The 460,179-nt window shown below is 59.3% G+C and carries 424 protein-coding genes, 1 tRNA gene, 1 other RNA gene, 5 pseudogenes and 1 riboswitch (2 of these 432 running past the window's edge); of the genes and pseudogenes, 204 read left to right on the plus strand and 227 right to left on the minus strand.

The features are described from left to right. The 15 genes from ICA15_RS10690 to ICA15_RS10760 all read left to right on the plus strand — a co-directional run. On the plus strand, positions 1-2,695 hold the 3' portion of the coding sequence (locus tag ICA15_RS10690; RefSeq protein ID WP_150617742.1) for a bifunctional diguanylate cyclase/phosphodiesterase. 1,052 nt of this gene lie to the left of the window's left edge; 2,695 of the gene's 3,747 nt are visible here — the last part of the coding sequence; its start codon lies off the left edge, out of view; its stop codon occupies positions 2,693-2,695. Between the two features lie 15 nt (positions 2,696-2,710). Continuing rightward, positions 2,711-2,787 (plus strand) — tRNA-Ile (locus tag ICA15_RS10695). Positions 2,788-3,184: 397 nt separating this feature from the next. Next, positions 3,185-3,451: a DUF3077 domain-containing protein gene (locus ICA15_RS10700; protein ID WP_210553577.1), complete on the plus strand. Its 267-nt coding sequence runs from the start codon at positions 3,185-3,187 to the stop codon at positions 3,449-3,451. 156 nt (positions 3,452-3,607) lie between these two features. After that, on the plus strand, positions 3,608-4,351 hold the full coding sequence (locus ICA15_RS10705) for a HipA family kinase (RefSeq protein ID WP_210553539.1): 744 nt from the start codon (positions 3,608-3,610) through the stop codon (positions 4,349-4,351). Then, entirely contained in the window at positions 4,348-5,154 is an 807-nt protein-coding gene (locus ICA15_RS10710) for a DUF3037 domain-containing protein (protein ID WP_210553538.1), read from the plus strand. Before ICA15_RS10705 ends, ICA15_RS10710 begins: the two co-directional genes overlap by 4 nt. A 127-nt stretch (positions 5,155-5,281) precedes the next feature. Then, positions 5,282-5,743, plus strand: a complete 462-nt coding sequence (locus ICA15_RS10715) for an Lrp/AsnC family transcriptional regulator (protein ID WP_007910086.1) — start codon at positions 5,282-5,284, stop codon at positions 5,741-5,743. 221 nt (positions 5,744-5,964) lie between these two features. After that, positions 5,965-7,647, plus strand: coding sequence for a flavin monoamine oxidase family protein (locus ICA15_RS10720; RefSeq protein WP_150617744.1), 1,683 nt, complete (start codon positions 5,965-5,967; stop codon positions 7,645-7,647). Positions 7,648-7,659: 12 nt separating this feature from the next. Continuing rightward, positions 7,660-8,454, plus strand: coding sequence for a carbon-nitrogen hydrolase family protein (locus ICA15_RS10725; RefSeq protein WP_210553537.1), 795 nt, complete (start codon positions 7,660-7,662; stop codon positions 8,452-8,454). Positions 8,455-8,492: 38 nt separating this feature from the next. Then, on the plus strand, positions 8,493-10,898 hold the full coding sequence (gene pqqF, locus ICA15_RS10730; RefSeq protein ID WP_210553536.1) for a pyrroloquinoline quinone biosynthesis protein PqqF: 2,406 nt from the start codon (positions 8,493-8,495) through the stop codon (positions 10,896-10,898). 158 nt (positions 10,899-11,056) lie between these two features. Further along, positions 11,057-11,131 (plus strand): pyrroloquinoline quinone precursor peptide PqqA, encoded by a 75-nt coding sequence (pqqA, locus tag ICA15_RS10735; RefSeq protein WP_003422658.1) that lies wholly within the window; start codon positions 11,057-11,059, stop codon positions 11,129-11,131. A gap of 81 nt (positions 11,132-11,212) precedes the next feature. Continuing rightward, entirely contained in the window at positions 11,213-12,124 is a 912-nt protein-coding gene (gene pqqB / locus ICA15_RS10740; RefSeq protein WP_150601849.1) for a pyrroloquinoline quinone biosynthesis protein PqqB, read from the plus strand. A 134-nt stretch (positions 12,125-12,258) separates the two neighbouring features. Beyond that, a complete protein-coding gene (gene pqqC / locus ICA15_RS10745) occupies positions 12,259-13,011 on the plus strand; it encodes a pyrroloquinoline-quinone synthase PqqC (RefSeq protein ID WP_210553535.1) in 753 nt (250 codons plus the stop codon). After that, positions 13,008-13,283, plus strand: a complete 276-nt coding sequence (pqqD, locus tag ICA15_RS10750) for a pyrroloquinoline quinone biosynthesis peptide chaperone PqqD (protein WP_150593702.1) — start codon at positions 13,008-13,010, stop codon at positions 13,281-13,283. Before pqqC ends, pqqD begins: the two co-directional genes overlap by 4 nt. Further along, on the plus strand, positions 13,255-14,415 hold the full coding sequence (pqqE, locus tag ICA15_RS10755) for a pyrroloquinoline quinone biosynthesis protein PqqE (RefSeq protein ID WP_224450873.1): 1,161 nt from the start codon (positions 13,255-13,257) through the stop codon (positions 14,413-14,415). Before pqqD ends, pqqE begins: the two co-directional genes overlap by 29 nt. After that, entirely contained in the window at positions 14,381-16,189 is a 1,809-nt protein-coding gene (locus ICA15_RS10760) for a S9 family peptidase (RefSeq protein WP_210553533.1), read from the plus strand. The genes pqqE and ICA15_RS10760 overlap by 35 nt, the downstream gene beginning before the upstream one ends. Positions 16,190-16,325: 136 nt before the next feature. Here the strand turns inward: ICA15_RS10760 and ICA15_RS10765 are convergent, their stop codons facing one another. From ICA15_RS10765 to ICA15_RS10780, 4 genes are all read right to left on the minus strand, one after another. After that, positions 16,326-16,484 carry a YqaE/Pmp3 family membrane protein gene (locus ICA15_RS10765; protein WP_003228885.1) on the minus strand — a complete coding sequence of 53 codons (159 nt, stop codon included), beginning with the start codon at positions 16,482-16,484 and terminating at the stop codon, positions 16,326-16,328. A gap of 108 nt (positions 16,485-16,592) precedes the next feature. Next, positions 16,593-16,913, minus strand: coding sequence for a helix-turn-helix domain-containing protein (locus tag ICA15_RS10770; RefSeq protein WP_150617752.1), 321 nt, complete (start codon positions 16,911-16,913; stop codon positions 16,593-16,595). Next, positions 16,906-17,262, minus strand: coding sequence for a type II toxin-antitoxin system RelE/ParE family toxin (locus tag ICA15_RS10775; RefSeq protein WP_210553532.1), 357 nt, complete (start codon positions 17,260-17,262; stop codon positions 16,906-16,908). The genes ICA15_RS10770 and ICA15_RS10775 overlap by 8 nt, the downstream gene beginning before the upstream one ends. A 250-nt stretch (positions 17,263-17,512) precedes the next feature. Beyond that, positions 17,513-18,796 (minus strand): aspartate aminotransferase family protein, encoded by a 1,284-nt coding sequence (locus ICA15_RS10780; protein ID WP_210553531.1) that lies wholly within the window; start codon positions 18,794-18,796, stop codon positions 17,513-17,515. Between the two features lie 169 nt (positions 18,797-18,965). Between ICA15_RS10780 and ICA15_RS10785 the strand changes: the two genes are divergently transcribed. Next, on the plus strand, positions 18,966-19,895 hold the full coding sequence (locus ICA15_RS10785; protein ID WP_210553530.1) for a LysR family transcriptional regulator: 930 nt from the start codon (positions 18,966-18,968) through the stop codon (positions 19,893-19,895). A 227-nt stretch (positions 19,896-20,122) separates the two neighbouring features. Here ICA15_RS10785 and ICA15_RS10790 read toward each other — a convergent pair whose 3' ends face one another. From ICA15_RS10790 to bioB, 10 genes are all read right to left on the minus strand, one after another. After that, positions 20,123-21,901, minus strand: coding sequence for an acyl-CoA dehydrogenase C-terminal domain-containing protein (locus tag ICA15_RS10790; protein ID WP_210553529.1), 1,779 nt, complete (start codon positions 21,899-21,901; stop codon positions 20,123-20,125). Between the two features lie 213 nt (positions 21,902-22,114). After that, positions 22,115-23,911, minus strand: coding sequence for an acyl-CoA dehydrogenase C-terminal domain-containing protein (locus ICA15_RS10795; protein WP_210553528.1), 1,797 nt, complete (start codon positions 23,909-23,911; stop codon positions 22,115-22,117). A gap of 91 nt (positions 23,912-24,002) precedes the next feature. Then, positions 24,003-25,292: a GGDEF domain-containing protein gene (locus ICA15_RS10800; RefSeq protein WP_150601857.1), complete on the minus strand. Its 1,290-nt coding sequence runs from the start codon at positions 25,290-25,292 to the stop codon at positions 24,003-24,005. A gap of 298 nt (positions 25,293-25,590) precedes the next feature. Next, positions 25,591-27,396, minus strand: a complete 1,806-nt coding sequence (locus ICA15_RS10805; RefSeq protein WP_210553527.1) for an acyl-CoA dehydrogenase C-terminal domain-containing protein — start codon at positions 27,394-27,396, stop codon at positions 25,591-25,593. Between the two features lie 277 nt (positions 27,397-27,673). Next, positions 27,674-27,970 carry a pyrroloquinoline quinone biosynthesis protein PqqE gene (locus ICA15_RS10810; protein WP_150601859.1) on the minus strand — a complete coding sequence of 99 codons (297 nt, stop codon included), beginning with the start codon at positions 27,968-27,970 and terminating at the stop codon, positions 27,674-27,676. Between the two features lie 108 nt (positions 27,971-28,078). Beyond that, positions 28,079-28,759: a dethiobiotin synthase gene (gene bioD, locus ICA15_RS10815; RefSeq protein WP_150617758.1), complete on the minus strand. Its 681-nt coding sequence runs from the start codon at positions 28,757-28,759 to the stop codon at positions 28,079-28,081. Continuing rightward, a complete protein-coding gene (bioC, locus tag ICA15_RS10820; protein ID WP_210553526.1) occupies positions 28,756-29,568 on the minus strand; it encodes a malonyl-ACP O-methyltransferase BioC in 813 nt (270 codons plus the stop codon). Before bioC ends, bioD begins: the two co-directional genes overlap by 4 nt. Then, on the minus strand, positions 29,561-30,292 hold the full coding sequence (locus ICA15_RS10825; protein ID WP_210553525.1) for an alpha/beta fold hydrolase: 732 nt from the start codon (positions 30,290-30,292) through the stop codon (positions 29,561-29,563). The genes bioC and ICA15_RS10825 overlap by 8 nt, the downstream gene beginning before the upstream one ends. Then, positions 30,285-31,463 (minus strand): 8-amino-7-oxononanoate synthase, encoded by a 1,179-nt coding sequence (bioF, locus tag ICA15_RS10830; protein ID WP_210553524.1) that lies wholly within the window; start codon positions 31,461-31,463, stop codon positions 30,285-30,287. Before bioF ends, ICA15_RS10825 begins: the two co-directional genes overlap by 8 nt. A 139-nt stretch (positions 31,464-31,602) precedes the next feature. Next, positions 31,603-32,658, minus strand: coding sequence for a biotin synthase BioB (gene bioB, locus ICA15_RS10835; RefSeq protein ID WP_150601864.1), 1,056 nt, complete (start codon positions 32,656-32,658; stop codon positions 31,603-31,605). A gap of 91 nt (positions 32,659-32,749) precedes the next feature. Between bioB and ICA15_RS10840 the strand changes: the two genes are divergently transcribed. From ICA15_RS10840 to rarD, 5 genes are all read left to right on the plus strand, one after another. Beyond that, complete coding sequence (locus ICA15_RS10840; protein WP_210553523.1) at positions 32,750-33,484, plus strand: ComF family protein; 735 nt, start codon at positions 32,750-32,752, stop codon at positions 33,482-33,484. A 219-nt stretch (positions 33,485-33,703) separates the two neighbouring features. Continuing rightward, a complete protein-coding gene (locus ICA15_RS10845; RefSeq protein ID WP_210553522.1) occupies positions 33,704-34,468 on the plus strand; it encodes a TOBE domain-containing protein in 765 nt (254 codons plus the stop codon). 70 nt (positions 34,469-34,538) lie between these two features. Then, positions 34,539-36,440: a PhoX family protein gene (locus ICA15_RS10850; protein WP_210553521.1), complete on the plus strand. Its 1,902-nt coding sequence runs from the start codon at positions 34,539-34,541 to the stop codon at positions 36,438-36,440. 166 nt (positions 36,441-36,606) lie between these two features. After that, positions 36,607-37,581 carry a serine/threonine protein kinase gene (locus tag ICA15_RS10855; RefSeq protein ID WP_042561424.1) on the plus strand — a complete coding sequence of 325 codons (975 nt, stop codon included), beginning with the start codon at positions 36,607-36,609 and terminating at the stop codon, positions 37,579-37,581. A 168-nt stretch (positions 37,582-37,749) separates the two neighbouring features. Then, a complete protein-coding gene (gene rarD, locus ICA15_RS10860) occupies positions 37,750-38,637 on the plus strand; it encodes an EamA family transporter RarD (protein ID WP_210553520.1) in 888 nt (295 codons plus the stop codon). A 222-nt stretch (positions 38,638-38,859) separates the two neighbouring features. On the opposite strand, the gene ICA15_RS10865 is transcribed toward rarD, so the two are convergent. Then, entirely contained in the window at positions 38,860-39,378 is a 519-nt protein-coding gene (locus tag ICA15_RS10865; RefSeq protein ID WP_042561426.1) for a glycine cleavage system protein R, read from the minus strand. Positions 39,379-39,999: 621 nt separating this feature from the next. Between ICA15_RS10865 and ICA15_RS10870 the strand changes: the two genes are divergently transcribed. After that, positions 40,000-42,177 carry a malate synthase G gene (locus tag ICA15_RS10870; protein WP_210553519.1) on the plus strand — a complete coding sequence of 726 codons (2,178 nt, stop codon included), beginning with the start codon at positions 40,000-40,002 and terminating at the stop codon, positions 42,175-42,177. A gap of 198 nt (positions 42,178-42,375) precedes the next feature. Here the strand turns inward: ICA15_RS10870 and ICA15_RS10875 are convergent, their stop codons facing one another. Beyond that, positions 42,376-42,822 carry a response regulator gene (locus ICA15_RS10875; RefSeq protein ID WP_150593683.1) on the minus strand — a complete coding sequence of 149 codons (447 nt, stop codon included), beginning with the start codon at positions 42,820-42,822 and terminating at the stop codon, positions 42,376-42,378. Between the two features lie 253 nt (positions 42,823-43,075). Between ICA15_RS10875 and ICA15_RS10880 the strand changes: the two genes are divergently transcribed. The 8 genes from ICA15_RS10880 to ICA15_RS10915 all read left to right on the plus strand — a co-directional run bounded on the left by ICA15_RS10880 (position 43,076) and on the right by ICA15_RS10915 (position 52,220). Further along, a complete protein-coding gene (locus ICA15_RS10880) occupies positions 43,076-45,016 on the plus strand; it encodes a putative nucleotidyltransferase substrate binding domain-containing protein (protein WP_210553518.1) in 1,941 nt (646 codons plus the stop codon). After that, positions 45,013-45,720 (plus strand): PolC-type DNA polymerase III, encoded by a 708-nt coding sequence (locus tag ICA15_RS10885; protein WP_150617768.1) that lies wholly within the window; start codon positions 45,013-45,015, stop codon positions 45,718-45,720. Before ICA15_RS10880 ends, ICA15_RS10885 begins: the two co-directional genes overlap by 4 nt. 243 nt (positions 45,721-45,963) lie before the next feature. Then, positions 45,964-46,440 (plus strand): RNA polymerase sigma factor, encoded by a 477-nt coding sequence (locus ICA15_RS10890; protein ID WP_215729662.1) that lies wholly within the window; start codon positions 45,964-45,966, stop codon positions 46,438-46,440. Further along, positions 46,437-47,411, plus strand: coding sequence for a FecR domain-containing protein (locus ICA15_RS10895; RefSeq protein ID WP_210553517.1), 975 nt, complete (start codon positions 46,437-46,439; stop codon positions 47,409-47,411). The genes ICA15_RS10890 and ICA15_RS10895 overlap by 4 nt, the downstream gene beginning before the upstream one ends. A 230-nt stretch (positions 47,412-47,641) precedes the next feature. Beyond that, complete coding sequence (locus tag ICA15_RS10900; RefSeq protein ID WP_210553516.1) at positions 47,642-50,077, plus strand: TonB-dependent siderophore receptor; 2,436 nt, start codon at positions 47,642-47,644, stop codon at positions 50,075-50,077. Between the two features lie 74 nt (positions 50,078-50,151). Then, a complete protein-coding gene (locus tag ICA15_RS10905) occupies positions 50,152-51,282 on the plus strand; it encodes a PepSY-associated TM helix domain-containing protein (protein WP_150601875.1) in 1,131 nt (376 codons plus the stop codon). Then, the gene (locus tag ICA15_RS10910) at positions 51,279-51,458 is read left to right on the plus strand and encodes a hypothetical protein (protein WP_150617771.1); all 180 of its coding nucleotides are present in this window, start codon (positions 51,279-51,281) and stop codon (positions 51,456-51,458) included. Before ICA15_RS10905 ends, ICA15_RS10910 begins: the two co-directional genes overlap by 4 nt. Before the next feature lie 132 nt (positions 51,459-51,590). Further along, on the plus strand, positions 51,591-52,220 hold the full coding sequence (locus ICA15_RS10915; protein WP_210553515.1) for a glutathione S-transferase: 630 nt from the start codon (positions 51,591-51,593) through the stop codon (positions 52,218-52,220). 244 nt (positions 52,221-52,464) lie between these two features. Here ICA15_RS10915 and creD read toward each other — a convergent pair whose 3' ends face one another. Next, positions 52,465-53,835 (minus strand): cell envelope integrity protein CreD, encoded by a 1,371-nt coding sequence (creD, locus tag ICA15_RS10920; RefSeq protein ID WP_210553514.1) that lies wholly within the window; start codon positions 53,833-53,835, stop codon positions 52,465-52,467. A gap of 169 nt (positions 53,836-54,004) precedes the next feature. Here creD and ICA15_RS10925 point away from each other — a divergent pair, with 169 nt between their 5' ends. After that, complete coding sequence (locus ICA15_RS10925; protein ID WP_210553513.1) at positions 54,005-55,009, plus strand: acyltransferase family protein; 1,005 nt, start codon at positions 54,005-54,007, stop codon at positions 55,007-55,009. 21 nt (positions 55,010-55,030) lie between these two features. Here the strand turns inward: ICA15_RS10925 and creC are convergent, their stop codons facing one another. From creC to ICA15_RS10940, 3 genes are all read right to left on the minus strand, one after another. Then, positions 55,031-56,449 carry a two-component system sensor histidine kinase CreC gene (gene creC / locus ICA15_RS10930; protein WP_210553512.1) on the minus strand — a complete coding sequence of 473 codons (1,419 nt, stop codon included), beginning with the start codon at positions 56,447-56,449 and terminating at the stop codon, positions 55,031-55,033. Further along, positions 56,449-57,129 (minus strand): two-component system response regulator CreB, encoded by a 681-nt coding sequence (creB, locus tag ICA15_RS10935; RefSeq protein WP_210553511.1) that lies wholly within the window; start codon positions 57,127-57,129, stop codon positions 56,449-56,451. Before creB ends, creC begins: the two co-directional genes overlap by 1 nt. Positions 57,130-57,197: 68 nt before the next feature. Then, positions 57,198-57,704 (minus strand): ATP-dependent zinc protease, encoded by a 507-nt coding sequence (locus ICA15_RS10940; protein ID WP_150593669.1) that lies wholly within the window; start codon positions 57,702-57,704, stop codon positions 57,198-57,200. Between the two features lie 247 nt (positions 57,705-57,951). Here ICA15_RS10940 and ICA15_RS10945 point away from each other — a divergent pair, with 247 nt between their 5' ends. Next, positions 57,952-58,839 carry an acyltransferase gene (locus tag ICA15_RS10945; RefSeq protein WP_210553510.1) on the plus strand — a complete coding sequence of 296 codons (888 nt, stop codon included), beginning with the start codon at positions 57,952-57,954 and terminating at the stop codon, positions 58,837-58,839. Between the two features lies 1 nt (position 58,840). Here ICA15_RS10945 and ICA15_RS10950 read toward each other — a convergent pair whose 3' ends face one another. The 9 genes from ICA15_RS10950 to ICA15_RS10990 all read right to left on the minus strand — a co-directional run bounded on the left by ICA15_RS10950 (position 58,841) and on the right by ICA15_RS10990 (position 69,751). Then, positions 58,841-59,398 (minus strand): DUF2780 domain-containing protein, encoded by a 558-nt coding sequence (locus ICA15_RS10950; protein ID WP_150601882.1) that lies wholly within the window; start codon positions 59,396-59,398, stop codon positions 58,841-58,843. 208 nt (positions 59,399-59,606) lie between these two features. Next, entirely contained in the window at positions 59,607-60,806 is a 1,200-nt protein-coding gene (gene fdhA, locus ICA15_RS10955) for a formaldehyde dehydrogenase, glutathione-independent (protein ID WP_042561444.1), read from the minus strand. Positions 60,807-61,013: 207 nt separating this feature from the next. After that, complete coding sequence (gene purU, locus ICA15_RS10960; RefSeq protein WP_042561445.1) at positions 61,014-61,871, minus strand: formyltetrahydrofolate deformylase; 858 nt, start codon at positions 61,869-61,871, stop codon at positions 61,014-61,016. A gap of 234 nt (positions 61,872-62,105) precedes the next feature. After that, positions 62,106-62,738, minus strand: coding sequence for a sarcosine oxidase subunit gamma (locus tag ICA15_RS10965; RefSeq protein WP_210553509.1), 633 nt, complete (start codon positions 62,736-62,738; stop codon positions 62,106-62,108). A 160-nt stretch (positions 62,739-62,898) separates the two neighbouring features. Then, complete coding sequence (locus ICA15_RS10970) at positions 62,899-65,916, minus strand: sarcosine oxidase subunit alpha (protein WP_210553508.1); 3,018 nt, start codon at positions 65,914-65,916, stop codon at positions 62,899-62,901. Next, on the minus strand, positions 65,913-66,242 hold the full coding sequence (locus tag ICA15_RS10975) for a sarcosine oxidase subunit delta (protein WP_150601885.1): 330 nt from the start codon (positions 66,240-66,242) through the stop codon (positions 65,913-65,915). The genes ICA15_RS10970 and ICA15_RS10975 overlap by 4 nt, the downstream gene beginning before the upstream one ends. A 14-nt stretch (positions 66,243-66,256) precedes the next feature. Next, positions 66,257-67,507, minus strand: coding sequence for a sarcosine oxidase subunit beta (locus ICA15_RS10980; protein ID WP_047303829.1), 1,251 nt, complete (start codon positions 67,505-67,507; stop codon positions 66,257-66,259). A 20-nt stretch (positions 67,508-67,527) separates the two neighbouring features. After that, entirely contained in the window at positions 67,528-68,781 is a 1,254-nt protein-coding gene (glyA, locus tag ICA15_RS10985; protein WP_150601887.1) for a serine hydroxymethyltransferase, read from the minus strand. Positions 68,782-69,040: 259 nt separating this feature from the next. Further along, on the minus strand, positions 69,041-69,751 hold the full coding sequence (locus ICA15_RS10990; RefSeq protein WP_210553507.1) for a TraX family protein: 711 nt from the start codon (positions 69,749-69,751) through the stop codon (positions 69,041-69,043). Between the two features lie 127 nt (positions 69,752-69,878). On the opposite strand from ICA15_RS10990, the gene ICA15_RS10995 reads away from it, so the two are divergent. Together ICA15_RS10995 and ICA15_RS11000 are read left to right on the plus strand one after the other, a co-directional pair. Beyond that, positions 69,879-70,919, plus strand: coding sequence for a low specificity L-threonine aldolase (locus ICA15_RS10995; protein ID WP_042561452.1), 1,041 nt, complete (start codon positions 69,879-69,881; stop codon positions 70,917-70,919). A gap of 193 nt (positions 70,920-71,112) precedes the next feature. Continuing rightward, a complete protein-coding gene (locus ICA15_RS11000) occupies positions 71,113-71,937 on the plus strand; it encodes an SDR family oxidoreductase (protein ID WP_210553506.1) in 825 nt (274 codons plus the stop codon). 105 nt (positions 71,938-72,042) lie between these two features. Here the strand turns inward: ICA15_RS11000 and gbcB are convergent, their stop codons facing one another. Further along, positions 72,043-73,143: a glycine-betaine demethylase subunit GbcB gene (gbcB, locus tag ICA15_RS11005; RefSeq protein ID WP_150601891.1), complete on the minus strand. Its 1,101-nt coding sequence runs from the start codon at positions 73,141-73,143 to the stop codon at positions 72,043-72,045. A 297-nt stretch (positions 73,144-73,440) separates the two neighbouring features. On the opposite strand from gbcB, the gene gbcA reads away from it, so the two are divergent. Beyond that, the gene (gene gbcA / locus ICA15_RS11010; protein ID WP_150617784.1) at positions 73,441-74,736 is read left to right on the plus strand and encodes a glycine-betaine demethylase subunit GbcA; all 1,296 of its coding nucleotides are present in this window, start codon (positions 73,441-73,443) and stop codon (positions 74,734-74,736) included. On the opposite strand, the gene ICA15_RS11015 is transcribed toward gbcA, so the two are convergent. The 7 genes from ICA15_RS11015 to ICA15_RS11045 form a co-directional block, all read right to left on the minus strand. Then, complete coding sequence (locus tag ICA15_RS11015) at positions 74,733-74,945, minus strand: hypothetical protein (RefSeq protein ID WP_150617785.1); 213 nt, start codon at positions 74,943-74,945, stop codon at positions 74,733-74,735. The two genes, gbcA and ICA15_RS11015, sit on opposite strands and share 4 nt — an antisense overlap. Before the next feature lie 659 nt (positions 74,946-75,604). Next, entirely contained in the window at positions 75,605-76,375 is a 771-nt protein-coding gene (locus ICA15_RS11020) for an electron transfer flavoprotein subunit beta (RefSeq protein ID WP_150601893.1), read from the minus strand. A gap of 9 nt (positions 76,376-76,384) precedes the next feature. After that, positions 76,385-77,605, minus strand: a complete 1,221-nt coding sequence (locus ICA15_RS11025) for an electron transfer flavoprotein subunit alpha/FixB family protein (protein ID WP_210553505.1) — start codon at positions 77,603-77,605, stop codon at positions 76,385-76,387. Beyond that, a complete protein-coding gene (gene dgcB, locus ICA15_RS11030; RefSeq protein ID WP_150617787.1) occupies positions 77,605-79,554 on the minus strand; it encodes a dimethylglycine demethylation protein DgcB in 1,950 nt (649 codons plus the stop codon). Before dgcB ends, ICA15_RS11025 begins: the two co-directional genes overlap by 1 nt. Positions 79,555-79,686: 132 nt before the next feature. Next, positions 79,687-81,747 carry an NADH:flavin oxidoreductase gene (dgcA, locus tag ICA15_RS11035; RefSeq protein ID WP_210553504.1) on the minus strand — a complete coding sequence of 687 codons (2,061 nt, stop codon included), beginning with the start codon at positions 81,745-81,747 and terminating at the stop codon, positions 79,687-79,689. Between the two features lie 15 nt (positions 81,748-81,762). Next, positions 81,763-82,293, minus strand: coding sequence for a DUF5943 domain-containing protein (locus tag ICA15_RS11040; RefSeq protein WP_005792152.1), 531 nt, complete (start codon positions 82,291-82,293; stop codon positions 81,763-81,765). Between the two features lie 97 nt (positions 82,294-82,390). After that, positions 82,391-83,368: a dipeptidase gene (locus ICA15_RS11045; protein WP_034153590.1), complete on the minus strand. Its 978-nt coding sequence runs from the start codon at positions 83,366-83,368 to the stop codon at positions 82,391-82,393. A 233-nt stretch (positions 83,369-83,601) separates the two neighbouring features. Between ICA15_RS11045 and ICA15_RS11050 the strand changes: the two genes are divergently transcribed. The 3 genes from ICA15_RS11050 to ICA15_RS11060 all read left to right on the plus strand — a co-directional run bounded on the left by ICA15_RS11050 (position 83,602) and on the right by ICA15_RS11060 (position 84,874). Next, a complete protein-coding gene (locus ICA15_RS11050) occupies positions 83,602-84,003 on the plus strand; it encodes a lysozyme inhibitor LprI family protein (RefSeq protein WP_210553503.1) in 402 nt (133 codons plus the stop codon). Positions 84,004-84,105: 102 nt separating this feature from the next. Continuing rightward, complete coding sequence (locus tag ICA15_RS11055) at positions 84,106-84,429, plus strand: helix-turn-helix domain-containing protein (protein WP_210553502.1); 324 nt, start codon at positions 84,106-84,108, stop codon at positions 84,427-84,429. Between the two features lie 28 nt (positions 84,430-84,457). Continuing rightward, positions 84,458-84,874: a DUF3010 family protein gene (locus ICA15_RS11060; protein ID WP_150593657.1), complete on the plus strand. Its 417-nt coding sequence runs from the start codon at positions 84,458-84,460 to the stop codon at positions 84,872-84,874. Positions 84,875-84,964: 90 nt separating this feature from the next. Here the strand turns inward: ICA15_RS11060 and ICA15_RS11065 are convergent, their stop codons facing one another. Continuing rightward, positions 84,965-85,909: a GlxA family transcriptional regulator gene (locus ICA15_RS11065; protein ID WP_042561464.1), complete on the minus strand. Its 945-nt coding sequence runs from the start codon at positions 85,907-85,909 to the stop codon at positions 84,965-84,967. A 192-nt stretch (positions 85,910-86,101) separates the two neighbouring features. Here ICA15_RS11065 and ICA15_RS11070 point away from each other — a divergent pair, with 192 nt between their 5' ends. The 5 genes from ICA15_RS11070 to ICA15_RS11090 all read left to right on the plus strand — a co-directional run bounded on the left by ICA15_RS11070 (position 86,102) and on the right by ICA15_RS11090 (position 90,399). Then, entirely contained in the window at positions 86,102-87,046 is a 945-nt protein-coding gene (locus ICA15_RS11070; RefSeq protein ID WP_210553501.1) for a choline ABC transporter substrate-binding protein, read from the plus strand. A 75-nt stretch (positions 87,047-87,121) separates the two neighbouring features. Beyond that, positions 87,122-88,009 (plus strand): 3-keto-5-aminohexanoate cleavage protein, encoded by an 888-nt coding sequence (locus tag ICA15_RS11075; RefSeq protein WP_210553500.1) that lies wholly within the window; start codon positions 87,122-87,124, stop codon positions 88,007-88,009. 132 nt (positions 88,010-88,141) lie between these two features. Beyond that, positions 88,142-89,107: an L-carnitine dehydrogenase gene (locus tag ICA15_RS11080; protein ID WP_115147146.1), complete on the plus strand. Its 966-nt coding sequence runs from the start codon at positions 88,142-88,144 to the stop codon at positions 89,105-89,107. A 227-nt stretch (positions 89,108-89,334) separates the two neighbouring features. Continuing rightward, complete coding sequence (locus tag ICA15_RS11085) at positions 89,335-89,811, plus strand: thioesterase family protein (RefSeq protein ID WP_210553499.1); 477 nt, start codon at positions 89,335-89,337, stop codon at positions 89,809-89,811. A gap of 324 nt (positions 89,812-90,135) precedes the next feature. Continuing rightward, positions 90,136-90,399 (plus strand): hypothetical protein, encoded by a 264-nt coding sequence (locus tag ICA15_RS11090; RefSeq protein WP_042561469.1) that lies wholly within the window; start codon positions 90,136-90,138, stop codon positions 90,397-90,399. 112 nt (positions 90,400-90,511) lie between these two features. Here ICA15_RS11090 and ICA15_RS11095 read toward each other — a convergent pair whose 3' ends face one another. Next, positions 90,512-91,615: a GlxA family transcriptional regulator gene (locus ICA15_RS11095; RefSeq protein ID WP_007949927.1), complete on the minus strand. Its 1,104-nt coding sequence runs from the start codon at positions 91,613-91,615 to the stop codon at positions 90,512-90,514. Positions 91,616-92,224: 609 nt separating this feature from the next. Beyond that, entirely contained in the window at positions 92,225-93,601 is a 1,377-nt protein-coding gene (locus ICA15_RS11100) for an L-serine ammonia-lyase (protein WP_150601907.1), read from the minus strand. A gap of 434 nt (positions 93,602-94,035) precedes the next feature. On the opposite strand from ICA15_RS11100, the gene ICA15_RS11105 reads away from it, so the two are divergent. From ICA15_RS11105 to choV, 3 genes are all read left to right on the plus strand, one after another. Continuing rightward, positions 94,036-94,983, plus strand: coding sequence for a choline ABC transporter substrate-binding protein (locus ICA15_RS11105; protein ID WP_210553498.1), 948 nt, complete (start codon positions 94,036-94,038; stop codon positions 94,981-94,983). Positions 94,984-95,049: 66 nt separating this feature from the next. Then, on the plus strand, positions 95,050-95,895 hold the full coding sequence (choW, locus tag ICA15_RS11110; protein ID WP_042561472.1) for a choline ABC transporter permease subunit: 846 nt from the start codon (positions 95,050-95,052) through the stop codon (positions 95,893-95,895). Further along, positions 95,892-97,070, plus strand: coding sequence for a choline ABC transporter ATP-binding protein (choV, locus tag ICA15_RS11115; RefSeq protein ID WP_042561473.1), 1,179 nt, complete (start codon positions 95,892-95,894; stop codon positions 97,068-97,070). Before choW ends, choV begins: the two co-directional genes overlap by 4 nt. A 183-nt stretch (positions 97,071-97,253) precedes the next feature. Here choV and betT read toward each other — a convergent pair whose 3' ends face one another. After that, positions 97,254-99,251 carry a choline BCCT transporter BetT gene (gene betT, locus ICA15_RS11120; protein WP_150617796.1) on the minus strand — a complete coding sequence of 666 codons (1,998 nt, stop codon included), beginning with the start codon at positions 99,249-99,251 and terminating at the stop codon, positions 97,254-97,256. A 429-nt stretch (positions 99,252-99,680) separates the two neighbouring features. Between betT and betI the strand changes: the two genes are divergently transcribed. The 8 genes from betI (at position 99,681) to ICA15_RS11160 (ending at position 111,508) form a co-directional block, all read left to right on the plus strand. Then, positions 99,681-100,274 (plus strand): transcriptional regulator BetI, encoded by a 594-nt coding sequence (gene betI / locus ICA15_RS11125; RefSeq protein WP_042561476.1) that lies wholly within the window; start codon positions 99,681-99,683, stop codon positions 100,272-100,274. A gap of 108 nt (positions 100,275-100,382) precedes the next feature. After that, entirely contained in the window at positions 100,383-101,855 is a 1,473-nt protein-coding gene (gene betB / locus ICA15_RS11130) for a betaine-aldehyde dehydrogenase (protein WP_150617797.1), read from the plus strand. Positions 101,856-102,090: 235 nt separating this feature from the next. Next, positions 102,091-103,794, plus strand: coding sequence for a choline dehydrogenase (gene betA / locus ICA15_RS11135; protein WP_150617798.1), 1,704 nt, complete (start codon positions 102,091-102,093; stop codon positions 103,792-103,794). A 283-nt stretch (positions 103,795-104,077) separates the two neighbouring features. Beyond that, positions 104,078-105,520: a TldD/PmbA family protein gene (locus tag ICA15_RS11140; protein ID WP_150617799.1), complete on the plus strand. Its 1,443-nt coding sequence runs from the start codon at positions 104,078-104,080 to the stop codon at positions 105,518-105,520. Next, positions 105,520-106,857 (plus strand): TldD/PmbA family protein, encoded by a 1,338-nt coding sequence (locus ICA15_RS11145; RefSeq protein ID WP_210553497.1) that lies wholly within the window; start codon positions 105,520-105,522, stop codon positions 106,855-106,857. The genes ICA15_RS11140 and ICA15_RS11145 overlap by 1 nt, the downstream gene beginning before the upstream one ends. Before the next feature lie 199 nt (positions 106,858-107,056). Further along, complete coding sequence (mdtD, locus tag ICA15_RS11150; protein ID WP_150617801.1) at positions 107,057-108,484, plus strand: multidrug transporter subunit MdtD; 1,428 nt, start codon at positions 107,057-107,059, stop codon at positions 108,482-108,484. A gap of 361 nt (positions 108,485-108,845) precedes the next feature. Next, on the plus strand, positions 108,846-110,183 hold the full coding sequence (gene dbpA / locus ICA15_RS11155) for an ATP-dependent RNA helicase DbpA (RefSeq protein ID WP_241865726.1): 1,338 nt from the start codon (positions 108,846-108,848) through the stop codon (positions 110,181-110,183). Positions 110,184-110,329: 146 nt separating this feature from the next. Next, positions 110,330-111,508, plus strand: a complete 1,179-nt coding sequence (locus tag ICA15_RS11160; protein ID WP_210553496.1) for an NAD(P)/FAD-dependent oxidoreductase — start codon at positions 110,330-110,332, stop codon at positions 111,506-111,508. A gap of 10 nt (positions 111,509-111,518) precedes the next feature. Here the strand turns inward: ICA15_RS11160 and ICA15_RS11165 are convergent, their stop codons facing one another. Beyond that, positions 111,519-111,725, minus strand: coding sequence for a hypothetical protein (locus ICA15_RS11165; protein WP_200617171.1), 207 nt, complete (start codon positions 111,723-111,725; stop codon positions 111,519-111,521). Between the two features lie 46 nt (positions 111,726-111,771). On the opposite strand from ICA15_RS11165, the gene yccS reads away from it, so the two are divergent. Then, on the plus strand, positions 111,772-113,964 hold the full coding sequence (gene yccS, locus ICA15_RS11170) for a YccS family putative transporter (protein WP_210553495.1): 2,193 nt from the start codon (positions 111,772-111,774) through the stop codon (positions 113,962-113,964). A gap of 112 nt (positions 113,965-114,076) precedes the next feature. On the opposite strand, the gene ICA15_RS11175 is transcribed toward yccS, so the two are convergent. Next, positions 114,077-114,814 carry a substrate-binding periplasmic protein gene (locus tag ICA15_RS11175; protein WP_210553494.1) on the minus strand — a complete coding sequence of 246 codons (738 nt, stop codon included), beginning with the start codon at positions 114,812-114,814 and terminating at the stop codon, positions 114,077-114,079. 254 nt (positions 114,815-115,068) lie between these two features. On the opposite strand from ICA15_RS11175, the gene ICA15_RS11180 reads away from it, so the two are divergent. Next, complete coding sequence (locus ICA15_RS11180; protein ID WP_150601919.1) at positions 115,069-115,521, plus strand: GNAT family N-acetyltransferase; 453 nt, start codon at positions 115,069-115,071, stop codon at positions 115,519-115,521. 123 nt (positions 115,522-115,644) lie between these two features. Here ICA15_RS11180 and ICA15_RS11185 read toward each other — a convergent pair whose 3' ends face one another. The 3 genes from ICA15_RS11185 to ICA15_RS11195 form a co-directional block, all read right to left on the minus strand. Beyond that, entirely contained in the window at positions 115,645-115,941 is a 297-nt protein-coding gene (locus ICA15_RS11185) for a helix-turn-helix domain-containing protein (protein WP_027610630.1), read from the minus strand. Positions 115,942-116,058: 117 nt separating this feature from the next. After that, entirely contained in the window at positions 116,059-116,550 is a 492-nt protein-coding gene (locus ICA15_RS11190; RefSeq protein WP_150601920.1) for a M48 family metallopeptidase, read from the minus strand. Between the two features lie 44 nt (positions 116,551-116,594). Continuing rightward, the gene (locus tag ICA15_RS11195; RefSeq protein ID WP_210553493.1) at positions 116,595-118,718 is read right to left on the minus strand and encodes a putative bifunctional diguanylate cyclase/phosphodiesterase; all 2,124 of its coding nucleotides are present in this window, start codon (positions 118,716-118,718) and stop codon (positions 116,595-116,597) included. A 319-nt stretch (positions 118,719-119,037) separates the two neighbouring features. Here ICA15_RS11195 and ICA15_RS11200 point away from each other — a divergent pair, with 319 nt between their 5' ends. Together ICA15_RS11200 and ICA15_RS11205 are read left to right on the plus strand one after the other, a co-directional pair. Next, positions 119,038-119,706 carry a polysaccharide lyase family 7 protein gene (locus tag ICA15_RS11200; protein WP_042561488.1) on the plus strand — a complete coding sequence of 223 codons (669 nt, stop codon included), beginning with the start codon at positions 119,038-119,040 and terminating at the stop codon, positions 119,704-119,706. 460 nt (positions 119,707-120,166) lie between these two features. Continuing rightward, positions 120,167-120,529: a DUF6124 family protein gene (locus tag ICA15_RS11205; RefSeq protein ID WP_210553492.1), complete on the plus strand. Its 363-nt coding sequence runs from the start codon at positions 120,167-120,169 to the stop codon at positions 120,527-120,529. A gap of 60 nt (positions 120,530-120,589) precedes the next feature. On the opposite strand, the gene fba is transcribed toward ICA15_RS11205, so the two are convergent. The 6 genes from fba to tkt form a co-directional block, all read right to left on the minus strand. Beyond that, complete coding sequence (gene fba / locus ICA15_RS11210) at positions 120,590-121,654, minus strand: class II fructose-bisphosphate aldolase (RefSeq protein WP_007913760.1); 1,065 nt, start codon at positions 121,652-121,654, stop codon at positions 120,590-120,592. A gap of 251 nt (positions 121,655-121,905) precedes the next feature. After that, complete coding sequence (locus ICA15_RS11215) at positions 121,906-122,238, minus strand: MliC family protein (protein WP_203419808.1); 333 nt, start codon at positions 122,236-122,238, stop codon at positions 121,906-121,908. 57 nt (positions 122,239-122,295) lie between these two features. Beyond that, positions 122,296-122,517 carry a hypothetical protein gene (locus ICA15_RS11220; RefSeq protein WP_150601927.1) on the minus strand — a complete coding sequence of 74 codons (222 nt, stop codon included), beginning with the start codon at positions 122,515-122,517 and terminating at the stop codon, positions 122,296-122,298. Positions 122,518-122,551: 34 nt separating this feature from the next. Next, positions 122,552-123,715 (minus strand): phosphoglycerate kinase, encoded by a 1,164-nt coding sequence (locus ICA15_RS11225; protein WP_210553491.1) that lies wholly within the window; start codon positions 123,713-123,715, stop codon positions 122,552-122,554. Between the two features lie 12 nt (positions 123,716-123,727). Beyond that, positions 123,728-124,780, minus strand: a complete 1,053-nt coding sequence (gene epd, locus ICA15_RS11230; protein WP_150617808.1) for an erythrose-4-phosphate dehydrogenase — start codon at positions 124,778-124,780, stop codon at positions 123,728-123,730. Between the two features lie 158 nt (positions 124,781-124,938). After that, entirely contained in the window at positions 124,939-126,936 is a 1,998-nt protein-coding gene (tkt, locus tag ICA15_RS11235) for a transketolase (protein WP_042561494.1), read from the minus strand. A 258-nt stretch (positions 126,937-127,194) separates the two neighbouring features. Between tkt and ICA15_RS11240 the strand changes: the two genes are divergently transcribed. From ICA15_RS11240 to ICA15_RS11255, 4 genes are all read left to right on the plus strand, one after another. Further along, the gene (locus ICA15_RS11240) at positions 127,195-128,190 is read left to right on the plus strand and encodes an ArsR/SmtB family transcription factor (RefSeq protein WP_042561495.1); all 996 of its coding nucleotides are present in this window, start codon (positions 127,195-127,197) and stop codon (positions 128,188-128,190) included. Positions 128,191-128,208: 18 nt separating this feature from the next. Beyond that, positions 128,209-129,399 (plus strand): methionine adenosyltransferase, encoded by a 1,191-nt coding sequence (gene metK, locus ICA15_RS11245; RefSeq protein WP_150601932.1) that lies wholly within the window; start codon positions 128,209-128,211, stop codon positions 129,397-129,399. Between the two features lie 243 nt (positions 129,400-129,642). Next, complete coding sequence (gene ligB, locus ICA15_RS11250; RefSeq protein ID WP_210553490.1) at positions 129,643-131,310, plus strand: NAD-dependent DNA ligase LigB; 1,668 nt, start codon at positions 129,643-129,645, stop codon at positions 131,308-131,310. A gap of 95 nt (positions 131,311-131,405) precedes the next feature. After that, positions 131,406-131,801, plus strand: a complete 396-nt coding sequence (locus ICA15_RS11255; RefSeq protein WP_150601934.1) for a DUF1090 domain-containing protein — start codon at positions 131,406-131,408, stop codon at positions 131,799-131,801. 137 nt (positions 131,802-131,938) lie between these two features. Here ICA15_RS11255 and ICA15_RS11260 read toward each other — a convergent pair whose 3' ends face one another. Continuing rightward, the gene (locus ICA15_RS11260) at positions 131,939-132,388 is read right to left on the minus strand and encodes a c-type cytochrome (protein ID WP_210553489.1); all 450 of its coding nucleotides are present in this window, start codon (positions 132,386-132,388) and stop codon (positions 131,939-131,941) included. 128 nt (positions 132,389-132,516) lie between these two features. On the opposite strand from ICA15_RS11260, the gene ICA15_RS11265 reads away from it, so the two are divergent. Beyond that, positions 132,517-133,689, plus strand: a complete 1,173-nt coding sequence (locus ICA15_RS11265; RefSeq protein WP_210553488.1) for a murein transglycosylase A — start codon at positions 132,517-132,519, stop codon at positions 133,687-133,689. Between the two features lie 95 nt (positions 133,690-133,784). Here ICA15_RS11265 and ICA15_RS11270 read toward each other — a convergent pair whose 3' ends face one another. Both ICA15_RS11270 and ICA15_RS11275 read right to left on the minus strand, forming a co-directional pair. Continuing rightward, positions 133,785-134,168 carry an MAPEG family protein gene (locus tag ICA15_RS11270; RefSeq protein WP_150601937.1) on the minus strand — a complete coding sequence of 128 codons (384 nt, stop codon included), beginning with the start codon at positions 134,166-134,168 and terminating at the stop codon, positions 133,785-133,787. A gap of 39 nt (positions 134,169-134,207) precedes the next feature. Beyond that, positions 134,208-135,041, minus strand: a complete 834-nt coding sequence (locus ICA15_RS11275; protein ID WP_210553487.1) for an EamA family transporter — start codon at positions 135,039-135,041, stop codon at positions 134,208-134,210. A 319-nt stretch (positions 135,042-135,360) separates the two neighbouring features. On the opposite strand from ICA15_RS11275, the gene ICA15_RS11280 reads away from it, so the two are divergent. Together ICA15_RS11280 and ICA15_RS11285 are read left to right on the plus strand one after the other, a co-directional pair. After that, on the plus strand, positions 135,361-136,530 hold the full coding sequence (locus ICA15_RS11280; protein ID WP_150601939.1) for an MFS transporter: 1,170 nt from the start codon (positions 135,361-135,363) through the stop codon (positions 136,528-136,530). 311 nt (positions 136,531-136,841) lie between these two features. Further along, positions 136,842-138,104 (plus strand): cation:proton antiporter, encoded by a 1,263-nt coding sequence (locus ICA15_RS11285; protein WP_210553486.1) that lies wholly within the window; start codon positions 136,842-136,844, stop codon positions 138,102-138,104. Positions 138,105-138,151: 47 nt separating this feature from the next. Here the strand turns inward: ICA15_RS11285 and ICA15_RS11290 are convergent, their stop codons facing one another. Next, a complete protein-coding gene (locus ICA15_RS11290) occupies positions 138,152-139,432 on the minus strand; it encodes an amidase (protein WP_210553485.1) in 1,281 nt (426 codons plus the stop codon). A 58-nt stretch (positions 139,433-139,490) separates the two neighbouring features. Further along, a complete protein-coding gene (locus ICA15_RS11295) occupies positions 139,491-139,904 on the minus strand; it encodes a VOC family protein (protein WP_150601942.1) in 414 nt (137 codons plus the stop codon). Positions 139,905-140,016: 112 nt separating this feature from the next. On the opposite strand from ICA15_RS11295, the gene ICA15_RS11300 reads away from it, so the two are divergent. Beyond that, a complete protein-coding gene (locus ICA15_RS11300) occupies positions 140,017-140,883 on the plus strand; it encodes a LysR family transcriptional regulator (RefSeq protein ID WP_210553484.1) in 867 nt (288 codons plus the stop codon). A gap of 5 nt (positions 140,884-140,888) precedes the next feature. On the opposite strand, the gene ICA15_RS11305 is transcribed toward ICA15_RS11300, so the two are convergent. Then, the gene (locus ICA15_RS11305) at positions 140,889-141,770 is read right to left on the minus strand and encodes a formate/nitrite transporter family protein (protein WP_150601944.1); all 882 of its coding nucleotides are present in this window, start codon (positions 141,768-141,770) and stop codon (positions 140,889-140,891) included. A 221-nt stretch (positions 141,771-141,991) separates the two neighbouring features. Next, positions 141,992-142,399: an acyl-CoA thioesterase gene (locus ICA15_RS11310; protein WP_150601945.1), complete on the minus strand. Its 408-nt coding sequence runs from the start codon at positions 142,397-142,399 to the stop codon at positions 141,992-141,994. 197 nt (positions 142,400-142,596) lie between these two features. Next, positions 142,597-142,695, plus strand: a riboswitch (S-adenosyl-L-homocysteine riboswitch). Positions 142,696-142,718: 23 nt separating this feature from the next. On the opposite strand from ICA15_RS11310, the gene ahcY reads away from it, so the two are divergent. The 4 genes from ahcY to ICA15_RS11330 all read left to right on the plus strand — a co-directional run bounded on the left by ahcY (position 142,719) and on the right by ICA15_RS11330 (position 148,252). Beyond that, entirely contained in the window at positions 142,719-144,128 is a 1,410-nt protein-coding gene (gene ahcY, locus ICA15_RS11315; RefSeq protein WP_210553483.1) for an adenosylhomocysteinase, read from the plus strand. A 174-nt stretch (positions 144,129-144,302) separates the two neighbouring features. After that, positions 144,303-145,148, plus strand: coding sequence for a methylenetetrahydrofolate reductase [NAD(P)H] (metF, locus tag ICA15_RS11320; RefSeq protein ID WP_150593620.1), 846 nt, complete (start codon positions 144,303-144,305; stop codon positions 145,146-145,148). A gap of 186 nt (positions 145,149-145,334) precedes the next feature. Continuing rightward, complete coding sequence (locus ICA15_RS11325; protein ID WP_210553482.1) at positions 145,335-146,147, plus strand: substrate-binding periplasmic protein; 813 nt, start codon at positions 145,335-145,337, stop codon at positions 146,145-146,147. Between the two features lie 221 nt (positions 146,148-146,368). Further along, positions 146,369-148,252: a DEAD/DEAH box helicase gene (locus ICA15_RS11330; RefSeq protein WP_150617818.1), complete on the plus strand. Its 1,884-nt coding sequence runs from the start codon at positions 146,369-146,371 to the stop codon at positions 148,250-148,252. Positions 148,253-148,485: 233 nt separating this feature from the next. On the opposite strand, the gene ICA15_RS11335 is transcribed toward ICA15_RS11330, so the two are convergent. From ICA15_RS11335 to ICA15_RS11345, 3 genes are all read right to left on the minus strand, one after another. Further along, positions 148,486-149,064 carry a YceI family protein gene (locus ICA15_RS11335; protein WP_042561513.1) on the minus strand — a complete coding sequence of 193 codons (579 nt, stop codon included), beginning with the start codon at positions 149,062-149,064 and terminating at the stop codon, positions 148,486-148,488. Positions 149,065-149,096: 32 nt separating this feature from the next. Then, positions 149,097-149,648, minus strand: coding sequence for a cytochrome b (locus ICA15_RS11340; RefSeq protein ID WP_150617819.1), 552 nt, complete (start codon positions 149,646-149,648; stop codon positions 149,097-149,099). A gap of 348 nt (positions 149,649-149,996) precedes the next feature. After that, positions 149,997-151,760, minus strand: a complete 1,764-nt coding sequence (locus ICA15_RS11345; RefSeq protein ID WP_210553481.1) for a flavin monoamine oxidase family protein — start codon at positions 151,758-151,760, stop codon at positions 149,997-149,999. A gap of 221 nt (positions 151,761-151,981) precedes the next feature. Between ICA15_RS11345 and ICA15_RS11350 the strand changes: the two genes are divergently transcribed. Together ICA15_RS11350 and ICA15_RS11355 are read left to right on the plus strand one after the other, a co-directional pair. Continuing rightward, the gene (locus ICA15_RS11350; protein WP_150617821.1) at positions 151,982-153,388 is read left to right on the plus strand and encodes an adenosylmethionine--8-amino-7-oxononanoate transaminase; all 1,407 of its coding nucleotides are present in this window, start codon (positions 151,982-151,984) and stop codon (positions 153,386-153,388) included. A gap of 144 nt (positions 153,389-153,532) precedes the next feature. After that, positions 153,533-154,252 (plus strand): 16S rRNA (uracil(1498)-N(3))-methyltransferase, encoded by a 720-nt coding sequence (locus ICA15_RS11355; protein ID WP_150601951.1) that lies wholly within the window; start codon positions 153,533-153,535, stop codon positions 154,250-154,252. Positions 154,253-154,345: 93 nt separating this feature from the next. On the opposite strand, the gene trhA is transcribed toward ICA15_RS11355, so the two are convergent. After that, entirely contained in the window at positions 154,346-154,963 is a 618-nt protein-coding gene (gene trhA, locus ICA15_RS11360; protein ID WP_150601952.1) for a PAQR family membrane homeostasis protein TrhA, read from the minus strand. Between the two features lie 214 nt (positions 154,964-155,177). On the opposite strand from trhA, the gene ICA15_RS11365 reads away from it, so the two are divergent. Then, complete coding sequence (locus tag ICA15_RS11365) at positions 155,178-156,092, plus strand: LysR substrate-binding domain-containing protein (protein WP_150617823.1); 915 nt, start codon at positions 155,178-155,180, stop codon at positions 156,090-156,092. A 138-nt stretch (positions 156,093-156,230) separates the two neighbouring features. Here the strand turns inward: ICA15_RS11365 and madM are convergent, their stop codons facing one another. The 15 genes from madM to pilG all read right to left on the minus strand — a co-directional run bounded on the left by madM (position 156,231) and on the right by pilG (position 174,864). Continuing rightward, entirely contained in the window at positions 156,231-156,995 is a 765-nt protein-coding gene (gene madM / locus ICA15_RS11370; RefSeq protein WP_150617824.1) for a malonate transporter subunit MadM, read from the minus strand. A gap of 5 nt (positions 156,996-157,000) precedes the next feature. Beyond that, on the minus strand, positions 157,001-157,393 hold the full coding sequence (gene madL / locus ICA15_RS11375; RefSeq protein ID WP_150601955.1) for a malonate transporter subunit MadL: 393 nt from the start codon (positions 157,391-157,393) through the stop codon (positions 157,001-157,003). Between the two features lie 67 nt (positions 157,394-157,460). After that, entirely contained in the window at positions 157,461-158,381 is a 921-nt protein-coding gene (gene mdcH, locus ICA15_RS11380; protein WP_210553480.1) for a malonate decarboxylase subunit epsilon, read from the minus strand. Further along, on the minus strand, positions 158,378-158,998 hold the full coding sequence (locus ICA15_RS11385; RefSeq protein ID WP_210553479.1) for a malonate decarboxylase holo-ACP synthase: 621 nt from the start codon (positions 158,996-158,998) through the stop codon (positions 158,378-158,380). Before ICA15_RS11385 ends, mdcH begins: the two co-directional genes overlap by 4 nt. Next, the gene (gene mdcE, locus ICA15_RS11390; protein WP_210553478.1) at positions 158,992-159,777 is read right to left on the minus strand and encodes a biotin-independent malonate decarboxylase subunit gamma; all 786 of its coding nucleotides are present in this window, start codon (positions 159,775-159,777) and stop codon (positions 158,992-158,994) included. The genes ICA15_RS11385 and mdcE overlap by 7 nt, the downstream gene beginning before the upstream one ends. Further along, a complete protein-coding gene (locus tag ICA15_RS11395) occupies positions 159,774-160,625 on the minus strand; it encodes a biotin-independent malonate decarboxylase subunit beta (RefSeq protein ID WP_210553477.1) in 852 nt (283 codons plus the stop codon). The genes mdcE and ICA15_RS11395 overlap by 4 nt, the downstream gene beginning before the upstream one ends. Then, positions 160,618-160,917, minus strand: coding sequence for a malonate decarboxylase subunit delta (locus tag ICA15_RS11400; RefSeq protein WP_150601960.1), 300 nt, complete (start codon positions 160,915-160,917; stop codon positions 160,618-160,620). Before ICA15_RS11400 ends, ICA15_RS11395 begins: the two co-directional genes overlap by 8 nt. Next, the gene (locus ICA15_RS11405; protein ID WP_150617830.1) at positions 160,917-161,789 is read right to left on the minus strand and encodes a triphosphoribosyl-dephospho-CoA synthase; all 873 of its coding nucleotides are present in this window, start codon (positions 161,787-161,789) and stop codon (positions 160,917-160,919) included. The genes ICA15_RS11400 and ICA15_RS11405 overlap by 1 nt, the downstream gene beginning before the upstream one ends. Continuing rightward, complete coding sequence (gene mdcA / locus ICA15_RS11410; protein WP_150601962.1) at positions 161,789-163,459, minus strand: malonate decarboxylase subunit alpha; 1,671 nt, start codon at positions 163,457-163,459, stop codon at positions 161,789-161,791. Before mdcA ends, ICA15_RS11405 begins: the two co-directional genes overlap by 1 nt. A gap of 1,433 nt (positions 163,460-164,892) precedes the next feature. After that, a complete protein-coding gene (locus ICA15_RS11415) occupies positions 164,893-165,363 on the minus strand; it encodes a chemotaxis protein CheW (RefSeq protein ID WP_210553476.1) in 471 nt (156 codons plus the stop codon). Beyond that, positions 165,356-171,268, minus strand: coding sequence for an Hpt domain-containing protein (locus tag ICA15_RS11420; RefSeq protein WP_210553475.1), 5,913 nt, complete (start codon positions 171,266-171,268; stop codon positions 165,356-165,358). Before ICA15_RS11420 ends, ICA15_RS11415 begins: the two co-directional genes overlap by 8 nt. 11 nt (positions 171,269-171,279) lie before the next feature. Continuing rightward, complete coding sequence (locus ICA15_RS11425; RefSeq protein WP_150601966.1) at positions 171,280-173,340, minus strand: methyl-accepting chemotaxis protein; 2,061 nt, start codon at positions 173,338-173,340, stop codon at positions 171,280-171,282. 143 nt (positions 173,341-173,483) lie between these two features. Then, the gene (locus tag ICA15_RS11430) at positions 173,484-174,023 is read right to left on the minus strand and encodes a chemotaxis protein CheW (protein WP_210553474.1); all 540 of its coding nucleotides are present in this window, start codon (positions 174,021-174,023) and stop codon (positions 173,484-173,486) included. Positions 174,024-174,033: 10 nt separating this feature from the next. Continuing rightward, complete coding sequence (gene pilH, locus ICA15_RS11435; protein WP_150601968.1) at positions 174,034-174,399, minus strand: twitching motility response regulator PilH; 366 nt, start codon at positions 174,397-174,399, stop codon at positions 174,034-174,036. 60 nt (positions 174,400-174,459) lie between these two features. Next, positions 174,460-174,864: a twitching motility response regulator PilG gene (pilG, locus tag ICA15_RS11440; protein ID WP_116028398.1), complete on the minus strand. Its 405-nt coding sequence runs from the start codon at positions 174,862-174,864 to the stop codon at positions 174,460-174,462. A 225-nt stretch (positions 174,865-175,089) separates the two neighbouring features. Here pilG and gshB point away from each other — a divergent pair, with 225 nt between their 5' ends. From gshB to ICA15_RS11475, 7 genes are all read left to right on the plus strand, one after another. Then, on the plus strand, positions 175,090-176,061 hold the full coding sequence (gshB, locus tag ICA15_RS11445) for a glutathione synthase (protein ID WP_210553473.1): 972 nt from the start codon (positions 175,090-175,092) through the stop codon (positions 176,059-176,061). A gap of 107 nt (positions 176,062-176,168) precedes the next feature. Then, on the plus strand, positions 176,169-177,068 hold the full coding sequence (locus ICA15_RS11450; RefSeq protein WP_210553472.1) for an energy transducer TonB: 900 nt from the start codon (positions 176,169-176,171) through the stop codon (positions 177,066-177,068). 135 nt (positions 177,069-177,203) lie between these two features. Next, on the plus strand, positions 177,204-177,776 hold the full coding sequence (locus ICA15_RS11455) for a YqgE/AlgH family protein (RefSeq protein WP_150617864.1): 573 nt from the start codon (positions 177,204-177,206) through the stop codon (positions 177,774-177,776). Then, positions 177,776-178,213, plus strand: a complete 438-nt coding sequence (ruvX, locus tag ICA15_RS11460) for a Holliday junction resolvase RuvX (RefSeq protein ID WP_042561537.1) — start codon at positions 177,776-177,778, stop codon at positions 178,211-178,213. The genes ICA15_RS11455 and ruvX overlap by 1 nt, the downstream gene beginning before the upstream one ends. Before the next feature lie 82 nt (positions 178,214-178,295). After that, complete coding sequence (gene pyrR / locus ICA15_RS11465; protein WP_210553471.1) at positions 178,296-178,802, plus strand: bifunctional pyr operon transcriptional regulator/uracil phosphoribosyltransferase PyrR; 507 nt, start codon at positions 178,296-178,298, stop codon at positions 178,800-178,802. A 27-nt stretch (positions 178,803-178,829) separates the two neighbouring features. Beyond that, positions 178,830-179,834, plus strand: a complete 1,005-nt coding sequence (locus tag ICA15_RS11470) for an aspartate carbamoyltransferase catalytic subunit (protein WP_007913665.1) — start codon at positions 178,830-178,832, stop codon at positions 179,832-179,834. Continuing rightward, on the plus strand, positions 179,831-181,102 hold the full coding sequence (locus ICA15_RS11475) for a dihydroorotase (RefSeq protein WP_210553470.1): 1,272 nt from the start codon (positions 179,831-179,833) through the stop codon (positions 181,100-181,102). Before ICA15_RS11470 ends, ICA15_RS11475 begins: the two co-directional genes overlap by 4 nt. Before the next feature lie 184 nt (positions 181,103-181,286). Here ICA15_RS11475 and ICA15_RS11480 read toward each other — a convergent pair whose 3' ends face one another. Further along, positions 181,287-181,721: an NINE protein gene (locus ICA15_RS11480; RefSeq protein WP_150601974.1), complete on the minus strand. Its 435-nt coding sequence runs from the start codon at positions 181,719-181,721 to the stop codon at positions 181,287-181,289. Positions 181,722-181,969: 248 nt separating this feature from the next. On the opposite strand from ICA15_RS11480, the gene ICA15_RS11485 reads away from it, so the two are divergent. Then, positions 181,970-182,587 (plus strand): C40 family peptidase, encoded by a 618-nt coding sequence (locus tag ICA15_RS11485; protein WP_150617838.1) that lies wholly within the window; start codon positions 181,970-181,972, stop codon positions 182,585-182,587. Between the two features lie 111 nt (positions 182,588-182,698). Here ICA15_RS11485 and ICA15_RS11490 read toward each other — a convergent pair whose 3' ends face one another. After that, positions 182,699-183,733 carry a type IV pilus twitching motility protein PilT gene (locus tag ICA15_RS11490; protein WP_007953348.1) on the minus strand — a complete coding sequence of 345 codons (1,035 nt, stop codon included), beginning with the start codon at positions 183,731-183,733 and terminating at the stop codon, positions 182,699-182,701. A gap of 56 nt (positions 183,734-183,789) precedes the next feature. On the opposite strand from ICA15_RS11490, the gene ICA15_RS11495 reads away from it, so the two are divergent. The 10 genes from ICA15_RS11495 to ICA15_RS11540 all read left to right on the plus strand — a co-directional run bounded on the left by ICA15_RS11495 (position 183,790) and on the right by ICA15_RS11540 (position 190,828). After that, on the plus strand, positions 183,790-184,476 hold the full coding sequence (locus tag ICA15_RS11495; protein WP_150597569.1) for a YggS family pyridoxal phosphate-dependent enzyme: 687 nt from the start codon (positions 183,790-183,792) through the stop codon (positions 184,474-184,476). Positions 184,477-184,499: 23 nt separating this feature from the next. Beyond that, the gene (proC, locus tag ICA15_RS11500; RefSeq protein ID WP_210553469.1) at positions 184,500-185,318 is read left to right on the plus strand and encodes a pyrroline-5-carboxylate reductase; all 819 of its coding nucleotides are present in this window, start codon (positions 184,500-184,502) and stop codon (positions 185,316-185,318) included. Positions 185,319-185,328: 10 nt separating this feature from the next. Beyond that, positions 185,329-185,919 carry a YggT family protein gene (locus tag ICA15_RS11505; protein WP_042561545.1) on the plus strand — a complete coding sequence of 197 codons (591 nt, stop codon included), beginning with the start codon at positions 185,329-185,331 and terminating at the stop codon, positions 185,917-185,919. Continuing rightward, positions 185,916-186,206 carry a DUF167 domain-containing protein gene (locus tag ICA15_RS11510; protein WP_103304308.1) on the plus strand — a complete coding sequence of 97 codons (291 nt, stop codon included), beginning with the start codon at positions 185,916-185,918 and terminating at the stop codon, positions 186,204-186,206. The genes ICA15_RS11505 and ICA15_RS11510 overlap by 4 nt, the downstream gene beginning before the upstream one ends. A 247-nt stretch (positions 186,207-186,453) precedes the next feature. Beyond that, the gene (metX, locus tag ICA15_RS11515; RefSeq protein ID WP_150601979.1) at positions 186,454-187,593 is read left to right on the plus strand and encodes a homoserine O-succinyltransferase MetX; all 1,140 of its coding nucleotides are present in this window, start codon (positions 186,454-186,456) and stop codon (positions 187,591-187,593) included. A 7-nt stretch (positions 187,594-187,600) separates the two neighbouring features. Next, entirely contained in the window at positions 187,601-188,221 is a 621-nt protein-coding gene (gene metW, locus ICA15_RS11520; RefSeq protein ID WP_042561548.1) for a methionine biosynthesis protein MetW, read from the plus strand. A gap of 18 nt (positions 188,222-188,239) precedes the next feature. Continuing rightward, a complete protein-coding gene (locus ICA15_RS11525; protein WP_210553468.1) occupies positions 188,240-188,674 on the plus strand; it encodes a DUF4426 domain-containing protein in 435 nt (144 codons plus the stop codon). Further along, positions 188,671-189,267, plus strand: a complete 597-nt coding sequence (gene rdgB / locus ICA15_RS11530) for an RdgB/HAM1 family non-canonical purine NTP pyrophosphatase (protein WP_042561550.1) — start codon at positions 188,671-188,673, stop codon at positions 189,265-189,267. The genes ICA15_RS11525 and rdgB overlap by 4 nt, the downstream gene beginning before the upstream one ends. Next, positions 189,264-190,469, plus strand: a complete 1,206-nt coding sequence (gene hemW / locus ICA15_RS11535; RefSeq protein ID WP_224450874.1) for a radical SAM family heme chaperone HemW — start codon at positions 189,264-189,266, stop codon at positions 190,467-190,469. Before rdgB ends, hemW begins: the two co-directional genes overlap by 4 nt. Positions 190,470-190,504: 35 nt before the next feature. Next, complete coding sequence (locus ICA15_RS11540; RefSeq protein WP_150593591.1) at positions 190,505-190,828, plus strand: DUF3392 domain-containing protein; 324 nt, start codon at positions 190,505-190,507, stop codon at positions 190,826-190,828. A 114-nt stretch (positions 190,829-190,942) separates the two neighbouring features. On the opposite strand, the gene ICA15_RS11545 is transcribed toward ICA15_RS11540, so the two are convergent. The 5 genes from ICA15_RS11545 to ICA15_RS11565 all read right to left on the minus strand — a co-directional run bounded on the left by ICA15_RS11545 (position 190,943) and on the right by ICA15_RS11565 (position 194,338). After that, positions 190,943-191,731, minus strand: a complete 789-nt coding sequence (locus ICA15_RS11545) for a hypothetical protein (protein WP_210553467.1) — start codon at positions 191,729-191,731, stop codon at positions 190,943-190,945. Between the two features lie 197 nt (positions 191,732-191,928). Then, complete coding sequence (gene trmB, locus ICA15_RS11550) at positions 191,929-192,654, minus strand: tRNA (guanosine(46)-N7)-methyltransferase TrmB (RefSeq protein ID WP_008083818.1); 726 nt, start codon at positions 192,652-192,654, stop codon at positions 191,929-191,931. Positions 192,655-192,662: 8 nt separating this feature from the next. Continuing rightward, positions 192,663-193,457, minus strand: a complete 795-nt coding sequence (locus ICA15_RS11555; RefSeq protein WP_150601984.1) for a thiazole synthase — start codon at positions 193,455-193,457, stop codon at positions 192,663-192,665. A gap of 60 nt (positions 193,458-193,517) precedes the next feature. Beyond that, positions 193,518-193,718: a sulfur carrier protein ThiS gene (gene thiS, locus ICA15_RS11560; RefSeq protein WP_210553466.1), complete on the minus strand. Its 201-nt coding sequence runs from the start codon at positions 193,716-193,718 to the stop codon at positions 193,518-193,520. A gap of 248 nt (positions 193,719-193,966) precedes the next feature. After that, positions 193,967-194,338 (minus strand): DUF423 domain-containing protein, encoded by a 372-nt coding sequence (locus ICA15_RS11565; protein WP_210553465.1) that lies wholly within the window; start codon positions 194,336-194,338, stop codon positions 193,967-193,969. Positions 194,339-194,412: 74 nt separating this feature from the next. Here ICA15_RS11565 and mtgA point away from each other — a divergent pair, with 74 nt between their 5' ends. Then, entirely contained in the window at positions 194,413-195,135 is a 723-nt protein-coding gene (gene mtgA / locus ICA15_RS11570) for a monofunctional biosynthetic peptidoglycan transglycosylase (RefSeq protein ID WP_150601986.1), read from the plus strand. 135 nt (positions 195,136-195,270) lie between these two features. Here the strand turns inward: mtgA and rpoH are convergent, their stop codons facing one another. From rpoH to ftsY, 4 genes are all read right to left on the minus strand, one after another. Next, positions 195,271-196,125, minus strand: coding sequence for an RNA polymerase sigma factor RpoH (gene rpoH, locus ICA15_RS11575; RefSeq protein ID WP_042561557.1), 855 nt, complete (start codon positions 196,123-196,125; stop codon positions 195,271-195,273). Positions 196,126-196,239: 114 nt separating this feature from the next. Beyond that, positions 196,240-197,265, minus strand: coding sequence for a permease-like cell division protein FtsX (ftsX, locus tag ICA15_RS11580; protein WP_042561558.1), 1,026 nt, complete (start codon positions 197,263-197,265; stop codon positions 196,240-196,242). Beyond that, positions 197,262-197,933 (minus strand): cell division ATP-binding protein FtsE, encoded by a 672-nt coding sequence (ftsE, locus tag ICA15_RS11585; protein ID WP_150601987.1) that lies wholly within the window; start codon positions 197,931-197,933, stop codon positions 197,262-197,264. Before ftsE ends, ftsX begins: the two co-directional genes overlap by 4 nt. Beyond that, positions 197,930-199,480: a signal recognition particle-docking protein FtsY gene (ftsY, locus tag ICA15_RS11590; RefSeq protein WP_210553464.1), complete on the minus strand. Its 1,551-nt coding sequence runs from the start codon at positions 199,478-199,480 to the stop codon at positions 197,930-197,932. The genes ftsE and ftsY overlap by 4 nt, the downstream gene beginning before the upstream one ends. On the opposite strand from ftsY, the gene ICA15_RS11595 reads away from it, so the two are divergent. The 9 genes and pseudogenes from ICA15_RS11595 to ICA15_RS11635 all read left to right on the plus strand — a co-directional run bounded on the left by ICA15_RS11595 (position 199,479) and on the right by ICA15_RS11635 (position 210,957). Then, entirely contained in the window at positions 199,479-199,673 is a 195-nt protein-coding gene (locus ICA15_RS11595) for a hypothetical protein (RefSeq protein WP_150601989.1), read from the plus strand. The genes ftsY and ICA15_RS11595 overlap by 2 nt on opposite strands. A 152-nt stretch (positions 199,674-199,825) precedes the next feature. Next, positions 199,826-201,181: a M16 family metallopeptidase gene (locus ICA15_RS11600; protein WP_210553463.1), complete on the plus strand. Its 1,356-nt coding sequence runs from the start codon at positions 199,826-199,828 to the stop codon at positions 201,179-201,181. Further along, positions 201,174-202,664 (plus strand): M16 family metallopeptidase, encoded by a 1,491-nt coding sequence (locus tag ICA15_RS11605; RefSeq protein ID WP_210553462.1) that lies wholly within the window; start codon positions 201,174-201,176, stop codon positions 202,662-202,664. Before ICA15_RS11600 ends, ICA15_RS11605 begins: the two co-directional genes overlap by 8 nt. Then, on the plus strand, positions 202,664-203,263 hold the full coding sequence (gene rsmD, locus ICA15_RS11610) for a 16S rRNA (guanine(966)-N(2))-methyltransferase RsmD (RefSeq protein WP_210553461.1): 600 nt from the start codon (positions 202,664-202,666) through the stop codon (positions 203,261-203,263). Before ICA15_RS11605 ends, rsmD begins: the two co-directional genes overlap by 1 nt. A 111-nt stretch (positions 203,264-203,374) precedes the next feature. Continuing rightward, complete coding sequence (locus ICA15_RS11615) at positions 203,375-204,715, plus strand: M16 family metallopeptidase (protein WP_210553460.1); 1,341 nt, start codon at positions 203,375-203,377, stop codon at positions 204,713-204,715. Further along, complete coding sequence (locus ICA15_RS11620; RefSeq protein ID WP_210553459.1) at positions 204,712-206,211, plus strand: M16 family metallopeptidase; 1,500 nt, start codon at positions 204,712-204,714, stop codon at positions 206,209-206,211. Before ICA15_RS11615 ends, ICA15_RS11620 begins: the two co-directional genes overlap by 4 nt. An 850-nt stretch (positions 206,212-207,061) precedes the next feature. Next, positions 207,062-208,360 (plus strand): annotated as a pseudogene (locus tag ICA15_RS11625) (M16 family metallopeptidase); the annotation flags it as partial. After that, positions 208,343-209,758 carry a M16 family metallopeptidase gene (locus ICA15_RS11630; RefSeq protein ID WP_210553575.1) on the plus strand — a complete coding sequence of 472 codons (1,416 nt, stop codon included), beginning with the start codon at positions 208,343-208,345 and terminating at the stop codon, positions 209,756-209,758. The pseudogene ICA15_RS11625 and the gene ICA15_RS11630, both read left to right, overlap by 18 nt. A gap of 185 nt (positions 209,759-209,943) precedes the next feature. Next, complete coding sequence (locus ICA15_RS11635) at positions 209,944-210,957, plus strand: hydrolase (RefSeq protein WP_224450875.1); 1,014 nt, start codon at positions 209,944-209,946, stop codon at positions 210,955-210,957. Between the two features lie 61 nt (positions 210,958-211,018). On the opposite strand, the gene ICA15_RS11640 is transcribed toward ICA15_RS11635, so the two are convergent. Beyond that, on the minus strand, positions 211,019-211,873 hold the full coding sequence (locus tag ICA15_RS11640) for a sulfurtransferase (RefSeq protein WP_210553458.1): 855 nt from the start codon (positions 211,871-211,873) through the stop codon (positions 211,019-211,021). A gap of 30 nt (positions 211,874-211,903) precedes the next feature. After that, a complete protein-coding gene (locus ICA15_RS11645; RefSeq protein ID WP_042561566.1) occupies positions 211,904-212,575 on the minus strand; it encodes a TetR/AcrR family transcriptional regulator in 672 nt (223 codons plus the stop codon). 147 nt (positions 212,576-212,722) lie between these two features. On the opposite strand from ICA15_RS11645, the gene ICA15_RS11650 reads away from it, so the two are divergent. The 5 genes from ICA15_RS11650 to ICA15_RS11670 all read left to right on the plus strand — a co-directional run bounded on the left by ICA15_RS11650 (position 212,723) and on the right by ICA15_RS11670 (position 217,411). Then, positions 212,723-214,153 (plus strand): coniferyl aldehyde dehydrogenase, encoded by a 1,431-nt coding sequence (locus ICA15_RS11650; RefSeq protein ID WP_210553457.1) that lies wholly within the window; start codon positions 212,723-212,725, stop codon positions 214,151-214,153. Between the two features lie 32 nt (positions 214,154-214,185). Beyond that, positions 214,186-214,731, plus strand: a complete 546-nt coding sequence (locus ICA15_RS11655; RefSeq protein WP_210553456.1) for a twin-arginine translocation pathway signal protein — start codon at positions 214,186-214,188, stop codon at positions 214,729-214,731. A gap of 91 nt (positions 214,732-214,822) precedes the next feature. Continuing rightward, positions 214,823-216,418: a GMC family oxidoreductase gene (locus ICA15_RS11660; protein WP_210553455.1), complete on the plus strand. Its 1,596-nt coding sequence runs from the start codon at positions 214,823-214,825 to the stop codon at positions 216,416-216,418. 115 nt (positions 216,419-216,533) lie between these two features. Continuing rightward, positions 216,534-217,013 (plus strand): pantetheine-phosphate adenylyltransferase, encoded by a 480-nt coding sequence (gene coaD, locus ICA15_RS11665; RefSeq protein ID WP_150593581.1) that lies wholly within the window; start codon positions 216,534-216,536, stop codon positions 217,011-217,013. 146 nt (positions 217,014-217,159) lie between these two features. Continuing rightward, positions 217,160-217,411, plus strand: a complete 252-nt coding sequence (locus tag ICA15_RS11670) for a YfhL family 4Fe-4S dicluster ferredoxin (RefSeq protein ID WP_003213796.1) — start codon at positions 217,160-217,162, stop codon at positions 217,409-217,411. 149 nt (positions 217,412-217,560) lie between these two features. Here ICA15_RS11670 and ICA15_RS11675 read toward each other — a convergent pair whose 3' ends face one another. From ICA15_RS11675 to ICA15_RS11685, 3 genes are all read right to left on the minus strand, one after another. Further along, complete coding sequence (locus tag ICA15_RS11675) at positions 217,561-217,884, minus strand: multidrug transporter (RefSeq protein WP_150617855.1); 324 nt, start codon at positions 217,882-217,884, stop codon at positions 217,561-217,563. A gap of 70 nt (positions 217,885-217,954) precedes the next feature. Further along, entirely contained in the window at positions 217,955-218,767 is an 813-nt protein-coding gene (gene mutM / locus ICA15_RS11680) for a bifunctional DNA-formamidopyrimidine glycosylase/DNA-(apurinic or apyrimidinic site) lyase (RefSeq protein ID WP_210553454.1), read from the minus strand. Between the two features lie 12 nt (positions 218,768-218,779). Then, positions 218,780-219,592 (minus strand): HDOD domain-containing protein, encoded by an 813-nt coding sequence (locus ICA15_RS11685; protein ID WP_191626406.1) that lies wholly within the window; start codon positions 219,590-219,592, stop codon positions 218,780-218,782. Between the two features lie 228 nt (positions 219,593-219,820). Between ICA15_RS11685 and ICA15_RS11690 the strand changes: the two genes are divergently transcribed. From ICA15_RS11690 to ilvD, 6 genes are all read left to right on the plus strand, one after another. Continuing rightward, entirely contained in the window at positions 219,821-220,360 is a 540-nt protein-coding gene (locus tag ICA15_RS11690; RefSeq protein ID WP_150602003.1) for a type 1 glutamine amidotransferase domain-containing protein, read from the plus strand. A gap of 267 nt (positions 220,361-220,627) precedes the next feature. After that, entirely contained in the window at positions 220,628-221,824 is a 1,197-nt protein-coding gene (locus ICA15_RS11695; RefSeq protein ID WP_150593576.1) for a class I SAM-dependent rRNA methyltransferase, read from the plus strand. A gap of 452 nt (positions 221,825-222,276) precedes the next feature. Then, entirely contained in the window at positions 222,277-223,350 is a 1,074-nt protein-coding gene (locus tag ICA15_RS11700; protein ID WP_210553453.1) for a SagB family peptide dehydrogenase, read from the plus strand. Continuing rightward, a complete protein-coding gene (locus ICA15_RS11705) occupies positions 223,347-224,324 on the plus strand; it encodes a diiron oxygenase (RefSeq protein ID WP_210553452.1) in 978 nt (325 codons plus the stop codon). The genes ICA15_RS11700 and ICA15_RS11705 overlap by 4 nt, the downstream gene beginning before the upstream one ends. Then, positions 224,317-225,549 carry an MFS transporter gene (locus tag ICA15_RS11710; RefSeq protein WP_210553451.1) on the plus strand — a complete coding sequence of 411 codons (1,233 nt, stop codon included), beginning with the start codon at positions 224,317-224,319 and terminating at the stop codon, positions 225,547-225,549. Before ICA15_RS11705 ends, ICA15_RS11710 begins: the two co-directional genes overlap by 8 nt. Before the next feature lie 267 nt (positions 225,550-225,816). Beyond that, the gene (gene ilvD / locus ICA15_RS11715; RefSeq protein WP_210553450.1) at positions 225,817-227,658 is read left to right on the plus strand and encodes a dihydroxy-acid dehydratase; all 1,842 of its coding nucleotides are present in this window, start codon (positions 225,817-225,819) and stop codon (positions 227,656-227,658) included. A 190-nt stretch (positions 227,659-227,848) separates the two neighbouring features. Here the strand turns inward: ilvD and ICA15_RS11720 are convergent, their stop codons facing one another. Beyond that, the gene (locus ICA15_RS11720; protein ID WP_210553449.1) at positions 227,849-228,910 is read right to left on the minus strand and encodes a haloacid dehalogenase-like hydrolase; all 1,062 of its coding nucleotides are present in this window, start codon (positions 228,908-228,910) and stop codon (positions 227,849-227,851) included. A gap of 242 nt (positions 228,911-229,152) precedes the next feature. Here ICA15_RS11720 and ICA15_RS11725 point away from each other — a divergent pair, with 242 nt between their 5' ends. Further along, positions 229,153-230,544, plus strand: coding sequence for an L-cystine transporter (locus ICA15_RS11725; RefSeq protein ID WP_210553448.1), 1,392 nt, complete (start codon positions 229,153-229,155; stop codon positions 230,542-230,544). A 90-nt stretch (positions 230,545-230,634) separates the two neighbouring features. On the opposite strand, the gene ICA15_RS11730 is transcribed toward ICA15_RS11725, so the two are convergent. Then, a complete protein-coding gene (locus ICA15_RS11730) occupies positions 230,635-231,147 on the minus strand; it encodes a dihydrofolate reductase (protein ID WP_210553447.1) in 513 nt (170 codons plus the stop codon). 85 nt (positions 231,148-231,232) lie between these two features. Here ICA15_RS11730 and ICA15_RS11735 point away from each other — a divergent pair, with 85 nt between their 5' ends. Together ICA15_RS11735 and ICA15_RS11740 are read left to right on the plus strand one after the other, a co-directional pair. Then, positions 231,233-232,606, plus strand: coding sequence for a DUF2868 domain-containing protein (locus ICA15_RS11735; RefSeq protein WP_210553446.1), 1,374 nt, complete (start codon positions 231,233-231,235; stop codon positions 232,604-232,606). Continuing rightward, positions 232,599-233,975, plus strand: coding sequence for a GTPase/DUF3482 domain-containing protein (locus ICA15_RS11740; RefSeq protein WP_150616773.1), 1,377 nt, complete (start codon positions 232,599-232,601; stop codon positions 233,973-233,975). The genes ICA15_RS11735 and ICA15_RS11740 overlap by 8 nt, the downstream gene beginning before the upstream one ends. A 103-nt stretch (positions 233,976-234,078) precedes the next feature. Here ICA15_RS11740 and ICA15_RS11745 read toward each other — a convergent pair whose 3' ends face one another. From ICA15_RS11745 to ICA15_RS11775, 7 genes are all read right to left on the minus strand, one after another. Continuing rightward, entirely contained in the window at positions 234,079-234,636 is a 558-nt protein-coding gene (locus ICA15_RS11745; RefSeq protein ID WP_210553445.1) for a phosphonate degradation HD-domain oxygenase, read from the minus strand. After that, positions 234,636-235,769, minus strand: coding sequence for a TIGR03364 family FAD-dependent oxidoreductase (locus tag ICA15_RS11750; RefSeq protein ID WP_210553444.1), 1,134 nt, complete (start codon positions 235,767-235,769; stop codon positions 234,636-234,638). The genes ICA15_RS11745 and ICA15_RS11750 overlap by 1 nt, the downstream gene beginning before the upstream one ends. Before the next feature lie 118 nt (positions 235,770-235,887). Beyond that, positions 235,888-236,913, minus strand: a complete 1,026-nt coding sequence (locus ICA15_RS11755; protein WP_210553443.1) for a putative 2-aminoethylphosphonate ABC transporter substrate-binding protein — start codon at positions 236,911-236,913, stop codon at positions 235,888-235,890. A 34-nt stretch (positions 236,914-236,947) separates the two neighbouring features. Then, complete coding sequence (locus tag ICA15_RS11760; RefSeq protein WP_210553442.1) at positions 236,948-238,672, minus strand: putative 2-aminoethylphosphonate ABC transporter permease subunit; 1,725 nt, start codon at positions 238,670-238,672, stop codon at positions 236,948-236,950. Beyond that, the gene (locus tag ICA15_RS11765; protein WP_210553441.1) at positions 238,672-239,748 is read right to left on the minus strand and encodes a putative 2-aminoethylphosphonate ABC transporter ATP-binding protein; all 1,077 of its coding nucleotides are present in this window, start codon (positions 239,746-239,748) and stop codon (positions 238,672-238,674) included. Before ICA15_RS11765 ends, ICA15_RS11760 begins: the two co-directional genes overlap by 1 nt. A gap of 193 nt (positions 239,749-239,941) precedes the next feature. Continuing rightward, complete coding sequence (locus ICA15_RS11770) at positions 239,942-240,805, minus strand: LysR family transcriptional regulator (RefSeq protein WP_150617037.1); 864 nt, start codon at positions 240,803-240,805, stop codon at positions 239,942-239,944. 16 nt (positions 240,806-240,821) lie between these two features. Then, positions 240,822-243,131, minus strand: coding sequence for a heavy metal translocating P-type ATPase (locus tag ICA15_RS11775; protein WP_210553440.1), 2,310 nt, complete (start codon positions 243,129-243,131; stop codon positions 240,822-240,824). 85 nt (positions 243,132-243,216) lie between these two features. On the opposite strand from ICA15_RS11775, the gene cadR reads away from it, so the two are divergent. Next, entirely contained in the window at positions 243,217-243,666 is a 450-nt protein-coding gene (gene cadR / locus ICA15_RS11780) for a Cd(II)/Pb(II)-responsive transcriptional regulator (RefSeq protein ID WP_210553439.1), read from the plus strand. A 122-nt stretch (positions 243,667-243,788) separates the two neighbouring features. Here cadR and ICA15_RS11785 read toward each other — a convergent pair whose 3' ends face one another. The 3 genes from ICA15_RS11785 to ICA15_RS11795 form a co-directional block, all read right to left on the minus strand. Beyond that, positions 243,789-244,760: a thymidylate synthase gene (locus ICA15_RS11785; protein ID WP_034153704.1), complete on the minus strand. Its 972-nt coding sequence runs from the start codon at positions 244,758-244,760 to the stop codon at positions 243,789-243,791. Positions 244,761-244,810: 50 nt separating this feature from the next. Next, positions 244,811-245,626: a prolipoprotein diacylglyceryl transferase gene (gene lgt, locus ICA15_RS11790; RefSeq protein ID WP_210553438.1), complete on the minus strand. Its 816-nt coding sequence runs from the start codon at positions 245,624-245,626 to the stop codon at positions 244,811-244,813. A gap of 79 nt (positions 245,627-245,705) precedes the next feature. Next, positions 245,706-246,488, minus strand: a complete 783-nt coding sequence (locus ICA15_RS11795) for a sulfite exporter TauE/SafE family protein (protein ID WP_150616779.1) — start codon at positions 246,486-246,488, stop codon at positions 245,706-245,708. 130 nt (positions 246,489-246,618) lie between these two features. On the opposite strand from ICA15_RS11795, the gene ICA15_RS11800 reads away from it, so the two are divergent. Then, positions 246,619-247,365 carry an NRDE family protein gene (locus ICA15_RS11800; RefSeq protein WP_210553437.1) on the plus strand — a complete coding sequence of 249 codons (747 nt, stop codon included), beginning with the start codon at positions 246,619-246,621 and terminating at the stop codon, positions 247,363-247,365. Positions 247,366-247,491: 126 nt separating this feature from the next. On the opposite strand, the gene ptsP is transcribed toward ICA15_RS11800, so the two are convergent. After that, positions 247,492-249,771, minus strand: coding sequence for a phosphoenolpyruvate--protein phosphotransferase (ptsP, locus tag ICA15_RS11805; RefSeq protein ID WP_150602022.1), 2,280 nt, complete (start codon positions 249,769-249,771; stop codon positions 247,492-247,494). A 22-nt stretch (positions 249,772-249,793) separates the two neighbouring features. Then, positions 249,794-250,273 carry an RNA pyrophosphohydrolase gene (locus tag ICA15_RS11810; protein WP_003229203.1) on the minus strand — a complete coding sequence of 160 codons (480 nt, stop codon included), beginning with the start codon at positions 250,271-250,273 and terminating at the stop codon, positions 249,794-249,796. A gap of 143 nt (positions 250,274-250,416) precedes the next feature. Here ICA15_RS11810 and ICA15_RS11815 point away from each other — a divergent pair, with 143 nt between their 5' ends. Continuing rightward, the gene (locus tag ICA15_RS11815; protein ID WP_210553436.1) at positions 250,417-251,073 is read left to right on the plus strand and encodes an HAD family hydrolase; all 657 of its coding nucleotides are present in this window, start codon (positions 250,417-250,419) and stop codon (positions 251,071-251,073) included. 120 nt (positions 251,074-251,193) lie between these two features. Here the strand turns inward: ICA15_RS11815 and ICA15_RS11820 are convergent, their stop codons facing one another. Together ICA15_RS11820 and ilvA are read right to left on the minus strand one after the other, a co-directional pair. Then, positions 251,194-251,607 (minus strand): DUF2269 family protein, encoded by a 414-nt coding sequence (locus ICA15_RS11820; protein WP_150616782.1) that lies wholly within the window; start codon positions 251,605-251,607, stop codon positions 251,194-251,196. 40 nt (positions 251,608-251,647) lie between these two features. After that, positions 251,648-253,162: a threonine ammonia-lyase, biosynthetic gene (gene ilvA, locus ICA15_RS11825; protein ID WP_150616783.1), complete on the minus strand. Its 1,515-nt coding sequence runs from the start codon at positions 253,160-253,162 to the stop codon at positions 251,648-251,650. 313 nt (positions 253,163-253,475) lie between these two features. Here ilvA and rpiA point away from each other — a divergent pair, with 313 nt between their 5' ends. Beyond that, on the plus strand, positions 253,476-254,150 hold the full coding sequence (gene rpiA, locus ICA15_RS11830; protein WP_210553435.1) for a ribose-5-phosphate isomerase RpiA: 675 nt from the start codon (positions 253,476-253,478) through the stop codon (positions 254,148-254,150). 146 nt (positions 254,151-254,296) lie between these two features. Here rpiA and ICA15_RS11835 read toward each other — a convergent pair whose 3' ends face one another. The 4 genes from ICA15_RS11835 to ICA15_RS11850 all read right to left on the minus strand — a co-directional run bounded on the left by ICA15_RS11835 (position 254,297) and on the right by ICA15_RS11850 (position 258,735). Beyond that, entirely contained in the window at positions 254,297-255,214 is a 918-nt protein-coding gene (locus ICA15_RS11835) for an SdiA-regulated domain-containing protein (protein ID WP_210553434.1), read from the minus strand. Between the two features lie 183 nt (positions 255,215-255,397). After that, entirely contained in the window at positions 255,398-256,321 is a 924-nt protein-coding gene (locus ICA15_RS11840) for an SdiA-regulated domain-containing protein (protein WP_210553433.1), read from the minus strand. Between the two features lie 312 nt (positions 256,322-256,633). Further along, positions 256,634-257,299 (minus strand): fumarylacetoacetate hydrolase family protein, encoded by a 666-nt coding sequence (locus tag ICA15_RS11845; RefSeq protein ID WP_150602028.1) that lies wholly within the window; start codon positions 257,297-257,299, stop codon positions 256,634-256,636. Positions 257,300-257,340: 41 nt separating this feature from the next. Then, the gene (locus ICA15_RS11850; RefSeq protein WP_150616787.1) at positions 257,341-258,735 is read right to left on the minus strand and encodes an FAD-binding oxidoreductase; all 1,395 of its coding nucleotides are present in this window, start codon (positions 258,733-258,735) and stop codon (positions 257,341-257,343) included. A 206-nt stretch (positions 258,736-258,941) separates the two neighbouring features. Here ICA15_RS11850 and serA point away from each other — a divergent pair, with 206 nt between their 5' ends. Beyond that, positions 258,942-260,171 (plus strand): phosphoglycerate dehydrogenase, encoded by a 1,230-nt coding sequence (gene serA, locus ICA15_RS11855; protein WP_150602030.1) that lies wholly within the window; start codon positions 258,942-258,944, stop codon positions 260,169-260,171. Positions 260,172-260,232: 61 nt separating this feature from the next. Here serA and ICA15_RS11860 read toward each other — a convergent pair whose 3' ends face one another. After that, on the minus strand, positions 260,233-260,658 hold the full coding sequence (locus ICA15_RS11860) for a DUF4399 domain-containing protein (protein WP_210553432.1): 426 nt from the start codon (positions 260,656-260,658) through the stop codon (positions 260,233-260,235). A 135-nt stretch (positions 260,659-260,793) separates the two neighbouring features. Between ICA15_RS11860 and ICA15_RS11865 the strand changes: the two genes are divergently transcribed. Beyond that, a complete protein-coding gene (locus tag ICA15_RS11865; protein WP_210553431.1) occupies positions 260,794-261,363 on the plus strand; it encodes a transporter substrate-binding domain-containing protein in 570 nt (189 codons plus the stop codon). Positions 261,364-261,478: 115 nt separating this feature from the next. Here the strand turns inward: ICA15_RS11865 and ICA15_RS11870 are convergent, their stop codons facing one another. Then, positions 261,479-261,964: a DUF523 domain-containing protein gene (locus ICA15_RS11870; RefSeq protein WP_210553430.1), complete on the minus strand. Its 486-nt coding sequence runs from the start codon at positions 261,962-261,964 to the stop codon at positions 261,479-261,481. 1 nt (position 261,965) lies between these two features. Next, positions 261,966-262,598, minus strand: coding sequence for a 2OG-Fe(II) oxygenase (locus ICA15_RS11875; RefSeq protein ID WP_150602034.1), 633 nt, complete (start codon positions 262,596-262,598; stop codon positions 261,966-261,968). A 108-nt stretch (positions 262,599-262,706) separates the two neighbouring features. On the opposite strand from ICA15_RS11875, the gene ICA15_RS11880 reads away from it, so the two are divergent. After that, entirely contained in the window at positions 262,707-263,441 is a 735-nt protein-coding gene (locus ICA15_RS11880) for a DUF2059 domain-containing protein (RefSeq protein WP_150616791.1), read from the plus strand. A gap of 91 nt (positions 263,442-263,532) precedes the next feature. Here the strand turns inward: ICA15_RS11880 and ICA15_RS11885 are convergent, their stop codons facing one another. Then, the gene (locus ICA15_RS11885; protein WP_150616792.1) at positions 263,533-264,480 is read right to left on the minus strand and encodes an alpha/beta hydrolase; all 948 of its coding nucleotides are present in this window, start codon (positions 264,478-264,480) and stop codon (positions 263,533-263,535) included. Positions 264,481-264,579: 99 nt separating this feature from the next. Here ICA15_RS11885 and ICA15_RS11890 point away from each other — a divergent pair, with 99 nt between their 5' ends. Both ICA15_RS11890 and ICA15_RS11895 read left to right on the plus strand, forming a co-directional pair. Further along, on the plus strand, positions 264,580-265,158 hold the full coding sequence (locus ICA15_RS11890; RefSeq protein WP_210553429.1) for a DUF6436 domain-containing protein: 579 nt from the start codon (positions 264,580-264,582) through the stop codon (positions 265,156-265,158). A gap of 102 nt (positions 265,159-265,260) precedes the next feature. After that, positions 265,261-267,672, plus strand: coding sequence for a penicillin acylase family protein (locus ICA15_RS11895; RefSeq protein WP_210553428.1), 2,412 nt, complete (start codon positions 265,261-265,263; stop codon positions 267,670-267,672). 139 nt (positions 267,673-267,811) lie between these two features. Here ICA15_RS11895 and ICA15_RS11900 read toward each other — a convergent pair whose 3' ends face one another. Beyond that, a complete protein-coding gene (locus ICA15_RS11900; RefSeq protein ID WP_210553427.1) occupies positions 267,812-268,777 on the minus strand; it encodes a GlxA family transcriptional regulator in 966 nt (321 codons plus the stop codon). Positions 268,778-268,946: 169 nt separating this feature from the next. On the opposite strand from ICA15_RS11900, the gene ICA15_RS11905 reads away from it, so the two are divergent. Then, positions 268,947-269,588, plus strand: a complete 642-nt coding sequence (locus ICA15_RS11905) for an HD domain-containing protein (protein WP_210553426.1) — start codon at positions 268,947-268,949, stop codon at positions 269,586-269,588. A gap of 186 nt (positions 269,589-269,774) precedes the next feature. On the opposite strand, the gene ICA15_RS11910 is transcribed toward ICA15_RS11905, so the two are convergent. The 8 genes from ICA15_RS11910 to ICA15_RS11945 all read right to left on the minus strand — a co-directional run bounded on the left by ICA15_RS11910 (position 269,775) and on the right by ICA15_RS11945 (position 278,592). Further along, positions 269,775-270,665: an ABC transporter permease subunit gene (locus ICA15_RS11910; RefSeq protein WP_210553425.1), complete on the minus strand. Its 891-nt coding sequence runs from the start codon at positions 270,663-270,665 to the stop codon at positions 269,775-269,777. Beyond that, positions 270,662-271,543: an ABC transporter permease subunit gene (locus tag ICA15_RS11915; RefSeq protein WP_338049930.1), complete on the minus strand. Its 882-nt coding sequence runs from the start codon at positions 271,541-271,543 to the stop codon at positions 270,662-270,664. The genes ICA15_RS11910 and ICA15_RS11915 overlap by 4 nt, the downstream gene beginning before the upstream one ends. 35 nt (positions 271,544-271,578) lie before the next feature. After that, complete coding sequence (locus tag ICA15_RS11920) at positions 271,579-272,721, minus strand: ABC transporter ATP-binding protein (RefSeq protein ID WP_150602042.1); 1,143 nt, start codon at positions 272,719-272,721, stop codon at positions 271,579-271,581. A 66-nt stretch (positions 272,722-272,787) separates the two neighbouring features. Then, positions 272,788-273,885, minus strand: coding sequence for a polyamine ABC transporter substrate-binding protein (locus tag ICA15_RS11925; protein WP_150602043.1), 1,098 nt, complete (start codon positions 273,883-273,885; stop codon positions 272,788-272,790). 188 nt (positions 273,886-274,073) lie between these two features. After that, positions 274,074-275,186 carry a polyamine ABC transporter substrate-binding protein gene (locus ICA15_RS11930; RefSeq protein WP_210553424.1) on the minus strand — a complete coding sequence of 371 codons (1,113 nt, stop codon included), beginning with the start codon at positions 275,184-275,186 and terminating at the stop codon, positions 274,074-274,076. Between the two features lie 171 nt (positions 275,187-275,357). Beyond that, positions 275,358-276,722: an aspartate aminotransferase family protein gene (locus ICA15_RS11935; RefSeq protein ID WP_210553423.1), complete on the minus strand. Its 1,365-nt coding sequence runs from the start codon at positions 276,720-276,722 to the stop codon at positions 275,358-275,360. 56 nt (positions 276,723-276,778) lie between these two features. Further along, positions 276,779-278,137 (minus strand): glutamine synthetase family protein, encoded by a 1,359-nt coding sequence (locus tag ICA15_RS11940; RefSeq protein WP_129395970.1) that lies wholly within the window; start codon positions 278,135-278,137, stop codon positions 276,779-276,781. Between the two features lie 95 nt (positions 278,138-278,232). Continuing rightward, a complete protein-coding gene (locus ICA15_RS11945; protein ID WP_210553422.1) occupies positions 278,233-278,592 on the minus strand; it encodes a glutamine amidotransferase in 360 nt (119 codons plus the stop codon). 278 nt (positions 278,593-278,870) lie between these two features. On the opposite strand from ICA15_RS11945, the gene ICA15_RS11950 reads away from it, so the two are divergent. Continuing rightward, complete coding sequence (locus tag ICA15_RS11950) at positions 278,871-280,247, plus strand: glutamine synthetase family protein (RefSeq protein WP_150604743.1); 1,377 nt, start codon at positions 278,871-278,873, stop codon at positions 280,245-280,247. Between the two features lie 257 nt (positions 280,248-280,504). Beyond that, positions 280,505-281,131, plus strand: coding sequence for a TetR/AcrR family transcriptional regulator (locus ICA15_RS11955; protein ID WP_210553421.1), 627 nt, complete (start codon positions 280,505-280,507; stop codon positions 281,129-281,131). A 139-nt stretch (positions 281,132-281,270) separates the two neighbouring features. Here the strand turns inward: ICA15_RS11955 and ICA15_RS11960 are convergent, their stop codons facing one another. The 8 genes from ICA15_RS11960 to ICA15_RS11995 all read right to left on the minus strand — a co-directional run bounded on the left by ICA15_RS11960 (position 281,271) and on the right by ICA15_RS11995 (position 288,506). After that, the gene (locus tag ICA15_RS11960) at positions 281,271-281,486 is read right to left on the minus strand and encodes a molybdopterin-binding protein (protein WP_003229256.1); all 216 of its coding nucleotides are present in this window, start codon (positions 281,484-281,486) and stop codon (positions 281,271-281,273) included. Between the two features lie 27 nt (positions 281,487-281,513). Then, positions 281,514-282,320 carry an aliphatic sulfonates ABC transporter ATP-binding protein gene (gene ssuB / locus ICA15_RS11965; protein WP_150604745.1) on the minus strand — a complete coding sequence of 269 codons (807 nt, stop codon included), beginning with the start codon at positions 282,318-282,320 and terminating at the stop codon, positions 281,514-281,516. Beyond that, the gene (ssuC, locus tag ICA15_RS11970) at positions 282,317-283,099 is read right to left on the minus strand and encodes an aliphatic sulfonate ABC transporter permease SsuC (RefSeq protein WP_210553420.1); all 783 of its coding nucleotides are present in this window, start codon (positions 283,097-283,099) and stop codon (positions 282,317-282,319) included. Before ssuC ends, ssuB begins: the two co-directional genes overlap by 4 nt. Positions 283,100-283,107: 8 nt before the next feature. Then, the gene (ssuD, locus tag ICA15_RS11975; RefSeq protein WP_042561643.1) at positions 283,108-284,256 is read right to left on the minus strand and encodes an FMNH2-dependent alkanesulfonate monooxygenase; all 1,149 of its coding nucleotides are present in this window, start codon (positions 284,254-284,256) and stop codon (positions 283,108-283,110) included. A 25-nt stretch (positions 284,257-284,281) separates the two neighbouring features. Then, positions 284,282-285,247: a sulfonate ABC transporter substrate-binding protein gene (locus ICA15_RS11980; RefSeq protein ID WP_210553419.1), complete on the minus strand. Its 966-nt coding sequence runs from the start codon at positions 285,245-285,247 to the stop codon at positions 284,282-284,284. A gap of 90 nt (positions 285,248-285,337) precedes the next feature. Beyond that, on the minus strand, positions 285,338-285,931 hold the full coding sequence (gene ssuE / locus ICA15_RS11985) for an NADPH-dependent FMN reductase (protein WP_042561645.1): 594 nt from the start codon (positions 285,929-285,931) through the stop codon (positions 285,338-285,340). Between the two features lie 284 nt (positions 285,932-286,215). Then, positions 286,216-286,854, minus strand: coding sequence for a peroxiredoxin (locus tag ICA15_RS11990; RefSeq protein WP_150604748.1), 639 nt, complete (start codon positions 286,852-286,854; stop codon positions 286,216-286,218). Between the two features lie 296 nt (positions 286,855-287,150). Then, the gene (locus ICA15_RS11995) at positions 287,151-288,506 is read right to left on the minus strand and encodes an OprD family porin (RefSeq protein ID WP_210553418.1); all 1,356 of its coding nucleotides are present in this window, start codon (positions 288,504-288,506) and stop codon (positions 287,151-287,153) included. A 417-nt stretch (positions 288,507-288,923) separates the two neighbouring features. Here ICA15_RS11995 and tauA point away from each other — a divergent pair, with 417 nt between their 5' ends. Then, positions 288,924-289,856 carry a taurine ABC transporter substrate-binding protein gene (tauA, locus tag ICA15_RS12000; RefSeq protein ID WP_224450883.1) on the plus strand — a complete coding sequence of 311 codons (933 nt, stop codon included), beginning with the start codon at positions 288,924-288,926 and terminating at the stop codon, positions 289,854-289,856. Between the two features lie 146 nt (positions 289,857-290,002). Here tauA and argA read toward each other — a convergent pair whose 3' ends face one another. Together argA and argE are read right to left on the minus strand one after the other, a co-directional pair. Continuing rightward, a complete protein-coding gene (gene argA, locus ICA15_RS12005) occupies positions 290,003-291,304 on the minus strand; it encodes an amino-acid N-acetyltransferase (RefSeq protein ID WP_150604750.1) in 1,302 nt (433 codons plus the stop codon). Between the two features lie 239 nt (positions 291,305-291,543). Then, the gene (argE, locus tag ICA15_RS12010) at positions 291,544-292,689 is read right to left on the minus strand and encodes an acetylornithine deacetylase (protein WP_210553417.1); all 1,146 of its coding nucleotides are present in this window, start codon (positions 292,687-292,689) and stop codon (positions 291,544-291,546) included. Positions 292,690-292,844: 155 nt separating this feature from the next. Here argE and ICA15_RS12015 point away from each other — a divergent pair, with 155 nt between their 5' ends. Further along, complete coding sequence (locus ICA15_RS12015; RefSeq protein WP_210553416.1) at positions 292,845-294,215, plus strand: inorganic triphosphatase; 1,371 nt, start codon at positions 292,845-292,847, stop codon at positions 294,213-294,215. 94 nt (positions 294,216-294,309) lie between these two features. Here the strand turns inward: ICA15_RS12015 and ICA15_RS12020 are convergent, their stop codons facing one another. Next, positions 294,310-294,774 (minus strand): Lrp/AsnC family transcriptional regulator, encoded by a 465-nt coding sequence (locus tag ICA15_RS12020; protein ID WP_016983809.1) that lies wholly within the window; start codon positions 294,772-294,774, stop codon positions 294,310-294,312. Positions 294,775-294,900: 126 nt separating this feature from the next. Between ICA15_RS12020 and ICA15_RS12025 the strand changes: the two genes are divergently transcribed. The 3 genes from ICA15_RS12025 (at position 294,901) to ICA15_RS12035 (ending at position 297,504) form a co-directional block, all read left to right on the plus strand. After that, positions 294,901-295,239 (plus strand): hypothetical protein, encoded by a 339-nt coding sequence (locus ICA15_RS12025; protein ID WP_150616804.1) that lies wholly within the window; start codon positions 294,901-294,903, stop codon positions 295,237-295,239. A gap of 92 nt (positions 295,240-295,331) precedes the next feature. Continuing rightward, entirely contained in the window at positions 295,332-297,116 is a 1,785-nt protein-coding gene (locus tag ICA15_RS12030; RefSeq protein ID WP_150616805.1) for a GspE/PulE family protein, read from the plus strand. Positions 297,117-297,186: 70 nt separating this feature from the next. After that, entirely contained in the window at positions 297,187-297,504 is a 318-nt protein-coding gene (locus ICA15_RS12035; protein WP_042561654.1) for a DUF2388 domain-containing protein, read from the plus strand. A 145-nt stretch (positions 297,505-297,649) separates the two neighbouring features. On the opposite strand, the gene gcvP is transcribed toward ICA15_RS12035, so the two are convergent. From gcvP to ICA15_RS12085, 10 genes are all read right to left on the minus strand, one after another. Then, on the minus strand, positions 297,650-300,523 hold the full coding sequence (gene gcvP, locus ICA15_RS12040; protein WP_210553415.1) for an aminomethyl-transferring glycine dehydrogenase: 2,874 nt from the start codon (positions 300,521-300,523) through the stop codon (positions 297,650-297,652). Positions 300,524-300,741: 218 nt separating this feature from the next. Then, positions 300,742-301,125 (minus strand): glycine cleavage system protein GcvH, encoded by a 384-nt coding sequence (gcvH, locus tag ICA15_RS12045; RefSeq protein WP_047304068.1) that lies wholly within the window; start codon positions 301,123-301,125, stop codon positions 300,742-300,744. 48 nt (positions 301,126-301,173) lie between these two features. Next, the gene (gcvT, locus tag ICA15_RS12050) at positions 301,174-302,256 is read right to left on the minus strand and encodes a glycine cleavage system aminomethyltransferase GcvT (protein ID WP_150616807.1); all 1,083 of its coding nucleotides are present in this window, start codon (positions 302,254-302,256) and stop codon (positions 301,174-301,176) included. A gap of 155 nt (positions 302,257-302,411) precedes the next feature. Continuing rightward, on the minus strand, positions 302,412-304,028 hold the full coding sequence (locus tag ICA15_RS12055; protein WP_210553414.1) for an ABC transporter permease: 1,617 nt from the start codon (positions 304,026-304,028) through the stop codon (positions 302,412-302,414). Positions 304,029-304,172: 144 nt separating this feature from the next. Continuing rightward, complete coding sequence (locus ICA15_RS12060; RefSeq protein ID WP_210553413.1) at positions 304,173-305,177, minus strand: extracellular solute-binding protein; 1,005 nt, start codon at positions 305,175-305,177, stop codon at positions 304,173-304,175. A 269-nt stretch (positions 305,178-305,446) separates the two neighbouring features. Next, complete coding sequence (locus ICA15_RS12065; protein WP_210553572.1) at positions 305,447-306,664, minus strand: 2-octaprenyl-3-methyl-6-methoxy-1,4-benzoquinol hydroxylase; 1,218 nt, start codon at positions 306,662-306,664, stop codon at positions 305,447-305,449. Between the two features lie 9 nt (positions 306,665-306,673). Beyond that, positions 306,674-307,159: a DUF4442 domain-containing protein gene (locus ICA15_RS12070; RefSeq protein ID WP_210553412.1), complete on the minus strand. Its 486-nt coding sequence runs from the start codon at positions 307,157-307,159 to the stop codon at positions 306,674-306,676. Beyond that, positions 307,152-308,339 carry a 2-octaprenyl-6-methoxyphenyl hydroxylase gene (gene ubiH, locus ICA15_RS12075; RefSeq protein WP_210553411.1) on the minus strand — a complete coding sequence of 396 codons (1,188 nt, stop codon included), beginning with the start codon at positions 308,337-308,339 and terminating at the stop codon, positions 307,152-307,154. The genes ICA15_RS12070 and ubiH overlap by 8 nt, the downstream gene beginning before the upstream one ends. Beyond that, positions 308,336-309,670, minus strand: a complete 1,335-nt coding sequence (pepP, locus tag ICA15_RS12080) for a Xaa-Pro aminopeptidase (protein WP_210553410.1) — start codon at positions 309,668-309,670, stop codon at positions 308,336-308,338. The genes ubiH and pepP overlap by 4 nt, the downstream gene beginning before the upstream one ends. Before the next feature lie 27 nt (positions 309,671-309,697). Further along, entirely contained in the window at positions 309,698-310,258 is a 561-nt protein-coding gene (locus ICA15_RS12085; RefSeq protein ID WP_042561664.1) for a YecA family protein, read from the minus strand. A 118-nt stretch (positions 310,259-310,376) separates the two neighbouring features. Here ICA15_RS12085 and ICA15_RS12090 point away from each other — a divergent pair, with 118 nt between their 5' ends. The 4 genes from ICA15_RS12090 (at position 310,377) to ICA15_RS12105 (ending at position 311,794) form a co-directional block, all read left to right on the plus strand. After that, positions 310,377-310,586, plus strand: coding sequence for a TIGR02449 family protein (locus ICA15_RS12090; protein ID WP_016985919.1), 210 nt, complete (start codon positions 310,377-310,379; stop codon positions 310,584-310,586). Further along, entirely contained in the window at positions 310,583-310,900 is a 318-nt protein-coding gene (locus tag ICA15_RS12095) for a cell division protein ZapA (protein ID WP_007967943.1), read from the plus strand. The genes ICA15_RS12090 and ICA15_RS12095 overlap by 4 nt, the downstream gene beginning before the upstream one ends. A 30-nt stretch (positions 310,901-310,930) precedes the next feature. Beyond that, positions 310,931-311,109: non-coding RNA, 6S RNA (gene ssrS, locus ICA15_RS12100), on the plus strand. 79 nt (positions 311,110-311,188) lie between these two features. Further along, complete coding sequence (locus ICA15_RS12105; protein ID WP_150616812.1) at positions 311,189-311,794, plus strand: 5-formyltetrahydrofolate cyclo-ligase; 606 nt, start codon at positions 311,189-311,191, stop codon at positions 311,792-311,794. Between the two features lie 35 nt (positions 311,795-311,829). On the opposite strand, the gene ICA15_RS12110 is transcribed toward ICA15_RS12105, so the two are convergent. Beyond that, positions 311,830-311,985 (minus strand): hypothetical protein, encoded by a 156-nt coding sequence (locus ICA15_RS12110; RefSeq protein ID WP_164488117.1) that lies wholly within the window; start codon positions 311,983-311,985, stop codon positions 311,830-311,832. A 197-nt stretch (positions 311,986-312,182) separates the two neighbouring features. Here ICA15_RS12110 and ICA15_RS12115 point away from each other — a divergent pair, with 197 nt between their 5' ends. After that, positions 312,183-312,632 carry an EVE domain-containing protein gene (locus ICA15_RS12115; RefSeq protein ID WP_150616813.1) on the plus strand — a complete coding sequence of 150 codons (450 nt, stop codon included), beginning with the start codon at positions 312,183-312,185 and terminating at the stop codon, positions 312,630-312,632. Between the two features lie 102 nt (positions 312,633-312,734). On the opposite strand, the gene ICA15_RS12120 is transcribed toward ICA15_RS12115, so the two are convergent. After that, on the minus strand, positions 312,735-313,142 hold the full coding sequence (locus ICA15_RS12120) for a flagellar basal body-associated protein FliL (RefSeq protein WP_191626493.1): 408 nt from the start codon (positions 313,140-313,142) through the stop codon (positions 312,735-312,737). Positions 313,143-313,292: 150 nt separating this feature from the next. On the opposite strand from ICA15_RS12120, the gene ICA15_RS12125 reads away from it, so the two are divergent. Both ICA15_RS12125 and glpT read left to right on the plus strand, forming a co-directional pair. Continuing rightward, complete coding sequence (locus ICA15_RS12125; RefSeq protein ID WP_150616814.1) at positions 313,293-314,270, plus strand: NADPH:quinone oxidoreductase family protein; 978 nt, start codon at positions 313,293-313,295, stop codon at positions 314,268-314,270. Between the two features lie 200 nt (positions 314,271-314,470). Beyond that, positions 314,471-315,820 (plus strand): glycerol-3-phosphate transporter, encoded by a 1,350-nt coding sequence (glpT, locus tag ICA15_RS12130; protein ID WP_210553409.1) that lies wholly within the window; start codon positions 314,471-314,473, stop codon positions 315,818-315,820. Here the strand turns inward: glpT and ICA15_RS12135 are convergent. From ICA15_RS12135 to ICA15_RS12165, 7 genes are all read right to left on the minus strand, one after another. Next, complete coding sequence (locus ICA15_RS12135; RefSeq protein ID WP_042561674.1) at positions 315,796-316,464, minus strand: gamma-glutamylcyclotransferase; 669 nt, start codon at positions 316,462-316,464, stop codon at positions 315,796-315,798. The genes glpT and ICA15_RS12135 overlap by 25 nt on opposite strands. Positions 316,465-316,659: 195 nt before the next feature. After that, positions 316,660-317,628, minus strand: coding sequence for a CDP-6-deoxy-delta-3,4-glucoseen reductase (locus tag ICA15_RS12140; RefSeq protein ID WP_150604767.1), 969 nt, complete (start codon positions 317,626-317,628; stop codon positions 316,660-316,662). Next, on the minus strand, positions 317,628-319,094 hold the full coding sequence (gene ubiD, locus ICA15_RS12145; RefSeq protein ID WP_150604768.1) for a 4-hydroxy-3-polyprenylbenzoate decarboxylase: 1,467 nt from the start codon (positions 319,092-319,094) through the stop codon (positions 317,628-317,630). Before ubiD ends, ICA15_RS12140 begins: the two co-directional genes overlap by 1 nt. A gap of 80 nt (positions 319,095-319,174) precedes the next feature. Next, on the minus strand, positions 319,175-321,136 hold the full coding sequence (locus tag ICA15_RS12150; RefSeq protein WP_210553408.1) for an acyltransferase family protein: 1,962 nt from the start codon (positions 321,134-321,136) through the stop codon (positions 319,175-319,177). A 139-nt stretch (positions 321,137-321,275) separates the two neighbouring features. Then, entirely contained in the window at positions 321,276-322,535 is a 1,260-nt protein-coding gene (rho, locus tag ICA15_RS12155) for a transcription termination factor Rho (protein ID WP_150604770.1), read from the minus strand. Positions 322,536-322,784: 249 nt separating this feature from the next. Beyond that, the gene (gene trxA / locus ICA15_RS12160; protein WP_003206727.1) at positions 322,785-323,114 is read right to left on the minus strand and encodes a thioredoxin TrxA; all 330 of its coding nucleotides are present in this window, start codon (positions 323,112-323,114) and stop codon (positions 322,785-322,787) included. 120 nt (positions 323,115-323,234) lie between these two features. Then, the gene (locus tag ICA15_RS12165) at positions 323,235-323,942 is read right to left on the minus strand and encodes a FadR/GntR family transcriptional regulator (RefSeq protein WP_210553407.1); all 708 of its coding nucleotides are present in this window, start codon (positions 323,940-323,942) and stop codon (positions 323,235-323,237) included. A gap of 255 nt (positions 323,943-324,197) precedes the next feature. Between ICA15_RS12165 and ICA15_RS12170 the strand changes: the two genes are divergently transcribed. The 5 genes from ICA15_RS12170 (at position 324,198) to ppx (ending at position 328,784) form a co-directional block, all read left to right on the plus strand. After that, entirely contained in the window at positions 324,198-324,983 is a 786-nt protein-coding gene (locus ICA15_RS12170; protein ID WP_210553406.1) for a transporter substrate-binding domain-containing protein, read from the plus strand. 21 nt (positions 324,984-325,004) lie between these two features. After that, positions 325,005-325,673, plus strand: a complete 669-nt coding sequence (locus tag ICA15_RS12175; protein WP_047304094.1) for an amino acid ABC transporter permease — start codon at positions 325,005-325,007, stop codon at positions 325,671-325,673. Beyond that, positions 325,670-326,320 (plus strand): amino acid ABC transporter permease, encoded by a 651-nt coding sequence (locus tag ICA15_RS12180; RefSeq protein WP_210553405.1) that lies wholly within the window; start codon positions 325,670-325,672, stop codon positions 326,318-326,320. The genes ICA15_RS12175 and ICA15_RS12180 overlap by 4 nt, the downstream gene beginning before the upstream one ends. Then, positions 326,307-327,044 (plus strand): amino acid ABC transporter ATP-binding protein, encoded by a 738-nt coding sequence (locus ICA15_RS12185; protein ID WP_150604774.1) that lies wholly within the window; start codon positions 326,307-326,309, stop codon positions 327,042-327,044. The genes ICA15_RS12180 and ICA15_RS12185 overlap by 14 nt, the downstream gene beginning before the upstream one ends. A 237-nt stretch (positions 327,045-327,281) precedes the next feature. After that, a complete protein-coding gene (gene ppx, locus ICA15_RS12190; protein WP_150616820.1) occupies positions 327,282-328,784 on the plus strand; it encodes an exopolyphosphatase in 1,503 nt (500 codons plus the stop codon). Between the two features lie 163 nt (positions 328,785-328,947). Here ppx and ppk1 read toward each other — a convergent pair whose 3' ends face one another. Both ppk1 and hemB read right to left on the minus strand, forming a co-directional pair. Continuing rightward, entirely contained in the window at positions 328,948-331,173 is a 2,226-nt protein-coding gene (gene ppk1 / locus ICA15_RS12195) for a polyphosphate kinase 1 (RefSeq protein WP_150604776.1), read from the minus strand. A gap of 18 nt (positions 331,174-331,191) precedes the next feature. Next, positions 331,192-332,205: a porphobilinogen synthase gene (gene hemB, locus ICA15_RS12200; protein ID WP_150604777.1), complete on the minus strand. Its 1,014-nt coding sequence runs from the start codon at positions 332,203-332,205 to the stop codon at positions 331,192-331,194. A 207-nt stretch (positions 332,206-332,412) separates the two neighbouring features. On the opposite strand from hemB, the gene ICA15_RS12205 reads away from it, so the two are divergent. Continuing rightward, positions 332,413-333,063, plus strand: a complete 651-nt coding sequence (locus ICA15_RS12205) for a DedA family protein (protein WP_150616821.1) — start codon at positions 332,413-332,415, stop codon at positions 333,061-333,063. A 30-nt stretch (positions 333,064-333,093) separates the two neighbouring features. On the opposite strand, the pseudogene ICA15_RS28605 reads toward ICA15_RS12205, so the two are convergent. Further along, positions 333,094-333,254, minus strand: a pseudogene (locus ICA15_RS28605) (sterol desaturase family protein); the annotation flags it as partial. Positions 333,255-333,350: 96 nt separating this feature from the next. Here ICA15_RS28605 and elbB point away from each other — a divergent pair. Continuing rightward, positions 333,351-334,019: an isoprenoid biosynthesis glyoxalase ElbB gene (elbB, locus tag ICA15_RS12210; RefSeq protein WP_042561688.1), complete on the plus strand. Its 669-nt coding sequence runs from the start codon at positions 333,351-333,353 to the stop codon at positions 334,017-334,019. A 142-nt stretch (positions 334,020-334,161) separates the two neighbouring features. Here the strand turns inward: elbB and ICA15_RS12215 are convergent, their stop codons facing one another. After that, positions 334,162-334,617, minus strand: a complete 456-nt coding sequence (locus ICA15_RS12215) for a YaiI/YqxD family protein (protein ID WP_150604779.1) — start codon at positions 334,615-334,617, stop codon at positions 334,162-334,164. A 135-nt stretch (positions 334,618-334,752) separates the two neighbouring features. After that, positions 334,753-336,651, minus strand: a complete 1,899-nt coding sequence (locus ICA15_RS12220) for an FTR1 family protein (RefSeq protein WP_210553404.1) — start codon at positions 336,649-336,651, stop codon at positions 334,753-334,755. Between the two features lie 167 nt (positions 336,652-336,818). Here ICA15_RS12220 and ICA15_RS12225 point away from each other — a divergent pair, with 167 nt between their 5' ends. The 5 genes from ICA15_RS12225 (at position 336,819) to ICA15_RS12245 (ending at position 341,551) form a co-directional block, all read left to right on the plus strand. Beyond that, the gene (locus ICA15_RS12225) at positions 336,819-338,192 is read left to right on the plus strand and encodes a COG3014 family protein (protein ID WP_150604781.1); all 1,374 of its coding nucleotides are present in this window, start codon (positions 336,819-336,821) and stop codon (positions 338,190-338,192) included. 203 nt (positions 338,193-338,395) lie between these two features. Continuing rightward, a complete protein-coding gene (locus tag ICA15_RS12230) occupies positions 338,396-339,790 on the plus strand; it encodes a COG3014 family protein (RefSeq protein WP_150616824.1) in 1,395 nt (464 codons plus the stop codon). A gap of 15 nt (positions 339,791-339,805) precedes the next feature. Continuing rightward, positions 339,806-340,180, plus strand: a complete 375-nt coding sequence (locus ICA15_RS12235) for a YcfL family protein (RefSeq protein WP_042561692.1) — start codon at positions 339,806-339,808, stop codon at positions 340,178-340,180. A 36-nt stretch (positions 340,181-340,216) separates the two neighbouring features. Next, on the plus strand, positions 340,217-340,804 hold the full coding sequence (gene lpoB / locus ICA15_RS12240) for a penicillin-binding protein activator LpoB (protein ID WP_007911129.1): 588 nt from the start codon (positions 340,217-340,219) through the stop codon (positions 340,802-340,804). Positions 340,805-340,807: 3 nt separating this feature from the next. Next, the gene (locus ICA15_RS12245; RefSeq protein ID WP_210553403.1) at positions 340,808-341,551 is read left to right on the plus strand and encodes a penicillin-binding protein activator LpoB; all 744 of its coding nucleotides are present in this window, start codon (positions 340,808-340,810) and stop codon (positions 341,549-341,551) included. Positions 341,552-341,739: 188 nt separating this feature from the next. On the opposite strand, the gene rhtB is transcribed toward ICA15_RS12245, so the two are convergent. From rhtB to ICA15_RS12260, 3 genes are all read right to left on the minus strand, one after another. Next, positions 341,740-342,372, minus strand: coding sequence for a homoserine/homoserine lactone efflux protein (rhtB, locus tag ICA15_RS12250; protein WP_210553402.1), 633 nt, complete (start codon positions 342,370-342,372; stop codon positions 341,740-341,742). Between the two features lie 125 nt (positions 342,373-342,497). Beyond that, positions 342,498-343,079 (minus strand): mechanosensitive ion channel family protein, encoded by a 582-nt coding sequence (locus tag ICA15_RS12255; RefSeq protein WP_150593492.1) that lies wholly within the window; start codon positions 343,077-343,079, stop codon positions 342,498-342,500. Next, on the minus strand, positions 343,079-344,989 hold the full coding sequence (locus tag ICA15_RS12260; RefSeq protein WP_150616827.1) for an ATP-binding cassette domain-containing protein: 1,911 nt from the start codon (positions 344,987-344,989) through the stop codon (positions 343,079-343,081). The genes ICA15_RS12255 and ICA15_RS12260 overlap by 1 nt, the downstream gene beginning before the upstream one ends. Positions 344,990-345,039: 50 nt before the next feature. On the opposite strand from ICA15_RS12260, the gene ICA15_RS12265 reads away from it, so the two are divergent. Further along, positions 345,040-345,501, plus strand: a complete 462-nt coding sequence (locus tag ICA15_RS12265; RefSeq protein ID WP_210553401.1) for a TIGR02444 family protein — start codon at positions 345,040-345,042, stop codon at positions 345,499-345,501. On the opposite strand, the gene ICA15_RS12270 is transcribed toward ICA15_RS12265, so the two are convergent. Beyond that, positions 345,498-346,670 carry an AlgP family protein gene (locus tag ICA15_RS12270; protein WP_210553400.1) on the minus strand — a complete coding sequence of 391 codons (1,173 nt, stop codon included), beginning with the start codon at positions 346,668-346,670 and terminating at the stop codon, positions 345,498-345,500. The genes ICA15_RS12265 and ICA15_RS12270 overlap by 4 nt on opposite strands. 192 nt (positions 346,671-346,862) lie before the next feature. On the opposite strand from ICA15_RS12270, the gene ICA15_RS12275 reads away from it, so the two are divergent. Beyond that, a complete protein-coding gene (locus tag ICA15_RS12275) occupies positions 346,863-347,528 on the plus strand; it encodes an FKBP-type peptidyl-prolyl cis-trans isomerase (RefSeq protein WP_150604789.1) in 666 nt (221 codons plus the stop codon). A gap of 57 nt (positions 347,529-347,585) precedes the next feature. Here the strand turns inward: ICA15_RS12275 and ICA15_RS12280 are convergent, their stop codons facing one another. From ICA15_RS12280 to ICA15_RS28610, 8 genes and pseudogenes are all read right to left on the minus strand, one after another. Further along, the gene (locus tag ICA15_RS12280; protein ID WP_042561701.1) at positions 347,586-348,044 is read right to left on the minus strand and encodes an Rsd/AlgQ family anti-sigma factor; all 459 of its coding nucleotides are present in this window, start codon (positions 348,042-348,044) and stop codon (positions 347,586-347,588) included. A gap of 183 nt (positions 348,045-348,227) precedes the next feature. Continuing rightward, positions 348,228-348,779 (minus strand): disulfide bond formation protein B, encoded by a 552-nt coding sequence (locus ICA15_RS12285; protein ID WP_210553399.1) that lies wholly within the window; start codon positions 348,777-348,779, stop codon positions 348,228-348,230. A gap of 218 nt (positions 348,780-348,997) precedes the next feature. Further along, complete coding sequence (locus ICA15_RS12290) at positions 348,998-350,236, minus strand: heme biosynthesis protein HemY (RefSeq protein ID WP_150604791.1); 1,239 nt, start codon at positions 350,234-350,236, stop codon at positions 348,998-349,000. Next, positions 350,233-351,375, minus strand: a complete 1,143-nt coding sequence (locus tag ICA15_RS12295) for a uroporphyrinogen-III C-methyltransferase (RefSeq protein ID WP_210553398.1) — start codon at positions 351,373-351,375, stop codon at positions 350,233-350,235. The genes ICA15_RS12290 and ICA15_RS12295 overlap by 4 nt, the downstream gene beginning before the upstream one ends. 16 nt (positions 351,376-351,391) lie before the next feature. After that, positions 351,392-352,159, minus strand: coding sequence for a uroporphyrinogen-III synthase (locus tag ICA15_RS12300; RefSeq protein ID WP_210553397.1), 768 nt, complete (start codon positions 352,157-352,159; stop codon positions 351,392-351,394). Then, positions 352,156-353,097, minus strand: a complete 942-nt coding sequence (gene hemC, locus ICA15_RS12305) for a hydroxymethylbilane synthase (protein WP_210553396.1) — start codon at positions 353,095-353,097, stop codon at positions 352,156-352,158. Before hemC ends, ICA15_RS12300 begins: the two co-directional genes overlap by 4 nt. Positions 353,098-353,235: 138 nt before the next feature. Further along, entirely contained in the window at positions 353,236-353,982 is a 747-nt protein-coding gene (locus tag ICA15_RS12310) for a LytR/AlgR family response regulator transcription factor (RefSeq protein ID WP_042561707.1), read from the minus strand. Further along, a pseudogene (locus ICA15_RS28610) lies at positions 353,979-354,119 on the minus strand (sensor histidine kinase); the annotation flags it as partial. The gene ICA15_RS12310 and the pseudogene ICA15_RS28610, both read right to left, overlap by 4 nt. 334 nt (positions 354,120-354,453) lie before the next feature. On the opposite strand from ICA15_RS28610, the gene argH reads away from it, so the two are divergent. After that, positions 354,454-355,848 carry an argininosuccinate lyase gene (argH, locus tag ICA15_RS12320; RefSeq protein ID WP_150604795.1) on the plus strand — a complete coding sequence of 465 codons (1,395 nt, stop codon included), beginning with the start codon at positions 354,454-354,456 and terminating at the stop codon, positions 355,846-355,848. A 119-nt stretch (positions 355,849-355,967) separates the two neighbouring features. Here the strand turns inward: argH and ICA15_RS12325 are convergent, their stop codons facing one another. Then, complete coding sequence (locus tag ICA15_RS12325) at positions 355,968-356,627, minus strand: glutathione S-transferase family protein (RefSeq protein ID WP_150616835.1); 660 nt, start codon at positions 356,625-356,627, stop codon at positions 355,968-355,970. 123 nt (positions 356,628-356,750) lie between these two features. Between ICA15_RS12325 and ICA15_RS12330 the strand changes: the two genes are divergently transcribed. The 3 genes from ICA15_RS12330 to ICA15_RS12340 all read left to right on the plus strand — a co-directional run bounded on the left by ICA15_RS12330 (position 356,751) and on the right by ICA15_RS12340 (position 360,516). Beyond that, a complete protein-coding gene (locus ICA15_RS12330) occupies positions 356,751-357,035 on the plus strand; it encodes a hypothetical protein (RefSeq protein ID WP_150604797.1) in 285 nt (94 codons plus the stop codon). Positions 357,036-357,242: 207 nt separating this feature from the next. Then, the gene (locus ICA15_RS12335; protein ID WP_150604798.1) at positions 357,243-357,488 is read left to right on the plus strand and encodes a TIGR02647 family protein; all 246 of its coding nucleotides are present in this window, start codon (positions 357,243-357,245) and stop codon (positions 357,486-357,488) included. Positions 357,489-357,672: 184 nt separating this feature from the next. Further along, positions 357,673-360,516 carry a class I adenylate cyclase gene (locus tag ICA15_RS12340; protein WP_210553395.1) on the plus strand — a complete coding sequence of 948 codons (2,844 nt, stop codon included), beginning with the start codon at positions 357,673-357,675 and terminating at the stop codon, positions 360,514-360,516. Between the two features lie 6 nt (positions 360,517-360,522). On the opposite strand, the gene rnk is transcribed toward ICA15_RS12340, so the two are convergent. The 3 genes from rnk to cyaY all read right to left on the minus strand — a co-directional run bounded on the left by rnk (position 360,523) and on the right by cyaY (position 361,745). Further along, positions 360,523-360,933, minus strand: coding sequence for a nucleoside diphosphate kinase regulator (gene rnk / locus ICA15_RS12345; RefSeq protein ID WP_042561713.1), 411 nt, complete (start codon positions 360,931-360,933; stop codon positions 360,523-360,525). 257 nt (positions 360,934-361,190) lie between these two features. Further along, the gene (locus tag ICA15_RS12350; protein ID WP_150604800.1) at positions 361,191-361,409 is read right to left on the minus strand and encodes a DUF1289 domain-containing protein; all 219 of its coding nucleotides are present in this window, start codon (positions 361,407-361,409) and stop codon (positions 361,191-361,193) included. Positions 361,410-361,412: 3 nt separating this feature from the next. After that, complete coding sequence (gene cyaY, locus ICA15_RS12355) at positions 361,413-361,745, minus strand: iron donor protein CyaY (RefSeq protein WP_042561714.1); 333 nt, start codon at positions 361,743-361,745, stop codon at positions 361,413-361,415. A 303-nt stretch (positions 361,746-362,048) separates the two neighbouring features. On the opposite strand from cyaY, the gene lptM reads away from it, so the two are divergent. The 13 genes from lptM to ICA15_RS12420 all read left to right on the plus strand — a co-directional run bounded on the left by lptM (position 362,049) and on the right by ICA15_RS12420 (position 374,087). Beyond that, a complete protein-coding gene (gene lptM, locus ICA15_RS12360) occupies positions 362,049-362,222 on the plus strand; it encodes an LPS translocon maturation chaperone LptM (RefSeq protein ID WP_150616837.1) in 174 nt (57 codons plus the stop codon). Positions 362,223-362,231: 9 nt separating this feature from the next. Next, on the plus strand, positions 362,232-363,479 hold the full coding sequence (gene lysA / locus ICA15_RS12365; protein WP_150616838.1) for a diaminopimelate decarboxylase: 1,248 nt from the start codon (positions 362,232-362,234) through the stop codon (positions 363,477-363,479). Between the two features lie 3 nt (positions 363,480-363,482). After that, positions 363,483-364,313, plus strand: a complete 831-nt coding sequence (dapF, locus tag ICA15_RS12370) for a diaminopimelate epimerase (RefSeq protein ID WP_210553394.1) — start codon at positions 363,483-363,485, stop codon at positions 364,311-364,313. A 13-nt stretch (positions 364,314-364,326) separates the two neighbouring features. Continuing rightward, the gene (locus tag ICA15_RS12375) at positions 364,327-365,052 is read left to right on the plus strand and encodes a DUF484 family protein (RefSeq protein ID WP_150604803.1); all 726 of its coding nucleotides are present in this window, start codon (positions 364,327-364,329) and stop codon (positions 365,050-365,052) included. A 2-nt stretch (positions 365,053-365,054) separates the two neighbouring features. Further along, entirely contained in the window at positions 365,055-365,954 is a 900-nt protein-coding gene (gene xerC, locus ICA15_RS12380; RefSeq protein WP_042561719.1) for a tyrosine recombinase XerC, read from the plus strand. After that, positions 365,951-366,658 carry an HAD family hydrolase gene (locus ICA15_RS12385; protein ID WP_210553393.1) on the plus strand — a complete coding sequence of 236 codons (708 nt, stop codon included), beginning with the start codon at positions 365,951-365,953 and terminating at the stop codon, positions 366,656-366,658. The genes xerC and ICA15_RS12385 overlap by 4 nt, the downstream gene beginning before the upstream one ends. Before the next feature lie 367 nt (positions 366,659-367,025). Beyond that, on the plus strand, positions 367,026-368,267 hold the full coding sequence (locus tag ICA15_RS12390) for a tyrosine-type recombinase/integrase (RefSeq protein WP_210553392.1): 1,242 nt from the start codon (positions 367,026-367,028) through the stop codon (positions 368,265-368,267). After that, on the plus strand, positions 368,264-368,830 hold the full coding sequence (locus ICA15_RS12395; protein ID WP_210553391.1) for a hypothetical protein: 567 nt from the start codon (positions 368,264-368,266) through the stop codon (positions 368,828-368,830). The genes ICA15_RS12390 and ICA15_RS12395 overlap by 4 nt, the downstream gene beginning before the upstream one ends. A 56-nt stretch (positions 368,831-368,886) precedes the next feature. Continuing rightward, the gene (locus ICA15_RS12400; RefSeq protein ID WP_210553390.1) at positions 368,887-369,162 is read left to right on the plus strand and encodes a helix-turn-helix transcriptional regulator; all 276 of its coding nucleotides are present in this window, start codon (positions 368,887-368,889) and stop codon (positions 369,160-369,162) included. Then, complete coding sequence (locus ICA15_RS12405) at positions 369,155-369,367, plus strand: helix-turn-helix transcriptional regulator (RefSeq protein ID WP_224450876.1); 213 nt, start codon at positions 369,155-369,157, stop codon at positions 369,365-369,367. The genes ICA15_RS12400 and ICA15_RS12405 overlap by 8 nt, the downstream gene beginning before the upstream one ends. Before the next feature lie 326 nt (positions 369,368-369,693). Beyond that, the gene (locus tag ICA15_RS12410; RefSeq protein WP_210553389.1) at positions 369,694-370,047 is read left to right on the plus strand and encodes a hypothetical protein; all 354 of its coding nucleotides are present in this window, start codon (positions 369,694-369,696) and stop codon (positions 370,045-370,047) included. Between the two features lie 452 nt (positions 370,048-370,499). Next, positions 370,500-371,660 carry a tyrosine-type recombinase/integrase gene (locus ICA15_RS12415; protein WP_210553388.1) on the plus strand — a complete coding sequence of 387 codons (1,161 nt, stop codon included), beginning with the start codon at positions 370,500-370,502 and terminating at the stop codon, positions 371,658-371,660. 915 nt (positions 371,661-372,575) lie between these two features. Beyond that, positions 372,576-374,087 carry a hypothetical protein gene (locus ICA15_RS12420; protein WP_210553387.1) on the plus strand — a complete coding sequence of 504 codons (1,512 nt, stop codon included), beginning with the start codon at positions 372,576-372,578 and terminating at the stop codon, positions 374,085-374,087. A gap of 151 nt (positions 374,088-374,238) precedes the next feature. Here the strand turns inward: ICA15_RS12420 and sutA are convergent, their stop codons facing one another. The 4 genes from sutA to glnK all read right to left on the minus strand — a co-directional run bounded on the left by sutA (position 374,239) and on the right by glnK (position 377,020). Next, a complete protein-coding gene (sutA, locus tag ICA15_RS12425) occupies positions 374,239-374,565 on the minus strand; it encodes a transcriptional regulator SutA (RefSeq protein WP_042561721.1) in 327 nt (108 codons plus the stop codon). Positions 374,566-374,665: 100 nt separating this feature from the next. Beyond that, positions 374,666-375,091 carry a secondary thiamine-phosphate synthase enzyme YjbQ gene (locus tag ICA15_RS12430; RefSeq protein WP_210553386.1) on the minus strand — a complete coding sequence of 142 codons (426 nt, stop codon included), beginning with the start codon at positions 375,089-375,091 and terminating at the stop codon, positions 374,666-374,668. A gap of 215 nt (positions 375,092-375,306) precedes the next feature. Continuing rightward, the gene (locus ICA15_RS12435) at positions 375,307-376,644 is read right to left on the minus strand and encodes an ammonium transporter (RefSeq protein WP_210553385.1); all 1,338 of its coding nucleotides are present in this window, start codon (positions 376,642-376,644) and stop codon (positions 375,307-375,309) included. Between the two features lie 37 nt (positions 376,645-376,681). Beyond that, positions 376,682-377,020: a P-II family nitrogen regulator gene (gene glnK / locus ICA15_RS12440; RefSeq protein ID WP_002555808.1), complete on the minus strand. Its 339-nt coding sequence runs from the start codon at positions 377,018-377,020 to the stop codon at positions 376,682-376,684. Positions 377,021-377,434: 414 nt separating this feature from the next. On the opposite strand from glnK, the gene ICA15_RS12445 reads away from it, so the two are divergent. Then, entirely contained in the window at positions 377,435-377,695 is a 261-nt protein-coding gene (locus tag ICA15_RS12445; protein ID WP_008086041.1) for an accessory factor UbiK family protein, read from the plus strand. A 60-nt stretch (positions 377,696-377,755) separates the two neighbouring features. On the opposite strand, the gene ICA15_RS12450 is transcribed toward ICA15_RS12445, so the two are convergent. The 3 genes from ICA15_RS12450 to ICA15_RS12460 are packed head-to-tail and all read right to left on the minus strand — an operon-like array spanning position 377,756 to position 378,952. Next, complete coding sequence (locus tag ICA15_RS12450; protein ID WP_210553384.1) at positions 377,756-378,316, minus strand: nucleotidyltransferase family protein; 561 nt, start codon at positions 378,314-378,316, stop codon at positions 377,756-377,758. Positions 378,317-378,360: 44 nt separating this feature from the next. Further along, positions 378,361-378,666, minus strand: a complete 306-nt coding sequence (locus ICA15_RS12455; protein ID WP_210553383.1) for a HigA family addiction module antitoxin — start codon at positions 378,664-378,666, stop codon at positions 378,361-378,363. Positions 378,667-378,673: 7 nt separating this feature from the next. Continuing rightward, positions 378,674-378,952 (minus strand): type II toxin-antitoxin system RelE/ParE family toxin, encoded by a 279-nt coding sequence (locus ICA15_RS12460; RefSeq protein ID WP_123532696.1) that lies wholly within the window; start codon positions 378,950-378,952, stop codon positions 378,674-378,676. 324 nt (positions 378,953-379,276) lie between these two features. Between ICA15_RS12460 and ICA15_RS12465 the strand changes: the two genes are divergently transcribed. After that, a complete protein-coding gene (locus ICA15_RS12465) occupies positions 379,277-380,770 on the plus strand; it encodes a YifB family Mg chelatase-like AAA ATPase (RefSeq protein ID WP_150604808.1) in 1,494 nt (497 codons plus the stop codon). Here ICA15_RS12465 and ICA15_RS12470 read toward each other — a convergent pair. The 3 genes from ICA15_RS12470 to ICA15_RS12480 all read right to left on the minus strand — a co-directional run bounded on the left by ICA15_RS12470 (position 380,767) and on the right by ICA15_RS12480 (position 385,285). Next, positions 380,767-381,981, minus strand: coding sequence for an aldose 1-epimerase family protein (locus tag ICA15_RS12470; protein ID WP_210553382.1), 1,215 nt, complete (start codon positions 381,979-381,981; stop codon positions 380,767-380,769). The genes ICA15_RS12465 and ICA15_RS12470 overlap by 4 nt on opposite strands. Positions 381,982-382,200: 219 nt before the next feature. Then, on the minus strand, positions 382,201-384,177 hold the full coding sequence (locus ICA15_RS12475) for a methyl-accepting chemotaxis protein (protein WP_150616844.1): 1,977 nt from the start codon (positions 384,175-384,177) through the stop codon (positions 382,201-382,203). A 187-nt stretch (positions 384,178-384,364) separates the two neighbouring features. Continuing rightward, positions 384,365-385,285 carry a LysR substrate-binding domain-containing protein gene (locus ICA15_RS12480; RefSeq protein WP_210553381.1) on the minus strand — a complete coding sequence of 307 codons (921 nt, stop codon included), beginning with the start codon at positions 385,283-385,285 and terminating at the stop codon, positions 384,365-384,367. A 158-nt stretch (positions 385,286-385,443) separates the two neighbouring features. On the opposite strand from ICA15_RS12480, the gene ICA15_RS12485 reads away from it, so the two are divergent. Further along, the gene (locus ICA15_RS12485) at positions 385,444-386,838 is read left to right on the plus strand and encodes a NorM family multidrug efflux MATE transporter (protein WP_210553380.1); all 1,395 of its coding nucleotides are present in this window, start codon (positions 385,444-385,446) and stop codon (positions 386,836-386,838) included. Between the two features lie 70 nt (positions 386,839-386,908). Here ICA15_RS12485 and ICA15_RS12490 read toward each other — a convergent pair whose 3' ends face one another. Continuing rightward, complete coding sequence (locus ICA15_RS12490; RefSeq protein WP_210553379.1) at positions 386,909-388,579, minus strand: putative bifunctional diguanylate cyclase/phosphodiesterase; 1,671 nt, start codon at positions 388,577-388,579, stop codon at positions 386,909-386,911. A gap of 265 nt (positions 388,580-388,844) precedes the next feature. Here ICA15_RS12490 and rep point away from each other — a divergent pair, with 265 nt between their 5' ends. Together rep and ICA15_RS12500 are read left to right on the plus strand one after the other, a co-directional pair. Further along, positions 388,845-390,854 (plus strand): DNA helicase Rep, encoded by a 2,010-nt coding sequence (gene rep, locus ICA15_RS12495; protein ID WP_150604814.1) that lies wholly within the window; start codon positions 388,845-388,847, stop codon positions 390,852-390,854. Between the two features lie 53 nt (positions 390,855-390,907). Continuing rightward, positions 390,908-391,480 carry a xanthine phosphoribosyltransferase gene (locus ICA15_RS12500; RefSeq protein ID WP_042561733.1) on the plus strand — a complete coding sequence of 191 codons (573 nt, stop codon included), beginning with the start codon at positions 390,908-390,910 and terminating at the stop codon, positions 391,478-391,480. A 129-nt stretch (positions 391,481-391,609) separates the two neighbouring features. Here the strand turns inward: ICA15_RS12500 and ICA15_RS12505 are convergent, their stop codons facing one another. Next, positions 391,610-393,532 (minus strand): acetyl-CoA hydrolase/transferase C-terminal domain-containing protein, encoded by a 1,923-nt coding sequence (locus ICA15_RS12505; protein WP_210553378.1) that lies wholly within the window; start codon positions 393,530-393,532, stop codon positions 391,610-391,612. An 812-nt stretch (positions 393,533-394,344) separates the two neighbouring features. Between ICA15_RS12505 and ICA15_RS12510 the strand changes: the two genes are divergently transcribed. The 3 genes from ICA15_RS12510 to ICA15_RS12520 are packed head-to-tail and all read left to right on the plus strand — an operon-like array spanning position 394,345 to position 396,823. After that, positions 394,345-395,223 (plus strand): hypothetical protein, encoded by an 879-nt coding sequence (locus tag ICA15_RS12510; RefSeq protein ID WP_210553377.1) that lies wholly within the window; start codon positions 394,345-394,347, stop codon positions 395,221-395,223. A gap of 27 nt (positions 395,224-395,250) precedes the next feature. After that, positions 395,251-396,111: an ABC transporter ATP-binding protein gene (locus ICA15_RS12515; RefSeq protein WP_210553376.1), complete on the plus strand. Its 861-nt coding sequence runs from the start codon at positions 395,251-395,253 to the stop codon at positions 396,109-396,111. Then, positions 396,104-396,823, plus strand: coding sequence for an AAA family ATPase (locus tag ICA15_RS12520; RefSeq protein WP_210553375.1), 720 nt, complete (start codon positions 396,104-396,106; stop codon positions 396,821-396,823). The genes ICA15_RS12515 and ICA15_RS12520 overlap by 8 nt, the downstream gene beginning before the upstream one ends. Positions 396,824-396,878: 55 nt before the next feature. Here ICA15_RS12520 and ICA15_RS12525 read toward each other — a convergent pair whose 3' ends face one another. The 5 genes from ICA15_RS12525 to dadA form a co-directional block, all read right to left on the minus strand. After that, positions 396,879-397,292, minus strand: a complete 414-nt coding sequence (locus ICA15_RS12525) for a c-type cytochrome (protein ID WP_150593750.1) — start codon at positions 397,290-397,292, stop codon at positions 396,879-396,881. A 182-nt stretch (positions 397,293-397,474) separates the two neighbouring features. After that, a complete protein-coding gene (locus ICA15_RS12530) occupies positions 397,475-398,023 on the minus strand; it encodes a cupin domain-containing protein (protein ID WP_025112726.1) in 549 nt (182 codons plus the stop codon). 88 nt (positions 398,024-398,111) lie between these two features. Next, complete coding sequence (gene alr / locus ICA15_RS12535; protein WP_210553570.1) at positions 398,112-399,185, minus strand: alanine racemase; 1,074 nt, start codon at positions 399,183-399,185, stop codon at positions 398,112-398,114. A 95-nt stretch (positions 399,186-399,280) separates the two neighbouring features. Further along, positions 399,281-399,634 carry a RidA family protein gene (locus tag ICA15_RS12540; RefSeq protein ID WP_150604618.1) on the minus strand — a complete coding sequence of 118 codons (354 nt, stop codon included), beginning with the start codon at positions 399,632-399,634 and terminating at the stop codon, positions 399,281-399,283. Beyond that, positions 399,606-400,910, minus strand: coding sequence for a D-amino acid dehydrogenase (gene dadA / locus ICA15_RS12545; RefSeq protein WP_150593461.1), 1,305 nt, complete (start codon positions 400,908-400,910; stop codon positions 399,606-399,608). The genes ICA15_RS12540 and dadA overlap by 29 nt, the downstream gene beginning before the upstream one ends. 155 nt (positions 400,911-401,065) lie before the next feature. Between dadA and ICA15_RS12550 the strand changes: the two genes are divergently transcribed. After that, positions 401,066-401,554, plus strand: coding sequence for an Lrp/AsnC ligand binding domain-containing protein (locus ICA15_RS12550; RefSeq protein WP_003206849.1), 489 nt, complete (start codon positions 401,066-401,068; stop codon positions 401,552-401,554). A gap of 137 nt (positions 401,555-401,691) precedes the next feature. On the opposite strand, the gene ICA15_RS12555 is transcribed toward ICA15_RS12550, so the two are convergent. Beyond that, positions 401,692-402,045 carry a YkgJ family cysteine cluster protein gene (locus tag ICA15_RS12555; protein WP_042561739.1) on the minus strand — a complete coding sequence of 118 codons (354 nt, stop codon included), beginning with the start codon at positions 402,043-402,045 and terminating at the stop codon, positions 401,692-401,694. 146 nt (positions 402,046-402,191) lie between these two features. Here ICA15_RS12555 and ICA15_RS12560 point away from each other — a divergent pair, with 146 nt between their 5' ends. Beyond that, positions 402,192-403,502 carry an NAD(P)/FAD-dependent oxidoreductase gene (locus ICA15_RS12560; RefSeq protein WP_210553374.1) on the plus strand — a complete coding sequence of 437 codons (1,311 nt, stop codon included), beginning with the start codon at positions 402,192-402,194 and terminating at the stop codon, positions 403,500-403,502. A 115-nt stretch (positions 403,503-403,617) separates the two neighbouring features. Here the strand turns inward: ICA15_RS12560 and ICA15_RS12565 are convergent, their stop codons facing one another. Next, on the minus strand, positions 403,618-403,863 hold the full coding sequence (locus tag ICA15_RS12565; RefSeq protein WP_150604621.1) for a DUF1127 domain-containing protein: 246 nt from the start codon (positions 403,861-403,863) through the stop codon (positions 403,618-403,620). Between the two features lie 179 nt (positions 403,864-404,042). Here ICA15_RS12565 and ICA15_RS12570 point away from each other — a divergent pair, with 179 nt between their 5' ends. Next, entirely contained in the window at positions 404,043-405,461 is a 1,419-nt protein-coding gene (locus tag ICA15_RS12570) for a PLP-dependent aminotransferase family protein (protein WP_210553373.1), read from the plus strand. Here ICA15_RS12570 and ICA15_RS12575 read toward each other — a convergent pair. The 3 genes from ICA15_RS12575 to ICA15_RS12585 all read right to left on the minus strand — a co-directional run bounded on the left by ICA15_RS12575 (position 405,444) and on the right by ICA15_RS12585 (position 409,387). Continuing rightward, the gene (locus tag ICA15_RS12575; RefSeq protein WP_210553372.1) at positions 405,444-407,825 is read right to left on the minus strand and encodes a fimbria/pilus outer membrane usher protein; all 2,382 of its coding nucleotides are present in this window, start codon (positions 407,823-407,825) and stop codon (positions 405,444-405,446) included. The two genes, ICA15_RS12570 and ICA15_RS12575, sit on opposite strands and share 18 nt — an antisense overlap. A gap of 65 nt (positions 407,826-407,890) precedes the next feature. After that, a complete protein-coding gene (locus ICA15_RS12580; protein ID WP_150616857.1) occupies positions 407,891-408,598 on the minus strand; it encodes a fimbria/pilus chaperone family protein in 708 nt (235 codons plus the stop codon). 138 nt (positions 408,599-408,736) lie between these two features. Continuing rightward, the gene (locus ICA15_RS12585) at positions 408,737-409,387 is read right to left on the minus strand and encodes a DUF1120 domain-containing protein (RefSeq protein WP_150616858.1); all 651 of its coding nucleotides are present in this window, start codon (positions 409,385-409,387) and stop codon (positions 408,737-408,739) included. Between the two features lie 279 nt (positions 409,388-409,666). Between ICA15_RS12585 and ICA15_RS12590 the strand changes: the two genes are divergently transcribed. Next, a complete protein-coding gene (locus ICA15_RS12590) occupies positions 409,667-411,235 on the plus strand; it encodes a phospholipase D family protein (RefSeq protein ID WP_210553371.1) in 1,569 nt (522 codons plus the stop codon). 87 nt (positions 411,236-411,322) lie between these two features. On the opposite strand, the gene ICA15_RS12595 is transcribed toward ICA15_RS12590, so the two are convergent. Together ICA15_RS12595 and ICA15_RS12600 are read right to left on the minus strand one after the other, a co-directional pair. After that, positions 411,323-412,465 carry an MFS transporter gene (locus tag ICA15_RS12595; protein WP_210553370.1) on the minus strand — a complete coding sequence of 381 codons (1,143 nt, stop codon included), beginning with the start codon at positions 412,463-412,465 and terminating at the stop codon, positions 411,323-411,325. A 262-nt stretch (positions 412,466-412,727) separates the two neighbouring features. Further along, positions 412,728-414,221: an aldehyde dehydrogenase gene (locus ICA15_RS12600; RefSeq protein WP_008086799.1), complete on the minus strand. Its 1,494-nt coding sequence runs from the start codon at positions 414,219-414,221 to the stop codon at positions 412,728-412,730. A gap of 237 nt (positions 414,222-414,458) precedes the next feature. Here ICA15_RS12600 and ICA15_RS12605 point away from each other — a divergent pair, with 237 nt between their 5' ends. Next, the gene (locus tag ICA15_RS12605; protein ID WP_150616861.1) at positions 414,459-414,821 is read left to right on the plus strand and encodes a cupin domain-containing protein; all 363 of its coding nucleotides are present in this window, start codon (positions 414,459-414,461) and stop codon (positions 414,819-414,821) included. A gap of 205 nt (positions 414,822-415,026) precedes the next feature. Here ICA15_RS12605 and rpmG read toward each other — a convergent pair whose 3' ends face one another. Next, on the minus strand, positions 415,027-415,182 hold the full coding sequence (gene rpmG / locus ICA15_RS12610) for a 50S ribosomal protein L33 (RefSeq protein ID WP_016772554.1): 156 nt from the start codon (positions 415,180-415,182) through the stop codon (positions 415,027-415,029). Positions 415,183-415,193: 11 nt separating this feature from the next. Continuing rightward, positions 415,194-415,427, minus strand: coding sequence for a 50S ribosomal protein L28 (rpmB, locus tag ICA15_RS12615; protein WP_007920377.1), 234 nt, complete (start codon positions 415,425-415,427; stop codon positions 415,194-415,196). Positions 415,428-415,874: 447 nt separating this feature from the next. Between rpmB and ICA15_RS12620 the strand changes: the two genes are divergently transcribed. Next, positions 415,875-417,461, plus strand: coding sequence for an ABC transporter substrate-binding protein (locus ICA15_RS12620; RefSeq protein ID WP_210553369.1), 1,587 nt, complete (start codon positions 415,875-415,877; stop codon positions 417,459-417,461). Between the two features lie 126 nt (positions 417,462-417,587). Here the strand turns inward: ICA15_RS12620 and radC are convergent, their stop codons facing one another. Then, the gene (gene radC, locus ICA15_RS12625) at positions 417,588-418,262 is read right to left on the minus strand and encodes a RadC family protein (RefSeq protein ID WP_210553368.1); all 675 of its coding nucleotides are present in this window, start codon (positions 418,260-418,262) and stop codon (positions 417,588-417,590) included. A gap of 135 nt (positions 418,263-418,397) precedes the next feature. On the opposite strand from radC, the gene coaBC reads away from it, so the two are divergent. The 6 genes and pseudogenes from coaBC to ICA15_RS12655 all read left to right on the plus strand — a co-directional run bounded on the left by coaBC (position 418,398) and on the right by ICA15_RS12655 (position 424,094). After that, entirely contained in the window at positions 418,398-419,606 is a 1,209-nt protein-coding gene (gene coaBC / locus ICA15_RS12630; protein ID WP_210553569.1) for a bifunctional phosphopantothenoylcysteine decarboxylase/phosphopantothenate--cysteine ligase CoaBC, read from the plus strand. A gap of 5 nt (positions 419,607-419,611) precedes the next feature. Then, entirely contained in the window at positions 419,612-420,067 is a 456-nt protein-coding gene (gene dut, locus ICA15_RS12635; RefSeq protein WP_210553367.1) for a dUTP diphosphatase, read from the plus strand. Positions 420,068-420,420: 353 nt separating this feature from the next. Then, positions 420,421-421,797 (plus strand): annotated as a pseudogene (locus ICA15_RS12640) (phosphomannomutase/phosphoglucomutase); the annotation flags it as partial. A gap of 17 nt (positions 421,798-421,814) precedes the next feature. Then, on the plus strand, positions 421,815-422,720 hold the full coding sequence (argB, locus tag ICA15_RS12645; RefSeq protein WP_150593448.1) for an acetylglutamate kinase: 906 nt from the start codon (positions 421,815-421,817) through the stop codon (positions 422,718-422,720). A gap of 431 nt (positions 422,721-423,151) precedes the next feature. Then, the gene (locus ICA15_RS12650) at positions 423,152-423,724 is read left to right on the plus strand and encodes a hypothetical protein (protein ID WP_150616865.1); all 573 of its coding nucleotides are present in this window, start codon (positions 423,152-423,154) and stop codon (positions 423,722-423,724) included. Beyond that, positions 423,711-424,094, plus strand: a complete 384-nt coding sequence (locus tag ICA15_RS12655; protein ID WP_210553365.1) for a hypothetical protein — start codon at positions 423,711-423,713, stop codon at positions 424,092-424,094. The genes ICA15_RS12650 and ICA15_RS12655 overlap by 14 nt, the downstream gene beginning before the upstream one ends. A gap of 163 nt (positions 424,095-424,257) precedes the next feature. Here the strand turns inward: ICA15_RS12655 and pyrE are convergent, their stop codons facing one another. Continuing rightward, positions 424,258-424,902 (minus strand): orotate phosphoribosyltransferase, encoded by a 645-nt coding sequence (gene pyrE / locus ICA15_RS12660; protein WP_041071932.1) that lies wholly within the window; start codon positions 424,900-424,902, stop codon positions 424,258-424,260. Positions 424,903-424,984: 82 nt separating this feature from the next. Here pyrE and ICA15_RS12665 point away from each other — a divergent pair, with 82 nt between their 5' ends. Further along, positions 424,985-425,764 (plus strand): exodeoxyribonuclease III, encoded by a 780-nt coding sequence (locus ICA15_RS12665; protein ID WP_007920349.1) that lies wholly within the window; start codon positions 424,985-424,987, stop codon positions 425,762-425,764. Positions 425,765-425,844: 80 nt separating this feature from the next. Here ICA15_RS12665 and gltS read toward each other — a convergent pair whose 3' ends face one another. The 3 genes from gltS to rph all read right to left on the minus strand — a co-directional run bounded on the left by gltS (position 425,845) and on the right by rph (position 428,600). After that, positions 425,845-427,053 carry a sodium/glutamate symporter gene (gltS, locus tag ICA15_RS12670; RefSeq protein WP_210553364.1) on the minus strand — a complete coding sequence of 403 codons (1,209 nt, stop codon included), beginning with the start codon at positions 427,051-427,053 and terminating at the stop codon, positions 425,845-425,847. A 429-nt stretch (positions 427,054-427,482) separates the two neighbouring features. Beyond that, positions 427,483-427,848: a DUF4870 domain-containing protein gene (locus tag ICA15_RS12675; protein WP_150604638.1), complete on the minus strand. Its 366-nt coding sequence runs from the start codon at positions 427,846-427,848 to the stop codon at positions 427,483-427,485. A 29-nt stretch (positions 427,849-427,877) separates the two neighbouring features. Beyond that, on the minus strand, positions 427,878-428,600 hold the full coding sequence (gene rph, locus ICA15_RS12680) for a ribonuclease PH (protein ID WP_210553363.1): 723 nt from the start codon (positions 428,598-428,600) through the stop codon (positions 427,878-427,880). A 270-nt stretch (positions 428,601-428,870) separates the two neighbouring features. Here rph and ICA15_RS12685 point away from each other — a divergent pair, with 270 nt between their 5' ends. The 6 genes from ICA15_RS12685 (at position 428,871) to ICA15_RS12710 (ending at position 434,176) form a co-directional block, all read left to right on the plus strand. Beyond that, positions 428,871-429,734 (plus strand): YicC/YloC family endoribonuclease, encoded by an 864-nt coding sequence (locus tag ICA15_RS12685; RefSeq protein ID WP_042561758.1) that lies wholly within the window; start codon positions 428,871-428,873, stop codon positions 429,732-429,734. 13 nt (positions 429,735-429,747) lie between these two features. Continuing rightward, positions 429,748-430,368, plus strand: a complete 621-nt coding sequence (gene gmk, locus ICA15_RS12690) for a guanylate kinase (protein WP_150604639.1) — start codon at positions 429,748-429,750, stop codon at positions 430,366-430,368. Between the two features lie 167 nt (positions 430,369-430,535). Further along, positions 430,536-430,799, plus strand: a complete 264-nt coding sequence (gene rpoZ, locus ICA15_RS12695; RefSeq protein WP_016985812.1) for a DNA-directed RNA polymerase subunit omega — start codon at positions 430,536-430,538, stop codon at positions 430,797-430,799. Positions 430,800-430,856: 57 nt separating this feature from the next. Further along, positions 430,857-432,962 carry a bifunctional GTP diphosphokinase/guanosine-3',5'-bis pyrophosphate 3'-pyrophosphohydrolase gene (spoT, locus tag ICA15_RS12700; RefSeq protein ID WP_210553362.1) on the plus strand — a complete coding sequence of 702 codons (2,106 nt, stop codon included), beginning with the start codon at positions 430,857-430,859 and terminating at the stop codon, positions 432,960-432,962. A 24-nt stretch (positions 432,963-432,986) separates the two neighbouring features. Continuing rightward, positions 432,987-433,367: a RidA family protein gene (locus ICA15_RS12705; RefSeq protein ID WP_003229509.1), complete on the plus strand. Its 381-nt coding sequence runs from the start codon at positions 432,987-432,989 to the stop codon at positions 433,365-433,367. 68 nt (positions 433,368-433,435) lie between these two features. Next, complete coding sequence (locus ICA15_RS12710; protein WP_150616869.1) at positions 433,436-434,176, plus strand: hypothetical protein; 741 nt, start codon at positions 433,436-433,438, stop codon at positions 434,174-434,176. Positions 434,177-434,315: 139 nt separating this feature from the next. On the opposite strand, the gene ICA15_RS12715 is transcribed toward ICA15_RS12710, so the two are convergent. Next, positions 434,316-435,173: an SDR family oxidoreductase gene (locus tag ICA15_RS12715; RefSeq protein ID WP_210553361.1), complete on the minus strand. Its 858-nt coding sequence runs from the start codon at positions 435,171-435,173 to the stop codon at positions 434,316-434,318. A 188-nt stretch (positions 435,174-435,361) separates the two neighbouring features. Here ICA15_RS12715 and exbB point away from each other — a divergent pair, with 188 nt between their 5' ends. The 6 genes from exbB to ICA15_RS12745 all read left to right on the plus strand — a co-directional run bounded on the left by exbB (position 435,362) and on the right by ICA15_RS12745 (position 442,200). Continuing rightward, positions 435,362-436,315 (plus strand): tonB-system energizer ExbB, encoded by a 954-nt coding sequence (exbB, locus tag ICA15_RS12720; RefSeq protein ID WP_210553360.1) that lies wholly within the window; start codon positions 435,362-435,364, stop codon positions 436,313-436,315. 6 nt (positions 436,316-436,321) lie between these two features. After that, positions 436,322-436,750: a TonB system transport protein ExbD gene (gene exbD / locus ICA15_RS12725; protein ID WP_103302606.1), complete on the plus strand. Its 429-nt coding sequence runs from the start codon at positions 436,322-436,324 to the stop codon at positions 436,748-436,750. Continuing rightward, positions 436,747-437,493 (plus strand): energy transducer TonB, encoded by a 747-nt coding sequence (locus ICA15_RS12730; protein ID WP_210553359.1) that lies wholly within the window; start codon positions 436,747-436,749, stop codon positions 437,491-437,493. Before exbD ends, ICA15_RS12730 begins: the two co-directional genes overlap by 4 nt. Positions 437,494-437,705: 212 nt before the next feature. Further along, positions 437,706-438,635 (plus strand): hydrogen peroxide-inducible genes activator, encoded by a 930-nt coding sequence (locus ICA15_RS12735; protein ID WP_042561765.1) that lies wholly within the window; start codon positions 437,706-437,708, stop codon positions 438,633-438,635. A 9-nt stretch (positions 438,636-438,644) separates the two neighbouring features. Next, a complete protein-coding gene (gene recG, locus ICA15_RS12740) occupies positions 438,645-440,720 on the plus strand; it encodes an ATP-dependent DNA helicase RecG (protein WP_210553358.1) in 2,076 nt (691 codons plus the stop codon). 79 nt (positions 440,721-440,799) lie between these two features. After that, entirely contained in the window at positions 440,800-442,200 is a 1,401-nt protein-coding gene (locus tag ICA15_RS12745) for an aminoacyl-tRNA deacylase and HDOD domain-containing protein (RefSeq protein WP_150604644.1), read from the plus strand. A 266-nt stretch (positions 442,201-442,466) separates the two neighbouring features. Here ICA15_RS12745 and ICA15_RS12750 read toward each other — a convergent pair whose 3' ends face one another. After that, a complete protein-coding gene (locus ICA15_RS12750; RefSeq protein ID WP_210553357.1) occupies positions 442,467-442,850 on the minus strand; it encodes an SCP2 sterol-binding domain-containing protein in 384 nt (127 codons plus the stop codon). A gap of 354 nt (positions 442,851-443,204) precedes the next feature. On the opposite strand from ICA15_RS12750, the pseudogene ICA15_RS12755 reads away from it, so the two are divergent. Next, positions 443,205-443,441, plus strand: a pseudogene (locus ICA15_RS12755) (DUF6124 family protein); the annotation flags it as partial. A gap of 710 nt (positions 443,442-444,151) precedes the next feature. Here ICA15_RS12755 and ICA15_RS12760 read toward each other — a convergent pair. The 16 genes from ICA15_RS12760 to ICA15_RS12835 form a co-directional block, all read right to left on the minus strand. Beyond that, positions 444,152-444,913 (minus strand): lysozyme inhibitor LprI family protein, encoded by a 762-nt coding sequence (locus ICA15_RS12760; protein ID WP_210553356.1) that lies wholly within the window; start codon positions 444,911-444,913, stop codon positions 444,152-444,154. Beyond that, complete coding sequence (locus ICA15_RS12765) at positions 444,910-445,755, minus strand: tetratricopeptide repeat protein (protein WP_150616876.1); 846 nt, start codon at positions 445,753-445,755, stop codon at positions 444,910-444,912. Before ICA15_RS12765 ends, ICA15_RS12760 begins: the two co-directional genes overlap by 4 nt. Next, entirely contained in the window at positions 445,742-446,287 is a 546-nt protein-coding gene (locus ICA15_RS12770) for a hypothetical protein (RefSeq protein ID WP_150616877.1), read from the minus strand. The genes ICA15_RS12765 and ICA15_RS12770 overlap by 14 nt, the downstream gene beginning before the upstream one ends. A gap of 10 nt (positions 446,288-446,297) precedes the next feature. Next, complete coding sequence (locus tag ICA15_RS12775) at positions 446,298-446,747, minus strand: hypothetical protein (RefSeq protein ID WP_210553568.1); 450 nt, start codon at positions 446,745-446,747, stop codon at positions 446,298-446,300. An 86-nt stretch (positions 446,748-446,833) separates the two neighbouring features. Beyond that, positions 446,834-447,343 (minus strand): hypothetical protein, encoded by a 510-nt coding sequence (locus ICA15_RS12780; protein ID WP_210553355.1) that lies wholly within the window; start codon positions 447,341-447,343, stop codon positions 446,834-446,836. Then, positions 447,340-449,790 carry an alpha/beta fold hydrolase gene (locus ICA15_RS12785; RefSeq protein WP_210553354.1) on the minus strand — a complete coding sequence of 817 codons (2,451 nt, stop codon included), beginning with the start codon at positions 449,788-449,790 and terminating at the stop codon, positions 447,340-447,342. Before ICA15_RS12785 ends, ICA15_RS12780 begins: the two co-directional genes overlap by 4 nt. A 9-nt stretch (positions 449,791-449,799) precedes the next feature. Beyond that, complete coding sequence (locus ICA15_RS12790) at positions 449,800-451,194, minus strand: TIGR01777 family oxidoreductase (protein ID WP_210553353.1); 1,395 nt, start codon at positions 451,192-451,194, stop codon at positions 449,800-449,802. Between the two features lie 67 nt (positions 451,195-451,261). After that, positions 451,262-452,620: a lysozyme inhibitor LprI family protein gene (locus tag ICA15_RS12795; RefSeq protein ID WP_210553352.1), complete on the minus strand. Its 1,359-nt coding sequence runs from the start codon at positions 452,618-452,620 to the stop codon at positions 451,262-451,264. A 20-nt stretch (positions 452,621-452,640) separates the two neighbouring features. Further along, positions 452,641-453,102, minus strand: a complete 462-nt coding sequence (locus ICA15_RS12800) for an XAC2610-related protein (RefSeq protein WP_210553351.1) — start codon at positions 453,100-453,102, stop codon at positions 452,641-452,643. Between the two features lie 8 nt (positions 453,103-453,110). Further along, a complete protein-coding gene (locus ICA15_RS12805) occupies positions 453,111-453,536 on the minus strand; it encodes a hypothetical protein (protein ID WP_210553350.1) in 426 nt (141 codons plus the stop codon). 47 nt (positions 453,537-453,583) lie between these two features. Further along, positions 453,584-454,333 carry a lysozyme inhibitor LprI family protein gene (locus tag ICA15_RS12810; RefSeq protein ID WP_224450877.1) on the minus strand — a complete coding sequence of 250 codons (750 nt, stop codon included), beginning with the start codon at positions 454,331-454,333 and terminating at the stop codon, positions 453,584-453,586. Positions 454,334-454,489: 156 nt separating this feature from the next. Next, the gene (locus ICA15_RS12815; RefSeq protein ID WP_210553349.1) at positions 454,490-455,101 is read right to left on the minus strand and encodes a hypothetical protein; all 612 of its coding nucleotides are present in this window, start codon (positions 455,099-455,101) and stop codon (positions 454,490-454,492) included. Positions 455,102-455,241: 140 nt separating this feature from the next. Continuing rightward, positions 455,242-456,174 (minus strand): tetratricopeptide repeat protein, encoded by a 933-nt coding sequence (locus tag ICA15_RS12820; RefSeq protein ID WP_210553348.1) that lies wholly within the window; start codon positions 456,172-456,174, stop codon positions 455,242-455,244. A gap of 132 nt (positions 456,175-456,306) precedes the next feature. Further along, positions 456,307-457,167 carry a tetratricopeptide repeat protein gene (locus tag ICA15_RS12825; protein ID WP_210553347.1) on the minus strand — a complete coding sequence of 287 codons (861 nt, stop codon included), beginning with the start codon at positions 457,165-457,167 and terminating at the stop codon, positions 456,307-456,309. Next, positions 457,160-460,054, minus strand: coding sequence for an SH3 domain-containing protein (locus ICA15_RS12830; protein WP_210553346.1), 2,895 nt, complete (start codon positions 460,052-460,054; stop codon positions 457,160-457,162). The genes ICA15_RS12825 and ICA15_RS12830 overlap by 8 nt, the downstream gene beginning before the upstream one ends. Before the next feature lie 37 nt (positions 460,055-460,091). Further along, positions 460,092-460,179, minus strand: the 3' end of a protein-coding gene (locus ICA15_RS12835; protein ID WP_210553345.1) for a type VI secretion system tip protein VgrG. It continues 1,955 nt past the right edge of the window; 88 of the gene's 2,043 nt are visible here — the last part of the coding sequence; the start codon falls outside the window, past its right edge; it ends in the stop codon at positions 460,092-460,094.

The following is a 460,179-nucleotide window of genomic DNA, read 5'->3' on the forward strand; positions in this document are numbered from 1 at the left end:
GCATTGGCTGATTCCGGGGTTCTGGCGCAACATCATTCACCCGGCCGACCTGACCCGCGCCCAGAGCTTCTGCGATCACGAAGTGCTGGCTGGGCGCGATCACAGCCTCGATTACCGGGTGATCACCGCCGACGGTCGTTGCCTGTGGGTACGCGACATCGTCAGCCTTATCGAACACGGCCATGAACCGGTGATGCGCGGGCTGATGATCGACATCAGCGAGACCAAACGTACGGAGGAAGCACTGCGCCTGTCCGAGCAGAAATTCGCTTCGGTGTTCCAGCAATGTCCGGACATTCTGGTGATCGCGCGGTTGTCCGACGGTTGCTTGCTGGAAGTAAACGAGGCCTTCGAAGAGCAGATTGGACTGAAAGCCGAAGAAGTCATCGGTCAGACCGCCACCAACCTCAACATCTGGGGCATTCCCGGCGTCGGACCGGGGCTGTTGCAGCGGTTACAGGCCGGCAGCATCCGCAACCTGGAAATGCCCTTTCGTCGTAACAATGGCCAGGTGTTTACCGGGCTGATTTCCGCCGAACCCTTTGATCTCGACACCACACCCGCACTGGTCGTGGTGGTGCGCGACATCACTCAGCTCAAGGAAACCCAACAGCAACTGCAAACGTCGGAAGAGAAGTTTGCCAAGGCTTTCCATGCCTCGCCGGACGGTTTGCTTTTGTCGCGTCAAAGCGACGGCTTACTGCTGGAAGTCAACGAGGGTTTCAGCCGGATCACCGGGTTCAACAGCGCCATGTCGGTGGATCGCTCGACGCTGGACCTGGGGATATGGGTCAACCTCAACGAACGTAAACAGATGCTCGATCTGCTGCACCGCGATGGCTTCGTCCGTGATTTCAGTTGCCATATTCGCCGCAGCGATGGGCAGATTCGGCTCTGCGAAGTATCGGCCCGGCCGCTGCCGATCGGCGAAGAAGACTGCATGTTGACCATCGCCCGCGACATCACCGAACGCCACCTGATGCAGGAGAAACTGCAACAGGCTGCGACTGTTTTCGAAAGCACCGCAGAAGGCGTGTTGATCACCGACACTCAGCAGCACATCAGCGCGGTCAACCGGGCCTTCACCGAAATCACCGGTTACAGCGAAAGCGAAGCGCTCGGCCATACACCGCGCCTGCTCGCCTCGGGCTTGCACGACAGCGCGTTTTACGCAGCGATGTGGCACCAGCTGACCGATGAAGGTCACTGGCAGGGCGAGATTTCCAACCGGCGCAAGAATGGCGAGTTGTATCCGAGCTGGCTGACGATCAGCGCGGTGCGCAACCGCGACAAGTTCATCACCCACTTTGTTGCGGTGTTTGCCGACATCTCCAGCCTCAAGCACGCCCAGGCCAAACTCGATTACCAGGCGCACCACGACCCACTCACCGGCCTGCCGAACCGCACATTGTTCGAAAGCCGTTTGCTCACGGCACTCAACAACCAGCAGGAAAATGACGGTTTGGGTGCGGTGCTGTTCCTCGATCTCGACCGCTTCAAACACATCAATGACAGCCTCGGTCATCCGGTCGGCGACTTGCTGCTCAAGGGCATCGCCGTACGCCTGAAAGAACAGTTACGCGACATTGATACCGTCGCTCGCCTCGGCGGCGATGAATTCATTATTCTGCTGCCCGGCCTGCAACAGGCCAGCGACGCCGACCATATCGCGCTAAAACTGCTCAATTGCTTCGGCGCACCATTCCAGGCCGGCGAACACGAGTTTTTCATCAGCGCCAGCATCGGCACCAGCCTGTACCCCCGCGACGGTTGCGACGTAGCCACACTGGTGAAAAACGCCGATGCGGCGATGTACCGCTCCAAGGCCAAGGGCCGCAACCGCGTCGAGAGCTACACCCGCGATCTCACAGCGCAGGCCATTGAGCGGGTGGCACTGGAACACGAACTGCGCAGAGCTATCGAGCGCAAGGAGTTGCATCTCTACTACCAACCGAAAATCAGCCTCGACGACCACAGCCTCGTCGGCGCCGAAGCGCTGATCCGCTGGCGGCATCCGACCTTTGGCGAGGTGCCGCCGGAGCACTTCATTCCATTGGCCGAAGAGAACGGGATGATCCTGCAGATTGGCGACTGGGTGCTGGAGACCGCGTGCCGGCAAATGTCCGAGTGGAACCAGATCTACGACAGCCTTGGGCCGCTGTCGGTCAACCTCGCCGGGGCGCAACTGCGTCAGCCGAATCTGCTCGGGCGCATCGAGCAACTGCTCAAGGACAACCATCTCAGGCCGGATTTACTGCAACTGGAAATTACTGAAAATTTCATCATGAGTCAGGCTGAAGAAGCACTGGCAGTGCTGCATCAACTCAAACACCTGGGCGTACAACTGGCGATCGACGACTTCGGCACCGGCTATTCTTCCCTTAGCTACCTCAAGCGTCTGCCGCTGGACATCCTCAAAATCGACCAGTCATTCGTCCGCGGACTGCCCGACGACCCGCACGATGCGGCGATTGTCCGCGCCATCATCGCCTTGGGCCGAAGCATGCAATTCACCGTCATCGCCGAAGGCGTGGAAACCCAGGCGCAACAACAATTCCTCGCCGCCGAAGGCTGCGAACAGATTCAGGGCTACATCGTCAGCCTGCCGCTGCCACCGGAAGAATTCGCCGCAACATTTCTGCGTATTACCGTATCGGATTTTTCGGATAGCACAGCGGAGAAACCGTCGCTATAATCCGCGGCCTACTGAGGGCCTATAGCTCAGTTGGTTAGAGCAGAGGACTCATAATCCTTTGGTCCACGGTTCAAGTCCGTGTGGGCCCACCAAATTGAAAGCCGCGCAAATGCGCGGCTTTTTCTTGGGTGATGGTTTGGTCTTTTCGAGTGCAATGTTCGGAAGACTTCCCGAGGGCTGTAGGCAAGTTCCGAAGCTGTGTTTTCTGGCGACTTGGCGCCTGTTGGGCATTTCTTCGACGAGATACTCTCCGGACATCGCTGCTGATCAGCGGTCGGGATTGGAAACCCGTCGAATTAAAACGCAACAGCCCTATTTTATGGCTGCTGTGCGTGGGACGTTTTCGGACGTGCCGGTTCCTTGGTTCCCGGTTTTCCAACCTGCGCACAGCCGCCACCTATTCGCTTGGAAACGTGTAGAACGGTTCCTCGGACCAAGGAGTATCACCATGCCTGACACAAAACTGCCCCACCCTTCAGACCTAAAACCATCGGCCTCACCCCCTTCATCTACTGCTCCAACCAACCCCTCTTCCATGTAAGCGCTGGCGTCCCGATTGGCGACGCCTTATCCCAGGCCTCCGACCTGCTGTTTCTGGTCAAAGCCTTCGCTGAAGACGCCGCCTACGACAAAAAAAACGACCGTCATGCCTGGGGCGCTCATTTCCTCGCGGCGATGAGCAAAGCGGTGATTGATGATGTGGTAAAGGTCATCAACCATCAAAGCTTTACGGCACGGAATCGAACGCAGGTTTAGAGCCACTTTCCTCGATACTCGCCCCGCTCAATAGGGGCGCCGATGCCACTACAACCTGATATTCAATGATATGTAGCCTGGAAATGATTACGAGGCATGGTGCATCGAGAAGCAGACCAGTATTGTCTGCGAAGCAGATTTATGAGGGAGCCATGAATGGCCGTCAGTAACTACATAGAAGCGGTGGAAATCATTCGTCGACTGGAAGGAGGAATTACACGCCCATTCCTGTGTCGTGCAAACAATGACAAGCACTATGTGGTCAAAGGCTTGGAACTACCGCCCGCCGAACGCATTGCCGAACTGCTCTGCGCCCGTTTGGCTGCTCAGTTCGGCCTACCAATCCCCGAGCACGGCTGTATCTATGTCGATCCAGCCTTGTTGCGTTATAACCCGGAAGCTCGCAGTGATCTCGGACCAGGGGACAGCTATGCCCTTGCCTACGTCGCCGATGCTGCTGACCTGCTGTATTCACAAGCACTACAGGTTCCGAGCGGCCTTCAAAAAGCCGTCTTCGTTTTTGATTACTGGGTCGGTAACAGTGATCGCCAGTTGGGGCCATTTGGTGGCCGTCCAAATCTGCTGATGTGCAGTACCAACAATCAGCTACAGCTGATCGATCACAACCAAGCATTCCAATGGCCACTGGATGCTCCAAGGTTTGCTGAAAGCCATGTGTTCGGCCCCGAAAATCGGGAATGGCGTTTGGATCTGGTCGACAAAGTTGAATACTCTCAGCGGATGCATGACACTGCGGGACGATTTCGTGGCCTATGCTCAGACATTCCCGAAGAGTGGTGTGAGTCCATCGGAGCACTCGGACTGGAAACGCTGCTTGAGGAAATTGAACGCAGCCTGATGCTTTGCCAATCGGACGAATTCTGGAGCGTCCTGAAATGAAATACACCTGTCTTTACAGCATCGTGCGCTTCGCGCCCTTTGCGGAAACCGAAGAGTTTGCCAATGTGGGCATCGTTCTCTCGGCACCTGCTATTGGCCGCATGGAGTACAAACTCGCTCGTAAAAATCTGAAACGGGTCAATCATTTCTTTGAGTGCAGCAACCTATTTGCAAAGGCTATGGAGATAGCCCAAAACGAACTGGACAGCATTCGCCTCATGACAGCAGGCGCTCAAGAATCGCAGATCGTTAACCACTTTCGATTCATGACGGAGCCGAAGGAGTCGATGATTCGCTTCAGCCCCATGCGATCAATACTCGTGGAAAACCTCGATGCGACCTTAGCTACGCTGTTCAACCGCTACATAGATCGCCAAGGCATAGGCCGCGAGCGGCGCGAAGAGATCATGGTTCGAGAGATTCGAGAATTGTTTTCGCACGCGTCTATTCGTAGTTTTCGCGATGACACCCTGACTGGCGATCTGACCAAACTTCATCTTCCCTTGGTACATCGCAACAAGGTCGTGGCGGCTATTAAACCCTTGGCTTTTGACCAGTCAGAGCCCAGCGCAATACTCGATCACTGCGATCAGTGGCTGATGAAATTCGTGAGAGCGGAGCAGGAAGGCATAATTCAGTTGCAAAACGTGCTTATCCCCGTGAGCACTCCTGCGGAGAGTGAATCCCCACGCCACCGCAAAGCGGTACAAGTTGCCAAGGAAAGCATTGAGGCACGTGGTCTGCAGCTGGTTGATTTCCAGGCAACACAGAAAATTGCCGACTTCGCACAGCGCTACGCTTAATAGTTGCTATTTGCTCAATAAAGCCGCGCATTTGCGCGGCTTTTCCGTTTTTATGCGATGTCTATATCTAACCCGTTGAGCCTGTAACATGCGCAGGCCAACCAACCCGCGCCCCATGGAGCCCCTCTTGCCAGACATCCGCCCGCCCGTGCTCGATGAAATCGACCGCCAGTTGATCGCGGCCCTGCAAATCAACGCCCGCGAAAGCGTGGCCATGCTCGCCAGGCAGTTGGGCATTGCACGCACCACCGTAACCTCACGATTGGCGCGCCTGGAAAAAGCCAAGGTGATCACCGGTTACGGGGTACGCCTGGGACAGCGTGTGGTCGATGGCGGGTTGCAAGCCTATGTCGGGATCAAGGTTCAGCCGCGCTCTGGCAAAGAGGTGTTGCGCCGCTTGAGTGCAATGGCGCAGGTGCAGCAGCTGTGTGCGGTGAGTGGCGAATTTGATTATGTGGCGTGGTTGCGCACGGATTCGCCGGAGCAGCTGGATCAGTTGCTGGATCAGATTGGCAGTGTGGATGGGGTTGAGAAGACCACGACATCGATTATTTTGAGTAGCAAGATTGATCGGGGGCAGCCGGTTTAGGCTTCGGTCATGACTTTCTGATTGCCTGATCCGGCCTCATCGCCAGCAGGCTGGTTCCCACAGGGAACAGAGTGAAGCTATAGCTCGTCATTTTGATCGGTAAATAGGCAAAACGACGACACTTTGCGTCTTATTAACGTGTTCTACGCTCCCTAGAATGGCTGGCATCTTTTCCTATACTCAGATGCGCATTGCGCGTCGGGTCGCCAGCAAGGTCAGCCATGAACAAGAACAATCGCCATCCTGCAGACGGTAAAAAGCCAATCACCATTTTCGGCCCGGATTTTCCTTTCGCCTTTGACGACTGGATCGAACACCCGGCTGGCCTCGGCTGCATCCCGGAGCAAAACCTTGGCGCAGAAGTGGCGATTGTCGGCGCCGGCATTGCAGGTCTGGTGGCCGCTTACGAGTTGATGAAGCTGGGCCTGAAACCGGTGGTTTACGAGGCGTCGAAGCTGGGCGGACGCCTGCGTTCGCAGGCGTTCAACGGCACTGACGGTATCGTCGCCGAGCTCGGCGGCATGCGTTTCCCGGTATCTTCTACCGCGTTCTACCACTACGTCGACAAGCTCGGCCTGGAAACCAAACCGTTCCCGAACCCGCTGACGCCGGCCTCCGGCAGCACCGTGATCGACCTGGAAGGCAAAACCCATTACGCACAAAGCCTGAAGGATCTTCCTGCGCTGTTCCAGGAAGTAGCTGACGCCTGGGCGGACGCGCTGGAAGCCGGTTCGCAGTTCGCCGATATCCAGCAAGCCATCCGCGACCGTGATGTGCCGCGCCTCAAAGAACTGTGGAACACCCTGGTGCCGCTGTGGGACGACCGCACGTTCTACGACTTCGTTGCCACCTCCGAGGCCTTCGCCAAACTGTCGTTCCATCATCGCGAAGTGTTCGGCCAGGTCGGTTTCGGCACGGGTGGCTGGGACTCGGACTTCCCTAACTCGATGCTGGAAATCTTCCGCGTGGTGATGACCAATTGCGACGATCACCAGCACCTGGTGGTCGGCGGCGTGGAACAAGTGCCGCAAGGCATCTGGCGTCATGTGCCGGAACGTTGCGTTCACTGGCCAGAAGGCACCAGCCTGAAATCCCTGCACCGTGGCGCCCCGCGTTCCGGCGTGAAAAAAATCGCCCATGCAGCCGATGGTCGTTTCGCTGTCACCGACAACAACGGCGACACCCGCGAATACGCTGCCGTCCTGACCACTTGCCAGAGCTGGCTGCTGACCACCCAGATCGAATGCGACGAAACGCTGTTCTCGCAAAAGATGTGGATGGCGCTCGACCGCACTCGCTACATGCAGTCGTCGAAGACTTTCGTGATGGTCGACCGACCGTTCTGGAAGGACAAAGACCCTGAAACCGGTCGCGACCTGATGAGCATGACCCTCACCGATCGCCTGACCCGTGGCACCTATCTGTTCGACAACGGTGATGACAAGCCAGGCGTGATTTGCCTGTCGTACTCGTGGATGAGCGACGCGTTGAAAATGCTCCCGCACCCGGTGGAAAAACGTGTAGAGCTGGCGCTGAATGCGTTGAAGAAGATCTACCCGAAAGTAGACATCGCCGCGCGCATTATTGGCGATCCGATCACCGTGTCATGGGAAGCCGACCCGCACTTTCTCGGCGCGTTCAAGGGCGCCCTGCCCGGCCACTATCGCTACAACCAGCGCATGTACGCGCACTTCATGCAGGACGACATGCCGGCCGAGCAACGCGGGATTTTCATCGCCGGTGACGATGTGTCGTGGACGCCGGCGTGGGTTGAAGGCGCGGTGCAGACTTCGCTCAACGCGGTGTGGGGGATCATTAAACATTTCGGTGGAGCTACACATAAAGAGAACCCAGGACCGGGTGATGTGTTCAAAGACATCGGCCCTATCGCCCTGCCCGAGTAAGAGGAATTCCTGATGCGTGTAGCCCTTTACCAATGTCCCCCGTTGCCATTGGACCCCGCCGCCAACCTGCAGCGCCTGCATCAGCTGGCGATGGAGGCCAAAGGCGCCGACCTGTTGGTGCTGCCGGAAATGTTCATGACCGGCTACAACATTGGCGCCGAAGCGGTCAGCACATTGGCCGAGGTCTACAACGGTGAATGGGCGCAACAGATCGGCCGGATCGCCAAAGCCGCTGGCCTGGCGATCGTCTACGGTTATCCCGAGCGCACTGCCGACGCTCAGATCTACAACGCCGTGCAGTTGATCGATTCCCACGGCGAGCGCCTGTGCAATTACCGCAAGAGCCATCTGTTCGGGGATCTTGACCGGTCGATGTTCAGCGCCGGTGGAGACGAGGTTCCGGTGGTGGAGCTCAACGGCTGGAAACTCGGTTTCCTGATCTGCTACGACCTCGAATTCCCGGAGAACGCCCGACGGCTAGCCCTCGCCGGCGCCGAGCTGATTCTGGTGCCGACGGCGAACATGATCCCGTTCGATTTCGTTGCCGATGTCACCGTCCGCTCCCGCGCCTTCGAAAACCAATGCTACGTGGCCTACGCCAACTACTGCGGTCATGAGGGCGACATCCACTATTGCGGACAAAGCAGCATCGCCGCGCCGGACGGCAGCCGTATTGCTCAGGCCGGACTGGACGAAGCGCTGATCGTCGGCGAGCTGGATCGGCAGTTAATGGTCGGCTCCCGCACGGCCAATCACTATCTCAGTGATCGTCGGCCTGAACTTTACGGCGCGCTCAACAAGCGCTAATCCGCTAGCATTGGCACTTCACTGTTCTGGAAGTGCCCATGCCTGCGCCGACTCACCCTCGCCCCCACACTGAAACCCTGGCCAACGGCTTGCGCGTGACCCTGCGTCATGTGCCTGGCCTGAAGCGCAGCGCCGCTGCGTTGCGGGTGGCCGCTGGCAGTCATGACGTACCGCTGGCGTGGCCGGGGCTGGCGCATTTTCTTGAGCATTTGCTGTTTCTCGGTACTGAGCGTTTTCCCTCGAGCGAAGGGCTGATGGCCTACGTGCAGCGTCACGGTGGGCAGGTAAATGCCAGCACTCGCGAGCGCACTACCGATTTTTTCTTTGAGTTGCCGACATCGTCATTCGCTGCGGGACTTGAGCGTCTGTCAGACATGCTCGCTCAGCCGCGTATGAATCCGGACGAGCAGTTGCGGGAACGGGAAGTGCTGCAGGCGGAATTTGTCGCCTGGTCACAAGATCCGATGGCGCAGCAGCAGTTTGCGCTGTACGAAGGTTTACCGGCTGATCATCCATTGCGCGGCTTTCATGCTGGCAATCGCGACACTCTCCAGGTCGAACAGCCGGAGTTTCAAAAGGCCCTGACGGACTTTCATCAGCGCTTTTATCGAACCGGGCAAATGACCTTGAGTCTGGTTGGGCCGCAAAGCCTCGAACAGCTACGCGAGTTGGCGGAAACGTTCGCGACGGCTTTGCCGGCTGGGGATAACGTTGCGCAAGCCGCGCCCCCGCCGTTAAGGGTGAAAAGTTATCAACAGGTCGGCGAACGCCAGTGCAATCTGCTGTTTGCATTCGACGCCTTGCCTGACTCATCCGCTGCAGCGTTGGCGTTTCTTTGCCACTCGTTGAACAGCGCCAAGCCCGGTGGATTGCTTATGTATTTGCAGCAGCAGGGCTTGGCTGACAGTTTGAAAGCGGCGCCGCTGTATCAGTTTACTGACCAAGCCTTGCTGCACCTAGCGTTCAACGCACCCTCCGAATCGCTGAACCGTATTGGCGAACAGGTGCGGGACTGGCTGAGCTTCTTCGCGCATCAGGACTGGACGCCGCTACTTGAGGAATACGCAGCCATGCTTGCGCGTCAGCAGCAGGTCAGCGGCGCATTGCAACTGGCGCGGCTCGGCAGCGAACAATTGGGAAGTGGCCTGAGCGCAACCGGCGTTGCTGCCCTCAAACATATCCTTGGCGAGATCGGCACTGTGGATAACTTCAACGCCCATTGGCGTTTGCCGACTGCCAATCCGTTTTTGCGCGCCAACGAACCGCTGGCCAACGCCGGACTGATCCGCGGACAAACCAGCGCTCACCGAGGTTTGCGCACGTTCGCGCAGGATCGTTCGCGCGGCCGTCGCGAGCGCTCGCCGATGCAGTTCAGCCAGGCATTGCCGGACAACGGAGATGAAGGCGCGATTTATCTGCGCTGGCAGATGGAAGCGGCAGCCACCGCGGGCCTGCAAGCGCAACTGCAACGCAGCCTTCGGGAAACAGAGGACGACGCACGTCAGGCCGGGGTTGAATTGTCGTTCAGCACAACCGGCAATCAATGGCTGCTGAAATTGACCGGCCTGCAAGAACCAATGCCGATCGTCCTCGAGCATGCGCTGAAATGTCTGACGCAAGTTGACGCCGATTCCGCGCGAGGTGAGCCGGAAACACCGCTGATAGCGATCCGCCAATTGCTCAAGGCCTTGCCTGAACACTGTCTCCCCTCTGTAGAAACTTCTGGCAATGCCCAGCACCTGTGGACAACTTCCCGCTGGGACGGCCTGGCGTTGGGCCTTGGTGCGCAAACCCAATCAGCCATGGGTCTGGCCCTGAGCCGCATTCCCGGGACACCTGACACTCAAATACCGGCTCCGTCGGCGATCAATGGCCAACACCTGTGGCGCCACATCGACACCGCGTCCAGCGAACACGCGTTGTTGCTGTTCTGTCCAACTGCCAGTCGCAATGTCGCTGATGAAGCCGCTTGGCGCCTGCTCGCGCAGTTGTGTCAGACGCCGTTCTACCAACGCCTGCGGGTCGAGTTGCAGTTGGGTTACGCGGTGTTCAGCACTCTGCGGCAGATGCATGGCCAGACCGGGTTGCTGTTCGGCGTGCAATCGCCGACGTCCGCGCCGGTAGAATTGCTCCGCCATATTCAGCAGTTTATTGAAGAGCTTCCTTCGCTCATTGATGCGACGGACCTCGTCCAGCAACGGCAGAACCTCGCCGATCAATTCAGCGACGAAAATCTATCGACCAAAGATGTGGCCGAACTGCTGTGGCAGGCCAGACTTGCTGGCCACTCGTCGGATTATCTACCGCAACTGGTCAGCGCGATCAATTCGCTGGAACGCCCGGCATTACTCGCAGCCGCGCAACGACTGAACCACGCCGAGGGTGGCTGGCTCTGCCTCGCCAGCGATTCGCCGCTCGGCGCTCCGTGGCAAGCGGCAAAGTGATCATTACCGAGGCTGCAACGAGCTTTCTCGAATATTCACGGGCAATCACGTTGAAATTTTGAGTAACATAGCCGCCTAACTATTTGGAACATCCCCGCGCTGCCGTGGACTATACCTATGGACAGCGCTATCCCATCCACCACCTGAGGAGTAACCCTATGTCCTGGACAAAACCTGCTTACACCGACCTGCGTATCGGCTTCGAAGTCACCATGTACTTCGCCAGCCGCTGAGTTCTGCCTCGTCAGAATTGCAGTGCAACGCCTCGGTTCGCCGGGGCGTTTTATTTTCAGCGTTGAAATGATGGAGCGTTCATGTTCGTCCAGATTCTGGGTTCGGCCGCCGGTGGCGGATTTCCGCAGTGGAATTGCAATTGCGTCAACTGCGCAGGTTTTCGCGACGGCAGCCTGAATGCCAAGGCCCGCACCCAATCGTCCATCGCCATCTCCGATGACGGCGTGAACTGGGTGCTGTGCAACGCCTCGCCGGACATCCGCGCGCAGTTGCAAAGCTTTGCCCCGATGCAACCGGGCCGTGCCCTGCGTGACACCGGCATTAGCGCGATCATCCTGATGGACAGCCAGATCGACCACACCACCGGTCTGCTCAGCCTGCGCGAAGGCTGCCCGCATCAGGTCTGGTGCACGGACATGGTTCATGAAGACCTGAGCACAGGATTTCCGCTGTTCAAGATGCTCACCCACTGGAACGGTGGGTTGAACTGGAACCGCATCGAGCTCGACCAGAGCTTCACCGTTGCCGCGTGCCCGAACCTGCGCTTCACCCCACTGCCATTGCGCAGCGCCGCGCCGCCCTACTCGCCGCACCGCTTCGACCCGCACCCAGGCGACAACATCGGCTTGATCGTCGAAGACGTGAACACTGGCGGCAAACTTTTTTACGCGCCGGGCCTGGGCAAGGTCGACGCGCCGCTGCTGGAGATCATGGCCGGCAGCGATTGCCTGCTGGTGGATGGCACGATGTGGGATGACGATGAAATGCAGCGCCGAGGCGTTGGCACCCGCACCGGTCGCGAGATGGGCCACTTGGCGCAGAACGGCCCCGGCGGCATGCTCGAAGTGCTGGAGCAATTGCCCGAACAGCGCAAAGTGCTTATCCACATCAACAACACCAACCCGATTCTCGATGAAGATTCGCCGGAGCGCGCGGAACTGGCGCGGCGTGATGTTGAAGTGGCGTTCGATGGCATGAGTATTGTGCTGTAGCTGATGGCCCCATCGCTGGCAAGCCAGCTCCCACAAGGTTCTGTGGCGTACGCAAAATCTGTGGGAGCTGGCTTGCCAGCGATGGCGTCCTGACAGACACCACAGAATCCAATGGTTGTTCCCGGAGAACAGACATGACTGATACGCCAATGTCCCCTACAGAATTCGAAGCAGCCCTGCGCGCCAAGGGCGCGTATTACCACATCTACCATCCGTACCATGTGGCGATGTACGAAGGCCGCGCCACCCGCGAGCAAATTCAGGGCTGGGTCGCCAACCGCTTCTACTATCAGGTGAACATCCCCCTGAAAGATGCGGCGATCCTCGCCAATTGCCCGGATCGCGAAATCCGCCGCGAGTGGATTCAGCGCCTGCTCGATCACGACGGTGCCCCCGGTGAAGATGGCGGTATCGAAGCGTGGCTGCGGCTCGGCCAGGCTGTCGGCCTCGACCCTGATCAACTGCGTTCGCAGGAACTGGTGTTGCCCGGCGTGCGCTTCGCCGTCGATGCCTACGTCAACTTCGCCCGCCGCGCCAATTGGCAGGAAGCCGCCAGCAGCTCATTGACCGAACTGTTCGCGCCGCAGATTCACCAATCGCGTCTGGACAGTTGGCCGCAGCATTACCCGTGGATCGACCCGACCGGCTACGAGTACTTCCGCACTCGCCTCGGCCAGGCACGGCGCGATGTCGAGCACGGCTTGGCGATCACGCTGGAACACTACAAGACGCGCGAAGGCCAGGAGCGCATGCTGGAAATTCTCCAGTTCAAACTGGACATTCTTTGGAGCATGCTCGATGCCATGAGCATGGCCTACGAACTGAACCGCCCGCCATATCACAGCGTGACCGAGCAACGCGTCTGGCATAAAGGAATCACCTTATGAGTTTCGACCGCAGCAAGACCCCGACCTGGCGTCCCGGCTACCGGTTCCAGTACGAACCGGCGCAAAAAGGCCACGTGCTGCTGTACCCCGAAGGCATGATCAAACTCAACGAGACGGCCGCGCTGATCGGTGGTTTGATTGACGGTGAACGGGATGTCGCGGCGATCATCGCCAAACTCGACGAGCAATTCCCCGGCGTGCCCGAGCTCGGTGATGACATCGAGCAATTCATGGAGGTTGCCCGTGCGCAGCACTGGATCACTCTTGACTGATCTGCCGCCCAAGCCCGAGGTCGGTCTGCCACTGTGGCTGCTCGCCGAGCTGACGTATCGCTGCCCGCTGCAATGCCCGTACTGCTCCAATCCACTGGATTTCGCCGAGCAGGGTAAAGAGCTGAGTACCGAACAGTGGATCAAGGTATTTCGCGAAGCACGGGAGATGGGCGCGGCGCAGTTGGGCTTTTCTGGTGGTGAGCCGCTGGTGCGCCAGGACCTCGCCGAGCTGATAGCTGAAGCGCGCAAATTGGGGTTCTACACCAACCTGATCACCTCTGGCATCGGCTTGACCGAGCAGAAAATCAGCGACTTCAAGAAGGCCGGCCTCGACCACATCCAGATCAGTTTCCAGGCCAGCGACGAGCAAGTGAACAACCTGCTCGCCGGCTCGAAAAAAGCCTTCGCGCAGAAGCTGGAAATGGCCCGTGCCGTGAAGGCCCACGGCTATCCGATGGTGCTGAACTTCGTCACTCATCGGCACAACATCGACAAGATCGACCGCATCATCGAGCTGTGCATTGCGCTGGAAGCCGACTTCGTCGAGCTCGCCACTTGCCAGTTCTACGGTTGGGCGCAGCTCAATCGTGTCGGTCTGTTGCCGACCAAAGAGCAACTGGTCCGCGCCGAACGCATCACCAACGAATACCGCGCCAAACTGGAAGCCGAAGGGCATCCATGCAAGCTGATTTTCGTGACCCCGGACTACTATGAAGAACGCCCGAAAGCCTGCATGAACGGCTGGGGCAGTATTTTTCTGACAGTCACACCGGACGGCACCGCCCTGCCTTGTCATGGCGCCCGCCAGATGCCGGTAAAATTTCCCAATGTGCGCGACCACAGCATGCAGCACATCTGGTACGACTCGTTCGGCTTCAACCGCTTTCGCGGTTACGACTGGATGCCAGAGCCGTGCCGCTCCTGCGACGAAAAGGAAAAGGACTTCGGCGGCTGCCGTTGCCAGGCATTCATGCTTACCGGTGATGCGAGCAACGCCGACCCGGGGTGCAGCAAATCCGAACATCACGGTGTGATCCTTGCGGCCCGCGAAGAAGCCGAGCACGCCACCCAAACCATCGAACAACTGGCCTTCCGCAATGAACGAAACTCGCGCCTCATCGCTAAAGGCTGAGCCTTTCAGCGCCGCCCAAGCCGTCGCTGCCGGAATGGATTTTGCCGAACTGCAACTCGGTGCCAACGGTTTGTTCTGGAACGAATATCGCCCGGAAGATGCCGCGTGCCGAATCTGGCACTGGCGCGACGGCGTGGCGAAATGTCTGACACCCACGGGTTTCAGCGTGCGCAGTCGGGTGTACGAATATGGCGGCGGAGCGTTTTGTCTGACGCCTGACGGTGTGGTTTTCGTTAATGAGGCGGATCAGCAGCTTTATCGGCAAACACTGGATGGCTCGCCCGAGGCGCTGACATCAGGCGAGTGCCGCTATGGCGATGTGAATTTTGCCGACGGCCAGATTCTGGCAGTCGAGGAAAATGGTGATCAACATCGACTGGTCGCAATCGCTCTGGCCGATGGCACGCGCAGCCTGGTGGCCGAGGGTGCGGATTTTTATGCCGCGCCGACCATCAGTCCAAATGGGCAGCGAATGGCATGGATTGAATGGAGCCGTCCGCATCAACCGTGGACGTCAACCCGTTTGATGGTGGCCGAGCGTTCCGGGCAAAGCATTTCAGCGCCCCGCTGCGTAGCGGGTGACGCCATTGAAGAGTCGATTCAACAGCCGCGTTTCGACGCAAAAGGACAGCTTTACTGTCTGACCGACCGCGCGGGCTTTTGGCAGCCTTATGTCGAATCAATGGATGGATTCCAGCCATTGCCCAGCGCGCAAGCGGATCACGCGCCTGCGCCGTGGCAAATGGGCGGCTGCACCTGGCTGCCACTGGCTGATGGTTATCTGGCCAGTTGGAGTGAAGGTGGTTTCGGTCGCCTCGCCTTGAACGACGAAGACTTCACCGGCGATTACAGCCGCTTCCGGCATCTGGCACTGGATGAGCGATTCATCTATTGCATCGCAGCCTCGCCGATCAGCCCTTCGGCGGTGATCGCCATTGACCGCGCATCCCATCAAGTAAAAGTGCTGGCCGGCGGCGTTGCGCCGCTGTCCGCCGAACGCATCAGCCGCCCGCAAACCCTGCGCTACCCAAGCGGTTCGGGCGAGGCGCACGGGTTCTTTTATCCGGCGATGAGTGGTGAAACGAAGCCGCCGCTGGTGGTGTTCATCCATGGCGGCCCGACCTCGGCCTGCTACCCGATGCTCGATCCGCGCATCCAATACTGGACGCAACGCGGCTTCGCCGTCGCCGATCTCAACTATCGCGGCAGCAGCGGCTATGGCCGGGAATATCGACAGGCGTTGCATCTGAGTTGGGGTGACGTCGATGTCGAAGACGCCTGCGCCGTGGTCGACTATCTCGCCAGACAAGGCCTGATCGACGGTGATCGCGCGTTCATCCGTGGCGGCAGCGCTGGCGGCTACACGACGCTGTGCGCTCTCGCTTTCCATCAAGTGTTCCGCGCCGGCGCCAGCCTCTACGGGGTCAGCGATCCGGTCGCCCTTGCCCGTGCAACGCACAAGTTCGAAGGCGATTACCTGGACTGGCTGATAGGCGATCCCGAACAGGACGCCGAGCGCTACGCCGCCCGCACACCCTTGCTCCACGCAAGCAATATCCGCGTGCCGGTGATTTTCTTTCAGGGTGAACTGGACGCCGTCGTCGTCCCGCAACAAACCCGCGACATGGTCACGGCGCTGGAGCAGAACGGCATTCCGGTCGAGGCGCACTACTACGCCGACGAACGCCACGGCTTTCGTCGAGCGGTGAATCAGGCGCATGCGTTGGAGCGGGAGTGGACGTTTTATCGGCGGGTGATGGGATTGGCGGACTGAAAGCTGCGCCCACCCGTCTGAATAGCGGTGCCCCAATCGCGAGCAGGCTCACTCCTACAAAGAATTTGTGAACCGCATAAATCCCTTTGTAGGAGTGAGCCTGCTCGCGATAGCTATCTATCTGGCGCCGCCGGGCTCAACGCTTGGCGATGATATACACCGCGTGCACGATCCCCGGAATGTAACCGCACAACGTCAGCAGAATGTTCAGCCAGAATGCTCCGCCAAATCCGACCTGCAGAAACACACCCAGTGGCGGCAACAGAATGGCGATGATGATACGAATGAAATCCATGGGTCAGCTCCTGATTGGGGGTTGGCTCGCTTGAGCCATACACGCTAATGACCCGTGCCGTTCGTCAGGGTTCAGTGCCAATTGCAGCATTAATAGCGCACTGCCAGCTCAGGCAAGAATCTGCAGCCCGTGTTTTTGCACAATGCTAAGTAACTTCAACGCCATTCCGCTTGGGTGTTTGTCGCCAGATTCCCACTGCTTGACTGTCGAGGCACTGGTATTCAAATAGCGCGCAAACACTGGTTGGCTGACATTATTACGCTCTCGCAACGCTTTGATCTGATCCGCCTGAATCGCATCAGGAACCGTTGCCAGACATGAATCATCGAACTCTCGCATCGTCGCCTTACTGATTGCACCCACGGAAAGCAGGGCACTGGCCGACTCATGTATGGATTCAAAAACTTCACTCTTGAATTTTTTACTCATGAAATATCTCCACAAACTCCTTCATAGCCAGTAATCCCTGGATTTGGACTTCGGTAAGCTGCGCGTAGACCTTCGCCAACTTGCGTAGATCCTTCAACTCCGCAGGGCTGATATTGCTTCGATCCTGCTTGGCAAACAGCACTTGATAGATCCAATAGCGCCCACCTTTTGCCAAAACAAGCGAACGGTGACGGTTGGAATTGAGGCGTTTTTTCCATACGCCACCGCCAAGATCGTCTGCTTGACCATCGAGCATCTGGACAAATGCTTCCTTGAGCTCCCCATCAGATATCCATGCTCTGCCGGCCTGTATCGCGAAACCCTTGGTCTTGAACAACCTGAAAGACATCGGTATCCCTTCCAAATATATACCACCTAGTGGTACAGATCACAAAGCCCGACCTCTACGACATCGGTTCACTGGCACCCGCATTCCCTGCAGGCCCCTTTCTAAAAAAGCATTGGCTCAACTATCTCTCAAGCGCTAAATCGATTTGGCAAAATCCGGCCACAAAAAAACGCCCCACGCCAAAAGAATCAGGCGTGGGGCGTGCGTTATACCGCGAGACGGTTCATGAAATCGGGTGGGAAAGATCGGGTCAGACGGCAATCCCTTTGCGGCATTGCAGTTGTGCGGTGCGCACTCGGGAGAAGGCCCGGGCCAGGCGCAGGAGCATTTCGTCGATGTTGGCCTTGCTGACGCTGAGTGCCGGGGTGAAGCGCAGGCAGTTGGCTTGTGGGGCGTTGAGTATCAGCCCTTCATGCAGCGCTGCTTTGACTACGGCATCTGCTGAATCATCCGACAGGGTCAAACCCCAGAACAGGCCTTGCCCGCGCAGATCGCCGTGATCATAACGATGCGCCAGCCGTGCGAGGCCTTCACGAAGATGCTGGCCGTTGTCCCCAACCTGTTGCAGGAAGGCGCGATCCTGAACGCTGTCGAGCACCACCAGCCCTGCCGCGGTCATCAGTGCGTTGCCATGATGCGTGCCGCCCAGTTCGCCCTCGTCGAAACAGCAAGCTTTGCCGCGCGCCAGCAGCGCCGCCAATGGCACGCCACCGCCCAAGCCTTTGCCGAGCACGACGATGTCGGCGCGCACGCCGTAGGACTGTTCGGCAAGCAAGGTGCCGCAACGGCCGATGCCGGTTTGCACTTCGTCGAGGATCAGCAGAATCCCCAGTTCGCGGCACAGGCGTTCGACACCTTTGAGGTAGCGATCGGTCGCCGGGACAACCCCGGCATCGCTCTGGATCGGCTCAAGCATGATCGCCACGGTCTGCGCGTCGACGGCGTCATGCAGCGCCGACAGATCGTTGAACGGCACCAGATCGAATCCCGGCAGCAGCGGTGCAAAGCGATTGTGCAGGTTGCAACTGTCCGACGCCGAGATCGTCGCCAGACTACGACCATGACAACCCTGCCTGGCCACAATGATTCGCGAGGCGCCGCCACGATGCAGTTGACCCCACTTTCGTGCCAGTTTGATCGCCGCCTCGCAGGCTTCGCTGCCGCTGTTGAGCAGGTACGCCTGATCGCTGGAGGTGCTGGCACACAGCCGTTCGGCGAGGCTGAGCATGCCGCGGTTGTGCAGACTGAAACCGGGATTAATCAGCGCTTGGGCCTGACTGGCGATGGCTTTGACCAAAGCCGAAGGACTGTGGCCAAGACTATTGGCGCCGCCGGCCTGGGAGAAATCGAGGTAAGCGCGATCGTTGCTGTCCCACAGCCACGACCCCTGACCCCGAACGAAAACCTGCTGCGGCCGTTCAACGCTCGGCATCAGGCGATCGCTATTCAGGCTGTCATGCGCATCGGAATGCTCGGCATCGAAGACAAGGTCATCGAGGCTTGGCGCAGGGCGCCGCAGATTGAACAAATTCATTGGAAAAAACCTCGTTCGAGGTTTTTTGAACTGCCTATGCAAACACTGTCGCAGCAAAAGCTATTCATCGCGCGCTCTGGCCCTGTAAGCCTTGTGATTGCGGTTAGACTAGGCGCACTGACGGCCTCGGGCCATTTCGATTTATCAGCATTTTCGATAAGCATTACTTATGGATTTCAAACAACTGCGTTATTTCGTCGCGGTCTACGAGGAAGGTCATGTCGGACGGGCTGCCGAACGCCTGTCGATCTCCCAACCCGCGCTGTCACAGCAGATCCGCCATCTCGAGCAAAATCTCGACGTCACCCTGTTCGAACGCAGCAGCAAACGCCTGCTGCCGACCCTCGCTGCCCACACGCTGTACAACCACGCGCTGCCATTGCTCGACGGGCTGCAACGCGCGCGCGAAGCGCTCGGCAACTTCAAGGGCCAGGCTTTGCGCACCTTGGCGATTGGTGTCTTGCAAACCGTACACACCAGTCTGGTGCCGCAAATGCTTGAGCGAGTGCGCAAGGCGCAACCGCATCTGGTGGTGCAGATTTATGAATTGACCGGGCTGGAGATTGAACGGCGTTTGCTTAACGGCTCACTGGATATCGGCATCAGCTATCTGCCGCCACGTCAGCCAGGGCTGCATGGCGTGATGCTGTACGAAGATGAACTGACACTGGTCATCCCGGCGGACCATCCGTTGCGTGAATTCAAGAAGGTTTCGATTCGCCAGGCGGCCGAATTGCCGATGCTGTTACTGGGCGAGGAGTTTCAGATCCGCCAGATCTGGCAGGCGCAATTGACCAGCCTTGGCCGTCGCCCGCAAGTGCAGGCCGAGCTGAACAATATGCTGGGGATTCTCGACAGTCTGCCGCACACCAAACTGGCAACGGTGCTGCCCGGTCACTCGCAAAAAGAGTACGACGACGAGGATCTGCTGTGGAAACCGCTGAGCGAGCCACGGGTGCCGTTGAAAGTCGGGCTGGTGTGTCGCGACGTGCAACGTCAGCAAGCTTCGCTGGCGCTACTGCGGACATTGCTGGAAGAGGTCATGGGGCGCGATGAGAAAGCGTTAAAGAGCCCGCCACCACTGGACTCCCTGACCTGAAAACTTTTCTTCAGGCAAAAGAAAACCCCGCCGAAGCGGGGCTTTGCAGACTGTTTCCCTGACATCCATTTCACTCCGCCACCCTGGCAGAATCCTACGTGTCCGTGTTGTTGCTTTGCGCTTCCTGCGCGACGTCCATGAAATGTAGATTAGCCGTGGATCCAATCTACGCATATGGGAGAACAGCAGCACGTCATGTAAGCGATTGCTTACATAACGGTATCAGATCAGAACTGAGCTGCATCCAGCAGGTACAGCGACTCACTACCGGCCTTCACCGACGCGCTCAACGAGTGAATGCGCGGCAGCAGACGGGCGAAGTAGAAGCGCGCGGTGCCAAGCTTGCTGGCATAGAAATCTTCCTGCGCCTCCTTACCCAGCGCGGCTTTGGCCATCAGTGCCCACATGTAGGCGTAGGCCACGTAACCAAACGCCTGCAAATATTCGACCGAAGCCGCGCCAATTTCGTGCGGATTGTTTTTCGCCCGATCCAGCACCCACGACGTCAGCTCGTCGAGCGTTGCGACGGCGTCGTTCAACGGCTTGGTAAATTCGCCGAGATCCGCACTGGCAGTCGCGGTGAAGTGGCGGATTTCGTCAGCGAACAGTTGATAGAACGCTCCACCGCTGCCGACGATCTTGCGACCCACCAGATCCAGCGCCTGAATGCCGTTGGTGCCTTCGTAGATCTGGGTAATGCGCACGTCACGTACCAGTTGTTCCTGGCCCCACTCGCGGATGTACCCGTGGCCGCCGAAAATCTGCTGGCCGTGCACGGTGGTTTCCAAACCCAGATCGGTGAGGAACGCCTTGGCAACCGGCGTCAGCAACGCCACCAGGTCTTCCGCACGCTTACGCGTCACCGCGTCTTCGCTGAACTTGGCGGTGTCGAGTTGCATCGCCACGTAAGTGGAGAATGCGCGGCCACCTTCGTTCGAGGCTTTCATGGTCAGCAGCATGCGACGCACGTCCGGGTGGACGATGATCGGGTCAGCGACTTTGTCTTTGTTTTGCGCGCCCGTCGGTGAGCGGCTTTGCAGGCGGTCGCGAGCGTATTCGACGGCGTTCTGGTAGGAGCGCTCGCCAGTCGCAAGGCCTTGGATGCCGACGCCCAGACGCTCGTAGTTCATCATGGTGAACATCGCCGCCAGGCCTTTGTTCGGCTCACCGACCAGGTAACCGACGGCTTCGTCGAAGTTCATCACGCACGTCGCGGATGCCTGGATGCCCATCTTGTGTTCGATCGAACCACAGTTGGCCGGGTTGCGCGCGCCCAGGCTGCCATCGGCATTGACCATGAACTTCGGCACGAGGAACAGCGAGATGCCTTTCGGGCCCGCCGGTGCGTCCGGCAGTTTGGCCAGCACCAGGTGGATGATGTTTTCGGTGAGATCGTGTTCACCACCGGTGATGAAAATCTTGGTGCCGCTGACCTTGTAGGAACCGTCGGCCTGAGGTTCGGCTTTGGTGCGGATGATGCCCAGGTCGGTACCGGCGTGCGGCTCGGTCAGGCACATCGAACCTGCCCAAACGCCGGCGTACATGTTCGGCAGGTACGCGGCTTTCAGCTCTTCGCTGGCGTGGGCGTTGATCGACAGGCACGCGCCGGCAGTCAGCATCGGATACAGACCGAAGGACAGGCTCGCGGAGTTGACCATTTCTTCGACCTGCGCCGACACGGCTTTGGGCATGCCCATGCCGCCGTATTGCGGATCGCCACCAACGCCAACCCAACCGCCCTCGGCGTAAGTCTGATAAGCCTGTGGAAAACCGGCCGGCGTGGTGACGGCACCGTCCGCCCAGTGACAACCTTCTTCATCAGCGGCACGGCTCAGCGGCGCGATGCTTTTGCTGGTGACCTTGCCGGCCTCTTCGAGAATCGCTTCAACGGTCTCGGCGTCGACGGTCTCGGCCAGCGCCGGCAATTGCGCCCAAAGTTTGGCGACCTCGAACACTTCATTGAGGACGAAGCGCATATCGCGCAGCGGCGCTTTGTAGTCAGCCATGGCAAACCTCGCAAGATCTAAACAGGTGATTCGTGGGAATGTGTTTTCGTTGAGCCGGAGTGTACCTCAACAACTTTTGCGACACATAGGGTCAGCCGGTGACTGATTTGTTATTTTTAGTCACCAGAAAAAGTTCGCAGCCCTCAACAGCTCATACAGGCAAAAAACGATCCCGCGTAGGAGCTGCCGAAGGCTGCGATCTTTTGATCTACCTTAAAGCGCAAACATTTCGGCCGGCAGCTTCATCAAACAATCACTCCCCGCCTCAATCGCCGCACGATGCGCCGCCGTGCGTGGCAGCAACCGCTTGAAGTAAAACTCGCAGGTGGCCAATTTACCCCGAAGATAATCCGCCTCCCCCTCGCCCGCATCCAGTTGCGCTTGCGCCACCAGCGCCATGCGCAGCCACAGATAGCCGAGGATGATGTAACCGCTGTACATCAGATAATCCACCGACGCGGCACCGACCTCGTCCGGGTTCTTCATCGCCGCCATACCGACCTTCATGGTCAGGTCGCCCCACTGCTGGTTGAGCTCATTGAGCTGCGTGACAAAGCTCCCCAGTTGCGGATGCCCCTCGTTCGTCGCGCAGAACTTGTGGACGATTTTGGTAAAGCCGCGCAGCAACTTGCCTTGGCTGCCGAGTACCTTGCGCCCAAGCAGATCGAGTGCCTGAATGCCGTTGGTGCCTTCGTAGATCGGCGCAATGCGGCAATCGCGCACCAACTGCTCCATGCCCCATTCGCGAATGAAACCGTGACCACCAAAAATCTGCATGCCGAGATTGGTCACTTCCAGCCCGGAGTCGGTCATGAATGCTTTGCAGATCGGCGTAAGGAACGCCAGCAAGTCTTCCGCTTCCTGACGCGCCTCGGCATCGCTGTTTAGATGGGCGACATCGAGCAGTTGCGCGGTGAAATAAGTCAGCGCACGGTTGCCTTCGTTGAAGGCTTTCATGGTCAGCAACATGCGCCGCACGTCCGGGTGGACGATGATCGGGTCGGCCGGTTTGTCCGGGGCTTTGGCGCCGGTCAGCGAACGCATCTGCAGGCGGTCGTTAGCGTATTTGATGGCACCCTGGAAACTCGCTTCGCCCAGGCACAAGCCCTGCATCCCGGTGCCGAGCCGCGCGTGGTTCATCATGGTGAACATGCAGTTCAGGCCCTTGTTCGGCTCACCGATCAAGAAGCCTTTGGCGCTATCGAAGTTCAGCACGCAAGTGGCCGAGGCCTTGATGCCCATCTTGTGCTCGATCGAGCCGCAGGAAACGCCATTGCGCTCCCCCGCCTCGCCCGACGCATCCGGGAGGAATTTTGGCACGATGAACAACGAGATGCCTTTTGTTCCCGCGGGCGCATCCGGCAACTTGGCCAATACCAGATGGATGATGTTTTCGCTCATGTCGTGCTCACCGGCAGAGATGAAAATCTTGCTGCCAGTGACCGTGTAACTGCCGTCGGCCTGAGGCACGGCGCGGGTTTTGATGATACCCAGATCGGTGCCGCAGTGGGCCTCAGTCAGGCACATGGTGCCGGTCCACTGGCCAGCGGTGAGTTTGCTCAGGTAAGTGTCTTTCTGATCGGCCGTGCCGTGGGCATGGATCGCCGACATCGCGCCGTGAGTCAGTCCCGGGTACATGCCCCAGGACGTGTTGCTGGAGCCGACCATTTCGCTGATCACCAGCCCCAGCGAACTCGGCAAGCCCTGACCGCCGTAAACCGGATCTGCCGCCAGACCATGCCAGCCGCCCTCGACGTATTGTGCGAAGGCTTGCTTGAAGCCTGTAGGCGTTGTCACCACACCGTTGTCGAAATGACAGCCCTCTTCGTCACCGCTGCGATTGAGCGGTGCCAGAACGTTCTCGCAGAACTTCGCGCCTTCTTCGAGGATCGCGCTGATCATGTCCGGGCTGGCGTCGTGGGCGCCAAGGGCTGCGTAGTTGGTGTGGAAGTCGAAGACGTGATCGATCAGAAAACGCATGTCGCGCAGCGGGGCTTTGTACTCGGGCATGGTGGCTTCTCCGTCAGCAGGTTTCCTTGAAACTACTGCCGGCCACCACGCCCCACAATCACTGTCCAGACGCTGAATGCGCCGTCATCACTCAACCCGCAGCGGTGTCCATGCGCACCGCGCCACGACGGTTCTGGCCGAACGCGACCACGCAGTTGCGCCCCGCGCCCTTGGCACTGTAGAGCGCCTCGTCCGCAGATTTGAGCACTTGCTCCGGGTTGCGCTGCTCCAACCGCTCAGCGACGCCGATACTCACCGTCACCGACACGCTGGAAGCGCCGGAACCGGCGCGACGCTGGCGACCTTGCTGATCGTCGTTCGGGCGGTTTTCCTGATTACGCAACTGGATGCTATAGGACGCAATCGACTCGCGAATAACCTCAAGGTGTGGCATGCACTCCTCAAGGGTTTTGCCTGCGAACACCAGGGCAAATTCCTCACCGCCATAGCGATATGCCCTACCGCCTCCGCTGATTTTGGACAGTTTGCTGGCGACCAGTCGCAGCACCTGGTCACCGACATCGTGGCCGTGGGTGTCGTTGAATTTCTTGAAGTGGTCAACGTCGCTCATTGCCAGCACATAGTTGCGCCCCAAGCGCTGCATGCGTTCATTGAGCGCACGGCGGCCCGGCAAACCGGTGAGTTCGTCGCGGAAGGCCATTTGATAAGCCTCGTGTGCCACGGCGGCAGCAATCATCAACATCACCTGGCTGCACATGATGTTCAGGGTAAACGGCAGGATGAAGGTTTTCGGCAGCATCCAGAACACCCCGAGCAAACCGACCAGTTGCGCCGCATGCAGTGGACGCGGGTTGCGCCAGTATTGCCAGGCCAGCAGCAGGAATGCCGAGATGAACACCGGATATGACAACTGGATCAGGCTCATCCACGCGCCGTGGAGCGCCGGCCAGCGAATTTCCGAGAGCCACATCAGCAACGCCTGTGGGTAACTTTGCTCAAGCCCCAGCGCCACACTGCCGAAGGCCAGCAACACGGCGAACCGCGCGACCATGTCCTGAAACAGGTGCGTGCGCTCTTGCCACGCAGCGAACAGACCGAACAACAGTGGCAGCAACAGGCAGACCAGATGGAAGACCACGGCGGCGTCTTCACGCACTTTGCCGTTGTCGCGGTAATAGTCGGTCTGGGTGTCGAGCAAAAAGTAGGCGATGTACACCGTGAGCATCAGAAACAGTTCGCGCTGACGTCGGTAAACCGCGCAGTAAGCGCCCCCCAGCAGCAGGACCAGAGTCGGCAATACGTTGAACAGGGAAGTGAAGAACACGTTGAGGTCTTTGACATACGCAGCCGACAACCCCGCGAGCAACAACAGCAGAGAAGGTAGGAAATGGCTGAAACGTACAGCGGAAGAACGTGGCAAGGGTAAAGCTCCGACCCGTCATGGCAAAGAGATGGCATTGTGCCTGCAATGTGGCCAGTTAAGCACACAGAATGTGATCCAGATCACATGCAGTCTCTTTAACGGCCGCAAACCCTGATTTCTGAGCTTTCGAACAAGGTTTTTTGCCCCCTTGGAGATGAAATTTCCTTCATGGCCATCATGCTTGATGGCCATGAACGAGATTTCTTACTGCGATACCCAAGGCCCGAGGAAATTCGCGCATAAAAAAACCGCTGCCCCGAAGGAGCAGCGGTTTTTCAACAGACCGCGTTAAGGCTTAGTAGCCCAGTGCGAAGTCTTCTTCTTTCATGTCCATCAGGTTGCTTGCGCCCGACAGCATGGTGGCCACGTGAGTACGGGTACGCGGCAGGATGCGCTGGAAGTAGAAGCGCGCGGTTTGCAGCTTGGCGGTGTAGAACGCCGCATCGCCAGTACCTTCTGCCAGCTTCTCGGCTGCCAGACGTGCCATGTCGGCCCAGAAGTAGGCCAGGCAGGCATAACCGGAGTACATCAGGTAGTCCACGGAGGCCGCGCCGACTTCTTCGCGATCTTTCATGGCGGCCATACCGACCTTCATGGTCAGCTCGCCCCATTCCTTGTTCAGTGCAGCCAGCGGCGTGACGAACTCTTGAACCGCTTCGTTGCCTTCGTTGGTCTGGCAGAACTTGTGGACGATCTTGGTGAAGCTTTTCAGCGCTTCGCCTTGAGTCATCAGCACTTTGCGGCCCAGCAGGTCGAGTGCCTGGATACCGGTGGTGCCTTCGTACAGCATCGAGATGCGGCTGTCGCGAACGTTCTGCTCCATGCCCCACTCGGCGATGAAGCCGTGGCCGCCGTAGATCTGCACGCCGTGGTTGGCGGACTCGAAACCGACTTCGGTCATGAAGGCTTTGGCGATTGGCGTCATGAAGGCCAGCAGTGCGTCGGCTTTCTTCTTCTCTTCTTCGTCCACGCCGTACTTGACGATGTCGACCTGTTTGGCAGTGAAGTAAACCATCGCGCGGTTGCCTTCGGCGAATGCCTTCATGGTCAACAGCATGCGGCGTACGTCAGGGTGCACGATGATCGGGTCCGCGGCTTTTTCCGGCGCTTTCGGACCAGTCAGGGAGCGCATCTGCAGACGATCGCGAGCGTATTTCAGGCCACCCTGGAAACCGATTTCGGCGTGGGCCAGACCTTGCAGAGCGGTACCCAGACGTGCGGTGTTCATAAAGGTGAACATGCAGTTCAGGCCTTTGTTCGCCGGGCCGATCAGGAAACCAGTGGCGCCGTCGAAGTTCATCACGCAAGTGGCGTTGCCGTGAATGCCCATCTTGTGTTCAAGCGAACCGCAAGTCACAGCGTTGCGTGCACCGACGGTGCCATCAGCATTGGGCATGAACTTTGGAACGATGAACAGGGAGATGCCTTTGGTGCCAGCAGGCGCATCCGGCAGGCGGGCCAACACGATGTGGACGATGTTGTCGGCCATGTCGTGTTCACCGGCCGAGATGAAGATCTTGGTGCCGGAAACTTTGTAGGAACCGTCAGCCTGAGGTTCGGCCTTGGTGCGCAGCATGCCCAGGTCGGTGCCACAGTGCGGCTCGGTCAGGCACATGGTGCCGGTCCATTCGCCCGAAACCAGTTTGGTCAGGTAGGCGTCTTGCTGTTCAGGGGTGCCGTGCTCGGAGATGGTGTTCATCGCGCCGTGCGACAGGCCTGGGTACATGCCCCACGACCAGTTGGCTTCGCCAACCATTTCGCTGACAGCCAGACCCAGCGACTCAGGCAGACCCTGACCACCGTGCTCGACATCGTGCGCCAGGCTTGGCCAGCCGCCTTCGACGAATTGCTTGTAAGCCTCTTTGAAGCCAGTCGGGGTTTTCACGCCGGACTCGCTCCAGGTGCAACCTTCGATGTCGCCCACGCGGTTCAGCGGCGCCAGTACCTGCTCACAAAACTTGGCGCCTTCTTCGAGAATGGCGTCAACCATGTCCGGAGTTGCGTCTGCGCAAGCCGGAAGGCTCTGATAGTGCGCTTCGTAGCCGAGCAGCTCGTCACGAACGAAGCGAATATCACGCAAGGGGGCCTTGTAGTCAGGCATAGCGATAAACCTCTGCTGATGTAACCGGGAATGAACGACCGTGTTGATTTGTTGTGACGGTCAAACAGTTGTTTGAAACATACGTTTACGCCGAAATCTTGTCAAGCGTCGATCTTTTGCCGTTCGTCATCGCATCCTCCAAACACCGGACACAGCAAACCGCCATCGACTCGATCGAGTCATGGGCGATAAAAAGAAGATTAGTTGAGGGAGAAGGACTTACAACGAAAAACGCCGCGACGATGCGCGGCGTTCAGCATGCTGGAAGCAATGGAAATCAGGCGAATGTATCGATGATCGTACCGAGCACTTCGTCGGATGCCTTGACGACTTTCACACCCAGCTCAGCCTGGATCTTGCCCTGAGACATCTCGACGATGTTGCTCGCCACATCTGACTGCTGCGCACGATCCAGTCCACGCAGACGATCAACCTGCACTTCGGAAGACTGGCTGGTGACCGAACGTTCAATGGTGTTGTTGGCGATCTGGCTGGCCGCCTGATCGACGCGATTCTGCCCGGTCTGAATCGAGCTCAAACCCGCATAAAAAGCTGTGTTACCGGAGATTTCCATAACTGGTCTCATCCTTGGTAAGGATCAATAGTCGCCATTGAACCAGAGGCGCCAGAAAAACACCCGTCAAAAACACTAATGGCACAGTGCCTGCCCATAGGCAAAACCTTAGTCGAGCAGATCCAATTGCAAATGCTCAGCCACCGCTTCGGCGCTCAGCGCCTTGAGCTTGGGCACCCGCCCCAGACACGGCGCGGGAATCCGCTCGGCGAGCGTCGCCAGATTTTCCTCCAGCCGCGAAGTCTTCGGATCAATGATATTCGCCACCCACCCCGCCAGTTGCAGGCCATCTCGGGCAATCGCCTCGGCTGTCAGCAACGCATGGCTGATGCAACCCAGCCGCACACCCACCACCAGAATCACCGGCAGCTTCAATGCCATCGCCAGGTCCGAGAGATTGTCCTGATCCGCCAACGGCACCCGCCATCCACCCGCGCCCTCTATCAGAGTGAAATCGGCATTCATCGCCAGAATCTCGCGCATCGGCGTCAGCAGCGATTGCACAGTCAGCGCGACACCGGCCTCGCGAGCCGCCAGATGCGGAGCAATAGCCGGCTCGAACGCTACCGGATTGACCTGTTGATAGCTCAGCGGCAACGAACATTCGGCGAGTAAGGCCAAGGCATCCGAGTTACGCAAACCCTTGGGCGTGACTTCGCACCCGGAGGCAACCGGCTTACCCGCCGCCGTGCTCAACCCCGCTGAACGCGCCGCATGCAACAGTCCGGCGGCGACCGTTGTCTTGCCAACGTCGGTGTCAGTTCCGGTGATGAAATAGGCTGCGCTCATACGGGTTTCTCCAACACGGCGTAGACCACCTGATACGTCGCCGGCAATCCCGACGCCTGACGGAACTGCTCGTAAGCCTCGACCAGACCAAGAATCCGCGCCCGTCCGGTCAAACCACCTGGCCGACCAGGATTCAGATTGTGCGCCCCCAAAGCCTTCAGCTCATGGGTCAAACTGCGCACATCCGGGTAATGCAGCACATGCGCCTGATTCTCCAGACTCAGCGTGCGCAGGCCACTTGCCGCACACAACTGCTGATATCGAGCGAACTCGCGGAAGCGATTCACATGCACCAGGCCATCGACCTGACGCCAGCTATCACGCAACTCAACCAATGTCCCTACACAAAGACTAGCAAACGCGAAAACTCCGCCCGGTTTCAGCACACGGAAAGCTTCACTGAGCACCGCATCAAAATTCCCACACCACTGCACTGCAAGGCTGGAGAAGATCAGATCGCAGGTCGAATCGCGCAACGGCAGACGTTCCGCATCTCCGGCGATGAAATGCTCGGCACCGCCCAACGGACGCGCGTGATCAAGCATGCCCTCGGCAATGTCCAGCGCAAGTCCCTTACCATGGGCAAAACGCCCGGCCAATGCACGACTGAAATACCCGGTGCCGCAACCCAGATCCAGCCAGCGCGACGGCACGAAATCCGCCGGCAAGCGCTGCAGCAATTGCGTACCGACATCACGTTGCAACTCGGCGACACTGTCATAGCTGGCCGCCGCGCGTGAGAAAGAGGCCGCGACCTGACGCTTGTCAGGCAAGCCGCCGGGCAGCGCCACATGGGACAAATCAGTCATCACCGCACTCATGTAAAAAAGCCTGGATCGCGCCCGCCACTCCATGGGGGTCTTCCAGAAGAAACGCATGACTGGCCTGTTCGATCAGACCAATTTCTATATCTGGCAACAGAGCGAACAATTCGCCCGCCGCCTCTGCCGGCACCAATCCGTCCTGCCCGGCAAACAGATGCAACTGCGGGCCACGAAACGCCTGCAACGCTTCGCGCGTATCCAGTTGCGCGAGCAATTCCAGCCCGGCCATCAGTGCCGCCGGTGAAGTGTTCGGTGCGCCGCCGAGCATCAGCCGCGATAGGCCGCGCGGGTCTTGCGCGCCCTGTGCGCACAGCAGCGAGAAACGCTTGAGGGTCAAACGTGGATCAGCAGCGCAACCGGCAAGAAACGCATCGAAGGTCTCGCCGAGCATCGCGCTCGGCCATTGTTCATGCGCAACAAAGGAAGGATTGCTCGCCAGTGTCAGCAAGCCGCAACACCTTTCGCCCCGGCGCGCGGCCAGTTCGGACGCGAGCATCCCGCCGAGCGACCAGCCGCCGAGCCACACGTCTTGAGGGATACGTTCATCGAGGCTATCGAGCCAGTCTTGCAGATCGCAGGAATCGAGCTCCGGCAACGGCTCGATCTCGACATGCAGGTGTTCGTCGAGCCCTTGCAACGCCGCAGCCAAAGGCTCCATCGGCGAAACACCGAGGCCCCAGCCGGGCAGCAGAATCAGGCGATCACGCATGGCTTGGCTCCGACGACAGTTGGGCAAAGCAATCAGCCAGTCCTTCTAACAATAGCTGCACCTGCGCCTCGCTGTGGGCGGCGGTCAGGGTCACGCGCAATCGGGCGCTGCCGGCTGGCACGGTCGGCGGACGGATCGCAGTGACCATCAAGCCGCGTTCGCGCAACATCTGCGACAGGCGCACCGCGCGGCCGGCATCGCCGATCATGATTGGCTGGATCGGGGTAAAGCTGTCCATCAACTCCAGGCCGATCTGTTCGGCACCGCGACGGAACTGGCGGATCAGCGTCTGCAGATGCTCTCGACGCCAGTGTTCGCTACGCAGCAGTTCGAGACTTTTCAACGTCGCACAGGCCAGCGCCGGTGGCTGGCTGGTGGTGTAGATGTACGGACGCGCGAACTGAATCAGGCTTTCGATCAACTCTTCGCTGCCAGCGACGAACGCGCCCGCCGTGCCGAAAGCTTTGCCGAGCGTGCCGACCAGCACCGGGACGTCGTCCTGACTCAAGCCGAAATGCTCGACGATACCGCCGCCATTAGCACCCAACGGGCCGAAACCATGGGCATCGTCGACCATCAGCCACGCGCCTTTGGCCTTGGCCTCACGGGCCAGCGCCGGCAGATCGGCAAGGTCGCCGTCCATGCTGAACACACCATCGGTGACCACCAGCGTATTGCCGGTGGCTTTCTCAAGCCGCTTGGCCAGGCTCACCGCGTCGTTATGCAGATAACGATTGAAACGCGCGCCGGACAACAGTCCCGCATCCAGCAACGAGGCGTGATTGAGCCGGTCTTCCAGCACCGTATCGCCCTGCCCGACCAGAGCGGTGACCGCACCGAGATTGGCCATGTAACCGGTGGTAAACAGCAGCGCGCGCGGGCGACCGGTGAGATCAGCCAGCGCTTCTTCCAATGCGTGATGTGGGCTGCTGTGGCCGATCACCAGATGCGACGCCCCACCGCCCACGCCCCAGCGCTTGGCACCGGCGCGCCAGGCTTCGATCACTTGCGGGTGATTGGCCAGGCCCAGATAGTCGTTGTTACAGAACGCCAGCAATGGCTGACCGTCGACCACCACTTCGGGCCCTTGCGGGCTTTCGAGCAGCGGTCGCTGGCGGTAGAGATTTTCGGCACGTCGGGCAGCAAGGCGTGCGGCGAGATCGAAAGACATGCAGGCCTCACAATTGGAAAATATCCTCCTGTAGGAGCTGCCGCAGGCTGCGATCTTTTGATGTTGTTTTTCAAAAGACAAGATCAAAAGATCGCAGCCTGCGGCAGCTCCTACAGGGGTTTGCATCGCATCAAAAGATTCACACTGCGGCGTTGTAAAACTGCTCGGTGCTCTTCTGCTCGACCAACGCCTGTTCGATTGCTGCCTGATGCACTTCGTCGGAGTGCTCTTCGCGGGCTTCCGGTGCAATGCCCAGACGCGCAAACAGTTGCATGTCCTTGTCCGCTTGCGGGTTGGCTGTGGTCAGCAACTTGTCACCGTAGAAAATCGAGTTGGCGCCAGCGAAGAACGCGAGGGCCTGCATCTGCTCGTTCATCGCTTCGCGGCCGGCCGACAGCCGCACGTGGGATTGCGGCATCAGGATGCGCGCCACGGCGAGCATGCGGATGAAGTCGAACGGATCGATGTCCTCGGCGTTTTCCAGGGGCGTGCCGGCGACTTTCACCAGCATGTTGATCGGTACCGACTCTGGATGCTCCGGCAGGTTTGCCAACTGGATCAGCAGATTGGCGCGGTCATCCAGCGACTCGCCCATGCCCAGAATGCCGCCGGAACAGATCTTCATCCCCGACTCACGCACGTAGGCCAGCGTTTGCAGGCGCTCGCTGTACGTGCGGGTGGTGATGATGCTGCCGTAGAACTCAGGCGAGGTGTCGAGGTTGTGGTTGTAGTAATCGAGGCCGGCGTTGGCCAACGCTTCCGTCTGTTCCTGATCGAGGCGACCGAGGGTCATGCAGGTTTCCAGGCCCATGGCCTTGACGCCTTCGACCATCTTCAACACGTAGGGCATGTCCTTGGCCGACGGATGTTTCCACGCCGCGCCCATGCAGAAACGGGTCGAGCCGATGGCTTTGGCGCGAGCAGCCTCTTCGAGGACTTTCTGCACTTCCATCAGCTTTTCTTTTTCCAGGCCGGTGTTGTAGTGACCGGACTGCGGACAATATTTGCAATCTTCCGGGCAGGCGCCGGTCTTGATCGACAGCAGCGTGGAAACCTGAACGCGGTTGGCGTTGAAATGCGCGCGGTGCACCGTCTGCGCTTGGAACAGCAAGTCGTTGAATGGCTGTACGAAGAGGGCTCTGACTTCGGCCAATGACCAGTCGTGACGCAGGGTGGCAGTGGTGCTCGCGCTCATGGGTATTTCCTTGGTTATGCTTGGCTGGCGACTGCGGGAACGGAATACCCACAGGCGCTACACGGATGTTCGGCATATTTAAGGAAGTGTCATGCGCTGTCAACCACGATACGAAGGACAGGTTTACATCTGTTTAAAAAACGTACAGACCTGCTTATTGTGCGATGAGCCCGCAGAAGCAGAAATGCCAATCTGCATCGCCTGCGAAGCCGACATGCCGTGGCTGGGCGAGCACTGCCAGACCTGCGCATTGCCGCTGCCCACGGCCGGCCTGACCTGCGGCGAGTGCCTGCTAGAGCCTCCGGCGTACGAACAGGTCGCTGTGCCATGGCGCTACGACTTCCCGGTGGACAGTTTGATCACGCGCTTTAAACACAACGCGAAATGGCCGTTTGGCCACCTGCTCGCCGACGTTCTCGGACAATACCTGCTATATCGCTTCGAGGAGGACTTGCCGCGTCCCGATGCGTTGTTGCCGGTGCCATTGGCCGGTAAACGTCTGCGTCAACGTGGGTTCAACCAAGCGGCGATGTTGGCGCGCTGGCTGAGTCGGCAGCTGGATTTACCCTGCGAGGAAAACGTCTTGCGCAGGATTCAGGACACCAGCGCCCAGCAGGATCTAGATGCCAAGGCGCGCAAGCGCAACCTGCGTAATGCCTTTGCCCTGACGTCCGATGCGAACGTAAAAGGTCGGCATCTGGCGTTGGTTGATGATGTGTTGACCACCGGCGCCACGGCCCAGGCCCTTGCACGATTGTTAATGAATGCGGGAGCGGCAAGGGTCGACGTGTATTGCCTGGCGCGCACGCCAAAACCCGGCTCCTGAGGTCAGCGCAATCCCCTGTAGGAGCTGCGGTACGCTGCGATCTTTTGATCCTGATCTTTAAAATCAAAAGATCGCAGCGTGCCGCAGCTCCTACATCGATATTGCGCAGTGACGAATAGCTGGGCGCGCCCCACGGACAGGTTCTGCGCACGGCTTGACTCTCGCAGCGCAAGCGGCCAACTTCACCTTCCACCGCCACAGCCAAAAAGCCCCCCATTCATGTCCATGCCCTCCCTGCTCTCCCAGCACATTGTCCGTCGTCCGCAGCGCATTGCCTTGCTGCAACACGTCGCCGAACAGGGCTCGATCACCCGCGCCGCAAAAAGCGCAGGGTTGAGTTACAAAGCGGCGTGGGATGCCATCGATGAGCTGAACAACCTGTCGCAAAAGCCTTTGGTCGAACGTGCGGTCGGCGGCAAGGGCGGCGGCGGTGCCAAATTGTCCAGCGAAGGTCAACGGGTGCTGCGCCTCTATCAAAAGCTGCAAGCCTTGCAAGCGCAGGTGCTGGAAGCCGCCGAAGACGCCAGCGACCTCGACCTGCTCGGTCGCTTGATGCTACGCACCAGCGCTCGCAACCAATTGCACGGCCAAGTCGTGGCGATCAACGCTCAGGGGCGCAATGACCTGATTCGTCTGGAGCTGGCCGAAGGCTTGTGCCTCGACGCGCAAATCACCCACGACAGCACCGTGCATCTGGAGCTGCAAACCGGCTCGCAAGTGGTGGCCCTGATTAAGGCCGGCTGGCTCGAACTGCTGGCCAGCGATCAACCGGCAACGCCAGGGCACAATCATCTGAAGGGCACCATCGAAGCGATTCTCGACGCCGACGACGGCCCCAGCGAAGTGCGGATTTCCCTGCCCAACGGCCACACCCTCTGCGCACTGGCCGAACCGCAGGACATGCGCAACCGTGGGCTGGCAGTGGGGCAACCGGTGCACGTGCAGTTTTCGCCGTCGAATGTGCTGCTCGGCACGTCACTTTAATCGCGGCCTGCAACAAAAGCGTCATCGACGCTCATTAAGGTGACTGCCAAAACCAAGCAGGAAGCCTGATGTGAGCCTATTAGAAGAAAACCAATCGACTGATCTGGAAAAAATGGTCGGACTCAGCCGTCGCGGTTTCATCGGCGCCGGTGCACTGTGTGGCGCAGCGATGTTCCTTGGCGGTAGCCTCCTGAGCCGCAGCGCGCTGGCCACTGGCGTCAGTGCTGGCAACAGCCGTTTGCTCGGCTTCGAAAGCATTCCGGCAGCTACCACTGATGTAATCAGTCTGCCTAAAGGCTACAAATCTTCAGTGCTGATCAGCTGGGGCCAGCCCCTGCAAAAGAATGGCCCGGCGTTCGACCCAAGCGGCAATGGCACCGCGGCCGCACAGGAAGTGCAGTTCGGCGACAACAACGACGGCATGAGCCTGTTCGCCTTCCCGGACGACAGAAACCGCGCGTTGATGGCGATCAACAACGAATACACCAACTACCGTTACCTCTACCCGCACGGCGGCATGCCGCAATCGGCCGAAGACGTGCGCAAGGCGCTGGCCTGCGAAGGCGTTTCGGTGATCGAGGTGCAGCGCAAGAACGGCCAGTGGCAATTCGTTCAGGGCTCGCGTTACAACCGCCGCATCCATGGCAACTCGCCGCTGCGCATCGGCGGCCCGGCGGCCGGTCACGACCTGATGAAAACCGCCGCCGACAAACACGGCAAGAAAGTCCTCGGTACCTTCCAGAACTGCGCTAACGGCAAAACCCCGTGGGGCACCTATCTGACTTGCGAAGAGAACTTCACCGACGTCTTCGGCAGCAGCAACGCCCAGCAACAGTTCGATGCGGCACAAAAGCGCTACGGCGTCTCGGCCGCCAGCCGCGAGATCAACTGGCACCCGCACGACCCGCGCTTCGACATGGCGAAGAACCCCAACGAACTCAACCGTCACGGCTGGGTGGTCGAGATCGACCCGTTCGATCCGCAATCGACCCCGGTCAAACGCACCGCACTGGGCCGCTTCAAACATGAAAACGCCGCACTGGCCGAGACCAACGACGGTCGCGCCGTGGTGTACATGGGCGACGACGAGCGTGGCGAGTTCATCTACAAATTCGTCAGCCGCGACCGTATCAACCATCGCAACGCTAAAGCCAACCGCGACATCCTCGATCACGGCACCCTGTACGTCGCCAAATTCGATAACGGCGACAACAACCCGGATCACCCGAAAGGCCAGGGCCAATGGATCGAGCTGACCCACGGCAAAAACGGCATCGATGCCGGCAGCGGTTTTGCCGATCAGGCTGAAGTGCTGATCCACGCGCGCCTCGCCGCCAGTGTGGTCGGCGCCACGCGCATGGACCGCCCGGAATGGATCGTGGTCAGCCCGAAGGACGGCCAGGTTTATTGCACCCTGACCAACAACGCCAAACGCAGCGAAGACGGGCAACCGGTGGGCGGGCCGAACCCACGCGAGAAGAACGTCTACGGGCAGATTCTGCGCTGGCGCACCGACCGTGACGATCATGGGTCGAAAACCTTCGCGTGGGATCTGTTCGTAGTCGCCGGCAACCCGGGCGTGCACGCCGGCACGCCGAAGGCCGGCTCGAAAAACATCACCCCGCAGAACATGTTCAATAGCCCCGATGGCTTGGGTTTCGACAAGGCCGGTCGCTTGTGGATTCTCACTGATGGCGATTCGAGCAACGCCGGGGACTTCGCGGGAATGGGTAACAACCAGATGCTCTGCGCTGACCCCAAGACCGGCGAGATTCGTCGTTTCATGGTCGGGCCGATTGGTTGTGAAGTGACCGGTATCAGCTTCTCGCCGGATCAGAAAACCTTGTTTGTCGGGATTCAGCATCCGGGTGAGAACGGCGGGTCGACCTTCCCTGAGCATTTGCCGAATGGCAAGCCACGGTCTTCGGTGATGGCGATTACCCGTGAGGATGGCGGGGTGGTCGGCGCCTGACAGACCCTCATCGCGAGCAGGCTCACTCCTACAGGGTTTTGCACATGACTTTGTAGGAGTGAGCCTGCTCGCGATAGCGTCAGTCCAGACACCAACCCCCCACTGCCTGCCATCTGCGCTACCATGCTGGGCCGGACGCGGCAGCCTGCTGCGCGCAGGAGTCAGCATGGCCCATCCGTTTGAAACCCTCACACCCGACCTCGTACTTGATGCCGTAGAAAGCATCGGGTTTCTGAGCGATGCGCGCATTCTGGCGCTCAATAGCTACGAAAACCGCGTCTATCAGGTCGGCATCGAAGACTCCGAACCGCTGATCGCCAAGTTCTACCGACCGCAACGCTGGACCAACGAAGCCATCCTCGAAGAACACAAGTTCACCTTCGAACTGGCCGACGTCGAGATCCCGGTGGTCGCGCCGATGATCCACAACGGCGAAACCCTGCACGAGCACGCAGGCTTTCGCTTCACCCTGTTCCCGCGTCGCGGCGGCCGTGCGCCGGAGCCAGGCAATCTTGATCAGTTGTATCGACTCGGTCAGTTGCTGGGGCGCATTCACGCGGTCGGCGCGACCAAGCCGTTCGAACACCGCGAAGCCCTCGCCGTACAGAACTTCGGCCATGCCTCGTTGACCACGCTGCTCGAAGGCAACTTCATCCCCAAGAGCCTGCTGCCGGCTTACGAATCGGTAGCGCGCGATCTGCTCAAGCGTGTGGAAGACGTCTACGCCAACACGCCGCATCAGAACATCCGCATGCACGGCGACTGCCACCCCGGCAACATGATGTGCCGCGACGAGATGTTCCACATCGTCGACCTCGACGACTGCCGCATGGGCCCGGCGGTGCAGGACATCTGGATGATGCTTGCGGGCGATCGGCAGGAATGCCTGGGGCAATTGTCTGAATTGATGGACGGCTACAACGAGTTTCACGATTTCGACCCGCGCGAGTTGGCGCTGATCGAACCGCTGCGCGCGTTGCGCCTGATGCATTACAGCGCCTGGCTGGCGCGGCGTTGGGATGACCCGGCGTTCCCGCACAGCTTTCCGTGGTTTGGGACTGAGCGTTATTGGGGCGATCAGGTGTTGGCGTTGCGTGAGCAGTTGTCGGCGCTCAATGAAGAGCCGCTGAAACTCTTCTGATTCGAGAAGCAAAGATCAAAAGATCGCAGCCTTCGGCAGCTCCTACAGGGAACGCATTCCAATGTAGGGGCTGCCGGAGGCTGCGATCTTTTCGTTTTCTGACACGACACATCTATACAACCTCCTTACAATCCCTTCCTTTGTTAGCTGCCTAAGCAAGGATTCTGCATGCAAGCTGCCAACCCGCGCCGCGGGTACATCCTGGGCCTGAGTGCCTACATCATCTGGGGCCTGTTCCCGATCTATTTCAAAGCCATCGCTGAAGTACCGGCGGTCGAGATCATCATCCATCGGGTGTTGTGGTCGGCGCTGTTCGGCGGGCTGTTGCTGATGGTCTGGAAGCACCCAGGCTGGTTGCGCGAATTGCTCGACAACCCGAAACGCCTGGCGATTCTGGCGCTGAGCGGCACGTTGATCGCGGCCAACTGGCTGACCTATGTGTGGTCGGTCAACAACGGGCGCATGCTCGAAGCGAGCCTCGGTTACTACATCAATCCACTGATCAACGTGCTGCTGGGGATGGTGATTCTTGGCGAACGACTGCGGCGCCTGCAATGGATCGCCGTGGGGCTCGCGGCGATTGGCGTGGCGCAGCAGGTGTGGCAAGTCGGCAGTCTGCCGTGGGTGTCGCTGGTGCTGGCGCTGACGTTCGGGTTCTACGGTTTGATCCGCAAGCAGGCACCGGTCAAGGCATTGCCGGGGCTGGTGGTGGAAACCTGGATGCTGGTGCCGATTGCCATCGCCTGGTTGCTGTTCAACCAAACCGCGACCAGTGCTCAACCCGAGTTCTGGACGACTTCGCAAGCGTGGTGGTTGGTCGCCGCAGGCCCGGTGACATTGGTGCCGCTGGTGTGTTTCAACGCAGCAACCCGGCATTTGCCCTACACCACGATCGGCTTCCTGCAATACATCGCGCCAACACTGGTGTTGTTGCAAGCAGTGCTGCTATTCGGTGAACACATGTCGTCGAGCACGTTGATCGCTTTTGCGTTTATTTGGGCCGGTCTCGCTATTTATAGCGTCGACGCGTGGATAAGTTTGCGCCGTCGCAGCTGATCAAAAAACGCACAAACACCTGCAGACCACGTTTTTCGTGGCCTGCAGCGTTCCTTCCCAAGGTTATCCACAGCGTGATCCCCGCCGTTTGTGCGCAAGTCGTTGAATGCTGGCGGTTTTTTGATCAACTCCGGCAAGGCCACGCAGGACGTGGCCTTCAGGGCAGTCTCTACAGGTTATCCACAGGCAGGTGCACGTTTAAACTGGATAACCCGATTAGCGTTAAACCTCTGTGCGTAACACCAGATCCACCATCAAATCGTCTGCCAGGGTTTCCAGGCGCGACTGCAAGACATCCAGCGACAACGTCAACGGCACCGCCAGAATCGCTTCGGCGTGAAACAGCGGCTCACTGCTCATCGGTGCCGGACGCACTTCGGTCACCAGCCGTTCAAGATTGACGCCCTGCTCGCTCAGCAGGCGAGTGATGTCGCGCACAATCCCGGGGCGGTCATTGCCCACCAGTTCCATCGCAATCGGTTTCCAGGTGCAGGACTGCTCGATCCCGCTTTCGGCGATCAATACGCGAATGCCATGAGTCGACAGTGCTTGTAGGGAATCGACTAATTCGTCGTAAGCCTCTGCCGGCACACCCACCCGCAGAATCCCGGCGAACTGCCCGGCCATTCGCGACATACGACTTTCCAGCCAGTTACCGCCATGTTCGGCGATGCATTGGGCGATGCGCTCGACCTGCCCGGGTTTGTCCGGGGCGAAAACAGTGAGTACGAGATGGTCCATGGCGCAGCCCTCTTGTCATGACTTTTGTTATGGAAGGGCAAGTATAGGCAAGCCCCGGAATTGAGCAGCAATGCTCCAAGTGAGCGCATACCTGTGGCGAGGGGGTTTATCCCCGATGGGTGGCGAAGCCGCCCCCGCTTTCTGGCAGATACACCGTGCAGGCAGGTTTCACGACAGCTGCGCAGCCGCGGGGATGAATCCCCTCACCACAAAAGCGGGTACACCCAGACTGCCCCATAGCAGCCCCACAGCATTTATGTGTACAACTTTCGATATTTAACTGGAACAATCCAATGGTTTTTTGAGAACATCCTGTTCCGCGCCGTGACCGCAATGCGTCATGGGGTCGCAGAACGACGTAATTAGTCTGATTTTCACAAGCGCAACTCATCATGTAGTATGCCGCAGCGCGCACTACATAACGCTGGATCGATGTCTGCCCAAGGCATGTTCGCAATCCTGAAAGCCCCGTCAGCAAGGCCCCAAGCCGTTGATTGGTCCCAGCCCAGCCGCCAGCAATGGCATGTACTGGTCGGCAGGTTTGTGGTTTAAATGGCCAGAGGCTTCATTGGTAAATTGAAGAGCTGAAAAGCGAAATAGCTGAGCAGAGTGAGGCAAGCAATGACTGAACACGTTCAAGTCGGTGGCCTGCAGGTCGCCAAAGTCCTGTTCGACTTCGTGAACAACGAAGCCATTCCCGGTACCGGCCTCACCGCCGACAAATTCTGGGAAGGTGCCGACAAGGTCATTCACGACCTGGCACCGAAGAACAAAGCCCTACTCGCCAAACGCGATGACTTCCAGGCGCGTATTGATGCCTGGCATCAGCAACGTGCCGGTCAAGCGCACGACGCCGTGGCCTATAAAGCCTTCCTGCAAGAAATCGGTTATCTGCTGCCAGAAGCGGCTGATTTCCAGGCAACGACGCAAAACGTCGATGACGAAATCGCCCGTACCGCTGGCCCGCAACTTGTTGTGCCGGTGATGAATGCGCGCTTTGCCCTCAACGCCTCGAACGCTCGCTGGGGTTCGCTGTACGACGCCCTCTACGGCACCGACGCGATCAGCGAGGACGGTGGCGCGGAAAAAGGCAAAGGCTACAACAAGGTGCGTGGCGACAAAGTCATCGCCTTCGCCCGTGCTTTCCTCGACGAAGCCGCGCCACTGGCTGCCGGCTCCCATGTCGATTCGACCGGCTACAAAATCGCTGACGGCAAACTGGTGGTCACCCTCAAGGGCGGCAGCAACAGCGGTCTGCGTAACGATGCACAGCTGATCGGCTTCCAGGGCGACGCCAACGCGCCAATCGCGATCCTGCTGAAAAACAACGGTCTGCATTTCGAAATCCAGATCGATGCCAGCACCCCCGTCGGCCAGACCGACGCGGCCGGCGTCAAAGACGTGCTGATGGAAGCCGCGCTGACCACCATCATGGACTGCGAAGACTCCGTGGCGGCCGTCGATGCCGACGACAAAGTAGTCATCTACCGCAACTGGCTCGGCCTGATGAAGGGCGATCTGTCGGAAGAAGTCGCCAAGGGCGGCCAGACCTTCACTCGCACCATGAACCCGGATCGCAGCTACACCACGGTCGATGGCGGCGAAGTGACCCTGCATGGCCGTTCGCTGTTGTTCGTGCGCAACGTCGGTCACCTGATGACCATCGACGCGATCCTCGACAAAGACGGCAACGAAGTGCCGGAAGGTATCCTCGACGGTCTGGTGACTTGCCTGGCGGCGATGCACAACCTCAACGGCAACACCTCGCGCAAGAACACCCGCACCGGTTCCGTCTACATCGTTAAACCGAAGATGCACGGCCCGGAAGAAGCCGCGTTCACCAACGAGCTGTTCGGCCGTATCGAAGACGTGCTGGGCCTGAAACGCAACACCCTGAAAGTCGGGATCATGGACGAGGAGCGCCGTACCACGGTCAACCTCAAGGCCTGCATCCAGGCGGCCAGCGAGCGTGTGGTGTTCATCAACACCGGTTTCCTCGACCGCACCGGCGACGAAATCCACACCTCCATGGAAGCCGGCCCGATGGTGCGCAAGGCCGACATGAAGGCCGAGAAATGGATCGGCGCCTACGAGAACTGGAACGTCGATATCGGTCTGAGCACCGGCCTGCAAGGTCGTGCGCAAATCGGTAAAGGCATGTGGGCGATGCCCGACCTGATGGCGGCGATGCTCGAACAGAAAATCGCTCACCCACTGGCCGGTGCCAACACCGCCTGGGTGCCATCGCCGACCGCCGCTGCGCTGCACGCGCTGCACTACCACAAGGTCGACGTGTTCGCCCGTCAGGCCGAATTGGCCAGACGTGCTCGCGCTTCGGTGGACGACATCCTCACCATTCCGCTGGCGGTCAATCCGAACTGGACACCAGAGCAGATCAAGAACGAACTGGACAACAACTCCCAGGGCATTCTCGGCTACGTGGTGCGCTGGATCGACCAAGGCGTGGGTTGCTCGAAAGTGCCGGATATCAATGACGTCGGCCTGATGGAAGACCGTGCGACGCTGCGTATCTCCAGCCAGCACATCGCCAACTGGCTGCGCCACGGGATCGTCACCGAAGCGCAAGTGATGGAAAGCCTCAAGCGCATGGCGCCGGTGGTCGATCGTCAGAACGCCAACGACTCGCTGTACCGTCCGCTGGCTCCGAACTTCGACAGCAACATCGCCTTCCAGGCGGCGGTCGAACTGGTGATCGAAGGCACCAAACAGCCGAACGGTTACACCGAGCCGGTTCTGCACCGTCGTCGTCGTGAGTTCAAGGCTGCCAACGGCCTGTAATTCTGCGTAGACGCTGGATATGAAAAAGCCCTGATCTTTGGATCAGGGCTTTTTTTGTGAAAGCAGAATCAAAAGATCGTCCGATCGCGGCCCGAGCCTTCGGCAGCTCCTACAGGTGATCCCATGTAGGAGCTGCCGAAGGCTGCGATCTTTTGATCTTGATCTTCACACGCTCCGCGTTGGAATGATCGGGTGGCGCTAAGGCTCAATCCCCAATTCATGTTTGACCAACCCCAGCAACTTGGCGGTATCAATCGGTTTGAGCAGAAAGTCCACCACACTCAAATGCATCGCCGCGATCGCGTCTTTCACATCGGCATCGCCCGACACAATGATGATCGGCATCGCCGCCCGCACCGATTCGCGCACCTGTCGAACCAGATCAAGCCCACCGACGTTGCCCATGCGCAGATCAGTGATGACGAGCCCGATCGAAGGTTTCTCATCGAGCATCTTCAGTGCGGTTTCGCCACTGGCGGCGGTCATGCAGCGAATGCCGTCCAACGCCAGTATCTCCGCGAGCAGCTCGCGGGCGTCCTTGTCGTCATCGACGATCAGTACACGCTGCGGCGGCAGGTCGGGTTCGAGCATTACAGCGCTGAGCGCTTCACGCTCGGCGTCGCTCAAAATATCGTGGTCGGACATGGCGTTCTCTACATTTCCCAATCAATCACCTCGCTCAGTCGTCAGACATCGCCAGGCAGAGCTTCAATGTGCACTTCGTCGGATTTATTTCCAATAGCCGGGCGGACGAATTTCCGACTGAATGTGTAGGTCACTTCCCAAATATGCCCAACAGCATCGCCAACCTAGACTTACGTCCAATGGGCACCCCGGTCGCAGGGGTCGACCATGGCTGCAACGATCCGACAACAACAATTCGAAAAAGACTGCGGTAATGGTTATGAGTAAAGCGGACGCCTTCACCCAGGCAGGGAAAACCGCGGTGTTGCAGAACATTCAGGGCACTCTGCAATTCCTCCAGCGCTTCCCGCCCTTCAATCAGATGGAACACGCCCACCTCGCCTACCTGGTGGAGCAGTGCCAGCTAAGGTTTTATGGCCAGGGCGAGAGCATCATCAAGCCTGCCGACGGCCCGGTGGAATACTTCCATATCGTCAAACAGGGCCGCGTGGTCGGCGAACGTCCGCACACGGCCAAGGGCGGCACTGAAACCACGTTCGAAATCACCACCGGCGAATGCTTTCCCCTGGCCGCGTTGCTGGGCGAGCGGGCAACACGTACCGAGCATCTGGCCGGTGAAGATACTTTCTGCCTGCAACTGAACAAACAGGCGTTCATCAAACTGTTCGCCCTCTCCAGCGCCTTTCGCGACTTCGCCTTGCGCGGGGTCAGCAGCCTGCTCGATCAAGTCAATCAGCAAGTCCAGCAGAAAGCCGTGGAAAATCTCGGCACCCAATATTCGCTGAACACCCGTCTCGGCGAGTTGGCGATGCGCCATCCGGTGACGTGCAGCCCCGACACGCCACTGCGTGAAGCGGTGAAGCTGATGCACGAACAACAGGTTGGCAGCATCGTCGCGGTGGATGAGCACAAGGCGCCGCTGGGCATTTTCACCCTGCGCGATCTGCGCCACGTGGTGGCCGAAGGTGTCGGCGATTTCAGCGAAGCCATCGAGCGCCACATGACCCGCGCGCCGTTCTATCTGTCGCCGGATCACAGCGCCTTCGATGCCGCCATTGCCATGACCGAACGGCACATTGCCCACGTCTGCCTGGTCAAGGATCAGCGCCTGTGCGGCGTGGTATCCGAACGCGATCTGTTTTCCCTGCAACGGGTCGACCTGGTGCATCTGGCCCGGACCATCCGCAGCGCCCAGCGCGTCGAACAACTGGTGACCCTGCGCGGCGAGATCGGTCAATTGGTCGAGCGCATGCTGGCTCACGGTGCGTCCTCGACGCAGATCACGCACATCATCACCCTGCTCAACGATCACACCGTGTGCCGGGTGATCGAACTGACCCTCGCCGAAAAAGGTGACCCGGGGGTGCCGTTCAGTTGGTTGTGTTTCGGCAGCGAGGGCCGGCGCGAGCAAACGCTGCACACCGATCAGGACAACGGCATTCTCTTTGACGCGCGAGATGCGGCGCATGCAGCGGAGATTCGCGGCAAGCTGCTGCCGATTGCCCAGCAGATCAACCAGAGCCTGGCGCTGTGCGGCTTCACGCTGTGCAAGGGCAACATCATGGCCGGCAACCCCGAGCTGTGCCTGTCCCGCGCGGAATGGGCGCGGCGTTTTGCGTCGTTTATCCGCGAGACGACGCCGGAGAACCTGCTGGGGTCGAGCATCTATTTCGATCTGCGCGTGGTGTGGGGCGATGAACAGGGCTGTGCGCAATTACGCCGGGGGATTCTCGATCAGGTCGCCGATAACCGTTTGTTCCAGCGCATGATGGCCGACAACGCCCTGCGCAATCGCCCGCCAGTGGGGCGCTTCCGTGAATTTGTGCTGGCGCGCAAGAACGGCGAGAAAGCCACCCTCGATCTGAAAGTCCAGGGCCTGACACCGTTCGTGGATGGTGCGCGATTGCTCGCGCTGGCCAACGGCATCGATGCCAACAATACGTTGGAGCGCTTCCGTCAGTTGGTGGAGAAGGAAGTCATCGAGCGACTCGACGGCGCGGCATATGAAGAGGCTTATCACTTCATTCAGCAAACGCGCATGCAGCAGCATCAGATCCAAAGCCGCGAGAACCTGCCGTATTCCAACCGGGTCGATCCCGACAGCCTCAATCATCTGGACCGGCGCATCCTGCGTGAATCTCTGCGTCAAGCCCAACGTCTGCAAAGCAGCCTGACGTTGCGGTATCAGCTATGAGTCTGTTTTCGTGGCTGCGTCCGGCCAGCCCGGTGCTGCCGGCTGATCTGCAACAGCGTCTGGCGAGGCTGCCGGCGATCAATCAGCTGGGCGATTGCAGCCTGCGCGAACAGCGCTGGGTGGTGCTCGACCTGGAAACCAGCGGGCTGAACCTGAACAAGGATCGGCTGTTGTCGATTGGCGCCGTGGTGATCGAGGACGGCGCGATCGACTTCAGCCAGCAGTTCGAGCGCACGCTGCAATGCCCCCAGGTGAAGCTCGGCGCCAGTGTGTTGATCCATGGCCTGGGGCCGAACGCGATCGCCGCCGGCAGCGACCCGGCCGAGACGCTGGTGGAATTCATGGAGTTTGTCGGTGACAGCCCGGTGTTGGCGTTTCATGCCCCGTTCGATCAGCACATGCTCGGACGGGCGCTGAAAGAACATCTGGGGCACAAATTGCAGCATGTGTTTCTGGATGTCGCCGACATCGCGCCGTTGGTGTGCCCACAGGCGAACATTCGCGAAGCCGGGCTGGATGAGTGGATCGATTGGTTCAAGCTTGAAGTGTTCGAGCGGCACAATGCGAGTGCCGATGCACTGGCGACGGCAGAGTTGGCGTTGATACTGTTCAGCCGGGCGCGGGGGCAGCAGATTCATAGTCCGCTGAATTTGCAGCAGCGGTTGAGCCAGTGGAAGCGCAGGCAACAGGCGCCCTCTTTCTGACTTTAAACAACACACTCCCTGTAGGAGCTGCCGAAGGCTGCGATCTTTTGATCTTATAAACAGCAAAATCAAAAGATCGCAGCCTTCGGCACCTCCTACACAGGGCAGCACCCGACCAGTGGCCAATTGCTAACCATTCCCACCTCTGCCAGAATCGCGAACAATTCGCGTTAGTTAATATTTCCCAATCGGTGATGTCCGGTGTCGTCAGTCCCAAGCCCTCACAGTGAGCTCGTCGGTGCGATGTATCGCGACCATCGCGGTTGGCTGCTGGCGTGGCTGCGGCGCAATGTGGCGTGTCCGCAGCGTGCCGAAGACCTGAGCCAGGACACTTTCGTGCGCCTGCTCGGCCGCGATGAGCTACTGACACCGCGCGAGCCCCGGGCCTTTCTGGTGGCGATCGCCAAAGGGCTGCTGTTCGATTACTTCCGCCGCGCCGCGCTGGAACAGGCTTACCTCACCGAACTGATGCTGATCCCCGAAGGCGAACAACCGTCGGTGGAAGAACAGCAACTGATCCTTGAAGACCTCAAGGCCATCGACCGCCTGCTCGGCAAACTGTCGACCAAGGCCCGCGCCGCTTTCCTTTATAACCGCCTCGATGGCCTCGGCCATGCCGAGATCGCCCAGAAGCTCGGCGTGTCGGTGCCGCGCGTGCGCCAGTATCTCGCTCAAGGCATTCGTCAGTGCTACATCGCGCTGTACGGTGAGCCAACATGAGTCCGGCCAGTTCCAGACCCGTACCGGCGCATGTGCTGGACGCGGCGATAGCCTGGCAACTGACCCTTGATTCCAGCAGTCCGCTAGAGCGCGAAGAATTTGCCAAGTGGCATGCAGCCCATGAAGAACATGCTCGCGCATGGCGCCAGTTGGGCATGCTCGATCAGCGTTTCAGTGTCGCCAAAGGGCCGGCCCGCAGTGCGCTGCTGCAATCGCGCGAAAGCATTCGCCGCCGCGTGCGCAAATTAGGCAGTGGTCTGGCCAGCGTTGTTGCGGTGGTGGGTCTGGCTCTGTTTGCCGGTGAACGCTATCTGCCGCTCGATTACTGGCTCGCCGACCAGCGTACCGCCACCGGCGAACAGCGCACTGTGCGGTTGGCCGACGGCACTTTGCTCAACCTCAATACCCACAGCGCCGTGGACGTGCGTTTCGATGAGAAGCAGCGCCTGATTGTTTTACAGGAAGGCGAAATCCTCATCGAAACCGCTCACGGCGACACGCGTCCCTTTATTGTCGAGACTCGCGAAGGCAGCATGCGCGCGCTCGGCACGCGGTTCCTGGTCAAGCGCGAGGAACAAGGCACGCGCCTGAGCGTGCTGCAATCGGCGGTGGCGGCACATACGCAATCGAACCCTGCAGAACAGATCCTGCGCGAGGGCCAGCAAGTGCTGCTGCGCAGTGACGGGCTTGGCTCGATTGTCGCCCTCACTCCCGGCGCCGATGCCTGGACACGCGGGATGCTGGTGGTCGACAACGCGCGACTGGGCGATCTGGTGCATGAACTGGGTCGCTACCGCCGCGGGCATTTGGGCGTGGCACCGGAAGTGGCCGATTTGCGCATTACCGGCAGCTTCCCGTTGCATGACACCGATATAGCCTTGAGCGCGCTGCTGCCGACCCTGCCGGTGCAGATCGAGCAGCACACGCCGTATTGGGTCACCGTGGCGAAGGCTGAGCCAAAGCCTGATTGATGCGGTGCCTGAGCGGCCGCCATCGCTGGCAAGCCAGCTCCCACAGGGTCTGTGCTGAGCATGAGTTTTGTGAACAGCACTGAAACCTGTGGGAGCTGGCTTGCCAGCGATGAGGCCCGCACAGTCTCCACTTCCAGTAAATCGAAATTATTTTCATCCAGCCCTATCACTTTTTGATTTTCATCCGGCACACAGGCAATTGAGAAATATTTTCATTCAGGAGCCGCCGTATGTCCCGTTCGCTAGACACCTTGTTGCGCCCCAGTTTGCTGGCGGTTGCCATTGCCCTCAGCTCCCCGCTGGTCAGCAGCCAACTGATCGCCGCTGAACAAGCGTCCAGCGTTCGCGCCTACAACCTGCCGCCCGCGCCGCTGTCGACCACCCTGAACCAGATCGCCAGCCAGGGCGGCCTCGCGCTGTCGCTGAACCCGGCGCTGGCGGCGGGCAAGACTTCGGCGCCCGTGAGCGGCAATTACGACGCCGCCGGCGCTTTGCGTGCGGCCCTGCGGGGTACCGGTCTGCAACTGGAACAAAGCAGCACCGGCACTTACACCTTGGTGGCTGTGCCGGAAGGCGTAATGGCGCTGCCGGAAACATCGGTCATCGGTGTAGAGAATCTGGAAACGGCCTGGAGCCCGGTCGAGGGCTACACCGCCACCCGCACCGCCGCCGGCAGCAAAACCGACACCGCACTGGTCGAAGCGCCACGTTCGATCTCGGTCGCGACCCGTCAGCAAATGGAAGACCGTGGCGTGCACAGCCTCGATGACGCCGTGCGCTACATGCCGGGCATCACCGCCAGCAGCTATGGCAGCGACACCCGGGCCGACTGGCTGCGCGTGCGCGGCTTCGAACCGACCCAGTTCCTCGATGGCCTGCCGCTGCCAAAAGGCGTCTACGCCAACCCGAAACAGGAAACCTGGAACCTCGACCGCCTCGCCCTGCTGCGCGGCCCGGCCTCGTCCGTCTACGGCCAGACCCCGCCGGGCGGCTTGCTGGACATGGTCAGCCGTCGCCCAAGCGATGTCGCCAGCAGTGAAATCCAGTTGCAGTACGGCAGCGACAACCACCGTCAAATCAACTTCGCCAGCACCGGCAAGATCGATGAAGCTGGCCAGTTCCTCTACGGCATCAGCGGCGTAGTACGTGACAGCGGCACGCAGGTCGACCACGTCGACAACAAGCGCTACAACATTGCGCCGAGCCTGACCTGGAACATCGACGACGACACCAAGCTCACCCTGCTGAGCCAGTTCACCCGCGACGATACCGGCATCACCAGCCAGTTCCTGCCGATTCAGGGCACCAAGATCAAATCGCCATTCGGTGATATTTCCCATCACAAAAATCTGGGTGATCCGGACTGGGAATACTACGACCGCACCTACTACGCGCTGGGTTACGCGTTCGAACATCGCCTGAACGATGTCTGGCAGTTCAAGCAGAACCTGCGTTACACCAAGTCGGATCTGTCGTTCCAGGCACTGACGGTTGGCTCGTATCCATTCACTGAAGTCGATGACCAGGGCAACGTCGGTCGCTCGTCCACGAGCGTCGATGAAGACATCAGCCAGTTCGCCGTGGACAACAACTTCCAGGCTGACTTCGCTACCGGTGACATCCGCCACACCCTGCTGCTGGGTCTGGATCATCAGCGCAGCAACACCAACTACACCTCGATTTTCGGCTTTTCGGATACCACTCCGGGTACCAACGTAATCAATCCGATCTACGGCCAGCCGATCGTGCGTCCGGCGCGCTCCACGGCGTTCTACGACTACAACCAGAAGACCTACCAGACCGGCCTGTACGTGCAGGACCAAATGGCCCTCGACCAGTGGCGCCTGACACTGGGCGGCCGTGAAGACTGGGTGCACACCAGCACTCAGTTCATCAACAGAGGCGATGCCACCAACACCCAGCGCGACAAGGCGTTCAGCGGCAACGCGGCGCTCAGCTATGTATTCGATTCGGGTTTCGTGCCGTACCTGTCGTACGCCGAATCCTTCCAGCCGACCACCGGCGCCGACGCCACCTCCACCGGTTCGCTCAAACCTACTGAAGGCAAGCAGTGGGAACTGGGCATCAAGTACCAGCCGCCGGGCAGCAAGACCCTGCTGAGCGCTGCCGTATATGACCTCACCCAAAAGAACGTCTCGGTCAGCACCTTCGTCGACGGCGTTTCGATCACCAGCCAGACCGGCGAAGTGAAAGTCAAAGGCCTGGAGCTGGAAGCGGTCTCCGACGTTACCGAGAACCTGAAAGTCATCGCCGCCTACACCTTGGCCAAGTCTGAAGTGCAGAATGGCGCCGACAAGGGCAATCGCCTGCAATTGATGCCGAATCAACAAGCCTCGTTGTGGACCGACTACACCTGGCACACCGGCGTGCTTGACGGTTTCGGCATGGGCGCCGGCGTGCGTTATACCGGCAACACCTACGGTGACAAGGCCAACACCTGGCTGGGCAAGGCGGACGCCTACACCGTGTTCGACGCGAGCGTGCATTACGACCTCGGCCGTCTGGACAACAGCCTCAAAGGTGCGTCGCTGGCACTCAACGCGACCAACCTGTTCGACAAGGAATACATTTCCACCTGCGACAGCTTCTACTGCTACTACGGCGACACGCGCAGTGTCGTCGCCAGCGCCACTTACAAGTGGTAAGCGACTGAGCTGAAACAGGCCCTGTAACCTGGCCGTCCCTCGCGGACGGCTTTGGTGTTTTTGAAGGTCATGAAATGAAAAGTAAAACAATTCGCCGCTGGTCGTTCATCCACACCTGGACCAGCCTGATCTGCACCGTGTTTTTGCTGATGCTGGCTCTGACCGGTTTGCCGCTGATTTTCAGCCACGAAATCGACCATCTGCTGGGTAACGCCCCCGAGTTGCGCGAGATGCCGGCCGACACGCCGCAGCTCAACCTGCAACAACTGGTCGACGCCGCGCAGAAACATCGTCCGGGCGAGGTCATGCAGTACTTCGGCTACGACGACGAAGAGCCGAATGCCGCATTCGCGATCATGGCGAAAACTGCCGACACCGAACCGAACTCCTCGCACACCTTCATGCTCGACGCGCGCACCGGCGAAGCGCTGGAAACTCCTTCGGCCAACGGCGGTTTGATGCTGTTCATCCTGCGCCTGCACGTCGACATGTTCGCCGGGCTGCCGGGCAAACTGCTGCTGGCGTTCATGGGTTTGCTGTTTGTCGTCGCGATTGTTTCGGGGACGGTGTTGTACCTGCCGTTCATGCGCCGGTTGAAATTCGGCACCGTACGCCAGGACAAATCCACGCGCCTGCGCTGGCTCGATCTGCATAACCTGATCGGCGTCGTCACCCTCACGTGGGCGCTGGTCGTGGGCGTGACCGGCGTGATCAGCGCCTGCGCCGACCTGCTCATCGCCGCTTGGCGCAACGATGCGCTGACCACGCTGATCGCACCCTATCGCGATGCACCGCCGCTGACGCACCTGGCCCCCGCCACCCGATTGCTCGACATTGCCGGCGAAGTCGCCCCCGGCATGAAGCCGGATTTCATTGCCTTCCCCGGCACGCGTTTTTCCAGCGAGCACCATTACTCGGTGTTCATGAAGGGCGGCACGCATTTGACCTCGCACCTGCTGACGCCGGTACTGATTGACGCCACGACGTTGAAAGTCACCGCCGTAGCCGAACGCCCGTGGTACATGGACGCCATGGGCATGTCGCAGCCGCTGCACTTTGGCGACTACGGCGGCATGCCGATGAAAATCCTCTGGGCGACGCTCGATGTGCTGACGATCATCGTGCTCGGCAGTGGCGTGTATCTGTGGGTGGTTCGGCGCAGGGCGGCCAAGCCTGTGCTGGAAACGACGGAGGCGTCTGCATGAAGCCGCGTCAGTCGAATTTCTGGAAAGTATTCAGCACGCCGCTGGTGATTGCGTTGCTCAGTGCGGCGGGGTTGTTTGCGGCGTTGTTGGGGGATGGTATCTGGGATGCGTTGAGCTGGATCGGACTCGGCGTGCCGGCCTTCCTGGCAATACGCGGCTTCCTGCCGAAAAGATGACCGTGTAGGAGCTGCGGCACGCTGCGATCTTTTGATTTTGATCTTGAATGCAGGATCAGGATCAAAAGATCGCAGCGTTCCGCAGCTCCTACAGCTAACCTTCTGATCTTCGACGACCACCGAGGTTTGCCAATGTCCGCCCCCAGCATGACCCTGTTCCACAACACGCTCTCCCCGTTCGTACGCAAAGTGATGGTGTTGCTGCACGAGACCGGTCAGCAGGATCGCGTTGCGTTGCAAGACTGCGTCCTCAGCCCGGTCAGCCCGAGTGCCGCGCTCAATGGCGACAACCCGTTGGGCAAGATTCCGGCCCTGCGCCTGGCCGACGGCAACGTCATCCATGACAGCCGCGTCATCCTCGAATACCTCGATCACCAGCACGTCGGCAACCCGCTGATCCCCCGCGAAGGCTCGGCCCGCTGGCGGCGCCTGACCTTGGCCTCGATGGCCGACGGGATCATGGATGCATCAGTAATGGTGCGATATGAACTGGTGCTGCGCGCGCCGGAAAAACACTGGGACGAGTGGCTCGACGCGCAACGCGACAAGATCCGTCGCGCGCTGGCCCTGCTGGAAAAAGACGCGATTGCCGAGCTGACCAGCCATTTCGATGTCGCTGCGATCAGCGTCGCCTGTGCCTTGGGTTACCTCGATTTGCGCTTCCCGGACCTGGGCTGGCGCGAGGCCAATCCACAACTGGCCAACTGGTTCTTTGAAGTCAGTCAGCGACCGTCCATGATCGCGACCATGCCCAAGCCCTAAGTCTGCTGCGCCTGTCCCGGCCTCATCGCTGGCAAGCCAGCTCCCACATTGGATCTGGGTGTAACAGAGATATCTGTTTCATCACAGAACCTGTGGGATCCGGATGTGACAGAGAAATCTGCTTCTGCACAGGACCTGTGGGAGCTGGCTTGCCAGCGATGGCACCACCTAGGTTGCGGCGGTAGTGACGCAAAAATCAGCGTCACCAGCACCTCAGCCTCCCGCTGATCCTCTCGCAGTCCACTCATTGCACCGCTCCAATATCAAACTCCAGCGGCTTGGCCGGTTTCTGCCCGATCCCGTACCAATCCAGTTTGCGCGTCAGCACCATGAACACACCCAGCAAGCCAAACAGCAGCAACGAGCCCATCAGCAGCGCGTAATCCTCGGCGCTCAGCAAGCCATAGAGCAAGCCATACAACGCCGCCAATCCCGCCGAAAAACTCAAGCCATGACGCACGCTGTGCAGCACATGGCAAACATAGAACCCGATCAACAACACACAACCGCTGGCCGATAGCAGATACGCCGGACCAAAACCGATGTGTTCCGACAGCGACAGCAACAACAGATAAAAGAACGCCAGCGCGACCCCCACCAACGCGTACTGCACCGGGTGCACCGCCAGGCTCTTGAGCACTTCGAACAGGAAGAAACCAGCGAACGTCAGCACGATGAACAGCAACGCATACTTGATCGCACGGTCGCTCTTCAAATACTGATCCACCGGATCGATGAAACTCACGCCAAAGCGGCGGCCATTGAAGGCCTCGCAATCATTGCTGCTCACACAGCGGCTCATGGCGTCCTGCAAGTTGGTGGAGAAGAACGTGGTCTGCCAATCCGCGCTGAAACCGGCGTCATTGATTTCGCGTTTGGCCGGCAGGAAGTTGCCGACAAAACTTGGATGCGGCCAGTTGGCGGTGAGGCTCACACTGCTGCTCTTGCCCACCGGCAGCACTTGCAGCGAACCGGTGCCTTGCAGACGCAGGTCGAAGCCGAACGCCAGTTCCGTGGTTTTGCTGGTGTCGAGCAGTGGCAACGTCACCCGTACGCCTTCGCCGAGCCAGCCAACTTGCGTGCCGGGAACGAAGTCCAGGCGCTGGCCGTCGAGTTCCAGTTTCAAGGCGTTTTCGATGCCGCGAATGTCGCTGATGCCGACCGCGAGAAACGGTGCATCGAACTGATAGTCGACGAAGTCTTCCTTGATGCCCAATTGCGCCGGCAGGGAGAAATGCCCGTTGATGCGGTTATCGGCGTGAAACAGCCGCGCCTCGTAAATGCCCCGGGCGCGCAGTTCGGTTTGCACCTGACCATCGAGTTCGAAGCGTTCTGGCAAGAAGTACAAACGCCCGCGCTCTTCGCCCGGCTCGTCATAACGCTGATTGGTTTTGTCGTTGATCTTCCAGTTGTGCACCACTTTACGATACGGCACCACCATCACCGGCCCGCTCAATTGCTGGCTGTAACTGGAGCTGCGAGCGATGTCTTCAAGCACGCCGTCACGCAGTTGCTGGCGATCATCGATGACGCCGTCGATCATCAGCAACGGCACCAGCAACAGCAGAATCAACAGGCCAATGGCCCCGAGTTTTATGGTCAGACTTCGGTTCATGAGGACGCTCCCTGGTTGGAATGGGAGCGAGTCTGGGAGTGCTTCATGGTTTTGTTATGGAGGTTGTGTGGGATTTGCATGGAAATACGTGTAGAAACCTTTTTCCGGTAGGCGTGGCTTATTGCAACCCGGCTAACCTGGAACACTTTACGGATAAAGGGCTATCACGTTGCACAACAACTCATTCGATTTGATCAGGCACATCGCCGCGCTGATGGTGCTGGTCAGTCACCACTTTGTGCTATCGGGTCGGGAAGAGCCTGGCATTGCCGGTTACAACTCGCTGGGCGGCATCGCCGTCACCGTGTTTTTTGCGATATCCGGCCTGTTGATTACCCAGAGCTACATCAATGCGCGCAGCTTCGGCGATTACCTGAGCAAACGCGTCGCGCGCATCTTTCCTGCGTTGATCTTATGCGCGTTCGTCATGACTTATATCGGTGGCAGTCTGTTCGCCGAAGGTTATGTCAGCGGTTCGAGTGCCTTGATCGACTTCCTGCGTATTTCGGTTTTTGGCAGGGCCGACATCAGAGAAATCACCGACGGCTTTATTTTCGCCGACTCCTTTAATGGGAGTTTGTGGACACTGAAAATCGAGTTCGGTTTTTATCTGCTGCTGGCGGTCGCGCTTGGACTCTATCGACGATCTCTGCTGCCGTGGATCCTGCTGGTGATGTTTGTTATGGCCACCTACGTCTTGGGCAATTACGTGACGGGCGCGCTGGCGCAGAAATTGGCGGTGTACAGCACGGCCGGCATCGCGTTCTTTGCCGGGGCCGTGATGGCTTTCTATAAACAACACTTGAGCGACGCGCGCATTCTGGCGCTCACCTTGGTCGCTGGCATTGGCTTGATATTGGTCAGCATCGGTACGGCGTTGGCCGGTGTGCTGGCGACGCTAGGCTTTTCTATCGCCACCGTGAGTATCGGCCTGCTGTACGTCGACCAAAGTATCCGCGGGCGCTTCGATATTTCCTACGGCATTTATCTTTACGCATTCCCGGTACAGCAACTGGTGATCAACAAGACCTCGCTTGGTTTTGGTTCGTCGATGCTGGTGTCCACGCTGATCGTGATTGCGCTGGCAATCGTGTCCTGGCGTCTGGTCGAGCAACCGGCGCTGCAATTTATCCATCGCAAGAATCGTCAGCGCGCGGCACAGACACCAGCATGACCTGAGCACTGCGCACTGCCTCTAAGGCAGGCGCACTGTCACTTGCACACCGCCCGGCACATTGCAGATCGCGAGTTGGCCACCGTGCAACTTGACCACTTCTTCAACGAAATTGAGCCCAAGCCCGGTGCTCTTGCGCCCACTGTCCGGGCGCGGCAGTGAGTAGAAGCGTTCGGTCAAACGCGGTAATGCGTAATCAGGAATCGGTGAGGTTTCATTGAACAAGCGGACTTCGATCTGTTCCTCCAACCGCTCGGCACTAAAGCGCAGCAAGCCCTGACGCGGGGTGAAATCGAGCGCATTCTCCAGCAGATTGCCCAACGCCTGACGCAGCAGAAATGGCTCGCCGATCACCATCAAATCCACCGCAACCGCTTGTTCAACGCGCAGCTGTTTGCCTTCAATTCGCGCAGCCTGAGCGTGCAACAACTCATCGACCAACACTGCCAGCGGCACGGCCACGCGTTCCTCCAGACCCTGTCGCTGTTCCACTTGCGCCAGATTCAGCAAGCGCTCGATCAACTGCTGCATCCGTGCACTTTCGCTGTCGATGTTGCCGATAAAACGCAAGCGCTGCACCGGAGCCATCTCACCCTGCAACAACTCCGCCGCGCCACGAATCGCCGCCAGCGGACTTTTCAGTTCATGGGTAAGTGTGTGCACGTAACGTTCGACGTAGGCTTTGCCTTCCAGTTGTGTGCGCATCTGCTCGACCGCTGTAGCCAGTTGCTCCAGCTCGCCGCCGCGATAGTGCGGCACTTCCACCCGCCGCCCTTCACTGACGGCCTGGGCGTAACCGGTCAAACGATGCAGTGCGCGACTCAGCCACCACGACAGCAACGCGCCAAACAACAGACCGAGGCCGATCAACCCGGCGCCGTAAAACAGCAGGCGTCGCTCGGTGCGATCAACATAGGGTTGTAATGAGCTGTTGGGTTTGGCCACCGTCACCACGCCGATGATCTGCCCGTTGTCACGAATGGGCGCGCCGACGTGCATCACCGAAGAACTCGGATCATCCGCATCGCTGCGGCTGGACCGGGCGCCGTATTCACCACGCAGGGTCAGGTAGACGTCGTTCCAGCGCGAATAGTCCTGCCCCACCGCCACGCCACTGGAGTCCAGTACGACGATGCCATTGGCGTCGGTGACGTAGATGCGGTGGTTGACCTGATTCTTCGGCAAGCCCCAGATCGTCGCTTGCGGCTGGCGTTCGCCGTAAGCGCGGAGCAGTTGCGGCCAACGATTCTCACTGAGAGTGCCGGCCTTGAAGTCGTCTCGCAGGATCTCCGCCATCAGGTTGGCGGTATCAACCAGCGTTTCTTCGGTGGACTGACGCACGCCGGGGCGGATTTCTTCCATCACCGTGTTGAGCACGAAATAACCGGTCAGGCCGACAAACAGCACATACACCAGAAAAATCCGCAGGCCCAACGACATCAGCTGTGCCCCGGGCTGTAGCTGTAACCGAGGCCGCGGTGGGTCTGGATTGGCTCGGCTTCAGCGCGGACCAGGCGCAGTTTGGCGCGCACGCTTTTGATATGGCTGTCGATGCTGCGCTCGTACCCGGCATCGGCGGCCACTCCCAGCGCATCGAGTAATTGTTCGCGACTGAACACTCGCTCCGGTTGTTCGAGCAGGCATTGCAGCAGGCGGAATTCATGGCGGGTCAGGCTCAATGCCTGGCCGCGATAACTGATCTGGACGCGCTCGGGATCAATGCGAAACAGTGTCGAAGTGGCCTCAATGACAGGACGCGGCGCCATACGCTTGAGGATTGCCCTCACCCGCGCCGCGACTTCCCGTGGGCTGAACGGCTTGACCACGTAGTCGTCGGCGCCGATTTCCAGCCCCACCACACGATCAATCTCGGCATCGCGAGCACTGAGGAACAGCACCGGCACCTCAGTGAAGCGCCGCAGCTGCCTGCAGGTTTCGAAACCGCTGATGTCCGGCAGGCCGATGTCGAGGATGATCAGGTCGGCCGGTGTCTGCCGTTGATGCGCAAGCGCCGCCTCGCCGAGGCTCACCCACGTGGTGGTGAACCCCTCGCCCTGCAAGGCAAAAATCAGCGTGTCGGCAATCGCCGCTTCGTCTTCGACAATCAGGATATGAGGCATGGCATCCGAGCCCGTGGGTTATGTGCGCGAACGGTGCCCCAAGCCTGACGTTACGTCAATGAGACCACTTAGCAGTCCGGCTTGTCGGCGGTGTAACGACGGGCCGGGTTTACAGCCGCGTCAAACTCACGCAGGGCTTTGGCCCCGATCAGCAGCGGATAGTTGAAGTGGCTGCGGTCGGTCAGGTTGACCTCGACGGTACGCTTAACGTTACCCAGGCACAGCTCCAGATCCACCACCGGGCGCTTGGCCGCTTCAGTGGTTTCGCGCTCCTCGTCGTCCTCGTCGGAACGGCTTTTGATCTTGCTGATGCGCGCGACCTTGTGTTCGTAGACTTTGTTGCTGGCGTCTTTGGTGGCGAGGCGGAAACGTACCCAGTCGTCGCCATCGCGGGTGAAGGTCTCGATGTCCTTGGCCGACAGCGAGGCAGTCAGCGCGCCAGTGTCCATTTTGGCCTTGAGCACTTCACCACCGATTTCCGGCAGCGCAATGTATTCATAGCGCCCGTAGAGAGTCGGCTCAGCGGCCATGACCGGCAGGGCGACAAGGGCAAACAATGCAAGGAGGGATTTCACGTAGGGGGCTTCCTTGGGGGAGTTAGGCAATGGGATTTTAGACCGTTGTCTTTGAATTCGTTCGGCAAACCCAAGATCAAAGGATCGCAGCCTTCGGCAGCTCCTACAGTGATCAGGGTAGGAGCTGCCGAAGGCTGCGATCCTTTGATCTTAGTGGTGCAAAGGTGAAACATTCGTCAGCGCAGATTTGGCCTGTCGCCCGAAGCTGCTTATCATGGCGGGCACATCCGTCTTCAAAGAGTCGTTTATGCGCCGCCTGCTCACCGGCTGTTTCGTCACCCTGCTGCTGTTGCTCAACACCCTGATCCTGATCGGGCCGTTGCTGGTGTTTGCGCTGATCAAACTGATTGCGCCCGGCCGCTGGCGCGATCATGCGTCGGCGGCGGTGATGTGGATCGCCGAGACCTGGGCGGAAATCGACAAGCTGATTTTCCGCCTGTGCATCCCGACTCAGTGGGACATTCGCGGTGGCGAAGACCTGCGCCGGGACACCTCGTATCTGGTGGTGAGCAACCATCAGTCGTGGGTCGACATTCCGGCACTGATCCAGACCCTCAACCGACGCACGCCGTTCTTCAAGTTCTTCCTTAAAAAGGAGCTGATCTGGGTGCCGTTCCTGGGTTTGGCCTGGTGGGCACTGGACTACCCGTTCATGAAGCGCTACACCAAGGCATTTCTGGCGAAAAACCCGCAGCTGGCGGGCAAGGATCTGGAAATCACCAAAGCCGCCTGTGAGCTGTTCAAGCGCCAGCCGGTGACGGTGGTGAATTATCTGGAAGGCACGCGCTACACGGCGGCCAAAAGCAGCCAGCAGCAATCACCGTTCAACCAATTGCTCAAGCCCAAGGCCGGCGGCGTGGCGTTCGTGCTGGCGGCGATGGGTGAACAGCTGGACGCGATTCTCGACGTCACCGTGGTTTATCCACAGCAGAAAATTCCGGGATTCTGGGACTTGATCAGCGGCGGCGTGCCGCGAGTGATCGTCGACATCCAGACCCGCGAACTCGACCCCGCGCTGTGGCAGGGCGATTACGCCAACGATCCGGTGTTTCGCGAGAAGGTCCAGAACTGGGTCAACCAACTCTGGACGCTCAAGGACCAACGCATCACCGAGTTACGCGGCGAGCGGTGCTGATTCAGCTACCGGTGCCGGTGCCCCAGATGCTGCCCAGGCTGCTCAACAGCGAACCGCCGACGCCCTGCTGACCGAGGTATTGCAGGATCACCGGGGCAAACTGGCCGATCATGCCGCTGTCCATGCCCAACGCGCTGAACGCATTGTTCAGGTCATTGGTGTCCTTGACGTTGCCCAGCGCGTTTTCCAGACCGGCGGATTTGCCCGACGAACCGAGCAAACCGCTCAGTGCCGCCAGATTGCCGCTGCCACCCGAGAGCTTGTCGATGCCCGGCACTTCCTTGGCCAGCTGCGAGTAGTCAGTGCTGCTCAGCTGGTTTTTCGCCAGCCCCAGCATCGCACTGGTGCCGCCGACGGCTTGCTGCGGCGTGACGTCCAGCGCACTCAGGGCACTTAGCAATCCGGCGGTTTCCGAGGTTGGCGCGGCAGCGGCAGCCTTGTCACCGCCCTGCATGCCCGAAACCGCCCCGGCAACGTCGTTCAAGCTGAAACCGGCAAACACCGGGCCGGCGGCCAAGGTCAGGAGCGATGCCAAGGCAAAACCGCGTGCAATCTTCATTCAGACATCCTCTTGTGACGTAAAGACCGTTCATTCAACGATCAAACTGCCGGTTTGACCGGGTATGCGCCGCCATGTTCCGGAACCGCAAGCGTCACTGTCGCAGAGCCTGTGTGGAGAAACTGTGAAATCCCGTGAGCGAAGGTTGCGTGGCGCTGTGATGGATAAAAAAACGGCGACCAATGGTCGCCGTTTTTTTCTCGCTCGCTTACGCCGCACTGAACAACTTATGCGGATCAATCACAAACTTCTTCGGCACACCGGCATCGAACTCGCCATACCCTTCCGGTGCCTGGTCGAGGCTGATGACCTGCACGCCAACCACTTCGGCAATGTTGATGCGATCCCACATGATCGCCTGCATCAACTGGCGGTTGTACTTCATCACTGGCGTTTGCCCGGTGTGGAAGCTGTGGGATTTTGCCCAGCCCAGGCCGAAACGAATGCTCAGGCTGCCCATTTTCGCAGCAGCGTCCACGGCACCCGGATCTTCGGTGACGTACAGACCCGGGATACCGATCTTGCCAGCCACGCGCACTACGCCCATCAACGAGTTGAGTACGGTGGCCGGGGCTTCGGATTTGACGCCGTCGTGACCGTGTCCACGGGCTTCGAAGCCAACGCAGTCCACCGCGCAGTCCACTTCCGGCTCGCCCAGCAGCGCGGCGATCTGTTCGTGCAGCGGGGTATCTTTCGACAGGTCGACGATCTCAAAACCCTGCGCTTTGGCGTGGGCCAGGCGGATGGTGTTGACGTCGCCAACGATCACCACCGCTGCGCCGAGCAGGCGCGCCGATGCGGCGGCGGCCAGACCGACCGGGCCGGCACCTGCGATGTAAACCGTGCTGCCCGGGCCTACGCCAGCAGTGACCGCACCGTGATAACCGGTCGGCAGGATGTCGGAGAGGCAAGTCAGGTCGCGGATTTTCTCCATGGCCTTGTCGCGATCCGGCAGTTTCAGCAGGTTGAAGTCGGCGTACGGCACCAGCACGTACTCGGCCTGGCCACCGGTCCAGTCGCCCATGTCGACGTAACCGTAAGCACCGCCGGCACGGGCCGGGTTGACGGTCAGGCAGACGCCGGTGTGTTGCTCTTTGCAGGAACGGCAGCGCCCGCAAGCCACGTTGAACGGTACGGAAACCAGATCACCGATTTTCAGGTTTTCGACATCGGAGCCTTTTTCGATCACCTCGCCGGTGATCTCGTGGCCCAGCACCAGACCGGTCTGCGCCGTGGTGCGGCCGCGCACCATGTGCTGGTCAGAGCCGCAGATGTTGGTGGAAACCACTTTGAGAATGACCCCGTGCTCGATCTTGCGACCGCGCGGGTCCTGCATTTTCGGATAGTCGATTTTCTGTACTTCGACCTTGCCAGCGCCGAGATACACCACACCACGATTGCCAGACATGCTTTCACCTCGCTGTTGTTTTTATGGAACCGCGTTGCCCAGACAGGCAGCGCGTTGAGTGCTCGGGTTATTGCTTGTTGGTTTTGCGTTGTCTGTTATGGCCTCATCGCTGGCAAGCCAGCTCCCACAGGATTCGGGTTGGATTGAAATTTTGTAACCGACACAAATCCCTGTAGGAGCTGCCGAAGGCTGCGATCTTTTAGCTATCTAAAGAACGACCGTACGATTGGCGTTAAGAAACACCCTGCGCTCTATGTGATACCCCACCGCCCGCGCCAACGTCAGGCCTTCGATATCCCGCCCCTTGGCAATCAAATCCTCGGGGTAATGGCTGTGATCCACGGCCTCGACACCCTGGGCAATGATCGGCCCCTCATCGAGATCGTTATTGATGTAATGCGCCGTCGCGCCAACCAGCTTCACGCCCTTGTTGTAGGCTTGGTGATACGGTTTGGCGCCCTTGAAACCCGGCAGCAACGAGTGATGAATATTGATCGCCTTGCCATCGAGCTTGCGGCACAGCTCTGGCGACAGCACCTGCATGTAGCGAGCGAGGATGACCAGTTCGGCGCCGGACTCTTCGATCACCTGCCAGACCTGTCGCTCTTGCGACGGTTTGTCGTTGGGATCGAGGGGGAAATGGTAGTAGGGAATCTGGTGCCAATCGGCCAACGGCTTGAGGTCCGGGTGATTGGACACTACCGCCGCGACATCCATCGACAATTGACCGATGCGCTGGCGGTAGAGCAAGTCGTTGAGGCAGTGATCAGCCTTGGAAACCATGATCACCACTTTCGGCCGGTAGTTCGGCGCGGTCAGCTCGAAGATCATGCCAAACGCCTGACCCCGTTCTGCGAGGCCAGCGCGAAAGGCTTGTTCGTCGAAGCCGTCGGGCTGGCGAAATTCCACACGAATGAAGAAGCGGCCGGAGAGCCGGTCATCGAACGAGTGGTGCTCGGTGACGTAGCAACCCTGCTCGAACAGAAAACGCGTGACCGCGTCCACAGTGCCGAGGACGCTGGGGCAGTCGGCGGTCAGAATCCATGTGTCTGGGGCGCGGCTCATGGTGCGGTGACTCCTGTTTCGACAACGGTGAGCAGAGTGAACTCTGAACTGGGTTGACCTGTGCTGAACTGCTTTTGTGGTGAGGGGATTTATCCCCGTTGGGTGGCGAAGCCGCCCCAAAACCAGTCACCGCGGTTTATCAGGTAGATCGAATTCACAGGTATTGCGACTGCTTCGCAGCCGAACGGGGATAAATCCTTTCGCCACAGAAGCAGGCACGATAGCCATGCAGTGTCAGGCCTGGACGCTGAGGCCGTACTCAGCCGAAGCATCCTGCAACCACAACCACCAGTAATCCGAGAAACTGCGACGAATCAGCAGCTCCCAAGTGTCTTCAGCGGTGTGGCGAATCATCAGCTGCGACTTGGCGAACACCGTGCCCACAGCCTTACCCACCGGGAAGCTGTTCGGATGCACGTCGTAACTGGTGGACTTCATCAATACCTGACGCACGTTCGGCCCGCTCAGTTCGAGCACTTGCTGGCCGCCGCTGACGTTGACGATCGCAATGTGCAGATCGCCCAGCGCTTCACGCAGTTTCTGTTCGGCGGCGAATTCTTCACCGCTTGGCACGATCAGCAGCCATTCATCCGGGCCCATCCATTGCAGGCTGGTTTCGCCTTTGACGATCACGCTCAGAGCGCCGGGCAGTTCGATGCCCAAGGCCTTGTGCACACCGGCAGCGAAAGCGGCATCGTGGCCATCGCCACGGATGGTCAGATGGCCGAGGAGTTTGCGCTCACGCACGATCACGCCGGCGTTCTTGCGGCCCTTGCCGACCAGGCTGGCGAGGTCGGCATGGTGCAGCGACGACTCGGCCTTGGCCCCTGAGGCTGGGCGTTGTTGGTAAACATTGGCTGTGGTCATAAAGCACCTTTCCTGAATTCTGACTTGAGCCCTGTGCCAGCAGATATACCGCTATCGCGAGCAGGCTCACTCCTACAAGGGGTACGCGTTCACCTGTAGGAGTGAGCCTGCTCGCGATGAAGTCATCACGGTGCAACTGCACTCCACAGGATCCGAACCATCAAATATTCTGCCGATCACCCTTCGGATCGAAGAACACCGAAGACACGATTTCCGCCTCGATCACGCTGCCGTCCGCCAACGGTGCAAACACCCGCTCGCCAAGACGCTTAAGACCGCCCTTCACCACGCCCATCGCAAACGAATAACCAAGGGAGTTGTGCGCATAGCTGGAAGTCACGTGGCCGACCATGGTCATCGGGATCGTCTGTTTAGTGTTGAACACCAACTGCGCACCTTCCGGCAGCCATTTGGTCGGATCGATCGGCTTCAGGCCCACCAACTGTTTGCGCTGATCACGCACGCAGTCTTCACGGTTCATGCCGCGCTGGCCGATCCACGAGAACGGTTTGGTGCGACCGACACACCAGCCCATGTTCAAGTCGTCCGGGGTCATCGAGCCGTCAGTGTCCTGGCCGACGATGATGAAGCCCTTCTCGGCGCGCAGGACGTGCATGGTTTCGGTGCCATACGGCGTCAGGTTGTACTGCTTGCCCGCCTCGACGATTTTCTCCAGCACGCCCATCGCGTAGTCGGCCTGCACGTTGACTTCGTACGACAGCTCACCGGTGAACGAGATGCGGAACACCCGCGCCGGCACGCCGCCGACCTCGCCTTCTTTCCAGGTCATGAACGGGAACGCTTCGTTGCTCAAATCGATATCGGTGACAGCGCTGAGCAGCTTGCGGCTGTTCGGCCCGGACAGGGTCATGGTCGCCCAGTGGTCGGTCACGGAGGTGAAATACACCTTCATGTCCGGCCATTCGGTCTGGTGGTACAGCTCCAGCCATTGCAGCACGCGCGCGGCGCCGCCAGTGGTGGTGGTCATGACGAAATGGTTGTCCGCCAAGCAAGCCGTCACACCGTCGTCGAAGACCATACCGTCTTCTTTGCACATCAAACCGTAACGGGCCTTGCCCACGTCGAGCTTGGTCCAGGCGTTGGTGTACACGCGGTTGAGGAACTCGCGGGCATCCGGGCCTTGGATGTCGATCTTGCCCAGCGTCGAGGCGTCGAGCAGGCCGACGCTGTCGCGCACCGCTTTGCACTCACGCTTCACAGCGGCATGCAGATCTTCACCGTTTTTCGGGAAGTACCACGGACGCTTCCACTGGCCGACGTCTTCGAACTCGGCGCCGTTTTTCAGGTGCCATTGATGCAGTGCGGTGTAACGCACCGGTTCGAAGATGTGTCCGCAGTGGCGGCCGGCGATCGCGCCGAAAGTCACCGGCGTGTAGTTCGGACGGAACATCGTGGTGCCCATCTGCGGGATGGTCACGTTCAGCGAACGGGCGGCGATGGCCAGACCGTTGACGTTGCCCAGCTTGCCCTGATCGGTGCCGAAACCCAGCGCGGTGTAGCGTTTTACGTGTTCAACCGACTCGAAACCCTCGCGGGTCGCCAGTTCGATGGCGGCGGCGGTCACGTCGTTTTGCAGGTCGACGAATTGCTTCGGTGCCCGTGCGGTGTTCTTTTCATGCGGCACCTGGAACAGCGCCAGCGTCGGTTCTTCGTGACGGCTCAAGGCTTTTGGCAACACGCCTTCTACCGTCTGGAAACCGGCTTCGGCAGCGGCGCGCACGCCACCTTCAAAACCATCGGCCAGCGAATCGCCGAGACCATAAACACCGTTGATGCCACCGACGCACACGCGTTTCTGCGGTGCTTCGCCCGGTACGAAACCGAGGATGTCTTCACGCCAGGTCGGCTTGCCGCCCAAGTGCGAGGCCAGGTGAACCACCGGGCTGTAACCGCCGGAGCTGGCGACCACGTCGCAGTCGAGCCATTCGCCCGGGCTGGTCACGGCGTGCGCTTTGACATCAATTGCGGCGACGCGGGCAGCGGTAACGCGCTTGCTGCCTCGGGTCTCGATCACGGCGCTACCGGTGAGGATGCGGATGCCTTTGGCGCGAGCCTCTTCAACCAATGCGCCACGCGGATTGCTGCGGGCATCGGCGATGGCCACCACTTGCAGGCTGGCGTCGAGCCAGTCCAGCGCCACGCGGTAGGCGTGATCGTTGTTGGTCGAAAGCACAAGCTTCTTGCCCGGCGCCACACCGTAGCGGCGCACGTAAGTCGATACCGCACCGGCGAGCATGTTGCCCGGCACATCGTTGTTGCCGTAGACCAACGGACGCTCGCACGCGCCAGTGGCCAGCACCACACGCTTGGCGCGAACGCGGTGGATGCGCTGACGCACCTGACCGATTGGCGCACGGTCGCCGAGATGATCAGTGAGGCGTTCGTGAATGGTCAGGAAGTTGTGGTCGTGGTAACCGTTGACCGTAGCGCGCGGCAGGATCAGCACGTCCGGGGTGTTTTTCAGTTCGGTGATGACGCTGGCAACCCACTCCATCGCAGGCTTGCCGTCGAGGCTTTCGCGCGAATCGAGCAGGCTGCCGCCGAACTCTTCCTGCTCGTCGGCCAGAATGACGCGAGCACCGCTGCGCGCAGCGGCCAGTGCTGCAGCGAGACCGGCCGGGCCACCGCCAACAATCAGCACGTCGCAGTGCTGGTTCATGTAGTCGTAGGTGTCCGGATCAATCTCGGTCGGCGAGCGGCCAAGACCTGCAGCCTTACGAATGTACTTCTCGTAAGTCATCCAGAACGATTGCGGGTACATGAAGGTTTTGTAGTAGAAACCCGGCGGCATCAGCTTGCCGCCAACCTTGCCGAGAATGCCCATCATGTCGTTGTTGACGCTCGGCCAGCCGTTGGTGCTGGTCGCGACCAGACCTTGATACAACGCCTGTTGCGTGGCGCGCACGTTGGGGATCTGCGTGGCTTCGGTAGCACCGATCTGCAGCACCGCGTTCGGCTCTTCGGCACCGGCGGCGAAGATCCCGCGAGGACGCGAATACTTGAAGCTGCGGCCGATGATGTCGACGCCGTTGGCGATCAGTGCGGCGGCCAGCGAGTCACCCTCGAAGCCTTTGTAGCTCTGACCGTTGAAGGTGAAGCTCAGCACTTTGTTGCGGTCGATCCGTCCACCGTTGGACAGGCGATTGGTCTGGTTCATACCTTCTCTCCCAGCGCCGTCGTGGCTGTTTTCGCGCCATCAGCCTTGTCGGTGAATTGCGGCTTGGTGCCGATCTTGTAGGTTTCGAGAATCTCGTAAGTCACGGTGTCGCGGGTGACGTTGAAATACTGGCGGCAACCGGCGACGTGATCCCACAGCTCGTGGTGCAGACCGCGCGGGTTATCACGGAAGAACATGTAGTCGCCCCACTCCGCATCGGTGCAGCTTGCAGGGTCCAGCGGACGCGGAATGTGCGCCTGACCAGAGGCATGGAATTCCTCTTCGGAGCGCAGCTCGCCGCAGTGAGGACAGAAGATATGCAACATGGGGATTTCTCCTGTTAGTGGGCAACCGCAGCAGCGCCGTGTTCATCGATCAACGCACCGTTGTGGAAACGGTCGATGGAGAAAGGTGCGGCCAACGGATGCATTTCACCCTTGGCCAGGCTCGCGGCAAAAACGTTGCCCGAGCCGGGAGTTGCCTTGAAGCCGCCGGTACCCCAACCGCAGTTGAAGAACATGTTCGGCACCGGGGTTTTCGAAATGATCGGGCAGGCATCCGGCGTGGTGTCGACGATGCCGCCCCACTGACGGTTCATGCGTACACGGGACAACACCGGGAACATCTCGACGATGGCCTGAATGGTGTGCTCGATCACCGGGTACGAACCGCGCTGGCCGTAGCCGTTGTAGCCGTCGATACCGGCACCGATCACCAGGTCGCCCTTGTCGGACTGGCTGATGTAACCGTGCACGGCGTTGGACATGATCACACTGTCGATAATCGGTTTGATCGGCTCGGACACCAGCGCTTGCAGCGGGTGGGATTCGATTGGCAGACGGAAACCGGCGAGTTTGGCCATGTGCCCGGAGTTACCAGCGGTCACCACGCCGACGCGCTTGGCGCCGATGAAACCCTTGTTGGTTTCAACGCCGATGCACACGCCGTTTTCTTTGCGGAAACCGATTACTTCGGTCTGCTGGATCAAGTCCACGCCCAAAGCATCAGCGGCACGGGCAAAGCCCCAGGCCACTGCATCGTGACGGGCGACGCCGCCGCGACGCTGGACCGTTGCGCCCAGTACTGGGTAGCGGGTGTTTTTCGAGCAATCGAGGTACGGAATCTCGTTGGCGACTTGCTCAGTGTTGAGCAACTCGCCGTCGACGCCGTTGAGGCGGTTGGCGCTGACCCGACGCTCGGAATCACGGATGTCCTGCAAGGTGTGGCACAGGTTGTAAACGCCGCGCTGGGAGAACATCACGTTGTAGTTCAAGTCCTGCGACAGGCCTTCCCACAATTTCATCGCATGTTCGTACAGATGCGCCGACTCGTCCCACAAGTAGTTGGAACGCACGATGGTGGTGTTGCGCGCGGTGTTACCGCCGCCCAGCCAGCCCTTCTCGACCACGGCGACGTTGGTGATGCCGTGCTCTTTCGCCAGATAGTAAGCAGTCGCCAGACCGTGCCCGCCGCCGCCGACGATGACCACGTCGTAGACCTTTTTCGGGGTCGGCGTGCGCCACATTTTCTGCCAGTTTTCGTGGTGGCTGAGCGAGTGTTTGAAGAGGCCGAAGCCCGAATAGCGTTGCATAGTCATGTACTCCAGAACGCTCAGCGATAAACCGGGAAGTCAGCGCACAGGGCCGAAACCTGCTGGGCAACATTGGCCTCGACATCGGCATCGCCGAGGTTATCGAGGATGTCGCAGATCCAGCCGGCCAGCGTCACACACTGGGTCACCTTGAAACCGCGCGTGGTCACCGCCGGGGTGCCGATGCGCAGGCCGGAAGTCACGAACGGCGACTGCGGATCGTTCGGCACCGCGTTCTTGTTGACGGTGATGTGCGCACGGCCAAGAGCGGCGTCGGCATCTTTGCCGGTCAGGCCCTGACGGATCAGGCTGACCAGGAACAGATGGTTATCGGTGCCGCCGGACACTACATCGTAGCCACGTTTGATAAACACGCTCGCCATCGCCTGGGCGTTGTCGATCACTTGTTGTTGATACGCCTTGAAGCCAGGCTCCAGCGCTTCCTTGAAGCACACGGCTTTACCGGCGATGACGTGCATCAGCGGGCCACCCTGAGCGCCGGGGAACACCGCAGAGTTGAGTTTCTTTTCAATTTCTTCGTTGGACTTGGCCAGGATCAAACCACCACGCGGGCCGCGCAGGGTTTTGTGCGTGGTGGTGGTGACCACGTCGGCGTACGGCAGCGGGTTCGGGTACAGACCGGCCGCGACCAGACCGGCCACGTGAGCCATGTCGACGAACAGCAGCGCACCGACCTTGTCGGCGATCTGGCGGAAGCGCGGGAAATCCAGCGTTTTCGAGTAAGCCGAGAAGCCGGCGACGATCATTTTCGGCTGGCACTCGACGGCCAGACGCTCGACCTCGTCGTAATCGATCAGCCCGGTATCGGTGTTGATCCCGTACTGCACGGCGTTATAGAGCTTGCCCGAGGACGACACTTTGGCGCCGTGGGTCAGGTGACCACCGTGGGCCAGGCTCATGCCCAGAATGGTGTCGCCCGGCTGGATCAACGCCAGGTACACGGCGCTGTTGGCCGAGGAACCGGAGTGCGGCTGGACGTTGGCGTAATCGGCGCCGAACAGTTGCTTGGCGCGCTCGATGGCCAGCGCTTCGACTTTATCCACATGCTCGCAGCCGCCGTAGTAGCGCTTGCCCGGATAGCCTTCGGCGTATTTGTTGGTGAGGCCGCTGCCCTGGGCTTGCATCACGCGTTTGCTGGTGTAGTTCTCCGACGCGATCAGCTCGATGTGATCTTCCTGACGTTGCTCCTCGGCATTCATCGCCGCCAGCAGTGCATCGTCGTAACCCTGGATCTGGTCTTGCTTGCTGAACATCGCGTCTCTCCCAGCGGCGGCGGTGCGCCATTCGTCTCGGTCAGGCACCTGCGTGCCCTTTGATGCGATGGTATGACCGGCGCAGACAGCTCAAATGCCTACGGACGCCACGCAAAGGTGCGTTTACGACATGGCAGGAAATGGCTTGGAGAATGCAGTCCCCTGTAGGAGCTGCCGCAGGCGGCGATCTTTTGATCTTGCTTTGGATTCTGAAAAGCCAAAGTCAAAAGATCGCAGCCTGCGGCAGCTCCTACAGGGGTTATGCGATGACCTGGCGCAGGGCGAGCAGTACGAGGAAATGCGCGGGATACAGGGCGTAGGCCCAGCGCCGCATCGGTGGCGGCTGTATCGTTTGGGCATGTCGCAAAAGCAACATCCCAAGCAATGGCGCAATCAGGCAAACGATGAGGCCGAAGATCGCCAGTTCACTGCCGAACCGCACAGATTCGAACAACACCCGCCACTGATTCGCCGCGAGGCACACCAGCCCCGGCAACAGACTGAAATACCATTGCCGGCGAATCACCCACAACGTCGCCAGCGGCAGCAAGACACCAAAGAAACCGAACATCAGCCGTTCCGAGAACAGCGCCGAAAGCAGCAACGCGCCAGCGCCGAGCACTCGCGATGCCAAGGTCCGATCCTGCCAGCCTCGCGCCACCAGCAATCCCAACGCCAAAGTCGGCATGACGTTCAACGTGTCGGGATCAGGAATGTACAACCGATACGGAATCTCGCTGACCAGGCTGAACAACAGCAACCAGCCCAGATACCGCCACTCGGTCTTGCGCGCCCCCGCACGATCAAGATTCGCCGCCATCGCCAGACAAAACCATGGAAACGCCAAACGCCCAGGCACATACAGCCAATCGACGGAGAACCCGACATATCGCAGGTGATCGAGCAACATGCTCAACAGCGCCAGCCACTTGAGCAGATCCAGCGCGCCGTCGCGTTTTCTCAGGTGCATAATCGGCCCGTGTCCTTGTAGAGTTTTGACAACGACATCCCGTGTGCTCCCCGGAAGATCTTCGGTAAAGTGCGCACCATCATTGACCAACGAAGCGCCACAAGCGTTTCGATCACGGAAGCCGGCCATGACCGACAAGAGCCAACAATTCGCCAGCGACAACTATTCCGGTATCTGCCCTGAAGCCTGGGCTGCCATGGAACAGGCCAACCACGGCCACCAACGCGCGTACGGCGACGATGAATGGACCGCTCGCGCGGCCGACCATTTCCGCAAACTGTTCGACACCGATTGCGAAGTATTCTTCGCCTTCAACGGCACCGCCGCCAACTCGCTGGCCCTGTCGTCGCTGTGCCAGAGTTACCACAGCGTGATCTGCTCGGAAACCGCCCACGTCGAAACCGACGAATGTGGCGCCCCGGAGTTTTTCTCCAACGGCTCGAAACTGCTGATCGCCGGCACTGAAAACGGCAAGATCACCCCGGCCTCGATCCGCGAAGTCGCGCTCAAGCGTCAGGACATTCACTACCCTAAACCGCGTGTCGTGACCCTGACCCAGGCCACTGAAGTCGGCAGCGTCTACACCCCGGAAGAAATCCGCGCCATCAGCGCCACCTGCAAAGAACTGGGCCTGAACCTGCACATGGACGGCGCGCGTTTCTCCAACGCCTGCGCGTTCCTCGGCTGCTCGCCAGCGGATCTGACCTGGAAGGCCGGTGTTGATGTGTTGTGTTTTGGTGGCACCAAAAACGGCATGGCCGTCGGTGAAGCGATTCTGTTCTTCAACCACAAACTGGCCGAAGACTTCGACTACCGCTGCAAACAGGCCGGGCAACTGGCGTCGAAGATGCGCTTTTTGTCGGCACCGTGGGTGGGCATCCTCGAAAACGACGCCTGGCTGAAATACGCCCGCCACGCCAACCACTGCGCGCAATTGCTTGCAGAACTGGTCAGCGACATCCCGGGTGTCGAGCTGATGTTCCCGGTGCAGGCCAACGGCGTGTTCCTGCAACTGTCCGAGCCGGCCATCGCCGCGCTGACGGAACGCGGCTGGCGCTTCTACACCTTCATCGGCAAGGGCGGCGCACGCTTCATGTGCTCGTGGGATACCGAAGAAGAACGCGTACGCGAACTGGCCCGCGATATCCGTGAAGTCATGAGCGCCTGACCCGACACAACCCCCTCTCCCTGTAGGAGCTGCCGCAGGCTGCGATCTTTTGATCTTGATCTTAAAAACAAAATCAAAAGATCGCAGCCTGCGGCAGCTCCTACACGGCCCCATCGTCGATTACCTTTTTGCTGCTTGGTCTACATTGTCTGTCGAGCCCTCCGCTCACATAACAATAAGCAGGAGCATCGGCATGTCGTTACAAGGCAAAACCCTGTTCATCACCGGCGCCAGCCGTGGCATTGGCCGCGAGATTGCGCTGCGGGCCGCGCGGGACGGGGCCAATATCGTGATTGCGGCGAAAAGCGCCGAACCCCACGCCAAGCTGCCCGGCACCATCCACAGCGTCGCCGCGGAGGTCGAAGCGGCGGGCGGCAAAGCTTTGGCCCTGCAACTGGATGTGCGCGATGAAGACGCGGTGCGCCACGCGTTGGCTCAGGCCAACGAACATTTCGGCGGCATCGATGCGCTGGTGAACAACGCCGGGGCGATCAAGTTGACCGGCGTGCAACACATCGAACTCAAGCGTTTCGACTTAATGCACCAGATCAACACCCGCGCAGTGCTCCTGTGCAGCCAGGCCGCCCTGCCCTATCTGAAGAAATCCGCCGGGCACATTCTCAACCTGTCGCCGCCGCTGAACCTGGCGACCAAGTGGTTCGCCCAATACAGCCCGTACACCGTGACCAAATACGGCATGAGCATGCTGACGCTTGGCATGAGCGAGGAATTCGCCGGGTACGGGATCAGTGTCAACTCACTGTGGCCGCAAACGATGATTGCCACGGCAGCGATTGAGTTTCAGTTGGGCAACAGAGAGTCGTTCAAGCATGCGCGCACGCCGGAGATCATGGCGGATGCGGCTTATGTGATTTTGAGTAGCAGCCAGCGGCAGATCACTGGGCGGTTACTGATTGATGAGGAGATTTTGCGGGAAAGGGGTGCGAGCGAATTCGAGCACTACCGCTTCGAGCCGGGCAGTGACGACAAGCTGATGACCGACCTGTTCGTCGACTGAACACTCCCCTTGTAGGAGCTGCCGAAGGCTGCGATCTTTTGATCTTGATCTTTAAAAACAAGATCAAAAGATCGCAGCCTTCGGCAGCTCCTACAGGGGCCGTGGTTAAAACTCGATACGGACGTCGCCCTTCGGCACGCTGCAGCACGACAAGATAAACCCTTCCGCCTCGTCGTCTTCGGTGATCCCGCCGTTGTGCTCCATCTCCACCTCACCCCCCAGCTTCATCACCTTGCACGTCCCGCAAATCCCCATGCCGCAGGCTTTCGGAATCATCAGCCCAAGCTTGGCCGCCGCCGCATGCACGGTCTCACCCGGTGCCACACGAATGCTCTTGCCGGAGGCGGTGAATTCCACCTGATGCAGATCCGCCGCATCGACTTCCGGCGCGTCCGCGGCTTGCTCGGCCTGTTCGACAGCATCGGCGCGAGCCTCGGGGGGCGTGGCACCGAAGGATTCTTCGTGGTAGCGCGACATGTCGTAACCGGCGGCTTCCAGCAGCCGCTTGACTGCGTTCATGTACGGCGTCGGCCCGCAGCAGAACACTTCGCGCTCAAGAAAGTCGGGCACCATCAGTTCGAGCATCTTGTGATTGAGGTAACCGCGATACCCGGCCCACGGCTCACCCAAGCCGTGCTTCTCGCAGATCAGGTGCAGGCTGAAGTTGTCGATCCGCGAGGCCATGTGTTCCAGCTCACGGTGGTAAATGATGTCTTTGGGCGAGCGCGCGCTGTGGATAAAGGTCATGTCGACGTTGGCATTGGTGTCGTAGAACCAGCGCGCCATCGACATGCACGGCGTGATACCGACGCCGCCGCTCAGGTACAGGACTTTCGGGCTCGGATAGTCCATGGCATTGAACAGCCCGACCGGCCCGTGCACCGCCAACTCCTGGCCCTCGTGCAGCGTGTCGTGCAGCCAGTTGGAAACCTTGCCGCCCGGCACCCGTTTGATCGTCACCGAAAAGCTGTACGGCACCGACGGCGAACTGGAAATGGTGTAAGAGCGCATGATCGGCTGGCCTTCGATTTCCAGCTCCAGGGTGACGAACTGCCCGGGCTTGAAGAAGAACAGGATCGGCTGATCGGCCATGAAGCAGAAGGTGCGCACGTCCCAGGTTTCCTGGATGACTTTGACGCAACGGACGATGTGTCGGCCATTGGCCCAGGTCTGGGTGGTGACCGGATTCAGGAAGCTGTTGGACATGCTGTTCTCCACGGCCGACTGTCGGCCTCATGTCGGCGATTCTGCGTATAGCGCGAACCGTCCGTTTACCTATCCGCGACATCGGCATACTTATCGCGACCAGCCCCCAACCACAGGGGGTTGCGCGTCGGGAACAGATTGCACCATGTCGCCCATGGATAAGGTTCCGCCCAGCGCCGGCCCCACACTCGCCCCAACACCAAGACAGATTCTTTACACCTTGCGTAGCAACCGTTAGCAGCACACCTGATCAGCCACTTTTCGCCGGCCACGCAGATGGCCATGAGGATCACATCGATGGACGTCACCGCAAAAATCAGCCTGGGCGATCCGCTGGAACCCGCACGCAAGGCCACCGCCCAAATGTTGCAGGAGCGCGAGCGCACCTTCTCGCTACCGCAACCGTTCTACAGCGACGAGCGGCTGTTCGATATCGACATGCAGGAGATCTTCCAGAAAGAGTGGTTGATTGCCGGCATGACCTGCGAGATCCCGGCCAAGGGCAACTACCTGACGCTGCAGATCGGCAAGAACCCGATCATCGTGATTCGTGGGGCCGAGGGAGTGGTGCATGCGTTCCACAACGTCTGCCGCCACCGTGGCTCGCGCCTGTGCACCAGTGAAAAGGGCAAGGTCGCCAAACTGGTTTGCCATTACCACCAGTGGACCTACGAGCTGGACGGTCGCCTGCTGTTCGCCGGCACCGAAATGGGCGCCGACTTCGACATGAAGCAGTACGGCCTCAAACCGGTGAACGTGAAGACCGCTGGCGGCTACATCTTTATCAGCCTGGCGGAGAATCCACCGGCCATTGATGACTTCCTGTCGACGCTGAACCACTACATGGAACCCTACGACATGGAGAACACCAAGGTGGCGATACAGACCACCTTGTTCGAAAAAGCCAACTGGAAACTGGTGCTGGAAAACAATCGTGAGTGCTACCACTGCAACGCCTCGCACCCGGAACTGCTGAAAACCCTGCTGGAATGGGACGATGTCACCGACCCACGCGCCGATCAGGCGTTCAAGGATCACGTCGCTGCCTCCGCTGCTGCCTGGGAAGCTGAAAAGATCCCTTATGCCCACGCCAGTTTCGGCCTGCGCAACCGCATCGTGCGCATGCCGCTGCTCAAGGGCACCGTGTCGATGACCCTCGACGGCAAACAGGGCTGCGCCAAACTGATGGGCCGCATCAAAAACCCGGATCTGGGTTCGATGCGCATCCTGCACCTGCCGCACTCGTGGAACCACTGCATGGGCGATCACATCATCGTCTTCACTGTGTGGCCGATCAGCGCGCAGGAAACCATGGTTACCACCAAGTGGATCGTGCACAAGGATGCGGTCGAAGGCGTCGATTACGACGTTGAGCGCATGCGCCAGGTGTGGGATGCGACCAATGATCAGGACCGGCGTCTGGCCGAAGAGAACCAGCGTGGGATCAACTCCACGGCTTACCAGCCAGGGCCTTACTCCAAAACCTATGAATTTGGCGTGGTGAACTTTGTTGACTGGTACAGCGAAAGACTGCTGAGCAATCTCGGCGCAGAACCTGCGCCTTACCTCAAAGGCGTCCCTGTCCAGGGTTAAAGCGAGATCAAAAGATCGCTGCCTTCGGCAGCTCCTACAGGTTTTGTGGCGCTCACAAATTCGGTGAACACCAACAACCCTGTGGGAGCTGGCTTGCCAGCGATGGCGTCCTGACATTCACCTTTGACCTCCAGTGGATGAATTTTGATCAACCACGCCACACACCATACCCACCAAGCCCCCCAGCCTTCCGCAAACAACTTATCCACATACCCACCCACAGCAAATGGGGACAACTGTGGATGACTCGAAAAATATTCCAATGATTTGCCAAGAAAAACCGTGACTTATGCAGAAGTACAGTTTGGGATAGGTATTGGGTGTTTTTTGATCACATCTCTGTATGCGGCGGTTTGTATGGCTTACAGAGGATGGCGAACACCTTATCCACAGAAGCGCCAACAGTAATCGGGGGTAACTTTGCCGGATCTGTGGAAAAGCCCTGAAGACTGTACAGAATCAGGGTTTTCGAGGGATTTACCCGAGTTAAATGACGATTAGGTTGTTTTTTGATCAGAACCCCACAGACCATGTTTTACAAGGCTTGTAGCGGATAGCGAACATCTTATCCACAGAAGCGCCAACAGAGATTGGGGGCAACTTATGCGTTCGGCTGGGGAAAAAAGTCCGTAAAAACCGCAACTTAGGCTGGTTGTTTTTTGATCACAGGCTTGCAGGGCTTGATTGGCGTGGGGTGCGGGGATGGACGAACACGTTATCCACAGATCCGCCAACAGGGATTGTGGGTAAGAATTCGCGATCACCTGTAGGAGCTGCGGCACGCTGCGATCTTTTGATCTTGATTTTGAAGATCAAAAGATCGCAGCCTCGTTTTACTCGACAGCTCCTACAGGGGCTTTGCAGGGTGTCAGCGGACAACGCCTTCTTCGATCAGCAGTTTGAGGATGGCTTCGGCGCCGGCTTGCGCCGTGACGCCTTTGAGTACTTGCCCCCCACCGCCACTGGCCTTGGCCGTAGCCGCCTTCATCCGATCAGCGCCACTCTTGGCCTTGATCACTTTCAGACGCTTCGGCCGAGGCTTGGCCGGTTGCAATGTGGCAACAGACAAAAGCTCATCGTCGATGACTTCGACGTCATCCGCCTCCAACAGCCCACGCCGCGCCGGCCCATACGCACTCTGCCTCGGCTTCGGCGCCGCGTTATCCACAGTTGCCAGAAACGGCAGCTTGACCTTCAACCGCCGCCGCTGGCCACGCGGTAGTGCTTGCAGCACCAGCGCCGAGCCATCGTTGATCGACTCGACCTGGGCCAATCCGACTACCAGCGGCCAACCCAACCCTTCGGCCAGCAGGAACGGCAACATGCCCGAGCCCTCGCCGGTTTCTGCCTGGCTCCCCGTCAGCACCACTTGAGCACCGGCCTCTCGCAGGTAAGCCGTCAGCGCCGGCAACGCATCCGCGCCCGCCGGTTGCTCCAACACGTGCATCTGCTCCAGGCCCATGCCCAGATAGGCGCGCAACGCCGGTTCAGCAACGTCGCCGGCGTGCAGCACTTGCAGGTTATCCCCAGCCAGTTGCAAACCCAGTTCCACTGCCCGTGCATCCTGTTCGGCGCGGCGTGGGCGGCCGGAGGTTGGGTGGGCGCCGATTGAAACCAGACTGATGATTTTTGTGTTCATCGCGTTTCCTTAAGCCGCATCGCGCTTGGCGTCGTTGCGGTAGGCCGCTACCGCCGCGATCAAGGCTTGAAGAATTTCTGCGCTCTCGCCAATCACTGACAAGTCCGCACGCTTGATCATGTCGCAACCCGGATCGAGGTTGATCGCCACCACTTTGTCGCAGGCGCCAATGCCTTGCAGATGCTGGATCGCCCCGGAAATCCCCACCGCCACATACACCCGCGCAGTGACCCAGGTACCGGACGCGCCAACCTGACGATCGCGCGCCATGTAGCCGTCGTCCACCGCCACCCGCGAAGCGCCTTCGGTGGCACCCAGAGCGGCGGCGGTTTGGTGAAAAAGCGCCCAGTCCTTGACCCCGTTACCGCCGGAGAAGATGAACTCGGCCTCGGCCATGGGAATCGCCGCCGGGTCCACCGCTACCGCGCCCAGATCCTCGATTCGCGACAAGCTGCGCGCGACGCTTGTGGATAACTCCACGGGCAGCGCTTCGTGACGGCTTTCGCTAACGGGCTCGGCGCACTCGGCCGAAGCCAGAATCAATCGTGCGACCGGACGCGCCAGGTCTTGCAGCCCGGCACCGGCGCGGCCGATGCATTGCTCATCCTTGACCTGCCAGACCCGTGTGGCCGGGCGTTCTCCCAACGCTGCAGCAAAGCGACGGCCGAGTTCACCGCCACCGCTGCGACTGTCCGGCAGCAGCCAGTGACGGGGACTGAACTGGTTATCCACAGCCCGCAAGCCTTGCACCCGTTGTTCCGGTGCATAACCGTTGAATTCCTCACCGTCGAGCACCAGCAAGCGGTCAACGCCGGCAGTGGCAAACGCACTTTCCTTATGTTCACCAAAGACCACGGCCAACACCGCGCCATCCTTGCCGGCCAACTCATGGGCGAGACCCAGCAAGTCGCGGTCGTGGCTGCTCAAGCGGCCACCGACCATGTCCGGCACCACGCTGATATAAAACGCCGGCGCCGGCACCTGATGCAGCGGCAACTGCACTTCCACAGCCGCAGAACGTTTAGTCGCCCCGCCCTGTTGCGCGCCGCTGCGGTCGATACGCTTGATGCCGTTGGGGCCGATAAAACCGATGCCGTGCAGGTTTTTACGGATGACGCCGTTGGGTCCCATCCAGCTGTGTTGCGCCGGTTGCATGGCGGCGTGCAGCGGATGCAGACGGTTGCGGGCGATCCATTCGGCGCGCGGATCGCGGCGGATAATGTCGCTCATCAGTGGGCCTCCGCAGGTTCACGTTTGGCCGGTGTGGTCGGCTTGCTTGGCGCGGCGTCTTCGAGCAGCGCGTCGGCGACCAGTTCGGCAATGTCCTTGATCAGCGGCCGCGGTTCGACCACGCCTTCGAGCATCGCCGTGCACTGTGGACAACCCACGGCCACCAGTTCAGCACCGGTTTCGCGGATGTCGTCCATGCGCATGTCGGGGATACGCTGTTTGCCCGGGATGTCGGTGATCGGCGCGCCGCCACCGCCGCCGCAGCAACGCGAGCGAAAGCCCGAACGCTGCATCTCTTTGACTTCAATACCGAGCGCACGCAGCACTTCACGCGGCGCTTCGTACTCGCCGTTGTAACGGCCGAGATAGCATGGATCGTGATAGGTCACGCTGTTGCCTTTGTGCTGCCCGAGGTTGAGCGCGCCGGCCTCAATGATTTCCGCCATGTAGGTGCTGTGGTGCTGCACCAGGTAGTTGCCGTCGAACGCGCCGTACTCGTTTTTCAGCACATGAAAACTGTGCGGATCACAGGTGACGATGCGGTTGAAGCTGTACTTGGCCAAAGTCTGAATATTGCGTTTGGCGAGCTGCTGAAACGTCGCTTCGTCGCCGAGACGGCGGGCCACGTCGCCGCTGTCACGTTCCTCAAGACCGAGTACGGCGAAGTCGACTTTCGCTGCCTTCAGCACTTTGACGAAGGCGCGCAAGGTGCGCTGGTTGCGCATGTCGAAGGCGCCGTCACCGACCCAGAACAGCACGTCGGTGGATTTCTTTTCGCTCATCAGATTGAGGTTGAGGTCGGCCGCCCAGTTCATCCGCCCGCCCGGTGCGAAACCGCCGGGGTTGTCGGTGGCGATGAGGTTTTCCAGGACTTCAGCGCCCTTGTTTGGGGTCGCGCCTTTTTCCAGAGTGAGGTGGCGGCGCATGTCGACGATGGCATCGACGTGCTCGATCATCATCGGGCACTCCTCGACGCAGGCGCGGCAGGTGGTGCATGACCACAGGGTCTCGGCATCGACCAGACCGTTGACGATCGGTTGATGCGGATTGCCTGAATGCTCGCCGACTGGCTTGCCTGGATAAGGGCTGCCAGCGAACTTGGCATCGGTGCCGCCAGCGAGGCCGACGACCATGTCTTGAATCAGTTTTTTCGGGTTCAGCGGCTGGCCGGCAGCGAACGCCGGGCATGCGGCTTCACACTTGCCGCATTGCACGCAGGCATCGAAGCCGAGCAGTTGATTCCAGGTGAAATCCTTGGGTTTTTCCACACCCAGCGGTGCGGTCGGGTCGTTGAGATCCAAAGGCTTCAGCCCGGTGGAGCGACCGCCGCCAAAACGTTCGGCGCGACGGTGCCAGGCCAGATGCAGGGCGCCAGCGAAGGCGTGCTTCATCGGCCCGCCCCAGGTCATGCCAAAGAGCAATTCCGACACGCCCCACAGCACGCCGATCCCGAGAATGACTGCCAGCAGCCAGCCGCCGAAGTCCTGCGGCAGAATCCCGGCCACCGGCAAGGTCACCAAAAAGAATGACGCCGAGAATGCCAGCAGGCTTTTCGGCAGGCGCATCCACGGGCCTTTCGACAGGCGTGCCGGCGGGTTGCGCCGGCGCAGATAAACGAAGATCGCGCCGACGAACATCACCGCCGACATCAGCAGCAAGGCGTAACCGAGGATGCGGTTATGCAGGCCAAAGCCGTGTACCAGAATCGCCAGCACAATCGACGCCACCGCGCCGCCGGCCGTGGCCACGTGGGTATTGGCGATGTATTTGTCCCGCGCCACCACATGGTGCAAATCGACCATGTAGCGCTTGGGCATGGCGAGCAGGCCGCCGATCAGATCGACCTTCGAGGCCCGGCCCCGACGCCACATCGCCACCCGCCGCAACGCGCCAAGGACAGCGAGGCCCAGGGCTGCGAACAACAGGATTGGAAGAAGGGTGTTCAACATAGGTGTTGCTCCCACCAGTACAGCCAGAAAACACGGTCGATGTAGGAGCTGCCGAAGGCTGCGATCTTTTGATCTGGGTCTTCAATAGCAAGATCAAAAGATCGCAGCCTTCGGCAGCTCCTACAGGGGGATTTAGAAATCCTTGCAGAGGCGCAGGGCGTCGTAGATCGCGGCGTGTGTGTTGCGCTGCGCCACGCAGTCGCCGATGCGGAACAGCAAGTAGCCGTCACCCGTGTTGCTCAGCGATGGCTGCGGCTTGATCGCAAACAACGCATCGATATCGATCTGGCCCTTGTTGCGCGATCCTTCCTTGAGCCCGTAATACAGCTCTTCGTCCGGACGCACGCCGTTTTCCACGACCACCTGATCGACCACCCGCTCCTCTTTGGCACCGGTGTATTCGTTCTCCAACACCGCGATCAGTTTGTCGCCTTCGCGGTAGACCTTCTCCAGCATCATGTCGCCGGTCATGATCACTTCTTTCGGATACATGCTGCGGTAGTAGGTCGGGAACGACGTACCGCCAACAGCCACGCCGGGTTTGATGTCGTCGGTGACGATCTCGACCTGGCTGCCCTTGTCGGCGAGGAAGTCGGCAACCGACATCCCGGTGAACTCGCAAATGGTGTCGTAGACCAGCACGTTCTTGCCCGGCGCAACCTTGCCGTCGAGCACGTCCCAACTGCTGACCACCAGCCCTTCGGCCGCGCCCCAGTGTTCGTTCTGCTCAAGGAACGGATGTCCGCCAACCGCCAGCACCACCACGTCCGGACGCAAATCCATGATCGTGGCGACATCAGCCGCAGTGCCCAGACGCAGGTCGACTTTCAGCCGCGCCAGTTCCAACTGGAACCAGCGGGTAATGCCGGCGATCTGGTCGCGCTGCGGTGCTTTCGATGCGGTAGTGATCTGCCCGCCGATGAATTCTTTTTTCTCGAACAGCGTCACGTCGTGGCCGCGTTCAGCGGACACACGCGCCGCTTCCATCCCGGCCGGGCCGGCACCGACGACCACGACTTTGCGCTTGATGCCGGTGGATTTTTCGATGATGTGCGGCACGCCCATGTATTCCCGGGACGTTGCGGCGTTCTGGATGCACAGCACGTCCAGACCCTGGTATTGACGGTCGATGCAATAGTTGGCGCCGACACACTGTTTGATCTGGTCGATCTGGCCCATCTTGATCTTGGCGATCAGGTGCGGGTCGGCGATGTGCGCGCGGGTCATGCCGACCATATCGACATAACCGCCCTCGAGAATCCGCGTGGCCTGGTTCGGGTCCTTGATGTTCTGCGCATGCAGCACCGGGGCTTTCACCACCTCTTTGATCCCGGCCGCCAAATGCAGAAACGGCTCCGGTGGATAACTCATGTTGGGGATAACGTTGGCCAGGGTGTTGTGAGTGTCGCAACCCGAACCGACCACGCCGATGAAGTCGAGCATGCCGGTGTCGTCGTAGTACTTGGCGATCTGTTTCATGTCCTCGTGGGACAAGCCGTCCGGGTGGAATTCGTCGCCGCACAAGCGGATGCCGACGCAGAAATCGTCGCCGACTTCCTTGCGCACAGCCTTGAGCACTTCCAGACCGAAACGCATGCGGTTCTCGAAACTGCCACCCCATTCATCGGTGCGCTTGTTGACGCGCGGGCTCCAGAACTGGTCGATCATGTGCTGGTGCACGGCGGACAGCTCGACGCCGTCCAGACCACCGGCCTTGGCGCGGCCAGCAGCGGTGGCGTAGTTGCCGATCACCCGCCAGATTTCTTCCGGTTCGATGGTTTTGCAGGTCGCGCGATGCACCGGTTCGCGGATGCCCGACGGCGACAGCAGGGTTGGCCAATGCTCGCCGTCCCAGCGTGAGCGACGGCCCATGTGGGTAATCTGGATCATGATCTTGGCGCCATGCTTGTGCATGGCGTCGGCCAGGTTCTGGAAGTGCGGGATGATCCGGTCGTCCGCCAGGTTCACCGATTTCCACCAGCCTTGCGGACTGTCGATGGCCACGCTGGACGAACCGCCGCAAATCGCCAGGCCGATGCCGCCCTTGGCTTTCTCTTCGTAATACTTGACGTAGCGGTCGGTGGTCATGCCGCCGTCAGTCGCGTAGACCTCGGCGTGCGCGGTGCTGAGCACACGGTTGCGGATGGTCAGTTTGCCGATCTGGATCGGCTGGAACATTGCTTCGAAAGCCATGACGGGTTCCTCGACTTACAACGGCTTGACGGTGAACAAGCCGTCGTCGTGGCCTTCTTCGGAGCCACCGTAGACTTGCTCGGCAACCGTGCGAATCTTGCTGCCGCGAGCTTCAAGAATCTGATCCATCGCGCCGGCAAACCAGCCAGTGAACATGTAGTCGACCTTGCGCCCGACCTTGCCGTAGACGTAGACAAACGCCGAGTGTTCGAGCTTGACGCTGGCGGTGCCTTTGTCGAGGTCGATGTCCTGGATCTTGAACAGACCCCAGCCGCGCTGCGACAGACGTTTCATGTAGTGCTCGAACACCGCGACGCCTTCCAGGCCGTGGCATTCAGCTTCTTTTTCACACCAGTGCCAGGCGGACTTGTAGCCGGCTTTGTAGAGGATCTCGGCGTACGCGTCAGCGCCCAGAACCTCTTCGATGCCCATGTGGTTATTCACAAAGAAGTGGCGTGGCACGTACAGCATCGGCAGGGCGTCAGAGGTCCAGACACCGGTTTCGCTGTCGACTTCGATTGGCAATTGCGGGGCGATCTTGGCCATGGAAACTTAACTCCGGAAAAATTTGGATTCAGTGTTGGCCGCAGCCCAGCCCTCTCCCGCAGGAGAGGGGGCAGTTCGGCGGCGGTCTTGGAAAGCGTTACTCGCCCCAGACGTCTTTCAAGACGTTGACCCAGTTTTCGCCCATGATCTTGCGCACCACACGTTCGGGATGGCCGCGCTTGAGCAGGGTTTCAGTCAGGTTCGGGAACTCGCCGACGGTGCGGATGCCCAGCGGGTTGATGATCTTGCCGAAGCTGGTCAGACGGCGGGCGTAGCCCTTGTCGTGGGTCAGGTATTCGAAAAAGTCCTGGCCGTGGCCCTGAGTGAAATCGGTGCCGATACCGATGGCGTCTTCGCCGACGATGTTCATCACGTATTCAATAGCTTCGGCGTAGTCGTCGATGGTCGAATCGATGCCCTTGGCGAGGAACGGCGCGAACATGGTCACGCCGACGAAACCGCCGTGGTCGGCAATGAATTTGAGTTCTTCATCGGACTTGTTGCGCGGGTGCTCCTTGAGCCCCGACGGCAGGCAGTGGGAGTAGCAGACCGGTTTTTTCGATTCGAGGATGACTTCTTCGGAAGTCTTGGAACCGACGTGGGACAGGTCGCACATGACACCAACGCGGTTCATCTCGGCGACGATCTCGCGACCAAAACCCGACAGCCCGCCATCACGCTCGTAGCAACCGGTGCCGACCAGGTTCTGGGTGTTGTAGCACATCTGCACGATGCCGACGCCGAGCTGCTTGAACACCTCGACATAGCCGATCTGGTCTTCAAACGCGTGAGCATTCTGGAAGCCGAAGAGGATGCCGGTCTTGCCCTGCTCCTTGGCGCGACGGATATCGGCGGTGGTGCGCACCGGCATTACCAGATCGCTGTTCTCGCGGATCAGCTTCTGGCTGGCGGCGATGTTATTGACGGTCGCCTGAAAGCCTTCCCACACCGACACAGTGCAGTTGGCCGCCGTCAGACCGCCCTTGCGCATGTCTTCAAACAGCTCGCGGTTCCATTTGGCAATGATCAGACCGTCGATAACGATGCTGTCGGCGTGTAATTCGGCTGGGCTCATCAGGCGTCCCCTTATTGGCGATTCATGCGCCGAATCGTCTGCCGGCGCTTTGGGGCCAGCATATGCCTCGGTGCAGGGGCGACCGGGTGCAAAAACGACAGGGGAATTGCCGAAAGCGTCAATCCGCGACAAAGGGTCGTCAGGCGGCCCGACCAGCCACCTGTTCAAGCCCGCAAGCTTGAGCCAGAATCCCCGCATCTTGGATACACCACTGGATGAGAGCGGCGACCTCAATGAAATCGATCTTCCTGGCCCTGGCACTGATTGCGACCGGCGTACACGCCGCCGAAGAGTCCGACAACAACCCGTGCGACGCAGTCGAAAACGACGTGCAGACCCTGGAGTGCTCGACCTACAGCCGCACCGCGGCCGAAGACCTGCTCAAGGACAACTACGCCAGCCTCACCGAACGCATGCAGACCGCGTACGGCAAAAACCCGACGCAACTGGCTGACATCACCGCCAAACTCAAGACTGCCCAGCAGCAATGGCTGAAGACGCGGGATGCGGATTGCGCGGTAGAAGCCTTCCCGGCGACGGATGGCAGTAAGGCGTTCAAAATTGCACAGAACGATTGCGTGGCCCGGATGAGTGATGAACGGTCGGAGTTTTTGGAGTCGATTGGGCAGGAGTGATCCTGACTCCTCGCAACATGCCGTCAAACGTTGCTGATTGGTTTCGCGAGAAATATAAGCAAGGATCCTAAAATCTTATAAAAGACTTATATTTCTCCGACCATGACAATGTCCAAAGACATCCAAATCATCAATGATGCCGAGGGCAAACCCGCCTTCGTGGTCATTCCCTATGCGCAATACGTCGCACAGAAAATGCAGCCGGATCTGATCCCGCACGAGGTGGTCAGTCGATTGGTCGACGGGGCGACACCAATCCGCGCCTGGCGCGAACATCTCAATCTGACACAGGAAGACGTGGCCAAGCGCCTGGGTATTTCCCAACCGGCGTTCGCTCAACAAGAAACGGTAGCGAAGCCACGCAAGGCAACCCGCGAGAAAATTGCAGCAGCGTTCGGCATCACGGCCAGTCAGCTTGAGCTGTAGGCAGCCCTCTTCATTCAAAGGAATTCCCATGAACATCTGCGGCATTGAAATCAAAGGCAGCGAAGCGATCATCGCCGTGGCCGCTCTCGACGGTTCGACCCTGAGCCACATCCCTCTCGCCACCAAGAAAATCGCCCTCGACGATGACGACGAGGCAGCCAACGTCAAACGCTTCGCCGCGCAGGTCGCGTCGTTTGTACGCGAAAATTCGATTGACCGGATTGCGATCAAGAAGCGCAGCAAGAAGGGTGAGTTTGCCGGTGGGCCGACGACGTTCAAGATCGAGGGTGTGTTTCAGTTGCTCGATGGGTGTGAGGTGACGCTGCTGTCGCCGCAGACGATTAATGCGCAGGCGAAGAAGCATAATTTCGAGCTGCCGGGGACGTTGAACAAATATCAGCATGAGGCTTACAAGGCCGCTTGCTCAGCGCTGGTGAAGAAGTAAGCAAACAGCAAGATCAAAAGATCGCAGCCTTCGGCAGCTCCTACAGGGGATCTCATGTAGGAGCTGCCGAAGGCTGCGATCTTTTGATTTTCAAGCTTGGGCAGTACGCCGGTCTTCTCGCGGACAGCGTGCGAACTTCGCCCTATAGCTACGGGTGAAATATGACGGTGATTCAAACCCGCAGGCGATGCTTACTTCGAGCACGCTCATATCCGTCTGGCGCAACAACTGCCGAGCCTTCTCCAGCCTTAAGCGCAGATAGAAATTGCTCGGCGTATCGTTCAGATGCAGCCGAAACAACCGCTCCAGTTGTCGCCGCGTGACTTTGATCGATTCCGCCAGTTGCAGCGTGCTCAGCGGCGGTTCGCTGTGCTGTTCCATCTCGCCAATCACCTGCACCAGTTTCTTGTTGCTGATGCCATAACGCGTGGCGACCTCCATGCGCTGGTGGTCTTTGCGCGGGCGGATGCGGCCTAACACAAATTGCTCGCTGACCTGGATCGCCAGTTGCGGGCCGTGGGCCTGGGCGATCAGATCGAGCATTAAATCGATGGAAGCGGTGCCACCGGCCGAGGTGATGCGCCGCCGGTCAATCTCGAACAGTTCCTGCGTCACGCTGAGCTGTGGATAAGATTCCTTGAACGCGTCGATCGCCTCCCAATGCAGGGTCAGGCGATGGCCCTCGAGCAGGCCCGCCTCGGCGAGGACGAAGCTGCCGGTGTCGATGGCGCCGAGGGTGACGCCTTCGTTATCCAGTCGGCGCAGCCAATGCTCGAGCGTCGGCGTGGCGAATTTCAGCGGTTCGAATCCGGCGACCACCAACAGCGTCGCACCCTTCTTCAGCGGCTCCAGCGCCGCATCGGCGTTGACCGACATGCCATTGCTCGCCAGCACTGCCCCGCCATCGGCGCTGAGCACGTGCCAGCGGTACAGCTCGCCGCGAAAACGGTTGGCCACCCGCAGCGGTTCGATCGCGGAGATAAAGCCGATCGCGGAAAACCCCGGCATCAGCAAAAAGTAGAAATCCTGGGACATGGGCGCACTCGGTTGGCGGGTAGCGTGAGATGTTGATACGCCGTTTGTCATCGTCGTTCAAGAGTGCAGGTCGCTACAGTGCAAGTGCCAGTCGCCGTAGTGCGCTTTCACGGGCGCATTGCTGCGTAACTTTGCATCACCGACGCATCAGACGCCGGAACCCACAATAAACGACCTGCCGAGGAACCCGACATGAAACGACTGATCAGCAGCTGTGTTCTTGCACTCAGCGGTACCGCTTTCTTGAGCGCCAGTGTCATGGCGGCCGAACCCGCGTCTTGCCAGAACGTACGCATGGGCGTGGTCAACTGGACCGACGTGATCGCTACCAGCGCCATGACCCAGGTCCTGCTCGACGGCCTCGGCTACAACACCAAACAAACCAGCGCGTCCCAGCAAATCATCTTCGCAGGGATCCGCGATCAGCGCCTGGACCTGTTCCTCGGCTACTGGAACCCGCTGATGACCCAGACCATCACTCCGTTCGTCGACGCCAATCAGGTCAAAGTCCTCGAAGCGCCAAGCCTCAAAGACGCCCGCGCCACGCTCGCCGTACCGACTTACCTGGCTGACAAGGGTCTGAAAACTTTCGCCGACATCGCCAAATTCGAGAAAGAACTGGGCGGCAAGATTTACGGCATCGAGCCAGGCTCGGGCGCCAACACGCAGATCAAGGCAATGATCGCCAAGAATCAGTTCGGCCTGGGCAAATTCCAACTGGTCGAATCAAGCGAGGCCGGCATGCTCGCGGCGGTTGATCGCGCCGTGCGCCGCAAAGAGGCTGTGGTGTTCTTCGGCTGGGCGCCGCACCCGATGAACGTCAACGTGAAGATGACTTACCTCACTGGCAGCGAAGACGCCCTCGGCCCGAACGAAGGTATGGCCACCGTATGGACGGTAACGTCGCCCAAATACGCCGAACAGTGTCCGAACATCGGTCGGCTGCTGACCAACCTGACGTACACCGCCGAAGACGAGAGCCGGATGATGCAACCGCTGCTCGATCACAAGGACGCGTTCGAATCCGCCAGGCAATGGCTCAAGGATCACCCGCAAGACAAACAGCGCTGGCTCGAAGGTGTGACCACTTTCGACGGCAAACCGGCGGCTGAAAACCTGAAACTGACCAGCCAGTAAATCACCCCTGAATCATCGCTTCGCAGCCCGACAAGGGCTGCGGACAGACCCATCACGCCTGAAGGAAACCGCCTCATGAACCACGACGTCATCATCACCTGCGCACTCACCGGTGCTGGCGACACGACCGCCCGCAGCCCGCACGTGCCGGTCACCCCGAAACAGATCGCCGCTGCAGCGGTGGAAGCCGCCAAGGCTGGCGCGACGGTCGTGCATTGCCATGTGCGCGATCCGCAGACCGGCAAGTTCAGCCGCGACGTGGCGCTGTACCGCGAAGTGATGGAGCGGATCCGCGAGGCCGACGTCGACATCATCGTCAACCTCACGGCCGGCATGGGTGGCGACCTGGAAATCGGCGCTGGCGAGAACCCGATGGAGTTCGGCCCGAACACCGATCTGGTCGGCCCGCTGACCCGCCTCGCTCATGTCGAAGAACTGCTGCCGGAAATCTGCACCCTCGACTGCGGCACGCTGAACTTCGGCGACGGCGACACCATTTACGTCTCCACCCCGGCGCAACTGCGCGCGGGTGCCAAACGCATCACCGAACTGGGCGTGAAAGCCGAACTGGAAATTTTCGACACCGGCCACCTGTGGTTCGCCAAGCAGATGATCAAGGAGGGTCTGCTCGACAACCCGTTGTTTCAGCTGTGCCTGGGCATCCCGTGGGGCGCGCCGGCCGACACCACCACCATGAAAGCCATGGTCGATAACCTGCCGGCAGACGCAGTGTGGGCCGGGTTCGGCATTGGCCGGATGCAGATGCCGATGGCCGCGCAAGCGGTGCTGCTCGGTGGCAACGTGCGGGTCGGCCTGGAAGACAATCTGTGGCTGGACAAGGGTGTGTTGGCGACCAACGGCCAACTGGTCGAACGCGCCACCGAAATCCTCAGCCGCCTCGGCGCCCGCGTGCTGCCCCCGGCTGAAGGCCGCCACAAGATGGGCCTGACCCAGCGCCGCTAAACCTACACACAATCTCTCCTGTAGGAGCTGCCGAAGGCTGCGATCTTTTGATCTTGTTTCTAACAATCAAAGTCAAAAGATCGCAGCCTTCGGCAGCTCCTACAGGGATCGCCTTCTTTCAGGAAAAACCCTATGAGCTTTATCACCGAAATCAAAACCTTCGCCGCTCTGGGCAGCGGTGTCATCGGCAGCGGCTGGGTCGCGCGTGCCCTTGCCCATGGCCTCGACGTGGTCGCCTGGGACCCGGCGCCCGGCGCTGAAGCGGCACTGCGCAAACGCGTCGCCAACGCCTGGGGTGCACTGGAAAAAAACGGTCTGGCACCGGGTGCATCACAGGATCGCCTGCGTTTTGTCGCGACCATCGAAGAATGCGTGCGCGATGCCGATTTCATTCAGGAAAGCGCTCCGGAACGTCTGGAACTGAAACTGGAATTGCACAGCAAAATCAGCGCATCCGCCAAGCCGAACGCGTTAATCGGTTCCAGCACTTCAGGCCTGCTGCCGAGCGAGTTTTACGAGAGCTCGACCCACCCGGAACGCTGTGTGGTCGGCCATCCGTTCAATCCGGTCTACCTGCTGCCGTTGGTGGAAGTGGTCGGCGGCAAGAACACCGCGCCTGAGGCCGTGCAAGCGGCGATGAAAGTCTACGAATCCCTCGGCATGCGTCCGCTGCATGTGCGCAAGGAAGTGCCTGGATTCATCGCCGACCGCTTGCTTGAAGCGCTGTGGCGCGAGGCGCTGCACCTGGTCAACGATGGCGTGGCGACTACGGGTGAGATCGACGATGCGATCCGCTTTGGCGCGGGTCTGCGCTGGTCGTTCATGGGCACGTTCCTGACTTACACGCTGGCCGGTGGTGATGCCGGGATGCGCCACTTCATGTCGCAATTCGGCCCGGCCTTGCAGTTGCCGTGGACCTATCTGCCGGCGCCGGAGCTGACCGACAAGTTGATTGATGACGTGGTCGATGGCACCAGCGAGCAGCTTGGCGAACGTAGCATTTCGGCACTGGAGCGCTATCGTGATGATTGTTTGTTGGCGGTGCTTGAGGCGGTCAGGACTACCAAGGAAAAGCATGGGATGAGTTTCAGCGAGTGATGCGTTTGGCATGACAATGCAGCCCTCACCCTAGCCCTCTCCCAGAGGTAGAGGGGACTGACCGAGGTGCTCTTGCGAGTTACGCCGACTTGCACCACCGAGCCGAACTCAAGTTTTGAATTGCATAAAGATCGGCTCCCTTTCCCCCTCGCCCCCCTGGGGGAGAGGGCTGGGGGGAGGGGGTAGCTTTTGATCCTGAAGACCATCCAACAGCCCGGAACCCAATCATGCCCACCCTCACCACCTACCAAACCCGCATCATCCCCGACTGGGTCGACTACAACGGCCACCTGCGCGATGCCTTCTACCTGCTGATTTTCAGCTACGCCACCGATGCCCTGATGGATCGCCTCGGCATGGACAGCAACAACCGCGAAGTCAGCGGCCACTCGCTGTTTACCCTCGAACTGCACCTCAACTACCTGCACGAAGTGAAGCTCGATACCGACGTCGAAGTGCACACGCAAATCATCGGCCACGACAGCAAACGCCTGCACCTCTATCACAGCCTGCACAAAGTCGGCGATCCCCAGGAACTGGCCGGCAACGAGCAAATGTTGCTCCATGTTGATCTTGCCGGCCCACGCTCGGCACCGTTCACCCCCGACACGCTGAATCACCTGCAAGCCATGGTCGCCGCGCAAACCGATCTGCCCGCCGCCGCTTACATCGGCCGCGTCATCGCTCTGCCGCCTGCCAGATAGACCGGGTTATCGTCTATCGCGGGCAAGCCCGCGATGGCGTCCGCAAAAGCAACTCAGACTTCCTGATTCACAGCCAAAAAAAAGCCCCGATCCAGCCGTGACTGGATCGGGGCAGAGGCTACTGTTGAGGAGCTGCGATGCGAGGGTGACCAAACCTTCGTGTTGCAAGCTGAGTCCAGTGTGCCTACTCCCCTGCACTCCGAGTTAGCCGAAAACGACCTGTTCATAGCCGTCGCGGCCACTGCGACAAATCGCTCTTGCCGTCACTTCACCCGCCTACCAGAATCGAACCACGACCTCCGTTGCCGAAGAAGGATTCGCCTCATGATGTATGCCGACTTGATTGATCAGGAAGACCTGCTGGGACAGCTCAAGGCATTGGGATTTCAGGTGCCGAGTGGCTCCACGGCCGAGCAGGCTTGTGAGTGCGCGGTGCGCGGCCTGGATAATGTCAGGGCATCCGAGCTGCGCAAGATGGTCAAGGACATGTACACCAGTGGCGCAAGCATTCAACCGGCGGTGCGTCAGGCCATCGACAAACAGTTGCTGCCAGCGTTGGCAGACTATCAGCAAAGCCATAGCGCCTGACAGGCCGCCATCGCTGGCAAGCCAGCTCCCACAGTGATCCGGGTGAACACAACATTTGTGTCCAACACAGATCCTGTGGGAGCTGGCTTGCCAGCGATGAAAGCGCCTCGGTCTACAGCCTTACACTGGCAAACGTCGACTCATTGCGCGCCTGGCTCAGCGCCGACATCGGCCCCGACAGCGGCGACATTACAATCGCCTGCGGCAGCGGCAGCATCGCCACTTGCTGGGTGGTGTTGGAGCCTACGCGTTCGTCACGCGGCGGAATGCCGAAGTATTCGCGGTAGCACTTGGAGAAGTGCGGCGTCGACACGAAACCACACACCGATGCCACTTCGATGATCGACATCGGCGTCTGCTTGAGCAACTGCCGGGCGCGAATCAGGCGCAGCTTGAGGTAGTAGCGCGACGGCGAGCAGTGCAGGTATTTCTGAAACAGGCGCTCGAGCTGCCGACGCGACACGGCGACGTACACCGCCAGTTCATCGAGGTCAATTGGCTCTTCCAGATTGGCTTCCATCAGCGCGACGATTTCCTGCAGTTTCGGCTGATTGGTGCCGAGCATGTGCTTGAGCGGCACGCGCTGGTGATCCTGCTCGTTGCGGATACGCTCGTAGACGAACATTTCCGAGATCGCGGCGGAGAGTTCACGGCCGTGATCGCGGCTGATCAGGTGCAGCATCATGTCCAGCGGCGCGGTGCCGCCGGAGCTGGTGAAACGGTTGCGGTCGAGTGTGAACAAGCGGGTGCTCATCGCCACGCGCGGGAAAGCTTCCTGCATAGCCGCCAGACATTCCCAATGCACACTGCAATCGAAACCGTCGAGCAGGCCGGCGCAGGCCAGGGCCCAACTGCCGGTGCACACGGCACCCAGGCGCTTGGACTGACGCGCCTGGCTTTGCAGCCACGAAACGTGTTCACGGGTAACGGTGCGCTGGATGCCGATGCCACCGCAAACAATCACGGTGTCCAGCGGCGGCGCTTTGTGCATGGAGGCGTCGGGGGTGATTTGCAGACCGTCACTGGCCCACACCTGGCCGCCATCGACGGTGAGGGTGCTCCAGCGATACAGCTCGCGACCGGACAATTGGTTGGCCATGCGCAGAGGTTCTACTGCGGAGGCCAGAGAAATCAGCGTGAAATTGTCCAGCAGCAGAAAGCCGATGGATTGAGGCGCACGGTTCTGGGGTTGGGCCCCGGAGTTGAACGACGTCATCGCGGTATCTCCTCACACAAAGCGGGTGATGGCCTCAGGCGGAGGCTCTTGTTATTGCCGGCGCTCTCGCAAGGGAGGCGGGCTTTGTTATGACAGAGCAATTGCCATGCCTAAAATTGAATGGCCGTTCAATAACTCCTGAAAACGACGTCGCGACGTGTCTATTCGAGACGTCCGACAAAAGGTATTTCGAAGTGCCATCAACGCCAGTGAAAGCTCTGCCCCGTTGCGTGTGAGCATATCGGTAGCACTTGTGGGAACTGGCCTGCGCGCGGTTGCTGCGCAGTGTCACCGCACGCACGGGTGACGGGCGGTAGCAGGCGCTGGTACGCGTCACGGGGCAGGAATGCTCTTATCTGATTACGACGCGCTAAAAGGTGGCGCGCCGGGTTGGAAGTGTTCCGTTAGCGAGCAGTTTTGACTGGTCTGACTCTCCACCCTTTTCCAAATCAAACATAAATCCTGTGGCGAGGGGATTTATCCCCGATCGGCTGCGCAGCAGTCGTAAACCCATTCACCGCGGTGTGTCAGGCAAAACTCGATTGCAGGACTTGGGGCCGCTTCGCAGCCCATCGGGGATAAATCCCCTCGCCACAGGGCAACTCGGTATCAGCATTCAACCGCGCTGACCGCCAAGCCACCGCGCGACGTCTCTTTATATTTGTCATGCATATCCGCGCCGGTATCACGCATGGTGCGGATCACCCGGTCCAGCGAGATAAAGTGCTGCCCGTCACCACGCAGCGCCATCTGCGCGGCGTTGATTGCTTTCACCGCCGCAATTGCATTGCGCTCGATGCACGGCACTTGCACCAGACCACCCACCGGATCGCACGTTAGCCCAAGGTTGTGTTCCAGGCCTATCTCCGCCGCATTGCACAGTTGCTCGGGTGTCGCGCCAAGAATCTCCGCCAGCCCCGCCGCCGCCATCGCGCACGCCGAACCGACTTCGCCCTGACAGCCAACTTCTGCGCCAGAGATCGAAGCATTCTTCTTGCACAGAATCCCCACTGCCGCCGCGCTGAGTAAGTAGTCAACGACATTGGCGTCAGTCACCGCCTCGCTGAACTTCATAAAGTAGTGCAATACCGCCGGTATGATCCCCGCCGCGCCATTGGTCGGCGCCGTGACCATGCGCCCGCCCGCAGCGTTCTCTTCATTCACGGCGAGGGCGAACAGGTTGACCCACTCCATCGCGCTCAGTGTCGAGCCAATCACATTGGGCTTGCCCAGCTCCTGCAAGCTGCGATGCAATTTCGCCGCACGCCGACGCACATTCAAACCGCCGGGCAAGATGCCCTCGTGCTTCAAGCCCTGCTCGACGCAATCCTGCATCGCCCGCCACAGCTTCATCAGCCCGGCACGGATTTCTTCCTCACTGCGCCAGACTTTTTCGTTGGCCAGCATCAGTTCGGCGACACGCAGGTTGTGCTTCTTGCACAGCTCCAGCAGCTCGACGGCGCTGGAAAAGTCATAAGGCAATTCGGTGCGATCCAGATCAACCACACCGCTGGACGCCTGCGCCTCATCCACGACAAATCCGCCACCGACCGAATAGTAGGTGTCGCGATGCAACTCGCCGTGATCGCCTTCGGCAACCAGGGTCATGGCGTTGGGATGGAACGGCAGGTTTTCCTCGATCAGGCGCATGTCGCGGGCCCAGACAAACGGCACCGACAAGCGACCATCCAGAAGGAGTGTGTGGGTTTCACGCAGGGCCTGGATGCGCGGGCCGATCTGCGACGGATCGATTGCGTCCGGCCACTCGCCCATCAGGCCCATGATCACCGCGTTGTCGCTGCCGTGTCCGATACCCGTGGCCGACAGCGAACCGAAAAGCTGAACCTCAATGCGCCGCACCTGTTCCAACTGATGCCTGTCGCGCAGCGATTCGACAAACAATGCCGCCGCGCGCATTGGCCCGACGGTGTGGGAACTGGAAGGGCCGATGCCGATTTTGAACAGGTCGAAAACGCTGATAGCCATTGCTGCAGAGCTCCTGAGAATGCTGATCCGGGGCGTGAAGCGCCCGCTGGCGGAGCTGCTACGCTCAAGCTGCGATCCGCCGGAATGCCCGCATCATCAGGCTTTTGATAGCTCGTACGGCGTCTGGCACCGACGCACTCATGCTCACTAACGCCGCGCCGGTTTTCCCGCTCATTTGCGCCGTTTTTATGCAGTTCAGATGGCCAGACAGGGCAGAAAAAAGCTGTAAACGACGTCACTGACACTGGATGCGACCATCCCTGTACTGGATACGACCCCCCCTGTAGGCGTCAGATTTTCACTGGTACATGATCGTTATGACTCGATTGCAAGGCGACGTGGTAGAGCTGTCTCCAGAACGCCATCCAACCGCAACCCATAAGTGCGGTGGTCCAGTCGGAACACTGCCAAAAAAAACACCAAGGAGTCCATCCATGAAAGGTTCCCCGTCGTTGTTGTTGGCCGCCATGCTGAGTCTGCCGTTACTGGCGCAAGCTGCAGAACCGGCACAGTGCAGTACCGTGAATTTCTCCGATGTTGGCTGGACCGACATCACCGCCACCACCGCTACCACCTCCGTCGTCCTCAACGCCCTCGGCTACAAGACCAAGACCACCATGATCTCCGTGCCCGTGACCTACAAGTCGCTGGCCGACGGCAAGAACATGGACGTATTCCTCGGCAACTGGATGCCGACCATGGAAAACGACATCAAGGCCTACCGCGACGCCGGCACCGTGGAAACCGTGCGCACCAACCTCACCGGCGCCAAGTACACCCTCGCCGTGCCGCAAGCCTTGTATGACAAAGGTCTGCATGACTTCGCCGACATCGCCAAATTCAAGAAAGAACTCGACGGCAAGATTTACGGCATCGAGCCTGGCAACGACGGCAACCGTCTGATCCAGAGCATGATCGACAAGGACGCCTTCGGCCTGAAAACCGCCGGTTTCAAAGTCGTCGAATCGTCTGAAGCGGGCATGCTCTCGCAGGTCGACCGGGCTTCGCGCCGTGGCACCGAAGTGGTGTTCCTCGGCTGGGCGCCGCACCCGATGAACAAGCGCTTCAAGATTCAATACCTGACCGGCGGCGACGAGTTCTTCGGCCCCGATTTCGGTGCGGCCACCGTAGCGACCAACACCCGCAAGGGTTACGCCACGGAATGCAGCAACGTCGGTCAGTTGCTGAAGAATCTGGAATTCACCGTCGACATGGAAAGCGAACTGATGGGCAACATCCTCGACGACAAGATGAAGCCTGACGCAGCCGCCAAGGCCTGGCTGAAAAAGAATCCACAGGTGCTCGATACCTGGCTCGGTGGCGTGACCACCATTGACGGTAAGCCTGGCCTGGAGGCCGTGAAAGCCAAGTTAGCCCAGTAATCGCTTATGCCGGGCGGTTCAGGCCGCCCGGGCTGTTTATTTCCTTGCATGCGGACGTTCACTACCATGCTGATTGATCAGAAAATACCTTTAGGCCAGTACATCGCGGCATTCGTTGAATGGTTGACGCAACACGGCGCCAACACCTTCGACGCAATCGCCGTGACGCTGGAAACGATGATCCACGGCGTGACGTTTGCGCTGACCTGGTTCAACCCGCTGGTCTTGATCGGCCTCATCGCCCTGATTGCGCATCTGATCCAGCGCAAATGGGGACTTACCGCTTTTGTCGTCGCTTCGTTTCTGCTGATCCTCAATCTGGGGTACTGGCAGGAAACCATGGAAACCCTCGCCCAGGTGTTGTTCGCCACCTTTGTCTGCGTGCTGATCGGTGTGCCGCTGGGCATCATTGCTGCGCACAAGCCGATGTTCTATACGGTGATGCGTCCGGTACTCGATCTGATGCAGACCGTACCGACCTTCGTTTACCTCATTCCTACCCTGACCCTCTTCGGGCTGGGTGTGGTGCCGGGCCTGATCTCCACGGTGGTGTTCGCCATCGCGGCGCCGATCCGCCTGACCTACCTGGGCATCCGCGATGTCCCGCAAGAACTGATGGACGCCGGCAAGGCCTTCGGCTGCTCGCGTCGCCAATTGCTCTCACGGATCGAACTGCCTCACGCCATGCCGAGCATCGCTGCCGGCATCACCCAGTGCATCATGCTGTCGTTGTCGATGGTGGTGATCGCGGCACTGGTGGGCGCCGACGGACTCGGCAAACCGGTGGTCAACGCACTGAACACTGCTGATATCGCCCTGGGCTTCGAAGCGGGCCTGGCGATCGTACTGCTGGCGATCATGCTCGACCGTATCTGCAAACAACCCGACGCCAAAGTAGGGGGTGACGCATGAGCATTATTCGCTTCGAAGACGTCGACGTAATCTTCTCCAAGGATCCGCGCGAGGCGCTCAAGCTGCTGGATCAGGGCATGACCCGCAACGAGATCCTGAAAAAGACCGGGCAAATCGTTGGTGTGGAAAAAGCCACGCTGGACATCAACAAAGGCGAAATCTGCGTGCTGATGGGCCTCTCGGGTTCCGGCAAGTCGAGCCTGCTGCGCTGCATCAACGGCCTCAACACCGTGAGCCGCGGCAAGCTGTTCGTCGAGCATGAAAACCGCCAGATCGACATCGCCTCCTGCACGCCCGCCGAACTGAAAATGATGCGCACCAAACGCATCGCCATGGTGTTTCAGAAGTTCGCTTTGATGCCTTGGCTGACGGTGCGCGAGAACATCAGTTTCGGTCTGGAAATGCAGGGTCGCCCGGAGAAGGAACGCAAGAAACTGGTCGATGAAAAACTCGAACTGGTGGGCCTGACCCAATGGCGCAACAAGAAGCCTGACGAACTCTCCGGCGGTATGCAGCAACGTGTGGGCCTGGCCCGGGCGCTGGCCATGGACGCTGACATTCTATTGATGGACGAACCGTTCTCGGCACTCGACCCGTTGATCCGCCAGGGTTTGCAGGATGAACTGCTGGAGCTGCAACGCAAGCTCAACAAGACCATCGTGTTTGTGAGTCACGACCTTGATGAGGCGCTCAAACTGGGTAGCCGCATCGCGATCATGAAGGACGGCCGGATCATCCAGTACAGCGTGCCGGAAGAGATTGTGCTGAACCCGGCGGACGACTATGTGCGCACCTTCGTCGCGCACACCAATCCGCTTAACGTGCTGTGCGGTCGCAGCCTGATGCGCACGCTGGACAAGTGCAAACGCATCAACGGCTCGGTCTGCCTCGATCCGGGCGGCGATTCGTGGCTGGACCTGGCCGAAGGCAACACCATCAAAGGCGCGCGACAGAACGGCGCGGCCCTCGACTTGCAGAATTGGGCACCGGGGCAAGCCGTCGAAGGGCTGGAGCGCCGGCCGACGCTGGTGGATTCGAATATCGGCATGCGTGATGCGTTGCAGATTCGTTACCAGACCGGCAACAAACTGGTGCTGCACGATAACAATCATGTGGTGGGGATCCTGGGCGACAGCGAGCTGTATCACGCGTTGCTGGGCAAGAACCTGGGGTAAGCCCCGCAGACACAAAAACGCCGCGAGAGGATCGCGGCGTTTTTGTTTGAGTGAAGATCAAAAGATCGCAGCCTTCGGCAGCTCCTACAGGGGAATGCGATCAATGTAGGAGCTGCCGAAGGCTGCGATCTTTCAAAGGATGCAACGCGGTGCTTCAGACAGAAACACCGCCTCCTTCATTACTTAGCTGTACACCCGGCCAAGGAGCTGCCGATGGCTTTCAAACTGATCGAGCACATCCCGCGTGATCTGATCCTGCGTGAAGCCCATCAGGTCGTAATCCTGGCTGCCGTTGTGCAGGTACACCTCAGCGCGGTAGTAGCGCTGGCGCGCCTCTTCAGAGTCCACAGATTCAGTCGGCGTCGCGAGGTAACCTTCCAGGCTCACTTCATAAACGAAAGGGTTACCCTCTTCCATCTCGATGCGCACGCCCATGCAACGCTTGGATTTACCCAGCAGCGTCTGCACTTCCAGACCCTGCGCACGCATTTGCGCGGCCGCGTCTTCCAGCGCCGGGCTGACTTGCTTGTCCATGAACCGCTGAACCACCGATTGACTCGGTTGCAAATCCAGTTGCGTCAGACGCTCACTGAAACCACGACGACCACGCTCGGCCAGTTGCGCTTGCTCCTGTTCGATCTGCACGTCCTGGCGCATCGCCTTGTGCAGGCCGAACATGAAGAACACCAGCACCACCGAGAACGGCAGACCGGCCAGCACGACCATGGTTTGCATTGCTTCGAAGTTACCGGCAAACAGCAGACCGATGGTCACCAGCGTGATAATGGCCGACCAGAAAATCCGCAGCCAGTGCGGCGCATCTTCGTCAACGTTGCCGCCCTTGCACGAAAGATTGGCCATCATCACCGCACCGGAATCGGCCGGGGTCAGGAACAGTACAAAACCCACGAAGATCGAAACACCAATGACAATCTTCGACGCCGGGTAATGCTCAAGCAGCTGATAGATCGCCATCGACGGCTGTTCCAGCGCCGTCTTGCCGAGTTCCACCGCCCCATGGTTCATCACCAGATCCAGCGCCGAGTTACCGAAGATCGACAACCAGGCCAGCGTGAAGCCCAGCGGAATCAGCAGCACACCGGCGACCAGTTCACGCACGGTCCGGCCACGGGAAATCCGCGCGATGAACATGCCGACGAATGGCGCCCAGGAAATCCACCACGCCCAGTAGAACAGCGTCCACAGGCCCATCCAGCGTTCGGTTTTCTCGGCGCTGCCTTCATACACGTAAAGGTCGAAGGTTTTCAGCACGATGCCGTTGAGGTAGTCGCCGACGTTCTGCACGAAGCCGTTGAGCAGGTGCAAGGTCGGGCCGAACAGCAGCACGAAAATCAGCAGACCGCTGAACAGCACGATGTTCAGGTTGGACAGACGACGGATGCCGTTCTCCACACCCGACACAGCCGCGATGGTCGCCACGGTGCTCATCACAATGATCACGATCAGCAGGTTGGTGTTGCTGTGTTCCATGCCGAACAGGTTTTCAAGGCCCGACGACACTTGCAGCGAACCAATCCCCAGGTTGGTCACCAGACCCAAAAGGGTCACGAACATGCCGAAGCCGTCTACCGCATGACCGGCCGCACCTTTGACCCAACGCTCACCGACCAGCGGATACAGCGCCGAACGCAGTGCCAGCGGCTGGTTATGACGATAAGCAAAGTACGCCACGGCCAGACCGACCAGTGCATAGATCGCCCAGCCGTGCAGGCCCCAATGCAGGAAAGTCAGCTGTACAGCCTGACGCGCCGCCATGTTGGAGCCGGCAGTGCCTTCCGGCGGATTGAAATAGTGGTCCAGCGGCTCGGAGGCGCCGAAGTACAACAGCGAAATACCGATACCCGACGAGAACAGCATCCCCGCCCAGGCGCCGTAACTGAAATCCGGGGTGTCGTCCTTGCTGCCCAGTTTGAGTTTGCCGTAGGAAGAAAACGCCAGGCCCACCACAAACACCAGGTAAGCGGCGATCACCACCATGTAGTACCAGCCGAAGCTGCGCGACAACCAGGCCTGAGCCACACTCAACATCCTGCCGGCCTCTTGCGGGGCGATGATCAGAATGGCGGTCAACAACAGAATCAGCGCGGTAGAGGTGTAAAACACCCAACCGTTGACCGTCACCTTCTCGGGCGGGGTCTTTATTAGCGAGGCAGAACTCATGGCACAAATGCTCCAGGCAGTGCGAGAGAAGAACACAAGGCAACACGGAACCCGACCAATCGGTTAGTTGGCAGCCGACCGGCGGGTGATATAAAGACACCCCGAAAAAAGCCCGAACCTGCCGAAATGGCGCTGCGAATCGCTTTCGTGGCCGAAGGTGTCCGGACGTTCATCCGAAACCTGGCCCCGAGCGTCTTGCCCTTTCAACACGTCCTTCGAATCGCGAACCGCGCCATGCCCCATACAGGTTTCAAGCATTTTCGGATGTCGGTTTTATCGCCACATACACGTAGGAAAAAGCTGTAGGCAGCGACGATTTGTCGCAGATCTTATTCTTTGTTGATTGAACGTTCAATCAAAACAAAATAGACTGGCCCTCAATCCGATAAGCGTTATTCGCCCGTCGGAAGGCCTAAGGAGATGTGCAAGATGCCCAAGGTCGGTATGCAACCCATCCGCCGCCAACAACTGATCGAAGCCACTTTGCAGGCGGTCGATCAGGTCGGAATGGGGGACGCCAGCATTGCGCTGATCGCCCGTTTGGCCGGTGTCTCGAATGGCATCATCAGTCACTATTTTCAGGACAAGAATGGCCTGATTGCCGCCACGATGCGGTATCTGATGACCGCCCTCAGCGAGAGTGTCACCGCACGTCGTCAGGCGTTGGCAGATGACAGCCCACGGGCGCATCTGCAGGTGATCATCGAAGGCAACTTCGACGCCAGCCAGGTCAATGGCCCGGCAATGAAAACCTGGTTGGCCTTTTGGGCCACCAGCATGCACCAGCCGTCTTTGCACAGGTTGCAGCGGATCAACGATCACCGCTTGTATTCCAACCTGTGCTGCCAGTTCCGCCGTGTGTTGCCGCTCGAAGATGCGCGCAGCGCCGCCCGCGGTCTGGCAGCCCTCATTGACGGGTTGTGGTTGCGCGGCGCGCTGTCGGGAGACGCTTTCGACACCGCGCAGGCGCAACAGATCGCTTACGAATACATGGATTTCCAATTGGCCAAGCAGGTGAGCTAGAGCACTCGAAAAAAGCTCGGCCCCTGAACTGTCACCGACCAGCGATGCCACAGCTACATGGCTCACCCGGTGACCAACGCCAACCACTTATGCACTTGCGAGGACACTATGGCCCGTTTCGAACTGCAAAAACTCTACATCGATGGCGCTTACTCCGACGCCTCCAGCGACGCCACCTTCGAAGCCATCAACCCGGCGAACGGTGAAGTCCTCGCACAAGTACAACGTGCGACCAAAGAAGACGTCGAGCGCGCTGTCGTCAGCGCCGAAAAGGGCCAGAAAATCTGGGCCGCGATGACCGCCATGGAGCGTTCGCGCATCCTGCGTCGTGCCGTCGACATCCTGCGCGAGCGCAACGATGAACTGGCTGCTCTGGAAACCCTGGACACCGGCAAAGCCTTCTCCGAAACCAAGTACGTCGACATCGTCACCGGCGCCGACGTGCTGGAATACTACGCAGGCCTGGTTCCCGCCATCGAAGGCGAGCAGATCCCGCTGCGTGACACCGCATTCGTTTACACCCGTCGCGAGCCGCTGGGCGTTGTTGCCGGTATCGGCGCGTGGAACTACCCGATCCAGATCGCCCTGTGGAAATCCGCTCCAGCGCTGGCCGCCGGTAACGCGATGATCTTCAAGCCAAGCGAAGTCACCTCGCTGACTACCCTGAAACTGGCTGAAATCTACACCGCAGCCGGCGTTCCGGATGGCGTGTTCAACGTACTGACCGGCAGTGGCCGTGAAGTCGGCACCTGGCTGACCGAGCACCCGCGCATCGAGAAAATCTCGTTCACCGGCGGCACCGACACCGGCAAGAAAGTCATGGCCAGCGCTTCGGCATCGTCCCTCAAAGACGTGACCATGGAACTGGGCGGCAAATCCCCGCTGATCATCTTCGACGACGCCGACCTCGATCGCGCCGCCGACACTGCGATGATGGCCAACTTCTACAGCTCCGGTCAGGTCTGCACCAACGGTACTCGCGTGTTCGTGCCGAGCCACCTGAAAGCCGCTTTCGAAGCCAAGATCGTTGAGCGCGTTGCGCGCATCCGCATCGGCAACCCGGAAGACGAAAACACCAACTTCGGTCCACTGGTGAGCTTCGCGCACATGGAAAGCGTGCTGGGCTACATCGCCAAGGGTAAAGAACAAGGTGCCCGCGTGCTGTGTGGCGGCGAGCGTCTGACCGACGGCGAATTCGCCAAAGGCGCGTTCGTGGCACCAACCGTGTTCACCGACTGCACCGACGACATGACCATCGTTCGTGAAGAAATCTTTGGCCCGGTCATGGCGATCCTGTCTTACGAGACCGAAGAAGAAGTGATCCGCCGCGCCAACGACACCGACTTCGGCCTGGCCGCCGGTATCGTCACCAAAGACCTGAACCGCGCACACCGCGTGATTCATCAGCTCGAAGCCGGTATCTGCTGGATCAACGCCTGGGGCGAGTCCGACGCAAAAATGCCGGTCGGCGGTTACAAGCAGTCGGGTGTTGGCCGTGAAAACGGGATCAGCTCGCTGAACAACTTCACCCGCATCAAATCGGTACAGGTCGAGCTGGGCGATTACGTCTCGGTGTTCTGATCTGACTCAGAGTCTGGATGGGGCCTTTGTGGCGAGGGATTCATCCCCGCTGGGCTGCGAAGCAGCCCCCCTCCAGACACTGCAGTTCTCCAGATAGATCTCAATCGCTGATTTCAGGACTGCTGCGCAGCCCATCGGGGATAAATCCCCTCACCACAGGGGATTTTCTCCTCATCACAGGCTTTGCAGGGTCCCGGCGATCTCGACCTGACCAACTTCAAAGAGGGTGCATTCAATGTCCCAAGAATTCGATTACATCATCATCGGTGCCGGCTCGGCCGGTAACACCCTGGCGACCCGTCTAACTGAAGACGAAGGCGTCACCGTTCTGCTGCTCGAAGCAGGCGGCCCGGATTATCGTCTCGATTTCCGCACGCAAATGCCGGCCGCACTGGCGTTCCCGCTGCAAGGTCGTCGCTACAACTGGGCTTACGAAACCGATCCAGAGCCACACATGGACGGTCGCCGGATGGAATGCGGTCGCGGCAAAGGCCTCGGCGGCTCTTCGCTGATCAACGGCATGTGCTACATCCGCGGCAACGCGATGGACTACGACAACTGGGCCAAGCTGCCGGGCCTTGAAGATTGGGACTACCTGAACTGCCTGCCGTACTTCCGCAAAGCGGAAACCCGTGACATCGGCCCGAACGATTACCACGGTGGCGAAGGCCCGGTCAGCGTGACCACGCCTAAGGCTGGCAACAACCCGCTGTTCCACGCCATGGTTGAAGCCGGCGTGCAGGCCGGTTATCCGCGTACCGAAGACTTGAACGGTTATCAGCAGGAAGGCTTCGGCCCGATGGATCGCACTGTAACGCCGAACGGCCGCCGTGCTTCCACCGCCCGTGGTTACCTCGATATCGCTAAAAAGCGTTCGACCCTGACCATCGTCACCCACGCCCTGACCGACAAGATTCTGTTTGAAGGCAAGCGTGCCACTGGCGTGCGTTATCTGGTGGGCGACGCTGAAGAGCGCGTTGAAGCCAAAGCCCGCAAGGAAGTCCTGCTGTGCTCCGGCGCCATCGCCTCGCCACAGGTGCTGCAGCGTTCCGGCGTAGGCCCGGCAAAACTGCTGGAAAGCCTCGACATCCCGGTCGTTCACGACCTGCCGGGCGTCGGTGAAAACCTGCAGGATCACCTTGAGCTGTACCTGCAATACGCTTGCACCCAACCGGTTTCGCTGTACCCGTCGCTGCTCTGGTACAACCAGCCGGCCATCGGTGCCGAGTGGCTGTTCAACGGCACCGGCATCGGCGCCAGCAACCAGTTCGAGGCCGGCGGTTTCATCCGTTCGCGTCCGGAATTCGAATGGCCGAACATCCAGTACCACTTCCTGCCGGTAGCGATTAACTACAACGGCAGCAACGGTGTGAAAGAGCACGGTTTCCAGGCGCACATGGGTTCCATGCGTTCGCCGAGCCGTGGTCGCATCCAGGTGAAGTCCAAGGACCCGCGTCAGCACCCGAGCATCCTGTTCAACTACATGGCCACCGAGCAGGACTGGCAGGAGTTCCGTGACGGCATCCGCCTGACCCGTGAAATCATGCAACAGCCGGCGCTGGATCAATACCGTGGCCGTGAAATCAGCCCGGGTATCGAAGTGCAGTCCGATGAGCAGTTGGACAAGTTCATCCGCGAACACGCCGAGACCGCGTTCCACCCGTCCTGCTCGTGCAAGATGGGCACCGACGAGATGGCTGTGGTCGATGGCGAAGGCCGCGTGCATGGCATGCAGGGTCTGCGAGTGGTCGATGCGTCGATCATGCCGATCATCACCACCGGCAACCTGAACGCGCCGACGATCATGATCGCCGAGAAAATCGCCGACAAGATCCGTGGCCGCCAGCCGCTGCCGCGCAGCACCGCCGACTACTACGTAGCGGGCGATGCGCCGGTGAAGGGCAAGGCGATGCGTGATATCACGCCTGCTGCTCAGTAATTCAGTTACACCGCATCAAGGCTAATCGCGAGCAGGCTCACTCCTACAAGGATTTTCAGTGAACACACATTATGTGAACACTGAAGATTAACTGTAGGAGTGAGCCTGCTCGCGATGAGGCCCTACAATTCAACACCCCCTCCCCCCTGATTCACAGTAAAACCCCCTACACCCCCTCTTCACTTGATCCTACCCCCACGCAGGCCTACTCTAGGTCTCGCGCAATCGTTTCACCCCTCCCCGCCGTCGCTTTACCGCTTCCCCCTAACAAGGAGGTTCCCGAATGTTCGATTTCCACCCCCAGCTCAAGCAGCGCTTCGCTGCCTTGCGCACGGGCGCTGAGTTCTTTTCCCTGCGGTATGTACGCGAGTCCGGCCAATACCTGTCGGTGCGCAAGAACGTTGCCGAGCCGCCGAGCCTGAGCCGCGACGAAGGTGCGATGCTCACGGTGCGGGTCAACGGCGTCGAAGCCTACGCTGCGACCAATGACCTCTCGCAACAAGGCCTGCAAGCCGCCCTTGAGCGCGCCGAACAGCAGGCCCGGCGGCTTAAGCCCCACGCCTTGCTCGACCTGCGCGATCAACCGGTCTCCAGCGACCGCGCGGATTACTTTTCACCCAATCTCGAACAACCCTTCCCGTCCCTGAGCGAATGCTTTGAGCTGCTCGGCGCGGAATCCGCCTCGGTGCCAAAGGATGAGCGCCTGGTGAATTGGGAAGTCAGCATTGGCATCACCCACGTCGAACAGATCTACCTGAGCAGCGCCGGCGCCGAATTGCGCCAGGCCCAGCGCTTTGTCTACCCGAGCCTCGACGTCACCGCCTACGACGGCAACGACAGCCAGACTCGCAGCCTCGGCCGCGAGAACTTTGGCCAACAGGGTGGCGCAGACGTGATCAGCCGTTGCGGGCTGATCGGTGCCGGCCCGCAAGTCGCTGATCAGGCGCTGCAACTGCTGCTCGCGCCGAACACCCCGCAAGGCCCGCGCGACCTGCTGCTGATGCCTGACCAGATGATGCTGCAGATCCACGAATCCATCGGTCACCCGCTGGAACTCGACCGCATCCTCGGCGACGAACGTAATTACGCCGGTACCAGTTTCGTCAAGGCGTCTGACTTCGGCAGCCTGCAATACGGCTCGAAACTGCTCAACGTGACGTTCGATCCGGGCATTCCCGAAGAACTCGCCAGCTACGGCCATGACGACGACGGCAGCAAAGCCAGCAAACAATTCCTGATTCGTGATGGTCTGCTGCTGCGTCCACTCGGCGGTGCGCTGTCGCAGTTCCGTGCCGGGATGGACGGCGTTGCCAACAGCCGCGCCTGCGGCTGGAACCGTCCACCGATCGATCGCATGGCCAACCTCAACATCGAGCCGGGCGATCAGCCGCTGAACAAACTCATCGAAGGCATCGAGCACGGCATCCTGATGAGCACCAACCGTTCATGGTCGATTGACGATGCGCGCAACAAATTCCAGTTCGGCTGCGAATGGGGCCAGTTGATCGAAAACGGCGAACTCAAAGGCGTGGTCAAGAATCCCAACTATCGGGCGATTTCCGCGCACTTCTGGAAAAGCCTGCGCGCCGTCGGCGATGCCAACACCGTCAAGGTGCTCGGCACGCCGAACTGCGGCAAGGGCGAACCAAACCAGGTGATCCGCGTCGGCCACGCTTCGCCGGCCTGCGTATTCAGCAACATTGATGTATTTGGGGGAGACGCCTGATGAGCATTTCGAAGAGTCAGTCCGACGCCTTCAAGGTCATGGTCGATTGGCTGCGCGACAGCGTCCGCGAGCCGGAACAGTTCACCCTCAGCTACGCCGCTGAATCTTCGGCGTTCGTGCGCTTCAATCACGCCAAGGTGCGCCAGGCCGGGCAGGTGCAACAAGCCAATATCGTCCTGAAACTGATCAACGATGGTCGCCACGCCGACCTGCAAGTCACCCTTTCCGGCGATCAGGAAGGCGACCTGCAGCGGCTAGCCGAAGGCCTGCAACAACTGCGCGAAACCCTGCCGCTGCTGCCGCAGGATCCGTATCTGCTGCTCAACCACAATGGCTGGCAGAGCAGTAAAGTGCAGGATCATCCGCTGCCGGATACCGAGCAAGTGGTCGACGAAATCTGCGCCGCCGCTGAAGGTCTGGATCTGGTCGGTTTCTATGCCGCAGGCCCGATCAGCCGTGGTTTCGCCAGTTCCTCAGGCGCGTTTGGCTGGCATCAGGCCAACAGTTTCAACTTTGACTTCAGCCTGTTCCATGAGAACGGCGAAGCGGTGAAGGCCAGCTACGCCGGGCACGACTGGAGCAGCGAAGGCTTCACCAAGCGCTTCCAGCAGGCTCGCGAACAACTGGAGTTTCTCGGTCGCCCACTGCGCACCTTGCCGCCGGGGCAGTACCGCGCCTATCTGGCGCCAGCCGCGCTGGAAGAAATCATGGGCATGCTGAGCTGGGGCGGTTTCTCCGCGCAGTCGATTGCCAGCAAGAGCAGCCCGCTGCAGAAGTTGTATGTCGGCGATCAGGCGTTCAGTCCGCTGGTGTCGCTGGATGAGAAAGTCAGCGATTCGCTGAGCCCGGCGTTTTCCGGCGAGGGTTATCCGCGCAGTGATTTGCGCCTGATCATCGAGGGCAAGGCTGGAGATCAGTTGGTCGGTTCGCGCAGCGCGGCCGAGTATGGTCTGACGGCCAACGGTGCCAGCGGTGGTGAATCACCGAGTGCGCTGAACATGGCCGCCGGGGATTTGCCACAAGCGGAGATTCTCAAGCAGTTGGGCACCGGGCTGTACATCAGCAATCTGTGGTACCTGAACTTCTCGGATCAACCGGCGGCACGCATGACCGGCATGACGCGCTTCGCGACGTTCTGGGTCGAAAACGGCGAGATTCAGGCGCCGGTCAGCACCATGCGATTCGACGACAGCGCCTACAGCCTGCTCGGTTCGCAGCTGGAAGCGTTGACGACCGAGCGAGAGTTGCTGCTGTCGGCGAGCACGTATAGCCAGCGCAATACTTCGTCGGCGTTGCTGCCGGGAGCGTTGGTGAGCCGGTTGACTCTGACGCTGTAAACACGCTACTCCCCAATACACAGGGGCTTGAGTACGGGCCTCTGTAGCGAGGGGATTTATCCCCGATGGGTCGCGCAGCGGCCCCAAAAAATGGGACTGCTGCGCAGTCCATCGGGGATAAATCCCCTCACCACAGGGACCGTTACCACAGGGTTCCATGTAGTACATGAATTTGGATTAACCACCCACCAGAGGTTCCATGCCAGACCGCCCGCCTCTCGACGCCATCACCGCCCGCTGGTTGCCGTGGGTCGTCGCCATTGCGTTTTTCATGCAGTCCCTCGACGGGACCATCCTCAACACCGCCCTGCCGGCCATGGCCCGCGACCTGGCCGAAGACCCCTTGCGCATGCAGGGCGTGGTCATCGCCTACATGCTCACCGTGGCCCTGCTGATCCCCGCTTCCGGCTGGATAGCGGACCGTTTCGGCACCAGGAAAATCTTCTTCGGCGCGATCCTGCTGTTCAGCATCGGCTCGCTGCTCTGTGCACTGTCGAGCACCCTGAGCATGCTGATCGGCGCCCGGGTGATTCAGGGACTGGGCGGGGCGCTGATGCTGCCGGTCGGGCGACTGGTGGTGTTGCGCGCTTATCCGCGATCCGAGCTGGTGCGGATCATGGGCTTCATCACCATTCCCGGATTACTCGGCCCGCTGCTCGGCCCGACCATGGGCGGCTGGATGGTCGAATACCTGACGTGGCACTGGATCTTCCTGATCAATCTACCGGTGGGTGTCATCGGCTGCTACGCGGTGTGGAAATTCATCCCAGACCTGCGCGGCAGCGAACGCACGCGCTTCGACAGCCTCGGTTTCCTGCTGTTTGGCGCAGCGATGATTCTGATCACCATCGCCATGGAAGGCCTCGGCGAATTGCATCTGCCGCACTTGCGCGTGATGTTGCTGCTGTTCGCTGGCTTCGCCTGTCTGGCCGCGTACTGGCTGCGCGCGGGGCACATCGAGAATCCGTTGTTCTCACCGTCGCTGTTCAAGACCCGCACATTTGCCGTCGGCATTCTCGGCAACTTGTTCGCCCGTCTCGGCAGCGGCGCGTTGCCGTTTCTGGTGCCGTTGCTGCTGCAAGTGGCGCTGGGTTATTCACCGTCGCAAGCGGGGATGAGCATGTTGCCATTGGCCGCTGCAGCGATGATCGCCAAGTGGGTCGCACGACCGCTGATCGAGCGCCTCGGCTATCGCATCGTGCTTACCGGCAACACGCTGCTGCTCGGGATCATGCTGGCCAGCATGGGCCTGGTCAGCGAGCAGACGCCGTACTGGCTGCTGCTGTGTCTGCTGGCGATTCTCGGCGCGATAAACTCGCTGCAGTTCACCGCGATGAACACCGTGACCCTGATCGACCTCGACGACGCCAGCGCCAGCAGCGGTAACAGTTTGCTGTCGGTGGTCGCGCAGTTGTCGCTGAGTCTGGGGGTTGCCTGCGCCGGGGCCTTGTTGGGCGGGTTTACCGCCGAGGTCGGCAACGACGGTGTCGAGACGGTGCTGGGCGCGTTCCAGTTGACCTTCGTGACGGTCGGGATCATGGCGATGCTGGCTGCGACGATCTTCTCGCAGCTGTCAAAAGAAGACGGCCGGCGCGCAAAACGGCCGCAAGAACACATCGAACATTAATTTGTAATGGGGGCTTTTGTGGCGAGGGGATTTATCCCCGATGGGTTGCGCAGCAGCCCCAAAAAGGTTGAATGCGATCGGTCTGATGTACCGGGGGGGGTAGATATAAAGGGGGGGGCGCTGCGCGCCCCAACGGGGATAAATCCCCTCGCCACAGATAAATCCCCTCGCCACAACAGCTCCTTTGCCTCAAGTTTCTCACTAGTCAGCAAGGCTCGGGATTGTCGGCTCAGTCGCTGTTCGTCCAGAACTTTCGAGGAAAGTGGCACGGGGCTGCTACACTGCGCGACATTTTGTTTTGCAGGCCCGTCCCGTGACCACCATCGCCACCGCTTTTAACACTCTGCCGCTGTCCGCTGCCATGCTGGCTAACCTCGAATCACTCGGTTATGCGCAGATGACGCCGATCCAGGCGCAGAGCTTGCCGGTGATCCTCAAAGGGATGGACCTGATCGCCCAGGCCAAGACCGGCAGCGGCAAGACCGCTGCGTTCGGCATCGGCCTGCTCAACCCGATCAACCCGCGCTACTTCGGTTGCCAGGCACTGGTGATCTGCCCGACTCGCGAGCTGGCCGACCAGGTCGCCAAGGAAATCCGTCGCCTGGCCCGTGCCGAAGACAACATCAAAGTCCTGACCCTGTGCGGCGGCGTGTCGTTCGGCCCGCAGATCGCTTCGCTGGAACACGGCGCGCACATCATCGTCGGCACCCCGGGGCGCATCCAGCAGCACCTGCGCAAGGGTTCGCTGGTACTCGATGGCCTGAACACGCTGATCCTCGACGAAGCCGACCGCATGCTCGACATGGGTTTCTACGACGCCATCGAAGACATCATCGTCAAGACCCCTGAGCGTCGTCAGACCTTGCTGTTCTCGGCAACCTACCCGGTCGGCATCAAGCAGCTCGCGTCGAAGTTCATGCGCGATCCGCAAACGGTGAAAGCCGAGGCGTTCCACGATGACACGCAGATCGAGCAGCGTTTCTACGAGATCTCCCCGGAAGATCGCATGAGCGTCGTGACCAAAGTCCTGCACCACTTCCGCCCGGCGTCCTGCGTGGCGTTCTGCTTCACCAAGCAGCAAGTGCAGGAAACCGTTGATCACCTGACTGCCAAAGGCATCTCCGCCGTCGGCCTGCACGGCGATCTGGAACAGCGTGACCGCGATCAGGTGCTGGCAATGTTCGCCAACCGCAGTACTTCGGTACTGGTCGCCACCGACGTTGCCGCCCGCGGTCTGGACATCGATGCGCTGGACATGGTGATCAACGTCGAACTGGCGCGCGATTCGGAAATCCACATTCACCGCGTTGGCCGTACCGGTCGTGCGGGCGAGAAAGGCATTGCCATCAGCCTGGTTGCACCGGGCGAAGCGCACCGCGCACAAGCCATCGAGCAACTGCAAAAGTCGCCGCTGAACTGGGATCAGGTCGACAACCTCAAGTCCCAGGGCCTTGCCCCGTTGCAGCCGCCGATGACCACCCTGTGCATCGGTGCCGGCCGTAAAGACAAAGTGCGTCCGGGCGACATTCTTGGCGCATTGACTGGCGAGGCCGGCATCCCGGGCGCGCAGGTCGGCAAAATCGCGATCTTCGACTTCCAGGCATTTGTGGCTGTTGAGCGCACCGTGGCCATGCAAGCCTTGCAGCGCCTGAACGACGGCAAGATCAAGGGCCGTTCGCTGCGCGTGCGTATCCTGTAAGAACAACGTAATTCCCCTGTAGGAGCTGCCGAAGGCTGCGATCTTTTGATCTTGATCTCAAAAACAAGATCAAAAGATCGCAGCCTCGTTTCACTCGACAGCTCCTACACAGGTCGTTTTGTGGTGACATTTCAGAGGACACCGTTTTGCGCTCTACCGAAGTCGTGATCATTGGCGCTGGCGCCGCGGGTTTGATGTGTGCACTGACCGCCGCCGGGCGCGGCCGTCAGGTATTGCTGCTCGACCATGCGAACAAGGCCGGCAAGAAAATCCTGATGTCGGGCGGTGGCCGCTGCAATTTCACCAACATGTACACCGAACCGAGCAATTTCCTCTCGCAGAACGCGCACTTCTGCAAATCCGCACTGGCGCGCTACACCCAGTGGGATTTCATCGGCATGGTCGGCAAGCACGCCGTGCCGTATCACGAGAAGAAGCTCGGTCAGCTGTTCTGCGATAACAAATCCAGCGACATCCTCGAAATGCTCCTCACCGAGTGCGATCAGGTCGGCGTCGAGCTGCACCTCGACACCTCGATCCAGACTATCGAGAAAGTCGAAAGCGGTTACCTGCTCGACACCACCCTCGGCCAGATCCAGTGCCAGTCGCTGGTGATCGCCACTGGCGGTCTGTCGATCCCGACGTTGGGCGCCACCGGTTTCGGCTACCAAGTCGCCAAACAGTTCGGTCACGACCTGCTGCCGACCCGCGCCGGGCTGGTGCCGTTCACCATCACCGATCAGCTCAAGGAACTGTGCACAGAGCTGTCCGGTACGTCGGTAGATTGTCTGGTCAGCTGCAACGATCAGAGTTTTCGCGAGAACATCCTGTTCACTCACCGCGGCCTCAGCGGCCCGGCGATTTTGCAGATTTCCTCGTTCTGGGAATCCGGCGACACGGTGGAGATCAACCTGCTGCCGGATCACGACGCCGCCAGCTGGCTGCAACAGCAGGTGGCCGAGCGTCCGAACAGCGAACTGAAAACCCTGCTCGGTGAGATCTTCACCAAGAAGATGGCCAATCTGCTGGCGGATAACTGGTTCGTGTCCAAACCGATGAAGCAGTACACCCATGCAGAGTTGGCTGAGATCGCCGACAAGCTGGGCAGCTGGAAAGTGGTGCCGGCCGGCACCGAAGGTTATCGCACGGCAGAGGTCACGCTGGGTGGCGTCGACACCCGCGAAGTGTCGTCCAAAACCATGGAATCGCTGAAAAGCCCGGGCCTGTATTTTGTCGGCGAAGTGCTCGACGTGACCGGGCATCTGGGCGGTTTCAACTTCCAGTGGGCCTGGGCCTCGGGTTACGCGGCTGCGCAGTACGTCTGATCCACGTCTTTCAAATGTGAAATGCAATCCCTGTGGGAGCTGGCTTGCCAGCGATGAGGCCGGCAGATCCAACATCGATGTTGAACGCCAGGACGCCATCGCTGGCAAGCCAGCTCCCACAGGTTTTTGTGCCAACCCCCAAATTGAGTTCGGCATAAAAGCAGTAAGGAACACTTTTTGCTGTCAGATGTGATCGGCGCCATTGCGTCGGCGTCATTACTGGCTCAATTTAGCGGCATCGCCTCGGAAGGCCTTCGCACTTCATGTCCTCGACTTCGTTTCGTCAGTCTTTGCGGCGCCTGTGGGCGCTGGATAAATTCAGTTATAGCGTGCGGGTGTTCATCGCCCTGACCGGCAGCATGGCGCTGTGTTGGTATCAGGATGAAATGGGCCTGCTGATCCCGTTGTTCCTGGGGATTATCGCCAGCGCCCTGGCCGAGACCGACGACAGTTGGCAGGGTCGCCTCAACGCACTCGCCGTGACGCTGGTATGTTTCAGCATCGCCGCATTGTCGGTCGAATTGCTCTTCCCCTACCCCGTCATCTTTGCGATTGCGCTGGCGTTGGCCAGTTTCGGCCTGACCATGCTCGGTGCGCTGGGCGAGCGTTATGGGGCGATTGCCTCGGCAACCCTGATCCTTTCCGTGTACACGATGATCGGCGTCGACCAGCGCGGCGGCGCAGTCCTCGATTTCTGGCATGAACCGATGCTGCTGGTGGCAGGCGCCGCGTGGTACGGCCTGCTCTCTGTGCTGTGGCAGGCGCTGTTTTCCAACCAGCCGGTGCAACAGAGTCTGGCGCGGTTGTTCCGTGAACTGGGTTTTTACCTGAAGCTGAAATCTTCGCTGTTCGAGCCGATCCGGCAGATGGACGTCGAGGCCCGACGCCTGGAACTGGCCCAGCAGAATGGTCGCGTGGTGGCGGCGCTGAACAGCGCCAAGGAAATCATCCTGCACCGGGTCGGCAACGGTCGCCCCGGCTCGAAAGTCAGCCGTTACCTGAAGCTGTACTTCCTCGCGCAAGACATCCACGAACGCGCCAGCTCTTCGCACTATCCATACAACGCGTTGGCCGATGCGTTTTTCCACAGCGATGTGCTGTTCCGCTGCCAGCGCCTGCTGCGCCAGCAGGGTAAAGCCTGCCGGGCGCTGGCCGAATCGATCCAGATGCGTCAGCCGTTCATCTACGACGCCAGTTTTGCCGAAGCCCTGAGCGACCTCGACGCCTCCCTCGAACACTTGCGCATCCAGAGCAACCCGGCATGGCGCGGCCTGCTGCGCTCACTGCGCGCACTGGCGGCCAACCTTGGCACCCTCGACCGTTTGCTCAGCGATGCGAGCAACCCCGATGCCTTGGCCGACGCCACCGACAGCAGCCTGCTCGACCGTTCGCCGCGCAACTTCAAGGACGTGTGGATTCGCCTGCGCACACAACTGACACCGACTTCGTTGCTGTTCCGCCATGCCCTGCGTCTGCCGCTGGCCTTGAGCATCGGCTACGGCATGGTGCATTTGATCCACCCGTCGCAAGGCTACTGGATCATCCTCACCACGCTGTTCGTCTGCCAGCCAAACTACGGCGCGACGCGACGTAAACTCGGCCAGCGGATTCTCGGTACCGCCATCGGCCTGACCGTGGCGTGGGCGTTGTTCGATCTGTTCCCTAGTCCGCTGGTGCAGTCGTGCTTCGCCATCGCCGCCGGGGTCGTGTTCTTTACCAACCGCACCACCCGCTACACCCTGGCGACCGCTGCGATCACCATCATGGTGCTGTTCTGCTTCAATCAGGTCGGTGACGGTTACGGGCTGTTTCTGCCACGGCTGTTCGATACCTTGCTCGGCAGCCTGATCGCCGGTCTGACGGTGTTCCTGTTCCTGCCGGACTGGCAAGGCCGACGCCTGAACAAAGTGCTGGCCAACACCCTGACCTGCAACAGCATCTACCTGCGCCAGATCATGCAGCAATACGCCGCCGGCAAGAGTGACGACCTCGCCTATCGCCTGGCCCGACGCAACGCGCACAACGCTGATGCAGCGCTGTCGACAACGCTGGCGAACATGCTCATGGAGCCTGGGCATTTTCGTAAGGAAGCGGACGTCGGTTTCCGTTTTCTGGTGCTGTCGCACACCTTGCTGAGTTATCTGTCAGGGCTCGGCGCGCATCGCGAAACCCTGCTGCCCGCGGATGTGCGTGAGCAGTTGATCGAAGGCGCCGGGGTGAAACTGGCGGCGAGCATCGATGAAATCGCCCAAGGCCTGGCGAGCAAACAACCGGTTGCGATTCAAAGTGACGAAGAAGAAGCGCTGGCCAATGAGCTGGAGCAGATGCCGGATGAAATCGATGAAGGGCAGCGACTGGTGCAAACGCAACTGGCGCTGATCTGCCGACAGTTGGGACCGTTGCGGACGTTGGCGGCGCATTTGATCAAGGACACCAGTGAGACCAGCGGCGGCTGACAGGACGTCATCGCGAGCAGGCTCACTCCTACAGGGGAACGCATTTCAAATTGTAGGAGTGAGCCTGCTCGCGATGAGGCCATCAGCCATACAGAGAGCCTCTAATCAGCATTCACATCCCATGCTGGCGCAGCAACTTGTCATAACTCCCATCCGCCTTCATCGCCGCAATCGCCTTGTCAAACCCCGCGACAATCTGCTCATGCTGCGGATTCTTCAGGCTCACCAATATGTGCAGGCTGTTCTCGCTCAACGGTTTGGGCAAAAACTCCACCGCACTGCGTACCTTCGATGATTCCCGCGCCAGGTAATAGCGCGCGACATATTCATCTTCCAGCGTCAGCTTGACCCGATCCGCCGCCAGCATGCGCACGCCCATGGCGAAGTTATGCACAGGGACTTTCTGCATCGCCGTGTCGGCATCAAATGGCGGCGAGTAGGCGTAACCGCGCACCACCGCTATGGGATAAGTGTGCAGTTGTTGCAGATTGCTGTATTCGAGTGGCGTGTCTTTGCGCTTGAGAAAGCGGATGCGATTGACCAGATACTCACCGGAAAACTGCCCCAGTTTCATCCGGTCTTCGTTATACCAGGCATTGACCAGTACGTCGTAACGCCCCTCGCCAACCCCCAGCAGCGCCCGTGCCCACGGTACTTGCTGATACCCGCTGGCAAAACCGGCCCGGGCCAGCGCGGTGGTGACGATGTCGGTGGCCAGGCCGCCGTTGACCAGTGTGTCATCGGTGAAGGGCGGCCAGAGATCAAACACCAGCCGCAACTTCTGCGCCGCTGCGGTCTGAGCCAGCAAGAGCAATCCGATCAAAGCAAAAGCTCGATGCAAACGCGGCATGCTTGAAAATCCTCAGCGGGCCGGAGCCCTGCATGTTTTCAGTCAAAACCCCAAGGCCCCTTACCGGCAAAACCCAGGCACTGACATTAGCTCAATGGAACCACTGCACAGTGCTCACCCGCAGATTACACAAAGACGCCCGCGCTGCGCGAAAGGAATGATGGCATTTTGACCTTTGTCACAGACTCTTACGCCATACAGACATCTGCGACCGGTGCGCTTAGTATCGGACGACGTATTCAAGGAATCGGAAAATGACAATCGAGTGGGTCTGCAAACATCACAGCGATCTGGGCAAAGAGCAGCTTTACGCACTGTTGAAGCTGCGGTCGGAAGTGTTCGTGGTCGAACAGAAATGCGCCTACCCCGACCTCGACGGTCAGGATCTGGACGGCGACACCTATCACTTGATGGGTTGGGAGGATGATCAGTTGATGGCTTATCTGCGCCTGCTCGACCCCGAATCCCAGGGTGGCGACGTGGTGATCGGCCGCGTGATCACCGCCCCGCAGGCCCGAGGCAAAGGGGTGGGGCACGAGATGATGGAGCAGGCGCTGAAGCAGGCCGAGAAACACTGGCCGCAGGTGCCGATCTATCTGTCGGCGCAGGCGCATTTGCAGGGGTATTACGGCAAGTACGGTTTCGTGGTGGCGGGTGAGGAATATCTGGAGGACGACATTCCGCATATTGGGATGCGTCGTTCCTGAAGGCCCCATCGCTGGCAAGCCAGCTCCCACAAGAAATTGCGTCGTTCACAACTTGTGTGAACACCAGAAAAACCTGTGGGAGCTGGCTTGCCAGCGATGGCGTCAGCCCAATCCACTCAAGATTCAGGGATATTCAAGCACAGCCTTGATCTGCCGCAAATTACGCTCGATCCACCCCCGATCAATCGCCCCCCACTCACGAATCCGATAACGCCCGGCATGGTTGCGCGCGCCCTCTTCCTGCTCGAACTCACAAATGATATCCAGATCCGCCAGCGCGGCTATCGTGTCCTGTGCCGTGCGCCGGGGCATGCCGGTCACTTCGGTCAGCGCCGGCACGCTTGGGGCTAGACCGCTGTCGATCAGGTACGCCACATACAAGCGTCGATAGAAACTGCTTTTGGTCTTGCTGACGTCCATGCATGCACTCCGCATTTATTGAAGATCAAAAGATCGCAGCCTTCGACAGCTCCTACAGGGGGGAACGCATTCCAGTGTAGGAGCTGCCGAAGGCTGCGATCTTTTGATCTTTGTTCTTCACTGCATGTCCCGCCAGGTCAGATACACGCGCAGATCAAACTCGACCTGGTGATACCCCGGCAGCATGTGTTCGCACAATTTATAAAACGCCTTGTTGTGATCAGACTCTTTGAAGTGCGCCAGTTCATGCACGACGATCATTTTCAGAAAGTCCGGCGCAGCGTCCTTGAACAGCGAGGCGATACGAATCTCTTTTTTGGCCTTGAGTTTGCCGCCCTGAACGCGCGAAACCGTGGTGTGCAACCCGAGAGCGCGGTGGGTCAGGTCGAGGCGGTTGTCGAACAGCACTTTGTCGATGGCCGGCGCGTTGCGCAGGTATTCCTGCTTCAGGTCCAGCGCGTAGGTGTACAGCGCCTTGTCGCTCTGCACATCGTGGCGCCCCGCATAACGCTGGTCCAGGTATTCACCCAGACGCCCGTCGGCGATCAATTGGCGCACCTGATCCTGGAGTTGCGCGGGATAGGCCTGGAGGTACTTCAACACAGTCATGGACGGGCGACACGGTTCAAAAAAGGTGCGCCAGTGTAGCGAATTCAGCCGGGCAACGCGCTCCAGTCGAAAGGCTCGGCAAAGCTTGCGACATCTTCGGCAATCATCGGGCGCGCAACGAGGAAGCCTTGTACGTACTCGCAGCCGTGGGCTTGCAGCCATTGATATTGCTCAATGGTCTCGACACCTTCGGCGATCACCAGCAAACCGTATTGCTTGCACAGATTGATCACTGTGCTCACCAGGTACGCGTCCTTTTTGGAGTCCGGCAATCGAGCGATCAGATGGCGGTCGAGCTTGAGTGTGTCCAGCTCCAGGTCACGCAAATGCGTCAACGAACATGGCCCGGAGCCGAAATCGTCCAACGCTACCCGCACCCCGAGATTGCGCAGCAAGCGCAACTGCTTGCGGGTTTCGTCGGGGTTTTGCATCAACGCTTCTTCGGTGACCTCGACTTCCAGTTGCCGTGGCTGCAAGGCATGTCGCTCCATGACCTGACGCAACTCGGTGACCAGATTAGGCAGGCTGAACTGGGTGTTGCTCAAACTCACGCCGAGCACCAGGTCTTCGGCAAACAAGGTTTCCCAGGCTTTGCGCTGCCCGGCGCCACGGTGATAAATCCAGCTGCCGAGGCGACTGATCAGCCGCGCCTCCTCCAGCAACGGCAAGAACAACCCCGGCGGCACATCACCCACGCTCGGGTGCTGCCAACGCAGCAGCGCCTCGAAACCACGGATCTGGCCGCTATCGATCGCCACCTGCGGTTGATAGACCAGATTGAAATCACGGTTTTCGATGGCGGTGCGCACACTTTCTTCAAGCATCAACCGCGAGCGCGCACGGCCATTCATTTCATGATCATAGAAGCGATATTGCTGACGCCCGGCGCGTTTGGCTTCGTACATGGCGATGTCCGAGGCGCGCAGCAATCCGTCGAGGTTCGATCCGCAGTCCGGATAAGTGGCGATGCCGATACTGGCGCCGAGGGCAATATCCATGCCCTCGATTTGCTGACAGATCGAGACCCGTTCGATCAGCTTCTCGGCAATCTTCGCCGCCTGCTCGGGAAACTCCAAATCCAGCAGTGCTGTAAATTCATCACCGCCCATGCGCGCAAGAATATCGAACGGCCGCAAACACGCCTTCAATTGCTCAGAGACCCAGCGCAACACACGGTCGCCCGCGTCATGACCGAGGGAATCGTTGACGCGTTTAAAGCCGTCGAGATCCAGATAAAGCAGCACCCAACTGCCGTCGCTGCGTTCGCCGCGCAGCAGCAGGTTTTCGACGGTTTGATAAAAGCCACGACGATTGAGCAACCCGGTCAACGGATCAGTGACCGCTTGAAATTCAAGCTGCTGGTGCAAATGGCGCACCACCGACATGTCGAGCACCGTCACCACCATCGCCTGTTGCTCGGCAGGTAACGGCGCGCAGGACAGCGCCACCGGCACTTGCTGTCCGGGCGCGGTACGCAGCAAAGCGTCGCGCAGACGCAAGGTTTCGCCGCGCTGGTAACTGGTTTTGAATTCGGAATCGGCCCACAACGGGATGTGCGGTTTCTGCAGGTAATCAAGAAACTCCTTACCCTCCAGTTCTTTCACAGGCGCATTGAGCAGCCGTGAAATCGCCGGATTGGCAAAGCGGATCAAGCCGTCCTCGCCCAGCACCAGAATGCCTTCGGCAGCGTTATCCAGCACCGAGGCATTAAATGCCCGCGCCACCTCCAGATCGCGAGTCAGTTGCTGCAAGGCGCGTCGATTGCGCTGATGCTCCAGCAGCGCTTGCACCTTGGGCTTGAGGATCTGCGGGTCGAAGGGTTTGAACAGATAATCCACCGCACCACTGGCATAGCCCTTGATCACGGCATCCTGGGATTGCTCGTTGGCGGTGAGGAAGATGATGGGTGTGAGGCGCGTGCGCTGACTGCCGCGCATCAGCCGCGCGACTTCAAAACCGTCCATGCCCGGCATCTGCACATCCAGCAGAACCAGATCGACGTCGTATTCGAGCAGAATATTGAGCGCCTCGAAACCGGAAGCGGCGGTCATGACGTGCCAATCCTGACGCTGCAGCAACGCGCGCATGCTGATCAGGTTTTCAGGGTAGTCATCTACGATCAACAGGACAGAGCTGCCTTCACTTGGCGGGGGTTGCGCGCATTCCATGCTGCTTCTCTTGTCGGGACATCAGGTCGGTTCCGGTAAAACCGCACACATACTGAGCCTTCACTCTAGTCTTGGATCCACAAAAGCAGTAGCTGTCATCAAGCCATCATTTAACGAATGACTGGTTTAGCCGACTAACGGTCACGCTTGAAGTCCCCTGAAACCGGGAAAGGTGGCATTTCGACAGGATGTTGACGTCAACCGTCCGCCGGACGGCCGTTAACAAATTCTCCCTCTACGCTTATAAAGGCCGCCCCAAAACGCGCGGGCTAGAGCTTCTGGCACGTACGTGCAGTAAAACTTGAGTGGAAGAACCGACATGATCGATCTCGCAACCTGGAACCTCAGCGTTCCCGTTGGCAGCCCGCCATATACCGTCGAAACCTCCAAACTGGTGAAAGGCTTCAAGGATCAATACTTCCATTCCGACACCGGCACCCTGTTCTTCTGGTCACCGGTCACCGGGTCAAAAACCGAAAACGCCATCTACCCGCGTACTGAACTGCGGGAGACCTACAGCAACGGCACCCTGCGAAATTGGTATTACCCGGACGCCGACAACCTGCTGCGCGCGACCGTCACGGTCAACAAAGTGCCAAGCTCCGGCAAAATCGTCATCGGCCAGATTCATGCTTATGAAAGCCAGAAGCCGATGCTCAAGCTCGAGTACCAATACAAGACTAAAACCGAAACCGGCAATCTGGTGATAAAGGTGCGCATGCGCCCCGATGACGACGAAAGCCGCGTCATCACCCTCGCCACGGGAATCAAACTCGACCGGGAATTCAACTACCTCATCCACCTCAGCCCCGGCGGCGCGCTGGGCGTGAGTGCAGCGGGTTATCAATGGGATTCACAGATCAGCGCGACTTGGCGCAACAAGCCGTTGTATTTCAAGGCCGGGGTGTATGTGCAGGACAACACCGGATACACCAGCGAAGGCGGCCAGGTAACCTTCTCCAAACTCGACATTGATCACGATAAATAACCCCACCCGCCAGAACGCATTCCCCTGTAGGAGCTGCCGAAGGCTGCGATCTTTTGACTTTGACTTTTCAATATCAAAAGCAACATCAAAAGATCGCAGCCTTCGGCAGCTCCTACATTTAAACGGTGTTGTTTAGATCTGTCGGCGGTTACTTCCGGATGCCTACAACAGCTTGCGTCGTTGCCTACGGGTACGCCAGAATCCGCCGGCTTGTGCGCCTGGAGGGCCATCGGTAACTTGATTCGCGTCACTGATTTCCAGTGATCGGGTTTAGTAGCCCGTGGTTACGCGATGCGCATTGGCACCATTCAGTCGGGAATATCCTGCGCTTGATGGTAGCTGTTCGCAGGGCGCCTTCGGGTGCGCCGGTCGCGTCTCCCCGGTCTACTAACCTGCGTTCAGCTGCCACCCCTTCGTTTAGTAGCGATCCGGTGTCGGCTCCATTTACCGGAGACGAAACATGACCAAATCAACGCCACACCCGCCGGTCACCGACCCGGCCTCCCCGTACGAATCCCTCGACTCAAAAAAACTCAACGACGCCGCCGAACGCGCCCTCGACCATTACCTCAATCCCGCCGCCAACATAATGGCCAGCACCAACGAACCCGAACCCATGTACCTCGCCAACCCGAAGTACAACACCGAGTCCCTGCTGGCCAACGCCAGCGAAACCCTGGGTTCAGCGAGCGAAATGCTCAACAACTTCGCCGCGATGCTCGATGCCTCGCACCGCAAGACCGCGCTGGGCATTGCGCAGGTCGTCATGCTCGGTGAACTGGCGGTGAATCAAGCGCTGGATCATGTTGAGTTGAAGGAATAGTCACCCACAAAAAACCCGCCTCTCGGCGGGTTTCTTGATTCAATGGTTTAACGCTCAGGCTTAGTTAACCTTGGCGTTCAACTCACCCTTCAGATAACGCTGATACATCGCTTCCAGCGAGATCGGCTTGATCTTCGAAGCGTTACCGGCAGTGCCGAACGCTTCATAGCGAGCGATACATACGTCGCGCATTGCAGTAACGGTCGCGCCGAAGAATTTACGTGGGTCGAATTCGCTCGGGTTGGTGGCCATCAGGCGACGCATTGCACCTGTGGATGCCAAACGCAGGTCAGTGTCGATGTTGACCTTGCGCACGCCGTACTTGATCCCTTCGACGATTTCTTCAACCGGTACGCCGTAGGTTTCTTTGATGTCGCCGCCGTACTGGTTGATGATCGCCAGCCACTCTTGTGGCACCGACGAGGAACCGTGCATCACCAGGTGGGTGTTCGGGATGCGTTTGTGGATTTCCTTGATGCGGTCGATGGCCAGCACGTCGCCGGTAGGTGGCTTGGTGAACTTGTAGGCGCCGTGGCTGGTGCCGATGGCGATGGCCAATGCGTCGACCTGGGTGCGTTTGACGAAGTCAGCGGCTTCTTCCGGGTCGGTCAGCATTTGGCTGTGATCCAGAACGCCTTCAGCGCCGATGCCGTCTTCTTCGCCGGCCATACCTGTTTCCAGGGAACCCAGGCAGCCCAGCTCGCCTTCAACCGAAACGCCGCAGGCGTGAGCCATGGCTACGGTCTGCTGAGTGACGCGGACGTTGTAGTCGTAGTCGGTCGGGGTCTTGCCGTCTTCGCCGAGGGAGCCGTCCATCATTACCGAGCTGAAGCCCAGCTGGATCGAGCGCTGGCAGACGTCAGGGCTGGTGCCGTGGTCCTGGTGCATGCACACCGGGATGTGCGGGAATTCTTCGATCGCGGCCAGGATCAGGTGACGCAGGAATGGCGCGCCAGCGTATTTACGGGCGCCGGCCGAAGCCTGGACGATCACCGGGGAGTCAGTCTTGTCAGCGGCTTCCATGATGGCGCGCATCTGCTCAAGGTTGTTGACGTTGAAGGCTGGAACGCCGTAGCCGAACTCGGCTGCGTGGTCCAACATCTGGCGCATGCTGATAAGTGCCATTGTGTGTGTCTCTCCCGGTTTGGGTCGTTAATCGTGCCAGCCTGCCGGAGCGGCGGCGGCTATTCAAGTGATTGCAGATCGGGGGTTGAGGCCCGGCCTGGTGATTCGATAAAGCAAATTCTTCCGAACTGCGCAGAACCCTTGTAGGAGTGAGCCTGCTCGCGATAGCGGCCTGACAGTCGCTGCAGTGCTGACTGCAGAATTGCTATCGCGAGCAGGCGAAGGCCTACAATGGGCCTGCGGTGTTGCAATTACTCGGCTTTACAGCCGCGGCCGATCAGGTCATTGGTAGCGACCCAGTACACCAGGCCTTCCTCACCCTTGACGTGAAACGCCAGCATGCCATCGCTGTAAAGCGCGCCCGAGGCACCCGGCTCTTCTTTCAGGCGATAGACCTGATCACCGCCGCCCAGTCGAACGTCGACTTCCTTCTGGCCGGCATCGGCGTAACGCCACAGCACTTTGGCCTGGCTGTCGCAGGTCCACGTAGTCCAGTTATCCGCCGGGGCGGACGACTGAAACAGGTTCAACTGCGCGCAACCGCCCAACAATGCCAACGCCGCAATGGCGATCAAGCCTTTCATCCGTGTTCCTCGACTGACGACACACGCCGCCAGCCCTGAGTTAAAGAGTCAGACCCGTCAAGGACAACCATGTTCCTTGACCGGGGTTTGTGTCTCGTATTTGTCCAGACCGTCCGGCCCGGAACGCTTGTTCAGCACCGGGTTGGTCTCGGCCTGCCAGTCGGCCTGATAACAGCCTTTCTGCACCGCGTCTGGCGCAGGCGTAGGCTCGGCCTTCGGGTTGCTCCCGCAGGCCGCCAGCGTACCGGTCAGCAACAACAATGCTAACGACTTGACCATGTGAACACTCCTTTGCCTGGCCAAACGGGCGGCCTCAGGCCTTGGCCCGGCTTTCCAGGACTTCAACGGCTGGCAGCACTTTGCCTTCGACGAATTCGAGGAACGCGCCACCACCGGTGGAAATGTAGGAGATCTTTTCAGCCACGCCATATTTATCGATGGCCGCCAGGGTGTCACCACCGCCGGCAATCGAGAACGCATCACTGTCGGCAATGGCCTGAGCCAGCACTTTGGTGCCGTTGCCGAACTGATCGAATTCGAACACACCGACCGGGCCGTTCCACAGAATGGTTTTCGACGACTTCAGCAGTTCGGCGAAGTTGGCCGCAGTCTGCGGGCCGATATCCAGAATCATGTCATCGGCAGCAACGTCAGCAATCAGCTTCACAGTCGCTTCAGCCGTTTCAGCGAATTCCTTGGCAACCACAACGTCGACCGGCAGCGGCACGCTGACCTTGGCAGCGATGGCGCGCGCGGTGTCGAGCAGATCCGGTTCGTACAGCGACTTGCCTACCGGATGACCGGCAGCGGCAAGGAAGGTGTTGGCGATGCCGCCACCGACGATCAGTTGATCGCAGATCTGGCTCAGGCTGTTCAGCACGTCGAGTTTGGTCGAGACCTTGGAGCCGGCAACGATGGCAGCCATTGGTTGCGCAGGCGCGCCCAGCGCTTTGCCCAGTGCATCCAGCTCAGCGGCCAGCAGCGGGCCAGCGGCGGCGACTTTGGCAAATTTGGCCACGCCGTGGGTCGAACCCTCGGCGCGGTGAGCGGTGCCGAACGCATCCATCACGAACACATCGCACAGGGCGGCGTATTGCTGGGCCAGTTCGTCAGCGTTCTTTTTCTCGCCCTTGTTGAAGCGCACGTTTTCGAACAGCACGATGTCGCCGGCCTTGACGTCAACGCCGCCCAGGTAATCGGCCACCAGCGGCACTTCACGGCCCAGAGCCTTGCTCAGGTAGTCAGCGACTGGCTTGAGACTGTTCTCGGCGGAGAACTCGCCTTCGGTCGGACGGCCAAGGTGCGAGCACACCATGACGGCGGCACCTTTTTCCAGGGCCAGCTTGATGGTCGGCAGCGAAGCCAGGATTCGCGCATCGCTGGTGACAACACCGTCCTTGACTGGGACGTTGAGGTCTTCGCGGATCAATACGCGCTTACCTTGCAGATCGAGGTCGGACATCTTCAACACGGTCATGGGTCGCACTTCCTACGGTTTTTTTGAAGTTGCTGTTTGCAGATAGTGTTCTGCAACGTCCAGCATTCGGTTGGCAAAACCCCACTCGTTGTCGAACCAGGCCAGGATGTTTACCAGCCGGGGGCCGGAAACGCGGGTCTGACTGGCATCGACGATGGCCGAATGTGGGTCGTGGTTGAAATCACAACTGGCGTGAGGCAATTCGGTGTAGGCCAAAAGACCCTTGAGCGGGCCGCTGGTGGCGGCTTCACGCAGGATCCGATTGACCTCATTGGCGTCGGTCGCCGTGGCGGTCTGCATCGTGATGTCGAGGCACGACACGTTGACCGTCGGCACGCGTACGGCTTTGGCCTGAATTCGGCCGGCAAGTTCCGGCAGCAGGCGCTCGATACCGCGCGCCAGACCAGTGGACACCGGGATCACCGACTGGAACGCCGAACGGGTACGGCGCAGGTCTTCGTGGTGATAGGCGTCGATCACTGGCTGATCGTTCATCGCCGAGTGAATCGTGGTAATCGACACGTACTCGAGGCCGATCGCCTTGTCGAGCAGACGCAACAGCGGCACGCCGCAGTTGGTGGTACAGGAGGCGTTGGACACCAGCAGTTCGTCGCCGGTCAGGCAGTCCTGATTGACGCCGTAAACGATGGTGGCGTCGACATCCGCCTCGCTGGCCATCGGCTGCGAGAACAGCACGCGCGGCGCGCCAGCGTTGAGAAACCGCTGACCGTCTTCACGGGTGTTGTAGGCGCCGGAGCATTCGAGCACCAGATCGACGCCCAGCGACGCCCAATCGATGCCTTCGGGGGTGGCACTGCGCAGAACCTTCACGCAGTCGCCATTAATATGCAGACAGTCGCCCTCGACCCGCACTTCGCCGGGAAACCGGCCGTGGGTAGAGTCGAAGCGTGTCAGGTATTCGATGCTGGCCATGTCGGCCAGATCGTTGATCGCGACAATTTCAAACCCGGCTTTCTCGCCTCGCTCAAACAACGCACGCAAGACGCAACGACCAATCCGGCCGTAGCCGTTGAGTGCAACTTTGTAAGGACGCGGTTGAGGCATGGGGTTCTCAATAGTGTTCGCTGACAACATAACCCCATGTAGGAGCTGCCGGAGGCTGCGATCTTTTGATCCTGTTTTTAGATCAAGATCAAAAGATCGCAGCCTCCGGCAGCTCCTACAGGGGAACGCGATGGCCGGGGCCACCGCATTCGTACTGCTTAGTCTTCCAGCAGCTCTTCAGCCTGACCCAGGATGTTTTCCAGGGTGAAACCGAATTCCTCGAACAGTGCTGGCGCAGGCGCCGACTCACCGTAAGTGGTCATGCCGATCACGCGACCTTCCAGACCCACGTACTTGAACCAGAAGTCGGCGTGAGCCGCTTCGATCGCGATACGCGCGCTGACCTGCAACGGCAGGACGGCTTGCTTGTAGCCAGCATCCTGAGCATCGAACACGCTGGTGCAAGGCATCGAAACCACGCGCACCTTGCGGCCCTGCTCGGTCAGTTTGTCGAAGGCTTGAACAGCCAGGCCGACTTCCGAACCGGTTGCAATCAGGATCAGCTCAGGCTCGCCTGCGCAGTCCTTCAGCACGTAGCCACCGCGGCTGATGTCGGCAATCTGGCCAGCATCACGGGTTTGGTGCTGCAGGTTCTGACGCGAGAAGATCAGCGCCGATGGACCGTCCTTGCGCTCCAGAGCGTTTTTCCAGGCCACCGCCGATTCAACGGCATCGGCTGGACGCCAGGTGTCGAGGTTCGGTGTAGTGCGCAGGCTGGTCAGTTGCTCGATCGGCTGGTGCGTCGGGCCGTCTTCGCCCAGACCGATGGAGTCGTGGGTGTAGACATGAATCACTTGCTTCTTCATCAGCGCCGACATGCGTACAGCGTTGCGAGCGTATTCCATGAACATCAGGAAGGTCGCGCCGTAAGGCACCAGGCCGCCGTGCAGGGTGACGCCGTTCATGATCGCGGTCATGCCGAATTCGCGCACGCCGTAATACATGTAGTTGCCGCTGGCATCTTCAGCGCTGACACCTTTGCAACCTTTCCACAGGGTCAGGTTGGAACCGGCTAGGTCAGCCGAACCACCGAGCAGTTCTGGCAGCAGCGGGCCGAACGCGTTCAGGGTGTTCTGGCTGGCTTTACGGCTGGCGATGGTTTCGCCTTTGGCAGCGACTTCAGCGATGTACGCCGAGGCTTTTTCCGAGAAGTCTGCCGGCAGTTCACCGCTCAGACGACGGATCAGTTCGTTGGCTTCGGTCGGGAACGCGGCGGAGTAGGCAGCGAAACGCTGATCCCACTCGGCTTCTACAGCGCGGCCGGATTCCTTGGCATCCCACTCGGCATAGATGTCGGCCGGGATTTCGAACGGGCCGTGGTTCCAGTTCAGCGCCTGACGGGTCAGAGCGATTTCCGCGTCACCCAGTGGGGCGCCGTGGCAATCTTCTTTGCCTTGCTTGTTCGGCGAACCGAAACCGATGGTGGTCTTGCAGCAGATCAGCGTCGGCTGCGCGCTCTTGCGAGCGGTTTCGATGGCAGTCTTGATCTCTTCCGGGTCGTGACCGTCAACGTTGCGGATCACCTGCCAGTTGTAGGCTTCGAAACGCTTCGGCGTGTCATCGGTGAACCAGCCTTCGACTTCGCCGTCGATGGAGATGCCGTTGTCATCGTAGAAGGCGATCAGCTTGCCCAGACCCAAAGTACCGGCCAGGGAAGCGACTTCGTGGGAAATGCCTTCCATCATGCAGCCATCACCCAGGAACACATAGGTGTGGTGGTCAACGATGTTGTGGCTCGGACGGTTGAACTGCGCCGCCAGGACTTTTTCTGCCAGGGCGAAGCCCACAGCGTTGGCCAGGCCCTGACCCAACGGGCCCGTGGTGGTCTCGACGCCTGGGGTGTAACCGAATTCCGGGTGACCCGGGGTGCGGCTGTGCAGTTGACGGAACTGCTTGAGGTCTTCGATCGACAGGTCGTAACCGGTCAGGTGCAGCAGCGAATAGATCAACATCGAGCCATGGCCGTTGGACAGCACGAAGCGGTCACGGTCGGCGAACGATGGATTGCTCGGGTTGTGCTTGAGGTAGTCGCGCCAAAGCACTTCGGCGATATCTGCCATACCCATAGGTGCACCGGGATGGCCGCTGTTGGCTTTTTGCACGGCATCCATGCTGAGGGCACGAATGGCGTTGGCACGCTCACGACGGCTAGGCATCGCTGATCTCCTGGGTGTGAATAGATTGAAACGGAAAAAAGGAGGGCATTTTCCCTCACCGGAGCGCCTCGGGGCAATGACAGATAGTCATCCGGCAACGTTTTTCCAATGGATAGCGGCGGATTGAGCAGGTGAAACCTTTCCGCTGTTCGTTTGTAGAGTTAACCATTCCGTGAGAAGTGCCATCTATCGAGCAATATCAAAACTTTTTGATATTGGCCTTGCGGTGATTTACCCCCGTCTCTAGACTGCTGCCCCATGAACTTACGCGTGCCTTCCATTCGACATGACGATTGCGACGAGCTGGCGGCCCTGTGCAAGGCCGGCGGCGATCCGCTGCGCCTGAATGTATTGCGCGCGCTGGCCAACGACTCGTTCGGTGTGCTGGAACTGGCACAGATTTTCGGCATCGGTCAGTCCGGCATGAGTCATCACCTTAAAGTGTTGGCGCAAGCCGATCTGGTGGCGACCCGCCGCGAAGGCAACGCGATTTTCTATCGCCGCGCCCTGCCCCACACCGAATTGCTGGGTGGCAAGTTGCACGCCGCATTGTTAGAAGAAGTCGACAACCTGGTGCTGCCTGACGACGTTCAAGCGCGAATCACTCAGGTTCACGGGCAACGGGCAGCCGCCAGCCAAGACTTTTTCGCCCGGGTAGCAGAGAAATTTCGCGCCCAGCAAGACTTGATCGCGGGCCTGCCGCAGTACCGCGAAAGCGTGTTGGCGCTGCTCGACAAACTGAATTTCGATGGTGCTGCCACGGCCATTGAAGTCGGCCCCGGCGATGGTGCTTTCCTGCCGGAACTGGCGCGTCGTTTCAGCACCGTAACCGCGCTGGACAACAGCCCGGCGATGCTCGAACTGGCGCGTCAGGTATGCGTTCGTGAACAACTGGCTAACGTCAGCCTGCAATTGGCCGATGCATTGAACGGCACCAGCCTTCAGGCCGATTGCGTTGTGTTGAATATGGTGTTGCACCATTTCGCCGCGCCGGCCGAAGCGCTCAAGCACATGGCCGACCTGCTGCAACCGGGCGGTAGCCTGCTCGTGACAGAGTTATGTAGCCACAACCAGAGTTGGGCCAGGGAGGCCTGCGGTGATCTGTGGTTGGGGTTTGAACAGGACGATTTGGCCCGTTGGGCCACCGCTGCGGGACTCGTTCCCGGGGAAAGCCTGTATGTAGGCTTACGTAATGGTTTCCAGATCCAGGTCCGCCACTTTCAGCGACCGGCTGGCGACACTCACCATCGGTAAATTCAGGAAAAAATCGAGATGAGCGAATACTCCCTCTTCACCTCCGAGTCCGTGTCCGAAGGGCACCCGGACAAAATCGCCGACCAGATTTCCGATGCGGTGCTGGACGCCATTATTGCTGAAGACAAGTTCGCCCGTGTGGCGTGCGAGACTCTGGTAAAGACCGGCGTTGCAATCATCGCCGGTGAAGTGACCACGTCGGCCTGGGTCGATCTGGAAGAAATCGTGCGTAGCGTCATTCTGGACATAGGCTACAACAGCTCCGATGTCGGCTTCGACGGCGCCACTTGCGGTGTGATGAACATCATCGGCAAGCAGTCCCCAGACATCAACCAGGGTGTTGACCGTGCCAAGCCTGAAGATCAGGGTGCCGGCGACCAGGGCCTGATGTTCGGCTACGCCAGCAACGAAACCGACGTTTTGATGCCAGCCCCGATCACCTTCTCGCACCAACTCGTACAGCGCCAGGCCGAAGCCCGTAAATCGGGTCTGCTGCCTTGGCTGCGCCCGGACGCCAAGTCGCAAGTGACCTGCCGTTATGAAGGCGGCAAGGTTGTCGGTATCGACGCTGTAGTTCTGTCGACCCAGCACAACCCTGACGTGTCGTACAAAGACCTGCGCGAAGGCGTGATGGAGCTGATCGTCAAGCACGTGCTGCCTGCCGAATTGCTGACCAAAGACACCCAGTTCCACATCAACCCGACCGGCCAGTTCATCATCGGCGGCCCGGTTGGCGACTGCGGCCTGACCGGTCGCAAGATCATCGTCGACAGCTACGGCGGCATGGCCCGTCACGGCGGCGGCGCGTTCTCCGGCAAGGATCCATCGAAGGTTGACCGTTCGGCTGCCTACGCTGGCCGTTATGTTGCCAAGAACATCGTCGCTGCCGGCCTGGCCGAGCGTTGCGAGATTCAGGTTTCCTACGCGATCGGTGTGGCCCAGCCTACCTCGATCTCGCTGAACACCTTCGGCACCGGCAAGATCAGCGACGACAAAATCGTCAAACTGGTGCGTGACGTGTTCGACCTGCGTCCATACGCGATCACCACCATGCTCGACCTGCTGCACCCGATGTACCAGGAAACTGCAGCCTACGGCCACTTCGGTCGCACGCCAGAAACCAAGACTGTTGGCGAAGACACCTTCACCACCTTCACTTGGGAAAAAACCGACCGCGCCGACGCTCTGCGCTCTGCTGCCGGCCTGTAATTCCCTGGCTGCATGAAAAGCCCCGCACGGTTTGCGCCGTGCGGGGCTTTTTTATGGTTTCAAGATCAATAGATCGCAGCCTCCGGCAGCTCCTACAGGTGAAATACATACCTCGTGTAGGAGCTGCCGAAGGCTGCGATCTTTTGATCTTCAGCGCTGCGCAACACCCCGCAAAACACCCGACCGACCTCGCTGAAAATCCTGACTAGTCTTCAGGAACCCCCATGAGCAAGGACGCTCACGATGCGTTTGTTTTTGTTTGTTTTGCTGAACCTCCTATACCTGACTGGCTACGCGTCTCAATGTCCGAACTGGGCCCTCACCCAGGCCCATAACGAAATCACCACCCTGCAAAAACAGATCGACCAATGGGACGACGCCTACCATCGCGAAGGCCGTTCATTGATAGCTGACGAACTCTACGATCAATCGCGCCTGCGGCTAAACGAATGGCGACAGTGTTTCAAATTGTCGGCAGCGCCCGGGCCTCTGCGCACAGCTTCGGGCGCCATTGCGCACCCCATTGCCCACACTGGCCTGGACAAGCTGCATAAAGCCGAGGCCGTGGAGGCATGGCTGAGAGACCGCAAGGACGTTTGGGTACAACCCAAAGTCGATGGCGTCGCCGTGACACTCATCTATCGCGCAGGCGTTTTGCAGCAAGCGATCAGTCGCGGCGACGGCGTCATCGGGCAAGACTGGACGGCATCGGCGCGCAACATCGGCGCCATCCCTCAACGCCTGAAGCAACCGCTGGATGTGTTGGTGCAAGGCGAACTCTATTGGCGTTTGAACGAGCATGTTCAAGCACGCGCCGGCAGCGTCAACGCACGCGCTATCGTTGCAGGCTTGATGGGCAGAAAATCCCTGAGTACGGAACAAGGTGCCGGCATCGGATTATTCATCTGGGACTGGCCACAAGGGCCTGCGGATTTGCCTGAGCGGCTATCGACACTGGCGGCGCTGGGCTTCGCCGCAACGGCGCCCTACAGCTATCCCGTCCAGCAATTTGCAGAGGCGCAAAAGTGGCGCGAGCACTGGTATCGCTCACCCCTGCCATTTGCCACTGATGGCATCGTTCTGCGCCAGAGTCAGCGCCCTCCGGCCGAACGCTGGCAGGTCCGCGCACCTTACTGGGCGATCGCCTGGAAATATCCGTTTGCCCAGGCATTGGCCGAAGTACGCAAGGTGAATTTCAAGGTCGGTCGCACGGGTCGCATCACGCCGGTACTCGAACTGATACCCGTCATGCTCGATGACCGGGAGATCAAACGGGTCAGCGCCAGTTCACTCAAGCGCTGGCAGGCGCTGGATATCCGCCCCGGCGATCAGGTGGCAATCAGTCTGGCTGGCCTGACGATTCCGCGTCTCGACAGCGCTGTATTGCGCACCAGTGAGCGCGCAGCAATCAATGTCCCGAACGCCAAGGATTTTCATGCCTTGAGTTGCTGGCAGCCCACACCCGGCTGCGAAAGCCAGTTTCTCTCGCGCCTGACCTGGCTCAGCGGCAAACAAGGACTGGCCATGCAGAATGTCGGGCGCGGTACTTGGGAGAAACTTCTCGAAACAGGCCGCGTGAAACACCTGCTGGATTGGTTGACCCTCGACGAGCCAGAGCTTGCTAACATTGCCGGCTTCGGCGAACGCAGCAGCGCGCGCCTGATCTACAGCTTTCGCAGCGCCCGCCAACGGCCGTTCGCACAATGGCTCAAGGCACTGGGTATGCCGCCAACGGGCGGGGCAAAACTCGCCGATTCGTGGCAGGCGCTGGCACAACGTGATACCGAACAATGGCAGGAAGAAGCCGGCATCGGCCCCGGTCGCGCAGCGCAATTGAGCGCATTCTTCCGTGACCCGCAGGTGCTAGCCTTGAGTGAAATTTTACGCGCCGCCGGAATCGACGGTTTCTGAACATGCAATCCCGGCTCACCGGGAACCCAACGGTCGCCGAGGCGCTCCAACAGCGCAGCGCCCCCGACCCGAATGCCTTTGCACATGGAGCTTTTATGAAATTTTTCGCACCACTCGCCCTGCTCACCCTTTGCGGCGTCATGGCCGCTCCCGTGATGGCCGCCGAAGACGCTCCCGGCCTGACCGGCTGCGCGGCCAAGAAGCAGGGCATCGTGAACCAGATCGAGCAGGCCAAAACCCGCGGCAACGCCGATCAGCAGGCAGGTCTGGAAACCGCTCTGCGTGAAGTCACTGAACATTGCACTGACGCCGGCCTGAAAAAGGAGCGCGAGAACAAGGTCCTCGAGGCCAAGCATGAAGTCAGCCAGCGCCAGGCCGACCTCGACAAGGCCATGAAGAAAGGCGATCCGGAGAAGATCGACAAGCGCAAGAACAAGCTCGCCGAATCGCGTAAAGAGCTGCAGGACGCGCTGGACCAGATCGACAAGTAAATTGTAGTGCGTCAGAGGCCGCCATCGCGGGCAAGCCCGCTCCCACAGGAATCTCCAGTGAACCTGGACTTTATGTACAGCAGAGAAATTTGTGGGAGCGGGCTTGCCCGCGATGACGTCAGATCAGCCAACAGATATCAATGATCGCGAAACTCTTTATGGCAAGCGCTGCAGGCATCTTCAACTTTCTGCACCGCAGGCCCCAGGTTGCTGGCCTTGTACGGCTGGACCTTGCTGGCGATCACCAATTCACCGGTGGCCGCTTCAAGGTTGCGGGCCATTTCCTGGAAACGCGCCTGTTTTTGCCAGACATCGTCTTTGGCGCTGGTGTGGTCTTCTTCACGCACTTGCGGGAAATGTTTCCACGGCTCATGGGACAACGTATCGAGCTTCACCGCACCTTCGGCAAACTTCGGCCCGTCGAACGGAATGCGTCCACGCAACATGCCGCCCAGGTCTTCGCCGGTCTTGAGCATCTGCTTGAAGATCGTCTTGCGTTGGCCCAACGGAGAATTCGGATCGACACCGCCACAGGCGGACAGGGTCAGACAGGCCAGCAATACAACAGCAATTCTTTTAAGAGTCATGGTGGCTTCAGGTCACGGAAATCGGCGGCCAGTATCCCCGCGTCACCGACAAACACCAATAGCCCTATTAAAAATACGGGTTGCCGGAGCGCATGGAGCACTCCGGCAACCGGCACAGGAATCACTCCATGAACAGCCGTTTCAAGGCCTGGCGTCATCCGCTGATCACCACGCTTCCAATGCTGGCGATTCTCGCCGGTTGCACCGGTGGCGACAGCGACAAGCCGAAAACCCATGCGCTGGCCACTTACTCCAGCGCGACGTGGGAAGCACTGCCAACAGTGTCCGATAGCGATCTGGTCGCCGGTTTCGGTTCTTGGCGCAGCGCCTGCACCCGCCTCAAAAATGATGCGGTCTGGGGAACGACCTGCGCCGCAGCAGCCAACGTGCCGCAAAGCGCCAGCGAGATTCGTGCTTTCCTCAAACAGAACCTCGATGTCTACGGCCTGCGTGCTGAAAACGACAACCCCAACGGTTTGATTACCGGCTACTACGAACCGGTGTACCCCGGCAGCCTGACGCCGACCGAAACGGCGAACGTTCCGGTGTATGGCGTGCCCGAGGACATGATCATCGTCTCGCTCGACAGCATTTATCCCGAACTCAAAGGCAAACGCCTTCGCGGTCGACTTGAAGGCCGGGTGCTCAAGCCCTACGACGACGCGGCGACGATTGAAAGCAAAGGCGTGAACGCGCCAGTGGTTGCCTACCTCACCGACCCGATGAATCTGCAATTTTTGCAAATCCAGGGGTCCGGGCGGATTCAGACCCAGGACGGCAAGCAGCTACGCATTGCCTACGCCGACCAGAACGGCCACCCGTATCGACCGATAGGCCGTTGGCTGGTCGAGCAAGGCGAAATGAAGAAAGAAGACGTAACGATGGGCGCGATCAGCAACTGGGCCAAGGCCAATCCGTCGCGCATCCCGGAACTGCTGGGTAGCAACCCGAGCTATGTGTTTTTCACCCGCAACCCGGACAGCAACGAAGGACCGCGCGGTTCGCTGAACGTGCCACTGACGGCCGGCTATAGCGCGGCGGTGGATCGCAAGGTGATTCCTTTGGGCAGCCTGTTGTGGTTGTCGACTACGCGCCCGGATGGCACGGCGCTGGTTCGCCCGGTGGCGGCGCAGGACACCGGCGGTGCGATTGCCGGTGAGGTTCGCGCAGACCTGTTCTGGGGCACCGGTGATGCGGCCGGGCAATTGGCCGGCGACATGAAACAACAAGGGCAGATCTGGATGCTCTGGCCCAAAGGTGCCCCGCTACCGCAAGTGCCGCAGGTGGCCGACAAACCTTAAAAGCAAAAGATCGCAGCCTGCGGCAACGCCTACAGGTCAGGTCTGTGACCTCTGTAGGAGCTGCCGCAGGCTGCGATCTTTTGACCTTGCTCTACCTAAACCGACACAAAGAAGAACGAAGCAATCAACCCCATCCCCACAAACCACACCAGCGACCGCAGAATCGCCCAATCCGCCAGATAGCAGATGATGTACAACAGGCGACTGGTGATAAACAGCACCGCCAGCACATTCACGGTGACCAACTGCGCCGTCCCCACCAGATGCGCAACGATCACCGCCACGGCGAACGCTGGCATCACTTCAAAGCTGTTCAGTTGCGCCGCATGCGCCCGCCGGGCCACACCATTAACGCTGTCGAGAAAGTCTCGCGGGTCATGATTGTCACTGAGCCGGAAACCGCCCGAGATCTTGGCGACAATCGTGCACACGTACGGCAAAAAGATTGCGATCAACACACACCAAAGAGCCACCGTCATAACGCCATCCTTTTTTCGAGTTATAGAGTTCGCGAGCCGTCAGAACTTCATCACCAGTATGCCGATCAGCACCAGCCCACATGCTAAGAGCCGCGACCTGCCGAAAGGTTCTTTGAGGTAACGCATACCGAACAGCACCACCAGAATCACGCTGATCTCGCGCAACGCCGCTGCTTCGGCAATCGAGCCCAACTGCATCGCCCACAGCACCAGAGCGTAGCTGAACAACACGCAGAACCCGACCGTCAGCCCCAGCCTCCATTGCTCACGCCAGAACTGCATGAACGCCGGACGTTTGGCGACCCACGCCAGCAACGGAAACGGCCAGGCGCTGAGCAGCGTGACCCAGACCAGGTAATCCAGCGGATGCGACCAGCGCCGCAGCGCCTGACCGTCGATGTAGGTGTAGCAGCCGATGCACAGCCCGATCAGCGCGACCACCGGCAACATCGACCACGGTAAATGTTTGCCACCGCCGCCCTGCCACAGCAGACACGCCATGCCGAACGGAATCAGCATGATCCCGAAGATCTGCTGTGTGGTGAGCACTTCACCGGCAAAGATCAGGGTCAGTGCCAGCACCACCAGTGGCGACAAACCGCGCATCAACGGATAGACCAGCCCGAGATCGCCGACGCGATAGGCCTGAATCAATAAGTAGCGATAGAGCAGTTCGAACGCTGCCGAAGCGAGAATCCACGGCCAGATGTCCATGGGCGGCACGTTCACGAAGGGCAACGCGATGGCAACAACCAGCAGCGCCACGGTGTCCATGCACGCCACCACCAGCAGCCGTTCGGCACTGAACTTGATCAGGGTATTCCACGCCGCATGCAGCAGCGCCGCTACCAACACCAAAGCTGTCGCCAACACGTTTCACTCCTTATTATTTTTCACTGCCCCCCTGTAGGAGCTGCCGAAGGCTGCGATCTTTTGACTTTGGTTTTTAGAAACAAGATCAAAAGATCGCAGCCTTCGGCAGCTCCTACAGGGGGGAGTCGAACACTCGAATAGTCAGATTATTGATTCTCGATGTGTCAGCAGCTGTTTATACTGCAAGCGACCACGCCGCACTCAGTTGCGCACAGACTAATTCCAATAATTTCTGCCTGCCCCCGCTCTCTTTCGAGACCGGTCGTTGGCCTGCGTATGCCTGATCACAGCGTCAAGACTACCGACAGAGACCTTGCGCATGCCACTCGCCTTGTTTGCACTCGCTGTTGCCGCGTTCGGCATCGGCACCACTGAATTCGTCATCATGGGCCTGCTGCCCGACGTCGCCCGCGATCTTGCGGTGAGCATTCCTCACGCCGGCCTGCTGATTACCGGTTATGCCCTGGGCGTGGTGTTCGGTGCGCCGATCCTCGCCATCGGCACCGCTAACATGCCGCGTAAAGCCACGTTGCTGGGCATGACTCTGATGTTCATCCTCGGCAACGTGCTCTGCGCACTGGCGCCGAATTACGCCACGCTGATGGCCGCTCGCGTGGTCACCGCGCTGTGCCACGGTGCATTCTTTGGCATCGGCTCGGTGGTCGCTGCCGGTTTGGTGGCGCCGAATAAACGCGCGCAGGCGATTGCAATGATGTTCACCGGTCTGACCTTGGCCAATGTGCTCGGTGTGCCGCTGGGTACTGCACTGGGGCAATACGCCGGTTGGCGCTCGACCTTCTGGGCGGTGTCGGTGATCGGTGTTGTCGCCGCACTCGCGCAATGGTTGTGGTTACCCAAACACATCCCGATGGACAAGGCCAACCTCGCCAGCGAGTTCAAAGTGCTGGGCAAGCTCAATGTGCTGTTGGCGCTGGGCATGAGTGTGCTGGCGTCGACCAGCCTGTTCAGTGTGTTCACTTACATCGCGCCGATCCTGCAGGACATCACCGGCGTCAGCCCGCACGGCGTAACTGTGATGCTGCTGTTGTTCGGCGTCGGCCTGACCGCTGGCAGCATGCTCGGCGGGCGCCTGGCCGACAGTCGTTTGCTGCCGTCGCTGGTGGGTGTGGCAATGGCGGTGGTGCTGGTTCTCGCGGCATTCACCCAGACCAGTCACTCGGTGATTCCGGCAGCGATCACGCTTGTGTTGTGGGGGATTTTTGCTTTCGCGCTGTGCCCGATCCTGCAACTGCTGATTATTGATCAGGCCCATGAAGCGCCGAACCTCGGCTCGACCCTGAACCAAAGCGCCTTCAACCTCGGCAACGCGGCCGGTGCGTGGATTGGCGGGTTGGTGGTGGCGAGCGGTGCCGATCTTGCGCAGTTGCCGTGGACCGGGGCGCTGGTGGGTGTGCTGACGGTGCTGACGGCGCTTTGGTTTATCTATCTGCAACGTCGCGGGGCTGCTGTGGTCAATGTGTCTGGTTGATCGAGTTGTGCCAGACATTGCCCTAACCCTAACCCTCTCCCAAGGGGAGAGGGGACTGACCGAGGTGTTTACTCGGCATGCATCGACCTGAACGCGTATTGCCGAATCCATAATCGACTCGATTGCTCAGGTCGATGTTGAGTGCGAGACACCTCGGTCGGCTCCCTCTCCCTCCGGAAAAGGGCTGGGGTGAGGGGGCTCTTGATCTCAGCTCAGATTTCCACTGTGCCCTCAGCCGCCCTCCGCCCATCAAACCCCCGCACCAAAAAATCAGTGCGCTATCTTTCCACCCCTCATCCAAAGGACCCCGGATGCTTGAACTTGTCGCCGCTTTCATCTGCCTCACCACCCTCCTCACCTTCGTCAACTTCCGCTTCATCGGTCTGCCGCCGACCATCGGCGTGATGGTCACCGCGTTGCTGTTTTCCCTGCTGCTGCAAGGCTTGAGCGTGCTCGGCTATCCCGGCCTGGAAGAACGCGTACAGCAACTGATCGGCCAGATCGATTTCGGCGATCTGCTGATGAACTGGATGCTCTCGTTCCTGCTGTTCGCTGGTGCCTTGCACGTTAACCTGAATGATCTGCGCAGCTATCGCTGGCCCATCGGCTTGCTGGCGACCTTTGGTGTGTTGATTGCCACAGCGGTGATCGGCAGCCTTGCGTATTACATCTTTGCCCTGTTCGGCTGGCACGTGAGCTTCCTTTACTGCCTGTTGTTCGGCGCGCTGATTTCCCCGACCGACCCGATTGCGGTGCTCGGCGTGTTGCGTACCGCCAACGCCTCGAAACCGCTTAAAACCACCATCGTCGGCGAGTCGCTGTTCAACGACGGCACCGCCGTCGTGGTGTTTACCGTGTTGCTGGGCATCGCCCAGCTCGGCGAGACCCCGACCGTCAGTGCCACGGCCATGCTATTCGCCCACGAAGCCATTGGCGGCGTGGTGTTCGGTGGGCTGATCGGTTATCTGGTTTACCTGATGATCAAGAGCATCGAGCAGCACCAGATCGAAGTGATGCTGACCCTCGCGCTGGTCATCGGTGGTTCGGCGCTGGCGTCCGAACTGCACGTTTCCGCACCGATTGCGATGGTGGTTGCCGGCCTGATCATCGGCAACCTGGGGCGCAATCTGGCGATGAACGACATGACCCGCAAATACCTCGACGGTTTCTGGGAATTGCTCGACGACATGCTCAATGCGCTGCTGTTTGCGCTGATCGGCATGGAGCTGTTGCTGCTGCCATTCAACTGGCTGCACCTGGCGGCGGCGAGCTTACTGGCGGTGGCGATTCTGCTGTCGCGTCTGCTGACCGTGGCGCCGGCAATCCTGCTGCTGCGGCGCTGGCGCACAGTGCCGCGCGGCACGATCCGGGTGCTGACCTGGGGTGGTTTGCGTGGTGGGGTTTCGGTCGCACTGGCGCTGTCGCTGCCACTGGGCGAGCAGCGCGACTTGCTGCTGAGCATCACCTACATCGTGGTGTTGTCGTCGATTCTGATACAGGGCCTGACCATTGGCCGGGTTGTCCGTGGCGTAACGGGCAAGCAAGAAGTCAGCGCTGAAAACTCGGCACACTGACGCATCACACGGCGCCGTCGTGGAGCTACCTCCACGACGGCGCCCCTTCAATTAGCCCGCAGCACCGCATCAACCTCTTGCGCAGCACGCAATAGCCTGCTGTCGTCTCTAAACCCTCCAATCATTTGCAGGCCAACGGGTAACGCCCCGGCATTGCGCACGAGCGGAATGTTGATTTGCGGCAAGCCAAACGCCATCCAGAACTTGCTGAAATCGGAAGGCCCGGTGGCTTCAAGGCCCAGCGGGGCGACGATGCCACAACTCGCACCCAGGACGGCGTCAAAAGGCTGGAATATCGGCTCCAAAAAGATGGCCAACTTTGCCAGACGCTTCTTTGCCGCTGACTCTTGCTCCCAGGTTGTCAAACTGGCGCGTTCGATCATGGCTAACAGTTCTTCACTGAGTTTGTCCGGATGCATTTGCAGTTCTTTGGACAGTGATCGGGCGCCCTCGCAATCGTTTATCAGCAGATGGTCATCAAATACCGCCGCAAACTCCTCAGGCAGCAACACCTCGCTCACCTGATGTCCGGCTGAGCGCAGCTCTTCAACCGCAGTTTCCAGAGATCTGGCCACGTCTTCGTCCACCTGATCCCAACGCGCCGTACGACAGAAGCCGAACGAGCATGAACTGCGTTCATGAGCACGCTGCGGGAAACCAGGAATCAAGACCTGAGCCATCAGCTCCAGATCACGAACAGACCTGCCATACCAACCCACCGTGTCAAAGCTCGGCGCTAACGGTTTGACCCCCTCCAGAGAAACCAGTCCATACGAAGGCTTGAAGGCATACAGTCCGCAATAGGCCGCCGGTTTGATCAATGAGCCAGCGGTCTGAGTCCCCAACGCGAGCGGGAAAAACCCGGCCGCCATCCCCGCTGCCGACCCGGCACTCGAACTGCCGGGGGTTCTGGCAAGATCATGCGGGTTGCGGGTTGGGCCGGTATGCATGTAAGCGAATTCGGTTGTATGGGTCTTGCCCATGATGACTGCCCCGGCCTGGCGCAGCAGCGCAACGACGTGGGCATCACGCGAGGGACGGTTTTGCTCATAGATCGGCGAGTAAAAACGGGTGGGATGATCGACCGTGTCATACACGTCTTTGATCCCCACGGGCACACCTGCCAAGAGGCCTTTCGCGCTACCGTTTTTTAATTGGCAAGCCTGACTGCGCAGCGCGTCCGGATCGAACGAAACGAAGGCATTTATGCTGCGCTCGCGCGCTTCGACACATTCAAGAAAGTGCTCGGCTACTGCCTCTGCGCTCACGACATCCGCACGAACCATTTCAGAAATGGCGGTGGCATCCGTTTGATTAAAATTGTGCATATCGCTCCTTGGACTTCCCGTCGAAAGGCACTTGAGGGAAGTGCGCTTTGTGGAAGTTTCAAGTTGCATAAACTGACTGCAAATCAGTGAAGCCTTTTATCTCGATAGGGTTTCCGGCGGGGTCCAGGAAGAACATGGTCGCCTGCTCGCCAGGCTCTCCTGGAAAACGAATGGTGGGTGAAAGAACAAATTTCACCTGGCCTTCGATCAAGCGGTCCTTCAAGGCAACCCAGTCCGACATCTTCAATATCACCCCAAGGTGGGGCATCGGCACGTTGTGTTCACCTACTTTCCCGGTGTTGGTTACTGCAAACGGTTCGCCCAGATGCAACGACAATTGATGCCCGAAAAAATTGAAATCAACCCAGGTCTCAGTGCTGCGCCCTTCTTCACATCCCAGCAGATCACCATAGAACTGGCGGGAGACCTGTAAATCGCGGACGTGAAAAGCGAGATGAAAAATCGACTGCATCGGTAACTCCTGAACATCGCCGGAAAGTGGAAATAACGGTCAGGGTTGAAGACTGTGCGGTTTCCATCAAAAGAGATAGCATGTAATTTTTTCGCTATCGAAAGTATTTCTTATGGATACGCGTTATCTGAAGAGCCTCATCACCGTCGTGGAATGTGGCTCCATCGCCCATGCCGCGCGCGCCGAAGGGTTGACGGCAGCAGCGGTCAGTCAGCGAATTCTCGCGCTGGAACGGCAACTCGGTTTTGAACTGCTGTCTCGCGTCGGGCACGCAGCCAAGCCAAGCCAGGCCTGTCTGGGTTTATTGCCCAGGGCTAAACGCATCGTTCGCGAGATTGAATTGCTGGCGGGAGATGCCGACGTGGGAGGGCTCACGGGGCATTTGCGAATAGGCGCTATCTCAACTGTGCTGACCGGTCTGCTTCCCGGCGCATTGCGCGCACTGACCGAGCTGGCGCCGGGGCTGACGCCAGTCATCGTGCCGGGAACATCGCGATCGTTGTATCAGTCGCTGCTCTCTGGAGAAGTCGACGCAGCCATCCTGGTAGTTCCACCGTTCGAATTACCCAAAGCCCTGCGGGCGGTATCACTTCGCAAGGAGCCCCTGGTTTTTCTGTCGAAGGAAAAACTCTCGGACAGCATCCCGGCTCAACTGATGACCCAACCGTACATCCGCTACGATCCTGACTCGTGGGGCGGACGGCATGCCGAACATTACCTGGCGGATAACGGCTTGCTGCCGACGCCGCTGGTCGATCTGGATGCACTGGAGACCATTGCCATGCTTGTGACTGAAGGGCTTGGCGTGAGCCTTGTGCCTTACTGGTCCGGCTTCGAACACTGGGGCCACAAGTGTGTGGTGACCCCGGTTGGCAATGATCGCTATGACAGAGAGATTGCCCTGATCAGCCACGTTCAGACTGACCGGCCCAAGATGATGAGCGCTTTGTCCAAAGTGCTTTCACCAGCACAAGCCTGACGGACTCAATCTGGCTTGGACTCGGCTTGATCTTCCTCAGGGCCGGTGGATTTCGGTGTTCCGCTTTCGCTGCGGATCTGCGCATGGCTGATCAGGGCGAAGATAAAACTGCCGCCGATGATATTGCCGGCCAACGTCGGCCCCGCAAACACCGCCCAGAAATCGCTCCACGGCAACTCGCCAGCAAACACCAGATAGGACACCTCCGCCGAACCGACGACGATGTGAGTGAAGTCGCCGAGCGCCATGAAGTAGGTGATGAGGATGATGATCCACATCTTCGCGCTCTCCATCGACGGGATCATCCAGACCATGGTCGCGATCATCCAGCCGGAGACAATGCCTTTGGCGAACATCTGGCTGGCGCTGTGCTCCATCACCTTGCGACCGATTTCGAGGAAGGCGTGGTCGGTCTTGGCGTCGAAAATCGGCAGCTCCAGCATCACGTAAGCCACCAGAATCGTGCCGCACAGGTTGCCGACCAGCACCACCGTCCAGAGGCGGATGAGCCGTCCGAAATTCAGCAGCGTCGGTTTGGTCATGACCGGCAGCACGGCGGTCAGGGTGTTTTCGGTGAACAGTTGCTGGCGGGCGAGGATCACTGCGAGAAAGCCTGCGCAGTAGCCGAAACTGGCAATCACCTTGAATTCGTCGCCATCGGGCAACCGCGAAGTGAGCAGGCCCATGCCCATCAGCGAAAGGCCCATGGTCAGGCCTGCAGCAAGTGCCGACCACCACAGCGCAGCGATACTGCGTTCAAGTTCCTGATCGCCTTGGGAGCGGATGATTTCATGCAGAACCGCCGCGCGGGGCGGCTGGTTTTTCTCGACTTCGTGTTGCTCTTTGGCCGAGAGGTCGGGGGTCTTGCCGTCGGTGGGCGTGGTCATGGTGTGGGAACCGGTGGGGGGTGTCGTTTACCTACGACATTCGCACCATGAAATACGTTCTGTAGGCGCCGAGCAAATCTTTGGGCGTACGCAGAAAATGTAGGAGCTGCCGAAAGCTGCGATCTTTTGATTTTGATTTTTCAGAAGCAAGATCAAAACATCGCAGCCTTCGGCAGCTCCTACAGGGTCAGCTTATGCTTGCGAAGTTAGCGCCGCCGATCTCAATCAGCGATCGCCGCATCGTCCTGAAACTGGTCTTTGACGTACTTGATCTCGGTCCGCCCGTGCGGTGCCGGAAGGCCGTCTTCACCGAGGTTTACGAAAACCATCTTCTCGACAGTCAGAATGCTCTTGCGGGTGATCTTGTTGCGCACTTCGCAGGTCAGGGTGATGGAGGTGCGGCCGAACTCGGTGGCAGTGATGCCCAATTCAATGATGTCGCCCTGGCGCGAGGCGCTAACGAAGTTGATTTCGGAAATGTACTTGGTCACCACGCGCTGGTTGCCCAACTGGACGATGGCGTAGATCGCTGCTTCTTCGTCGATCCAGCGCAACAGACTGCCGCCGAACAGCGTGCCGTTGGGGTTGAGGTCTTCGGGTTTTACCCATTTGCGGGTGTGGAAATTCATGTTCACTCCTGAGCGTTTGCCGAAAGATGGGCGGTATCTTGGCAGACCGAGCGGTCATGCTCCATGAGCCTTCTACTATGGTCGCGATTGGCGATCTTCATTTGGCCGACAGAAAGCCTTTGGAAGATCAGTCTAGACGGCTATAATCGCCACCGTTTCAAAACGGTAACTTCCACTTGCTACCGTTTTCCCGCCACCTGTCCGAGGGGCGCTGCAGCAGGTTCAACCTGTCAGGCTCGGATGGGGCGTTGACTGGCCTAGGCCGGACACTAAACGCACAACGGCGCCCATTCGCATACATTACGAATGGAGGCTCTTCATGAGCGCTGTTATCACGCCTGCAGATTTTAACGATTACAAAGTTGCCGACATGTCCCTGGCTGCCTGGGGCCGTCGCGAAACCATCATCGCCGAATCGGAAATGCCGGCTCTGATGGGTCTGCGTCGCAAGTACTTTGGCGAACAGCCGCTGAAAGGCGCGAAGATCCTCGGCTGCATCCACATGACCATTCAGACTGCCGTGCTGATCGAAACCCTGGTTGCCCTGGGTGCCGAAGTACGCTGGTCGTCCTGCAACATTTTCTCGACTCAGGATCAGGCTGCTGCCGCTATCGCTGCTGCCGGTATCCCGGTTTTCGCCTGGAAAGGCGAAACTGAAGAAGAGTACGAGTGGTGCCTGGAGCAGACCATCCTGAAGGATGGCCAGCCATGGGACGCCAACATGATCCTCGACGACGGCGGCGACCTGACTCAACTGCTGCACGACAAGTACCCACAAGTACTGGATCGCGTTCACGGCGTGACCGAAGAAACCACCACCGGCGTACACCGTCTGCTGGACATGCTGGCCAAAGGCACGCTGAAAATCCCGGCCATCAACGTCAACGACTCGGTGACCAAGTCCAAGAACGACAACAAGTACGGCTGCCGTCACAGCCTGAACGACGCGATCAAGCGTGGTACCGACCACCTGCTGTCCGGCAAGCAAGCGCTGGTCATCGGCTACGGTGACGTGGGCAAGGGCTCGGCCCAGTCCCTGCGTCAGGAAGGCATGATCGTTAAAGTTTCCGAAGTTGACCCGATCTGCGCCATGCAGGCCTGCATGGACGGTTTCGAACTGGTTTCGCCGTTCATCGACGGTATCAACGACGGTTCCGAAGCAAGCATCGACAAAGCGCTGCTGGGCAAGATCGACCTGATCGTGACCACCACCGGTAACGTCAACGTTTGCGACGCCAACATGCTCAAAGCTCTGAAGAAGCGCGCTGTTGTCTGCAACATCGGCCACTTCGACAACGAAATCGACACCGCTTTCATGCGCAAGAACTGGGCATGGGAAGAAGTGAAGCCACAGGTACACAAGATCCACCGTACCGGCGCTGCCAAATTCGACCCACAGAACGACGACTACCTGATCCTGCTGGCCGAAGGCCGTCTGGTGAACCTGGGCAACGCTACCGGTCACCCGAGCCGCATCATGGACGGTTCGTTCGCCAACCAGGTGCTGGCACAGATCTTCCTGTTCGACCAGAAGTACGCCGACCTGTCGCCAGCCCAGAAAGCCGAGCGCCTGACCGTTGAAGTACTGCCGAAGAAACTCGACGAAGAAGTGGCCCTGGAAATGGTTCGCGGCTTCGGCGGCGTGGTCACTCAACTGACCAAGCAACAGGCTGACTACATCGGCGTTACCGTCGAAGGCCCGTTCAAGCCGCACGCTTACCGCTACTGATTGGCTGAGCGTCGACGCGGTGCGCCTGGCGCACTGCGTTGCCTGACTGACGCTGCTGACCGCTCCGTGCAGGAGCTGCCGCAGGCTGCGATCTTTTGATCTTCAAAGATCGCAGCCTGCGGCAGCTCCTACAGGGGGGCAGCGTCCGGCTTACGTGTTTCCAAGGGTATGACCATGTCCCAAGACCGTCGCTACAGCTTCGAGTTCTTCCCGACCAAGACCGATGCTGGGCATGAAAAGCTGCTCAACGTTGCCCGTCATTTGGCAACGTACAATCCCGATTTCTTCTCCTGCACCTATGGCGCTGGTGGTTCGACGCGTGATCGCACCCTCAACACCGTTTTGCAACTGGAAAGCGAAGTCAAAGTACCGGCCGCACCGCACCTGTCGTGCGTCGGCGACAGCAAGGACGACCTGCGCGGCCTGCTGAACGAGTACAAGGCTGCCGGCATCAAGCGCATTGTTGCCCTGCGTGGGGACTTGCCGTCCGGCATGGGCATGACCAGCGGTGAGCTGCGTCACGCCAATGAACTGGTTGAATTCATTCGTGAAGAAACCGGCGATCATTTCCACATCGAAGTCGCCGCTTACCCGGAGATGCATCCGCAAGCGCGCAATTACGAAGACGATCTCGCCAACTTCGTGCGCAAGGCCCGCGCCGGCGCCGACAGCGCGATCACCCAGTACTTCTTCAACGCCGACAGCTACTTTTACTTTGTCGACCGTTTGCAGGCGCTGGGCGTGGATATTCCGGTGGTACCGGGGATCATGCCGATCACCAACTACAGCAAACTCGCGCGTTTCTCCGATGCCTGCGGTGCGGAAATCCCGCGCTGGATCCGCAAGCAACTGGAAGCCTATGGCGATGACACTCAAAGCATTCAGCGCTTTGGTGAGCAAGTCGTCAGCGAGATGTGCGAACGCCTGTTGCAGGGCGGCGCACCGGGGCTGCATTTCTATTCCATGAACCAGGCTGAACCTAGCCTGGCGATCTGGAATAACCTGAAGTTGCCGCGCTGAAGCAGCTACAAGCTGAAAGCTACAAGCCAGATCAAAAGATCGCAGCCTTCGGCAGCTCCTACATTGGGATTTAGTTCACCCTGTAGGAGCTGCCGAAGGCTGCGATCTTTTGCTTTTAAAGGCCCGAGACAGAGCTTGTGCAGGCAGTTTCTGGCTCTTTGTGGTTTCTCGTCGTAATCTCAAGCCATGCCTTTGATCACACAGTTATTCGCCGTGCTGGTTTTTGCTTGCCTGAGCTTCGCCGCTCGAGGCGAGAAGCTGCGTATTGTCACCGAGCCATGGGCGCCTTACGTCTATGAAGAGAACGGCAAAAACCTCGGGCTGGATTACGAAACCACCGCCATTGTGTTCAAGCGCCTGGGCATAGAAGTCGAATGGCAGTTCCTGCCTTGGAAACGCTGCCTGTCGATGCTGGAAACCGGCCAGGCCGACGGTGCGCTGGATATTTTTCACAGCGCCGAGCGCGACGCCACCCTGCTCTACCCCAGCGAGCCGCTGTCGGATGTCGAGTTCGTGATGTTCTACGCCAACGACCGACCACACCCGTTCAACAAACTCGACGACCTCAAAGGCCTGACCATCGGCACTTCACCGGGTTATCTGTACAGCCCCGACTTCAGCGAATCGACCCTGTTTACCCGCGAGCCCGCGCCGACCCACGAAGCCAACTTCGGCAAACTGGTGCGCGGACGTATCGATTTGCTGATCACTGATCGCCGCGTGGGTCAGCATTTGCTGGATCAGTTGAATATTCGCGATTTGATCAGTGAAAACCCCATGATTATTAGCCGCCAGAGCCAGTTTTTAGCAGTTCGGCGCAATGCCGGGATGGATTTGCTGGCGCAACGCTTCGGCGCCGAACTCAAGCGCTTCAAGCGCGAACCGGCCTACGCCGAGCTGAGCGCACGCTATGGCGCAGCCCCTGGCCAGACGGCGCCATTGAGTAAAGCGTCGGCGGACAGCAAAACCGTTGAGCAGCAGGAAAGCAGCGCGCAGTGATTGCTCTGTTATACTCCGGCGTTCCCGCCAGGCTCACGCCCGGACGCCCGGAACCTTAACAGGCCTCTCGACCCGCTACAGCGCAGCTTCCAGCCAGCGCGAGCACTCCAGACGTGTCTTTGGAACCGCAGCAGGACCGGACGGGATTGCGTCCTCTTAAACGTGATTCGCGCCAGGCAAGATTCCCATTGGGCCAAGCCCTAACTAAAACAGGATTACTCATGTCCTTTGCTTCCCTCGGTCTCTCCGAGGCTTTAGTCCGCGCCATCGAAGATGCGGGCTATACCGAGCCTACTCCGGTGCAACAGCGGGCTATTCCCGCCGTGTTGCAAGGTCGCGACCTGATGGTTGCGGCACAGACAGGTACTGGTAAAACCGGCGGTTTCGCCCTTCCGATCCTGGAGCGGTTGTTCCCCAACGGTCACCCGGACAAATCCCAGCGTCACGGCCCGCGCCAACCGCGCGTACTGGTCCTGACCCCGACCCGCGAACTCGCGGCCCAGGTTCACGAGAGCTTCAAGATCTACGCCCGTGACCTGAAATTCGTCAGCGCCTGCATCTTCGGTGGCGTCGGCACGAACCCTCAGGTTCAGGCCATGGCCCGTGGTGTCGACGTGCTGGTCGCTTGCCCGGGTCGTTTGCTCGACCTGTGCGGCCAGGGCAGCGTCGATCTGTCCCACGTTGAAATCCTCGTCCTCGACGAAGCCGACCGCATGCTCGACATGGGTTTCGTGCACGACGTGAAGAAAGTCCTCGCACGCCTGCCGTCCAAGCGCCAGAACCTGCTGTTTTCGGCGACGTTCTCCAAAGACATCACCGACCTTGCCGGCAAGCTGCTGCACAACCCGGAACGCATCGAAGTCACGCCGCCGAACACCACGGTCGAGCGCATCGAACAGCGCGTATTCCGTCTGCCGGCCAGCCACAAGCGTGCGCTGCTGGCTCACCTGATCACCGCCGGCGCGTGGGAACAGGTGCTGGTGTTCACCCGTACCAAGCACGGCGCCAACCGTCTGGCCGAGTACCTCGACAAGCACGGTCTGCCGGCTGTCGCGATTCACGGCAACAAGAGCCAGAACGCTCGCACCAAAGCCCTGGCCGACTTCAAGGCTGGCGAAGTGCGCATTCTGGTGGCTACCGACATCGCCGCGCGCGGCCTGGACATCGACCAGTTGCCACACGTGGTCAACTTCGAACTGCCGAACGTCGATGAAGACTACGTGCACCGTATCGGCCGTACTGGCCGTGCCGGTCGTTCGGGTGAGGCGATCTCGCTGGTCGCTCCGGACGAAGAAAAACTGCTGAAAAGCATCGAGCGCATGACCAAGCAGAAAATCGCCGACGGCGACCTGATGGGCTTCGACTCGAGCACCATTGAAGCCGAGAAGCCGGAAGTGCGTGAGCGTCCGGACGTGCGCAACCCGCGCAACCCTCGTGGCCCGCGCGGCGACGGTCCGAATGGCGGCGGCGGTGGCGGCGGTCGTAAAGACAAAGGCAAGGAAAAGAGCAAGGAAAAGCCAGCCGGCGAACGCGGCGAGCGTCCAGCCCGTCAGCAAAAGCCTCGCGAAGGCACTCCGGCCCGTGACCAGCGCCCGAGCCAGCCGCCACGCGCTGCGTCTGATCGCGCCCCGGACGAGTTCCTCGACGACGATGTGGATAACTTCGGTAACCGCGTTGACTACGTGCCAAAGCCAGCCCCTGCCGGCGGTCGCGGCCGTCGTCCAGGCGCACCGGCTCAGGGCGCAGGCGCAGGTTCAGGCGCACCACGCGGCGGTCAGTCGCAAGGTCGCCAGAACGCTCCGCGCAACACCAACGGCTCGAGCACCGGCACCCCGCCAGCCAAGCGTAGCGGTCCACGTAATGGTGCACCGCGTGACGGTCAGTCGGGTCGTCGCGACGACTCTTCCTCGTCTTCGCGCAACCGCCGCCCGGCCCGTGACGATCAGCCTCGTAGCGAGCCAGCCGTGCAGGCCCCGCGCAGCAATGGCCCGAAGATCATGCACAAGGAATCGAAAGCCGACCGCTTCCCGACTCCTGAGCAGCTCGATCAACTGCCAAGCCGCCCACGTGGCGAAAAACCAGCCTTGCTGACGCGCAATCGCTGATTTGATGCCGCAATGAAAAATGCCCCGGTTCGCAAGAGCCGGGGCATTTTTTATGGAAAAACACACCCCCACCTGTAGGAGCTGCCGAAGGCTGCGATCTTTTGACTTTGGCTTTTCCAAGATCAGAAGATCGCAGCCTTCGGCAGCTCCTACAGGGGATGTGCGAATGGGCAGGCAATAAAAAACGCCCCCGGCCTTTCGACCGGGGGCGTTTTTGTGTGGCTGGCGAAAAATTACTTCGCTTTCACGCCTTCAAACGAAACGTACAGCTCGACCGCGTCGGACTTGGGACCCAGGTCTTTCTGCTTGCCGAAATCGGAACGCTTGATGCTGGTGGTGCCTTCGAAGCCGGCACGGTAGCCGCCCCATGGATCCTTGCCTTCACCCAGGAAGGTGGCTTTGACAACCACTGGCTTGGTGACGCCCAGCAGGGTCAGGTCGCCAGTCACGTCAGCGGTGTTCGCGCCGGTGGACTTGACGCTGGTGGAAACGAAAGTCGCTTTGCCAAACTTGCTCGCGTTCAGGAAGTCTGCGCTGGCGATGTGCTTGTCGCGCTCGGCGTGATTGGTGAACACGCTGGCGGTGTTGACGTTGAACTCGATCTTGCTGTCTTCAGGCTTGGCCGCGTCGAAGCTGAACTTGCCGTCGATGTCCTTGAAAGTACCGGTGATGAAGCTGTAGCCCAAGTGGCTGATCTTGAAGTCGACGAAGGCGTGCTGGCCTTCTTTATCAACGACGTAGTCTGCAGCCATTACGTTGGCGGACAGAACGGCAGAACCGATTGCCAGAGCGGCCAGAGTCTTTTTCAACATGCTTTGTTTTCCTTTGGAGTCGAGGTTGAACATCAGGCTTTGCGACCGAGCATTCGAGTGAGGGTCGCATCACGATCAATAAAGTGGTGTTTCATTGCTGCCAACGCATGGAGGCCGGAAAAAATTACCAGCGCCCACGCCAGCCAGAGATGAATCACCCCAGCGGTATCTGCCTGATCCGGTAGCCCGGAAACCAGTGCAGGAACTTCAAACAGGCCAAACACCGGAATACCGACACCGTCTGCGGTGGAAATCAGGTAACCGGCAAGCATCACAGCGAACAGCGCGAGATACAGAAACCCGTGGCCGAATTTAGCGCCGATACGGGTCATGCGGCTGTAGCTTTGCAGCGTCGGCGGCGGTGGGCTGATAAAACGCCACAACACCCGCAACACCATCACTCCGAGCAGCACCAGACCAATGCTCTTGTGCAGATCCGGCGCGTCTTTGCGCCAGGTGCTGTAGTAATCCAGCCCGACCATCCACAGGCCCAGCGCGAACAGTCCGAAGACCACCAGCGCCACACCCCAGTGCATGAAGATGCTGACCCAACCGTAGCGCGAAGAAGAGTTACGTAGCTGCATTGCCCAAATCCTGTGAGAACTGCGAACCAAGACTAGCGAGTTATCTATCGAATTAAAGCGGAAAATTTCGCTTTGAAATATCGAGAAATACGATGAAGAGTCTGAAAGTGGCGTGTTAAGGAAAGATTAAAGGAGAAATTGTGGCGGGATGTTAGGTGGCAGATCCTGATGATGAGCTGTTTGGACAGGCCTCATCGCGGGCAAGCCCGCTCCCACAGTGGTCGGTGGCGTTCACAAGTTCTGCGTTCACCGCAAAAACCTGTGGGAGCGGGCTTGCCCGCGATGAGGCTCTTACAGGCAAAAAAAAGCGCGGCATAAGCGCCGCGCTTCTTCATTTACCGCAAGGCTTTACTGCACCTTGGTCTCGGTCGTTGCCGCAGGCTTGGCTGCTGGTTTCTTCGCCGGCTCAGCCTTTTTTGCCGCTGGTTTGGCCGCCGGCTTTTTCGCTTCGGTTTTCGCCGCCGGTTTCTTCGCTGCTGGCTTGGCTGCTGCTTTTTTCGCAGGCTCGGCTTTTACCGGCGCGGCTGGCTTCGGTGCTTCCACCGGAGCTGGCGCAGGGGTCGGCGCGGGCGCTGGAGCCACTGGAGCTGGGGCCGGTTCTGGAGCTTTCACAGGCTCTGGCTTCTTCTCATCGTCCGAACCACCGAACAGGTTGCTGAAGAAGTTGCCCTTCTTCGCTGCCACGGCACCGGCCGCGCCCGCCGCTGCTGCTGCCGGGATCACTTTGGCCGGTTCGAATGATTTGCCTGCCGCCAGATCTTCAACCTGGCTGGCCGCACGCTGACCGGTGCGCAGCGCACCTTCCAGAGTGCCCGGGTACAAGGTGTCGGTGTGTTCGCCGGCAAACGCTACGCGCTGCAGCGGACGTTCCCAGATACGCCAGAACTTGCTGATCTGGCCCGGACCGTAAGCCAGGTACGCGCCGCCCATCGACGGGTCGGTGCTGTAGCGGCGGATCTCATAACCGGTGAACGAGCCACGGGCCTGTGGATAAAACGCGTGCAGACGAATCAGCACCTGATCGACCATCTGCTTGTCGCCAAATGCCTGCATCACGCGGGCATTGTCGCCGGACAGGTTGATCACCACGTTGGCGCCGCCCTTCAGCGCGGGCTCGATCCACAACATGCCCAGACCGGTGTTGCTGTAGATCTCGCCGGACATGCGCGACTTGCTTTCCCACACCGGCGTCTTGAACTTCAGCATGATCTGGTCGCGCCAACCGTAGTTGGTGCCCTTGATGGCCGCCAGACGCTGGGCATCCAGTGACGGGGTCAGCTGAATCTTGTTCAAGGCACGCAACGGTACAGCCAGCACGACGTAATCGGCCTGGTAACCGACGCTGCCAACCTTGACGGTCACGCCGTCCTTGTCCTGATTGATGGCCGATACCGGCGAATTGGTCTTGATGACCTTGATCTGTTTGACGAACGCTTGCGCCAGCACCTGGCTGCCGCCGACCAGGCGCGAGGCGCGCAGGTCACGGTCGGACACGCCGCGATACACGCGGTTCTGCTGGGCGAAATACAGCAGCGACAGACGCGAAGGCTCGTCGTAGTGGGTGCGGATGTCCTGGTTGATCAACTGACGCGCAGTGGCTGGCAGATTCTGTTTGTCGAGCCAGCTCGACACGGTGATCTGGTCCAGTGCGTGCAGGGTGTTGGTCGCTGCCGGGTTCTGTGGATCGTCGATCGAGCGCGCCAGATCGTCGAGGGTTTTCTGGTAACGCTTGAGCGCATCGGCGGTGGCCGGTTGCTTGGTCGCCAGGTCGGCAGCGGAAAAATACTCGCCGTCGATCAAATAACCCGGTGTACGCACGAATTCCGGTGCCGGCGTGGTGCCCAGCTTGAACGTCGAGACGTACTTGTTCAGCACCGGCTGGGTTTTGTCGTTGCCGATCCACTCGCTGGTGGCCATGCCCGAGCGACCGCCCAGGCTTGGTTTGGCTTCGAGCAGCGTGACCTGCCAGCCTTTGTTTTGCAGCTCATAAGCAGCGGTCAGGCCCGACAGGCCGCCGCCGATCACGATTGCGGTTTTATCCTTGGCCAGCGCCGTAACGCTGAACAGCCCCAACATCACCAGCGCACAGGCGCGCAGCCAACCGACAGACATTCAGCGAACTCCGGAAATACACAGAAAAAAGCAGTTGTGCGGGTCAGACGACCCAAAGAACCGCGAAGAATACGTTAGCCATCAAAACGCCGCCAGCGACGTCTATCGGCTCATACAAAGTAGCTCAATCGACACAATGGGTTGTTCCCGCGCGATGCATTGCATAGGCTTGCGCGATTGTTTGCCCGCGCCTGTCGCGAGCCGCCTCGAGGAGACTGTAAATGGGCCTTAATAATCAGTGGATGCAACGCGATCTCGCGGTGTTGTGGCATCCCTGCACCCAGATGAAAGACCACGAACAGCTGCCGCTGATCCCGATCAAGCGCGGCGAAGGCGTCTGGCTCGAAGACTTCGAGGGCAAGCGCTACCTCGACGCGGTCAGCTCGTGGTGGGTCAACGTGTTCGGCCACGCCAACCCGCGCATCAACCAGCGCATCAAGGATCAGGTCGATCAACTGGAGCACGTGATTCTCGCCGGTTTCAGCCATCAACCGGTGATCGAGCTGTCCGAACGTCTGGTAAAAATGACGCCGGAAGGCCTAAACCGGGTGTTCTACGCCGATAACGGTTCGTCCTGCATCGAAGTCGCGCTGAAAATGAGCTTTCACTACTGGCTCAACCGCGGCATGCCGGCCAAAAAACGCTTCGTCACCCTGACCAACAGCTACCACGGCGAAACCATGGCGGCGATGGCAGTCGGCGACGTGCCGCTGTTCACCGAAACCTACAAAGCCCTGCTGATGGACACCATCAAGGTGCCGAGCCCGGATTGCTACGGGCGCCCCGAAGGCATGAGTTGGGAGGAGCACTCGCGCAATATGTTCGCGGCGATGGAACAGACATTGGCCGAGAACCATGACAGCGTTGCGGCAGTGATCGTCGAGCCACTGATTCAGGGTGCCGGCGGCATGCGCATGTATCACCCGGTGTACCTCAAGCTGCTGCGCGAGGCCTGCGACCGTTACGGCGTGCACCTTATCCTCGACGAAATCGCCGTCGGCTTTGGCCGCACCGGAACGATGTTCGCCTGTGAGCAGGCCGGTATTCGTCCGGACTTCCTCTGCCTGTCCAAGGCCCTGACCGGCGGCTACCTGCCGCTGGCCGCGTGCCTGACCACCGACGATGTCTACAGCGCGTTCTACGACGACTATCCAACCCTGCGCGCCTTCCTCCACTCGCACAGCTACACCGGCAACCCGCTGGCCTGTGCGGCGGCGTTGGCGACGCTGGATATCTTCGAGCAGGACAACGTGATCGAGAACAACAAGGCACTCGCTCAGCGCATGGCTTCGGCGACGGCGCATCTGGTCGATCACCCGAACGTCAGCGAAGTGCGCCAGACCGGCATGGTCCTGGCCATCGAGATGGTCAAGGATAAAGCCACCAAAGAGGCTTACCCTTGGCAGGAGCGCCGCGGTCTGAAGGTGTTCCAGCATGCGCTGGAGCGTGGCGCGCTGCTGCGTCCGCTGGGCAGTGTGGTGTACTTCCTGCCGCCGTACGTGATCACGCCGGAGCAGATCGACTTCCTCGCCGAAGTCGCCAGCGAAGGCATCGACATCGCCACCCGTGACAGCGTCAGCGTGGCCGTGCCGAAGGACTTCCACCCCGGTTTCCGCGATCCGGGCTGATCTGTTTCACTAAAGCTTCAGCGGTGACCGGACTACCGTCATCGCTGGCAAGCCAGCTCCCACAGGTTCTGCGCAAGTCCTTGTGGGAGCTGGCTTGCCAGCGATAGGGCCGCCAGACTTTTACAATTTCTACAGAGACCCCGCATGAGACTGTCCCGCTTCTTTATCGACGCCCCGCTAAGCACCGGCCAACACGAACTGCCGGAAGCCCAGGCGCATTACATCAGCCGCGTGCTGCGCATGGCCGAGGGCGATGCGGTGCAGATGTTCGACGGTTCCGGCCATGAGTTTCGCGGTTCCTTGCTGGAAGTCGGCAAGAAACGCGTGGTGGTGCAGATCGACGAGCAGTTCGCCGGACAGATCGAATCACCGCTGCACATCCATCTCGGCCAGGGCCTGTCCCGCGGCGAGCGGATGGACTGGGCGATCCAGAAAGCCACCGAACTGGGCGTCAATGAAATCACCCCGATCTTCAGCGATCGCTGTGAAGTTCGCCTCAAAGACGAGCGCGCTGACAAACGCTTGCAGCATTGGCGTCAGGTGGCGATCAGCGCATGTGAGCAATGTGGTCGTTCGCGGGTCCCGGTGATTCATCCACCGGTACTGCTGGCGGACTGGATCAAGCAGACCGAAGCCGAGTTGAAACTGGTGCTGCACCCGGTGGCCGAGCCGCTGGTGAGCCATGCCAAACCTTCGACTCTGGCGTTTCTGATCGGGCCTGAGGGCGGCTTGTCCGAGGCCGAGGTCGAGCAGGCCAAGGGCAATGGTTTTCATGCTGCTCGCCTTGGGCCGCGCGTGTTGCGTACCGAAACTGCGCCGGTAGTTGCGTTGGCGGTGGCTCAACAATTGTGGGGTGATTTCTAGGGCCCCAAAAGATCGCAGCCTGCGGCAGCTCCTACAGGGGGAACGCATTCCAAATGTAGGAGCTGCCGCAGGCTGCGATCTTTTGATCTTGCTTCACAGGACGTAAAACATAATCGCGACAAAGTGCAGCAAACTCCCGGCAATCACGAACAAATGCCAGATCCCGTGGGCATGTCGTAGCCGATGATCCAGGGCAAAAAAGATAATCCCCACGGTGTACAACACCCCGCCCGTCGCCAGCCACGCGAAACCCGTCGTGCCCAACGCCGCCAGTAACGGCTTCACTGCCACCAGCACGATCCAGCCCATCACCGCATAGATCACGATGGACAGAATCCGCGCCTCGGAACGCGGTTTGATCTCTTGCACAATGCCGATCAGCGCCAGCCCCCAGACAATCCCGAACAGCGTCCAGCCCCACACCCCGCGCAAGGTCACCAGGCAAAACGGCGTGTAACTGCCGGCGATCAGCAGATAGATCGAAAAGTGATCGACCTTCTTCATGATCTCTTTCTTGCGCCCGCGCACGCTGTGGTACACGGTCGATGCGCTGTACAACACCAGCAGGGTAAACGCGTAAATCGCCACACTGACGATCTTCCATGGACTGCCATCGAGGCAGGCGATGACCAGCATCCACACACCACCGATAAAAGCCGCCACTGCCCCGACCAGATGCGTCCAGGCGTTCAATCGTTCTCCGTGATACATCTATTGCTCACCTCAAAATTCATTACCGCAGCGCGCAAGGCTCGGGCCTTGAGCCTAAAAGCGCAATGTTTCTGTTCAACATGAATCCGTGTAGGAGCTGCCGCAGGCTGCGATCTTTTGATCTTCAAAGGAAAAAGATCGCAGCCTGCGGCGGCTCCTACAAAGGGCCGCGTTTACCGTGCACAATCGGCCGATACCAAAAAGAGTCCGCGCCATGCTGATCGACGAAGAGTTGACCCTGAAAAAACTCGAGGTGTTCCTCGCTTTCATGCGCACCGGCAATCTCGCCCGTGCCGCTGCCGAGCTACAGACCAGCAACGTCAGCGTGCACCGCGCGATTCACTCGCTGGAAAGCGCCCTGCGCTGCCCGCTGTTCAAACACGAAGGCCGCAACCTGACGCCGCTGGAAAGCGCCTATGTACTGGAGGAACGCGCGCAGAAGCTGATTCAGGACGTGGTCGAAAGCGTACGCCTGACCCGCGAGGCCGCAGGATTCTCCGCCGAACGCTTCAAACTCGGCTCGCTGTATTCACTGACCGTGAAAACCGTGCCGCAACTGATCATGGGCCTGAAGATCCGCCGCAGCGAACTCAACATCGACCTGATTCTTGGCTCGAACATCGACCTGCTCTACAAGCTGAAAAACATGGAAGTCGACGCGATTCTGGTGTCGCTGGACGACAGCATCAACGACCCGGATTGTGAGCAGATTGCGCTGTTTTCCGATGACATCTTTCTCGCCACTCCTGCCGATTCAAGATTTGCCCAGCGCAGTGAAGTTGATCTGGCGGACGTACGCGATGAAACCTTCATCACCTTGACCCAGGGCTTCGCGACCCATCAGGACGGCAATCGGGTGTTCAGGCAGGCGGGGTTCGAGCCGAAGGTGGCGATGCAGGTGAATGACATCTTCACGCTGCTGAGCATGGTCAGTTCGGGGGTGGGTTATGCGTTGCTGCCCGGAAGGATTGCGGCGGTGTATGAAAACCGGGTGAAGCTGATTCCGTTGCAGGAAAAGTATCGGTTGCAGCAGCACATTGGTGTGGTGTTTCTGAAGGCCAAGGAGCGCGATCCGAATCTGCTGGCGTTGTTGGCGGAGTGTCGGATGTATGCCAATCGGCAGGTCTGAAACCGAGTTGTCTGAATCGCTGGCAAGCCAGCTCCCACAGTGTGTTGCGTCGCACAATAAATCTGTGTTCAACACATCGCCCTGTGGGAGCGGGCTTGCCCGCGATGGCGTCAGCTCAGGTAACAAACAACCAAAGCCCTACCCCACCAAACTCCGCATCACCAAAAACAAAACCGAAGGCCCAAGCAGACACCCAAGCGCGGTATAGAACGCCGCCGTCAGACAACCGTAAGGCACCAGTTTCGGATCCGTCGCCGCCAGCCCGCCAGCCACGCCACTGGAAGTGCCCATCAACCCGCCGAAGATCACCGCACTGCGCGGGTTGTTCAAGCCGATCATCGGGGCCACGAACGGTGTCATCACCATCACCAGAATCGCCTTGATCAACCCCGCAGCAATCGACAGCGCCATGACTTCAGAACTGGCACCAATCGCCGCCCCGGTCACCGGGCCGACAATGTAGGTCACCGCCCCTGCGCCGATGGTGGTCAGGCTCACCGCGTCGGTATAACCGAACGCCATCGCCACACCTACACCGGCGACAAACGACGTGCCCACCCCGACAAACAGCGCCAGCACACCGACAAACCCGGCGCGTTTGAGCTCTTCAACACTCACGCCAAACGCCGTGGCAACGATGGCGAAATCACGCAGCATCGCGCCACCGAGCAAACCGATACCCGACAACAAAGGAATATCCACCACGCCTTTCTGCCCACCGGTCAGCGCACCGCCAACGTAGGACAACACCAGCCCGAGCAGAATGGCGATCGCCGAACCGTGCAACCGGCCCTTGGTGAAGGTATTGGACATCCAGTAGGACACCCACATGGTCAGGCCGACAATCAGGAAACCGCTGATCAGGCCGTAGCCAGTGATGACTTTCATCATTGATTCGTACATGGCGATTACCCCGCAGTCTTGGCCGGAGCAATCGGCGCCGGATCCTTGTTGCCGAGGCGCACCAGCACCGGCACCATGGCGAAGGCAATCACCACCGCAAGTGTCCCGGCGAGAATCGCCATCGGCCCGCCCTTCAGCGCGCCGTAAACATTCTGCTGCGCCGCCATGGCGACCACGATCGGAATGTAGATCGCACTCCAGAACTCGACACCCTGTTCAGTCTTGCCCTTGAGCCAGCCGGTTTTGTTCAGATAACTGCCCAGGCCGATCAACAGCAGCATCGCAATGCCGACGCCGCCGACGTTGGCTGGCACGCCGATCAGCTTGCCGAGCAGTTCACCAACCCAGACACCCACCAGCGTGCAAAAGGCCAGAAACGCCACACCGTAAATAATCATTGTTGTAGTCCTCAAAGTGCATCGTCGAATGTTGTTTTTGTTGTTCGAAGCTTGAGTCGCGGCGGTTTTAGAGTGGGCGGCTTCCCTCCTCTCGCAACAACGCCTGCAAGGTGTCGAGGCGAGCACTGTCGAAGGCAGTGACAGTGCCTGATTCGAACACCCGGCGCGCCAGCCCGGTCAGCACCGCACCGGGCGGCAGTTCGATCTGTAGACGCACGCCGCGCTCGTAGGCGCTTTGCACGGTGCCGCGCCAGTCCACCACGCGGCACATGTTGAAAGCGAGGTCCTCGCGCAGGGCTTCAACCTTGATGACCGGCCGAGCGCGATTGCCGCTCAGGTAAGCGATTTTCGGAGTTTGCAGCTGTATTTTGGCGAAGGCTTCAGCGAGGGCCTGAGCCGGTTTTTCCAGCAGCGGACAGTGCGACGGCACGCTGACCGCCAGACGTTTCGCCAACCCCGCGCCACGACCGCGCGCCAGTTCGGCAACCGCTTGCATCGCCTTGTCACTGCCAGCAATGACCACCTGGTTATCGGCGTTGATGTTGGCCAGATAAACCGGCGTTTCGGCGCTGTGAACTTGCACCAGCAACGCTTCGACTGTGGACAACTGCAAGCCGATAATCGCGGTCATGCCAAAGCCCTGTGGATAAGCCTGCTGCATCAACTCACCGCGCAGGCTGACCAGATGCAGTGCATCGCTAAAGCTCAAGGCCCCCGCCACCACCGCTGCCGGGTAAGCACCAATGGACAAACCTGCGACGTAATCAGCCGTCAGTCCGCCCTGCAGCAGTTGCCGCGAAGCTGCTGTGCCTGCGATCAACAGACACAACTGAACCGCCCTCGTCGTGCGCAACGCCTCGGCAGAGTCGAGCAGCAAAACGTCTTCGCCGAGCACATCGCTGGCCTCGACCAAGGTTTCCCGAGGCAAACGCTGAAGCATGCCCGGTTGCTGCGCGCCTTGGCCTGGGAACACCAAAAGGCTGCTCACGCTGCCAACTCCTGCGGGTTCCACGGATCTGTAACCAGACACGCCTGATGGGCGTTTTTCAGCAGCACCCGCGCTGAGGGGCCAGCCCATTCGCGCAGGGCCACAGCGCCGAATGGCGTCTGCAATTGCATGTCGACCCGGCAGGCTGCCTGATCGAAAAGCGCTACCAGTTTGCGCGCCTGATTACGCGCCAACAGGTGCGGCGTACGCAGGATCAGATCGAGATCGCTGCCCTCATGCATCGCCGTAAAACCACTGGCCAGTTCAAACCCGGCACTGCCACTGACGCCCCAGACCCAACCGCAATCATCGAGCAACGGCCGCAACTGTTCGAGCGCGCGCAGGGCCGGCACGTCGCGATCACTGTAGACATTACAAAGCGCTTCCGGACTGACCCGACAGGCAATCGAATCGACTGCCATGAACGCCGCCAACCGCTGCTCGCGCAAGACACCACGAATGCCAACGGCAACAAAACCATCAGCGCTCATTGCCCGGCGCACCACCACCGGTTGCCCGGCGCTGAGCGATTCAACCGCCCAGCGCGGCGCATCCGCCGGCAATTGCGCCGGCGTCATGCCCCAGAGCAGGTCGTGGGCCAAAGGCATGTTCACCACTGCGCCCTCAGCAGTTCGCGTACGCGGCTGGACGCTTCACGATTGTTCGCACCGAGACGACCGCTCAGATCATTGCTGCTGACATCGTTGATCGCTTGGCTCAGGCATTCAGTCACCCGCGCCAGATCCTCCGCTGTCGGCTGTTCGATCTGCTGCACCGACAGGGTTTCCCAGAGCAAGCCGAGGCTGGCGTAGCTGTCGATGTCATAAGCCATCGGCGGCACGCTGGCAGCCAATGCTTCGAGTTCTTCGACGCTGCGCAACGTGACCCGCGCCGCTGAAGCCTTGCCCATCGCGTGCACCATCACGCCGGGATCGCGCAGGGCAATCAAGCGGTTGGCCTGATAACCGTGGGCAAGGAACGCCCCGGACATCGCTTTGCCCACCAACAGTCCAATCACCGGATGCCCGGCCAAACGTGCGCGGGCATAACTGTCCGCCGCACCGGCCAAAGCCTGATGAATGCCAAGCGCTTCTTCGCGACGACCATAGGCCTGGCTGGGTACATCGACGATGGCGATCAGTGGGCGCTTCTGTGATTTGTCGCGGTCAGCCGTGATCGCGTCATCCACAGCCTTGGCCAAACCCCAGCCTTCCAACAGCCCGACTTCACCGTTTCGAGCACGGGGAAAACGATTGTCCGGGTCAGCGACCACGGCGATAAAACGCCCGAGTTGGCCATCGGCAACCTTCAACGATGACGGCAGCCCTTCGACCTCTACTGCGCTAGCGCTCAACGCGTTGAACCAGTTCAAACCGCGCACGGAATAGCCACTCATGAGCGCTCTCCTTGATACAGATCGCGAACCACCGAAGGCTCGATTTGCTTGTCAGTGTCGAGGCTGGCCAGACGCTGCAGGAACCACTCGGCACGCTGACTGCGCGGTTGCGTCGGCAAACCTTGCTGCAACAGTTCACCGACCTGCTGACGAATCTGCGCCACATCGTCGGCGACATAACGATCCACCAAGCCACTGGCGAAACGCTGCTCGCCACCGGTCAGGCTCCAGATAAATGGCCGGTCGCGAGAGTCGTATTCTTCTATCCCGGCTTCCTGCTCGATCACTTGCGGGCCGTTCAGGCCAAGGCGTGCTTCCTGGGTCACCAGCAAATAGCTGCAAAGCGCAGCGGCAATCGACATGCCGCCAAAGCAACCCACGCTGCCCGCCACCACACCGACGATCGGTTGGTACTGCTGCAAATCGACAATTGCCGCGTGAATATCGGCAATCGCCGCCAAGCCGAGATTGGCTTCCTGCAAACGCACACCACCGGTTTCCAGCAGCAATATGGCGCAGGTCGGGATGCCTTTGCGGTTGTCTTCGGCGGCCAGTTCCAGCGCGCCGGCAATCTTCGCCCCGCCGACTTCGCCGAGGCTGCCGCCCTGAAACGCGCCTTCGATGGCGGCGATCACCACCGGCAAACCGTCGACGCTGCCCTTGGCGATCACCACGCCGTCATCGGCCTGCGGCACCACGCCCTGGCGTTCGAGCCACGGCGACATGATGCGTTGAAACGGATCGAGCAATTCGCGGAAGGTGCCGGCATCGAGCAAGGCTTTCGCCCGTTGCCGCGCGCCGAGTTCAACGAAGCTGTGTTTGTGCAAAAGCGCTGCGCTGTCAGTCATGGCCGATCTCCTCGAAACCTTGCTCCAGACGCAAACGCACCACACCCGGCGTCGCGCCGAAATCGTGGATATCGATGGCCATGGCGGGCGGCGTGGTGCCGTCGAACATCCGCGCAAACAAGTGCTGCCAGCGCTGCTGCGCGCCGTTGACCGAGGTCTGCACGTTGATCGTCAACTTGCCGGCCAGTCCCGGTTCGATCAGCACTTCCAGATCGCCCGAGCCAACACAACCGACCAGCGCGCGACCGCGTGGCGGCGGCCCGGCGGGGAATTCAAACGATAGGGTTTCCATCAAAACGCTCCCTGAAGAATGCCGTCGCGCTCGATTCGGTCGAGCAGTAGCGTGGCGGCGAGCAAGTCGGCGGCGCCACCGGGCGAGGCATTCAATGCGATGAGTTGTTGATCCAGTTCGTGCAGTCGACGGCGGCCGGTGAGGCTGGCGCTACCGCCGGCATCCAGCACCGCTTGCGCGCCTCGCTGCATGGCTTGCAAACCCGCTTCGCCGGCGCGATAGAGCACGCAGGTGTCGGCGAGGTCAGTCATGATCGCCAGCAAGGCGTCGAGCCGGGCGTTCTGTTCGCCGTGACCACGGGCGCGACTGCTTTTGAGTTGCGGCAAGCCGCGTTGCAGCACCGACGGAAAACCCAGTTGCGCTTCTTCGCGAGCACCGCGTGCGCCGTAGCGCAGGGCGACTTGCGCGCCGTGACTTAGCGGGCGAGGTGCGTAGCGATCATCGAGCAGCGCCAGACGTGCGGCCCTGACGCAAACAGCACCGACAGTGCTGGATTTCGCGTCCAGTGCCGCCGCTGTAACGATCAGGCCCAACGCCCAGATCGCGCCGCGATGGGTGTTCACACCGTTGGTGGTGGCGAGCATGGCTTGCTCGCCTTCACGGCCGATGCAGCCAATGCTTTCACGCAGCACCGGATTGATCTCGCCGATTTCAATGGCGGCTTCGGCCATCTCCTTGAACGCTGGCCACAATGACAGCGCCGAAGCGTGCATCAGGCCCAGGTGCAGATCGGTATGTGCGCCGTTGCCACGACGATCCACCAGTGCCGGTTTCGGTGACAGATCCGCTTCGTCGATCAATGCGTCGACCGCCAGATCCGCCAGTCGCTCGGCCAGGCTCAGAGGTTTCGTTTGCAGGTTGAATGCGTGCATTACCAACTCCTGAACTTGGCGGGCGGGTTGTAGAGGCCGCCGGACCACTCGACCAGATCGGCCACGCTCTTCGCCGCCAGCAGTTCGCGGGTGGCGTCGGTGCGGCGGATGCCGAGGTCTTCGGGCAAGGCGATCAGGCCTTCGCGGCGCATGCGTTCGGTGTCTTTGGGGTTGTGGCGCAGGCCAATGGCGGTGACGCCCGCGACCGCAGCGATCATCGCTTGGCGCTCTTCCAGCGAACGCGCTTTATAGAGGTAAGCGATGCCTTCTTCGGTCAGCAGGTGGGTCACGTCGTCGCCGTAAATCATGATCGGCGCCAGCGGCATGCCGCTTTTCTTCGCCACTTCCACCGCATCGAGCGTTTCGACGAAGGTCGGTTTGCCGCCCTCCTGGAACGTCTCGACCATTTGCACCACGAGTTTCTTGCCGCGTTCGAGCATCGGTTGCTGCGAGTCGTCGTGGCGCATATCGAGCCATGCAGGCGTGCCGTGGCGGCGGCCACGCGGGTCGTGGCCCATGTTCGGTGCACCGCCGAAACCGGCGAGGCGGCCACGGGTTACGGTCGAAGAATGGCCATCGCCATCGACCTGCAACGTCGCGCCGATAAACAGATCCACCGCGTACTGCCCGGCCAATTGGCAAAACATCCGGTTGGAACGCAGCGAGCCGTCGCGACCAGTGAAGAACACGTCTGGCCGGGCCGCGATGTAGTTTTCCATGCCCAGCTCGGTACCGAAGCAATGCACGCTTTCAACCCAGCCACTTTCAATCGCCGGGATCAGCGTCGGGTGCGGGTTGAGCGTCCAGTTGCGACAAATCTTGCCTTTGAGGCCGAGGGATTCGCCGTAGGTTGGCAGGATCAGTTCGATGGCTGCGGTGTTGAAACCGATGCCGTGGTTGAGCGACTGCACGTTGTGTTTTTCGTAGATGCCGCGGATCGCCATCATCGCCATCAACACGTGCACAGGCTTGATGTGGCGTGGGTCGCGGGTGAACAGCGGTTCGATGTAGAACGGCTTGTCGGCCACCACCACAAAATCGACCCATGACGCCGGAATGTCCACGCGGGGCAGCTCGCTGACGTCGTCGACCAATTGATTAACCTGGACGATGACGATGCCGTCACTGAACGCTGCCGGTTCGATCAGCGCCGGGGTGTCTTCGGTGCTTGGGCCGGTATAGATGTTGCCGGCGCGGTCGGCCATGAACCCGGCCGAGAGCACGACGTTGGGAATCAGGTCCACCACCAGCCGTGCGTAGAGTTCGATGTAGGTGTGGATCGCGCCGATTTCCAGAAGGCCGTCTTCAAGCAACTGGCTGATGCGCAGGCTCTGGGTGCCGGCGAAGGAGAAATCGAGTTTGCGGGCGATGCCGCGTTCGAACAGGTCGAGGTGCTCGGAGCGACCGACGCTGGGCATGATCATGTGCAGGTCGTGGAGCTTCTCGGGATCAGCCTTGGCGAGAGAGCGAGAGAGGAAATCCGCCTGCTTCTGGTTATTGCCCTCCAGCACTACACGGTCGCCGGGCAGGATCAGCGCTTCAAGCGCCGCGACGATCTTGTCGGTGGGCAACACCACACCGTCGGCCAGCCCACGCACCTTGTCGAGGCGGCGCTGCTTCTCATCGCGCCGCCGCGTCCAGCGCGAGTCGGGGGAAATTGTTGTTGTCATGCTCACTCCACGGGGTTCGCTGTCGTGGAGCTAAGTTAGGCGTGTGGGGTGGGTGCATCAATCAAGCAGGGCGGTGAATCATTACGCTTGGCGTAACGATTCATGCCCAATCGCAGGTGTTAATACTCAATTACTACGCAGCCCCGTGACCCAGCCGCTCCTTTGAGTCCGGCATGCCCAGATTGAGAACTTGTGTTGATCTCGCCGCCTCCACCCCCTGTACCACCTTTACCAGCGTCGCACGCAGCAGAAGGGGCCGTGCCGCCATTACCGGAAGTCTGTGAACCACCATTCAAGCCACCGTTCTGCCCTCTTTCTCCGTTGACAGGAGTGCAGCTAGCCGACGTTGAAGAACTCATACTTCCGCCCGTGCCGCCTTGGCCTGGAGTATTACTGACCCCACCTGTACTTCCTCCTGCCCCACCTCGGCCCCCGCTAACTGCAAAATTACTGAAGGTGTCGGAAGGATTACCGGGCCGATCATTGGAAAATCCGAGCGGACCGCCCGGAATGTTAGTTACTGCCACAGAACTAGTATCGCCGTCATTACCGGAAGTGCCAGCTTTACCAGTACTACCTGCCGCGCCCTCTTCCCCACCACGACCAACATATAGATACAAGGCTTCATTAGGGTTTACATTAACGGTGCACACCATACTGCCGCCTGCACCACCGCCACCGCCCCCCGCTCCGCGCCCTTTGAGAGCGAAATCAAAGGCACCTCCGCCACCGCCTCCACCGCCGCCTGCACCAATTATGGTAAAGGTAAGCTGCGTGACTCCTCCCGGAGGTTGGAAGACATAATCGCCGACCTCGTTATAGATCTTCGTGGCCGCATGAACAGATGTGATTCCAAACGCGGCGCAAATACCCACTGCGCAAGTAAGACAGATTGCTGGCTTCATGATGAGAGTCCTTTATCGATTGGTACAATATCCCCAAGGATAAAAACCATTACGTATCCATTCGGGAATTCGCGGTGCTACGCCCTCGACACTAACGCGAAGTCGACAATTTGGAACCTGTAAGAAATGACAGTCCATAATAGTTTTTTGGAATAATTTTATTTTTTTTAGGATGATTAGGCATATCTCTAAATACTTCTAGAAAGAAGCAGGCGCTAATCAGTTCCTTCTACTGTGTGCAAAAAGTCGAGCCCACAAAAAAGCGCTTTCTAACCATTACGGTATGGCAGCGATTTTTTCTGTTCAGGGATCAATGGAAGACGTGGCAAGCCCAACATAAAACCTGTAGGAGCTGTCGAGTGAAACGAGGCTGCGATCTTTTGATCCTCAGCATCGAGATCAAAAGATCGCAGCGTGCCGCAGCTCCTACAAGGGGTTGTATGCCTCACAACATTTCGGGTAGGACTCGGGCAATGTGGGAGCTGGCTTGCCAGCGATGGGGCCAGTAAGGGCACAGCGAATCATGGATCAGCGGACCAGGCCAGCCTCCACCAACAACCTCTCCAACCCCAACAAATCCGGCACCTTCGCCACTTGCTCGCCGACCTGCACCGCCGCCTGTTCCAGCGCACACAACGGCACGTCGACATAGCTCAACTGGCTATCGAGCTTGTAAGAACGCGGAATCCCCTGCACCAGCAGGGCAATGAACTTCAGCTCCGGCAGCCCGCCCAGCGCATTGAGAATCACGATCCGCGCCCGCTCGCCAATCACGATTTTTTGCCCGCAGGCGGACTCGAAACTCAACAGAGGAATCTGTCGCTCGCGCCACGTCACTCGCCCCAGATACCACGGTGGCGTATCCAGATCGAAGGCGCTAGCCTGATAGTCGATCAGCTCGGCCACCGCCACGTTGGGCAGGATCAAATTGCGATCTGCAAGCGGCAGCAGCAGCCCCGTGAGTTGGCTGGTGCGCGCGTTGTGCCGGCGCTCATACATGCTTCTTGCTCCAGTGGGCAATGCTTTCGAGCAGCACCGATTCCTGATACGGCTTGCCGAGGTAGTCGTTGACGCCGATGGCCATGGCGCGGTCGCGGTGTTTCTGCCCGGTGCGCGAGGTGATCATGATGATCGGCAGGTGTTGCAGGCGTTCGTCGTTGCGCACCTGGGTCGCCACTTCGAAACCATCCATGCGCGGCATTTCGATGTCGAGCAGCATCAGGTCGGGCATGTGTTCTTCGAGCAGGAGCATGGCGTCGACGCCATCCTTGGCGGTCAGCACGTTCATGCCGTGACGTTCGAGCAAACGGCTGGTGACCTTGCGCACAGTGACCGAGTCGTCGACCACCATCACCAGCAGCGGTTTCTGCGGTTCGCTGTCAATTTCCGGGAGCGTCGGATGCTGTCTGATCCGCGCCTGCATCGCGCGAATCGGCGCCAGCAAATCAAGAATCAGCACCACCCGACCATCACCGAGAATCGTCGCGCCGGACACGCCCTGCACCGCCGCGAATTGCGCGCCGAGGCTTTTCACCACAATTTCGCGAGTACCTGCCATGGCATCAACCTGCACCGCAATGTGCCGGTCGTTGTAATGCACCAGCAGTACCGGCAACGGCAGGTTCTGGCCAAGCAGTTTCGGCCGTGGCGCAGTTTTCAGCAGCTCACCGAGATAGCACAACTCATAACGTTGACCGCCGTATTGATAAGTCGGCGGGTCGAGACGGAAATGCCCATCAAGGTCGTTCGGCAAGACGCGGACGATGCCTTCAATGGTGTTCAGCGGAATCGCGTATTGATCCTCTGCGCACTGCACCATCAACGCGCGATTGACCGACACCGTGAACGGCAAACGGATGCGGAAATGCACGCCCTGCCCCGGCACCGAGTCGATGCTCATGCTGCCGCCGAGTTGGCGGACTTCTTCGTGAACCACGTCCATGCCGACGCCACGCCCGGAAATCTGAGTGATTTTTTCGGCGGTGGAGAACCCCGGCTGAAGGATGAACTGCAGCACGTCGCGGTCGCTGATCTCGGCGTTGGGGGCCAGCAAGCCACGTTTTATTGCCTTGCGCCGCACGGCTTCCAGCGGCACGCCAGCACCATCGTCGCGAATGTCGAACACGATGTCGCCACCCTCGCGCGACAGGTCGAGGCTGATCTGTCCTTGCGCCGGTTTCCCGCAGGCCAGGCGCACCTCGGCAGATTCCAGACCATGGTCGACGGCGTTGCGCAGCATGTGTTCCAGCGGCGCGGCCATGCGTTCGAGGACGTTGCGATCCATCTCGCCTTCGGCATTGCCGACGACGAACGCAACGTCCTTGTTCAGCTCTTCAGCCACCTGACGGACGATGCGTTTGAGGCGCGGCAACATGCGTTCGAAAGGCACCATGCGCGTACGCATCAGGCCTTCCTGCAATTCGGTGTTGATCCGGCCCTGTTGCTGCAACAGGTTCTCGGCGTCGTGGTTGCGACGGTCGAGGGTTTCCTTGAGGTCGAGCAAGTCCGAGGCGGATTCGAACAGCGCTCGCGACAGTTGCTGCAATTGCGAATGGCGGTCCATTTCCAGCGGATCGAATTCTTCGTAACCGAGGCGCTCGGCGTCGACCTGCTGCCGGCTGAGAATCCGCCCCTGGGTTTCGGTGTCGAGGCGGCGCAATTGATCGCGCATACGCTCGATGGTGGTTTCCATTTCGTTGAGCGCCACTTGCGCGTCGTTGACTTGCTGTTCGATACGCCCGCGGAAAATCGAGGTTTCCCCGGCCAGGTTGACCAGCTCGTCGAGCAATTCGGCGGAGACCTTGACCATGTCCGCGCTGGCGTCGACGGCAGTCGGCGCGGTCTCGATCTTGACTGGCAGAGGCAACGGCGGCGGGGTTTCCAGCGTCGCTGGATGACTGAAATTCTGAATCGCATTGATCAGCCGGTCCGCCGGCGGGCACGCTTGCCCGGCGCGCACGGCATCGAGCATTTGCGCCAGTCGGTCATGCCCGCGCTGGACCAAGGCGAACAACTCGGTCGACGCTTGTAGCGTGCCGGCGGAGAGACTTTCGTAAAGGTATTCCAGCTCATGGGCAAGGTCGCCGATCGGGCCGATCTCGACCATCCGCGCGCCGCCCTTGAGGGTGTGCAGATCGCGCAGCAGGGTTTCCACTTCCTGACGATTGCCCGGTTCGGCCTGCCAACGCAGCAGCGCGGCGCCGGAGTTTTCGATGATGTCGAAACCTTCTTCGAGGAAGATTTCCAACAACTCCGGATCATGCGCGGCGCCTTCGTGTTCGGCGGCCGGTTGCGCCGTTTCGACAGTGGCGGACGAACCTTGGCGAAACTGCCGGATCGCCTCAATCAGAGCCTGCGCCGGGTTCAGCGGTTGATGGTTTTGCAGCTGTTCAAGTTGTAACGCCAAAAGGTCATGACTCTGGTGCAGCAGCCCGCCAAGCATTTCGTTGTGGCTGTAGCGACGATCGACCAGACCTTCGTAAAGGCTCTCCAGCTCTTGGGCCAGATCGCCAATGGCTTCGACTTCAGCCATCCGCGCGCCACCCTTGAGGGTGTGCAGATCGCGCTGCAACGAGGACAGCGGCGCGACGTTGTCCGGGTCGTTCAACCAGCGCTGCAAGGCTTGCCCGGCGCTGTCGAGAATGTCCACGGCCTCTTCGAGAAAGATCTCGACGATCTCGTCGTCCGGCGAAGGAATAGACGTGGATTGCGCAAGCTCTGCGGTCGCGGCGCCCAGTTCGCGGATGCTCAAGGTGCGGCTGCCGTCGCTGCGGATCAGGCCCATGGACGAAGGATCGAGACTCTCATCGAGCAGGTCGTGCAATGCACGAATGCGCGCAGGCTGCGGCGTGACTTCCTGGCCGGCGGCCAGTTCGTCGAGCATGTTGATCAGTGCTTCGTGGGCGTTCTGCGCCTCGTGGAAGAACCGGTCGCTGACCGCCAGGCTGCTTTCTTCCACGGCGCCATACAGGTCGAGCAAGGCTTCGCACAACACATCGACCGGCAGCAGATCCGCCAGGTGCGCGCCTTCACCGAGGGTGGTCAGTTCATCCAGCAGCGCGCTCAATTCTTGCCGTTCGCCGGGGTGTTGCTGCCAGCGCTGCAAGAGGCTTTCGGCGTCGAGCAGGATGTCCATGCCTTGCGCGAGGAAGTTGTTGATCAGTTGCGGATCACGCTTGATCCGCAGGCCGGTGTTCGGCGCATTGAGGATCGATTCCAGACGCTCGGCGAGCAGCGCATCGGTGCGTTTGATCAGTGACTGCGCGCCGACAATCGGCGCCAGCGGATCATGCTTGAGCTGACGTAATCCGACACGGAACAGGCCCTCGGCTTCGAGGAGCAATTCCACTTCATCGAGGTCGAGCGGCAGTTGATGCGCCTTGAACTCTCGGGCCAGTTGATCGAGCGGCGCGGCCAGTTCGGCAATCGGCAACACACCCGCCATCGACGCGCTGCCCTTGAGCGTATGCAAGGCGCGCTGCAGTTCGTCGCTGGCTTGCAGCGGCACGTGTTCAGCGGCCTGATCGAGAAAGCGATTGAGGCTGGCGAGATGGGTTTCGGCTTCGTTGCGGAAGATCTCCAGCAACAACGGATCGAGCGCCGCGACGTCATCAACGTCCTCGGCGGCCAGCGGTTCGTCGCCCTTGGCCAAAGCATGGGCGCGCGCGGCGAGTTGATCGACATCGCTGCGCTGACGCTGGCGATTGGTGGCGAATTCGCTGATCAGTTCCGGCAGCAACAATACCGTGTCGGTCAGCAGTTGCTGGACCACCGAGCCGGGTTCGACGCTTTGTTCCAGCACGCGGTTGAGCAGGTTTTCCACGGCCCACGCCAGTTCGCCGAGAATCAGCGCGCGCACCATGCGACCGCTGCCTTTCAAGGTGTGGAAGGCGCGGCGCAGTTCGGTCAGCGCGGCATGATCCTGCGGATTGGCTGACCAGCGCGGCAGGTATTCGTGAAGGGCATCGAGAACCTCGTCGGTCTCTTCGAGGAACACTTCGCGCAGTTCGTCATCCACCGGCTCTTCATCCGCCGGTGGCGGCATCAGGCTGCCGGGCGTGATCCGCGCGGGCGGGTTGAGCACCGACACCGGGCTGGCCAGGACCTCGGCCAGCGACTGCACGACTTCAGGATCGTCCAGCGCCTGTGCGTCCTGCATCACCAGTGCTTCGCTGGGGCTGAGCACGTCGTCGAGCACCGGTACAGGTACCTCGCCGGGCTGCTCGCTGGGAAAGAAACCGAGGCTGGCGAGGCTCTTCTGGGCGATATCCAGCAGTTGCTCGCCGGGCGCCAGCGGATCGTCGGTCAAGCGTTCCAGATAGTACTCAAGACTGCTGATGACATCGGCCAGATTGTCCAACTGCTCCCAGCCCGGTTCATGCGGATCGAGCAACAGATGTTCGCGGATAAAACCGTTGCAGGCCTCGACCAGACTCGCCGCGCGGGCGAGCGGAATCATCGCCAGCGCCCCACGCACCTGAGTGAGCAGCTCCGGCAGCGGTTGCAGGTGCTGGCGGTCCCAGTCAGCGTCGATGTAGTCGACGATCATGTCCTTGGCCTGTTGCAGGCAGATGCGTGCTTCCCTGATCACGATCTGATGGATCTGCGTCAGGTCGGTGGTCGGCAGGCGCGCGTCTTCCGGACTTTCCGGTTCGACGGTGCCGACCATTCCGGCCAGGGTCGCTTCGACGTAGAGCAAGGCACCGGCGACGTCCATCAGAACGGCGTCGTTCGGTTCGCGCTGGCCTTGGGCGATGCTCAAGACCACCGCCAGTTGATCGATGATGACTTTGCGCGGCTGGCCGAAGCCGAGCACTGCCAAGGTGTCGGCGATCTGCCGCAGCGGCGCCAAAAGACTTTCCAGATCGGACGTATGTTGGCGGTCGCTGCGCACGAACAGGTCCAGCCGCTCCTTGACCCGCACCAGTTCTTCGCACAGCGCCGCCAGCACCGAGCGCATCGCATCGCGGTCGGGACCGGCCAGGCGCGCGCGTTCTTCGTCGACCATCGCGCTGTCGGGCAAGGCATCGTCCAGCGAGTAGCGATCTTTCATGGTCAGCATCTGCCCGGTGGGATGTTCGGCTTTGGCAATATAGAACAACAGGCTTTTCAGCAGCTCTGCCGGCGGCGGTTGATTGAGCCCGTGCAGGCCTTGTTCGAGCAGGCGCTTGAGCTCTTTGTCGGCATCCTTGAACAGGCTGCGCAGCGCCGGGCTGTTGGCGATCACCCCTTCGCGCATGCCTTCGACCAGCGCCGATGCGACTTGCCACAACGGACTCAACGGCGCATCGCCGCTCAGTGCTTCGAGGCGGCTGAAGACCTTGGCCAGATAATCGAGGTGAGTGTGATCATCCTGCTCGCGCAGCAACCCGACCAAAGCCATTTGTAGCATCTGACGCAACTTGCGCAGTACGTTCGGCAGTTCGGCCGGCTCCAGCAGCACCAGCGCTTCTTCACTCAGCGGCGCCAGTTCCGGCAGTTGCGGGCTGAACAGGCTGGTTTCCGAGAGCAGGCTTTCACCACGGGCGCTGCGCAGATCATTGATCAACGGCAACACCACCAGTGGCAGATCGCGACGGGCGTTCTGCACACGGTCGAGGTAAATCGGCAATTGCCCCAAGGCTTGCAGCAACAGGTGCAAAGCTTCGTCACGATGGCTGACGCGCTCGTGCTGGAGGGCTTCGACCAGATGCTCCATTTCTTCGGCGAGCAACGCCGCGCCGTAGAACTCGACCATCTGCAAACTGCCGTGGACCTGATGGATGTAATCCAGGCACTCGTCGAGCCCGGGAAAGGCCTGCGGATCATCGAGCACGGCTTCTATCGCCTGATGCGCCTGTTTCAGCGTTTCGGCAATTTCGCCTTTGACCCACTCGAGGGCCACATAGTCGTGCCGATCACCCATAACCGCTCCAATCACACTTTATCCGTCGCCGACGCGGATGCCGCCGGCAAGGTGAAACCGGACACCGAACGGCGCAACTGACTGGCCATTTTCGCCAGGTTGCCGATGCTTTCGGCGGTGGCCGTGGAGCCGGACGACGTCTGCGACGTGATCTGCTGGATCACGTTCATGGTCAGGGAAATCTGCCCCGCCGAAGACGTCTGCTGCTGCGCCGCGTTGGAGATGCTTTGAATCAGCGCCGCAAGGGTCTTGGATACGCCTTCGATTTCTTCCAGCGCCACACCGGCATCCTGCGCCAGTCGCGCGCCGCGCACCACTTCGGTGGTGGTCTGTTCCATCGAAATGACGGCTTCGTTGGTGTCGGTCTGAATCGCCCGCACCAGGGTTTCGATCTGGCGCGTGGCGGCAGATGAACGCTCGGCCAGACGCTGCACTTCGTCGGCGACCACCGCAAACCCGCGCCCGGCATCCCCGGCCATCGACGCCTGAATGGCGGCGTTGAGGGCGAGGATGTTGGTCTGGTCGGCAATGTCGTCGATCAGGCTGACGATGTCGCCGATTTCCTGAGACGACTCACCCAAGCGTTTGATGCGTTTGGCGGTGTCTTGAATCTGTTCGCGAATGTTGTCCATGCCGTGGATGGTGTTGTGCACCACCTCGTTGCCCTTGTTGGCGATTTCCACGGAACGCTCGGCCACCGCCGAGGATTCGGCAGCGTTGGCCGACACCTGATCGATGGACTGGGCCATATCGCTGATCGCCGTCGAAGCTTCGGAAATCTGCTGGGCCTGATGTTCCGATGCTTGCGCGAGGTGCATGGCAGTGGCCTGGGTTTCCTGCACGGCGGCGGCGACCTGGCCGGCGGTGAGGTTGATGGTCGCCACCAGATCGCGCAGTTGGTCGACGGAATAGTTGATCGAGTCGGCAATGGTGCCGGTGAAGTCTTCAGTCACCGAAGCGGTCACGGTCAGGTCGCCGTCGGCAAGGTCTTCGATTTCGTCGAGCAGACGCATGATCGCGTTCTGGTTGCGCTCGTTCTTTTCCGCGGTTTCGCGCAGTTGCCGATTGGTCTCGCGCACCATTACCAGACCGATGAGGATGATCGAGGCCAGCGCCAGCAAGCCAAGCACATAGCCACCGATGGTGTCGGTGCTGCGCCCGCCAGCGAGGTTTTCGAAACCGTTGGCCAGGTGCGAGGCTTCGTCGAGCAGGGTTTGCGAGAGGCTGAAGATGTTGCCCGCTGATTCACGGACCTTGAACAGCTCCGGTGAGGTTTCGAGGATTTCATCCACTGAGCCGGAGACGAACTGAAACAGCTCGGAGATTTCACTCAAGCGCGCACGGGCATCGCGGTCTTCGACCTGGCTGATTTTCAGCGCTGAGTTGCCTTGGAGCATGCCATTGAGCACCTGACCGAAACGCGTGGCATCACGGCCAAAGGCATCGGCGGCTTGCTGCGAATTTTCGTCGCCGGCGAGCACGGTGTTCACCGCGCCGAGGATGCGTTCAGCCAACAGCGACTGACGCTGGGCCATCGCCACTTGCGCTGCGGGAGCGCCGCGTTGAAGAAGGATTTCGACGACTTTTTCGTATTCGATCTGCAACTGCGGGACGGTTTCGGCCAGGGTAGCGGCGACCTGATGCAGCGACAGCACGGTCTGTTCGCTGGTGAGAATGGCGTCGGTGTTTTTCAGCAAGCGCTCCCAATCGAGCTGCACGGCGCGCATTTCCGGACGCACGGTGGACGGCGCCGGCGGCAGGCCGGTGACCGGGTCACCCTTTTTCAGGTAACCCCAGCGCTGGGCGAAATCGTTGCGCGCGTCACTCAGCAATTTGAACGCGGCAGCCTTGCCGGCGGCGGCTTCGGTGGCGTTCTTGGCGATGCGTTGCGAGAGCACGCGCAGTTCACCGGCATGGCCGATGTACTGTTTATCGTAATTCGCCTGGGTGTTGAGGTAAGCGAAGTTGGCGAACAGCAGCATGATGAACACGATCAGTGCGATAAACAGCACGATGATCTGCGAGCGACTGCGCGATCCTTCTGCTGACTTGCCTGTTTTTGCTTTTGTCATCGGTCCTCGCCTGTTTGAAGCTCACCGAAGAACCTGTAGGAGTGAGCCTGCTCGCGATTGAACGATAACGCGGTGTACTTGATACACCGCGGTGCCTGAATCGCGAGCAGGCTCACTCCTACAAGGGATCTCTGTTGTTGCGGTTATATCGCTACGCTCATGAACACCGGGGATTTCGCCAGCGCAAACAAACTGAACACGCGCCAGTTCTGTTCGCGCCGGAAATAGCCTTTGACGAACTCGGCCTTCGAGCCCTGGCGCTTGCTGATCGAAATCGGTTCGAAGCTGTCCTGCTCGAAGTGCTGCAAGCCGATCACTTCATCGACCATCAACCCGGCAAACACATCCTCATGCTCGACCACCAAGACCCGTCGCTGTTTGCGCAGCGGCGACAGTTCATGCCCGAAAAAACCGCACAGGTCCATGATCGGCAGCAAGCGCCCACGCAGGTTGGCCACACCCTTGACCCACGGTTTGACTCCGGGCAATTGGGTGAAGCGCGGTTCGTGCAGCACTTCGCTGACTTCGCCCATCGGCGCGACATACCAGTGCTCGCCGAGGCGAAAACCAATACCGCTCCAGCGATCCTGGCGCGCCGGTTGCGACGGCAGGTCCGCCGCCAGCAAGCGGCAGCGCTGGTCGATCTGCCAGAGCAGTTCGAACGCAGTCAGTGTTTCGCTCATGGCTGCGCGATCAACCGTTCAGCACGTTGTTCAGGGTCTTGATCAGGGTGTCTTCGTCGACCGGTTTGGTCAGGTAGTCCTTGGCGCCCTGGCGGGTGCCCCAGACCTTGTCGGTTTCCTGATCTTTGGTAGTGATGATGATCACCGGGATGTGCCCGGTTTCCGGATCCTTGGTCAACTGCCGGGTCGCCTGGAAACCGTTGAGGCCGGGCATGACGATGTCCATCAGCACCGCATCGGGTTTTTCCTGACGGGCCAGTGCCACGCCGTCGGCGCCGTTTTCGGCTTTGAGCACTTGATGGCCGTGCTTTTCGAGCATACCGGTCAGTTTGTACATTTCAGTCGGCGAATCATCGACGATCAGGATACGTGCCATGGTCTTCCCCATTTTTCTTGTCGACACCTGGCCCGCTGGCCGAGCGTCTCAGTGCGTTTCTTACTGCGGCAAAACGGCGGCGAAGCCCGGAACATGGGCCTGGATCGCGCTGAGCAGCTCTTCCTTGCTGAACGGCTTGGTCAAAAATTGATCGGAACCGACAATCCGCCCCTTGGCCTTGTCGAACAACCCGTCCCGGGACGACAGCATGATCACCGGCGTGGCCTTGAACGCACTGTTGTTCTTGATTAAAGCGCAGGTCTGATAACCATCCAGACGCGGCATCATGATGTCGACAAAAATGATCCCGGGGTGGTTGTCGGCGATCTTCGCCAAAGCGTCGAAACCGTCGATTGCCGTGATGACTTCGCAACCGACATTCTTCAACAAGGTTTCGGCGGTACGGCGAATCGTTTTCGAGTCGTCGATCACCATGACCTTCAAGGCGCTGGACTGCTGTTCCATAAGAGGGCTCTACCGTCGCCTTTGCGAATCAAATTGTCCGTTTTGCTATCAGTAATGGCCGGAAACCCTTGATGTTCAAGGGCCGGCACTGCATGGCAGCCTTTTTAGCACAGTCTCCAGATGCAATCTATCGACGGGTTTTCCCTTGACCGAAAACCCTGCCGGCGCCACTCTGGCGGCACTTTTTTCATACCGATCCGGTAGCCAATTTTCGAGGAAAACCCAATGAGCGTTCGCGTCGGGATTGTCATGGACCCTATCGCCAGCATCTCCTATAAAAAGGATAGCTCGCTGGCCATGCTGCTGGCAGCGCAGAAGCGCGGCTGGGAACTGTTCTATATGGAACAGCGTGACTTGTATCAGGGTGAAGGTCAGGCGCGGGCGCGCATGAAGCCGCTGAAAGTCTTCGCCAACCCGGAAAAATGGTTCGAACTGGACGCCGAGCAGGACAACCTGCTGAGCGATCTGGACGTGATCCTGATGCGCAAGGATCCGCCATTCGACATGGAGTTCGTTTACTCCACCTACCTGCTTGAACATGCCGAAACTGCCGGCGTGCTGGTGGTCAACAAGCCGCAGAGCCTGCGCGACTGCAACGAAAAGCTGTTCGCCACGCTGTTCCCGCAGTGCACGCCGCCCACCGTGGTCAGCCGCCGCGCCGATGTGTTGCGCGAATTTGCCGCGAAACACGGCGACGTCATCCTCAAACCGCTGGACGGCATGGGCGGCACTTCGATTTTCCGCCACCGCGCCGGCGATCCGAACCTGTCGGTGATTCTGGAAACCCTGACCGCACTTGGTGGCCAGCAGATCATGGGCCAGGCCTATCTGCCGGCGATCAAGGACGGCGACAAGCGCGTCCTGATGATCGACGGCGAGCCGGTGGATTATTGCCTGGCGCGGATTCCGGCCCAAGGCGAAACCCGTGGCAACCTGGCGGCTGGCGGTCGCGGTGAAGCCCGTCCGTTGACCGACAAGGATCGCTGGATCGCAGCTCAAGTCGGCCCGACCTTGCGTGAGAAAGGCCTGCTGTTCGTCGGCCTCGACGTGATCGGCGAGAGCCTGACCGAAATCAACGTCACCAGCCCGACCTGCATCCGTGAAATCGACAACGCCTTCGGCACTGACATTGGCGGGATGTTGATGGATGCGATCGACAAGAAGCTGCAAGCGGCCGGCAAAAAGCCGCAAGCTTGATGCACGTCACATGCAGCTTGTCGCTTGAAGCGTGAAGCCCAAGGCGTGAAACCAACATTGCGTTATGATGCGCAGCCTCTGAAAAGCGCGATGTTGGTTTTTTTGTCATGACCCTCCCGTCCGATCTGCCCGCTGAACTCGCCCATCGTGGCGTGCGCCCGGCCGATCGCCTCGGATTTACTCTATTCCTCGCCGCGCTGATTCATTTGGCGCTGCTGCTCGGCGTCGGCTTCACGATGGTCGAGCCGAAACAGATCAGTAAAACCCTGGAAATCACTCTCGCCACCTTCAAAAGCGAGAAGAAGCCCGAGAAGGCTGACTTTCTCGCTCAGCAACATCAGGAAGGCAGCGGCACGCTGGACAAGAAGGCGATCCCGAAGACCACCGAGATCGCGCCGTTCCAGGACAATCAGGTCAAAAAAGTCACGCCACCTCCGGCCGCCAAGCCGCAAGTGCAGGAAGCCGCGCCCAACGCTGCCGTGACTACGGTTGCGCCGAAGCCGAAAAAGGCGCCGACCAAAAAAGAAGAAGCCAAGACTGAAATCAAACCGTCGGTCGACGCGCCGACGTTCGACAGCTCGCAGCTGTCCAGCGACATTGCCAGCCTCGAAGCGGAACTGGCCAAGGAACAACAACTGTACGCCAAGCGCCCGCGAATCCATCGCTTGAGCGCCGCTTCGACCATGCGCGACAAGGGTGCCTGGTACAAGGACGACTGGCGCAAGAAGGTCGAACGCATCGGCAACCTCAACTACCCCGAGGAAGCACGACGCAAGCAGATCTACGGCAATTTGCGCCTGATGGTGTCGATCAACCGCGACGGTTCGCTGTATGAAGTGCTGGTGCTGGAATCGTCCGGCCAGCCGCTGCTGGATCAGGCCGCGCAGCGCATCGTCCGACTGGCGGCGCCGTTTGCACCGTTTACCGGGGATCTGTCGGATATCGACCGACTGGAAATCATCCGCACCTGGAAATTCGCCCGGGGCGACAAGCTGTCCAGCAATTAAGAGCAAGATCAAAAGATCGCAGCCTTCGGCAGCTCCTACAATTGCCCCGCATTCCCATGTAGGAGCTGCCGAAGGCTGCGATCTTTTGGCGGCTTCAGCTTGTCAGTTCGCCCCTTGAACGCCACACTAGCGCACATGAAAAACGTCAGCCCCAGCTACCTCAAGCATCAATTCCTGATCGCCATGCCACACATGGCCGACCCGAACTTTGCCCATACCTTGACCTACATCGTCGAGCACACGGCCAATGGCGCCATGGGGATCGTGGTCAATCGACCGCAAGAGCTGAATCTGGCTGACATCCTCGAGCAATTGCGTCCGGACATCGATCCGCCGGCACTCTGCCAGCACGTGCCGATCTTCATCGGCGGGCCGGTACAGACCGATCGCGGTTTTGTCCTGCACCCGGCGGGCAAGACCTTCCAGGCCACCGCCGAGCTTGAGGGCGACCTGGCACTGTCCACCTCCCAGGACGTGCTGTTCGCCATCGCTGACGGCATGGGGCCGGCAAAAAGCCTGATCGCGCTGGGTTACGCCGGTTGGGAAGCCGGGCAACTGGAGGCCGAAATGGCCGACAACGCCTGGCTGACCTGCCCGTACGACGCCGACATCCTGTTCAACACCAGCAGCGAACTGCGCCTCGAAGCGGCGGCCAGGCACTTGGGGATCAACCTCAACCTGCTGACCAGCCAGGCAGGGCACGCCTGATGGCCCTGCGCCTGATTCTCGGCTTCGACTACGGCACCAAACAGATCGGCGTAGCGGTCGGCCAGGTGATCACCGGCCAGGCCCGAGAGCTGTGCACCTTGAAAGCGCAGAACGGTGTGCCCGACTGGAACCAGGTCGAAGCGCTTATAAAGGAATGGAAACCCGACGCCGTCGTCGTCGGCCTGCCGTTGAACATGGACGGCACACCCAGCGACATGTGCGTGCGCGCCGAGAAATTCGCCCGCCGCCTCAACGGCCGCTACAACCTGCCCTTCTATACCCACGATGAACGCCTGACCACGTTCGAAGCCAAGGGCGAGCGCCTGGCGCGTGGCGGTCAGAAGGGCAGTTACCGCGACAACCCGGTGGACGCCATCGCTGCCGCTCTGCTGTTGCAGGGCTGGCTCGATGAAAACACTGCTTTATTTGAATCCTGACAAGCGCTACGGCGCTTTTCTTTTGGCTAAAATCTCGAGCCACCTCCGGCAGGATGGAGCTCGGGTCGAAGAAGGAGCAACCATGAGTCTGCCCAATCCCGCCGATCTGATCAGCCAGATGGCGATCCGCCTCAAGGCGCACCTTGCTCAACGCGGCGTCAGCGAACCGCGATACATCGGTATCCGCACCGGCGGTATCTGGGTCGCGCAGGCGCTGCTCAAGGAACTGGGCAGCGACGCGCCGCTGGGCACGCTGGATGTTTCCTTCTACCGCGACGACTTCAGCCAGAATGGCCTGCACCCACAAGTGCGCCCGTCTGCCCTGCCCTTCGAGATCGAAGGCCAGCATCTGGTGCTGATCGACGACGTGCTGATGAGCGGCCGCACCATCCGCGCCGCCATGAACGAATTGTTCGACTACGGCCGCCCGGCCAGCGTGACGCTGGTGTGCCTACTCGACCTCGACGCCGGCGAGTTGCCGATCCGCCCGAACGTGGTCGGCGCGACCCTGTCGCTGGCCGCTCACGAGCGCGTGAAGCTGTCCGGGCCCGAGCCGCTGACGCTTGAACTGCAAGATTTCACCCTTTAATCCGCCCTATTGAGAGTCCCCCTCGCGATGACGCCTCTAGATACCAAGCGCCCGCTGCAGCTCAATGATCAGGGCCAGCTGCGCCACTTCCTCTCGCTCGACGGTCTGCGCCGCGAGTTGCTGACGGAAATCCTCGACACGGCCGACTCGTTCCTTGAAGTCGGCGCCCGAGCGGTGAAAAAAGTCCCGTTGTTGCGCGGCAAGACCGTGTGCAACGTGTTCTTCGAAAACTCCACCCGCACCCGCACCACCTTCGAACTCGCCGCCCAGCGGTTGTCGGCGGACGTGATCACACTGAACGTGTCGACCTCGTCGGCGAGCAAAGGTGAAACCCTGCTCGACACCCTGCGCAACCTGGAAGCCATGGCCGCCGACATGTTCGTCGTGCGCCACGGTGATTCGGGCGCTGCGCACTTCATCGCCGAACATGTTTGCCCACAGGTGGCGATCATCAACGGCGGCGACGGCCGTCACGCGCACCCGACGCAGGGCATGCTCGACATGCTGACGATTCGTCGGCACAAGGGCGGTTTTGAAAACCTCTCGGTGGCCATCGTCGGCGACATCCTGCACTCGCGGGTGGCGCGCTCGAACATGCTCGCCCTGAAGACCCTCGGCTGCCCGGACATTCGCGTGATCGCGCCGAAAACCCTGCTGCCGATCGGCATCGAGCAATACGGCGTCAAGGTCTACACCGACATGACTGAAGGCCTCAAAGACGTCGATGTGGTGATCATGCTGCGCCTGCAGCGTGAGCGCATGACCGGCGGCCTGCTGCCAAGCGAAGGCGAGTTCTATCGCTTGTTCGGCCTGACCACCGCGCGTCTGGCCGGGGCCAAACCCGATTGCATCGTCATGCACCCGGGGCCGATCAACCGTGGGGTGGAAATCGAGTCAGCGGTGGCCGATGGCCCGCACTCGGTGATCCTCAATCAGGTGACTTACGGCATCGCGATTCGTATGGCCGTGTTGTCCATGGCCATGAGCGGGCAGACTGCCCAGCGCCAATTCGAGCAGGAGAACGCCCAGTGAAGCTCAGCATTCTCGGCGCACGCGTCATTGATCCAAGCAGTGGCCTGGATCAAATCACCGACATTCACATTGAAGCCTGCAAGATCATCGCGCTCGGCGCGGCGCCGGCCGGTTTCAGCGCAGTAGAAACCATCGACGCCACCGGCCTGGTGGCCGCTCCGGGTCTGGTCGACTTGAACGTCGCCCTGCGCGAGCCGGGCTACAGTCGCAAAGGCTCGATCGCCAGCGAAACCCGCGCCGCCGCGGCCGGCGGTGTGACCAGCCTGTGCTGCCCGCCGCAAACCAAACCGGTGCTGGACACCTCAGCTGTGACCGAATTGATCCTCGACCGCGCTCGCGAGGCCGGCAATACCAAGGTGTTCCCGATCGGCGCCTTGAGCAAAGGTCTGGACGGGGAGCAGCTCGCCGAACTGGTTGCCCTGCGTGACGCCGGTTGTGTGGCGTTCGGCAACGGTCTGGAGAGTTTCCGCAACACCCGCACCCTGTGCAGGGCGCTGGATTACGCGGCGACGTTCGACCTGACGGTGATCTTCAACTCGCAGGATCACGATCTGGCCGAGGGTGGTCTGGCCCACGAAGGCGCCGTCGCCAGTTTCCTTGGCTTGCCGGGCATTCCGGAAACCGCTGAAACCGTGGCACTGGCCCGCGACCTGTTGCTGGTCGAGCAGACCGGCGTGCGCGCGCACTTCAGCCAACTGACCAGCGCTCGCGGTGTTGCGCTGATCGCTCAGGCTCAGGCCCGTGGTTTGAAGGTGACGGCGGACGTGGCGCTGTATCAGTTGATTCTGACCGACGAAGCGCTGATCGACTTCAGCAGCCTCTATCACGTGCAGCCACCGCTGCGCACCCGCGCTGACCGCGATGGTCTGCGCGAAGCAGTGAAGTCCGGGGTGATCTCGGCGATTTCCAGCCATCACCAACCGCATGAGCGTGACGCCAAACTGGCACCGTTCGGCGCGACTGAACCGGGCATCAGCAGCGTTGAACTGTTGCTGCCGCTGGCGATGACGCTGGTTGAGGATGGTTTGCTCGATCTGCCGACCCTGCTGGCTCGCCTGAGCGCCGGCCCGGCCGAAGCGCTGCGCCTGCCGGCGGGCAAACTGGCGGTGGGCGGTGCGGCGGATATCGTGCTGTTCGATCCGAAGACATCGACGGTGGCCGGTGAACACTGGCGGTCGAAGGGCGAGAACTGCCCGTTCATGGGTCACAGCTTGCCGGGTGTGGTTCGCTATACGCTGGTGGATGGGCGGATCAGCCACCAGGCCTGAAAGCAAAAGATCGCAGCCTGCGGCAGCTCCTACAAGTTGGAACGCATTCCATTGTAGGAGCTGCCGCAGGCTGCGATCTTTTGATCTTCACTCAGCGTTGCCCCAATCGCCAGCAGGCTGGCTCCCACATTGGATCGGTGAACGACACAAATCCCCTGTGGGAGCTGGCCTTGCCAGCAATGGCTTACTGAAAGGTGCCGCGATTCTGCGCGTTGCGCACCGAGACCTGATCATTCAGTGTCCAGAAGTCATACAGCACGCCAATAAAGAACAACCCGCCGGTCAGCAGGTACAACAAGCCGCTGATCCACTTGCCCTGGTACATCCGGTGCACGCCCAGCACACCGAGAAACGTCAGCAGAATCCACGCCACGTTGTACTCGATCGGCCCGTCGGCAAAGCGCAGATCTGCCTCGCGATCCATTGCCGGGATCAGAAACAGGTCGATCAGCCAGCCAATTCCCAGCAAACCGAAGGTGAAAAACCAGATCGTCCCGGTCACAGGCTTGCCGTAATAAAAGCGGTGGGCACCGGTAAATCCGAAGATCCACAGCAGGTAACCGATGATTTTGCTGTGGGTGGTTTTTTCCTTCACACGGGGTAGCTGATAGCTGTTCATGAAGACCTCGATGCACTCGATAGATAAATATTCTTGAATTCTTTGTGACTTTTTTACAGGTAGCCGACGTATGGCAAATGTTACCGTCGCTACCGTGAAAGCCTTATAGCACCGGACCTCTGTCCGACAATCGCGTCAATTTGCCGCTTATTTGGTTCCGTAGCCTCCCGTTTGAATCGACCAACGGCCTCGGAAGTCACAAAAAAGCTGTTATAAAGTTGCGCGCTATCACTTAAGAGCCACGCCGAATGCGACCATTTTTCAAGACATGGCTAACTATTTGCCTATTAATGCCACTGGCCGCCCACGCCACCAATCGTGAGCAACGTCTTCCTAACGTTAACGGCTTTACCCCTAAATCCCACGCTTCTGCCCCATCGAGCAAAAGCAAACAAAGCAAAATCACCACGCTGAGCAGCAAAAGCCGCAGCAGTCTGGTGCCGCCGATGGCGAGCAAGGAAAGCAGCAACGTCCTGAGCCGCGCGGTAAACGTCCTCGGTACTCCTTATCGTTGGGGCGGCAGCAGCCCAAGTAAAGGCTTTGATTGCAGCGGCCTGGTGAAATACGCGTTCAACGACGCCACATTTGACCTGCCACGCACTTCCAATGCCATGGCCAGCGGCCACGGTGAGAAAGTCGAGCGCAAGGACCTGAAACCGGGCGATCTGATTTTCTTCAAACTCAAGAGCCGTCGGGTCAATCACGTTGCTATCTACATGGGCAACGACCGCTTTATCCACGCGCCACGTCGTGGCAAGTCGGTGAGCATCGATACGCTGAACAAGCCGTATTGGCAGAAGCATTATGTGGTTGCCAAGCGTGTATTACCGAAAGAGCAAAGCCAGATGCGCGTCGTTCAGCGCTAAAAGTCAAAAGATCGCAGCCTTCGGCAGCTCCTACAGGATTTTGTGTTCATCCGCGATATGTGGACGTACATGACCTGTGTAGGAGCTGCCGAAGGCTGCGATCTTTTGCTTTTAAAAGTTATCCGGCGTACGCGCCTTCTCCCGCGCATGCTCGCGACTGATCAGGCCCTTGGTCACCAGATCCTTCAGGCACATATCCAGTGTCTGCATCCCCAGCGACCCACCGGTCTGAATCGCCGAATACATTTGCGCCACCTTGTCCTCGCGGATCAGGTTACGGATCGCCGACGTTCCCAGCATGATCTCGTGCGCCGCCACCCGCCCGCCGCCGATCTTCTTGATCAGCGTCTGCGAGACCACTGCCAGCAGTGACTCCGACAGCATCGAACGCACCATGGATTTCTCGTCACCGGGGAACACGTCCACCACACGGTCGATGGTTTTCGCGGCAGACGTCGTGTGCAGTGTGCCGAATACCAGGTGCCCGGTCTCGGCCGCGGTCAGCGCCAGGCGAATGGTCTCCAGATCGCGCATCTCGCCCACCAGAATCACGTCCGGATCTTCTCGCAATGCCGAACGCAGAGCCGTAGCGAAACTGCGGGTATCGCGGTGGACTTCACGCTGATTGATCAGGCATTTGCGCGACTCGTGAACAAACTCGATCGGATCTTCAATGGTCAGGATGTGATGGTGGCGATGGGTGTTGAGGTAGTCGATCATCGCCGCCAGCGTGGTCGATTTACCGGAACCGGTCGGCCCGGTGACCAGCACCAGCCCACGCGGAGCATCGGTGATCTTGCGGAAGACGTCGCCCATGGCGAGGTCTTCCATGCTCAGCACTTTCGACGGAATGGTGCGAAACACCGCACCCGCGCCACGATTCTGATTGAAGGCATTGACCCGAAAACGCGCCACGCCGGGGACTTCGAAGGAAAAGTCGGTTTCCAGATGTTTCTCGAAGTCGACCCGCTGGGTGTCGTTCATGATGTCGTAGATCAATTCGTGCACTTGCTTGTGATCCAGCGCCGGCAGATTGATCCGCCGCACATCGCCATCGACGCGGATCATCGGCGGCAGACCGGCCGACAAGTGCAGGTCGGAAGCGCCCTGTTTGGCGCTGAAGGCCAGCAGTTCAGTGATATCCATAGCGCTCCTCAATTCCAGTAGAATGCCGCGAACCTTCAGACTCACGGCGCCTCTTGATGTCCACGATAGCAGACAACATCCTTCAGGTTAGTTCGCGCATCCAGGCCGCCACCGCTGCTGCCGGACGCGCTGAAAACAGCGTGCAGTTGCTGGCCGTGAGCAAGACCAAACCTGCCGAGGCCCTGCGTGAAGCCCACGCCGCCGGCCTGCGCGACTTTGGCGAGAACTATCTGCAAGAGGCCCTGAGCAAACAGCTCGAACTGGCCGACCTGCCCTTGATCTGGCACTTTATCGGCCCCATTCAATCGAACAAGACTCGCGCGATTGCCGAGCATTTCGAATGGGTGCACTCCGTGGATCGTCTGAAAATTGCCCAGCGCCTGTCCGAACAGCGCCCGGCCGACCTGCCGCCGCTGAACATCTGCATTCAGGTCAACGTCAGCGGTGAAGCCAGCAAGTCCGGCTGCACCCCGGCCGACCTGCCGGCGCTGGCGAATGCCATCAGCGCCTTGCCACGCCTTAAGCTGCGCGGCTTGATGGCGATTCCCGAGCCGACTGAAGATCGCGCCGAACAGGACGCCGCATTTGCTGCCGTGCAACGTTTGCAGGCCAGCCTGAATCTGCCGCTCGACACACTTTCCATGGGCATGAGCCATGACCTTGAGTCGGCCATTGCCCAAGGCGCCACCTGGGTGCGAATTGGTACCGCCCTGTTTGGCGCACGCGACTATTCCCAATCTTGAAATTTTCCAGATAAGGACCTGACATGAGCGACACACGTATTGCCTTTATCGGTGCCGGCAACATGGCCGCCAGTTTGATCGGCGGCCTGCGGGCCAAGGGTCTGGAAGCTGCACACATCCGTGCCAGCGACCCGGGCGAAGAAACCCGCGCCAAGGTCAGCGCCGAACACGGCATTGAAACTTTCGCCGACAACGCTCAGGCCATCGAAGGCGTCGATGTCGTCGTGCTGGCGGTCAAGCCCCAGGCGATGAAAGCCGTTTGCGAAGCGCTTCGCCCGAGCCTCAAACCCGATCAACTGGTGGTCTCCATCGCCGCCGGCATTACCTGCGCGAGCATGACTGCATGGCTCGGCGAGCAGCCGATCGTACGCTGCATGCCCAACACCCCGGCGCTGCTGCGTCAGGGCGCCAGCGGTCTGTACGCCACCAGCGAAGTAACCGCCGAGCAACGCCAGCAAGCCGAAGAGCTGCTGTCCGCCGTCGGCATCGTGCTGTGGCTGGATGAAGAACAACAACTGGACGCGGTGACTGCCGTTTCCGGTTCCGGCCCTGCGTACTTCTTCCTGTTGATCGAAGCCATGACCGCCGCTGGCGTCAAACTCGGCCTGCCGAAAGAAACCGCTGAGCAGCTGACCCTGCAAACCGCGCTAGGCGCCGCGCACATGGCGGCTGCCAGTGACGTCGATGCTGCCGAACTGCGTCGTCGCGTGACCTCGCCGGCCGGCACCACCGAAGCCGCGATCAAATCATTCCAGGCCGGGGGCTTCGAAGCCCTGGTCGAAAAAGCACTCGGCGCCGCCGCGCACCGCTCGGCCGAAATGGCCGAACAACTGGGCAAATAAGGAGCCTTACATGATTGGATTGAACACCGCAGCGGTTTACGTGCTGCAAACCCTCGGCAGTCTGTATCTGCTGATCGTGCTGCTGCGCTTTGTCCTGCAACTGGTGCGGGCGAACTTCTACAACCCGCTTTGCCAGTTCATCGTCAAAGCGACTCAGCCGCTGCTCAAGCCGCTGCGCCGGATCATCCCGAGCATGTTCGGTCTGGACATGTCATCGCTGGTGCTGGCGATTCTGGTGCAACTGGCGCTGATGGCGCTGACCCTGCTGCTGACTTACGGCACCATCGGCAACCCGCTGCAACTGCTTATCTGGTCGCTGATCGGCGTGACTGCGCTGTTCCTGAAGATCTTCTTCTTTGCCCTGATCATCAGCGTGATCCTCTCGTGGGTCGCTCCGGGCAGCCACAACCCGGGCGCTGAACTGGTCAACCAGATCTGCGAGCCAGCCCTGGCACCGTTCCGCAAGTTCCTGCCTAACCTCGGTGGTCTGGATCTGTCGCCGATCTTCGCCTTCCTCGCGCTGAAGCTAATCGACATGCTGGTGATCAACAATCTGGCGGCGATGACGATGATGCCGGAAATCCTCCGTCTGCTGATGTGAGCTGGTTTCGTTGGGACGGTGACGACCTGATTCTGGAGTGTCACCTGCAACCGGCCGCCCGCAGCGATGATTTCTGCGGGCTGCACGGTGATCGCCTGAAAATCCGCCTGACTGCGCCACCGGTCGAGGGCAAGGCCAATGCGTATCTGATGGGTTTTCTGGCCAAGGCGTTTGGGGTGTCCAAGAGCCAGGTCAGTTTGCTCAGTGGCGAGTTGAACCGGCAGAAGCGAGTGAAGATCTGCTCGCCGAAGAAGTTGCCGGATTTGCCTGACCTGGTGCGCCCCTGACCGACTCAACAAGACAACCCCTTTGGCGAGGGGATTTATCCCCGATGGGGTGCGCAGCAGCCCTGTGCGATCGTCTGGTGCGCCAGATAAATAGCGTTGGCAGGATTTGGGGCCGCTCCGCGACCCATCGGGGATAAATCCCCTCGCCACAGGGGTTGTGATCAATGAACGATCAGGCCCGATCGTTGCTTGCGGCTAACCCCCCCGGTCTTTAGACTTACGCCTCATTTCAACGAGAGCAGGGTCGATGCCAACTGCCTTTCCCGCCGATTCTGTTGGTCTGGTGACGCCGCAAACGGCGCACTTCAGCGAACCTCTGGCCCTGGCCTGTGGCCGCTCGCTGCCAGCCTATGACCTGATCTACGAAACCTACGGCACGCTGAACGCACAGGCGAGCAACGCCGTGCTGATCTGCCACGCCTTGTCCGGCCATCATCACGCCGCCGGTTATCACAGCGTCGACGACCGCAAACCCGGTTGGTGGGACAGCTGCATCGGCCCTGGCAAACCGATCGACACCAGCAAGTTCTTCGTGGTCAGCCTGAATAATTTGGGTGGCTGCAACGGCTCCACCGGCCCGAGCAGCATTAACCCTGAGACCGGCAAACCGTTCGGTGCCGATTTCCCGGTGCTCACCGTGGAAGACTGGGTGCACAGCCAGGCGCGTCTGGCGGACCTGCTCGGCATCGGCCAGTGGGCAGCGGTGATCGGCGGTAGCCTCGGTGGTATGCAGGCGCTGCAATGGACCATCACTTACCCGGATCGCGTGCGTCACTGCCTGGCCATCGCCTCGGCGCCCAAGCTGTCGGCGCAGAACATCGCCTTCAATGAAGTGGCACGCCAGGCGATTCTCACTGACCCCGAATTCCACGGTGGTTCGTTCCAGGAAGCGGGTGTAATCCCCAAGCGCGGCCTGATGCTGGCGCGCATGGTCGGCCATATCACCTACCTGTCCGATGACTCGATGGGCGAGAAATTTGGCCGTGGCCTCAAGAGCGAGAAGCTCAACTACGACTTCCACAGTGTCGAGTTCCAGGTCGAAAGCTACCTGCGTTATCAGGGCGAAGAATTCTCCGGACGCTTCGACGCCAACACCTATCTGTTGATGACCAAGGCGCTGGACTACTTTGATCCCGCGGCGAACTTCGACGATAACCTGGCGAAAACCTTCGAGAATGCCACGGCCAAGTTCTGCGTGATGTCGTTCACCACTGACTGGCGTTTCTCCCCGGCGCGCTCGCGTGAGCTGGTGGATGCGCTGATGGCGGCGCGCAAAGACGTCAGCTATCTGGAAATCGACGCACCGCAGGGCCACGACGCCTTCCTGATTCCGATCCCTCGCTACTTGCAGGCGTTCGGCAATTACATGAACCGCATCACGCTGTGAGAAAGCCATGAGAGCTGATCTGGAAATCATCCAGGAATGGATCCCCGCCGGCAGCCGCGTCCTCGACCTCGGTTGTGGTGACGGCGAACTGCTGACCTGGCTGCGCGACAACAAGCAGGTCACCGGTTATGGCCTGGAAAACGACGCGGACAACATTGCCCAGTGCGTGGCCAAAGGCGTCAACGTCATCGAGCAGGACCTGGACAAGGGCCTCGGCAACTTTGCCAGCAACAGTTTCGACATCGTCGTGATGACCCAGGCCCTGCAAGCCGTGCACTACCCGGACAAGATCCTCGACGAAATGCTGCGGGTCGGTCGCCAGTGCATCATCACCTTCCCCAACTTCGGCCACTGGCGCTGCCGCTGGTATCTGGCGAGCAAGGGACGCATGCCGGTGTCGGAGTTTTTGCCCTACACCTGGTACAACACGCCGAACATTCACTTCTGCACCTTTGAAGACTTTGAAGAACTTTGCCGCGAACGTGACGCGAAGGTCATTGATCGGCTTGCCGTGGATCAACAGCACCGCCACGGGTGGGCCAGTAAGCTATGGCCTAATCTATTAGGTGAGATTGGTATCTACCGCGTCAGCAGCCCGGTGCTAGCAGATCACCAAATCGCGGTCTGACATTCGAGGAGAACGATCATGGGACGTTTGATTGGCACGCTGTTGGCGGCATGCCTGAGCTTTTCGGCAGTCGCCGCCGACGCGATCAAGGGCGAGCGCAAGGAAGTGTTTGGTGATGTCACCGTTCACTACAACACCTTCAATTCCACCTTTCTCACGCCTGACATCGCCAAGGCTGCCGAACTGATCCGCAGCAAGAACCAAGGCGTGATCAATGTTTCGGTGATCAAGGACGGCAAACCACTCGTCGCCAACGTCACCGGCACGGTCAAAGACCTGACCAGCAAAAGCGTGCCGCTGAATTTCCGCCAGGTCACCGAACAGGGCGCGATCTATTACATCGCCCAGTACCCGGTAAACCAGCAGGAAACCCGCACCTTTGAAATCAAGGTGCAGAGTGGCGACAAGATCAACACCATCAATTTCAACCAAGAACTTTTCCCCGGCGAATGATGAACCTCAAGCAGCTCGTACTGGCCAGCCACAACGCCGGCAAACTCAAGGAACTCCAGGCCATGCTCGGCGAATCGGTGCAACTGCGCTCGATCGGCGAGTGGAGCAACGTGGAGCCGGAAGAAACCGGTCTGTCGTTCGTCGAGAACGCGATCCTCAAGGCGCGCAATGCCGCACGCATTTCCGGGCTGCCGGCGCTGGCCGACGATTCCGGTCTGGCGGTGGACTTCCTCGGCGGTGCGCCGGGCATCTACTCGGCACGGTACGCCGACGGCAAGGGCGATGCGGCGAACAACGCCAAACTGCTCGACGCCTTGAAGGACGTTCCTGAGGCCGAGCGCGGCGCGCAGTTCGTTTGTGTTTTGGCACTGGTGCGTCACGCTGACGATCCGCTACCGATCCTCTGCGAAGGCTTGTGGCACGGACGCATGCTGACGGCGGCCAGCGGCGAACACGGTTTTGGTTACGACCCGTTGTTCTGGGTACCGGAACGCGATTGCTCCAGCGCCGAGCTGACGCCTGCCGACAAGAACCAGATCAGCCACCGCGCCCGTGCAATGGATCTGCTGCGCCAGCGTCTGGGCTTGAAATGACCCGTGACTCTTCTGCGTCGTCGCTGATAGTCGGCGGCGCCGCTTCTTCGCCTCGCGCTCCGCTGCCGACATTGCCGCCTCTGTCGTTGTACATCCACATTCCGTGGTGTGTGCGCAAATGCCCGTATTGCGACTTCAACTCGCACACCGCCAGCCCGGTGCTGCCGGAGCAGGAGTACGTCGACGCGCTGCTGGCCGATCTCGATCAGGATTTGCATGCGGTCTACGGTCGCGAGATCAGCTCGATTTTCTTCGGTGGCGGTACGCCGAGCCTGTTCAGCGCCGAAGCCCTTGGGCGTTTACTGGAAGGCGTCGAACAGCGTATTCCGTTTGCTCACGACATCGAAATCACTCTGGAAGCCAATCCCGGGACGTTCGAGCAAGAGAAGTTCGTCGCGTACCGCAAACTGGGGATCAATCGCCTGTCGATCGGTATCCAGAGCTTCCAGCAGCAGAAGCTTGAAGCTCTCGGCCGCATCCACAACGGTGACGAAGCAGTGCGCGCCGCCGGCATGGCCCGTCAGGCCGGGTTCGATAACTTCAACCTCGACTTGATGCACGGTTTGCCCGATCAGTCGCTGGACGATGCGCTGAGCGATCTGCGCCAGGCCATCGAACTGAAGCCGACGCACATTTCCTGGTATCAACTGACGCTAGAACCGAACACGGTGTTCTGGAACCAGCCGCCGGTGCTGCCGGAAGACGACACGCTGTGGGACATTCAAGAGGCCGGGCAAGCACTGCTGGCCGAGCACGGTTACGCGCAATACGAAGTGTCGGCTTACGCCCAACCCGGTCGCCCGGCGCGGCATAACCTCAATTACTGGAGTTTCGGCGACTTCATCGGGATTGGCGCGGGTGCGCATGGCAAGTTGAGTCATCCGGACGGCCGCATCGTACGGACGTGGAAGACGCGGCTGCCGAAGGACTATCTGAATCCGGCGAAAAACTTTCAGGCTGGCGAGAAATCGCTGACTAATGATGAGCTGCCGTTCGACTTTCTGATGAACGCGTTGCGCCTGACTGATGGTGTGGAGTCGCGCCTGTATCCGGAGCGCACCGGGCTGTCGCTCGACAGTCTCGCCGAGGCCCGCGCGGACGCCGAACAAAGCGGCCTGTTGCAGGTCGAACCGTCACGTCTGGCGGCCACCGAACGCGGACAATTGTTCCTCAACGATTTGCTGCAGAAATTTCTGAGCTGAGCCCAACGCCCAATGGCAGCCCTAAGGAAAAACCCATGGATTTGATACTCGACCTGCTCGCCACCGTCTCCCGCTGGAGCCGCAGCAACCTCTCGGAAATCGCATTGGCGCTGGTGGGCTGCCTGCTGGTGCTGTTCGGCGCTGACTTCAAAGGCTGGGTCGAGCAACGTCTGGGCAGCATTGCCGGCGCCCTGCGCGTCCCGCTAATGGCGCTGCTGTGCATGGTCGGTAGCGGCGCAGCACTGATCTACGCCACACCATGGGTGATCAAAGGCCTGAGCCAGTTCAACAACTACAGCCTGGCGCCAGTGTTGTTGGTGGTACTGGTGCTGATCGGCGTAGTCGCTGACCGCCGCTGAATTTCAATACATACAAAACAACTGTAGGAGCTGCGGCACGCTGCGATCTTTTGATCTTGAAAAACAAAATCAAAAGATCGCAGCGTGCCGCAGCTCCTACACTGATCGCATTCATTACTTGGCCGTCGTACCGCCGAACTCCTTCTCGTAAAAATCCTTGAGCCTCATAGCGTCAGTGCAACCGAGTGCCAACGCCTGATTCAGATAATCCAGATTAAGTTTGTCCGGCTGACCTTTGTCGTTAAAACGTGTCCCCGCCAGAATGTAATAAGCCTCTGCTCGATACTGATCGTAAGTGAGAAACAGGGATTGGCTCTTCGCCTGCAAATAGGCAAACACCTTTTTTGTCTTCAGCACATCACGCTGGTTTTCGAAACACAGTGAGCGCTTAGTCGCCATTGGGTAATTTGCCTGATGCTTATCTTCTTGCTGAAGAGAATCCTGCAACTGACCTATGTAATTGACGTGGCCCGGACTCTTTAAATCAAAGCGCATGTACGCCACGTCACACTGGTGGAAATAAGAAACAGCGGCGGCCAGCAAACCTTCATCCATGGCTTTTTGCAGAGGCTCACAGAACTGCTTTCGCTCCTCTGGGGACGGACCAAATTTGCTGTCCATATTGGCCAGCATATATGTGGCTACGGTGTGTCCGCCTTGTGAGGCCTTCTCCAGGTCGTGCCGGAACCCGGACATCATAACTTCTGCTTTCTCCGAAAATTCAGGGGCAGTCTTGGGATCCAGCGTTCCATCGGCCTCGCGCTTTAACATCTCTTCAAAAATCTGGCGCATTTGCTCCGACGTTTCTTGCGCTCGCTCAAAGTATTCATCAGGCGTGACAGGCTCGGCGGCGGACACAGTCGAGCACAGCAGTAAAAGCACATAGGCAAGAAAGAGCTTCACAACAGGAATTCCTTTTCAGGTATATGGATCTAGATCTTTCGCGGTTCGACACCAATCTTGAGCACACCTGAAACAACTGTGGGAGCGAGCTTGCTCGCGAAGGCGTCGCGTCAGTCAACATCATTGTTGACTGAAGCGACGCCTTCGTGAGCAAGCTCGCTCCCACAGGTTTATCTATAGACTGTATTGCTTGGTGCTTACGACTGCTTTTCGAACTTCAGATCCCACACGCCGTGGCCAAGACGTTCGCCGCGGCGTTCGAACTTGGTGATCGGGCGTTCGGCCGGGCGTGGGACGCACTTGCCGTCTTCGGCGAGGTTGCGGTAGCCCGGGGCGACGTTCATGACTTCCAGCATGTATTCGGCGTACGGCTCCCAGTCGGTGGCCATGTGCAGAATGCCGCCAACCTTCAACTTGCTGCGCACCAACTCAGCGAACGACGCCTGAACGATACGACGCTTATGGTGACGGCTCTTGTGCCACGGATCCGGGAAGAACAGCATCAGGCGGTCGAGGCTGTTGTCGGCGATGCAGCGGTTGAGCACTTCGATCGCATCGCAATCGTAGACCCGCAGGTTGGTCAGGCCCTGCGTCAGTACGCCATTGAGCAGCGCGCCGACACCCGGACGGTGAACTTCAACGCCGATGAAATCCTGATCCGGTGCAGCAGCGGCCATTTCCAGCAGCGAATGGCCCATGCCGAAACCGATCTCCAGCGAGCGCGGTGCCGAGCGGCCGAAAACCTGATCGTAATCCACCGGCGCATCGGCCAATGGCAGCACAAACAGCGGCGTGCCTTGATCCAGACCTTTCTGCTGGCCTTCGGTCATGCGCCCTGCGCGCATCACGAAACTCTTGATGCGGCGGTGTTGGCGCTCGTCGCCCTCTTCCGGCTGGATAGGCGTGTCGTTCGATTCAGTCATCTTGGCTCTTACTTGATCAGACCATCCAGCGGCGAAGAGGCGCTGGCATAGAGTTTTTTCGGCATGCGACCGGCGAGGTAGGCCAGACGGCCCGCGACGATCGCATGTTGCATGGCTTGGGCCATCATCACTGGTTGACCGGCGTGGGCGATCGCCGAGTTCATCAGTACGGCGTCGCAGCCCAGTTCCATGGCGATGGTGGCATCGGAAGCGGTGCCGACACCGGCGTCTACCAATACCGGAATCTTTGCTTCTTCGAGGATGATCTGCAGGTTGTATGGATTGCAGATACCCAGGCCAGAGCCGATCAGGCCGGCCAGCGGCATGACGGCGATGCAGCCGATTTCCGCCAGTTGACGGGCGATGATCGGGTCATCACTGGTGTAGACCATCACGTCGAAGCCTTCCTTGACCAGCGTTTCGGCGGCCTTGAGGGTTTCGATCACGTTGGGGAACAGGGTTTTCTGGTCGGCCAACACTTCCAGCTTCACCAGATTGTGGCCATCGAGCAGCTCACGGGCCAGGCGGCAGGTGCGCACGGCTTCGATCGCGTCGTAGCAACCGGCGGTGTTCGGCAGGAAGGTGTAGCGATCCGGCGACAATACATCGAGCAGGTTCGGTTCGCCTTCGATCTGGCCCAGGTTGGTGCGGCGCACTGCGAAGGTGACGATCTCGGCACCCGAGGCTTCGATGGCCTGGCGGGTTTCATCCATGTCACGGTACTTGCCGGTACCGACCAGCAAACGCGACTGGTAAGTACGACCGGCCAGCACAAAAGGCTTGTCGCTACGAACGATGCTCATGGGGAATCCTCTTTAGGGGTGAGGGTCTTGCAGAATTCTGTGCCCTTGCGGGCCGCGCGACTAGCCGCCGCCGATGGCGTGCACCACTTCTACGTTGTCGCCTTCATTGAGCGTGGTGCTGGCATGCTGGCTGCGCGGGACGATATCCAGATTGAGTTCCACTGCTACCCGGCGTCCGGTCAGTTCCAGACGGGTAATCAGGGCCGCAACGGTTTCACCGTCGGGCAGTTCAAGGGATTCGCCGTTCAACTGAATGCGCATGCGCAATGCCGCCATCATTTTTAGGGGCTGGCATTCTAGCCCGATCAGACAGGGCGACCCAAGCCATTCGTCTTGAAACCCGCTGCCCCGGTGAATTGGCCAGGCCCCTGTAGGAGCTGCCGCAGGCTGCGATCTTTTGATGTTGTTTTTCAAGATCAAAAGATCGCAGCCTGCGGCAGTTCCTACAGGGAGCGGTTTGCGATCAGATACAGAGAGCGGTTTCCGATCAGTTCAGGTCGGAGGGTGGGTCAGGTCAGGCGCCAGGCGGCGACGCCCAGGCACAGCCAGCCGACGAGAAACGCCAAGCCGCCGAAGGGGGTGATGATGCCCAGCTTACTGATGCCGGTGGTGGTCAGCAGGTAGAGGCTGCCGGAAAACAGCAGGATACCGACAGTGAACGAGATACCGGCCCAAGTGACCAGTCGCCCCTGAATCTGCGTCGCCAGCAAGGCCACGCCGAATAACGCCAGTGTATGCACCAGTTGATAGGTGACGCCCGTGTGGAAAATCGCCAGATACTCAGGTGTCAGGCGGTTTTTCAGGCCATGGGCGGCGAACGCACCCAATGCAACGCCCGTGAAACCAAAAAAAGCGGCCAGCATCAAAAAGCCACGCAGCATTGGGAACTCCAGTCAGACTCGATCGGCAGGGTCTGTATAATGGCCCGCTCCACGGGTTCGGCCAAGCCATCTCTATGTTGCGTTCAATTTTCCGTCGTCTCACGAAGGCCCTGCTCTGGTTCGCGGGGGGCAGCGTATTGCTGGTGCTGATATTTCGCTTCGTACCGCCGCCGGGCACCGCGCTGATGGTCGAGCGCAAGGTCGAATCCTGGATCGACGGCGAGCCGATCGACCTGCAGCGCACCTGGAAGCCGTGGGACGAGATTTCCGACGATCTCAAGGTGGCGGTCATGGCTGGCGAAGATCAGAAGTTTCCCGAGCATTGGGGCTTTGATTTCAGCGCAATCCAGGCTGCTCTGGCGCATAACGAACTCGGCGGCTCAATTCGCGGCGCCAGTACGTTGAGCCAGCAAGTGTCGAAAAACCTGTTTCTGTGGGCCGGGCGCAGCTATCTGCGTAAAGGCCTGGAAGCCTGGTTTACTGCGCTGATCGAGGTGTTGTGGCCCAAGCAGCGGATTCTCGAGGTGTACCTGAACAGTGTCGAGTGGGATGACGGCGTGTTTGGCGCCGAAGCCGCTGCGCGACATCATTTCGGCGTGAGCGCGAAATCGTTGTCCCGACAGCAAGCGAGTTATCTGGCGGCGGTATTACCCAATCCGCGGGTGTGGAGTGCGAGCCATCCGACGGCTTATGTCGCGCGCCGGGCTGGCTGGATTCGGCAGCAAATGAGTCAGTTGGGTGGGACGAGTTATCTGCTGAGTCTGAATGATTCGCGGCGGGTGCCGTGGGCGCAGTGACTTCAAGATTCGGCAGCTCCCACAGGTGAATGCGGGTCCCGTGTAGGAGCTGCGGCACGCTGCGATCTTTTGATCTTCAAACAAAAACGCCCTGATCATCGCTGATCGGGGCGTTTTTTGTTGTCGAGGCGCCGGTTATGCGGCAATCGACAACTTGAGCTTGTTCATCGCGCTCTTTTCGAGCTGACGGATTCGCTCGGCCGACACGTTGTACTTCTGCGCCAGGTCGTGCAGCGTGGCTTTCTCTTCTGCCAGCCAACGCTGGTAGAGGATGTCGCGGCTGCGTTCGTCCAGCACTTCCAGTGCTTCGTGCAGGTTGTTGTTGGAGTTGTCGCTCCAGTCGGCATCTTCCAGTTGACGCGCCGGGTCGTACCGGTGGTCTTCCAGATAGTTGGCCGGCGACTGGAAAGCGCTGTCGTCGTCCGCTTCCGCAGCCGGGTCGAAAGCCATGTCATGGCCGGTCAGGCGACTTTCCATCTCGCGCACTTCCCGCGGCTCGACGCCGAGGCTTTCCGCCACACGGTGGACTTCCTCATTGTTCAGCCACGCCAGACGCTTCTTCTGGCTACGCAGGTTGAAGAACAGCTTGCGCTGGGCCTTGGTGGTCGCGACTTTCACAATGCGCCAGTTGCGCAGGATGAACTCGTGAATTTCCGCCTTGATCCAGTGCACAGCGAACGACACCAGGCGCACACCCATTTCCGGGTTGAAGCGCTTTACGGCCTTCATCAGGCCGACGTTACCTTCCTGGATCAGGTCAGCCTGAGCCAGACCGTAGCCGCTATAGCTACGGGCAATGTGTACGACAAAACGCAGGTGGGCGAGCACCATCTGCCGAGCCGCCCCCAAATCCTGCTCATAATAGAGACTCTCGGCCAGTTCACGCTCCTGCTCCGGCGTCAGCAATGGAATGCTGTTCACGGTGTGCACATAGGCTTCCAGGTTTGCGCCTGGAACCAACGCGTACGCAGGTTGCAAAGAATTGGTCATACGAAAAAACCTCCGACTTACATACTCGTGCTTCTCAGCACTGCGAAAAATTGACCGGGAACTCAAGTGCAAGTTCCCAAAAAACCGCAAGGTCAATCACGCGCAAAAAAGATTCTACTTCGGCGCCAGCTCCCTGAGATGACGTGCGACTGCAATCCATGCACCGATATAACCCAACAGCACCGCGCCAAGCAAGAGCGACAGACCATCGGCGACTGGCACTCCGGCCAGCGCGAAATCACTGCCGTACAAGCCGGCCAGTCCAACCACCGCGTCGTTCAGCCAGTCGAGGCCGAACGCCAATACGCCCCAGGACAACAGCCCCGCACCGAAGCCATACAGCGCGCCCATATAAAGGAAAGGACGCCGTACATAGCTGTCAGTGCCGCCGACGAGTTTAATCACTTCTATCTCTGTGCGGCGGTTTTCAATATGAAGACGAATGGTATTGCCTATCACCAAAAGTAATGCAGAAACCAGCAGCACTGTCAGACCGAAGACAAAACGATCGCCGAGCTTGAGGATGGCGGCCAGACGTTCGACCCAGACTAGATCAAGTTGCGCCTGTTGTACCTTGGGCAGCTCGGAAAGTTTTTGTCTTAATGCTTCCAGCGTGGTCTTGTCGACCTCGTTCGGCGTCACCAGCACAACGCCCGGTAAAGGGTTTTCCGGCAGCTCGCGCAGGGCTTCGCCCAATCCCGACTGCTGTTGAAACTCTTCCAGCGCCTGATCGCGCCCGACATATTCAGCATCAGCTACGCCGGGCATGCCTTTGATCTGTTCGCGCAACGACTCGCCCTGCTCCGGGCTGGCGTCGAGTTGCAGGTACAGCGAGATCTGCGCCGCACGCTGCCACGATCCGCCGAGACGCTCGACGTTATTGAGCAACAGCGAAAGGCCCATCGGCAGGCTCAGCGCCACCGCCATCACCATGCAGGTGAAGAAACTGCCGATCGGCTGCTTGCCGAGACGACGCAGGCTGTCGAGCAGGCTGGCGCGATGGCTTTCGACCCAGGCGCGGAACAGCGTGGCGAAGTCGGGGCCGTCATCATCGTCGTGTTTTTTCTTCTTTGCCGGTTGCGGATCGGCGGCCTTCGGGGCCACGCGCTCGGAAACCTTCGGACTGCGAGTGGCACTCATACCCCGGCCTCCCCGTCGCCGATCAATCGGCCACGTTGCAGGGTCAGCATGCGGTGACGCATCCGGGCGATCAGCGCCAGGTCGTGACTGGCGATCAGCACGCTGGTGCCCAAACGGTTGATGTCTTCAAACACGCCCATGATCTCGGCCGCCAGACGCGGGTCGAGGTTACCGGTCGGTTCGTCCGCCAGCAGCAGGGCCGGACGGTGGACGATGGCGCGGGCGATGCCGACGCGCTGTTGCTGACCGGTGGACAAGTCGCCTGGGTACAGACTGGTTTTGTCCGACAGCGCCACGCGCTCCAGCGCCGAATCGACCCGCTTGGCGATTTCGGCCTTGGACAGCCCGAGAATCTGCAACGGCAACGCGACGTTGTTAAACACCGTGCGATCGAACAGCAACTGATGGTTCTGGAACACCACGCCGATCTGCCGACGCAGGAACGGAATCTGCGCATTGCTGATGGTGCTCAGGTCTTGCCCGGCGAGCAGCAGCTTGCCGCTGCTCGGACGCTCCATCGCCAGCAACAGGCGCAACAACGTGGATTTACCGGCACCAGAATGGCCGGTCACAAACAAGAACTCGCCACGACGGACTCGAAAGCTCAGCTCATGCAAGCCGACGTGACCGTTCGGGTAGCGTTTACCGACCTGTTCGAAACGAATCATGAACGCTCCCGCTCGGCAAAGAGTGCCTGGACAAAGGGTTCGGCTTCAAAGGTACGCAAATCGTCGATGCCTTCACCGACGCCGATATAGCGAATCGGCAGACCGAACTGCTTGGCCAGGGCGAAGATCACCCCACCTTTGGCGGTGCCGTCGAGTTTGGTCAGCGCCAGGCCGGTCAGTTCGACGGTCTGGTTGAATTGCTTGGCCTGGTTGATGGCGTTCTGACCGGTACCGGCGTCGAGTACCAGCAGCACTTCGTGCGGCGCGTCGGCGTCGAGCTTGCCGATTACGCGGCGAACCTTTTTCAGCTCTTCCATCAGATTGTCTTTGGTGTGCAGACGACCGGCGGTGTCGGCGATCAGCACGTCGATGCCACGCGCCTTGGCGGCTTGCACGGCGTCGAAGATCACCGAAGCGGAATCGGCGCCGGTGTGCTGGGCAATCACCGGGATCTTGTTGCGTTCGCCCCAGACCTGCAATTGCTCCACCGCAGCAGCGCGGAAGGTGTCACCGGCGGCCAGCATGACTTTCTTGCCTTCCAGCTGCAGTTTCTTCGCCAGTTTGCCGATGGTGGTGGTCTTGCCGGCACCGTTGACGCCGACCACAAGGATCACGAACGGCTTGTTCTGCGACACGATTTTCAGCGGCTGCTCGACCGGTTTGAGCATCGCAGCCAGTTCGGCCTGCAGGGATTTGTACAACGCATCGGCGTCGGCAAGTTCCTTGCGAGCGACTTTCTGGGTCAGGCGTTGGATGATCTGTGTAGTGGCTTCGACGCCAACGTCGGCGGTCAGCAGACGGGTTTCGAGGTCGTCGAGCAGCTCGTCATCGATGGTTTTGCGACCGAGGAACAGGCTGGCCATGCCCTCGCCAATGCTGGCGCTGGTTTTCGACAGACCTTGCTTGAGGCGGGCGAAGAAACCGGCTTTGGTTTCTTCGGTGCGCGGGGCTTCGACGGGGGCTTCGGTAACCACTTCGACCGGCAAGACCGGGGCAGCAACGACGGGGGCAGGTACTGGCTCGGGCTGTTGAACGATTGGCGCAGCAGGAGCAACAACGGCCGGAGCAACAGGCTCAGAAGCGATAGTTTCAGTGACTGGTTCTGCAACAACGGGCGCTACAAGCACCGGCACAGGCTCGCCAACCGGCTCAACCACAGGCGCCGGAGCGACCTCTGGAACAAACGCAGCAGGCGCAGGAATCTGCGGGGTGATATGCGGCGCAGCCTCTTCAACCAACGCCACCGGCTCTTCCGCCACTGGCAAGGTCAGCCATGGCTCAGCCGCCGGAGTCAGCGGCAGCTCAGCCGCCACAGGCGCTTCAGGCTCTGGTTCTGGCTCAACCGGTTGCAACACCGGCTCGGCAATCGGCAGCACAATCGGAGCCGGCTCTTCTTCTATTAAAGGAGCAGGCGCCGGGGCCGGTTCAGGAATTGCGGGCGGCTGTTCGACGACGGGTTCCTGCGGTTTCTTACGCAGCCATCCGAACAGGCTTTTCTTCTCGCCAGCCGCAGCTGGGGTCTTCTTGTCGTCGTTGGAACCAAACATGGAGGACGGCTATCTCACGGTAGCGACGCGCCATAAGGGCGCCCCGGCAAATAAATATTCGATGCAGAACAGACTGTGTTTAGCCCAGCTTGTTCACGCGCAACATTTTGTCGAGGCGCCAAAGACGCCTCAAAGGTCGATTAACACGAAGGACTGGAACGGCATCGTCGGCGAAAACGCAGAGTTTAGCTGACAAACTCAAAGCTTCTGCCGGGAACCCATACAACCTATCGACCGATCAAAGGCCTGATAGGCGTGGCCGCCAGTAAAACGGATCAGTATCCTAGCACCTCCTCGCCCGCCTAGGCTAAGACCAAGCGGGCAGCCCAACAGGTTAAAAAACGAATGAATGCTCTAGCCCGCCGCGCTGCAGGCCTGCTGTTCAGCACAGTCTGCCTGCCCCTTTCGGCCCTGGCGGCCGACCCGCAACCGACCCACGAATTCACTCTCGACAACGGCTTGAAGGTCGTCGTGCGCGAAGACCATCGCGCGCCGGTGGTGGTGTCGCAAGTCTGGTACAAGGTCGGTTCCAGCTACGAAACCCCGGGCCAGACCGGTCTGTCCCACGCGCTTGAGCACATGATGTTCAAGGGCAGCGAAAAAGTCGGCCCCGGCGAAGCCTCGCTGATCCTGCGCGACCTCGGCGCCGAAGAGAACGCTTTCACCAGCGATGACTTCACCGCTTATTACCAGGTGCTGGCGCGCGACCGTCTGGGCGTGGCCTTCGAACTGGAAGCCGATCGCATGGCCAACCTGCGCCTGCCGGCCGACGAGTTCGCCAAGGAAATCGAAGTCATCAAGGAAGAGCGCCGTCTGCGCACCGATGACAAGCCGATGTCCAAGGCTTACGAACGCTACAAGGCGATGGCTTACCCGGCCAGCGGCTACCACACGCCGACCATCGGCTGGATGGCTGACCTCGACCGGATGAAGGTTGAAGAGCTGCGCCACTGGTATCAATCCTGGTACGTGCCGAACAACGCCACATTGGTGGTCGTCGGCGACGTCACCCCGGACGAAGTCAAAACCCTCGCCCAACGCTACTTCGACCCGATCGCCAAACGCGACGTGCCACCGGCGAAACAACCGCTGGAACTGGCCGAACCCGGCGAGCGCAAGATCACTCTGCATGTGCAGACACAACTGCCTAGCCTGATGCTCGGTTTCAACGTGCCGAGCATCGCCACTGCCGAGGACAAACGCTCGGTTAACGCGCTGCGGTTGATTTCGGCGCTGCTCGATGGCGGTTACAGCGGACGCATCCCCACCCAACTGGAGCGCGGTGAAGAGCTAGTGTCCGGCGGCTCGTCGAGCTACGACGCCTACACTCGCGGCGACAGCCTGTTTACCTTGTCGGCCACGCCCAACACCCAGAAGAAAAAGACCATGGCGCAAGCCGAGGCTGGCCTGTGGAAGCTGCTGGAGCAGTTGAAAACCACTGCGCCGTCCGCCGAAGAACTGGAGCGCGTCCGCGCCCAAGTGATTGCCGGTCTGGTTTACGAACGTGATTCGATCACCAGTCAGGCCACGGCCATCGGTCAGCTTGAGACCGTCGGCCTGTCGTGGAAACTGATGGACACCGAACTGGCCGATCTGGAAAGCGTGACCCCGCAAGACATCCAGAACGCCGCCAAGCTGTATTTCACCCGCGAACGTCTCAGCGTCGCCCACGTACTGCCACTGGAGACGACTCATGAGTGAGCGCAAAACCCCACGCTTTCTGCTGCTTGGCCTGATCGCGGTCGCCGTGATCGGCGCCACTGCTTTCTATCTGTCGCCAAGCGCTGACAGCAAGGCGAGCGATGCACTGGACAACGCCAAGTCCACGCAAAAGCTGCAATCGCTGGCCGAACTCGACGGCAAGGCCCCGGCCAGCCGCAAACTCGACGTGCAGACCTGGAACACCGCCGAAGGCGCCAAGGTGCTGTTCGTCGAAGCCCACGAGCTGCCGATGTTCGACATGCGCCTGATCTTCGCCGCCGGCAGCAGTCAGGACGGCAATGCGCCGGGTCTGGCGGTGCTGACCAACGCGATGCTCAATGAAGGCGTGGCTGGCAAGGATGTCGGTGCAATCGCCCAGGGTTTCGAAGGCCTCGGTGCGGATTTCGGCAATGGCGCTTTCAAGGACATGGCATTGGCTTCGCTGCGCAGTCTGAGCGCCGCTGAGCAGCGCGAACCGGCATTGAAGCTGTTCTCGGAAGTCGTCGGCAAACCGACCTTCCCTGCCGACTCGTTCGCGCGTATCAAGAATCAGATGCTCGCCGGCTTCGAATACCAGAAACAGAACCCCGGCAAACTTGCCAGCCTGGAGCTGATGAAGCGCCTGTACGGGGATCACCCGTACGCGCATTCGAGCGACGGCAACGAGCAGAGCGTACCGAAGATCACCCTTGCGCAACTGCGTGAATTCCACGCCAAGGCCTACGCTGCCGGCAACGTGGTGATCGCGCTGGTCGGTGACCTGTCCCGCGCTGACGCCGAGGCGATTGCCAATCAGGTTTCCGCTGCCCTGCCGAAAGGCCCGGCAATGGCGAAGATCGCCCAGCCACAGGAACCGCAAGCCAGTGTCGGTCATATCGAGTTCCCATCGAAGCAGAGCAACCTGATGATCGCGCAGTTGGGCATCGACCGCGATGACCCGGACTACGCGGCATTGTCGATGGGCAACCAGATCCTCGGCGGCGGGGGTTTCGGCACCCGGTTGATGAGCGAAGTTCGCGAGAAACGCGGGCTGGCCTATGGCGTGTATTCCGGCTTCAGCCCGATGCAGGTTCGCGGCCCGTTCCTGATCAACCTGCAGACCCGCGCCGAAATGAGCGAAGGCACGCTGAAGCTGGTGCAGGACGTGCTTGCCGACTACCTGAAAACCGGTCCGACCCAGAAAGAACTCGACGACGCCAAACGCGAACTGGCCGGCAGCTTCCCGCTGTCCACCGCGAGCAACGCCGACATTGTTGGCCAACTTGGCGCCATGGGCTTCTATAATCTGCCGTTGAGCTACCTGGATGACTTCATGCGTCAGTCCCAGAGCCTGACCGTGGAACAAGTCCGCGACGCTCTGAACAAACATTTGAGCACGGACAAAATGGTCATCGTCACCGCTGGCCCGACCGTGCCGCAAAAGCCGTTACCGGCCCCATCTGATAAACCTGCCGAGCAACCGCTCGGGGTTCCGGAGCATTAATGGCTACTCGTCCGAAAAAACCTGTTCACAACGTGCACAACGGCGTGAATCAACTGCGCATCATTGGTGGTGAATGGGGCAGCCGCAAGCTGAGCTTCCCTGACGCGCCGGGGCTGCGCCCAACGCCGGACCGCGTGCGTGAGACGCTGTTCAACTGGCTCGCGCCTTACGTGGAGGGCGCCAAGGTATTCGATCCGTTCGCCGGCAGCGGCGCGCTGTTTCTCGAAGCACTGTCCCGTGGCGCCGCCATGGGCCAGGCGCTGGACGCCAGTAACATCGCGGTCTCCAGCCTCAAGGAGCATCTTGGCACCCTGCGCTGCACCAACGGTCAGGTACAGACCGCCGACGCCCTGCGCTATCTGGAAACGCAAACTGCCACCGCGTATGACCTGGTGTTCCTTGACCCGCCGTTCAACCAGAACCTGCTGCCCGCCGTGTGCGCACTGCTCGAAGAGCGTCAGTGGCTGGCCGACGATGCCTGGGTCTACACCGAAAGCGAAACCGCACCTTCGACCCTCGGTTTGCCAGGCAACTGGCGCCTGCACCGCGAGCAGAAATCCGGTCGCGTTTATTACTCGTTGTGGCAGCGCAGCGCCTGAGCTCTGGGCTCATGGGCGCTGACGTGCGATAGATAGATACCGCACGCAGCCCTTCAAATCTCGCCACAGTGGCTAGCACAATTTGCGCTAACCACTGAGGACGATTCACGTATGGACACGCTATGCAGCCGGATGCTGCTTTTTCTTTGCCTGGCGCCATTGATGACGCTGGCCTCCCCGCCCCCGCCGACTCATCAATTCACTCTGCAAAATGGCCTGAAAGTGCTTGTGCGCGAAGACCATCGCGCGCCATTGGCAACCTCGCAACTGCGGTTCCAGGTTGGCTCTGCCGACGAGGCGCCGGGTCAGACCGGGCTCTCCCACGCGCTCGAGCACATGCTCTACAAAGGCAGCAGCAAAACCTGCGCAGGTGAGGCGGCGGCGATTCTTGACACGCTGGGCGCCCGACATAACGCCTCAACCTACAAAGATGCCACGGTTTACTACCAGACCCTCGCGCCAAAGTATCTGGGCGTCGCGTTCGAGCTGATGGCTGATCTGATGTCGACCGCCCACTTGCGTGATTCCGATCTGGTCCCGGAAATGGCGGTCATTCGCGAAGAGCGTCGCTTGAGGATTGACGATGATAACCATAGTCTGGCCCAAGAGCGCCTGCAGAGCGTGGCACACCTGGCAAGCAGCTATCGCACACCGATTATCGGCTGGATGCATGACTTGCACCGGTTAAACGCCGAAAACCTGCGCAAGTGGTATCACCTCCACTACGTACCCGGTAACGCCACGCTGGTCGTCGTCGGTGATGTGACAGTAGACCAGGTCAAGACGCTCGCAGAGCGCTACTTCGGCCCGCTCGCCACGCGGCCGGCTCCCCGATTATTGCGACCCACCGAGCTGGCAGCGCCGGGTGAACGCAAGTTGAAGCTTTACCTTCCTGTGCCCGCGCCTCAACTGATCCTGGCCTTTAATGTGCCAGGGCTGGTCACCGCTCAAAACCCGCGATCAGCACACGCACTACGTCTGCTCAACATATTGCTGGGCGGTACGAACAGTTCACCTCTGCAAAAACGCCTGCGTTACGCTGATCAGGTTTTCAGCGAGATCGACACCTCGTATGCCTACCTGACCCGAGGTGACTCGCTACTGACAGTGACAGCCGTACTTGCCGGTACCCATGCCAATGATATCGACGCTGCCGAGGCGCGGATCTGGAAAATCATCGAAGAACTGCGAACCACTGCACCTGCTCCCGAGGAGCTGGAACGCGCGCGAACTCAGTTGATTGCCAAGCAAGTGTATGCGCAAGACTCCATCATGGCTCAGGCCAACAGGCTGGCCACACTTGAAAGTATTGGCCTGTCATGGCAATCGATGGATCGGGATGCCGACGAACTCGCACAGGTGACACCCACTGATATCCAACAGGCTGCCGAGCGCTATCTGACACGAGAGCGTGTGAGCGTCGCCCATGTATTGAAGAAGGTGGCACCATGATTAGCTACCTTCGTCGACCATGGCGCGTTTGCCTTGTGCTCGGACTAATCGCCTGCCTGACCTGCGCCCGGACATTGGCATCCACGGTCTCCATTACGCCGGCAAACTTCCCCACGCCGCGCCTGGAATCATTGAAAGAGCTGACACCTGAGCCCATAACGCCACGGGCGACGTCAATCAAGGGCTGGAAAACGCAGACCGGCACCAAAGTGCTGTTCATCCGCACCACAGAGCTGCCGATGTTCGATCTGCAAGTCAGCTTCACTGCCGGCAGCGCCCGGGACAGCAGCCTGCCGGGACTCGCCGCAACGACGCTGAGGATGCTTATTGAAGGCGTGCCGGGTAAAGACTTTCCCGCGATTGTCCAGACATTCGATGATCTCGGTGCGCAGCTTGATTTGAGCATTGAGCATGAACGCGTCACGCTGTCGTTGCGCAGCTTGAGCAATGCACAGAAAAGTGCACCGGCACTGCAGTTGATTACGCAGATGCTCGGCGAATCGCTGTTGACCGACGACGCGTTGAAGAAGGTCAAAAAAGCACTAAAAGACCGTATCGCCAGCGCATCCCGGGACGATGACAAACTGGCGGAGGACCTGGTCAGGAAACTGCTGGCCCCGAACAGTCCCTACTCAGTGCCGCTCTATGGCACGAATGAGGGTCTGACAGCGATAACACGCACAGACGTGGAGCAATTTCACCAGCGCTTCTATACCGCCAGTCAGGCACAAATCACTTTGGTGGGGGATTTGACGCTGGCACAGGCCAAGACGATCAGTCTGCAAATCAGCAATGCCCTGCCGGTCATGCCTATGGGCGGCACTCCCCCACCGCCTATGCCTGTGCAAACAGCGGACGGCACCGACCTGACCCGTCATGAGGAACGGCCACTGACCCAGACCCATCTGAAGCTTGCCCAGCGCAGCGTGTCGCGCCAGCACCCGGACTATGCAGCGTTGTACGTGGCCAATCTGATTTTTGGTGGCACACCCAGCAGTCGACTGATGAGTGAACTGCGGGAAAAGCGCGGGCTGGTGTACAACGTACACGCAGAAAACTCCAATTGGGCCACGGCAGGCGTGATGACCATTTCCCTGCAGGTCAGTCCGTCACTGAGCCAGGCGACGCTGGCATTGACCCGGTCAATGTTCAGTGACTATCTGCGCGACGGGCCGACACAGCAGGAGCTCGACCAGATCAAGATTCGGTTGGCCAACAGTCGCGCCCTGCAGAGCGCCAGCAACGGACAAATACTCGCCCGACTGGAGGCAATCAACCAACATGACCTGCCACTCGACCTTGATTACACCGTGCAACAGATACAGCGTCTGACGCTCAAGCAAGTCCACGAAGCAATGAAGCGACACTTGTCCGCCGATCGCTGGCGCGTCGCAACGGTGGGGGCGACTGTCGTTCAGCAGCCATTGCCGGAGCCACCGCTCGCACCGTCCAGCACCTCATTGCCGAGCATGTGTCGCGCCGAGGCAGCGCTGTAACCTGAGCACAAATCCGCTCGCGCGTATTACGGTTGCTACAACGCAGTGCTGCAATATCAGCTTAACAAAACGCCTGGGCCGGCCTTACTGCGTGTCCAGGTAGTTTTTGCCGACATTTCTCGAACAACAACACTTCGAAGTTCGCGTTATTCAGTTTGGTTCAACGATAGCTTGAAGGGGCAATCAAAGACCATCGCCCGGCTGGTCACCAATGGTTGCCCATGGCAATTAATGGACCTTGACGTTCCGCCGCTGAGAGAGCTGACCCCTGCTGATATTCAGGGTGCCGCGAAGGCGTTCCTTAACCGTGAACGGGCAAGCGTCGGGCGCTCTTACCCTGTCGAGAAATAAAGCGTCGACACAGGCGCAAGAATCCGCCGAAAATCTACTGGGCCGAACGCTCGGACCCAGCAAGAATTTCGGCGGATATACCATTCGTATGCAGGTGTAATAGATCGCCTGCCTAACACTCAACACACCCCGCATCGTTGAATTTGAAGTATCAGGTTCCTTGTTTAAGGGAATCCACTTTCACCTATTACCGTCGCGAACTATAAAACTCATACAACTAGCAGCCCGACTTTCAAACCATCCAATACAGCATTACTCCGCCTGTTATTTAATCGCTACCATCGACCCTCCACCTACCGCACGGGCTTATTACTCACTGCAACAACGAGGCTCTGCAACATTTCTTCAAGGTATATCCGGACAGGTTAATTCCCAGCCCGGCCGGACATCACATCAAACTCACTCAAATAGTAATACATGAAGATTAACGCGAACTTCCATTTGCAGTTCATTGTGTCTAAGCGAAATAACTCGCTTAAACATTACGGACTATTCACGGATGAATGTAACAACTGAATCACCCTCCAAGGCAACTCATGTATTCACACTCGACAATGGTTTGAAGGTCGTCGTGCGCGAAGATCATCGTTCGCCGGTAGTAGCCTCCCAGGTTTGGTATAAAGTCGGCTCAAGCTACGAAGCGCCGGGGCAGACAGGCTTGTCCCACGTCCTGGAGCACATGATGTTCAAGGGCAGCAAGACACTCGGCCCAGACGAAGCTTCGCAGATACTGCGCAACCTTGGCGCAGAAGCAAACGCATATACCGACGCCGATTTCACCGTTTATCACCAGGTACTGGCGCGCGACCATCTGGGCGTGGCTCTGGAACTGGAAGCAGACCGCATGGCCGGCCTGCGTCTGCAGGCAGACGTGTTCGCCCGCGAGATCGAAGTCGTCAAGGAAGAACGTCGTTTGAGTACTGACGATGTTCCGTTCGCCAAGGCCTACGAACTTTTCGCGGCCATGGCCTACCCGGCCAGTGGATACCACACGCCCACTATCGGCTGGATGGCTGACCTTGACCGTATGACGGTCGAAGATCTGCGTGGCTGGTATCAATCCTGGTACATGCCCAACAATGCCATATTGGTTGTGGTCGGCGACGTGACGCTGGATGAAGTCAAAACCCTGGCCCAGCGTTACTTCGGTCCGATTGCCCGACGCAACGTGCCGCCAGCGAAAATCCCCTTGGAGCTTGCCGAACCTGGCGAACGTCAGCTCACCCTGCACGTGCAGACCCAATTTCCAAGCCTGATACTGGGCTTCAACGTTCCGAGTATCGTCACCGCTCAAGACAAGCGCGCGGTCACCGCATTGCGCCTGATCTTAGACCTTCTCTCCCTTGGACTCAGCAGCCGTATTCAGAGCCAACTGGTTCGTGGCGAAGAGTTGATTTCCTCCGGATCCGTCAGCTACGACGCTAATAGCCGTGGCGACAGCCTGTTCACCCTGACGGTTACGCCGAACGTTCTGAAAAACAGAACTGTGGCACAAGTCGAAGCCGGCTTGTGGAGGCTGCTCGATGAGCTGAAAACTACCCCCCCGTCCACGACTGAGATTGAACGGGTGAGCGCGCAAATAATTGCGCGGGAGACCTTCCAGCGAGACTCGATTACCAGCCAGGCCCAAGCCATCGGTGTACAAGAAGGTATCGGACGTTCCTGGACGTTCATGGAATCCGATCTGCTCGCCTTGCAGAGCGTAACGCCGCAAGACATCCAGCAGGCCGCGCGCACTTATTTCACTCGCCAGCGCCTTAGTATCGGGCACGTGTTACCTATGCACGCAAAATCTGAAAGTACCTCTGAAACTACTGTTCCAACCACACCTGAAATCACTCCCGGCGACAACTCCAATCCCGACCGTACATTGCAGTCATTGGCGGAACTCGAAGGAAAGGTCCCGAGCAGTCGCACGCTCGACGTGCAGACTTGGAACACTGTCGAAGGCGCCAAGGTGATGTTTCTCGCGGCTCCCGAACTGCCAATGTTCGACCTGAAGCTGACCTTCGCCGCAGGCAGTAGCCGTGATGGCGATGCTGGCGGCTTGGCGATACTGACTAACGGCTTACTCAACGAAGGAGTGGCGGATAAGGATGCTGGCCAAATCGCTGACGTTTTTGAAAGCGTGGGTGCTTCGTTCAAAAACGGCGTTGAAAACGACACAGCCGTTGTCTCGCTTCGCAGCCTGAGCGCGCTGGATAAACGCGAACCCGTCCTGGCAATGTTTGCAGAACTCACAGGAAAACCGACTTTCCCGGACGATGCGGTTCTGCACATCAAGGATCAGGTACTCGCTCGCGTCAACTACTTCAAACAGAACCCTGACGCACAGGCCAACGCAGAACTTCTCAAACGTGTATATGGCAATCACCCCTACACGACATCCAAATACGGTACTGCGCAATCCGTTGCTGCGATCACACGATCGCAAATCAAGGCGTTTCATGAGAAAGCTTACGCTGCGGGTAATGTGGTGATTGCGCTGGTGGGCGATCTCTCCCGCGAGGACGCCGAAGCGATTGCAGCACAAGTTTCTTCCTCATTGCCAAAGGGCCCGGCTCTGACAAAAATCGAACAACCTGTTCAACACGAGGCCAGCACCGTCCACCTCGAGTTTCCAACCAAACAGACCATCCTGCGTCTCTCGCAGCTGGGCGTCGAGCGCGACGATCCGGACTATGCTGCGGTGGTGATGGGCAACTGGATACTTGGCAGTGGTCCAGGTAGTCGATTGACCACTGAGGTACGTGAGAGGCGTGGTCTGACTTACGATGTAAGGTCATCGCTGGAACTGTTGCAGGTGCGCGGTCGGTTCTTGATCGAATTGAAAACACGCGCCGACGTTAGCGAGGCTACGCTGCAACTGGTGAAGGACGTGATCGCCAGCTTCCTGGAAAACGGCCCAACCGAGAAAGAACTCGCCGAGGTCAAGCGCGAACGGACAGGACGGCTCCTGCGGTCCGCTGCCAGCAATGCCAGCATTGTCAACAAACTCGCCGGCATTGGATTCCGAAACGGGTCTTTGAGCGAAGATGAGGACTTCATTCGGCAGATCCAGAGTTTAACGGTCGAGCAAGTCAAAACCGCGATGAACAAGCACCTGAGTCTGGATGAAATGGTCATCGTGACCGCTGGCCCGACCGTGCCGCAAAAGCCATTGCCGGCCCCCATTGCCGAGCCTGCCGCGCAATAAATCGGAGATCCGCTGGTAATGGCTGACTAATAAGGCTTGCGCGACCTGTCATGGCGTCAGACGACGGTTAGACCCGGAACACGTGTCGCGCAGACACGAGCTTTGTGGCAAGTTAGGTTTTCATTGAATTTGGCAGTCGCAATAGCGCGCCTGCCGTTTCATGCATCATTCTTACGAGATTTGCCGTGCGCGCATTTACCCCTTCCATCGGTCCCGATTTCCGCTTTACGCCCGCCTTCGGTCTCGGCAACCCGCACCTGCAAACCTTGTGGGGACCGCTCTGGCGCAAAACCACCCACCTGGACCGCGAACGTGAACGCTTGTGGCTTGCAGACGGCGACTTCCTCGATCTGGACTGGCATGGCCCGCACACCGCCGATGCGCCATTGGTGCTGGTGTTGCACGGCCTGACCGGTTCGTCCAATTCGCCTTATGTCGCCGGCCTGCAAAAAGTGCTGGGAGCTCAAGGCTGGGCCAGTGTCGCGCTGAACTGGCGCGGCTGTTCGGGCGAGCCGAATCTGCTATCGCGCAGTTACCACTCCGGTGCCAGCGAAGACCTCGCCGAAGCCATTCGGCACCTGCGCGCCAAGCGACCGATGGCACCGCTGTATGCCGTCGGTTATTCCCTGGGCGGTAATGTGCTGCTCAAGCACTTGGGCGAAACCGGCAGCGCCAGCGGCGTACTCGGTGCCGTGGCGGTGTCGGTACCGTTTCGGCTCGATCAATGCGCCGACCGTATCGGCCAGGGTTTTTCGAAGATCTATCAGGCGCATTTCATGCGTGAGATGGTCGGCTACATCAAGAACAAGCAACGGCAGTTTCAGCACGATGGCCGCGAGGACAGCCTGGCGGAGCTGGCCGCGCTCGGCTCACTGGAAAACATGCGCACGTTCTGGGATTTCGATGGCCGGGTGACGGCGCCGCTGCACGGATTTACCGATGCGCACGATTACTACCGCCGTGCATCCAGCCGCTATTTTCTCGGTGAGATTCGTACGCCGACCCTAATCATTCAGGCAGCGGACGATCCTTTCGTCTTCCCGCACAGCTTGCCGAGCGTTGAAGAGTTGTCTGCCTGCACGCAATTCGAATTGCAGCCCAAAGGCGGACATGTCGGTTTCGTCGACGGCTCATTGCGTCAGCCGGGCTACTACCTCGAACGTCGCATCCCGCAATGGCTGGCACGCCTGACGGCTTGAACGATCAGGGCGATACTCTTACCTGACGCCATCGCCAGCAGGCTCGCTCCCAAAAGGGGGGTTATTCGCCAGTGGCGATACCGCGCGAAGGCTCGTTGATCCACTCGCTCCACGACCCGGCATACAGCGAACCCAACGGGTACCCCGCCAGACACAGCGCAAACAGGTTGTGACACGCCGTCACGCCTGAGCCGCAATAGGCAACCAGTTCGGACGGTGAACGCTCGCCAAGCTTCGCGGCAAAGCGCTGTTTGAGCTGATCGGCCGGCAGGAAGCGCCCATCACTGCCCAGGTTGTCGGTAAACGCCGCGCATTGTGCGCCGTGGATGTGTCCGGCAATCGGGTCGATAGGTTCCACTTCGCCCTTGAAACGCGGCAAGGCCCGCGCATCGATCAGGGTCAACGCGGGTTGACCGAGGCGTTGCTGCAATTGCTCGGCATTGAGCAGCAGGCTCATGTCCGGCTGACCGCTGAAATGACCAGGCGTTAGCGTCGGCGCATCCAGACTCAGCGGCAGACCCGCCGCATGCCAGGCCTTGAGCCCGCCATCGAGAATGAACACGCCCTCGCGCTTGCCCAGCCATGCCAGCAACCACCATGCGCGCGCCGCGTAGGCACCGGGGCCGTCGTCATACAAAACCACGTCGCTGTCGGCATTGATGCCCCAGGCTTGCAGGCGCTCGACCAGCGCTGTCGGCTCGGGCAAAGGATGACGTCCGGTCACGCCTTTGACCACTTTGCCACTGAGGTCGCGCTCCAGATCAGCGAAACTCGCCCCGGCAATGTGCCCTTCGGCGTAGCTGCGCTGACCGTAATCCGGGTCTTCGAGGGCAAAACGACAATCGAGAATCACCAGCCCCGATTGCTCCTTGCGGGCATCCAGTGCGTTGGGACTGATCAGTTGCGCAATCGGCATAACGGGCTCCTGTGAATTCAACGAAACGGTTTACTTCACGTCATCGAGGGCCTGGGCCAGCGGCACGTAGAATTCCTCGAACAACGCATTGACCTCTTCACGTGCCTGTTCGGTGACAAACCCGGCCTCCAGTACCAGCACCTGGTACACGCCACGCTTGATGGCTTGCTCGCTGAGGTGGTTGGAGTTTTCCCGGGTGGTGCACAAAAAACGCACCCAGGACGTCAGGATGATCCAGGCATTGAGGGTCAGGGATTCGATCTGCACGCGGTCCATGTCGAGGATCCCGGCGGCAACAAAACCTTCGTAGATCGCCCCGCCCTGGATCAAGCAGCGCTGGGAAAAACGCCGATAGCGCGCGGCCAGCTCCGGATCGCTGTCGAGCAGATGTTCGAGGTCGCGGTGCAGAAAGCGATATCGCCACATCGCCGAGAGCAGCTCTTTGAGATAGAAGCGCTTGTCTTCCACCGTCGCGGCGCGCCCCTGCGGCGGGCGCAGGAAGCTGTCGACAAGGCTCTCGTACTCACTGAACAACACGGCGATGATCGCCTGCTTGTTGGGGAAGTGGTAGTAGAGATTGCCCGGAGAAATCTCCATATGGGCAGCAATGTGATTGGTGCTGATGCTGCGCTCGCCCTGCTGATTGAACAGTTCGAGGCTGTTCAGCACGATACGCTCGCTGGTTTTTATTCGTGGGGCCATGGCTTGGGCTTTAATTCAGAGTGCGTTGAGGGGCATATTACGACCTAACCGGAAATGGATAAAACACTGCTGTGCATGGAAGTCATTTGACTTTATAGAGCATAGACTCTAAAAAGTGCCTCATTACAATAAAATCCGGAGCCAACAATGACTGCCGATATTGCCTACCTGCAAACGCTACAAGAGCCACTGCAAGCACTTGATCGGCAGTTCGATGCGCAACGGGCCGCGTACGCCGCCAATCCGATGCCACCTGCTGCCCAGCGTCAGCAATGGCTCAAGGCCCTGCGCGATTTGCTCAGCAACGAGCGTCAGGCCTTGATCGAGGCAATCAGTGCCGATTTCAGCCATCGCAGCGCCGATGAAACGCTGCTTGCCGAATTGATGCCAAGCCTGCATGGCATTCACTACGCCAGCCGTCACCTCAATGGCTGGATGAAGCCTTCGCGGCGCAAGGTCGGCATGGCTTTTCAGCCAGCCTCGGCGAAAGTTGTCTACCAGCCACTGGGCGTGATCGGCGTCATCGTGCCGTGGAATTACCCGCTGTATCTGGCCATCGGCCCACTGGTCGGCGCGTTGGCGGCGGGCAACCGAGTGATGCTCAAACTCAGCGAGTCGACCCCCGCCACTGGCCTGTTGCTCAAGGAGCTGCTGGCGCGAATCTTCCCCGAAGATCTGGTCTGTGTGGTGCTTGGCGAAGCTGACATCGGCGTGGCGTTTTCCCGTCTGCGCTTCGATCACCTGCTGTTCACTGGCGCCACCAGCATCGGCAAGCACGTGATGCGCGCCGCCGCAGAAAATCTCACCCCCGTCACGCTGGAACTGGGCGGCAAATCCCCGGCCATCGTTTCCCGTGATGTGCCGCTCAAGGATGCCGCTGAGCGCATCGCCTTCGGCAAAACCCTCAACGCCGGGCAAACCTGTGTCGCCCCCGATTACGTGCTGGTGCCGGAAGACCGGGTCGGCGGCTTCGTCGAAGCCTATCGCCAGGCCGTACAGGGTTTTTATCCGACCCTCACCGACAACCCGGACTACACCGCGATCATCAACGAACGCCAATTGGCCCGACTCAACAGTTACGTCAGTGATGCCACCAGCAAGGGCGCGCTGCTGATTCCGCTGTTCGAGCAGGGTCAGGGCCGGCGCATGCCGCACAGTGTGTTGTTGAATGTCAGCGACGAAATGACGGTGATGCAGGATGAAATCTTCGGCCCGCTGTTGCCAATCGTGCCGTATCGAGATCTGGAGCAGGCATTCGCTTACATCAATCAGCGGCCTCGACCTCTGGCTCTTTACTACTTCGGCTACGACAAACGCGAACAGAACCGCGTGCTGCACGAAACCCATTCCGGCGGCGTGTGCCTGAACGACACGTTGCTGCATGTGGCGCAGGACGACATGCCCTTTGGCGGCATCGGCGCTTCGGGGATGGGCCATTACCATGGTCACGAAGGGTTCCTGACCTTCAGCAAAGCCAAAGGCGTGCTGATTAAACAGCGCTTCAATGCGGCCCGACTGATTTACCCGCCTTATGGAAAATCGATTCAGAAACTGATCCAGAAGCTGTTCATCCGCTAAACATTCGTCATCGCCGCCGGGTAATAAAAACAATGCACCCAAGCCTGACCGATACACCTGCACTGTCGCGCCGTGGCCTGCTGAAACTCAGCCTCGGCGCCACGGCATTCCTCGCCACCGCGGGACTCGGCGCCAGCCTCAGCGGCTGCTCGTCGAGCGTCGCGGCCAACGGTTTCATCTCGTTGCGCGACGGCGACCTGCTGTTTCTGCGCGCACTGGTTCCGGTAATGCTCGACGGCGCCGTGGCTCCCGAAAAGATGCCGGACGCGGTGGCTGGCACGCTCAAGTCGCTGGACTACAGCCTCGATCACCTGTCGCCGGAAATGCTCAAACTCACTCGACAGCTGTTCGACGTGCTGGGCATGACCGTGACGCGCGGGCCGCTCACCGGGATCTGGGGCAGTTGGGAAAACGCCACTCCCGAAGCAATGCGCAGCTTTCTCGATCGCTGGGAAAACAGCTCGTTGAGCCTGTTGCGTATGGGTCATAGCTCTTTGCAGCAGATGGTACTGATGGCCTGGTACAGCCGCGGCGAATCCTGGGCGCACTGCGGTTATCCCGGCCCGCCCACGGTCTGAACATCACGCGAAACCTGTGGGAGCGGGCTTGCCCGCGATAGCGTCAGTCGCCTCACAATCGAATTAAAAAATAATAAAGAGAGCCTGATCGATGCCCGTACCCGACCCCTTCCGCGAAGGCCTCGCCCGAGGCTGGAAAACCTACAACGGCGCGCAGTTGCCTGCCGATCTGACCCTCGAAACAGATGTCGCGATCATCGGCAGCGGCGCGGGTGGCGGTACCACCGCGGAAATCCTCAGCGCCGCCGGCTATAAAGTGCTGCTGATCGAAGAAGGCCCGCTGAAAACCAGCTCCGACTTCAAAATGCTTGAAGACGAGGCCTACAGCAGCCTCTATCAGGAAGGCATCGGCCGCATGAGCAAGGACGGCGCGATCACCATCCTGCAGGGCCGCGCGGTCGGCGGCACGACGCTGATCAACTGGACATCGAGCTTCCGCACGCCAGAGCCAACCCTCCAACACTGGGCCACCGAGCACAACGTCAGGGGCCACAGCCCTGCCGACATGGCGCCATGGTTCGAAAAAATGGAGCAGCGCCTCGGCGTCGCGCCGTGGATGGTTCCACCGAACCCCAACAACGACGTGATCCGCAAGGGCTGCGAGCAACTCGGCTACAGCTGGCACGTGATTCCGCGCAATGTGCGTGGCTGCTGGAACCTCGGCTACTGCGGTATGGGCTGCCCGACCAACGCCAAGCAATCGATGATGGTCACGACCATTCCGGCGACCCTGGAAAAGGGTGGCGAACTGCTGTACCTGGCCCGCGCGGAAAAGCTGCTGATCAACGGCGACAAAGTGACCGGCCTGCAATGCGTGGCCATGGATGAACGCTGCGTCGAGGCAACAGGACGCAAAATCACCGTCAAGGCGCGGCATTACGTTTTGGCCGGCGGTGGCATCAACAGTCCTGCCCTGCTGCTGCGCTCCGATGCGCCGGATCCGCATCAGCGAGTGGGCAAACGTACTTTTCTGCACTTGGTGAACATGTCCGCCGGACGCTTCGACGAGGTGATCAACCCTTTCTACGGAGCGCCGCAATCGATCTACTCCGACCACTTCCAATGGAAGGACGGCGTCACCGGGCCCATAGGCTACAAATTGGAAGTGCCGCCGCTGCACCCGGCGCTGGCGGCCACGCTGCTGGGCGGAATTGGCCAGGAGAGCGCGCAGCACATGGCCGATCTGCCGCACACACACGCGATGCTGGCGTTATTGCGCGACGGTTTTCACCCGGACAGCCCGGGCGGCAATGTCGAGTTGCGCGGCGACGGCTCGCCGGTGCTCGACTATCAAGTTTCGCCTTACACCTGGGAAGGCTTGCGCCGCGCGTTTCACCACATGGCCGAGATCCAGTTTGCCGGCGGTGCCAAAGCGGTGATGCCAATGCACGCCGACGCGCGTTATGTGAAGACGCTGGCCGAGGCGCGCAGCCTCATCGATGGCTTGAGCCTTGAGTTGTATCGCACACGGCTGGGCAGCGCCCACGTCATGGGCGGCTGCGCGATGGGTGAAGATCCGAAAACCGCAGTCACCGACAGCCTTGGCCGCCATCATCAACTGAGCAATCTGTCGATTCACGACGGCTCGCTATTCCCCACCAGCATTGGCGCAAATCCACAATTGTCGGTGTACGGTCTGACTGCGCAATTGGCCACTTCCCTCGCCGAACGGCTGAAAAATCCGTGAAAAAGCAGAATATTCCTATCGTCTATAGTGCTTTCTTACCCAACAGGCGACTTGGCCGACCGGGACGGCTGCGATACCATCCGACTCCCCAACGGACTCCCGCCAGGACGACGCGATGAACCGAGTGTTGTACCCAGGTACCTTCGACCCTATTACCAAGGGCCATGGCGATCTGGTCGAACGCGCCTCGCGCCTGTTCGATCACGTGATCATTGCGGTCGCCGCCAGCCCCAAGAAGAACCCGCTGTTCCCGCTGGAACAACGGGTAGAACTGGCTCGCGAGGTCACCAAACACCTGCCGAACGTGGAAGTGGTCGGTTTCGCGACGCTGCTGGCGCATTTCGCCAAAGAGCAGAACGCCAATGTCTTCCTGCGTGGTTTGCGGGCAGTGTCGGACTTCGAATACGAGTTCCAGCTGGCCAACATGAACCGCCAGTTGGCGCCGGATGTCGAGAGCCTGTTTCTCACCCCGTCCGAGCGTTACTCGTTCATTTCCTCGACGCTGGTGCGGGAAATCGCCGCGCTGGGCGGCGATATCAGCAAGTTCGTCCACCCGGCCGTGGCTGACGCCCTGACCCTACGCTTTAAAAAGTAGGAGCTGCCGAAGGCTGCGATCTTTTGATTTTGATTGCAGCCACATACAGCAGTTGATCGCACCCGCGTGCACTCCGGGCGCCAATGCGGCACAATTGCGCGCATTGGTTTATAGCGCCCGGGCCTGCCGCCCCGGCTGGAGTTAGCATGTCCCTGATCATCACCGACGATTGCATCAACTGCGACGTCTGCGAACCCGAGTGCCCGAACGCCGCCATTTCCCAAGGCGAAGAGATCTACGTGATTGACCCGAATCTGTGCACCCAGTGCGTCGGCCACTACGACGAACCGCAGTGCCAGCAGGTCTGCCCGGTGGATTGCATTCCGCTGGACGAAGCGCATCCGGAGACTGAAGAACAGTTGATGGAGAAGTACCGCCTGATCACTGGCAAGGCCTGATTTTTCAGCGCCTGTACCGACGCCATCGCGGGCAAGCCCGCTCCCACAGGGTTCTGTGGTGGAACACAAATTGTGTGAACACCAAAACCTTGTGGGAGCGGGCTTGCCCGCGATGAGGCCATCGGCAACACAGCAAAATCCGGATCAGCTCACTCGCGCTGCTCAAACCCTTCCCCGATACACCCCAGACACCGCACAAACGCCGCTCGCGCCGGATCAACCACCAACGCCTGCCCCGCATCGCCAATTCCGCCACCCAGCGCGGTAAACGGCAACGACACCACAAACGCTCCGGCACCGATCACCGTCGCCACCACCAGCAAAGGTCGGGCGATCAGCAAGTCGCCAAGCATGGCGTAGGCCGGTGGGTTCTGGATGGTGTAACGCGGATCACCGCTGCCGGTTTCCGTGGCCTGTACAGCCAGGCTGGAACACAGCAGCAGTGCGGCACAGAAGACTTGCAGGGATTTCATGGCACGATCCTTCGGGCTTGGCAGTGAGACAACTCACTATAGACCGTAGGATGTTTTCGAACGATTTGCCTCAGCTCTGACAGCGCGGGCAAAAGACGCTGGCGCGCTGGCCAAGCTTCACTTCGCGCAGACCGGTGCCGCAGACCTTGCAGTGTTCACCACCACGGCCATAGACAAACAGCTCCTGCTGGAAATACCCCGGTTGTCCGTCGCCACCGATGAAATCACGCAACGTGGTGCCGCCACGCTCGATGGCGGCGGCAAGGATGCGTTTGATCTCGATCGCCAGTTTCAGATAACGCCCCCGGGAAATGCCCCCGGCCTCACGACGCGGATCAATGCCCGCGGCGAACAGCGCTTCGGTCGCATAAATATTGCCGACCCCGACCACCACTGCGTTGTCCATGATGAACGGCTTGACCGCCATCGAGCGTCCGCGAGACAGCTTAAACAGCCGTTCGCCGTCGAACAGATCGGTCAACGGCTCCGGCCCGAGACGAATCAACAATTCGTGATTGAGCGGGTCGGAACTCCACAGCATCGCGCCGAAACGCCGTGGATCGGTGTAGCGCAGGGCCAGACCGGATTCCAGTTCGATATCGACATGCTCATGCTTGAGCGCCGGCAACCCGACTTCGACCAGGCGCAAATTACCCGACATGCCCAGATGGCTGATCAACGTGCCGACTTCGGCGTTGATCAGCAGATACTTGGCCCGCCGTTCCACCAGCACGATGCGCTGGCCCGACAGGCGCACATCGAGGTCTTCAGGGATCGGCCAGCGCAGCCGGCGGTCGCGCACGATCACTCGGCTGACGCGCTGGCCTTCCAGATGCGGAGCAATGCCCCGGCGGGTGGTTTCGACTTCCGGCAGTTCAGGCATGGCGTCCTCGAATCAATGCGCGCCTAAGTCGCGGATCGTTTGTTTGAGGGTTTCGAAGTCGTATTCCGACAGGCCGACGTAATCAAGCACCAGCGGGCCGACCGCGTTCCATTCGAAATCTTCGGTCTGGTTGCCCAGTACCCGATAGGACGCGCAGATGTGCTCGGCCATCTTGAGGATCGCCAACAGGTTCTTCAGTTGACTGTTGCGCGAGGACTCGTCGCTGAATATCGCCAGCGCGTTGTGGTGATTGGCGATTGCCGCACTGACGTGTTCCGGCAGGCGCCAGGACTTGGCCGTGTAGTAGCCGACCACGGCGTGGTTGGTGTTGAACTCGTTGTTTTCGGTGTCCACCACCCGGCATTCGGCGCTGGCATGGGCGTAGGCCTTTTCCAGAACCGACATGTAATTGGGAAAGCGCTGCAGCATCAACGGCACGCCGCAATCGTGGAACAGACCCAATGCGTAGGCTTCGTCGCCGGCCTGAGTGCCAATGCGCTTGGCCAGGGTCAGACACGTCATCGCCACATCCTGGGCGGTGTCCCAGAAACGGTTGAGCGTGACGATGGTGTCATCGTTCATCTCGCCCTTGATCGACTGCGCGTTGATCAGGTTGATGATCGAACGACTGCCCAACAGGTTCACCGCACGCTGGATCGAAGTGATCTTGTTGCTCAAACCGTAATACGGCGAGTTGACGATTTTCAGCAGCGAGCCGGACAAACCCGGATCCTGGGCGATCAGCTTGGCGATCACCTCCAGGTCCGGGTCAGGCATGTACTGCTCCATTTGCAGATCCACCATGATCTGCGGCTGCGCGGGCACGCTGATGCCTTGCAGGGATTGTTGAATCTGTTCGGCGGTCAGCTCTTGGGACATAAGTACACACTCTGGGACAGGCGGCGATTCTAACCTCTAAAAACCGCAGGACGACACACCAGTGGGCAATTGTCAGGAACTTTCATTCAAGCGCCGGCTTCGGACTCTGTAATGCCCAACGGATCACTTCGATCCCACTGGGCGGCAAATTCCCACAGACTCAGGAGCTTATCGATGGCTACGCAACTCAACGGCAAGCGCGTCGCTTTTTTGGTAACCGATGGTTTCGAACAGGTTGAATTGACAGGTCCCAAGCAAGCGCTCGAACAGGCCGGCGCTCAGGTCGATATCCTCTCGGCCGAAGAAGGCACGGTCAAAGGCTGGAACCATGACAAACCGGCGGATGACTTCAAGGTCGACCAGACCTTCCAGGCCGCCAGCAGCGAGCAATATGACGCCATCGTATTGCCCGGCGGCGTACAGAACTCCGACACCATCCGCATCGACCAGGATGCCCAGCACCTGGTCAAGACAGGCACCTCGGCCGGCAAACCGATTGCGGTGATCTGCCATGGCGGATGGCTGTTGATTTCGGCGGGGTTGGTCAATGGCAAGACCATGACCAGCTACAAGACGCTCAAAGACGATCTGGTGAATGCCGGCGCCAACTGGGTCGATCAGGAAGTAGTCAGAGACGGCCACTTGATCAGCAGTCGTCAGCCGGATGATATTCCGGCGTTTAGTCGTGAGTTGATCGACGCGCTGTCGGCCTGATACTGGAGGGCTACAGGGGTTTCTGTGGTGAGGGGATTCATCCCCGATGGGCGGCGGCGCTGCCCTGAATCGACTTACAAGTTGTATCAGGGAACCGAGTTATCTGGTTTTGCGACTGCTGCGCAGCCGATCGGGGATAAATCCCCTCGCCACAGAAGGTCTCACTACCACAGCAGCCCGGATTGACTCCCAGGCCATATGTCCATTCGCGGGCCAATCACCGGGCCCAACACGCTATACTCCCGCTCTTTTTTCCGGAGCGACGTCATGTCCCTGCCTAGCCTGCGCCTCAAAGCCAATGCCGACCGTCGCCTGCGCAACGGCCACTTGTGGGTCTACAGCAACGAAATCGATGTGGCGGCCACGCCACTGCACGGCTTCAAAGCCGGCGATCAAGCGATCCTCGAAGCTGCCGGCGGCAAGCCGCTGGGCATCGTCGCGATGAGCCCGAACAACCTGATCTGCGCCCGTCTGGTGTCCCGCGACATCAAGGTGCAACTGGACAAATCCCTGCTGGTGCATCGCCTCAACGTAGCGCTGTCGCTGCGCGATCGCCTGTTCGACAAGCCGTTCTACCGTCTGGTGTACGGTGACTCCGACCTGCTGCCAGGTCTGGTCGTTGACCGTTTTGGCGACATCCTCGTGGTGCAGATCGCCTCGGCGACCATGGAAGCGCATAAAGATGACGTGATCGCCGCACTGACCCAAGTGCTCAAGCCAAGCGGCATTCTGTTCAAGAACGATTCCGCTGCGCGTGACGCCGAAGGCCTCAACCGCTACGTCGAAACCGTGTTCGGTCTGGTACCGGAATGGGTCGCACTGGAAGAGAACGGCGTGAAGTTCGAAGCGCCGGTCATTCAGGGGCAGAAAACCGGCTGGTTCTATGACCACCGCATGAACCGCGCACGCCTGGCGCCATACGCCAAAGGCAAACGTGTACTCGACCTCTATAGCTACATCGGTGGGTGGGGCGTGCAGGCTGCCGCATTCGGCGCCAGCGAAGTGTTCTGCGTCGATGCTTCGGCCTTCGCCCTTGATGGTGTCGAGCGCAACGCTGCACTGAACGGCTTTGCCGACAAGATGACCTGCATCGAAGGCGATGTCTTTGAAGCCTTGAAAGAACTGAAGGCCAGCGAAGAACGCTTCGACGTGATCGTGGCCGACCCGCCAGCGTTCATCAAACGCAAGAAAGACATGAAGAACGGCGAAGGTGCGTACCGTCGCCTGAACGAGCAAGCCATGCGCCTGCTCAACAAGGACGGCATCCTGGTCAGTGCTTCGTGCTCGATGCACCTGCCGGAAGACGATCTGCAGAACATCCTGCTTACCAGCGCCCGCCACCTGGATCGCAACATCCAGTTGCTGGAGCGCGGCGGTCAGGGCCCGGATCACCCGGTCCACCCGGCCATCGCCGAAACCCGCTACATCAAGAGCATCACCTGCCGCCTGCTGCCTAACAGCTGATCAATGCGGATGACGGGGAGCCTAATGGCTCCCCGTTTGCTTTACGCCTGAACCTGACGGCTTCTCAACGATTTTTTCCTTTGTTATCACGACTTCCTACACTGCCGTCCGATTGACGTGCAGGACGTTTCCTCACGTCTTTTAATTATTGAAACTTTCCCTACAAAGTTCATCACCTGCTAAAGATCGCTCCGACAAAAATACTGGAATATTCCTACTTAATATCCCCTTGCCAATAATCCATTACAAACTATTATGAAGTTGTCACCACGAGGTGACTTCAACTATCAATGAACAAGGAGTTCACATCATGAAAAACATTTCTCTGGAAACCAACAAAATCGCAAACCTGGCTTTTCTGGTTGCGCCTAAAGCCCGTTAAATAAGTCGGGACGCTGGGGAGCGCCGGTCCCTCGGCGTCCTTTCGACTTTATCCAGAGTAAATGAACCCTATGTATATCAATCCTTATTTATTTATATTGCCACGTTCACCCGGACAAATAGTCTGGAACTACAAAGATCACACCCAACATGTTCTTGATCTGAATTATACGTCACGCCTTGCCCAACTAATAAACGATCCCGAGTTGTTTGACACACACAACATCATAGACACACAACTATTAAACGCGGGCATTCTAACCGTTTCAAAAATAGACAACCTGCATTGGGGCTGGGATGAACTGTCGAAGATTTATCATATCGGCACGCAAAACATTCCCTGCGAATACACCCCACAGAATACTCAAGAGTGGTCCAGGCAATACCTGGCGCACTGCGACGAAGTGCTGGCCACCCCGTCGCCCGCCAAAAACCGTCCGCAACACGAGGTTGAGCAACATATCTGTTTGCCCGACCCGGACGAATTGAGCGACGACAGCCTGGCTAACGCGCTGCTCCAGCGAAAAACCTGTCGCTCCTTTACCGGTGCAGCGATGACGCTCAATAACGTCAGCACTTTGCTTTACCTGACTCTCGGTTACCTGCGCGAACGCGACACCGATCGGGATGACAGCATCGCCGAAGACCTTTGCGCACGGCGCAGCAGTCCCTCCGGCGGTGGCCTGAACGCATGCGAAGGTTTTCTGCTGGTGCAGAACGTCGACGACCTGTCGCCCGGGATTTATGCCTATCACCCGGACGAACACTCCATCAGTCGAGTCAATCCATTGCCGTCATCGGCACTGGGCCAGTTGCTCGGTGGCCAGCATTTCATCAACAACCTGCCGCTGGGATTGTTCATCACGGCGCGGTTTGATCGGCTTTGGTGGAAGTATGGGCACTCCCGCGCTTATCGCATGGCGTTCGTTGAGGCCGGTCACTTGTCACAAACCTTTCAACTGGTTGCCACGGCACTGGGCCTGAACACCTGGTTGACCGGCGCGTTTGCCGATGAGCAAGTCGAAACACACCTCAAACTTGAGGGAAGCGCTGAACAGCCAATATTCTTTGTCGGCTGCGGGGAAAGCGATGGACAGGCAATGTGCCAGGAAATGCGCGAACTGTTGCGCGAGGTCCAGGCATGACCGTCCTCAGCGCCGATCCGAGCGAAGCGCCGACGTCCTGGGCGCTCAAATTCACCTTGGGAGACTGGGACAGCCGAGCCTCGGTCCGCACCAGCACTCATGACTATCAGTTGCCGGACGATGTGCAGCAACAATTGGAAAGTCGTTACTGGTTTCCATCGGACTTCCTGCCCTACCTGTCGCATCCTGCCATTCAAGCAGCAGGGCGTGATGTTATGCATAGGCTGACGGCCAATCATCTGGTGCACTTTCTCGACTACACCACCCTGCTCGAACACCGCATCGTCAATCGTGCGGTAGAAGTCATCATCCACCGGGAACTGCCGGTTCATGTGCCTCAAGCAATGAAGCACGCCGCGCTGCAGCTCTATACCGACGAGGGCTATCACGCGCTGTTTTCCGATCGTCTCGCCGATCAGATCGCCGGGTTCTACGGGATCATCGAACGTCCGGCGATGCCAAAGCGGATTACGCGCATGAACGCCCTGGTCGCCCGTACTTCGGAGAAAAACCGCCCACTGGTCTGGTTTCTGCTCGGCTTCGTCTCGGAAACCATCATTGCCCGGGAGCTGCTGGATGTCTGTCGCAACAGTCTGGTGTCCAGCGTCAACGAGATGCTGCGCGATCATCTGGCCGACGAAGCCCGCCACAGCCGCTACTTCGCCGAAGTGTTCCATTACCTGTGGCTGACCTTGAACAATCGCCAGCGAACCTTCGCCTCCAGATCGCTGTTGGAGATCATCGGGATGTTCTTCGAAGCCGACGAGCGCTGGTTGCAACAGAGCCTGCGTGGAGCAGGCATCACCGACAGTGCCGTGACCGACATCATCGCCAGCGTAACGGCGCCGCAAGCCACTCGACTGCGCGCACGCTCAGGTGCCACCGCCACATTGGACGCACTGAAAAAAGCCGGTTTTTTTGCCTGGCCCACCAACCAGCAACGCTTCGCCAAGGCAGGTCTGATCGATGGATAACAGAGAATCAGTGGCAAACGCCAAACGACGCCGTGGCGCGGTCAGCCTTTTATTGGCAATGGTGCTGCTTGGCGTGTTTCCGCTGGATGTCGTGCTGCCTTCATTTCCGGCACTGGCGACGCACTTTCGCACCACACCGAGCGACATTGCGCTGTCGATCAGTCTGTTCGCCGTGGGAATCGCGTTTGCCCAGGTCTTGATCGGGCCACTGTCCGACGTGATCGGGCGCAAGGGCTTGCTGCTCGCGGGCATGATCGTGTCGATACTCGGCGCTCTTGGTTGCGTGATGACCAGCGATTACACGCTGTTTCTGATATTTCGGGTTGTGCAGGCAGTGGGCTGCGGCTGTTTCGTGCTGTCCCAGGCGCTGGTGCAGGATCTGTTCGCGGGAGAAGAGCGCGATCGCCTGCGCATCCTGATGGTCACTGCAGGCGGGATATTCATTTCAGTTTCACCGCTGGCCGGCACCTTTCTGCAGGCCACCCTTGGCTGGCGCGGCAGTTTCTGGGTATTTATTGCGCTATCGACAGTGGTACTCGTCAAAGCCTGGTTGCTTCTGGACAACATTCGTCCGGCCAGCAACGGCGAACGACTGGGTTTCATACAGTCTTACCAACGGGTGCTGGGGAGTTTCGAGTTCGTCAGCTACTGGCTGATATCAGCGTTTGCCTTCGCCTGCCACTTCTCGTTCATCGTTATTTCGCCGCTGATCTTCATGGATCAATTGCAACTTGCGCCTTATGACTTTTCGCTGATTCTGCTGATTTACGGTGTTGCCTATGTTGCCGGCGGCATCATCGCCTCCTTGCTGAGTCGACGCATCACGCCCGGCCGGCAGATCATTATCGGGCTGAGTCTGATCCTGTCGTCGGGGCTGCTGACGCTGTATCTGGCGACCAATCATGCGCTGACCCCGATGGCTGTGCTGATCCCAATGCTGATTTGTACCGCTGGCACTACCATCTCCCGGCCGGCCGCTACTTCTCGGGCCATGGGCCTGTTTCCCGATAACGCCGGTACCTCCGCCTCGGCCGGCAGCACCATCGTTTTCATTTGCGGCGGATTGATCAGCGCGCTGATAAGCCTCAGTCCTGCCAATCTGCAATTCACGCTGGGCTACAGTTTCGTGCTGCTCAGTTGCGTGGCACTGGCATTGAACAGAGGCATCAGCCGTCGAGCAAAAAACCTTCAGACCAGCGCGATCGTGCAGCCGGACAGCGATTAATCCTGCCGGTCGTCACGCAACAGGCACCGTCGGCACTGCAACAACGCTTTGCGCCATTCCCTCCAGACGCCAGCGGTGTAGAATCGCCAGATTCATCGCCATTCATCCCCCGGCGGGTTTATGAGCTCAGGCTGAGGCAAGCGGCGATCCCGCAAAGTCATCGGCAACTTCAGGACACACGGCTATTTCTGAGTGTTCCAGACGTCAATAGAAGCTCTCTCCCCTTTTGCACCTGATTAGTAAGTGATTAGCCGCCCGGAGTGCTCCATGCCAGATTATCGTTCGAAAACATCCACCCACGGCCGCAACATGGCCGGCGCCCGCGCATTGTGGCGCGCCACCGGGATGAAAGATGACGACTTCAAAAAGCCGATCATCGCCATTGCCAACTCATTCACCCAGTTCGTACCGGGCCATGTGCACCTGAAGGATCTGGGCCAGTTGGTCGCCCGTGAAATCGAACGCGCCGGTGGCGTGGCCAAGGAATTCAACACCATCGCCGTGGACGACGGCATCGCCATGGGCCACGACGGCATGCTCTATTCGCTGCCGAGCCGCGAGATCATCGCCGACTCCGTCGAGTACATGGTCAACGCCCACTGCGCCGACGCCATCGTCTGCATCTCCAACTGCGACAAGATCACCCCGGGCATGTTGATGGCTGCGTTGCGCCTGAACATTCCGGTGATTTTCGTTTCCGGCGGGCCGATGGAAGCCGGCAAGACCAAACTCGCCTCCCACGGCCTCGACCTCGTCGATGCCATGGTCATCGCCGCCGACGCCAGCGCTTCTGACGAGAAAGTCGCTGAATACGAGCGCAGCGCCTGCCCTACCTGCGGCTCGTGCTCCGGCATGTTCACCGCCAACTCGATGAACTGCCTGACTGAAGCCCTTGGTCTTGCACTGCCGGGCAACGGTTCGACCCTCGCTACCCACAGCGACCGCGAACAACTGTTCCTGCAGGCCGGCCGCACCATCGTCGAGCTGTGCAAGCGCTACTACACAGAGGACGACGAGTCGGTATTGCCGCGCAACATCGCCAATTTCAAGGCGTTCGAGAACGCGATGATGCTCGACATCGCCATGGGCGGTTCGACCAACACCATCCTGCATTTGCTGGCTGCTGCCCAGGAAGCCGAAATCGCTTTCGACCTGCGTGACATTGATCGCCTGTCGCGCATCGTGCCGCAGCTGTGCAAAGTCGCGCCGAACATCCAGAAGTACCACATGGAAGATGTGCACCGTGCCGGCGGCATCTTCAGCATCCTCGGTTCGCTGGCCCGGGGCGGCCTGCTGCACACTGACCTGCCGACCGTGCACAGCCGCAGCATGGAAGAAGCCATCGCCAAGTGGGACATCACCCAGACCACCGATGAAGCCGTGCATCACTTCTTCAAGGCGGGCCCGGCGGGCATCCCGACCCAGACTGCATTCAGCCAGTCGACGCGTTGGGAAAGCCTCGATGACGACCGTGAAAACGGCTGCATCCGTAGCTTCGAGCACGCCTATTCGAAAGAAGGTGGCCTGGCCGTGCTCTACGGCAACATCGCGCTCGATGGCTGCGTGGTGAAAACCGCTGGCGTCGACGAGTCGATCCACGTCTTTGAAGGCAACGCGAAAATCTTCGAAAGCCAGGACAGCGCCGTACGCGGCATCCTCGCCGACGAAGTGAAAAAAGGCGACATCGTCATCATTCGCTACGAAGGCCCGAAAGGTGGCCCGGGCATGCAAGAAATGCTCTACCCGACTTCGTACCTGAAATCCAAAGGACTGGGCAAAGCGTGCGCCCTGCTTACCGACGGCCGTTTCTCCGGCGGTACCTCGGGTCTGTCCATCGGCCACGCTTCGCCAGAAGCCGCGGCAGGCGGTGCGATTGGCCTGGTGCAGGATGGCGACAAGGTGCTGATCGACATTCCAAATCGCTCGATCAACCTGTTGGTCAGCGACGAAGAACTGGCCGCACGCCGGATTGAGCAGGACAAGAAAGGCTGGAAACCGGTGGAAATCCGTCCACGCAAAGTCACCACCGCCCTTAAGGCTTACGCCCTGCTGGCAACCAGTGCCGACAAAGGCGCTGTGCGTGACAAGGCGATGCTCGACGGGCTGTAAGCCTCGACAGCAAAAACAAAAATGCCCCGCCAAAGTGCGGGGCATTTTTTTGCCTGGCCGATTCAGTCGGTGACCATGACGGCCCCATCGCGGGCAAGCCCGCTCCCACAGGGATCTGTGTGACCACAAATTTGTGGTTCGCCCCGATACCTGTGGGAGCTGGCTTGCCAGCGATTGGAGCGACTCGGTATTACTGAATTTCCTCAGGCTTGACGATCACCCAGTTCTTGTCCGCCGTCACCGGCAATCCTTCCTTGGCCTGCGCCGCCGCATGCTTGGCCATCATGCCGTTGATTTGCGTCATGTACTTGTCCTTGCGGTTGATCCACAAGTGAATACCGCCCTTGGCCACGTCGACATCGTGGAACAGCATGTAGCCGTCGCTGGTGGGCGTATCGCCGCCGACCAATACCGGTTTTTTCCACTCATCGATGTAGGTCAGGATGGCTGCGTGCTTGCCGGCCATCCAGGTCGCCGGGGTCCACAGGTATGGGGTCAGTTCCAGACCAAGGTTGGCCTTCTCGTCGTATTTGCCCGCAGTGATTTGCTTACGCGCAGTGGTCAGCTCATTGGTTTCGCGGTTCTTCAGCAGCAGACTCACGCCGATGACGTTTTGCGGTTTGACGTTGTAGCCGTACTTGGGATCCGCCGCGACCATGCGTACCAGTTCTTCAGAGGCGGCGGTCATCACGTAGACCTCGATGCCGTTCTCCATCAGCTTGTTGTACAGCTCTTGCTGGCCGGTAAAGATCTTCGGCGGATTGACGTCGAGTTTCTTCACCACATCGCCTTCGTAATACGTGGCCGGCACCGGTTTGCCCGAAGCCATCAGCTCATCGACGTAGCCTTTGAGTTCCTTGAGGGTGAAGCCGGCGAACACCTGCGCCACCCACGGGTAGCAGACCATGTCGTCAACTTCGCAGAGACGATAGTAGTAACTGAACAGGCTTTCCTTGTGGTCGGCGGTGTCCTTGAACGGCATCAGTTTCAGGGAGGGGTCGAGTTTGTCGCGGGTGATCAGGCCCTTGTTTTCCATGAACGGCAACAAGGACTCTTCGAGGTCGTAGCGGTAACTGGTGTTGTCCATGTCGAACACCGCGTAGTTACCTTTGTTGGCGTTGGCCGCAATCATCGCGTCCAGCGCCTTGGCCTGATCGGCCGGCCAGTGTTTCAAGTCGGTAGCGAAGGCCTGAGTGGCCAGGCCCATCCCCACTGTCAGTGCGACAGCCAGAAATTTCGGTGCGAACTTCATCGGCGCTTTCTCCCTGATCTAAAAGCATCGACGCTAACAAATACGTGTGACAGTCCTCGTCTGTCAGCGACCGCCCCCGCCCCTGTTTGCGCCAAATGCATTGCTGTGAGCGACACACGCTTATTCCAAAAACGACGGACACCATACGTTTTCGGTATTAAATCATTAGTTTTCAAGCTGTTAGGCTTGCCGGTTCGCAGCAGCCCCGGAAGGCTGTTGGCAAAGACTTTCCTGGAGTTCTCATGAATCTACCGTTGATTCTCAACCTGCTGGTGTTCCTCGCCCTGCTCTTCGGTCTGGCGCAAACTCGCCACACCTCGTGGAGCCTGGCGAAAAAAGTCCTGCTCGCGCTGGCCCTCGGCGTGGCATTCGGCGTTGCGCTGCACAGCATTTACGGTGCCGGCAACCCGGTGCTGAAAGCTTCGATCGGCTGGTTCGATCTGGTCGGCAACGGCTACGTGCAGTTGCTGCAAATGATCGTCATCCCGCTGGTGTTCGCCTCGATCCTCAGCGCCGTGGCCCGGCTGCACAACGCGTCGTCGTTGGGCAAGATCAGCTTCCTGACCATCGGTACGCTGCTGTTCACCACCGCGATTGCGGCGCTGATCGGTATCGGCCTGACCAACCTGTTCGGCCTCACCGCCGAAGGTCTGGTCGCCGGCACGCAGGAAATGGCCCGTCTGCAAACCATTCAGACTGACTACGCCGGCAAGGTTGCCGACCTGAATGTGCCGCAACTATTGCTGTCGTTCATCCCGCAAAACCCGTTCGCCGACCTGGCCCGGGCCAAGCCGACCTCGATCATCAGTGTGGTGATCTTCGCGGCGTTCCTCGGGGTTGCCGCGCTGCAACTGCTCAAGGATGACGTCGAAAAAGGTCAGAAAGTGATCAACGCCATCGACACCCTGCAAGCCTGGGTGATGCGTCTGGTGCGTCTGGTGATGAAGCTGACCCCGTACGGCGTGCTGGCGCTGATGACCAAAGTCGTCGCCGGTTCCAACCTGCAAGACATCATCAAGCTCGGCAGTTTCGTCGTGGTCTCGTACCTCGGCCTGGGCCTGATGTTTGTTGTGCACGGCTTGCTGGTGTCGGCGGCCGGGATCAACCCGCTGCGTTTTTTCCGCAAGATCTGGCCGGTGCTGACGTTCGCGTTCACCAGTCGCTCCAGTGCAGCGAGCATTCCGCTGAGCATCGAAGCGCAGACCCGTCGTCTGGGTATTCCGCAGTCTGTGGCGAGTTTTGCTGCTTCGTTCGGTGCGACTATCGGTCAAAACGGCTGCGCAGGTCTGTACCCGGCGATGTTGGCGGTGATGGTTGCACCGACTGTCGGCATCAACCCGCTGGATCCGCTGTGGATCGCCACGCTGGTAGCGATTGTGACTCTGAGTTCGGCCGGTGTGGCGGGCGTGGGTGGCGGCGCGACGTTTGCAGCGCTGATCGTGCTGCCGGCGATGGGTTTGCCGGTGTCTTTGGTGGCGCTGCTGATTTCGGTTGAGCCGCTGATCGACATGGGTCGTACGGCGTTGAACGTGAGTGGTTCGATCACGGCGGGTGCGATTACCAGCCAGGTGATGCAGCAGACGGATAAAGAACTGCTGGATGCGGATGAGCATGCGGAGTTGGCGCAGGCTTGATGTAAAGCAAGATCAAAAGATCGCAGGCTTCGCCAGCTCCTACAGGGGAAATGCGAACACCCTGTAGGAGCTGCCGCAGGCTGCGATCTTTTAGGCCCTCTCCCAAACCTCGAAGTTGTAATCGGGCTTATCGCCCTCAGCCGGATTAACCACGTTCGACACCAGTTTCCACTGGTTCAAATCGAACTCCGGAAACCACGCATCGCCTTCCGGGCTCAGCGCCACACGGGTCAGGTACAGACGATCCGCCTGCGCCAGCCCTTGCGCATACAACTGCGCCCCGCCAATCAGCATCAGCTCATCGACGCCCTGCGCTTTCGCCCACTCTTCAGCGCGAACCACCGCCGCTTCCAGCGACGGATAAACCTCGGCACCTTCGAGCACCAGACCGGCCTGACGGCTGACCACGATGTTCAAGCGCCCCGGCAGCGGGCGACCGAGCGAGTCCCAGGTCTTGCGACCCATGATGATCGGCTTGCCCAAGGTCGTGGCCTTGAAGTATTTGAAGTCGCCCGGCAGGTGCCAGGGCATGCTGTTGTCGACGCCGATCACACGGTTTTCACCGAGGGCTGCGATCAGGCTGAGGGGGAGTGATTTAGTCATGCCGGCGAGGATACCAGAGCCTCGCTTACCCCGATAAGCGCCACAGCGGTTATGCTCTCGACTCAATTGAGCGACGGAATGGCGCGTGACAGAACTGACTCCACTGCAAAACCTCTGGCTGACTGAAACCGTGCGCCTGCGCGAAGAACACGCAGGCCCTCTGGATGATCTGGAAGCCAATCGCCTGGCCCGCGCGGCCGGTGGCGATCTGCCGAGCCGCATTCAACGCCGTGCGTTGTGGCTGGCCGAGCGTGACGGACTGACCGCAGCCCTCAAACACTGGCTGCAAGGCGCGCGTCTGGCGTTGGTGTTGCTGATGATACTGGCGATGTTGAGTGGCGCCGGTCTGGCGTTCGCCGCGCTGGGCCAGACGCCGGTCAATGTGTTCTGGGCCTTGGGCAGCCTGCTCGGGCTGAACCTGATTCTGCTTTTGAGCTGGGCGCTGGGGCTGATTTTTGCCGGCGAACACGGCGCCACCCTCGGACGACTGTGGTTGTGGCTGAGCGAAAAACTCGCCCGCGACGCCAAAGCCGCACAACTGGCGCCGGCCCTGCTGTTGATGCTGCAACGCAAAAAACTCAATCGCTGGGCGCTCGGTGCACTGGTCAACGGCCTGTGGTTGCTGGTAATGCTCAGCGCGTTGGTTCTGCTGCTGACGCTGATGGCGACGCGGCGTTACGGCTTCGTCTGGGAAACAACCATTCTCAGCGCCGATACCTTCATTCACGTCACACAGGCCCTCGGTCATCTGCCATCGTTGCTGGGGTTCAACGTGCCGACCGTAGACATGATCCGCGCCAGCGGCGACGGCGCTCTCGATATCGAAAGCGCTCGTCAGGCGTGGGCGACATGGCTGGTCGGCGTGCTGGTGGTTTATGGCGTGTTCCCGCGCCTGATGTTGGCGCTGTTGTGCTTCTGGCGCTGGAACAGCGGCAAAGCGGCACTGCATCTGGATCTGAACCTGCCCGGCTACGCCCAACTGCGCGAACGCCTGATGCCGAGCAGTGAGCGCCTCGGTGTCAACGACCCCGAGCCGGCGCAGATGCATCGCGTCGAAAGCGGCGTCAGCGAACACGCCAGCGAAGGCGCGTTGCTGGTCGCGATCGAACTCGACGAGCAGCGCCCATGGCCACCCGCGCTGCCGAAAAACGTCAGCAACGCCGGCATTCTCGACAGCCGCGAGTCGCGCCATAAACTACTCGAACAACTCAGCCGTTTTCCACCGGCGCGGCTGGCCATCGCCTGCGATCCACAGCGCTCGCCGGATCGCGGCAGCCTCGCGCTGATTGCCGAACTGGCGCGCAGCGCTGGCGCAACTCGCGTGTGGCTACTGCAACCGCCGCCCGGTGCAGCGCTGGATGCCGAACGTCTCGGCGACTGGCACATCGCGCTGCAACAGCTTGAGCTGGAGTTTGCCGACAGCGCACCGCTGAACTGGCTGGAGACCGGACATGACTGACGCCCGCAAAGCCCCGCTGAAACTGGCAGTGGTCGGCCACACCAACGTCGGCAAGACGTCGCTGTTACGCACGCTGACCCGCGATGTCGGCTTCGGCGAAGTCTCGCACCGGCCAAGCACCACGCGGCATGTCGAAGGCGCGCGGTTGTCGGTGGACGGCGAGCCGTTGCTCGACCTCTACGACACACCGGGGCTGGAAGACGCCATCGCCCTGCTGGATTTTCTCGAACGCCTGGAACGCCCCGGCGAACGCCTTGATGGCCCGGCGCGGCTGGCGCGATTTCTCGACGGCAGCGAGGCACGCCAGCGCTTCGAGCAAGAAGCCAAGGTGCTGCGACAACTGCTCGCCTCGGATGCCGGTTTGTATGTGATCGACGCTCGTGAACCGGTGTTGGCCAAATATCGCGATGAGCTGGAAGTGCTGGCCAGTTGCGGCAAGCCGCTGCTGCCGGTACTGAATTTCGTCAGCAGTGCCAACCATCGCGAGCCGGATTGGCGCGAGGCGTTGGCGCGACTGGGCCTGCATGCGCTGGTGCGTTTCGACAGCGTCGCGCCGCCGGAGGATGGCGAGCGGCGGTTGTATGAAAGCCTCGCGCTGCTGCTGGAAAATGCGCGGCCACAACTGGAACGCTTGATCGCCGATCAACAGGCTCAGCGTCTCGCACGCCAGCAAAGTGCCGCACGACTGATCGCAGAATTGCTGATCGACTGCGCCGCGTGCCGACGCAGCGTAGTCAGTGAAGCCGAGCAGGAACAGCAAGCCATCAGCGAACTGCGCAAGGCTGTGCGTCAACGCGAACAGAAGTGTGTTGAGGCGTTGCTCAAGCTGTACGCGTTTCGCCCGCAGGATGCGGCGGCCAGTGATTTGCCGTTGCTGGACGGGCGCTGGGGCGATGACCTGTTCAATCCGGAGACCTTAAAGCAGCTCGGTGTACGGGTTGGCGGCGGTATCGCTGCCGGCGCGGCGGCGGGTGCCGGGGTGGATTTGCTGGTCGGCGGGATTACCCTCGGGGCCGCAGCGCTGGCCGGTGCGATTGCCGGCGGTGCGCTGCAAACGGCGCGCAGTTATGGCAGTCGCTTGCTCGGCAAGATCAAAGGGCAACGGGAATTGACCGTGGATGACGGGGTGCTGCGGTTGTTGGCGTTGCGACAGCGGCAATTGCTGCTGGCACTTGATCAGCGCGGGCACGCGGCGATGGACGCGGTTCAGGTGGCCACACCGCAGGACAAGACTTGGCGCGAGGGCAAGTTGCCCGAGGCGCTAAGCAAGGCGCGGGCGCATCCGCAGTGGTCATCGCTCAATCCGCACGCGAAGTTGAATCAGGGGGAAAGGCAGGAGCAGATTGAGTCTCTGGCTGTAGATTTGTAGCGCTTGATCTGGCGCCATCGCGAGCAGGCTCACTCCTACAATGGATCGCGCTCATCTTGTAGGAGTGAGCCTGCTCGCGATAGCCGCAACTCAGTCTAGAGACTCAAATTGTCAGCAGCCGCGCCGCTTTCTCCTTCAATACATCCAAATCAATCACCGCCACCGCCCTCTCCTTGGCCAACTCATCCCACTGGCGCATGCGCAAACTCACCGCGCACAACGGATCCCGTTCAAATACCTCAGCTTCGGCCTCGGTCATCACCCCGCCCTGATACTCCAGCGTGCGCCGACTCGCTTCACTCAACCGATCGAAATACCCGGGCTCGCGTAACGTCAGGTAACGCTTGGCCTGCACGTGATATTCCACCAGCCGCGCCATGCGTTCGCTGAATCCGGCCTCACGCAAATAATCCGCCCCGAGCCGTTCATGGCTGACCACGCCATAACCGCCCATGTTCTCCGCGCCCTCGGCACACAAATGGCCGATGTCATGAAAGAACGCCGCCAGCACCACTTCGTCGTCGAAGCCCTCGGCGATAGCCAGTTCGGCCGCCTGGGACATGTGCTCGATCTGCGACACCGGTTCGCCGATGTAATCACGTGTGCCGAAGCGTTCATACAACCCGAACACCCTCGCCACGATTTGCTCATGACCTGCCATCAAACTTCCTCCAGCAATTGCGCCACATTGCGTTCGGCCATTGCCGGACCAACGCTCATACCGACGCCGGTGTGCATCAACGCCACACTCAAACCCGGTGCCGGGCGCAAGAACGAAAACGGCCCCGGCCCCCGAGAACCATAGACGCCCTGCCAGCGCTCGACCACTTGCACCTTGCAACCCAGGGTCTGTTCGGCCAGCTCAAGCATCCAGGTGTCGACTTGTTCGGCGTTGAACGGTGATGGGTCGCTGCCGTAATGGTGCGAGTCGCCGATGATCAACTCGCCATACGGCGTCGGGCTGATCAGCAGGTGGATGCCGTTTTCGTGCAGGTGCGGTTGCTCACGCAAAATCTGCGCTTGTACCGCCGCCGCTTCCGGCAGATCGGCGAAGGCGCCGTAGTGCACGCAGCTCAGGCCGGTGAGCAAGGCGTGTTGCAGATTCAACTCGACTTGCGGTTTGGCGCGAAGCATTTGCAGGCGACAGATTTGCGGGTCGAGCGCGGCAATCGGCTCGGCCAGCAATGTCTGATAATCGTGACCGGAGCAGACGATGATCTGCTTGGCAGTGAACGCGCCGGCCGTGCTTTGCAGGCGTCCGGGCTCGACATCGCGCACCAGCGTGGAGAATTGGAATTCGACACCGAGGTCGCGACGCAGATAGTCGATCAGCGCCGGAATGGCTTCGCGCGAGTACAGCTGTTGATCGTCCATCCCGTGTAACGCGGCGCGGTGGTGGCTGAACTGGCCGTTGTACAGATCGCGCAATGCGGCGCCGCGCAGCAAGTCGACGTTGTAACCGTGTTCAACGGCGCGGCGGCTGCAAAAGGCTTCGAGCAGATGCTCTTCGGCTTCGTTGCGGGCGAACAGGTACGAGCCGTTACGCTTGATTTGTAGCCCGGCGAGTTGTGCCCAATCGCCCCAGATGTCGCGGCTTGCCTTGGCCAATTCGAGCATTTGGCCGGGCGGTTGGCCGGTGACCAATGCCTGGCCGAAATTGCGCACCGAAGCGCCGAGTGGCGTGGCGGTGCGTTCGAATACGACGACCTTGAGACCGCGTTTGGCGGCGGCGTAGGCGTGAGAGAGGCCGAGGATGCCGGCGCCGACGATCAGCAGGTCTTTGTGTTGTGTCATCTGGATATTTCCCTGAATTCAGAACCGCTATCGCGAGCAGGCTCACTCCTACAATTGGAATGCGTTCCCATGTAGGAGTGAGCCTGCTCGCGATGAGGCCCTGTCAGATTGCGAAGATTTACTTGGCGGCGACTTTTTCGGACTTGCCGTCATAGCGCTTGCGCCACTCGGTCAGGATTTCGTCGCGGTTCTTCGAGGCCCAGGCGAAGTCGTTCTTGATCAGACGCTGCTCGTAGTCGTCCGGCAATTCGGTCTGCGGCTTGGCGATGCCCGGCTGCGCGAGGACGGCAAAGTTCTCTTTGTACAAGTCCATGGCTTCGGCGCTGGCGGAGAAGTCAGCGAGTTTCTTCGCGGCCTCTTCATGCGGCGTGCCTTTGATCACGGCGGTCGCTTCGATCTCCCAGCCCAGACCTTCCTTCGGCAGGATGATGTCCAGTGGCGCGCCCTGACGCTTCAACTGAACTGCCGGGTATTCAAAGGAAATGCCGATCGGGAATTCGCCGGCCGCGGCCAGTTTGCATGGCTTGGAACCGGAGTGAACGTACTGGCCGATGTTCTGATGCAGGCCATCCATGTAGGCCCAGCCCTGTTTCTCGCCGAAGGTTTGCAGCCAGGCGCTGACGTCGAGGAAGCCCGTGCCGGACGAGGCCGGGTTAGGCATGACGATCTTGCCTTTGTACTCAGGTTTGGTCAGGTCCTGCCAGCTCACGGGCTTGGTCAGACCCTGCTTTTCGGCCTCAATCGTGTTGAAGCAAATGGTCGCGGCCCAGACGTCCATGCCGACCCAGGCTGGCGGGTTGGCGGCGTCGCGGTAGTTCGCGCCGATCTTGCCCAGATCCTTTGGCGCGTAGCTTTGCAGCATGCCTTGCTGATCGAGAATAGCCAGGCTGGACGCCGCCAGCCCCCATACGGCGTCGGCCTGCGGACGGGCCTTTTCGGCCAGCAGTTTGGCGGTGATGATCCCGGTGGAATCGCGCACCCACTTGATCTCGACGTCCGGGTTGGCCTTTTCGAAGGCCTCCTTGTAGGTCTTCAACTGTTCGGCTTCGAGGGCGGTGTACACCGTCAACTCGGTTTTTGCCGCGAAGGCATTCAGGCTGAAAGTAGCGAGCACAGCAGCGGCCAGGGCCATAGGCTTGAACATGATCGGTATCCTGTCTTTGAGTTGAGGGTGTAAGTCAGTGACCGGGCGCGGTTTGCCGCCAGGCCTGGGAGCGGCGCAACAAGCCGCGCGAAGCCCACGCCAGCAGCAAGGACACGCCCGCCGAGGTGAACAGAATCAGGGTCGACATCGCCGCCGCGCCGCCGACGTTGCCGGCGTCATCCATGTTCAGCACCGCCACCGCTGCGAGGATGGTGTCGGGGCTGTAGAGGAAGATCGCGGCGGACACGGTGGTCATCGCCGAGACGAACAGGTAGCGCACGATGTCCAGCAACGCCGGCAGGCAGATCGGCACGGTCACGCGCAGGTAATGCCGGTACAGCGGCGCCTTGAGCGACAGCGCGGCGGCTTCGAACTCGGCGTCGAGTTGGCGCAGCGCGGTGGTCGCGGTCATTTGTGCGGTGGTCAAATAGTGAGCGATGGTGCAGACGATCAGCAGCGTCATCGTCCCGTAGAGCACGTGCAGTGGATTGCCGGTCAGGTTGAAAAAGAAGACGTAACCCAGACCGAGCACCAGCCCCGGCACCGCCATCGGGATGAAACTCAGCATGCGCAACGCCAGGTTGAGGCCGCGCTGAGTGCGGGTCTTCTCCATCAGATAAGCGCCGGTGAAGATCAGCACGCTGCCGATCAGCGCCGTGCCCAACGCCATCTTCAAGCTGTTGCTGTAGGCCAGCCAGCCACCGCCGGCCGTCTCGTTGAACTGGTAGTGATTGAGCGACAGCGACAGGTTGTACGGCCAGAACTTCACCAACGAGGAGAACACCGCCATGCCGAACACCAGCAGCAACGCCGCGCTGATCAACAGGACAATCGCCAGATAGCAGCTATCGCGCAGTTTCGACGGTGCCGGTTTGAACACCTGAGCGCGACCGCTCATGGAGTCGCCGTGACGGCGGCGCAGCCAGGCATCAACCCCGAAGCTGAACAGCGCCGGCAGCAACAGCACCATGCCGATCAACGCGCCACGACCGAATTGCTGCTGGCCGACTACCGCTTTGTAAGCTTCCAGCGCCAGCACTTGATAGTCACCACCCACCACCACCGGCACACCGAAGTCGGTGATGGTCAAAGTGAACACCAGACAGAACGCGGCGAACACAGCCTGACGCGTCGCCGGCCAGGTGATGCTGCGAAAGGCTTTGGCGGGACTGGCGCCCATGCTCGACGCGGCATCGAACAAGCGCGCATCGGCCAGCGACAATGCCGAGAGCAGAATCATCAGCGCATGGGGAAAGGTGTAAATCACCTCACCCAGCACAATTCCCCAGAACCCGTAAATGTTGTCCGAGAGCAGCCCGCGCAACATGCCTTGGTTGCCGAACAGATAAACCAGCGCAATGCCCGGCAACATCGACGGCGCCATCAGCGGCAGCAGGGAAATCCCGCGCCAGATGCCCTTCGCCGGAATCAATGTGCGTTGCAGTGCGTAGGCAAACAGGTAGGCCAGCGGTACGACGATGGCCGCAACACTGAGGGAAACTTTCAGGCTATTGCCGAGCAGCCAGTGGAAATTCTCGCTGGTCACCAATTCCTTCGCCGCGACCCAACCACCGCCCTGCCCGGCCTCGCCGCTGAAACCACGCCAGAAGATCGCGAGCAACGGCAGCAACACCGCAACGCCGAGCAATACCAGCAACAGAACTTTGCCGCCGACGACAAAAATGCGGTCGCCGATCTCGGCTTTCGAGGACTGTCGCACCTGCTTGTGCGGTAGCGGCAGCGCGAGGTTGCTGTTCATCAGGCAAACACCTGCAGGCTGCGCGGCGGCAAGGCGACCATGATCTGCTGGGCGCCGAGGCGCGGCATGGCTTCCGGCGCCAGCTCGGCGAGCAGTGCGTGGCCCGGCAATTGATCGAGTTCGAAACTCATGCGGCAGCGGTTGCCGAGGAAGGTGATCTCACGGACTTTCGCCGGAAAGAGGTTTTCCTCATGCACCAGCGGATTGACGTTGATCGCTTCCGGGCGGCAGAACAAACGGCCCGACGCACGCTGGACGCTGCCGTCACTCAGGCGCAGGTTCATCCCGCCGACCTGGGCGTGGCTTTCGCTGCTGCGCTGAAACGGCAGCCAGTTGCCCTGACCGACAAACTCGGCCACGAACGGCGTGGCCGGGCGGTTGTAGATTTCCTGCGGGGTGGCGTATTGCTCGACACGGCCGTTGTTCATCACCGCGATGCGATCCGCCACCAGCATGGCTTCGTCCTGATTGTGGGTGACCATCAGGGTGGTGATGCCGAGGTTGCGTTGCAGTTGGCGCAGTTCGGTGCACAGATGCTCGCGGACTCGGGCATCGAGGGCCGACATCGGTTCATCGAGCAGCAGCAACGACGGCGCCGGAGCCAAGGCTCGAGCGAGCGCAACGCGCTGTTGCTGACCGCCGGACAATTGGCCGGGGTACTTTTTCTCACTGCCGATAAGGCCGACCAGCTCCAGCATCTGACCGACGCGACGGCGTACTTCCTCGCGACCACTGCCGGCGAGGCCGTAGGCAATGTTCGCTTCGACGGTCAGATTGGGGAACAGCGCGTAGGACTGGAACAGAATCCCGTAGTCGCGAGCTTGCGGGGCGAGGTGCGAGACGTCGCGATCACCGAGATAGAGTTCGCCGCTGTCCTGCTTCTCCAGACCGGCGATGCAGCGCAGCAGTGTGGTCTTGCCGCAGCCCGAGGGGCCGAGCAGGCACACTAGCTCACCGGCGGCGACGTCGAGGGAGACGTTATCCAGCGCGGTGAACGCGCCGAAGCGCTTCTGCACGCTGCGCACTTTCATCGGTGCACCGGGGTTGGTCAGGGCAGTTGCAATGGCAGGATTCATGGACAGACCTCATCAAGCAGATGAGGCCAATCCTAGGGTTGTAATGCGTCCGTCATGTGGCAGTGAGGCAAAAACGGCCGATAGTGGTATTCGGGGATTTTGGTTGAAAGTCAAAAGATCGCAGCCTTCGGCAGCTCCTACATTGGAATGCGTCCCCCTGTAGGAGCTGCCGAAGGCTGCGATCTTTTGATCTTCAGGCCGGGGACATCTCTTGCGCCAACCCGAGAAACGCCGCCGGCAACCGCGCGCCCTTGCGCTCCTTGAGGCAATAAAGGTACTCAGGAATCTGCGGCGCATTCTCGATGGTCAGCACGCGCAACTGCGGGTCATGCGGTACTTCCTGCCGGGCAATGATGCTGATGCCGATGTTGCGCAGCACCGCCTCGCGAATCGACTCACGACTGCCAATCTCCAGCAACGGCCCGAAACTCACCCCGGCACCGGCCAGCAATTCTTCAGTCAGCCGCCGTGTGGTCGAGCCGGACTCACGCATCAGCAAGGTATGTCCGGCCAGTGCGCTCAGCGCCACATGCTCATGCACCGCCAACGGATGATTGCGATGCACCGCCAATACCAGCGGGTCAGTACCGAGCACCCGGCGAATCAGCCGCGCGTCATCGAGCAACTGCGAGGACGCCGCGATATCCACGCGGTAATCCTCCAGCGCTTCGAGCACTTGCTGCGAGTTGCCGATTTCCACCGACACTTCCACCTGCGGCAGGCGCTCGCGAAAAGTCTTCACCAGATCGAGTATGTAATACGGCGCAGTGGCGGCGATACGCAACGTGCCCTGCACCTGACCGCTGTTGCGCAGGAAGAACTCGATGTCCGCCTCTTGCTGCAACAGCGTCTTGACCATCGGCAGCAACCGCGCGCCTTCGTCGCTGACGCTCAGACGCCGACCGCCACGGTAGAACAGCTCCACCGAATACTGGCTTTCCAGATTGCGGATCTGCGTGGTCACGGTCGGTTGGCTGAGGCCGAGCTTTTTCGCCGCCAGCGTGATGCTGCCCAGGCGGGCCACCATGTAAAACGCCTTCAGCTCGGCACTCAGCACAACCATCCCTCATCGTTTATTTGCGCAGCAGGCGCAAACCATTGAACACCACCAACAGACTCACGCCCATGTCGGCAAACACCGCCATCCACATGGTGGCGAGCCCGGCGAAGGTTACCCCAAGAAAGATCGCTTTGATCACCAGAGCCAACGCGATGTTCTGTTTCAGGATGCTGGCGGTATTGCGCGACAGGCTGATGAATGCCGGAATCTTGCGCAGATCGTCGTCCATCAGGGCGACATCGGCGGTTTCAATCGCGGTGTCGGTACCCGCAGCGGCCATGGCAAAACCGATCTCGGCGCGGGCCAGCGCCGGGGCGTCGTTGATGCCGTCGCCAACCATGCCGACGCGATGGCCCTGCTTGTACAGGTCTTCGATGGCTTGCAGTTTGTCGGTCGGCAGCAAATCACCGCGCGCTTCATCAATGCCGACCTGCGCCGCAATCGCCTGCGCGGTGTGGACGTTGTCGCCAGTCAGCATCAGGGTTTTCACGCCCAGTGCATGCAACTGACGGATCGCCTCGCGGCTGGTTTCCTTAACGGTGTCGGCCACGGCAAACAGCGCCAGCGGGCCAGACTTGTCGAGTAGCAGCACCACGGACTTGCCCTGTTTCTCCAGCGCGAAGAGCTTTTCTTCCAATTGCGGCGAGCACAGTCCCAGCTCTTCAACCAGACGATGGTTGCCCAAGTGATAGGTCTGACCGTTGATATCGCCCTTCACGCCCCGCCCGCCGAGCGCTTCGAAGTTATCCACATTCAGCGCGGCGAAGTTTTTATCCACAGCGGCTTTGGCGATGGCCAGCGACACCGGGTGATCGGAGCGCCCGGCCAACGCAGCGGCAATCGCGGGGGCCATGGCATCGGCCGTCGGATCAAGGGACAGGTAATCGGTCTGCACCGGTTTGCCATGGGTGATCGTCCCGGTTTTATCCAGCGCCAGATAGTCGAGCTTGAAACCGCCCTCCAGGTACACGCCGCCCTTGACCAGAATGCCTTTGCGCGCCGCTGCCGCGAGGCCGCTGACGATGGTCACCGGGGTGGAAATTACCAATGCACATGGGCACGCCACCACCAACAACACCAGCGCGCGGTAGATCCAGTCGAACCACACCGCGCCCATGAACAGCGGCGGAATGATCGCGACCGCCAAGGCAAATACGAACACCACTGGCGTGTAGATTTTCGAGAATTGATCGACGAAGCGCTGAGTCGGTGCACGTGCACCTTGGGCTTGCTCGACGGCGTGAATAATCCGCGCCAGGGTCGAGTTGTTTGCCGCAGCGGTCACTGCGTATTCCAGCGAACCTGCCTGGTTGATGGTGCCGGCGAAGACTTTGTCGCCCACGGTTTTCTCCACCGGCAGGCTCTCGCCAGTGATCGGCGCCTGATCGATGGTCGAGTTGCCGCTGACGACTTCACCGTCCAGCGCAATACGCTCACCGGGTTTAACCCGCACGCGGGCGCCGAGTTCGACGCTTTTCACTTCCTGCTCGAGCCAGGTGCCGTCAGCCTGCTGCACGGTCGCCTGTTCCGGGGTCATCTGCATCAGGCCGCTGATCGCGTTACGCGCCCGATCCAGCGAGCGGGCCTCAATCAACTCGGCCACGGTGAACAGGAACATCACCATCGCCGCTTCCGGCCACTGACCGATAAGGATGGCGCCGGTGACGGCAATGCTCATCAGCGCATTGATGTTGAGGTTGAAGTTTTTCAGGGCGATCCAGCCCTTTTTATAGGTGGTCAGGCCACCGCTGAGGATCGACACCAGCGCGATAATCGCCACCACCCAGGTCGGCGCGGCGTTGGTGAAGTGGATGACTTCAGCCGCCAATGCGCCAACGCCCGAGAGAGCCAGCGGCCACCAGTGCTTTTTCACCGGAGCCGGCGCCGGCGCTTCGACGCCCGCCTCCAGCGGCTCGGCGTGCATGCCGATGGATTTGATCGCGTCGATGATCGGCGCGGTGTCCGGCAGATTGTGGGTCACGCCGAGCACGCGGTTGATCAGGTTGAATTCCAGTTGCTCAACGCCAGCGAGTTTGCCGAGTTTGTTCTGGATCAGCGTCTGCTCGGTCGGGCAGTCCATCGCCTCGATACGGAAACTGCTCAGCCGCGCGTCGGCACTGGTCTTTTCGCTGAGTTGCACCAATGCAGGCGCCGCCGCTTTCGACGAGCAGCAGGAGTCTTCGCTCGAATGAACCGGTGCAGGCGCAGCCGTTTTCGACCCGCAGCAGGAATCGCCGCCATGGGCATGTTTATGCACAGGCTGCAGCTTATGACTGTGATCGTGCCCGTCGCCGGGCTTGTGGGTGTGCTGGGAATCGCTCATCGGGTCGCGTCCATGAAGGTGCCTGTTGCCAAGTAAAGACCCTGTAGCCACTATAGGGTCAAGCACCCTTTTGGAGATTGCCGTCATGAAGATCGGAGAACTGGCCAAACTGACCGATTGCGCCGTGGAAACCATCCGCTACTACGAACGTGAAAGCCTGCTGCCGGAGCCGGCCCGCAGCGACGGCAACTACCGCGTCTACACCCAGGCCCACGCCGAACGCCTGACCTTCATCCGCAACTGCCGCACCCTCGACATGACCCTCGAAGAAATCCGCAGCCTGCTGACGTTACGCGACAGCCCGCAGGATCAATGCGAAAGCGTCAATGCACTGATCGACGAACACATCCAGCACGTGAAGGCGCGAATTGATGGATTGTTGGCGTTACAGACGCAACTGCTCGACCTGCGCCAACGCTGTGGCGAAGGGCCGATGGCCGATCAATGCGGGATTTTGCAGCGACTGGAAGTGAGTGGCGGGGTTGTTGCGACGGAAGTCGAGCATTCCCATGTGGGCCGTAGCCACGGCCATTGAAAACACCGAATATCCCTGTGGGAGCTGGCTTGCCAGCGATAGCGGTCTGTCAGCCACATTAATGTTAAATGTGCCGCCGCAATCGCTGGCAAGCCAGCTCCCACAGGTTTAATGGCAGACCTTCAGACCGCCATTGGCGCAGTCATCGGCGCGTGGTGTTCATAACCTTCCAGCGAGAAATCGCTCGGCTCCACCAGTTCCAGCCATTCCGGCTGATACACACCGGTCTTGGCAAACTCCGGCACGCGATCCGAGATTTTCAGCTTCGGCATGGCGAACGGCTCGCGCTTGAGCTGTTCGTTGAGCATGTCGAGGTGGTTCTCGTAGACGTGCGCATCACCGATGAAATAGGTGAACCAGCGCGGCGTGTAACCGGTGAGGCGCCCGATCAGGCTCAGCAGCGCGGCTCCCTCGGTCAGGTTGAACGGCGTGCCCAGACCCAGATCGTTGGAGCGGATGTAGAGGGTCAGAGAAATCTCTTTGGTCTCGACATTCGGGTGGAACTGGTACAGCAGATGGCACGGCGGCAAGGCCATTTCATCAAGCTGAGCAACGTTCCAGCCGTGGAACAGAATGCGGCGACTGCCCGGATCGTTGATGATCGTATCGACGCACTGGCGCACCTGATCGATGGCTTTGTACAGCACCACGTAGGCCTGGCCGTCTTCTTCGCCCTGAGCGATTTGCTTGTAGCCGTTGCTCAAGGTTTGTTCGATGGCGGCGGTGTTGCTCAGCGGGATCTGCTTGTACGCGGGCCATTTGCGCCATTGCACGCCGTAGATTTCGCCGAGGTCGTCGTCGCCCTGACGGAACGGGTTGGCCAGCCACTGCGCGTTTTCGTTGGCGTTCTGATCCCAGACCTTGCAGCCCAACGCGCGGAATTCAGCGGCGTTGTTCACGCCACGCAGAAACCCGCACATTTCGCCGATGGCCGATTTGAAGGCCATCTTGCGCGTGGTGATCGCCGGGAAACCTTCCTGCAGATCGAAACGCAGCATCGCACCCGGAAAACTGATGGTGTTGATGCCGGTACGGTTGGCCTGCTTGGTGCCGTTCTGAATGACGTGCGAGACCAGTTCGAGATATTGCTTCATGAGTTACCTGTGTCCTTTGAGCCCCGGCGTCGCGCGCCGGGGTTCGTAGTTTAAGCCGTCGGCGCGAGTGGTGCTGCCGGCGCGCGACGATAGGCCAGCCAGATCAGGAACAACCCGCCGACGATCATCGGTACGCACAGCACCTGGCCCATGGTCAGCCAGTTCCAGGCCAAATAACCGAGTTGCGCGTCCGGCACGCGGACGAATTCGACGATGAAACGGAAGATGCCATAAAACAGCGCGAACATGCCGGAGATGGCCATGGTCGGCCGTGGCTTGCGCGAGTAAAACCAGAGAATGGCGAACAGCGCCACGCCTTCGAGCGCGAATTGATACAACTGCGACGGGTGACGCGGCAGTTGCGCCGGATCACTGAACGGCGGGAAGACCATGGCCCACGGCACGTCGGTCGCCTTGCCCCACAACTCGGCGTTGATGAAGTTGCCGATGCGCCCGGCGCCCAGACCGATCGGCACCATTGGCGCGACGAAGTCCATCAACTGGAAGAACGACTTGCCGTTACGCTTGCCGAACCACAACGCTGCCAGCATCACGCCGATGAACCCACCATGGAACGACATACCGCCCTTCCACACTTCGAAAATCAGCGTCGGGTTGGCGATGTAGGCGCTCAGATCGTAGAACAGCACATAGCCCAGTCGCCCGCCGACAATCACGCCCATCGACAGCCAGAAGATAAGATCGGAGAGCTTCTCTTTGGACCAGGTCGGGTCGAAACGGTTAAGCCGGCGCGATGCCAGCAGCCACGCACCGCCGATGCCGACGAGGTACATCAGACCGTACCAGTGGATTTTCAGCGGACCGATGGCCAGGGCCACCGGGTCGATCTGCGGGTAAGGCAGCATTGCGACTCCTCGTTAGAGTTGAAAGCAGAATTCCCGGGCGACGCTGCCACCTCAGGATTAAGCCAGGATTGCCACGCGGTCAAAGCAGAAAGCTTAATCCCACGCAGAACAGCAAAGCGGCGAACAGTCTTTTCAGCAACTTCGCCGACAACCGATGGGCCAGCCGCGCGCCGAAACGCGCGAAGACCATGCTGGTCAGGGCAATGCCCAGCAGCGCCGGCAAATAGATAAAGCCGAGACTATGGGCCGGCAACCGCGCATCGTGCCACCCCAAAATCATGAAACTTAAAGCGCTGACCAGCGCAATCGGCAGCCCGCAGGCCGACGACGTGGCGACCGCTTGTTGCATCGGTACGCTGCGCCAGGTCAAAAAAGGCACGGTCAGCGAGCCGCCACCGACGCCGAAAATCGCCGAAGCCCAGCCAATCACGCTACCGGCCGCTGCCAGCACGACTTTGCCTGGCACCGTGCGGCTGGCCTTGGGTTTGACGTCCAGCGCAAGTTGCACCGCGATCACCAAGGCAAACACGCCAATGATTTTCTGCAGGTTCGGACCGGAAATGGCTTCGGCAGTCACGGCGCCCAAACCAGCACCGATCAGGATCCCGACCGCCATCCAGACAAAAATCGGCCACTGCACCGCACCTCGTCGATGATGCTCACGCACGGCGTTGACCGAGGTGAAGATGATCGTCGCCAGCGAAGTACCGACCGCCAGATGCGTGAGGATCGACTGATCAAAGCCCTGCAAGGTGAAACTGAACACCAGCACCGGGACAATGATGATCCCGCCGCCAACCCCGAACAGCCCGGCCAACACGCCCGCACAGGCGCCCAGCGCCAGATAAAGCAGAAATTCCATGACCGTCTCCCTGACGCATCCGCAAAACCGGAGCGGCATGGTAACGGATGCATACCCTTCTGCTCCACTTGCGATGGATGCACGGACGCCGGATGCGTAGAGTGAGCAAAAAACACACAAGGACCACCTTATGTGCCTGATCGTTTTTGCCTGGCGCCCGGACCACGCTCAACCGTTGATCGTCGCAGCCAACCGTGACGAGTTCTACGCCCGCCCGAGCCTGCCGCTGGCGCAATGGCCGCAGGCGCCGCACGTGCATGCCGGGCGTGATCTCGAGGCGGGGGGCACCTGGCTGGGGATCGGTGCCAATGGGCGCTTTGCCGCATTGACCAATATTCGTGACCCGCATCAGCCACCGGCGCGTAAATCGCGGGGCGAGCTGGTGGCCGGGTTTCTCACGGGGGATCAGTCGCTGGAGGATTATCTGGCTGACGTGGTCGACCGTTCGCCGGACTACGCAGGTTTCAACCTGCTGCTGGGCAACAACCATGAACTGTGGCACTTCAATGCGCGGATGTCCGAGCCGGTGATGCTGGAGTCCGGGGTCTACGGGTTATCCAATGCCGGGCTGGATACGCCGTGGCCGAAGTTGCTCAAGGCCAAGGCAGCGTTGAACGCGGTGCTGGATGATCCGACGCCTGCGCGGTTGCTGGCGTTGTTGAGCGATGCGCAGACGGCGCCCTTTGTTGAGTTGCCGGATACCGGCGTGGGACTTGCGACTGAATCACTGCTGTCGAGCGTGTTTATTGCCAGCCAGAGTTACGGGACGCGGGCGAGTACGGCGCTGATTGTGCAGGCGGATGGGACGCGGCGGATGGTTGAGCGCAGTTTTGGGCCGTATGGCGGGCATCTGGGCGAGGTGGAGATTTTGATTTAGGCGGCGTCTGGACTGACGCCATCGCTGGCAAGCCAGCTCCCACAGGTTTCTTGGGTGTTCACAGATGTCGTGTTCACTGAAGATCCCTGTGGGAGCTGGCTTGCCAGCGATGAGGCCATTGGCCTTTTAGAGGGCTTTGTTGACCGCCGGCGGATTCATCTTCGACAAACCGAGATTCTTCAGCGCCAGTTGCAGCGAGCTGTGGATAACTTGCGGGTTGTCGATGGTCATCAGCTCGGCCAGCAATTCCTTGGCCTTGCTCATGTTCACCTGACGCAGCATCCACTTCACCTTCGGCAAGTTGGTGGCGTTCATCGACAGGCTGTCGAAACCCATCGCCATCAACAGCACCGCCGCTGCCGGATCACCGGCCATCTCGCCGCAGATACTGACCGGTTTGCCTTCGGCATGGGCGTCACGCACCACGTTCTGCAAGGCTTGCAGCACGGCCGGGTGCAGGTAGTCGTAGAGGTCGGCGACGCGCGGGTTGTTGCGGTCGACTGCCAGCAGGTACTGGGTCAGGTCGTTGGAGCCGACCGACAGGAAGTCCACCTGCCGCGCCAGCTCCTTGGTCTGGTACACCGCTGCCGGAATCTCGATCATCACGCCAATCGGCGGCATCGGCACGTCGGTGCCTTCGTCGCGCACTTCGCCCCAGGCCCGGTGGATCAGGTGCAGGGCTTCTTCGAGTTCGTGGGTGCCGGAGATCATCGGCAGCAGAATGCGCAGGTTGTTCAGGCCTTCGCTGGCCTTGAGCATCGCGCGAGTCTGCACCAGGAAGATTTCCGGGTGGTCGAGGGTGACGCGAATGCCGCGCCAGCCGAGGAACGGGTTGTCTTCCTTGATCGGGAAGTACGACAGCGACTTGTCACCGCCGATGTCGAGGCTGCGCATGGTCACCGGTTGCGGGTGGAACGCGGCGAGCTGCTCACGGTAGATCGCCAGTTGTTCTTTTTCGCTCGGGAAGCGCTGGTTGATCATGAACGGCACTTCGGTGCGGTACAGACCGACACCTTCGGCGCCGCGCTTCTGCGCCCGCGCCACGTCCGCCAGCAGGCCGGTGTTGACCCACAGCGGCATGCGGTGACCATCGAGGGTCACGCAGGGCAGGTCGCGCAGGGTGTCGAGACCCAGCGCCAGTTGTTTCTCTTCTTCCACCACCTCGGCGAACTGCTTGCGCAGCACTTCGCTGGGGTTGGTGTAGACCTCGCCGCGGGTGCCGTCGACGATCAATTCGATACCGTCGACCTTGGCGTACGGCAGGTCGACCAGACCCATCACCGTCGGAATGCCCATGGCCCGGGCCAGGATCGCGACGTGGGAGTTACCCGAACCGAGTACCGAAACCAGACCGACCAGCGTGCCTTCCGGCACTTCGCCGAGCATCGCCGGGGTCAGCTCTTCGCTGACCAGAATGGTTTTTTCCGGGTAGACCAGATTCTGCTGGCGCTCTTCCTGCAAGTAGGCGAGCAGGCGGCGACCGAGGTCCTTGACGTCCGACGCCCGCTCGCGCAGGTAGGCGTCGTCCATCAGTTCAAAACGGTTGACGTGTTCGGTGACCACTTGGCGCAGTGCGCCCTGGGCCCACTGGCCGGTCTTGATCACCGTGGTGATTTCGCTGCCCAGCGAGGCATCGTCGAGCATCATCAGGTAGACGTCGAACAGCGCGCGCTCTTCCGGGCGCAATTGGGTCGCCAGTTTGGCGGACAGGGCGCGCATGTCGGCGCGCACGCCTTCGATGGCAGTCTTGAACAAGCCAAGTTCGGCGTTGATGTCGGTGATGGTCTTGTCCGGCACCACGTCCAGGTCGGCAGGCGGCAGCATGACCACCGCGGTACCGACCGCTGCACCCGGCGAGCCCGGCACGCCGACGAACTTGGCTTCCTGAATACCCTTGCCCTGACGACCCAGCCCCCGGATCGAACCGGTGGCCTCGGCGTGGGCGATAACGCCTGCGAGCTGCGCGCTCATGGTCACGAGGAAGGCTTCTTCACCTTCGTCGAACTGACGACGCTCTTTCTGCTGGATAACCAACACGCCGACGACGCGGCGGTGGTGAATGATCGGTGCACCGAGGAACGAGGCATAACGCTCCTCGCCGGTTTCGGCGAAGTAGCGATAGCGCGGGTGATCCGCGGCGTTTTCGAGGTTCAGGGGTTCTTCACGCGTGCCGACCAGACCGACCAGACCTTCGTTGGGTGCCATGCTGACCTTGCCGATCGAGCGCTTGTTCAAGCCCTCGGTGGCCATCAGGACGAAGCGGTTGGTCTCGGGATCAAGCAGGTAGACCGAGCAGACCTGGCTGCCCATGGCCTCTTTGACGCGCAACACAATAATCCCCAACGCCGCCTTGAGATCCTTGGCGGAGTTAACTTCCTGGACGATCTTGCGCAGCGTATTGAGCATGGCTCGGGGTCGAACTCCGTCGTCAGTCGCGCGCTAAAAGGCGCGGGGCAAGCTCTTTGAGGGCGCGGCGATACACCTCGCGCTTGAATGTCACCACCTGGCCCAACGGATACCAATAGCTGACCCAACGCCAGCCATCGAACTCCGGTTTACCGGTCAAATCCATCCGCACCCGCTGCTCGTTGGAGATCAGGCGCAGGAGAAACCATTTCTGTTTCTGGCCGATGCACAGCGGTTGGCTGTGGGTACGCACCAGACGTTGCGGCAAACGATAGCGCAACCAGCCTCGGGTACAGGCCAGTATTTCAACATCTTCACGTTCCAGGCCAACTTCTTCGTTCAGCTCGCGGTACAAGGCGTCTTCCGGCGTCTCCTCAGGGTTGATTCCCCCTTGCGGAAACTGCCAGGCATCTTGATTGATACGGCGAGCCCATAGCACCTGGCCGGCGTCATTCGTCAGAATGATCCCGACATTGGGGCGGAAACCATCGGGGTCGATCACGGGCACAACCTCGCAAACGCATGTCGCCGCATTGTTCCACAAAGGTTCATAAGGCGGCAACGAAGCTTCCTACCTTATGTGCACTCTTGTGAAAAGACCGTATTCTTGTCGCCTTTTTACAGACTTATCAGCGGGTAACTGCAATGCGCCTGGCTCTATTCGATTTGGACAACACCCTTCTGGGCGGCGACAGCGATCACGCCTGGGGCGACTATCTGTGCGAGCGCGGCTTCCTCGACCCGATTGCGTACAAGACGCGCAACGACGAGTTCTATCAGGATTACCTGGCCGGCACGCTGGATAACGCCGCGTATCTGAACTTCTGCCTGGAGATCCTCGGCCGCACCGACATGGCCGTGCTCGATCAATGGCACAGCGACTACATGCGCGACTGCATCGAGCCGATCGTGCTGCCCAAGGCGCTGGAACTGCTGAAAAAGCACCGCGACGCCGGCGACAAACTGGTGATCATCACGGCGACCAACCGCTTCGTCACCGCGCCGATCGCTGCGCGTTTGGGTGTTGAAACCCTGATCGCCACCGAATGCGAAATGATTGATGGCCGCTACACCGGGCGCAGCACCGACGTTCCGTGCTTCCGTGAAGGCAAGGTAACGCGCCTGAATCGTTGGCTGGAAGAGACCGGGTATTCGTTGCAAGACAGCTACTTCTACAGCGATTCGATGAATGATCTGCCGCTGCTGGAGCAGGTGGCGAATCCGGTGGCGGTGGATCCGGATCCGAATTTGCGCGCTGAAGCCGAAAAACGCGGCTGGCCGGTAATGAGTCTGCGCGACTGATGACGCCATCGCTGGCAAGCCAGCTCCCACAGGTTTCTCGGTCGTCCACATAATCTGTGTTCACCGAAAATCCCTGTGGGAGCTGGCTTGCCAGCGATTGGGGTAACGCGATCTCAAGCCTTAAACCGGCTTGGCCCCCATCAACGCCGCAATGGCGAGAAATCCGATGCCGCTCACAATCGCCAGCGCCAGGTTGAATTTGCGGTTGCCCACTCCGGTTGTCCACAGCCGATTAAGCCGAACGAGCAGCCAGACCGCACTGAACGTCGCCACGGCATAGATCACGCTGGACCCCAGAATCCAGAACTGCCCCAGCGGCCAGCCGATCAGATGCACCAGCCACCAGCCGGTGAAAGGCATGCTCAGCATACCGATCAGCATCAAACACCAGATAAACAGCCAGGGACGCTGCATCGTGCTGGCCGGCCCTTCGCTGCGATTACGCCAGGTCAGAGCGGCAAGCCCCAGCCCGCTCGCGAGTATGACCACGGTCGCCGCGACGTGAAGGACTTTCAGGGTTGTCAGGGTTTCCATGTATTTCTCTTCCTTGGGTCATGCCCATCAGCGTAGCCGTTCAGCCAAGAAACAGCTGATAGGCCGGGTTGTCGCTCTCGTCCCAGTACGGGTAGCCGATTTCCGCCAGCGCCGCCGGCACCAGATGACGTTCATCGTGGGGTACTTGCAGGCCCGCGACCACACGACCGTCCGCCGCGCCGTGGTTGCGGTAGTGGAACATCGAGATATTCCAGCGCCCGCCGAGCTTGTTGAGGAAGTTGAACAGCGCACCCGGGCGTTCCGGGAACTCGAAGCGCAGCACCACTTCATCAACCACGTGCGCCGCGCGCCCGCCGACCATATGGCGGATGTGCAACTTGGCCAGTTCGTTGTCGGTCAGGTCCAGCACCGGGAAACCCTGCTCGGTCAGGCTCGCCAGCAATGCACTGCGCGGGTCGTTCTCCGGGTGGGTCTGCACGCCAACGAAGATGTGCGCTTCGCTGCCGGTGTTGTATCGGTAGTTGAATTCGGTGATCTGGCGCTTGCCGATGGCCTCGCAAAACGCCTTGAAGCTGCCGGCCTTCTCGGGGATGGTCACGGCGATGATCGCTTCGCGGCCCTCGCCCAGTTCGGCACGCTCGGCGACGTGGCGCAGGCGGTCGAAGTTGACGTTGGCACCCGAGTCGATGGCGACGAAGGTCTTGCCGCTGACGCCGCGCTGTTCGACATACTTCTTGATCCCGGCCACACCCAAGGCGCCGGCAGGTTCGGTGATCGAGCGGGTATCGTCGTAGATATCCTTGATCGCCGCACAGATTTCGTCGGTGCTCACGGTGATCACTTCATCGACATAATCTTTGCAGATATCGAAGGTGTGCTGACCAATCTGTGCCACCGCCACGCCGTCGGCGAAAATGCCCACGGTTGGCAGCACGACGCGCTCACCGGCGGCCATCGCCGCTTGCAGGCAGTTGGAATCGTCCGGCTCGACGCCGATGACCTTGATGTCCGGGCGCAGGTATTTCACGTAAGCAGCGATACCGGCGATCAACCCGCCGCCACCGACCGGGACGAAAATCGCGTCCAGCGGTTGCGGGTGCTGGCGCAGAATCTCCATCGCCACAGTGCCCTGCCCGGCAATGGTGTGCGGATCGTCGTACGGATGGATGTAGACGTAGCCTTTTTCGTCGACCAGTTTCAGCGAGTAGGCCAGGGCTTCCGGGAACGAATCACCGTGCAGCACCACTTTGCCGCCTCGCGAACGCACGCCTTCGACCTTGATTTCCGGGGTGGTCTTGGGCATGACGATGGTGGCTTTCACGCCCAGCACTTTAGCCGCCAGGGCCAGACCTTGCGCATGGTTGCCCGCCGACGCGGTGACCACGCCACGGGCGCGCTCTTCGTCGGTCAATTGGGTCAACTTGTTGTAGGCGCCGCGAATCTTGAAGGAGAACACCGGCTGCAAGTCTTCGCGCTTGAGCCAAATGTCATTGCCCAGCCGCTCGGAGAGCTGGCGAGCATTCTGCAGCGGGGTTTCTACGGCAACGTCATAAACGCGCGAGGTGAGGATCTTTTTGACGTACTGTTCGAGCATCGGAAAGCATCACTGAGCGGGTTGGGCGGGACCACGGAGTCTAACCCGGCTTTCGGGCGGGCGACCACACTAAACAGGTGGTTTTAAGGTCTGGAAATCCATTCTTGAGTGAGCACCATTGTGGCGAGGGGATTTATCCCCGTTGGAGTGCGAAGCGCTCCCCGGCATTCTTTCAGAGATACCGCGCTCTCAGGTTTTACGACGGCTGCGCCGCCGAACGGGGATAAATCCCCTCGCCACAGGAGGTTTTAGCCTGGCATGGGGCTATAATGCCGGCCTTTCCGTTCTCCCCTTGCCCGCTTCCGGAGCCCGCATGACCCAGGATCAACTCAAACAGGCAGTGGCGCAGGCCGCCGTCGACTTCATCCTTGCGAAACTCGACGACAAAAGCATCGTCGGTGTCGGCACCGGCTCCACCGCCAACTGCTTCATCGACGCGCTGGCAAAGCACAAGGGCGCGTTCGATGGCGCAGTCGCCAGCTCCGAAGCCACCGCCGCACGCCTGAAGGGCCACGGGATTCCGGTGTATGAGCTGAACACGGTCAGCGACCTGGAGTTCTACGTCGACGGCGCCGACGAAAGCGACGCACACCTGAACCTGATCAAGGGCGGTGGCGCGGCCCTGACCCGCGAGAAAATTGTAGCGGCCGTGGCCAAGACCTTCATCTGCATCGCCGACGCCAGCAAACTGGTGCCGGTGCTGGGCGAGTTTCCGCTGCCGGTCGAAGTGATCCAGATGGCCCGCAGCCACGTCGCTCGTCAACTGGTGAAACTGGGCGGCGACCCGGTGTACCGCGAAGGCGTGTTGACCGACAACGGCAACATCATCCTCGACGTGTTCAACCTGCAGATCACCAACCCGGTGGAGCTGGAAGCGCAGATCAACGCGATTGTCGGCGTGGTCACCAACGGTCTGTTCGCAGCGCGTCCGGCGGATTTGTTGTTGCTGGGGACGAGTGAAGGCGTGAAGACGCTGAAGGCTGAGTAAGCCCGGCTGCGCACAATTTGTGGGCCGATCAAATACCTTGTAGGAGTGAGCCTGCTCGCGATAGCGGTGGATCAGTTGATATTAATGTCGACTGACACACCGCTATCGCGAGCAGGCTCACTCCTACAATGGTTTTGCGGTGTTGGTCAGGGTTGTGTGGGCTTTTTGAACACGTAAAACAAGTTCGGCTCACTCACCAGATACAACGTCCCGTCATCATCCATTGCAATGCCTTCCGCCTGCGGCACGGTTTTCTGCAAGCCTTGCCGGCCCTTGCTCAGCGACATGGTACTGAGCGGGCGCCCGTTTACATCCAGCTCCAGAATCAGCCGCGACTCATCCGACAGCGCCAGTAGATGCCCGCTGCGCTCGTCGTATTGCAGGCTCGACAGATCGCGCACGAACATCCCGGCATCGCGTTTGGGGTTGTTGATCACGTGCACCGCGTAGGATTTTTCCGGATTGAAGTGCGGAAAGCCGTGTACTTCATAGATCAGCATCGGGTCGCGTTCCTTGGCGACGAACAGGCGCTTGCCCACCGAGTCGTACGCCAGACCTTCAAACCCCTTGTTGCCAGCCATGTGCACACCGAGGGTCATCTGTTCGGCGTCCGCGGCGTCGAGGAAGGTGGTGTCTTGCTCCAGATGAATCTTGATCAGCCGCTGCTCACGCTCATCGGTGATCACGTAGGTATCGGCACTGATGAACTCGACCGCCTCCGCGTCGCCGAAGCCGATCAGCGCGATGCGCCGCAGGATCTTGCCCTCCAGCGACAGCTCAATCAGTTCGGAATTTTTGTTGGTCACCGTGAACAGGCTGTCGCGCACCGGATCGAAGGTCAGCGCCGACACATCGTCGTCCAGCCCATCAATGACCCGCGCCTCAATCTCGACTCGATACTGGTCCAACGCAATGGATTCACTGCTCAGCGGCTGCCATAACGTGTGCAGATTGAACCAGGCGCGTTCGAACAGGCGCATGTATTGGCCGATCGCGAGCAGCGCGATCAGGGCGATCACCGAAAGGATGAGCAATAGCGGTTTGGGGCGGGCAAGTCGACGCATTCGGGCGGGCTCGGATTCAAGGCAGGCGGATGAAATATCACGCCTGACTGAACTGAAGCTTAATGGCCACTTGCCTTCGACGACAAGTGAACCCTGTAGGAGCTGCCGAAGGCTGCGATCTTTTGATCTTATAAACAGCAAGATCAAAAGATCGCAGCCTTCGGCAGTTCCTACACAGAGGCACTACCTCTGCTTTTCGAAGCGATAGAACAGGTTCGGCTCGCTGACCATGTACAGCGTGCCCGCCTCGTCCATGGTCACGCCTTCGGCGCGGGGAATGGTGTTCTTCAAGCCGTTGAAACCGCCGAGCAGGGTCATGAAGCTGACTTGCTCGCCCTTCTCGTCCAGTTCCAGCAACAGGTGCGAATCGGCGGACAGCACCAGCAGGTGGCCAGTGCGCGGATCGGTGGCCAACGCGGAGAGATTGCGGATATCCAGTTCATCGCTGGCCAGCTTCTGCTTGTCGCCCTTCAGGGACTGACCGCCATCGCTTTTCCAGGTGAAAAGCTTCGGTGGTCGTTCTTCACCCAGCAGCAGTTGCTGGGTGCGCGGGTCCCAGGTGATTGCTTCGAAGGCCTTGTTCTGGTCCTTCGACGGGCCGAGGTCATACTTGGGGAAATTGGCGATGTTCAGTTCACGGGTGTCGCTCTCGACCTTGACGATCGACAGCATGTGCTGGCGCTCATCGACGATCGCCATCAGGCCGTTTTCCATGACGGTCAGGCCTTCCGGATTGCTCCAGCCCACCAGCGGCATCTTGCGCAGCACCTCGCCTTGCAGGCTCAGCTCGACGAGGAACGGATTCTTGCCCATCACCGAAAACAGCGTTTTGGTCTGCGGGTTGTAGGCGAGGTCCGATGCTTCGTCCTTCTCCATGCCTGGCAATGACTTGGCGTCGATCACCACCCGGTAGTCCGGCAGCCAGATGCTTTCCTTTTGCTCGGCCGGGCTTTCAAAGCGTTCCAGCACCCACAGCAAACCCCGGTCATCCCAATGCATGGCAAACGCCAAGCCGTACGCGGCGGCAATCGCCAGCAGCAACCAGGAATACCAGCGCATGGCGAAACGTGACCGGCGTGGGGGTTTTAGCTGAGTTTGAGATGACATCAAGGGACGCTTTCCGAAAATTCAGGCTATGGGTAATAGCATAAAGAGGCCGGCTAAGACGCCAGAATTGCGGAAATTATCCAGACAGGATGTGAAAAAAACGGCAAATGGCGGGATTGACCTGCACGTTTGCAGAAGCGATCACATCGATGAATGCTGGGACTTGCTCTTGTGGCGAGGGGATTTATCCCCGACGGGCTGCGAAGCGGCCCCAAAAAGCCTGGGCCTGCTGCGCAGTCCATCGGGGATAAATCCCCTCGCCACAGATAAATCCCACCGCCACAAAAGCTCACACCATCAGGAAATGGCGGGTTAGCGCACGCTGCTGCTGAAGCTGTTGGCGCCGACCAGTTCCAGCACGATGTCATCGCCGACATTCAGCGGGCCGACGCCCGCCGGTGTACCGGTCAGGATCACATCACCGGCCTGTAGCGAGAAGCAGCCGGCCATGTACTGGATCATCGGCACGATCGGGTTGAGCATCGCGCTGCTGTTGCCGTCCTGACGCACTTCACCGTTGATGGTCAGGCGGATGCCGATGTCGGTCAGGTCAGCGAATGTGCTGCCAACCACAAACGGCGCAAGCACTGCCGCGCCGTCGAACGACTTGGCGATTTCCCACGGCAGGCCCTTGGCTTTGAGCTCGGCCTGCTTGTCGCGCAGGGTCAGATCCAGCGCCGGGGCGAAACCGGAGATCGCATCCAGCACTTCTTCACGACTGGGTTTGGTCGACAGCGGCTTGCCGATCAACACGGCGATTTCCGCTTCGTAGTGCACCGAGCCACGTTCGGTCGGAATGCTGAAACCACCCTCCAGCGGCACCACGCAACTGCCGGGCTTGATGAACAGCAACGGCTCGGTAGGCACCGGGTTGTCCAGTTCCTTGGCGTGTTCGGCGTAATTACGGCCAATGCACACGACTTTCCCGATCGGAAAGTGAATGCGCGTGCCGTCGACGTACTGGTGCTGATAGCTCATTTACCGACTCCTGCCTTCATTGATTCATCAAGAATTACAGATCAAACCGCGAAGATCTTGCCCGGGTTCATGATGCCGTTCGGGTCGAACACCGCTTTGACCGCTTTCATGTACTCGATCTCAACCGGCGAGCGGCTGTAGGTCAAGTAATCGCGCTTGGTCATGCCCACACCGTGCTCGGCGGAAATCGAACCGTTGTACTTCTCGACGGTTTCGAACACCCACTTGTTGACGGTGGCGCACTTGGCGAAGAATTCGTCCTTGCTCAGGTTTTCCGGCTTGAGGATGTTCAGGTGCAGGTTGCCATCGCCGATGTGGCCGAACCAGACGATTTCGAAATCCGGATAATGTTCGCCGACAATGGCGTCGATTTCCTTGAGAAATGCCGGGACTTTCGAGACGGTGACCGAGATGTCGTTCTTGTACGGCGTCCAGTGCGAGATGGTCTCGGAAATGTACTCGCGCAGCTTCCACAGGTTCTGCAACTGGGTTTCGCTCTGGCTCATCACGCCATCCAGCACCCAACCCTGTTCAACGCAATGCTCGAAGGTTTCCAGCGCGCTGTTGGCCACTTCTTCAGTGGTCGCTTCAAATTCCAGCAGGGCGTAGAACGGGCAATCGGTTTCGAACGGTGCCGGAACATCGCCACGGCCCATGACTTTGGCCAGAGCCTTGTCGGAGAAGAACTCGAAAGCGGTGAGGTCGAGCTTGCCCTGAAAGGCGTGAAGCACCGGCATGATCGAATCGAAATCAGCGGTACCCAGCACCATCGCGGTGAGGTTTTTCGGCGCGCGATCCAGGCGCATGGTCGCTTCAACCACAAAACCGAGAGTGCCTTCAGCGCCGATAAATAGCTGACGCAAGTCATAACCGGTGGCGTTCTTGATCAGGTCCTTGTTCAGCTCCAGCACGTCGCCCTTGCCGGTGACGACTTTCATGCCCGCGACCCAATTGCGCGTCATGCCGTAACGAATGACTTTGATCCCGCCGGCATTGGTGCCGATGTTGCCGCCAATCTGGCTGGAACCGGCCGAAGCGAAGTCCACCGGGTAGTACAGGCCTTTTTCTTCGGCAACGTTCTGCAAATGCTCGGTGACCACGCCCGGCTGACAAACAGCGGTACGGTCAGTGAGGTTCACGTCGAGAATCTGGTTCATGTAATCGAAGGACACGACCACTTCGCCATTGGCCGCCACCGCAGCGGCGGACAGCCCGGTGCGTCCGCCCGAAGGCACCAGCGCGACCTTGTGCGCGTTGGCCCAACGGACAACGGCCTGCACCTGCTCGATGGTCTTGGGAAACACGATGGCGCTGGGCGCCGGGGCGAAGTGCTTGGTCCAATCCTTGCCATACGTGTTCAGGGAGTCGGCATCGGTCAGGACCTTCCCAGGCTCGACCAGGGTCTTCAGTTCATCAATCAGGGCAGGATTGGTCATCGACAGAACTCTCGAACAATTCATGGTCATCCTGAGAACGCTTCACGTCGCAGGAATGAGTGTTTAGCGGGGTGGCTATGCTAGCATACCGACCCCGCAGGCCAGTGCCCAAACGCCTGTTCTGCGGCGACGGCTTTCTTGCCGTGCGGGTCAGCTCCAGGCTGCTCCCTCCCTGCCATTTTTCTCCGGGATACAGGTTTACGCAGATGAGCAAGACTTCTCTCGATAAGAGCAAGATCAAGTTCCTTCTTCTCGAAGGCGTCCACCAATCGGCTGTCGACGTCCTCAAGGCGGCGGGCTACACCAGCATCGAATACCTGACAGGTTCCTTGCCGGAAGCCCAGCTCAAGGAAAAGATCGCTGACGCTCACTTCATCGGCATTCGTTCTCGCACCCAACTGACCGAAGAGATCTTCGATCACGCGAAGAAGCTGGTGGCTGTCGGCTGTTTCTGCATCGGCACCAACCAGGTTGACCTGAGTGCTGCCCGCGAGCGCGGTATCGCCGTGTTCAACGCGCCGTACTCCAACACGCGTTCCGTTGCCGAGCTGGTACTGGCCGAAGCCATCCTGCTGCTGCGCGGCATCCCTGAGAAAAACGCGTCCTGCCACCGTGGCGGCTGGATCAAGAGCGCGGCCAACTCCTTCGAGATCCGTGGCAAGAAGCTGGGCATCGTCGGCTACGGCTCGATCGGTACCCAACTGTCGGTTCTGGCCGAAGGCCTGGGCATGCAGGTGTACTTCTATGACACCGTGACCAAGCTGCCGCTGGGCAACGCGACGCAGGTCAACAACCTGCACGAGCTGCTGGGCATGTCCGACATCGTCACCCTGCACGTTCCGGAAACCGCTGCGACCCAGTGGATGATCGGCGAGAAGGAAATCCGCGCCATCAAGAAGGGCGGCATCCTGATCAACGCTGCACGCGGTACCGTGGTCGAGCTGGACGCCCTGGCGGACGCGATCAAGGACAAGCACCTGATCGGCGCGGCCATCGACGTATTCCCGGTGGAGCCACGCTCCAACGACGAAGAGTTCGAAAGCCCGCTGCGTGGCCTCGACAACGTGATCCTGACCCCGCACATCGGTGGCTCGACCGCCGAAGCGCAAGCCAACATCGGTCTGGAAGTGGCGGAAAAACTGGTCAAGTACAGCGACAACGGTACGTCCGTTTCGTCGGTGAACTTCCCGGAAGTGGCCCTGCCGGCTCACCCTGGCAAGCACCGCCTGCTGCACATCCACGAGAACATTCCGGGTGTGATGATGGAGATCAACAAGGTTTTTGCCGAAAACGGCATCAACATCTCCGGTCAGTTCCTGCAGACCAACGAAAAGGTCGGCTATGTAGTGATCGACGTCGACGCCGAGTACTCGGAGCTGGCGCAAGAGAAGCTGCAACACGTCAACGGCACCATCCGTAGCCGTGTGTTGTTCTGATTAAGCGTCAAGCCACAAAAAAGGGAGCCTTCGGGCTCCCTTTTTCATACGCGTCGAAACGTTACTTAACGTTGACGGTGATTTTTTCGGAAACGATTGTCGGGTCAAACGGCATATGGCCGCTGTCGCCAAGAATCAGTTGCAAGGTGTGCTTGCCAGGAGCCAGCTTGATGGTGGCTTCGGTCTGCGCCTTGCCGAAATGCATGTGGTGGGCATCGGTCGGGATAGGCGCGCCAGCCGCCGGCAGCTTGTCGACGTCGATCAGCAGGTGATGGTGACCGGTGTTCTTGGTGACATCCCCGGCTGGCGCCAGCGCGACATCCTTGGTGCCGAACTTGACCTTGAATTCCTGGGAAACAGTCGCCCCGTCTTCGGGAGAAACGATGAACACCTCGGCACCTTTCGGGGCCGGCGTCGCCGCACTGGCAAGCACCGAAACACCCATCAGCACACCCGCCAACGCAGCACGTGACATAAAGCTTTTCATTTTCTTCTCCAGTTTTTCCGTAAAATCCGCACGGTCATGACAACTTCATGACCATTCGTTGTCGAAGGCACTCGACAACCATAGCAAAGCGAGCCTGAATCAGAGCATCGCAATAATGATTTCAAAGGAGTGACCATGCGCCTTTTGCCTGGCCTGATCTGCCTGATACCCCTTCTGAGCCCGCTGGCTCATGCCGAATTGATTGATGACGTCAACGACCGTGGCGAGTTACGCATAGCCCTTGAGGCTAATACACCGCCGTTCAATTTCAAGGAAGGCGACACACTCGCGGGGTTTGAAGTCGAGCTTGGGCAATTGCTGGCCAGGGAGCTGGATGTGCGCGCCGACTTCATCGTCACCGACGCCGGCGATCTGCTCCAGGGCGTTGAAAGCGGCAAGTACGACGTCGCGCTCAATCACATAGCACTGACACCTGAACTCAAGGATCGTTTCGACTTCAGCGAGCCGTACAGCCAGATCGATTCACAGTTACTGGCGAAGAAGGATGAGCAGCCGCGGCCGATGGTGCTGGTGCAGGCGTTGACCGAAGCGAAGCCTGCAGTGAGTGCGCCAGTGGAATTGGCGATACCGTTCCAGAAGGGTAATCCGGCATTTCGCGCCAGCCTTGAGAGTGCATTGCAACGGATCAAGGCAGATGGGCGATTGGCGGCGTTGTCCGAGAAGTGGTTCACCGAAGCCAGGTGAACACAAAACCTGTAGGAGCTGCCGAAGGCTGCGATCTTTTGATCTTGCTTTCAAGGGATCAAGATCAAAAGATCGCAGCCTTCGGCAGCTCCTACATGGGGTTTGCGCTGGAATTTTAATCGAGCAGGGTCAGAGCCAGCGCTGCTCGCGGCAATTCAAGCTCACTGAACACCTGAACGCCATGGCGTTTCAGTAGAGCAGCAGTAACACCCTCACCACGGACCTTCACCCCACTGAAAGTCCCGTCATACGTCAGCAGATTCCCACACGAAGGGCTGTTGGCCTTCAGCACCGCCACCCGTATTCCGTGCTTTTGCACCAGTTCCAGCGCCTGCCGCGCGCCATCCAGAAACTGCGCACTGACATCCTCGCCTTCAGTGGTCATCACCGCAGCAACACCATCGAGCACCTCACCGCCCTGCCCGCCCGGAATCTCCGCCGCCGCCCGCGGCGTCGGCAAGCCACCGGCCACTTCAGGGCACAACGGCACCACCCGTCCTTCGGCGATCCACTGTTCCAGCAGATCAAACGGCCCGCTGGCCCCGCCGTCGTAACGTACGCGGTGGCCCAACAGGCAGCGGCTGACCAGAATCTTTTGCATGTCAGAAAGGCTCGTTGCCACGACGACGGAACCAGCCGGTCAGCGACAGGCGCTCGCGATGGGCCGGCAGCACTTCATGCGGCACTTCGCCGGAGAGGAAGACCACCAGACAACCACCGGTAGGCTGCACATCGTGAACGCGATCATCGCCCAGATACATGCGTAGCTGACCGCCATCCTCCGGCAGCCAGGCATCATTGAGGTAAACCACCACCGAGACCATGCGCCGGTCATCGTCGCGAAAGCGGTCGACGTGCCTGCGATAAAACGCTCCCGGCGGATACAGGGCGAAATGGCACTCGAAGTCTTCTAGCCCCATGAACAAGCCACGGTTGAGCGCCTCGCGCAGGCTGTCCATCAGGTTCAGATAACGGTCACTGGCCTCAGCCTGCCCCGGATCGATCCATTGGATATGGTCGCCGCGAATACCCTCGCGAATCTCTGAAAACGGCCCACGACCGACCGCCGCCGGCGCGAGCTCGCCCTCGGCTTCCCGTTTACGGCACTCGGCCGCCAGCTCGCCGGTCAAACCGGCGGGCAGGAAAATGTTCTGCTGCGACCAGCCGTGATCGGCCAGGTCGTCGACAATGCGCAGCAGCAGCGGGTGCTCAGAGGATATTTGCATGGCGCGCATAGTATGTCGGCGGCAAGAAATCCGACAGAGCCACGCGGCGGCTTGTTACGAATTCTCGACAAGTCACGGCACCGCACGGAGAATAGTCCGCTGCTGACAGGAGTCCCTATGCGCCGTTTGCTTTTTTCACTGTTGATGTTCTGTGTTTTGCCCGCTTGGGCGGACGGCCACGATCAGCTGTACAAGGTCGCCGGCTGGCCAGAACAACGTGCGCATTTCAATGACGCCCTGAGTGCCGCGCAGCAGCGCTATCAAAACAGCCTGCCGCCCGCCGTGTTTCAAGCGCTGGTGAACAACAGCAACCAGCGCTTCGCGCCGCAGGCCATGGATCAACGCGCTGAGGCGCAGCTACGGCAGAACCTCGCCGACCCGAAACCTGCGCTGTCTTTTTTCCAGTCGCCACTGGGCAAGAAAATCGTTGCCGCTGAATTGCTCGCGACCCGCCGCGATCAACTGGCCAAGAACGCCAAGGGCCTGCCGAAAATGCCGGCCAGCGACAGCCGCCTGCTGATCATCGGCCATCTCGCCCAGGCGCTGCCTGCTAGGGAGGCTGGCGCCGAGGTCAGCCTGGCGATTGCCGGCGTCGCGGCGGACAGTTTGAGTTCGATGATTCCGGGACTGCTCGGCGGCGGTCAGGCGCAAGGCATGTTGAACGGTCAACGTCAGCGCTTGATGGATCAGATCGGCGCGGACATGAACAACACGCTGCTCTACGTGTATCGCGATCTGTCGGATAACGAGCTGGAAGAGTTTGCGACGTTTGCCGAGTCGACCGAGGGCAAGGCGTATTACCAGGCCGCGCTGGCGGCGATTCGGGCTGGGTTGGCGGTGGGCCAACCTTAAAAGATCGCTGCCTTCGGCAGCTCCTACATTGAAACGCGTCCCCCTGTAGGAGCTGCCGAAGGCTGCGATCTTTTGATCTTGCCTTAACGCTTCAGAGATTCCGCCCTCTGATCCGCTTGCTCAGAAACTCGAAATACTCCTCACGCATATCAGCCGTCTCATTCGCCAGATGATGCCGTGCCTCGGGCAGCAGCAAGATCTGCGGTCGATCGAACTTCAACTTCAACACCTGCAGATTGTGCTGCCAGTCCACGGTCATGTCCGCCTGCCCCTGAATGATCAGCGGCCGTCGCGGACTTTTTTTGGCGAACTCCACCCGGTTGATCCAGCGTGACAAGGCCCCGACCCATGCCGTCGGCAAGCGCTTGGGTTGTAACGGATCGGCCAGCAGAAACGGCAGGAAATCCGGATCGTTGGAGTTCTCGCTGAAGCGCCGCGCGATGCCCCGTACGAAAGGTCGCAGCAGGTAATAACTCAGCTGCGACCAGCCCCACGCCCGCGGTCGTACCAGTGGCGACAGCAAAATCACCTGACCCTGCGCCGGACTGCTCTCGCCATGGTTGAGCACATGGTCGACCACAATCGCGCCGCCGGTACTTTGCCCACACAAGTGCCACGGCTGCGGCAGCGCAATCGAATTGGCTTCGACGAACAAGGCTTGCAGCGCGTCCTGATATTCGGAGAAGTCACGGATGCTCGCCCGCGCGCCGCTCGACAGGCCATGCCCCGGCAAGTCGCAGGCAATCACTGCGAAATCCTGATCCAGCGCCCACTCGATCAAATGCCGATAGAGCCCGGTGTGGTCATAGAAACCGTGCAGCAGAAACAGCGTGCCCTTGACCTTCTCCGGCCACCAGCAATGGCTGACCAGTTCGTAGCCATCGACGTCAAAACGGCCCATGCCGCGCCAGACATCACGCTCGGGAAAATCGGTTTTATAGAAGCGCTGATAGGCCTTCGCCTCCTCCGACAACGGCTGCCACTCGGCCAAAGGCTTGAGGCTGGCGCGTAATTGATCGGGGTCGAAAGTAGCGGACATGAGGCAAATTCCAGAGCGGTGAACAGACTTTATCGGCTTGCGATATTCATCTGTCGCGGCAAGCATGGCAAGCTAGCCGCCCCTCAAGGATCGAAATACATGCGTTCGTCCTACCGCACCGCACTGTTTGCCAGCCTTCTCGCGCTTGTGTGTGCCGGGGTTTTGTGGACGGCGTACGACTGGTTTCAGGGCCGATATTTGCGCGCGTTCAGCGAGCACACCGCAGTGTTTTCAGGCGACCCGCTGCGCCTGCCGGACGATCTCGCCGGACCTGGCAAGATTCGCCTGGTGCATTTCTGGGACCCGGCCTGCCCCTGCAACGTCGGCAATCAGCAGCACCTGACCGAGATGGTCGAGCATTTCAGTGCCAGAGGCGTCGAGTTTTTCGCGGTGCAGCGACCCGGCAGCCGCGGCCAGTTACCCACCACCTTAAGCAGCTTGAAAACCATCGCGGTATTGCCCGGCGCCGAACAGATTCCCGCCAGCCCCGCCGTGGCGATCTGGGACCGCAGCGGCAAACTCGCGTACTTCGGCCCTTACAGCGAAGGCCTGACCTGCAACTCCAGCAACAGTTTTATCGAACCAATCCTGAACGCGTTGACGGATGATCGTCCGGTGAATGCCACGCACACTCTGGCGGTGGGCTGCTATTGCCCGTGGCCGGTGCAGGCGCAATAAGGCATTCCGGACTTTTCAAGGACAGCGATGCACGGCACAGAAGGTCTGTGCTAATTGTTTGCAGCCCGACGGGCGGCAATCCCGCATGCACAAGGAGTCACCATGAAGCGCGTGTTCACCGTTCTTGCCTTGCTCATCGTTGTCCTGCTCGCTGGCGCTGGCGGGTACATCTACAGCAAACAGCCGACACGCCAGGGCCAGATTGAACTGCGCAACCTGCAAGGCTCGGTGACCGTGCGCTATGACGAGCGCGGCGTGCCGCACATCCGCGCCGAGAACGAAACCGACCTCTACCGTGCCCTCGGTTATGTGCATGCCCAGGATCGCCTGTTCCAGATGGAAGCCATGCGCCGTCTCGCCCGGGGCGAGCTGGCCGAAGTGCTCGGGCCGAAACTGCTCGACACCGACAAACTGTTTCGCAGCCTGCGCATCCGCGAGCGTGCCGCCAGTTACGTCGCCAGCCTCGACAAGCAGTCGCCGGCATGGAAGGGCCTGCAAGCCTATCTGGACGGCATCAACCAATATCAGGACACCCACGCCGCGCCGATCGAGTTCGACGTGCTGGGTATCCCCAAACGGCCATTCACCGCTGAAGACAGCATCAGCGTCGCCGGTTACATGGCCTACAGCTTTGCCGCCGCGTTTCGCACAGAACCGTTGCTGACGTATGTGCGCGATCAACTCGGCGCTGATTACCTCAACGTCTTCGACCTCGACTGGCAGCCGAAAGGTGTGCTGGCCAAAGATCACGCCAACCCGAAACCGGCCCTCGCCGCCAATGACTGGAAAGACCTCAACGCCCTCGCCCGCCTCAGTGAACAGGCGCTGATCGACAACGGTCTGCCGCAATTCGAAGGCAGCAACGCCTGGGTCATCTCGGGCAGTCGCAGCCAGAGCGGCAAACCGCTGCTGGCCGGTGATCCGCATATTCGCTTTTCGGTGCCGTCGGTGTGGTACGAAGCGCAGCTGTCAGCGCCGGGCTTTGAGCTCTACGGCCATCATCAGGCGCTGGTGCCTTTCGCGTTCCTGGGGCACAACCTGGATTTCGGCTGGAGCCTGACCATGTTCCAGAATGACGATCTGGACCTGATCGCCGAGAAGGTCAATCCGGACAACCCGAATCAGGTCTGGTATCGCGGTCAGTGGACCGACATGGTCAGCACTGAACAACAGATCGCCGTGAAGGGTCAGGCGCCGGTGACGATTACCTTGCGTCAGTCGCCCCACGGTCCGATCGTCAACGATGCGCTGGGCGCCGCCGCCGGCAAGACGCCGATCGCCATGTGGTGGGCGTTCCTCGAAACACCGAACCCGATCCTCGAGGGTTTTTATCAGCTCAACCGCGCCGACACCCTGGCCAAGGCCCGCGCCGCTGCGGCCAAAGTACAGGCGCCGGGGCTCAACCTTGTTTACGCCAACGCCAAGGGCGATATCGCCTGGTGGGCTTCGGCGTTGTTGCCCAAGCGCCCCGCCGGGGTCAAGCCGGGCTTCATTCTCGATGGCAGCACTGATCAAGCGAACAAGGACGGTTTCTTCCCATTCAGCGCCAACCCGCAGGAAGAAAATCCGGCACGCGGCTACATCGTCTCGGCCAACTTCCAGCCCGTATCGCCGACCGGCATGGAGATTCCCGGTTACTACAACCTCGCCGACCGTGGCCAGCAGCTCAATCGGCAGCTCAGCGACAAGAATGTGAAGTGGACCAATGAGGCTAACCAAAAACTGCAACTGGGCACCGCCACCGGTTATGGCCCGCGTTTGCTGGCGCCTCTGCTGCCCGTGCTGCGCGAGGTGGTGAGCGATCCGGCGCAGTTGAAACTGGTCTCGCAACTGACGCAGTGGCCAGGCGACTATCCGCTGGATTCGGTGAGTGCGACGGTGTTCAACCAGTTCCTCTACGACCTCGCCGATGCGGCGATGCGCGATGAGTTGGGCAATGACTTTTTCGACACGCTGTTGTCGACGCGGGTGATTGATTCGGCATTGCCACGTTTGGCGGCGAATGCTGATTCAGTCTGGTGGGATAACCGCAACACGCCCACCAAAGAGACTCGCGCCGATACCGTGCGCGCGGCATGGCAGGCGAGCATGAAGCACCTGAAGCTGACCCTCGGTGACGATGCGTCCGGGTGGCAATGGGGCTCGGCGCACACGCTGACCCACGGACATCCGCTGGGGCAGCAGAAGCCGCTGGATCGAATCTTCAACGTCGGGCCGTTCGCCGCACCGGGCAGTCATGAAGTGCCGAACAACCTCTCGGCGAAGATCGGCCCGGCGCCGTGGCCGGTGACCTACGGACCTTCGACGCGGCGCCTGGTTGACTTCGCTGATCCGGCGCATAGCTTGACGATCAATCCGGTCGGGCAGAGCGGTGTGCCGTTTGATCGTCACTATGACGATCAGGCTGAAGCGTATGTCGACGGGATTTACGTGCAGGCGCATTTCAGCGAGGAAGAGGTGACGGCGAATACGCGGAGTACGTTGAAGCTGCTGCCGGCGCGAGCTGCGCAGTAGTTCTAGGTTAGATGGAATGACCCCATCGCTGGCAAGCCAGCTCCCACAGGTTTTTCGGGCGTTCACAAATCCGTGATCGACTCAAAATCCTGTGGGAGCTGGCTTGCCGGCGATGGGGCCTTGAAGAGCACTACTGACCTCAGATGATGACCGCAAAATTCAGCCGAAACTGCTGCGGCGTCACGCCCAGCCTGCGATTGAACACACTGCGCATATGCTGCGCATCGCGAAATCCGCACTGATATGCCACGGTCTTCAACGGCGCCTTGGTGCTTTCGAGCATCACTCGCGCCGCATCCACCCGCGCCCGCTCGACGAACTCGGCCGGGGTGATCCTCGCTTCACGGGCAAACACCCGGGAAAAATTGCGTGCACTCATGTTCGCCGCATTGGCCAGATCGGCAATGGTCAGATCCCCGGTCAGGTTGGCCAGCACATAAAGCTGCACCATCGCCACGGCCGATGTCGGCTCCGCGTGTGGCGTCAGGAATGGGCTGAACTGTGACTGCCCACCGGAACGCTGAGTGAACACCACCAGCCGCTTGGCCACGCTCAGCGCCACTTCCGCTCCGTGATCACGCGCCAGCAGGTACAACGACAGATCAATCCCCGCCGTCACCCCCGCCGAGGTGTAGAGCGCGCCGTCCTCGACATACAAGCGATCCGCTTCGACCTGCGTCGACAGGCACAACTGCGCCAATGCCTGCGCGTCGTTCCAGTGCGTGGTGACCGTGCGTCCTTCCAGCAAACCTGCGCGGGCGAGCATGAACGCGCCGTTGCAGATCGAACCGAAACGCCGTGATCGCGCGCAGGTATCACGTAGCCAGGCATCGAAGGTCTTGCCGAAATCCATGAACGGCAATTGCGGCCCGCCAGCGACCAGCAGCAGATCACAGGCGTCGGGTGCTTCGCTGAAGTGTCGATGAGCATTCAGGATCAGGCCGTTGGAACACGCCATTGGCCCGTGCTCGACACCGATCACTTCCAACCGATAGTGATCCTCGGCCGCCAGGAACCGGTTGGCCTCGGCGAATACATCCAACGGGCCGGTGACATCCAGCGATTGCACGCCGGGGAACACGACGATGGCGACGGTTCTGTTCATCTCTCTTGAGGCCTCCTGAGAATCTGCCAACCATCCAATCAGCTCAGTTGGCACGATTTGCAGGTCGATTGGCAAGGATCGCAGCCATGCGTCGATTGTTCGCTTGCAGCCCCGGGAACAGACTTTCCCCATCAACGCCACGACGGCGTTTACGACGAGGAAAGCGCTCATGAGCACGACCATTGCCGGCATCAAAATCCCTGACAGCGCCCTCGCCCGCGCCACCACCGAGTACATCCGCGACATCGAATCCGACCTGCTCTATCACCACTCACGCCGGGTGTTTCTGTTTGGTGCGCTCAGCGGTGAGCGCCAACAGTTGGCCTACGATCCGGAGCTGTTGTACGTCGGCGCGATGTTTCATGACGCAGGCCTGGTCGAAGGCTATCGCAGTGACGATGAACGCTTCGAGGTGGACGGTGCCAACGCGGCAGCGGCTTTTCTCAAGCCCTATGGATTGAGCGATGACGACATCGAGCAGGTGTGGTTATCAATTGCCCTGCACACCACGCCGGGCGTACCCAAGCATCTGCGACCAACCGTGGCGTTGGTGACGGCGGGTGTGGAAATGGATGTGCTGGGTATGGATTACGCGGCGTTCAGCACCGTGCAACGTGAGGCAGTGGTGCATGCGCATCCACGCGGGGAAGGTTTCAAGGAGTGCATCATCTGCGCGTTTGCCGACGGCTTGCGGCATCGTCCGCAGACCACGTTCGGCAACGTGAAGACCGACGTGCTGAAGGATCAGGAGCCGGGGTTCAAACCGATGAACTTTGTCGAGGTCATCCGCAATTCTCCCTGGACTGCATGAACCACAGTGTGAAAGTGAACTCTGTGGCGAGGGGATTTATCCCCGTTGGGTCGCGAAGCGCCCCCTCTTTTGATCCAAAAAGAAGGGGGCTGCTGCGCAGCCCAACGGGGATAAATCCCCTCGCCACAAAGGCTCGCTCTCACGGGTATTTGGGTTGATCACAAAGTTGTGATCAACCCAACCGGCTTACACCGCTCCCGGCGCAGGCGCGCGGCGCACGTCTGGCTGTTTCCACGAATCGGCAGCGCTTTCTTCGATGGCTTGCTGGATGGCTTTCTTGCGGGCTTCTTCGGCGCGGCGGCTGAAGAACCAAACCATGAAGGTGACGATCGACACCGCCAGCAGAATCAGGCTGGCCACGGCGTTGATCTCAGGCTTCACGCCCAGACGCACCGCCGAAAACACTTCCATCGGCAACGTCGTCGAACCCGGGCCCGACACGAAGCTTGCCAGCACCAGGTCGTCCAGCGACAGCGCGAACGACATCATGCCGCCCGCCGCCAACGATGGCGCGATCATCGGGATGGTGATCAGGAAGAACACCTTCCACGGCCGCGCACCCAGGTCCATCGCCGCTTCTTCAATCGACAGGTCCAGCTCACGCAGGCGCGCCGATACCACCACCGCCACATACGCCGCACAGAACGTCGTGTGCGCGATCCAGATGGTGACGATGCCGCGCTCCTGCGGCCAGCCGATCATCTGCGCCATGGCCACGAACAGCAGCAACAGCGACAGACCGGTGATCACCTCGGGCATGACCAACGGCGCCGTCACCAGGCCGCCGAACAACGTACGGCCCTTGAAGTGGGTGATACGCGTCAGCACGAATGCGGCCAAAGTACCCAGCGCTACCGCAGCCACCGCCGTGTAGCAGGCGATTTCCAGCGAGCGCAGCACCGAGCCCATCAGTTGCGAGTTGTCGAGCAGGCCGACGTACCACTTGATCGACCAGCCGCCCCACACCGTTACCAGTTTCGAGGCGTTGAACGAGTAGATCACCAGGATCAGCATCGGCAGGTAGATGAACAACAAGCCCACGACCAGCATCAGGCTGGAGAAACGGATGCGCTTCATTCTTTACCCTCCATTTCCTTGGCCTGACTGCGGTTGAACAGGATGATCGGCACAATCAGGATCGCCAGCATCACCACCGCCAGCGCGGACGCCACCGGCCAGTCACGGTTGTTGAAGAACTCTTGCCAGAGCACTTTACCGATCATCAGGGTTTCCGGACCGCCAAGCAGTTCCGGGATGACGAACTCGCCCACGACCGGAATGAACACCAGCATGCAGCCGGCAATGATCCCGTTCTTGGACAGCGGAATAGTGATCTTCCAGAAGCTGTTGAAGGTGCTCGAACCCAGGTCAGAAGCCGCTTCCAGCAGACTGTTGTCGTGCTTCACCAGGTTGGCGTACAGCGGCAGGATCATGAACGGCAGGTACGAGTAGACGATGCCGATATACACCGCGAGGTTGGTGTTGAGGATCTGCAGCGGCTCGTCGATAAAGCCCATGCTCATCAGGAATCCGTTGAGCAGGCCGTTGTTGCTGAGGATGCCCATCCACGCGTAAACGCGGATCAGGATCGCCGTCCACGTCGGCATCATGATCAGCAGCACCAGCACCGTTTGCATTTCTTTGCGGGCCGTGGCGATGGCGTAGGCCATCGGGTAACCGATCGCCAGGCACAGAACGGTGCTGATCAGCGCCATCTTCAGCGAGCCGAGATACGCGGCGATGTACAACTCGTCGCCCGCCAGCATCGCGTAGTTGCCCAGGTTCAGCAGCAGTTGCAGCTTCTGCTCGGCAAACGTGTAGATCTCGGTGTACGGCGGAATGGCCACGTCGGCTTCGGCGAAGCTGATCTTCAGAACAATGAAGAACGGCAACATGAAGAACAGGAACAGCCAGATGAACGGAACCCCGATGACCAGTTGGCGGCCATTGGGAATTATTCGGTTAATGCGCCGTTTGAATTTGCGCATGTTCATGAGCGAAGTACCACACCGCTGTCATCTTCCCAGTACACGAAAACCTGATCGCCCCAGGTCGGACGGGCGCCACGGCGTTCGGCGTTGGCAACGAATGACTGCACCAGTTTGCCGCTCGGCAGTTCGACGTAGAACACCGAGTGCCCGCCGAGGTAGGCGATGTCATGCACCTTGCCGCTCGACCAGTTGTATTCGCAGGTTGGTTGTTCGGCGGTGACCAGCAGTTTCTCCGGACGAATCGCGTAGGTGACCGACTTGTCCTGCACCGAGGTGCTGATACCGTGGCCGACATAGATCTGCCGGTCGAGGTCCTTGCAGGTGATGGTCGCGTGACCTTCGGCGTCGTCGATCACTTCGCCTTCGAAGATGTTGACGTTGCCGATGAATTCACAGACCAGACGGCTGGTCGGGGTTTCGTAGATGTCGATCGGGCTGCCGATCTGGGCGATCCAGCCCAGGTGCATGATCGCGATACGCTCGGCCATGGTCATGGCCTCTTCCTGGTCATGGGTCACCATCACGCAGGTCACGCCGACGCGCTCGATGATTTCCACCAGTTCGAGCTGCATCTGCGAACGCAGTTTTTTATCCAGTGCACCCATTGGTTCGTCGAGCAGCAACAGCTTCGGCCGCTTGGCCAGCGAACGCGCCAAGGCCACACGCTGACGCTGACCGCCAGACAGTTGATGCGGCTTGCGCTTGGCGTACTGGCTCATCTGCACCAGTTTGAGCATCTCGGCCACGCGGGCTTCGACTTCGGCCTTGGGAATCTTGTCCTGCTGCAAACCGAACGCGATGTTCTGCGCTACGGTCATGTGCGGAAACAAGGCGTAGGACTGGAACATCATGTTGATCGGACGTTCGTACGGCGGCATGTCGGTGATGTCGACGCCGTCGAGAAAAATGCGCCCCTCCGTGGGCCGTTCAAACCCTGCCAGCATCCTCAGCAGAGTGGATTTGCCCGATCCCGAACCGCCGAGCAGGGCAAAGATCTCGCCCTTTTTGATTTCCAGGGACACGTCGTCCACGGCAATCGTCTCGTCGAACTTCTTCGTGACCCGGTCGATTTTGACCAACACCTGCTTCGGTGTCTGGTCGCCCTCGAGGGCTTTCTTATAGGCGCCGGAGGCAACTGCCATTTACGAAACTCCCAGAAAAAAACAGTGCAGTTCGCCCCGCAAGGCGAACCCAGGATAGTGTGTGCCTTACATCCCCGACTTGACCTTGGTCCAGCTGCGGGTCATCAGGCGCTGAATGTTCGGTGGCAACTCGGTCGACACGTAGGCCTTGTCGATCACGGCCTGCGGCGGATAAACCGACTCATCGGTACGGATGGATTGATCCATCAGCTTGTCCGAGCCCGGGTTGGGGTTGGCGTAACCGACGGAATCACTGACCTGGGCGATCACCTCAGGTTTCAACAGATAGTTGATGAACGCGTGGGCTTGCTTCACGTTCGACGAATCCTTGGGAATCGCCAACATGTCGAACCACAACGCGCCACCCTCTTTCGGCACCGTGTAGGCGATGTTCACGCCCTTCTTGGCTTCTGCTGCGCGGTTCTTCGCCTGGAAGATATCGCCGGAGAAACCGATGGCCACGCAGATGTCGCCGTTGGCCAGGTCGCCGATGTATTTCGAAGAATGGAAGTAGGTTACGTAGGGGCGCACGGCGAGCAATTTGTCGGTGGCTTTCTCGTAGTCCTTGGGATTGGTGCTGTTGGCATTCAGGCCCATATAGTTGAGCACGGTCGGCATCATTTCATCGGCCGAATCGAGGAACGCCACGCCGCAGCTTTGCAGCTTCTTGATGTTTTCCGGCTCGAACAGCACGCCCCAGGAATCGATCTTGTCGACGCCGAGCACAGCCTTCACTTTATCGACGTTGTAGCCGATGCCGTTGGTGCCCCACAGGTACGGCACGGCGTACAGGTTGCCCGGATCGTTCTGCTCCAGACGCTTGAGCAGCGCCGGGTCGAGATTCGAGTAATTCGACAGCTGCGCCCGGTCGAGTTTCTGGAACGCCCCCGCCTTGATCTGCTTGCCGAGGAAGTGGTTCGACGGCACGACCACGTCGTAGCCGGTACGCCCGGCGAGCAACTTGCCTTCCAGGGTTTCGTTGGAGTCGAACACGTCGTAGACCGGTTTGATCCCGGTCTCTTTCTGGAAGTCGGCCAAGGTCGATTCGCCGATGTAATCCGACCAGTTATAAATATGCACCGTGCCGGCGGCTTGGGCACCGACGGCGATCGTCAGGCCGGCAGCGGCCAGCAGGGCATTGCGCAAACAAGAAAAAATAGGCACGTGAAGGTCCTCTAAAATTAGTTGGGCCCAAGTTGCCCAGCGCTGCATGGCAGCCATGGCTGCCCGGCAACAAAACCGGCGCGCAACTTACCCTCGAAAAACCGTTCCAGCAAAACTTTCTGTCATTTAATTATTCCGCTGGCCGCCGTCGCGCAGACGACGGCCAGCGGTTGCGGCTTCAAACCGGTTTATTTACCGGATTTGATTTTGGTCCAGCTGCGGGTGATCAGACGCAGTGTGGCGGCATCCAGATCACTGATCGCGTAGAGCTGCTTCTTCACTTCAGCCGAAGGATAGATGCTCGCATCGCTGGTGATGTCTTTGTCCACCAGCGGCGTGGCCGCCTTGTTGCCGTTCGGGAAACGCACGGCGTTGGTGATCTCTGCCATCACTTCCGGCTGCAGCAGGTAGTTCATGAACTTGTAGGCAGCTTCGACGTTGGTGGCATCCTTTGGCATGGCAACCATGTCGTAGAACGTACCGGCGCCTTCTTTCGGAATGGTGTAGGCCAGCTTGACCTTGTCACCGGCTTCCTTGGCGCGCGACTTCGACTGCTCCAGGTCACCCGAGTAACCCACGGCCACGCAAATGTTGCCGTTGGCCAGGTCGGAGATGTACTTGGAGGAATGGAAGTAGGCGACCGAAGGCCGGATCTTGAGGAATAGATCTTCGGCGGCTTTCAGGTCAGCCTTGTCTTTGCTGTTGGTCGGCTTGCCCAGATAGTGCAGCGCCGCCGGAATCATTTCGGTCGGTGCGTCGAGGAAGCTTACGCCGCAGCTTTTCAGCTTCTCCATGTTCTCAGGCTTGAACACGACGTCCCAGGAGTCGATCTTGTCGATGCCCAGTGCAGCCTTGACCTTCTCCGGGTTGTAGCCGATGCCGATCGAGCCCCACATGTACGGGAATGCGTGTTTGTTGCCCTGGTCGCTGGCATCGCCAACGGCTTTGAGCAGGTCTTCGTCGAGGTTCTTCCAGTTCGGCAGCTTGGACTTGTCCAGCTCCTGATACACGCCGGCCTTGATCTGCTTGGCGAGGAAGTTGTTGGAAGGCACCACGATGTCGTAACCGGATTTACCGGCCAGCAGTTTGGCTTCCAGGGTTTCGTTGCTGTCGAACACGTCGTAGACGACTTTGATGCCAGACTCTTTTTCAAACTTGGCCACGGTGTCCGGTGCGATGTAGTCGGACCAGTTGTAGACGTGCAACACCTTGTCGTCCGCCTGCACCGCACCCGCCATCATGCCCGCGATGGACAGAGCGAGAAGTGTCTTGCCAGCAAGCTTTTTGCCTAATGCCTTCATGCGTAATGCTCCAAATTTTTCTTTTTTGAACCACTTTGTTCAGCGGCCGAACCCGGACAACTGGAACCGCGGCTAGTCTGGCAAGATCCGAGGCGGTCTTTCAAGGAAAGACCAGCCTTTCTGACAGCTTTGCGCGAGAGCGCCGGGGCTTTCCCGCACAAAGCCTAGCACTTAGCCCTGCAACGCACTGAGGGTCAGGTCCAGACACTTGCGTGCCTTTGTAACCAGCTCGTCGATCTCCGCTTTGCTGATTACCAGCGGCGGCGCGATGATCATGGTGTCGCCCACGGCGCGCATGATCAGCCCGTTGTCGAAGCAGAACTGGCGACAGATCATGCCTGCGCCCTTGCCCTCGTAACGTTTGCGAGTGCCCTTGTCCTGCACCAGCTCGATCGCCCCCAGCAGACCGACCCCGCGAACTTCACCCACCAACGGGTGATCGTTCAGTTCCCGCAGACGTTTCTGCAAATACGGTGCCGTTTCGTTGTGCACGTTCTCGATAATCTTTTCGTCGCGCAGGATGCGGATGTTTTCCAGGCCCACGGCCGCCGCCACCGGGTGACCGGAGTAGGTGAAACCGTGGTTGAAATCGCCGCCTTCGTTGAGCACCGCGACGACTTCGTCGCGCACGATCAGGCCACCCATCGGGATGTAGCCGGAGGTGAGGCCCTTGGCGATGGTCATCATGTCGGGCTTGAGGTCGTAGAAATCGCTACCGAACCACTCACCGGTACGGCCGAAACCACAGATCACCTCATCCGCGACGAACAGGATGTCGTACTTGGCGAGGATTTCCTTGATGCGCGGCCAGTAGCTGTCGGGCGGAATGATCACGCCGCCGGCGCCCTGGATCGGCTCGGCAATAAAGGCACCGACGTTGTCGACGCCGACTTCGAGAATTTTCTCTTCCAGCTGATTGGCCGCCCAGAGACCGAATTCTTCCGGGGACATGTCGCCGCCTTCAGCGAACCAGTACGGCTGGCCGATGTGGACGATGCCCGGGATCGGCAAGTCGCCCTGCTCATGCATATAGGTCATGCCGCCCAGGCTCGCGCCGGCCACAGTGGAGCCGTGATAACCGTTCTTGCGGCTGATGATGACTTTCTTGTTCGGCTGGCCCTTGATCGCCCAGTAGTGGCGAACCATGCGCAACATGGTGTCGTTGCCTTCAGAGCCGGAACCGGTGAAGAACACGTGGTTCATGCCTGCTGGCGCGATGTCGGAGATGGCCTTGGCCAGTTCCAGTGCCGGCGGGTGAGCAGTCTGGAAAAACAGGTTGTAGTACGGCAGTTCGCGCATCTGTTTGCTGGCGGCATCGGCCAGTTCATCGCGACCGTAACCGATGGCCACGCACCACAGACCGGCCATGCCGTCGAGGATCTTGTTGCCTTCGCTGTCCCACAGGTACACGCCCTTGGCGTTGGTGATGATCCGCGGGCCCTTCTCTTTCAGCTGCTTGAAATCGCTGAACGGGGCCAGGTGGTGATCGCTGCTCAGCGCTTGCCACTCACGGGTTTGCGGGTTGTTGCTGGTCATGCCAATTCTCCTTGTTATCGGTGAAGGCGCGGCGGCTGACCACCGCGCCCGGCGTATCAGACGGCGAAGAGCAGGTATTCACGCTCCCACGAACTGATCACGCGCTTGAAGTTTTCATGCTCGGCCCGCTTGACCGCGACGTAGCCTGTGATGAAAGTTTTGCCCAGATATTTCTCGACGGTCGAGCTGTTTTCCATGCGCTCCAGCGCATCCTCGATGGTCAGCGGCAGGCGCAGGTTGCGGCGTTCATAGCCACGACCCACCACCGGCGCGCTCGGGTTGAGGCCCTCGACCATGCCGATGTAACCGCAGAGCAGGCTCGCGGCAATCGCCAGGTACGGGTTGGCGTCGGCGCCCGGCAGACGGTTTTCCACGCGGCGGTTCTGCGGGCCGGCATCCGGTACGCGCAGGCCCACGGTGCGGTTTTCTTCGCCCCACTCGACGTTCACCGGCGCCGAGGTGTCCGGCAGGAAGCGGCGGAACGAGTTGACGTTCGGGGCGAACAGCGGCAGCAATTCCGGGATCAGCTTCTGCAGGCCACCGATGTGGTGCAGGAACAGCTGGCTCATGGTCCCGTCTTCATTAGAGAAGACGTTTTTGCCGGTCTCGATGTCGATGATGCTCTGGTGCAAGTGCATGGCGCTGCCCGGCTCACCGGTCATCGGCTTGGCCATGAACGTGGCGGCCACGTCGTGCTTGAGCGCGGCTTCGCGCATGGTGCGTTTGAACACCAGGATCTGGTCGGCCAGCGACAGCGCGTCACCGTGACGGAAGTTGATTTCCATCTGCGCGGTGCCGTCTTCGTGGATCAGCGTGTCGAGATCCAGCTCCTGCAACTCGCACCAGTCGTAGACGTCTTCGAACAGCGGGTCGAATTCGTTAGCCGCTTCAATAGAGAACGACTGACGACCGATTTCCGGACGCCCGGAGCGGCCGATCGGCGGCTGCAACGGGTAGTCTGGGTCGTCGCTGCGCTTGGTCAGGTAAAACTCCATCTCTGGCGCCACGATCGGCTGCCAGCCCTTGTCGGCGTAGAGTTTGAGTACCTTCTTGAGAACGTTGCGCGGCGACAGCTCGATCGGGTTGCCTTGCTTGTCGTAGGTGTCGTGGATCACCTGAGCGGTTGGCTCGATGGCCCACGGCACCAGGTACACGGCGTTCTGGTCGGGGCGGCAGATCATGTCGATGTCAGCCGGATCGAGCAGTTCGTAATAGATGTCGTCTTCGACGTAATCGCCAGTCACGGTCTGTAACAGAACGCTTTCGGGCAGGCGCATGCCTTTTTCGGCGATGAACTTGTTGGTCGGCGAAATCTTGCCCCGGGTGATACCGGTCAAGTCGGCGATCATGCATTCGACTTCTGTGATCTTGTGGTCTTTCAACCAATCGGTGAGCTGGTCGAGGTTGTTACTCATAAATGCCTCTGGGCTGAGTCTCCTGACATGACGTCAGGCAAAGTTTGACGCTTGCGCGTCGCGTTAAAGGGGGTTTGCTTGCGCGCAGTGCCGGCTTACGCCCGGCACCGCGCATAGACAATGAAAGAGGAGCTTACCTGCCCTTTACGCTGGCGTTGCATTTCCTGTGCACAACCGGCACGTGCAGAATCATGAGCACGGCTTGAAAAGCGGCACAGGCTTTGTGAAAGAAAGAGATCTATATTGGAAGGAGACGCCATAAAGAGGATGGCTTCCCGTGCGTCCAGAATATCGGACGTTGCCGTTTCGGCGACTGCTGTGGACGAGAACATCGTCGGCAGCCTGCGAGCCTTGTTGGCTGCGCTATGCACGGACGATTCGCCACTGATGTGATAAGCATGCAGACCGGACTGTTGCGAGCAGTCGGTGACGCCGATTATCGAAAGGCGAGACATGAAGCACCCCGGTATTATTGCTGTTATGGGTTTGATCGGAGCTTAGCCTTGTTCATTTTTTTACACAACACCCCCGTAAAAAATACAACACGGCCTGCTCAAGCCTGCGGATGCCAAGCGTCACAAGGGCTAAAAACCGCCCGAAAATGCCCCATAAACGCCCTTGCAGCGCTTTTTTAGGGCAAAAAAGGCCTCGCTTGACTTCGGCAGGCCGTTCGGGTTGACTGAAACCAGAAAAGATCAATGATTGATATTTTTAACAACAAAGGTGTTGCATCATGTCGGTACCCCCGCGTGCCGTTCAGCTCAACGAAGCGAACGCGTTCCTTAAGGAACATCCTGAGGTTCTGTACGTTGACCTTCTGATTGCGGATATGAATGGTGTGGTGCGCGGCAAGCGCATTGAACGCACCAGCCTCCACAAGGTTTACGAGAAAGGCATCAACCTGCCGGCCTCTCTATTTGCTCTGGATATCAATGGTTCGACGGTGGAAAGCACCGGTCTGGGCCTGGACATCGGCGACGCCGATCGTATCTGCTATCCAATCCCCGATACCCTGTGCAACGAGCCATGGCAGAAGCGCCCTACCGCGCAACTGTTGATGACCATGCACGAACTCGAAGGCCAGCCGTTCTTCGCTGACCCGCGTGAAGTACTGGCTAATGTCGTGCGCAAGTTCGATGAAATGGGCCTGACCATCTGCGCCGCGTTCGAGCTCGAGTTCTACCTGATCGACCAGGAGAACGTGAACGGTCGTCCGCAACCACCACGCTCACCGGTTTCCGGCAAACGTCCGCACTCGACTCAGGTTTACCTGATCGACGACCTGGACGAATACGTCGATTGCCTCCAGGACATTCTGGAAGGCGCCAAAGAGCAAGGCATTCCAGCCGACGCCATCGTCAAGGAAAGTGCCCCGGCGCAGTTTGAAGTGAACCTGCACCACGTCGCCGACCCGATCAAGGCATGCGACTACGCGGTACTGCTCAAGCGGCTGATCAAGAACATCGCCTACGACCATGAAATGGACACCACCTTCATGGCCAAGCCTTACCCTGGCCAGGCGGGCAATGGTCTGCACGTGCACATTTCGATTCTGGATAAAGAAGGCAAAAACATTTTTGCCAGCGAGGATCCCGAGCAGAACGCCGCGCTGCGTCACGCGATCGGCGGTGTGCTCGAGACCCTGCCCGCGCAGATGGCTTTCCTCTGCCCTAACGTCAACTCGTACCGTCGTTTCGGCGCACAGTTCTACGTGCCGAACTCGCCGTGCTGGGGCCTGGACAATCGCACCGTGGCGATTCGCGTACCAACCGGCTCGGCCGATGCCGTGCGGATCGAACACCGCGTTGCCGGTGCCGATGCCAACCCGTACCTGCTGATGGCTTCGGTGCTGGCCGGCGTGCATCACGGCCTGACCAACAAGATCGAGCCGGGCGCGCCCGTCGAAGGCAACAGCTACGAGCAGAACGAACAAAGCCTGCCGAACAACTTGCGCGATGCCCTGCGTGAGCTGGACGACAGCGAGGTGATGGCCAAGTACATCGATCCGAAATACATCGATATCTTTGTCGCCTGTAAAGAGAGCGAGCTGGAGGAGTTCGAACACTCCATCTCCGACCTCGAGTACAACTGGTATCTGCATACCGTTTAAGCGGATTGCAGCTACAAAGAAACGCCGTTGGCTATCACAGCCTGCGGCGTTTTTTTATGGCCTCTGTGGCGAGGGGATTTATCCCCGATCGGCTGCACAGCAGCCGTAAACCCTGAGAACCAGTTATTCCTGATACACCAAGCTGAATGGCTTTGGGGCCGCTTCGCAGCCCATCGGGGATAAATCCCCTCGCCACAGGTCGGCAGACAACACACAAACCGGCTCGTACAATGCCCGCTGCCCCGCAGGAGACTTTCATGACGCGTCCCGCCCCCGTCCGTAAACCCCGTGCCCGCAGTCAGGCGCGGATCGACTCGATACTCGACGCCGCGCGCACGTTGCTGGCCGCCGAGGGTGTGGCCAGCCTGTCGATCTACAGCGTGGCCGAGCGCGCGCAGATTCCGCCCTCTTCGGTTTACCACTTCTTCGCCAGCGTCCCGGCGCTGCTTGAAGCCCTGACGGCGGATGTGCACGCGGCATTCCGCGCCTGCCTGCAAGCGCCGATCGATCACGATGCCCTGCGCGACTGGCGCGACCTGTCGCGGCTGGTCGAACAGCGGATGCTGGAGATTTACGACGAAGACGCCGCCGCCCGCCAGTTGATTCTCGCCCAGCATGGCCTGACCGAAGTCACCCAGGCTGACCGTCAACACGACATCGAACTGGGCGACCTGATGCACAAGCTGTTCGACCATCACTTCGAACTGCCGAGGCTGCCGACCGACGTTGATGTCTTTGCCCTGGCGATGGAATTGGGCGACCGGGTTTATGCGCGCTCGGTGCAGCTACATGGGCAAATCACGCCACGCATGGCCGAGGAAGGGATGCGCGTGTTTGATGCTTATATCGGGTTGTATTTACCGCCCTATCTGCCTAAACGCTAAAAGATCGCAGCCTTCGGCAGCTCCTACATCTGGAATGCGTTCACCTGTAGGAGCTGCCGAAGGCTGCGATCTTTTGATCTTCAAACAAATGAAAACCCCGAAGGGCTCACACCCTCCGGGGTTGTTTTTTATCACCGGCTTACAACTTGGCGATCGATACCTCGGTGGATTTCACAAAGGCGATCACTTCGCTGCCGACCACCAGTTCCAGCTCTTTTACCGAGCGCGTGGTGATGACCGAAGTGACGATGCCGGAAGCGGTCTGCACGTCGATTTCCGACAGCACGTCGCCCAGGACGATTTCCTTGATCGAGCCTTTGAACTGGTTGCGTACGTTGATGGCTTTGATAGTCATGGCAATGATTCCTGTCGTTTGCTTGAGTTATTGCGCCCAACGCAACTGCGTAGGCAAGGGTGAAACGGGTTCCGGCGCCGGCGGCTCGCCGGGCAGGGACAACACTCGGTTGAGCACTTCGGTTTCCAGCGCCGCCAGCCGATGCGAACCGCGTACCCGTGGGCGTGGCAGTTCGATGTGCAGGTCGAGGCCAACCTCGCCGTCCTCGATCAGAATCACCCGGTCGGCAATCGCCACCGCTTCGCTGACGTCGTGGGTGACCAGCAACACCGTGAAACCGTGCTGCTGCCAAAGGCGTTCGATCAGTTGCTGCATCTCGATGCGCGTCAGCGCATCCAGCGCGCCGAGCGGTTCGTCGAGCAACAGCAGACGCGGCTTGTGGATCAAGGCCCGAGCCAGAGCGACCCGCTGCTTCTGCCCACCAGACAAGGCTGCTGGCCATTCATTGGCGCGATCCGCCAGGCCGACCGCTTCCAGTGCAGCCAACGCTTGTGGGCGCCAGTTGCCTGTGAGCCCGAGGCCGACGTTGTCGATGATCTTTTTCCACGGCAACAGCCGTGCTTCCTGGAACATTAATCGGGTGTCTTCCCGCGCATCGCTGAGCGGCGCAGCACCTGCGAGCAAGTCACCGCCAGTTGGCTGATCGAGGCCGGCAAGCAAGCGCAGCAAGGTACTTTTGCCGCAACCGCTACGCCCGACCACAGCAACAAACTGCCCTGCCGGGATGTGCAGATCGATATCGCGCAGCACCTGCCGGGTACCGAAGGTTTTTTGCAGATTGCGCACTGCCAGCGGAATTCCGCGCAGCAGGCGTGGAGGTTGTTGAGCGGTCATGCGGCACCTCCTTTGGCAACCTGATAGGCCGGATGCCAGCGCAGCCACACACGTTCAAGTGCACGCGCCGCGAGGTCGGCGAGTTTGCCGAGTACCGCGTAAAGCAGAATCGCCAGCACCACCACATCAGTCTGCAAAAACTCCCGGGCATTCATCGCCAGATAGCCGATGCCGGAGCTGGCAGAAATGGTTTCGGCGACGATCAGCGTCAGCCACATAAAGCCTAGGGCGAAGCGCACACCGACCAGAATCGAAGGCAACGCACCCGGCAGAATCACCTGCCAGAACAGGCTGAAGCCGCTCAACCCATAACTGCGCGCCATCTCGACCAGCGCCGGGTCGACGTTGCGGATGCCGTGATAGGTGTTGAGGTAGATCGGGAACAACGTGCCCAACGCCACCAGAAAAATCTTCGCCGACTCGTCGATACCAAACCACAGAATCACCAGCGGAATCAGCGCCAGATGCGGCACGTTGCGGATCATCTGCACCGAACTGTCGAGCAAGCGTTCGCCCCACTTCGACAGACCGGTGATGAAGCCCAACACCAGACCGATGCTGCCGCCGATGGTGAAGCCCAGCGCGGCGCGCCAGCCGCTGATTGCCAGGTGCGTCCAGATTTCGCCGCTGCGCACGAGACTCACACCGGCCTCGATCACGGCCACCGGTGCCGGCAGAATCCGTGTCGACAACCAGCCCGCCGACACCGACAACTGCCACACCGCCAGCAGCAACACCGGCAACGCCCAGGGCGCGAGGCTGTGGATGACTTTCTTCATGGCGCGCCTCAGCTCTGCGACGCGGCTTTGGGAAGAATGTCGTTGGCGACCATCTCGCCGAACGGACTGACATAACCGGCGCTTTTCGGCAGTTCCGGGCGCTCGATGTCGAGGTGCGGGAACAGCAATTCGGCGACGCGGTACGACTCTTCGAGGTGTGGATAACCGGAGAAGATGAAAGTGTCGATGCCCAGATCCGCGTATTCCTTCACGCGAGCAGCCACGGTCGGACCGTCACCAACCAACGCCGTCCCCGCACCACCGCGCACCAGCCCGACGCCGGCCCACAGGTTAGGGCTGACTTCGAGGTTGTCGCGACTGCCGCCGTGCAATGCGGCCATGCGTTGCTGGCCGACCGAATCAAAGCGCGCCAGGGAAGCCTGGGCACGAGCAATGGTGTCGTCGTCCAGATGCGAGATCAGCCGATCCGCCGCTTGCCAGGCTTCAGCATTGGTTTCGCGAACGATCACATGCAGACGAATGCCGAAGCGCACGGTGCGTCCGAGCTTGGCGGCTTTGGCACGTACCTGTTCGATTTTCTCCGCCACTGCTGCGGGCGGCTCGCCCCAGGTCAGAACCATTTCGACCTGTTCGGCCGCCAGATCCTGCGCCGCTTCCGAGGAACCACCAAAGTACAGCGGCGGACGCGGCTGCTGGATCGGCGGATAGAGCAACTTGGCGCCCTTCACGCTGATGTGCTGACCATCGTAATCAACGGTTTCGCCTTCCAGCACACGGCGCCAGATGCGGGTGAATTCCACCGAGGCTTGATAGCGCTCCTCGTGACTGAGGAACAGACCGTCACCGGCCAATTCTTCCGGATCACCACCGGTCACCAGATTGAACAACGCCCGCCCGCCAGACAGACGATCCAGCGTCGCGGCCTGACGCGCAGCCACCGTCGGGGAAATGATCCCGGGGCGCAGGGCGACCAGAAACTTCAGTCGCTGGGTCACCGGGATCAGCGACGCCGCCACCAGCCAGGAGTCTTCGCAAGAGCGACCGGTAGGGATCAGCACACCGCCGAAGCCCAGACGATCCGCCGCTTGCGCGACTTGTTGCAGATAGCCGTGGTCGACCGCGCGGGCGCCTTCGGAGGTGCCAAGGTAATGGCCGTCGCCGTGGGTAGGCAGGAACCAGAAAATATTGAGGCTCATGGAGTGGTCTCCTTGGGGATTCGAATTACTGCGCGTTGGCCACAGCGGCCGGTGGGGTCCAGATCACATCCTTGATGCTCAACGGCTTGGGAATCAGCTTGAGCTGGAAGAACGTGTCAGCGATTTTCTGTTGCGCGGCGACCACTTCCGGGGTCAGGAACAGCGCACCGTAGCCCTGGCGTTTGACCGAGGTCAGGGTGATGTCCGCCGGCAGACCGAGCAGTGGCGCGACCTGTTGGGTCACGTCTTCAGGATTGGCCTGCGACCACTCCCCAACCGCGCGCACTTCTTCGACGAGGGCTTTGATCACCTCGGGATTTTTCTGTGCGTAAGGTTTGGTTGCGAGATAGAACTGGTGGTTGTCGACGATGCCTTTGCCGTCACGCAGGGTGTGCGCTTGCAGCTGTTTCTCGGCGGCCGCCTGGTACGGATCCCAGATGACCCAGGCATCAACGCTGCCACGCTCGAAAGCGGCGCGGGCATCGGCCGGCGGCAGGAATACGGTTTGGATATCGGTGTATTTGAGTCCGGCGTCTTCCAGTGCGCGCACCAGCAGGTAGTGGACGTTGGAGCCTTTGTTCAGCGCGACTTTCTTGCCTTTGAGATCGGCCACCGATTTGATCGGCGAGTCTTTCGGCACGAGGATCGCTTCGCTGTTCGGCGCTGGCGGCTCGTAGGCGACATAGAGCAGATCGGCACCCGCCGCCTGGGCGAATACCGGTGGCGTTTCACCCGTCACGCCGAAGTCGATCGAACCGACGTTCAAGCCTTCGAGCAGTTGCGGGCCACCGGAAAATTCCGTCCATTGCACGTCGACGCCTTGGGCGGCCAGACGTTTTTCAAGAGCACCCTTGGCTTTGAGCAGCACCAGCGTGCCGTACTTTTGATAACCGATTCGCAACGTCTCGGCTTGAGCGTGAGTGATGGCGCCGAAGGACACAGCCGCAGCAAACAGAGCGACCAGACCACGACGCAAAAATACAGTGCGCATAGCGCTCTCCTTTTTGCTGTTGGGTTTTGGCTGCACCTGCTTGCCCGTTAGCGGGCGAGTAAGGCCAGTTACATCAAGTTTCGGTGTGGCTCAAATGCTCCAGCGAGCACTCAACAAGCGTTCGTTCAACAGGCCCGGCTCCAGCGGTTTCGGCCGGCGGGCCATGGCACTGACAAATTGATCCAGCGCTTCATGCAGTCGCTGTTCCAGCGCCGGAGCCAACTGCGCCTGGGCACTGCCTTCGCCATAAGCGATCTGGCTGTCCTCGGCAAAAATCCCCTGGAGCATTTCCTGGGCTTTCAATGCCGACAGCACTGGCTTGAGGGCGTAGTCGACCACCAACATGTGGGCGATGCTGCCGCCGGTGGCCATCGGCAAAACAATCTTGTGATTCAAGGCACGTTCGGGCAGCAGATCGAGCACAGTCTTCAGGGCGCCAGAAAACGAGGCCTTGTACACCGGGGTAGCGATCAGCAGGCCGTCGGCGTTTTCAATCTGTTGCAAAAGGTCGAGCACCTTCGGGCTATCAAAACGAGCGTGGAGCAAATCTTCGGCCGGGAAATCCCGTACCTGATAACTCACCACTTCCACCCCTTGCTGCTGCAACCAGCGCTGCGAGCGATCCAGTAGAACTCCAGACCGGGAGCGCAGGCTGGGACTGCCACCGAGTGAGACGACCAGCATTGAGACGATTCCTTAAGCGTTACAGGCGATTCGCAGGTTGCGATCTCGCTTCAATGTGAGTGACCTTACCAGCTGATTTATATATCCATAAATCATATTTATTCATTTGGTTATGCATTTTGGAGATATACGCTTCAGCCTTCTCCAGACGAAAAAAAAGGCCGTCGAAACGGCCTGAATCCCCTGCTATGTGGATGCCTCAAAAAGATCGCAGCCTTCGGCAGCTCCTGCATTGGAATGCGTTTCTTCCTGTAGGAGCTGCCGCAGGCTGCGATCTTTTGATCTTAACGATTGGGCTGCGGCGTCAGGCGCAGATAAGGTTTCACCGCGCGATAACCTTTCGGGAAGCGCTGTTTGATCTCTTCTTCATCCTTGAGCGACGGCACGATCACCACTTCATCACCGTCCTGCCAGTTGGCCGGGGTGGCCACTTTGTAGTTGTCGGTGAGTTGCAGCGAATCGATCACCCGCAGAATTTCGTGGAAATTGCGCCCGGTGCTCGCCGGATAAGTGATGGTCAGGCGAATCTTCTTGTTCGGATCGATCACGAACAGCGAACGCACGGTCAGGGTGTCATTGGCATTCGGGTGGATCAGGTCATACAGATCCGAAACTTTGCGATCTGCATCGGCCAGGATCGGAAAGTTGACGACAGTATTCTGGGTTTCGTTGATGTCTTCGATCCACTTGTGGTGCGAGTCCACCGGGTCTACCGACAGCGCGATGGCTTTGACGCCGCGCTGGCTGAATTCATCCTTGAGCTTGGCGGTGAAGCCCAGCTCGGTGGTGCACACCGGGGTGAAGTCCGCCGGATGGGAAAACAGCACGCCCCAGCTATCGCCTAGCCATTCGTGAAAACGAATCTTGCCGGCGCTGGAGTCTTGCTCGAAATCGGGGGCGATGTCGCCGAGTCTGAGGCTCATGGTGCTGCTCCTGATGAGTGGGTGGAGACCTCAACTGTAGCTCGGGTTTTATGCTTCTGAAAAAGAATATATAACTAGATATGTATGCCTTTCAGGAATATTAAACTTCTGTTCACTGGACGCCCGGCCGCATCGCGACGAACATCGTTCGCAAGGTTCGAGAAGGCCTTGAGTTGCTGTAAAGAGGGAAATGTCGGGACAGGCTTACGGGGGTGGGCCTGACCCGGAAACGCAAAAGCCCCGTCCGGCGCGATGCCGGACGGGGCTTTTTTACATCAGCGGTTCGACGCGCGCTTTTACAGCAGCGGTAACGAGTAGCTGAGGATCAGGCGATTTTCATCCTGGTCGCGCTGACCGGCAATGTCGGTGCGCCACGAAGCGTTTTTCCACATGAAGCCTACGTTCTTCAACGGGCCTTCCGGGATGACGTACGCAACGGTCAAATCGCGTTCCCATTCGGAAGCGCCGTTAGACGTTTGGACGCGGCCGGCGTTGTAGGTATCGACGTTATCGCCACGCAGATAAACCATGCCAGCGGTCAGGCCAGGCACACCCACCTTAGCGAAGTCATAGGAATATCGTGCTTGCCAAGTGCGCTCGCCGGCACGGCCGAACTTCTGGATTTGCATGTCGGTGATGGTGTAGTTCGACGATCCGTCGCCCTGGTTCAGCCAAGGGAAGTCGCTGCTACCGTTACTTACCTGATAACCGCCACCAAATGTGTGACCGGCAACGGTGTAAAGGAACAAGCCGCTGTACAGGTTGTTGTCGACTTTACCGCGACCATTGGCGAAACCGGCGTAGCTACCGCTGCTGAAGTAAGCAGGAGTGTTGCCGTTTGCACCGTCGTCGGAACTGTTGAAGTAACGCAAGTCAGACTTCAGCACGCCCGGGCCGATTGCCCAGTTGTGAACCAGACCCAGGAAGTGTTGCTTGTAGAAATCTTCCAGGTTGCCGTAGTAGTACTGGGCAGTCAGGTCTTTGGTGATTTTGTAGTCACCACCGCCGTAGATGAACTTGTTGCTGTTCACTGTACGCGCTGCTGCGCCACCGATAGACAGCTGTTCATTGTTGCTGGAGTTACGACCTTTGGCGTGCTCGATCTGACCACCGATCAGGGTCAGGTCTTTGATTTCGCCAGAGGTGATCTGGCCGCCCTGCCAGGTTTGTGGCAAAAGACGACCGTCGTTGGTCACGATAACCGGCAGTTTTGGCTGCAGAGTACCCAGCTTCAATTCAGTCTGGGAGATCTTGGCTTTGGCAGTCAGGCCCAGGCTGGAAAAGTTATCAACGGCTTGGCCATTGGATTCGCTTGGGAAAACAGTGCCGCCGTAAGCGGTACCTGGGTTGCCGTTAGCGGCAACGTTGCCGTTGGTACCGCCGCCCGAATCCAGACGCACGCCCAGCAGGCCGATGGCATCGATACCGAAACCGACGGTGCCTTGGGTGTAGCCGGAAATGAAACGCAGATCGAAGCCTTGGCCCCACTCTTCGTTGCGACTAGGTTCGGCAGTACCGTTACGGTTATCCGTGTTGATGTAGAAGTTACGCAGCCCCAAAGTTGCCTTGCTGTCTTCGATGAAACCGGCGGCGCCTGCCTGCTGCGCCATAACCCCTACGGCCACAGCCAGGGCCAAGGTGGACTTGTTCATGTAAAGCTCCTCTCGTTCTAATTCTTGTGTTCCTGGCCCGGGGTCTGATGCCCTGGATCCTAAGATGCGCGATTAGCGCCAGACCGTGACCAACAAGTCAATCGTAACTATGTGTGTCTACGACCATGGTCTAATCGCCGTGATTTGGTCCGTGCAGAGTAAAGATTTCCTGATAAAGCCAAAAAGAATTTATTAATCCTTTTTCATATCATTTCGGAATATGGCCATTAGCTGGCCATCTACGCCGGGATACAGCGTATCGGCGACTAAGCTCATTCCTAAATGGTATTTGTTGACCTTTTTTTAGATCGATTAGCTTTGGCGCAACCCCAGTACGTCAAACCCTATCGAAAAGGCGACGCCATGATGGCCAAACGCGCACTATCTAGTCAATTTGTTACAGTTTGTGTATCGGCAATGATTTGTTTTTCCGCCCACGCGGCCAACCTTACGGTCGGATACCAGACCGGTATTGATCCGAGCAAAGTCCCCCAGGCGGACGGCGTCTACGAGAAAACCATCGGAGAGAAAATCGACTGGCGCCGCTTCAACAGTGGCCCGGAAGTTGTGACAGCCATTGCTTCCGGCGACGTGCAGATCGGCAACCTCGGCTCCAGCCCTTTGGCGGCTGCCGCTTCACGCAATTTGCCGATCGTCGCGTTCATCGTTTCCGCGCAAATCAATGCTGCCGAAGCCCTGGTGGTGCGTAATGGTAGCGGCATCGATACCCCGCAGGATCTGGTCGGCAAGACCATCGCAACGCCGTTTGTTTCCACTTCCCACTACAGTCTGCTCGGTGCGCTCAAGCACTGGGGACTGGACGCCTCGAAAGTCAAAGTGGTGAACCTGCAACCCGCGGAAATCGCCGCCGCGTGGAAGCGTGGGGACATTGATGGCGCGTTTGTCTGGTCACCGGCACTGGGTGAAATCCGCAAAACCGGCAAGACCCTTGCGGACGCCGCGCAGGTCGGCCAGTGGGGCGCACCAACCTTTGAGGTCTGGGTGGCGCGCAAGGATTTCGCCGAGAAGCATCCTGATGTCGTGGCCAAATTCGCCAAGGTTACGCTGGATTCGTTTGCTGACTATGCGGCGCATAAGGACACCTGGACGGCTGACTCGGTCCCGGTACAGAAAATCGCCAAATTGACCGGCGCCAATGCCGCCGATGTGCCGGAACTACTTGCAGGCTCGGCCTTCCCGGATGCCCAGGCACAGCAAACCACGGCGCTGCTGGACGGCGGCACGGCGAAAGCGATTGGGGAAACGGCGAAGTTTTTGAAGGAGCAGGGCAAGGTCGAAACGGTACTGCCGGATTATTCACCCTACGTAAGCGCGAAGTTTGTGCAGTAACGCATAACCCAATGTAGGAGCTGCCGAAGGCTGCGATCTTTTGATCTTGTTTTTTGAGACCAAAATCAAAAGATCGTCCGATCGCGGCCCGAGCCTTCGGCAGCTCCTACACAGGTCCCATTCAGGCCCCGCATTGGGGCTTTTTCTTAAAGGGACTTTTCGAAGATCTTCGAATTACGTTGATAGTTGTACAGCGACGCCCGAGCCGCTGGCAGACGCTCGACACTGCTCGGTTCGAATCCACGCTCGCGGAACCAGTGCGCGGTCCGCGTGGTGAGGACGAACAGCGTCTTCAAGCCCTGCGCCCGAGCACGGGTTTCGATGCGCTCCAGCAATTCGTCGCCGCGCCGGCCATGGCGATACTCAGGGTTCACCGCCAGACATGCCAGCTCACCCGCATCCGAATCAGCAATCTGATACAGCGCCGCACAGGCGATGATCATGCCTTCGCGCTCAACCACGCTGAACTGCTCGATCTCACGTTCCAGTACTTCGCGCGAACGACGTACCAGAATCCCCTGCTCTTCCAGCGGGCTGATCAAGTCGAGCAAACCGCCGACGTCTTCAATCGCCGCCTCGCGCACCAGTTCGAATTGCTCCTGGGCTACCAGCGTACCGCCACCGTCACGGGTGAACAGCTCTGTCAGCAATGCGCCATCCTCGACGTAACTGACGATATGGCTGCGCGCTACACCGCCACGGCAGGCTTCGGCGGCGGCATCCAACAGTTCCGCTTGATAATTGCTGCTGCCCAGACGTTGCAAATGCGCCGGCACTTGTTGCGGACGCAGTTCGCGGACCAGTTTGCCGTTCTCGTCGATCAGGCCGAGGTCGGCGCCGAACAGCAGCAATTTGTCTGCACCCAGATCGATGGCGGCGCGGGTGGCGACGTCTTCGCAGGCAAGATTGAAAATCTCACCGGTCGGCGAATAGCCCAGCGGCGACAGCAGCACGATCGAACGCTCATCGAGCAAACGATTGATGCCCTTGCGGTCGACCCGGCGCACTTCACCGGTGTGGTGATAGTCGACACCTTCCAGCACGCCGATTGGCCGTGCTGTCACCAGGTTGCCGCTGGCCACGCGCAGGCGCGAGCCCTGCATCGGCGACGAAGCCATGTCCATCGACAACCGCGCTTCGATGGCGATGCGCAACTGGCCGACCGCATCGATCACACACTCAAGGGTCGCGGCATCGGTGATGCGCATGCCGTGGTGGTAATGCGGAGTCAGGCCGCGGGCGGCGAGACGGGCTTCAATCTGTGGGCGCGAACCATGCACCAGCACCAGCCGCACGCCGAGGCTGTGCAGCAGCACCAGGTCGTGGACGATGTTGCCGAAATTCGGATGATCGACGCCGTCGCCGGGCAGCATGACGACGAAGGTGCAATCGCGGTGGGCATTGATGTAGGGAGAAGCGTGACGAAGCCAATTAACGTATTCGGGCATGAACCTGGGCCTGTAATAAATAGCAGCCGGAAAAAAGGGCGAAACGGAAAACGCACAGCGGGCTGATGGTTATCGTCGGAACAGGCTTGGCGACACGCGCTCTCTCCTCATGAATACGGGTTGGGTTGCCGGCAATTTAACGGTCTGCCCCTGTAGGAGCTGCCGAAGGCTGCGATCTTTTGATCCTCAACAAAACATCAAAAGATCGCAGCCTTCGGCAGCTCCTACAAGGAATGCGTTCAATTCTTCAGGCAGTAATGTTCAATCAACTGTCGCAATAGATGCACGGTAGGCTGCAAACGTGACATTTCAAGGTATTCGCCCGGTTGATGCGCACAGGCAATATCACCGGGGCCGAGCACAATCGTTTCGCAGCCAAGGCGCTGAAGATAAGGCGCTTCGGTGCCGAACGCTACTGCTTCGGCAGTGTGGCCGGTGAGCTTTTCGGCGATCCGCACCAATTCGGCGTCCGCGTCCTGCTCGAATGGCGGCACTTCCGGGAACAATGGCTTGTAGTCGATCTTCACCTGATGCCGCTCGGCAACCGGGTTGAGCTTGCGCAGAATCTCCGCCCGCAGGACTTTCGGGTCCATACCCGGCAACGGCCGCAGGTCGAACTCCAGCGAACACTGGCCGCAGATGCGGTTGGGGTTGTCGCCGCCATGGATGCAGCCGAAATTCATGGTCGGTTGCGGCACGCTGAATTGCGGATTGTTGTATTCGCGCTGCCACAGCAGACGCAGCCCGCGCAGTTCGCCGATGGCATCGTGCATGGCCTCAAGGGCGCTGTGCCCCAGGCGCGGGTCCGACGAGTGCCCGCTCTGCCCAAGGATGTCGATGCGTTCCATCATGATGCCTTTGTGCATGCGAATCGGCTTGAGCCCGGTCGGCTCGCCGATCACTGCCGCGCGGCCCAGCGGTCGCCCGGCCTCGGCCAGCGCGCGAGCGCCGGACATCGAGCTTTCTTCATCACAGGTGGCGAGGATCAGCAGCGGTTGCTTGAACGGCTGATCGAGCAGCGGCAGCACGGCGTCGATGATCAGGGCGAAGAAGCCCTTCATGTCGCAACTGCCCAAACCGACCCAGCGGCCGTCGACTTCAGTGAGTTTCAGCGGGTCGGTCTGCCATAAGGCGTCGTCGTACGGCACCGTGTCGCTGTGCCCGGCCAACACCAGACCGCCAGGGCCGCTGCCGAAACTGGCGAGCAGATTGAATTTGCCGGGGCTGACCTGCTGGATGTCACAGCTGAACCCCAGATCACCCAGCCAACCGGCGAGCAAATCGATCACCGCCCGGTTGGATTGATCGAGGTTCGGTTGGGTACAGCTGACCGACGGCGCGGCGATCAGCGCAGCGAACTGGTCTTGCATGGACGGCAAAGGCATCGCTGACTCCAACTCCCGATTTGAAGTCCATCATAGAACCATCCGGCGTCAGGAATAAACCGCCGCAGGGCGTAGGACGAATCAGTCCTGTACACTGCACGGCCTTGGCAGCCACATATTCCCCGGCTGCGCTCCCGATCCTGGATTTTCCGGCCATGCAGAAAGAAACCGAAATCAAACTCCGCGTCAGCCGCGAAACCCTCGCCGCCCTGCGCGAGCACCCTCTTCTCAAGAAACGCAACAAAAGTGGCTGGGAACGCCGTGAGTTGATGAACCAGTACTTCGACACCCCGGAGCGCGACCTGGCCCAGGCCAAAGTTGCCCTGCGCCTGCGCAAGGACGGCGATGAGGTGATTCAGACCCTCAAGACCCGTGGCCAGAGTGTCGCCGGTCTGTCCGAGCGTAACGAGTACGACTGGAAGCTGCCGAAAGCCAAGCTCGACGTGAAGAAACTCGACGGCGAATGCTGGCCAGAGTCGCTGGCCGAGCTGGACAAGAAAACCCTGAAGCCAATCTTCACCACCGATTTCGTCCGCGAGCGCGCCGAAATCGCCTGGGGCCGCGGCAAGAGCAAAGTGGTTATCGAAGCGGCGCTGGATCTCGGTCACGTCGTGGTGGGCAAACAGAAAGAAGAAATCTGCGAGCTGGAACTCGAACTGCGCGAAGGCGAGCCTGAAGCGTTGCTGGAACTGGCCGCTGAACTGGCACAAACCCTGGCCCTGATGCCGTGCGACATCAGCAAGGCCGAGCGCGGCTATCGTCTGTACGACGCCAACAGCTACTCGCTGAGCCTGCCGGCGCCGCAACTGACGGTCGAAACCCAACTGGACGACGCCTTCGCCGCACTGTGCTGGCATTTGCTCGGCAGCAGCCAGCGTCTGGCCGAACAGTATCGTTTCAATGGTCACTGGCGTTTGTTGCAGGACTGGGTCGAGAATCTCGCGGAAATGCGCGCTCTGCTCAGCAGCCTCGGCCAGGCCGCACCGCGTCCATCGACCCACGACCTGCGCGTGGCCCTCGATGCACTGCTGGAAGACTGGCGCCCGCTGGTTCAGGTGGGTATCGAAGACGAAGACGTGCGCAAAGCCGCGCCGGAGCAGTTCCTCGAAGAGCTGGAAGACCCACGTTGGGGCCAGTTCTCGCTGACCGCTTCGCGCTGGCTGCTGGCTCGCAGCTGGACCACTGATCGTAATGTGCGTGGCAACCGTCAAGGTGGTGCGCAGTTGCACAGCTGGTTGCCGCGCCTGCTCGGCGAAGAAGCCACGGCCCTGCAATTGCAGCGCTATCAGCAACAGCCGGAAGATCTGGCTGAACAGCTGCCGCGTATCGAGCGCATTCAGGTCTGGCTGCACCACGCCCGCAATGTACTGGAGATCCCGGAAATGGATCGTCTGTACGGCGAGCTGAACAAGTTGGCGCAACTAGCCAACGAGCCGACGATCACTGACGAACTGCTCGATGCACGCAAGCAGCAGGCGATTGCGGTTTATCAGAATCGTGCGTGGAAAATGCTGCTGCGTATGTAATACCGCTAAAAGATCGCAGCCTTCGGCAGCTCCTACAGGGTGTACGCCATTCCCTTGTAGGAGCTGCCGCAGGCTGCGATCTTTTGCTTCTTCGCTACACCGGCAGGCTGGTTGTGGACTTGATCTCCGACAGCGCCACAATCGAGTTCACTTCCTGTATCCCCGGCACCAGCGACAGCTTCTCGAAGAAGAACCGCTCATACGCCTCGATGTCCGCCGCGACAATTCGCAGCAGAAAATCCACCGCGCCCATCAGCACATAACACTCCAGCACTTCCGGAAAACCGCGAATCGCTTCGGTGAATTCGGTGAAGTTCGAACGCCCGTGGGCGTTGAGTTTGATTTCGGCAAAGATCTGCGTGTTAAGGCCGATCTTCTTGCGATCAAGCAAGGTCACCTGGCCGCGAATGATCCCCTCCTCCTTCATCCGCTGAATCCGCCGCCAGCACGGCGATTGCGACAAGCCCACCTGCTCGGCGATCTGCGCACTCGAGAGCGAAGCGTCCTCTTGCAGCAAGGCTAGAATCTTGCGGTCGTAGCTGTCCAGCTCGCTGTGCATAGAAAAACCTCAAACAGAACATTCTGCGAATTGATCCAGTTGATCAAACGCCAATAACGCCCATCTTAGATAAGAAATACCCGGCAGCGAATGTAAAAATTCCTCTAGTGATTTTGGAGCCCTGCCATGCCGCACCTTGAAGCCGTCAACACGCCCCCGACCCGCGCCGATGTCTGGAACGTCAGTAACGCCCACTGCCTGGCGCAGTATCAGATTCTGGCCGAGGCCGAACCGGATCTGCTGGTGCGCGTGCTCAACCTGTTCGCGCTGCAGTTTCTTACGCCTGAGCAAGTGAACGTGCAGCGAATGGATGATCTGTTGTCGATCGACCTCGTCATGGGCGGCTTGAGCTGGCATCGCGCGCAGGTGATTGCGGAAAAACTTCGTAACCTGATCAGCGTCTGTTCGGTGAATCTGCAGAACACCGACACGGCGTGGGCCGCACCGGCGCAGGCGGCCGGCTGACAAATCCGGCAACGGCTTCGTCGGGTAGTGGCCCAACGGTCTGCGGGGCCGCGACTATCCTTTTGCGCACTGTCGCTTAAAAGGAAGCCCGCATGTCCGTTCAACTTGCCACTCAGGACCGCTGGCTGGACCTCAATGATGTATTGCGTGAACTGGTCGCCCAAGGCTTCATCAGCCAGGATTCGGCGGAGCAGGCACTCAATGCACGCCGTCGCCACGCCGCGCATGGCCAGAAGCATCCGCTGGAGTTTATCGCCAGCCAGCAACTGGACGACCTCAGCCGTCCGGGCAAGCATCTGGACCTCGAAAGCCTGACCCTGTGGCTGGCGCAACAGGCCGGCCAGCCCTATCTGCGCATCGATCCGCTGAAGATCAACGTTGCCGCCATCACCCCGTTGATGTCCTACGCCTTTGCCCAGCGCCACAAGATTCTCGCGGTGGCGGTCGATCGCGACTCGGTGACGGTGGCCAGCGCCCAGCCTTATGTGACCGGCTGGGAAGCCGATCTGACTCACGTCTTGAAGCTGCCGATCAAACGGGTGGTGGCCAACTCGGTGGACATCCAGCGTTTCAGCGTCGAGTTCTTTCGCTTGGCCAAATCGGTCAGCGGTGCCAGTAACGCCGATCAACAGAACGGCAACCTCGGCAACTTCGAACAATTGCTCAACCTCGGCGCCAGCGATCAGGAGCCGGACGCCAACGACGCGCACATCGTCAACATCGTCGACTGGCTGTTTCAGTACGCCTTCCAGCAGCGCGCCAGTGATATCCACATTGAACCGCGCCGCGAGCAAGGCACGGTGCGTTTTCGCATCGACGGCGTGCTGCATAACGTCTATCAATTTCCGCCGCAGGTGACGATGGCCATCGTCAGTCGCCTGAAAAGCCTCGGGCGGATGAACGTCGCCGAAAAGCGCAAACCCCAGGACGGCCGGGTCAAGACCAAGACCCCGGACGGCGGCGAAGTGGAGTTGCGCCTGTCGACCCTGCCCACCGCGTTCGGCGAAAAAATGGTCATGCGGATTTTCGACCCGGATGTGCTGCTCAAGGACTTCGATCAGCTTGGGTTTTCCGCCGACGATCTGCGCCGTTGGCAGGACATGACTCGCCAGCCCAACGGCATCATTCTGGTCACCGGGCCCACCGGTTCGGGCAAGACCACCACGCTCTACACCACCCTGAAAAAACTGGCGACGCCGGAGGTCAACCTCTGCACCATCGAAGACCCGATCGAAATGGTCGAGCCGGCGTTCAACCAGATGCAGGTCCAGCACAACATCGACCTGAGCTTCGCCGCCGGAGTGCGCGCGCTGATGCGACAGGACCCGGACATCATCATGATCGGCGAGATTCGCGACCTCGAAACCGCCGAGATGGCGATTCAAGCGGCACTCACCGGGCATCTGGTGCTGTCGACGCTGCACACCAACGACGCGCCGAGTGCGATCAGCCGATTGCTTGAACTGGGCGTGCCGCATTACTTGATCAAGGCCACGGTGCTCGGGGTCATGGCCCAACGGTTGGTGCGGACCCTGTGCCCACACTGCAAGGCGCCGCTGACCCTGGACGAGGAGGATTGGCAAACCTTGACCCGGCCCTGGCAGGCGCCACTGCCGGGCAACGCACAAAGGGCCATCGGCTGCGTGGAATGTCGCGACACCGGTTATCACGGACGCGCCGGGGTTTACGAAATCATGCAACTGAGCGACAGCCTCAAAGCCTTCATCACCCCTGACACCGACCTCACGGCGATCCGCCGCCAGGCATTCAAGGAAGGCATGCGCAGTTTGCGTCTGTCCGGTGCACAGAAAGTTGCGGCGGGGCTGACAACGGTTGAGGAAGTGCTGCGGGTGACGCCACAAAGCGAGTTGAAATAGGCGTTCAGGGAACCGGACAGGGGAAATGACGATCCAACCGGTCATTCAACACCAGTGGAGTCACCCCCTCATGCGTCTCAAACTTGCTGTCGCTACTCTTGCCCTGCTGTCTCTGCCTGTTGGTTCGGCAATGGCCGACAGCTTCTGGCGTAACGTCATTTCCTCCGGCGCCACCACCGGCTCGACTTACCTGACCTTCAAGGATCACAAGCTGATCGTCGCCGCACAGGACGACGCCGGCAGTTTCGTTGCCAGCGATGGCGGCATCCGTGGCCCGTATCTGGAAGCTGCAATGCAGAAAGTCCGTAACGACAATCCGGGCCTGCAGGCGACGGACATGGAACTGGCGAACGCGATTCTGGCGAAGAACGCCGTGGCTTCCGAGTAAGCCTTTCGCCCACAAAAATGCCGCTCATTTGAGCGGCATTTTTTTTGAAGACAAATCAAAAGATCGCAGCCTTCGGCAGCTCCTACAGGGCACGGGTGTACACGAATCAATGTAGGAGCTGCCGAAGGCTGCGATCTTTTGATCTTCAGCGGTAATCGTCGACCGGCACGCAAGCGCAATACAGATTGCGATCCCCATAGACATTGTCGACCCGATTCACCGCCGGCCAATACTTGTGTGCCTTGGTGTGTGCATCCGGTGTGATGCCTTGCTCGATGCTGTACGGCCGCTCCCACACGCCAGTGACATCCGCCAAGGTATGCGGCGCACGCTTGAGCGGGTTGTCTTCCGCCGGCCAGTTCCCGTTCTGCACCTCGGTGATTTCCGCGCGAATACTCAACATCGCGCCGATGAACCGGTCCAGCTCAGCCTTGGATTCGCTCTCGGTTGGCTCGACCATCAAGGTGCCCGGCACCGGGAACGACATGGTTGGCGCATGGAAGCCGTAATCCATCAGGCGCTTGGCGACATCCTCCTCGCTGATCCCGGTCTGCGCTTTAAGCGGCCGCAAATCGAGTATGCATTCATGGGCCACGCGACCATTGCGACCGGTGTAGAGCACGGGAAACGCACCGGATAAATGCTGCGCCAGGTAGTTCGCCGCGAGGATTGCCACTTCGCTGGCATCCGCCAGTTGCGGCCCCATCATGGCGATGTACATCCAGCTGATCGGCAGAATACTCGCACTGCCCCACGGCGCCGCGCTGACCGCTCCGTTCTGCGCCAGCGGCCCGTCGATCGGCACCACCGGATGATTGGCGACGAACGGCGCCAAATGTGCGCGAATGCCGATCGGCCCCATGCCCGGCCCGCCACCACCATGGGGAATGCAGAAGGTCTTGTGCAAATTCATGTGCGACACGTCGGCACCGATGTCCGCCGGCCGCGCCAGCCCGACCTGCGCATTGAGGTTCGCGCCGTCCATGTACACCTGACCGCCGTGCTTGTGGATAACCTCGCAGATCTCGCTGATGCCTTCTTCGTACACGCCGTGGGTCGATGGGTAGGTCGCCATCAGGCATGACAACTTATCCCCAGCCTCGGCGGCTTTTGCTTTCAAATCCTCTAGATCGACGTTACCCGCCTCGTCGCACTCGACGATCACCACACGCATCCCGGCCATTTGTGCCGAGGCTGGATTGGTGCCGTGGGCCGAGGACGGAATCAGGCAGATATCGCGCGCGCCCTGCTGGCGGCTCTCGTGATATTTGCGGATCGCCAGCAACCCGGCGTACTCGCCCTGAGCGCCGGAGTTGGGCTGCATGCAAATCGCGTCGAACCCGGTAATCGCGCACAACCAGCGCTCAAGTTCTTCGATCATCAAGGTGTAGCCGACCGCCTGCTCCCTGGGCACGAAGGGATGCAGATTGGCGAACTGCGGCCAGGTGATCGGGATCATTTCGCTGGTGGCGTTGAGTTTCATGGTGCAGGAGCCCAACGGGATCATCGACTGGTTGAGCCCCAGATCCTTGTTTTCCAGTTGCTTGAGATAACGCAGCATCTCGGTTTCGCTGTGATGGGCGTTGAACACCGGATGACGCAGGTACGGTGTGCTGCGCTGAAGACCGTCTGGAATACCGGAAGCCAGCGCCTGGGCGTCAAGATCCTCGACGATCAGCCCATGATCGGCGCCCAGCAGCACATCGAACAGCTTTGCCACGGTGTGCTCGTCACACGTTTCGTCGAGGCTCAGCCCGACCCGGCCACGGCCGAGAATCCTCAGGTTGATTTGCGCAGCCTTGGCACTTTCGATAATCGCGGTTTGCGCGCCGCCGACGTCCAGCGTCAGCGTGTCGAAAAACTGCGCGTTGATCCGGTTGATGCCGTGGCGCTCAAGCCCTGCCGCCAGAATGCAGGTCAGCCGATGTACGCGCTGCGCGATGCGCTTCAAGCCTTCCGGCCCATGATAGACCGCGTAAAAACTGGCGATATTGGCCAACAGCACCTGCGCCGTGCAGATGTTCGAATTGGCTTTCTCGCGACGGATATGTTGCTCGCGGGTTTGCAGGGCCATGCGCAACGCGACGTTGCCGCGAGCGTCTTTCGACACACCGATGATCCGCCCGGGAATCGCCCGTTTGTATTCCTCGCGACTGGCGAAAAACGCCGCATGCGGCCCGCCATAGCCCATCGGCACGCCAAAGCGTTGCGACGAACCGAACACCACGTCGGCGCCCAACTCACCCGGCGGCGTCAGCAGCAGCAAACTGAGCAAATCGGTCGCCACACAGGCAAGGGCTTGCTGGGCATGCAAGTGATCGATGAGTGGACGCAGATCGCGGATCTCGCCGTGGGTATCGGGGTATTGCAGCAGTGCTCCGAATACCTGGTGCTGCTGCAAGTTATCCACAGCGTCGATGATCAACTCGAAACCGAAACCTTCGGCCCGGGTCTGCACCACGGAGATGGTTTGTGGATGACAGTTCTCGTCGACGAAAAACAGATTGCTCTTTGACTTGGCGACACGTTTGGCCAGTGCCATAGCCTCCGCCGCCGCAGTAGCCTCATCGAGCAATGAGGCGTTGGCCAGTTCCAGGCCGGTGAGGTCGATGGTCAGTTGCTGAAAATTCAGCAGCGCTTCGAGCCGCCCCTGGGCAATCTCCGGTTGATACGGCGTGTAAGCAGTGTACCAACCGGGATTTTCCAGCACGTTGCGCAAGATGACGGTCGGCGTGAGCGTGCCGTGGTAGCCCATGCCGATCAGGCTGGTCCAGACCTGATTCTGCTCGGCGTAGCCACGCAACCTGGCCAGCGCCGCTTGCTCATCCAGCGCTGGCGGCAAGTCCAGTGCGCGATTAAAGCGAATGCCCGGGGGCACGGTCTGCTCGATCAGTTCACCTCGGCTGCCGAGGCCGAGACTGTCGAGCATGGCCTGCTGTTCGGCGGCGTCGGGGCCGAGGTGGCGGCGCAGGAAGGCCTCGGGATCGCGTAACTGGCTCAGGGACGGCAACTGGGACATGACGGGCTCTCTCTTGGCTGGCGCTCGGCGTCAAGGCAAATACGGTCAAACCAGCATAGCAGTGCCCTTGAAGATCAAAAGATCGCAGCCTTCGGCAGCTCCTACAAAGGCTATGTATATCCATAATTGGACTCCTGCAGGAGCTGCCGCAGGCTGCGATCTTTTGATCCTGAAAAAAAAGCCCCGACAAGTCGGGGCTTTGGGGTGCAGCGCTCAGCTTACTCGCCGATGGCAGCCTTGTAGGCAGCCGCGTCGTGCAGCTTGTCCAGCTCAGCCTTGTCGCTAGGCTTGAGCTTGAAGATCCACGCACCGTACGGGTCGGAGTTCAGCAGCTCAGGCGAACCGCTCAGCTCTTCGTTGATCGCGATGACTTCACCGCTGACCGGGGCGTAGATGTCGGAAGCGGCCTTCACCGATTCGACCACACCGGATTGATCGCCAGCCGCGAACACTTTGCCGACTTCCGTCAGCTCGACGAACACCACATCACCCAGCGCTTCCTGCGCGTGATCGCTGATGCCCACAGTGACGGTGCCGTCGGCTTCCAGACGTGCCCATTCGTGACTTTCGGCAAAACGCAGGTCGGCAGGAATATCGCTCATCTTCAGTGTCCTCAAGAAATTGTCAGCGGTGGTGCCCGCCGGAAAAGGTTAGATCAAAGTTTTGCCATGGCGTACGAAGGTCGGTTTGACCACTCGTACCGGGTACCACTTGCCACGGATTTCCACTTCGGCGCGGTCGGCAGTCGCCATCGGAACACGCGCCAGGGCAATCGATTTGCTTAGCGTAGGAGAGAAACTACCACTGGTGATCTCTCCTTCGCCAACATCGGCGATACGAACCACCTGGTGGGCACGTAAAACACCGCGTTCCTCAAGCACCAGACCGACCAGTTTGTGTGCAACGCCAGCGGCTTTTTCAGCCTCCAGCGCAGCACGGCCGATGAACTGACGCGAGGCCGGTTCCCAGGCGATGCTCCAGGCCATGTTGGACGCCAGCGGCGAAACGTCTTGATGAATGTCCTGACCGTAGAGGTTCATCCCGGCTTCCACGCGCAACGTGTCGCGGGCACCGAGGCCGATTGGGGAAATGCCCGCACCCACCAGATCGTTGAAGAATGCCGGGGCCTGATTGGCCGGCAATACGATTTCCAGACCGTCTTCACCGGTGTAACCGGTGCGGGCAATGAACCAGTCGCCGTCGGTTTCGCCTTCAAAGGGTTTGAGGTGCTGGATCAGCGTGGCACGGGACTGGGTGACCAGTTCGGCAATCTTGTGCCGGGCGTGCGGGCCTTGAATGGCCAGCATCGCCAGTTCCGAGCGCTCGTGCAGTTGCACGGCGAAACTGCCGAGTTGCGCCTGCATCCACGCCAGGTCCTGATCACGGGTCGAGGCGTTGAACACCAGACGATAACCGTCTTCGAGGCGGTAGACGATCATGTCATCGACGATGCCGCCACGCTCGTTGAGCATGGTGCTGTACAACGCACGGCCGGGGCGGTGCAGGCGTTCGACGTCATTGGCCAGCAAATGCTGGAGCCAGGCCTTGGCCTGGGCGCCGTCAACATCGATTACGGTCATGTGGGACACATCGAACACCCCGCAATCGCGGCGCACTTCGTGGTGCTCCTCGACCTGCGAGCCGTAATGCAGTGGCATATCCCAACCGCCAAAATCGACCATCTTCGCGCCGAGGGCGAGATGCAGGTCATACAGAGGCGTACGCTGTCCCATGGGTTTCTCCTTCCGGGCGTGGCGAGGGTGCGGACTGCCGCTGCACGGGTGAAAGCCTTGAAATATAAGGCTTTCAGCCGTTTCCAGCGAACGGGTCTGTCAGACGAACCGCACCGAATGCCGCGCATTGTAGCCGCATGATTCAGGACTGACGACTAAGTGTTTCGGTGCGCCGAGCGCCGGATCAGACCAATGACCGGCAATAGTCCGACCAGAACCAGGGTCAGCGCCGGCAAAGACGCCCTCGCCCATTCGCCTTCGCTGGTCATTTCAAAGATGCGTACGGCCAGCGTGTCCCAGCCAAACGGGCGCATCAGCAGGGTTGCCGGCATTTCCTTGAGCACATCGACGAACACCAGCAACGCCGCGCTCAACGTACCGGGCAGCAACAACGGCAGATACACTTTGAAAAACAGTCGCGGCCCACTGACACCCAGGCTACGTGCCGCTTCCGGCAAAGATGGCCGTATACGCGCCAGACTGCTTTCCAACGGGCCATACGCGACGGCAATAAACCGCACCAGATACGCCATCAGCAACGCCGCCAGACTGCCGAGTAACAACGGTTTGCCTGCACCACCGAGCCAGCCGGAAAGCGGAATCACCAGTTCGCGATCCAGATAACTGAAGGCCAGCATGATCGATACGGCCAACACCGAGCCCGGCAGGGCGTAACCGAGATTGGCCAGACTGACCCCGGAGCGGATCGCCCGGGTCGGCGCCAACCGTCGGGCGAACGCCAGCAGCAAGGCAACGCTGACAGTGATCAACGCCGCCATGCCACCCAGATAGAGGGTATGCAGGATCAACCCGGCGTAGCGCTCATCAAGATCGAAGCGCCCGCGCTGCCAGAACCACACGACCAATTGCAAAACCGGAATCACAAACGCGCAGGCGAAGACCAATACGCACCAACTCATCGCGGCGAAGGCCTTGAGCCCACGCAGGTGATACAGCGCCTTGACCCGAGGCCGCTCGTTGCTCGCCCGGTTCGCGCCGCGTGCGCGACGTTCGCCGTACAGCACCAGCATCACCACCAGCAACAACAGGCTGGCCAATTGTGCCGCACTGGACAGGCTGAAAAAGCCGTACCAGGTCTTGTAGATCGCTGTGGTGAAGGTGTCGAAGTTGAACACCGAGACCGCACCGAAATCCGCCAGAGTCTCCATCAGCGCCAGTGCCACGCCCGCACCAATCGCCGGACGCGCCATCGGCAACGCTACGCGCCAAAAGGCTTGCCAGGGTGATTGCCCGAGCACGCGCGCGGCTTCCATCAGGCCTTTGCCCTGAGCGAGAAACGCCGTGCGTGCCAACAGGTAAACGTAGGGGTAGAAGACCAGCACCAACACCAGAATCACCCCACCAGTGGAGCGAACGCGCGGTAGCCGCAGGCCGGAACCGAACCATTCACGCAGCAGGGTTTGTACTGGCCCGGCGAAGTCGAGCAAGCCGACAAACACGAAAGCGAGCACATAGGCCGGGATGGCGAAGGGCAGCATCAATGCCCAATCGAGCCAGCGACGGCCGGGGAATTCGCAGAGGCTGGTGAGCCAGGCGAGGCTCACCCCCAGCAGCGTCACGCCGACGCCAACGCCGAGCACCAGCGTCAGGGTGTTGCCCAGCAGGCGCGGCATCTGGGTTTCCCACAGGTGTGACCAGATCTGTTGATCGATGGTCTGCCATGACAGCAGCAGAACGCTCAGGGGCAACAGCACCAGCGCGGCAATGGCGAAGACGATGGGATACCAGCGGCGTTGGGCGGGGTGGGCCACTTGCGAACTCTCGTGGAGGAAAAACGTAGAGTGTAAGGAGAAAAGCAAAAAGATCGCAGCCTTCGGCAACGCCTACAGTGGGATTGTGCTCACCCTGTAGGAGCTGCCGAAGGCTGCGATCTTTTGCTCTCTAAATCAGCAGACTCAGTTCCAGCCCGCCCGATCCATCATGCGAATCGCTTCGGCCTGGCGCTTGCCCGCCACTTCCACCGGCAAGGTGTCGGCAATGAACTTGCCCCATGCGGCCACTTCTTCCGACGGTGCAACGGCAGGGTTGGCCGGGAATTCCTGGTTGACGTCGGCGAAGATTTTCTGCGCCTCAGGCGTGGTCATCCACTCGACCAGTGCCTTGGCGGCTTCCGGGTGTGGTGCATGTTTGGTCAAGCCGATGCCCGACAGGTTGACGTGCACACCGCGATCCGCCTGATTCGGCCAGAACAGTTTGACCGGCAGTTCCGGCTTCTGCTTGTGCAGGCGACCGTAGTAATAGGTGTTGACGATGCCGACATCGCACTGCCCGGCATTGATCGCTTCGAGCACTGCAACGTCATCGGAGAACACATCGGTGGACAGGTTGTTGACCCAGCCCTTGAGGATTTTCTCGGTCTTCTCGGCGCCATGTACTTCGATCATGGTCGCAGTCAGTGACTGGTTGTAGACCTTCTTCGCCGTGCGCAGGCACAGGCGACCTTCCCAGTTCTTGTCGGCCAGTGCTTCGTAGGTGGTCAATTCGCCCGGCTTCACTCGCTGAGTGGAATAGGCGATGGTCCGTGCGCGCAGGCTCAAACCCGTCCAGGCGTGGCTGGAGGCGCGGTATTGCTGCGGGATATTGGTGTCGATGGTTTTCGAGGTGAACGGTTGCAGGATGCCCATCTGCTCGGCCTGCCAGAGGTTGCCGGCATCGACGGTCAGCAGCAGGTCGGCGGTGGCGTTCTCACCCTCGGCCTTGATGCGCTGCATCAGCGGCGCTTCCTTGTCGGTGATGAACTTGATCTTCACCCCGGTTTTGGCGGTGTAGGCATCAAACACCGGTTTGATCAGTTCATCGATGCGCGAAGAGTAAACCACCACCTCGTCGGCGGCCTGGGCAGTGGTGCTGCCGATCAGGGTCAAGGCCAGTGCGGTCAGAAGACGCTTGGGTGCCAACATGGGAGTGGTCTCTCGGTCGGGAAATGTGGGCCAAATGATAAGGACTCACATTTACCTTCTCAATCGATCACTTGGGCAAGGAGTTACCAGATGTTGCATGGCGCTAAACGCCCCCCTGTAGGAGCTGCCGAAGGCTGCGATCTTTTGACCTTGATCTTAAAAAACAAAGTCAAAAGATCGCAGCCTTCGGCAGCTCCTACAGAGGGACGCATTGCCAAAATGTAGGAGTGAGCCTGCTCGCGATGAGGCCATCAGCCTCAATGCAGACCTCAGGGTTTTGCGAGTGCCGGAAGGTCCCCGGTCAAGCCGAGGGCTTCACGCACGAACAACGCCTTGGCCTCAGGCATCTGCTCAACCAGCTTCAACCCGGCATTACGCAACCAGCGCACAGGCAGCGGGTTGGCCTGGAACAAGCGCTCAAACCCTTCCATCGCCGCCATCAACGCCAGGTTATGTGGCATGCGCCGGCGCTCGTAGCGGCTCAGCACTTTCACATCCGCGAGCCGTTCACCACGCTCGGTCGCCTGCAACAGCACTTCGGCCAGCACCGCCGCATCGAGGAAACCCAGGTTCACGCCCTGCCCCGCCAGTGGATGAATGGTGTGCGCGGCATCGCCGATCAGCGCCAGGCCTTCGGCTACATAACGCTTGGCATGTCGCTGACGCAGTGGCACGCACAGCCGTGGATCGGCACTGACGACTTCGCCCAGGCGACCTTCAAACGCGCGCTCCAGCTCACGGCAGAATGCCGCTTCATCCAGCGCCATCAAACGTTCGGCTTCGCTCGGGGTGGTCGACCAGACGATCGAGCACCAGTCCTGCTGACCATCGCGTTCCAGCGGCAGAAACGCCAAAGGCCCGTGATCGGTGAAACGCTGCCACGCCGTCATCTGATGCGGTTTGCTGCTGCGCACACTGGTGACGATCGCGTGATGCAGATAATCCCATTCGCGGGTCGCGACACCGGTCAGACGGCGCACCGCGGAATTGGCGCCATCCGCCGCGATCACCAGCGGAGCGCGCAACTGCCGACCATCGGCCAGGGTCAGCAACCAGTCATCACCGGAACGGCGCATCTGTTCCAGCCGTGCATTGGCCAGCATGCCCAGATCGCAATCGTGCAAACGATCAAGCAAGGCATCCTGCACCACACGATTTTCGACGATATGGCCGAGTACATCGGCATGCACGCTGCTCGCCGAGAAGTGAATCTGCCCGGTGCCGCTGCCGTCCCACACGTGCATGTCGGTGTAGGGACTGCTGCGCCGACTGGCGATGCCGTCCCACACGCCAAGGCGTTCGAGTATTCGTTGGCTGGCCGCCGACAACGCGCTCACGCGAGGCTCGAATGACGCCTGGGCATCGAACGGTTTGACGCTCAGCGGGCTGCCGTCGAGCAGCAAAACCTCCAGGCCACTGTCCTGCAACGCCAGCGCCAGGGCGCTGCCGACCATTCCGGCTCCGACAATCAGCAGATCTGCGCGCATTTCCATGCTTTAAGCCTGTCTCGCTTGCGGCTTGAGCCGCACGTAAAGGGTTTTACCGACCCGCGCGACAAGGTTGCCGGCGCCGTCATGAATATCGACCTGCAACTGCGGCAGGTACTTTTCGCCATTGGCGGTCTGCCGACGCACCTCATCCAGCAAGGTGTCGTCGATGGTAAACCGGGCGAACACCGGGCCTTTGCCCGGCGCAATGAAATCGACGTCGGCGGCCTTGTCCCAGACGATGTACCGCGACCCGAGATTTTCCATCAGCATCAACATGAAGAACGGATCGACCATCGAATACAGACTGCCGCCGAACTGCGTGCCGACGTAGTTGCGGTTGTACCAGCCCAACCCCATCGACACTTGAACATCGCGAAAGTCGTCGCTGATGTGCCGCACCCGAACACCGGCGCCGAGATACGGCGGGTAAAACGTCATCGCCCAACGCATCAACCGCGCCTTGCCGAACGTGTTGCTCAACCACTTAAGCATCCGGACGTGTTCCCAAACCCATGGCCTGGCGGGCGAACCAGCGCTTGGCGGGTGGTAACAGGTCGAGACCGAGCAAACCGATGTTGCGCCCCAGCGATACCAACGGCTGGGTGCTGCCGAACAGCCGCGTAACCTGATCGGAGAACCCCACCGTGAGGTCCTGATCGAGACGCTGACGCTCGCGATACGCCTGCAACGTGGCGAAATCGCCCAGCGGTTTGTCGCTGGCGAGCAAAGCCGCGGCAAGAGCATCGGCATCACGCAGGGACAGGTTGAAACCCTGCCCCGCAATCGGATGCAAACTGTGCGCAGCGTTGCCAAGTACAGCCAGATGCGAGCGCACCTGCTCCTCGGCTTCGACCAGCGACAACGGATACAAATGCCGCGCGCCCACCTGTTTCAACGTGCCGAGACGGTACCCAAACACGCCCTGCAATTCGCTGAGGAAATCGCGCTCGCTCAAATCGGCCAGGCGCTGCGCGTCCATGCCCAGACGCGTCCAGACCAATGCGCAACGGTTATCCGGCAGCGGCAGCAAGGCCATCGGGCCCTCGTCGGTGAAACGCTCGAACGCCATGCCGTTGTGCGCTTCGCTCGGGGTGATGTTGGCGATCAGCGCACTCTGGTTATACGGACGCTTGCGCACGTTGATGCCCAACTGCTCGCGCAATCCGGAACGCCCGCCATCGGCAAGCACCGCGAGGTCGCATTGAAGGGTGGTTTCATCATTGAGGGTCAGACGATAGCCGTCGGGCAGCGGCTCCATGCGCGTGACTTCCGCCGGGCAACGCCAACTGATCACGTCTTTGTCGACGTGCTGCCACAGGCATTGGCCGAGCCAGGCGTTTTCCACCACGTAACCCAGCGCTGGCACGCCCTCTTCCATCGCCGACAACCGCGCGGTGGAGAAGCGGCCACGATCGGACACATGAATCTGTTTGATCGGCTCGGCGCGGCGGGAGATTTCCTGCCACACGCCCAGCCGTTGATAGATTTGTCGCGCGCCGAAGGACAGCGCCGAAGAGCGCGCATCGTAGCTCGGCTGCCAACTGTCGCCAGGCGCGAACGGTTCGATCAGCACGATCTTCCAGCCGCGCGCCTTGGCCCCCGCCTGCAGCGCCAATGCCAGACTGGCGCCGACCAGGCCGCCACCGATGATTGCCAGATTGACTCGACTCATGCCGCGTGTGTCCGTGCTTGCGCCATCAGCGCTTCGATGTCGGCGACGGTTTTCGGTACGCCGTTGGTGAGGATTTCACAGCCGGTCTTGGTCACTACCACGTCATCCTCGATGCGCACGCCAATGCCGCGCCATTTTTTCGCTACGTTCTGGTTGTCCGGGGCGATGTAGATGCCCGGCTCCACGGTCAGCGCCATGCCGACTTCCAGCACGCGCCATTCGCCGCCGACCTTGTATTCGCCGACGTCGTGTACATCCATCCCCAGCCAGTGGCCGGCGCGGTGCATGTAAAACGCTTTGTAAGCCTCAGTCGCGATCAATTCGTCGACGTCGCCCTGCAACAGGCCCAGCTTCACCAAACCTGCGGTGATGACTCGAACCGTGGCTTCGTGCGCCTGATTCCAGTGCTTGTTCGGGGCGATTTCAGCGAATGCAGCTTCCTGCGAGGCGAGTACCAATTCGTAGATCGCTTTCTGCTCGGGCGAAAACTTGCCGTTGACCGGCCAGGTGCGGGTGATATCGCTGGCGTAGCAGTCGATTTCGCAACCGGCGTCGATCAGCACCAGATCACCGTCCCTGAGCAGCGCGTCATTTTGCTGGTAATGCAGAATGCAGCTATTGCGCCCGGCGGCGACGATCGAACCGTAGGCCGGCATCTTCGCCCCGCCCTTGCGGAATTCGTAATCGAGCTCGGCTTCGAGGCTGTACTCGTAGAGCCCGGCGCGGCTGGCCTGCATCGCACGGATGTGGGCCTGGGCCGAGATCCGTGCGGCTTCGCGCATCACCTTCACTTCTGCCGCCGATTTATACAGGCGCATGTCGTGCAGCAGATGATCCAAAGCAACGAATTCGTTCGGGGGCTGGGCGCCGAGGTGCGCTTTAGAGCGGATCACGTTGATCCAGTCCATCAGGTGTCGGTCAAATTCGGGGTTACTGCCCATCGCCGAATACACCCGGTCGCGACCTTCGATCAGGCCCGGCAGGATGTCGTCGATGTCGGTGATGGGGAAGGCGTCGTCGGCGCCAAAGTCGCGTATCGCGCCTTCCTGGCCGGCGCGCAAGCCGTCCCACATTTCGCGTTCGGCGTTGCGTTCACGGCAAAACAAAACATATTCGCCATGCTCGCGGCCGGGCATCAGGACGATGACGGCTTGCGGCTCGGGAAAACCGCTGAGGTACTGAAAGTCGCTGTCCTGACGGTAGACGTGCTCGACGTCGCGGTTGCGGATGGCCACCGCGGCGGCGGGCAGAATCGCGATGCTGTTGGGTTCCATCTGCGCCATCAGGGCCTTGCGGCGACGGCTGTATTCCGCTTTCGGGATATGGATCATGGGCAGATGGCTTTCCCTGGCTCGCGATTAATGCAGCGACGGCTTGGCGGCTGGCGGCACGTCGGCTTTTTTGGTTTCCGTGAACAGCAGCAGCGGCGCAACGCGCAGGTACTCCATGACTTCCATGTAGTCGGTCTCGCCGTCTTCGGATTCTTCCAGGGCATCTTGCACCTGGGAAATGGCGGCCAGATCCTGCAGCACTTCGGTGGCTTCAGTGCTGAGCATGCTGCTGTCGCGGCAGTTCAGGCCGAAACCGCTGAGGAAGCCCTGGCACCATTCGCCCAGTGCGGCGGCACGCTCAGCCAGTGGCGCGTCATCGGTCGGCAGCAGCAGGACGACAGTGACGTCGTCGCCGGTCAGCTCACCCTTGACCATCTCTTGCAGGCCGATCAGGGCGTTGCGGATGTTGTCCTGTGGCTCGCTTTCGAGCAGCTCGGCGGCATCGATCAGCCACTCGTCGGCATTGAAGCCGGCACCGGCGCAACTACGCCCGAGCAGCAAGCCGTGCAGTTCGGCAGGCGAGACGTTGTGGCCGCTGGAAGTCAGCAGGGTGGCAAAAGCTTGGTACGGGGAATTCGCAATGGTCATGGGCAGCTAGGCGCCAGACGGCGCTATGTCTAGAATGGAGGCCTTGTATCCTACATCGACAGACTCGCCAAGACTATTAAAGGCTGTCCGCCAGCTAACCCATCAGACAGTGAATCCAATGGAAGACAACGACCTGCAAGCGCTGATGGCCAGACTCGAACTGCTGATTGGCCGAGTCGAGCAACTAAAGAGTCAAAACGCACTCTTACTAGCTCAGGAAAAGACCTGGCGCGAGGAACGCGCGCACCTCATTGAAAAAAACGAAATCGCCCGGCGTAAGGTCGAATCGATGATTTCGCGCCTCAAGGCCCTGGAGCAAGACTCATGAGTTCAAGCAATAGCGTTACCGTGCAGATCCTCGATAAAGAATATTCGATCATTTGCCCGCAGGAAGAGCGCAGCAATCTGGTGAGCGCCGCACGCTACCTGGACGGCAAGATGCGCGAGATCCGCAGCAGCGGCAAAGTCATCGGTGCCGACCGCATTGCTGTGATGGCTGCACTGAACATCACTCACGATCTCTTGCACAAAGAAGAGCGCCCGGACATTCAAGCCAGCGGCTCGACCCGTGAGCAGGTGCGTGACTTGCTCGATCGTGTCGATCTGGTCCTGGCCGACGATCCGGACATCAGCAAGGGCTGATTCGCCAGACCGCTTGAGGTATACTCGCGGCACTCCCTGGGGTGCTTGCCAGTTGACGATGTCCCTGAGCCGATTCGCACTACCCTGGAAGTTGCACGTTGGGCTGGTGTGCATGTCCGCCAGACGGAAAGCCTTAAAGTCTACTGCATCTTCCACCTTGAACTTTCGGGTTCAAGGGCTAAGTTGACAGCGGTTCATCCGGGGAGCCTGATTCGAATCCGATGTCGGTGAATGCCGACATCGGATTTTTTATGCGTACGTTTTCGTCCAACCTGCCGAAGCCGAACCATGACCGAACCCGCGCTGCTGCCCCGCCCGCAACTCCGCCGCCTGCTGCGCAAGGCGCGCCGCGCGCTGACTGCTGCTGAACAACGCCAGGCCGCCAAAGGTTTGTTCCGGCAATTGGCGCAAGACCCGCACTTTCGCCGGGCAAAACACATTTCCCTGTACCTGCCCGCCGACGGTGAAATCGATCCGCGCCTGCTGCTGCGTGAAGCACAGCGTCGGGGCAAGGCCACGTACCTGCCGGTGCTCAGCGCCTGGCCGCGAACCAAAATGGTGTTCCAGCGCATCCGTCCCGGCGAAAAACTCAAACCCAACCGTTTCCGCATCCTTGAGCCGCGCGCCAATCTGGCTCGCCAGCGCAAGATCTGGACACTGGATCTGGTGTTGTTGCCACTGGTGGGATTTGACGACGTCGGCGGACGTCTGGGGATGGGCGGTGGCTTCTATGATCGCAGCCTGGCGTATCTGGCGCGGCGCAAGAACTGGCGCAAGCCGACATTATTGGGTCTGGCCCATGAATGTCAGAAGGTCGAACGGCTGGCGCAGGCGAGTTGGGATGTACCGTTGCAAGGCACGGTCACCGACAAGGCGTGGTATTTCGTAGACTAGACGCCGCGTAGATCAGCGGCGTCGGGGAAGCAGTTTCAGCGCTTGAAAGCTGTCGACTGTTGAACCTGTTGCGCGATTTCAATCGGTGCGTCGGCCTTGTTGGCCCACAGGCTTTGCGCGTAACCGGTGGTCACAACGCCCAAACCAAACAAAATAACCAAAACCCAAAGCAAATCCGGTTTGCGTTTCATCGATTGCCCCCCTCAAGGCACATCATCACGATGACAGCAGCGGTTTCCATTCGTAGGCCGTGCAGCAGCGTCAAGCTTTAAAGGCCGGCATTTTGCGACAACGAGAACCTGCGCGCAAACGCTGACGTCAACCGACTGTCGGTTTGTCATAAAATTGCCCGACAACTTGCCCAAAGAACGCTTCAGGAGCAAAAACCATGGCCTATTGGCTGATGAAATCCGAACCTGACGAACTCTCGATCAAAGGCCTGGAGAAACTTGGCAAAGCGCGCTGGGACGGAGTTCGCAACTATCAGGCGCGCAACTTCCTGCGCGCGATGGCGGTGGGGGATGAGTTCTTTTTCTACCATTCCAGTTGCCCGGAGCCGGGAATTGCCGGGATCGGAAAAATAATCGAGGCGGCGTATCCGGATCCGACGGCGCTGGACCCTGAAAGTCATTACTTCGATCCGAAGGCCACAGCAGAAAAAAACCCCTGGAGCGCAATCGATGTCGAGCACGTCGAAACGTTCGCGCGGGTGTTGAAGCTCGATTATCTGAAGCAGCAGACCGCGCTGGCCGAAATGCCGCTGGTGCAGAAAGGGTCGCGGCTGTCGGTGATGGCGGTGACGCCGGAGCAGTGGGCGGCGGTATTGGCGCTGCGGTAACGGCCACAAAAAAGATCGCAGCCTTCGCCAGCTCCTACAGGAAAGTGCATTCCAATGTAGGAGCTGCCGAAGGCTGCGATCTTTTGAGTTTCTAAATCTGTCTTACTGAATGATCAGGTTGTTGAACAACAGATCCTCAACCACCGGCTTGCCGGTCTCGTCATTCATTACTTGCTGCGTCTGTTTCAACGCTTCCTGACGCAACTTTTCCTTGCCCTCGATGCTGCCCATCGCCTCAGTCGTCTGCTGGGTGAACAGCGCCACCAGCTGATTGCGAATCAACGGTTCGTTGGCCTTGACCAGTTTGGTCGACTCTTCGCCGGTCACGCGCAGCGCCACATCGGCTTTGAACACCTTCAGTTTCGGCGTGCCATCGAGCCCGTAGTTGCCCACGAATGGCGGACTCAGGGTGATGTAATTGACCTTCGGCGCCTCGCCTTCTTTGGCTTCTTCGGCCAGCGCTGCCACAGGCAGAGACAGGGCCAGCAACAACATGATCCACGCTTTCACAATTCGCTCCTTATCCGGTTTGCGGCCTAGCATAACGACCCGCCGCGCAAGCACAAGCTTATGGCTGACTATCAGGGCCGGGCATGCTCGTTGACCCGTTGACTGACACACCTACACTTATCGGCCATCACTCCCAAAGGAATAGCCCTGATGAAAGCCGTGCTGTGCAAAGCCTTCGGCCCTGCCGAATCGCTGGTGCTGGAAGACGTCGCCAGTCCTGTCGCCAAGAAGAACGAAATCCTGCTGGACGTGCACGCCGCCGGGGTCAACTTCCCGGACACGCTGATCATCGAGGGCAAATACCAATTCAAGCCGCCCTTCCCGTTTTCGCCGGGCGGTGAAGCGGCGGGCGTAGTCAGCGCTGTCGGCGAAAAGGTCAGTCATCTGAAAGTCGGCGACCGGGTCATGGCCCTAACAGGCTGGGGCAGCTTCGCCGAGCAGGTCGCGGTGCCGGGTTACAACGTGCTGCCGATTCCGCCGTCGATGGACTTCAACATCGCCGCTGCATTCAGCATGACCTACGGCACCTCAATGCACGCCCTCAAGCAACGCGCCAACCTTCAGCCCGGCGAAACCCTGCTGGTGCTGGGTGCTTCCGGCGGTGTTGGCCTGGCAGCCGTGGAAATCGGTAAAGCCATGGGCGCGCGGGTCATCGCCGCGGCCAGCAGCACGGAAAAACTCGCCGTGGCCAAGGCTGCCGGCGCCGATGAACTGATCAACTACAGCGAAAACAGCCTCAAGGAAGAAATCAAACGCCTCACCGACGGCCAGGGTGCCGACGTGATCTACGACCCGGTCGGCGGCGATCTCTTCGACCAAGCCATCCGCGCCATCGCCTGGAACGGCCGTTTGCTGGTCGTCGGTTTCGCCAGCGGACGCATTCCCGAACTGCCGGTCAACCTCGCCCTGCTCAAGGGTGCGGCAGTACTCGGCGTGTTCTGGGGCTCCTTCGCCCAGCGCCAACCGCAGGACAACGCGGCGAACTTCCAGCAACTGTTCGGCTGGTTTGCCGAGGGCAAGCTGAAACCGCTGGTGTCGCAGGTCTATCCGCTGAGCAATGCGGCGCAAGCGATCAATGATCTGGGGCAGCGCAAGGCTGTCGGAAAAGTCGTCGTGCAAGTTCGCTGAACAGCATCAAAGCCGGATTGCCCCCCGCGCAATCCGGCATCTCCTATACGACCGCCATTTATACCTGAGCGACATGTTCATAAAGGAACACTCGATCTCCAACATTTCCGCTGTTTGGTGGATGCGAACCGGTGCTATTTTCGGTAACGAAACTGTAACATTCGCATCCGCAGTCAAAACAAGAAATCTGGAGCTATTGAATGTTTGCTTTCTTTCGTCCTGCCGCACATCAGGCTCCATTGCCTGAAGAAAAAATAGACAGCACCTACCGACGCCTGCGTTGGCAGATCTTCGCTGGCATTTTCATTGGTTACGCGGGTTATTACCTGCTGCGCAAAAACTTCTCCCTGGCCATGCCGTATCTGATCGACGAGGGCTACAGCCGTGGCGATCTGGGTCTGGCGATGTCGGCCATCGCCATTGCCTATGGCCTGTCCAAGTTTCTCATGGGCCTGGTGTCCGACCGCTCCAACCCACGTTTCTTCTTGCCTTTCGGCCTGCTGGTATCGGCTGGGGTGATGTTCGTGTTCGGTTTCGCGCCGTGGGCGACGTCCAGCGTGACCATGATGTTCATTCTGCTGTTCATCAACGGTTGGGCCCAAGGCATGGGCTGGCCGCCGAGCGGACGAACCATGGTGCACTGGTGGTCGCAGAAGGAACGCGGCGGCGTGGTCTCGGTGTGGAACGTGGCGCACAACGTCGGCGGCGGCCTGATCGGCCCGCTGTTCCTGCTCGGCATGGGCCTGTTCAACGACTGGCACGCGGCGTTCTACGTGCCGGCGGCTGTGGCTCTGGGCGTGGCGGTGTTTGCCTTCATGACCATGCGCGACACCCCGCAATCGGTTGGCCTGCCGCCAATCGAGAAATACAAGAACGACTACCCGGAAGGCTACGACGCCAGCCACGAAGACGAATTCAGCGCCAAGGAAATCTTCGTCAAATACGTGCTGCGCAACAAAATGCTCTGGTACATCGCCATGGCCAACGTCTTCGTCTACCTGCTGCGCTACGGCGTACTGGACTGGGCGCCGACCTACCTCAAGGAAGCCAAGGGTTTCACCGTGGATAAAACCTCGTGGGCCTACTTCTTCTACGAATGGGCGGGGATTCCAGGCACGCTGCTGTGCGGCTGGATGTCGGACAAGATCTTCCGTGGCAACCGTGGCCTGACCGGCATGGTGTTCATGGCATTGGTGACCGTCGCGACCCTGGTTTACTGGCTGAACCCGGCCGGTAACCCGACCGTGGACATGATCGCGCTGTTCTCCATCGGCTTCCTGATCTACGGCCCGGTGATGCTGATCGGCCTGCAGGCGCTGGAACTGGCGCCGAAGAAAGCCGCGGGTACCGCTGCGGGTTTCACCGGTCTGTTCGGTTATCTGGGTGGTTCGGTCGCGGCCAGTGCGGCGATGGGCTACACCGTCGACCACTTTGGCTGGGACGGCGGTTTTGTCCTGCTGGTGAGCGCATGCCTGCTGGCGATGGCCTTCCTGGCCCCGACGCTATGGCACAAGCAAGTCGCCAGTCAGAGCCGCGAAGCGGTCGCTTGATCAACCTGTGATTTACAACGCTTGAGCCGCGCCTCCAGATTTCGGTCTGGCATGGCGTGGCTACGCAGGGCGTGGGCGGTCTGCTCGACATAATCGCGAGTGGTGCCGTAACGCCCGCAAGCGCTTGCGAACACCTGGCTCAGCACGTGATCCGGCAAGTTGCCGGCATAGCTGGGCAGGTGTCGCTCCAAAACAAATCCTAATGCCTGAACCTGACTGCCATCTTCGAGCCGGCAGTTGAGCCAGTGTGGCCGATAGGACGGGAACGGCATTTCGCGCTTCCACAGCGCATACAGCGCACTGTCCAGATCATCTTCGGGCAAGCGATAAGCAAATCCACTGCACGAACCGCCACGATCCAGACCGAACACCAGCCCCGGCATTTCCGGCGTGCCGCGATGTTCGTGGGACCACAGGTACAAGCCACGATGGTAGCCATGCACGCGACCGCGCATGCGCTGCGCCGAATTGCATTCCGGCCGCCAGATCAGCGAACCGTAAGCGAACAGCCACACCGGCCCGCCCTTGTGGCGCGCCATGGTCGATTGCATGGAAGCGAGAAGTTGTTCGTGCGTCAGCTGCGGCCCAAGATCGAGCCGCGGAGGGTAAGCCAGGTTCAGAAAAGCGTTTTCAATGGCACTCATGGCGAATAGCGTTCAGCTCCCCGCGGGTGAAGAATTACTTAATAGAACGCACCGCTGTAACAATAAGGCACATATGTTTTAAGGCAATTTAGGTGCCATGGCACACTTCTTAAAAGATTGCCCGATTGATATATAACCTAGCGGTATTTACCTATTTAGATAAATACCGATCGGCTATATAGAGAGTTATAACGATTAGCCACGCGGGGCATACGCGAACACATCGGCGCGCATTTGATGAGCATCCATCCCCGCTTCGACCAGCGCGTCCAGCGTGCCGTAGACCATGGCCGGCGAGCCGCTGGCGTAGACGTGCAGTGGCTTCAGATCAGGAAAGTCTTCACAGACCGCCTCGTGCAGCATCCCGCAGCGGCCTTCCCAGCCACATTGGTCGCTGACGACTTTGTGCAGGAACAGATTGGGCAGCTTCAGCCATTCGTCCCAATGTTCGATCTCATAGAAATCTTCCGGACGGCGCACGCCCCAGTACAGATGCACCGGGTGTTTGAAGCCGTTGGCGCGGCAATGTTCGATCAGGCTGTGGATCTGGCCCATACCAGTGCCAGCGGCAACCAGCACCAGCGGCCCGTCCGGCAGCTCGGCGAGGTGAGTGTCACCGAATGGCAGTTCGACGCGCACCATCGCGTTGCGTTGCAGCTGTTCGATCAGGCTCAACGCACTGGCTTCGCGCGCCAGCACGTGGATTTCCAGGTCGCGCCCACCGTGCGGTGCCGAGGCCATGGAGAACGCTGACTTCTCGCCGCTCTCGCGCTCGATCATCAAATATTGCCCGGCGTGATAGCGCGGTGGCTTGCCGGCCGGCGCGCGCAGACGCACACGCCAGGTGTCGCCGCCGACGTCCCGGCATTCGATGACCTGACACGAAAGGCTGCGCACAGGCAGTTCTCCCAGCGCGAGCACGCCATCCCACAGCACGATGCAGTCTTCCAGCGGCTCGGCTATGCAAGTGTAGAACTCGCCGTGGTCGCGCACCGTGCCGGCCTGCTCAACCCGGCCTTCCACCAGCAACGCCGCACACACGTGGCAGTTGCCATTGCGGCAGCTTTGCGGGCAGTCGAAGCCCAGGCGCCGTGCACCATCGAGAATCCGCTCACCGGGCCGTATCTCAAGTACCGCTCCGGAGGGCTGCAGGGTTACACGCATCAATCTATTCCTAACTGATTCCAGATGGCATCGATCCGCTGGGTGACGGCGTCGTCCTTGACGATCACGCGGCCCCACTCGCGAGTGGTTTCGCCCGGCCACTTGTGGGTGGCATCGAGGCCCATTTTCGACCCCAGGCCGGAGACCGGCGAGGCGAAGTCGAGGTAGTCGATCGGCGTGTTATCGATCATCACCGTGTCGCGCTTGGGGTCCATGCGCGTGGTGATAGCCCAGATCACGTCGTTCCAATCGCGGGCGTTGATATCGTCGTCACAGACAATAACGAACTTGGTGTACATGAACTGTCGCAAAAACGACCAGACACCCAGCATCACGCGCTTGGCGTGGCCCGGATACGACTTCTTCATGGTCACGATGGCCATACGGTACGAGCAGCCTTCCGGCGGCAGGTAGAAGTCGGTGATTTCCGGAAACTGCTTCTGCAGGATCGGCACGAACACTTCGTTCAGGGCCACGCCGAGAATCGCCGGCTCATCCGGCGGACGGCCGGTGTAAGTGCTGTGGTAGATCGGTTTGATCCGGTGGGTGATGCGCTCGACGGTGAACACCGGGAAGCTGTCGACTTCGTTGTAATAACCGGTGTGGTCGCCGTACGGGCCTTCATCGGCCATTTCGCCCGGATGAATCACGCCTTCGAGGATGATTTCGGCAGTGGCCGGCACTTGCAGGTCGTTGCCACGGCACTTGACCAGTTCGGTGCGGTTGCCGCGCAAGAGACCGGCGAAAGCGTACTCGGAGAGGCTGTCCGGCACTGGCGTCACGGCGCCGAGTATAGTCGCCGGATCGGCGCCAAGGGCCACGGATACCGGGAACGGCTGGCCTGGATGCTTCTCGCACCACTCGCGAAAATCCAGAGCGCCGCCACGGTGGCTGAGCCAGCGCATGATGACTTTGTTGCGGCCGATCACTTGCTGACGGTAGATACCGAGGTTCTGACGATCCTTGTTCGGGCCTTTGGTGACGGTCAGACCCCAGGTGATCAACGGGCCGACGTCGCCGGGCCAGCAGGTCTGCACCGGCAGCATGGCGAGGTCAACGTCATCGCCTTCGATGACCACTTCCTGGCACACCGCGTCTTTGACGACTTTCGGTGCCATGGCAATGATCTTGCGGAAGATCGGCAGTTTCGACCACGCGTCTTTCAAGCCCTTCGGCGGTTCCGGCTCCTTGAGGAAAGCCAGCAGCTTGCCGATCTCGCGCAGTTCGCTGACCGACTCGGCGCCCATGCCCATGGCCACCCGCTCGGGGGTGCCGAACAGGTTGCCGAGCACCGGGATGTCGTAGCCCGTCGGCTTCTCGAACAGCAGCGCCGGGCCTTTGGCCCGCAGCGTGCGGTCGCACACCTCAGTCATCTCCAGCACCGGCGAGACGGGAATCTGGATGCGTTTCAACTCTCCGCGCTGCTCAAGCTGCTGCACGAAATCCCGAAGATCCTTGAATTTCATTGACGATGGCACCCTCAAAATAGGCGTACATCCTACCTGCTCTGACGGGCAAACAGCAGCCCGTCAGCGCCCGGCATCGCTCAATTGTGGCTCGTACCCAGCAGCAGCGGCGCAAACAACGGGCTCAGTCTGGCGCTGCCCACGTCCGAAAGATGATCCGCATCCTTGTACTGGGAGTGGCCATCGACATCGATGGCACACAGCCCGTCCTTGCACATCAGCGGCGTCGGGTCGATGACATGCACGCCCGAATCGGCGGCGCTCATCGAGCTGAACAGTGACGTGAAAAACTGCTGACGAGCCAAGTGTTCCTGCAGCGGGCGACCGAGGCCCTCTGCCGAGCGGCCGATTCGCGCCAGACTGGTCAAGCGGTCGATGAAGCTCTTGTGTTGCAACGGCACTTCCTTGAACAACCAGACTTGCACGCCCGCCTGGCGCAGTTCGGCCACTTGTGCCTTGATGCCGGCGGCCATGCGCTGCTCTGCCTGGCGCGGGTTGTCTTTGCGATCAAGCAGGAACTGCCTGTCGCCGTCGCCATCCTCGCGACCATAAACGTACAGGCTCCAGTTTGCTGCCAGCACCACGTCCTTGATCCCCAGACTGATGACGCGCTCCATGTTGCGCTTATTGAAGTCTTTGCACTGCTGGCGCAGCCTGTCTTCGATAATCGGCGGGCAACCCGTCAAGCTGTACAGCCACGCCGGCTGGACATTACGACCGGTGTTGCCTTCGATGGCCGGCAACAATGCGGCGGCGTGGCTGTCGCCCCAGAACAGTTTTGTGGCGCCACTCTCCGGATCTCCGCCCACCAGACAGGACTTGGTCAGCGCCTTGTCTGTGCTCAAGTGCATGCATTTCGACTGCCCGGCGTTCCACTCCCGGGATTGAGCGTACTCCAGCGCCTTGCCGCTCAGACGCTGGGGAACACCGTCTGCCGAGCGAATGGCCGAGCCGGTGATCGCCAGAACGGTGATCGATACCAGACCGCCGACCAACACCGAGTTACGGCTGGCGAAAATCCGCTTTTCCCGAAACGGCAGTTCGACATAGCGCAGGCTCAGCCATGCCAGGCCCAGCGCCAGGGCCATCCAGCCCAGCGCCTCCAGAGGCTGGATGCCGTCGATCGAGATCGCATTGGCATACACATAGACCGGCCAATGCCAGAGATAAAGCGAATAGGACAGCAGGCCGATCCACACCAGGGCTTGCAGACTCAACAGCCGGCTGGTCCACGTCGCGCCCTGCGCACCCGACCAGATCAGCGCCGTCGTGCCCAATACCGGGAGCAATGCTGCCCAGCCCGGGAACACCGTGGACCGGTCAAAGGTGAAAATCGCCACCAGTACCGCAGCCAATCCGGCCAGGCCGACAGACTGCCGAAGCCATGCGCTTGGGGCCTGCTTCGGCGCAGGCACCACCGCCAGCATGGCGCCGCAGAGCAATTCCCAAGCGCGGGTCGGCAGCGAGAAAAACGCGAATTCGGGCCTGCGCTCGATATAGACGATGTTCAGGCCGAACGACACCAGCAGCACGGCGAACAGCATCCAGCGCCAGTGCCGGACATAGCGCATCAGCAACACCATCATCAGCGGGAAGAAGATGTAGTACTGCTCTTCCACCGCCAGCGACCAGGTATGCAGCAGCGGTTTGAGCTCCGACGCCGGCGCAAAGTAGCCGTCTTCACGCATGAACAGGATGTTGGAGATGAACAACGACTGGTAACGAATCGTGCGCCCGAGTTCGGAAAGGTCTTTTGCCGTCAGCAACAGCCAGCCCAGCGCCAGCGTTACCACTACCACCACCGTCAAGGCGGGCAGGATGCGACGGGCTCGGCGGCCCCAAAAATCGAGGAAGCTGAAACGCTGCGCACTGATTTCACGGAACAGAATGGTGGTGATCAGGAAACCGGAAATGACGAAAAAGACGTCAACGCCGACAAAGCCGCCACTGAATGTATTGAAACCGAAATGAAACAACAGGACGGGAATGACCGCCAGTGCTCGTAATCCGTCGATATCACGGCGATTGCCAAACGTATGCATGAAAAACCTTTCTTCTTTTGGATACAAAGTCCCTGAAGGCGCGAAAGTTATCAGCAGCGTTCATTTCAATCCATACACAAATAATTTCGCGCAAAAAAAAAACGCCCCTTTCGGGGCGTCCTTTTGAACAGCGCTGGTATTACTTGCGCTTCATCGACAAGAAGAACTCGTCGTTGGTCTTGGTCGTTTTCAGCTTGTCGATCAAGAACTCGATGGCTGCGACTTCGTCCATCGGATGCAGCAGCTTGCGCAGAATCCACATACGCTGCAGTTCGTCGTCGGCGGTCAGCAACTCTTCGCGGCGGGTGCCGGAACGGTTGATGTTGATCGCAGGGAACACACGCTTCTCGGCGATCTTGCGATCCAGAGGCAGTTCCATGTTGCCGGTACCCTTGAACTCTTCGTAGATCACTTCGTCCATCTTCGAGCCGGTTTCAACCAGCGCGGTGGCGATAATGGTCAGCGAGCCGCCCTCTTCGATGTTGCGCGCAGCACCGAAGAAACGCTTTGGCTTCTCGAGGGCGTGAGCATCGACACCACCGGTCAATACCTTGCCGGAGCTCGGGATCACGGTGTTGTAGGCACGGGCCAGACGGGTGATGGAGTCAAGCAGGATCACCACGTCTTTCTTGTGTTCGACCAGGCGCTTGGCCTTCTCGATCACCATTTCGGCAACCTGGACGTGACGGGTCGGCGGCTCGTCGAAGGTCGAGGCAACCACTTCGCCGCGCACGGTGCGCTGCATTTCGGTTACTTCTTCCGGACGTTCGTCGATCAGCAATACGATCAGGTGAACTTCAGGGTTGTTACGGGCGATGTTCGCTGCGATGTTTTGCAGCATGATCGTCTTACCGGCTTTCGGCGGTGCAACGATCAGACCGCGCTGGCCTTTGCCGATCGGAGCGCACAGGTCGATCACACGACCGGTCAAGTCTTCGGTGGAACCGTTGCCGGCTTCCATCTTCATGCGCACGGTCGGGAACAGCGGGGTCAGGTTCTCGAAGAGAATCTTGTTTTTCGCGTTCTCCGGGCGATCGAAGTTGATCGTGTCGACCTTGAGCAGAGCGAAATACCGCTCGCCTTCCTTCGGAGGGCGAATCTTGCCAACGATGGTGTCACCGGTGCGCAAGTTGAAGCGGCGGATCTGGCTCGGCGAGACATAGATATCGTCTGGGCCGGCGAGGTAGGAAGCGTCAGCGGAGCGCAGGAAGCCGAAGCCGTCCTGGAGAATCTCCAGCACGCCATCACCGGAGATTTCCTCGCCGCTTTTAGCGTGCTTTTTCAGCAGGGAGAAAATCACGTCCTGCTTGCGCGAACGGGCCATATTTTCTATGCCCATTTCTTCGGCCAGTTGGAGCAGGTCGGTAATCGGCTTTTGCTTGAGTTCAGTCAGATTCATATAGGAATGACGTAATCATTTATGGAGGGGGGGAAATTAAGCTTTTGGCTTAATGAGGCCGCGCCGCAGAGAAGGCGACAGGATCGCGTACTTATTCGAAAAGGAGTGCGTCGGCGACGGCTAGCAGGGGGCAATGGAGAAACCAGTGCGGGGCCGAATGTACCACCTGAGTTTCGGAGCGTCTAGCCCTGAATACGCAAAAAGCCCCGCTAATTGCGGGGCTTTTTTTCAGGCACTTTACTGCGACGCTTAGATGTTGGCGTCGAGGAAAGCAGCCAGTTGCGACTTCGACAGGGCGCCGACTTTAGTCGCTTCAACGTTGCCGTTCTTGAACAGCATCAGTGTCGGGATACCACGCACGCCGTGCTTGGCGGGGGTTTCCTGGTTCTCGTCGATGTTCAGTTTGGCAACGGTCAGCTTGCCTTTGTAAGTCTCGGCAATTTCGTCCAGAACCGGAGCGATCATTTTGCAAGGGCCGCACCATTCAGCCCAGTAGTCGACCAGTACAGCGCCTTCGGCCTTGAGTACGTCGGCTTCGAAGCTAGCGTCGCTAACGTGTTTGATAAGATCGCTGCTCATGGAATTCTCCAGGTTGTAAGCAAAAAAACGTGGCCCATCATATCCGCCCCGCTCCGGTTCAGGAAGCCGCAGATGATTGAGTCTTGCTATGGTGCCTCATGAGTTTGGGTATAGCTCAAGTCAGGCGCTGGCGGGAGCAATGAAGGCGATTCCGGTGCGCAGGGCGGCGTTGCGCACGTGCTCCTGCATGGCTTTTTGCGCTGCACCCGAGGCACGGCGGGCCAGTGCACGAAGGATCTTGCGGTGTTCCTGCCAGGTTTCCATGGCGCGTTCGGCACGGATGAACGGTAGTTTCTGACTCTCCAGAAAGATCTCGGCGCTGGCGGTAAGGATGCTCAGCATCGCCTGATTACCGCTGGCCAGCAGGATTCGTCGGTGAAATTCGAAATCCAGCTTCGCCGCGGCTTCGAAGTCGCCGCATCGCAATTGCTCACGCATGGCGGCCACATTGTCTTCCAGTGCATCCAGATCAGATGTGCTCAACGTCACCGCCGCCAGCCCCGCCGCAAAGCCTTCAAGCGCATAGCGTAATTGAAAGATATCCAGCGGCGAGGCCTGCGCCGCGAATGGCCAGCTCCCGGCACTCTCCCCACGCGACAACTCCACCGGCGACTGCACGAACACACCCTTGCCGGGCTGAATGCTGACCAAACCCAGCGCACTCAACGATGACAGCGCCTCACGCAACGACGCCCGGCTGACGCCCAGTTGCAGCGCCAGATCACGTTGCGACGGCAAGGCATCGCCCGGGCCGAAGCCCTGTTCGGTGATCAGTTTGCGGATCGCTTGCAGCGCCACTTCGGGTACGGCGCGGGAGATCGAGTTCATGGTTTTCAGACGTGCCAGGCCAATGTGCGGCTAGTTGTAAAGCTATTCGCCGAGTCCGGCAAGTCGTGCCCCAGCGGGGTTCGGCAAACGTGGCCGATGCGCTATCGCAGTGCGAAAAACAACCTGACTGTTCAGACCAGTAAGACCGAGCAAACCCGCTGAAACTGCGGCGTGCCGGGACGAAAGCTGCGTATTGGCACGGCCCATGCTCTGTCCGATCGCAGAAAATACTTCCCGCCGATCCGGAGATTGTCCATGACCCTGCGTTACAGCGCCCTCCTCGCTTCCCTGTTTGCCGGCCTGATGTTGTGCCAGGCGCCCGCTCACGCCGACGGTCTCGACGACGTGGTCAAACGCGGCACGCTCAAAGTCGCCGTGCCGCAGGACTTCCCGCCGTTCGGCTCGGTCGGCCCGGACATGAAACCCCGCGGCCTGGACATCGACACGGCGAAACTGCTGGCCGATCAGCTCAAGGTCAAACTCGAACTCACCCCGGTCAACAGCACCAACCGCATCCCCTTTCTGACCACCGGCAAGGTTGATCTGGTGATATCCAGCCTGGGCAAGAACCCGGAACGCGAGAAAGTCATCGACTTCTCTCGTGCCTACGCACCGTTCTACCTCGCCGTGTTCGGCCCACCCGACGCGGCGATCACCAGCCTCGACGACCTCAAGGGCAAAACCATCAGCGTCACCCGTGGCGCCATCGAAGACATCGAACTGAGCAAAGTCGCCCCTGAAGGCGTGACCATCAAGCGCTTCGAAGACAACAACTCGACCATTGCCGCCTACCTCGCAGGCCAGGTTGACCTGATCGCCAGCGGTAACGTGGTAATGGTCGCGATCAGCGAAAAGAACCCGAAACGCGTGCCGGCGCTGAAAGTGAAACTCAAGGACTCGCCGGTCTACGTTGGCGTGAACAAGAATGAAGCGGCGCTGTTGGCCAAGGTCAACGACATCCTCAACACCGCCAAGACTGACGGCGCGCTGGAAAAGAACTCGCAGACCTGGCTGAAAGAGCCGCTGCCGGCCGATCTCTGATCGACTGCGCGGGAGAACCTCATGGCTTATCAGTTCGATTTCATGCCGGTGGTGGAAAACACCGACCTGCTGCTGCGCGGCGCGCTGTTCACCCTTGAGCTGACGGCCATCGGCGCACTACTTGGGGTGAGCGTGGGCATTGTCGGGGCGCTGGTGCGGGCGTGGAACATCCGCCCGTTCTCGGCGATTTTCGGCGTCTATGTCGAGTTGATCCGCAACACGCCGTTTCTGGTGCAGTTGTTTTTCATCTTCTTCGGCCTGCCGTCCCTCGGTGTGCAAATTTCCGAATGGCAAGCAGCCGTGCTGGCGATGGTGATCAACCTCGGGGCGTATTCGACCGAGATCATCCGCGCCGGCATTCAGGCGATCCCGCGTGGGCAACTGGAAGCCGCAGCGGCACTGGCGATGACGCGCTTCGAAGCGTTCCGCCACGTGGTGCTGCTGCCGGCGCTGGGCAAGGTCTGGCCGGCCCTGAGCAGCCAGATCATCATCGTCATGCTCGGCTCGGCGGTGTGTTCGCAAATCGCCACCGAGGAGCTGAGCTTTGCCGCCAACTTCATTCAGTCGCGCAACTTCCGCGCATTTGAAACCTACGCGCTGACCACGCTGATCTATCTGTGCATGGCGCTGCTGATCCGCCAATTGCTCAATTGGCTCGGCCGTCGCTACATTTCCAGGAGCAGCCAATGAGCGACTTCACGTTCTGGGACATCCTGCGCAACCTGCTCACCGGTCTGCAATGGACGCTGGCATTGTCGCTGGTGGCATTTATTGGCGGCGGCATCGTCGGGCTGCTGATCCTGATCATGCGCATCTCGAAAAATACCTTTTCGAGCAGTTTTGCCCGCACCTGGATCGAGCTGTTCCAGGGCACACCGCTGTTGATGCAACTGTTTCTGGTGTTCTTCGGCGTGGCGCTGGCCGGGATCGAGATTTCGCCGTGGATGGCGGCAGCAGTGGCCCTGACCTTGTTCACCAGCGCCTATCTGGCGGAGATCTGGCGCGGTTGCGTCGAGGCGATCCCTAATGGCCAATGGGAAGCCTCATCGAGCCTGGCGCTCAATCCGCTGGAGCAATTGCGCTACGTGATCCTGCCGCAAGCGCTGCGCATTGCCGTGGCGCCGACCGTGGGTTTCTCGGTGCAAGTGGTCAAAGGCACCGCAGTGACCTCGATCATCGGCTTCACCGAACTGACCAAGACCGGCGGCATGCTCGCCAACGCCACGTTCGAACCGTTCATGGTCTACGGCCTCGTTGCCCTCGGCTATTTCCTGCTCTGCTACCCCTTGTCCCTCAGTGCGCGCTACCTGGAAAGGAGACTGCATGCCTCTGCTTAGAATTTCCGCCCTGCATAAATACTACGGCGATCACCACGTCCTCAAAGGCATCGACCTCAGCGTCGAGGAAGGCCAGGTGGTGGCGATCATCGGCCGCAGCGGCTCGGGCAAATCGACCTTGCTGCGTACACTTAACGGCCTGGAGTCGATCAATGACGGCGTGATTGAAGTCGATGGCGAATACCTCGACGCCGCCCGCGCCGACCTGCGCAGCTTGCGGCAGAAAGTCGGCATGGTGTTCCAGCAGTTCAACCTGTTCCCGCACCTGACCGTTGGCGAAAACGTGATGCTCGCGCCGCAAGTGGTGCAGAAAGTGCCGAAGGCCAAGGCTGTCGAGCTGGCACGCGAGATGCTGGAGCGCGTCGGTCTGGGCGAAAAATTTGATGCCTTCCCGGATCGGCTGTCCGGCGGGCAACAGCAACGCGTGGCGATTGCCAGGGCGTTGGCGATGTCGCCGAAAGTGCTGTTGTGTGACGAGATCACTTCGGCGCTGGACCCGGAGCTGGTCAACGAAGTGCTCGCCGTGGTTCGGCAACTGGCCAAAGAAGGCATGACGCTGATCATGGTCACCCACGAGATGCGCTTTGCCCGTGAGGTCGGCGACAAACTGGTGTTCATGCACCATGGCAAGGTGCATGAGGTCGGGGATCCGAAAGTGCTGTTCGCCAATCCGCAGACGGCGGAGCTGGCGAATTTCATTGGGACGGTTGAAGCGGTGGCCTGAAAAAGAGATGCAGGGGCTTTTAAGGCCTCATCGCGGGCAAGCCCGCTCCCACAGGGTTCTATGTAGGAACAGGATTGTGCATTCGACGCAAAAACCTGTGGGAGCGGGCTTGCCCGCGATTGACCGCGCAGCGGTCACCCGCACTCCCGTGTCAGATCAAGGGTTTGAACCGTGCGCGTTGGCGTCAGCCGTTGATCGTGGCACGATGTCGGGGTTATCGACCGAGACCCCCTGATCATGCCGCAATCCAAAGCCAAGAATCTGTCCCTGATCGCCGCAATCGACCTGGGCTCGAACAGCTTTCACATGGTCGTGGCCAAGGCCCAGAATGGCGAAATACGCATTCTCGAGCGCCTCGGCGAGAAAGTGCAGCTGGCCGCCGGCATCGACGATCAGCGCCAGCTCAACGAAGAATCGATGCAACGTGGCCTCGATTGCCTCAAGCGTTTTGCTCAACTGATCAACGGTATGCCGCTGGGCGCCGTGCGCATCGTCGGCACCAACGCCCTGCGTGAAGCGCGCAACCGTGGCGAATTCATCCGCCGCGCCGAAGAAATCCTCGGTCACCCGGTGGAAGTCATCTCCGGCCGTGAAGAGGCGCGCCTGATTTATCTGGGCGTCTCGCACACCCTCGCCGACACCCCGGGCAAGCGTCTGGTCGCCGACATTGGCGGCGGCAGTACCGAATTCATCATTGGCCAGCGCTTCGAGCCGTTGCTGCGCGAAAGCCTGCAAATGGGCTGCGTCAGCTTCACCCAGCGCTACTTCAAGGACGGCAAGATCACCCCGGCCCGTTACGCCCAGGCGTACACCGCGGCACGGCTGGAGATCATGAGCATCGAACACGCCCTGCACCGCCTGACCTGGGATGAAGCCATCGGCTCCTCGGGCACCATTCGTGCCATTGGCCTGGCGCTGAAGGCCGGCGGGCACGGCACCGGCGAAGTGAATGCCGAAGGTTTGGCCTGGCTCAAACGCCGACTGTTCAAGCTGGGCGATGTCGACAAAATCGATTTCGACGGCATCAAACCCGACCGTCGGGCGATTTTCCCGGCAGGTCTGGCAATTCTCGAAGCGATCTTCGACGCCCTCGAATTGCAACGCATGGATCACTGCGAAGGCGCGCTGCGTGAAGGCGTGCTTTACGACCTGCTCGGCCGTCATCATCACGAAGACGTGCGCGAACGCACCCTGACTTCGTTGATGGAGCGTTATCACGTCGATGTCGAACAAGCGGCGCGGGTCGAACGCAAAGCCCTGCACGCCTTCGATCAGGTTGCCGTGGACTGGCAGCTGGATGACGGCATCTGGCGCGAACTGCTGGGCTGGGCAGCGAAAGTGCACGAAGTCGGCCTCGACATCGCTCACTACCACTATCACAAGCACGGCGCCTATCTGATCGAACACTCTGATCTGGCCGGGTTCTCCCGCGAAGACCAGCAGATGCTAGCCCTTTTGGTGCGCGGCCATCGCCGCAATATCCCCAAGGACAAGTTTGCCGATTTTGGTCAGGACGGCGACAAGCTGATCCGCCTCTGCGTGCTGCTGCGCTTTGCGATCCTGTTTCACCACATCCGTGGCACGCAGACGATGCCGCAGGTGGTGCTGCATGCCAACGGCAATAACCTTGATGTGGAATTTCCGCAGGACTGGCTGGATGAGAATCAGCTGACTCAGGCGGATTTCGGCCTCGAAGCCGATTGGCTGACGCGGGTTGGCATCGTCCTCACCGTCCACTGACATACCGCAAATCCCCCCTGTAGGAGCTGCCGCAGGCTGCGATCTTTTGATCTTGTTTTTAAGATCAAAAGATCGCAGCCTCGTTTCACTCGACAGCTCCTACAGGGGATTTTGGCTACAAAAAAGGCGATCCCGTGGGATCGCCTTTTTATTTGGCTGAAAGTCAGCTGCTCACCGGCAAAATCGGGCTACCCAACCGCTCCAGCAACGTTGCCTGCGCACTGCGCGGGTTCTGGTTGCCGGTTGGTGTGTTGCGAATGTAGCGGCCATCCGACTGCAGGCTCCAGCTGTGGGTGTTGTCGGTCAGGTACAGCTCCAGCTCTTTCTTGACCCGGGTCAGCAGCTTCTTGCCCTCCACCGGGAAGCAAGTCTCGACGCGCTTGTCGAGGTTGCGCTCCATCCAGTCGGCGCTGGAGAGGAACATCTGCTCCTCGCCGCCATTGAGGAAGTAGAACACTCGGGTGTGTTCCAGGAAGCGACCGATGATCGAGCGCACGTGAATATTGTGCGAAACCCCGGTAATGCCCGGACGCAGGCAGCACATGCCACGCACCACCAGATCGATGCGCACACCGGACTGGCTGGCCTTGTACAGCGCGCGGATGATCTTCGGATCGGTCAGCGAGTTGAACTTGGCAATGATGTGCGCCGGTTTGCCTTCGAGGGCGAACTGGGTCTCGCGGGCAATCATGTCGAGCATGCCCTTTTTCAGGGTGAACGGCGCGTGCAGCAGCTTCTTCATGCGCAGCGTCTTGCCCATGCCGATCAACTGGCTGAACAGTTTGCCGACGTCTTCGCACAAGGCGTCGTCAGAGGTCAGCAAGCTGTAGTCGGTGTAGAGCTTGGCGTTGCCGGCGTGGTAGTTACCGGTACCCAAATGCGCGTAACGCACAATCTCGCCCTGCTCACGACGCAGGATCAACATCATTTTGGCGTGGGTCTTGAAGCCGACCACGCCATAGATCACCACCGCACCGGCCGCTTGCAGACGGCTGGCCAGTTGCAGGTTGGACTCTTCGTCGAAGCGTGCGCGCAGCTCGATGACCGCAGTCACTTCCTTGCCGTTACGCGCGGCGTCCACCAGCGCATCGACGATTTCCGAGTTGGCGCCGGAGCGGTACAGGGTCTGGCGCACGGCCAGAACGTGCGGATCTTTCGCCGCTTGGCGCAGCAGGTCGACCACCGGGGTGAACGACTCGAATGGGTGCAGCAGCAGGATGTCCTGCTTGCTGACCACACTGAAAATGTTCTCGCTGTTCTGCAGCAGTTTCGGGATCTGCGGGGTGAACGGCGTGTATTGCAGCTCCGGATGGCTGTCCAGACCGGTGATGCTGAACAGGCGCGTCAGGTTGACCGGGCCGTTGACCTGATACAGCTCGTTCTCGCTCAGGTTGAACTGCTTGAGCAGGTAATCCGAAAGCAGTTTCGGGCAGGTGTCGGCAACCTCAAGACGCACCGCATCACCGTAACGACGGGAGAACAGCTCGCCACGCAGCGCACGGGCCAAGTCTTCGACGTCTTCGGAATCGAGCGCCAGGTCAGCGTTTCGGGTCAGACGGAACTGGTAGCAGCCCTTGACCTTCATGCCCTGGAACAGGTCATCGGCGTGAGCGTGGATCATCGACGACAGGAACACATAGTTGTCGCCAGCGCCGCCAACTTCTTCCGGCACTTTGATAATCCGTGGCAGCAGACGCGGCGCCGGGATGATCGCCAGACCGGAATCGCGGCCGAAGGCGTCGATGCCTTCCAGCTCGACGATGAAGTTCAGGCTCTTGTTCACCAGCAACGGGAACGGGTGCGTCGGGTCGAGGCCGATCGGGGTGATGATCGGCGCGATCTCGTCGCGGAAATAACGGCGCACCCAGGTCTTGATCTTTGTCGTCCAGTTGCGGCGACGGATGAAGCGGACCTGATGCTTTTCAAGCTCCGGCAAAAGAATGTCGTTGAGGATCGCGTATTGGCGATCGACATGGCCGTGCACCAATTCGCTGATACGGGCCAAGGCTTGATGCGGCTGCAAGCCATCGGCACCGGCCTGTTCGCGGGCGAAGGTGATTTGCTTCTTGAGGCCGGCGACGCGAATTTCGAAGAATTCGTCGAGGTTGCTCGAGAAGATCAGCAGGAACTTCAGCCGCTCGAGCAACGGATAGGACTCGTCCAGCGCCTGTTCCAGCACGCGGATATTGAACTGTAATTGCGAGAGCTCACGGTGGATGTACAGGCTGCTGTCATCCAGGCCGGGAATGGCGATCGCCGGCACCGCCGCAGCGGTTTCGGTGACCGGCGCGGGTGGCGCTGGCTCCAGTTCCGGCGGGGTTTCGGTGATTTGTTCGACCACCGGCTGAGCTTCTTTTACGGCAACTTCAGTGAGTCCTTCGGTATTCATGGAATGTTCCTGGGAGGGCTATTTCTGCTCTCGTAACAATTGAGCGGCGCGGACAGCAAAGTAAGTCAGGATGCCATCAGCGCCGGCACGTTTAAAGGCGGTCAGTGATTCGAGAATCACCGCTTCGCTCAACCAGCCATTCTGGATCGCCGCCATGTGCATGGCGTATTCGCCACTGACCTGATAGACGAACGTCGGCACCTTGAAGGCATCTTTTACCCGGAAAAGAATGTCCAGGTACGGCATGCCCGGTTTGACCATGACCATGTCCGCGCCTTCAGACAAGTCCGCACCGACTTCGTGCAGCGCTTCGTCGCTGTTGGCCGGGTCCATCTGATAGGAGGCCTTGTTCGCCTTGCCGAGGTTCGCGGCCGAACCCACGGCATCGCGGAACGGGCCGTAATAGGCGCTGGCGTACTTGGCCGAGTAGGCCATGATGCGCACGTTGACGTGGCCGGCAATTTCCAGCGCTTCACGAATCGCCTGGATGCGCCCGTCCATCATGTCCGATGGCGCGACAACCTGCGCGCCGGCTTCGGCATGGGACAGTGCTTGCCTGACCAGCGCATCGACAGTGATGTCGTTCTGCACATAGCCGTCTTCGTCGAGGATGCCGTCCTGACCGTGGGTGGTGAACGGGTCGAGGGCGACGTCGGTGATCACGCCCAGCTCCGGGAAGCGCTCGCGCAGAGCGCGGGTTGCGCGCTGGGCAATGCCCTGCGGGTTCCAGGCTTGCGCAGCGTCGAGGGATTTCAGTTCCGGTGGCGTCACCGGGAACAAGGCCAACGCCGGAATCCCCAGCTCGACCCATTTGCCAGCTTCTTCAAGCAGCAGATCAATCGTCAGCCGCTCAACACCCGGCATCGACGCCACGGCTTCGCGGCGGTTTTCACCGTCGAGCACGAACACCGGCAGGATCAGATCATCGACCGTCAGCACATTTTCCCGCACCAGCCGACGCGAAAAATCATCACGACGGTTGCGACGCAGGCGGGTTGCAGGGAACAGACGATTGGCGGGGGTAAAGCTCACGGCGGACTCCTGAGCCCGCGCAAACGGGCGAGCGTGACAGTTATAGACGGCCATTATGACGAACAGATGACAGTTATGCGTACCCCGTGACATGTAGCCGCATTCCATTGTCTGTGTAGGAATTGTTCACGTCGAGACACATTTGGACACTTTCATGAATGTGTCCGAAGGGTTAGGCTGCGCGTTCATTTCGCCAGCACCCAGACAATGCTCCAACAATTTCTGCATGACTTTGGCTACTTCGCCCTGTTTCTCGGGACGTTCTTCGAAGGCGAAACCATTCTGGTGCTCGCGGGTTTTCTCGCGTTCCGTGGTTACATGGACATCAATCTGGTGGTGGTCGTGGCGTTCTGCGGCAGCTATGCCGGTGATCAGCTGTGGTACTTCCTGGGGCGCAAGCACGGGCGCAAATTGCTCGCGCGCAAACCGCGCTGGCAATTGATGGGCGACCGGGCGCTGGAGCACATTCGTAAGCATCCTGACATCTGGGTCCTGAGCTTCCGCTTCGTTTATGGCTTGCGCACGGTGATGCCGGTGGCGATCGGCCTGTCGGGGTATCCGCCGGGGCGTTATCTGTTGCTGAACGGCATCGGCGCAGCCATCTGGGCCACCGCGCTGGCGGCTGCGGCTTACCATTTCGGCGCAGTGCTGGAAGGTATGCTCGGCAGCATCAAGAAATACGAACTGTGGGTCCTCGGCGCCCTGCTGGTATTGGGCGTTGGCCTGTGGCTGCGTCGCCGCTTCAAGAATGCGCGTCTGGCGAAGAAAATCTACGCCGACGAGCAAGCTGCGAAAGCCGCGCAGTTGCAGCAAGCCGAACTGGCCAATCCCGCCGAACCCAAGACACCAGCCGAGTAACTCGCTGGCGGGCGGCGCTCGCCATCCCACACTGCGCACAGCAGTGTGGTCCCCCGAAATCATCAGTTCATCGTCGCCCTCTTCCTGGCACGAGTCGAACAGTCGCCCCAAATAATGAACACCCCGCCGTCGTTGCGATCCATGTAGAGAGCGCTCCGTGCATGCTGTGTCCGATGATTGGACGGCGTGAGTCCTGAGACTGACCGTAGGGGTCGCCACCCATAAACCCTATGGCAACGCGCGATAAATTAGTGGACATTTAGCGCTATGAATCTGGAGAGAAAACCATGAGCAAAAAAGTTGCAGTGATCCTGTCCGGCAGTGGCGTTTACGACGGCGCCGAGATCCATGAAAGCGTCATTACCCTGCTGCGCCTCGATCAACGCGGCGCGCAGGTGCAGTGTTTCGCCCCGAACATCTCGCAATTGCATGTGATCAATCACCTGACTGGCGAAGAAATGCCCGAGTCGCGCAACGTGCTGGTGGAATCGGCGCGCATTGCTCGCGGCAACATCAAGGACATCCGCGAAGCCGACGTCGAAGACTTCGATGCGCTGATCGTGCCCGGCGGTTTTGGCGCGGCGAAGAACCTCTCGAACTTCGCCATCGAAGGCGCCGGCTGCACGGTGCAGCCAGACGTGCTGGCCTTGGCCGAAGCGTTTGCCGAAGCGGGCAAACCGGTGGGGCTGATCTGCATCTCGCCGGCACTCGCGGCGAAAATCTACGGCCCGGGCGTAACCTGCACCATCGGCAACGATGCCGACACCGCCACGGCGATGAACAAGATGGGCGCGACCCACGAAGACTGCGCCGTGACCGACATCATCGAAGACAAGGCGCGCAAACTGGTGACAACCCCGGCGTATATGCTGGCGCAGAACATCAGCGAAGCGGCTTCGGGGATCAACAAACTGGTCGACCGTGTGCTCGAATTGACTCACGAGAACGACGCCTGACCCGGTCTTGCTGCCAAGCTTTTGTGGCGAGGGGATTTATCCCCGATGGGCTGCGAAGCGGCCCTGTTTTTTTACTGAAACGCCGGGGCCTGCTGCGCAGTCCATCGGGGATAAATCCCCTCACCACAGGATCCGCGTTGAATCACGGTTTGCGAGTAAGGCGAGTCAGGATGCGGTCCAGCGCATTGGCAAACGCCTGTTTCTCGCGGTCACCGAATGGCGCAGGGCCGCCGCTCATCTGGCCCTGTTCGCGCAGATCGGTGAACAGGTTGCGTACTGCCAACCGGTCACCCATGTTCTTCTCGTCGAACTCCTTGCCACGCGGATCCAGCGCTGCCACGCCCTTCTTCACTAGCCGATCGGCCAGCGGAATATCGCTGCAAATCACCAGTTCACCGGGCACCGCGTGCTCGACCAGATAATCGTCCGCCGCATCCGGGCCGCTCGGCACCACGATCAACTTGACGATGGCCAGCCCCGGCTTGATCTGCGGCTGCCCGGCCACCAGCACCACTTCGTACTGTCGCTTGAGGGCAAACTTCACCACCAGATCCTTCGCCGCCCGCGGACAGGCGTCGGCATCGATCCATACACGCATTTTGTTTACCTCTTAAAAGCAAAAGATCGCAGCCTTCGGCAGCGCCTACAGGGTTTTCGGTGGTCACAAACAGTGTGATCACCTCAATCCCCTGTAGGAGCTGCCGCAGGCTGCGATCTTTTCAGGATCACACAATCAAGCAGCAGAAACCCGCTTCTTCTCCGCCACCCAACTACGCCCATACAACACAACAATCGCCAGAATCGCCACTGCCTGCGCCGCCAGCGAATACGCGTCGGCGTGAATCCCCAGCCAATCGAAATCGAAGAACGGCACTGGCCGTGTGCCGAAGATCCCGGCTTCTTGCAGCGCCTTGACGCCATGCCCGGCAAACACCACCGACAGCGCACACAGCAGCGCCGCGTTGATGCTGAAGAACAGCGTCAGCGGCAGTTTCGCCGAACCGCGCAAGATCACCCATGCAAGCCCGACCAGCAGCACCAGCGCAGTCGCGCCGCCGGCCAACACGGCGTTGTGCCCGGCAGGACCGGCCTGCAACCAGAGGGTTTCGTAGAACAGGATCACTTCGAACAGCTCGCGGTACACCGAGAAGAACGCCAGTATCGCGAAGCCGAAACGCCCGCCGCCGCCAACCAGACTGCTTTTGATGTAATCCTGCCAGGCGGCGGCGTGCCGACGGTCGTGCATCCACACGCCCAGCCACAGCACCATCACGCTGGCGAACAGCGCCGTGGCGCCTTCGAGCAATTCGCGCTGCGAGCCGCTGACGTCGATCACGTACGCCGCCAGCGCCCAGGTGGCGAGGCCGGCCAGCAACGCCAGGCCCCAACCGACGTTGACGCTGCGCACGGCCGACTGCTGGCCGGTGTTGCGCAGGAACGCGAGGATCGCTGCCAGCACCAGAATCGCTTCAAGACCTTCACGCAGCAAAATAAGCAGGCCGGAGATGTAGCTCAACGACCAGCTCAAACCATCGCTGCCGAGCAACCCGGCGGACTCTTTCAGCTTCGCCTTGGCCGCATCCAGACGCTGCTCGGCTTGGGCAACCGGCAGGCCATCCTGCAACGACTGCCGATAGGCCATCAGGGATTTTTCGGTGTCCTTGCGTACGTTGGCGTCGACGTTATCCAGCGAACTCTCGACCAGCTCGAACCCTTCCAGGTACGCCGCCACCGACAGGTCGTAGGCCTGATCGTGCTCACCCGCGCGGTAGGCCGCGAGGCTCTTGTCCAGCGTCGCAGCGGTGTAGTCGAGCAACTGCGCGGGGCCACGTTTGACCTGCGGCGGCTGCGCACGCTGGGCGCGGAAGGTCGCGGCGGCTTGCGCGCCTTCGGCGGCCTGCACTTCCGTCGGTGTCTGGCGCGCCAGATCTGCGATGTTGTAACTCTTTTCGGATTTGGCCGCCGCTGCATCGGCACTGAACCCAGCGATGTAAGTGGCCAGATCCCAACGCTGGCGATCATCGAGCTGATCGGCAAACGCCGGCATGTCGGTGCCTTCGACGCCTTGGCCGAGAGTGCTGTAGATCGCGTACAGGCTCAGGTGATCCATGCGCACCGCATCACGCAGATTGGCGGGCGCAGGCGTCAGTCCGACACCTGCCGGGCCGTCACCGGCGCCTGTGTCGCCGTGGCACACCGAGCAATTCTGCGCATAGAGCGGCGCACCACGGATCGGGTCCGGGGTGATGATCGGCGCCTGGCTCACTTCATACGCCACCGCCAGTTTTGCACCCAGTTGCCGTGCCTGACGGGCCACTTCGGCGCCGTCCTGCTTGGCACTGATGGCTGCATGCAACGCAGCGACGCCCTGCTCCAGCGCAGCTTTTCCGGGCTTGGCCGGCAGGTTGGCGATCAAGCCTTGCAGCGCTTGGGTGAATTCCAGCTGTTCGCGGTATTCGGAGTCATCCATGACTTTGCCCGCGGCTACCGTTGGCGGGTAGTCAGCGCTGATGTAATCAAGCAGGTGCAGCGCTTGCGGCGCGCCTTCCACGGTATCGGCCAGCAGGTTGGAGCTGCTCAGGGCGAACAACGGGAACACCAGCCAGGCCAGGAATCGGGACGAGGCAGTCATGAATGAGTCTCAAATGGTAATACGAAGTTACATATTGTTCACTTCGAAACCGATTCACTCAAGCTTTCTCGCAGATTTGCGCGGCGCCAACCTCTGCTCAACGCCAACACTCATCCCTATAATGCCGGCGCGCTACGCCCTTTGAGCTCAAGGAAGAACCGCTGCCCATGCGTCGATATCTGCTGTCTTCAGTGCTACTAATCGCCGTCCTGCACCTGAGTGGATGCGCCGCTTACCGCAATTACGATCAGGAAATGCAGCAGACCAATGACCAGTTGATGCGCGGCAACTTTCAGGGCGCGCTGGATCTGCTGAATTGGAACAACCCGTGGGAAGACAAGGATCTGCTCTATTACTTCGAAAAAGGCGCGATTTTCAGCTTCGCCAACGTGCTGCCGCAGAGCCAGACCGCTTGGCGCAGCGCCGACCAAATGGTCTTCCAGCGCGAAGAGGCCGTCCCCTCCGGCGCCAGCAAGCTGCTCAACCGGTTCGCCTATGAAATGGGCACCATGCTGGTCAACGACAAGCTGAGTCGCTACGAAGGCTACGACTACGAAAAAGTCATGCTGACCACGCAGATGGCTCTCAACCAACTGGCCGAGAGTGATTTCGACGGCGCCCGGGCCGACATCAAGAAAACCCACGAACGTGAAGCGCTGATTGCCCGCCAGCGAGAACGCCAATACGAAGAACTCGAAGCGCAGGCCGGCGCTCAGGGCATCAAGGTGCAATACAAGGATCTGCAAGGTTATCCGGTCACCACGCTGGATGCCCCGGCGGTGATCGAATTGAAAAACGGCTACCAGAGCGCGTTCAGCCACTATCTGGCCGGTTTCACCTATGAAGCACTGGGCGAACGGGACCTGGCCGCCCCGGGCTATCGGCAGGCGATCGAATTGCGCCCGGACCTGGCTTTTCTCCAGCAGGCGCTGCGCAATCTCGACAAGTCGCCCGCCAAAGCGGATGAAAGTGATGTCCTGATCGTCGTCCAGACGGGCCTGGCACCGGCCCGCAGTTCGGTGAGCGTGCCGATCCCGGTACGGCTGAATGAAAACCTGGTGATCGTCGCACCGATCTCCCTGCCGATTATGGTGCCGGACACCGTTACACCCGCGTTCGACCACATCGTGGTGGATGGCCGAAAACGCCCCCTGACCGTCGTCAACAGTGTCACCGACATGGCGTTTCGTACGTTGCGCGATGACATGCCGGCGATCATTTCCCGGGCGATGTTTCGCGCGAACATGGCCGCGATATCCCAGGCTCAGGAAAACGAACGCAATCCGGCCAAAGCCTCGCTGGTGGTCACCCAGCACGATCCTTTCGAAGAGGCCGACACCCGAACCTGGCGCACGTTGCCGGACAAGACACTGGTCGCACGAGTCCGTCTGAAAAAGGGCGAGCATCTGTTCAGCGCCCCGAATGTCCCGGGAGCGCCGCCGCTCGCCTGGCGTATCGACCGCGATCACCAGTTGGTCTACCTGCGTGCGCTGGGCGACATCGCCAACCTTGTCGGTAACGGGTATGTGCCGACCAAGTAATGGCACGTAACTATTCCGCGCAATTAAAAAGCTATTACATAGCCATCACTGCGCGCCTATAATGCCGCGCCCTCGCTAAGGCGAAACGGCATAAAAGCTCCTCTTGTTATGAGGAATTGGCAGGAGGCCAGTGCCACTGTCGATCGGTCCCACCAGCCCGACCCGCACACGAGGCTGTCGTTACTCATGGAAGAAGTACCCCCATGGCATTCCGCGCTCCCACTCTGATCGCCCTCAGCGCTGTCACTCTGCTGTCCGGCTGTTCAGCGTTTCGCAACTACGATTCCGAACTGGCACAGACCAACCAGCAACTGGCTTCCGGCAATGTCGATGCCGCGCTGACCCTGCTGGAAAAGAACAACACCAGCCCCGACAAAGACCTGCTCTATTACTTCGAGAAAGGTGAGTTGCTGCGCGCCAAGGGCGATCTGTCGGGCAGCCAGAATGCCTGGACCAGCGCTGACAAAGTCGTCGGTCAGTGGGAAGATTCGGTCAAGCTCGACACCGGCAAATACCTCGCCCAGTTCGGCAGCTTCGTGGTCAACGACAAGGTTCGCCGCTACGAAGGCTACGACTATGAAAAAGTCATGCTGACCACGCAGATGGCCCTGAACCTGCTGGCGGTCAACGACTTCGACGGCGCGCGCACCGCGATCAAACGCACTCACGAGCGTGAAGCAGTGATCGCCGACCTGCGTGACAAGGAGTACCTCAAAAGCGAGGAAGAGGCCGAGAAAGAAGGCGTCAAGACTCAGTACAAGGATCTGCAAGGCTATCCGGTCGCCAGCCTCGACGCACCGGAAGTGGTCAGCCTGAAAAACAGCTACCAGAGTGCGTTCAGCCATTATCTGGCCGGTTTCGTCTACGAAGCCCTGGGCGAGAAAGATCTGGCTGCACCGGGCTACCGCAAGGCTGTCGAACTGCGCCCGAACACGCCGCTGCTGGAACAGGCACTCGTCAACCTCGACAAGCCGAGCAAGAGCGATGACAGCGACATCCTGATCGTGGTGCAAAGCGGTCTGGCGCCAGCGCGCGATTCGATCCGCGTGCCACTGCCATTGCCGATTTCCAACAACGTGGTGATCACACCGCTGTCGTTCCCGATCATCAAGGCCGACACCTCCACCGCGCCGTTCGCGCAGATCGGTGTCGATGGCCAGCAAGTCAACCTGACTGCCCTCAACAGCACCACCGCCATGTCCCGTCGCGCCCTGCGTGATGACATGCCCGGCATCATCCTGCGCACCACCGTGCGCGCGATCACCAAAGGTGTCGCGCAGAAGCAGATCAACGAAACCAACCCACTGGCCGGTCTGGCGGTAGGTATTTCTTCAGCCGTGCTCGAAGGTGCCGATACCCGTACGTGGCGCACCCTGCCGGACAACACCCAGGTAGTGCGTCTGCGCTTGAAGAAAGGTGAACACCAAGTCACTCTGCCGAGCGCCGTGGGCGGGTCGGTGGTCAAGGTCACCGTCGATCAGCGTTATCAGGTGATCAGCCTGCGCGCCGTAGGCAATCAGGTATTCGCTGGCGGTATCGCCGCCCACGTGATCCCGAGCGCCAGTGCGACCAACGTCGCCAGCCTCAAACAACCTTAAGAACGGAGTCTTTGCATGCGCTTCAAACTCATCGCCGTCGCCGCCCTCGCCTTGCTGGCCAGCGGCTGCGCCACCCCGCCACCTCCTGAGCCGGGCAGCGCCGCGAGCAAAGTCGTGGCCATGGGCCCGCAGAAACACATCGTGGTCGGCGCCATGCGGGTCGCCCGCGAAAACGGCTTCATGACTGTCAACGTGCAGTTGAGCAACACCCTCAACAGCAACAAGATTTTCTACTACCGCTTCGCCTGGCTCGGCGCGGAAGGTTTCCCGGTTGCTGAAGAAGAAGTCTGGAAAAGCCAAATGATGTACGGCGCCCAGACCAGCTTCATTCAGGCGATCGCCCCGACGCCTAAAGCCGTGGACTTCCGTCTGGAAATCAAGACGCCTTAAGCCCGCCACCCTATTCCTGTTTTAGAGAGCACTGACATGTTTGTACGCTTTTCCTGCATCGCCGTTATCGCCCTGCTGGCCTCCGGTTGCGCCAACACCTCGCCGACCTTGGGCAGCAAGAACATCAGCTACGGCGACACCAAGGCTGTTGAAACCGTCACCAACGAGTTCGGTTCGACCGACCTGCAAATGATCGCCGAGTCGATGACCCGCTCGCTGGCTCAGTCCGGCATTCTGCAGGGCCGTCCGGTGGTTCAGGTCTACGACGTGAAGAACAAGACCAGCGAGTACATCGATACCCGCGAAATCACCACCAGCATCAAGACTCAGTTGATGAAGACCGGCGTTGCCCGCTTCGCCAGCGACAACAACGCGATGCAGAGCCAGGTTGACCAGCTCAAGCTGCAAAACCAGAGCGGCCTGTACAAGAAGAGCACCGTGGCCAAGACCGGCAACATGGTGGCTGCCAAGTACCGCATCGAAGGCTCGATCAGCTCGATCGTCAAGCGCAGCAGCGATTACAAGGACGTCTTCTACAAATTCAGCCTGCAATTGATCGACGTTGAAAGCGGTCTGGCCGAGTGGATGGACGAAAAAGAGATCCGCAAAACCACGGAGCGTTAATCGATGCGCACATGGATTGGCATCATGGCCCTGGCTTGCGCGTTTGGCGCGCAAGCGGCCCCGAAAGTCGCGGTGACGGATCTGGCGTATCAGGAACGTGTGGAGCAATACATCCACATCGTTTCGGCGCAGAGCAATTATCGTGAGGGTTACTACAGTGCCAGTGGTTCTTCGAGCTATAACGAGATCGAAGCCACCACCAGCTACATCGAGCAGACCGAGCTGCGCAAGTTCACCGGCGACATCAAGGGTGAAATCCTGCGCACCGGCATGTTCCAGCTGGTGCAGGGTACGCCGTACACCGCATCGTCCAAGGGTGACATCTACGACGTGATCAAGCGGATCAAGGCCGGCAACTTCAAGGGCGCCGACTACGTGCTGTTCGGCACCGTGTCGGACATCGACTTCACCCAGGACATGAACGAGCTGGCGCACACCGACAGCTATTCGGCGGTACTGGGCCTGACGTTGGTGGCGGATTTCAGCCTGATCAACACCAAGACCTTCGAAATCACTTCGGCCTTCACGGCAATGGGTGAAGCGCAGGACACCAAACTGGTGAACGGCCGCGACATCAAGATCTCGCTGAACCGCCCACGGGTGGTGCGCGAGGTATCGAAGGCGCTGGGCGAGGACGTGGCCGGGCAACTGAGCCAACAACTCGGTGGTGGCGGTTACGAGCAGCCGCGCGAGCCGCAGCAGCGCAACAATCTGCCGCGCGATACGGCGCCGGTGATTTTGCGCTGAGTATGGACTGAGGGCTCTTGTGGCGAGGGGATTTATCCCCGATGGGTCGCGAAGCGGCCCCGCTTTTAATTAAAAAGCAGGGGCCTGCTGCGCAGTCCATCGGGGATAAACCCCTCATCACACGTAAGTGCGACACAGAGCAATAAAAAAGGCGACCTCATGGGGTCGCCTTTTTTGTGTCTGTCGGTTTAGACCGCCGCTTTGCGCAACGTCGCCATGAACGCTGCGGCGCCAATGAACAACCCGGCAAACGTGCGGTTCATGCGTTTCTGCTGCTTGGGCGTGCGCAACGCTCGCAGAACTTTGGACGCCAGTCCGGTGTAGCCAGCCATGACAATCAGGTCGACAAACACCATCGTCGCGCCGATCACCAGATACTGGATCAGCAGCGGCGCGTGGGGATTGATGAACTGCGGCAGCACCGCCAGCATGAAGATCAAGGCCTTGGGGTTACTCATATTGACCAGGAAACCACGGAAGACCAGAACCAACGGCTTGCCAATCGGGCGAATGGCCGCGTCATCGCTCATGTCGCTGGGCAGTGCGCGCCATTGCTTGATCCCGAGGTAGACGAGATAGGCGACGCCGAACCATTTGATGGCATAGAAGGCGGTAGCGGAAGCCGCGAGGATCGCGCCGACACCGGCGCCGACAATCGCGATTTGCAGGGCCAGCCCCAATTGCAAACCCAGCGCGTTCCAGTAACCACGCCAGAACCCGTATTGCAGACCGCTGGACATCGACGCAATGGCGCCAGCGCCCGGAGAAAGACTGATCAACCAGCAGGCGGCAAAAAATGCCAGCCATGTTTCAAGCTCCATCGCACACCTCGACTTTGACTCGTGACAGACGTCTAAGCTAATGCGACTTGGCGCCGCTGACTATCGATTTTTTGTAGGAAAAGGGGACTACAGAAAACCCAAAACAAAGGATCCTGCTTTAAACGCTACTTCTCGAATCCGCTCGAAGGAAACACATCAGTCCCCCGCCAACGTCGTACCGAACGCTGGAAGAACAGGCTGTTCGGCACCTGGACCATCGCGCTACCGGTGCCCAACTCCTCAGCCTCGATCAACGTGGTGTAGAGCAGATTGATCGCCACCACCCGGCCTTTAACCCCAGGCTTGTCGGTGGTGTCGACCAGTTCGACCACATCGCCCAACCGAAACGGGCCAACGGTGAAAATCAGAATCGCGCAGAGCAGGTTCGACAGCACGCTCCACATGGCGAAAAACGCCACCGCCGCCACCGCGACGAAACCCGACAGCGCCGTCCACAACACAGTGGCCGACACGCCGAGGCGCTGCAGTACAAAGATCACCGCGCTGCCCATGATCAGCCAGCGCAGCACACCACGCAGCGGCATCAGCAGTTGCGGCGGAAACGGATAGCGTTCGCCCAGACGGGTCAGACATTTGGCCACGAAGCGCTGGGCCAGATAACCGGCCAGCAGGATCAGCAGAATCTGCACGCCGAGCCAGATCGGCTCGACCCACATCGCCGGCAGCGGCAGCTTGAACGCTTCCATCAGGACAGCGCCTCCAACTCCGCTTGCATGCTTTCCAGCGTCTCCAGCGCTTCCATCCACGCCTCTTCCAGCTCGCCTTCGCGCACTTTCAATTTCGCTTGCTCGGCCAGCAAATCACGCAATTCGTTCTTGCGCGCCGGCTCGTAGATGTCGCTGTCGCCGAGGCTGGCGTCAACCTTGGCCAGCTTCTCGTGAAGCTTGCCCAATTCGGCTTCGAGCTTGTCGGCCTCACGCTTGTGCGGCGCCAGTTGCTGACGCAACGCAGCAGCAGCCTGACGCTGAGCCTTCTTGTCGGTTTTATCCGGGTTGACCGGGGTGTTACTGACCGGCGCATTGCGCTGACGGTATTCCACCAGCCAACGAGCATAGTCTTCGAGGTCGCCATCGAACTCTTCAACCTTGCCATCGGCAACCAGATAGAAGTTGTCGGTGGTGCTCTTGAGCAAGTGCCGATCGTGAGACACCACCAGAACCGCGCCGCTGAATTCCTGCAACGCCATGGTCAGCGCCAGGCGCATTTCCAGGTCGAGGTGGTTGGTCGGTTCGTCGAGCAGCAACAGGTTTGGCCGCTCCCAGGCGATCAATGCCAGGGCCAGACGCGCCTTTTCGCCACCGGAGAAATTCAGCACAGGCTCATCGAGCCGCGCACCACGGAAGTCGAAACCGCCGAGGAAGTCGCGCAACGCTTGTTCACGCTCGGTCGGCGCCAGACGCTGCAAGTGCAGCAACGGGCTGGCCTTGGCGTCCAGAGAGTCGAGTTGATGCTGGGCGAAGTAACCGACCACGGTGTTCTCGCCCCGGGTCAGTCGCCCGGACAGCGGTTCGAGCTCGCCGGCGAGGTTTTTGATCAGTGTCGATTTACCCGCACCGTTAGGGCCGAGCAAACCGATGCGCGCGCCAGGGGTCAGTTGCAGCTTGACCTTCTCCAGCACGGTTCGATCGCCGTAGCCCAGGTTCGCATCGGACAGATCGATCAGCGTGCTGGAGATCTTGCTCGACTCGCGGAACACGAAATCGAACGGCGAATCGACGTGGGCCGCCGACAGCTCTTCCATGCGCTCCAGCGCCTTGATTCGGCTCTGCGCCTGACGGGCCTTGGTCGCTTGCGCCTTGAAGCGGGCGATGTAGCTTTCCATGTGCGCACGCTGCGCCTGCTGCTTCTCGTAGGCTTGTTGCTGCTGGGCCAGACGTTCGGCACGGGCACGTTCGAACGCGGTGTAGCCGCCGCGATACAGGGTGATTTTGCGCTGATCGACATGGGCGACGTGATCGACGACTTCGTCGAGGAAATCGCGGTCGTGGGAAATCAGCAGCAAGGTGCCGGCGTAACTTTTCAGCCAGTCCTCAAGCCAGATGATGGCGTCGAGGTCCAAGTGGTTGGTCGGTTCGTCGAGCAACAACAGATCCGACGGGCACATCAATGCCTGCGCCAGGTTCAGACGCATCCGCCAGCCACCGGAGAAATCTCCGACCTGCCGATCCATCTGTTCGTTGGTGAAGCCCAGACCGGCCAGCAACTTGCGGGCACGGGCGTCGGCGGTGTAGCCGTCGGCGCTGTCGAGTTCGACGTGCAGACGCGCCAGGGCAACACCGTCATGCGCTTCCTCGGCCACGGCGAGGTCACGTTGCACCTCGCGTAGACGCAGGTCGCCATCGAGCACATAGTCGACCGCAAGGCGTTCGAGCGTGTCGACCTCTTGGCGCATGTGTGCGATCCGCCAGTCGGCCGGCAGCAGGCAATCGCCCGAGTCCGGGTGCAATTCGCCGCGCAGCAAGGCAAACAGGCTGGATTTGCCGGCGCCGTTGGCACCGATGAGGCCAGCTTTGTGGCCGGCGTGCAGGGTCAGCTCGGCGTCTTCTAGCAGACGTTGCGGGCCACGCTGTAAAGTCAGGTTCTGAAGTCGGATCATAATGGCGGCGGAGTCTACCAGCTTCGCTCACAACTAGCGCGAGTAGCACGATGTCCTCTGACCTGTGGAGCTTTGCCCTTGCCACCTACGCCCGTCCGGGCGTGGAAGACGCATGCCTGCAACTGCAAACGGCGGGGGTCAATGTGTGCCTGTTGCTGTGCGGTTTGTGGCTGGAGCAACGCGGCGCGAGCTGTGATGAACAGCGTGCGGGGCAGCTTCAGGCGCTGACCGGGCCTTGGGACATCGAGGTTGTGCAGCCGCTGCGAACCCTGCGCATGCAATGGAAAGCGCGGGCTTTGGATGATGTGGTGTTGAAGGGTATACGCGAACAAGTCAAAGCGCTGGAGCTGGAAGCCGAACGCGCGTTGCTGTCGCGGCTGGAGGGCATTGCTCAGGTGTGGGGGCGGAACGCAGCTGGATCAATCGGCTGGCTGGAGGCGCTGGCTGGCTCGGCGGCCAACCTGAACCGCGACGCGCTGCAAGTGCTGCGCGTCGCGGCGATCAGCACTTAGGAAGCGCTGGTCGGGTTGCTGCTGATGCTCGACGCAGCGGCTGGCGATGGCGCAGTCGAAGTGGTCGAGGTAGTGGCGGCGGCAGGTGCAGCTGGCGCAGCCGGGGTTGCCGGTGCGGCAGGCTTGGCAGCTTGCGCGGTAGCCGGTTTGGCAGCGGCTGGCTTGGCGGCCACTGGTTTTTTCGCGGCAGGCTTAGCGGCAGGTTTTGCCGCTGGCTTGGCTGCAGGTTTAGCGGCGGCAGGCTTGGCGGCGGCAGTTGCCGGCTTAGCAGCGGCAGCTGGTTTCGCGGCTGACTTGGCTGCCGGCTTGGCGGCGGCTTTCACTGCTGGTTTCGCAGCTGGCTTGGCGGCCGGTTTTGCAGCAACTTTCGCCGCTGGTTTTGCTGCTGGTTTAGCAGCAACAGGTTTGGCGGTCGATTTGGCTGCAGGTTTCGCAGCGGCAGTTTTAGCGGCAGGTTTCACTGCAGTCCGGGCCGCAGGTTTTGCCGCTGCGGTTTTCGCTGGAGCAGCTTTGGCCGCGGCTGGTTTGGCAGCAGCAGTTTTGCGTGCGGCTGGTTTGGCAGCGGTGGTTTTAGTTGCCGGTTTCGCAGCGCTCGCCGCAGCAGCCGGTTTTTTCGCCGCAGTTTTCGCAGCCGTTTTTACAGGTGCTTTGGCAGCCGGTTTTGCGGCGGCTTTCGCAGCAGGTTTGGCAGCGGCGGTTTTCGCCGGTGCCTTGGCAACAGCAGGTTTCGCTGCGGCTTTCTTCGCCGGTGCCGATGCAGGTTTAGCGGCACGGGAGGTCAACACTTTGCCCACGGCTTCTTGCACGCGACCAACACCCTGGGCCAGTTTCAGGCTTTCCTGAGCATCGCGCTTGAGTTGCAGAATGTAGCTGCGGGTATCAGATTGGCGATCCTTCAAGGCATCAAGCAGTTCTTCCAGTTCTTTCACTGCGCCTTTGGCTTTGGTCTGAGCCTTGGCTTTACCGGCGGCAGCTGCGTCCTGCAATTTGGTGCGGGACTTGTGCAGTTTTTCTTGCGCCTTGCCACGTTGCTTTTCAAGTTTGGCGAGCAGTTTTTCAGCATCAGCCAAGGCTTGCGAGCAAGCGTTTTCCAAATGCTCGAGCAAGCTGCCCGAGAGTTGTTGGAGTAAGTGCAACGGAGTATTTACAGGCTTCTTGGTGGCCGACATGGTTTACCTCCTGGCTGACGTGAGTGCGGCTCATACTAGACCTCTGCTGCTACCGCCGCTAGGTCATCTTGACAGTATCAATTGCGTTGCGTTGCACCGGGGTGAAAATGTTCTGCCCGCAGTCAAAAGCAGTTCACCGTTGCAGACGTTCGCGCTGGCATAATCCACCGCATCTCAGGACGGAGAGTGCCCATGTCGCGCTACCTTTTTTTATCCCTCTGCATGATTTTTTCCAGCGCCCACGCCGACGAAAAAACCACCGCGAACGACGCTCATGATCTGGCCTATAGCCTGGGTGCCAGCCTCGGTGAACGGCTACGCCAGGAAGTCCCGCAATTGCAGATTCAGGCACTGATTGATGGCTTGCAGCAGGCTTATCAAGGCAAGCCGCTGGCCCTGAGCGAAGCGCGGATCGAACAGATTCTGGCCGATCACGAATCGCAAAATGCCGAACACAACGCGCAGCCTTCGAGCGAGGCCGCGATGGAAAACGAACAACGTTTCCTCACTGCGGAAAAAGCCAAACCGGGAGTAAAGGAACTGGCTGACGGCATCCTGCTTACCGAGCTTGCACCTGGCACGGGCACCAAGGCCGGGCCCGATGGAAAAGTGCAGGTGCTGTATATCGGTCGCTTGCCGGACGGCACCGTGTTCGATCAGAACAGTCAGCCGCAGTGGTTCAACCTCGACAGCGTGATTGCCGGTTGGCGCACCGCACTGCAAAACATGCCGGTGGGAGCGAAATGGCGACTGGTGATTCCATCGGATCAGGCTTATGGCGCCGACGGTGCCGGGGACTTGATCGCGCCATTCACGCCGCTGGTATTTGAAGTCGAATTGCGCGGCGCGACGAGTTGATCAGGCATAAAAAAACGGTGCGCTTGAGGCGCACCGTTTTTTGTTGAGCAAAGCCAATCAGGCCTGAACTGAATCTTCTTCCTTGTGCGCCGTATGCAGCACTTCAATCAGGCAATCTTCGAGTTCGAAGCGCTCGTGAAGCAGGCCGCCGAGCTCTTTGAATTTCTCGACAACGCATTTGCCTTCATCGCAAAGATCGTTGAACGCGAGAAGCTTTTCGGTGATGACGTCGATGCGCGGATAAATCGTCTCGGCGAGTTCCAGTCCACGCTTGTCGTTGAAGGCCTTGGCTTCGCCCGTCAGCTGTTCATAGATTTCGAAGTGCCCCGCCGATACGTAATCAACCAGCACGCCGCAGAATTCCTGCAAGGGCTTGCGGCTCTCGGACAGGGTCTGAGGCTCCGCGCCGAGATTATCGTAGGCATCGATCAGCTCCTTGCGTTCCTGGAGCCAGCGGTCGATCAGCAGATGAACTCCACCCCAACGTTCCTGAGCATTCTGACAACTTTCGAGCATGGCGATCTCTCTTCCCTTGTGGGTCATGCTGCTCTACACCCGCGTCCCGCTTTAGGTTTTGGCATGGGGGACGGTCGGGCAGAGTGTCATCGAGCAACATAAATCCAATGACACGTGCGGGCCAGATTATGCCCGCACGCCTATGGCTTCAAGGTACGCAGGAGATAAAGTTCATACAAGTGTTTAATCCCGCAGCAGCTCATGGTGCGACGCTTCGCCGCTGAGCGGTCGCTGTAGAGCACTCCAGCCCATTCTCAACAATTGATACACGGCAAGAATCGACACCGCGACAAAGAACAACAGGCTCCACTCCGGGATAGTCAGGTCAAACAATGTCCAGGAGATTTGCGCGCAGTCATTGCCGCCGTTAAACATCTTTTGCAACGCACAGATCCACGACTTTCCGCTGAACAGCGCCTCCGAGGTCGGCGCACAATGGATCAGTTGCAGCACCGGATCACTCTGGATCAAGATCTGCCGCCAGGCCGCCGTGATACCGCCCAGACTCGCGCCCAGTGCAGACAACCAGTAAAGCCACAGGCCGACACGCTTGGGGCCATGTACCGACGCCAGACCACAGCAAACACACAGCAACGTGAGGAACAGCCGCTGCACCAGACACAAGCTGCACGGCGTCAGACCCACCGCGTATTCAAGATAATAGGAAGCTCCCAGAGCAAAGGCACTCGCAGTGAAAGCCATGAAGAACAAGGAGCGTGAGCAGGCCAACGACATGGCTTTTCCGTAACAGTAGAGACAGATGGTTACGGTAGAGGAAAGCGTGTCAGCCTTTCAAGGCAAGGCCCTGCCGACAGTTCACCAGAGGTGTAGGGAAAACCCGACAGCGTCGAGAGGATTCGGCGTAGCTCGCTGTAGGACTTTGCCCTAAAGGCTCACTGAAGGTGAATTTTCGCTCGGCAAAGGTGTGCGAGGGAGCTACCTCCCTCGCCAATTCAGACGCGAGCCAGAGCCGGCAGTGGCGCGGCCAACAGGCGCTCATCGAGCAGGCCGAGGCCTTCCTGGAACAGCTGATTGCTGCGTTCGGTATCGCCAAGCTGTGCGAGCAAGCGCGCCAGTTCCGCACAGGCTTCCGGATTGCGCTGCACACGCAGGCTGCTTTCCAGATAATCCCGGGCCTTGCCCCACAGACTGGATTGCAGGCATAGACGGCCCAGGGTCAGCAGCAGACTCGGATCGTTCGGATGATCCTTGAGCCAGCCCTCGGCGGTTTGCAACTGACGCGCCGGATCACTCCCGCGCACCAGGCCATACAGGCGCGCCAGATGGCTGTCGTACTTGCGCTTGAGGGCCGTGCGCAGCACTTCTTCCGCCTCGACCTGGGCGCCCAACTGACGCAGCTGTTCGGCATAAGCCAGCACCAGCGGCGGCTCCTGACGTTGCGCCGAGGTGAGCTGTTGCCAGGCGCGAGTCAGCGACTGCAAACCAACCGCGCCGTCCTCTTCGCGCTGCGCGGCCAGCGACAGGTTTTCACCCCAGGCGCGACGCTCAAGCTCAGCCAGTTCGGCGGGCGGCAAGACTTTATCCTTGCGCAACTCCGGCAGCAGACGAATCACCGCCGACCATTCGCCGCGCTGTTGATACAAACGCTGCAACTGACGCAGCGTCTGCACGTTATGAGGATGACGCTCGTGCATCGCCTGCAATGTCACCAATGCGCCGTCGGTGTCGCCACGGTCGGTCTGCAACTGTGCGTGGTTCAAGGCGATGGCCAGCTCAGCCTGAGGCTGGCGCTCCAGCGCACGCTCAAGCAAACGATCGGACTCTTCGTAATTACCCTGCTCGTTCGCCGCACGGGCAGCGCCGAGGTAGTACAGCAGCGGCTGGCGCTCGGCTTCAGCGGCCCGATACAAATGACGCTGGGCACTGGCCCAACGACCTTCGGCCAGATCCAGTTGGCCGTGTTCGATCGCCACCTGCACCCGACGGCTGCGGTTGCGCCGCGACCATGGATTGACCACGCCGCTGGACGCCATCACCAATTCGATCAGAGCCTTGATGCCCCAGACCAGCAGCCACAACACTGCGATCAGCGCCAGAGTCGCCCACAGGCTCGACTCGTAACGGAAAGACTTGTAAGCGACCAACACGTAACCGGAATGCTCGGCAATCGCCAGGCCCAGCGCCGCTGTCGCTGCAATCACCAGAAACACGATCACATAGAGGCGCTTCATGGCGTGGCCTCCTGCGCGGTGTTGGCGGCAGGTTTGGCGAACGGTTTCACCGATTCTTCTGCGTTGACGTTACGCCGCTCGAGATAGGCTTGCACCGCACTCAGGGTGCCGGTCAGATCCGGCGTCTTGACCGAGACCGGTTCCTTGCTCAGCTCGCCGACCTGTTCCAGCATCACTTTGCTTTGCGGATTGTCCGGGTTGAAGTTGCCTTTGAGCACGTCACGCGCCTCGGCCAGTGCCTGGGTGTACACCGCCGCCTGACCATTGAGGGCCGCCCATTGTGCCTGCTCCAGCGCGAGGCTCAGGGCCAGACGCACCTGGCTCAAACTCTGCCCGGCCAACAGCGGTTTCACATTCTTGCCAGCGTTGAAATCGATACGGATGTAGTGCGAAACCTGATCCCACCACTGCGCCCAGCGACTGGCGCCGTCACCATCGGCGGTCAGGCCCAGCAGCGATTCGCCACGATCCTTGTATTCCGGCGCCAGTTCGGTGAGTTCGATGACCTGATCACGCAAGGCCCCTAACCGCAGGAACAACCCGGTGCGATCCGGCTGCTCGGTGCTGCGCAGCGCAACCAGGGTTTTGGCCACTTGCTCGCGGGCGGCAAAGGAGCCGGGATCGTTCTGTTCGCGGAGGATTTCGTCGGCACCCTGCACCAGTGCCTGGGCGCTGCTGATGTCCTGCAACGCGGAAAGGCGCAGGCTGGCCAGACGCAGCAAATGCTCGGCCTCGGCCAGACGCCAGTCCTTGCGGCTGGCGCCGAGGACGGTTTCCAGACGTTGATTGAGGCGCTGCTGATCACCCTGAAGTTGCGACACGAGACGCTGGCGCTCGGCAAGTTCATCGGCACCGGGCAACTGCGCGAGACGTTCGGTCAGACGTTGCTCGTTGAGCTTCAGGCTCTGCGCCTGATCGTTCAACGCCTGCACCTGACCCGACTGTTGCTGAGTGTTGGTTTGCAGGTGTCGCACCTGCCAGACTCCCCAGCCACCAATCGCGACCCCGGCCGCACCGAGCAACAGGGCGACGATGGCCAGGCCATTGCCTCGGCGCGGCTCTTGGGCCGGCGGTGGAGTTTCAACTTGTGAATCAATCACAGGCTGGACGTCATCTTTTGGCAAGGCTGTTTCGCTCACGTATCCATCCTTTGCATTAGAAAACGGGTACGGGATGCTCCCGTAACGCCGTCAGCAAAGCCGCGGCACTCGCGCCGCGGCAATCCACAACTGTTTGAGCCCCGGCGGCACGTGCCAGCTCGGCGACTCTTGGGCTTGGAACAAACAACGGCAACCGCGCAATCGACGGCCAGGCATCGCCGGCCATTTGGCGCAGGTGCTCGAAACCCTGTCCACTGCTGACCACCAGCCCGTTCAAGCGTTCCGCTGCGATCCGCTGCGGCAGTATTTGCGCTGCATAGGCCGGCAGCTCGCGTCGATACAATTCCAGATACTCGACACTAGCACCAAGCTCACGCAGACGCTCGGCAAGCAGTTCGCGGCCGCCCTCGCCGCGCAGGATCAACACCTGCGAATTCGGCTGGGCGACGGCTTCACGCAGACGCGGCAATTGCAGCAACGCTTCGCTGTCATCGCCATCGGCCGGACAATGTACGTCGAGGCCGCGCTCCTGAAGAATCTGCGCCGTTGCCGCACCGACACTGAACCACGGCATCGTCAACGACTGCGCCCCTTGGGCATAAAGCAGCTCCAGCGCAATACGCGCCGCTGGCTTACTGACCACAATCACTGCGCTGCAATCGGGCAGTCGCGCCATCGCCAGACGTATGTTCTCAGAGACCGGCAGCGGGGCAATTTCCAAAAGCGGCAGACAACTACCGAAAATCCCCTGCCCGGCCAACGTCTCTGCAAGCGCCGCACAATCATCCGCAGGGCGCGTCAGCAGCAGGCGCCAGCCAGTCACTCGTGACCTGCCTCGCCGTAGACTGCTTTGAGAATCTCTTCGGCACCTTGGGCGAGCAGATCTTCAGCGACTCTCACACCCAATGCTTCAGCATCGGCACGAGGGGCCCGCGCTTCGGCGCTGATCAAGCGGCCGCCACTCGGCTCGCCCACCAGACCACGCAACCACAATTGCTCGCCTTCAAGCACGGCGTAGCAGGCGATCGGCACCTGGCAGCCGCCATTCAAATGTTTGTTGAGGGCCCGTTCAGCGGTAACCCGCGAAGTGGTATCAGCATGATGCAGCGGTTCCAGCAGAGCGTGGATTTCGCTGTCAGCGCTACGGCACTCGATACCGACCGCGCCCTGGCCACCGGCGGGCAGGCTGTCATCGACACTGATTGCCGAGGTGATGCGATCCTCGAAACCGAGGCGGATCAAACCGGCGGCCGCGAGAATGATCGCGTCGTACTCGCCGGCATCCAGCTTGGCCAGACGAGTGTTGACGTTGCCGCGCAGGAAACGGATTTCAAGGTCAGGGCGGCGGGTCAGCAGCTGCGCCTGACGGCGCAGGCTCGACGTGCCGACGATGCTGCCGGCAGGTAGCGCCTCAAGGCTTGGATAAGTATTGGAAACGAAGGCATCACGCGGATCTTCGCGCTCACAGATGCAGAACAGACCAAGGCCTTCAGGGAAGTCCATCGGTACATCTTTCATCGAGTGGACGGCAATGTCGGCTTCGTTTTCCAGCAGCGCGGTTTCCAGTTCCTTGACGAACAGGCCCTTGCCGCCGATTTTCGACAGCGGCGAATCGAGCAGCTTGTCGCCGCGACTGACCATGGGCACCAGTGTCACCAGCAAACCGGGATGGGCCGCTTCCAGACGGGCTTTGACGTATTCGGCCTGCCAGAGGGCCAGCGCACTTTTACGGGTGGCGATGCGGATTTCGCGAGAGGACATGGATCAATCCGTACTGAATAGATACGGCGGATAATAACAGCTCAGCCAAATCCACTTTGACTTGAATCAGAAACGGCGCGGCCTCCCTGGCCTGCAATGCCCGCTAACGAGAAAAATGAGCCCCCGAAAAAGACCGGGTTAAAGACCCTGCATCATTTTGCGCACACCCGCCACATGCCGGCGACTGACAATCAGCGCATCGCCATTGAGGCCTTTGAGGAATAGCTGGAAATGCCCCAGCGGCGTGCGTTGCAGACGCTCGATGCGGTCGCGGGCGACCAGCGCGTTGCGGTGGATGCGCACGAAGCGCTCGCCAAATTCGTCTTCGAGGGCTTTGAGCGGCTCGTCCAGCAGCACTTCGCCGCCTTCGTGGCGCAAGGTCACGTATTTGTGGTCGGCAATGAAATAGACCACCTGATCCAGCGGGATCAGTTCGATGCCTTTACGGGTGCGGGCACTGATGTGGCTGCGCGGGCCGGTGCCACTTTCGGCAGCGGGGCGGGTCAGGGCCGAGAGTTGCGCCCGATTGGGACGTTCAGCCCGTTTCAGGGCGTCATGCAGGTGTTCGGTTCGCACGGGTTTCACCACATAGCCCACGGCGCTGGCCTGCAGGGCTTCCACGGCAAATTCATCGGGACTGGTGAAAAACACCACGGCGGGCGGTGTTTCTCGCTCGCACAGACGGGCAGCAACCTGCAGGCCATCGAGGCCTGGCATGCGGATATCGAGCAGCACGATATCCGGCTTGTGGCTGTCGATTAGTGCCAACGCCTCTTCGCCATTCGTGGCGCTGGGCTCCAGGACTGTATAACCCTCGAGCTCGCTCACCATACGGCTGAGGCGCTCGCGAGCCAGTGGTTCGTCATCAACGATCAGGACATTCATATTGCGCTGGATTCCTGCGTGAGTCTCGCACAAGGATAGCGTAGACAGGTGAAGTGACGTCCGTCACCGCGATCCACGCTAAGACTAGCCCGAGCGCCAAAAAGTGCCGTACGTCGGCCAGCAATATTTGCCAGTGTCCGGGTCGTACTGCTCAAAGCCCGCTGTTTCCTGCGTTTCTCGCGGGGTTTGTCGAAGGACAAGACACCCACCTCCACTTCTTATAGTCGGCGGCCAGACCTTTGCGCGATCCGCAGTCGCGCCGACCCTTATGTCCTACTGTAGACGCTCGCCGGGCCGATATTGCTCAATCGAAAAATATCGTTGTGCAAATTCCCCGCGCAGCACACCGACTATGCATGACACGATGAGAAAAAAACGTATCGACCGGTGTCAACGACAGGATTGGCAACCCTGTTATTATCCGCGCCAGCGTTTCACGCCTTTTTTCTTCAAGCCGATACGAGCGAATTCATGAGCACTGACAAGACCAATCAGTCCTGGGGCGGCCGCTTCAGTGAACCCGTCGACGCCTTCGTCGCCCGCTTCACCGCCTCCGTCACTTTCGACCAGCGCCTGTATCGCCACGACATCATGGGCTCGATCGCCCACGCCACCATGCTGGCCAAAGTCGGCGTGCTGACCGATGCCGAGCGCGACACCATCATCGATGGCCTGAACACCATTCAGGGCGAAATCGAGGCCGGCCAGTTCGACTGGCGCATCGACCTCGAAGACGTGCACATGAACATCGAAGCGCGTCTGACCGACCGCATCGGCGTGACCGGCAAGAAACTCCACACCGGCCGTAGCCGCAACGACCAGGTCGCCACCGACATTCGCCTTTGGCTGCGTGACGAAATCGACCTGATCCTGGCCGAAATCACCCGCCTGCAACAAGGCCTGCTGGAACAAGCCGAGCGCGAGTCCGGCAGCATCATGCCCGGCTTCACTCACTTGCAGACCGCGCAGCCGGTGACCTTCGGGCACCACATGCTGGCCTGGTTCGAAATGCTCAGCCGCGACTATGAGCGTCTGGTCGACTGCCGCAAACGTACCAACCGCATGCCGTTGGGCAGTGCCGCGCTGGCCGGCACCACCTACCCGATTGATCGCGAATACACCGCGCAATTGCTGGGTTTCGATGCCGTGGGCGGCAACTCGCTGGACAACGTTTCCGATCGTGATTTCGCCATCGAATTCTGCTCGGCCGCGAGCATCGCGATGATGCACTTGTCGCGCTTCTCCGAAGAGCTGGTGCTGTGGACCAGCGCGCAGTTCCAGTTCATCGATCTGCCGGATCGTTTCTGCACTGGCAGCTCGATCATGCCGCAAAAGAAAAACCCGGATGTGCCGGAGCTGGTACGTGGCAAGACCGGCCGCGTGTTCGGCGCGCTGATGGGCCTGCTGACCCTGATGAAAGGCCAGCCACTGGCCTACAACAAGGACAACCAGGAAGACAAGGAACCGCTGTTCGACGCCGCCGACACCCTGCGCGATTCCCTGCGTGCATTTGCCGACATGATCCCGGCGATCAAACCGAAACACGCGATCATGCGTGAAGCGGCACTTCGCGGCTTCTCCACCGCAACGGACCTGGCTGACTACCTGGTGCGCCGTGGCCTGCCGTTCCGTGATTGCCACGAAATCGTCGGCCACGCAGTGAAGTACGGCGTCGACACCGGCAAGGACCTGGCTGAGATGAGCCTGGAAGAACTGCGCCAGTTCAGCGATCAGATCGAGCAGGACGTGTTTGCCGTGCTGACCCTAGAAGGCTCGGTAAATGCCCGTGACCATATCGGCGGCACTGCGCCAGCGCAGGTCAAGGCAGCCGTTGTGCGCGGTCAGGCCCTGATCGCCAGCCGCTAAAAGCATCGCTGGCAAGCCAGCTCCCACAGGTTCTGCGTCGAACACGTATTCGTGTTTCAACCCAGAATCCTGTGGGAGCTGGCTTGCCAGCGATTACTGACTTCAGACCGCTAGAAAACTCACTTCTTGGCAGCGATCATCGCCAAAAACGCCGGCATCGCCGCCTCTTTATCCGCCGCAATCTTCTGCACATGCGGATTCTGCTCAAGCCGCTCCAGCAGCGCCTTCGCCTCCGGCATCTCTGCCAGCAAATCAATTGCGAACAGCTTCTGCCCCACCGCACACGCCAGCGGCACGCTGTAGAGGAAATACAAATCCGCGATGCTCAGACTGTCGCCCGCCACATACGGGGCGAACTTGCCGTGCCGGCCGAGCGCCGCAAAGCCCAGCAGCAATTCTGATTTGGTCTTTTCCTTGATGGCGTCCGGCAAAGTCATGCCAAAAAACGCTTCGCCGTAGCAGGCGCGACCCGGCAGTTCGATGTACAGCTCGATTTCCTTGGCGATTGCCAGCACCTGCGCCCGCTCGAACGGATCGCTCGGCAGCAGCGGCGTGCCTTTCTGGGTCAGTTCGAGGTATTCGAGAATGATCGCCGTTTCATTGATAAAACCCGCATCAACGCCCAGCACCGGCACTTTGCCGCGCGGGCTGATGGCCAATGATTCAGCGGTCTGTGCGGGATAGAACGTGACCTCTTCGAACGGCAGGCCTTTTTCCAGCAGCGCCAGTTTGACCATGTTGTAGTAATTGCTGACAGAGAATCCGTAGAGCTTGAGCATCACATAGCCTCCAGGCCGTGCGGGGTGGGCAGTGCCTGTTTATAGATCGCCCGGACAATTCCCGCCAGCAGCATCACGCCGCTGAATGCGGGTAAACTGGCGCCTTTCCTTGAGGAGCCTGCCATGAGCGAGCCGACAGACATCGACAACGACGAAGAAGAGTTCACCGAGAGCACGCTGATTGAAGCGATCGAGAACCAGATCGAAAGCGACAACCCGCCTGCGGCCAAGGCTACGCTCAACAAGCTGACCCTGGTCGGCGTTGAACGCGAAGAAATCCTCAATCTGATGGCGCATGTGCTGGCCTACGAGATTGACGCGATGCTGGATGAAGATCGCCCATTCGATACCGCATGGTATGAAGCAGCACTGCGTGCGCTGCCAGAGTTGCCACCGGAAAAGTCTTAAGATCAAAAGATCGTCCGATCGCGGCCCGAGCCTTCGGCAGCTCCTACACTCTCCTGTAGGAGCTGCCGAAGGCTGCGATCTTTTTTATGCGGACTACACTGGAATCCGCCCCCAGACAAAAACCCTGACGCGCACACTGGACAGTCCGCGCCGGCAGGTTCACCTTAGGGGCGCTGCGTTCCAATTCCTAGAAAGTCTGGAGTCCTTATGTCGCTTACCCCTGAGTTGGTTGCCGAACTGGAAGTCCTCGCACTCTTCAACCTGGACAGTTCCCAGGAAGGTTTGAAAATTCATCAAACCGCTGCCCCGAAACACATTGCCGCCGCCAAACGCCTTTTCGAGAAAGAGCTGACCGATCAGCCCGATGGCGGATATCTGACCAGCCTGGGGCGTGATGCCGCGCAGAATGTGCAAACCTTACTGACGATCCTGAACGAGCAAGAAACCGCCTGATCCTCCCCGACTTTGCCCACGGGAACTCCTGCCACGGGATTTCCGCGGGCCCACCTGGTCACCTCACGATAGAAATCTGGCGTCAAAAAACAAATTCAGCTTAAAACTCCCGCTGCGCAAAGGCTAAACTGCCCCTCATTCCGAGACCCTCTACGTCCGAGCTTGCGAGCCGGTTTGAGCTGACATGACGCGCACCCACGAAATCCGCCCCGACCTGGACGAGGGAATCGACCGCAAGGTACTCAGCCAACTGCGCGCGCGTTTCCTCAAACTCAACGAAGGTCGACTGGGCCGCGCACTGGAAGGCTTGTCGACGCGCCAGCAAAGTGTGCTGACGCTGCTGCCGCTGTTCTTTCACGTCAATCATCCGCTGCTGCCGGGTTACGTCTCGGGCAGTACGCCGGCCGGCCTGTCGAATTACGAGCCGGACACCAATACCCTCGCAGAAGCCCAGCGCCTGACCCGTTCGTTCTCCTACAAGCCGCGCCACGGCAGCAATCCGCCGCGACCGATTCACGGCCTGTTCCTGATGGGCAGTCTCGGCACCCTGGCCCAGGCCGATCAAAGCGACATGGATGTGTGGGTGTGTCACTCGCCAGACCTGAGCGAAAACGAGCTCGCTGAACTGGGCAAGAAATGCCAGCTACTCGAAACCTGGGCCGCGAGCCAGGGCGCCGAGGCGCATTTCTTTTTGATCGACCCGGTGCGCTTCGTCAAAGGTGAGCGCGACACCCAGCTCAGCTCCGAAAACTGCGGCAGCACTCAGCACTATCTGCTGCTCGACGAGTTTTATCGCACCGCGATCTGGCTGGCCGGGCGCACGCCAATCTGGTGGCTGGTGCCGGTATACGAAGAAACGGCCTACGACAGCTACACCCACACGCTGCTGTCCAAGCGTTTTATCCGCGCCGACGAAACCCTCGACCTTGGGCATCTGGCGACGATTCCGCCGGGTGAGTTCATCGGCGCCGGGCTGTGGCAGTTGTTCAAGGGCATCGAGTCACCTTACAAATCGGTGCTCAAACTGCTGCTGACCGAGGTTTATGCCAGCGAACATCCGCAGGTGCGGTGCCTGAGCCTGCGCTTCAAAAAAGCCGTGTTCGCCAATCAGCTCGATCTGGATGAACTGGACCCTTACATGGTGGTGTATCGGCGCATCGAGGAATACCTCATCGCTCGCAACGAACCGGAACGTCTGGAGCTGGTGCGACGAGCGCTGTACCTCAAGGTCAATCGCAAGCTCACGGGCAACAGCCGCACGCAGAGCTGGCAACGCTCGCTGCTGGAACGACTGGCCAACGAATGGCACTGGGATCAGCGGCAACTTGCCCTGCTCGATAGCCGCAGCCAGTGGAAAGTCCGGCAGGTCAGCGCCGAACGCCGCGCGCTGGTCAACGAACTCAATTACAGCTATCGCTTCCTGACCCAGTTCGCCCGCACCGAGCAGACCGTCAGCCTGATCAACAAGCGCGATCTCAACGTGCTGGGCCGCAGGTTGTACGCGGCATTCGAGCGCAAGGCCGACAAGGTCGAGTTCATCAACCCCGGCATCGCTCCGGATCTGGCCGAAGACACCCTGACCCTGGTGCAATCGCGCAACAAGAAAGAACCGGGACAAACTCAGTGGGGCCTGTACAACGGCAGCCTCACGGCGCATGAGTGGGAACATTTCGCGCCGATCAAACGCAGCCGCGAGCTGTTGGAACTATTGACCTGGTGCCACCGCAACGGCGTGATCGACAGCAGCACCCGCCTGGCCCTGCATCCCGGCAACAGCGACCTGAGCGAGTTCGAACTGTTCAACCTGCTTGGCAGCCTGCAACAGTGCATCGCCCTGCCCTTGCCCACCGTTGCCGAAGAGCGGCTGCTGCGCGCCGCCGTGCCCGGCGAAGTGCTGATGCTGGTGAACGTCGGCGTCGATCCGCTCAAGCATCACCGCGACCTCAACATCCTCATGACCACCGAGCGCACCGACTCGCTGAGCTATGCCGGCGTGCGCGAGAACCTCGTGCTGACCCTCGATCAGGTCACGCTCAACAGCTGGAATGAAGTGCTGGTCAACCGCTTCGACGGACCTCACGCCCTGCTCGATTGCCTGCGCGACTACCTCAACAATTTGCCGCGCGGGCCGTTACAGCCGTCGCTGAAGGTGCGCTGTTTCTGCCATAACCGCGCGCAGTTCATCGCCCGGCGCGTGGAAGAAATCGTCGACACCGCGCAGAACCTGCTGCTCAGCGAATTGAATCACCGCTACCTGATTCAGGTGCAACAGCACTATCACGTGCTGGAGCTGGTGCCCGGACAGGTCAACCACGTCGCGCTCGCCACCCTGCCGGCACTGCTCGATTACCTTGGCGAGGAGCAGGCGCGCTACAGCCCGCTGCACCTTGATCCGATGGCACTGGAAGATCACGACCTTGCGCTGATCCTGCCGATGGGCCAGCCGGAATGCATTCAGGTGTTCTACCGGATCACCGAGCAGCACGCCGAGGTCTGCGTTCTGGACGAATTCAATGCGCTGTGGCAGCAGCACTTGCCGTATCACGACGAGCAAAGCCTGCTGGCGCCGCTGCAACGTTTCCTGCAATCGATCCAGTATCGGCGCGAGGCGCTGCTGCCGATGGAGGCCGCTCCCTCGGCCAGCCTCGAAATCCTGTATTACCAGTTATTTCCTTCAGGCCAGGGACGGGCACGGCGCGTCGAAGCGCGGCCAATGCCGCAGACGCCAGCCAACAAACCGTTCTACGACGTGCAGGCGATCATCGGCAAAGCCGCACCGGGGGAAGTGCAGGTCACGCTGTATTGCAATCAACGGGAGTTCAGCGAGCTGGAACACGGCGACCAGCTGTTCAGCGTGGTCGCCCGGGAGATCGTCGGGCAGCGCCGTGAGACCGAACGCTATCGTTGCTACATCACCGACCTGGACCTGTCCGGCCTGCTCGGTGACGGGCAAAGCTCAAGCAATCTGTATCTACGCTACAAGGCTGACCTAGAGCGCGCCCTGAACGAGGCACTCGAACAGGTCTGAGTGAATTTACTCGGGAAACGCGCCACCGTTGGCCGGTTGCGATTCGACTTCAAGCAGGGTCAGTTTCAGGGTCTTGCCGCCCGGAGCCGGCCAGTCGATGTGCTGACCAACCTTCAGGCCCAGCAGCGCGCTGCCGACCGGTGCGAGAATCGAAATCTTGCCTTCATCGGCATTGGCATCCTTGGGATAGACCAGCGTCAGATGGTAATCCTTGCCACTGCCTTCTTCGCGGCAGTGCACGCGGGAATTCATCGTCACGACATCGGCAGGCACTTCATCGTGGCTGACGAGGGTGTCGGCGCGGTCCAGTTCGGTTTGCAACGCAATCACGCCCGGCAGCGTGTCATCCAGGCTGTCGATCAGGCGCTCCAGACGTTGAACGTCCAGACGGGTAAGGGTGATGGAAGGTGCGGTCATGATCCGGGCAGACTCCTTTCTTCTGCGCAAAAAAAGCAAAAAACCCCGCCAAAAAAGGCGGGGTTTTCACCAGGCCTCGATGGGTTGAGGCGTTCCCGGACACTATCACAGCTCAAAAAATATACAAGCCATGCCCACAGGCTGAACAAAAACCCTGTGGTGAGGGGATTTATCCCCGATGGGTCGCGCAGCGGCCCCAAGCTTTTGAGACTGCTGCGCAGTCTGTCGGGGATAAATCCCCTCACCACAGGACCGGGTCAGGCTTGGGATTTGCGTGCAGCGGCTTGGGTAACGATCACTCGCCGCCGCTCATCATCCGCAGAGCGCCACTCACGAATATCTTCAACATGCCGGAAGCAGCCGAGGCAGACCTTTTGTTCGTCCAGCCGACACACGCCGCTGCACGGCGAAGGCACCGCCGGGCTGATATTGCTGTAGAGCGGCTTGGGCGGACGAACGGGGGCGGTGTCAGTCACGAATCACAGGCCTTCGAAATCGAATTCGGCGCCAGCCTGCTGCTTGACGATGCGCTCAAGCATTTCGCCCAACTGCTCTTCGCTCTTGTCACACATCCAGCGCTCGCTTTCTTCGTCGTAATCGAAGTGGAAACCACCCGAGACGGCCGCCAGCCACAGCTGACGCAGCGGCTCCTGACGGCTGAAAATCAGCTGCGAGCCGTTTTCGAACTTGACGGTCAGCACACCGGCCGAACTTTCCAGATCGATATCCAGATCGCTCTCGTCAAAGATGTCTTCCAGTTTTTCCTGGGTGTCATCGACCAGATCGTGGAAACGGGCTTCGGACAAACTCATTGTGGCAACCTCAAAAAATGTCTGATCAGGCTCAAGCGCCGCAAGATACGGACGCTGCTGGCTGATTGCAAAGGATAACGACCAAGTGCCTGCACCGCCCCTGTGAGAGCTGGCTTGCCAGCGATGAGGCCGGCAAATTCACCATCGATGGCGACTGAACCACCGCTATCGCGGGCAAGCCCGCTCCCACAGGGTTTTGTGTGTAACCAATCAGCCCCGCCGGACGGGAGGCCCGTCGCATAGGCAAGCTGCCGGGTGGCCGGTATACTCCGGCGCAATTAACGTATTTTCAAGGATTTCGCCATGAAGCGCCTGATCTCTTCCCTTGCTGCGCTCGTCGCGGTTGCCTGCCTTGTCTCGGCCTGCGGTCAAAAAGGCCCGCTTTATCTGCCCGACGACAGTCAGGACCCGGCCGAGCAAGCCCAGTCGTCGCAAAAGCAGCCTGCTTCCAAAGCACACAAGCACGACGTTTACTAAGGGATCGCCATGGACGCTTTTAACTACCGTGGCGGGGAGCTGTTCGCGGAAGGTGTGGCGTTGTCCGCCATCGCCGACCGCTTCGGCACACCGACCTACGTTTACTCGCGCGCACACATCGAAGCCCAGTATCTGGCCTACGCCGATGCGCTGGCCGGCATGCCGCACCTGGTCTGCTACGCCGTCAAAGCCAACTCCAACCTCGGCGTGCTGAATGTCCTGGCCCGTCTCGGCGCCGGTTTCGACATTGTCTCCCGTGGCGAGCTGGAACGCGTACTGGCCGCTGGCGGCAGCGCCGACAAGATCGTGTTCTCCGGCGTCGGCAAGACCCGTGACGACATGCGCCGTGCGCTGGAAGTCGGCGTGCACTGCTTCAACGTCGAATCCACCGACGAGCTGGAACGCCTGCAGGTTGTTGCCGCCGAACTGGGTGTTCGCGCACCGGTTTCGCTGCGTGTGAACCCGGACGTCGATGCTGGCACCCACCCATACATTTCCACCGGTCTCAAAGAGAACAAGTTCGGCATCGCCATCGCCGACGCCGAAGACGTGTATGTGCGCGCTGCGCACTTGCCGAACCTGGAAGTGGTTGGTGTCGACTGCCACATCGGTTCGCAACTGACCACGCTGCCACCGTTCCTTGATGCACTCGACCGCTTGCTGGATCTGGTCGACCGTCTTGGCGATTGCGGCATTCACCTGCGCCACATCGATCTCGGTGGTGGTTTGGGCGTGCGTTATCGCGACGAAGAGCCGCCAATGGCTGCCGACTACATCAAAGCCGTGCGCGAACGTCTGGACGGTCGTGATCTGGCATTGGTGTTCGAACCGGGCCGCTTCATTGTCGCCAACGCCGGCGTGTTGCTGACTCAGGTCGAGTACCTCAAGCACACCGAACACAAAGATTTCGCCATCGTCGACGCGGCGATGAACGACCTGATTCGCCCGGCGCTGTATCAGGCGTGGATGGACGTCACGGCGGTCAAACCACGCGACACCGCCGCGCGCATGTACGACGTTGTTGGCCCGATCTGCGAAACCGGCGACTTCCTCGCCAAGGATCGCGAGCTGGCCCTGGCCGAAGGCGACCTGCTGGCGGTGCATTCGGCCGGCGCCTACGGTTTCGTCATGAGCTCCAACTACAACACTCGCGGCCGTGCGGCCGAAGTGCTGGTGGACGGTGATCAAGTATTTGAAGTGCGTCGCCGCGAAACCGTGGCCGAGCTGTTTGCCGGCGAAAGCCTGCTGCCGGAGTAACCCATGCTGCTGCGTTTTACTAAAATGCACGGCTTGGGCAATGACTTCATGGTTCTCGACCTGGTCAGCCAGCACGCGCATATTCAGCCCAAGCACGCCAAGCAATGGGGCGATCGACACACCGGCATCGGTTTTGACCAGTTGCTGATCGTCGAAGCGCCGAGCAATCCGGACGTCGATTTCCGCTATCGGATCTTCAACTCCGATGGCTCGGAAGTTGAGCAGTGCGGCAACGGTGCACGCTGCTTCGCGCGTTTTGTGCTCGACAAGCGTCTGACTGCCAAACGGCAGATCCGTGTCGAGACCAAGGGCGGCATCATCGAGCTGGACGTGCGTAACGATGGCCAGATCGGCGTGAACATGGGCGCCCCGCGCCTGGTGCCAGCGGACATTCCGTTTGAAGCATCGGCGCAGGCCCTGAGCTATCAGTTGGAAGTCGACGGCACCACGGTCGAGCTGGCCGCCGTGTCGATGGGCAACCCGCATGCCGTGTTGCGCGTGCAGGACATCAACAGCGCTCCGGTGCATGAATTGGGGCCGAAAATCGAGCACCACCCGCGCTTCCCGGCGCGGGTCAATGTCGGTTTTATCCAGATCATCGACCGTAGCCGTGCACAACTGCGCGTCTGGGAACGTGGCGCCGGGGAAACCCAGGCCTGCGGCACCGGCGCCTGTGCGGCGGCCGTCGCTGCAATCAGTCAGGGGTGGATGGATTCGCCGCTATTGATCGACCTGCCTGGCGGGCGTCTGTCCATTGAATGGGCAGGCCCTGGCCAACCGGTGCTGATGACCGGTCCGGCAGTGCGTGTATATGAAGGACAAGTGCGTCTTTGAGTGAGCAAAAGCCATGACCGATAAGCCTCAGGTACCCGCCCGACAGTCCGACGAATCAGCGTCCGAGAGCCTGGAGGCGGCAGCGGTTGCCGCGTACCTGGAGGCTCATCCGGAATTTTTCGTCGAGCACGAAGAACTGCTGCCAGCCATGCGCATTCCGCACCGACGTGGCGATACCGTATCGCTGGTCGAGCGGCAGATGACCATCCTGCGCGAACGCAACATCGAGATGCGTCATCGCCTCTCGCAATTGATGGACGTCGCCCGCGACAACGATCGCCTGTTCGACAAGACCCGCCGCCTGATCCTCGCCCTGATGGACGCGACCAGTCTGGAAGACCTAGTCATCAGCGTCGAAGACAGCCTGCGTCAGGATTTCCAGGTGCCCTTCGTCAGCCTGATCCTGCTCGGCGACAACCCGGCACCGGTCGGCCGCTGGGTCACTCACGCTGATGCACAAGTCGCTATCGGCGGTCTGCTCACCGAAGGTAAAAGCGTCAGCGGCACCTTGCGTGAGCATGAGCTGGACTTTCTGTTCGGCGAAGAACAACGCAAGCAGATCGGCTCCACCGCCGTGGTCGCCATCAGTCATCAGGGCATTCACGGCATTCTGGCCATCGCCAGCCGTGATCCGCAGCACTACAAGAGCTCGGTCGGCACACTGTTCCTCAGCTACATCGCCGAAGTCATGGGCCGCGTGCTGCCACGGGTCAACAGCTCGCTGCGCTCGGTACGCTGACCATGGAACGACAACTGGACGCTTACTGCGAACACCTGCGCAGTGAGCGACAGGTGTCGCCGCACACGCTGTCGGCCTACCGCCGCGACCTCGATAAAGTCCTCGGCTGGTGCGTCAAACAGAACATCGGCAGTTGGGCCGCGCTGGACATCCAGCGCCTGCGCAGCCTGATCGCGCGCCTGCATGCCCAGGGCCAGTCCTCACGCAGCCTCGCCCGCTTGCTCTCGGCAGTGCGCGGGCTCTACCACTATCTGAACCGTGAAGGCCTCTGCGATCACGATCCGGCCACCGGCCTCGCACCACCGAAAGGTGAACGTCGCCTGCCGAAAACCCTCGACACCGACCGCGCGCTGCAGTTGCTTGAAGGCGCGGTCGAGGATGATTTTCTTGCGCGACGTGATCAGGCAATTCTGGAGTTGTTCTATTCCTCCGGCCTGCGTTTGTCGGAGCTGACCGGGCTCAATCTCGATCAACTAGACCTCGCCGACGGCATGGTTCAGGTGCTCGGCAAGGGCAGCAAAACCCGTCTGCTGCCGGTCGGCAGAAAGGCCCGCGAAGCCCTCGAACAATGGCTGCCGCTGCGGGCCATGACCAACCCGGCAGATGACGCCGTTTTCGTCAGCCAGCAAGGTCGGCGCCTCGGCCCGCGAGCCATTCAGGTGCGGGTCAAACTGGCCGGCGAGCGTGAATTGGGGCAGAACCTGCATCCGCATATGCTGCGGCATTCCTTCGCCAGTCACTTGCTGGAATCCTCGCAGGACCTGCGCGCGGTGCAGGAGCTGCTCGGCCACTCGGATATCAAGACCACGCAGATCTACACCCATCTGGACTTCCAGCACTTGGCGGCGGTCTACGACAGCGCCCACCCACGGGCCAAACGCATGAAAGGCGATGATTCATGAGCATCCAGTTGATCACCTTCGACCTCGATGACACCCTTTGGCACACCGCCCCGGTGATTGTCAGTGCCGAAGCCGTATTGCGCGAATGGCTGAGCGAACACGCGCCGAATTTGGGCGCGGTGCCAGTGGAGCATTTGTGGTCGATCCGCGAGCGGGTGCTGGCCAACGAGCCTGGGCTCAAGCACCGCATCAGTGCGTTGCGCCGGCGGGTGTTGTTCCACGCCCTGGAAGAGGCGGGTTACGCCCATGGCGAAGCGTCGGAGCTGGCGGACAGGAGTTTTGAAGTGTTCTTGCATGCGCGGCATCAGATCGAGGTGTTCCCCGAAGTCGAGCCGGTGCTGGAAATTCTCGCCAACCATTACGCCTTGGGCGTGGTCACCAATGGCAACGCCGACGTGCGTCGATTGGGGCTGGCGGATTACTTCAAGTTTGCCCTCTGCGCCGAAGACATCGGCATCGCCAAACCGGATGCGCGATTGTTTCACGAGGCCTTGCAGCGCGGCGGCGTGAGCGCCGAAGCCGCGGTGCATATTGGCGATCATCCGGGCGATGACATTGCCGGGGCGCAGGAGGCAGGGTTGCGCGCGGTGTGGTTCAACCCGGCGGGCAAAGTTTGGGAAGCGGAGCGCTTGCCGGATGCCGAGATTCGCAGCCTGACTGACCTACCCGCGGTGCTTGCCCGCTGGAATGCCACATCCATCTGATACACAACCGCCTTTTTGTGGCGAGGGGATTTATCCCCGATGGGCTGCGAAGCGGCCCCAAATGCAGCACACGCAACAGTCCTGAGACACCGCGCAAGCTGACTTCACGGCTGCTGCGCAACCGATCGGGGATAAATCCCCTCGCCACAGTGACCGCAGCGGTCGTGCATTTTCTAAAGGCATGAAAAAGCCCGCAGCGACGGCGGGCTTTTTCTTTTCTGTAATTGTCCACAGCATCCCACAACACCTAGTGATTCCGGGGCTTACCGGGTATTATCTTGTCTACAGCATCCCACCCATATCTACCTGATCCCACGAAAATGTGTGGGGCTGCGTGTGGGGTTGGATCAGTCGACGAGGAAATAGCATGAGCCGATTGAACCCCAAGCAAGTCGAACATTTGAGCGAGCCAGGCCGGTATCTGGACAGCGACGGGCTTTACCTTGTAATCAGCACTACCGGTAGCAAGTCCTGGCTTCTGCGTTATCAGCTCAGCGGCAAACGACGTGACATGGGCTTGGGACCATTCCCCACCGTAAAGCTTAAAGCAGCAAGACTGGCCGCCACGGATGCGAGGTCGATGATCATGCAGGGCCGTGACCCACTGGACGAGCGCAAGGCAGAACAGCAGCGGCAGAAAGACCAACGGCTGGCTGATAAAGCAAAGTCCGTCACGTTCAAATCGCTGGCGTTGGATTACCACCGGTCCCACTGCCTGCATGTGACCGATGGCTGGCGCAAAGGCTGGCTTTCCAAGCTGGAGCGTTACGTCTATCCAGTCATGGGTGAATTGCCGCCCGGACAGGTTCAAACCGATCATGTGTTGCGTGTTTTGCAGCCGATCTGGAGCGAGAAGCCCCGGACAGCGAGCGAGGTTAGGAGCCAGATAGAAAGCGTGCTGGACTCCGCCAAAGCGCTAAGCCTTCGATCTGGCGAGAACCCTGCACGCTGGCGCGGCCATCTGGACAACCTGCTAAGTCGGGCAGACAAGAAACGGGCTACGCAATCGACCAATCATCCAGCAATGCTCTGGCGTGACCTTCCAGCATTCATGAGCAGGCTGGCCCAAGCCAATGACCGTGATTCTCACGCGCTGCAACTGGTGATCCTGACCGCCGCACGGGCTGGCATGGTTCGCTTGGCGACGTGGGACGAATTCGATTTAGAGTCAGCCACCTGGAATCTTCCAGCCGAGCGCATGAAAACCCGGCAGGCGTTCGCCATCCCATTGCCACAGCAAGCCGTTGAATTGCTACGAGCAATCCCGCGCACTGTTGGCAGCCCCTATCTGTTTCCCGGCACTGGAAAGTCCGGCGTGATGGGCCGTGTTGCGTTCTTATCACTACTGCGGGCGATGGAGCTGCCAGACATTACAACACATGGATTCCGGGCCACCTTTCGCACCTGGGCGAGCGAGTGCACGCACTATCCGCGAGAAGTCTGTGAGCTGGCGCTCGCCCATGATGAGCGCGACAAAATCGAGGCCGCTTACAGTCGCAGCAACCTATTGGAGAAACGCCGCGAGTTGATGCAAGCCTGGGCAAAGTTCGCCACAACTCCGCCAGCGGTGAATGTTATTCACGGCGCATTTGGGCGGATGGAAGCGTGAGCCGACAATACAGCGGCGACTTGGCCAAGCCTATCAAGTTGGCACCACTGCCGCAGTTGTATACACCCGTGCAGCGTGAGGCATGGAATAAGGCGCATGTATCAGAGTTAGAGCGACGGATGGGCCTGCTAATGGAGGAGCACGCTGTTAGGTCTCATGACATCGGCCCGCTGGTTTGGAGCCTGGCACTAGACCTGCCGGGCTTCCAGTTGGCCGGTCCCGAGCGCCGTGGCAGGGATAAACACTGGGATCAACACACTCGTATTTTGTTGGTGCTGAGTATCGAAGAACTCCAAGTACAGGGGTTTTCGATTACGCGGGCGTGCGAGCGCTTGGCTTCCACGGAACCGTGGAAGTCAAAGGTTACTCACTCGAATGGCGCCCGGCGGTTGAGGGATGAATCTACTCGTCTGGACGAATTTGAACGAAGTTTGCTTCAAATGCTCCGTAACCACCGGGACCTAATGATTACGTCGGGCGAGATTACTGATGAGCCCGGCGCATTTGCGCGTAAATACTTGATCGATAATTACGCGCAACACGAGCCTCAAAACGAGCAATAGTATTGGAATCCATGGCGCCCACTGACTCAGGCGCCCTTAATTCGCGAGGAGCGAACATGGATTCCACATCCCCCGACATCCACCCTATTTGTTTACTGCGCCTGCGCGACGTTATGGATCGCGTCGGACTGCGCTCAAGCGCAATTTATCAATCCGTGCAAAGGGGCACTTTCCCGAAACCCATCAGACTTGGTGAAAGTGTTTCTGTGGCCTGGCTTGACCAAGAGGTTGATGCATGGCTCAGGACACGGCTTATGTCCCGCCAACCCAATCCCACCCCACGCAAGCGGCGTCTGAAGGCAAGCCATGCAGGAGGCCAGGTCAATGACTGACAATCTGCGGGTTATGCGTATAGATGACGTTATGAACCGAACAGGACTGGCCCGCGCATCAATCTACAAATACGCCTTGAACCAAACATTCCCGCAACAGGTGCAGCTTGGCCGTGGCGGCGCAGTAGGATGGTTAGAGCATGAGGTTAATGCCTGGGTGCGAGAGCAAATCGACAAGAGCCGGGGCACAACCGCCAACGCATAAAAAAGCCGGACGTGGACGCGTCCGGCTGTGCCAATCACCTCCGCCAGTGGTGGTAAGCACGCTGAGTGTCGTGCCTTTTCCGGCCTTCGACAATTTCGAGGGCTGTTCGATGACTCTTCACGACGAGATAAAGGCCCCCAGCGGGCCAACTGCGGCAACTCCCGCGCCCGCCAGCAAAATCTCCCGTTTCCCCGCATTGGGCGACAAGCCGGGGTATCGCACCGGTTTCACCGTCTGGCTCGCCGATGGCGACCTTCTGGTGTCGTCGGCGAATCCGCATAGCACTTTCATCTTGCACGGCCAAGGTCTGCTTCGAGGGATAAGCCATGGCGGGTGACTGGATCAAGATGCGTACTAACTTACCGTCGAATCCGAAAGTTGTCCGCATGGCGTCCGCATTGAAAGCGGACAGATTTCGGATAGTAGGTGGACTTTTGTCCGTTTGGAGTCTTTTCGATTTCCACTCAAGTGATGGAACGCTGTCTGGTTACACGTTGGACACGCTTGATGAGCTTGCTGCATGGTCTGGTTTTGCCGAGGCCATGGTTACAGTTGGATGGCTGGAAAACGACGGCCTGAATCTGACCATTCCAGGCTTTGAAGTCCATAACGGCGCCTGTTCCAAGCGTCGTGCGGTCGATGCACAGCGTAAGCGAGCCGCCCGGAAGAGTCCGGATTGAAAGTGGACGAAATGCGGACCAGAGAAGAGAAGAGAAGAGAAGAGAAGAGAAGAGCCCCCCAAACCCCCCAAGGGGTTCAATGCAATCGCTTCGCTCTTGCTTTTGCTCTGTCTGGACGATTGGAAATCGTTGACTTTGATCTTGCGGCCCGAGTGGGGCCCCGCTTGCGGGGTCGAGGGCTTGCAGTTGTCCACGGGCGCAGCCTGTGGGCAAGTGCATTCGGCGCCTGCCGGGGAGGCCTGCGGCCTCCTGCGTTTCGCGTTCTCGCGTGCAACACCTGGAGGACGCTATGAGTGACCGAGGTCTGCCAGAGGCTCAACCGGGCCTGTGGTCATTCATTACCGAGGTGTGCGATGGGTGAAACGCGATATATCGAGTTCAGCGATGCGGCCATTAGAGCCGAAGCAAAAAATAAAGCCGTTCGCGACCTTCGGGACAAGCGGTACCCGGACATGCGCTTTCGTTTTCTCAAGGATCGGCGCCGGGGTGCGTGGTACACGGTGCACGCTGGCAAATGGCAGAAGGCTGCGGACTGGCCTGGGTGTGGCTGCAAGGAATTGGATGCGCGGCGGTCGGCGCCTTTGCTGGCCGGTGGTTTTGATCCAGTCGCCACGCTGCGTGCGCTGTATACGGTGGGTGACGTGCTGACGTGGTACCTGGAGCGGCATTTGAACCTGGCCACGGTATCGAAGGCACGCAAGGCCAGTTGCCGGTCACTGGCCAAGAATTGGATTTTGCCGCGCCTGTGGGGTTTGCCGGTGGATCAATTGACGACGGCCATGCTTGACCGGTTGTTAATTCAACCGATGCAAGCGCAATTGGCACCGGCAACGGTGTGCAATGCCTACCGGGTACTAAATGCGGCGTTTCGCACGGGTACGCGGCTGGGTCTGCTGGCCGTCAATCCGCTGGCTGATGTCAGGTTTACGGATTTTGGTTTGGGTCGTTTGAAGCCGAAGGTGTCGCGGTTGTTTCCCCGGGATGTTGGCGGGCTGATGGATCTACTGATGCAGCGTCTGCCGAAGTCGCCGGGGCCTTGCCTGTTGGCCCTGTTGATGCTCTGTCACGGTACGCGGGTTGGCGAAACGCGGCGGTCGAAGTGGGAACACTTCGACCTGGATGCGGGTGTGTGGGTGATTCCGTCTGAGCTGACCAAGACGCGTACACGGCATGAACTGCCGCTGACGCCTGTTGTGGTGGCTGTGCTGCGTTGGTACCTGGACCAGCAATCAAACCAGCCGAGCGTGTATCTGTTTCCCGGCGGGCAGGGTCAGGCGTTGTCAGTGACTGGGGCTTCGTCGAAGATTGCCGGTCTGAGCGGTGGTCAGTGGTCAAGCCACGATCTGCGCAAACTGGCGCGGGCCTGTTGGCAACACCTGGGCGTCAATTATGTGGTTGCCGAGCTGTTGCTTAATCATGCGATGCCGGGATTGACCGAAACTTATGTGCAGGGTGATTTGTCGCTTCTGAAACGTCGGGCGTTGTTAGGCTGGCACGGTGTCGGTGTGGGTGGTGTAGATGGTGTTGATGGGTTGGATTTGTCGGGGCGATTCGGCTGGATTCGCGGTGATTTCCAGGGTCTGGAAAGGTCTGAAAGCATGAACACATTGTGATTGCAGGGTAAGGCGTAAGAGGTGCGGTTTAGAGCGGTGCGCGGGGTTGGCTGGTTTATAGTGGCATGTCTGAGGTGTGAAAACGGGTTTTCGTTCGTGATGCGCTCTAGAACGGGCCTTTGCGAGAAGTGCGGGGTGCTGCCGGTCATGTGATCGGTAACAGTGATACCCAAAAATACTTAACAGATAGCATTGCGCCTCACAAATCAGCGGGTTGAAAAATATTTGAGCCTGGACCGAAGGGCGATGAGGTCGGCCAGCTCGTTTGGCACTGTCCGGTTACCCCCTCGATGCGCTCATTTGGCGTCGGCTCCGAAATTTCCCAGCCCCTGATTTGCACGGAAAATCAAAGGATTGCGAACCAAACTGTTGCGTTTTTTCGGGTGAGGGCTTGCCTTCTGTCGTTACGGGGCCATTACCCTGAGCTGGATTACGTGACAATGCTGGAGTTCTTGCCGGGTGTTGTTGCCCAATTGAGACGGGGCTTTTCGCCCAGTGAGTTTGTGGCTGCTGCCGGTACCGCGATAGGCGGGCGCGGTGCTGGCGGACGCCCAAAAAGTGCAGCGCGTTAGCGACGGATTAGCAGCCGTCGCGAACAAGTTACCCTGCGCCTGCGATGAAAACGTCAACGCGTAAAGGAGCTTAGAAAGTTTGATGGGCCGTCGATAATGATCTGGACGAATGGGAGAGGGATCTGTGGCAGCAGAGCAATGTTTCATGAGCGTATGTTTCATTCCATTAGATGCGAGCGGGACCAAATTCTTTGGTTTCGCGGAGTTTCTGGCGGGGCTCGCACTTATGGTTCTCGCGTGGACTACAGGAGACGTACGATATCGATTTCGCATTCAAACGGCTCCAATTCCTTTACGCGGAGTTACGTTTTCAGTCGTCACTGCTGTGGGGGTGCTTACGCTGTTGACTGACTTGTGGCGTGCCGAACAATGGTTGGTACCTCGAGGGAACATCCTGAGCCCCGCCTCCTGGCAGGCGGTTCTCGGAATGGTGTTTCTTCTTACTTTTCTAACTTGGGCTTGGTTTGCATTCATCCGACCACCCAAATATGGCAAAAGAAACGCGGAGCGCTTCGCGCTTACCCTATACCGCTTGGTCGTCAATGGCGCCCCGCACGAACTAGCAATCATTGCAGATGAGCTCGCCCGTTCTGCGACGGCTTTAGTACGCTATGCAACGAACACTGTCGAAATAAGAAATAAAAAGTCAGGCCCAGAAGATAGGTCCAACAGAGTGCCTAGCAAGGTAGAGTGTTATGCAACTGACATGTTGCAGCTCATTGCCGATAAAAGGTTTTGCCGCGCGATTGTTCAATTTGCCCCGGCCACGGCCCTGAATGTCTTCCAAGCAATGATTGAAGAAGAAAGGTATGGAGTCGATGTTAGGGTCTTCGCCAAAAATATAATGAATGAGGCCATCAAGAATACGGACTCCTTTATTTATCACGAAGCTGAAGGGTATGAGTCCGGCCTGATTGGGTATCATAAGCCGTTTAGTCAAACAATGTTCTCTAATTATAGAATGGTCGAGACGATTGGAACTCTACTTGATCCAGATATAGGCGTGAAGTGGAGCGCCACCCAGTGGGCCGCCTATTGCCGCGTTGTTTTGATCACTCTCAACGACTTTGTCGAAACGCGATTTTGGGGGCACTCCTTTGTCCTGTATCGAGCTATGGGAAATATTGAGAAATCTGTTTCTGATCTCTATCGTCTTAATGGGATAGCTCAGAGTGCTTGGGATGACGATGTACTGAAACGCGTGTGGGTCGTAGTCGACTTCATAGTCGAAGCAGTCGAAATTCTTGAGAATAAAGGTGTCCCCCAACACTTGCAATTACGCACTCATCAGGAAGACGGTCCGGTTAGCAGAACATTTTACGACCATCTTGCAAACATGATATTCGAGTTAGTATTTGCTGCATCAACGATTAAGTCGCCATGGTGGGAGAGTTGGACGGTGCAGCACAATTCCGTATGGGGTAGATTGTTCAGTGATCTCAATCTAACTAGCGCCGCCGGAAAAATTGTTAAGCATAAAGCACGTCGACTTATATACAACGAAGTCGCTCGCATGAGTAGTTTTCCGAACTTTAAAGGGGCGAAGGTGCTGGGTTTTTGCCTGAACGTAATGGGGTTCACAGTTAGAAAAGGCGGCTACGGCAAGACCAGTTGGCCTCTTCACAAGGCGATTTTGGCCTGGACCCAAGCAAATTATTTGCGTTTGCATGCGGAGTACCCGGGAGTAGCGGAAGATTGTTTAGTGGACCGTATGAGTTACGACTCGGAGAAGATGAGGGTGGTCAAGACTCATCCAGTCGAGGGGCTCAGAAACGAACCACGGTATGAGTATCTCGATTTGACCCCGGCGCCGTTGGAGGTTGGAACACTGCCAGGCTCAGAAATAGGACACTGATCGTGGCTGGCGTAGGTGCACGCGGGCATTATGTGTGGGGCTACGCGTGGGGCTGAAGGCCATACTTATTTTAGAGCCGCGTATTTAGCGGCCTGTAGAACGAAAAAGCCCGCAGCGACGGCGGGCTTTTTCAGCAAGCAAGCGGCACGCCTCAGATAGGGCGGCTGCCGTACTTGTTGTCCGGCTTCTTGGGCGGATCGGCGACCACATTGGCCTCCACTTCCTGCACTTTTCCGCCTCGCGACAGGAACTCTTCCATGGCCTTGGCCAGGGCATCGCGCTCCTTGTTCTTGGCTTCAATGCTCGGCAAATCGTCTACCGACACCGCAGCCTTGGCTTTGCCTTTGGCAGCCGGGGCCGGCGTATCTTCGCCGCCATCGTCGTCAGCAACGTCTTCCGCTGCTGCTTCCAGGCCTTCCTCGGCCTCGTCTTCGTCGCCTACTTCGAGGTCGTCGTTTTCCAGATCATCGTCGCTCATGTTCTACCTCATGACTTGCGAAAAGCAGATTAGTTATAGACCAGCTTTGGCAACTGTCGAAGTCGCCGTTAAAAAATCGTTCGCCGCTGCTGACCAGCGGCTATGCCCCTTCACCGTGCAAGGTGGCGAGGACTTTACGAGCACCGCCGTGATCACGGTGCTCGCCCAGATAAACACCTTGCCAGGTACCCAGTGCCAATCGACCTGCCGAAACCGGCAGACTGATCTGGCAGCCAAGCAGGCTGGCCTTGAAGTGCGCCGGGAGGTCGTCCAGGCCTTCGTCGTTATGCTCATAGCCGTCTGTTCCTTGTGGGATCAGACGATTGAAAAATCGTTCGAAGTCGCGACGGACCGCCGGATCGGCGTTCTCGTTGATGGTCAACGATGCCGAGGTGTGCTGCAGCCACAAATGCAACAGACCGACCCGACACTCCCTGAGTTCAGGCAAGCCATGAATCAACTCGTCCGTTACCAGATGAAAGCCCCGGGGCCTTGCCCGCAGGGTAATCAGAGTCTGTTGCCACATACAGTTCTCCGCACGTTCGGGGCGCATTCTAGCGCGCTCTGGGAAAAAACAAAGGCCCTAATATTCCTGCAATGATGTAAGCCTTTGGCCGTAGAAAAACGCTCGTCGTAAACACGACTAAAGGCGTACGAAAAATCCTTTCAGCTGTTCCTTTAACGACAAATCCCGGACAAAAAAATGCCCGGCAAGCCGGGCAATTTTTTTACTGCGCGTACTTACAAGTTGTAGCCGCGTTCGTTGTGTTGTGCCAGATCGAGGCCAACCGACTCTTCTTCCTCGGTCACACGCAGACCCATTACGGCGTCCAGGACCTTGAGGATGATGTAGGTGACGATCGCGGTGTAGATGACCGTGAAGCCGACGCCTTTGATCTGAATCCACACTTGCGCACCGATGTCGGTGACAGTGCCGAAGCCACCCAGAGCAGGAGCGGCGAAAACACCGGTGAGGATCGCGCCGAGGATACCGCCGATACCGTGTACGCCGAAGGCATCCAGGGAGTCGTCGTAACCGAGTTTGCGTTTCAGGGTAGTGGCGCAGAAGAAGCACACCACGCCTGCCGCCAAACCAATCACCAGTGCGCCCATCGGGCCGACGGTGCCGGCAGCCGGCGTGATCGCCACAAGACCGGCAACCACACCCGAAGCAATGCCCAGTGCGCTTGGCTTACCGTGAGTGACCCACTCGGCAAACATCCAGCCCAGTGCAGCAGCAGCGGTCGCGATCTGGGTGACCAGCATCGCCATGCCCGCGGTGCCGTTGGCCGCCGCAGCAGAGCCAGCATTGAAGCCGAACCAGCCGACCCACAGCATCGCCGCGCCCATCAGGGTGTAACCGAGATTGTGCGGAGCCATCGGGGTGGTCGGGAAGCCTTTGCGCTTGCCCAGTACCAGGCAGGCAATCAGACCGGCCACACCGGCGTTGATGTGCACCACGGTGCCGCCCGCGAAGTCGAGTACGCCCCAGTCCCACATCAGGCCGCCGTTACCGGACCAGACCATGTGCGCGATCGGCGCATACACCAGAGTGAACCAGATGCCCATGAAGATCAGCATCGCGGAGAACTTCATCCGCTCGGCGAACGCACCGACGATCAACGCCGGAGTGATGATCGCGAAGGTCATCTGGAAGGTGATGAACACCGCCTCAGGGAACAGCGCCGCAGGACCGGTAATACTCGAAGGCGTGACACCGGCGAGGAACGCCTTGCCCATGCCGCCGAAGAACGAGTTGAAGTTGACGACGCCCTGCTCCATGCCGGTGGTGTCGAACGCAATGCTGTAGCCATAAATGACCCACAGGATGCTGATCAGACCGGTAATGGCGAAGCACTGCATCAACACGGAAAGAATGTTTTTCGAGCGAACCATGCCGCCGTAGAACAGCGCCAGGCCGGGAATGGTCATGAACAGCACGAGGGCCGTCGAGGTGAGCATCCAGGCAGTGTCGCCGGAATTGAGGACTGGGGCCGCCACTTCGTCTGCCGCCATTGCAAGGCTTGGCATTACGATGGACAACAGGGCTCCTAGCCCTGCGAATTTACGCAGAGTCATATTGTTTTCTCCTGGGGCGTTGGGTTTGTGGCGGCTTTTAAATCGCGTCGGTATCGGTTTCGCCGGTACGGATGCGAATCGCCTGTTCCAGATTGACCACGAAGATCTTGCCGTCACCGATCTTGCCGGTGTTGGCCGCCTTGGTTATCGCTTCGATAACCCGATCCAGATCCTTGTCGTCGATGGCCACGTCGATTTTCACCTTGGGCAGAAAATCGACCACATATTCCGCGCCGCGATACAGCTCGGTGTGACCCTTCTGCCGGCCGAAGCCTTTGACTTCAGTAACGGTAATGCCCTGCACGCCGATTTCGGACAGCGACTCGCGCACGTCGTCCAACTTGAACGGCTTGATGATGGCAGTGACTAGCTTCATGAAAACTCTCTCCCGAATTGGTGGACTTGCCCCAGGAAAACAAACCCGACTCAAGTCTAAGCGCAGTGCCTGGCTTTGTAACGCATCGTCGGCCATACCTGCCCGACTGACGCCAGCTAACCGCTGCTGACGAAACTCCCCGCTTCGTCTGCCGCACTGCATTCGTCACAGCGACTGCATCAGTGCATGGGTCAAGAGTGACTAAGCAGAAACCTTGCCATCTCGGCAAAAACCTCTGATTTCAATCCCTTGGCCGCTACCGCAAGCACTCGCGTGCAAAACGCTTAGCGGATACGCACAACAACGGTGCGTCGCCGTCCGTCCGCCTGCGCGAAAAGCGTGCATCCCTGGCGACGAGATTGACTATAGACACTGCGTGATACACTGCCGGCCATTGTTTCCAGGACATTTCCCATGCTCGCGCCCAAAGACTTCCTCGACGCCCTGAGCGGCACCGCTTCCCGCCTGTTCAACGGCGACACGCCCCTGCCAAAAGCCGAAATCGAAAGCCAGTTCAAGATGCTGCTGCAAAGTGCCTTCAGCAAACTCGATCTGGTGAGCCGGGAAGAGTTTGATAGCCAGATGGTCGTGCTGGCCCGCACTCGTGCCCGCCTCGAAAGTCTCGAAGCGAAAGTTGCCGAGATGGAAGCGAAGCTGACGCCGCCCGCCGAGTAACACTAAATCCCCCTGTAGGAGCTGCCGAAGGCTGCGATCTTTTGATCAAAGAAAAGGCGTTTACTCGGTAAACTTCAGGTTTGGCCAAGTGCGAGGCCAGTCTTTCCCCTGAATGCGTTCCAGATAGATTTCCCGTTTGTCGATCTGGAACCTTCCTGTAGGTCGAACAACAAGCCGAAACAGATCCTCCAAACCAAGCGGCGCTGCGACCTCCAGAGCGCCTTGCGAGTCGAGCCTGATGGCAATTGCCGTGGCTGTCTCCGGCCAGAACCTGATGGCATCAATTGCGCTGGTATATGGCGTATCAGAATTTCGCAGATGCATGCGCGCCTGGTTCTTTACTGACCAGTTGTATGACGCATCCATGTTTCGCAAACATGCTTCCAGTTCAGTGTCTGACTGAACAGTGGCCCGCCCCGGATCGAACCAGATGACATCTATGTCCGAAGACAGTGGCGAGTGAACACGCTGGTGCAAGTGATCCCAAACCGCGCTACGCAGAAACCCTGCGCCTACCCAGCAATCAGGTAATCCAAGGGATTGCACCAGACTCAATATGCTCATGCGCACTGGGTCGGCTCCGATGAGCGCCTTGATTTGCAACACTTGTTCAGAATTCATAATTCCATTCAGTCACGCATGACTTCACTGCTAGGTCTAAATAATTACGCGCAATGTGCGAGCCGCTCCACCTGATCACGGATAGAAGCACCTCTTTCAATTTCCGCTTTGCGCAAATCGTAAGTCGATTGCAGGTTCAGCCAAAACTCTGGAGTGGTGCCCAGACAGTAGGACAGTCTGAGTGCCATATCAGCGCTGACACCTCTACGCTGTAGAACGATGTCGTTCACCGTCGGAGTGGATACACTCAATGCTCTCGCCAGCGCAGCAGCTGTCAGGTTCAGAGGCTCCAGGTACTCCTCTTTGAGGATCTCGCCAGGATGTACCGGACGCATACCATTCTTAGTCATAGTCACCTCAGTGATAATCGACGATTTCGACATCCTCTGGTCCGTTAAGGCCCCAAACGAAGCAAATGCGCCATTGGGCGTTGATCCGAATGCTGTATTGCCCCTTCCGATTCCCATCCAGGGCTTCGAGTCGATTTCCCGGAGGAGATCGCAGATCAGCTAATACAGCTGCCGCATCAAGCATCGTCAGCTTACGTTCCGCCACACTCAATATGGCTGACCAGAAACGGGTTTTACCGCTGCAGAACAGGTATTCGGTTTCAGAACATCTAAAGCTAACGATCATAGTTTAAAGCTTAACGTTATGCATTAATCTCAAGCTTATTCGTGAAGTCGATAGAATCCAACAAGGCATCCCGCGCTTTCGGTGTTCCCTCAAAGCTTTCGGAAATGGCCTACTCACGCTCCTTCGCTCGCACTTAAAAGATCGACATTTCCTACAGTAATAATCGCTAATTCTGCTTGCAGTTCTGGTTCAGAATATCTCGACTCGCTCCTGCAACATTCTGCGAAACGTTGCCCTGTACACCTCCCTGCTGAAACGACTTCTCCCGACTACCCTTCAAAAACCCGCAGGAAGCGGCTCCCCGATTCAGCTCAAGGAACGACCATGTCCCTCTCCATCGTCCACAGTCGCGCCCAGATTGGCGTGGATGCCCCCGCCGTCACCGTCGAAGTTCATCTCGCAAACGGTCTGCCCTCCCTGACCATGGTCGGCCTGCCCGAAGCGGCGGTGAAGGAGAGCAAGGACCGGGTCCGCAGCGCGATCATCAATTCCGGGCTGCAGTTTCCGGCGCGCCGAATCACCTTGAATCTGGCGCCGGCAGACTTACCCAAGGATGGCGGGCGGTTTGATCTGGCCATTGCCTTGGGGATTCTGTCGGCGAGTGTGCAGGTGCCGTGTCTGACGCTGGATGATGTGGAGTGCCTCGGCGAACTGGCGTTATCCGGCGCGGTGCGGCCGGTACGCGGCGTGTTGCCGGCAGCGTTGGCGGCGCGCAAGGCCGGACGGGCACTGGTGGTGCCGCGGGCGAATGCCGAGGAGGCCTGCCTGGCGTCGGGGTTGAAGGTGTATGCGGTTGATCATTTGCTGGAAGCGGTGGCGCATTTCAATGGGCATACGCCGGTGGAGCCCTACGTATCGGACGGTTTGATCCATGCCGCCAGACCCTATCCCGATCTCAATGAAGTACAAGGGCAGATGGCCGCCAAACGAGCGCTGCTGATTGCTGCAGCAGGTGCGCATAACCTGTTGTTCAGCGGGCCGCCGGGGACGGGCAAGACGCTGCTGGCCAGTCGACTGCCGGGTTTGCTGCCACCGTTGTCCGAATGCGAAGCGCTTGAGGTGGCGGCGATTCAATCGGTCGCCAGCGGCGTGCCACTGACCCATTGGCCGCAGCGCCCCTTTCGCCAGCCGCATCACTCAGCATCCGGCCCGGCACTGGTCGGCGGCAGTTCGAAACCACAACCCGGCGAGATCACCCTCGCCCACCACGGCGTGCTGTTTCTCGACGAACTGCCGGAGTTTGATCGCAAGGTGCTGGAGGTGCTGCGCGAGCCGCTGGAGTCCGGGCATATCGTGATTGCCCGCGCCAAGGATCGCGTGCGTTTCCCGGCGCGGTTTCAGTTGGTGGCGGCGATGAATCCATGTCCCTGTGGATATCTTGGCGAGCCGAGTGGCAAGTGTTCGTGCACGCCGGACATGGTGCAGCGCTATCGCAACAAGCTCTCGGGGCCGTTACTGGACCGGATCGATTTGCACCTGACGGTGGCGCGGGAAGCGACGGCGTTGAATCCGCAAGTGAAACCGGGAGAGGACAGCGCCAGCGCGGCGGCTTTAGTCGCCGACGCTCGTGAACGACAGCAAAAGCGTCAAGGCTGTGCCAATGCATTTCTGGATTTGCCTGGATTGAAAAGGCACTGCAAGTTATCCACAGCCGACGAAACCTGGCTGGAGTCAGCCTGTGAAAGGCTGACTTTATCGCTTCGCTCGGCACATCGGTTACTCAAGGTTGCCCGGACACTGGCAGACCTCGAGCAAGTCGATGCAATCAGACGTGAGCACCTGGCCGAAGCGCTGCAATACCGGCCGGCGACGCCTTAATGCTCGGTCAGATCAACCAGCGGCGCTTGCCGCACTTCGGTTTCACGCCCGGCCTGGATTTCGGTTACTCGCTTCAAGGCGTTATCCACGGCAGCTTTGTCCGCGAGCAGGCTGTAGCTGATCTGGAACTGTTTGTGTTCCTTGGGCGCAATGGTCGGCACCAGATTCAGCGGACGCTGATAGCGGCGGTTGTAGGAAAAACTGGTGCCCGGCTCCAGTCCCGTGACATAGCCCTGCCCTTGGGTGTCAGTATTTTTCCACAGGGAAAACACTGGCAACTGCTGGGTATTGAAGCCAACAGAAACACCGAGGCTGCCCGCCTTGTTATGCAGAACAGTCAGGGTTTCGCCTTTGGCATCCGCGTAGGGCACGACGTTGTAGACGGTTTCGTCGTAATCCTTGGTCGGGGCGCGGTAGATCTGCCAGTCGGGCAAATCGCCTTTGGCCTTGTCGTTGAAAGGCGACACCTGTTTTACCGGTGCAGCAAAGCGTGCGCCCTGCTCGAGGAATGGCGTACTGAAGTTGCTGTGATACAGCGCCTGATATTCCTTTGGATAATCGCCGTTGTTGGTCAACGTATCGTTGAGTGCGAAGCGCACGCTGCCAGGCACGGTGACCAGTTCAGTGACGACCGAAAAGTCGACTTTCTTGAACGCCTGCTCTTTCAGCTCGCCGCGCAAACTGATGGCGTAGGGTGGTTTTTCATCGATGTGCAGCGTGACAGTACTGGCCGGGATGTTGGCGGCGCGTCCGTGCAGGGTCAGCAGCTCACCATTGTCCATGCCGGGATGGCCGACCCATTCGTAACCACAGCGGGTCACCAACTCGTTGAAACCTTCCAGCCAGCCCAGACCACCGCGCCCATTGAGCTCAATGAATGCCGGGTTGACCACATCCTTGACCGGCGAATCCCAGCCCATTCGCATGCTGCCAACGGAAGCGTGCAGGACATTCATGCCACGGGTTGGCACCACCGAGAGTTTCATCGTGCCGTTATCGATGTCGACAATACTGACGCCTTCCTGCCGCCCACCATGCAAGGTTCGCAGGCTCACAGAAAACGGCTTTTCGGTTTTCACGCCGAGCTGCTCACTGGTGACAGTCCAGTTTTGCGCAGGTTTGTCAGTATCGAGGAGGACATAATCCCATGCCATTGCGTGGGAGGCAGCGGACAGTGCGCCGAGTGCGGCGACAAGTTTGAGCGGGGTCATGGCAGCAGCCTTTATTGGAGTTGTGCCATTTTTATAGCGCTGCGGAAACGATTCAGCAAGTGTAAAAGCAGTGATAGCGCTGCAATGAATCCGCGATCAGCGGTGATGCAATCGCGGGCAAGCCCGCTTCCACAGGGCTCAAAGGCGAACACAATTTTTGCGCACACCCGATATACCTGTGGGAGCGGGCTTGCCCGCGATTGCTATTTCAGTGGCGCATCAACGGAAGCGATCAACCTCGGAACGCAAGTCCGCCGCCAGCTTCTCCAGCTCTTTTGCGGTCACCGCCAGGTTCGAAACCACCTCACGCTGCTCACTGTTAGCCAATGCAATGCTTTGCAGGTTGCTGCTGAGCAAGGTCGCCGTACTGCTCTGCTCTTGGGTCGCCGTCGTGATCGCCGCAAACTGCTGCCCCGCCGAGCGGCTCTGCTCGTCGATGCGCGCCAGTGCCGAAGCAACATTGGCGTTACGCGACAAGCCTTCCTGCATCAGCACGTTGCCCTGCTCCATGGTGCTGATCGCGTTGCCGGTTTCCTGCTGGATGCTGTGAATCATGCTGGAAATTTCATCCGTCGCCTGACGGGTGCGCGAGGCCAGGCTGCGCACTTCATCAGCCACCACGGCGAAGCCGCGACCTTGTTCACCGGCACGGGCCGCTTCAATCGCAGCGTTGAGTGCCAGCAGGTTGGTCTGTTCGGCAATCGAGGTAATCACGCCAACGATGCCGCCAATTTCCTGGGAGCGCTGGCCGAGTGTATTGATCACTGTCGCGGTACTGTTCAGGGCGCCGGCAATTTGCTCCAGAGAAGAAGAAGCTTCTTCCATCGAGCTGCGTCCGATCTGCGTCTGCTGAGCATTTTCCTGCGCCAGGCGCTGGGTCGCCCCCATGTTGTCGGCGATGTCCAGCGACGTCGCGCTGAACTCTTCAACCGCGCCGGCCATGCTGGTGATTTCGCCGGACTGCTGCTCCATGCCTTCGTACGCGCCGCCGGACAAACCGGACAGCGCCTGGGCACGACTGTTGACCTCTTCCGAGGCGCGGCGGATGTGCTCGACCATGGTCGACAGTGCCTGGCTCATCTGATTGAAAGCGCGAGACAGCTGACCGATTTCATCGTTACTCGACACGTTCAGACGCACGCTCAGATCACCCGCACCCAAGGCCTCGGCCTGACGTACCAGGTCACCCAACGGCGCCAATTTGCTGCGCAGCAACCAAACCACAGAGCCAACCGCCAGCAACATCGCCAGCAAACTGCCAATGGCCAATTGCGTGCCTACACTCCAGGTCACTGCACGAATCTCGGTTTTCGGCATGCTCGCCACTACCGCCCACGGCCCGCCGTCGAAGGGCACCGAAACGCTGTAGAAGTCTTCAGACTTGTCGCTCCAGAAATGGCCTTTGCCCGGCGTTTTGGACATGCCGCCGATCACCGGGATCGCTTGATCCAGGGCTTGCACACCTGCTGGCGCAACCAGCCATTTGTTCTGTTCATCCAGCAGGGCCAACGAACCGGTCTGACCGATGCGGAAGCGCTTGAGGTTGTCGAACTGCGCGTTCTGCGCGTCGGTGTAATCGAAACCGACGAACAGCACCGCAATCACCTTGCCGCTGCCATCGCGCACCGGGGTGTACTGGGTCATGTAAGAACGATCAAAGAGCAACGCCCGGCCGACGTAGCTTTGCCCCGCCATCAGCTTCGCATAGGCCGGATGCGCATGATCGAGCAAGGTGCCGATGGCGCGGCTGCCATCCTGTTTGGTCAGGGAGGTGCTGACCCGCACGAAGTCTTCGCCGCTGCGCACAAACAGTGTGGCAACGCCCGCGGTCATTTGTGTGAACTCGTCGACTTCCATGAAGTTGTTGTTCAACACTTCGCTGCCCAGGTGCAGACCCGGGGTCTGGGTACCGGCAACCGTTACCGGCTCACTCGGGTGAATGCTCAAACCGGCGATGAAGCGTTTCTCGAACAACCCGCTCAAGCGCTGAGTGCTTTCACGCAACGTGCCGTGGAAGGTGCTCAATTGGTCGGCCAGCAGCCGCGCCTCACTGGCCAAATGCTCTTCACGGGTGGCGAGGTTGGCAGTATCGAGCGAACGCAGAGCAAAAACTGTACTGCCGCTGATGACAATCGCCAGTATCACAGCGAGCGCGAGGCCCAGCTGCGAGGCGATCCGAGCGCGAGGTTGAGACATGGACAGCTCCTGGCCGAGCTACCGGATCCTCCTTGATCGCAGCCATGCTCGGAAATTTTTTAATAATGGGGGTGAATCGTGAAACCGGCACGACAGTTCCACCTGCTCGTAGTCGGCGGTAAAACCGAATACTTGAGCGAAAAGCGGGGTTATGGCACAAGGCCGGCATTGTGACGGCTCTAACGTTTCAGCTCAAGCGCGCGACTGCCGGCAGTTCCATGGCGCGGACCTCGCCTTGCAGGAAGTCGCTGAGACGACGCAAACGTTCACCTCCCGGACGGGTTTTGGGCCACACCAGGTAGTAATTCAGGCCGCTGGCGACAGCCGTCGGCCACGGCAGGCTCAAGCGGCCTTGCGCCACATCTTCGGCCACCATCAACAAATCGCCCATCGACACGCCGTAACCGCGCGCTGCGGCGATCATCCCCAACTCCAGCGTATCGAACACCTGTCCGCCCTTGAGCGACACCTGGTCGGCCAAACCCATGTGCTCCAGCCAACTGCGCCAATCGCGGCGATCCGGGGTCGGATGGAGCAACTCGGCAGCAGCCAGTCGGGCCACGTCCCAAGGTTGATCGTGCAGCAGGTTTGGCGCGCCAACGGGGATCAGTTCTTCGGGAAACAACAGGCTGGTCTCCCAGTCCGGCGGGAAATGGCCGTCGCTGAGCAACACCGCGCAATCGAACGGCTCATCGTTAAAGTCCACCGAGTCGACGTCCATCCACGCACTGGTCAACTGCACTTCGTTACCCGGCTGCAAATGCCGGAAGCGGCTCAGGCGCGCCAGCAACCAGCGCATGGTCAGGGTCGACGGCGCCTTCATGCGCAGGATGTCGTCCTCGGCGCGCAAGGTGTTGCAGGCGCGCTCCAGCGCTGTGAAGCCTTCGCGAATGCCCGGCAACAGCAGGCGCGCCGCTTCGGTTAGTTGCAAATTGCGTCCGCTGCGATGAAACAGTCGACAGGCGAAATGATCCTCAAGCGTTCGAATGTGCCGACTCACCGCACTCTGGGTGATCGACAGCTCTTCGGCTGCGCGAGTGAATGAGCTATCCCTCGCCGCCGCTTCAAATGCGCGCAGGGCATACAACGGAGGAAGTCGACGGGACATGCATAAAGCTCCTGTAGCGGGATGCGGCCAACTTAACAGAATCTTTTCAGGATGAGTTTTAATCATGCCACCCATCCTTTTTATCCCTTTGTGCAATCCCTTCCAAGCGCCGAGAATCGACGCTCTCTTGTTCCCTCTATTAATGACGGGTGATGACCATGCAACATCCTGTGCGTACAGAACTCTGGGCCATTCTGCGGCTGGCGGGGCCGTTGATTGCCTCACAGTTGGCGCACATGTTGATGGTGCTGACCGACACTTTGATGATGGCGCGCCTGAGCCCCGAAGCGCTGGCCGGCGGTGGCCTTGGCGCGGCTACTTACTCGTTCGTGTCGATTTTCTGCATTGGCGTGATTGCGGCGGTCGGCACACTGGTTGCGATCCGCAAGGGCGCCGGCGACATCATTGGCGCCGCACGCCTGACCCAGGCCGGGTTGTGGCTGGCGTGGCTGATGGCGCTCGCCGCAGGGCTGCTGTTGTGGAATCTGAAACCGGTGTTGCTGCTGTTCGGCCAGACTGAAACCAACGTCAATGCCGCCGGGCAATTCCTGATTGCCCTGCCGTTCGCCCTGCCCGGCTACCTGAGCTTCATGGCCCTGCGCGGCTTCACCAGTGCCATCGGCCGGGCGACGCCGGTCATGGTCATCAGCCTGATCGGCACCGTGGCCAACTTCCTGCTCAATTACGCGCTGATCACCGGCATGTTCGGCCTGCCGAAACTGGGCTTGATGGGCATCGGCCTGGTCACGGCGATCGTTGCCAACTGCATGGCGCTGGCCTTGGCCTGGCATATTCATCGGCATCCGGCGTACGACGCTTATCCGTTGCGCGCAGGGCTGTCGCGGCCTAATCGGCAATACCTCAAGGAGCTGTGGCGCCTCGGTCTGCCGATTGGCGGCACCTACGCGGTGGAAGTCGGGTTGTTCGCCTTCGCCGCGCTGTGCATGGGCACCATGGGCAGTACGCAACTGGGCGCCCATCAGATTGCTTTGCAGATCGTGTCGGTGGCATTCATGGTGCCGGCGGGGATGTCGTACGCCATCACCATGCGTGTCGGTCAGCATTACGGCGCTGGGCAATTGGTCGATGCGCGAATGTCCGGGCGAGTCGGGATCGTCTTCGGCGCAGTGGCGATGTTGGGTTTTGCGATGGTGTTCTGGCTGCTGCCGAATCAGTTGATCGGTTTGTTTCTCGACCATAACGATCCGGCATTTGCCGAGGTGATCCAACTGGCGGTGAGCCTGCTGGCGGTAGCGGCGTGGTTCGAGCTGTTCGACGGTACGCAGACGATTGCCATGGGCTGCATTCGTGGGCTCAAGGATGCGAAGACCACGTTCCTGGTCGGACTCGGCTGCTATTGGCTGATCGGTGCGCCGGCGGCGTGGTGGATGGCGTTCCACCTGAACTGGGGGCCGACAGGTGTCTGGTGGGGTTTGGCGGTGGGGCTGGCGTGTGCGGCGGTCAGTCTGACGCTGGCGTTCGAGTGGAAGATGAAGCGGATGATTCGGCTGGAGCCTGCTACACAGCGTTTCGAAGCAGTTGGTGCAGATTAAGATCAAAAGATCGCAGCCTGCGGCAGCTCCTACATGAGTCGGTGTAGGAGCTGCCGCAGGCTGCGATCTTTTAAACGGCCTCCACAGATACCTGCTGACTCGATCCAAACGTCAAATACTCAACCAACTCCGCCAACGGCAACGGCTTGCTGATCAGATACCCCTGCACCTGATCGCAACCAAACCCGCGCAACAGTTCAAGCTGCTCCGGGGTTTCCACGCCTTCAGCCACCACTTCCAGATGCAGGTTGTGCGCGAGGTTGATCATCGCGTGCACCAGTTTGCGGTTCTCTTCGCGCTGTTCCATGCCACCGACGAAGCTCTTGTCGATCTTCAGCAACGTAATCGGCAGGCTGTTGAGGTGCACGAACGATGAGAAACCCGTGCCAAAGTCATCCAGCGAAAAGCGCACGCCGAGGCGGCCGAGGGCGTCCATGGTCTGTTTGACCAGGTCACTGCGGCGCATCACTGCGGTTTCGGTCAGTTCAAATTCCAGCCACTGCGCCTCGACGCCACGTTCAGCGATCAAACGGCTGAGCGTCGGCAGCAACTGGCTGTCCTGAAACTGACGGAACGACAGGTTGATCGCCATGTGCAGCGCCGGCAAACCGCGTTCGCGCAAGGCCTGCATATCGCGCAGGGCCCTGGAGATTACCCAGTAACCCAGCGGCACGATCAAGCCACTCTGCTCGGCCAGCGGCACGAATTCACTGGGTGGCAGCAGACCACGTTCACCATGGCGCCAACGCACCAAGGCTTCGAGGCCGACGATCTGGCCGTCTGCGATATTCAGGCGCGGCTGGTAATGCAGCTCCAGCTCATCGCGACGCAAGGCCCGGCGCAGTTCGCTTTCGAGGTCGGCCATGCTCCGCGCGTTGCGGTTGATGCGTTCGTTGAAGATATGAAAGGTGCAGCCCTGCGTACTTTTCGCCTGCTGCATGGCGATGTGCGCATGCCACATCAACGGGTCGGCGCCACCCTGCGCGCGGGCATGGGCGATACCGAGGCTGGAACCGATCAACAGGCTTTCGCCGTCGACCCAGTAGGGTTCGGCCAGGGCTTCGGTGATGCGTTCGGCCATCCACTCGGCGCGTTGCGGCGCGCGGCGGGTGTCGATCAGCAGGGCGAATTCATCGCTACCCAGGCGCGCCAGTTGATCACCCGCCTCCAGCTGACTTTTCAGCCGCGCAACGACTTGCAGGATCAAGCGATCGCCAGCCTGATGGCCGAGGGCGTCGTTGGCGTGACGGAAGTTGTCGAGATCAAGATGCCCGAGTGCCAAACCCCGACCGTCGTTTTCCGCGAGGCGCGCGGCGAGCAAGGTCTGGAAGCCCTGACGGTTGGCGATACCGGTCAACGGATCCTGTTCGGCGAGGCGTTGCAGAGTGTTTTCCAGTACGCCGCGTTCGCGTACGTGGCGCAGGCATCGACGAAGCATGCCGGCATCAAGGGCATCGAACACCAGCCAGTCGCTGACGCCAACGGGCGCGCTGACCGGTTCGTGCTCCAGCAACAACACGGTCGGCAGACTGCAACGGCCCGGTGCCGGTTGTAATGCAGGGAGGGTCAACAACACCGCGTTGCGGTTGTCTTCGAACAAACGGCTGACCGACTCCCAGTTCGGCGCGCTGATCAGTACCGCCGCGCTCCCCATTGGCGCCAGACACTCGCGCAATAACGCTGTCCACGCTGGCTCTTCGGCCAGTAACAGCAAACGCAAGGGTTCGACAGGCGTAGTCAAGCTGACTCCCTAGACTCTGCAATGATGTGGGCGGCGGGCATTATGCCGTTGCGCAGACCAATGTCCAAATGACAACGGTTATCAAAAACCGAAATGTGTGTCATGAACGAGAACATTAGCCGCAAAATCACCATGCATCCTGCGTGAAAGTAACAAAACCGGCAAATTTGAATCGCGTGGTGCGTCACAAGTCGGACAGAGCAGCACAAATCGCTGAGCCTGTTAAAATGCCGGCCCATTTCGTCAACGACTCCCGAATTTTCGTATGTCCCGACTCAATCCCCGGCAGCAAGAAGCCGTGAGCTACGTCGGCGGCCCTCTTTTGGTGCTCGCCGGCGCTGGCTCCGGCAAAACCAGTGTGATCACGCGCAAAATCGCGCACCTGATCCAGAACTGCGGCATCCGCGCCCAGTACATCGTCGCCATGACCTTTACCAACAAGGCTGCGCGCGAGATGAAGGAGCGGGTCGGCACCCTGCTCAAGGGTGGCGAGGGCCGTGGCCTGACCGTGTGTACATTCCACAACCTGGGCCTGAACATCATCCGCAAGGAACACGTGCGGCTGGGCTACAAACCGGGCTTCTCGATTTTCGACGAGACCGACGTCAAGTCCCTCATGACTGACATCATGCAGAAGGAATACGCGGGCGACGACGGCGTCGACGAGATCAAGAACATGATCGGCTCGTGGAAAAACGACCTGATCCTGCCGGCCGAAGCGCTGGAAAACGCGCGCAATCCCAAGGAACAGACCGCCGCCATCGTCTACACCCACTATCAGCGCACGCTCAAAGCGTTCAACGCAGTGGACTTCGACGACCTGATCCTGCTGCCGGTGAAGCTGTTCCAGGACAACGCCGACATTCTCGAAAAGTGGCAGAACAAAGTCCGCTACCTGCTGGTGGACGAATATCAGGACACCAACGCCAGCCAGTATCTGCTGGTAAAACTGCTGATCGGCACGCGCAATCAGTTCACCGTGGTGGGCGACGACGACCAGTCGATCTACGCCTGGCGCGGCGCGCGGCCGGAAAACCTGATGCTGCTCAAGGATGACTATCCGTCGCTGAAAGTGGTGATGCTCGAGCAGAACTACCGCTCCACCAGCCGCATCCTGCGCTGCGCCAACGTGCTGATCTCGAACAACCCGCACGAATTCGAAAAACAGCTGTGGAGTGAGATGGGCCACGGCGACGAGATCCGCGTGATCCGCTGCCGTAACGAGGACGCCGAAGCCGAGCGCGTGGCCATGGAAATCCTCAGCCTGCACTTGCGCACCGACCGCCCGTACAGCGATTTCGCCATCCTCTATCGCGGTAACTATCAGGCCAAGCTGATCGAGCTGAAGCTGCAGCACCATCAGGTGCCGTATCGCCTGAGCGGCGGCAACAGCTTCTTCGGCCGCCAGGAAGTGAAGGACCTGATGGCCTACTTCCGCCTGATCGTGAACCCGGACGACGACAACGCCTTCCTGCGGGTGATCAACGTGCCGCGCCGCGAGATCGGCTCGACCACGCTGGAAAAACTCGGCAACTACGCCACCGAACGCAAAATCTCGATGTACGCCGCCACCGATGAAATCGGCCTGGGTGAGCATCTGGACAACCGCTTCACCGATCGTCTCTCGCGCTTCAAGCGCTTCATGGACAAAGTGCGCGAGCAATGCGCCGGCGAGGACCCGATCTCCGCCCTGCGCAGCATGGTCATGGACATCGACTACGAGAACTGGCTGCGCACCAACAGCTCCAGCGACAAGGCTGCGGACTACCGGATGAGCAACGTCTGGTTCCTGATCGAGGCGTTGAAAAACACCCTCGAGAAGGACGAAGAAGGCGAAATGACCGTCGAGGACGCCATCGGCAAACTGGTCCTGCGCGACATGCTGGAACGTCAGCAGGAAGAAGAGGACGGCGCCGAAGGTGTGCAGATGATGACCCTGCATGCGTCCAAGGGTCTGGAATTCCCCTACGTGTTCATCATGGGCATGGAAGAGGAAATTCTTCCGCACCGCTCCAGCATCGAAGCCGACACCATTGAAGAAGAGCGCCGCCTGGCTTACGTGGGCATCACCCGCGCCCGCCAGACCCTGGCCTTTACCTTCGCCGCCAAGCGCAAACAGTACGGCGAGATCATCGATTGCGCGCCTAGCCGCTTTCTTGATGAACTGCCGCCGGACGATCTGGCCTGGGAAGGCAACGACGATACACCGACCGAAGTCAAAGCCGTGCGTGGCAACAGCGCATTGGCCGATATACGCGCGATGTTAAAGCGCTAGAATTGACCACTTTTTTAGATTAAGGCGCGCATGCGCCGAACGAGGAACGCTTCATGGAAGCACTGCACAAGAAAATCCGCGAAGAAGGCATCGTGCTTTCCGATCAGGTCCTGAAAGTCGACGCCTTTCTGAACCACCAGATCGACCCGGCCCTGATGAAGCTGATCGGCGACGAATTCGCCTCGCTGTTCAAGGACTCGGGCATCACCAAGATTGTCACCATCGAAGCCTCGGGCATTGCCCCGGCGATCATGACCGGTCTGAACCTTGGCGTGCCGGTGATCTTCGCCCGCAAACAACAGTCCCTGACCCTGACTGAAAACCTGCTGTCGGCGACCGTTTACTCGTTCACCAAGAAGACTGAAAGCACCGTGGCCATCTCCCCGCGTCACCTGACCAGTAGCGACCGCGTGCTGATCATCGACGACTTCCTGGCCAACGGTAAGGCATCCCAGGCGCTGATCTCGATCATCAAACAGGCTGGCGCTACCGTCGCCGGTCTGGGCATCGTCATCGAGAAGTCGTTTCAGGGCGGCCGTGCCGAGCTGGACTCGCAAGGCTATCGCGTTGAGTCGCTGGCCCGCGTGCAATCGCTGAAGGATGGCGTTGTAACCTTCATCGAATAACCCGTCACCCCGCAGTTCGCCTGTAGGAGCTGTCGAGTGAAACGAGGCTGCGATCTTTTGATCTGATTTTTAGAATCAACATCAAAAGATCGCAGCGTGCCGCAGCTCCTACAGGCTTGCGGTGGCCCGTTATTGCGCGGTGGCTTTCAGGCCGGTGAGCAACAGGCGCTGGAACAGATCTTCTTTCAAGCCTTCGGGGTTCGCGAGCTGCATCCGCTCCAGATGCTCCGGATACAGCGAAGCCTGCGGCGCATCCAGCGCTGCCTTGCCCAGTTCCAGAATCTCGGTCAGCTTGAACTTGCTCTTCAGCCAGTTCAACGCCCGCAACAAATCCCGCTCGATCGCAGTGAAATCACAGCCCAACGGATATTCCGGAAACAGATTCGGATGGCGTGCGGCAATCGCCTGCAAGCGCTCTGGGGTGTTGTCGGCAAAGCGCGGATCAATACGGAAATCCTTCGGCAGTTTGCCGACCTTCTGCGCTTGTTCGATCAGTCCCGGCTGGAAGCGCGAGTCGCTGATATTCAGCAGCGCTTCGATCACTGCCGCATCAGTTTTGCCGCGCAGATCGGCGATGCCGTATTCCGTCACCACTATGTCGCGCAGATGCCGCGGGATAGTGCAGTGACCGTACTCCCAGACGATGTTCGAATTCACCTCACCGCCGGACTCGCGCCAGCTGCGCAGAATCAGCATTGACCGCGCACCTTGCAGGGCATGACCCTGGGCGACAAAGTTGTACTGCCCGCCGACGCCGCTGAGCACCCGCCCGTCTTCCAGTTGATCGGCCACACCGGCACCGAGCAACGTCATGTTGAACACCGTGTTGATGAACCGCGCATCGATGCGTTGCAGTCGTTTGAGCTCTTCCTGCCCGTACAACTCGTTGATGTAGCTGATGCGGGTCATGTTGAATTCGAGACGCTTGCTCTGCGGCAACTCGCGCAGGCGCTCATAGAAACTGCGGGGGCCGAGGAAAAAGCCGCCGTGCACCGAGATGCCGTCAGTCTGCGCCGCTTCATCAAGAGTGCCGGCGTTGGCTTGTTCTTGCGTGGGCACATCCGGGTAAACCTTGCGCCGGATAATCCCGGCATCCGCCAGCACCAGCAGGCCGTTGACGAACATTTCGCTGCAACCGTACAGGCCTTTGGCGAACGGCTCGCTGCCGCCCTCGCGCTCGATCAATTGCGCCCACTGGCTGAGGTTTATATCAGCGAGCAAGGCTTGATAACCCGCGTTATCGGCTTGGCGCGCCAACAGCGCGGCGGTCAGCGCATCACCCATCGAGCCGATGCCGATCTGCAACGTGCCGCCGTCGCGCACCAACGCACTGGCATGCAGACCGATGAAGTGATCCTGAAAACCGACCGGCATGTTCGGCGTGGAAAACAGCGTGCTGCTGTCCTTCTCGTCGATCAGCAAATCGAACGTGTCAATGTCGACCTCGGCGTCGCCGGGCATGTACGGCAGATCGGTGTGTACCTGACCGACCAACAAAATCGTCTCCCCGGCGACCCGGCGCTTGGCGATCATCGGTAACAGGTCGAGGGTGATGTCCGGGTTGCAGCTCAGACTCAGGCGATCCGGGTGTTCGCTGCTGCTGGCGAGCAGTTGCGCCACCAGGTTCAGGCCGGCGGCGTTGATGTCGCGGGCGGCATGGCTGTAGTTGCTGCTGACGTAATCCTGCTGGGCCGGCGCGCTGTTGAGCAGGCTACCGGGCTGCATGAAGAACTGCTGGATGCGGATGTTGGCGGGCAGGCTATCGCGATGCAGATCAGCGAGGAAATCGAATTCCGGGTAGTCACCGAAGACTCGCTCAACGAAGGGCTCGATAAAGCGCTTCTGCAAACCGTCGCCCAGACTCGGACGGCCCAGACACAGCGCCGTATAAATCGTCAGTTGCCGATCGGGCAGCCCTTTGACGCGCCGATACAACGCGTTGACGAAGTGATTGGGTTTGCCCAACCCCAGCGGCAAGCCCATGTGGATATGCGCCGGCAATCGCGCCAGCACGTCATCCACTGCCTGTTCGATCGAACACAACTGCACCATCTGAAGCCTCCCGCCCGTTCCGTGAATAGGGGTAGACCGAGATTGCCGGGGATTTACTTCAGAGGGAAGGCAATTAGTGCGAAAAAAAGTGAAATAGGCGAGTGCAGTGCTTGATGCAAGCACATCCAGAAAACTTTCAACAATAACAATGAATTAACAACACCAAGAGAATCATCGCACAAGCCGACAGCTTTTTTCCTACATTGACTCGAATTTAATCACGCAGAACTTCAGGACACGTCTGAATTGAAGTTATTTGAGTCACAGCTAGCATTAAAAACGTAACACTTCATTAGCAATCAATACCTTTAGGCCAAACAAACTTATAAGGAAAAATTATGGAAATCGACTTCTTAGCAATTCGTAGTGCGCGGGCACGCATTCTAAATTCAAGCGCACCTATTTCAACACTGGCAATTCAAGCATTAAGCAACTTAAGCGCAGCCAGCAGCGGTTCGTGCCCATGCACTAGTTGTTGCTCATAATATTGGCAAGGATGCTGCTACGCGACTTACATGTAGTTATGAGCCAGGGGCGGTCAATACCTGCCGCTCCTATCACTTAATTTAGGATTTTTACATTGAAAACGCCGATTGAGTTTTTAACTGAACCCTTGAACTCCAACCGAAGCCTGACCGCAGACTGCCCAGTATGGCCATAAGCGAACAAAACTCAAGAATCTTGAGAACAAAAACTGCCAATCCATTAGGATTATGGATCGGACGCGTGGGCTCACTACTTGGCTCCATTGGTTTGATTGACCGTAACTACGAGTTTCCATTTCTTCCGCACCAAATGGAATTCATCAAACCATGAAGAGCAACCTAATACTTTGCTGCTTTGGCCTGGGCATTTCGATTCTAACAAGCGCATCGCCCTACCTAATCGGCAATTCAATTAATTTTTATCTATCCCAAGAGCGCTTATATTTATATGCACTCGCAGGCGCTTCGCTTCTTATCATCGCGACGCCTCCCTTGAAACTAGCAGCCAACATTTATCTACAAAGGACTGCTGCCAAGACAAGATATATTCTGAAAAGGACAATTCTAACGCACCTGCGAAGCAAGGCATCCACATATAGTAAAAATCCAGGTGAGCAAATCGAACTCATCGACGGCGATGTTGACGGCTCGATGTATCTATACCATTCGGTATTCTTTGACACTTCACTCAATTTCAGCATTATAATTTTCGCGCTGATTATAACGGCTCTGTATCATCCACTTCTGGCGCTCGCCCCCCTTAGCGGCCTGCTATATGCCTCAGCTGCATATTTTATAACCCGGAGAAAGAGCGCCGCCCTTTTTGAAGAGTATGTCCAAGAAAACACCGTTACAATCGGGGCAATCTGTGCGCATGTATGCGATGCCAAACCGTACAACGACAGAGTCAAGCTGGACATCAAAAACATTGAGCGCCTCGCTTTTCGTTCAAACCTGAAAGCATCTTTTTTCGAATCAATTTCAGGCACATGTTACTTGGTAGCGATAGTTGTTTTGTTCTTGATATCCGCTCATTTAATAAGTGAAGGCGCTTTGACAACAGGCGCTATCTTTGCCTCAGCCATCTACCTTGAGCGTGTGCTAAGCCCAACAATGTCGCTTATATCCATTTACTACTCAAGCAGAGAGTCCTCTTATCGTCGCAATCGAATTCTGAGCTATAAACTACAGCACGGGGGGCGTTGAATTATGCTTATGTGCTTGCGAAAAAACGTGGCATTATTTTTGTTTTCAACAATGAGCCTGACTTTAGCAGCCGCATGTCAGTTGTTAATACCTTCGATCGTGGCAGAGGGACTTACAGCTCTTAGTAGTGGCGCTGTCAGCACTCATCTGTACTTCACCCTCACCGCTGTTTTTTTATCCAAGCTAGCGACGCAAACTCTGGGCAGTTCCATGGCGGCGCTCATGGAAGCGAAATCTCGCTTTTCGCTCATCAATTTCATCGTGCATGATGAAAGACCTTGTCCGTTAAGCTCTCGCGTGACGATGATCAAAGAGGATGCTGAGAAAATTGCTTCAGTCCTTCATGACTCAATTCATCTGGCAGGATCTTGTATTTTGACATTTGCCACAGCCTATATCTTACTTCGTGAAAACGCTTATTTCCTCATCCCCTTGATATTTATCACGACATTGACTTGTGTGCAGTTGAAATTTGCAAAACCACAAATCCAGAGTCTGTATAAAGCCGAAATGAGCAATGAAGACCTGTACAAGGAATCGTTAATCAGCACTTTCAGCTCATCCACAATTGATGAGCAAAGTCTTCAATCACTTATCAGCAATAGTGATGAATGTTTGAGCAACACAATACAAGCACGTTATAAATATCAAAAAGCCAATGCCATTCAGTGCTTCTGGCCGGAAATGGCTATCTCGGCCGGGACAGTATCAGTCATCATTTTTAGCGCCACTGCGACGCCGGAGTTATTCGGCGAGCGTCTTATTGCCTATCTTGGTTACGTCGGAATTTTTACCATGGCCAGCACGAGTTCGATAAGCCTTGGTATAACGATGATTGGAGTAAAGGTATCCGTCGGAAGAGTATTCAGGGGGCGCCAATATGAATGATTTATTCATCCAGCAGATACGCCTTAAGTCAGACAGAGTGGCGGCTCATTTTTTACGCGGCCTTTTTCCGCTTCAATTCAATAACAGAATTACTGTATTTATCGGAGAAAACGGTTCTGGAAAATCCACCCTGCTTGAAGCACTTGCCATCAAGTTGGGATGCAATCCAGAAGGCGGTGGGAAGAACTTCAATTTCTCGACTGAGAACACCCACTCGAAACTGCACGAAACCCTGATGCTTTCAAAAGGCTACCGACGGGAGAAGGACGTTTTTTTCTACAGAGCAGAGACTTTCTATAACTTGAACACTGCGATCCGCAAGCTTGATGCAGAGGGGAGCTTTGATCCCGAAATAAAGACCTATTACGGCGGCGTGGATATGCATTGCATGTCACACGGTGAAGCAATGGAGGCGCTGTTTCAAAACCGATTCAAAGCCCAGGGACTGTACGTTCTCGATGAACCGGAAGCGTCGTTGTCTCCATTGAGGCAATTGGTGTTTATCAACCGCGTAATGGAGCTATCGCGCAAAGGCTCACAGTTCATCATCGCTACTCACTCACCGCTCATTATGTCGATCCCGGGATGTGATCTGAGACAGATATCGCAAGGGCGCTCCGAACCAATAACCCCGGCAGATACTGATGCTTATGCTGTGTACAAAGCCGTGCTTCACTCGGCCGGCGCCTACATCGCGAAAAATATGCAGTGAGATTGCAGACACAAAAAAACCGTCCGAAGACGGTTTTTTTCATCAGCAGTACGCCCTACTTCAGGCCCGACATCTTCTCGATCGCCCCTTTCAGATCGGCATCCGAGCAATCCGCGCAGGTACCTTTCGGCGGCATGGCGTTGATGCCGGTGATCGCCTTGGCCAGGATGCCGTCGAGGCCGCCCTGGTGATCGGCGCGTTCTTTCCACGCTGCGGTGTCACCAATTTTCGGCGCGCCCAACAGGCCGGTGCCGTGACAAGCGTTGCAATGTTTGGCAATGATTGAGTCTGGAGTCTTGGCATCACCGCCGCCGGCAGTTGCAGCCACTTCCATCCCTTTGCATTCCTGACCTTGCACACACACCTGGCCGACGGGCTCGAGGCGTTTGGCAATGTCGTCGTTCGTCGCAGCTTGAGCGCTGACAGCCCAGAGGGCCAGTACGGTTGCTGGTGCAGCCAGCATTTTCATAATTAGGTTCACGCGTTCACCCTCAATGGTGGCTATTCACGCCTGCGGCCACGGTTCGCAGGCGGGCGCAAGTATAGCGGTTAGCCCGCCACACTGAAACAACCCCATAGTCGAAGGGGTTATACCGCGCTGTGGAAAAACTGTTCGGATGCCTTCGCCGTTATGGCCTGGCGCCTCTTTGTTTAAAAATTCGCCGGCGTGGCTGCGCTGATTAGTCGCGCAGGCAAGTCGAACGGATTACGAAAACGATGCGGCTTGGTACTTTCAAAGTAGTAGCTGTCGCCAGCTTCGAGAATAAAAGTTTCAAGACCCACCACCAATTCCAGACGACCCTCCACCAAAATCCCGGTTTCCTCGCCCTCGTGGGTGAGCATTTCTTCGCCGGTGTCGGCGCCCGGCGGGTAGATTTCGTTGAGGAACGCGATGGCCCGGCTCGGGTGCGCGCGGCCGACCAGCTTCATGGTCACGGCGCCGTCGGAAATGTCGATCAGCTCGTTGGCCTTGTAAACGATCTGGGTCGGTATTTCCTGCAGGATCTCTTCGGAAAAGAACTCGACCATGGACATGGGAATCCCGCCCAGAACCTTCCTCAGCGAACTGATCGAAGGGCTGACGCTGTTCTTTTCGATCATCGAAATGGTGCTGTTGGTGACGCCCGCGCGCTTGGCGAGTTCACGCTGGGAAAGCCCTTTGAGCTTGCGGATCGATTGCAGTCGTTCACCGACGTCCAAGGCTGGAGCCTCCTGATATTGTAGAAATATTGAGCGTTATCATGGCGACAGCGTTCAGTATTTACAACACGTGGGCTCCGTGACGGCCTCAACCCTCGGAATAGAGCCTTGGCACGCGACGCAGGTTGCAGAAAATCTGGTACGGAATGGTGCCGGCCCACTGCGCCACTTCGCTGGCGAGGATGTTTTTGCCCCACAGCTCGACGGTCGAACCCAATCCGGCTTCTGGCACATCGGTGAGGTCGATACAGAGCATGTCCATCGATACCCGGCCGATGATGCGGCTACGTTTGCCCGCGACCAAAACCGGCGTGCCGGTTGGCGCCTGACGAGGGTAGCCATCGGCGTAACCCATGGCCACCACGCCAATGCGCATCGGTTTGTCGGTGATGAATTTGGCGCCGTAGCCAACGGGCTCGCCGGCCGGCAATTCACGCACGCTGATCACTTTCGATTCGAGGGTCATCACTGGCAGCAGACGCCCGGCCACGGTGTGGGATTCTTCAAACGGCGTAGCGCCGTAGAGCATGATCCCCGGGCGCACCCAGTCGCTGTGGATCTGCGGCCAACCGAGCACCGCTGGCGAGTTGCGCAGACTGACTTCGGCGGCGAGGCCCTGCCGCGCGGCTTCGAACACGGCGACCTGATCGGCGCTGCTCTGCTCGTGCAATTCGTCGGCGCGGGCGAAGTGGCTCATCAAGACGATCTTCGCCACTTTGCCGCTGGCCAGCAGACGTTGATAGGCCGCCGGGTAGTCCTTGGGATGCAGGCCAACGCGGTGCATGCCCGAATCAAGCTTCAGCCACACGGTGATTGGCTTGCTCAGAGCGGCCTGCTCAATTGCTTCGAGCTGCCACAGCGAATGCACCACGCACCAGAAATCATGCTCGACGATCAGCGCCAGCTCATCAGCTTCGAAAAAACCTTCAAGCAACAACACCGGCGCACGTATGCCGGCAGCGCGCAGTTCCAGAGCCTCTTCGATGCAAGCGACGGCAAAACCGTCGGTCTCTCCTTCCAGCGCCTGGGCGCAACGCACCGCGCCATGGCCGTAGGCATCCGCCTTGATCACCGCGAGCGCCTTGGCGCTAGTGACTTCGCGGGCAATTCGGTAGTTGTGACGCAGGGCTTGAAGGTCGATCAGGGCACGGGCAGGACGCATGGCGGCAGACTTCTGGGCGGTCATGGGAATAAAAACCGGCACCGGCTGACGGCGTGAACCGCCAACAGCGCCGGGAGAGGGATCTTTACAACGTATTACGGCAGTGCGGCGACGATGGAGATCTCAACCAGGATGCTCGGTTTGGCCATCTTCGCTTCAACGGTGGCACGGGCCGGGGCAGCACCTTTGGGCAGCCACTGATCCCACACCGAGTTCATCCCGGCAAAGTGTGCCTCGATATCGTTGAGGTAGATGGTCGCCGACAGCAGATGCTCCTTGTCAGTGCCGGCCAGATCGAGCAAACGCTCGATGTTGGCGAGGACTTCGCGAGTCTGCTGTTCAATACCGGCGTCGAAGTCGTCGCCGACCTGCCCGGCCAGATACACAGTGCCGTTATGGCTGACGATCTGACTCATGCGCTCATTGGTGAGCTGGCGCTGGATTGCCATGTTTTGCGGACTCCTGAATTTTGTTGCCGTAACGGGAAATATCGAGGCCTTCGGCGCTGATTTGCGGTTTTTTCTTCGCCATCAGGTCGGCCAGCAAACGACCGGATCCGCACGCCATGGTCCAGCCGAGCGTGCCGTGCCCAGTGTTGAGGAACAGGTTCTTGAACGGTGTCGCACCCACGATCGGCGTACCGTCCGGAGTGGTCGGACGCAGGCCGGTCCAGAAGCTCGCCTCGGCCAGATTGCCGCCCTGAGGATAAAGGTCGTTGACGATCATCTCCAGGGTTTCGCGCCGACGCGGATTCAAAGACAGGTCAAAACCGGCGATCTCGGCCATGCCGCCAACGCGGATGCGGTTGTCGAAACGGGTGATCGCGACCTTGTAGGTCTCGTCAAGAATGGTCGAAGTCGGGGCCATTGCCGGGTTGGTGATCGGCACGGTCAGCGAGTAACCCTTCAGCGGATAAACCGGCGCCTTGATGCCCAGCGGCTTGAGCAGTTGCGGCGAGTAGCTGCCGAGGGCCAGCACGTAGCGGTCGGCGGTTTCCAGTTTGCCGTCGATCCACACGCCGTTGATGCGATCACCGGCGAAGTCGAGTTTCTGGATGTCTTGGCCGAAGCGGAATTCCACACCCAGTTGCACCGCCATCTCAGCGAGACGCGTGGTGAAGATCTGGCAGTCGCCGGTCTGGTCGTTCGGCAGGCGCAGGGCACCAGCGAGAATATCGGTAACGCCCGCCAGGGCCGGCTCGACGCGGGCAATGCCGGCGCGGTCGAGGAGTTCAAACGGCACGCCGGATTCTTTCAGCACGGCGATGTCTTTGGCGGCGTTATCCAGTTGAGCCTGGGTGCGGAACAGTTGAGTCGTACCGAGGCTGCGCCCCTCGTAGGCGATGCCGGTTTCGGCGCGCAATTCGTCGAGGCAGTCGCGGCTGTACTCGGACAGACGCACCATGCGCTCCTTGTTCACCGCGTAACGATTGGCGGTGCAGTTGCGTAGCATCTGCGCCATCCACAAGTACTGGTCGATGTCAGCGGTGGCCTTGATCGCCAGAGGCGCATGGCGTTGCAACAGCCACTTGATGGCCTTGAGCGGCACGCCCGGCGCAGCCCACGGCGAGGCGTAGCCTGGCGAGACCTGGCCGGCATTGGCGAAACTGGTCTCCATGGCCGCGGCTGGCTGCCGGTCGACCACCACCACTTCAAACCCGGCACGGGCCAGATAGTAAGCACTGGCGGTACCGATGACGCCGCTACCCAAGACCATAACGCGCATTTTTGTATCCCTCATCGCGGCGTGCCGCGTACGTCTGTTGTTAGAGCAATGATGCGCGCAGTGTAAAAAAGATTTGCCAGTGCTTTTCACTGTATAAGCGCCTATATTTGGCGAGAATTCTCGGCAAAAACCCTTTTCACGGAGGCGCATCCCCTATGCGTACCAACACTCAGACCAAACGTGAGCTGGACAAGATCGACCGTAACATCTTGCGGATCCTGCAGGCGGACGGGCGGATTTCCTTTACCGAACTCGGGGAAAAGGTCGGCCTCTCCACCACGCCGTGCACCGAGCGGGTGCGGCGCCTGGAACGCGAGGGGATCATCATGGGCTACAACGCCCGGCTGAATCCGCAGCACTTGAAGGGTAGCTTGCTGGTGTTCGTCGAGATCAGCCTCGACTACAAATCCGGCGACACTTTCGAAGAGTTCAGACGCGCGGTGCTGAAGTTGCCCCACGTGCTGGAGTGTCACCTGGTGTCAGGGGATTTCGACTATCTGGTGAAGGCGCGGATTTCCGAGATGGCGTCGTACCGCAAGCTGCTCGGCGACATTCTGTTGAAGCTGCCGCATGTGCGTGAATCGAAGAGCTATATCGTGATGGAAGAGGTGAAAGAGAGCCTGAACTTGCCGATTCCGGATTGATATTTGTGGCGTCTGACCTGGCCCTATCGCTGGCAAGCCAGCTCCCACAGTGATTTGTGGCGTTCACAAAATCTGTATCCACCGCCGTACCTGTGGGAGCTGGCTTGCCAGCGATGGCAGCAACGCGGTTCAACCGGCTAAACCAACACCTGCCGATTCGCCGCCATGTATTCGAAAATCTGCTTTTCAGCGCGTGGATGAATCAGCTCCACCGGCCCGCGCCCATTCGGGCAAGGCAACGTCTTCGTCGTACCAAACAACCGGCAAATCAGCGGCCGTTCGCCATACACCGTGCAGCCGTTCGGCCCCAGGTGCACGCAGTTCAGCTCGTCCATCGCCGCATCCTGCTCGGCGCGGGTCTTGCGCGGCAGGCGCGCCATCTCTTCGGGCGAGGTGGTCACTGGCCCACAGCAGTCGTGGCAGCCCGGCACGCACTCGAACGTGGGGATCTGCTGACGCAGGGTGCGGATTTTCTCGCTGTTGCAGCTCATCGAAACAGTGACCGACGTGAAGTAGGCGGCAATTGTGCCGCAAAAGCCGTGATCCAGACACCACAGGCCGACCAGTGTTGCCCGACTTCGCGCGTGCGGCTTATGCTCCGTCAAATTTTCTCGACACCCCGCTCAGGATGACGCCCATGACTGCCCGCGCCCACACCACCGCGAGCCAACCTCACGCTGCCTCTTATTACGCCGCCAGCAGCCTGCCGCAACCGGATCATCCGTTGCTGCAAGGCGAGGTGATTGCAGACGTGTGCGTGGTCGGCGGTGGCTTTTCCGGGCTGAACACTGCGCTGGAACTGGCCGAACGTGGCCTCAGCGTGGTGTTGCTCGAAGCGCACAAGATCGGCTGGGGCGCCAGCGGTCGCAATGGCGGGCAACTGATTCGCGGGGTTGGCCATGGGCTGGATCAGTTCACTAACGTGATCGGCGCCGATGGCGTGCGGCAGATGAAACTCATGGGCCTGGAAGCGGTGGAAATTGTCCGTCAGCGCGTCGAGCGTTTTCAGATTGCCTGCGATTTGACCTGGGGCTACTGCGACCTCGCCAACAAGCCGTCGGACCTCGAAGGTTTTGCCGAAGATGCCGAGGAGCTGCGCAGCCTCGGTTATCGCCACGAAACCCGGCTGCTGCAAGCCAATGAAATGCACACCGTGGTCGGTTCCAAACGCTACATCGGTGGTTTGATCGACATGGGTTCCGGCCATCTGCATCCGCTGAACCTGGCGCTGGGCGAAGCCGCAGCAGCGCAGCAACTGGGCGTCAGACTGTTCGAGCAGTCGGCCGTCACGCGCATCGATTACGGCCCGCAAGTGCGCGTGCATACCGCCCAGGGTTCAGTTCGCGCCAAGACCCTGGTGCTGGGCTGCAACGCCTATCTGAACAACCTCAATGAGCAGCTCAGTGGAAAAGTGCTGCCCGCCGGCAGCTACATCATCGCCACTGAACCGTTGAGCGAACAACAAGCTCACCAGTTGCTGCCGCAAAACATGGCGGTCTGCGACCAACGTGTGGCGCTGGATTACTACCGACTTTCGGCGGATCGCCGCTTGCTGTTCGGCGGTGCCTGTCATTACTCGGGGCGCGATCCAAAGGACATCGGCGCGTACATGCAGCCAAAGATGCTTGAAGTGTTTCCGCAATTGGCCGGGGTGAAAATCGATTATCAGTGGGGCGGGATGATCGGCATCGGCGCCAACCGTTTGCCGCAGATCGGTCGGCTCGCGGATCAACCGAACGTGTATTACGCCCAGGCGTACTCCGGACATGGCGTGAACGCCACGCACCTTGCGGGCAAGTTGCTGGCCGAAGCGATCAGCGGGCAGCACAGCGGCGGGTTTGATCTGTTCGCCAAAGTGCCGCACATCACCTTCCCCGGCGGCAAGCATTTGCGCTCGCCATTGTTGGCCCTGGGGATGTTGTGGCATCGCCTCAAGGAATTGCGATGAAGTAGCGCCCTGTAGGAGCTGCCGCAGGCTGCGATCTTTTGACTTTGCCTTTGAAAAAACAAGATCAAAAGATCGCAGCCTGCGGCAGCTCCTACAGGGAGTGCATTTCAACGTGTCAGATCCGCCAGAATGGCTTCAACCCCTCTTCCAGCGCTTGCTCCCGTGACAACCCGACATCCTTGAGCTGATCGTTTGTCATGTTCAGCAATGCCTTGCGCGTGTGCAGACGATGCCAGAACAGATCCCAGCGACTGAGGCCGGACGGTGCGTTGCGCATGGCACTGTTCCACGCACTGTCCTCCTGCCCTGCCTCCAGTTCCTGACTGTGTAACGTCAGCCGCACATCGCTCAAGCCGTTCATTTTTGTCGCTCCTGTTTACTTGGGTAGCCAGAGATTCCATGATGCGCGGGCCGGCAAAAGCATTACAGATTCAACTCATCTGTATTAAATCCATACAGATTTGCTACACCTGCTACTGAATTGCCGATTTACGCCGCATCTGTACTGGTTTTTCGAATCACCTGCATCGAGGCAGTGCCATGACGCTTTATGTGAACCTCGCCGAACTGATCGGCACGCGCATCGAACAAGGCTTCTATCGTCCTGGTGATCGACTGCCGTCGGTGCGCGCCTTGAGCGTAGAACATGGCGTCAGCCTCAGCACGGTGCAGCAGGCTTATCGCATGCTTGAGGACGGTGGTTTGGCCACACCGAAACCCAAATCCGGCTACTTCGTTCCGGTCGGGCGCGAGCTTCCGGAGCTGCCCGCCGTCGGCCGCCCTGCGCAGCGGCCGGTGGAGATCTCGCAGTGGGATCAGGTGCTTGAGCTGATTCGCGCGGTGCCGCGCAAGGATGTGGTGCAACTTGGTCGCGGCATGCCCGACATCAGCTCACCGACCATGAAGCCGCTGCTGCGCGGACTGGCACGGATCAGCCGGCGCCAGGACATGCCCGGGCTGTATTACGACAACATCCACGGCACCCTCGAACTGCGTGAGCAGATCGCCCGGCTGATGCTCGATTCCGGCTGCCAGTTGAGCGCCAGCGACCTCGTCGTCACCACCGGTTGCCACGAAGCGCTGTCCACCAGCATCCGTGCGATCTGCGAGCCCGGCGACATCGTCGCAGTGGATTCGCCAAGCTTCCACGGCGCCATGCAGACCCTCAAGGGTTTGGGCATGAAGGCCCTGGAAATCCCCACCGACCCCCTCACCGGCATCAGTCTCGAAGCGCTGGAACTGGCGCTGGAGCAGTGGCCGATCAAGGTCATCCAGCTCACCCCCAACTGCAATAATCCGCTGGGCTACATCATGCCGGAGTCGCGCAAACGTGCCCTGCTCAACCTCGCACAGCGCTTCGACGTGGCAATCATCGAGGACGATGTGTATGGCGAACTGGCCTACACCTACCCGCGCCCACGCACGATCAAATCCTTCGATGAAGACGGCCGCGTGCTGCTTTGCAGCTCGTTTTCCAAGACGTTGGCGCCGGGGCTGCGCATCGGCTGGGTGGCGCCGGGTCGATATCTGGAACGGGTGCTGCACATGAAATACATCAGCACCGGATCGACCGCGCCACAGCCGCAAATCGCCATTGCCGAGTTTCTCAAGTCCGGCCACTTTGAACCGCATTTGCGGCGGATGCGTACGCAATACCAGCGCAATCGCGACATAATGATCGACTGGGTGACTCGCTACTTCCCCGCCGGCACGCGCGCCAGCCGCCCGCAAGGCAGTTTCATGTTGTGGGTAGAACTGCCGGAAGGCTTCGACGCGCTGAAACTGAATCGTGCGCTACTCGATGAGGGCGTACAGATTGCCGTTGGCAGCATCTTTTCCGCCTCGGGCAAGTACCGTAATTGCCTGCGCATGAACTACGCCGCCAAACCAACGCCGCAAATTGAAGAGGCGGTGCACAAAGTCGGCGCGGCGGCGATCCGGCTACTGGCCCTCGGCTGATTGGCAGACAGCGTCGACCGTTGCATACAGTTTATCGGTGTCGCTGCTTGCCGGTGCATCGACCTCGACCTCGCAGGCTTGACCGCTGCCGGAGTCGATCCGCAACCGCACCAGGACTGGCGCATCGATCAGGTACACCAGCCCGGCATCCACCACACTGGTCAGGTAGTTGCCCTGACCATCCTCCACCGACGCACCTTTACGGACGGGCAAACCGTCAGGCGTACGCACCTGCAGCATCAGACGGCGCACGGTGTCTACGGGAAAGTCCAGGCGCGGCACGGCGCCACGTCCGGCTTCGACTTCCTGATAACCATTGAGTACATCCACATTGCGCGGCAGGCTGCGGGTGTCGATTTCGACTCGATTGGTGCGCCACGCCGACAAACTGGAAGCCACTGCCCGCCCCGCGCCATCGGTCCACACCGGACCTTGCGGCGTGCTCAGCTGGATACCGGCATCATCACCTGCCTTGACCAGCGCAAAGGTCTCGCGCACCGGATAAGGCGATAGCGTCACGCCCCCTTCGTGCAGCACCAGGCCACCGCGCAGCCCGGCGTCATAACGGCTCGAGCCGACGCTATTACGCGAATAGCCAAGGTCGACGCTGGTGTAACGCGGCAATGCACTGAGCCGGGCATTGAAGTCGGTCTGCCCGTTCTGGGTACGCTCCATGCCCATGCTGTAATCCATCGTGTCGCTCAATTGTTCGGCGTAACGCACGCCTGTGCGCGAGCCCCGGTGCTCATCGTGGCGGGCGAATGTGCTCAGTCTGCGTTTGCTTCCCAGCGGCAGACTAACAGTCAGGTAGGCGCTGTCACCTCGCCCCCCCATGGCGGAGCTGCTGCTTTCGCGCTGAACACTGAGCGATAAGTTGGCCCTGGAATAAGTCTGCGACCATGTCGCCCCCATCCGCGAATGTTGCGTGCTGCCCTGCCCCGCATACGTTGACCAGAAGCCGGAAAAGGCGCCCCAGTCACGACTCGAGTAGTTGACCCCGGCGCCCCATTGTCGCTCGCCCTGCTGGTCCAGCTCCTCTCCAGCACCCTGCCCCGTCTGCGCCAAGGTACGAAACCCCCCGCTGCGCCGGCTCATATTGAGACTGGCTGACAGGCCGTAGCCCAAAGGCATCCCGAGCGCCGCTTGCGTCCTCCGGCCATTACCCGAATTCACGGTCATGGAATTAAGCTGCTGCACGCTGACCACCGCCCCCATGCCCACAGCCTGCGTTAATTCCCACCCTGCGGAACGATAGTCGCCGGCACCCATGATCCCGGCGCTGAAGCCAGTCGCCGAGCCCAACAACCAGTCTTTGTTGGCCGCCACGAAGGTCGGCGCTTCGCGGTCATCATTGCGCATTCGCCGGACCTTTCCTGCCGCAAGCCCATATCCTGGTTTCGCCGGCAGGGTCGGGGCTCTCAAAGAGGCTGCCGGAACGAGAAATACGTGGCGCTCACCACTTTCGGCCACAACCGTAACTTCCAGATCCAGATGGCGACTCAACAGTGGCAAATTGCGCAGTGCAAACGGCCCGCCCGGTACCACCGTGGAATAGACCACCACGCCGCTCTGCCGAACTTCGATCCGCGCGGGCGAAGGTGCATGACCTTCCACGACCGAGCCGCTGCCGGCATCTTCTGGCACGGCCCCGGCCAAGGCCGAATCCGGCAAGATTTGAATACCCGTGAACGGCTCGCCCGCGAACAACGATGAACGCATGTTGAGCTGCCCGACCTGCACCTGCGCCGCATACGCCTCCCATGTGCGAGAAGCCTGGGTATAGAGGACATCGAAACGCTCGGTATCCGCAAATGAGGTGTAGTTCTGCCGACTGCGCACCACCCAATCGGCAGCGTTGAATCCCAACTCGGTGCCAAGGTTCAGATATTGGGTCGAATGGCCAAGACTGGAGTCGCTCACCACCAGCGCGTCGTAGTTGAACAACCCGGCCCTGCCCCCCGACTGCCAGGCGCGCGCAGCAGACTTGGGTTCAAGCAGCAAACCAGTCGGCACCAGCAGCATCACCCTTTGCGAACCGGGATCAAGCCGTACTTGCACGTCGGGGAGATGATCCTCGACGTGAGCACAGCTACCATTCTCGGCGTTGTCAGGCAGGCCGGAAGGCACCGCAATGGACGCCTGATCCAGTAACCGGGTATCGAGACACAACTGCCCGTTGCCATCAAACGTCGCCAAAATCGAACCCAAAGCCCTGCCGTTGACCTCAAGCGCCACTCGACTGCGTCCGGCCGTGAAACGGGGTTCAACGCCGAAAAACCGGGCGGTGGCAGGGTCGATACCGCGTGCCTCCAGTACCGCTGGGTCGAACTCGGTATACGTCTGGGCCGAGGCTGCTGAAGGCATCAGGAGGATCGGCGCCAACCACCAGGGGACAGCGCAAGACACACGCTGGATCTGTGCGCTGCGTTTCATTTTTGAACGATCAACGGCGCGTCGAAGCTGTCGACGGCAAAACCGTACGTTGTCGCCGGAAACAACCGTACGTGACTGGCCAACGTCGACGGTGTGTCGAGCATCATCACTTCGCCCGGCAAAATGTAAGTACGTTGCAGATCGAGCGTGACGCCACCGGGAATCAGGCTCACCGCTTTGGACAGCCTGACCACATACGGGCTTGGGTTACTCACGCGAACTTGTCGGCCGGCAACGCTCCAGACCAAGCGCTTCCAGGGCGTACGGTCGATGGCCAGACTGGCCGGCCGGACAATCACCGGGATGTTCTGACGCACGGTCAGATGCACCTGCGCGCCGCTCCCCTCTTGCCGTGGGCTGATCCCTTCGAATACCACGCGTTGCAGTCGCTCGGTTTTCAGCGGTGCGACGTCCCGCAAAATGAACCGCACTTGCTGACTTTTGCCCGGCTCCACCCGCGCCACCGGCGGATTGAGCAATAGCAGCAGCTCGGTATCCTCGGGAATGTGCTCGATGGTGCTGTAGAGCAATGCCGGCTGGTCGTCGGAGTTGCGGACATTCAGGGTCGCTTCCCCCGACGCTTGATCGACCACCACAACCGGCGTTTCCGGGACCATGCCAGCGGCATGGCTACTGATGCTCATAAATGACAGGCACACGGCCACGAAGGCGACAGGCACCTGGAAAGAAAAAAGGGGATACATGAAATTCTCCTGCGGGTATCGGCCGAAATGCGTCAGGCAATTTCGGCCGATACCTTGATGCGAAAAAATACGCGCTAACGCTATTCAGGCCCTGCGAGGCGCATCACGCGATCCGCATGGGTTCGGCAGTTTTTCGACTCAGAGGTAGAACACGTCGAACGTCACCGAACCATCGAGCTGGAACTCATCGGTGGTCGGCGGCAGATCGGCGGTCGGGCGAATGGCTGCCGCGACCTGCATCGGGAATGTGTGCAGCCGAGCAGCGGCAGGGCCCGCCGCAGCACTTGGCCCCCACGAATAAGAGATAGGTGCGTTGGATACCAGGCCGGTGGCCGGTACACGCCATACGCGGTTTTGTGGGCTGCGTACCAAGAAGGTTTGTGGCGTGCCATCGGCCAGTGGCTGGCCGGTCAACAGGCCGAAACCGCCAATGCCTACACCCTTTGTGCTGCCTAGACCGTAATAAAGCGTGTCAGAAGTCCGCCCATTGAACGTCAGGCCGGACACTTTGGTGGCGGCACGGTTGTCAGTCGCCGAGATTTCAACCGCCGCCGGTGCATCGCACGCAACCTTTAGGGTGATGTCCCTTGGGGGCAGATCGTTCTGCTGAGTCGCGCTCAGACTGGCGGAAAAAATACGCCCCAGATTAACGTTGCCGCCACCGGCGAATGCCGGAACGCAGGACGTTGGAATCACTGTGCCGGAGACCGTCAGGTCGAGGGTGCTGGCCTGAGCTGCAAAAGGTGACAGTGCCAATAGCAAGGCACTGGCTGCATAGAGTTTTTTCATTGTTATTTACCGGTTGATGATTGGGTACATACACAGGTCGTTTCAGGACGTTGCGCAGTCCTGAGCGGCCGTTATGCCCGCACATCATTCCCGGTTCAGAAAGGCTTTTCTGTAGGTTCAAGGTACCTGGTAGGTGTAGCGTTTTCGACGTACTGCGTAGTCCATTTCAGCGTGCATCGACAGAGGTGACTCAAAGTCCAGAGTGAATTTAATCTAAACAAAGAATGTCCTACGCCCGTGCCATACTTCGACCTTCGACCCGCCATGAGATGATCCTCCTTGAGATCAAGAACGGTCCTACTTTTCCCCCTACTTCTCGTGCTCCTGCTCAGCAGTTGCGCGAGCCTCAATGCACCGCGCGAACCGAGCCAGGCGTTGCCAGCGTCCGACTCGGCTTTCGGCCGGTCGATCCAGGCTCAGGCAGCGCCGCATGAGGGGCAGTCCGGTTTTCGTCTGCTATCCAACAGCACCGAAGCGTTCACCGCCCGTGCCGAGCTGATCCGCCACGCGCAAAGCAGCCTCGATTTGCAGTACTACATCGTGCATGACGGCGTCAGCACACGGATGCTGGTGGAAGAATTGCTGAAAGCCGCCGACCGCGGCGTGCGCGTGCGGATTCTGCTCGACGACACCACCAGCGACGGTCTCGACCAGATCATCGCGACGCTGGCGGCGCACCCGCAGATCCATATCCGTCTGTTCAATCCGCTGCATCTGGGACGCAGCACCGGCGTTACCCGGGCTGCCGGACGACTGTTCAACCTGTCGCTGCAACACCGACGGATGCACAACAAGTTATGGCTGGCAGATAACAGCATGGCCATCGTCGGCGGCCGCAATCTGGGCGACGAGTACTTCGACGCCGAGCCGAATCTGAATTTCACCGACATCGACATGCTCAGCGTCGGGCCGGTGGCCGAGCAGCTCGGGCACAGTTTCGATCAGTACTGGAACAGCGCGTTGAGCAAACCGATTGAAGAATTTCTTTCCAGCAAACCGACGGCCAGGGATTTGCAGAACACCCGTACGCGCCTGGAAGAGTCGCTGGAGGAAACCCGCAAGCAGAACCACGCGCTGTATCAGCAGTTGATGACGTTCAAGACCGACCCGCGCATGGACATCTGGCGCAATGAGCTGATCTGGGCCTGGAATCAGGCGCTGTGGGATGCGCCGAGCAAGGTGCTGGCCAAAGGCGAGCCGGATCCGCAATTGCTGCTGACCACGCAACTGGCGCCGGAGCTTACGGGAGTCAGCAAAGAACTGGTCATGATCTCGGCCTATTTTGTACCGGGCCAGCCGGGGCTGGTGTACCTGACCGGGCGCGCCGACGCCGGGGTTTCGGTAAGCCTGCTGACCAACTCGCTGGAGGCCACGGATGTGCCAGCCGTGCATGGCGGGTATGCGCCGTATCGCAAGGCGCTGCTGGAGCATGGAGTAAAACTGTTCGAACTGCGACGCCAGCCCGGAGACGGTGGCGGCAGCGGCCCGCACGTGTTTTACAGTAAGTCGTTTCGTGGCTCGGACTCTAGCCTGCACAGCAAGGCGATAATCTTCGACCGGCGCAAATCGTTTATCGGCTCGTTTAATTTCGACCCGCGTTCAGTGCTGTGGAACACCGAAGTCGGGGTGTTGGTGGACAGTCCGCAGCTTGCCGAGCATGTGCGCGAACTGGCGCTGCAAGGCATGGCGCCGGCGCTCAGTTACGAAGCGAAATTGCAGGATGGGGATATCGTCTGGGTGACTGAGGATAACGGTCAGATGCACACACTGACCAAGGAACCGGGGAGCTGGTGGCGCCGGTTCAATGCGTGGTTCAGTACCAGCGTTGGCCTGGAACGGATGCTTTAAAGATCAAAAGATCGCAGCCTTCGGCAGCTCCTACATTTGGAATGCATTCTCTCTGTAGGAGCTGCCGCAGGCTGCGATCTTTTGACTTTAAGCAGTCTGCACTGTGCCAAAAGCACCTTGTCGGGATACCAGAATCACCAACCCGAAAGCTCCCGCCGCCATCAACCAGGGCAACGCATGCCCGCTGATCCACTGACTACCCGCCCCCGCCGCCAACGGTCCGATCAGACAGCCAACACCCCACAGTTGCGCGATATGCGCATTGGCTCGCACCAGCGCGTCATCACGATAACGCTCACCGATGAGGATCAGCGATAGCGTGAACAACCCACCTGCGCTGGCGCCAAACAATACCCACAGCGGCCAGATCAGCAACGTGTCGATCAACATCGGAATCGCCAGGCTCGACAGCATCAACACCACCGCGCACCCGGTGAACAGCGTGCGCCGCGACAGGTAATCGGCTAACGCGCCAATCGGCAATTGCAGCAGCGCATCGCCCACCACCACAGTACTGACCATCGCCAAGGCGATTTCGGCGGTAAAACCCTGTTGCAGGCAATACACCGGCAACAACGTCAGGATCATCGCCTCGAACGCGGCAAACAAGGACACCGCCCAGGCAATCGCCGGCAGTTCGCGGGCAAAGCCCCACAGGTCGCGGAAGGTCACGCTGCTCGCTTCACTGCTCGGCGCACCGCTACGGCGCAGCAACAGCAAAGGCGAGATCATCAGCAGCGCGACACCGACCCAAAAGCCGTAATCATCTTCGGTGCCGAGCGCGCCCAGCAGCAAAGGACCAGACAGTTGGCTCAGCGCGTAACTGCTGCCATACAGCGCCACCAGTCGACCGCGCCAATGCTCGACCACCAGTTGATTGATCCAGCTCTCGCCGAGGATGAACACGATGGTCAGGATCACGCCGATCATCAAGCGCAGCACCAGCCAGATCGGATAGCTCGGCAACAGCGCCAACAGGCCAATGGACAAAGCACCGGCCCACAAGCACAGACGCATCAGGTTCGCCGTGCCAAAACGCGCCGCCAGATGACTGGAAATCTTCGCGCCCAACAACACGCCAATGGCCGGCATCGCCGCCATTACGCCAATGGCAAAGGCGCCATAACCCCAGCCCTCAAGACGCAACGACACCAACGGCATGCTGACCCCAAGGGCCAGGCCTACACTCAAGACAGACGCCAACACGGCGAAATACGTCGCCCACCGCATGTTCCACGCTCCTGTGGATATTCTTTTTGTATTCACCCAAAACACTGTGGGAGCGAGCCCCTGTGGCGAGGGGATTTATCCCCGTTGGGTCGCGCAGCGGCCCCAAAACCTGCAACCACGATGTACCAGGTACACCGCGTGCAATGGTTTAGCGACTGCTTCGCAGCCGAACGGGGATAAATCCCCTCACCACAGAAACTCACTCCCACAGAGGATTTCTGTAGCGCTCGTGAGCCTGATTCAGCAGGCCCTCTTTACCGCATTACAACTTGATCCACGTCGCCTTCAGCTCGGTGTATTTGTCGAACGCGTGCAGCGACTTGTCGCGGCCGTTGCCCGACTGCTTGAAGCCACCGAACGGTGCAGTCATATCGCCGCCGTCGTACTGGTTGACCCAGACGCTACCGGCGCGTAGCGCCTTGGCGGTCAGGTGCGCTTTGGAGATGTCCTGAGTCCACACCGCAGCGGCCAGGCCGTAAGGCGTGTCGTTAGCGATCTGGATGGCTTCTTCAGCAGTGTCGAAAGCAATAACCGACAGCACCGGGCCGAAGATCTCTTCCTGTGCGATCTTCATCGCGTTGCTCACGCCGTCGAAAATCGTCGGCTCGACGTAAGTACCACCGGTTTCCTGAAGAATGCGCTTGCCGCCAGCCACCAGTTTGGCGCCGTCGGTATGACCGGACTCGATGTACGACAGCACGGTGTTCATCTGCTGGGTATCGACCAGCGCGCCGACATTGGTCGCCGGGTCCAGCGGATTACCCGGCTTCCAGGCCTTCAGCGCCTCGATCACCATCGGCAGGAATTTGTCCTTGATCGAACGCTCGACCAGCAGACGCGAACCGGCGGTGCAGACTTCGCCCTGGTTGAAGGCAATGGCGCTGGCGGCGGATTCGGCAGCGGCTTGCAGATCGGGAGCATCGGCAAAGACGATGTTCGGGCTCTTGCCACCGGCTTCCAGCCAGACGCGTTTCATGTTCGATTCGCCGGAATAAATCATCAATTGCTTGGCGATCTTGGTCGAACCGGTGAACACCAACGTGTCCACATCGTTGTGCAGGGCCAGCGCCTTGCCAACGGTATGGCCATAGCCCGGAAGGACGTTGAGCACGCCTTTCGGAATGCCGGCCTCAACAGCCAGCGCCGCGATACGGATGGCGGTCAGCGGCGACTTTTCCGACGGCTTGAGGATCACCGAGTTGCCGGTCGACAGCGCCGGGCCGAGTTTCCAGCAGGCCATCATCAGCGGGAAGTTCCACGGCACGATGGCGCCAACCACGCCTACCGGCTCGCGGGTCACCAGACCCAGTTGATCGTGCGGCGTAGCCGCGACTTCGTCGTAAATCTTGTCGATCGCCTCACCGCTCCAGCTCAGCGCTTGCGCCGCGCCCGGCACGTCGATGTACAGCGAATCGCTGATCGGCTTACCCATGTCGAGGGTTTCGAGCAGGGCGAGTTCTTCGGCGTGCTGTTTCAGCAGACCGGCAAAGCGAATCATGGTGGCTTTGCGCTTGGTCGGCGCCAGGCGCGACCACACGCCGGAATTGAACGTAGCGCGAGCGTTTTCCACGGCGCGCTGGGCGTCGGCGGCGTCACAGCTGGCAATTTTTCCCAGCAGACGGCCATCGACCGGGCTGATGCACTCGAAGGTCTCGCCGGAGACCGCGTCGGTGTATTCGCCATTGAGGTAGGCGCGGCCTTCGATCTTCAGGTCGCGGGCGCGTTGTTCCCAATCGGCACGAGTCAGGGTGGTCATTCAGGTGTCCTCCTCTTGTTGAATACGAGCGCCGCGCGATCTTCGCCGACGTCCTCAGCAATTCTGCCCGGCCAGCCTGCATTTCGGCCCGAGGCACCCGCCACCCTAAACCAGCGGCCGGGTTTGTTTCAATATATTTGACATAAGGCGGCTATACGACCTTGCAGTGTTGATTTTAATCAACATAGACTTTGGCCTTTTCCAGCCATTGCGACGCATTCACGGGAGATAACAACAATGAACATCCAGAACGTCGTCGACATCAGCCTGACCACCAGCGAAGCCGAACGCTATCGCCCGGACCCGGCCAAAGTGCTCAAGGGCGATCCCGAGCAAGCAGTGTTCCATCAATATGAAAGTCCGTGCGGGCAGATGGGTGTCGGCGTGTGGGAAGGTGCGGTGGGTCAGTGGACGGTGAATTACACCGAGCATGAATACTGCGAAATTCTTCAGGGCGTTTCGGTGCTGCGTGACAGCGACGGCAATGCCAAGACATTGCGCGTCGGTGACCGCTTTGTGATTCCGGCGGGTTTTCGCGGCACTTGGGAAGTGCTGGAGGCTTGCCGCAAGGTCTATGTGATTTTTGAACAGAAGGGCTGAGGATATTCGCTGGCTGATCTGGCCCCATCGCTGGCAAGCCAGCTCCCACAGTAATTGTGGGAGTTCACAAATTATGCGGTCACCAAAAAACCTATGGAAGCTGGCTTGCCAGCGATGAGGCATGGACGGGCGCGACAAAACCTGAGAAACAAAAAAGGCCCGTATCGTGAGATACGGGCCTTTTTCGTAAGTCAGGAAAAATCAATTACTTGATTTTGCCTTCCTTGTACATCACGTGCTTACGAACAACCGGATCATATTTCTTGATCTCGATTTTGTCCGGGGTAGTACGCTTGTTCTTGTCGGTAGTGTAGAAGTGACCAGTACCGGCGCTCGAGATCAAACGAATCAATTCACGCATGATTAGCTCCCTTAAATCTTGCCATCGCGGCGAAGTTCGGCGAGCACGACAGTGATGCCACGCTTGTCGATGATACGCATGCCTTTGGCAGATACGCGCAGACGCACAAAACGTTTCTCTTCTTCAACCCAGAAGCGGTGATGCTGCAGGTTCGGCAGGAAACGACGACGGGTTTTGTTGTTTGCGTGGGAAATGTTATTCCCAGTCACCGGACCCTTACCGGTAACTTGACATACTCTCGACATGCCTCAGCCCTCTAAAACCACATGCCCAACCCGGCATGGGTTGGCCGCTTAATCTCTCAGTCATTTGGCGCCAGGCGCCGCGTTTCTTTAGAGGTCTTACCGGCTACACCTACAGTGAAGGAACCGGGCCCCTAGAAAAGAGCGCTGCTTTATACCAGAAAGACTGGGGTGCAACAACTTTCCGTGTGCAATCAATCCACAAAAAGCCGTAAATTCTGCCCGTGAGCGCCTTGGATAAAGGCCGGGACGGGGTTTTACCACTCGTCGAAGAAAACTGCTCACATGCGCGATTCTGGCTCTTCGTTGCACCGAGCCCCCATCGCATCCGCGTAAAAACGCTCCCGAAAACACAAAAGGGGATAGTCATTTGCAATCGCGACCTCTAGGGTAGGGCTTTTCCAGACTGCACTTGCAGATGGGCCTTCGATCTGTGAAAGGAAACCGACCATGCGCCTCGCTGCCCTAACCCTGCTGCTCGCCCCCCTCCTGCTGAGCCCCTTGGCCCAGGCCGCCGCGCTGAGCGTCTGCACCGAGGCGAGCCCTGAAGGCTTCGATGTGGTGCAGTACAACTCGCTGACCACCACCAATGCGTCGGCCGATGTGCTGATGAACCGCCTGGTTGATTTCGACACTGCCAGCGGCAAGGTCATCCCGAGCCTGGCCGACAGTTGGGAAGTCAGCACTGACGGCCTGACTTATATCTTCAAATTGCACCCGCGGGTCAAATTTCACACAACCGAATACTTCAAGCCAACCCGCGAGCTGACTGCCGAAGACGTCAAATTCAGTTTCGACCGTATGCTCGATCCAGCCAATCCGTGGCACAAAGTGGCGCAAAGCGGCTTCCCCCACGCGCAATCGATGCAGTTGCCGGCACTCATCAAGAAGATCGACGCGCTGGATCCGCTGACGGTGCGCTTCACGCTTGATCACCCGGACTCGACTTTTCTGGCGACGCTGAGCATGGGTTTCGCCTCGGTCTATTCCGCCGAATACGCCGACAAGCTGTTGAAGGCCAACGCCACCGACAAGCTCAACAGCCAGCCAATCGGCACCGGCCCGTTCGTATTCAGCCGTTTTCAGAAAGACGCCGCGGTCCGTTACAAGGCCAACCCGGACTACTTCCGTGGCAAGCCTGCAGTGGATCCGCTGATCTTCGCGATCACGCCAGATGCCAACGTGCGCCTGCAAAAACTGCGACGCAATGAATGCCAGATTGCCCTGTCGCCAAAACCCTTGGACGTACAGGCTGCGCAGAAAGAACCGACGCTGAAAGTCGAAAAAACTGACGCGTTCATGACCGCCTTCGTCGGCATCAACAGCCAGCATCCGCCGCTGGACAAACCGGAAGTGCGGCAGGCGATCAACCTTGCCTTCGACAAGGCCAACTACATCAAAGCCGTGTTCGAAGACACGGCGGAAGCGGCCAACGGCCCTTACCCGCCGAATACCTGGAGCTACGCGAAAGGCCTTCCGGGCTACCCGCACGACGTGGCGAAAGCCAAGGCGCTGATGGCCAAGGCCGGCTTGAAGGATGGTTTCAAGACCACGATCTGGACGCGTCCATCGGGCAGCCTGCTCAACCCGAATCCGAGCCTTGGCGCACAGATGCTGCAATCGGATCTGGCAGAGATCGGCATTCAGGCGGAAATCCGTGTGATCGAATGGGGCGAGCTGATTCGCCGCGCCAAGGCTGGCGAGCATGATCTGTTGTTCATGGGCTGGGCCGGCGACAATGGCGACCCGGACAACTTCCTCACGCCGCAGTTTTCCTGCGCCGCGGTCAAGTCCGGCACCAACTTCGCCCGCTACTGCAACGCTGATCTCGACAAGCTGATCAGCGCCGGCAAGACCACTAGCGAACAAGGTGTGCGCACCAAGCTCTACGAGCAGGCACAGGCGCAGATTCAGCAGCAGGCATTGTGGCTGCCGCTGGCGCACCCGACGGCGTTCGCACTGACGCGTAAAGACGTTCAGGGTTACACGGTGAGCCCGTTTGGCCGGCAGGACTACTCCAGGGTCAACATGAAATAATCGGCACACCACCAAGCCCCCGTAGGAGCTGTCGAGTGAAACGAGGCTGCGATCTTTTGATCTTTAAAACAGAGTCAAAAGATCGCAGCCTTCGGCAACTCCTACAGAGAAAGGGTCGGCGGATAATTACATCCAGCCGCACTCCGCCATCGACAGCGGCTCACCCTCCCCCACGATGAAGTGATCGAGCACCCGCACATCAATCAGGTCCAAAGCCTTCTGCAAACGCTTGGTCAACAACCGGTCCGCCTGACTGGGGTCGCTGTTCCCCGACGGGTGGTTGTGACACAGGATCACCGCCGCTGCGTTATTCGCCAACGACCGCTTCACTACTTCCCGAGGATGCACGCTAGTGTTGTCGATGGAGCCGCGAAACAGCGCCTCGAACGTCAGCACTTGATGCTTGGAGTCCAGAAACAGACAACCAAACACCTCGTGTGGCTCGTGGCGCAGCATCGATTTGAGGTAATCGCGAACCGCCTGCGGATTCTCCAGTGCGGGTTTCTTGCGCATGCGTTCGGCCAGATGCCGCCGGCCCATTTCCAGCACCGCCTGCAACTGGGCGAACTTCGCCGGCCCCAATCCCAATTCCCTGCTGAATTCTGCAAGATCGGCCTCCAGCAACACGCGCAGGCTGCCGAATTGAGTCAACAGGTGTCGCGCAAGATCCACTGCGCTTTTTCCAGTGACTCCGGTGCGTAAAAAGATCGCCAGCAATTCTGCGTCGGAAAGACTTCCCGAGCCTTGTTCAAGTAGCTTCTCCCGCGGGCGTTCTGCCGCAGGCCAATCGCGAATACTCATACACTTTCCCTGTCTGTGGGCGCCGCTGTTCCGTAGCGGTCGCTGTGATATCTTAGCCCATCTTTTTTGCGGGCGAATTCATCCTGGGGAGGGGGTTTCGCCACGTATGTCACCCACGAAATGAAAGGCAGACCTATGCAGCGGCTGTATCGGAAACGCATCGTTCTGGGCGTCGGCGGCGGCATCGCTGCCTACAAGAGCGCTGATCTGGTTCGTCGCCTGATCGACCAGGGCGCCGAAGTGCGCGTGGTCATGACCCATGGCGGCGCCGAGTTCATTACTCCGCTGACCATGCAGGCCCTGTCCGGGCACCCGGTTCACCTGGATTTGCTTGACCCGGCCGCCGAAGCGGCGATGGGCCACATCGAACTGGCCAAGTGGGCCGATCTGGTGCTGATCGCCCCGGCCACCGCCGACCTGCTCGCACGCCTGGCCCAAGGCATCGCCAACGACTTGCTGACCACACTGGTGCTGGCCACCGACGCCGTCGTGGCGGTCGCACCTGCAATGAATCAGGCGATGTGGCGCGACCCGGCGACCCAGGACAACCTGCAACTGCTTGAAAGCCGCGGCCTGAAGACATTCGGCCCGGCCTCCGGCAGCCAGGCCTGCGGTGACGTCGGCATGGGCCGCATGATGGAAGCCACGGATCTGGCCCAATGCGCAGCGGACTGCTTCCAGCGTCAGGCGCTGACCGGCAAGCACGTCGTCATTACGGCCGGCCCGACCCAGGAAAACATCGATCCGGTGCGCTACATCACCAACCATAGCTCCGGAAAAATGGGCTTCGCCCTGGCCGAAGCGGCGGTGGAAGCCGGTGCCCGCGTGACACTGATCAGCGGCCCGGTGCACCTGCCGACCCCCGATCGCGTTACGCGCATCGACGTGGTCAGCGCCCGTGACATGCTCGCGGCGTGCGAATCTGCGATCCCATGCGACGTGTTCATTTCCTCGGCAGCGGTTGCGGATTACCGCCCGGAAGTCATCGCCCCGCAAAAACTCAAGAAAGATCCTACGAGCGGCGACGGCTTCGTCCTGCAAATGGTGCGCAACCCAGACATCCTGGCCACCATCGCGACCCGTCCCGATCGTCCGTTCAGTGTCGGTTTCGCCGCCGAGACCGAACACCTGCTCGACTACGCTGCACGCAAGCTGAAGGACAAGAATCTCGATTTGATCGTCGCCAACGACGTCGCCAACCCGAGCATCGGTTTCAACAGCGAAGAAAACGCCTGCAGCGTAATTGACCGTGAGCTTCACGCCACGGTTTTCGCCCAGACCAGCAAGAGCAAGATCGCTCGCCAACTGGTCACTTTTATCGCCGAACGTCTGAACCAGGTTTAATTTACATGCACGCTTTGCAAGCCAAGATCCTCGACCCACGCATCGGTACTCAATTCCCGCTGCCGCAATACGCCACGCCGGGCTCCGCCGGGCTAGACCTGCGCGCCATGCTGGAGCAGGACATCGTGATCAAGCCGGGTGAAACCGTGCTGATCCCGACCGGCCTGTCGGTCTACATCGGTGACCCCAACCTCGCTGCGCTGATCCTGCCGCGCTCGGGCATGGGCCACAAACACGGCATCGTGCTGGGCAACCTTGTTGGCCTGATCGACTCCGATTACCAGGGCCCGTTGATGGTTTCGTGCTGGAACCGCGGCCAGACCGATTTCACCATGACCGTCGGCGAACGCCTGGCGCAACTGGTGCTGGTGCCGGTGGTACAGGCGCATTTCGAGATGGTTGACGAGTTCGTCGAAACCGAGCGTGGCACCGGTGGTTTTGGCCATACCGGCACCAAATAATCCATACCGATACCGATACCGATACCGATACCGATACATCACTGTAGGAGCTGCCGAAGGCTGCGATCTTTTGATTTTGTTTTTTAAGATCAAGATCAAAAGATCGCAGCCTTCGGCAGCTCCTACAGGGGAAAATTTCAGGCAGATCAGCTGAAAGGTTTACCGCCGCAAATCAAGGTTTTGCCGGACCAAGGCCACGCCAGCCGAGGCGTCATGGCCCTTTCATGCCACGAACTCTCTGCGGAAAACGCCGTCATACCCTTCAGTTTGAGCTTGCCGTCGAATGAGTCGTCGGTCTGTCCAGTCACTTTTGAGATGGAGCATTTCCGCAGATGACCACCCCCGCCCAAGTTGCACCAAAGCTGCCTGACAGCATCTTCCGCGCCTATGACATTCGCGGCACCGTGCCGGAATTCCTCAATGCCGAAACCGCTTACTGGATCGGCCGCGCTGTCGGCTCGCAGAGCCTTGCCCAAGGCGAACCCAATGTGTCCGTCGGTCGCGACGGCCGCCTGTCCGGCCCGGAACTGGTCGCAGAACTGATTCGCGGTATCGCCGAGAGTGGCTGCCACGTCAGCGATGTCGGCCTGGTGCCGACGCCGGCGCTGTACTACGCCGCCAACGTCCTGGCCGGCAAGTCCGGTGTGATGCTCACCGGCAGCCACAACCCGTCCAACTACAACGGTTTCAAGATCGTCATCGCCGGCGACACGCTCGCCAACGAACAGATTCAGGCTCTGCACGAGCGCCTCAAGACCAACAATCTGAGCAGCGGCAACGGCAGCGTGACCCAGGTCGAGATCCTCGACCGCTATAACACCGAAATCGTCCAGGACATCAAACTGGCGCGGCGCCTGAAAGTCGTGGTCGATTGCGGCAACGGCGCGGCAGGCGTGATCGCCCCGCAACTGATCGAAGCGCTGAACTGCGAAGTCATCCCGCTGTTCTGCGAAGTTGACGGCAATTTCCCCAATCATCACCCGGACCCGGGCAAGCCGGAAAACCTTGTCGACCTGATCGCCAAGGTCAAGGAAACCAACGCCGACATCGGCCTGGCGTTCGATGGTGACGGCGACCGTGTCGGCGTGGTGACCAACACCGGCAGCATCGTTTTCCCGGATCGCCTGTTGATGCTGTTCGCCCGTGACGTGGTGGCGCGCAACCCGGACGCGGAAATCATCTTCGACGTCAAATGCACCCGTCGCCTGGTACCGCTGATCAAGGAGTACGGTGGTCGGCCGCTAATGTGGAAGACTGGTCATTCGTTGATCAAAAAGAAAATGAAACAATCCGGCGCGCTGTTGGCCGGTGAAATGAGCGGGCACATCTTCTTCAAGGAACGCTGGTTCGGTTTCGACGACGGTATCTACAGCGCCGCACGGCTGCTGGAGATCCTCAGCAAGGAAAAATCCACCGCGGAGGAGCTGTTTGCGACCTTCCCGAATGATATTTCTACGCCGGAAATCAATATCCATGTGACCGAAGAGAGCAAATTCAGCATCATTGATGCACTGCACGACGCACAGTGGGGCGCAGGCGCTGACCTGACCACCATCGACGGCGTGCGAGTCGACTACGCCAAAGGCTGGGGCCTGGTGCGCGCGTCCAACACCACACCGGTGCTGGTGCTGCGCTTCGAGGCCGATGACGAGGCTGAATTGCAGCGCATCAAGGATGTGTTCCACGCCCAACTGAAACGCGTTGCACCTGATCTCCAACTACCGTTCTGATCCACCCGGAGCCCTGAATGACCCTCGAACGCGAAGCCGCCGCCAACACTGCCAAGGTCCTGTCCGAAGCACTGCCTTACATCCGACGCTATGTCGGCAAGACCCTGGTGATCAAATACGGCGGCAACGCGATGGAAAGCGAGGAGCTGAAAACCGGCTTCGCCCGCGACATCGTGCTGATGAAAGCCGTGGGTATCAACCCGGTGGTCGTGCACGGCGGCGGTCCGCAGATCGGTGATCTGCTCAAGCGCCTGTCGATCGAGAGCCACTTCGTCGACGGCATGCGCGTTACCGATGCCGCGACCATGGACGTGGTGGAAATGGTTCTGGGCGGTCAGGTCAACAAAAGCATCGTCAACCTGATCAACCGTCACGGCGGCAGCGCTATTGGCCTGACCGGTAAAGATGCCGGGCTGATTCGTGCGAAGAAACTGACCGTCACCCGCCAGACCCCAGAGATGACCCAGCCGGAAATCATCGACATCGGTCACGTCGGCGAAGTGGTCGGGATCAACACCGAGCTGCTGAACCTGCTGGTCAAAGGCAATTTCATCCCGGTGATTGCGCCAATCGGTGTGGGCGAGAACGGCGAGTCGTACAACATCAACGCCGATCTGGTCGCCGGCAAGGTTGCCGAAGCGCTGAAAGCAGAGAAGCTGATGCTGCTGACCAACATCGCCGGCCTGATGGACAAGTCAGGCACGGTTCTGACCGGCCTGAGCACCCAGCAGGTCGACGATCTGATCGCTGACGGCACCATCTACGGCGGCATGCTGCCGAAGATCCGTTGCGCGCTGGAAGCCGTTCAGGGTGGCGTGGGGAGCTCGCTGATCATCGACGGGCGCGTGCCGAACGCGATCCTGCTGGAAATCTTCACCGACACGGGTGTCGGCACGCTGATCAGCAATCGCAAGCGTCCCTGATCGCTGAAACGTAAAAGATCGCAGCCTGCGGCAGCTCCTACAAAAGCGAATTTCGTGTGTATGAAATTGCTGTAGGAACTGACGAAGTCTGCGATCTTTTTTATGCGCGCAGGAAGCGTCTGACTTAACACAGCGAAACGTCCGACATCCACTCAGAACAAATCTCCCTAGGATCTTCCCCTCATCCACCGGAGATTTACCCATGCAAAAAGACAGCGTTCCTTACGGCAGTGACATTTCAGCAGGTAGCTACGCCTGCGTGGACTGCGGCCGAGAGTATTCAGGCCCTTCGCAAACATCGATGCCACCCGGCCCTGACTTCACCGAGGCCTCTCACCCTCTGAAAGGCTGGAAAGTGCTCACGGGCCAAGGGGATGCCCCTCAGGATCCGTACCCGGCAGACAGCAACAAATAACCCGGAGGCCCGAGCCATGCAGATCTCGTTCACGATCGACGCCGACGCTTTCGAGCTGGAACAAAAGGAACCGGTCAAAAAGACCTTGCGCATCGGCGATGCGGAAATCACCCACGCCCTCCAGCGTATCGCCAAGGCGAGCCTGACCGAATACCTGAAAATGCTGGTCGAGGGCGGGATGCCCAGCCGGGCCGACGAGGCCAAGCAGGATCGCCTGCTTTATCTGATTCAAAGCTACTTCGGGCAGACTTTACCGACTGAATCGCAAATCTCGACGATCTTCCAGCTGACCCAGAGTCAAAGCAAAACCTTGCTGAAAAACACTGTGTCGCGCTTTCGTAATCAGCTCGACGACATCCTGCAGCACAGCATGCGTGCGGTGGTCGATTCTGCGGAGCATGCAAAGGATGTCTATCTGGTCGTCATCAGCTCGGACGTGATCCGTGATGAACTGAACATGCTGATTACCCAGAACGAGCCGACCTTCAAACCCATCACCAAGCGCAAGGGCAGTGCCGGGCAGTTTGAGATCAGTGAGGATTCCCACGATTTGTTGTGCGCAACGCTGGGACTCAATGCCGTTCAGTGACATCGTCGCGGTCAGTGGCTTGCTGCTGACCCTGACCACCTTCATGTTCAATCTGGCCTGGCCCAAACTCAATGAGGCGTTGGCGCTGGATGAGTCACTGTCAGGCCTTCAGGCAAGAAAGCGCAGCAGGCAAAAGGTCATGGGGACGTTATTAAGCTGTGCGGTGCCGCTGACTTGCGCCTTTGCAGCGCTGTTTTACATCAACCTTCCGGCTGCGGTGGGGATTATTCGCAGCAGCTCAGTGGATCTGTGGGATTTCGACGTTGATCGCACGCTGTACGTAATGGTGGTTGTCGCGCTGCTCGCGTTTGCGCTGATCAATACGGTATTGACCCTGAAACTGATCTGGAAATGGCGAAATCTGCGCTAACCGCAAGCAAAAAGACCCCGCTCAGCCTGACTGAACGGGGTCTTTCTTTGCCTGCGATCCCTGTAGGAGCTGCCGAAGGCTGCGATCTTTTGATTTTGCCTGCGTCAAAAAACCGCAGCCTTCGGCAACTCCTACAGGGGATTGCGTCAGGCCAGAATCTGCGTCAAACGCCGAATTGGGCGCGGTACGCTTCCACGGCTGGCAAATGCTGCTTGAGCTGCGGATCGTCAGCGAGGAACTCCAGCACCTGATTCAGCGAAACAATGCTGATCACCGGAATGCCGAAATCGCGCTCTACTTCCTGAATTGCCGACAACTCTCCGTTGCCACGTTCCTGACGGTTCAAGGCGATCAACACACCGGCAGCCTTGGCACCGTCCTGAGACGCGATGATCTGCATGACTTCGCGGATCGCAGTACCGGCGGTGATCACGTCGTCGATGATCAGCACATCACCGGTCAGCGGGGCACCAACCAGACTGCCGCCTTCACCGTGGGCCTTGGCCTCTTTGCGGTTGAAGCACCATGGCAAGTCACGGTCGTGATGCTCGGCCAGCGCGACGGCGGTAGTCGCTGCCAACGGGATGCCTTTGTACGCCGGGCCAAACAGCACGTCGAAGGAAATGCCGCTTTCGGCAATGGCTGCGGCGTAAAACCGACCCAGCTGCGCCAGGGCCGAACCCGTGTTGAACAGGCCGGCATTGAAGAAGTAAGGACTGGTGCGCCCGGACTTCAGGGTGAACTCACCGAAGCGCAAAACGCCGCGATCGATGGCAAAACGAATGAAATCGCGCTGATACGCTTGCATGAAAAAAACCCCAAATACCACGGATTTAGCTAATTAGCTTGACGCCGTGTATCATACACGCACGCGATTTTTGGGGCCATTTATGCGGATCATCAGTGTGAACGTCAATGGTATTCAGGCTGCAGTCGAGCGTGGTTTGCTCAGTTGGCTGCAAGCACAGAATGCCGACGTCATCTGCCTGCAGGACACCCGTGCCTCCGCCTTTGAACTGGATGACCCAGCCTTCCAACTGGATGGCTACTTCCTTTATGCCTGCGATGCTGAAGTCCCCGCCCAAGGTGGCGTGGCTTTGTACTCGCGGTTGCAACCGAAGGCTGTCATCAGCGGTCTCGGTTTCGAGACGGCCGACCGCTACGGGCGCTACCTGCAAGCAGATTTCGACAAAGTCAGTATTGCCACCTTGCTGCTCCCTTCGGGGATGAACGGCGATGAGGACTTGAACCAGAAGTTCAAGCTCATGGACGACTTCGGCAAGTACCTGGACAAACAGCGGCGTAAACGTCGCGAGTACATTTATTGTGGCTCGCTGTATGTCGCGCAGCAGAAGCTCGACATCAAGAACTGGCGTGACAGCCAGCAATCCCCGGGCTTCCTGGCGCCAGAACGCGCCTGGATGGACGAGATTGTCGGCAACATGGGCTATGTAGATGCCCTGCGCGAAGTCAGCCGCGAAGGCGACCAGTACAGCTGGTGGCCGGACAACGAACAGGCCGAGATGCTCAATCTGGGCTGGCGCTTCGACTACCAGATCCTGACCCCAGGCTTGCGGCGCTTCGTGCGCAGTGCACGCCTGCCGCGCCAGCCTCGGTTCTCGCAGCACGCGCCGCTGATCGTCGACTACGACTGGACGCTGACCATCTAAGCGTCGATTCGCAGAAAAAAAATGCCCGTATCGCGAGATACGGGCATTTTTTTGTGCCTCAGACTGAAGCGGTCTGAAGCTCAGACCGCGACAAAAAACGGCAAGACCAGGTACAGCTTGATCACGATGACATTGATAATGTCGATGAAGAATGCACCCACCATCGGCACCACGAGAAACGCAATCTGCGAAGGACCGTAGCGCTGCGTCACCGCCTGCATGTTGGCGATGGCCGTCGGTGTCGCACCCAACCCAAAACCACAGTGCCCCGCTGCCAATACCGCCGCGTCGTAGTTACGACCCATCATTCTGAACGTCACGAAAATCGCAAACAGCGCCATGACCAGTGTTTGCGCAGCCAGGATGATGAATATCGGTAGTGCCAGTGCCGCCAGATCCCACAGCTTGAGCGACATCAAGGCAATCGCCAGAAACAGCGACAGGCTGACATTCCCCAACACCGAGACTTCGCGCTCGAACACCTGATACAAGCCCAGCGCTGACAGCCCGTTACGCAGAACGACACCCACGAACAAGACGCAGACAAACGTCGGCAACTCGAATGCGGTGCCGTGCAGCAACCCATTGAGCAGATTGCCGGCCAACAGGCTGACGGCGATCAGCGCAAGCGTCTCGATAAACGAGAACGGTGTGATCGAGCGTTCCTTGTTCGGCTGCTCAAAACCTTTTGGCAAGCGTGGTGTTTCTTGCGAGTGGCAGCCGGGTACCTGAACGCGCTTGATGAGCAAGCGAGCCACAGGGCCACCAATCAGCCCACCCAACACCAGACCAAAGGTCGCAGATGCGATGGCGAGCTCGGAGGCGGAGGCCAGACCGTACTTCTCGCTGAACACCGTGCCCCACGCAGCGCCAGTGCCGTGACCGCCTGCCAGCGTTATCGAGCCCGTCAGCAAGCCCATCAACGGATCCAGCCCCAGCGCAGTGGCAAGGCCAATGCCCAACGCATTCTGAACCACCAGCAACCCGGTGACCGCCAGCACGAATATGCCCACTACACGCCCGCCTTTCCTCAGGCTGGCAAAATCGGCACTCAAGCCAATAGTGGCGAAAAACGCCAGCATCAAAGGTGTTTGCAGTGAAGTGTCGAAGCGGATTTCAATATCGAGAGTTCGCAGCAACAACAGAACCAACGCAACAACCAGACCGCCCGCGACGGGTTCGGGAATATTGTAATTGCGCAGAAAGGCGATACGCGTAACCAGTCCACGCCCCAGTAAAAGCACCAGGGAAGCGGCCACAAGCGTTCCATAAAAATCGAACTGAATCATTGGATTATTCTTGGCTATATATTCAGAGCCGCACTTTATACCTGGGCACGCCTCATGAACTGGCTGATCTACTCAACACTATTGATTGGGGGGTTCAAGAACCTTCGCTGGCTTGAATATATCGAGATATTTCAAAGGAAATACAACGTGCGACAACTTTAACAACCACCAAAGCTTATTGCCAAGAACATGGGCATCACTGAAGCGCTGCAGTTGTGACTAAAGATGTAAGAGCCTGATGTATATAGCAATCTGCACTGCCGCTCATCGCAGTCAGATTATTCCTACACACTTTCTAAACTGATTTAATTGCAAACACAGAAAAACCCTGTAGGCGCTGCGGCACGCTGCGATAATTTGATTCTGACTCTAAAAATCAAGATCAAAAGATCGCAGCGTGCCGCAGCTCCTACAGGGGGCTTTGAATCGTTATTTGATCAGACGCCACGTGAAAGGATAGCGATAGGGGAAACCTTCGTTAGCTTTCACGCCACCGATAATCGCCAATACCAACGCGGCAATGGTCACCAGTCCGTAAAGAAAGAAACCAACGATGACCAGCATCAGCAGAATGCAAATCGCCGTAGCGATCGCGACGGTGATCTGAAAATTCAGCGCCTCTTTGCCCTGTGCATCGATAAACGGATCTGACTCACGCTTCATCTGCCACAGAATCAGCGGCCCGATCAGATTGCCGAAAGGAACCCAGATCCCCAGCAAGGCGGACAAGTGACAAAACATCGCCCACTGACGAACCTCTTGGCTCGGTTTGGGCAGCAGCTCCTGGTCACTCATCGCGTCCTCCTTGCGGGTTATGAACCTGCTCAGTCAGCCAGTGCTGATTTCTGCAGTTCGAAGATTTCATTCATGCCTTTCTTGGCCAGTTCCAGCATCGCGTTCAGATCTTCAGGCTGGAACGGCACGCCTTCAGCGGTGCCCTGCACTTCGATGAAGCCACCGGAGCTGGTCATCACCACGTTAAGGTCGGTCTCGGCAGCGGAGTCTTCAAGATAGTCCAGATCCAGCACTGGCTCGCCTTGATACATGCCCACCGACACAGCGCCGATCATTTGCTTGAGCGGGTCGCCGCCTTTCAGGCCGCCGCGCTTTTTGATGACCTTCAACGCATCGACCAGGGCCACCATGGCGCCGGTGATGGATGCAGTGCGGGTGCCACCGTCGGCCTGGATCACGTCGCAGTCGACGTACAGGGTGACGTCGCCCAGCTTGGACATGTCCAGCGCAGCGCGCAGGGAACGACCGATCAGACGCTGGATTTCCAGGGTGCGGCCGCCCTGCTTGCCGCGACTCGCTTCACGCTGGTTACGCTCGCCGGTGGCGCGCGGCAGCATGCCGTACTCGGCAGTCAACCAGCCCTGGCCCTGGCCTTTGAGGAAACGCGGCACGCCGTTTTCGACGCTGACGGTGCAGATGACCTTGGTATCACCGAATTCGACCAGTACGGATCCCTCGGCGTGTTTGGTGTAGTTGCGGGTAATGCGGATCGAGCGGAGCTGATCGGCAGCGCGACCACTTGGACGTTTCATAGGGAATACCTGTACTGGGGACGGAAAACTGCCGAGCATTATAGAGCGGTGCACCGCCACTGGGCACTGGTTAAAAATCCGCACCGACGACCGAAGGCCCTCAAACACTTATTACCGACGGGCTGCAGCCCTTTGTCACACCGTGTGTTTGGGCGCATTCGCCGCACTGCGCTACAATCCTGCGCCTTTGCTGCCAGTCGGCTTAAATTCATTGATATCGCGCCTGCGGAACTCAGGTTCCGCGCCGATCTGCATTGCGAGGTCACCGCCATGGTGCACAGCATGACCGCTTTCGCCCGCGTCGAAAAAGCCGGCGCACAGGGCACCCTGAGCTGGGAATTGCGCTCGGTCAACAGTCGCTATCTGGAACCGCACCTGCGTCTGCCGGAGTCGTTTCGCGAGCTCGAAGGCGCCGTGCGCGAAGCCCTGCGTCAGGGCCTGTCGCGAGGCAAACTGGAATGCACCCTGCGGTTCACTGAAGAAAGCACCGGCAAACCGCTGCAGGTTGATCGCGAGCGCGCCGCGCAATTGGTCGCCGCAGCCGAAACGATTGCCGGTCTGATCAAGAATCCTGCTGCACTCAATCCGCTGGAAGTGCTGGCCTGGCCCGGCGTTCTGGTCGCCGATGCCAGTGACCCGCAAGCACTGAATGCCGAAGCCCTGGCCCTGTTCAATCAAGGGTTGAAGGAACTCAAGGCCGGCCGTGAGCGTGAAGGCTCGGAGCTGGCACGGCTGATCAACGATCGCCTGACTTCCATCGAAGAAGACGTCGTGACCCTGCGTGAACTGGTTCCGCAGATGCTCGCCACCCAGCGCCAGAAGGTCCTCGACCGCTTTGCCGACATGAAGGCCGAGCTGGATCCGCAGCGCCTGGAACAGGAAATGGTCATCCTCGCGCAAAAGAGCGATGTGGCCGAAGAACTGGATCGCCTGAGCACTCACATCATAGAAGTACGCCGGGTGCTCAAATCCGGCGGTGCCGCCGGACGGCGCCTCGACTTCCTGATGCAGGAGCTCAACCGCGAAGCCAATACACTGGGCTCCAAGGCCTTCGACCCGCGCAGCACCCAAGCCGCCGTCAACCTCAAAGTGTTGATCGAGCAGATGCGCGAACAAGTGCAGAATATTGAGTAAGGCTACCCCCGACATGACCCACAGCACCGGCACCCTGTACATCATTTCCGCACCATCGGGCGCGGGCAAGAGCAGCCTGGTCAAGGCTTTGACCGATGCCAACCCGGAGATCCGCGTTTCGGTTTCGCACACCACCCGCGCCATGCGTCCGGGTGAAGTGGACGGCGTGAACTATCACTTCGTAACCCGCGAAGCCTTCGTAAAGATGGGCGAGCACGGTGATTTCCTTGAGCGCGCCGAAGTCTTCGGCAACTTCTACGGCACCTCGCAAAGCCATCTGCAACAGACCCTCGATGAAGGCCACGACCTGATTCTGGAAATCGACTGGCAGGGCGCCGAGCAAGTGCGCAAGCTGATGCCGCAGGCGCGTTCGATTTTCATTTTGCCGCCATCGCTGCAAGCGCTGCACCAGCGTCTGACCAATCGCGGCCAGGACAGCGACGAAATCATCGACGGGCGGATGCGCGAAGCGGTCAACGAGATGAGCCACTACGTCGAATACGACTACCTGATCATCAACGACGACTTCGCTCATGCGCTGGACGATCTGAAGGCGATTTTCCGCGCCAATCAGTTGCAACAGAAACGCCAACAGGTGCGTTTCGGCAAATTACTGGCCGAATTGCTCGGTTAATCAGCGCTTCCCAAAAGCGCTGCAAGGGCTTTACATTGGCACTTGCAGCGCGTTGAAGAGGTTGATCAAAAAATCAGCGCTTCCCTAATCGCTGGTGTTTTTTTAAACTGCTCAGTCCGCTCGCCCAACCGGGCAGCGCGCATATTGCATTCGCTCCGAGGAATACCATGGCCCGCGTAACCGTTGAAGACTGCCTGAACCACGTGGAAAACCGTTTTGAGCTGGTCATGCTCTCTACCAAACGTGCCCGTCAACTGGCCACCGGCGGCAAAGAGCCACTGGTTCAGTGGGAAAACGACAAGCCTACCGTTGTAGCGCTGCGTGAAATCGCTGAAGGCCTGATGAGCTACGAGTTCATCGCCGAGCAGGAAATCGTCCAGGATGAACCGCTGTTCGCAGCGTTCGAGGACGAGTCCAACGAGGCCGTCTAAGCCTATGCCTGGTCGACGTAGCACGGCGCAGGGTCACAACGTACGGCAGGAGTCATCATGCCGAGCATAGACGCCCTCGCCGATCGCTTATCGACCTACCTCGGCAATGACCAGGTCAACCTGGTCCGCCGAGCGTATTTCTACGCCGAACAAGCCCACGACGGCCAACGCCGACGCAGTGGCGAGGCGTACGTCACGCATCCTCTTGCCGTAGCAAATATTCTTGCCGACATGCACATGGACCATCAGAGCCTGATGGCTGCGATGCTGCATGACGTGATTGAAGACACCGGTATCGCCAAAGAAGCGCTGCAAGCGCAGTTCGGTGAAACCGTGGCCGAACTGGTCGATGGGGTCAGCAAACTGACCCAGATGAACTTCGAGACCAAGGCCGAAGCCCAGGCTGAAAACTTCCAGAAAATGGCCATGGCCATGGCACGCGACATCCGCGTGATCCTGGTCAAGCTCGCCGACCGCCTGCACAACATGCGCACGCTGGAAGTGCTGTCCGGAGAAAAACGCCGCCGGATCGCCAAGGAAACCCTCGAAATCTACGCGCCCATCGCCAACCGGCTGGGCATGCATGCCATTCGCATCGAATTCGAAGACCTCGGCTTCAAGGCCATGCACCCGATGCGTTCCGCGCGGATCTACCAGGCGGTCAAGCGCGCTCGGGGCAACCGCAAGGAAATCGTCAACAAGATCGAAGAATCCCTCGGCCATTGCCTCGCTATCGACGGCATCCAGGGCGAAGTCAGCGGTCGCCAGAAACACCTCTACGGCATCTACAAGAAAATGCGCGGCAAGCGTCGGGCCTTCAACGAGATCATGGACGTCTACGCGTTCCGGATCATCGTCGACAAGGTCGACACCTGCTACCGCGTGCTGGGTGCTGTGCATAATTTGTACAAACCGTTGCCGGGGCGCTTCAAGGATTACATCGCGATCCCCAAGGCCAACGGCTATCAGTCGCTGCACACCACGCTGTTCGGCATGCACGGCGTACCGATCGAGATCCAGATCCGCACCCGCGAAATGGAAGAGATGGCCAACAACGGCATCGCCGCCCATTGGCTGTACAAATCCAGCGGTGACGAGCAGCCGAAGGGCACTCACGCCCGCGCCCGCCAGTGGGTCAAAGGCGTGCTGGAAATGCAGCAACGCGCCGGCAACTCGCTGGAGTTCATCGAGAGCGTGAAGATCGACCTGTTCCCGGACGAGGTCTACGTATTCACGCCAAAAGGCCGGATCATGGAGCTGCCAAAAGGCTCCACGGCGGTCGACTTCGCCTACGCGGTGCACACCGATGTCGGTAACAGCTGCATCGCCTGCCGGATCAACCGCCGTCTCGCACCGCTGTCCGAGCCGTTGCAAAGTGGCTCCACGGTCGAGATCGTCAGCGCGCCCGGCGCACGACCGAACCCGGCTTGGCTCAACTTCGTGGTCACCGGCAAGGCGCGCACGCACATTCGCCATGCGCTGAAACTGCAACGCCGCTCCGAATCCATCAGCCTCGGCGAACGCCTGCTGAACAAGGTACTGAACGGTTTCGACAGCTCGCTGGAGAAGATCCCGAACGAGCGCGTCAAGGCGATGCTCACCGAGTACCGCCTCGAACTGATCGAAGACCTGCTCGAAGACATTGGCCTGGGTAATCGCATGGCCTACGTGGTCGCCCGTCGCCTGCTCGGCGAAGGCGAGCAACTGCCAAGCCCGGAAGGCCCGCTGGCGATTCGCGGCACCGAAGGTCTGGTGCTCAGCTACGCCAAATGCTGCACACCGATCCCGGGCGACCCGATTGTCGGGCACCTGTCGGCGGGCAAAGGCATGGTCGTGCACCTGGACAACTGCCGCAATATCAGCGAAATCAGGCACAACCCGGAAAAATGCATCCAGCTCTCGTGGGCCAAGGATGTCACCGGCGAATTCAACGTCGAACTGCGTGTCGAGCTGGAACACCAGCGTGGCCTGATCGCCCTGCTGGCCAGCAGCGTCAACGCAGCCGATGGCAATATCGAGAAAATCAGCATGGACGAACGCGATGGTCGTATCAGCGTCGTCCAACTGGTGGTCAGCGTTCACGACCGTGTGCACCTGGCCCGCGTAATCAAGAAACTGCGCGCACTGACCGGGGTGATCCGCATCACCCGCATGCGTGCATAAGTCCACCCTTACAAGGAGTCATGCATGACCAAGACAGTTATCACCAGCGACAAGGCCCCTGCTGCTATCGGCACTTACTCCCAGGCGATCAAGGCTGGCAACACCGTCTACATGTCGGGCCAGATCCCGCTGGACCCAAAAACCATGGAACTGGTTGAAGGCTTCGAAGCCCAGACCGTCCAGGTGTTCGAGAACCTCAAAGCCGTGGCCGAAGCCGCCGGCGGTTCGTTCAAGGACATCGTCAAACTGAACATCTTCCTCACCGACCTGAGCCACTTCGCCAAGGTCAACGAGATCATGGGCAAATACTTCGACCAGCCGTACCCGGCCCGCGCCGCCATCGGCGTTGCTGCCCTGCCAAAGGGTTCGCAGGTTGAAATGGATGCCATTCTGGTCATCGAGTGATGCGCACGGCGCGGCCTTCATACGCCGCGCCGACTGCTCTGCAAGAAAGGTTTTGAAAGGATTCCACCATGCGCAAAGCGCTTGCTCTCTCGCTGTTCGCCATTTTCCTCGGCGGCTGCGCCAGCGACCCTGCCGACCGTGACATCAGCGGCACCTGGATCAATCAGGTGGCGATTGATGCTGCCACCAAGGGCGGCTCCCTGCGCGAAGCGCTTCAGGCTTACGGCCCGAACCTGGAATGGGACGTCAACACCAAGGCCGGCCAGGCCCGCTACACCAACGGTTTTGAGAAAGTCGAAGGTCGGTTGCTGGGCGAACAGTCCGGTGCCTGGAAAGTCGACTTTTATGGCAGCTCCGCCAGCGAGCTGAAACGCGACGGCAATCAGCTGCAACAGGCCGCCAGCGACAACGAACCGGAACAGCTCTTCGACCGCGCGCAGCTCCAGGTACCCGAAGGCGCGCCGATTGGTGCGAGCTTCGAACGCGCACTGTATTCAACCTACATGGGCGGCACCTGGAAAATCGCCAATGGTCAGGGCGAAGGCAGCACCGTGCAGTTTCAGGCCGATGGCCAGGTCTCCGGCCTGCCGGGCGCCGATCGTTACGCGCTGTGCCTGGCGGGCGATTGCGCATCGATGAGCAGTGGCAACGACAGCATGTGGTTGCAGCAGAACGGCCAAGGCAACAACTGGATCTTTGTGCGCAAGGGCAAGGAACTGGAAATCCTGCAAGCGGTGAACACCGCTCTGGCGGATGAACAACCGCAGTTCACAGCTGGTGAGCGCAAGTGGTTGCTCGAGAAGCAGTAACCTGCTTCTGAAATTGCAGCGAACCCGTGTAGGAGTGAGCCTGCTCGCGATAGCGCATCAACAGTCAGCATAAATGTTGAATGTTAATCCGCTATCGCGAGCGGGCTCACTCCTACAGTTGTTTTGTGGCGTCAGGACGTCAGCATTTACCTTCAAGAATCGCCGCGTAACCTTCGCGGTAGCTCGGGTATGTTGGCGTCCAGCCCAACGCTTTCGCCCGCGCATTGCTGCAACGTTTGCTGCCGGTGCGCCGCACGCTTTCATCTTCCGACCATTCAGTGACACCCAGATACTCGCGCAGCCAGCCCACCACCTCGGCCAGCGGCGCCGGCGCGTCATCGACACCGATGTAGATCGGCTCCAGCGCCACGCCCCGACGGTCAGCCTCAAGCAGAAACGCCAGCAACCCCGCCGCATCATCAACATGGATACGATTGCCATACAGCGGCGGATCAACGGCCACTCGATAGCCACGCCGTACCTGAGTCAACAGCCATTCCCGGCCCGGGCCATAGATACCGGTCAAACGCAGGATACTCGCCGGGATTCCACTGCTGAGTGCCACCTGCTCGGCTTCAAGCATCAATCGCCCCGAGTAACCGGTGGCGACGGTCTCGGAAGTCTCATCCACCCACTCGCCGTCCAGTTGCCCGTAGACACTGCTGCTGGACACGAAGATCAGCCGATCCGGCACTTGACCATAGTCGTCCAACCAACTCAGTACATTCTGCAAACCCTGCACGTAAGCCGCTCGATAACCGGCCTCATCGTGATCGGTGGCAGCGGCGCAGTACACCAGGTAATCCACGGCACCGACCGGCCAGGTCGCCGGACAGTCTTCATTGAACAGGTCGCCGGCAACACCGATGACCCCTTCAGGCAGGCGCGAGACATTTCGGCGCAAGCCATGAACTTCCCAACCAGCAGCCAACAATTGCGTGGCCAGACGGCTGCCGACATCACCACAACCGGCGATCAAAACAGAAGGCGCGGACATCAAAAAACTCCCATCGGAAAGGCACAGACTAGCCTCGGCGAAGGACGAACGGCTAGCAATCAAGGAAAAAAAGTTACTCTATTACTTTTGTTAACAAGAATTACTTGCAATAATGCCTGCCACTTTTGTTCTCGGCCTCACGAGGCCTGGAAGAGCATTACCGTTTTTCTATCTCAGGTCCGGCCAGCATGAATCGTAATCAAATCCCCGCTTCGCCAACCAAACGACCTCGCGCCTGGAGCGCGGTGGCGGCTCTGTTGCTCAGCCTGATGCTGACGCCAACCGCCGCTTTCGCCGACGCTCAGGCACCCGCTGCTCCGGCCGCCTCCGAACAGAGCGCTCCAGCAGCGGCTGCACCGGATGCAACGACCCCGGTTCAAACCCTCGACGCCGCACCTGCCGATGCGCCAGAAGTCCTTGAAGCCGACAACAGCCTGGGCATGGCTCACGACCTGTCACCTTGGGGCATGTACCAGAACGCCGACATCATCGTGAAAATCGTGATGATCGGCCTGGCCATTGCGTCGATCATCACCTGGACCATCTGGATCGCCAAGGGCTTTGAGCTGATGGGCGCCAAGCGTCGTCTGCGTGGCGAAATCGCCGCCCTGAAAAAGGCCGCCACCCTTAAAGAAGCCAGCGCCACAGCGGCGAAGGAAGGCACGCTCGCCAACCTGTTGGTGCACGATGCGCTCGAAGAGATGCGCCTGTCGGCCAACAGCCGTGAGAAAGAAGGCATCAAGGAACGCGTCAGCTTCCGTCTCGAGCGCCTGGTAGCTGCCTGCGGTCGCAACATGAGCAGCGGCACCGGCGTGCTGGCTACCATCGGTTCCACCGCACCGTTTGTCGGCCTGTTCGGCACCGTGTGGGGCATCATGAACTCCTTCATCGGCATCGCCAAAACCCAAACCACCAACCTTGCCGTCGTGGCACCTGGTATCGCTGAAGCGCTGCTGGCCACCGCACTGGGTCTGGTGGCTGCGATTCCTGCGGTAGTGATCTACAACGTCTTCGCCCGCTCCATCGCCGGTTACAAGGCGCAGGTCTCCGATGCCTCGGCAGAAGTCCTGCTGCTGGTCAGCCGTGACCTCGATCACCAGCCTGAGCGCAGCTCGCAACCGCACATGGTGAAAGTGGGGTAATCGGCCATGGGCCTGCATTTGAAAGAAGGCGCAGACGACGATCTGGCCGAGAACCACGAAATCAACGTCACACCGTTCATCGATGTGATGCTGGTGCTATTGATCATCTTCATGGTGGCCGCTCCATTGGCCACTGTCGATATCAAAGTCGACCTGCCCGCCTCGACCGCCAAACCGGCGCCGCGGCCAGAGAAGCCGGTGTTCCTCAGCGTCAAGGCTGATCAGCGCCTGTTCCTCGGCGAAGACGAAGTGAAGCCTGAAACACTGGGCGCCACCCTCGACGCCCGCACCAAAGGCAAGAAAGACACCACCATCTTCTTCCAAGCCGACAAAGGCGTGGATTACGGCGACCTGATGAGCGTGATGGATAACCTGCGCTCTGCCGGTTACCTGAAGGTTGGTCTGGTGGGACTTGAGAGCGCAGTCAAAAAATGATCACGACGCGCCATAAGCTGACGCGTTACAGCGGTAGCCTGGCCGTGGTGCTGGGCGTTCACGCGCTGGCCATCGCGCTGGCGCTGAACTGGACTACCCGCCCGCCCATCGAACTGCCTCCCCAGGCAATGATGGTCGAGCTGGCCCCGGTTCCAGCCCCGCCAACGCCAGCTCCGCCGAAAGTCGTCACCCCGCCGCAGCCACCGGCTCCGGTTGAAGAACTGCCGATTCCGAAATTGGCCGAAGCGCCGAAAGCCGAAATCGCAGTGCAGAAACCAAAACCGAAGCCAAAGCCTAAACCGCCGAAGCCTGTCGAGAAAAAGCTGCCCGACCCGCCGAAGGAAAAGCCTTCCGAGGAAAAACCGGCCGACACACCGCCGACACCCGCGCCGACAGAGAAATCTGCTGCACCCGCACCAGGCCCGTCGCCAGCCCAGATGGCTGCCAAGGCCAGCTGGCAAGGCACCCTGCTTGCGCATTTGGCCAAGTACAAAAAGTACCCGCAAAGCGCACAGGCTCGCGGCAAGGAAGGCTTGAACCGTCTGCGTTTCGTGGTCGATGGCGAAGGCAACGTGCTGTCGTTCGAACTGGTGGGCCGCTCCGGCAACGCCGATCTGGACCGGGCCACCCTGGAAATGATCCGCCGCGCACAACCGCTGCCCAAACCACCGGCCGACATGTTGACCAATGGCTCGATTGAAATTGTTGCGCCATTTGTTTACTCGCTGGAACGCCGTCGTTAAGGAGCAAGATCAAAAGATCGCAGCCTTCGGCAGCTCCTACAGGTAGTCACATGCTCATGTAGGAGCTGCCGAAGGCTGCGATCTTTTCTTTTTTCCAGATCTGGCACCGGCAAACCGGCATTGCCCGGTGTCGCACTCCTCCCTCAGTCTGATAACGTGCGTCTATCGATTGCAGCCGGTATGCTTGGCCCGCATCTTCATGGACGCTTGCTATGACCCTCACAGAATTACGCTACATCGTCACCCTCGCCCAAGAGCAGCATTTCGGCCACGCCGCCGAAAAATGCCACGTCAGCCAGCCGACCCTGTCGGTGGGCGTGAAGAAACTTGAAGACGAACTCGGTGTGCTGATTTTCGAGCGCAGCAAGAGTGCCGTGCGTGTGACGCCGGTCGGCGAAGGCATCGTCGCCCAGGCGCAGAAAGTCCTGGAACAGGCCCAAGGCATTCGCGAGCTGGCCCAGGCCGGCAAGAACCAGCTGACCGCTCCGCTGAAAGTCGGCGCGATCTACACCGTCGGCCCGTACCTGTTTCCACACCTGATTCCCCAACTGCACCGGGTCGCCCCGCAGATGCCGTTGTATATCGAAGAAAACTTCACCCACGTGCTGCGCGACAAACTGCGCAACGGCGAACTCGACGCGATCATCATCGCCCTGCCGTTCAACGAAGCCGACGTGCTGACCCTGCAACTCTATGACGAGCCGTTCTACGTCTTGATGCCAGCGCAGCACCCGTGGACCCAGAAAGAAACCATCGACGCCGGCCTGCTCAACGACAAGAGCCTGTTGCTGCTCGGCGAAGGCCACTGCTTCCGCGATCAAGTACTGGAAGCCTGCCCGACCCTGACCAAGGGCAGTGACGGCGCCAAGCACACCACGGTCGAATCCAGCTCGCTGGAAACCATTCGCCACATGGTCGCCTCCGGTTTGGGCATCTCGATCCTGCCGTTGTCGGCGGTCGACAGCCACCACTACGCCCCGGGCGTGATCGAAGTGCGGCCCTTGTCGCCGCCGGTGCCATTCCGCACCGTGGCGATTGCCTGGCGCGCGAGCTTTCCACGGCCCAAAGCCATCGAGATTCTCGCCGACTCCATTCGCCTGTGCTCGGTGGCCAAGCCAGCGGCACCGGTTACAGCCGGTTAAGCGAGCGTCATGACAGAGCTGTCGCAAGTGTCGGTGACGGCACTCAAGGGTGTCGGCGAAGCCATGGCCGAGAAACTGGCCAAGGTCGGCCTGGAGAACCTCCAGGACGTGCTGTTCCACCTGCCGCTGCGCTATGAGGATCGCACCCGCGTGGTGCCGATCGGCCACTTGCGACCGGGACAGGACGCCGTGGTCGAAGGCACCGTCAGCGGGGCTGACGTGGTCATGGGCCGACGTCGCAGCCTCGTCGTGCGCTTGCAGGACGGCACAGGCGGCTTGAGCCTGCGCTTCTACCATTTCAGCAACGCGCAGAAAGAAGGCCTCAAGCGCGGCACGCGGATTCGCTGCTACGGCGAAGCGCGGCCCGGCGCGTCAGGACTGGAGATCTACCACCCGGAATACCGCGCCATCACGGGCGACGAGCCGCCGCCGGTGGATGAAACCCTGACCCCGGTCTATCCGCTGACCGAAGGCCTGACCCAAGCGCGCTTGCGTCAGTTGTGCATGCAAACGCTGACGATGCTCAAGCCTGACACCCTGCCCGACTGGCTGCCGACCGAACTGGCCCGCGACTATCAACTCGCGCCGCTGGCCGATGCGATCCGCTACCTGCACAACCCGCCCGCCGATGCCGACGTTGACGAACTCGCCCTCGGTCATCACTGGGCCCAGCATCGTCTCGCCTTCGAAGAACTGCTGACGCATCAACTGTCGCAGCAACGTCTGCGCGAAAGCATGCGTTCCCTGCGGGCGCCAGCCATGCCGAAAGCGGAAAAACTGCCGCCCAAATACCTGGCCAATCTAGGCTTCGCCCCCACCGGCGCCCAGCAGCGGGTCGGCAACGAAATCGCCTACGACCTCAGTCAGCACGAACCGATGCTGCGGCTGATCCAGGGTGACGTTGGCGCGGGTAAAACCGTGGTCGCCGCCCTCGCCGCGTTGCAAGCGCTGGAGGCCGGATACCAAGTCGCGCTGATGGCGCCGACCGAAATCCTCGCTGAACAACACTTCATCACCTTCAAGCGCTGGCTCGAACCGCTGGGCATTGAAGTCGCGTGGCTGGCCGGCAAGCTCAAGGGCAAAAATCGCGTCACCGCGCTGGAGCAAATCGCCAGCGGCACGCCGATGGTGGTGGGCACGCATGCACTGTTTCAGGAAGAGGTGAAGTTCAAGAACCTCGCGCTGGTGATCATCGACGAGCAACACCGCTTCGGCGTGCAGCAACGTCTGGCGTTGCGGCAGAAAGGCGTCGGTGGGCGCATGTGCCCGCATCAATTGATCATGACCGCCACGCCGATTCCGCGCACGTTGGCGATGAGCGCCTACGCCGACCTCGACACCTCGATCCTTGACGAGTTACCGCCCGGACGAACCCCGGTCAACACTGTGCTGGTCACTGACACACGCCGCGTCGAAGTCATCGAACGGGTCCGTGGCGCCTGCGCCGAAGGGCGTCAGGCCTACTGGGTGTGCACGCTGATTGAAGAGTCGGAAGAGCTGACCTGTCAGGCCGCCGAAACCACCTTCGAAGACCTCACCGCCGCCCTTGGCGAACTGAAAGTCGGCCTGATTCACGGCCGCATGAAGCCTGTCGAAAAAGCCGCGGTGATGGCCGAGTTCAAGGCCGGCAACCTGCAATTGCTGGTCGCAACCACGGTGATCGAAGTCGGCGTCGACGTCCCCAACGCCAGCCTGATGATCATCGAAAACCCCGAGCGCCTGGGCCTCGCGCAGTTGCACCAATTGCGCGGTCGCGTCGGTCGAGGCAGCGCGGCCAGCCATTGCGTGTTGCTCTACCATCCGCCGCTGTCGCAGATCGGCCGCCAGCGCCTGGGCATCATGCGCGAGACCAACGACGGTTTCGTCATTGCCGAAAAAGACCTCGAACTGCGCGGCCCCGGTGAAATGCTCGGCACCCGCCAGACCGGTCTGCTGCAATTCAAAGTCGCCGACCTGATGCGCGATGCCGACTTGTTGCCCGCCGTGCGCGACGCCGCCCAAGCCTTGCTGGAACGCTGGCCGACCCACGTCAGCCCCTTGCTCGACCGGTGGCTGCGCCACGGGCAGCAATATGGCCAAGTGTGAGCACCGTCGCAGTTTCTGACAGCCCGCGCCTACAGAGCTGGTTATACTCCTGCAATTGTTTCAAAAACGGATACAGACCATGACCGAAGCTGCTCTCGCCCCCGAATCTCCGCACGCTCCGTCTGTTATTCGGCTGCTGCTGGACAAGCTCGGGATCGTCTACGAAGAAGTGCTCGACCACCACGGCCTCAATGCATCGCGCAAAGTACAAGCCGTGTTGCTGGACGACGCTGTCGGCGCGCTGATGGTGCTATTTCCACAGAGCCAACTGCTCGACCTCAATCGCCTCGCCGAACTGACGGGTCGTCGTCTGACCGCCGTGTCGACTGAGCGCCTGCAAAAAATGCTCGGCAAACACAGCCTGAGCCTGTTGCCAGGTCTGCCGGCGCTGACCAGTTCGCCGTGCCTTTACGAAGAAAGCCTGCTGCGCGAGCCGAAGTTGCTGATCAACTCCGGCGAGCCGGGCGTGCTGCTGGAAATCACCAGCGAACACTTCAAGACCATGCTCACCAAGGCCAGCGCCGCCAACTTCGGCGAGAATCTGACCAGCATTCGTCCGAACCTCGACCGCCCTGATGACGACCGCAAGGAAATCACCCAGGCTGTGCAGGCGTTCACCGCGCGACGCATCCAGCAGCGACTGGAAGCGACCATCGAGATTCCGCCGCTGGCCGAAACCGCTCAAAAGATCATCAAGTTGCGCGTCGACCCGAATGCCACCATCGACGACATCACCGGCGTGGTCGAAACGGACCCTGCGCTGGCCGCACAAGTGGTGAGCTGGGCGGCGTCGCCGTACTACGCCTCGCCGGGCAAGATTCGTTCGGTGGAAGACGCGATCGTCCGCGTGCTCGGTTTCGATCTGGTGATCAATCTGGCGCTGGGCCTGGCCCTCGGCAAGACACTGAGCCTGCCGAAAGATCATCCACAACAGACGACGCCGTACTGGCAGCAGTCGATCTACACCGCCGCCGTCATCGAAGGCCTGACCCGCGCCATGCCGCGCGCCCAGCGCCCGGAAGCCGGCCTTACTTATCTGGCCGGTCTGCTGCACAACTTCGGCTACCTGCTGCTGGCCCACGTCTTCCCGCCGCACTTCTCGCTGATCTGCCGCCACCTGGAGGTCAACCCGCACCTGTGCCACAGCTACATCGAGCAGCATCTGCTGGGCATCAGCCGCGAACAGATCGGCTCGTGGCTGATGCGCTACTGGGACATGCCCGACGAACTGGCCACCGCCCTGCGCTTCCAGCACGATCCAAGCTACGACGGCGCCTACGCCGAATACCCGAACCTCGTGTGTTTGGCCGTGCGCCTGCTGCGTAGCCGTGGCATCGGCTCCGGTCCGGATGAAGACATCCCGGATGCACTGCTCGAGCGTGTCGGCCTGACCCGCGAAAAAGCCAACGACGTCGTCAGCAAAGTGCTTGAGGCTGAAGTCCTGCTGCGCGAACTGGCTTCGCAATTCAGCCAGGCCTAAACGCATCGCGGGCAAGCCCGCTCCAACAAGATCTATGCGATCCCTGTGGGAGCGGGCTTGCCCGCGATGAATCCAGCTCAATCTATCTGCCTGAAAAAAAACCTGTGGTGAGGGGATTTAGCGAAACGTCGCACCGCCCCGACCGACTGCGCAGCAGTTGCAAACCCAGCCAACAAGGTTTGTCCGGTAGATCGAGTATTCTGGCTTTGGGGCCGCTTCGCAGCCCAACGGGGATAAATCCCCTCGCCACAAAAACCCTTCTACTCTCAGGCTTTTGGCTTGGCCTTCCTCGGCTTCAAATACTTCATCAACCCCTGAAACCACATCACCAGCGCCGGATTGCCCTTGATCTGGATCGACTTGTCCTGAATCCCCTGCATAAACGCCAACTGCTTGTTCTTCGCCTGCATCGTGGCAAAACCATACGCCGCATCTTTAAAGGCAATCGCAAACGCCGGCTCTGCCACTGCGCCAGACTTGCTGGTAATCCGCTGATTCTTCACCACGAAATGCCGCGCCACCTTCCCGTCCAGCGTCTGCATCTGAAACACCAGATCCTTGTCACCCAACTGCTGCTGGAACGCAGGATTTGTCCGACTGGCCTTACCCATCAACAAACCCATCATCCACAGAAGAAAACGAAATTTCATGCGCACAGCCTCAAAAGGAAAATGAACGGCCGGGGGAGTGTAACGGCTTCAAGCGATAACGCCACTATTGGTAAACGTTGGAAGAGGATGCCGCCGTTTTCTAGCACGATGACTACCAAGTCACACTTCCCTACACACGCCTACACACATTTCTGTAGGAGCTGCCGAAGGCTGCGATCTTTTGATCTTCCACCCCGTAAACCTATGGAAAATTTCCTGCAAAGAGCCGGGCTGTTCATGAACTAGGCGGACGGGTGGGCTATCGATAAGCTCTGTGTGTCGCCGCAAAATCGGTGATCGGATGTGCAAGTCCGTATTCGGGGAAAATCAATTAACTGCTCAGGATTGACACCCATGACTGATGAAACATTCGACGCTGATTCAACCTCCCCCTACGCGTCTCCCGATTCAAAGAAATTCCACGAAGCCGCCGAGCGCGCCCTCGACCACCATTTCAAACCCGCCGTCGAACCACGCCCCAAACGCGAAACCGGCCTCTTCAGCCTCTCCCCCGGCACCGACGCCGAAGCCCTCATGGCCAACGCCTCGGAAGACCTGCTGTCTATCAGCGTCATCGCCTGCGATCTGGCTTGTGAGGGACGCTGAAAAATCAGTCGAGGGGCATGCAAAATTTGCCGTATCACCCTCGGTTTTGCGTGGTTCCTGAAGGTTGCTCTGATCCAGCTTTGAACCCGTAATGGTCTTTGCATCCAATTCCGCCAAGCGCTTCCTAATGCTCGCCGCATCCTTGTAAGCACACTCGACTTCTACGTCATCCTCAAGATTTAAGCCGTCTCGGCAGTTCTGGAATTCGGGTTCTGGCGGGTCACCTCGAAAGAACTGCATAGACAATTGATCACCATCCTTGAAGAGCGGCAATTCCAGCACCGAGTAGGAATCACCTTCGAAATGGCTGTGCGAGATTTTGTTCTTTGTCAGAACAAACATCGACTTTCCGGCGCGCGCGGGGGATTTGCGCTCGAAGAAGAACACCGAGGCTATCTGCTCGCCTTCCACCTTCCACACATAATTCAGCGTGGGTTTGGCTGCGTTCAAGGCTGAATAGAAGATCTCGGCGGTGGGAACGTGAACTCCGGTCGCTTGTTCTTTCAGGTTGTTCTTCAGAAAGAACACCGTAATCTTTTGATCGCCCAAAGACGCCACTACCGGCGGATGCAACTCACCAATGGTTTGTGGATCGCCGGCCAATGCCGATTGGGTCGACAAACCGACCATGAGTCCAAAGGCACAAACAAAACCTGAAAACCTGCTCAATTCCATTTTCCTTCCGGGGTTAATCTTCATGTCGACTCAGGCGCGCCGCATTTCAGCTCTTTGATCTGGGCGTGCTGAATCGGTATCACACAGGCGCGACGTTTCTCTCCAGGCCCACGAAGCTCCGTCAGGCTGAGCGTCACGTGTAACCCATCCTCAGCAAACGCGTGATCCTCGAAACCAGCGTCGGCATAATCCTTCCAGAACGCTTTGCCATCGAAACTACAAAACTGCCTGGACGACAGCACTCTCCAGTTGCCGTCAGGCGCGAGGATCTGAACAGTGAGGCACGGATCACTGAAGGTACTGACGTAGCGAGCCACGACATCGCCGAAGCGTTGAGAGGCAGATTTAGAGACTTTACTGATATTGGTCGCATCACTCGGTCGATCGGATGCGATCGCGTCCAGATAACCGGCACGCTCCAGACTTATCCGTGCCACACACAGACTGATCATCAAGGACTGCGCCTGTGAGCCGGGTTGTACTTCTGTGGCCTCCAGCAAGCATGTTGTGTCGCGCAACTTGAGCCAGGCACGTTGTGAATCTTTGGCGATTGCCGTAAACGCCTCAGCTTGTGCAAGGTCTGCCTCTCTCTGAGAAGCGAAGCGCGCCATGAGCTTTTTGTAGCTGGCATTTAGTTTTGCGTCGGCCGCTTTACGGTCGGCTTCCACACATTCCAAGTATTGCCAACTCACGGTTATGACTTTGCAAGTGTCCTCAGCGAGCGCGATCGAAGCGGACAGCAGCCCAAGGAACAAAGCGATAAAGCGGACAAACCTGTTCAATTCTTCACTCCCTGAAACTCAGATCGCTCAATGACACGTTGCGGAATTCTCTTTGCCTTGCCAGCGGAGTTCATCGCATCGCGATATTCACGGTAGTACCGTTGCGCCTCGTCTTTCCGATCAAGTCGCCACAAGGAATCCGCCATGTTCAACATCAACACCGTGCGCTTGCCAACCGTCTCAACGCCTCGAAAAAACTTCAGCGCCAGCTCATCTTTACCACCCTCGGCCAGATAAAAGCCGAGGTCGTTGTAGGCTTGAACATTTTGCGCCGGGGGATGGCACGCCATGTAGGACTCTGGACTTAAAAAACTCATGCTCCACTCGAGAGATTCGGCGCGGGACTGCGCCGCTTCGATGCTCAAGGCATGTTTCAGCAATTCGTTGGGAGGCCTAGTTTCCAAGGCATGCTTGAGCACCCCGCCCTCTTCGGAAATCCACTGATTGCCCAGCCATTTACCCTCACAAAATCTTTCGTAACTCTCAGCCAACACGCAACCGGTTTCCATCGAGATCACAGCGCAATGCCCCTGTGATGTTGCTATTTCTTCACCGTTCTCACCTATGACTACGCCGTATTCCACCGGGGTCGCCAACAACGTTTTCTTATCGGGGCTAAGCCATTCGGGATAGGCCTGAGTACCAATACCGGCATGGAAGAGCGGAAATGTTTTTCCATTCGCCGTGAACCAGGCAGTGGCAGACTCCACCACAGGTGAAGTCCACTTTTTTGCCTGTAACGTCACTGTGTGCCCGTCAATGCCAACGATTGGCGGCTCTTCGGCAAAGGCGCTGGCTGTGGCAAACAGACTGCCAATCAACACCATCTTAAGGCTGACCATAGACAATCCTTTTCACCGCCGGGCTTTGCGACTGAAGTTGTCTCTTCGTGACGCCATAAGATTTGATCAACGCCTCCCTTGAGCCTTTCGAGCCAAATGAGCGCTGGTTATTGTCGAAGCTAAATTGCTCCAATCGCCCCGTAGTCGAGTAATAACCACGCCACTCCGGACAGGCACCGCAACCGCCATAGCCGCCTATCGATACGAGGCTGCCCTTGGTGCCCGTCACACAATCCATCGCCACCACCACGTTGCTTAACATCTTCGTCTGCATACCGTCCGAGGTGAGTTGCGAAACCTTGCCGACGTCACGCCGGAGCACTTTGCCGACGATGTTGATTGTCTGGTCGGAGCAAACCGGCAGCACGTGGTCGGCGGTGTCCTCCACCGTCACTGATCGGCAGGACGACACCAACACCACTTCAACGCCGCCACATTGCATGACGTCGCGTTGGGTGTAGGCATCGGTCGGAGCGGCGACGGCCGGAAGCGAGAGCAACAGAGAAAGACAGCCCGTGAGTAAGCGGTTCATCCCCTAATCCTTAATCAAGCGGCGGCGTTTCTGCGTCTGTCATCGTCAGCAGCCGGAATTCGTTGTTCACAAACTCGTAATAGCGATCCCGGTTGACGCTTTCCAGCGAATTCCCCTGGGCATCTTCTTCACCGTCGAGGGCGATGCCGGAAATAAGGATCAAGCGGCTGTCGGGTTGGTAGAGCATGGCGAACGTGCTGCCGTCGTAAGCATTCGGCAAGCCGCCGACCACTTCACCGGTGCGGGCATCGAGCACTTCGGCGCACATGGCGCTGCCGCCACAACCGAGTTGGTGCAGGATGTAATGGCCGGCGAAGTTGACCTTGCCTTTCAGAGCTAGCACCCGTGTCTGATCCATCATTGGGCTGCTGTTTTCTTGCGGTACCAATTTATGGCTAGCGCCGGTGAAAACTGGTGTGACGGTGTAATCCTTGAACGCTGGATCGGCGGCGGATGCCATGGACGCGGCGGTCAATATCAAGCTGCCGAGAAAAATCGAAAATCCTTTCACGTAGTAACTCCATAAATGCAGTGGGGACCGTCGACTTACTCAGACTGCCCTTCATAACGCTGTGTCTGCGGGTTGAATTGCCACAGATGTGGCCGGGTCATGGCCTTTTCACCCTTGTAGCGAATCCGCCCGCGCTTGTCCCTAATGTAGGAGTAGATCTCGATCTCCTTGAACTCACCTCCCCCCTTGGGTGGGCCGTCCAGAACTTTGACGCCGGCGAAGTAATCGCCGCCCGAATACCTCAAATAACCACGACACTGGATCAGGAAGGCGAATGTGCTATCCATTGATGAGCCAATGCCGACGCGGGAATTGAATATAAAGTCTTCGATGCCATCGCCATTTAGATCGCCGCGAAAAACCACGTGGCCCGGCTCGATAGAAAATTCTTTTCCATCGAGACTGGAAAGTATGTCTTCCGGATGTTCACTGCTCTGCGACCATTGCGATAAGAAATATTTTGAGTCAGCTTCCTGATTGCAAACATCTGCCGCCATAACCGCTATCGGCAACCAGCTCACACATAACACCAGCAATCGTTTCACTTCGTTTCCTTCGAATTGATCAATTCCAACTCACCATCCCGATACACCACCTCACACCCCACCCACGCCGGATCAACCTGTGGCATCACCGCCGACGGCTTGCGCAATTCACGCAACAACGTCGAGCCATGCGACAGCCGCCCACCCATCCGCGCAATCACCGCCCGCGCCGCTTGATAGTGCGCATGACGCCCCGGATCAAGCGTGTCCTCCAGCAAAATGTCCTTCCCGAGAACACCCCGCACTTGCCCCGGATAAATCATGAACCCGGTGGCCTGCTCCGCACCTTCGCGACCGTCCTGCCAGAAGCTGCCGTCGCGGCTGCGTACGTCCGGATGCGGCGCGAACCAGTGCTCGCGATCCGCCAGCGGCATGGCGTGGTGCAGGCGGAAGAAGATGCGCATCAGGTTGTCGCGATACCACTCTCGCACTTGCAGGTAGTAACCGCGCAGGCCCGGCAGTCCGGTCGCGTTGGCGAGGCGGATTAGCCGTGACCATTGTGGGAATGGCTGGAGCGGCAATTCGCTCGCCGCTGGCCGAGGGGTGGCCGGGTCGGTCTCCCAAGGCAAACGATGCGGGCTGTTTTCAAGGTTGTCGTAAGCCGTCGGCGGGCGGCCCAGCCAGTCGCCGCCACTGCTGGCCAGCGCCGTGGCGATGCACAGATTGCCTTGCACCACGAACACGTAAAACCGGGTGAACCAGTCCGCCAGTTGTTGGCCGTCGGCACCCTGGGCGACGAGGTCGGTCAACTCCTGATCGAAACGCTGCAAACCACGCTCAAGGGTCAGCAGATGACCTCGGGCGATGCGTTGCATGCGCAGGAACAGCGGCAACGAGCGCAGCATCTTCAGCGGTTGCCACGGCAGATGCGGGGTCGCGCCACCGACTTCACCGGCGTAGTTGCTGGCGCTGATGCCCCAGTCGGCGAGTCGGGCGAGGAACAAATCGTTGTTGATGTAGGACGCGCCGCCGAACACGGCAGTGAACGGCTCGTTGTCCTGCAACACCCGCGCATCCCACCGCGCCATGATCGCCGGGATACTCGCCGCCGCGCGGCGCTGAGCGTACTCGACAAAAACGCTCGGTTGCGGCGGCAGGATCTCGGCGATGTTCGCGGCGGTGAGGTGCCGGCGCCAGCCGTAGTCGCTGATCGGCCGGTATTGCAGCAGCCACAGTTGTGAGCCGTCCCAGGCCCATTCGACGTCGCCGGGCACGTAGTGGAACACCCGCAACACGTCTTGCAGAAATTGCCATAGCCGCTCTTCGGTCAAGCCGTGGGATGGCGTGAACGCGCCGCTACGCCAGGCATCGCCAACCCGCGAAAGCGTTGCCCGCGAAGGGCTGACGTGACCGTCGGCCAGCGATTCGAGATGGCCTTCAACCCATTCCAGCTCCACCGACAGATGTCGCACGAAAGCTATCCCGGAAACGACCGGCGTGATAAAGCGCTGCACCACCACTTCCTCGACGCCTTCGGCGGTCAATTCGGCGATGCGGTTTGGCACGTTGGCGCGCGGCTCGCGCAGGTAAGTCGTGCTCAACCCGGCGTTGGCCGAATCGGCCTGATCCTCGCCGTAACTGGAGGAGCGCACCGCCCAGGTCACATCAGGTTGGGCGGCGAGAAACGCAGGCAGACGCGGGTCGTTGCAATCGTTGAGCGTCAGCGCCGCCGGCACCGGTTGCCGCGCCAGTTCAGCCAAGCGCAAACGCCCGCCCTTGGTGTGCGCGACAAACCCGCGCTCGCCCGACTCCAGCCACTGCGCGAACTGCGCGGGCGAGTCGATCCACGGGTAGTGACCCCAACCGGGTTTGAGGCTGATGGTCAGATCAGCGCGAGCGAGAATCGCCGACCACGCCGCCGCTTGCTCGATGCCAAGCACGTTGTCCTGATCGCCCCAAACCAGCTCGACCGGATCGGTGATCCACTCCAGCAGCGGCAGCGCGGTGTCGGCCCGCACCAGATCCCAGTGCGGCACGAATGCCCGGCAACGCGCATAACCGGCGCCCATGCGCTGGTACTGCGAGGGCGTCCAGGTCTGGTTGGAAAACTTGCGCGCGAACAGCGTGGGTTTATTCGACAGCAACCAGTGAATGGTCTTGCGGATCGGCAGCGGCGACATCAATGCCGGCAAGCGACGCTGCCACAAAAACGCCCCGACCGGCGCCAGCAAAACACTGCGGGAAAAGTGCCCGGGCCGACGTTGCAACGCATGCAGCACCAGCAAGGCATTGACCCCGACCGCCATGATCGCACTGCCCTTTTGCGTCATCGCCAGCAAGGTCTCGGCGTAGGCCGCGAGATCCTCGCAGGGTGGCTGCGGATTGGCGCCGAAGCCCGGCAACTCCAGCGGCACCACGTCGTAGCGCTGAAAGTGCGGCAACGCATCGTCCCACCAATCGGCGGCGCTGCCGTTGCCGGCCAGCAGGTACATCAACGGCTTGCTCATGGACGATCCTCAGGTCAGATCGCGCAGAGCGGCGTCGAGGGTTGGATAGCGGAATGTGTAGCCGGCCTCGGTCAAACGCTGCGGCACCACGCGCTGACCGTCGAAGAACAACTGCGCCATCTCCCCTGCCATAGCACGCACTGGCGCAGCGGGAATGTGGAACCACACCGGGCGCTTGAGGACCTTGCCGACGTTCTCGGCGAACGCTGCCTGACTGATCGTTTCCGGGGCGACCATGTTGTAGGTGCCGCGCAGGTTTTCATCGTGAAAGGATCGAGCGATCACCTGAAGCACATCGTCGCGATGCACCCAGCTCATGATCTGCCGACCGTCACCCATGCGCCCGCCGAAGCCCAGACGGAACGGCATCAGCAACGGTGTCAACGCACCGCCCGGGCCGAACACCACGCCGAGGCGCAGCACCACCTGACGCACGCCAAACTCGGTGGCCGGTTGCGCGGCGGCTTCCCAACGCGCACAGAGTTCAGCCATGAAACCGTCGCCCTTGCCGGCGTGTTCGTCGAGGCTTTCGCTGGCATCGCGCACGCCGTAGTAGCCGATGGCCGAGGCTTGAATCCATAGCGCTGGTTTGTGCTTGGTGTTCTTCAGCCAGGTCATCAGTGCTTCGGTTGTGCCGACTCGGCTGGCGAGCAGTTGAGCCTGACGTTTCGGAGTCCAACGTGGGCCGGCAACCGGCGCGCCTGCGAGGTTGATCACCACATCGAAGGTTTCATCGTGGCTGAGTTCGCTCAGGGACTGCACGCTGCGAACGCGACCGCCGAACAGATTGGCTGCTTTTAACGGATCACGTGCCAGCACACTCACGGTGTGGCCGGCGTCGAGTAATTGGTTGATCACGGCCTCACCAATAAACCCGGTACCGCCGGTGATCAGCACACGCTTGTGGGCGCTGCCGGCAAACGGGTTGGACGTGCTCTGAGTCTTTACTCGAGGGGATTTTCGACGGTCATGGCGATACAGACATACCAGCGGCGGCAACAGCAGCAACAGCGCAAAACCGTCGAGCCACAGGTGCGACCAGACCTGTTGTTGCGCAGACAGCCACATATCCTGCGGCGCCCATAACAGGATGCCGGCGATCAACCAGCCCCACACCATCGGCGCTTTCGAGCGATTGCCGATGTGCACCAGCGCGAGCATGTACAGCGAATAACTTTGCAGCGTCGCGCCGAAGAGTGCGAGCCACCAGACCTGTTGTTCGTGGCCGGCGGCGGGTACTGCGTCGGCGCCCCAGAATGCCAGTTCGAGAACTTGCAGATAGCCGTCGAGTAAACCGGAATGCCCGGCCCAGGTCAGGGTGAGACCGGCGAGTATGTGCACGATCGCGGCGGCGTACAGCCAGAGCACTAGCGCGGGGCGAAGCGAGGTCGAGGGGGCTGGCATTCCGTGTCCTGAGCGCATTCCTTGGGGGTGGGGAGTTTAAAGGAAAAGCTTGGGGTTTCGGGGGTTGTCAGTAGCAGTGGCTGGGTTTGATTGGCGTGGTGGAGTTTTTCTTCAAGTGTTCCAAACCGAAACTCGCGCCTTCGCTACCCTTCGCGAGAGCCAGTTGATAACAGGCCATGGCTCGGGATGGATCTTTGGTACCCCATTCGCCGCTCGCGAAGGTAGATCCCAACTTGCTGATCGCGTTGGCATCGCCCATTTTCACGGCGCCCATCAGTGCCTGCTCTGCAAGCGCAGGATTTTTGCAGGGACCATCAAATGTTAGCTCGTTGCCGTCGCAGTAAAACTCGGAAAGCCCCATCGCACCGTTCGGCAAAGTGGTGGCCGCTGCTTTGAATAGTGACTCCAAAGTATCCGTCGGCACCTGCGGCGCCATGCCCGAGAGACTCAGAATGGCTGCTTTATAACTGGCGAGTGGGTCTCCGGAGTGCGCTGCACATAATAAGTTTTCTAGCGTGGCCTCAAACAACTCAACGGTGCGAGGCTGGTCTTCCGGCGCACCCAATGCTTCGAACGCCTCGGCACGCTGGAAACAGAAACTTTCTTTCTTGCTCATCGTCGGCGTGCTCGCCGCTACCAGGTCTTTTTCCCGAATCGACCAGTCTTCAACACCCTCGAGCACCCAACACGCCTGCCGGGAAAAGTTGAAGGCTTTGACGTTGCTCCAACCGGCGCGTCGATCCACAACAGTGGAATGGCTGTCGTCGTATTCCCAAATCACAACACCCGGGGTTTTGCGAGATTCGATAGGCGCCATCAACGGATAGGCCAACCCAGCCCCCTTCTCGCCCGTGGTCACCGGTTCGAAACGACCCGATTCGGCCTTTGGCTTTAATACCAGCGATTTGACGGTAAACGCAGTGAGCCGGCGCTGTGCTTCGATATCGGCAGAAAACACTGCCAGGAACGGTAAGAAATCCTCGGATGGACAAGCGTCGCTGGCATTGCCTTTATCGGATAGATGCGCGGACTGTTCCGGCGCAATCTTGTCCAGATACGCCGAACGCTCGCGACTCATTCTGGCGATACACGAGTTGACGGCGAACACATGCGCTGGCATCCCCGTCTCGATTTCGAATGCCTCCAACGGACAATTCGTATCGCGCAATTTCAGCCACGCACGCTGCGACTCCTTGACCTTCGCCGCGTACTCCGCGCCCAACACCGGATCTGTTCGATAGTCAGATTCAAGCCGCGTCATCAGCTGCTTGTAGCTGACGTTCAACTGCGCATCGGCAACCTGCTTCGCCGCCTCCGAGCAAGGCACCATTTCCAGACTTGAGGTGACCTGGCTGCAGTCATCCTGCGCATAGACCGCTGAAACTGGCAGCAGCATGGCCAGCAGGGTAAAAACAAAACGGTTCACTGTGTTCATCCTTGAGTCATTCAGGTTTTGCGTTTGGTGAATCCGGTGATGCATTGCTTGGGGATGTTCATTTCCCAGTAGGTGCTGAGCAACGCTTTACGCTTTTTGTCGACGCGCAGGTTAACGAAGCCATCGCCGCAGTCCGGCTGCAACTCTTCGAAGGTGCCGGTTTTGACTTGGTAAATGAACACCCGGTAGTAGTGGTAAGTGCCCATGCCGTCATCGAGCTGCCAGATTGCGAAATCCTGGGCGCCGTCGAAATTGAAATCGTCGAACTGCATGTGGAGTTCGTTTTCGGCTTCAAAATCGATTGTTCGCGACTCGCTGTGCGTTTCACTTTTAACCGCGATGTTCAGCTTGGAGCCTTCAAGAACCAGCGTCGCGTCGACGCCTTTGGTTGGACTGAACGTGGTGGTTTGGGCTAACGCAGGGATCGTCCACATCAGGCCGAGCAGTGATACCGCTAGAGTTTTGAATTGCATGTACTGCCCTACTCCCACTTGCATCCGGACTCGAGAGAGGAGTCGATGCTGGTGCTGATTCCGAAGCTATAAGCCTTACCGTTGGACTGCTTTGTGTAAGACATCGAGACGATCTGCGAGCCTTGCGTCATCAACTCATAAGTCCCCGTGACCTTACCGTTGACGATTTCGGACCAGGTTCTGGTGTGCTGCCAAGGCGCGTCTGGATCGTTGATTTCATTCTGAGAATCCGTCAACACAATGGAAATGGGCTCACTGGATTTGGCGTACTTCACGAAACCACCGGACCATTTGCTGGCTTCGTCGTAGTAGGTACGGAGTTCGAACTTTACCGGGCTCGATTGGGATAATTCGAAGCAAAGTGATTCGGTGGTGACTGCGCTTTGAGCGCCTAAAGGAAATAGCGCAAAAAAGAGAAAGAAAAATTTGTTCATGCTCATCCAAGTCGACGCTTTCGCGCGAATGCTCTGGCTTGTCCTTTTCAACGTCTGCTCTTGTCCGGTGCCAAAGCCAATTGGCGAGCACGCTCTATCGTCGCGCGAATCAGGCAGGCATCGGACCACTCACCGAAAACTGATTTATGCAATTTCGGGTCGGCCTGGCACTCCGCATCTCGAAATTTCATCCAGGCTCTTTGAGTTTCCCTCAGTGCTTTCTGACCGCTTTCGTCCAGCCGACTCATACGATCTCGAAATACAGAATTCAACAATGCATCCGCGTCAGGAACCATCAGATCAAGAACACCATTTCCCGAGGGAAACCACTCAACGTCCGCCAATGCCTGTTCGCTCTCATTGTTCCAATTGTAGAGGCCGTTTTCTTCGATCTTCAGTGTGGCGGATCGCTGATGGTGATTCGTCGGATCGCTTTCGCTGACCTCCGAGCGATAAACAATTTCCAAATAGATAGGGTCGGTTGTGCGCTGAGGATCATTCAATAGCGTTTGCCGAACAATGGCTCGTTGCTTATTGCTCTCAGTGATCTCTATCGAAAAGCACGGATCCGGCCCAGGACGTTCTGCGGACGCCTTCCTCTCCAGGCATTGATTACGAACCGCCATGGAAGGGGTATCCGAACCGCCACCCACATCGACGACTCTGACAAGCAACCGGACTTCCGGGTCCTTGGAAAAGTCGGCCTGAAGGATGGTGGCAATCATCGTGCCCTCAGCCATGACCACAGGCGACAGTATTGAAAGTAAAAAAATGAGGCTGAATCTGAAAATCTGCATTCCTTGGCGTCCGTAAAAAAACTCAGTGATCCGTTCAATTCTGAACGGGCCTGCGACAGAAGATAGAGTCAGAACCGACAAACGGGCCAGATCTATTTAAGTTCTCAACTAAATTCAAAGCGGTCGAGCGTAACAAATAAATCCGTCCCGTTTTCCTCAAAGATTTTCTCTCATGTCCATGCACTCCCTCGCATCCGCGAGGACTTTGCGCTCACCATTATTGAGGACGCACACAGGTTTTTTGAAGGTGCCTTTCATCTTTTGACAGACAGTGCTACCCGCTTCCTTATAAACACATTGCTCGCCAGAAATGATCAACTCTTTACCTGGAGTCAAAGTCACAACTTTAGTACTTTCAATACGGTAAATGTTCTCGTAAATTGAATCACCGGACTGTTGAATATCTTTATAGGTACCATCCTCCAACTCCGAAGCACTAGCAGGGATGTCTCCGATATATGCGGCCTTTCCACCTTTAGCTACAGCAGAAAAAATCATCACCTGAGCGTTTAGACCCATATCATCACTGGTTGGATAAGAAAATATAATTGCTTTATTTTCGGCCCCTGCCACTTCTCTAGTAACATAGTCTGACCGACATCCGCGATCAGCATTATCAAGAGAGAAGGCTCCCCCTTCAAAAGAAAGAGTCAAGCTAGCTTGATCGGCATTCCGATCAGCTTCTTTACATATCAGGCTATGCTCAGTTGAAGCCGAATAAGCAGCGCCACTATAAATGGATAACAAAAACACCATTAGGCGAATCATTCAAATGACCTCAGAAAAATCTTAGAAGCTTATTTATCATTACTTCACGAGCCGAGAAGTTCACTGAAAAAATGGGACAGACCACGTTTTTCTGATAATTACTAAAACGTGATCTGTTCCCACCCCTACTATTGGTCATATCAACTACAGTTTTCTCGAGATTTAGCCGACTGTGGAATACGTCCACCCTTTCCGTTTTTTGTCATTTTAGCGATATATTCTTTATAAAGCGGACACGCGTCGGACTTCATACCTATATCCCAATACGCATCTGCCAAATTCAATATTGCAACGACTCTCTCCGGGAATTTTTTATGAATCTCCTTCAAAAGCAAAGCAGCTAAAACGCTATTTTTGTTACGATACAAATAATAGGCATAATCATTTAGCGGCCCGACATTATCATCGGACACTATCAAAGTCAGCTCATACACCAGCTCCTGGGGAATGCTCCTTCTTACTTTATTACCGCCATCATCGACCCCATAAAACAACTCTCCTTTTTCGCCCTGAGGAAGCTTACCAAGAATATATTTGAAGTCTTTCCTGATTTCTGCAAGCTGATCCTCATTACTCAAATAGCTAAAATTGGGCCCATTTTCGGAAAACTGAGAAAACAGGGTGCAACACGCCACACGCTGAACATTAAACTTCTGCGGAAATAGTGCTTCAACTGGTACCCTCTCACCACCCAAGGTATATTTTTCATCTTTACTAGGTTCCGCCCAAGTAGATTTTTTATAGAGAACCCAGTCTTTCTTCCCAGAAATCCATTTAAAACTGTACTGCGTAAGATCAGTATTACGAGTATAGAAATCCAGCAGCAACGAGAATTCGCCTGGTAGATAACCTACAGACAACCCACCGTGTCCTAGCTCAAAATTTCCCGAAACTGACTTGTTGCCCCCACCAATATCGATAGTGATTCGCGAAATTGTGCCGTCATCCTCGAGTGGTCTAACACTATACGGATCGCAGACTCCATCTCCATTCAGGTCAGCCTCGCAGCTAGAGCTCGCACTTATCACTGTTGCCATGAGCGCGAAAACGAAAAAAGCTAACAGCCTTATCATAATGCCCCTCAAGTGCAATGATGCGTGCTTCGGCGTGTTGTTTAGCTATAGAGTAGAAAAAAGGGACAGACATATGCTTCCTGATTATTACTAAAGCGTGGTTTGCCCCCATTTTCATCCAATAGCTATGCTCTATTTATTCGGATCCAAGCGTTCTCCAACTCGTGCAGGAATTTTTCCTGACAAGCCTTTTTTCGCCATCACTGAACGATATTCAACATAATAATTCTTTGCTTCATTATGTTTACCGAGCGCCCAAAGCGAGTCTGCCATATTAAGTTTCAACGGCACTCTATCCGGCGCAAGAGGCAGCAACCGCTCATAAACTTGCGTAGCTAACAGATTTTCACCACCCTCCGCAAAATAAAAACCGATATCATTGTACGCTGCCACATTTGACTTAGGTGGATTGCAAGCCATATATGAGGGGATGCCCATAAACATCAAATCTTTTATAGAGTTCGCTCGTAACTCGACTGAAGAAATTCTGGAAACTTGGTCTATCATGCTTTTCGGAGGAAAACTGCTTTTGACAAAATCATATACTTCCCCAGTAGAGTCTTTCCACACTGCACCAACCCAAGAGCCATCACACTGGAGTGCAGAACCAATATTTTCAACACAACCTGTCTCTAAGGAAACCGCATCACAATAGGCTTGCTCGGATTGTTCACTGTACCCGTGACCATCGCTCACCTCTCCAGAAACAACGCGCAGCAAAAGCATCTTCCTCTTATCAGGAGACACATTCTCCAAGCTTATTAATGTAGAAATTCCTGACGGGGTCGACTTGGTTGGAAGGCTATAAATAGAAAAATTATCATTTACCCCTTTATATTCGACACTATTCCACCCACTACGAAGTTTGTCCCAACCGCTAAAACGCACAGAAGTACCGTCCACGCCATTTACAACGACTGGCTCACCTTCAGCACGACACGGGGAGGTTGCCAAAACACCCACCACAAAAAATGCATGAAACTTATTAACCATTCAAGGCCACCTTGAGATTATTATGTCGAATCGGTCCATCTGTCATATTGCCGCGATTAGTTCCAGTCCCGTAATACACAAGAATTTCTCGTTCATACGCTGAGTGATTAATACCCCACGTGGTAACATCTCTACTTACAGTAGCATGCGCCAGAAAAAACTTATCCAGAGCTCTTTTCACACTATCAGGTACATGTGAGGGTCGATTCACACTCTCGTCTAAAACGGTGGCCATCCCAAACTCTGATTTGAAAAGCTCGGCAATTTTGAAACTGTACGAGGTCGGCGACTCCACTAAAACGCCCCTCAATCGCGTAATGAAATCTGAGATCTGAAGCTCGACATATGATGGGGATCCCATAGCACAAGACAAAACCGAAACTGGTTTACATTCAATTAAGTGCCCCTGCGTGCTCTGCGAACACCCTAACCTCAGTGCATTTTTTAACTCGACCTTCTCAAGCTTATGACCATCTAAAAAATCTGGGTGCTGATAATACATTTGTGGTTTAGTCGAGCTTAAATCAAGATACCACCCTTGCCCCTCAAACAATTCTAAATATTCATCAAGATATCTATCTTTGAATCTTTTTACTTGATCAGCAAGCTCACCTGCACCCGTTTCCTTCTTAATGGTTTTCTGCATCGCACCCGCTGTTACAATCTCACCATCATAAGCTTGTACAGCATTGATTTTACCTTCGTTCTCACACATAGCGGAAATTATTCTTCTTTCGCTAGCGGTTACCTTCCCGGCAGCTTGCATAATGTTCCAATGGGGTGAGTCACCCAACTTACTCTCCCCTTTTACTTGCGGGCCAAAATTTAAACTACCATACTTAACAACATACACATCAACCTTACAATTACACGACTTTTTCTGATCAAAGTTCCCAACCATACCTATTGGATGTATATGCCATATCTTCCCATCCGGACTTAAACTTTCCTTTGGTGCAACCTCTGGCCACCAAGACAAACTCTTAATCCTCTGTTTTTGCGCAACCCAGTCTAAATTCGGACGATCCGCTGAATGCCCCATTAGTTCATCCAGGGCATCCCATTTCGCCGCATCATAGAACCATTCACTTTCATATTTAGTAATAAGCTGAGATATAGATTGCGCGAACCAAGGTTTAGCAAGTGCTGCTTGAATTTCAGTAGATGTCAGTTTGTCGTTCTTATCAGAATCAATAATATCGTACAACCCTTCCTTTACCGGGCCTTTAGTAGATTTACTAGCTAGAGGAACGAAGGTAGCTTTTTCTTCCTCGGTAAGCATATCGCGATCATGAAGAAACGAAGAAAAGTGATCGGCATTACTGCCGGTCTCTTCAATAAATTTAAACCCGACCCATTCCCACGGTTTATGGCGAGTGGTCATCAAATCCTTATCGCACACCCAGCCGCTGACAGGATTTCCCTGGCCGTCCCCCAGTATCCCTTCGAGGTGCCACCATCTAGTCGTACTTGTAGTTGCGGGAGCGTTGCCTGTGCTGGGGGTAGTGGTAGATTGTTTGATTTTTTTTGAATCCGGCAGGGCCTCTAAAACACTTGAGGGAACAACCAGATCATATCCAATCACCACACCGGCGTCGTTGGCTTGTGGTGGATTGGTCGCACTTATATCTGGGCGATGAGTAATTAGCTTCGTATCTTTGTGAATCTTTAACAGATTTTTTTGATCGTCTGGTAAGGCAGCAGCTGCACCTTGGCTAAGAGAAACAAATTTCTCAATGTCATCGCACGTGAATACTTCCACATGAACTAGGTTGCGAGGTGCTCCTTCATCATGTTCTTGATAATGACCTGCAAAACCAACCAATGCGCCGGCCTTAATGGTCACAGGTTCATCGAGCAAAACGACCTTCCCCATATCCTTGGGCTCAGTCTTAGTTTCAAGAGAGGGAAACCATACATAACCTCCAATATTGCCAGCCTCATCAGCAGCAAGTGCAGGAATTGGATTACCACTCACAACTTTTACTAGTTTTCGATAGTTACCAACTGCGCCTTCCTGGCTAATTTCAATTTGAGTGCCAGCAGGCAGAATCGACATAACCTCGCCGGTGGTCGACCCCGTTCTACGAACTCTCAACCCCTTGGCCTGATTAGCAGGTATATTTTTTGCTAGCTCGCCAATCAGGTACTGATCTGGGCCTTTACTGTTCATTTGGGTTTTGAACACCCAGCCGCCTACAGCTACGGATTGGTCAGCTTCCGGCGACACACTTACAACTTTTAGCCATTTTCCATCTGTACTCGCGCCTCCCGTGGTGACGGTTGTGCCACGCGGCAATGTAGTCAGAATATTGGTGTAATCCGTGGTTCCTGGAAGCCCTGCGCGCACATTCAGGCCCTCGACGGGATCCTTCACATCCGCTTTTACTTGGTAGCCTCCATTAACCCAATAGGACGGCCGCTCCAATATAGGCGTTTTCGTCCTGTAGCCATCCATGTCCAACAGATGCATATACAGGCTATAAAACGTCAATATCGGTCCCGCAGCTGGAGCAGGTGGCGGAGGTCCACCTGCTCCGGCAGGTGGTGCTGGAGGGGACGGCACCTCCAAGACGTGCTTAATCAGCACAAAGCCTGTCGAAGCAAAGGCGGTACGGTCGGTATATACCGTGGCTGGATAAGTGTCATCGATCCGATAGGCAACTACTTGACCATCAGCGATGCAACGAACCTCGCTCTGTGCCGAGACTAATCCAGAAGCCTCATCAAAATGCACGCCGCCATGCCACAAGCCATTGCTGCCAAGTGGGTAATAACCATCCTGCGCCTTCGCTAATGCCGCGTAATACTGCTGTGGATCTGTGCCACCTGCACCACCTATCTTTATTGGGTAAGACCACTTTTTAACTTTCACTGGCTCTGTCATTTGTACTTTTACCTAATCCTTTTTGATCCGTTGGCGGTCAACCAGAGAACCTGATCATTCGCATTGGTCGAAGGTCAGCTTTCTGAGGCACCGCATTCCCCAACGCCTGATCCATCAAACTCCCC

The organism is Pseudomonas sp. P116 (genome assembly GCF_020149425.1).
GTDB classification, from domain to species: Bacteria; Pseudomonadota; Gammaproteobacteria; order Pseudomonadales; family Pseudomonadaceae; genus Aquipseudomonas; species Aquipseudomonas anatoliensis.

Excerpts from the sequence above, each read along its gene's own strand:
- ligB (WP_210553490.1), top strand. The coding sequence starts at position 129,643 with ATGCGTTTGTTTTTGTTTGTTTTGCTGAACCTCCTATACCTGACTGGC.
- dapF (WP_210553394.1), top strand. The coding sequence starts at position 363,483 with ATGCTGCTGCGTTTTACTAAAATGCACGGCTTGGGCAATGACTTCATG.
- ICA15_RS11080 (WP_115147146.1), top strand. The coding sequence starts at position 88,142 with ATGAGCTTTATCACCGAAATCAAAACCTTCGCCGCTCTGGGCAGCGGT.
- ICA15_RS11100 (WP_150601907.1), bottom strand. The coding sequence starts at position 93,601 with ATGGCTATCAGCGTTTTCGACCTGTTCAAAATCGGCATCGGCCCTTCC.
- ICA15_RS11755 (WP_210553443.1), bottom strand. The coding sequence starts at position 236,913 with ATGTTCAAGCCTATGGCCCTGGCCGCTGCTGTGCTCGCTACTTTCAGC.
- ICA15_RS12165 (WP_210553407.1), bottom strand. The coding sequence starts at position 323,942 with ATGAACTCGATCTCCCGCGCCGTACCCGAAGTGGCGCTGCAAGCGATC.
- pyrE (WP_041071932.1), bottom strand. The coding sequence starts at position 424,902 with ATGCAAGCGTATCAGCGCGATTTCATTCGTTTTGCCATCGATCGCGGC.
- ICA15_RS12220 (WP_210553404.1), bottom strand. The coding sequence starts at position 336,651 with ATGACTGCCTCGTCCCGATTCCTGGCCTGGCTGGTGTTCCCGTTGTTC.
- ICA15_RS12375 (WP_150604803.1), top strand. The coding sequence starts at position 364,327 with ATGACCGATAAGCCTCAGGTACCCGCCCGACAGTCCGACGAATCAGCG.
- gshB (WP_210553473.1), top strand. The coding sequence starts at position 175,090 with ATGAGCGTTCGCGTCGGGATTGTCATGGACCCTATCGCCAGCATCTCC.
- pyrR (WP_210553471.1), top strand. The coding sequence starts at position 178,296 with ATGAGTCTGCCCAATCCCGCCGATCTGATCAGCCAGATGGCGATCCGC.
- ICA15_RS11060 (WP_150593657.1), top strand. The coding sequence starts at position 84,458 with ATGAACATCTGCGGCATTGAAATCAAAGGCAGCGAAGCGATCATCGCC.
- ICA15_RS11890 (WP_210553429.1), top strand. The coding sequence starts at position 264,580 with ATGCGTTCGTCCTACCGCACCGCACTGTTTGCCAGCCTTCTCGCGCTT.
- coaBC (WP_210553569.1), top strand. The coding sequence starts at position 418,398 with ATGCAGCGGCTGTATCGGAAACGCATCGTTCTGGGCGTCGGCGGCGGC.
- ICA15_RS11645 (WP_042561566.1), bottom strand. The coding sequence starts at position 212,575 with ATGGCCCCACGAATAAAAACCAGCGAGCGTATCGTGCTGAACAGCCTC.
- ICA15_RS12410 (WP_210553389.1), top strand. The coding sequence starts at position 369,694 with ATGGCGGGTGACTGGATCAAGATGCGTACTAACTTACCGTCGAATCCG.
- ICA15_RS12140 (WP_150604767.1), bottom strand. The coding sequence starts at position 317,628 with ATGCGTGTAACCCTGCAGCCCTCCGGAGCGGTACTTGAGATACGGCCC.
- ICA15_RS10945 (WP_210553510.1), top strand. The coding sequence starts at position 57,952 with ATGCGCCGCCTGCTCACCGGCTGTTTCGTCACCCTGCTGCTGTTGCTC.
- xerC (WP_042561719.1), top strand. The coding sequence starts at position 365,055 with ATGGAACGACAACTGGACGCTTACTGCGAACACCTGCGCAGTGAGCGA.
- ICA15_RS11490 (WP_007953348.1), bottom strand. The coding sequence starts at position 183,733 with ATGGATATCACTGAACTGCTGGCCTTCAGCGCCAAACAGGGCGCTTCC.
- ICA15_RS11270 (WP_150601937.1), bottom strand. The coding sequence starts at position 134,168 with ATGACGGTGGCTCTTTGGTGTGTGTTGATCGCAATCTTTTTGCCGTAC.
- gltS (WP_210553364.1), bottom strand. The coding sequence starts at position 427,053 with ATGATTCAGTTCGATTTTTATGGAACGCTTGTGGCCGCTTCCCTGGTG.
- ilvA (WP_150616783.1), bottom strand. The coding sequence starts at position 253,162 with ATGCTCGAACAGTACGTCAAAAAGATCCTCACCTCGCGCGTTTATGAC.
- ssuB (WP_150604745.1), bottom strand. The coding sequence starts at position 282,320 with ATGACCGCTCAACAACCTCCACGCCTGCTGCGCGGAATTCCGCTGGCA.
- ICA15_RS12785 (WP_210553354.1), bottom strand. The coding sequence starts at position 449,790 with ATGAGCAAGCCGTTGATGTACCTGCTGGCCGGCAACGGCAGCGCCGCC.
- radC (WP_210553368.1), bottom strand. The coding sequence starts at position 418,262 with ATGAGTATTCGCGATTGGCCTGCGGCAGAACGCCCGCGGGAGAAGCTA.
- ssuD (WP_042561643.1), bottom strand. The coding sequence starts at position 284,256 with ATGAGCCTCAATATTTTCTGGTTCCTGCCTACCCACGGCGACGGCCAT.
- ICA15_RS11945 (WP_210553422.1), bottom strand. The coding sequence starts at position 278,592 with ATGTCTCGCCTTTCGATAATCGGCGTCACCGACTGCTCGCAACAGTCC.
- ICA15_RS12555 (WP_042561739.1), bottom strand. The coding sequence starts at position 402,045 with ATGAGCTGCAACAGCGAGAAAATCCGCACCCTGCGTCAGCAGATCCCC.
- ICA15_RS12525 (WP_150593750.1), bottom strand. The coding sequence starts at position 397,292 with ATGAAAATGCTGGCTGCACCAGCAACCGTACTGGCCCTCTGGGCTGTC.
- ICA15_RS11795 (WP_150616779.1), bottom strand. The coding sequence starts at position 246,488 with ATGGAATTTCTGCTTTATCTGGCGCTGGGCGCCTGTGCGGGCGTGTTG.
- ICA15_RS12325 (WP_150616835.1), bottom strand. The coding sequence starts at position 356,627 with ATGCTCAAGCTCTACGGATTCTCTGTCAGCAATTACTACAACATGGTC.
- bioB (WP_150601864.1), bottom strand. The coding sequence starts at position 32,658 with ATGAGCGCGAGCACCACTGCCACCCTGCGTCACGACTGGTCATTGGCC.
- ICA15_RS12205 (WP_150616821.1), top strand. The coding sequence starts at position 332,413 with ATGCTCCAACAATTTCTGCATGACTTTGGCTACTTCGCCCTGTTTCTC.
- ICA15_RS10865 (WP_042561426.1), bottom strand. The coding sequence starts at position 39,378 with ATGGACCATCTCGTACTCACTGTTTTCGCCCCGGACAAACCCGGGCAG.
- ICA15_RS11995 (WP_210553418.1), bottom strand. The coding sequence starts at position 288,506 with ATGAACAAGTCCACCTTGGCCCTGGCTGTGGCCGTAGGGGTTATGGCG.
- ICA15_RS12335 (WP_150604798.1), top strand. The coding sequence starts at position 357,243 with ATGTCGCTTACCCCTGAGTTGGTTGCCGAACTGGAAGTCCTCGCACTC.
- ICA15_RS11450 (WP_210553472.1), top strand. The coding sequence starts at position 176,169 with ATGACCCTCCCGTCCGATCTGCCCGCTGAACTCGCCCATCGTGGCGTG.
- ICA15_RS12735 (WP_042561765.1), top strand. The coding sequence starts at position 437,706 with ATGACCCTCACAGAATTACGCTACATCGTCACCCTCGCCCAAGAGCAG.
- ICA15_RS12330 (WP_150604797.1), top strand. The coding sequence starts at position 356,751 with ATGAGCGAGCCGACAGACATCGACAACGACGAAGAAGAGTTCACCGAG.
- ICA15_RS11620 (WP_210553459.1), top strand. The coding sequence starts at position 204,712 with ATGATTAGCTACCTTCGTCGACCATGGCGCGTTTGCCTTGTGCTCGGA.
- ICA15_RS11305 (WP_150601944.1), bottom strand. The coding sequence starts at position 141,770 with ATGACCACGCCCACCGACGGCAAGACCCCCGACCTCTCGGCCAAAGAG.
- pqqD (WP_150593702.1), top strand. The coding sequence starts at position 13,008 with ATGAGTTTCGACCGCAGCAAGACCCCGACCTGGCGTCCCGGCTACCGG.
- ICA15_RS10775 (WP_210553532.1), bottom strand. The coding sequence starts at position 17,262 with ATGTCTTTCAGGTTGTTCAAGACCAAGGGTTTCGCGATACAGGCCGGC.
- ICA15_RS12520 (WP_210553375.1), top strand. The coding sequence starts at position 396,104 with ATGAATGATTTATTCATCCAGCAGATACGCCTTAAGTCAGACAGAGTG.
- ICA15_RS12460 (WP_123532696.1), bottom strand. The coding sequence starts at position 378,952 with ATGATCGTTAGCTTTAGATGTTCTGAAACCGAATACCTGTTCTGCAGC.
- ICA15_RS12445 (WP_008086041.1), top strand. The coding sequence starts at position 377,435 with ATGCTCGCGCCCAAAGACTTCCTCGACGCCCTGAGCGGCACCGCTTCC.
- ICA15_RS11775 (WP_210553440.1), bottom strand. The coding sequence starts at position 243,131 with ATGAGCGATTCCCAGCACACCCACAAGCCCGGCGACGGGCACGATCAC.
- ICA15_RS12310 (WP_042561707.1), bottom strand. The coding sequence starts at position 353,982 with ATGAATGTCCTGATCGTTGATGACGAACCACTGGCTCGCGAGCGCCTC.
- ICA15_RS11675 (WP_150617855.1), bottom strand. The coding sequence starts at position 217,884 with ATGAAATCCCTGCAAGTCTTCTGTGCCGCACTGCTGCTGTGTTCCAGC.
- tkt (WP_042561494.1), bottom strand. The coding sequence starts at position 126,936 with ATGCCTAGCCGTCGTGAGCGTGCCAACGCCATTCGTGCCCTCAGCATG.
- dut (WP_210553367.1), top strand. The coding sequence starts at position 419,612 with ATGCACGCTTTGCAAGCCAAGATCCTCGACCCACGCATCGGTACTCAA.
- ICA15_RS10900 (WP_210553516.1), top strand. The coding sequence starts at position 47,642 with ATGTCCCGTTCGCTAGACACCTTGTTGCGCCCCAGTTTGCTGGCGGTT.
- ICA15_RS12830 (WP_210553346.1), bottom strand. The coding sequence starts at position 460,054 with ATGACAGAGCCAGTGAAAGTTAAAAAGTGGTCTTACCCAATAAAGATA.
- ICA15_RS11495 (WP_150597569.1), top strand. The coding sequence starts at position 183,790 with ATGTCCACGATAGCAGACAACATCCTTCAGGTTAGTTCGCGCATCCAG.
- ICA15_RS10785 (WP_210553530.1), top strand. The coding sequence starts at position 18,966 with ATGGATTTCAAACAACTGCGTTATTTCGTCGCGGTCTACGAGGAAGGT.
- ICA15_RS11405 (WP_150617830.1), bottom strand. The coding sequence starts at position 161,789 with ATGCACGCATTCAACCTGCAAACGAAACCTCTGAGCCTGGCCGAGCGA.
- ICA15_RS11880 (WP_150616791.1), top strand. The coding sequence starts at position 262,707 with ATGCGCCGTTTGCTTTTTTCACTGTTGATGTTCTGTGTTTTGCCCGCT.
- ICA15_RS12230 (WP_150616824.1), top strand. The coding sequence starts at position 338,396 with ATGGCATTCCGCGCTCCCACTCTGATCGCCCTCAGCGCTGTCACTCTG.
- ICA15_RS12105 (WP_150616812.1), top strand. The coding sequence starts at position 311,189 with ATGACCGAACCCGCGCTGCTGCCCCGCCCGCAACTCCGCCGCCTGCTG.
- ppx (WP_150616820.1), top strand. The coding sequence starts at position 327,282 with ATGCCGCAATCCAAAGCCAAGAATCTGTCCCTGATCGCCGCAATCGAC.
- ICA15_RS12245 (WP_210553403.1), top strand. The coding sequence starts at position 340,808 with ATGCGCACATGGATTGGCATCATGGCCCTGGCTTGCGCGTTTGGCGCG.
- ICA15_RS10915 (WP_210553515.1), top strand. The coding sequence starts at position 51,591 with ATGTCCGCCCCCAGCATGACCCTGTTCCACAACACGCTCTCCCCGTTC.
- ICA15_RS12750 (WP_210553357.1), bottom strand. The coding sequence starts at position 442,850 with ATGAAATTTCGTTTTCTTCTGTGGATGATGGGTTTGTTGATGGGTAAG.
- ICA15_RS11335 (WP_042561513.1), bottom strand. The coding sequence starts at position 149,064 with ATGTTGAAAAAGACTCTGGCCGCTCTGGCAATCGGTTCTGCCGTTCTG.
- ICA15_RS11195 (WP_210553493.1), bottom strand. The coding sequence starts at position 118,718 with ATGGAATGCGCGCAACCCCCGCCAAGTGAAGGCAGCTCTGTCCTGTTG.
- lysA (WP_150616838.1), top strand. The coding sequence starts at position 362,232 with ATGGACGCTTTTAACTACCGTGGCGGGGAGCTGTTCGCGGAAGGTGTG.
- hemC (WP_210553396.1), bottom strand. The coding sequence starts at position 353,097 with ATGTCCTCTCGCGAAATCCGCATCGCCACCCGTAAAAGTGCGCTGGCC.
- ICA15_RS11730 (WP_210553447.1), bottom strand. The coding sequence starts at position 231,147 with ATGACTAAATCACTCCCCCTCAGCCTGATCGCAGCCCTCGGTGAAAAC.
- ICA15_RS11840 (WP_210553433.1), bottom strand. The coding sequence starts at position 256,321 with ATGTCATCTCAAACTCAGCTAAAACCCCCACGCCGGTCACGTTTCGCC.
- ICA15_RS11485 (WP_150617838.1), top strand. The coding sequence starts at position 181,970 with ATGCGACCATTTTTCAAGACATGGCTAACTATTTGCCTATTAATGCCA.
- ICA15_RS11395 (WP_210553477.1), bottom strand. The coding sequence starts at position 160,625 with ATGACTGACAGCGCAGCGCTTTTGCACAAACACAGCTTCGTTGAACTC.
- ICA15_RS11240 (WP_042561495.1), top strand. The coding sequence starts at position 127,195 with ATGAACTTACGCGTGCCTTCCATTCGACATGACGATTGCGACGAGCTG.
- ICA15_RS12215 (WP_150604779.1), bottom strand. The coding sequence starts at position 334,617 with ATGCGTGTATGGATCGATGCCGACGCCTGTCCGCGGGCGGCGAAGGAT.
- ICA15_RS10770 (WP_150617752.1), bottom strand. The coding sequence starts at position 16,913 with ATGAGTAAAAAATTCAAGAGTGAAGTTTTTGAATCCATACATGAGTCG.
- metF (WP_150593620.1), top strand. The coding sequence starts at position 144,303 with ATGTCCCAAGACCGTCGCTACAGCTTCGAGTTCTTCCCGACCAAGACC.
- ICA15_RS10790 (WP_210553529.1), bottom strand. The coding sequence starts at position 21,901 with ATGGCTGACTACAAAGCGCCGCTGCGCGATATGCGCTTCGTCCTCAAT.
- ICA15_RS10705 (WP_210553539.1), top strand. The coding sequence starts at position 3,608 with ATGGCCGTCAGTAACTACATAGAAGCGGTGGAAATCATTCGTCGACTG.
- glpT (WP_210553409.1), top strand. The coding sequence starts at position 314,471 with ATGTTTGCTTTCTTTCGTCCTGCCGCACATCAGGCTCCATTGCCTGAA.
- ICA15_RS12570 (WP_210553373.1), top strand. The coding sequence starts at position 404,043 with ATGACGCTTTATGTGAACCTCGCCGAACTGATCGGCACGCGCATCGAA.
- bioC (WP_210553526.1), bottom strand. The coding sequence starts at position 29,568 with ATGACTGATTTGTCCCATGTGGCGCTGCCCGGCGGCTTGCCTGACAAG.
- ftsY (WP_210553464.1), bottom strand. The coding sequence starts at position 199,480 with ATGTTTGGTTCCAACGACGACAAGAAGACCCCAGCTGCGGCTGGCGAG.
- ICA15_RS10870 (WP_210553519.1), top strand. The coding sequence starts at position 40,000 with ATGACTGAACACGTTCAAGTCGGTGGCCTGCAGGTCGCCAAAGTCCTG.
- ICA15_RS11075 (WP_210553500.1), top strand. The coding sequence starts at position 87,122 with ATGAACCACGACGTCATCATCACCTGCGCACTCACCGGTGCTGGCGAC.
- ICA15_RS11660 (WP_210553455.1), top strand. The coding sequence starts at position 214,823 with ATGCCCGTACCCGACCCCTTCCGCGAAGGCCTCGCCCGAGGCTGGAAA.
- ICA15_RS12340 (WP_210553395.1), top strand. The coding sequence starts at position 357,673 with ATGACGCGCACCCACGAAATCCGCCCCGACCTGGACGAGGGAATCGAC.
- rho (WP_150604770.1), bottom strand. The coding sequence starts at position 322,535 with ATGAATCTGACTGAACTCAAGCAAAAGCCGATTACCGACCTGCTCCAA.
- cadR (WP_210553439.1), top strand. The coding sequence starts at position 243,217 with ATGAAGATCGGAGAACTGGCCAAACTGACCGATTGCGCCGTGGAAACC.
- ubiD (WP_150604768.1), bottom strand. The coding sequence starts at position 319,094 with ATGAAATTCAAGGATCTTCGGGATTTCGTGCAGCAGCTTGAGCAGCGC.
- ICA15_RS12550 (WP_003206849.1), top strand. The coding sequence starts at position 401,066 with ATGCGTACCAACACTCAGACCAAACGTGAGCTGGACAAGATCGACCGT.
- argB (WP_150593448.1), top strand. The coding sequence starts at position 421,815 with ATGACCCTCGAACGCGAAGCCGCCGCCAACACTGCCAAGGTCCTGTCC.
- ICA15_RS11930 (WP_210553424.1), bottom strand. The coding sequence starts at position 275,186 with ATGAAGGCATTAGGCAAAAAGCTTGCTGGCAAGACACTTCTCGCTCTG.
- ICA15_RS10845 (WP_210553522.1), top strand. The coding sequence starts at position 33,704 with ATGTCCATGCCCTCCCTGCTCTCCCAGCACATTGTCCGTCGTCCGCAG.
- ICA15_RS11565 (WP_210553465.1), bottom strand. The coding sequence starts at position 194,338 with ATGCTGCGTGGCTTTTTGATGCTGGCCGCTTTTTTTGGTTTCACGGGC.
- ICA15_RS11425 (WP_150601966.1), bottom strand. The coding sequence starts at position 173,340 with ATGACAAAAGCAAAAACAGGCAAGTCAGCAGAAGGATCGCGCAGTCGC.
- metW (WP_042561548.1), top strand. The coding sequence starts at position 187,601 with ATGAGAGCTGATCTGGAAATCATCCAGGAATGGATCCCCGCCGGCAGC.
- ICA15_RS11280 (WP_150601939.1), top strand. The coding sequence starts at position 135,361 with ATGCCACTCGCCTTGTTTGCACTCGCTGTTGCCGCGTTCGGCATCGGC.
- ICA15_RS11740 (WP_150616773.1), top strand. The coding sequence starts at position 232,599 with ATGACTGACGCCCGCAAAGCCCCGCTGAAACTGGCAGTGGTCGGCCAC.
- ICA15_RS11785 (WP_034153704.1), bottom strand. The coding sequence starts at position 244,760 with ATGAAGCAATATCTCGAACTGGTCTCGCACGTCATTCAGAACGGCACC.
- ICA15_RS11860 (WP_210553432.1), bottom strand. The coding sequence starts at position 260,658 with ATGAAAAGCTTTATGTCACGTGCTGCGTTGGCGGGTGTGCTGATGGGT.
- ICA15_RS11180 (WP_150601919.1), top strand. The coding sequence starts at position 115,069 with ATGACAATCGAGTGGGTCTGCAAACATCACAGCGATCTGGGCAAAGAG.
- ICA15_RS12790 (WP_210553353.1), bottom strand. The coding sequence starts at position 451,194 with ATGCCAGCCCCCTCGACCTCGCTTCGCCCCGCGCTAGTGCTCTGGCTG.
- rpoH (WP_042561557.1), bottom strand. The coding sequence starts at position 196,125 with ATGACCAATTCTTTGCAACCTGCGTACGCGTTGGTTCCAGGCGCAAAC.
- tauA (WP_224450883.1), top strand. The coding sequence starts at position 288,924 with ATGATTTGTTTTTCCGCCCACGCGGCCAACCTTACGGTCGGATACCAG.
- ICA15_RS12170 (WP_210553406.1), top strand. The coding sequence starts at position 324,198 with ATGACCCTGCGTTACAGCGCCCTCCTCGCTTCCCTGTTTGCCGGCCTG.
- ICA15_RS12260 (WP_150616827.1), bottom strand. The coding sequence starts at position 344,989 with ATGATCCGACTTCAGAACCTGACTTTACAGCGTGGCCCGCAACGTCTG.
- argA (WP_150604750.1), bottom strand. The coding sequence starts at position 291,304 with ATGCCCGAATACGTTAATTGGCTTCGTCACGCTTCTCCCTACATCAAT.
- ICA15_RS11455 (WP_150617864.1), top strand. The coding sequence starts at position 177,204 with ATGAAAAACGTCAGCCCCAGCTACCTCAAGCATCAATTCCTGATCGCC.
- glyA (WP_150601887.1), bottom strand. The coding sequence starts at position 68,781 with ATGTTCAGCAAGCAAGACCAGATCCAGGGTTACGACGATGCACTGCTG.
- ICA15_RS10950 (WP_150601882.1), bottom strand. The coding sequence starts at position 59,398 with ATGAAGATTGCACGCGGTTTTGCCTTGGCATCGCTCCTGACCTTGGCC.
- ICA15_RS12035 (WP_042561654.1), top strand. The coding sequence starts at position 297,187 with ATGCGTCTCAAACTTGCTGTCGCTACTCTTGCCCTGCTGTCTCTGCCT.
- ICA15_RS12020 (WP_016983809.1), bottom strand. The coding sequence starts at position 294,774 with ATGCACAGCGAGCTGGACAGCTACGACCGCAAGATTCTAGCCTTGCTG.
- mdcE (WP_210553478.1), bottom strand. The coding sequence starts at position 159,777 with ATGAGTGGCTATTCCGTGCGCGGTTTGAACTGGTTCAACGCGTTGAGC.
- rdgB (WP_042561550.1), top strand. The coding sequence starts at position 188,671 with ATGATGAACCTCAAGCAGCTCGTACTGGCCAGCCACAACGCCGGCAAA.
- ICA15_RS11175 (WP_210553494.1), bottom strand. The coding sequence starts at position 114,814 with ATGCCGCGTTTGCATCGAGCTTTTGCTTTGATCGGATTGCTCTTGCTG.
- ICA15_RS12650 (WP_150616865.1), top strand. The coding sequence starts at position 423,152 with ATGCAGATCTCGTTCACGATCGACGCCGACGCTTTCGAGCTGGAACAA.
- ICA15_RS11870 (WP_210553430.1), bottom strand. The coding sequence starts at position 261,964 with ATGCAAAAGATTCTGGTCAGCCGCTGCCTGTTGGGCCACCGCGTACGT.
- ptsP (WP_150602022.1), bottom strand. The coding sequence starts at position 249,771 with ATGCTCAATACGCTGCGCAAGATCGTCCAGGAAGTTAACTCCGCCAAG.
- ICA15_RS12400 (WP_210553390.1), top strand. The coding sequence starts at position 368,887 with ATGGATTCCACATCCCCCGACATCCACCCTATTTGTTTACTGCGCCTG.
- gmk (WP_150604639.1), top strand. The coding sequence starts at position 429,748 with ATGACCCACAGCACCGGCACCCTGTACATCATTTCCGCACCATCGGGC.
- rph (WP_210553363.1), bottom strand. The coding sequence starts at position 428,600 with ATGAAACGTCCAAGTGGTCGCGCTGCCGATCAGCTCCGCTCGATCCGC.
- madM (WP_150617824.1), bottom strand. The coding sequence starts at position 156,995 with ATGTACGAATCAATGATGAAAGTCATCACTGGCTACGGCCTGATCAGC.
- ICA15_RS12175 (WP_047304094.1), top strand. The coding sequence starts at position 325,005 with ATGGCTTATCAGTTCGATTTCATGCCGGTGGTGGAAAACACCGACCTG.
- ICA15_RS12805 (WP_210553350.1), bottom strand. The coding sequence starts at position 453,536 with ATGAACAAATTTTTCTTTCTCTTTTTTGCGCTATTTCCTTTAGGCGCT.
- ssuC (WP_210553420.1), bottom strand. The coding sequence starts at position 283,099 with ATGAAGAAAGTCATCCACAGCCTCGCGCCCTGGGCGTTGCCGGTGTTG.
- creB (WP_210553511.1), bottom strand. The coding sequence starts at position 57,129 with ATGCCTCATATCCTGATTGTCGAAGACGAAGCGGCGATTGCCGACACG.
- ICA15_RS12065 (WP_210553572.1), bottom strand. The coding sequence starts at position 306,664 with ATGCGCGCAGATCTGCTGATTGTCGGAGCCGGAATGGTCGGCAGCGCC.
- ICA15_RS12270 (WP_210553400.1), bottom strand. The coding sequence starts at position 346,670 with ATGTCGGCCACCAAGAAGCCTGTAAATACTCCGTTGCACTTACTCCAA.
- ICA15_RS11040 (WP_005792152.1), bottom strand. The coding sequence starts at position 82,293 with ATGGCCAAGATCGCCCCGCAATTGCCAATCGAAGTCGACAGCGAAACC.
- ICA15_RS11845 (WP_150602028.1), bottom strand. The coding sequence starts at position 257,299 with ATGAGCTATCAGCACCAGTACGTCGACGGCACGCGCATTCACTTTCCG.
- ICA15_RS10970 (WP_210553508.1), bottom strand. The coding sequence starts at position 65,916 with ATGAACCAGACCAATCGCCTGTCCAACGGTGGACGGATCGACCGCAAC.
- ICA15_RS11085 (WP_210553499.1), top strand. The coding sequence starts at position 89,335 with ATGCCCACCCTCACCACCTACCAAACCCGCATCATCCCCGACTGGGTC.
- coaD (WP_150593581.1), top strand. The coding sequence starts at position 216,534 with ATGAACCGAGTGTTGTACCCAGGTACCTTCGACCCTATTACCAAGGGC.
- rhtB (WP_210553402.1), bottom strand. The coding sequence starts at position 342,372 with ATGGAGCTTGAAACATGGCTGGCATTTTTTGCCGCCTGCTGGTTGATC.
- ICA15_RS11200 (WP_042561488.1), top strand. The coding sequence starts at position 119,038 with ATGATCGATCTCGCAACCTGGAACCTCAGCGTTCCCGTTGGCAGCCCG.
- dadA (WP_150593461.1), bottom strand. The coding sequence starts at position 400,910 with ATGCGCGTTATGGTCTTGGGTAGCGGCGTCATCGGTACCGCCAGTGCT.
- exbD (WP_103302606.1), top strand. The coding sequence starts at position 436,322 with ATGGGCCTGCATTTGAAAGAAGGCGCAGACGACGATCTGGCCGAGAAC.
- ICA15_RS12815 (WP_210553349.1), bottom strand. The coding sequence starts at position 455,101 with ATGATTCGCCTAATGGTGTTTTTGTTATCCATTTATAGTGGCGCTGCT.
- ICA15_RS10990 (WP_210553507.1), bottom strand. The coding sequence starts at position 69,751 with ATGCACCTGAGAAAACGCGACGGCGCGCTGGATCTGCTCAAGTGGCTG.
- ICA15_RS12825 (WP_210553347.1), bottom strand. The coding sequence starts at position 457,167 with ATGGTTAATAAGTTTCATGCATTTTTTGTGGTGGGTGTTTTGGCAACC.
- exbB (WP_210553360.1), top strand. The coding sequence starts at position 435,362 with ATGAATCGTAATCAAATCCCCGCTTCGCCAACCAAACGACCTCGCGCC.
- ICA15_RS11300 (WP_210553484.1), top strand. The coding sequence starts at position 140,017 with ATGGATACGCGTTATCTGAAGAGCCTCATCACCGTCGTGGAATGTGGC.
- ICA15_RS11185 (WP_027610630.1), bottom strand. The coding sequence starts at position 115,941 with ATGGACGTCAGCAAGACCAAAAGCAGTTTCTATCGACGCTTGTATGTG.
- rpiA (WP_210553435.1), top strand. The coding sequence starts at position 253,476 with ATGACCCAGGATCAACTCAAACAGGCAGTGGCGCAGGCCGCCGTCGAC.
- ICA15_RS12465 (WP_150604808.1), top strand. The coding sequence starts at position 379,277 with ATGTCCCTCTCCATCGTCCACAGTCGCGCCCAGATTGGCGTGGATGCC.
- ICA15_RS11055 (WP_210553502.1), top strand. The coding sequence starts at position 84,106 with ATGACAATGTCCAAAGACATCCAAATCATCAATGATGCCGAGGGCAAA.
- ICA15_RS12115 (WP_150616813.1), top strand. The coding sequence starts at position 312,183 with ATGGCCTATTGGCTGATGAAATCCGAACCTGACGAACTCTCGATCAAA.
- ICA15_RS11650 (WP_210553457.1), top strand. The coding sequence starts at position 212,723 with ATGACTGCCGATATTGCCTACCTGCAAACGCTACAAGAGCCACTGCAA.
- thiS (WP_210553466.1), bottom strand. The coding sequence starts at position 193,718 with ATGCGCATTCAGTTGAACGGCGAATCCCTTGAACTGCCCGACGGTGAA.
- ICA15_RS12665 (WP_007920349.1), top strand. The coding sequence starts at position 424,985 with ATGCGGATCATCAGTGTGAACGTCAATGGTATTCAGGCTGCAGTCGAG.
- ICA15_RS11415 (WP_210553476.1), bottom strand. The coding sequence starts at position 165,363 with ATGTATGAGCGCCGGCACAACGCGCGCACCAGCCAACTCACGGGGCTG.
- ICA15_RS11045 (WP_034153590.1), bottom strand. The coding sequence starts at position 83,368 with ATGAGCCCAGCCGAATTACACGCCGACAGCATCGTTATCGACGGTCTG.
- ahcY (WP_210553483.1), top strand. The coding sequence starts at position 142,719 with ATGAGCGCTGTTATCACGCCTGCAGATTTTAACGATTACAAAGTTGCC.
- ICA15_RS10840 (WP_210553523.1), top strand. The coding sequence starts at position 32,750 with ATGCGCTGTCAACCACGATACGAAGGACAGGTTTACATCTGTTTAAAA.
- ICA15_RS11140 (WP_150617799.1), top strand. The coding sequence starts at position 104,078 with ATGTTCGATTTCCACCCCCAGCTCAAGCAGCGCTTCGCTGCCTTGCGC.
- trhA (WP_150601952.1), bottom strand. The coding sequence starts at position 154,963 with ATGTATCACGGAGAACGATTGAACGCCTGGACGCATCTGGTCGGGGCA.
- ICA15_RS12485 (WP_210553380.1), top strand. The coding sequence starts at position 385,444 with ATGCAACATCCTGTGCGTACAGAACTCTGGGCCATTCTGCGGCTGGCG.
- dgcA (WP_210553504.1), bottom strand. The coding sequence starts at position 81,747 with ATGGCTTTCGAAGCAATGTTCCAGCCGATCCAGATCGGCAAACTGACC.
- ICA15_RS11255 (WP_150601934.1), top strand. The coding sequence starts at position 131,406 with ATGAAATTTTTCGCACCACTCGCCCTGCTCACCCTTTGCGGCGTCATG.
- ICA15_RS11595 (WP_150601989.1), top strand. The coding sequence starts at position 199,479 with ATGGAGGACGGCTATCTCACGGTAGCGACGCGCCATAAGGGCGCCCCG.
- ICA15_RS10760 (WP_210553533.1), top strand. The coding sequence starts at position 14,381 with ATGAACGAAACTCGCGCCTCATCGCTAAAGGCTGAGCCTTTCAGCGCC.
- pilG (WP_116028398.1), bottom strand. The coding sequence starts at position 174,864 with ATGGAACAGCAGTCCAGCGCCTTGAAGGTCATGGTGATCGACGACTCG.
- ICA15_RS12085 (WP_042561664.1), bottom strand. The coding sequence starts at position 310,258 with ATGACCATTGCGAATTCCCCGTACCAAGCTTTTGCCACCCTGCTGACT.
- ICA15_RS11330 (WP_150617818.1), top strand. The coding sequence starts at position 146,369 with ATGTCCTTTGCTTCCCTCGGTCTCTCCGAGGCTTTAGTCCGCGCCATC.
- trmB (WP_008083818.1), bottom strand. The coding sequence starts at position 192,654 with ATGACTGAATCGAACGACACGCCTATCCAGCCGGAAGAGGGCGACGAG.
- ICA15_RS12090 (WP_016985919.1), top strand. The coding sequence starts at position 310,377 with ATGGAAGACAACGACCTGCAAGCGCTGATGGCCAGACTCGAACTGCTG.
- ICA15_RS11815 (WP_210553436.1), top strand. The coding sequence starts at position 250,417 with ATGCGCCTGGCTCTATTCGATTTGGACAACACCCTTCTGGGCGGCGAC.
- ICA15_RS10805 (WP_210553527.1), bottom strand. The coding sequence starts at position 27,396 with ATGCCTGACTACAAGGCCCCCTTGCGTGATATTCGCTTCGTTCGTGAC.
- mtgA (WP_150601986.1), top strand. The coding sequence starts at position 194,413 with ATGTTGCGTTCAATTTTCCGTCGTCTCACGAAGGCCCTGCTCTGGTTC.
- betB (WP_150617797.1), top strand. The coding sequence starts at position 100,383 with ATGGCCCGTTTCGAACTGCAAAAACTCTACATCGATGGCGCTTACTCC.
- ICA15_RS11670 (WP_003213796.1), top strand. The coding sequence starts at position 217,160 with ATGTCCCTGATCATCACCGACGATTGCATCAACTGCGACGTCTGCGAA.
- ICA15_RS11020 (WP_150601893.1), bottom strand. The coding sequence starts at position 76,375 with ATGAACACAAAAATCATCAGTCTGGTTTCAATCGGCGCCCACCCAACC.
- ICA15_RS11910 (WP_210553425.1), bottom strand. The coding sequence starts at position 270,665 with ATGAAGCGCATCCGTTTCTCCAGCCTGATGCTGGTCGTGGGCTTGTTG.
- lgt (WP_210553438.1), bottom strand. The coding sequence starts at position 245,626 with ATGCTGCCTTACCCGCAGATCGACCCGGTGGCCCTGGCCATCGGTCCG.
- dgcB (WP_150617787.1), bottom strand. The coding sequence starts at position 79,554 with ATGTTGAACACCCTTCTTCCAATCCTGTTGTTCGCAGCCCTGGGCCTC.
- ICA15_RS12390 (WP_210553392.1), top strand. The coding sequence starts at position 367,026 with ATGAGCCGATTGAACCCCAAGCAAGTCGAACATTTGAGCGAGCCAGGC.
- dbpA (WP_241865726.1), top strand. The coding sequence starts at position 108,846 with ATGCTGGCTAACCTCGAATCACTCGGTTATGCGCAGATGACGCCGATC.
- ICA15_RS12280 (WP_042561701.1), bottom strand. The coding sequence starts at position 348,044 with ATGCTCGAAAGTTGTCAGAATGCTCAGGAACGTTGGGGTGGAGTTCAT.
- rarD (WP_210553520.1), top strand. The coding sequence starts at position 37,750 with ATGCAAGCTGCCAACCCGCGCCGCGGGTACATCCTGGGCCTGAGTGCC.
- ICA15_RS12810 (WP_224450877.1), bottom strand. The coding sequence starts at position 454,333 with ATGCAGATTTTCAGATTCAGCCTCATTTTTTTACTTTCAATACTGTCG.
- ICA15_RS10905 (WP_150601875.1), top strand. The coding sequence starts at position 50,152 with ATGAAAAGTAAAACAATTCGCCGCTGGTCGTTCATCCACACCTGGACC.
- ICA15_RS12775 (WP_210553568.1), bottom strand. The coding sequence starts at position 446,747 with ATGGCATCCGCCGCCGATCCAGCGTTCAAGGATTACACCGTCACACCA.
- ICA15_RS11990 (WP_150604748.1), bottom strand. The coding sequence starts at position 286,854 with ATGAGCCTCAGACTCGGCGACATCGCCCCCGATTTCGAGCAAGACTCC.
- ICA15_RS11745 (WP_210553445.1), bottom strand. The coding sequence starts at position 234,636 with ATGGCAGGTCATGAGCAAATCGTGGCGAGGGTGTTCGGGTTGTATGAA.
- ICA15_RS11065 (WP_042561464.1), bottom strand. The coding sequence starts at position 85,909 with ATGTCCCAGGATTTCTACTTTTTGCTGATGCCGGGGTTTTCCGCGATC.
- ICA15_RS11980 (WP_210553419.1), bottom strand. The coding sequence starts at position 285,247 with ATGCGCACTGTATTTTTGCGTCGTGGTCTGGTCGCTCTGTTTGCTGCG.
- ICA15_RS11765 (WP_210553441.1), bottom strand. The coding sequence starts at position 239,748 with ATGAATCCTGCCATTGCAACTGCCCTGACCAACCCCGGTGCACCGATG.
- ICA15_RS11430 (WP_210553474.1), bottom strand. The coding sequence starts at position 174,023 with ATGAGCGAAACACTGACTGCGTTCGAACTGCTCTGGCAGATCGACCAG.
- ICA15_RS12685 (WP_042561758.1), top strand. The coding sequence starts at position 428,871 with ATGGTGCACAGCATGACCGCTTTCGCCCGCGTCGAAAAAGCCGGCGCA.
- spoT (WP_210553362.1), top strand. The coding sequence starts at position 430,857 with ATGCCGAGCATAGACGCCCTCGCCGATCGCTTATCGACCTACCTCGGC.
- ICA15_RS10885 (WP_150617768.1), top strand. The coding sequence starts at position 45,013 with ATGAGTCTGTTTTCGTGGCTGCGTCCGGCCAGCCCGGTGCTGCCGGCT.
- choW (WP_042561472.1), top strand. The coding sequence starts at position 95,050 with ATGCTGATTGATCAGAAAATACCTTTAGGCCAGTACATCGCGGCATTC.
- ICA15_RS11760 (WP_210553442.1), bottom strand. The coding sequence starts at position 238,672 with ATGAACAGCAACCTCGCGCTGCCGCTACCGCACAAGCAGGTGCGACAG.
- ICA15_RS12560 (WP_210553374.1), top strand. The coding sequence starts at position 402,192 with ATGACTGCCCGCGCCCACACCACCGCGAGCCAACCTCACGCTGCCTCT.
- lpoB (WP_007911129.1), top strand. The coding sequence starts at position 340,217 with ATGTTTGTACGCTTTTCCTGCATCGCCGTTATCGCCCTGCTGGCCTCC.
- ICA15_RS11710 (WP_210553451.1), top strand. The coding sequence starts at position 224,317 with ATGGATAACAGAGAATCAGTGGCAAACGCCAAACGACGCCGTGGCGCG.
- ICA15_RS12580 (WP_150616857.1), bottom strand. The coding sequence starts at position 408,598 with ATGTATCCCCTTTTTTCTTTCCAGGTGCCTGTCGCCTTCGTGGCCGTG.
- yccS (WP_210553495.1), top strand. The coding sequence starts at position 111,772 with ATGTCCTCGACTTCGTTTCGTCAGTCTTTGCGGCGCCTGTGGGCGCTG.
- fba (WP_007913760.1), bottom strand. The coding sequence starts at position 121,654 with ATGGCACTTATCAGCATGCGCCAGATGTTGGACCACGCAGCCGAGTTC.
- ICA15_RS12225 (WP_150604781.1), top strand. The coding sequence starts at position 336,819 with ATGCGTCGATATCTGCTGTCTTCAGTGCTACTAATCGCCGTCCTGCAC.
- ICA15_RS12095 (WP_007967943.1), top strand. The coding sequence starts at position 310,583 with ATGAGTTCAAGCAATAGCGTTACCGTGCAGATCCTCGATAAAGAATAT.
- ICA15_RS11470 (WP_007913665.1), top strand. The coding sequence starts at position 178,830 with ATGACGCCTCTAGATACCAAGCGCCCGCTGCAGCTCAATGATCAGGGC.
- betT (WP_150617796.1), bottom strand. The coding sequence starts at position 99,251 with ATGAGTTCTGCCTCGCTAATAAAGACCCCGCCCGAGAAGGTGACGGTC.
- rep (WP_150604814.1), top strand. The coding sequence starts at position 388,845 with ATGTCCCGACTCAATCCCCGGCAGCAAGAAGCCGTGAGCTACGTCGGC.
- ICA15_RS12820 (WP_210553348.1), bottom strand. The coding sequence starts at position 456,174 with ATGATAAGGCTGTTAGCTTTTTTCGTTTTCGCGCTCATGGCAACAGTG.
- fdhA (WP_042561444.1), bottom strand. The coding sequence starts at position 60,806 with ATGTCTGGCAATCGTGGTGTGGTGTATCTCGGCGCTGGCAAGGTCGAA.
- ICA15_RS12770 (WP_150616877.1), bottom strand. The coding sequence starts at position 446,287 with ATGAACCGCTTACTCACGGGCTGTCTTTCTCTGTTGCTCTCGCTTCCG.
- ICA15_RS11145 (WP_210553497.1), top strand. The coding sequence starts at position 105,520 with ATGAGCATTTCGAAGAGTCAGTCCGACGCCTTCAAGGTCATGGTCGAT.
- ICA15_RS12510 (WP_210553377.1), top strand. The coding sequence starts at position 394,345 with ATGAAGAGCAACCTAATACTTTGCTGCTTTGGCCTGGGCATTTCGATT.
- ICA15_RS11295 (WP_150601942.1), bottom strand. The coding sequence starts at position 139,904 with ATGCAGTCGATTTTTCATCTCGCTTTTCACGTCCGCGATTTACAGGTC.
- ICA15_RS11190 (WP_150601920.1), bottom strand. The coding sequence starts at position 116,550 with ATGACTGTGTTGAAGTACCTCCAGGCCTATCCCGCGCAACTCCAGGAT.
- trxA (WP_003206727.1), bottom strand. The coding sequence starts at position 323,114 with ATGAGCAGCGATCTTATCAAACACGTTAGCGACGCTAGCTTCGAAGCC.
- rsmD (WP_210553461.1), top strand. The coding sequence starts at position 202,664 with ATGGCTACTCGTCCGAAAAAACCTGTTCACAACGTGCACAACGGCGTG.
- serA (WP_150602030.1), top strand. The coding sequence starts at position 258,942 with ATGAGCAAGACTTCTCTCGATAAGAGCAAGATCAAGTTCCTTCTTCTC.
- ICA15_RS12025 (WP_150616804.1), top strand. The coding sequence starts at position 294,901 with ATGCCGCACCTTGAAGCCGTCAACACGCCCCCGACCCGCGCCGATGTC.
- ftsE (WP_150601987.1), bottom strand. The coding sequence starts at position 197,933 with ATGATTCGTTTCGAACAGGTCGGTAAACGCTACCCGAACGGTCACGTC.
- creD (WP_210553514.1), bottom strand. The coding sequence starts at position 53,835 with ATGAACCGAAGTCTGACCATAAAACTCGGGGCCATTGGCCTGTTGATT.
- ppk1 (WP_150604776.1), bottom strand. The coding sequence starts at position 331,173 with ATGAATACCGAAGGACTCACTGAAGTTGCCGTAAAAGAAGCTCAGCCG.
- ICA15_RS12620 (WP_210553369.1), top strand. The coding sequence starts at position 415,875 with ATGCGCCTCGCTGCCCTAACCCTGCTGCTCGCCCCCCTCCTGCTGAGC.
- ICA15_RS10710 (WP_210553538.1), top strand. The coding sequence starts at position 4,348 with ATGAAATACACCTGTCTTTACAGCATCGTGCGCTTCGCGCCCTTTGCG.
- ICA15_RS12405 (WP_224450876.1), top strand. The coding sequence starts at position 369,155 with ATGACTGACAATCTGCGGGTTATGCGTATAGATGACGTTATGAACCGA.
- ICA15_RS11265 (WP_210553488.1), top strand. The coding sequence starts at position 132,517 with ATGAACAGCCGTTTCAAGGCCTGGCGTCATCCGCTGATCACCACGCTT.
- ICA15_RS11225 (WP_210553491.1), bottom strand. The coding sequence starts at position 123,715 with ATGACCGTGTTGAAGATGTCCGACCTCGATCTGCAAGGTAAGCGCGTA.
- ICA15_RS12265 (WP_210553401.1), top strand. The coding sequence starts at position 345,040 with ATGTCCTCTGACCTGTGGAGCTTTGCCCTTGCCACCTACGCCCGTCCG.
- ICA15_RS11365 (WP_150617823.1), top strand. The coding sequence starts at position 155,178 with ATGCTGATCGACGAAGAGTTGACCCTGAAAAAACTCGAGGTGTTCCTC.
- ICA15_RS12015 (WP_210553416.1), top strand. The coding sequence starts at position 292,845 with ATGCAGAAAGAAACCGAAATCAAACTCCGCGTCAGCCGCGAAACCCTC.
- pqqC (WP_210553535.1), top strand. The coding sequence starts at position 12,259 with ATGACTGATACGCCAATGTCCCCTACAGAATTCGAAGCAGCCCTGCGC.
- ssuE (WP_042561645.1), bottom strand. The coding sequence starts at position 285,931 with ATGCTGGTCGTCTCACTCGGTGGCAGTCCCAGCCTGCGCTCCCGGTCT.
- ICA15_RS10725 (WP_210553537.1), top strand. The coding sequence starts at position 7,660 with ATGCGTGTAGCCCTTTACCAATGTCCCCCGTTGCCATTGGACCCCGCC.
- ICA15_RS11875 (WP_150602034.1), bottom strand. The coding sequence starts at position 262,598 with ATGCGCGCCATGCAAATATCCTCTGAGCACCCGCTGCTGCTGCGCATT.
- ICA15_RS11340 (WP_150617819.1), bottom strand. The coding sequence starts at position 149,648 with ATGCAGCTACGTAACTCTTCTTCGCGCTACGGTTGGGTCAGCATCTTC.
- ICA15_RS11420 (WP_210553475.1), bottom strand. The coding sequence starts at position 171,268 with ATGGGTGATCGGCACGACTATGTGGCCCTCGAGTGGGTCAAAGGCGAA.
- ICA15_RS11290 (WP_210553485.1), bottom strand. The coding sequence starts at position 139,432 with ATGCACAATTTTAATCAAACGGATGCCACCGCCATTTCTGAAATGGTT.
- ICA15_RS12060 (WP_210553413.1), bottom strand. The coding sequence starts at position 305,177 with ATGTTGGCACCCAAGCGTCTTCTGACCGCACTGGCCTTGACCCTGATC.
- metK (WP_150601932.1), top strand. The coding sequence starts at position 128,209 with ATGAGCGAATACTCCCTCTTCACCTCCGAGTCCGTGTCCGAAGGGCAC.
- ICA15_RS10780 (WP_210553531.1), bottom strand. The coding sequence starts at position 18,796 with ATGAATTTGTTCAATCTGCGGCGCCCTGCGCCAAGCCTCGATGACCTT.
- ICA15_RS11920 (WP_150602042.1), bottom strand. The coding sequence starts at position 272,721 with ATGGCAGTTGCCTCCGGCGCCTATAAGAAAGCCCTCGAGGGCGACCAG.
- ICA15_RS12575 (WP_210553372.1), bottom strand. The coding sequence starts at position 407,825 with ATGCCTTCAGCAGCCTCGGCCCAGACGTATACCGAGTTCGACCCAGCG.
- ICA15_RS12235 (WP_042561692.1), top strand. The coding sequence starts at position 339,806 with ATGCGCTTCAAACTCATCGCCGTCGCCGCCCTCGCCTTGCTGGCCAGC.
- ICA15_RS11000 (WP_210553506.1), top strand. The coding sequence starts at position 71,113 with ATGTCGTTACAAGGCAAAACCCTGTTCATCACCGGCGCCAGCCGTGGC.
- ICA15_RS10855 (WP_042561424.1), top strand. The coding sequence starts at position 36,607 with ATGGCCCATCCGTTTGAAACCCTCACACCCGACCTCGTACTTGATGCC.
- betA (WP_150617798.1), top strand. The coding sequence starts at position 102,091 with ATGTCCCAAGAATTCGATTACATCATCATCGGTGCCGGCTCGGCCGGT.
- ICA15_RS12135 (WP_042561674.1), bottom strand. The coding sequence starts at position 316,464 with ATGAGTGCCATTGAAAACGCTTTTCTGAACCTGGCTTACCCTCCGCGG.
- ICA15_RS11355 (WP_150601951.1), top strand. The coding sequence starts at position 153,533 with ATGAGACTGTCCCGCTTCTTTATCGACGCCCCGCTAAGCACCGGCCAA.
- ICA15_RS11220 (WP_150601927.1), bottom strand. The coding sequence starts at position 122,517 with ATGGTCAAGTCGTTAGCATTGTTGTTGCTGACCGGTACGCTGGCGGCC.
- pepP (WP_210553410.1), bottom strand. The coding sequence starts at position 309,670 with ATGATCCATATCCCGAAAGCGGAATACAGCCGTCGCCGCAAGGCCCTG.
- ICA15_RS10910 (WP_150617771.1), top strand. The coding sequence starts at position 51,279 with ATGAAGCCGCGTCAGTCGAATTTCTGGAAAGTATTCAGCACGCCGCTG.
- sutA (WP_042561721.1), bottom strand. The coding sequence starts at position 374,565 with ATGAGCGACGATGATCTGGAAAACGACGACCTCGAAGTAGGCGACGAA.
- ICA15_RS11310 (WP_150601945.1), bottom strand. The coding sequence starts at position 142,399 with ATGAATTTCCACACCCGCAAATGGGTAAAACCCGAAGACCTCAACCCC.
- ICA15_RS12150 (WP_210553408.1), bottom strand. The coding sequence starts at position 321,136 with ATGCATACGTTTGGCAATCGCCGTGATATCGACGGATTACGAGCACTG.
- ICA15_RS11835 (WP_210553434.1), bottom strand. The coding sequence starts at position 255,214 with ATGCGTCGACTTGCCCGCCCCAAACCGCTATTGCTCATCCTTTCGGTG.
- metX (WP_150601979.1), top strand. The coding sequence starts at position 186,454 with ATGCCAACTGCCTTTCCCGCCGATTCTGTTGGTCTGGTGACGCCGCAA.
- betI (WP_042561476.1), top strand. The coding sequence starts at position 99,681 with ATGCCCAAGGTCGGTATGCAACCCATCCGCCGCCAACAACTGATCGAA.
- ICA15_RS12705 (WP_003229509.1), top strand. The coding sequence starts at position 432,987 with ATGACCAAGACAGTTATCACCAGCGACAAGGCCCCTGCTGCTATCGGC.
- ICA15_RS11605 (WP_210553462.1), top strand. The coding sequence starts at position 201,174 with ATGAGTGAGCGCAAAACCCCACGCTTTCTGCTGCTTGGCCTGATCGCG.
- proC (WP_210553469.1), top strand. The coding sequence starts at position 184,500 with ATGAGCGACACACGTATTGCCTTTATCGGTGCCGGCAACATGGCCGCC.
- cyaY (WP_042561714.1), bottom strand. The coding sequence starts at position 361,745 with ATGAGTTTGTCCGAAGCCCGTTTCCACGATCTGGTCGATGACACCCAG.
- ICA15_RS11655 (WP_210553456.1), top strand. The coding sequence starts at position 214,186 with ATGCACCCAAGCCTGACCGATACACCTGCACTGTCGCGCCGTGGCCTG.
- ruvX (WP_042561537.1), top strand. The coding sequence starts at position 177,776 with ATGGCCCTGCGCCTGATTCTCGGCTTCGACTACGGCACCAAACAGATC.
- ICA15_RS10895 (WP_210553517.1), top strand. The coding sequence starts at position 46,437 with ATGAGTCCGGCCAGTTCCAGACCCGTACCGGCGCATGTGCTGGACGCG.
- ICA15_RS11505 (WP_042561545.1), top strand. The coding sequence starts at position 185,329 with ATGATTGGATTGAACACCGCAGCGGTTTACGTGCTGCAAACCCTCGGC.
- ICA15_RS12070 (WP_210553412.1), bottom strand. The coding sequence starts at position 307,159 with ATGCTTAAGTGGTTGAGCAACACGTTCGGCAAGGCGCGGTTGATGCGT.
- ICA15_RS11885 (WP_150616792.1), bottom strand. The coding sequence starts at position 264,480 with ATGTCCGCTACTTTCGACCCCGATCAATTACGCGCCAGCCTCAAGCCT.
- ICA15_RS11955 (WP_210553421.1), top strand. The coding sequence starts at position 280,505 with ATGACGCGTCCCGCCCCCGTCCGTAAACCCCGTGCCCGCAGTCAGGCG.
- ICA15_RS11895 (WP_210553428.1), top strand. The coding sequence starts at position 265,261 with ATGAAGCGCGTGTTCACCGTTCTTGCCTTGCTCATCGTTGTCCTGCTC.
- ICA15_RS11025 (WP_210553505.1), bottom strand. The coding sequence starts at position 77,605 with ATGAGCGACATTATCCGCCGCGATCCGCGCGCCGAATGGATCGCCCGC.
- ICA15_RS11070 (WP_210553501.1), top strand. The coding sequence starts at position 86,102 with ATGAAACGACTGATCAGCAGCTGTGTTCTTGCACTCAGCGGTACCGCT.
- ICA15_RS10765 (WP_003228885.1), bottom strand. The coding sequence starts at position 16,484 with ATGGATTTCATTCGTATCATCATCGCCATTCTGTTGCCGCCACTGGGT.
- ICA15_RS11480 (WP_150601974.1), bottom strand. The coding sequence starts at position 181,721 with ATGAACAGCTATCAGCTACCCCGTGTGAAGGAAAAAACCACCCACAGC.
- ICA15_RS11215 (WP_203419808.1), bottom strand. The coding sequence starts at position 122,238 with ATGAAAGGCTTGATCGCCATTGCGGCGTTGGCATTGTTGGGCGGTTGC.
- ICA15_RS12430 (WP_210553386.1), bottom strand. The coding sequence starts at position 375,091 with ATGTGGCAACAGACTCTGATTACCCTGCGGGCAAGGCCCCGGGGCTTT.
- ICA15_RS11950 (WP_150604743.1), top strand. The coding sequence starts at position 278,871 with ATGTCGGTACCCCCGCGTGCCGTTCAGCTCAACGAAGCGAACGCGTTC.
- alr (WP_210553570.1), bottom strand. The coding sequence starts at position 399,185 with ATGCGTCCTGCCCGTGCCCTGATCGACCTTCAAGCCCTGCGTCACAAC.
- argH (WP_150604795.1), top strand. The coding sequence starts at position 354,454 with ATGAGCACTGACAAGACCAATCAGTCCTGGGGCGGCCGCTTCAGTGAA.
- ICA15_RS10975 (WP_150601885.1), bottom strand. The coding sequence starts at position 66,242 with ATGTTGCATATCTTCTGTCCTCACTGCGGCGAGCTGCGCTCCGAAGAG.
- ICA15_RS11940 (WP_129395970.1), bottom strand. The coding sequence starts at position 278,137 with ATGAGTAACAACCTCGACCAGCTCACCGATTGGTTGAAAGACCACAAG.
- ICA15_RS11525 (WP_210553468.1), top strand. The coding sequence starts at position 188,240 with ATGGGACGTTTGATTGGCACGCTGTTGGCGGCATGCCTGAGCTTTTCG.
- ICA15_RS10875 (WP_150593683.1), bottom strand. The coding sequence starts at position 42,822 with ATGTCCGACCACGATATTTTGAGCGACGCCGAGCGTGAAGCGCTCAGC.
- ICA15_RS11600 (WP_210553463.1), top strand. The coding sequence starts at position 199,826 with ATGAATGCTCTAGCCCGCCGCGCTGCAGGCCTGCTGTTCAGCACAGTC.
- pqqB (WP_150601849.1), top strand. The coding sequence starts at position 11,213 with ATGTTCGTCCAGATTCTGGGTTCGGCCGCCGGTGGCGGATTTCCGCAG.
- bioF (WP_210553524.1), bottom strand. The coding sequence starts at position 31,463 with ATGTCTTTCGATCTCGCCGCACGCCTTGCTGCCCGACGTGCCGAAAAT.
- ICA15_RS12255 (WP_150593492.1), bottom strand. The coding sequence starts at position 343,079 with ATGGAAGCGTTCAAGCTGCCGCTGCCGGCGATGTGGGTCGAGCCGATC.
- ICA15_RS12455 (WP_210553383.1), bottom strand. The coding sequence starts at position 378,666 with ATGACTAAGAATGGTATGCGTCCGGTACATCCTGGCGAGATCCTCAAA.
- pilH (WP_150601968.1), bottom strand. The coding sequence starts at position 174,399 with ATGGCACGTATCCTGATCGTCGATGATTCGCCGACTGAAATGTACAAA.
- ICA15_RS11800 (WP_210553437.1), top strand. The coding sequence starts at position 246,619 with ATGTGCCTGATCGTTTTTGCCTGGCGCCCGGACCACGCTCAACCGTTG.
- hemW (WP_224450874.1), top strand. The coding sequence starts at position 189,264 with ATGACCCGTGACTCTTCTGCGTCGTCGCTGATAGTCGGCGGCGCCGCT.
- ubiH (WP_210553411.1), bottom strand. The coding sequence starts at position 308,339 with ATGAGTCGAGTCAATCTGGCAATCATCGGTGGCGGCCTGGTCGGCGCC.
- ICA15_RS11615 (WP_210553460.1), top strand. The coding sequence starts at position 203,375 with ATGGACACGCTATGCAGCCGGATGCTGCTTTTTCTTTGCCTGGCGCCA.
- ICA15_RS11640 (WP_210553458.1), bottom strand. The coding sequence starts at position 211,873 with ATGCCGATTGCGCAACTGATCAGTCCCAACGCACTGGATGCCCGCAAG.
- ICA15_RS11900 (WP_210553427.1), bottom strand. The coding sequence starts at position 268,777 with ATGAACAGAACCGTCGCCATCGTCGTGTTCCCCGGCGTGCAATCGCTG.
- rpoZ (WP_016985812.1), top strand. The coding sequence starts at position 430,536 with ATGGCCCGCGTAACCGTTGAAGACTGCCTGAACCACGTGGAAAACCGT.
- ICA15_RS11540 (WP_150593591.1), top strand. The coding sequence starts at position 190,505 with ATGGATTTGATACTCGACCTGCTCGCCACCGTCTCCCGCTGGAGCCGC.
- ICA15_RS12475 (WP_150616844.1), bottom strand. The coding sequence starts at position 384,177 with ATGTCTCAACCTCGCGCTCGGATCGCCTCGCAGCTGGGCCTCGCGCTC.
- ICA15_RS12450 (WP_210553384.1), bottom strand. The coding sequence starts at position 378,316 with ATGAATTCTGAACAAGTGTTGCAAATCAAGGCGCTCATCGGAGCCGAC.
- elbB (WP_042561688.1), top strand. The coding sequence starts at position 333,351 with ATGAGCAAAAAAGTTGCAGTGATCCTGTCCGGCAGTGGCGTTTACGAC.
- ICA15_RS11865 (WP_210553431.1), top strand. The coding sequence starts at position 260,794 with ATGCGCCTTTTGCCTGGCCTGATCTGCCTGATACCCCTTCTGAGCCCG.
- ICA15_RS11750 (WP_210553444.1), bottom strand. The coding sequence starts at position 235,769 with ATGACACAACACAAAGACCTGCTGATCGTCGGCGCCGGCATCCTCGGC.
- ICA15_RS11555 (WP_150601984.1), bottom strand. The coding sequence starts at position 193,457 with ATGAGCATCGTTCGTAGCGACAAGCCTTTTGTGCTGGCCGGTCGTACT.
- ICA15_RS11350 (WP_150617821.1), top strand. The coding sequence starts at position 151,982 with ATGGGCCTTAATAATCAGTGGATGCAACGCGATCTCGCGGTGTTGTGG.
- ICA15_RS11285 (WP_210553486.1), top strand. The coding sequence starts at position 136,842 with ATGCTTGAACTTGTCGCCGCTTTCATCTGCCTCACCACCCTCCTCACC.
- ICA15_RS12745 (WP_150604644.1), top strand. The coding sequence starts at position 440,800 with ATGACCGAAGCTGCTCTCGCCCCCGAATCTCCGCACGCTCCGTCTGTT.
- ICA15_RS12675 (WP_150604638.1), bottom strand. The coding sequence starts at position 427,848 with ATGAGTGACCAGGAGCTGCTGCCCAAACCGAGCCAAGAGGTTCGTCAG.
- ICA15_RS12285 (WP_210553399.1), bottom strand. The coding sequence starts at position 348,779 with ATGTCGTTGGCCTGCTCACGCTCCTTGTTCTTCATGGCTTTCACTGCG.
- ICA15_RS11105 (WP_210553498.1), top strand. The coding sequence starts at position 94,036 with ATGAAAGGTTCCCCGTCGTTGTTGTTGGCCGCCATGCTGAGTCTGCCG.
- argE (WP_210553417.1), bottom strand. The coding sequence starts at position 292,689 with ATGCCTTTGCCGTCCATGCAAGACCAGTTCGCTGCGCTGATCGCCGCG.
- recG (WP_210553358.1), top strand. The coding sequence starts at position 438,645 with ATGACAGAGCTGTCGCAAGTGTCGGTGACGGCACTCAAGGGTGTCGGC.
- ICA15_RS11050 (WP_210553503.1), top strand. The coding sequence starts at position 83,602 with ATGAAATCGATCTTCCTGGCCCTGGCACTGATTGCGACCGGCGTACAC.
- ICA15_RS11725 (WP_210553448.1), top strand. The coding sequence starts at position 229,153 with ATGAATCTACCGTTGATTCTCAACCTGCTGGTGTTCCTCGCCCTGCTC.
- ICA15_RS12125 (WP_150616814.1), top strand. The coding sequence starts at position 313,293 with ATGAAAGCCGTGCTGTGCAAAGCCTTCGGCCCTGCCGAATCGCTGGTG.
- ICA15_RS11690 (WP_150602003.1), top strand. The coding sequence starts at position 219,821 with ATGGCTACGCAACTCAACGGCAAGCGCGTCGCTTTTTTGGTAACCGAT.
- ICA15_RS12435 (WP_210553385.1), bottom strand. The coding sequence starts at position 376,644 with ATGACTCTGCGTAAATTCGCAGGGCTAGGAGCCCTGTTGTCCATCGTA.
- ICA15_RS12540 (WP_150604618.1), bottom strand. The coding sequence starts at position 399,634 with ATGGCAATCCAGCGCCAGCTCACCAATGAGCGCATGAGTCAGATCGTC.
- ICA15_RS12275 (WP_150604789.1), top strand. The coding sequence starts at position 346,863 with ATGTCGCGCTACCTTTTTTTATCCCTCTGCATGATTTTTTCCAGCGCC.
- rpmB (WP_007920377.1), bottom strand. The coding sequence starts at position 415,427 with ATGTCGAGAGTATGTCAAGTTACCGGTAAGGGTCCGGTGACTGGGAAT.
- ICA15_RS11205 (WP_210553492.1), top strand. The coding sequence starts at position 120,167 with ATGACCAAATCAACGCCACACCCGCCGGTCACCGACCCGGCCTCCCCG.
- ICA15_RS12605 (WP_150616861.1), top strand. The coding sequence starts at position 414,459 with ATGAACATCCAGAACGTCGTCGACATCAGCCTGACCACCAGCGAAGCC.
- epd (WP_150617808.1), bottom strand. The coding sequence starts at position 124,780 with ATGCCTCAACCGCGTCCTTACAAAGTTGCACTCAACGGCTACGGCCGG.
- ICA15_RS12180 (WP_210553405.1), top strand. The coding sequence starts at position 325,670 with ATGAGCGACTTCACGTTCTGGGACATCCTGCGCAACCTGCTCACCGGT.
- ICA15_RS10810 (WP_150601859.1), bottom strand. The coding sequence starts at position 27,970 with ATGGAAATCTCCGGTAACACAGCTTTTTATGCGGGTTTGAGCTCGATT.
- ICA15_RS12185 (WP_150604774.1), top strand. The coding sequence starts at position 326,307 with ATGCCTCTGCTTAGAATTTCCGCCCTGCATAAATACTACGGCGATCAC.
- glnK (WP_002555808.1), bottom strand. The coding sequence starts at position 377,020 with ATGAAGCTAGTCACTGCCATCATCAAGCCGTTCAAGTTGGACGACGTG.
- ICA15_RS12800 (WP_210553351.1), bottom strand. The coding sequence starts at position 453,102 with ATGCAATTCAAAACTCTAGCGGTATCACTGCTCGGCCTGATGTGGACG.
- ICA15_RS10880 (WP_210553518.1), top strand. The coding sequence starts at position 43,076 with ATGGTTATGAGTAAAGCGGACGCCTTCACCCAGGCAGGGAAAACCGCG.
- ICA15_RS12585 (WP_150616858.1), bottom strand. The coding sequence starts at position 409,387 with ATGAAAAAACTCTATGCAGCCAGTGCCTTGCTATTGGCACTGTCACCT.
- ICA15_RS12765 (WP_150616876.1), bottom strand. The coding sequence starts at position 445,755 with ATGGTCAGCCTTAAGATGGTGTTGATTGGCAGTCTGTTTGCCACAGCC.
- ICA15_RS12415 (WP_210553388.1), top strand. The coding sequence starts at position 370,500 with ATGCGCTTTCGTTTTCTCAAGGATCGGCGCCGGGGTGCGTGGTACACG.
- ICA15_RS10890 (WP_215729662.1), top strand. The coding sequence starts at position 45,964 with ATGTATCGCGACCATCGCGGTTGGCTGCTGGCGTGGCTGCGGCGCAAT.
- ICA15_RS12110 (WP_164488117.1), bottom strand. The coding sequence starts at position 311,985 with ATGAAACGCAAACCGGATTTGCTTTGGGTTTTGGTTATTTTGTTTGGT.
- ICA15_RS11820 (WP_150616782.1), bottom strand. The coding sequence starts at position 251,607 with ATGGAAACCCTGACAACCCTGAAAGTCCTTCACGTCGCGGCGACCGTG.
- gcvH (WP_047304068.1), bottom strand. The coding sequence starts at position 301,125 with ATGAGCGATATTCCTGCCGACCTGCGTTTTGCCGAAAGTCACGAATGG.
- gbcA (WP_150617784.1), top strand. The coding sequence starts at position 73,441 with ATGGACGTCACCGCAAAAATCAGCCTGGGCGATCCGCTGGAACCCGCA.
- ftsX (WP_042561558.1), bottom strand. The coding sequence starts at position 197,265 with ATGAGTGCCACTCGCAGTCCGAAGGTTTCCGAGCGCGTGGCCCCGAAG.
- mutM (WP_210553454.1), bottom strand. The coding sequence starts at position 218,767 with ATGCCTGAACTGCCGGAAGTCGAAACCACCCGCCGGGGCATTGCTCCG.
- ICA15_RS10825 (WP_210553525.1), bottom strand. The coding sequence starts at position 30,292 with ATGCGTGATCGCCTGATTCTGCTGCCCGGCTGGGGCCTCGGTGTTTCG.
- ICA15_RS11165 (WP_200617171.1), bottom strand. The coding sequence starts at position 111,725 with ATGACGCCGACGCAATGGCGCCGATCACATCTGACAGCAAAAAGTGTT.
- ICA15_RS12470 (WP_210553382.1), bottom strand. The coding sequence starts at position 381,981 with ATGACCCCGCTCAAACTTGTCGCCGCACTCGGCGCACTGTCCGCTGCC.
- ICA15_RS12710 (WP_150616869.1), top strand. The coding sequence starts at position 433,436 with ATGCGCAAAGCGCTTGCTCTCTCGCTGTTCGCCATTTTCCTCGGCGGC.
- ICA15_RS12030 (WP_150616805.1), top strand. The coding sequence starts at position 295,332 with ATGTCCGTTCAACTTGCCACTCAGGACCGCTGGCTGGACCTCAATGAT.
- ICA15_RS11630 (WP_210553575.1), top strand. The coding sequence starts at position 208,343 with ATGCACGCAAAATCTGAAAGTACCTCTGAAACTACTGTTCCAACCACA.
- mdtD (WP_150617801.1), top strand. The coding sequence starts at position 107,057 with ATGCCAGACCGCCCGCCTCTCGACGCCATCACCGCCCGCTGGTTGCCG.
- bioD (WP_150617758.1), bottom strand. The coding sequence starts at position 28,759 with ATGAGCGCAGCCTATTTCATCACCGGAACTGACACCGACGTTGGCAAG.
- rpmG (WP_016772554.1), bottom strand. The coding sequence starts at position 415,182 with ATGCGTGAATTGATTCGTTTGATCTCGAGCGCCGGTACTGGTCACTTC.
- ICA15_RS12595 (WP_210553370.1), bottom strand. The coding sequence starts at position 412,465 with ATGCGGTGGGCGACGTATTTCGCCGTGTTGGCGTCTGTCTTGAGTGTA.
- ICA15_RS11935 (WP_210553423.1), bottom strand. The coding sequence starts at position 276,722 with ATGACCAGCAACAACCCGCAAACCCGTGAGTGGCAAGCGCTGAGCAGC.
- ICA15_RS12730 (WP_210553359.1), top strand. The coding sequence starts at position 436,747 with ATGATCACGACGCGCCATAAGCTGACGCGTTACAGCGGTAGCCTGGCC.
- creC (WP_210553512.1), bottom strand. The coding sequence starts at position 56,449 with ATGTCGTTGGGCCTGCGGATTTTTCTGGTGTATGTGCTGTTTGTCGGC.
- ICA15_RS11695 (WP_150593576.1), top strand. The coding sequence starts at position 220,628 with ATGTCCCTGCCTAGCCTGCGCCTCAAAGCCAATGCCGACCGTCGCCTG.
- ICA15_RS12600 (WP_008086799.1), bottom strand. The coding sequence starts at position 414,221 with ATGACCACCCTGACTCGTGCCGATTGGGAACAACGCGCCCGCGACCTG.
- ICA15_RS10795 (WP_210553528.1), bottom strand. The coding sequence starts at position 23,911 with ATGCCCGAGTACAAAGCCCCGCTGCGCGACATGCGTTTTCTGATCGAT.
- pqqF (WP_210553536.1), top strand. The coding sequence starts at position 8,493 with ATGCCTGCGCCGACTCACCCTCGCCCCCACACTGAAACCCTGGCCAAC.
- gcvP (WP_210553415.1), bottom strand. The coding sequence starts at position 300,523 with ATGTCCCAGTTGCCGTCCCTGAGCCAGTTACGCGATCCCGAGGCCTTC.
- ICA15_RS11090 (WP_042561469.1), top strand. The coding sequence starts at position 90,136 with ATGATGTATGCCGACTTGATTGATCAGGAAGACCTGCTGGGACAGCTC.
- ICA15_RS11345 (WP_210553481.1), bottom strand. The coding sequence starts at position 151,760 with ATGTCTGTCGGTTGGCTGCGCGCCTGTGCGCTGGTGATGTTGGGGCTG.
- choV (WP_042561473.1), top strand. The coding sequence starts at position 95,892 with ATGAGCATTATTCGCTTCGAAGACGTCGACGTAATCTTCTCCAAGGAT.
- ICA15_RS12290 (WP_150604791.1), bottom strand. The coding sequence starts at position 350,236 with ATGAAGCGCCTCTATGTGATCGTGTTTCTGGTGATTGCAGCGACAGCG.
- ICA15_RS12385 (WP_210553393.1), top strand. The coding sequence starts at position 365,951 with ATGAGCATCCAGTTGATCACCTTCGACCTCGATGACACCCTTTGGCAC.
- mdcA (WP_150601962.1), bottom strand. The coding sequence starts at position 163,459 with ATGACAACAACAATTTCCCCCGACTCGCGCTGGACGCGGCGGCGCGAT.
- ilvD (WP_210553450.1), top strand. The coding sequence starts at position 225,817 with ATGCCAGATTATCGTTCGAAAACATCCACCCACGGCCGCAACATGGCC.
- purU (WP_042561445.1), bottom strand. The coding sequence starts at position 61,871 with ATGAGCCGCGCCCCAGACACATGGATTCTGACCGCCGACTGCCCCAGC.
- ICA15_RS12500 (WP_042561733.1), top strand. The coding sequence starts at position 390,908 with ATGGAAGCACTGCACAAGAAAATCCGCGAAGAAGGCATCGTGCTTTCC.
- gbcB (WP_150601891.1), bottom strand. The coding sequence starts at position 73,143 with ATGTCCAACAGCTTCCTGAATCCGGTCACCACCCAGACCTGGGCCAAT.
- ICA15_RS12480 (WP_210553381.1), bottom strand. The coding sequence starts at position 385,285 with ATGTCCCGTCGACTTCCTCCGTTGTATGCCCTGCGCGCATTTGAAGCG.
- ICA15_RS12505 (WP_210553378.1), bottom strand. The coding sequence starts at position 393,532 with ATGGTGCAGTTGTGTTCGATCGAACAGGCAGTGGATGACGTGCTGGCG.
- ICA15_RS12565 (WP_150604621.1), bottom strand. The coding sequence starts at position 403,863 with ATGAACGGCTTGAGCGATGTGCGGCTGACGTTACACAGTCAGGAACTG.
- ICA15_RS11400 (WP_150601960.1), bottom strand. The coding sequence starts at position 160,917 with ATGGAAACCCTATCGTTTGAATTCCCCGCCGGGCCGCCGCCACGCGGT.
- ICA15_RS10995 (WP_042561452.1), top strand. The coding sequence starts at position 69,879 with ATGACCGACAAGAGCCAACAATTCGCCAGCGACAACTATTCCGGTATC.
- ICA15_RS11700 (WP_210553453.1), top strand. The coding sequence starts at position 222,277 with ATGTATATCAATCCTTATTTATTTATATTGCCACGTTCACCCGGACAA.
- ICA15_RS11705 (WP_210553452.1), top strand. The coding sequence starts at position 223,347 with ATGACCGTCCTCAGCGCCGATCCGAGCGAAGCGCCGACGTCCTGGGCG.
- ICA15_RS11325 (WP_210553482.1), top strand. The coding sequence starts at position 145,335 with ATGCCTTTGATCACACAGTTATTCGCCGTGCTGGTTTTTGCTTGCCTG.
- lptM (WP_150616837.1), top strand. The coding sequence starts at position 362,049 with ATGAAGCGCCTGATCTCTTCCCTTGCTGCGCTCGTCGCGGTTGCCTGC.
- gcvT (WP_150616807.1), bottom strand. The coding sequence starts at position 302,256 with ATGGGACAGCGTACGCCTCTGTATGACCTGCATCTCGCCCTCGGCGCG.
- ICA15_RS11720 (WP_210553449.1), bottom strand. The coding sequence starts at position 228,910 with ATGAAGTTCGCACCGAAATTTCTGGCTGTCGCACTGACAGTGGGGATG.
- ICA15_RS11850 (WP_150616787.1), bottom strand. The coding sequence starts at position 258,735 with ATGACCAATCCTGCCCTGATTGATGAACTGAAGACCCTGGTCGAGCCT.
- ICA15_RS11905 (WP_210553426.1), top strand. The coding sequence starts at position 268,947 with ATGAGCACGACCATTGCCGGCATCAAAATCCCTGACAGCGCCCTCGCC.
- ICA15_RS10980 (WP_047303829.1), bottom strand. The coding sequence starts at position 67,507 with ATGCAACGCTATTCGGGCTTCGGCCTCTTCAAACACTCGCTCAGCCAC.
- ICA15_RS10720 (WP_150617744.1), top strand. The coding sequence starts at position 5,965 with ATGAACAAGAACAATCGCCATCCTGCAGACGGTAAAAAGCCAATCACC.
- ICA15_RS12715 (WP_210553361.1), bottom strand. The coding sequence starts at position 435,173 with ATGTCCGCGCCTTCTGTTTTGATCGCCGGTTGTGGTGATGTCGGCAGC.
- rnk (WP_042561713.1), bottom strand. The coding sequence starts at position 360,933 with ATGACCGCACCTTCCATCACCCTTACCCGTCTGGACGTTCAACGTCTG.
- ICA15_RS11960 (WP_003229256.1), bottom strand. The coding sequence starts at position 281,486 with ATGACTATCAAAGCCATCAACGTACGCAACCAGTTCAAAGGCTCGATC.
- ICA15_RS10965 (WP_210553509.1), bottom strand. The coding sequence starts at position 62,738 with ATGACCACAGCCAATGTTTACCAACAACGCCCAGCCTCAGGGGCCAAG.
- madL (WP_150601955.1), bottom strand. The coding sequence starts at position 157,393 with ATGATTATTTACGGTGTGGCGTTTCTGGCCTTTTGCACGCTGGTGGGT.
- ICA15_RS11260 (WP_210553489.1), bottom strand. The coding sequence starts at position 132,388 with ATGACTCTTAAAAGAATTGCTGTTGTATTGCTGGCCTGTCTGACCCTG.
- ICA15_RS11095 (WP_007949927.1), bottom strand. The coding sequence starts at position 91,615 with ATGACGTCGTTCAACTCCGGGGCCCAACCCCAGAACCGTGCGCCTCAA.
- ICA15_RS12655 (WP_210553365.1), top strand. The coding sequence starts at position 423,711 with ATGCCGTTCAGTGACATCGTCGCGGTCAGTGGCTTGCTGCTGACCCTG.